The organism is Paraburkholderia acidicola, from assembly GCF_002362315.1.
Taxonomy (GTDB): Bacteria; Pseudomonadota; Gammaproteobacteria; order Burkholderiales; family Burkholderiaceae; genus Paraburkholderia; species Paraburkholderia acidicola.
The window spans coordinates 460,596-921,968 of the sequence record NZ_MTZV01000006.1; the positions used below are offsets into that span (position 1 = coordinate 460,596).

General features: G+C 62.3%; 372 protein-coding genes and 1 pseudogene (2 of these 373 running past the window's edge). 176 read left to right on the top strand and 197 right to left on the bottom strand.

Annotation, left to right across the window (positions count from 1 at the left end):
• Nucleotides 1–7, bottom strand: the 5' end (the start) of a protein-coding gene (locus BWP39_RS21040) for a S10 family serine carboxypeptidase-like protein (RefSeq protein ID WP_096723725.1). Its footprint begins 1,802 nt before the window's first position; only the first 7 of its 1,809 coding nucleotides appear in the window; the start codon lies at nucleotides 5–7; the stop codon falls past the left edge of the window.
• 490 nt (nucleotides 8–497) lie between these two features.
• Here BWP39_RS21040 and soxC point away from each other — a divergent pair, with 490 nt between their 5' ends.
• Both soxC and BWP39_RS21050 read left to right on the top strand, forming a co-directional pair.
• On the top strand, nucleotides 498–1,778 hold the full coding sequence (gene soxC / locus BWP39_RS21045) for a sulfite dehydrogenase (RefSeq protein ID WP_096723727.1): 1,281 nt from the start codon (nucleotides 498–500) through the stop codon (nucleotides 1,776–1,778).
• Nucleotides 1,771–2,313, top strand: coding sequence for a c-type cytochrome (locus BWP39_RS21050; protein ID WP_096723729.1), 543 nt, complete (start codon nucleotides 1,771–1,773; stop codon nucleotides 2,311–2,313). Before soxC ends, BWP39_RS21050 begins: the two co-directional genes overlap by 8 nt.
• A 3-nt stretch (nucleotides 2,314–2,316) precedes the next feature.
• On the opposite strand, the gene BWP39_RS21055 is transcribed toward BWP39_RS21050, so the two are convergent.
• From BWP39_RS21055 to BWP39_RS21065, 3 genes are read right to left on the bottom strand one after another with little or no spacing between them, the layout of a single operon-like run.
• Nucleotides 2,317–3,195 carry an ABC transporter permease gene (locus BWP39_RS21055; RefSeq protein ID WP_096723731.1) on the bottom strand — a complete coding sequence of 293 codons (879 nt, stop codon included), beginning with the start codon at nucleotides 3,193–3,195 and terminating at the stop codon, nucleotides 2,317–2,319.
• Nucleotides 3,192–4,019: an ABC transporter ATP-binding protein gene (locus BWP39_RS21060; RefSeq protein ID WP_096726064.1), complete on the bottom strand. Its 828-nt coding sequence runs from the start codon at nucleotides 4,017–4,019 to the stop codon at nucleotides 3,192–3,194. The genes BWP39_RS21055 and BWP39_RS21060 overlap by 4 nt, the downstream gene beginning before the upstream one ends.
• A gap of 46 nt (nucleotides 4,020–4,065) precedes the next feature.
• Nucleotides 4,066–5,121: an ABC transporter substrate-binding protein gene (locus BWP39_RS21065; protein ID WP_096726065.1), complete on the bottom strand. Its 1,056-nt coding sequence runs from the start codon at nucleotides 5,119–5,121 to the stop codon at nucleotides 4,066–4,068.
• Nucleotides 5,122–5,477: 356 nt separating this feature from the next.
• Here BWP39_RS21065 and BWP39_RS21070 point away from each other — a divergent pair, with 356 nt between their 5' ends.
• From BWP39_RS21070 to BWP39_RS21110, 9 genes are all read left to right on the top strand, one after another.
• Nucleotides 5,478–6,200, top strand: a complete 723-nt coding sequence (locus BWP39_RS21070; protein WP_096723734.1) for a response regulator — start codon at nucleotides 5,478–5,480, stop codon at nucleotides 6,198–6,200.
• 16 nt (nucleotides 6,201–6,216) lie between these two features.
• A complete protein-coding gene (locus tag BWP39_RS21075) occupies nucleotides 6,217–8,862 on the top strand; it encodes a PAS-domain containing protein (protein WP_096726066.1) in 2,646 nt (881 codons plus the stop codon).
• 161 nt (nucleotides 8,863–9,023) lie between these two features.
• Entirely contained in the window at nucleotides 9,024–10,304 is a 1,281-nt protein-coding gene (locus tag BWP39_RS21080) for an ABC transporter substrate-binding protein (protein WP_207557008.1), read from the top strand.
• Nucleotides 10,305–10,426: 122 nt separating this feature from the next.
• Nucleotides 10,427–11,383 carry a carbohydrate ABC transporter permease gene (locus BWP39_RS21085; protein WP_096723736.1) on the top strand — a complete coding sequence of 319 codons (957 nt, stop codon included), beginning with the start codon at nucleotides 10,427–10,429 and terminating at the stop codon, nucleotides 11,381–11,383.
• Nucleotide 11,384: 1 nt separating this feature from the next.
• Nucleotides 11,385–12,215, top strand: a complete 831-nt coding sequence (locus tag BWP39_RS21090; RefSeq protein ID WP_096723738.1) for a carbohydrate ABC transporter permease — start codon at nucleotides 11,385–11,387, stop codon at nucleotides 12,213–12,215.
• 50 nt (nucleotides 12,216–12,265) lie between these two features.
• The gene (locus tag BWP39_RS21095) at nucleotides 12,266–13,402 is read left to right on the top strand and encodes an ABC transporter ATP-binding protein (RefSeq protein WP_096723740.1); all 1,137 of its coding nucleotides are present in this window, start codon (nucleotides 12,266–12,268) and stop codon (nucleotides 13,400–13,402) included.
• A 117-nt stretch (nucleotides 13,403–13,519) separates the two neighbouring features.
• The gene (locus BWP39_RS21100) at nucleotides 13,520–14,329 is read left to right on the top strand and encodes a ThuA domain-containing protein (protein WP_096723742.1); all 810 of its coding nucleotides are present in this window, start codon (nucleotides 13,520–13,522) and stop codon (nucleotides 14,327–14,329) included.
• Nucleotides 14,326–15,477 (top strand): Gfo/Idh/MocA family protein, encoded by a 1,152-nt coding sequence (locus BWP39_RS21105; RefSeq protein WP_096723744.1) that lies wholly within the window; start codon nucleotides 14,326–14,328, stop codon nucleotides 15,475–15,477. The genes BWP39_RS21100 and BWP39_RS21105 overlap by 4 nt, the downstream gene beginning before the upstream one ends.
• 241 nt (nucleotides 15,478–15,718) lie before the next feature.
• A complete protein-coding gene (locus BWP39_RS21110; RefSeq protein ID WP_235851464.1) occupies nucleotides 15,719–17,119 on the top strand; it encodes a maltoporin in 1,401 nt (466 codons plus the stop codon).
• Nucleotides 17,120–17,176: 57 nt separating this feature from the next.
• Here the strand turns inward: BWP39_RS21110 and BWP39_RS21115 are convergent, their stop codons facing one another.
• Entirely contained in the window at nucleotides 17,177–18,064 is an 888-nt protein-coding gene (locus BWP39_RS21115; RefSeq protein ID WP_096723749.1) for an AraC family transcriptional regulator, read from the bottom strand.
• A 134-nt stretch (nucleotides 18,065–18,198) separates the two neighbouring features.
• Between BWP39_RS21115 and BWP39_RS21120 the strand changes: the two genes are divergently transcribed.
• Nucleotides 18,199–18,594 (top strand): VOC family protein, encoded by a 396-nt coding sequence (locus tag BWP39_RS21120; RefSeq protein ID WP_096723751.1) that lies wholly within the window; start codon nucleotides 18,199–18,201, stop codon nucleotides 18,592–18,594.
• A gap of 1 nt (nucleotide 18,595) precedes the next feature.
• Entirely contained in the window at nucleotides 18,596–18,922 is a 327-nt protein-coding gene (locus BWP39_RS21125; protein ID WP_096723753.1) for a nuclear transport factor 2 family protein, read from the top strand.
• Between the two features lie 103 nt (nucleotides 18,923–19,025).
• Here BWP39_RS21125 and BWP39_RS21130 read toward each other — a convergent pair whose 3' ends face one another.
• Together BWP39_RS21130 and BWP39_RS21135 are read right to left on the bottom strand one after the other, a co-directional pair.
• The gene (locus BWP39_RS21130) at nucleotides 19,026–19,427 is read right to left on the bottom strand and encodes a hypothetical protein (RefSeq protein WP_207557009.1); all 402 of its coding nucleotides are present in this window, start codon (nucleotides 19,425–19,427) and stop codon (nucleotides 19,026–19,028) included.
• Nucleotides 19,428–19,487: 60 nt separating this feature from the next.
• The gene (locus tag BWP39_RS21135) at nucleotides 19,488–21,320 is read right to left on the bottom strand and encodes a S10 family serine carboxypeptidase-like protein (RefSeq protein ID WP_096723755.1); all 1,833 of its coding nucleotides are present in this window, start codon (nucleotides 21,318–21,320) and stop codon (nucleotides 19,488–19,490) included.
• 842 nt (nucleotides 21,321–22,162) lie between these two features.
• On the opposite strand from BWP39_RS21135, the gene BWP39_RS21140 reads away from it, so the two are divergent.
• The 4 genes from BWP39_RS21140 (at nucleotide 22,163) to BWP39_RS21155 (ending at nucleotide 25,074) form a co-directional block, all read left to right on the top strand.
• The gene (locus BWP39_RS21140) at nucleotides 22,163–22,765 is read left to right on the top strand and encodes a TetR/AcrR family transcriptional regulator (RefSeq protein WP_096723757.1); all 603 of its coding nucleotides are present in this window, start codon (nucleotides 22,163–22,165) and stop codon (nucleotides 22,763–22,765) included.
• Between the two features lie 151 nt (nucleotides 22,766–22,916).
• The gene (locus BWP39_RS21145) at nucleotides 22,917–24,011 is read left to right on the top strand and encodes an alpha/beta hydrolase (RefSeq protein WP_096723760.1); all 1,095 of its coding nucleotides are present in this window, start codon (nucleotides 22,917–22,919) and stop codon (nucleotides 24,009–24,011) included.
• Nucleotides 24,008–24,271 carry a zinc-binding dehydrogenase gene (locus BWP39_RS21150; protein ID WP_096723762.1) on the top strand — a complete coding sequence of 88 codons (264 nt, stop codon included), beginning with the start codon at nucleotides 24,008–24,010 and terminating at the stop codon, nucleotides 24,269–24,271. Before BWP39_RS21145 ends, BWP39_RS21150 begins: the two co-directional genes overlap by 4 nt.
• Nucleotides 24,272–24,360: 89 nt before the next feature.
• Nucleotides 24,361–25,074: a hypothetical protein gene (locus tag BWP39_RS21155; RefSeq protein WP_133116904.1), complete on the top strand. Its 714-nt coding sequence runs from the start codon at nucleotides 24,361–24,363 to the stop codon at nucleotides 25,072–25,074.
• Nucleotides 25,075–25,554: 480 nt separating this feature from the next.
• Here BWP39_RS21155 and BWP39_RS21160 read toward each other — a convergent pair whose 3' ends face one another.
• From BWP39_RS21160 to BWP39_RS21190, 7 genes are all read right to left on the bottom strand, one after another.
• Complete coding sequence (locus BWP39_RS21160) at nucleotides 25,555–25,857, bottom strand: hypothetical protein (protein ID WP_096723766.1); 303 nt, start codon at nucleotides 25,855–25,857, stop codon at nucleotides 25,555–25,557.
• Nucleotides 25,854–26,339, bottom strand: a complete 486-nt coding sequence (locus tag BWP39_RS21165; RefSeq protein WP_207557010.1) for a DUF2778 domain-containing protein — start codon at nucleotides 26,337–26,339, stop codon at nucleotides 25,854–25,856. Before BWP39_RS21165 ends, BWP39_RS21160 begins: the two co-directional genes overlap by 4 nt.
• 119 nt (nucleotides 26,340–26,458) lie before the next feature.
• Entirely contained in the window at nucleotides 26,459–26,923 is a 465-nt protein-coding gene (locus BWP39_RS21170) for a hypothetical protein (RefSeq protein WP_133116905.1), read from the bottom strand.
• 239 nt (nucleotides 26,924–27,162) lie between these two features.
• Nucleotides 27,163–27,615 carry an energy transducer TonB gene (locus BWP39_RS21175; protein ID WP_096723770.1) on the bottom strand — a complete coding sequence of 151 codons (453 nt, stop codon included), beginning with the start codon at nucleotides 27,613–27,615 and terminating at the stop codon, nucleotides 27,163–27,165.
• Between the two features lie 75 nt (nucleotides 27,616–27,690).
• Nucleotides 27,691–28,362 carry a type II secretion system protein GspD gene (locus BWP39_RS21180; protein ID WP_207557011.1) on the bottom strand — a complete coding sequence of 224 codons (672 nt, stop codon included), beginning with the start codon at nucleotides 28,360–28,362 and terminating at the stop codon, nucleotides 27,691–27,693.
• A 207-nt stretch (nucleotides 28,363–28,569) separates the two neighbouring features.
• Nucleotides 28,570–29,055, bottom strand: a complete 486-nt coding sequence (locus BWP39_RS21185; protein WP_096723774.1) for a hypothetical protein — start codon at nucleotides 29,053–29,055, stop codon at nucleotides 28,570–28,572.
• A gap of 60 nt (nucleotides 29,056–29,115) precedes the next feature.
• Nucleotides 29,116–29,610: a hypothetical protein gene (locus tag BWP39_RS21190; RefSeq protein ID WP_133116906.1), complete on the bottom strand. Its 495-nt coding sequence runs from the start codon at nucleotides 29,608–29,610 to the stop codon at nucleotides 29,116–29,118.
• A 195-nt stretch (nucleotides 29,611–29,805) separates the two neighbouring features.
• Here BWP39_RS21190 and BWP39_RS21195 point away from each other — a divergent pair, with 195 nt between their 5' ends.
• On the top strand, nucleotides 29,806–30,237 hold the full coding sequence (locus BWP39_RS21195) for a hypothetical protein (protein WP_096723778.1): 432 nt from the start codon (nucleotides 29,806–29,808) through the stop codon (nucleotides 30,235–30,237).
• 22 nt (nucleotides 30,238–30,259) lie between these two features.
• On the opposite strand, the gene BWP39_RS21200 is transcribed toward BWP39_RS21195, so the two are convergent.
• The 3 genes from BWP39_RS21200 to BWP39_RS21210 form a co-directional block, all read right to left on the bottom strand.
• Nucleotides 30,260–31,546 carry an ATP-binding protein gene (locus BWP39_RS21200; RefSeq protein ID WP_096723780.1) on the bottom strand — a complete coding sequence of 429 codons (1,287 nt, stop codon included), beginning with the start codon at nucleotides 31,544–31,546 and terminating at the stop codon, nucleotides 30,260–30,262.
• A complete protein-coding gene (locus BWP39_RS21205) occupies nucleotides 31,546–32,316 on the bottom strand; it encodes a response regulator (RefSeq protein WP_096723783.1) in 771 nt (256 codons plus the stop codon). Before BWP39_RS21205 ends, BWP39_RS21200 begins: the two co-directional genes overlap by 1 nt.
• A gap of 87 nt (nucleotides 32,317–32,403) precedes the next feature.
• Nucleotides 32,404–32,655, bottom strand: coding sequence for an EF-hand domain-containing protein (locus BWP39_RS21210; protein ID WP_096723785.1), 252 nt, complete (start codon nucleotides 32,653–32,655; stop codon nucleotides 32,404–32,406).
• Nucleotides 32,656–32,919: 264 nt separating this feature from the next.
• Between BWP39_RS21210 and BWP39_RS21215 the strand changes: the two genes are divergently transcribed.
• The 17 genes from BWP39_RS21215 to BWP39_RS21295 all read left to right on the top strand — a co-directional run bounded on the left by BWP39_RS21215 (nucleotide 32,920) and on the right by BWP39_RS21295 (nucleotide 50,069).
• Nucleotides 32,920–33,225 (top strand): hypothetical protein, encoded by a 306-nt coding sequence (locus tag BWP39_RS21215; protein ID WP_096726070.1) that lies wholly within the window; start codon nucleotides 32,920–32,922, stop codon nucleotides 33,223–33,225.
• A 53-nt stretch (nucleotides 33,226–33,278) separates the two neighbouring features.
• Entirely contained in the window at nucleotides 33,279–34,274 is a 996-nt protein-coding gene (locus tag BWP39_RS21220; RefSeq protein ID WP_207557013.1) for a hypothetical protein, read from the top strand.
• Between the two features lie 6 nt (nucleotides 34,275–34,280).
• Nucleotides 34,281–34,739: a hypothetical protein gene (locus BWP39_RS21225; RefSeq protein WP_096723787.1), complete on the top strand. Its 459-nt coding sequence runs from the start codon at nucleotides 34,281–34,283 to the stop codon at nucleotides 34,737–34,739.
• Nucleotides 34,740–35,039: 300 nt separating this feature from the next.
• Nucleotides 35,040–35,603, top strand: coding sequence for a D-alanyl-D-alanine dipeptidase (gene ddpX, locus BWP39_RS21230; protein ID WP_096723789.1), 564 nt, complete (start codon nucleotides 35,040–35,042; stop codon nucleotides 35,601–35,603).
• 47 nt (nucleotides 35,604–35,650) lie between these two features.
• Complete coding sequence (locus tag BWP39_RS21235; RefSeq protein ID WP_096723791.1) at nucleotides 35,651–37,258, top strand: ABC transporter substrate-binding protein; 1,608 nt, start codon at nucleotides 35,651–35,653, stop codon at nucleotides 37,256–37,258.
• Between the two features lie 55 nt (nucleotides 37,259–37,313).
• Entirely contained in the window at nucleotides 37,314–38,384 is a 1,071-nt protein-coding gene (locus BWP39_RS21240) for an ABC transporter permease (protein ID WP_096723793.1), read from the top strand.
• Nucleotides 38,385–38,448: 64 nt separating this feature from the next.
• Nucleotides 38,449–39,363 (top strand): nickel transporter permease, encoded by a 915-nt coding sequence (gene nikC / locus BWP39_RS21245; protein ID WP_096726072.1) that lies wholly within the window; start codon nucleotides 38,449–38,451, stop codon nucleotides 39,361–39,363.
• A 2-nt stretch (nucleotides 39,364–39,365) separates the two neighbouring features.
• Nucleotides 39,366–40,256, top strand: a complete 891-nt coding sequence (locus BWP39_RS21250; RefSeq protein WP_096723795.1) for an ABC transporter ATP-binding protein — start codon at nucleotides 39,366–39,368, stop codon at nucleotides 40,254–40,256.
• Complete coding sequence (locus BWP39_RS21255; protein WP_096723797.1) at nucleotides 40,253–41,035, top strand: ABC transporter ATP-binding protein; 783 nt, start codon at nucleotides 40,253–40,255, stop codon at nucleotides 41,033–41,035. The genes BWP39_RS21250 and BWP39_RS21255 overlap by 4 nt, the downstream gene beginning before the upstream one ends.
• Nucleotides 41,036–41,154: 119 nt before the next feature.
• Nucleotides 41,155–41,943 (top strand): COG4705 family protein, encoded by a 789-nt coding sequence (locus tag BWP39_RS21260; protein WP_096723799.1) that lies wholly within the window; start codon nucleotides 41,155–41,157, stop codon nucleotides 41,941–41,943.
• A gap of 136 nt (nucleotides 41,944–42,079) precedes the next feature.
• Entirely contained in the window at nucleotides 42,080–43,141 is a 1,062-nt protein-coding gene (locus BWP39_RS21265) for a catalase family peroxidase (RefSeq protein WP_096723801.1), read from the top strand.
• The gene (locus BWP39_RS21270; RefSeq protein ID WP_096723803.1) at nucleotides 43,138–43,671 is read left to right on the top strand and encodes a cytochrome b; all 534 of its coding nucleotides are present in this window, start codon (nucleotides 43,138–43,140) and stop codon (nucleotides 43,669–43,671) included. The genes BWP39_RS21265 and BWP39_RS21270 overlap by 4 nt, the downstream gene beginning before the upstream one ends.
• A gap of 462 nt (nucleotides 43,672–44,133) precedes the next feature.
• Complete coding sequence (gene oxlT / locus BWP39_RS21275; protein WP_096723805.1) at nucleotides 44,134–45,486, top strand: oxalate/formate MFS antiporter; 1,353 nt, start codon at nucleotides 44,134–44,136, stop codon at nucleotides 45,484–45,486.
• Nucleotides 45,487–45,609: 123 nt separating this feature from the next.
• Nucleotides 45,610–47,358, top strand: a complete 1,749-nt coding sequence (gene oxc / locus BWP39_RS21280; RefSeq protein WP_207557014.1) for an oxalyl-CoA decarboxylase — start codon at nucleotides 45,610–45,612, stop codon at nucleotides 47,356–47,358.
• Nucleotides 47,359–47,402: 44 nt separating this feature from the next.
• On the top strand, nucleotides 47,403–48,656 hold the full coding sequence (gene frc / locus BWP39_RS21285; protein ID WP_096723807.1) for a formyl-CoA transferase: 1,254 nt from the start codon (nucleotides 47,403–47,405) through the stop codon (nucleotides 48,654–48,656).
• 100 nt (nucleotides 48,657–48,756) lie between these two features.
• Nucleotides 48,757–49,188: a PAS domain-containing protein gene (locus tag BWP39_RS21290; protein WP_096723809.1), complete on the top strand. Its 432-nt coding sequence runs from the start codon at nucleotides 48,757–48,759 to the stop codon at nucleotides 49,186–49,188.
• A 59-nt stretch (nucleotides 49,189–49,247) separates the two neighbouring features.
• A complete protein-coding gene (locus BWP39_RS21295) occupies nucleotides 49,248–50,069 on the top strand; it encodes a phytochelatin synthase family protein (RefSeq protein WP_096723811.1) in 822 nt (273 codons plus the stop codon).
• A 51-nt stretch (nucleotides 50,070–50,120) separates the two neighbouring features.
• On the opposite strand, the gene BWP39_RS21300 is transcribed toward BWP39_RS21295, so the two are convergent.
• Complete coding sequence (locus tag BWP39_RS21300) at nucleotides 50,121–50,558, bottom strand: PaaI family thioesterase (protein WP_096723813.1); 438 nt, start codon at nucleotides 50,556–50,558, stop codon at nucleotides 50,121–50,123.
• Nucleotides 50,559–50,741: 183 nt separating this feature from the next.
• On the opposite strand from BWP39_RS21300, the gene BWP39_RS21305 reads away from it, so the two are divergent.
• Together BWP39_RS21305 and BWP39_RS21310 are read left to right on the top strand one after the other, a co-directional pair.
• Entirely contained in the window at nucleotides 50,742–51,230 is a 489-nt protein-coding gene (locus BWP39_RS21305) for a winged helix-turn-helix transcriptional regulator (protein ID WP_096723815.1), read from the top strand.
• Between the two features lie 11 nt (nucleotides 51,231–51,241).
• Complete coding sequence (locus tag BWP39_RS21310; protein WP_096723817.1) at nucleotides 51,242–51,712, top strand: hotdog fold domain-containing protein; 471 nt, start codon at nucleotides 51,242–51,244, stop codon at nucleotides 51,710–51,712.
• Between the two features lie 2 nt (nucleotides 51,713–51,714).
• Here BWP39_RS21310 and BWP39_RS21315 read toward each other — a convergent pair whose 3' ends face one another.
• Together BWP39_RS21315 and BWP39_RS21320 are read right to left on the bottom strand one after the other, a co-directional pair.
• Entirely contained in the window at nucleotides 51,715–52,533 is an 819-nt protein-coding gene (locus tag BWP39_RS21315) for a crotonase/enoyl-CoA hydratase family protein (protein ID WP_207557015.1), read from the bottom strand.
• Between the two features lie 183 nt (nucleotides 52,534–52,716).
• Nucleotides 52,717–54,846 (bottom strand): TonB-dependent receptor, encoded by a 2,130-nt coding sequence (locus tag BWP39_RS21320; RefSeq protein WP_096723819.1) that lies wholly within the window; start codon nucleotides 54,844–54,846, stop codon nucleotides 52,717–52,719.
• 408 nt (nucleotides 54,847–55,254) lie between these two features.
• On the opposite strand from BWP39_RS21320, the gene BWP39_RS21325 reads away from it, so the two are divergent.
• The 7 genes from BWP39_RS21325 (at nucleotide 55,255) to BWP39_RS21355 (ending at nucleotide 64,959) form a co-directional block, all read left to right on the top strand.
• Complete coding sequence (locus BWP39_RS21325; protein WP_096723821.1) at nucleotides 55,255–56,295, top strand: LacI family DNA-binding transcriptional regulator; 1,041 nt, start codon at nucleotides 55,255–55,257, stop codon at nucleotides 56,293–56,295.
• A 170-nt stretch (nucleotides 56,296–56,465) separates the two neighbouring features.
• Complete coding sequence (locus BWP39_RS21330; RefSeq protein WP_207557016.1) at nucleotides 56,466–58,523, top strand: carbohydrate-binding protein; 2,058 nt, start codon at nucleotides 56,466–56,468, stop codon at nucleotides 58,521–58,523.
• A 32-nt stretch (nucleotides 58,524–58,555) separates the two neighbouring features.
• The gene (locus BWP39_RS21335; protein ID WP_096723823.1) at nucleotides 58,556–59,728 is read left to right on the top strand and encodes an ABC transporter ATP-binding protein; all 1,173 of its coding nucleotides are present in this window, start codon (nucleotides 58,556–58,558) and stop codon (nucleotides 59,726–59,728) included.
• A gap of 78 nt (nucleotides 59,729–59,806) precedes the next feature.
• Entirely contained in the window at nucleotides 59,807–60,988 is a 1,182-nt protein-coding gene (locus BWP39_RS21340) for an ABC transporter substrate-binding protein (RefSeq protein WP_407944812.1), read from the top strand.
• The gene (locus BWP39_RS21345) at nucleotides 60,985–61,959 is read left to right on the top strand and encodes a carbohydrate ABC transporter permease (RefSeq protein ID WP_096723827.1); all 975 of its coding nucleotides are present in this window, start codon (nucleotides 60,985–60,987) and stop codon (nucleotides 61,957–61,959) included. Before BWP39_RS21340 ends, BWP39_RS21345 begins: the two co-directional genes overlap by 4 nt.
• Nucleotides 61,959–62,810, top strand: a complete 852-nt coding sequence (locus BWP39_RS21350; protein ID WP_096723829.1) for a carbohydrate ABC transporter permease — start codon at nucleotides 61,959–61,961, stop codon at nucleotides 62,808–62,810. The genes BWP39_RS21345 and BWP39_RS21350 overlap by 1 nt, the downstream gene beginning before the upstream one ends.
• Nucleotides 62,811–62,814: 4 nt before the next feature.
• Nucleotides 62,815–64,959 (top strand): alpha-galactosidase, encoded by a 2,145-nt coding sequence (locus tag BWP39_RS21355; RefSeq protein WP_096723831.1) that lies wholly within the window; start codon nucleotides 62,815–62,817, stop codon nucleotides 64,957–64,959.
• On the opposite strand, the gene BWP39_RS21360 is transcribed toward BWP39_RS21355, so the two are convergent.
• The gene (locus tag BWP39_RS21360) at nucleotides 64,934–66,325 is read right to left on the bottom strand and encodes an MFS transporter (RefSeq protein WP_096723833.1); all 1,392 of its coding nucleotides are present in this window, start codon (nucleotides 66,323–66,325) and stop codon (nucleotides 64,934–64,936) included. The two genes, BWP39_RS21355 and BWP39_RS21360, sit on opposite strands and share 26 nt — an antisense overlap.
• 277 nt (nucleotides 66,326–66,602) lie before the next feature.
• Between BWP39_RS21360 and BWP39_RS21365 the strand changes: the two genes are divergently transcribed.
• Nucleotides 66,603–66,911 (top strand): DUF4148 domain-containing protein, encoded by a 309-nt coding sequence (locus tag BWP39_RS21365; RefSeq protein ID WP_096723835.1) that lies wholly within the window; start codon nucleotides 66,603–66,605, stop codon nucleotides 66,909–66,911.
• An 89-nt stretch (nucleotides 66,912–67,000) separates the two neighbouring features.
• Nucleotides 67,001–67,339, top strand: coding sequence for a DUF4148 domain-containing protein (locus BWP39_RS21370; RefSeq protein WP_096723837.1), 339 nt, complete (start codon nucleotides 67,001–67,003; stop codon nucleotides 67,337–67,339).
• A 61-nt stretch (nucleotides 67,340–67,400) separates the two neighbouring features.
• On the opposite strand, the gene BWP39_RS21375 is transcribed toward BWP39_RS21370, so the two are convergent.
• Both BWP39_RS21375 and irlR read right to left on the bottom strand, forming a co-directional pair.
• Nucleotides 67,401–68,849: a heavy metal sensor histidine kinase gene (locus tag BWP39_RS21375; RefSeq protein WP_096723839.1), complete on the bottom strand. Its 1,449-nt coding sequence runs from the start codon at nucleotides 68,847–68,849 to the stop codon at nucleotides 67,401–67,403.
• 5 nt (nucleotides 68,850–68,854) lie between these two features.
• A complete protein-coding gene (gene irlR, locus BWP39_RS21380; RefSeq protein ID WP_096726075.1) occupies nucleotides 68,855–69,526 on the bottom strand; it encodes a heavy metal response regulator transcription factor IrlR in 672 nt (223 codons plus the stop codon).
• A 275-nt stretch (nucleotides 69,527–69,801) separates the two neighbouring features.
• Here irlR and BWP39_RS21385 point away from each other — a divergent pair, with 275 nt between their 5' ends.
• Nucleotides 69,802–70,470 carry a carbonic anhydrase gene (locus BWP39_RS21385; protein WP_096723841.1) on the top strand — a complete coding sequence of 223 codons (669 nt, stop codon included), beginning with the start codon at nucleotides 69,802–69,804 and terminating at the stop codon, nucleotides 70,468–70,470.
• A 75-nt stretch (nucleotides 70,471–70,545) separates the two neighbouring features.
• Complete coding sequence (locus BWP39_RS21390) at nucleotides 70,546–72,105, top strand: SulP family inorganic anion transporter (RefSeq protein WP_096723849.1); 1,560 nt, start codon at nucleotides 70,546–70,548, stop codon at nucleotides 72,103–72,105.
• A gap of 539 nt (nucleotides 72,106–72,644) precedes the next feature.
• On the opposite strand, the gene BWP39_RS21395 is transcribed toward BWP39_RS21390, so the two are convergent.
• Nucleotides 72,645–73,760 (bottom strand): porin, encoded by a 1,116-nt coding sequence (locus tag BWP39_RS21395; protein WP_096723851.1) that lies wholly within the window; start codon nucleotides 73,758–73,760, stop codon nucleotides 72,645–72,647.
• A 1,342-nt stretch (nucleotides 73,761–75,102) separates the two neighbouring features.
• Here BWP39_RS21395 and BWP39_RS21400 point away from each other — a divergent pair.
• The 4 genes from BWP39_RS21400 to BWP39_RS21415 all read left to right on the top strand — a co-directional run bounded on the left by BWP39_RS21400 (nucleotide 75,103) and on the right by BWP39_RS21415 (nucleotide 79,747).
• The gene (locus tag BWP39_RS21400) at nucleotides 75,103–76,833 is read left to right on the top strand and encodes a S10 family serine carboxypeptidase-like protein (protein WP_096723853.1); all 1,731 of its coding nucleotides are present in this window, start codon (nucleotides 75,103–75,105) and stop codon (nucleotides 76,831–76,833) included.
• A 65-nt stretch (nucleotides 76,834–76,898) separates the two neighbouring features.
• Entirely contained in the window at nucleotides 76,899–77,285 is a 387-nt protein-coding gene (locus BWP39_RS21405; protein ID WP_096723855.1) for a hypothetical protein, read from the top strand.
• Nucleotides 77,286–77,792: 507 nt separating this feature from the next.
• Nucleotides 77,793–78,545, top strand: coding sequence for a polysaccharide deacetylase family protein (locus tag BWP39_RS21410; protein ID WP_207557017.1), 753 nt, complete (start codon nucleotides 77,793–77,795; stop codon nucleotides 78,543–78,545).
• On the top strand, nucleotides 78,542–79,747 hold the full coding sequence (locus BWP39_RS21415) for a glycosyltransferase (protein WP_096723859.1): 1,206 nt from the start codon (nucleotides 78,542–78,544) through the stop codon (nucleotides 79,745–79,747). Before BWP39_RS21410 ends, BWP39_RS21415 begins: the two co-directional genes overlap by 4 nt.
• A gap of 83 nt (nucleotides 79,748–79,830) precedes the next feature.
• Here the strand turns inward: BWP39_RS21415 and BWP39_RS21420 are convergent, their stop codons facing one another.
• Entirely contained in the window at nucleotides 79,831–82,716 is a 2,886-nt protein-coding gene (locus BWP39_RS21420; protein WP_096723861.1) for a glycoside hydrolase family 2 protein, read from the bottom strand.
• Between the two features lie 575 nt (nucleotides 82,717–83,291).
• Here BWP39_RS21420 and BWP39_RS21425 point away from each other — a divergent pair.
• Complete coding sequence (locus BWP39_RS21425) at nucleotides 83,292–85,106, top strand: beta-N-acetylhexosaminidase (protein ID WP_096723862.1); 1,815 nt, start codon at nucleotides 83,292–83,294, stop codon at nucleotides 85,104–85,106.
• A 78-nt stretch (nucleotides 85,107–85,184) separates the two neighbouring features.
• On the opposite strand, the gene BWP39_RS21430 is transcribed toward BWP39_RS21425, so the two are convergent.
• Nucleotides 85,185–86,108: a DMT family transporter gene (locus tag BWP39_RS21430; RefSeq protein WP_096723864.1), complete on the bottom strand. Its 924-nt coding sequence runs from the start codon at nucleotides 86,106–86,108 to the stop codon at nucleotides 85,185–85,187.
• Between the two features lie 456 nt (nucleotides 86,109–86,564).
• On the opposite strand from BWP39_RS21430, the gene BWP39_RS21435 reads away from it, so the two are divergent.
• From BWP39_RS21435 to BWP39_RS21450, 4 genes are read left to right on the top strand one after another with little or no spacing between them, the layout of a single operon-like run.
• On the top strand, nucleotides 86,565–87,809 hold the full coding sequence (locus BWP39_RS21435) for an efflux RND transporter periplasmic adaptor subunit (protein ID WP_096723866.1): 1,245 nt from the start codon (nucleotides 86,565–86,567) through the stop codon (nucleotides 87,807–87,809).
• Between the two features lie 18 nt (nucleotides 87,810–87,827).
• The gene (locus tag BWP39_RS21440) at nucleotides 87,828–90,941 is read left to right on the top strand and encodes an efflux RND transporter permease subunit (RefSeq protein ID WP_096723868.1); all 3,114 of its coding nucleotides are present in this window, start codon (nucleotides 87,828–87,830) and stop codon (nucleotides 90,939–90,941) included.
• On the top strand, nucleotides 90,938–94,267 hold the full coding sequence (locus BWP39_RS21445; protein ID WP_096723870.1) for an efflux RND transporter permease subunit: 3,330 nt from the start codon (nucleotides 90,938–90,940) through the stop codon (nucleotides 94,265–94,267). The genes BWP39_RS21440 and BWP39_RS21445 overlap by 4 nt, the downstream gene beginning before the upstream one ends.
• Nucleotides 94,268–94,269: 2 nt before the next feature.
• Nucleotides 94,270–95,727, top strand: a complete 1,458-nt coding sequence (locus tag BWP39_RS21450) for an efflux transporter outer membrane subunit (protein WP_096726076.1) — start codon at nucleotides 94,270–94,272, stop codon at nucleotides 95,725–95,727.
• A gap of 132 nt (nucleotides 95,728–95,859) precedes the next feature.
• Here the strand turns inward: BWP39_RS21450 and BWP39_RS21455 are convergent, their stop codons facing one another.
• Nucleotides 95,860–97,680 carry a S53 family peptidase gene (locus tag BWP39_RS21455; RefSeq protein WP_096723872.1) on the bottom strand — a complete coding sequence of 607 codons (1,821 nt, stop codon included), beginning with the start codon at nucleotides 97,678–97,680 and terminating at the stop codon, nucleotides 95,860–95,862.
• Nucleotides 97,681–98,165: 485 nt separating this feature from the next.
• Here BWP39_RS21455 and BWP39_RS21460 point away from each other — a divergent pair, with 485 nt between their 5' ends.
• Complete coding sequence (locus BWP39_RS21460) at nucleotides 98,166–98,384, top strand: hypothetical protein (RefSeq protein WP_096723874.1); 219 nt, start codon at nucleotides 98,166–98,168, stop codon at nucleotides 98,382–98,384.
• A gap of 73 nt (nucleotides 98,385–98,457) precedes the next feature.
• Here BWP39_RS21460 and BWP39_RS21465 read toward each other — a convergent pair whose 3' ends face one another.
• The 5 genes from BWP39_RS21465 to BWP39_RS21485 form a co-directional block, all read right to left on the bottom strand.
• On the bottom strand, nucleotides 98,458–99,087 hold the full coding sequence (locus tag BWP39_RS21465; protein ID WP_170043885.1) for a c-type cytochrome: 630 nt from the start codon (nucleotides 99,085–99,087) through the stop codon (nucleotides 98,458–98,460).
• A gap of 68 nt (nucleotides 99,088–99,155) precedes the next feature.
• The gene (locus BWP39_RS21470) at nucleotides 99,156–101,099 is read right to left on the bottom strand and encodes a thiamine pyrophosphate-binding protein (RefSeq protein ID WP_096723878.1); all 1,944 of its coding nucleotides are present in this window, start codon (nucleotides 101,097–101,099) and stop codon (nucleotides 99,156–99,158) included.
• 23 nt (nucleotides 101,100–101,122) lie between these two features.
• On the bottom strand, nucleotides 101,123–102,505 hold the full coding sequence (locus BWP39_RS21475) for a dicarboxylate/amino acid:cation symporter (protein WP_096723880.1): 1,383 nt from the start codon (nucleotides 102,503–102,505) through the stop codon (nucleotides 101,123–101,125).
• Between the two features lie 124 nt (nucleotides 102,506–102,629).
• The gene (locus tag BWP39_RS21480; RefSeq protein ID WP_096723882.1) at nucleotides 102,630–103,382 is read right to left on the bottom strand and encodes a molybdate ABC transporter substrate-binding protein; all 753 of its coding nucleotides are present in this window, start codon (nucleotides 103,380–103,382) and stop codon (nucleotides 102,630–102,632) included.
• A gap of 32 nt (nucleotides 103,383–103,414) precedes the next feature.
• Nucleotides 103,415–104,296, bottom strand: a complete 882-nt coding sequence (locus tag BWP39_RS21485) for a fumarylacetoacetate hydrolase family protein (RefSeq protein WP_096723884.1) — start codon at nucleotides 104,294–104,296, stop codon at nucleotides 103,415–103,417.
• A 149-nt stretch (nucleotides 104,297–104,445) separates the two neighbouring features.
• Here BWP39_RS21485 and BWP39_RS21490 point away from each other — a divergent pair, with 149 nt between their 5' ends.
• Nucleotides 104,446–105,150 (top strand): FadR/GntR family transcriptional regulator, encoded by a 705-nt coding sequence (locus BWP39_RS21490; RefSeq protein ID WP_096723886.1) that lies wholly within the window; start codon nucleotides 104,446–104,448, stop codon nucleotides 105,148–105,150.
• 70 nt (nucleotides 105,151–105,220) lie between these two features.
• On the opposite strand, the gene BWP39_RS21495 is transcribed toward BWP39_RS21490, so the two are convergent.
• Nucleotides 105,221–106,129, bottom strand: coding sequence for a LysR family transcriptional regulator (locus tag BWP39_RS21495; protein WP_096723888.1), 909 nt, complete (start codon nucleotides 106,127–106,129; stop codon nucleotides 105,221–105,223).
• A 156-nt stretch (nucleotides 106,130–106,285) separates the two neighbouring features.
• Between BWP39_RS21495 and BWP39_RS21500 the strand changes: the two genes are divergently transcribed.
• Both BWP39_RS21500 and BWP39_RS21505 read left to right on the top strand, forming a co-directional pair.
• Complete coding sequence (locus tag BWP39_RS21500; protein ID WP_157915163.1) at nucleotides 106,286–107,707, top strand: alpha/beta fold hydrolase; 1,422 nt, start codon at nucleotides 106,286–106,288, stop codon at nucleotides 107,705–107,707.
• A 90-nt stretch (nucleotides 107,708–107,797) separates the two neighbouring features.
• Nucleotides 107,798–108,097 (top strand): VF_A0006 family four-cysteine protein, encoded by a 300-nt coding sequence (locus BWP39_RS21505; protein ID WP_096723892.1) that lies wholly within the window; start codon nucleotides 107,798–107,800, stop codon nucleotides 108,095–108,097.
• 42 nt (nucleotides 108,098–108,139) lie between these two features.
• On the opposite strand, the gene BWP39_RS21510 is transcribed toward BWP39_RS21505, so the two are convergent.
• The 3 genes from BWP39_RS21510 to BWP39_RS32145 form a co-directional block, all read right to left on the bottom strand.
• Nucleotides 108,140–125,158: a non-ribosomal peptide synthetase gene (locus BWP39_RS21510; RefSeq protein WP_170043886.1), complete on the bottom strand. Its 17,019-nt coding sequence runs from the start codon at nucleotides 125,156–125,158 to the stop codon at nucleotides 108,140–108,142.
• Nucleotides 125,159–125,260: 102 nt separating this feature from the next.
• A complete protein-coding gene (pabB, locus tag BWP39_RS21515) occupies nucleotides 125,261–126,835 on the bottom strand; it encodes an aminodeoxychorismate synthase component I (RefSeq protein ID WP_207557020.1) in 1,575 nt (524 codons plus the stop codon).
• A 43-nt stretch (nucleotides 126,836–126,878) separates the two neighbouring features.
• Nucleotides 126,879–127,475, bottom strand: a complete 597-nt coding sequence (locus BWP39_RS32145) for an anthranilate synthase component II (protein ID WP_207557021.1) — start codon at nucleotides 127,473–127,475, stop codon at nucleotides 126,879–126,881.
• A 592-nt stretch (nucleotides 127,476–128,067) separates the two neighbouring features.
• On the opposite strand from BWP39_RS32145, the gene BWP39_RS21520 reads away from it, so the two are divergent.
• Nucleotides 128,068–129,318: an MFS transporter gene (locus tag BWP39_RS21520; RefSeq protein ID WP_096723896.1), complete on the top strand. Its 1,251-nt coding sequence runs from the start codon at nucleotides 128,068–128,070 to the stop codon at nucleotides 129,316–129,318.
• A 67-nt stretch (nucleotides 129,319–129,385) separates the two neighbouring features.
• On the opposite strand, the gene BWP39_RS21525 is transcribed toward BWP39_RS21520, so the two are convergent.
• The 10 genes from BWP39_RS21525 to BWP39_RS21570 all read right to left on the bottom strand — a co-directional run bounded on the left by BWP39_RS21525 (nucleotide 129,386) and on the right by BWP39_RS21570 (nucleotide 141,082).
• Nucleotides 129,386–130,672, bottom strand: coding sequence for a tetratricopeptide repeat protein (locus BWP39_RS21525; protein ID WP_096723898.1), 1,287 nt, complete (start codon nucleotides 130,670–130,672; stop codon nucleotides 129,386–129,388).
• 48 nt (nucleotides 130,673–130,720) lie between these two features.
• Nucleotides 130,721–132,679: an SPFH domain-containing protein gene (locus BWP39_RS21530; protein ID WP_096723900.1), complete on the bottom strand. Its 1,959-nt coding sequence runs from the start codon at nucleotides 132,677–132,679 to the stop codon at nucleotides 130,721–130,723.
• 205 nt (nucleotides 132,680–132,884) lie between these two features.
• Complete coding sequence (locus tag BWP39_RS21535) at nucleotides 132,885–133,883, bottom strand: Csu type fimbrial protein (RefSeq protein WP_328590124.1); 999 nt, start codon at nucleotides 133,881–133,883, stop codon at nucleotides 132,885–132,887.
• Entirely contained in the window at nucleotides 133,880–136,285 is a 2,406-nt protein-coding gene (locus BWP39_RS21540) for a fimbria/pilus outer membrane usher protein (RefSeq protein ID WP_328590125.1), read from the bottom strand. The genes BWP39_RS21535 and BWP39_RS21540 overlap by 4 nt, the downstream gene beginning before the upstream one ends.
• A 36-nt stretch (nucleotides 136,286–136,321) precedes the next feature.
• Nucleotides 136,322–137,146, bottom strand: a complete 825-nt coding sequence (locus BWP39_RS21545; protein ID WP_096723904.1) for a fimbrial biogenesis chaperone — start codon at nucleotides 137,144–137,146, stop codon at nucleotides 136,322–136,324.
• A gap of 36 nt (nucleotides 137,147–137,182) precedes the next feature.
• Complete coding sequence (locus BWP39_RS21550) at nucleotides 137,183–137,674, bottom strand: Csu type fimbrial protein (protein ID WP_096723906.1); 492 nt, start codon at nucleotides 137,672–137,674, stop codon at nucleotides 137,183–137,185.
• A gap of 76 nt (nucleotides 137,675–137,750) precedes the next feature.
• The gene (locus BWP39_RS21555; protein ID WP_096723908.1) at nucleotides 137,751–138,308 is read right to left on the bottom strand and encodes a spore coat protein U domain-containing protein; all 558 of its coding nucleotides are present in this window, start codon (nucleotides 138,306–138,308) and stop codon (nucleotides 137,751–137,753) included.
• A gap of 52 nt (nucleotides 138,309–138,360) precedes the next feature.
• Entirely contained in the window at nucleotides 138,361–138,906 is a 546-nt protein-coding gene (locus BWP39_RS21560) for a Csu type fimbrial protein (protein ID WP_096726078.1), read from the bottom strand.
• 284 nt (nucleotides 138,907–139,190) lie between these two features.
• On the bottom strand, nucleotides 139,191–140,093 hold the full coding sequence (locus tag BWP39_RS21565; RefSeq protein ID WP_096723910.1) for an amidohydrolase family protein: 903 nt from the start codon (nucleotides 140,091–140,093) through the stop codon (nucleotides 139,191–139,193).
• 101 nt (nucleotides 140,094–140,194) lie between these two features.
• Complete coding sequence (locus BWP39_RS21570; RefSeq protein WP_096723912.1) at nucleotides 140,195–141,082, bottom strand: isocitrate lyase/PEP mutase family protein; 888 nt, start codon at nucleotides 141,080–141,082, stop codon at nucleotides 140,195–140,197.
• 273 nt (nucleotides 141,083–141,355) lie between these two features.
• Between BWP39_RS21570 and BWP39_RS21575 the strand changes: the two genes are divergently transcribed.
• Nucleotides 141,356–142,327, top strand: a complete 972-nt coding sequence (locus BWP39_RS21575; RefSeq protein WP_096723914.1) for a LysR family transcriptional regulator — start codon at nucleotides 141,356–141,358, stop codon at nucleotides 142,325–142,327.
• A 28-nt stretch (nucleotides 142,328–142,355) separates the two neighbouring features.
• Nucleotides 142,356–142,730, top strand: a complete 375-nt coding sequence (locus BWP39_RS21580; protein WP_096723916.1) for a nuclear transport factor 2 family protein — start codon at nucleotides 142,356–142,358, stop codon at nucleotides 142,728–142,730.
• Nucleotides 142,731–142,733: 3 nt separating this feature from the next.
• Here the strand turns inward: BWP39_RS21580 and BWP39_RS21585 are convergent, their stop codons facing one another.
• The 4 genes from BWP39_RS21585 to BWP39_RS21600 are packed head-to-tail and all read right to left on the bottom strand — an operon-like array spanning nucleotide 142,734 to nucleotide 148,278.
• Nucleotides 142,734–144,227 carry a M81 family metallopeptidase gene (locus BWP39_RS21585; RefSeq protein ID WP_096723918.1) on the bottom strand — a complete coding sequence of 498 codons (1,494 nt, stop codon included), beginning with the start codon at nucleotides 144,225–144,227 and terminating at the stop codon, nucleotides 142,734–142,736.
• Nucleotides 144,228–144,266: 39 nt separating this feature from the next.
• Nucleotides 144,267–145,430 (bottom strand): iron-containing alcohol dehydrogenase, encoded by a 1,164-nt coding sequence (locus BWP39_RS21590; protein ID WP_096723919.1) that lies wholly within the window; start codon nucleotides 145,428–145,430, stop codon nucleotides 144,267–144,269.
• A 33-nt stretch (nucleotides 145,431–145,463) separates the two neighbouring features.
• Nucleotides 145,464–146,855 carry an aldehyde dehydrogenase family protein gene (locus BWP39_RS21595; RefSeq protein WP_096723920.1) on the bottom strand — a complete coding sequence of 464 codons (1,392 nt, stop codon included), beginning with the start codon at nucleotides 146,853–146,855 and terminating at the stop codon, nucleotides 145,464–145,466.
• A gap of 13 nt (nucleotides 146,856–146,868) precedes the next feature.
• Nucleotides 146,869–148,278: a glutamine synthetase family protein gene (locus BWP39_RS21600; protein WP_096723921.1), complete on the bottom strand. Its 1,410-nt coding sequence runs from the start codon at nucleotides 148,276–148,278 to the stop codon at nucleotides 146,869–146,871.
• 287 nt (nucleotides 148,279–148,565) lie between these two features.
• Between BWP39_RS21600 and BWP39_RS21605 the strand changes: the two genes are divergently transcribed.
• The 7 genes from BWP39_RS21605 (at nucleotide 148,566) to BWP39_RS21635 (ending at nucleotide 157,781) form a co-directional block, all read left to right on the top strand.
• Nucleotides 148,566–149,096 carry a hypothetical protein gene (locus BWP39_RS21605; protein WP_133116908.1) on the top strand — a complete coding sequence of 177 codons (531 nt, stop codon included), beginning with the start codon at nucleotides 148,566–148,568 and terminating at the stop codon, nucleotides 149,094–149,096.
• A gap of 968 nt (nucleotides 149,097–150,064) precedes the next feature.
• Nucleotides 150,065–150,979 carry an alpha/beta fold hydrolase gene (locus BWP39_RS21610; RefSeq protein ID WP_096726079.1) on the top strand — a complete coding sequence of 305 codons (915 nt, stop codon included), beginning with the start codon at nucleotides 150,065–150,067 and terminating at the stop codon, nucleotides 150,977–150,979.
• 130 nt (nucleotides 150,980–151,109) lie between these two features.
• On the top strand, nucleotides 151,110–152,387 hold the full coding sequence (locus tag BWP39_RS21615; RefSeq protein ID WP_096723923.1) for a glycosyltransferase: 1,278 nt from the start codon (nucleotides 151,110–151,112) through the stop codon (nucleotides 152,385–152,387).
• On the top strand, nucleotides 152,384–154,000 hold the full coding sequence (locus BWP39_RS21620) for a DHA2 family efflux MFS transporter permease subunit (protein WP_096723924.1): 1,617 nt from the start codon (nucleotides 152,384–152,386) through the stop codon (nucleotides 153,998–154,000). The genes BWP39_RS21615 and BWP39_RS21620 overlap by 4 nt, the downstream gene beginning before the upstream one ends.
• Nucleotides 154,001–154,004: 4 nt before the next feature.
• Nucleotides 154,005–155,057 (top strand): glycosyltransferase family 2 protein, encoded by a 1,053-nt coding sequence (locus BWP39_RS21625; protein WP_207557023.1) that lies wholly within the window; start codon nucleotides 154,005–154,007, stop codon nucleotides 155,055–155,057.
• Nucleotides 155,054–156,562 (top strand): efflux transporter outer membrane subunit, encoded by a 1,509-nt coding sequence (locus tag BWP39_RS21630; protein WP_096723925.1) that lies wholly within the window; start codon nucleotides 155,054–155,056, stop codon nucleotides 156,560–156,562. Before BWP39_RS21625 ends, BWP39_RS21630 begins: the two co-directional genes overlap by 4 nt.
• Nucleotides 156,555–157,781, top strand: coding sequence for an HlyD family secretion protein (locus BWP39_RS21635; RefSeq protein WP_096723926.1), 1,227 nt, complete (start codon nucleotides 156,555–156,557; stop codon nucleotides 157,779–157,781). Before BWP39_RS21630 ends, BWP39_RS21635 begins: the two co-directional genes overlap by 8 nt.
• A 182-nt stretch (nucleotides 157,782–157,963) precedes the next feature.
• On the opposite strand, the gene BWP39_RS21640 is transcribed toward BWP39_RS21635, so the two are convergent.
• The gene (locus BWP39_RS21640) at nucleotides 157,964–159,151 is read right to left on the bottom strand and encodes a lysozyme inhibitor LprI family protein (RefSeq protein WP_096723927.1); all 1,188 of its coding nucleotides are present in this window, start codon (nucleotides 159,149–159,151) and stop codon (nucleotides 157,964–157,966) included.
• A gap of 362 nt (nucleotides 159,152–159,513) precedes the next feature.
• Here BWP39_RS21640 and BWP39_RS21645 point away from each other — a divergent pair, with 362 nt between their 5' ends.
• The 4 genes from BWP39_RS21645 (at nucleotide 159,514) to BWP39_RS21660 (ending at nucleotide 163,853) form a co-directional block, all read left to right on the top strand.
• A complete protein-coding gene (locus BWP39_RS21645) occupies nucleotides 159,514–160,200 on the top strand; it encodes a response regulator transcription factor (protein ID WP_096723928.1) in 687 nt (228 codons plus the stop codon).
• Between the two features lie 148 nt (nucleotides 160,201–160,348).
• Nucleotides 160,349–161,770 carry an MFS transporter gene (locus BWP39_RS21650; RefSeq protein ID WP_096723929.1) on the top strand — a complete coding sequence of 474 codons (1,422 nt, stop codon included), beginning with the start codon at nucleotides 160,349–160,351 and terminating at the stop codon, nucleotides 161,768–161,770.
• A gap of 56 nt (nucleotides 161,771–161,826) precedes the next feature.
• Entirely contained in the window at nucleotides 161,827–163,026 is a 1,200-nt protein-coding gene (locus BWP39_RS21655; protein WP_096723930.1) for a CaiB/BaiF CoA transferase family protein, read from the top strand.
• 2 nt (nucleotides 163,027–163,028) lie between these two features.
• Nucleotides 163,029–163,853, top strand: a complete 825-nt coding sequence (locus BWP39_RS21660) for a citryl-CoA lyase (RefSeq protein WP_096723931.1) — start codon at nucleotides 163,029–163,031, stop codon at nucleotides 163,851–163,853.
• On the opposite strand, the gene BWP39_RS21665 is transcribed toward BWP39_RS21660, so the two are convergent.
• The 10 genes from BWP39_RS21665 to ansP form a co-directional block, all read right to left on the bottom strand.
• Nucleotides 163,841–164,605 carry an IclR family transcriptional regulator gene (locus BWP39_RS21665; protein ID WP_096723932.1) on the bottom strand — a complete coding sequence of 255 codons (765 nt, stop codon included), beginning with the start codon at nucleotides 164,603–164,605 and terminating at the stop codon, nucleotides 163,841–163,843. The genes BWP39_RS21660 and BWP39_RS21665 overlap by 13 nt on opposite strands.
• A 218-nt stretch (nucleotides 164,606–164,823) precedes the next feature.
• Complete coding sequence (locus BWP39_RS21670; protein WP_235851465.1) at nucleotides 164,824–165,240, bottom strand: 2-oxoglutarate dehydrogenase; 417 nt, start codon at nucleotides 165,238–165,240, stop codon at nucleotides 164,824–164,826.
• A gap of 44 nt (nucleotides 165,241–165,284) precedes the next feature.
• Nucleotides 165,285–167,132: a S10 family serine carboxypeptidase-like protein gene (locus tag BWP39_RS21675; protein ID WP_096723933.1), complete on the bottom strand. Its 1,848-nt coding sequence runs from the start codon at nucleotides 167,130–167,132 to the stop codon at nucleotides 165,285–165,287.
• Between the two features lie 762 nt (nucleotides 167,133–167,894).
• Nucleotides 167,895–168,299 (bottom strand): hypothetical protein, encoded by a 405-nt coding sequence (locus BWP39_RS21680; RefSeq protein WP_207557025.1) that lies wholly within the window; start codon nucleotides 168,297–168,299, stop codon nucleotides 167,895–167,897.
• Between the two features lie 61 nt (nucleotides 168,300–168,360).
• Nucleotides 168,361–170,202, bottom strand: coding sequence for a S10 family serine carboxypeptidase-like protein (locus BWP39_RS21685; protein ID WP_096723934.1), 1,842 nt, complete (start codon nucleotides 170,200–170,202; stop codon nucleotides 168,361–168,363).
• Between the two features lie 687 nt (nucleotides 170,203–170,889).
• Nucleotides 170,890–171,132, bottom strand: a complete 243-nt coding sequence (locus BWP39_RS21690; RefSeq protein WP_096723935.1) for a hypothetical protein — start codon at nucleotides 171,130–171,132, stop codon at nucleotides 170,890–170,892.
• A 129-nt stretch (nucleotides 171,133–171,261) separates the two neighbouring features.
• Nucleotides 171,262–172,092: a transglutaminase family protein gene (locus BWP39_RS21695; protein WP_096723936.1), complete on the bottom strand. Its 831-nt coding sequence runs from the start codon at nucleotides 172,090–172,092 to the stop codon at nucleotides 171,262–171,264.
• 8 nt (nucleotides 172,093–172,100) lie between these two features.
• The gene (locus BWP39_RS21700; protein WP_096723938.1) at nucleotides 172,101–173,042 is read right to left on the bottom strand and encodes an alpha-E domain-containing protein; all 942 of its coding nucleotides are present in this window, start codon (nucleotides 173,040–173,042) and stop codon (nucleotides 172,101–172,103) included.
• A 112-nt stretch (nucleotides 173,043–173,154) separates the two neighbouring features.
• Nucleotides 173,155–174,573, bottom strand: coding sequence for a circularly permuted type 2 ATP-grasp protein (locus BWP39_RS21705; protein WP_096723940.1), 1,419 nt, complete (start codon nucleotides 174,571–174,573; stop codon nucleotides 173,155–173,157).
• A gap of 57 nt (nucleotides 174,574–174,630) precedes the next feature.
• Complete coding sequence (gene ansP / locus BWP39_RS21710; RefSeq protein ID WP_096723942.1) at nucleotides 174,631–176,133, bottom strand: L-asparagine permease; 1,503 nt, start codon at nucleotides 176,131–176,133, stop codon at nucleotides 174,631–174,633.
• Between the two features lie 374 nt (nucleotides 176,134–176,507).
• On the opposite strand from ansP, the gene BWP39_RS21715 reads away from it, so the two are divergent.
• Nucleotides 176,508–177,461 carry a LysR substrate-binding domain-containing protein gene (locus tag BWP39_RS21715; protein ID WP_096723944.1) on the top strand — a complete coding sequence of 318 codons (954 nt, stop codon included), beginning with the start codon at nucleotides 176,508–176,510 and terminating at the stop codon, nucleotides 177,459–177,461.
• A gap of 146 nt (nucleotides 177,462–177,607) precedes the next feature.
• Here the strand turns inward: BWP39_RS21715 and BWP39_RS21720 are convergent, their stop codons facing one another.
• From BWP39_RS21720 to BWP39_RS21780, 13 genes are all read right to left on the bottom strand, one after another.
• Nucleotides 177,608–178,213, bottom strand: coding sequence for a hypothetical protein (locus tag BWP39_RS21720; protein ID WP_096723947.1), 606 nt, complete (start codon nucleotides 178,211–178,213; stop codon nucleotides 177,608–177,610).
• Between the two features lie 666 nt (nucleotides 178,214–178,879).
• Nucleotides 178,880–179,365, bottom strand: coding sequence for a hypothetical protein (locus tag BWP39_RS21725; RefSeq protein WP_207557028.1), 486 nt, complete (start codon nucleotides 179,363–179,365; stop codon nucleotides 178,880–178,882).
• Nucleotides 179,366–179,436: 71 nt separating this feature from the next.
• Nucleotides 179,437–180,765: a Do family serine endopeptidase gene (locus BWP39_RS21730; RefSeq protein ID WP_407944813.1), complete on the bottom strand. Its 1,329-nt coding sequence runs from the start codon at nucleotides 180,763–180,765 to the stop codon at nucleotides 179,437–179,439.
• A 162-nt stretch (nucleotides 180,766–180,927) separates the two neighbouring features.
• A complete protein-coding gene (locus tag BWP39_RS21735) occupies nucleotides 180,928–181,320 on the bottom strand; it encodes a hypothetical protein (RefSeq protein ID WP_096723953.1) in 393 nt (130 codons plus the stop codon).
• A gap of 74 nt (nucleotides 181,321–181,394) precedes the next feature.
• Nucleotides 181,395–182,198: a hypothetical protein gene (locus BWP39_RS21740; RefSeq protein WP_096723955.1), complete on the bottom strand. Its 804-nt coding sequence runs from the start codon at nucleotides 182,196–182,198 to the stop codon at nucleotides 181,395–181,397.
• A 17-nt stretch (nucleotides 182,199–182,215) separates the two neighbouring features.
• Complete coding sequence (locus BWP39_RS21745) at nucleotides 182,216–183,091, bottom strand: peptidylprolyl isomerase (RefSeq protein WP_407944814.1); 876 nt, start codon at nucleotides 183,089–183,091, stop codon at nucleotides 182,216–182,218.
• A 106-nt stretch (nucleotides 183,092–183,197) separates the two neighbouring features.
• Complete coding sequence (locus BWP39_RS21750; protein ID WP_096726084.1) at nucleotides 183,198–183,782, bottom strand: YbjN domain-containing protein; 585 nt, start codon at nucleotides 183,780–183,782, stop codon at nucleotides 183,198–183,200.
• Nucleotides 183,783–183,817: 35 nt separating this feature from the next.
• Nucleotides 183,818–184,522, bottom strand: coding sequence for a hypothetical protein (locus tag BWP39_RS21755; RefSeq protein WP_096726085.1), 705 nt, complete (start codon nucleotides 184,520–184,522; stop codon nucleotides 183,818–183,820).
• A gap of 11 nt (nucleotides 184,523–184,533) precedes the next feature.
• Complete coding sequence (locus BWP39_RS21760; protein ID WP_096723957.1) at nucleotides 184,534–186,348, bottom strand: putative porin; 1,815 nt, start codon at nucleotides 186,346–186,348, stop codon at nucleotides 184,534–184,536.
• 105 nt (nucleotides 186,349–186,453) lie between these two features.
• A complete protein-coding gene (locus tag BWP39_RS21765; protein ID WP_207557031.1) occupies nucleotides 186,454–187,146 on the bottom strand; it encodes a TonB family protein in 693 nt (230 codons plus the stop codon).
• A gap of 16 nt (nucleotides 187,147–187,162) precedes the next feature.
• Nucleotides 187,163–187,585, bottom strand: a complete 423-nt coding sequence (locus BWP39_RS21770) for an ExbD/TolR family protein (protein ID WP_096723962.1) — start codon at nucleotides 187,583–187,585, stop codon at nucleotides 187,163–187,165.
• Between the two features lie 20 nt (nucleotides 187,586–187,605).
• Complete coding sequence (locus BWP39_RS21775; protein WP_096723964.1) at nucleotides 187,606–189,420, bottom strand: DUF2341 domain-containing protein; 1,815 nt, start codon at nucleotides 189,418–189,420, stop codon at nucleotides 187,606–187,608.
• Between the two features lie 89 nt (nucleotides 189,421–189,509).
• Nucleotides 189,510–191,171, bottom strand: a complete 1,662-nt coding sequence (locus BWP39_RS21780) for a ShlB/FhaC/HecB family hemolysin secretion/activation protein (RefSeq protein WP_096723966.1) — start codon at nucleotides 191,169–191,171, stop codon at nucleotides 189,510–189,512.
• Nucleotides 191,172–191,867: 696 nt separating this feature from the next.
• Between BWP39_RS21780 and BWP39_RS21790 the strand changes: the two genes are divergently transcribed.
• Both BWP39_RS21790 and gspK read left to right on the top strand, forming a co-directional pair.
• On the top strand, nucleotides 191,868–192,440 hold the full coding sequence (locus tag BWP39_RS21790) for a hypothetical protein (protein WP_096723970.1): 573 nt from the start codon (nucleotides 191,868–191,870) through the stop codon (nucleotides 192,438–192,440).
• Between the two features lie 33 nt (nucleotides 192,441–192,473).
• Nucleotides 192,474–193,490, top strand: coding sequence for a type II secretion system minor pseudopilin GspK (gene gspK / locus BWP39_RS21795; RefSeq protein WP_096723972.1), 1,017 nt, complete (start codon nucleotides 192,474–192,476; stop codon nucleotides 193,488–193,490).
• A 9-nt stretch (nucleotides 193,491–193,499) separates the two neighbouring features.
• On the opposite strand, the gene BWP39_RS21800 is transcribed toward gspK, so the two are convergent.
• On the bottom strand, nucleotides 193,500–195,113 hold the full coding sequence (locus BWP39_RS21800) for a type II toxin-antitoxin system Phd/YefM family antitoxin (protein WP_133116909.1): 1,614 nt from the start codon (nucleotides 195,111–195,113) through the stop codon (nucleotides 193,500–193,502).
• A 253-nt stretch (nucleotides 195,114–195,366) separates the two neighbouring features.
• On the opposite strand from BWP39_RS21800, the gene BWP39_RS21805 reads away from it, so the two are divergent.
• Nucleotides 195,367–196,191: a hypothetical protein gene (locus tag BWP39_RS21805; protein WP_096723976.1), complete on the top strand. Its 825-nt coding sequence runs from the start codon at nucleotides 195,367–195,369 to the stop codon at nucleotides 196,189–196,191.
• A 148-nt stretch (nucleotides 196,192–196,339) separates the two neighbouring features.
• On the opposite strand, the gene BWP39_RS21810 is transcribed toward BWP39_RS21805, so the two are convergent.
• The 6 genes from BWP39_RS21810 to gspF all read right to left on the bottom strand — a co-directional run bounded on the left by BWP39_RS21810 (nucleotide 196,340) and on the right by gspF (nucleotide 201,212).
• Nucleotides 196,340–196,705 (bottom strand): FecR/PupR family sigma factor regulator, encoded by a 366-nt coding sequence (locus tag BWP39_RS21810; RefSeq protein WP_096723978.1) that lies wholly within the window; start codon nucleotides 196,703–196,705, stop codon nucleotides 196,340–196,342.
• Nucleotides 196,706–197,013: 308 nt separating this feature from the next.
• Nucleotides 197,014–198,021, bottom strand: coding sequence for a FecR family protein (locus tag BWP39_RS21815; protein ID WP_096723980.1), 1,008 nt, complete (start codon nucleotides 198,019–198,021; stop codon nucleotides 197,014–197,016).
• 7 nt (nucleotides 198,022–198,028) lie between these two features.
• Nucleotides 198,029–198,577 (bottom strand): RNA polymerase sigma factor, encoded by a 549-nt coding sequence (locus BWP39_RS21820; RefSeq protein WP_096723982.1) that lies wholly within the window; start codon nucleotides 198,575–198,577, stop codon nucleotides 198,029–198,031.
• Between the two features lie 6 nt (nucleotides 198,578–198,583).
• Complete coding sequence (locus BWP39_RS21825) at nucleotides 198,584–199,318, bottom strand: secretin and TonB N-terminal domain-containing protein (RefSeq protein ID WP_096723984.1); 735 nt, start codon at nucleotides 199,316–199,318, stop codon at nucleotides 198,584–198,586.
• A gap of 179 nt (nucleotides 199,319–199,497) precedes the next feature.
• Nucleotides 199,498–199,995, bottom strand: a complete 498-nt coding sequence (gspH, locus tag BWP39_RS21830; RefSeq protein ID WP_096723986.1) for a type II secretion system minor pseudopilin GspH — start codon at nucleotides 199,993–199,995, stop codon at nucleotides 199,498–199,500.
• Nucleotides 199,995–201,212, bottom strand: a complete 1,218-nt coding sequence (gene gspF / locus BWP39_RS21835) for a type II secretion system inner membrane protein GspF (RefSeq protein WP_096723988.1) — start codon at nucleotides 201,210–201,212, stop codon at nucleotides 199,995–199,997. The genes gspH and gspF overlap by 1 nt, the downstream gene beginning before the upstream one ends.
• 608 nt (nucleotides 201,213–201,820) lie before the next feature.
• Between gspF and BWP39_RS21840 the strand changes: the two genes are divergently transcribed.
• Nucleotides 201,821–203,155 carry a substrate-binding domain-containing protein gene (locus BWP39_RS21840; protein WP_096723990.1) on the top strand — a complete coding sequence of 445 codons (1,335 nt, stop codon included), beginning with the start codon at nucleotides 201,821–201,823 and terminating at the stop codon, nucleotides 203,153–203,155.
• Nucleotides 203,156–203,757: 602 nt separating this feature from the next.
• Entirely contained in the window at nucleotides 203,758–205,092 is a 1,335-nt protein-coding gene (locus BWP39_RS21845; RefSeq protein WP_096723992.1) for a substrate-binding domain-containing protein, read from the top strand.
• Nucleotides 205,093–205,207: 115 nt separating this feature from the next.
• Here BWP39_RS21845 and BWP39_RS21850 read toward each other — a convergent pair whose 3' ends face one another.
• The 9 genes from BWP39_RS21850 to BWP39_RS21890 all read right to left on the bottom strand — a co-directional run bounded on the left by BWP39_RS21850 (nucleotide 205,208) and on the right by BWP39_RS21890 (nucleotide 228,863).
• The gene (locus BWP39_RS21850) at nucleotides 205,208–217,939 is read right to left on the bottom strand and encodes a filamentous haemagglutinin family protein (protein ID WP_235851493.1); all 12,732 of its coding nucleotides are present in this window, start codon (nucleotides 217,937–217,939) and stop codon (nucleotides 205,208–205,210) included.
• Between the two features lie 347 nt (nucleotides 217,940–218,286).
• Entirely contained in the window at nucleotides 218,287–220,482 is a 2,196-nt protein-coding gene (locus BWP39_RS21855) for a tetratricopeptide repeat protein (RefSeq protein WP_235851494.1), read from the bottom strand.
• A 95-nt stretch (nucleotides 220,483–220,577) separates the two neighbouring features.
• Nucleotides 220,578–222,830 carry a tetratricopeptide repeat protein gene (locus tag BWP39_RS21860; protein WP_096723998.1) on the bottom strand — a complete coding sequence of 751 codons (2,253 nt, stop codon included), beginning with the start codon at nucleotides 222,828–222,830 and terminating at the stop codon, nucleotides 220,578–220,580.
• 54 nt (nucleotides 222,831–222,884) lie between these two features.
• Nucleotides 222,885–225,107 carry a tetratricopeptide repeat protein gene (locus tag BWP39_RS21865; RefSeq protein WP_096724000.1) on the bottom strand — a complete coding sequence of 741 codons (2,223 nt, stop codon included), beginning with the start codon at nucleotides 225,105–225,107 and terminating at the stop codon, nucleotides 222,885–222,887.
• Nucleotides 225,108–225,313: 206 nt separating this feature from the next.
• Nucleotides 225,314–225,976: a PulJ/GspJ family protein gene (locus BWP39_RS21870; protein WP_096724002.1), complete on the bottom strand. Its 663-nt coding sequence runs from the start codon at nucleotides 225,974–225,976 to the stop codon at nucleotides 225,314–225,316.
• Entirely contained in the window at nucleotides 225,960–226,394 is a 435-nt protein-coding gene (gspI, locus tag BWP39_RS21875) for a type II secretion system minor pseudopilin GspI (RefSeq protein ID WP_096724004.1), read from the bottom strand. Before gspI ends, BWP39_RS21870 begins: the two co-directional genes overlap by 17 nt.
• A 12-nt stretch (nucleotides 226,395–226,406) precedes the next feature.
• Entirely contained in the window at nucleotides 226,407–226,643 is a 237-nt protein-coding gene (locus tag BWP39_RS21880; RefSeq protein WP_096724006.1) for a type II toxin-antitoxin system prevent-host-death family antitoxin, read from the bottom strand.
• Between the two features lie 87 nt (nucleotides 226,644–226,730).
• Nucleotides 226,731–227,339: a TetR/AcrR family transcriptional regulator gene (locus tag BWP39_RS21885; RefSeq protein WP_096724008.1), complete on the bottom strand. Its 609-nt coding sequence runs from the start codon at nucleotides 227,337–227,339 to the stop codon at nucleotides 226,731–226,733.
• A 405-nt stretch (nucleotides 227,340–227,744) separates the two neighbouring features.
• Nucleotides 227,745–228,863, bottom strand: a complete 1,119-nt coding sequence (locus BWP39_RS21890; protein ID WP_207557034.1) for an iron-containing redox enzyme family protein — start codon at nucleotides 228,861–228,863, stop codon at nucleotides 227,745–227,747.
• Between the two features lie 510 nt (nucleotides 228,864–229,373).
• Here BWP39_RS21890 and BWP39_RS21895 point away from each other — a divergent pair.
• The 8 genes from BWP39_RS21895 (at nucleotide 229,374) to BWP39_RS21930 (ending at nucleotide 238,333) form a co-directional block, all read left to right on the top strand.
• Nucleotides 229,374–230,600 (top strand): amino acid deaminase/aldolase, encoded by a 1,227-nt coding sequence (locus BWP39_RS21895; RefSeq protein ID WP_096724010.1) that lies wholly within the window; start codon nucleotides 229,374–229,376, stop codon nucleotides 230,598–230,600.
• Nucleotides 230,601–230,637: 37 nt separating this feature from the next.
• Nucleotides 230,638–231,969, top strand: coding sequence for a D-arabinono-1,4-lactone oxidase (locus BWP39_RS21900; protein WP_096724012.1), 1,332 nt, complete (start codon nucleotides 230,638–230,640; stop codon nucleotides 231,967–231,969).
• A 77-nt stretch (nucleotides 231,970–232,046) separates the two neighbouring features.
• On the top strand, nucleotides 232,047–233,237 hold the full coding sequence (locus BWP39_RS21905) for an MFS transporter (RefSeq protein ID WP_096724014.1): 1,191 nt from the start codon (nucleotides 232,047–232,049) through the stop codon (nucleotides 233,235–233,237).
• A 516-nt stretch (nucleotides 233,238–233,753) separates the two neighbouring features.
• Nucleotides 233,754–234,938: a porin gene (locus BWP39_RS21910; RefSeq protein ID WP_096724016.1), complete on the top strand. Its 1,185-nt coding sequence runs from the start codon at nucleotides 233,754–233,756 to the stop codon at nucleotides 234,936–234,938.
• Nucleotides 234,939–235,053: 115 nt separating this feature from the next.
• A complete protein-coding gene (locus BWP39_RS21915; protein WP_096724018.1) occupies nucleotides 235,054–236,064 on the top strand; it encodes an AraC family transcriptional regulator in 1,011 nt (336 codons plus the stop codon).
• Between the two features lie 153 nt (nucleotides 236,065–236,217).
• A complete protein-coding gene (locus BWP39_RS21920; RefSeq protein ID WP_096724020.1) occupies nucleotides 236,218–236,880 on the top strand; it encodes a TetR/AcrR family transcriptional regulator in 663 nt (220 codons plus the stop codon).
• Between the two features lie 302 nt (nucleotides 236,881–237,182).
• Nucleotides 237,183–237,599: a VOC family protein gene (locus BWP39_RS21925; protein ID WP_096724022.1), complete on the top strand. Its 417-nt coding sequence runs from the start codon at nucleotides 237,183–237,185 to the stop codon at nucleotides 237,597–237,599.
• On the top strand, nucleotides 237,596–238,333 hold the full coding sequence (locus BWP39_RS21930) for an SDR family oxidoreductase (RefSeq protein ID WP_096724024.1): 738 nt from the start codon (nucleotides 237,596–237,598) through the stop codon (nucleotides 238,331–238,333). The genes BWP39_RS21925 and BWP39_RS21930 overlap by 4 nt, the downstream gene beginning before the upstream one ends.
• Nucleotides 238,334–238,453: 120 nt before the next feature.
• Here BWP39_RS21930 and BWP39_RS21935 read toward each other — a convergent pair whose 3' ends face one another.
• The 4 genes from BWP39_RS21935 to BWP39_RS21950 all read right to left on the bottom strand — a co-directional run bounded on the left by BWP39_RS21935 (nucleotide 238,454) and on the right by BWP39_RS21950 (nucleotide 242,123).
• Nucleotides 238,454–239,236, bottom strand: coding sequence for a ProQ/FinO family protein (locus BWP39_RS21935; protein ID WP_207557035.1), 783 nt, complete (start codon nucleotides 239,234–239,236; stop codon nucleotides 238,454–238,456).
• A gap of 77 nt (nucleotides 239,237–239,313) precedes the next feature.
• Entirely contained in the window at nucleotides 239,314–240,648 is a 1,335-nt protein-coding gene (locus BWP39_RS21940) for a type II toxin-antitoxin system HipA family toxin (protein WP_096724028.1), read from the bottom strand.
• A 2-nt stretch (nucleotides 240,649–240,650) separates the two neighbouring features.
• Nucleotides 240,651–240,905 (bottom strand): helix-turn-helix domain-containing protein, encoded by a 255-nt coding sequence (locus BWP39_RS21945; RefSeq protein ID WP_096724030.1) that lies wholly within the window; start codon nucleotides 240,903–240,905, stop codon nucleotides 240,651–240,653.
• A 201-nt stretch (nucleotides 240,906–241,106) separates the two neighbouring features.
• Nucleotides 241,107–242,123: a 1-aminocyclopropane-1-carboxylate deaminase gene (locus BWP39_RS21950; RefSeq protein WP_096724032.1), complete on the bottom strand. Its 1,017-nt coding sequence runs from the start codon at nucleotides 242,121–242,123 to the stop codon at nucleotides 241,107–241,109.
• Between the two features lie 173 nt (nucleotides 242,124–242,296).
• On the opposite strand from BWP39_RS21950, the gene BWP39_RS21955 reads away from it, so the two are divergent.
• Entirely contained in the window at nucleotides 242,297–242,806 is a 510-nt protein-coding gene (locus BWP39_RS21955) for an Lrp/AsnC family transcriptional regulator (protein ID WP_096724034.1), read from the top strand.
• Nucleotides 242,807–242,914: 108 nt separating this feature from the next.
• Here the strand turns inward: BWP39_RS21955 and BWP39_RS21960 are convergent, their stop codons facing one another.
• Entirely contained in the window at nucleotides 242,915–245,089 is a 2,175-nt protein-coding gene (locus BWP39_RS21960; RefSeq protein ID WP_096724036.1) for a M1 family metallopeptidase, read from the bottom strand.
• A gap of 665 nt (nucleotides 245,090–245,754) precedes the next feature.
• Here BWP39_RS21960 and BWP39_RS21965 point away from each other — a divergent pair.
• Complete coding sequence (locus BWP39_RS21965; RefSeq protein WP_157915164.1) at nucleotides 245,755–246,252, top strand: VOC family protein; 498 nt, start codon at nucleotides 245,755–245,757, stop codon at nucleotides 246,250–246,252.
• A gap of 24 nt (nucleotides 246,253–246,276) precedes the next feature.
• Here the strand turns inward: BWP39_RS21965 and BWP39_RS21970 are convergent, their stop codons facing one another.
• A complete protein-coding gene (locus tag BWP39_RS21970) occupies nucleotides 246,277–247,164 on the bottom strand; it encodes a transcriptional regulator GcvA (RefSeq protein ID WP_096724040.1) in 888 nt (295 codons plus the stop codon).
• Here BWP39_RS21970 and BWP39_RS21975 point away from each other — a divergent pair.
• A complete protein-coding gene (locus BWP39_RS21975; RefSeq protein WP_235851467.1) occupies nucleotides 247,163–247,888 on the top strand; it encodes a LysE family translocator in 726 nt (241 codons plus the stop codon). The two genes, BWP39_RS21970 and BWP39_RS21975, sit on opposite strands and share 2 nt — an antisense overlap.
• A gap of 13 nt (nucleotides 247,889–247,901) precedes the next feature.
• Here BWP39_RS21975 and BWP39_RS21980 read toward each other — a convergent pair whose 3' ends face one another.
• From BWP39_RS21980 to BWP39_RS22015, 8 genes are all read right to left on the bottom strand, one after another.
• Entirely contained in the window at nucleotides 247,902–248,525 is a 624-nt protein-coding gene (locus BWP39_RS21980; protein WP_170043878.1) for a shikimate kinase, read from the bottom strand.
• Nucleotides 248,494–249,825: a type II toxin-antitoxin system HipA family toxin gene (locus BWP39_RS21985; RefSeq protein WP_096724046.1), complete on the bottom strand. Its 1,332-nt coding sequence runs from the start codon at nucleotides 249,823–249,825 to the stop codon at nucleotides 248,494–248,496. The genes BWP39_RS21980 and BWP39_RS21985 overlap by 32 nt, the downstream gene beginning before the upstream one ends.
• Complete coding sequence (locus tag BWP39_RS21990) at nucleotides 249,818–250,141, bottom strand: helix-turn-helix domain-containing protein (RefSeq protein ID WP_207557036.1); 324 nt, start codon at nucleotides 250,139–250,141, stop codon at nucleotides 249,818–249,820. The genes BWP39_RS21985 and BWP39_RS21990 overlap by 8 nt, the downstream gene beginning before the upstream one ends.
• A 95-nt stretch (nucleotides 250,142–250,236) precedes the next feature.
• A complete protein-coding gene (locus tag BWP39_RS21995; RefSeq protein WP_096724051.1) occupies nucleotides 250,237–250,641 on the bottom strand; it encodes a RidA family protein in 405 nt (134 codons plus the stop codon).
• A gap of 136 nt (nucleotides 250,642–250,777) precedes the next feature.
• Nucleotides 250,778–252,568, bottom strand: coding sequence for a rhodanese-like domain-containing protein (locus tag BWP39_RS22000; protein WP_096724053.1), 1,791 nt, complete (start codon nucleotides 252,566–252,568; stop codon nucleotides 250,778–250,780).
• A gap of 43 nt (nucleotides 252,569–252,611) precedes the next feature.
• Nucleotides 252,612–253,796, bottom strand: coding sequence for a cystathionine beta-lyase (gene metC, locus BWP39_RS22005; protein ID WP_096724055.1), 1,185 nt, complete (start codon nucleotides 253,794–253,796; stop codon nucleotides 252,612–252,614).
• The gene (locus BWP39_RS22010; protein WP_096724058.1) at nucleotides 253,796–254,434 is read right to left on the bottom strand and encodes a cysteine dioxygenase family protein; all 639 of its coding nucleotides are present in this window, start codon (nucleotides 254,432–254,434) and stop codon (nucleotides 253,796–253,798) included. Before BWP39_RS22010 ends, metC begins: the two co-directional genes overlap by 1 nt.
• Nucleotides 254,435–254,474: 40 nt before the next feature.
• Nucleotides 254,475–255,386, bottom strand: coding sequence for an amino acid ABC transporter ATP-binding protein (locus BWP39_RS22015; protein WP_096724060.1), 912 nt, complete (start codon nucleotides 255,384–255,386; stop codon nucleotides 254,475–254,477).
• Between the two features lie 312 nt (nucleotides 255,387–255,698).
• Here BWP39_RS22015 and BWP39_RS22020 point away from each other — a divergent pair, with 312 nt between their 5' ends.
• Genes BWP39_RS22020 through BWP39_RS22030 form a run of 3 tightly spaced genes read left to right on the top strand, consistent with a single transcriptional unit; the run spans nucleotide 255,699 to nucleotide 258,095 of the window.
• A complete protein-coding gene (locus BWP39_RS22020) occupies nucleotides 255,699–256,556 on the top strand; it encodes a transporter substrate-binding domain-containing protein (protein ID WP_096724062.1) in 858 nt (285 codons plus the stop codon).
• Nucleotides 256,553–257,314, top strand: coding sequence for an amino acid ABC transporter permease (locus BWP39_RS22025; protein WP_170043887.1), 762 nt, complete (start codon nucleotides 256,553–256,555; stop codon nucleotides 257,312–257,314). Before BWP39_RS22020 ends, BWP39_RS22025 begins: the two co-directional genes overlap by 4 nt.
• A complete protein-coding gene (locus BWP39_RS22030; protein ID WP_096724064.1) occupies nucleotides 257,304–258,095 on the top strand; it encodes an amino acid ABC transporter permease in 792 nt (263 codons plus the stop codon). The genes BWP39_RS22025 and BWP39_RS22030 overlap by 11 nt, the downstream gene beginning before the upstream one ends.
• 1 nt (nucleotide 258,096) lies before the next feature.
• Here the strand turns inward: BWP39_RS22030 and BWP39_RS22035 are convergent, their stop codons facing one another.
• The 6 genes from BWP39_RS22035 to BWP39_RS22060 all read right to left on the bottom strand — a co-directional run bounded on the left by BWP39_RS22035 (nucleotide 258,097) and on the right by BWP39_RS22060 (nucleotide 264,843).
• Nucleotides 258,097–258,429: a 4Fe-4S dicluster domain-containing protein gene (locus BWP39_RS22035; RefSeq protein WP_096724066.1), complete on the bottom strand. Its 333-nt coding sequence runs from the start codon at nucleotides 258,427–258,429 to the stop codon at nucleotides 258,097–258,099.
• Nucleotides 258,426–260,063 carry an FAD-dependent oxidoreductase gene (locus BWP39_RS22040; RefSeq protein ID WP_096724068.1) on the bottom strand — a complete coding sequence of 546 codons (1,638 nt, stop codon included), beginning with the start codon at nucleotides 260,061–260,063 and terminating at the stop codon, nucleotides 258,426–258,428. The genes BWP39_RS22035 and BWP39_RS22040 overlap by 4 nt, the downstream gene beginning before the upstream one ends.
• Nucleotides 260,064–260,117: 54 nt before the next feature.
• A complete protein-coding gene (locus BWP39_RS22045; protein WP_096726088.1) occupies nucleotides 260,118–261,410 on the bottom strand; it encodes an acyl-CoA dehydrogenase family protein in 1,293 nt (430 codons plus the stop codon).
• Nucleotides 261,411–261,560: 150 nt separating this feature from the next.
• Nucleotides 261,561–262,397, bottom strand: coding sequence for a VOC family protein (locus BWP39_RS22050; RefSeq protein ID WP_096724070.1), 837 nt, complete (start codon nucleotides 262,395–262,397; stop codon nucleotides 261,561–261,563).
• Between the two features lie 14 nt (nucleotides 262,398–262,411).
• Nucleotides 262,412–263,386 carry a TauD/TfdA dioxygenase family protein gene (locus BWP39_RS22055; protein WP_096726089.1) on the bottom strand — a complete coding sequence of 325 codons (975 nt, stop codon included), beginning with the start codon at nucleotides 263,384–263,386 and terminating at the stop codon, nucleotides 262,412–262,414.
• A gap of 128 nt (nucleotides 263,387–263,514) precedes the next feature.
• The gene (locus BWP39_RS22060; RefSeq protein ID WP_096724072.1) at nucleotides 263,515–264,843 is read right to left on the bottom strand and encodes an LLM class flavin-dependent oxidoreductase; all 1,329 of its coding nucleotides are present in this window, start codon (nucleotides 264,841–264,843) and stop codon (nucleotides 263,515–263,517) included.
• 293 nt (nucleotides 264,844–265,136) lie between these two features.
• Between BWP39_RS22060 and BWP39_RS22065 the strand changes: the two genes are divergently transcribed.
• Nucleotides 265,137–265,430 carry a co-chaperone GroES gene (locus BWP39_RS22065; protein WP_096724075.1) on the top strand — a complete coding sequence of 98 codons (294 nt, stop codon included), beginning with the start codon at nucleotides 265,137–265,139 and terminating at the stop codon, nucleotides 265,428–265,430.
• A 32-nt stretch (nucleotides 265,431–265,462) separates the two neighbouring features.
• On the top strand, nucleotides 265,463–267,103 hold the full coding sequence (groL, locus tag BWP39_RS22070) for a chaperonin GroEL (RefSeq protein ID WP_096724077.1): 1,641 nt from the start codon (nucleotides 265,463–265,465) through the stop codon (nucleotides 267,101–267,103).
• Between the two features lie 57 nt (nucleotides 267,104–267,160).
• Here groL and BWP39_RS22075 read toward each other — a convergent pair whose 3' ends face one another.
• A complete protein-coding gene (locus BWP39_RS22075; RefSeq protein WP_096724080.1) occupies nucleotides 267,161–267,856 on the bottom strand; it encodes an alpha/beta fold hydrolase in 696 nt (231 codons plus the stop codon).
• Nucleotides 267,857–267,875: 19 nt separating this feature from the next.
• On the opposite strand from BWP39_RS22075, the gene BWP39_RS22080 reads away from it, so the two are divergent.
• Entirely contained in the window at nucleotides 267,876–268,280 is a 405-nt protein-coding gene (locus BWP39_RS22080) for a MerR family transcriptional regulator (protein ID WP_096724082.1), read from the top strand.
• Nucleotides 268,281–268,307: 27 nt separating this feature from the next.
• Here the strand turns inward: BWP39_RS22080 and BWP39_RS22085 are convergent, their stop codons facing one another.
• On the bottom strand, nucleotides 268,308–269,189 hold the full coding sequence (locus BWP39_RS22085; RefSeq protein WP_096724084.1) for an SDR family oxidoreductase: 882 nt from the start codon (nucleotides 269,187–269,189) through the stop codon (nucleotides 268,308–268,310).
• 126 nt (nucleotides 269,190–269,315) lie between these two features.
• Here BWP39_RS22085 and BWP39_RS22090 point away from each other — a divergent pair, with 126 nt between their 5' ends.
• The gene (locus tag BWP39_RS22090) at nucleotides 269,316–270,257 is read left to right on the top strand and encodes an AraC family transcriptional regulator (protein ID WP_096724086.1); all 942 of its coding nucleotides are present in this window, start codon (nucleotides 269,316–269,318) and stop codon (nucleotides 270,255–270,257) included.
• Nucleotides 270,258–270,312: 55 nt separating this feature from the next.
• Here the strand turns inward: BWP39_RS22090 and BWP39_RS22095 are convergent, their stop codons facing one another.
• Entirely contained in the window at nucleotides 270,313–271,254 is a 942-nt protein-coding gene (locus tag BWP39_RS22095; RefSeq protein ID WP_235851468.1) for an aliphatic sulfonate ABC transporter substrate-binding protein, read from the bottom strand.
• Nucleotides 271,205–271,456, bottom strand: coding sequence for a hypothetical protein (locus tag BWP39_RS32005; protein WP_170043879.1), 252 nt, complete (start codon nucleotides 271,454–271,456; stop codon nucleotides 271,205–271,207). Before BWP39_RS32005 ends, BWP39_RS22095 begins: the two co-directional genes overlap by 50 nt.
• On the opposite strand from BWP39_RS32005, the gene BWP39_RS22100 reads away from it, so the two are divergent.
• Nucleotides 271,455–272,522, top strand: coding sequence for an LLM class flavin-dependent oxidoreductase (locus BWP39_RS22100; RefSeq protein ID WP_096724090.1), 1,068 nt, complete (start codon nucleotides 271,455–271,457; stop codon nucleotides 272,520–272,522). The two genes, BWP39_RS32005 and BWP39_RS22100, sit on opposite strands and share 2 nt — an antisense overlap.
• Nucleotides 272,523–272,541: 19 nt before the next feature.
• On the opposite strand, the gene BWP39_RS22105 is transcribed toward BWP39_RS22100, so the two are convergent.
• From BWP39_RS22105 to argH, 8 genes are all read right to left on the bottom strand, one after another.
• Nucleotides 272,542–273,396, bottom strand: coding sequence for an ABC transporter substrate-binding protein (locus BWP39_RS22105; RefSeq protein ID WP_096724092.1), 855 nt, complete (start codon nucleotides 273,394–273,396; stop codon nucleotides 272,542–272,544).
• Nucleotides 273,397–273,445: 49 nt separating this feature from the next.
• Nucleotides 273,446–274,849 (bottom strand): MmgE/PrpD family protein, encoded by a 1,404-nt coding sequence (locus tag BWP39_RS22110; RefSeq protein WP_096724094.1) that lies wholly within the window; start codon nucleotides 274,847–274,849, stop codon nucleotides 273,446–273,448.
• Nucleotides 274,846–275,775, bottom strand: coding sequence for a polysaccharide deacetylase family protein (locus tag BWP39_RS22115; protein ID WP_096724096.1), 930 nt, complete (start codon nucleotides 275,773–275,775; stop codon nucleotides 274,846–274,848). Before BWP39_RS22115 ends, BWP39_RS22110 begins: the two co-directional genes overlap by 4 nt.
• Complete coding sequence (locus BWP39_RS22120; RefSeq protein WP_096724098.1) at nucleotides 275,772–276,710, bottom strand: polysaccharide deacetylase family protein; 939 nt, start codon at nucleotides 276,708–276,710, stop codon at nucleotides 275,772–275,774. Before BWP39_RS22120 ends, BWP39_RS22115 begins: the two co-directional genes overlap by 4 nt.
• Nucleotides 276,697–277,548, bottom strand: a complete 852-nt coding sequence (locus BWP39_RS22125; protein ID WP_207557037.1) for an ABC transporter substrate-binding protein — start codon at nucleotides 277,546–277,548, stop codon at nucleotides 276,697–276,699. The genes BWP39_RS22120 and BWP39_RS22125 overlap by 14 nt, the downstream gene beginning before the upstream one ends.
• A gap of 75 nt (nucleotides 277,549–277,623) precedes the next feature.
• Nucleotides 277,624–278,388: an amino acid ABC transporter ATP-binding protein gene (locus BWP39_RS22130; protein ID WP_096726091.1), complete on the bottom strand. Its 765-nt coding sequence runs from the start codon at nucleotides 278,386–278,388 to the stop codon at nucleotides 277,624–277,626.
• A gap of 52 nt (nucleotides 278,389–278,440) precedes the next feature.
• A complete protein-coding gene (locus tag BWP39_RS22135) occupies nucleotides 278,441–279,355 on the bottom strand; it encodes an amino acid ABC transporter permease (RefSeq protein ID WP_096724100.1) in 915 nt (304 codons plus the stop codon).
• The gene (argH, locus tag BWP39_RS22140) at nucleotides 279,349–280,776 is read right to left on the bottom strand and encodes an argininosuccinate lyase (protein ID WP_096724102.1); all 1,428 of its coding nucleotides are present in this window, start codon (nucleotides 280,774–280,776) and stop codon (nucleotides 279,349–279,351) included. Before argH ends, BWP39_RS22135 begins: the two co-directional genes overlap by 7 nt.
• A gap of 140 nt (nucleotides 280,777–280,916) precedes the next feature.
• Between argH and BWP39_RS22145 the strand changes: the two genes are divergently transcribed.
• The gene (locus tag BWP39_RS22145; protein ID WP_096724104.1) at nucleotides 280,917–281,816 is read left to right on the top strand and encodes a LysR substrate-binding domain-containing protein; all 900 of its coding nucleotides are present in this window, start codon (nucleotides 280,917–280,919) and stop codon (nucleotides 281,814–281,816) included.
• 23 nt (nucleotides 281,817–281,839) lie between these two features.
• On the opposite strand, the gene BWP39_RS22150 is transcribed toward BWP39_RS22145, so the two are convergent.
• Nucleotides 281,840–283,135 carry a sugar efflux transporter gene (locus BWP39_RS22150; protein ID WP_096724106.1) on the bottom strand — a complete coding sequence of 432 codons (1,296 nt, stop codon included), beginning with the start codon at nucleotides 283,133–283,135 and terminating at the stop codon, nucleotides 281,840–281,842.
• 66 nt (nucleotides 283,136–283,201) lie between these two features.
• Nucleotides 283,202–284,167, bottom strand: coding sequence for a LysR family transcriptional regulator (locus BWP39_RS22155; RefSeq protein ID WP_170043888.1), 966 nt, complete (start codon nucleotides 284,165–284,167; stop codon nucleotides 283,202–283,204).
• A gap of 134 nt (nucleotides 284,168–284,301) precedes the next feature.
• Here BWP39_RS22155 and BWP39_RS22160 point away from each other — a divergent pair, with 134 nt between their 5' ends.
• Complete coding sequence (locus tag BWP39_RS22160; RefSeq protein ID WP_096726092.1) at nucleotides 284,302–285,345, top strand: aromatic ring-hydroxylating dioxygenase subunit alpha; 1,044 nt, start codon at nucleotides 284,302–284,304, stop codon at nucleotides 285,343–285,345.
• On the opposite strand, the gene BWP39_RS22165 is transcribed toward BWP39_RS22160, so the two are convergent.
• Nucleotides 285,342–286,016 (bottom strand): sensor histidine kinase, encoded by a 675-nt coding sequence (locus tag BWP39_RS22165; protein WP_096724110.1) that lies wholly within the window; start codon nucleotides 286,014–286,016, stop codon nucleotides 285,342–285,344. The two genes, BWP39_RS22160 and BWP39_RS22165, sit on opposite strands and share 4 nt — an antisense overlap.
• A gap of 500 nt (nucleotides 286,017–286,516) precedes the next feature.
• Between BWP39_RS22165 and BWP39_RS22175 the strand changes: the two genes are divergently transcribed.
• Genes BWP39_RS22175 through BWP39_RS22190 form a run of 4 tightly spaced genes read left to right on the top strand, consistent with a single transcriptional unit; the run spans nucleotide 286,517 to nucleotide 290,303 of the window.
• A complete protein-coding gene (locus BWP39_RS22175; RefSeq protein WP_096724114.1) occupies nucleotides 286,517–287,584 on the top strand; it encodes an ABC transporter substrate-binding protein in 1,068 nt (355 codons plus the stop codon).
• A gap of 35 nt (nucleotides 287,585–287,619) precedes the next feature.
• Nucleotides 287,620–288,474, top strand: coding sequence for an ABC transporter permease (locus BWP39_RS22180; protein ID WP_096724115.1), 855 nt, complete (start codon nucleotides 287,620–287,622; stop codon nucleotides 288,472–288,474).
• A 35-nt stretch (nucleotides 288,475–288,509) separates the two neighbouring features.
• Nucleotides 288,510–289,400: an ABC transporter permease gene (locus tag BWP39_RS22185; RefSeq protein WP_096724117.1), complete on the top strand. Its 891-nt coding sequence runs from the start codon at nucleotides 288,510–288,512 to the stop codon at nucleotides 289,398–289,400.
• A 42-nt stretch (nucleotides 289,401–289,442) separates the two neighbouring features.
• Nucleotides 289,443–290,303 (top strand): ABC transporter ATP-binding protein, encoded by an 861-nt coding sequence (locus tag BWP39_RS22190; RefSeq protein WP_096724119.1) that lies wholly within the window; start codon nucleotides 289,443–289,445, stop codon nucleotides 290,301–290,303.
• A gap of 194 nt (nucleotides 290,304–290,497) precedes the next feature.
• Here BWP39_RS22190 and BWP39_RS22195 read toward each other — a convergent pair whose 3' ends face one another.
• On the bottom strand, nucleotides 290,498–291,523 hold the full coding sequence (locus BWP39_RS22195; RefSeq protein ID WP_096726093.1) for a sulfonate ABC transporter substrate-binding protein: 1,026 nt from the start codon (nucleotides 291,521–291,523) through the stop codon (nucleotides 290,498–290,500).
• Nucleotides 291,524–291,739: 216 nt separating this feature from the next.
• Here BWP39_RS22195 and BWP39_RS22200 point away from each other — a divergent pair, with 216 nt between their 5' ends.
• From BWP39_RS22200 to cysS, 4 genes are all read left to right on the top strand, one after another.
• Complete coding sequence (locus tag BWP39_RS22200) at nucleotides 291,740–292,231, top strand: ASCH domain-containing protein (protein WP_096724121.1); 492 nt, start codon at nucleotides 291,740–291,742, stop codon at nucleotides 292,229–292,231.
• 144 nt (nucleotides 292,232–292,375) lie between these two features.
• Nucleotides 292,376–292,546: a hypothetical protein gene (locus tag BWP39_RS32010; RefSeq protein ID WP_170043889.1), complete on the top strand. Its 171-nt coding sequence runs from the start codon at nucleotides 292,376–292,378 to the stop codon at nucleotides 292,544–292,546.
• Between the two features lie 52 nt (nucleotides 292,547–292,598).
• Complete coding sequence (locus BWP39_RS22205) at nucleotides 292,599–294,710, top strand: phosphocholine-specific phospholipase C (RefSeq protein ID WP_096726094.1); 2,112 nt, start codon at nucleotides 292,599–292,601, stop codon at nucleotides 294,708–294,710.
• Nucleotides 294,711–294,963: 253 nt separating this feature from the next.
• Nucleotides 294,964–296,346, top strand: coding sequence for a cysteine--tRNA ligase (cysS, locus tag BWP39_RS22210; protein ID WP_096724123.1), 1,383 nt, complete (start codon nucleotides 294,964–294,966; stop codon nucleotides 296,344–296,346).
• A gap of 19 nt (nucleotides 296,347–296,365) precedes the next feature.
• Here cysS and BWP39_RS22215 read toward each other — a convergent pair whose 3' ends face one another.
• The 4 genes from BWP39_RS22215 to BWP39_RS22230 form a co-directional block, all read right to left on the bottom strand.
• The gene (locus tag BWP39_RS22215; protein ID WP_096724125.1) at nucleotides 296,366–297,301 is read right to left on the bottom strand and encodes a DNA glycosylase AlkZ-like family protein; all 936 of its coding nucleotides are present in this window, start codon (nucleotides 297,299–297,301) and stop codon (nucleotides 296,366–296,368) included.
• Nucleotides 297,302–297,526: 225 nt separating this feature from the next.
• Nucleotides 297,527–298,672, bottom strand: a complete 1,146-nt coding sequence (locus BWP39_RS22220) for a branched-chain amino acid ABC transporter substrate-binding protein (RefSeq protein WP_096724127.1) — start codon at nucleotides 298,670–298,672, stop codon at nucleotides 297,527–297,529.
• 54 nt (nucleotides 298,673–298,726) lie between these two features.
• On the bottom strand, nucleotides 298,727–299,881 hold the full coding sequence (locus tag BWP39_RS22225) for an ornithine cyclodeaminase (protein ID WP_096724129.1): 1,155 nt from the start codon (nucleotides 299,879–299,881) through the stop codon (nucleotides 298,727–298,729).
• Nucleotides 299,882–299,947: 66 nt separating this feature from the next.
• Nucleotides 299,948–300,982 (bottom strand): histone deacetylase family protein, encoded by a 1,035-nt coding sequence (locus tag BWP39_RS22230; RefSeq protein ID WP_096724131.1) that lies wholly within the window; start codon nucleotides 300,980–300,982, stop codon nucleotides 299,948–299,950.
• 120 nt (nucleotides 300,983–301,102) lie between these two features.
• Here BWP39_RS22230 and BWP39_RS22235 point away from each other — a divergent pair, with 120 nt between their 5' ends.
• The 4 genes from BWP39_RS22235 to BWP39_RS22250 all read left to right on the top strand — a co-directional run bounded on the left by BWP39_RS22235 (nucleotide 301,103) and on the right by BWP39_RS22250 (nucleotide 305,214).
• The gene (locus tag BWP39_RS22235; RefSeq protein WP_096724133.1) at nucleotides 301,103–301,615 is read left to right on the top strand and encodes an Lrp/AsnC family transcriptional regulator; all 513 of its coding nucleotides are present in this window, start codon (nucleotides 301,103–301,105) and stop codon (nucleotides 301,613–301,615) included.
• A 106-nt stretch (nucleotides 301,616–301,721) separates the two neighbouring features.
• Nucleotides 301,722–302,792, top strand: coding sequence for a PDDEXK nuclease domain-containing protein (locus BWP39_RS22240; protein WP_096724135.1), 1,071 nt, complete (start codon nucleotides 301,722–301,724; stop codon nucleotides 302,790–302,792).
• Between the two features lie 182 nt (nucleotides 302,793–302,974).
• Nucleotides 302,975–303,640, top strand: coding sequence for a glutathione S-transferase family protein (locus BWP39_RS22245; protein ID WP_096724137.1), 666 nt, complete (start codon nucleotides 302,975–302,977; stop codon nucleotides 303,638–303,640).
• Nucleotides 303,641–303,840: 200 nt separating this feature from the next.
• Nucleotides 303,841–305,214, top strand: coding sequence for a carotenoid oxygenase family protein (locus tag BWP39_RS22250; protein WP_096724139.1), 1,374 nt, complete (start codon nucleotides 303,841–303,843; stop codon nucleotides 305,212–305,214).
• 13 nt (nucleotides 305,215–305,227) lie between these two features.
• Here BWP39_RS22250 and BWP39_RS22255 read toward each other — a convergent pair whose 3' ends face one another.
• Together BWP39_RS22255 and BWP39_RS22260 are read right to left on the bottom strand one after the other, a co-directional pair.
• Nucleotides 305,228–305,611 (bottom strand): hypothetical protein, encoded by a 384-nt coding sequence (locus BWP39_RS22255; protein WP_207557038.1) that lies wholly within the window; start codon nucleotides 305,609–305,611, stop codon nucleotides 305,228–305,230.
• Between the two features lie 10 nt (nucleotides 305,612–305,621).
• Nucleotides 305,622–305,942, bottom strand: a complete 321-nt coding sequence (locus BWP39_RS22260) for a hypothetical protein (protein WP_096724143.1) — start codon at nucleotides 305,940–305,942, stop codon at nucleotides 305,622–305,624.
• A gap of 131 nt (nucleotides 305,943–306,073) precedes the next feature.
• On the opposite strand from BWP39_RS22260, the gene imuA reads away from it, so the two are divergent.
• The 4 genes from imuA (at nucleotide 306,074) to BWP39_RS22280 (ending at nucleotide 312,419) form a co-directional block, all read left to right on the top strand.
• Nucleotides 306,074–306,805 (top strand): translesion DNA synthesis-associated protein ImuA, encoded by a 732-nt coding sequence (gene imuA, locus BWP39_RS22265; protein ID WP_096724145.1) that lies wholly within the window; start codon nucleotides 306,074–306,076, stop codon nucleotides 306,803–306,805.
• Nucleotides 306,735–308,255 carry a Y-family DNA polymerase gene (locus tag BWP39_RS22270; protein ID WP_096724147.1) on the top strand — a complete coding sequence of 507 codons (1,521 nt, stop codon included), beginning with the start codon at nucleotides 306,735–306,737 and terminating at the stop codon, nucleotides 308,253–308,255. Before imuA ends, BWP39_RS22270 begins: the two co-directional genes overlap by 71 nt.
• 6 nt (nucleotides 308,256–308,261) lie before the next feature.
• Nucleotides 308,262–311,411, top strand: coding sequence for an error-prone DNA polymerase (locus BWP39_RS22275; RefSeq protein ID WP_096724149.1), 3,150 nt, complete (start codon nucleotides 308,262–308,264; stop codon nucleotides 311,409–311,411).
• Between the two features lie 123 nt (nucleotides 311,412–311,534).
• Complete coding sequence (locus tag BWP39_RS22280) at nucleotides 311,535–312,419, top strand: hypothetical protein (protein ID WP_133116911.1); 885 nt, start codon at nucleotides 311,535–311,537, stop codon at nucleotides 312,417–312,419.
• 74 nt (nucleotides 312,420–312,493) lie between these two features.
• Here BWP39_RS22280 and BWP39_RS22285 read toward each other — a convergent pair whose 3' ends face one another.
• Complete coding sequence (locus tag BWP39_RS22285; RefSeq protein ID WP_207557039.1) at nucleotides 312,494–312,754, bottom strand: transposase; 261 nt, start codon at nucleotides 312,752–312,754, stop codon at nucleotides 312,494–312,496.
• 934 nt (nucleotides 312,755–313,688) lie between these two features.
• On the opposite strand from BWP39_RS22285, the gene BWP39_RS22290 reads away from it, so the two are divergent.
• Both BWP39_RS22290 and BWP39_RS22295 read left to right on the top strand, forming a co-directional pair.
• Nucleotides 313,689–314,549, top strand: a complete 861-nt coding sequence (locus BWP39_RS22290) for an EAL domain-containing protein (RefSeq protein ID WP_157915166.1) — start codon at nucleotides 313,689–313,691, stop codon at nucleotides 314,547–314,549.
• Between the two features lie 213 nt (nucleotides 314,550–314,762).
• Complete coding sequence (locus tag BWP39_RS22295) at nucleotides 314,763–315,062, top strand: transposase (RefSeq protein ID WP_207557040.1); 300 nt, start codon at nucleotides 314,763–314,765, stop codon at nucleotides 315,060–315,062.
• 135 nt (nucleotides 315,063–315,197) lie between these two features.
• Here BWP39_RS22295 and BWP39_RS22300 read toward each other — a convergent pair.
• The 7 genes and pseudogenes from BWP39_RS22300 to BWP39_RS22330 all read right to left on the bottom strand — a co-directional run.
• Nucleotides 315,198–316,076, bottom strand: a pseudogene (locus BWP39_RS22300) (LysR family transcriptional regulator); the annotation flags it as partial.
• Nucleotides 316,077–316,355: 279 nt separating this feature from the next.
• On the bottom strand, nucleotides 316,356–317,822 hold the full coding sequence (locus BWP39_RS22305; protein ID WP_096726095.1) for a heavy metal sensor histidine kinase: 1,467 nt from the start codon (nucleotides 317,820–317,822) through the stop codon (nucleotides 316,356–316,358).
• 5 nt (nucleotides 317,823–317,827) lie between these two features.
• On the bottom strand, nucleotides 317,828–318,505 hold the full coding sequence (locus tag BWP39_RS22310; RefSeq protein WP_096724159.1) for a heavy metal response regulator transcription factor: 678 nt from the start codon (nucleotides 318,503–318,505) through the stop codon (nucleotides 317,828–317,830).
• Complete coding sequence (locus tag BWP39_RS22315) at nucleotides 318,505–319,989, bottom strand: efflux transporter outer membrane subunit (RefSeq protein ID WP_235851496.1); 1,485 nt, start codon at nucleotides 319,987–319,989, stop codon at nucleotides 318,505–318,507. The genes BWP39_RS22310 and BWP39_RS22315 overlap by 1 nt, the downstream gene beginning before the upstream one ends.
• 83 nt (nucleotides 319,990–320,072) lie before the next feature.
• Nucleotides 320,073–321,383, bottom strand: coding sequence for an efflux RND transporter periplasmic adaptor subunit (locus tag BWP39_RS22320; RefSeq protein WP_096724163.1), 1,311 nt, complete (start codon nucleotides 321,381–321,383; stop codon nucleotides 320,073–320,075).
• A 16-nt stretch (nucleotides 321,384–321,399) separates the two neighbouring features.
• Complete coding sequence (locus tag BWP39_RS22325; protein WP_096724165.1) at nucleotides 321,400–324,633, bottom strand: efflux RND transporter permease subunit; 3,234 nt, start codon at nucleotides 324,631–324,633, stop codon at nucleotides 321,400–321,402.
• Between the two features lie 221 nt (nucleotides 324,634–324,854).
• Nucleotides 324,855–325,142, bottom strand: a complete 288-nt coding sequence (locus BWP39_RS22330) for a hypothetical protein (RefSeq protein ID WP_096724167.1) — start codon at nucleotides 325,140–325,142, stop codon at nucleotides 324,855–324,857.
• Between the two features lie 427 nt (nucleotides 325,143–325,569).
• Between BWP39_RS22330 and BWP39_RS22335 the strand changes: the two genes are divergently transcribed.
• From BWP39_RS22335 to BWP39_RS22355, 5 genes are all read left to right on the top strand, one after another.
• Nucleotides 325,570–325,818: a hypothetical protein gene (locus BWP39_RS22335; protein WP_096724169.1), complete on the top strand. Its 249-nt coding sequence runs from the start codon at nucleotides 325,570–325,572 to the stop codon at nucleotides 325,816–325,818.
• 383 nt (nucleotides 325,819–326,201) lie between these two features.
• Complete coding sequence (locus BWP39_RS22340) at nucleotides 326,202–326,540, top strand: hypothetical protein (RefSeq protein ID WP_096726097.1); 339 nt, start codon at nucleotides 326,202–326,204, stop codon at nucleotides 326,538–326,540.
• A 38-nt stretch (nucleotides 326,541–326,578) separates the two neighbouring features.
• Nucleotides 326,579–327,106, top strand: a complete 528-nt coding sequence (locus BWP39_RS22345; RefSeq protein WP_096726096.1) for a YMGG-like glycine zipper-containing protein — start codon at nucleotides 326,579–326,581, stop codon at nucleotides 327,104–327,106.
• A 567-nt stretch (nucleotides 327,107–327,673) separates the two neighbouring features.
• A complete protein-coding gene (locus tag BWP39_RS22350) occupies nucleotides 327,674–328,129 on the top strand; it encodes a DUF2844 domain-containing protein (protein WP_235851497.1) in 456 nt (151 codons plus the stop codon).
• Between the two features lie 10 nt (nucleotides 328,130–328,139).
• Complete coding sequence (locus BWP39_RS22355; protein ID WP_096724173.1) at nucleotides 328,140–329,417, top strand: DUF3443 domain-containing protein; 1,278 nt, start codon at nucleotides 328,140–328,142, stop codon at nucleotides 329,415–329,417.
• A 61-nt stretch (nucleotides 329,418–329,478) separates the two neighbouring features.
• Here the strand turns inward: BWP39_RS22355 and BWP39_RS22360 are convergent, their stop codons facing one another.
• The gene (locus BWP39_RS22360) at nucleotides 329,479–330,369 is read right to left on the bottom strand and encodes a 2OG-Fe(II) oxygenase (protein ID WP_096724175.1); all 891 of its coding nucleotides are present in this window, start codon (nucleotides 330,367–330,369) and stop codon (nucleotides 329,479–329,481) included.
• Nucleotides 330,370–330,635: 266 nt separating this feature from the next.
• Nucleotides 330,636–331,886, bottom strand: coding sequence for an MFS transporter (locus BWP39_RS22365; RefSeq protein WP_096724177.1), 1,251 nt, complete (start codon nucleotides 331,884–331,886; stop codon nucleotides 330,636–330,638).
• Between the two features lie 322 nt (nucleotides 331,887–332,208).
• Here BWP39_RS22365 and BWP39_RS22370 point away from each other — a divergent pair, with 322 nt between their 5' ends.
• From BWP39_RS22370 to dapA, 7 genes are all read left to right on the top strand, one after another.
• Nucleotides 332,209–332,997: an alpha/beta hydrolase gene (locus BWP39_RS22370; RefSeq protein ID WP_096724179.1), complete on the top strand. Its 789-nt coding sequence runs from the start codon at nucleotides 332,209–332,211 to the stop codon at nucleotides 332,995–332,997.
• Between the two features lie 125 nt (nucleotides 332,998–333,122).
• A complete protein-coding gene (locus BWP39_RS22380) occupies nucleotides 333,123–333,524 on the top strand; it encodes a RidA family protein (RefSeq protein ID WP_096724183.1) in 402 nt (133 codons plus the stop codon).
• Between the two features lie 428 nt (nucleotides 333,525–333,952).
• Nucleotides 333,953–335,380: an FAD-binding oxidoreductase gene (locus BWP39_RS22385; RefSeq protein ID WP_096724185.1), complete on the top strand. Its 1,428-nt coding sequence runs from the start codon at nucleotides 333,953–333,955 to the stop codon at nucleotides 335,378–335,380.
• Between the two features lie 38 nt (nucleotides 335,381–335,418).
• Nucleotides 335,419–336,516 carry an ABC transporter substrate-binding protein gene (locus tag BWP39_RS22390; protein ID WP_096724187.1) on the top strand — a complete coding sequence of 366 codons (1,098 nt, stop codon included), beginning with the start codon at nucleotides 335,419–335,421 and terminating at the stop codon, nucleotides 336,514–336,516.
• Nucleotides 336,517–336,548: 32 nt separating this feature from the next.
• A complete protein-coding gene (locus tag BWP39_RS22395) occupies nucleotides 336,549–337,646 on the top strand; it encodes an ABC transporter ATP-binding protein (protein WP_096724189.1) in 1,098 nt (365 codons plus the stop codon).
• 99 nt (nucleotides 337,647–337,745) lie between these two features.
• Nucleotides 337,746–339,467 carry an ABC transporter permease subunit gene (locus BWP39_RS22400; protein ID WP_096726098.1) on the top strand — a complete coding sequence of 574 codons (1,722 nt, stop codon included), beginning with the start codon at nucleotides 337,746–337,748 and terminating at the stop codon, nucleotides 339,465–339,467.
• A gap of 35 nt (nucleotides 339,468–339,502) precedes the next feature.
• Nucleotides 339,503–340,408, top strand: a complete 906-nt coding sequence (gene dapA / locus BWP39_RS22405; protein ID WP_096724191.1) for a 4-hydroxy-tetrahydrodipicolinate synthase — start codon at nucleotides 339,503–339,505, stop codon at nucleotides 340,406–340,408.
• Nucleotides 340,409–340,412: 4 nt separating this feature from the next.
• Here the strand turns inward: dapA and BWP39_RS22410 are convergent, their stop codons facing one another.
• Entirely contained in the window at nucleotides 340,413–341,240 is an 828-nt protein-coding gene (locus BWP39_RS22410) for an IclR family transcriptional regulator (protein ID WP_096724193.1), read from the bottom strand.
• 95 nt (nucleotides 341,241–341,335) lie between these two features.
• Here BWP39_RS22410 and BWP39_RS22415 point away from each other — a divergent pair, with 95 nt between their 5' ends.
• Complete coding sequence (locus BWP39_RS22415; RefSeq protein WP_096724195.1) at nucleotides 341,336–342,472, top strand: alpha-hydroxy acid oxidase; 1,137 nt, start codon at nucleotides 341,336–341,338, stop codon at nucleotides 342,470–342,472.
• Between the two features lie 10 nt (nucleotides 342,473–342,482).
• Here BWP39_RS22415 and BWP39_RS22420 read toward each other — a convergent pair whose 3' ends face one another.
• From BWP39_RS22420 to BWP39_RS22445, 6 genes are all read right to left on the bottom strand, one after another.
• Nucleotides 342,483–342,827 (bottom strand): cupin domain-containing protein, encoded by a 345-nt coding sequence (locus tag BWP39_RS22420; RefSeq protein ID WP_096724197.1) that lies wholly within the window; start codon nucleotides 342,825–342,827, stop codon nucleotides 342,483–342,485.
• Between the two features lie 169 nt (nucleotides 342,828–342,996).
• Nucleotides 342,997–344,145 carry a substrate-binding domain-containing protein gene (locus BWP39_RS22425; protein WP_096724199.1) on the bottom strand — a complete coding sequence of 383 codons (1,149 nt, stop codon included), beginning with the start codon at nucleotides 344,143–344,145 and terminating at the stop codon, nucleotides 342,997–342,999.
• A gap of 74 nt (nucleotides 344,146–344,219) precedes the next feature.
• Nucleotides 344,220–345,224: an ABC transporter permease gene (locus tag BWP39_RS22430; RefSeq protein WP_096724201.1), complete on the bottom strand. Its 1,005-nt coding sequence runs from the start codon at nucleotides 345,222–345,224 to the stop codon at nucleotides 344,220–344,222.
• On the bottom strand, nucleotides 345,221–346,822 hold the full coding sequence (locus BWP39_RS22435) for a sugar ABC transporter ATP-binding protein (protein ID WP_096724203.1): 1,602 nt from the start codon (nucleotides 346,820–346,822) through the stop codon (nucleotides 345,221–345,223). Before BWP39_RS22435 ends, BWP39_RS22430 begins: the two co-directional genes overlap by 4 nt.
• A gap of 274 nt (nucleotides 346,823–347,096) precedes the next feature.
• Nucleotides 347,097–347,825 (bottom strand): sterol desaturase family protein, encoded by a 729-nt coding sequence (locus tag BWP39_RS22440; RefSeq protein WP_096724205.1) that lies wholly within the window; start codon nucleotides 347,823–347,825, stop codon nucleotides 347,097–347,099.
• Complete coding sequence (locus BWP39_RS22445) at nucleotides 347,819–348,508, bottom strand: YebB family permuted papain-like enzyme (RefSeq protein WP_096726099.1); 690 nt, start codon at nucleotides 348,506–348,508, stop codon at nucleotides 347,819–347,821. Before BWP39_RS22445 ends, BWP39_RS22440 begins: the two co-directional genes overlap by 7 nt.
• Nucleotides 348,509–348,660: 152 nt before the next feature.
• Here BWP39_RS22445 and BWP39_RS22450 point away from each other — a divergent pair, with 152 nt between their 5' ends.
• The 3 genes from BWP39_RS22450 (at nucleotide 348,661) to BWP39_RS22460 (ending at nucleotide 351,290) form a co-directional block, all read left to right on the top strand.
• Complete coding sequence (locus BWP39_RS22450; RefSeq protein WP_096724206.1) at nucleotides 348,661–349,419, top strand: helix-turn-helix domain-containing protein; 759 nt, start codon at nucleotides 348,661–348,663, stop codon at nucleotides 349,417–349,419.
• A 28-nt stretch (nucleotides 349,420–349,447) separates the two neighbouring features.
• Nucleotides 349,448–350,323 (top strand): arginase family protein, encoded by an 876-nt coding sequence (locus tag BWP39_RS22455; protein WP_096724208.1) that lies wholly within the window; start codon nucleotides 349,448–349,450, stop codon nucleotides 350,321–350,323.
• A gap of 127 nt (nucleotides 350,324–350,450) precedes the next feature.
• Nucleotides 350,451–351,290, top strand: coding sequence for a cation diffusion facilitator family transporter (locus tag BWP39_RS22460; protein WP_096724210.1), 840 nt, complete (start codon nucleotides 350,451–350,453; stop codon nucleotides 351,288–351,290).
• Nucleotides 351,291–351,403: 113 nt separating this feature from the next.
• Here BWP39_RS22460 and BWP39_RS22465 read toward each other — a convergent pair whose 3' ends face one another.
• Complete coding sequence (locus BWP39_RS22465) at nucleotides 351,404–352,135, bottom strand: SDR family oxidoreductase (RefSeq protein WP_096724212.1); 732 nt, start codon at nucleotides 352,133–352,135, stop codon at nucleotides 351,404–351,406.
• Between the two features lie 51 nt (nucleotides 352,136–352,186).
• Entirely contained in the window at nucleotides 352,187–352,768 is a 582-nt protein-coding gene (locus BWP39_RS22470; protein ID WP_207557042.1) for a VOC family protein, read from the bottom strand.
• An 8-nt stretch (nucleotides 352,769–352,776) separates the two neighbouring features.
• On the opposite strand from BWP39_RS22470, the gene BWP39_RS22475 reads away from it, so the two are divergent.
• Nucleotides 352,777–353,673 carry a transcriptional regulator GcvA gene (locus tag BWP39_RS22475; RefSeq protein WP_096724216.1) on the top strand — a complete coding sequence of 299 codons (897 nt, stop codon included), beginning with the start codon at nucleotides 352,777–352,779 and terminating at the stop codon, nucleotides 353,671–353,673.
• Nucleotides 353,674–353,691: 18 nt separating this feature from the next.
• Here BWP39_RS22475 and BWP39_RS22480 read toward each other — a convergent pair whose 3' ends face one another.
• Nucleotides 353,692–354,561: an MOSC domain-containing protein gene (locus BWP39_RS22480; RefSeq protein ID WP_096726100.1), complete on the bottom strand. Its 870-nt coding sequence runs from the start codon at nucleotides 354,559–354,561 to the stop codon at nucleotides 353,692–353,694.
• A 325-nt stretch (nucleotides 354,562–354,886) separates the two neighbouring features.
• Between BWP39_RS22480 and BWP39_RS22485 the strand changes: the two genes are divergently transcribed.
• From BWP39_RS22485 to BWP39_RS22495, 3 genes are read left to right on the top strand one after another with little or no spacing between them, the layout of a single operon-like run.
• On the top strand, nucleotides 354,887–355,525 hold the full coding sequence (locus BWP39_RS22485; RefSeq protein WP_096724218.1) for a nitroreductase family protein: 639 nt from the start codon (nucleotides 354,887–354,889) through the stop codon (nucleotides 355,523–355,525).
• 23 nt (nucleotides 355,526–355,548) lie between these two features.
• Entirely contained in the window at nucleotides 355,549–356,028 is a 480-nt protein-coding gene (locus BWP39_RS22490; RefSeq protein WP_091006895.1) for a hypothetical protein, read from the top strand.
• Between the two features lie 13 nt (nucleotides 356,029–356,041).
• The gene (locus tag BWP39_RS22495) at nucleotides 356,042–356,896 is read left to right on the top strand and encodes a 4'-phosphopantetheinyl transferase family protein (protein WP_096724220.1); all 855 of its coding nucleotides are present in this window, start codon (nucleotides 356,042–356,044) and stop codon (nucleotides 356,894–356,896) included.
• A gap of 9 nt (nucleotides 356,897–356,905) precedes the next feature.
• Here the strand turns inward: BWP39_RS22495 and BWP39_RS22500 are convergent, their stop codons facing one another.
• The 6 genes from BWP39_RS22500 to BWP39_RS32385 all read right to left on the bottom strand — a co-directional run bounded on the left by BWP39_RS22500 (nucleotide 356,906) and on the right by BWP39_RS32385 (nucleotide 361,824).
• Nucleotides 356,906–357,589 carry an NAD-dependent epimerase/dehydratase family protein gene (locus BWP39_RS22500; RefSeq protein ID WP_096726101.1) on the bottom strand — a complete coding sequence of 228 codons (684 nt, stop codon included), beginning with the start codon at nucleotides 357,587–357,589 and terminating at the stop codon, nucleotides 356,906–356,908.
• On the bottom strand, nucleotides 357,586–358,539 hold the full coding sequence (locus tag BWP39_RS22505) for an SDR family oxidoreductase (RefSeq protein WP_096726102.1): 954 nt from the start codon (nucleotides 358,537–358,539) through the stop codon (nucleotides 357,586–357,588). The genes BWP39_RS22500 and BWP39_RS22505 overlap by 4 nt, the downstream gene beginning before the upstream one ends.
• Before the next feature lie 10 nt (nucleotides 358,540–358,549).
• On the bottom strand, nucleotides 358,550–359,413 hold the full coding sequence (locus BWP39_RS22510; protein ID WP_096724222.1) for an oxidoreductase: 864 nt from the start codon (nucleotides 359,411–359,413) through the stop codon (nucleotides 358,550–358,552).
• 90 nt (nucleotides 359,414–359,503) lie between these two features.
• Nucleotides 359,504–360,076, bottom strand: coding sequence for a TetR/AcrR family transcriptional regulator (locus tag BWP39_RS22515; RefSeq protein WP_096724224.1), 573 nt, complete (start codon nucleotides 360,074–360,076; stop codon nucleotides 359,504–359,506).
• A 65-nt stretch (nucleotides 360,077–360,141) separates the two neighbouring features.
• Nucleotides 360,142–360,885 (bottom strand): methyltransferase family protein, encoded by a 744-nt coding sequence (locus BWP39_RS22520; protein WP_207557044.1) that lies wholly within the window; start codon nucleotides 360,883–360,885, stop codon nucleotides 360,142–360,144.
• Between the two features lie 147 nt (nucleotides 360,886–361,032).
• Nucleotides 361,033–361,824, bottom strand: a complete 792-nt coding sequence (locus BWP39_RS32385; RefSeq protein WP_096724226.1) for a carboxymuconolactone decarboxylase family protein — start codon at nucleotides 361,822–361,824, stop codon at nucleotides 361,033–361,035.
• 137 nt (nucleotides 361,825–361,961) lie between these two features.
• On the opposite strand from BWP39_RS32385, the gene BWP39_RS22530 reads away from it, so the two are divergent.
• The 3 genes from BWP39_RS22530 to BWP39_RS22540 all read left to right on the top strand — a co-directional run bounded on the left by BWP39_RS22530 (nucleotide 361,962) and on the right by BWP39_RS22540 (nucleotide 367,124).
• On the top strand, nucleotides 361,962–362,870 hold the full coding sequence (locus BWP39_RS22530) for a LysR family transcriptional regulator (RefSeq protein ID WP_096724228.1): 909 nt from the start codon (nucleotides 361,962–361,964) through the stop codon (nucleotides 362,868–362,870).
• A gap of 77 nt (nucleotides 362,871–362,947) precedes the next feature.
• The gene (locus BWP39_RS22535) at nucleotides 362,948–364,576 is read left to right on the top strand and encodes an MFS transporter (RefSeq protein ID WP_207557045.1); all 1,629 of its coding nucleotides are present in this window, start codon (nucleotides 362,948–362,950) and stop codon (nucleotides 364,574–364,576) included.
• Between the two features lie 115 nt (nucleotides 364,577–364,691).
• Nucleotides 364,692–367,124, top strand: coding sequence for a mechanosensitive ion channel family protein (locus tag BWP39_RS22540; protein ID WP_096724232.1), 2,433 nt, complete (start codon nucleotides 364,692–364,694; stop codon nucleotides 367,122–367,124).
• 117 nt (nucleotides 367,125–367,241) lie between these two features.
• Here BWP39_RS22540 and BWP39_RS22545 read toward each other — a convergent pair whose 3' ends face one another.
• Complete coding sequence (locus BWP39_RS22545; protein ID WP_096724233.1) at nucleotides 367,242–368,753, bottom strand: RNA polymerase factor sigma-54; 1,512 nt, start codon at nucleotides 368,751–368,753, stop codon at nucleotides 367,242–367,244.
• A gap of 454 nt (nucleotides 368,754–369,207) precedes the next feature.
• Here BWP39_RS22545 and BWP39_RS22555 point away from each other — a divergent pair, with 454 nt between their 5' ends.
• Complete coding sequence (locus tag BWP39_RS22555; protein WP_096724237.1) at nucleotides 369,208–369,546, top strand: BON domain-containing protein; 339 nt, start codon at nucleotides 369,208–369,210, stop codon at nucleotides 369,544–369,546.
• A 159-nt stretch (nucleotides 369,547–369,705) separates the two neighbouring features.
• Here the strand turns inward: BWP39_RS22555 and BWP39_RS22560 are convergent, their stop codons facing one another.
• The 3 genes from BWP39_RS22560 to BWP39_RS22570 form a co-directional block, all read right to left on the bottom strand.
• The gene (locus tag BWP39_RS22560) at nucleotides 369,706–370,158 is read right to left on the bottom strand and encodes a PA2169 family four-helix-bundle protein (RefSeq protein WP_096724239.1); all 453 of its coding nucleotides are present in this window, start codon (nucleotides 370,156–370,158) and stop codon (nucleotides 369,706–369,708) included.
• 386 nt (nucleotides 370,159–370,544) lie between these two features.
• A complete protein-coding gene (locus BWP39_RS22565; RefSeq protein WP_096724241.1) occupies nucleotides 370,545–371,150 on the bottom strand; it encodes a hypothetical protein in 606 nt (201 codons plus the stop codon).
• A gap of 308 nt (nucleotides 371,151–371,458) precedes the next feature.
• Complete coding sequence (locus BWP39_RS22570; protein WP_096724243.1) at nucleotides 371,459–371,701, bottom strand: hypothetical protein; 243 nt, start codon at nucleotides 371,699–371,701, stop codon at nucleotides 371,459–371,461.
• 215 nt (nucleotides 371,702–371,916) lie between these two features.
• On the opposite strand from BWP39_RS22570, the gene BWP39_RS22575 reads away from it, so the two are divergent.
• Nucleotides 371,917–372,591, top strand: coding sequence for an HAD family hydrolase (locus BWP39_RS22575; protein ID WP_096724245.1), 675 nt, complete (start codon nucleotides 371,917–371,919; stop codon nucleotides 372,589–372,591).
• A gap of 141 nt (nucleotides 372,592–372,732) precedes the next feature.
• On the opposite strand, the gene BWP39_RS22580 is transcribed toward BWP39_RS22575, so the two are convergent.
• On the bottom strand, nucleotides 372,733–373,686 hold the full coding sequence (locus BWP39_RS22580; protein ID WP_096724247.1) for a cupin domain-containing protein: 954 nt from the start codon (nucleotides 373,684–373,686) through the stop codon (nucleotides 372,733–372,735).
• A gap of 116 nt (nucleotides 373,687–373,802) precedes the next feature.
• Between BWP39_RS22580 and BWP39_RS22585 the strand changes: the two genes are divergently transcribed.
• Nucleotides 373,803–374,144: a carboxymuconolactone decarboxylase family protein gene (locus BWP39_RS22585; RefSeq protein ID WP_096724249.1), complete on the top strand. Its 342-nt coding sequence runs from the start codon at nucleotides 373,803–373,805 to the stop codon at nucleotides 374,142–374,144.
• Between the two features lie 105 nt (nucleotides 374,145–374,249).
• Here the strand turns inward: BWP39_RS22585 and BWP39_RS22590 are convergent, their stop codons facing one another.
• Both BWP39_RS22590 and BWP39_RS22595 read right to left on the bottom strand, forming a co-directional pair.
• Nucleotides 374,250–376,625 carry a di-heme oxidoreductase family protein gene (locus BWP39_RS22590; RefSeq protein WP_207557046.1) on the bottom strand — a complete coding sequence of 792 codons (2,376 nt, stop codon included), beginning with the start codon at nucleotides 376,623–376,625 and terminating at the stop codon, nucleotides 374,250–374,252.
• 651 nt (nucleotides 376,626–377,276) lie between these two features.
• Complete coding sequence (locus BWP39_RS22595; RefSeq protein ID WP_096724251.1) at nucleotides 377,277–378,326, bottom strand: aldo/keto reductase; 1,050 nt, start codon at nucleotides 378,324–378,326, stop codon at nucleotides 377,277–377,279.
• A 174-nt stretch (nucleotides 378,327–378,500) separates the two neighbouring features.
• On the opposite strand from BWP39_RS22595, the gene BWP39_RS22600 reads away from it, so the two are divergent.
• Entirely contained in the window at nucleotides 378,501–381,797 is a 3,297-nt protein-coding gene (locus BWP39_RS22600) for an autotransporter outer membrane beta-barrel domain-containing protein (RefSeq protein WP_096724253.1), read from the top strand.
• Between the two features lie 71 nt (nucleotides 381,798–381,868).
• On the opposite strand, the gene BWP39_RS22605 is transcribed toward BWP39_RS22600, so the two are convergent.
• From BWP39_RS22605 to BWP39_RS22615, 3 genes are all read right to left on the bottom strand, one after another.
• A complete protein-coding gene (locus BWP39_RS22605) occupies nucleotides 381,869–382,666 on the bottom strand; it encodes a BPSS1780 family membrane protein (protein ID WP_133116912.1) in 798 nt (265 codons plus the stop codon).
• Between the two features lie 61 nt (nucleotides 382,667–382,727).
• A complete protein-coding gene (locus tag BWP39_RS22610; protein ID WP_096724257.1) occupies nucleotides 382,728–383,933 on the bottom strand; it encodes a DUF1700 domain-containing protein in 1,206 nt (401 codons plus the stop codon).
• Nucleotides 383,930–384,271 (bottom strand): PadR family transcriptional regulator, encoded by a 342-nt coding sequence (locus tag BWP39_RS22615; protein ID WP_096724259.1) that lies wholly within the window; start codon nucleotides 384,269–384,271, stop codon nucleotides 383,930–383,932. Before BWP39_RS22615 ends, BWP39_RS22610 begins: the two co-directional genes overlap by 4 nt.
• A 327-nt stretch (nucleotides 384,272–384,598) precedes the next feature.
• On the opposite strand from BWP39_RS22615, the gene BWP39_RS22620 reads away from it, so the two are divergent.
• Together BWP39_RS22620 and BWP39_RS22625 are read left to right on the top strand one after the other, a co-directional pair.
• Nucleotides 384,599–385,060 (top strand): mobile mystery protein A, encoded by a 462-nt coding sequence (locus BWP39_RS22620; RefSeq protein WP_096724261.1) that lies wholly within the window; start codon nucleotides 384,599–384,601, stop codon nucleotides 385,058–385,060.
• Complete coding sequence (locus BWP39_RS22625) at nucleotides 385,051–385,647, top strand: mobile mystery protein B (protein WP_096724263.1); 597 nt, start codon at nucleotides 385,051–385,053, stop codon at nucleotides 385,645–385,647. Before BWP39_RS22620 ends, BWP39_RS22625 begins: the two co-directional genes overlap by 10 nt.
• A gap of 149 nt (nucleotides 385,648–385,796) precedes the next feature.
• Here the strand turns inward: BWP39_RS22625 and BWP39_RS22630 are convergent, their stop codons facing one another.
• Both BWP39_RS22630 and BWP39_RS22635 read right to left on the bottom strand, forming a co-directional pair.
• Nucleotides 385,797–387,101: an MFS transporter gene (locus BWP39_RS22630; protein ID WP_207557047.1), complete on the bottom strand. Its 1,305-nt coding sequence runs from the start codon at nucleotides 387,099–387,101 to the stop codon at nucleotides 385,797–385,799.
• 30 nt (nucleotides 387,102–387,131) lie between these two features.
• Nucleotides 387,132–387,902 (bottom strand): putative hydro-lyase, encoded by a 771-nt coding sequence (locus BWP39_RS22635; RefSeq protein WP_096724265.1) that lies wholly within the window; start codon nucleotides 387,900–387,902, stop codon nucleotides 387,132–387,134.
• A 336-nt stretch (nucleotides 387,903–388,238) separates the two neighbouring features.
• On the opposite strand from BWP39_RS22635, the gene BWP39_RS22640 reads away from it, so the two are divergent.
• Nucleotides 388,239–389,171, top strand: a complete 933-nt coding sequence (locus tag BWP39_RS22640) for a LysR family transcriptional regulator (protein ID WP_096724267.1) — start codon at nucleotides 388,239–388,241, stop codon at nucleotides 389,169–389,171.
• A gap of 151 nt (nucleotides 389,172–389,322) precedes the next feature.
• Complete coding sequence (locus BWP39_RS22645) at nucleotides 389,323–390,153, top strand: helix-turn-helix transcriptional regulator (RefSeq protein WP_170043891.1); 831 nt, start codon at nucleotides 389,323–389,325, stop codon at nucleotides 390,151–390,153.
• A 24-nt stretch (nucleotides 390,154–390,177) separates the two neighbouring features.
• On the opposite strand, the gene BWP39_RS22650 is transcribed toward BWP39_RS22645, so the two are convergent.
• The 13 genes from BWP39_RS22650 to sctV (BWP39_RS22710) all read right to left on the bottom strand — a co-directional run bounded on the left by BWP39_RS22650 (nucleotide 390,178) and on the right by sctV (BWP39_RS22710) (nucleotide 402,944).
• A complete protein-coding gene (locus BWP39_RS22650) occupies nucleotides 390,178–391,215 on the bottom strand; it encodes an EscU/YscU/HrcU family type III secretion system export apparatus switch protein (protein ID WP_096724271.1) in 1,038 nt (345 codons plus the stop codon).
• 51 nt (nucleotides 391,216–391,266) lie between these two features.
• Nucleotides 391,267–392,058 (bottom strand): type III secretion system export apparatus subunit SctT, encoded by a 792-nt coding sequence (gene sctT, locus BWP39_RS22655; protein WP_096724273.1) that lies wholly within the window; start codon nucleotides 392,056–392,058, stop codon nucleotides 391,267–391,269.
• Nucleotides 392,042–392,605: a hypothetical protein gene (locus BWP39_RS22660; RefSeq protein WP_096724275.1), complete on the bottom strand. Its 564-nt coding sequence runs from the start codon at nucleotides 392,603–392,605 to the stop codon at nucleotides 392,042–392,044. Before BWP39_RS22660 ends, sctT (BWP39_RS22655) begins: the two co-directional genes overlap by 17 nt.
• A complete protein-coding gene (locus tag BWP39_RS22665) occupies nucleotides 392,577–394,004 on the bottom strand; it encodes a FliI/YscN family ATPase (RefSeq protein ID WP_096724277.1) in 1,428 nt (475 codons plus the stop codon). The genes BWP39_RS22660 and BWP39_RS22665 overlap by 29 nt, the downstream gene beginning before the upstream one ends.
• Nucleotides 394,001–394,615 (bottom strand): type III secretion system stator protein SctL, encoded by a 615-nt coding sequence (gene sctL, locus BWP39_RS22670; protein WP_096724279.1) that lies wholly within the window; start codon nucleotides 394,613–394,615, stop codon nucleotides 394,001–394,003. The genes BWP39_RS22665 and sctL (BWP39_RS22670) overlap by 4 nt, the downstream gene beginning before the upstream one ends.
• Entirely contained in the window at nucleotides 394,597–395,232 is a 636-nt protein-coding gene (locus BWP39_RS22675; RefSeq protein WP_157915167.1) for a SctK family type III secretion system sorting platform protein, read from the bottom strand. The genes sctL (BWP39_RS22670) and BWP39_RS22675 overlap by 19 nt, the downstream gene beginning before the upstream one ends.
• Nucleotides 395,233–395,248: 16 nt before the next feature.
• Nucleotides 395,249–396,094 carry a type III secretion system inner membrane ring lipoprotein SctJ gene (gene sctJ / locus BWP39_RS22680; RefSeq protein ID WP_096724283.1) on the bottom strand — a complete coding sequence of 282 codons (846 nt, stop codon included), beginning with the start codon at nucleotides 396,092–396,094 and terminating at the stop codon, nucleotides 395,249–395,251.
• A gap of 81 nt (nucleotides 396,095–396,175) precedes the next feature.
• Entirely contained in the window at nucleotides 396,176–396,622 is a 447-nt protein-coding gene (locus tag BWP39_RS22685; protein ID WP_096724285.1) for a hypothetical protein, read from the bottom strand.
• A gap of 109 nt (nucleotides 396,623–396,731) precedes the next feature.
• Nucleotides 396,732–396,935, bottom strand: a complete 204-nt coding sequence (locus tag BWP39_RS22690; protein WP_096724287.1) for a hypothetical protein — start codon at nucleotides 396,933–396,935, stop codon at nucleotides 396,732–396,734.
• A gap of 103 nt (nucleotides 396,936–397,038) precedes the next feature.
• Nucleotides 397,039–398,433: an FHA domain-containing protein gene (locus BWP39_RS22695; protein ID WP_133116914.1), complete on the bottom strand. Its 1,395-nt coding sequence runs from the start codon at nucleotides 398,431–398,433 to the stop codon at nucleotides 397,039–397,041.
• Nucleotides 398,420–400,390, bottom strand: coding sequence for a type III secretion system outer membrane ring subunit SctC (sctC, locus tag BWP39_RS22700; protein ID WP_235851499.1), 1,971 nt, complete (start codon nucleotides 400,388–400,390; stop codon nucleotides 398,420–398,422). Before sctC ends, BWP39_RS22695 begins: the two co-directional genes overlap by 14 nt.
• A 79-nt stretch (nucleotides 400,391–400,469) precedes the next feature.
• Nucleotides 400,470–400,748: a flagellar biosynthetic protein FliQ gene (locus BWP39_RS22705; protein WP_235851500.1), complete on the bottom strand. Its 279-nt coding sequence runs from the start codon at nucleotides 400,746–400,748 to the stop codon at nucleotides 400,470–400,472.
• A 60-nt stretch (nucleotides 400,749–400,808) separates the two neighbouring features.
• Nucleotides 400,809–402,944: a type III secretion system export apparatus subunit SctV gene (sctV, locus tag BWP39_RS22710; protein ID WP_096724295.1), complete on the bottom strand. Its 2,136-nt coding sequence runs from the start codon at nucleotides 402,942–402,944 to the stop codon at nucleotides 400,809–400,811.
• Between the two features lie 242 nt (nucleotides 402,945–403,186).
• Between sctV (BWP39_RS22710) and BWP39_RS22715 the strand changes: the two genes are divergently transcribed.
• From BWP39_RS22715 to BWP39_RS22730, 4 genes are all read left to right on the top strand, one after another.
• Nucleotides 403,187–404,053, top strand: coding sequence for a helix-turn-helix transcriptional regulator (locus tag BWP39_RS22715; RefSeq protein ID WP_096724297.1), 867 nt, complete (start codon nucleotides 403,187–403,189; stop codon nucleotides 404,051–404,053).
• Complete coding sequence (gene sctQ, locus BWP39_RS22720; RefSeq protein WP_096724299.1) at nucleotides 404,050–405,216, top strand: type III secretion system cytoplasmic ring protein SctQ; 1,167 nt, start codon at nucleotides 404,050–404,052, stop codon at nucleotides 405,214–405,216. The genes BWP39_RS22715 and sctQ (BWP39_RS22720) overlap by 4 nt, the downstream gene beginning before the upstream one ends.
• Nucleotides 405,209–405,868: a type III secretion system export apparatus subunit SctR gene (sctR, locus tag BWP39_RS22725; protein ID WP_096724301.1), complete on the top strand. Its 660-nt coding sequence runs from the start codon at nucleotides 405,209–405,211 to the stop codon at nucleotides 405,866–405,868. Before sctQ (BWP39_RS22720) ends, sctR (BWP39_RS22725) begins: the two co-directional genes overlap by 8 nt.
• 93 nt (nucleotides 405,869–405,961) lie before the next feature.
• Nucleotides 405,962–406,726, top strand: a complete 765-nt coding sequence (locus BWP39_RS22730; protein WP_207557049.1) for a lytic transglycosylase domain-containing protein — start codon at nucleotides 405,962–405,964, stop codon at nucleotides 406,724–406,726.
• Nucleotides 406,727–406,825: 99 nt separating this feature from the next.
• Here BWP39_RS22730 and BWP39_RS22735 read toward each other — a convergent pair whose 3' ends face one another.
• The 4 genes from BWP39_RS22735 to BWP39_RS22750 all read right to left on the bottom strand — a co-directional run bounded on the left by BWP39_RS22735 (nucleotide 406,826) and on the right by BWP39_RS22750 (nucleotide 424,473).
• A complete protein-coding gene (locus tag BWP39_RS22735; RefSeq protein ID WP_096724305.1) occupies nucleotides 406,826–420,931 on the bottom strand; it encodes an LWXIA domain-containing protein in 14,106 nt (4,701 codons plus the stop codon).
• Between the two features lie 164 nt (nucleotides 420,932–421,095).
• Nucleotides 421,096–421,893, bottom strand: coding sequence for a putative hydro-lyase (locus BWP39_RS22740; protein WP_096724307.1), 798 nt, complete (start codon nucleotides 421,891–421,893; stop codon nucleotides 421,096–421,098).
• Between the two features lie 110 nt (nucleotides 421,894–422,003).
• Nucleotides 422,004–422,882 carry a helix-turn-helix transcriptional regulator gene (locus BWP39_RS22745; protein ID WP_170043892.1) on the bottom strand — a complete coding sequence of 293 codons (879 nt, stop codon included), beginning with the start codon at nucleotides 422,880–422,882 and terminating at the stop codon, nucleotides 422,004–422,006.
• A gap of 736 nt (nucleotides 422,883–423,618) precedes the next feature.
• Complete coding sequence (locus tag BWP39_RS22750) at nucleotides 423,619–424,473, bottom strand: helix-turn-helix transcriptional regulator (RefSeq protein ID WP_096724311.1); 855 nt, start codon at nucleotides 424,471–424,473, stop codon at nucleotides 423,619–423,621.
• Nucleotides 424,474–424,771: 298 nt separating this feature from the next.
• Between BWP39_RS22750 and BWP39_RS22760 the strand changes: the two genes are divergently transcribed.
• A complete protein-coding gene (locus tag BWP39_RS22760; protein WP_096724315.1) occupies nucleotides 424,772–425,680 on the top strand; it encodes a helix-turn-helix transcriptional regulator in 909 nt (302 codons plus the stop codon).
• Nucleotides 425,681–425,758: 78 nt separating this feature from the next.
• Here BWP39_RS22760 and BWP39_RS22765 read toward each other — a convergent pair whose 3' ends face one another.
• A complete protein-coding gene (locus BWP39_RS22765) occupies nucleotides 425,759–427,798 on the bottom strand; it encodes a M3 family metallopeptidase (RefSeq protein ID WP_096724318.1) in 2,040 nt (679 codons plus the stop codon).
• 179 nt (nucleotides 427,799–427,977) lie between these two features.
• Here BWP39_RS22765 and BWP39_RS22770 point away from each other — a divergent pair, with 179 nt between their 5' ends.
• The 12 genes from BWP39_RS22770 to BWP39_RS22825 all read left to right on the top strand — a co-directional run bounded on the left by BWP39_RS22770 (nucleotide 427,978) and on the right by BWP39_RS22825 (nucleotide 446,310).
• Nucleotides 427,978–428,112 (top strand): entericidin A/B family lipoprotein, encoded by a 135-nt coding sequence (locus tag BWP39_RS22770; RefSeq protein WP_096724320.1) that lies wholly within the window; start codon nucleotides 427,978–427,980, stop codon nucleotides 428,110–428,112.
• 49 nt (nucleotides 428,113–428,161) lie between these two features.
• Entirely contained in the window at nucleotides 428,162–432,580 is a 4,419-nt protein-coding gene (locus BWP39_RS22775) for a DEAD/DEAH box helicase (RefSeq protein WP_096724322.1), read from the top strand.
• A gap of 543 nt (nucleotides 432,581–433,123) precedes the next feature.
• On the top strand, nucleotides 433,124–434,113 hold the full coding sequence (locus BWP39_RS22780; RefSeq protein WP_096724324.1) for a response regulator transcription factor: 990 nt from the start codon (nucleotides 433,124–433,126) through the stop codon (nucleotides 434,111–434,113).
• Between the two features lie 398 nt (nucleotides 434,114–434,511).
• Nucleotides 434,512–435,087, top strand: coding sequence for a hypothetical protein (locus BWP39_RS22785; RefSeq protein ID WP_133116915.1), 576 nt, complete (start codon nucleotides 434,512–434,514; stop codon nucleotides 435,085–435,087).
• A gap of 206 nt (nucleotides 435,088–435,293) precedes the next feature.
• The gene (locus BWP39_RS22790) at nucleotides 435,294–436,718 is read left to right on the top strand and encodes a helix-turn-helix transcriptional regulator (RefSeq protein ID WP_096724328.1); all 1,425 of its coding nucleotides are present in this window, start codon (nucleotides 435,294–435,296) and stop codon (nucleotides 436,716–436,718) included.
• Nucleotides 436,719–436,757: 39 nt separating this feature from the next.
• Nucleotides 436,758–437,252, top strand: a complete 495-nt coding sequence (locus BWP39_RS22795) for a lytic transglycosylase domain-containing protein (RefSeq protein ID WP_096724330.1) — start codon at nucleotides 436,758–436,760, stop codon at nucleotides 437,250–437,252.
• A 198-nt stretch (nucleotides 437,253–437,450) separates the two neighbouring features.
• Nucleotides 437,451–437,966, top strand: coding sequence for an HrpB1 family type III secretion system apparatus protein (locus tag BWP39_RS22800; RefSeq protein WP_096724332.1), 516 nt, complete (start codon nucleotides 437,451–437,453; stop codon nucleotides 437,964–437,966).
• Nucleotides 437,967–438,137: 171 nt separating this feature from the next.
• Nucleotides 438,138–438,794 (top strand): hypothetical protein, encoded by a 657-nt coding sequence (locus BWP39_RS22805; protein WP_096724334.1) that lies wholly within the window; start codon nucleotides 438,138–438,140, stop codon nucleotides 438,792–438,794.
• Between the two features lie 418 nt (nucleotides 438,795–439,212).
• The gene (locus BWP39_RS22810) at nucleotides 439,213–440,067 is read left to right on the top strand and encodes a methionyl-tRNA formyltransferase (protein ID WP_096724336.1); all 855 of its coding nucleotides are present in this window, start codon (nucleotides 439,213–439,215) and stop codon (nucleotides 440,065–440,067) included.
• 141 nt (nucleotides 440,068–440,208) lie between these two features.
• Entirely contained in the window at nucleotides 440,209–441,219 is a 1,011-nt protein-coding gene (locus BWP39_RS22815; protein WP_207557050.1) for a phage tail tip lysozyme, read from the top strand.
• Nucleotides 441,220–441,258: 39 nt separating this feature from the next.
• Nucleotides 441,259–441,840 (top strand): hypothetical protein, encoded by a 582-nt coding sequence (locus tag BWP39_RS32155; protein WP_207557051.1) that lies wholly within the window; start codon nucleotides 441,259–441,261, stop codon nucleotides 441,838–441,840.
• A 135-nt stretch (nucleotides 441,841–441,975) separates the two neighbouring features.
• Nucleotides 441,976–446,310, top strand: a complete 4,335-nt coding sequence (locus BWP39_RS22825; protein ID WP_096724338.1) for a coiled-coil domain-containing protein — start codon at nucleotides 441,976–441,978, stop codon at nucleotides 446,308–446,310.
• Between the two features lie 47 nt (nucleotides 446,311–446,357).
• Here BWP39_RS22825 and BWP39_RS22830 read toward each other — a convergent pair whose 3' ends face one another.
• From BWP39_RS22830 to BWP39_RS22870, 9 genes are all read right to left on the bottom strand, one after another.
• Entirely contained in the window at nucleotides 446,358–446,798 is a 441-nt protein-coding gene (locus BWP39_RS22830) for an HrpB1 family type III secretion system apparatus protein (RefSeq protein WP_207557052.1), read from the bottom strand.
• A gap of 58 nt (nucleotides 446,799–446,856) precedes the next feature.
• Nucleotides 446,857–447,663: a type III secretion system export apparatus subunit SctT gene (gene sctT, locus BWP39_RS22835; RefSeq protein WP_096724342.1), complete on the bottom strand. Its 807-nt coding sequence runs from the start codon at nucleotides 447,661–447,663 to the stop codon at nucleotides 446,857–446,859.
• A gap of 36 nt (nucleotides 447,664–447,699) precedes the next feature.
• On the bottom strand, nucleotides 447,700–448,185 hold the full coding sequence (locus BWP39_RS22840) for a type III secretion system protein (RefSeq protein WP_096724344.1): 486 nt from the start codon (nucleotides 448,183–448,185) through the stop codon (nucleotides 447,700–447,702).
• A gap of 16 nt (nucleotides 448,186–448,201) precedes the next feature.
• Nucleotides 448,202–449,572, bottom strand: coding sequence for a type III secretion system ATPase SctN (gene sctN, locus BWP39_RS22845; RefSeq protein WP_096724346.1), 1,371 nt, complete (start codon nucleotides 449,570–449,572; stop codon nucleotides 448,202–448,204).
• A gap of 36 nt (nucleotides 449,573–449,608) precedes the next feature.
• A complete protein-coding gene (gene sctL, locus BWP39_RS22850; protein ID WP_096724348.1) occupies nucleotides 449,609–450,592 on the bottom strand; it encodes a type III secretion system stator protein SctL in 984 nt (327 codons plus the stop codon).
• Nucleotides 450,586–451,401 (bottom strand): type III secretion protein HrpB4, encoded by an 816-nt coding sequence (locus BWP39_RS22855; protein WP_096724351.1) that lies wholly within the window; start codon nucleotides 451,399–451,401, stop codon nucleotides 450,586–450,588. Before BWP39_RS22855 ends, sctL (BWP39_RS22850) begins: the two co-directional genes overlap by 7 nt.
• 44 nt (nucleotides 451,402–451,445) lie before the next feature.
• Nucleotides 451,446–452,249, bottom strand: a complete 804-nt coding sequence (gene sctJ / locus BWP39_RS22860) for a type III secretion system inner membrane ring lipoprotein SctJ (protein ID WP_096724353.1) — start codon at nucleotides 452,247–452,249, stop codon at nucleotides 451,446–451,448.
• 1 nt (nucleotide 452,250) lies between these two features.
• On the bottom strand, nucleotides 452,251–452,640 hold the full coding sequence (locus BWP39_RS31555) for a serine kinase (protein ID WP_133116994.1): 390 nt from the start codon (nucleotides 452,638–452,640) through the stop codon (nucleotides 452,251–452,253).
• Nucleotides 452,641–452,708: 68 nt separating this feature from the next.
• Nucleotides 452,709–453,281 carry an HrpB1 family type III secretion system apparatus protein gene (locus tag BWP39_RS22870; RefSeq protein WP_096724355.1) on the bottom strand — a complete coding sequence of 191 codons (573 nt, stop codon included), beginning with the start codon at nucleotides 453,279–453,281 and terminating at the stop codon, nucleotides 452,709–452,711.
• A gap of 363 nt (nucleotides 453,282–453,644) precedes the next feature.
• On the opposite strand from BWP39_RS22870, the gene sctU reads away from it, so the two are divergent.
• The 8 genes from sctU to hrpD5 form a co-directional block, all read left to right on the top strand.
• Nucleotides 453,645–454,703, top strand: coding sequence for a type III secretion system export apparatus subunit SctU (gene sctU / locus BWP39_RS22875; RefSeq protein ID WP_096724357.1), 1,059 nt, complete (start codon nucleotides 453,645–453,647; stop codon nucleotides 454,701–454,703).
• Between the two features lie 5 nt (nucleotides 454,704–454,708).
• Nucleotides 454,709–456,736 (top strand): type III secretion system export apparatus subunit SctV, encoded by a 2,028-nt coding sequence (gene sctV, locus BWP39_RS22880; protein ID WP_096724359.1) that lies wholly within the window; start codon nucleotides 454,709–454,711, stop codon nucleotides 456,734–456,736.
• Nucleotides 456,737–456,845: 109 nt separating this feature from the next.
• Nucleotides 456,846–457,688 carry a type III secretion system protein SctP gene (gene sctP / locus BWP39_RS22885; protein ID WP_157915168.1) on the top strand — a complete coding sequence of 281 codons (843 nt, stop codon included), beginning with the start codon at nucleotides 456,846–456,848 and terminating at the stop codon, nucleotides 457,686–457,688.
• A gap of 27 nt (nucleotides 457,689–457,715) precedes the next feature.
• Nucleotides 457,716–458,852 (top strand): type III secretion system cytoplasmic ring protein SctQ, encoded by a 1,137-nt coding sequence (gene sctQ / locus BWP39_RS22890; RefSeq protein WP_207557054.1) that lies wholly within the window; start codon nucleotides 457,716–457,718, stop codon nucleotides 458,850–458,852.
• A gap of 3 nt (nucleotides 458,853–458,855) precedes the next feature.
• Nucleotides 458,856–459,509: a type III secretion system export apparatus subunit SctR gene (sctR, locus tag BWP39_RS22895; RefSeq protein WP_096724363.1), complete on the top strand. Its 654-nt coding sequence runs from the start codon at nucleotides 458,856–458,858 to the stop codon at nucleotides 459,507–459,509.
• A gap of 30 nt (nucleotides 459,510–459,539) precedes the next feature.
• A complete protein-coding gene (gene sctS / locus BWP39_RS22900) occupies nucleotides 459,540–459,803 on the top strand; it encodes a type III secretion system export apparatus subunit SctS (RefSeq protein ID WP_091007013.1) in 264 nt (87 codons plus the stop codon).
• Entirely contained in the window at nucleotides 459,800–460,960 is a 1,161-nt protein-coding gene (locus BWP39_RS22905) for a hypothetical protein (protein WP_096724365.1), read from the top strand. The genes sctS and BWP39_RS22905 overlap by 4 nt, the downstream gene beginning before the upstream one ends.
• A gap of 45 nt (nucleotides 460,961–461,005) precedes the next feature.
• Nucleotides 461,006–461,373, top strand: the start of a protein-coding gene (gene hrpD5, locus BWP39_RS22910; RefSeq protein WP_096724367.1) for an HrpD5 family protein. It continues 646 nt past the right edge of the window; the window shows 368 of its 1,014 coding nt (coding positions 1–368); it begins with the start codon at nucleotides 461,006–461,008; its stop codon lies beyond the right edge, outside the window.

Consider the following 461,373-nt stretch of genomic DNA (forward strand, 5'->3'; position numbering starts at 1 on the left):
GTTTCATCTTGATGTATTCGGAATGTAGAGTTGATAATGTAAAACGCATTAAATGCAGATTTGAGTGCATCGGGAAAATAGGCCAGGCAGTGAGATTCTGTCAAATCACTCGAATAACAGGAAATATGCAGGTGAAATGATCTAGCACGGAGACTGGAGTCCAGTGTCGACTGATAAAGGCTCAATTACAGCGGTCAGAGGGATTCTCGGGGAGCCACATTTCCGATTTATTATCGAGCCATAGATTCATGTAGATTAATTTTCTTTCAATGTGCTTTCGTCAAATTTATGGGCTCGTAAAATTCGAAAGAACTGAAGATTGGATACTCATTAATTATTCAGCGGACATAATCCGGCACACGATGTAATTCCGGTTGTCGACCCATAGAAGGGAAGCGCAGTCAGGCTTCGGATGCGATCGATATAACGATTGATCGCTTTGGCGCCGATGCGTCCGTTGCTACGATGGCCCGTTGATTCGTGAGGCAACGACGCCAATGACCAAGGTCCGCAACCCATCTCCCGCTATACCCACTTCACGCAGCCGCCGCCGTTTGCTGGGCGGGCTTGCCGCAGGCGGACTGATCGCCGCGCGCCGCGCCGGTGCCGCAAACTCGACGCTCCAGCCACTCGACGTCGCCCCGTGGAGCCGCACGCCCGGCGCACCGATACACGAGCACCCGTACGGATTACCGTCATCGCACGAGTCCGACGTCGTGCGTCGCAGCGCGCGCACGTGGCCACTACCGGGGTCCGCTTCATCGATGACGCCGCTAGCGGACCTGTACGGCACGATCACGCCGAATGGCCTCGTCTACGAGCGGCATCACGGCGGCGTGCCCGATATCGATCCCGATCAGCACCGCCTCGTGCTTCACGGCCTGGTGCGCGAACCGAAGCTGTTCACGATGGATGATCTGGTCCGGCTTCCGTCCGAATCGCGCATTCACTTCATCGAATGCTCGGGCAATACCGGCAGCGAATGGAATGGACCGAGCGGCCAGCCGGTGCAACTCACACACGGTTTGCTGTCGTGCTGCGAATGGACAGGGGTACGTCTGTCGACCTTGCTGGAAGAGGTGGGCGGCCTGTCGACGTCGAACGGTGGCCGCGGCGGCTGGATGCTCGCCGAGGGCGCGGATGCCGCGGCGATGACGCGCAGCCTGCCGCTGGAACGTATTCTCGATCGGGCGCTGGTCGTCTATGCGCAGAACGGCGAGCGCCTGCGTCCGGAAAACGGTTATCCGTTGCGCCTGATCGTGCCGGGTTTCGAAGGCAACACGAACGTCAAATGGTTGCGTCGTCTGAAGTTCGTCGATGCACCGCTGCAGACTCGCGAGGAAACCTCGAAGTACACGAGCCTGATGGCGAACGGCACCGCGCGTCAGTTTGCGTTCGAGATGGATGCGAAGTCGGTGATCACGAAACCGTCTCCGGGGCATCGCCTGACCACACAGGGCTATTACCCGATTACCGGTCTCGCATGGTCGGGGCGCGGGGCGATTCGCAAGGTGGAGGTATCGACGGATGCGGGTGCGACGTGGCAACTGGCGCGCCTCGATGGGACGCCGCGCGATCGCGCGTTGACACGCTTTTCGGCGGACTGGCTCTGGCAGGGTGCGCCTGCCGTGATCCTGTCGCGTGCTACCGATTCGACCGGTTATGTGCAGCCCACGCGAGAAGCGCTGGTCGCCGCGCGCGGGCTGAATTCGCAGTATCACTACAACGCGATCCAGCAGTGGCGTATCGACGCGAGTGGCGAGGTGCGCAATGCGTAGTTTCCTGCGGCGCGGACTTGTCGTAGCGGGTCTTCTCGTCGTCGGTGGATCGTTTGTGCCGGGCGCATATGCAGCACACGACATCGGCACACCGTTATCGGAGCAGGACATCGCGCCATGGAACATCGACGTCGCGCCCGATGGTCGCGGCTTGCCCGCTGGTAGTGGCGACGTCGCGGCAGGCGCGCACGTGTTCGCGGCTCAGTGCGCTGCGTGCCACGGTGCGCAAGGACAAGGTTTGATCGGAGACGCGCTGGTGGGCGGGCAGGGCACGCTCGCGAGTGCGAAACCGAAGCGTACGGTCGGTAGTTACTGGCCGTATGCCACGACACTGTTCGACTATATCCGCCGCGCGATGCCGTACAACGCACCCGAGTCGCTGTCCGCCGACGAGGTGTACGCCGTTTGCGCTTTCCTGCTCAATCAGAACGGTATCGTTCCCGCCGATACACGCCTCGATGCGCAGTCGCTACCGGCAGTGAAGATGCCAAACCGCGGCGGATTCGTCGTCGATCCGCGACCGGGGCGCTTGTGATGATTAGTGCTGCAGGCCCCAACGACGCACGGTCACCCGCTCGAGCGTATCGAACACCAGATGCTCGATCAGCAGACCGATGACGATAACCGCCGCGAGCCCCGCGAAAACCCGATCCGTATACAGCTCATTGCGGTTCTCAAAGATGTACCAGCCGAGACCGCCGCTGCCGGAACTCGCGCCGAACACGAGTTCGGCGGCGATCAGCGTGCGCCAGGCAAAAGCCCAGCCGACGCGCAAGCCGGAGAGTATCGACGGCAGCGCGGCCGGCACGAGAATCGACAGGACGTGACGCAAGCCCGTTAGCCCGTAGTTACGACCCGTCATGCGCAACGTCGCCGGCACTGCCTGGAAGCCTGCATACGTATTGAGCGCAAGCGGCCACAGCACGGCGTGAACCAGCACGAACAGCAGGCTGCCGGTCCCGAGACCAAACCACAACAGCGCGAGCGGTAGCAGGGCGATCGACGGTAACGGGTTGAACATCGCGGTCAGCATGGTGAGCAGATCGCGACCGATGCGGGTCGACGCCGCCAGCGAAGTCAGCACGAACGCGAACGCCACGCCGAGGAGATAGCCGCGCAGCAGTACCGACATCGAGTTAGCGGTTTTTTGCAGCAACTCGCCGGACAGGATGCCCTGCACGAATGCACTGAGTGTCGCTGTGAAGGTCGGCAGCAACAGATCGTTATCGACGGCACGCGCCGCGAATTCCCATATGACCACCAGCACGAGCGCAATCAACGTTTTGCGCAGCCAGGCTTGCGCAAAAATCCGCTTGCCCAGCGGCAACGGTGCTTCGATCGCGATATCGCCGAGCGGCTCGAGCGGGCGTTCGTATTCTTCGCGAACGGGCGGCAGCAGACTGGCAGGCAAGTTCATTGAGCAGACTCCGTCGGTTCGAACAGCAGGCGATGAATGCGTTCGGCGCTGCGCTGAAAATCGCTGCGCCCAGTACTGTCCTGCGTGTATTGATGGCTGTTGAGTTCGGCGCGCACCCGGCCCGGATGCGGCGACAGCAGCAGAATCCGGTTGCCGACGATCAACGCTTCTTCGATCGAGTGTGTGACGAACAGCAGCGTGAAGTTCACTTCTTCCCACAGACGCAGCAGTTCTTCCTGCATCTTGCGACGCGTTAGCGCATCGAGCGCCGCGAACGGTTCATCCATCAATAGAACGCGCGGCTGCATCGCGAGTGCACGTGCAATCGCCACACGCTGTTTCATCCCGCCCGACAAGGTGTGCGGATACGCTTTCGCAAACGATGCAAGCCCGACCTTGTCGAGGTAGTGCAGGGCACGCTCAGTGGCTTCGGCGCGTGAGAGTTTTTTAGCCACGCGCAAGGGAAACACGACGTTTTGCAGCACCGTCTTCCATGGCGGCAACTGGTCGAACTCCTGGAACACCACGATCCGGTCGGGGCCTGGCCCGTGCACCGGTTGTCCATCCAGCGAGATGGAGCCGGAGGTCGGTTCGATAAAACCGGCGACCGCTTTGAGCAGCGTCGATTTACCGCAACCCGACGGGCCGAGCAGCACGAAACGATCGCCCCCGTAGACGTCGAAACTGACCTGATGGGTTGCACGTACGATTCGTTCGCGGGTGCGGTATTCGAGGTTCACCCGGTCGACGACGAGGAGTTTGTCGCTGGTTTGCGGACTCGCTGCGATCGCAGCAGGAAATAAAAGCGTGGGATTGGCCACCATCAGATCGATCCAGGTGAATAGGTCATGCCGACATGCAAGCGCAGTGTCAGCTTCCTGCGGCCGTGGCAGGGTCATCGAAGAAGTAGTCCTTCCATGACTTCGGTTCGTTTTTGATCGCGCTGACCCGGTACATAAATTGCGCCAGTGCGAACGTATTCTGCGGTGCGACCTTGAACTGCACCTGCGGATTCCTGATCACCTTCAACAACAGGTTGCGATCGATCTTCGACTGGTTCACGCGGATATAGATGTCGGCAGCGGCCTCCGGATTGGCCGTGACAAAGCGCGCTGCATCGGCGAGTGCATCGACGAACGCGCGATACGTCTTCGGATTGGCGTCGCGGAATTTCTCGGTCGCGTACAGCACGGTCGCCGAACTAGGTCCACCGAGCACATCGTAGGAACTCAGCACGATGTGCGCCTTCGGATTGCCCGCGAGTTCCTGCTCCTGAAACGGCGGATTACCAAAATGCCCGGTGATCTCCGTGCCGCCAGCGATGATCGCGGCAGCCGCATCGGGATGCGGAATCGCCTGCGTAAACTTGTCGAGGCGGTTGTAGTCCTTGTCGCCCCACTGCTTCGCCGCAGCAAACTGCAATACCCGCGATTGCACCGACACGTTGACCGCCGGGACCGCGATCCGGTCTTTCTCCGTGAAGTCGGCAATCGTTTTCACGTTCGGGTTGTTCGACACGAGGTAGTAGGGCAGATTGCCGAGCGAAGCGACGCCCTTAACGTTCTGCCTGCCGTGGGTGCGATCCCAGATCGTCAGCAACGGGCCGACGCCTGCGCCCGCGATATCGATGGCGCCGGAAAGCAGCGCGTCGTTGACCGCTGCGCCACCCGACAGCCTGATCCAGTCCACCTTGATATCGAGTCCCTGCTTGCGTCCCTCGCTCTCGATGAATTTCTGGTCGCGCGCGACGTTCAGCAGCAGATAGACGACGCCGAACTGCTCGGCGATGCGGATCTGTCCTTCGGCACGCGCGGGTGCCGCGGCGATGAGGCTGGCCGTGGTTCCGATTGAAAGTGTGAGCAGGGTTGCGACAACGCGACGCGCGAAAGACGACGCAACCGCGGTCGGGAGAAAAGTGAACTGCATCGGTACTCCGGTCAGCATGTGAATGAATCGAGGCGAGCTTGCCGTCCGAACGGCATGTCACCTGTCTTCGTTCAGTCGGAGCGTAGACGCCAGACCGTAGGTCGTGGCGCGATGCGCCAAATCTACCGGCGCACAGGGGAGAGAGCAACGAAGCAAATCGGATACGTTTATCTGTTGCAGTGATAAACCGGATGCTGCCCTGGAGATAACGCGATCTCGCCAGCGGGCAACCCGCGGATAAAAACAAGCCGTCTACCGTGCATCGTCGTCCTTCGATCGATCTGGTATAATTAGCGCCCAAACGCGGTTGACGCCGGACAGGCGTCTCAAAATCAGACAGACGGGGACAGGATGTAATGGACAAGCACCGCATCGCAGTGCTGGATGACGACCCCGAGGTGCGTCACTGGCTGCAAGGTTTGCTGGAGGAAGCCGGGTTCGCGGTTTCCGCGGTCGAGAACTCGTCAAGTATGCAGGCGCGATTGCAGGCGGCGCCGCATTCGCTCGTCATCCTCGATCTGAAACTGCGTGGCGAGGACGGCCTGACAGTCGCCCGGGAGCTGCGCCGCAAATCGGATATGCCGATCATCATGATCAGCGGTCTCGGCGACGAGACCGACCGGGTATTGGGCCTCGAAACAGCCGCCGACGATTTCGTCACCAAGCCGTTCTCCGGGCGCGAACTGCTGGCCCGCGTACGCGCGCAGTTGCGGCGTACGACCGAGCTGTCGATACCGCGTCCATCCGGCGCGATGGCGAGTGGGCCGCGGTTCTCGTTCGGCGGCTGGTTGCTCGACCTGGCGGCCCGTACGCTGACCCACAATGGCGACGAATGCACGCTCACCCAGGGCGAATTCGCGTTGCTTGCGGCGATGGTGCAGCAGCCGTCGCGGATCTGGTCGCGCGACCAGTTGCTCGAACACACCCGGGGTGTCGATATCGATGTCTACGACCGGACCATCGACGTGCTGATCCTGCGCCTGCGCCGCAAGATCGAGCCGAATCCTGGCCAGCCGGTGTATATCCGGACGCAACGTGGCGTCGGGTATATGTTCTCCGCCACCGTGACCCGGTTGTAGTCCGATGTGGGCTGCGATGTGGGCCGCTCTCAAGACGCACGCGCTGCCCGTCAGCGTGCGTGCCAAGCTGGTTGCGACGTTTCTCGTCCTGTTCGGCATCACGCTTGCCGTGGTCGGTGTCGGCGTGCTCGGGATGCGCGCGAATCAGGACGCACTCGACGAATACGAGGCCAACGTCGTGCCGGAGATTGCACGGGCGCTCGAACTCTCCGACAAGGTCGCCCAGCTTGCCGCGGTTGCGCCAGGCATGACGCTCACCGATTCGGCCGATCTGCTGCATAACGATACCGAGTTGCTGAGCGGGCTGCTCGGCGACATCCGGCGGCTCTCGCCTGGCCAGTCGAAGCAGGCAGCCGACAATCTCGCCGTCACCGACGAACTCGATGCCATTGATCAGGATCTCGCGCGCCTGCTGGTCGTCTCCGCCCGCCAGCGGCGGCTGCGCGAAGAACTCGCTGACCTGCGCTCGACCACCGATCAGATCGGCGACGCGATCATGCGCAGGAAAAGCGTGTTCGCGCAAAGCGCACCGACCTTGCTCGAAGTCTGGGCCCGCACGACGAGCGCGCTGCAGGCCGCCAATGCAGCCGAACTCGGCGCGGCCGAGGGTGACAACGAGGCATTGTGGTTGCAGGTGCAAGCGCGCGGCGAGGATGCGCGCCAGCCAGAGCTCGCCGAGGCGCTCGCGCAGGTCGACAACGGCCCGCGCAACGCGTTCGCGGTGCGGCGCGAGTTCCTGTCGAGCGAGGCGCAGACCGGTTATCTCGTGACGCTGCTGCGCGGACACTCCGATCACCTGAGCGGCAAGGCGGCCCGCTACGTCGAGCATTTGCGGCAGATCGCGCGGGAGCGCAGCGACGAGGTGCGCAAGGTGGCGCTATCGAGCCTGTCCGGTCTCCTGCTGCTCGCGATCGCGGGCGTGGCGGTCGCGCTCGTCGGGGTGGCCTATGTGAACCGGATTCTGCAGAAACTGCAGGCGATGACGCGCGTGATGGGGCGGCTGGCGGCTGGCGATACGTCTGGCCAGATGCCTTCCACGCACCGGCCCGATGAAGTCGGAGAACTGGCGCGCGCGTTCGAGATCTTCCGCACGAACCTGCTCGACAAGCAGCGTCTCACGCAAGGCATGGAGGCGCAGCACCGGCTGCAGGAGTCGGTACTGAATTCGATGAACGACGGTGTGTCCGTACATGACGGTTACGGACGGCTGATCGCGTGGAACCCGACCTTTGCGATCCTGCTGGGATGTGCGCCCGGCGTGCTCCATGCGGGCATGCCGCTGAATATGCTGCGTCGCCGGGTGGACCGGCCCGCGCGCTGGCGACAGGTATCGCACAAGAGCGCCACCTATACCGTGGATGGCGCGCGGATTGCCGCATCGGCGGAGTTTCATATCCAGAACCAGCGGATTCTGGAGTTTCACAGCCAGCCGCTACCGGATGGCGGCTGGGTCGCCGTGTGCCGCGATGTGACGAGCCGGCGCGCGGTGGAAGCGGAGTTGCGGCAGGCCCAGAAGATGGACGTACTCGGCCAGTTGACCGGTGGCGTGGCCCACGATTTCAATAATTTCCTGGTGGCGATACTCGGCAATCTCGAACTGTTGCTGCCGCGTTTGCAGACTCAGCCCGAAGCACTCGTGATGACCGAGCGCGCGCGTCGCGCCGCAGAACGGGCATCGCGGCTGACGCGCCGGCTCCTCGCGTTCGCGAGGCGCCAGCCGTTGCAGGCGGAGCGCATCTCGGCCGAGACGATGCTGCTCGAAATGCTCGACCTCGTCGAATACTCGGCGGGGGTGCAGGTGAGCGTCACGCTCGATCTGCCGGGTGAACCGTTATGGGTCAACGTCGACCGCGGGCAACTGGAGAATGCGGTGCTCAATCTCGCGCTCAACAGCGCGGCTGCGATGCCGCATGGAGGCACGCTCACGCTGTCCGCGTATCGCGCGGCGCCCGCGAGCGGCATCGACGGTGTGGCGCACACGGTCGTGCTGGCGATAGACGATACCGGCTGCGGCATTGCGCCGTTGCTGCTCGACAAGGTGATCGAACCGTTCTTCACCACCCGGGCGGCGGGCGAGGGCAGTGGCCTCGGTCTCAGCAGCGTGTATGGCTTCGTGCGACAGAGCGGCGGCGATCTGCGGATCCACAGTACGCTCGGCCAGGGAACGCGCGTCGAACTGTGGCTACCCGCGAGCGATGCGCCTTCCCACGTCGCAGCGGTGCTGACCGAAGCGCCGCGAGCGCTATCGCAGGCGATGGATGCGCACGTGCTGGTGGTAGAGGACGACGCTGACGTGCGGGAGACCGCGCTGGCCCAGTTCGCCGCACTGGGCGCGCGCGCCAATGCCGTGGCGACCGGTGCGGACGCACTGCATTGGCTCGACACGCACGGCCCGGTGACGTTGGTGCTGTCCGATATTTCGCTCGGTGCGAGCGGCAGCGGGATCGAGTTTGCCGCCGAGCTGGCGCGGCGCTGGCCGCTCCAGCAGATTGCCTTGACGTCGGGGCTGCCGCCTGAAATGCATCAGACGCACCCGGACTGGAACCCCGATCTGCCGTTCATCGCGAAGCCGTTCAATCTTGACACGCTCGCGGCCTTGCTGCGCCAGGGGGCTCGCACTGGATCCCGCGTCGCCGTCACCACCCGTCGTGACCTCGCCTGACATTATGGCATCGCCCGATTGTTTCGATTGTTAACAGCGCGACCCTCTCTCGAAATTTTCGATTAACCCAGCTCGTGTCTGATACACCCACGCGACAGACAGCCTTGCACCCACGGTGCCGCAGCGGTCGCAGAAGAAACAAACAAAACATGGAGACACGGATGATGACGATCAGGACAGGTCTGCTGACAACGGCACTGACACTAGCGCTGGCGCTCAGCGTCGGCCCGGTGGCTGCGGCGACGTTGCGCATCGCTTGCGGCTCGGCGGGCGTAGACCAGGATATCTGCCAGGTATCGGCGAAGCACTGGGCGGAGAAGACCGGCAACCAGGTCGAGTTCATCAACATGCCGAACAGCTCCAGCGAAACCCTCGCGCTCTATCAGCAGCTTCTCGGCAGCGGCTCCGACAAGATCGATGTGATGCAGATCGATACGGTCTGGCCGGGCATCCTCGCGAATCATCTGATTGACCTCAAGCCGTACAGCAACGGCCAGGAGAACCAGTCGTTCCCGAGCGTGGTCGCGAACGATACCGTGAACGGCAAGCTGGTCGCGATGCCGTGGTTCATCGATACAGGACTGCTGTACTACCGCACCGACCTGCTCGAAAAACATCACCTGAAAGTACCCGCCACCTGGGAAGAACTGGACGCCACCGCGCGCAAGATCCAGAGCGCCGAGCGGGCTGCGGGCAACGAGAAAATGTGGGGCTATGTCTGGCAGGGTCGGGCGTATGAAGGGCTCACCTGCAATGCGCTCGAATGGGTGAGCAGCCACAACGGCGGCGACGTGATCGACGGCGAGGGCCGCGTGACAATCGACAATCCCGCCGCCGCGCGGGCACTCGATCTTGCTGCAAAGTGGGTCGGTACGATCAGCCCGCGCGCGGTACTGAACTACGGCGAGGAAGAGGCACGCGGCGTGTTCCAGTCGGGCAACGCGCTGTTCATGCGCAACTGGCCGTACGCGTGGTCGATCGCTAACAGGAGCAACAGCCCGATCAAGGGCAAGGTCGGTGTCGCGCCGTTGCCGAAGGGTGGTGCGGACGGCCGGTCGAGCGCAACGCTTGGCGGCTGGCAGCTCGCCGTGTCGCGCTATTCACCGAACCAGAAACTGGCCGCCGATCTGGTGATGTACCTGTCGAGCGCAGAAGTGCAGAAGATGCGCGCGGTTCAAGCCTCGTTCAATCCCACCATTCCCGCGCTCTATTCGGACAAGGACGTACTTCAGGCCAACCCGTTCATGGCGGAACTGCTGCCAACCTTCAACACGGCTGTGGCGCGTCCATCGACCGTGACGGGATCGAAGTACAACCAGGTCAGCAACCAGTTCTGGAACGCTGCGCACGACGTGCTGGCGGGCACCGACAATGCGTCGGGCGCACTTACGAAGCTCGCGGCTTCGCTCAAACGACTGGCTCCGAACGGCGCCTGGCGCTGACATGGCGCGGACGGCTCGCGGCAGTTGAGCGCCCCGAGCCTGAGCGCCCAGGCGGTTCCCACATTCCCAAGACAGGCAGGGCCTGGTGACGCCTCGCGCGCCAGGCCGACTGGAGGAAACCGATGAGTAGCGGAAGTCTTTCTATTCACACGCCCACGTATAAAAACGCTTCGGCCAGACCCGCCGGATCGGGTCTCGCACGTGCGCGGCGCCGCCAGGCGTGGCTCCTGATGTTGCCCGCGCTGCTGATGCTGGCAGCAATCGCAGGCTGGCCGCTCGCCCGTACGATCTGGTTCAGCTTGACCGACACACAGTTGTCCGATCTGTCGACGCACCGGTTCGTCGGGCTCGCCAACTACATCGGCGAGGGCGGCGTGCTGCGTGATCCGTCGTGGTGGCAGGCTGTCGCGAACACGCTGGTTTTCTCGATCGTCTCGGTTGTCCTTGAAACGTTCGCCGGCCTTGGCGTCGCGATGCTGCTCGACACGCCATCGCGCATCCGTACCTTGCTACGCGCGGCGGTGCTCGTGCCGTGGGCCATTCCTACCGTCGTGTCCGCGAAGATCTGGAGCTGGATGTTGAACGACCAGTTCGGCGTGATCAACGCGATCCTGATGAATCTCCATCTGATCAGCGAGCCACTCGCCTTCACCGCAGATCCCCAACTCGTGTTCCCGACGATCGTCTTCGTCGACGTGTGGAAAACCACACCGTTCATGGCGCTCCTGATGCTGGCCGCGCTGCAGACAGTGCCGCGCGACTGCTACGAGGCAGCACGTGTCGATGGAGTACCGCGCTGGCGTGTGTTCGTGCGCGTGACCTTGCCGCTCATCATGCCTGGCGTGCTGGTCGCAATGATCTTCCGTTCGCTCGACGCGCTGCGCATATTCGATCTGATCTACGTGATGACGTCGAACAGCCGGCTGACCAAAAGCATGTCGGTGTACGTACGCGAACAACTGATCGATTTCCAGCAGGTGGGCTTCGGCTCAGCGGCGGCCACGCTGCTCTTTCTGATCGTCGTGCTCTTCACGTCTGCCTACATGCTGATAGGCCGTAACCGCATGCGGGGGCTATGACATGAGAAAGCACCCTCTGGAAGTCAGCGCGTATTACCTGTTGTCCAGTCTCGTGCTGATCGTGTCGCTGTTCCCGTTTGTCTACATGGTCAGTAGTTCGCTCAGACACGGCAATGCGCTCTTCGACGCGTCACTGTGGCCCACGGCGCTTTCGCTTGATAACTATGCGGAACTGTTCCGCGATCAGCCGTTCGGCGCGTACCTGTTCAATTCGGCGCTGGTGGCGGGTGGTGTGGTGGCGTTGTCGCTGGGCGTGTCGGTACTGGCCGCGTATGCGCTTGGCCGTGTGTCTTTTCGTGGCCGCGGCGTGCTGATGATGTGCATCCTCGGCGTATCGATGTTCCCGCAGGTCGCCATCCTCTCCGGACTCTTCGAGCTGATCCGCGCACTCGGTCTCTACGATCATCTGCTGGCGCTGATCATCTCCGATCTGATTTTCACGTTGCCGTTCACGGTCTGGGTGCTCGTCACCTTCATGCGCGAACTGCCTCGCGAACTGGAGGAAGCGGCGCTCGTCGACGGTGTCGGTGTGCTGACGCTGATCTTCCGCATCTTCATGCCGCTGCTGCGCCCCGCGCTTGCGGCTACTTCGCTGCTCGCGTTCGTCGCGGCGTGGAACGAGTTCCTGTTCGCGCTGACGTTCACGATCTCGTCGGGGCAACGCACGGTACCCGTCGCCATCACGATGATCACCGGGTCGAGCAGCTACGAGCTGCCGTGGGGAACCATCATGGCCGCGTCCGTCATCGTCACCGTACCGCTCGTGATGCTCGTGCTGCTGTTCCAGCGGCACATTGTGTCCGGACTGACTGCGGGCGCGATCAAAGGGTAAACCGGTCGCACGGCGATCACATTGGAGCCCAGGCTCCTGAGGAAAGCACTATGAGCGAGATCAGGTTGACCGGTCTGCAAAAGAAGTTCGGCGCGACACCGGTACTGGCCGACGTCGATCTTTGTGTCGAAGCGGGCGAGTTCTGTGTGTTCATCGGTCCGTCGGGCTGCGGTAAATCGACGCTGCTGCGCCTCGTCGCGGGGCTGGAAGAGCCGTGCGCGGGCGACATCTGGATCGACGGGCGACGCGTGAATGAATTGCCACCGGCGAAGCGCGACATCGCCATGGTGTTTCAAAGCTATGCGCTCTATCCGCACATGACCGTGTACGAAAACATGGCATTCGGCCTACGGCATCTGCGTCTACCAAAAGATGAACTGGCGCGGCGTGTCCAGGCCGCTTCGCAAGCGCTGCACCTCGATGAACTGCTTGAGCGCAGGCCTGCCGCGCTGTCGGGTGGACAGCGGCAACGCGTCGCGATCGGACGCGCGATCGTGCGCAAGCCGAAAGTGTTTCTATTCGACGAGCCGCTGTCGAACCTCGATGCATCGCTGCGCGTGAAGACGCGCGTCGAGATCGCCAGGCTGCATCGCAACCTCGATAGCGCCAGCATGATCTATGTGACGCACGACCAGGTCGAGGCGATGACGCTTGCCGACAAGATCGTGTTGCTGCGTCCGCTCGAAGGGCGCAGCGACGTGGTGAGCATCGCTCAGGTCGGCTCGCCGCTCGATCTCTATCACCGGCCCGCGAACCAGTTCGTTGCGGGGTTCATCGGCTCGCCGTCGATGAATTTCATTCCGGCGACGTTCGTCGGCGCCGATGCGTCGGTGACGCGCGTGTCGGTCCGCGGCATAGGGCTCGACGCCCATGTGTCTGCGGACGGTCTCGTACCCGGCGCGGGCGTGACGCTGGGCGTGCGTCCCGAACATATCCAGGTGGGTGGTGGCCCGTTGAACGGCGAAGTCGCGCACGTCGAGCAGATGGGCGAACACGCGTACGTGTATCTCGACACAGGCTTGTCCGCACATCCACTGGTTGCGAAGTCCGCGCGAGGCGATATCCATATCGGTCAACGCCTGCCGTTTGCTATCGCGCCCGACGCACTGCATCTGTTTCATCCAGACGGACGGGCGGCAACGCGCGCGGCGCATGAACAGGACGCGAGCTCGCTGGCCCTCGCGTGATGGTGCGCCCGGCCGGTGCGGTAGGTGAGGCCGGCCGGGTGTTCAGCAGTTTCAGGCGGCTCGGGCCTGCAGCCGCCGTCGAAGAATTGGCAAATTGATTTCAAACAAGGACCAGGTATGTTCAATAAAAAGCTATCAGTCATCGTGTGGAACGAATTCGAGCACGAACGGGAAGAACCAGAGATACGCGCGATCTATCCGGACGGCATCCACGCGACGATCGCCGATGCGTTGCGCGAGATACCCGCCCTGGGACACGGCACGCAACCACTCGAGATCAGCACGGCCACGCTCGATCAACCGGAACACGGCTTGAGCGAAGCGCGTCTCGCGACCTGCGACGTGCTGGTGTGGTGGGGGCACAAGGCGCACTCGAAGGTTGACGATGAAATCGTCGACCGGGTGCAGCGTCGCGTTCTCGAAGGCATGGGGTTGATCGTGTTGCACTCGGGACACTTCTCGAAGATCTTCCGGCGCCTGATGGGCACCAATTGTTCGCTGAAGTGGCGCGAAGCCGCCGAGAAGGAACGTGTGTGGGTCGTCGAACGCTCGCACCCGATCGCCGCGGGTCTAGGCGAGTACTTCGAGTTGCCGAACGAGGAAATGTACGGCGAGCGCTTCGACATTCCGCAGCCCGATCAGACCATTTTCATCTCATGGTTTGAAGGCGGCGAGGTGTTCCGTTCCGGTTGCTGCTGGGAACGCGGACACGGCCGGATCTTCTACTTCCGCCCGGGCCATGAGGCCTATCCGACCTATCACAACCGCGACGTTCAGCAGGTGCTCGCCAATGCCGTGCAGTGGGCGGCGCCGCGTGTGAATTTTGTCGACCATTGCCCACAGTCCGCCCCGCTCGAAACGCTGAGCGACAACGGCAACGCATTCGCGAAGGTGGGGATCCGGCAATCTACGGGAGACATCGCGTGAACGACGATTACAAGGTGGAATTACCAGAAGCCGCCGTCACGCTGCGCGACCGGCGCCTGCGAGTCGGTGTGATCGGGCTGGGCGTCGGCCTCAAGCATATCGAGGGCTGGCGTGAGCATCCGGATGTCGACGTCGTGGCGATTGCCGATCCCGATGCAAAACGTCTCGCGAAGGTCGGTGACGAATTCTCGATCGACGCGCGTTATGCAGACGCGCAAGCGATGCTCAAGGCAGAGCGGCTCGACGTGGTGAGCATCTGCACGCCAAACAAGTATCACAAGGAGTTGACACTCGACGCGCTCCACGCCGGTTGTCACGTGCTGTGCGAAAAGCCGATGGCGATGAATGCGGAGGAGGGGCGCACCATGCTCGCCGCCGCACAGCGGGCCGGCAAGCGGTTGATGATCAATTTCTCGTACCGCTTCAGCGCACAATCGCGGGCGCTTAAAAGCCAGGTCGACGCGGGTGTCTTCGGCGACATCTATTTCGGCCGCACGGTGTGGCATCGCCGGCGCGGCATGCCTGGCTTCGGCGGCTGGTTCGGCACGAAGGCGCTCGCGGGCGGCGGCCCGCTGATCGATCTCGGTGTGCATCGGCTCGACCTCGCGTTGTGGCTGATGGGTTATCCGAAGCCGGTCTGGGTGATGGGCTGCGCTTACGATCCGATCGCGCGCGAGCTGGCCGAGCAATCGGGCAAGACCTTCGACGTCGAGGATCTGGCCGCGGCGCTGATCCGCTTCGACAATGGCGCGACGCTCGCGCTCGAGGCATCGTGGGCAACCAACATCCAGGAAGCCGAGCTGATGGAAACCCGCCTGCTGGGTACCAAAGCGGGGCTGCTGCAGAAAAACCTGAACGAAGGCTATACGTTCGACGCGCATATCTTCAAGGAACAAAACGGCGCGCAGTTCGACATGCGCCTGAACCCCTCCGGAACGATCGCGCACTCGGCAATGTACGACTACGCCGAGGCGATCCTGAGCGACACGCCGCATCCCGCGCCAGGCGAAGAAGGGCTCGTCGTGATGGAGATTCTCGATGCGATCTATGCGAGCGCCGCATCGGGTCAACCGGTTCGCGTTCAACCACGGGCAGCGGGACGCACGTCGTTCGAAGCACCCGCGCTCGAAATCGACGTAGCCGGGTAGCGATGCCGGCGGGCTCACGCACATCAAGTTCGTAGTCGACCCATCGTACCCAGCATTGAGGCAGGCATGCCGGCACAACGCCGGCATGCCGGTCTTCGTGCGCGCCAAAAACGGGTGCGTTTAATCAAAAGAAAAAGGCGCGCGCATAGCACGCACGCCAGAAAAAGGTTTGGAGACAACCATGATCAATTCAGCTCGAAAGAGGGCGCCCGGCGTCAGGCGGTTTGCCGTGGCGATATCGGTGACGACATGTTCGACGGTCCTGCATGCCGCGCCCGTTGCGACTGGCGCGACGACGCCTACCGATTCGACCACCGCGCCACGCGCTCTGGTGATGACCCTCGCGGATGCAGACAACGCAGAACCAGCCGGCATGAGTCAGTCGACAGGCGTGGTGCAAACCGACACCAGTCCGACCGGCACCGTGACACCGACACCGTCGTCGGCATGGAACCAGCTCACGCCGTGGACGGTATTCCATGGCTACTTTCGGGCAGGCGTCGGCGCGAGCGATGGCCACTCGCAAGCCTGCTACCAGTTGGCGGGCGCGTTGAGCAAATACCGGCTCGGTAACGAATGTCAGGTGTACGGCGAACTGGAAATCGACCAGACGTTGTACAAATTCTCGAATGGCATGCAGCTGTCGGCAGTGGGGATGGCGAGTCTCGTCAACTCGCTCGATCGTGTGCCGACCTTTCATACGAGCAACGGCAACCAGGGCAACATCCGCCTGCCGCAGTCGTATGTGCAGTTGACCGATATCCCTGGACTCGACGCCGCGCGCATCTGGTTCGGCCGGATCTACTATCGGCGCAACGACGTCTACGCGAATGATTTCTTCTACTGGAATCCGAGCGGCCTTGGCGCGGGCATCGAGAACCTGTCGATCGGCGGCGGCCTCAAGTTGAGTTACGGGCTGTTTCGCAAGGAAACGGTCAACGCGCCGTATTACGCGACCCGCCACGACCTGCAATTATCCGGTGTGCATCCGAACCCGAACGGCGAGTTGCAGTTCGGGCTGTCGTATATTCCGGCGCGCGCGCCTTTGAGTGGCTCGAACGGCTCGATGCAGGATGCGCACAGTGGCTGGTCGATTACCGTGCAGCATGTCCAGTCCAATCTGCTCGGCGGCAAGAACAAGCTCGCGTTCCAGTACGGCACCGGCCCCGGTACTGGTCTCAGCTACACCGGTACGCTCAGCAACGATCGCCGCTACAAGCGCCTGCGTGTGCTCGACGCATTCGACTGGCAGGCGACGCGTGACTTCGGCGGCCAGGTCGTCGGTATCTATCAGCGCGACATCGCACCGTCGGGCGGATCGCAAACCTGGGTGTCGGTGGGTGTGCACCCGGTTTATGCATTCACGCAACACATCAAGCTGCAGGGCGATCTCGGCCATGACCTCGTGACGCCATCAAGTGGCCCGACCCGCAAGCTGCTCAAGGCGAGCGTCGCGTTGACACTGGCGATGGATCGGTCGTTCTGGTCGCGGCCCGAGCTGCGCGTCTTCTACACCTACGCGCACTGGAACCAGGCGGCGCAGGCCGCAGCCGCGCCGGGTGATCCGCTGTCGACGACGGGGATCTTCGGTATGTCGCGTACCGGGTCGACCGTGGGCACGCAGATGGAGTGGTGGTGGTAAGTCGTAGAGGCTGAGCAATCTGCGCGGCTTTGTACGGTTCCGGCGCGGATGTCATCCTCATCCGCGCCGGAGCGCTTGCGTAGCCCTCGCAAGGTCTCTGGAAGGCGGCAGACCGAACAGGCGGGCATATTCCCGGCTGAACTGGTTCGGGCTTTCGTAGCCGACGCCGAATGCGATCGACGTTGCGCTTCCCTGGCCGGAGATCAATTGCGACCGTGCGTGCAACAACCGGATACGCTTCTGATACTGCAAGGGGCTCAACGCCGTCACCGCCTTGAAATGGCGATGGAATGCCGACACGCTCAACGCCGCCATCCCGGCCAGCGTTTCCACCCTGATCGGTTCGGTGAAGTTGCCGCGTATCCAGTTGATTGCGACGCCGACACGCGAAAGCGCCGTATCCGGCGAGGCAATGTCTCGCAGCATCCAGCCGAGTGGCCCCTGAAACACCCGGAACAAGATCTCCCGCTCGTAAACGGGGGAGAGCACCGCGATCTCGTCCGGCCGTTCCATCAACCGGAGCATTCGAATCCAGGCGTCGAGAAGCTCGTTATTGACTGGCGCCACCGAGAATCCCGAACCGGACAACGTACTGGAGACCTGTGGCGGCAGGTCGCGGATAAGCGCGGCGACGATAGCGGCGTCGAGCGTCAGGCTGACGGCAAGATACGGTTTGCCTGTCGCGGCCGGATGGACGGAGCCGACGGCCGGGAGATCCACTGACATGACAAAGTAGGTCGCCGGGTCATAGCGAAAGGTCCGGTCGCCGACCGTCATCGTCTTGGATCCCGTCAGGATCAGGTTGATCATGGGATCGTAGACAGCGGCGAGCTGGTGCTCCGGGATTTCGCCCTGGACCATGGCAACACGCGGGATGCCGGTTTCTGTGCGCCTGTTCCCGGCCCTGGAGGCCAGGGCTCTCAGTTCCTGCAGTTGCTTTTCCATGATCCGACCGTAACAGAGGCGTTCCGGGCGTACAAGGCGAAAGCAGAAACAGGCAAGTTTTGAGGAGGATCGGGTGAGTGTGCGGTGGTCGATAATCGTAGACTCTTCACACGCCAAATAGAGGAGAGCGCACCATGCTCGACCACGTTTTCCTATCCGTCAGCGATATCGACCGCTCGATTGCCTTCTACGAGGAGACGCTCGCTCCGCTTGGCATCGCCCATGCGCTCGACTACGACGGCAGGCAAGGTCCCCCCGGCCACCCCGATCTCAAGGGTTTCGGCAAGGACGGTCGCGTGTTCTTCTGGCTGCGCGAAGGTACGGTCGAAGGCCACGCTGCCCATGTCGGTTTTGTCGCGGATGGCAAGAGCGAGGTCGATGCGGCCTTCGCGGCTGCGATAGCGGCAGGTGCCACTGAAATCCATCCGCCCGGGCCGCAGCTTCACTACGACCCACGCTACTACGCGGCTCAGGTTCGCGATCCCGACGGCTACAGCCTTGAATTCGTCTACAAGGAATGGCAGCACTGATATGAAGAAGCTTGTCGAAACATTCATCCAGACCACCAACGCCTTCGATGTCGACGGCGCGTTGGCCCTCTTCGCATCCGATGCAGTCATCGACGACGTCTCGGTTGGCGACGCCTTTGTCGGCACCGAAGGTATTCGCCTTTATCTCGAGCAGTTTTTCGTTGGTTATAAAACTGCCAGCAAGCTTTTGTCTCTTGAGCAACCGGACAAATTCAATGCCGTCGCTCGCCTCGATTTCACGGGTAACTTTGGCCACGAGATCGGGACGCTGAAGATCGCAATCAACGCTGCGGGTCTTATCGAACGCATCGACGCGGATCTCGAATGAGCATCGCAGGGCACAACGATTGATGAGCGATGCGGGCTGATCGGGGCGAAACCGGCGTGCCTGTATCGACACGCCGGTTCCGCCCACTTCGAACGAAAACCGCTTACTGCTGTTGCAGTTGCTGCTTCTGAATATACGTCCGCACATCGGCCATCGACACGCGCCCGGTGTGCGCACTGTCGATTGCATCGAAGTGCTTCGAGACGTACCCCAGACCGCTGCTTTGCGCCTGCGCCTTCGTCACAGAAGCGCCGTTGCTGAGCACCGTGTTAGCACCGAGCCGGGCTTCAACACGTTGCTGCGCCTGCTGCTGCAGGGTCACACCAGTGGAGGGCAGCACAGCCGCCACGCGATTCTGCGGAAAGAACGGACCGTCGACACCTCGACTGCCATGCGGCAGCGTCACAGGCGCCACCGCCTGAGGCGGCAACGCATGCGCGCTACTCATAACAGCACCGAGCATGATCAACGGGGAAATACGTCGCATCAAATTGATAAGAGACATGATCACTCGCATTGAATGGGTGAACAGAGGGTTCCCTGTAAAGGAGTATCCCGCCATCGATCAGGGTGCCTTCGCATCGGTAGTCGCTGCGCTGGCAGTTGGCGTGCTGGCCGCGGCTTCGTCTGCCCAAGGTGCCGGCAACGTCTTGAGCGTGAGCGCGCCCGGAATCGCCGCGTTCTGATAGAAGAGCGCCAGGTCCGACTTCATCTGCGGACGGGCAACGTCATCCAGATAGATCATGTGACCGCCCTGGAAGAAGCTGACCTGCAGATTCGGATTCAAACCCGATACGGTCTGGAGCCGCGCGAGCTGTTTCTCGGTATTGAAGAACGGCGTAGCCAGATCGTGATAGCCGTTCTCCGAGAACACAGCGAGTTGCGGATTGAGCTGCAGCGCGCCGAGCAGATCGGGGATCGTGTCCGGCAAAGCTTGCCCATCGTGCGAAAAGTCCCAGCTACCGATGATGCTGTCGTTCAACGGCACGTAGGTCGCATTCGGCGCCGTATAACCGAGGTAGTTCGGCATCTGTGTCGCGAGGGCGTTCGTGAACGGCTGCGAAATCAGGATGTCCGACGGATCGCCATCGCTTTGCAGCCGCGAGTCCGAATTCGGCAGCGACACGCGTCCATCGTACCGGCCGATCGTCGTGCCCGATATCAGACTGCCCGAGAACGGATTCGCATTGAAGTAACCCTTCAGTGCCTGCAGCGTCAGACTAGACGGCTGCTCCCACGACGTGAGCGTCTTCGACGAAGGGAATACCGGCCTGCCCAGCGCATTGGGGTCGCCGATCTGGCTCAGCACCCACGACTGCGAATAGCTCTTGAAAGCGCTGTACTCGGTCGTGACGAACTGCGCCATCTGCGTCGCGTAGGCGCTCTGGCTAGCCGGTGCCGGCGATACCTGGTTGTAGTACGCCGCCACCTCCGCGTAACCGGGCATGTAGCCGGCGACGGTGTCGGTAGCGAGGGCGAGACCGGCGGTCGAATTCTCGACGGCAACGGCTTCCGTCGCATCTGCGAAGTAATTGAGGATCGCGGACTGCAGCGTGATCCCGGTCAGGTGTACGCCAGCTGTTTCGAGCGACAGCGCGAGCATGTCGGTCCGCGGCGTGCCGTAGGACTCGCCGTAAAGATAGATCGGCGAGCTGCTGCGACTATTGACCGCCAGATAGCGCTCGATGAAATCGCGCATCACGGTGACGTCCGGATCCGAACCCCAGAACGTCTGGTTCGTGTTCGGCGACACGGCCTCGGAGAGCCCGGTTCCCGGCGGATCGATGAAGACCAGGTCCGTCGTATCGATCAGGCTTTCCGCGTTGTTGACGAGCGGATAGTTGGGCCAGTTGGTACCGAACAGCGGGTCGGGCGTGGCGACGCGGGTCGGTGCAAACGAACCGAGACGCAGCCAGATCGACGACGATCCTGGACCGCCGTTGTAGACGAAGGTCACCGGCCGCGGCGCACCGTTCGTGCTGGGCGCGGTGTACGCGACATAGGACATCGACGCTTCGGGATTGCCACTTGAGTCAGATGCAGTCAGGTGGCCCGTGGTGGTCGTGTAATTGACCGTGGTACTGCCCGAAGTCCATGTGTAGTTCATCACCGCCGCCTTCTCGGCAACCTGCGATGCGTCGAGACTGTCGTTCGCATTCATCGAATAGGCGACCGGATCGACGTAGGTCTGATTGGCAGCGGTTGCTTGCTGAGCTGCTTTCGCGCTGGCGGCCTGCTTCAGGCTTGCGGCACTGCTCGAAGAACCGTCTCCGCTACCGCATGCGGCGAGCGCCATGACGCCGATCACCATCGCTGCAATGATCGTGATCTTGCCCGGCGCAACCAACCGGCCCTGGTGGCCACGGCGATTGCTGGCACATCTCCTGTCTGGTTTCATCTTTATCCCTGGTGGTGGGTTCAGATACCGTTTCACAAAGACCGTTGGCACCGACTGGACGCGTCGGAACCAGCAGTCGGGATTGAACTGCTTTCTGAATTTAAAACCACGAATCTAAAGTGCATAAACCTGTAGACCGACTGGTGAAATTATTCTGTCTTTTGTTGTGGTTTAAGGTGAAGGGATTTTTAATGGTGAAGCCATGGGGAAAATAGGCGGGGGTGCTGGGTCTTGTCAAGGATCATTCGGACGACAGCAATACGTATGTGAGATTTTGACACGTTGCGTGAGTATCGGAAGAAGTGTTGTTGCGTTGGCATATTGAAAGTGTTTCTTGAGCTGTGTTGCCTGAATGTTCTACTTTTGTACACCGTGTGTTCTGCCGAAACCAGGAAGAGCCTTGTTCTTCTGGCAATAAGGCTTTTTGAAAGCAATCTTTCATATTTCTGATTGAATCAATGATTTATATAAATCAATCGCTTCCATAAAAAATTTTACCGTATCCGGTGAGGCAGATAATTTGAGGAATTTTGAAAATTATCTGAATTGTCGTTTCTGGATTTTCGCAAAATACCGATCTTTTACTCAACGGACATAGTGCTCTACGACGCCGCTCCGGGTCGCTGTGTTTCTGACGACTTCCCGCATGGTCAATCATTCTGAAGATCGATTATGGTTATCGACTGGTCGTGATCAACAAGACGCGCTATTGGACAGGCAATGGTATCGAGCTGCAGCGTCCGCAAGCGCTGTGGCGACGATGTACTCCCGTCGACCGGTCTCTGGCGGGAATTAAGGCCTATAATCTGGACAACTGTCCGGAATAAAATATCTCATCCTCTATGCCCATTCGCCCGCCCAAACATCGTGCTGCCGCACAGGCTCGCCGAACCACACTTCTGGAAGCCGCCATCGATGTCATTGCCGAAAAAGGCATCGACGGGGCCACACACCGTGCCATCGCTGCGCGTGCCGAGATGCCCTTGTCGACCACCAGCTATTTCTTCGCGTCGATCGACGAACTCGTCGCCGAGGCGATGCAGACGATTGCCGCACGGCTGATCGGGCAGGTCGAAGATTTGATTTCAGGTTTCGTTAGTGTCGATGGGGACGTAGAAGGGTCGATTGAGCGATTGGTGGAGTTGCTGACAGCCTCCCGCCCAGCCGAGATTGCCGCCGAATTTGAAATCTATTTGCAGTGCCGCCAGCGGCCCGAACTGCAAGCCACTGCGCACCATATGATGGCCAGCTTCGAGCAGACCACCGAAGCGGCGTTACGCGCCATGGGAGTCAACCAGCCCGGGGAGGCCGCCCGGGTCATGATCGCGCTTCTTGACGGCTTCGCGTTGCATCGATTGGCGTGGCCGCGCGGCGACGCGGATCGGCGCGTACTGCTGGGTGGAATCCGCGCCCTGATGCGTGCCTACCTTCCCGACGACCGGTAGCCCACCCGGCACTCGGCGGCGGCGGTGTCCCGCATCGCGACAATATAGATATCTGGACAAATGTCCGATAATTATCTAACCTCCGCTCCAGAGGTCGAATCTGGATGTCTCAGGTCGACCGCGTTGAGTGAACTCGATCTGAGGGCCATCGATGGATACGGAGCACAAGTCATTGCTGGATCACGTCGCACGCCTTGTGCTGAGGGTGGTCGGCATACTGCCAACATGGTTGCAGCGATGGTTGGGCGGCAAACCGGTCCGTATCGATGGGCAGGTGCTACACCCTGAGGTTCAGCTTGCGTTGCGGTTGCTCAATCTGGTGCCGGGCTCATCGTTTGAGACCTTGCCGCTCGCCGAAGCGCGCGCAGTTCTCGTCAAGGAGGCGCAGCTGTTTGGCAATCCAGTCCCGATCGAAACCGTCAGGGATATCTCCATTCCAGGCGAAGGAGGCCCGATCCCGGCGCGTTTATATAGACCGGCCAATCTAACGGGACCATCGGCTTTACTCGTGTACTTTCACGGAGGCGGCTGGGTGCTGGGTGACCTTCGTGTCGCGGACAGTGCATGCCGGGTCCTCGCGATCGAGGCGAAATTATCGGTGCTATCTATCGACTATCGCCTTGCCCCCGAGCATCCGTTCCCCGCTGGTCTGAACGACGCACTCACTGCGTTTAAATATGCGGTCGACAACGCCGCGACACTTGGCGTCGATCCGGCCGCGATCGGTATCGGAGGGGAGAGCGCCGGTGGCAACCTTACCGCTGTCGTCTCGCAGATCACTACGGCAGGCAACGGCCCCAAGCCCGCGTTTCAGCTGATGTTTTTCCCCGTTACCGATCTATCCACGAAGCACGCTTCATATGCGTTGTTTGCCGACGGGTTCTTCCTGACGGCGACCCAGATGGACTGGTACCGCAATCACTACCTGACAAACGAAGCTGAGGCGCTCGACTCACGAGTATCGCCGTTGCTCGCGAAGGATCTCGCTGGACTACCGCCGGCCTATGTCGCCGTTGCGGGTTTCGATCCTTTGCGCGATGAAGGTCTGGCGTACGCTCGTCGCCTGAGCGAAGCGGGTGTCCCTGTCACATTGCGTCTCCATGACGGTCTGATTCACGGGATCATTAATGCGCTTGGCGTAGGCCATACAGGACGTGACGCATTGATCGAAGCTGCAGGCGTGTTGCGTGCGGGGCTGACGTCTCTCGCGGATGTTCGGGCGACGGGTCCGAAAGGATCCCGATGACACCCGGCGCGCTGGAAATCGCGGCCGGCCGTGCAGCCGAGCTGGCCGACATGAGAGACGAAGAAGTTTTCGACGCGGCCATCGACTTGATTGGTGGCGAAACGCTCAGTCGGTTCATATCCGCGGTCCGACCTGATGGAGCCGTTCTCGTGGTCGGTAATGCTTCCGGTCAGAAGACGCAGTTTGACACCGCCGATCTGGTTTTCCGGCTGACATGCACTCCATATAAACCTCTTGGTGGACTGAACTGTCCGGCTTAGTATATGAGTGATCTTTCAGATTCCGGAGGCGAATCTCTCTGACCGTGACAGCCAGTGATCAAAGAATATCATTTCAAAGGAGAATTGTCGTGGCACGCTCCATTGTCTTGATCTCTATATTCTTATCGTTGCTCGCTTCGCCGTCACTCGCCAGTCAATCGCCAGAGGCGGAGGCAATGCAGAAGAAGATGGCGGCAATGGCCATCGCTGGCAAGAAGCAGGTGGCTGCGGCTCAGGCATACGCTACAGCGTTGGAAGCTTACGAGACTCAACGAGCCAACACCCCCGAGGGCTCCGAGAATACGCTGTTTCAGAGTTATCATGATCTTGTCGTTAAATACACTTTGGCCATGACGAACTTCTGGCTTCGACAGGACGGCGATAAAAATCTTCCGTTACCAGTTCTTGGAGCTGCCACGGGCACCGTGACGCTGGACAAAGTCAAGAATGACTACAAAGTTGCTATTCAAGAATATATCGCTGGTCTCAATATCTACGATCAAAATCTTGCCTTCAATTTACCGACAGATCCCCCGCCAATTCCGCCGATGAATCGTGGCGATAGAGATTTCGCAAATTATGTGCAAACAGAGAAGGAAGCAGGCGCCTTGAGACAGGCAAGCATCAATAAATTGTTGTCGGCGAGGGCCAAGTTGATCGCTTCAATGCCTATATATGCCAACCCGGGCGGCGGCTCCGGACAATCTTCCAATGATGACAAGCCAGGGCTCGGAGGTTGCCCTCCGGGAGAGACTCCCTTCACTGGTGTAAACGTCACTACTATTACGTGCGCACCGTACTAGCGCCTCCTGATCGGAAAATCTGCTGTTGAAGCGGAGTAACGATTAGGTGCGGAGAAATTCGCGCTTACCCCGGTTCCTACTGCGAAAAATCTGCCCGCGAACCTTGATCAACCATTGTTTGGACGCCAATAGGCAACACCTCCAAACATACCGGCGTTGGAGATGATCGCATTCGTATGCGATATTTCGAATTCATATTTTACATAACATAAATTAGCGAACTTTTTGTTGTAGCAGCAATATGCGAAAGTCCGATTCTCACTATGTACATCGCGAAAAATACCAGTCGAGCGCGAAGCTCAAAGCGCACCGGCAATTCCGCGCAGGCACCGCTTGCCCGTCGCAAACGAAGCCTTCCACGAACCACGCGCCCGGCACCAGCTTCCGTTACCGGGTTTCGCCGGTTGAATCCGCCCATCCCCAATGAAAAAGCCCCGTTGCGGGGCTTTCAGCGTGCTCACCGACACCCATACGCCACACTCACTGCGCAGCTCGGATAGCGCGAATCCTGCCCCATACGGCAAAGACGATGAACCCTATGACCACAGCAAAAACCAGCCAGATCAGGAGGAAAAGCAGAAACGTAGTCATATCCTCGATATCCAACGCATCCGCGCTGTAACCTGGCGAAAACAGATGAATGCAGGAACGGATCGCGTGCACCAGCCATAGGGGTATCTCCGCCGACATGTGCGCCAGAAGCAACTGAGTCACCGGCATCGCTGCGGAATATCCCAGGACGATCGCAACGACAAGGCGAACGATGATAGAGAGCCACTTCATCGCACGGACACCGTTCCGTATGCCTTTAAATCGCTCCCAGGCACGGACATCGTTGGTCCGCCTGAGCGGATATAACGCTGAAGGCTTTCAAACTGGCTTCCGTTCTTGACAGTAATGCAACCGTCACTCAGGTGCATGGGTCCCTCAGGATGGAGGCGAAAATTCCCACGATGAACACCGTTAATGACGGTCGTGTCTCCGCCCACTGCGTTCCACAGCATGAACCATTTTTCGCGGTCCGTACTGCCAAAATGGGAGGCAACGAAGTTATGCAGCGATCCAAGTACCCCACCCGACTGACGATCAATGATGTAGTACGTGCCAGGCGGGATAGGCCCGATATCTACAACCGCCGCAGCTTTCGAATTGTCACGCCCCGCGTCATGGCCTGAGTACGCCTCAACCCCACCAAAGCCCGAACAAACGAGCGTCGAAGTCGTCTTGCCATTTAAAAGAAAAGTGCACTGAACGGGCATCGCCATTTCTCCAAGGTCACGTCGGCCGGAATCATTTTAGTCTACAGACATCTGTATTACCGCAGATCCTGTCAGATCAAAGCAAAACTTGACGCAGGACTCTATCGCCCACCCGTCAGCGCAATTCAATCAATCTTGAGCTGAATCGAGTTGTACCCGAGGATATTTCCGCTCTTATACCAGACGATAATCTGGCCGTTTCTATCGTTCGCCAGATTCGCTTGCGTATAGCCGGCGTTCGCTTTTTGCGTCACCAGGCCCGTACCGGAAACGCCTAGATTCCAGTCGGTCACCGCAGAGTAATGCATCGACGGATCTGCGGTTACATCGATTTTCTGCCCATTAGTCGAGACCAGTTCGACCTTCAACTGCACACTCCCCCCATGTGGAACATGAAGAATATTCTGGTTGATGAACTGCGTCGCGGCGGCCGCGGCGGAGGCGCCAGTTGCGTCCCACTCTGCCTCGCCCTTGTACACAGCCCCATTTACACTCACTTCAAGCAGCACGTTGGGTACGTCTTGTGCCGAGGCGCGGTAAGGCAGCATGGCCACCACACACCCGGTAAAAAGAAATGCAATGAGCCGCATTGACTTCATCCTTCACTCTTCGGTTGAAAAAACATCGGGCTGTCGACAGACCATAGTCCAATCGCTCGCGCCTGCACCCGCTACTCGGTCAGGCGGGCCGCGCTGAGCCGTGCGATAACCGCCACCACTCCGCAGACCCGCCGCAACCGTCCATCGGTCCGGCAACGTGCCGGACACTCCTGACGCTAGTCGCAGTATTTCAAGAAAAATCCGCTTCTCTACCGCAACTGCACGTCACGTCATCGCCCGTTAATGTCAAAGGAGATCGGCAGAACATACGAAGCGCGGGCGGGCTTACCTCCCACGGTCAGGGGATCGCACGATGTGTATTTCAACGACTCAATTGCAGCCTCATCGAGACGAGGATATCCACTACTCTGAACGATCGCACTTTTCTCAAACTTGCCGTCTGGATCAAGGAAAATTCTCACTCTGACGACTCCCCGCTCGCCCGCCTCCATGGATGCCTTTGGGTAGGCCGGTGCGGCCATGCGACAGCTGCGACGACCGGCTGCAATTCCATGTAAAGGTCTGACAGCCATCTGAGACTCCTGGTCCGGTGAAGCCGGTTTCGTGTCGGACACATCCACTTTGAACGACTGCGGCAATTGCGCTTTAGTCATCGACTGTGGCCCCGAGGAGCATGCGCTCACCACGAGAGCAGCCAGCGCCGTCACAATGCGATATCTCATAACTGATCTTCCGGCCGTTTTTTTACGAAACCAGCACACTACCCGAACAAACACCGTCTTTTGGCACAACTGGCATCAGATCTTCTGGACCTGCAGCACCAGCACGACCTCGGTGCGCCCTCTCAACGTCGCATGTCCTGCGAGGAACGCAGGTAGAAAGCGCTCACGGCTGTTCGATGCGGTATCCGAATCCTGTATCAGGCCACCGAGTACCACGACCTCACCGTCGCGCAGGTTCGCCACCGTCTGCAACGAACGCGTGTTTTTTGTCGGCGAGCCACTGACGCCCGTTGTCGTGCTGACAAAGCTCGAAATCTCCTCATCCACGCTCAACTGAATGACGTCCTGCATCACCAGTGGCGTGACGTTGAAAATCACGCCCGCATCCTGATACTCAATCGACTGCACAGGCGTGCCGCTCACTCCCTGATAGCTCACGCTCGATACGGTCGGCACCTGTTGCCCGACGTTAAGCCTGACCTGTTGACCGGAGACACAGCGCACGTTCGGCGATGAGACTTGCTTGAATCGCGAATCAGCGTTCAACGCAGAGATAGCGAAACTCAACCGGCCGGCACCAAACTGCAACGCGCTCGAGTCAGCCACTGTCGACCCTTCACCGACCTTTACGCCGACGCCGAGCAGCCTTGACGCGACGCTGAACCCTGAATTGGTGTTGTCGGTGTCGCTGACCTCATAGGCCCAACCACGCACCACCACCTCACCGGCCACTGTATAGAGAGGCACCAACACGAACAACCATGCCGCGCTGGAGGAGCACTACACCTGCATACGTTGTAATGCAGCGTTCGCCCGCATCATGACAGGCGAGCTTCGAAAGCAGATATGGATACTTTTGAACGCGGGTCAACATTGACTCGCGCCAGGCAGCGGTAGCCGAAATGACTAAGCTGCAAAGCGCCACCGCCGGTTTGCACAACCCGGTCTAGCAGTTCAGGGGGCGTTGACCTCAATCACCCGCTCCGTCGAAACCAGTCTGGCGCCCACCATACCGCCCCCACCAAGCCGCAGCTTCAAGGTGGATGGTGCATTGACGTCCAAACCAGAAAAATATTCCAAACCGCGAATATTCTGCTTTTCGTGGAAGTGAATAAACCACGTCGAGCAGTAGTCTGTTGTTACAACCCGGCATTGCACCTGGATATCGAGGCGTTGCGCAACAAAGGGATACTCTTCAGGCTCCACGAAACCAATATCGAAACGTTTTGTGATATTGACGGGAACAACAGCGCATCTTAAATATACGTGATCCACCCAGAATGTCTTGTCCAATGAACTCAGATTTTCCTTGGTATACGTAACAATTGTGAGGCCATTCTCGCCTCGTTCTTGAATGTCATACCGAGTGACATCAACGGCCTTACAGCCCATGACCGTAAGGATTAATGCACAACCAGTCAAACGCAGTAAGGCACGCATTTTCCCTCCAATCAAGATCCGAGAACAACCCAGTACATCCAGGCACGATGGAAGCTGACGTTACTTATACAGTCTCACATCTATGGATGTGGCAACCACCATCGTCAGCACTATCCAGATTGGGGCAAGCGCGGCGAAGAATTTCACTCTCCCGACAGTATTCACCCAGCTGTATCGTGGAACAAATGCTACCCCAATCTGATATTTAATGATTTTCTCGGCACCATTGTAGAAAAAAGCCCAAAATGTAAACCCGATGGCTGAGCAAAACTGGACACCGTACCAGGTCAATACGTATGGATTGTGATCCTGGGGCCGAAAATAATACGAAAAATTTGGTGTTCCGCCTAGTATCGTCGCAATCCCCATAATGATCCAGGGATGCGCATGAAAGACAGCGAACCAGCGACGAAGTGATTTTGCTTCATCGCTCGTGCGTAAACTCATCGCTCCTGATCGTGCCGCGGTTCGCTCCTGAGCGATATACCTCCATCCGTTTTCAATGATGGCTAGCAACCAGAAATAACGGCTAAGTATGTCAAATACCATCGTCAATGAATGCTCCTGATTGTGGCCCGTGGCTACCCTTCTCACCCAGATCACAAGCGAACAATCGATAAATTACCACCTTTTAAGAGGTTTTGTTCATACGTTCAGCCCGGTAAAATGTTGACAACGCGCTGCTTCAACGACATTATCGGTTTATCTCAAAGTACAAGTTGTCCGTTATTTTCGCGCAGGGCGGAGACTATGGCAAAGAAAGACAAGATCATGGCAGGCATTCTCACTGTCCATGGAGTATCGGGCGTCGTGTGGACTCTATCGGTCGCTTCGACTACCCCTCATTTGCCACTCTTTTTCCAAATACCGCTCTTTGTGCCGAGTAATCTGGCATTGGCGGCCGCAGGTATAACTGCTGGTTTTGGTTGTTTCAAGAAAAGGCGGTGGGCGGCCTCCTTGGGGCTGTGCTACTGGGCAATTCAGGTACTTCACTTCGAGATACCAACCCCTCATATTTATTTTTCTTTCGCTCTCGGTTTTGCCATCACGCTGTCCCAGCGTCTGTCCGATTCAGGTTGGATAGGCGTGAATGTATTTGCGCTCGCAATGTTGATCTGGCTCGCCATAAGAATCGGCACAGCCGGCAGTCCGTTCTATCGACCGGGCACAGCAACTGCATGATATTTTCCCAATGTCCGCAGACCTACCCACAGCGCAACCGCACGTCGACCGCCAGCCCACCACCATCGCGCAGACGCAGTTCGACACTGCCGCCATGCTGCCGCGCGATCCGCTCGGCGATCGCGAGCCCGAGGCCGGTGCCTTTTTCGTCCGTCGAACTGCCGCGCTTGAACGGCTGCTTCAGCAGCGGCAGCAACGAAGCCGGCACGCCCGGGCCACGATCTTCAACCGTCACGATGACCCATCCGTTCTCGCAACGCGTGACGACGGAAAGACCTGTGCGACCGTAGACTACTGCGTTCTGCATCAGGTTCATCAGCAGCCGCTGCATGCTCACCGGACGAAACGACAGCGGCGGCAGCCGTTCGAGCGCAAGTTCGAATGGCCGCCCAAGTCCCGCGTAGTCGGCGGCCAGTTGCTCGATGAGCGCGTTGAGATCGCCCTCGACCGGTGTCTCACCTTCGCCGCCGCGCGCGAAATCGGCGAACTGCTGGACGATCGCGTCGATCTCTTCGACGAAGCGTTCGGCACTGGCGATCGGCGCATCGAACGATTCGGGGGCAGCAAGCGCCATGCGCAGTTTGGTCAACGGCGTGCGAATGTCGTGCGAGATACCGGCCAGCATCTCCGCCCGCGTCGACTCCATTGCCGCGAGCGAGGCCACCATGCCGTTGAAAGCATCGGCGACTGTCGTGAGTTCGAACGGCCCTTTGACCGACACCGCCTCCGGCCACACGCCGCGGCCTACGCTGGCCGCGGCGCGCGAGAGCCGCGTCAACGGACCTTCGATGCGCCGATGGATCACATACGCGCCGAGCGCCGGCGCCGGTACGACCATCAGCAGCAGCGCGATCAGACTCCACTCCAGCGTATGAGCGATGCCGGAAACGGCGGGCAGCACAATCCAGCGATTCCCGTCGTCGAACGGCAGCCCTACCCAGATGCGGCGTTCGGGGCCGGGGTCCCAGCGCACCTCCACACCCGGTGGAAGCCGCTCCTGCAAACGCTCGAAAAAGAGTTGCATGGCGTAGCCCGACGGCGGACGCCAGGTCCGCACATTCGGCGGCAATGCGTCATCGCGCACGCCGTTCAGGTCGGCCAGCACCTTGTGCCGCTGCCCCGGCGGCAGCGCGACCAGCAGCCGTTCGATCAGCACGATCTGCGCAGCCTCCACCGCCGCGGCATCGTCGATGCGCGGTCGCTGAACGAACAGCACGTAGATTGCGATCGTGCAAAGCTCACTCGCGACGATCAACGCGAACAGCAGCAGCATGCTGCGTCCGAATAACGAGCGCGGCCAGACGCGCATCACGTTTCGATCTCCGCAATCAGCATGTAGCCGATGCCCCACACCGTACGGATATGGCGGGGCGCTGAAGCGTCGTCCTCGATGAGTTGTCTCAACCGCAGCACCTGCACGTCGACGCTGCGCGAATTCGCTTCGTAGCCGCGCCCGCGCGCGCGTTCAATCAGGTTGAGGCGGCTCACCGGGCGATTCGGCGTACTTGCGAGCGCACACAGCAGCCGCAGTTCAGCGAAACCCAACGGCACCCGCTCGCCGTCGCGAAACAGCTCCTCCCGGCGCAGATCGAGCCGGAACGTGCCGAACCGCAACGCGCCCGTGTCGGTTTCGGCGAGCAGTTCGCCGCGCAACGTCCGTTCGTGCAGAAGGAAGCGCTGCCGACGCAGCATCGCGCGAATCCGCGCCGCCAGTTCGCTCGGGACGAACGGCTTGGCGAGATAGTCGTCGGCGCCCATTTCGAGGCCGACGATCCGGTCGACCGGATCGCCGCGCGCGGTCAGCATCAGGATCGGAATCGTGTGGCCCTGCGCACGCAGCCGCTGGCAGATCGACAAGCCGTCTTCACCGGGCATCATCACGTCGAGCACAAGCAGATCGAACGAATGGCGTTCGAGACTGGATTCGAGTTGCGCGGCATCGCAGACCGCCCTGACTTCGAAACCCTGCGCCGTGAGAAAACGCTGCAGCATCCCGCGGATCTCGGCTTCGTCATCGAGCACGAGCAGTCGCCCGGGACGGGTATCGCGCGGCGAAACAGACGCGGAGGAAGTCGACATGATTGCGAGCCGGACAGTAACGGACAGAGTGAGTGAAACGGACAACGCGGACAGCGCCAACAGCGACCGCCCGTCCCCTGACTCAGCTTAGCGCATGTGCTGCGCGGCGAACTGCTCGACCTGCTCAAGCGTCACATAGCCGAGATGCGCACTGTCGATCTCGTCGAAATGCTGCGCGACGCGCGGCATGCCGGCCTGCGCTTCGGCACGGGTCAGCTTGCCGTCGTGATCGACGTCGGCTGCGGCGAAACGCGTTTCGAGCTTCTGCTGCATGGTGGACTGCGCGAAGGCAGGCGACGCGACGAGCAACGCTGTCACGATGATACAAAAACGCTTCATTGAATCTCTCCTGTAGGACGAACCGTCGATTAACCGACGCGGCGCCAGTCTAGGTGAGCGCCTCGCGCGATGCGTTTCGGGCCGGTAACAATCGATGTCAATTTATTTCACAACGGCCCCCGAGGTCCGCGCGGCGCGGCTCGTGCGGCGCTGAAACGAGTCGACATATCTTTCCAACAGATTCCCGCGGCGCATCCTTCTACAGTGCGGGTCATCGCCACACGGCATCCCGCCCGGTGCGGCGGACTCATGGAAGGACATCCGATGAAACGTCATCCGCTAATCAAGCTCGCCGCCGCGGCCGCACTCGTCTGTGCGACCGTGCCCGCATTCGCCGGCGTCACCGTGGGCATCGGTATCGCGGCGCCCTTCGCCGTGGTACCGGCCGCACCCGTCTACGTGGCGCCGCCGCCAGCGGTCTACGTCGCGGCACCCGTCGTTGCCGTACCGGTCATTGCGGCGCCCGTCGTCGTCAGCCGGCCTGTCTACGTCGCGCCGCCGCCCGCTACCGTCGTCTGGCGCGCGGGCTACTGGGCACCGGCGGTACGCGGTGCGGTCGTCATCCGTTGAAACGGCCGAAGCGGCTGACACCTTTCTCCCTTCCCTCTTCCTTCGTTCCTGCGATGAAATCTCCTTTTCCGTGGATCGCGGCATCCCGCTGCCTCGCGATCGCCGCCTGCGCAGCAGCATGCCTGTGCGGCAGCGGCCCAGCATTCGCCGGCTGGGCTGAACGCGGTGCGGTCTTCACGCCGCACGGCGTCTACCGTGGTGCTGGCGTCGGCGCGTGCGGTGGCGGCAGTTGTTCTCGCGCGGGTGGTGTCGTCGGGCCGTATGGCGGTCTCACCACGCATACCGGTTCGGTCACCCGCACCGGCCCCGGCCAGTTCACGAACTCGGGCACCACCACCGGCCCCTCCGGACGCTCGTTTCAAAACAGCGGCACCACGAACTGCGCAAGCGGCACGTGCTCGCATACCGGTACCGTGACCGGCCCGAGCGGCAACACGCTCTCGACAAGCGGCAACGTCACGCGCACGGCGCCCGGTCAGTACACGTCGTCCGGCTCTGTCACCGGGCCGAACGGCCATACGGTGACCCATAGCGCTTCCACGAACTGCAGCGGCGCGACGTGCAGTCGCACGGCGAGCCTGACGGGTCCGAACGGGACCGTCAGCACGTCGGGCAGCGCGACGCGCATCGCACCTGGCGTTGTCGCGACATCGGGCAGCGTGACCGGTGTGCATGGGACGAGCGTCACGGTGTCGGGTGGGGTTGTGGCCGGTGTGGCGGTAGGTGTTCCCGCGACGCCCGTCGCTGTCGGCACCGCCGCGGTCGTCGCACCGGGCCCGGTCGTCGTTGTGCCTTCACCGTCACCGTCGACGTCGGTTGCCGTTGCGGTCGGCCCCGTGCCCGCGCCGCCTCCGGTCGTTGTCGCAACGCTGCCGTCTGTCGCTGTTGCAGTCGCACCGCCCCCTGCTCCGCCGATCGCGTACGTCGCGCCGGCCGCCGCCGCAGTGGTCGTGCAGCCCCCTGTCGTGTGGGCCGTGCCGGTCGCGCCACGCGTGTGGGTGCCCGGCCACTGGATCGGCGGTGTCTGGGTCCATGCTCACTGGTCGTAACCGTCGATGCGCTTTTTCCCGAATCCACTCCGACTGTCCGCCAATCGATCTGCTAGCGCGAAGATCCGTGATACCGCACCGTCCAGCCCACACACCGACTTCACCTCACGTTCACGCCGCAAGCGCATCACGCTCGCGCTGTCGATCGCTGCCGCGACGCTCGCGGACGCGGGCTGCGTAGCGACCGTGCCCCCTCCTCCGTCGCCACCGATCGACGCAGTGCCGTTCGCGACTGCGGAACTGCCGCCGCAGTGCGTCGTCAGCTATGCCGCATTGCTCGACCTCGCCGAACTGGCGCGACGCTACGGACGCGCGTCGAGCGTGTTCCTCGATGCGCTGGGCGACCTGTCGGATCAACTGAACAACTGCCTCAGGCAAGCGGACGATGTGCGAACGCCGGGCCGCCTGCCGGAATCGCTGATGCTTCATGCGATCGCGGTACCTCTACCCGGTTTCGCGCGTTGACGCCAACCGCGAATGAAAAAGCCCCGCATCGCGGGGCCATCTCATCTACGACACATTCATAATCACTTGCACTCAATGCGCACAATCGAATTGCCTGACGAGTCAGCACTCGCCGGCGGATTCGGACACGGCGATACCCCGTCCGGCGAGAAGTTGACCGGCACCCGCAGACGGTAACGGTCCGCGCTCACCGTCGCTGGTACTACGCACTCCGATTTCTGGATTGCTTCAACCGCTGACGCATCGAGTCGAGCTTATACTGCATAGCCATCAAGCATCCCACGCCCCACTCTGCCCTCCATGACCGAACCGCGACTTATCGAAATCACGCCCGCCACACATGGCGTCGACATCGATCTCGTCTATGCCACCGCGCGCAACCTGACCGGCAAAGCCATCTACAAAGCGGCCCGCTGCCTGCTGCTCGAACCCGCTGAGGTCGCGTTGCGCAAGGCAGTAGAAATTGCCCGCGACGCCCGCCTGACACTACGGATTTTCGACGCCTACCGTCCGCGCGAGGCGCAACAGGTGCTCTGGGATTTCCTGCCCGATCCCACCTACATCGCCGAGCCTGGTCGTGGTTCGAACCACAGCCGCGGCACAGCGATCGATCTGACTTTGCTCGATGCAAGCGGCAGCGAACTCGACATGGGCACGGGTTTCGACGCGATGACGATCGAGTCCGAACACTTTCATCCGGGTCTGCCCGAACACGTGCAGCGCAATCGCCTGTTACTGCTCGGCATCATGCATGCCGCGGGCTTCATGCACATCAAGAGCGAATGGTGGCATTACGAGTTGCCCGGTTCCCGTACGCTGCCTCTGATCGACGACACCGAAAGCGGCCTATTGCATCTCATGTAATGGCGTGGTTCCCTGACAGACTCTCCCCCATCCCTTATGGAGCGAGTATGAAACTGGTATTGCGCAATGCACTGGCGGCTGCAGCGATCGCCTCCGCCTTGACCTTGTCATTCACCGCGGTCAGCCCCGCCGCTGCGGCGACACCGAAAGACATGTTCGTCATGGCGACGTTCCTCGATGAATTCACCACGCTCGATCCCGGTGAGATCTACGAACTGGTGCCCGAAGAATATGTGGCCAATACCTATGACCGGCTCGTGCGCGTCGATCTGAAAGACCCGTCGAAGTTCAACGGCGATGTCGCGCAATCATGGTCCGTCAGTTCCGATGGCCTGACTTTCACGTTCAAGATCCGCCCCGGTCTCAAGTTCCACTCGGGTAATCCGTTGACTGCCGATGACGTCGCGTGGTCGATCCAGCGCACGGTCCTGCTCGACAAGGGGGCGGCCGCCGTGCTGCAAGGCATCGGTCTGACCAAAGACAATGCGCTGACTAACGTCAGGAAGATCGACGACACCACCGTCAGTGTGACGACCGACCAGAAATACGCCCCGACCTTCGTCCTGAACGTGCTCGGCGCGTGGCCTGCCTCGGTGGTCGACAAGCAGTTGTTGCTCTCGCACCAGAAAGGCAATGACTTCGGCAACGACTGGCTGCGCACCAACGAGGCCGGTTCCGGCGCCTATAAGCTCGTCAAGTGGACGGCCAACGACAGCATCGTGCTGCAGCGCTTCGACGGTTATCGCTTGCCGCTCGCGATGAAGCGCATTGTGCTGCGTCACGTGCCGGAAGCATCGAGCCAGCGCTTGCTGCTCGAGAACGGCGACGTCGATGTGGCGCGCAATCTGAGCCCGGACGATCTGACCGCGCTGACAAAATCCGGCAAGGCGTATACCACCGCCGTGCCGCAGGCAACGCTCCTGTATCTCGGCCTCAACGTCAAAAATCCGAACCTCGCGAAGCCGGAAGTCCAGCAAGCCATGAAATGGCTGATCGACTATAACGGCATCCAGAGCAATGTCGCGAAGACCACCTACAAGGTGCACGAAACGTTTCTTCCGGAAGGTTTTCTCGGCGCGCTGAACACGAATCCGTACCAGCAGAACGTCGCCAAGGCCAAGGCATTGCTCGTCAAAGCCGGACTGCCGAATGGTTTTTCCGTCACGATGGACGTGCGTAACGGCTATCCATACGGTGAAATCGCCGAGGCCGTACAGGCCAATCTCGCCCAGGGCGGTATCAAGGTGCAACTCATCCCGGGCGACAACAAGCAGACGCTGGCGAAGTATCGTTCGCGCTCGCACGACATCTATATCGGCGAATGGTCGGCGGACTACATCGATCCGCACAGCAACGCGCAGGGCTTCACCTGGAATCCGGACAATTCCGAGAAGTCCGCCTACAAGATGCTCGCGTGGCGCAACTCGTGGGATATTCCCGATCTGACGAAGGAGACCAACGCGGCGCTTGCGGAATCATCAACGGCGAAGCGCGCCGAGATGTACCAGACGATGCAGAAGCAGATGCTCGCCAACTCGCCCTTCGTGATCATGTTCCAGCAGGTCTCGCAGGTGGCTGCGCGACCGGGCGTGACGGGGCTCGAGGTGGGTCCGATCAATGACCTCGTGTCGTATCGCGATCTGAAGAAGCAGTAACGTATGCGTCGAAGGCGCCGCTTTCCTGGCTTCGCCTTCGACCGGGGAACCCATCATGTCGACGCCCCTCACGACGTTCGAACGCATCCGTGTGCTCTCAGCCGAACGCGCCAGTGTGCGCTGGACCTTGCGCCTCGTGCGCTGGATCATCACGCTCGCGATCACCTTCACCGGCTTGCTGGCGGTGACCTTCGTGATTGGTCGCAAGATACCGATCGACCCGGTGCTGGCGATTCTCGGCGATCGCGCGTCGGCGACGGCGTACGCGGCGGCCCGTCTGCAGCTCGGGCTCGACAAGCCGCTCGCTGTGCAGTTCCTGATCTACGCGCGCGATGTGCTGCACGGCAACTTCGGCATGTCGCTGCTGACGGCGCACCCTGTCATCGAAGACATCCAGCGCGTGTTCCCCGCGACACTCGAACTCGCGACGCTGTCGACCCTCATCGGCATCCTGATCGGTGTGCCGTTAGGCGTGATCGCCGCCGTGCGTCACAACCGCTGGATCGATCACGTTGCACGCTTTGTCGGCCTCGTCGGCAGTTCGGTGCCGGTGTTCTGGCTAGGGCTGATGGGACTGCTGCTGTTCTATGCGAAGCTGCACTGGGTAGCGGGCCCGGGGCGCATCGATCCCGTCTTTGACGGCATGGTCGATACGCATACAGGCAGCCTGCTCGTCGATTCGCTGATCGCGGGCGAATGGGACGTGTTCTTCAATGCGTTCTCGCATATCGCGCTGCCTGCGGCCATCCTCGGCTACTACTCGGTTGCCTATCTGAGCCGGATGACGCGTTCGTTCATGCTCGATCAGATGAGCCAGGAGTACATCATCACGGCACGCGCGAAAGGCTTGCCCGAGCGCCGGGTGATCTGGCGTCACGCCTTCGGCAATATCGCCGTGCCGCTGCTGACCGTCATCGCCCTCACCTACAGCTATCTGCTCGAAGGCTCCGTGCTGACCGAAATCGTCTTCGCCTGGCCCGGTATCGGTTCGTACCTGACGGGCGCGCTGCTGAATGCAGATATGAACGCGGTGCTGGGCAGCACGCTCGTGATCGGTGTCACGTTCATCGCACTCAATCTGCTGACCGACGCGCTTTATCGCGTGTTCGATCCGCGCGCCCGCTGATGTTGCAGAAACTTCTCACGTGCGTCCTCCGTCCGATCACTCAATGCAAACGCAGGACTGGCCGATGAATGCCGCGCCCCGACGATGGAAAGACTGGCTGCTAAGCGACACGCCCGCGTCACGCAAACAGGCCGCGCTCGGGCTTGCGTATCGGCGCTGGCAACGCTTCGCGAGTAATCCGTTATCTGTGTTTGGTCTGGTCATTCTTGCCTTGCTGATCATCGTCTCGGCAATCGGACCGCTAGTCGCGCCGCACGATCCGCTGCAGCAAGTACTCTCCGACCGCCTTCTGCCGCCCGGTTCGCCGTCGCACTGGTTCGGCACCGACCAGCTGGGTCGCGACATCTTTTCGCGGTTGATCTACGGTTCGCGGCTCACGCTTTCGATTGCGATACTCGTCGTGGTGATCGTGGTGCCCGTTGGCCTGATGATCGGCACCACCGCCGGTTTCTTTGGTGGCTGGGTCGATAACGTGCTGATGCGGATCACCGACGTGGCGCTCGCGTTTCCGAAGATCGTGCTTGCGCTCGCGTTTGCCGCAGCACTGGGACCGGGTGTCATCAACGCGGTGATCGCGATTTCGATTACTGCGTGGCCCGCCTACGCACGTCTCGCAAGAGCGGAGACCCTGCGGCTCGTGCAGGCCGATTTCATTCACGTCGCGCGGTTGCAGGGCGCGTCGCGGCTGCGCATCCTGTTGCGCTATATCGTGCCGCTGTGTTCGTCGTCGGTGATCGTGCGCGCGACGCTGGATATGGCCGGCGTCATTCTCACCGTCGCGGGTCTCGGCTTTCTGGGCCTCGGCACGCAACCGCCGAGCCCCGAGTGGGGTTACATGGTCGCCTCGGGCCGCAACGTGCTGCTCGACGCGTGGTGGGTGGCCACCATTCCGGGCTGCGCGATTCTGCTGGTGAGCCTCGCCTTCAACCTGCTCGGCGACGGTCTGCGCGACGTCTTCGATCCGCGCCAGGGAGGTTGATCATGTCCGTCGATACGACCAAACCGTTGTGTGAAATCGATAACCTGCGAATAGGTTTTCGCGGTCACGACGGTGTATTGACGGAAGCCGTACGTGGCCTGTCGCTGACACTGAATCGCGGCGAGCGACTGGGTATCGTCGGTGAATCCGGTTCCGGCAAATCGCTGACTGGACGCGCGCTGCTCGGCCTGCTGCCGCCTGATGCGCAATTCGATGCGAAGGCGATGAAGTTCGATGGTCAGGATCTGCTGGCGATGTCGGCACGCAAGCGCCGGCAACTGTGCGGCCAGCAGATGGGCATGATCCTGCAGGATCCGAAGTATTCGCTGAACCCGGTGATGACCGTCGCGCAGCAGATGCGCGAAGCGTTCGATCTGCATGGTCCGAAGCTCGGACGTCGCGAGATGCGCGAGAAGATCGTCGCCGCGCTGGCAGCGGTGCACATCCGCGATCCGGAACGTGTCGTTGATGCTTACCCTCACGAGTTATCGGGCGGCATGGGACAACGCGTGATGATCGCCATGATGGTGTCGTCGGGCCCGCGACTGCTCATCGCCGACGAGCCGACCAGTGCGCTCGACGTGCTCGTTTCGATGCAGGTACTCAGTGTGCTCGACGAGATGATCGACAAGCACGACACGGGCCTCATTTTTATCAGCCATGACCTGCCGCTCGTGATGTCGTTCTGCGACCGCGTCGTCGTGATGTACGCGGGGCGCGAAGTGGAAACCTGCGCGGCACGCGATCTCGTCCACGCCCAGCATCCTTATACGCGCGGCCTGCTTGCAGCCAATCCGCCGCTCGTCAATCCGCCCGATGAACTGCCGGTGCTTGAGCGGGATGCCGCGTGGCTTACGCAAGCGCAACCGCATCCGGCAGGAGCGTCAACATGATCGACGTCAACGCCCTCACGGTCCGCTTCAGGACGAAAACCGGCTATGTAGACGCGGTGCGCGAAGCGAGCTTTCATGTCGACGAAGGCGAAGTGTTCGGACTGGTCGGCGAATCCGGATCCGGCAAGTCGACGATCCTGCGCGCATTGACCGGCCTTGCGCCGATCGCCGGCGGTCATATCAAGGTCGGTTCGCACGTGCCCGGAGAAAAGCGCGACCGCTCGTTTCGACGCGACGTACAGATGGTGTTTCAGGACCCTTATGGTTCGCTCCATCCGCGCTTCACCGTCGATCAAACCCTGCGCGAACCGCTCACCATCAACCGTATCGATCGGCAGGATGAACGCATCGTCGATGCGCTGCGCGAAGTCGGCCTCGCGCCGGCATATCGCTTTCGCTATCCGCATCAGTTGTCGGGGGGCCAGCGGCAACGCGTTGCAATCGCGCGGGCGCTGATTGTCGAACCGCGCGTACTGCTGCTCGATGAGCCGACGTCCGCACTCGATGTGTCCGTGCAGGCCGAGATTCTCAACCTGCTACGACGGCTGCATCGCGAGCGCCGGCTGACCATGGTGCTGGTCAGCCACAATTTCGCCGTGGTCGGTTTTCTTTGCCAGCGCGTCGCCGTCATGCGCAATGGCGAAATCGTCGAGCAGCGCGATATCGCGTCGATTCGCGCGCAGCAGGTCGAGCATGAATACACGCGCAGCCTGTTGCTCGCGACCTCCGGATATCGGCGCGAGCCGGTTCAGCTAATTAGCGCGGATGAGCGCGGTTAAGCATGCGTTAACCTTTCATCGACTAGATTCGTCGGTTATGCAATCAACCTTGTCGGCGCGGCGCGCAGAACCTTGCGCCGACAACGCCTGACGAATCTTCGATAGAAAGGGAGTACGAGATGAATGGAAGTAGTGTGAACTTCGCGAGACAAGCCGTCAGCAAGGTTCCCGAAGTGACGCTCGGCTTCTGGGTGATCAAGGTGGCCGCCACGACACTGGGCGAAACCGGCGGTGACTGGGTATCGATGTCGCTGAACCTTGGGTACCTGGTGGGATCGGCGATTTTCCTCGTGTTGTTCATTGGCCTCGTTTCCGCGCAGGTGAAGGCACGCGATTTCCATCGCTTCCTCTACTGGGCAACGATTGTCGCCACGACGACGCTCGGCACGACCCTGGCGGATTTCGCCGATCGGTCGCTGGGTGTCGGTTATCCCGGAGGCACTGCCATCGTCGTTGCCTTGCTGATCGTGAGCCTGGCGATGTGGTATCGGTCGGAGGGAACGGTCTCGGTCGAGAGCATCGTTACCACCAGAGCCGAATGGTTCTACTGGATCACCATCCTGTACTCGCAGACGCTCGGTACCGCACTTGGAGACTGGGTGGCGGGCGACGATCGCGGCGGTCTGGGGATTGGATACGAATACGGTGCGTTACTCTTTGGCGCCGGTCTGGTGGTGGTTGCCGTGCTTTATTTCTCGACACGCGTATCGCGCACGGCGCTGTTCTGGGCGGCGTTCATTTTGACGCGGCCACTCGGTGCGACGTTGGGCGACTTCCTCGATAAACCGGTGGCACAGGGTGGGCTGCACATCAGCAGATTGTTTGCCTCCGCAATCCTGCTTGCTTTCATCGTGGCTTGTATCGTGCTGATACCGCAGCGTTCCGCGAAGCCGCAGCAGGCGGTGTGATCGTGTGAGCACGCGAAGAACCGACGAAGCCCGTCGTGCGTGCCAGCGAGATTGCACCCTTCGCACAGTTTGATGGCGCAATTGTCGCGACCCTGCTAGATTTCGACTCAGCCGAATCGTTGCCCCGGAGAGATCGATGGCAGACAAACCGACTTCCAGCGGATCCCCACTCCGTTCGCTGGTCCTGATTGCCGTTATCGTGGTTGCGCTCGTCGCAGCCTTTGCCTATACGGGAGGCTGGCTTACTCCGAATCGCCTGACCCCTGCCAAGATCGTTGACGCGCTGGCGCCGCCCGGTGGCCCTGCCCCCGGCTACCGGCGCAATCACGCTAAAGGCATCTGCTTCACCGGTAGCTTCGAATCGAATGGCGCGGCGGCGAGTCTGTCCAAAGCGCCGATGCTCGCGTCGGGCTCATACCCGGTCACAGGACGCTTTAACCTCGCGACACCGGTGCCCACCGCGCCGGACGGTACGGTTCGGGTACGCGGCCTCAGTCTGCGTATCGTTGCTGGCGATGGAAGCGAGTGGCGCACGGCGATGATCGATGCGCCCTTCTTCGCGGTGTCCACACCACAGGCCTTCTATGGTCTGCTTAAGGCAGTGGGCGACAAGAGCAACCCAGACGCGATGAAGAACTTCATCGGCGCGCATCCGGAATTCGGCAATTTTGCGAAGTGGGCGGGCAGTGCGCCGTGGACGGGTTCTTTCGCAGAAGAGCAATACAACAGCCTCAATAGCTTCATCCTCACCAATGCCGCTGGCGAACAGCAAGCCGTGCGCTGGTCTTTCGTGCCGGCCGCACAACCGGAGGCCGTCTCGCCCGATCAGTTGAAGGCACGCGGCGCCGACTTCCTCGATGCGGATATCACGCAACGCGTGCACAGCGCACCGCAACGATGGACACTGGTCTTCACGCTCGCCAACCCCGGTGACCCGACCGCCGATCCCACCAAGGCCTGGCCCGACGATCGGCGCAAGGTTGAAGCGGGAACGCTCGTGGTCAACACCATCGTGCCCGAAGCTGACGGACCGTGTCGCGATCTCAACTTCGATCCGACCGTCCTGCCATCCGGCATGCATGTTTCAGACGATCCGTTTCCCGCCGCGCGCTCTGCCGCCTACGCCGTATCGTTCGACCGGCGCACGGCGGAGGAGAAGAGCTATCCGCGGCATTCAGCGGCAGGAGACACGCCATGAGTCCGACACTCAATCGCTTCACACCGCTGCAGCGCGCGCTTCACTGGATCATGGCGATCTGCATCCTGGCGATGCTGTTTATCGGCGTCGGGATGGTGTCGACCGTGCGCCCTACCTATCTTTCGCTGGTATCGATTCATAAGCCGCTCGGCATCGCGATACTGGTGCTCGCGCTGATTCGTGTTGTGGTCAGGTTGACGCGAGGCGCACCGCCGTTGCCAGCATCGATGCCGGAACCGATGAAACTTGCCGCGCACCTGTCGCACCTCGCGTTCTACATCCTGATGATTGCGCTGCCGCTGATCGGTTGGGGCATGCTGTCGGCGGCTGATTATCCGGTCGTGGTGTTCGGCATTCATCTCCCCGCCTTCCTGCCGCATAGCGACAGCTTGCACACGCTGCTGTGGAACGCGCACAGAGTGCTCGCGTTGTGCTTCTTTGCGCTCATCGTGCTGCATCTCGCGGCAGCACTTTTGCATGCGCTGGTCAGACGCGATGGTGTCTTCCAGACGATGGCGTCCTGGCGATAAGACGGCGGGGCCTACCTCCGCTAGTGAATGGCAGTGGGATGTCGCCGCCTCGCGTGAGCTTTTGCTTATCGCGGCGGCGCGCTGCAACATGCGGTAATCCATCCCCCAACTAACCCCGATTGCAAATCTCCGCACGGCTCCGATGGAGTCGCTGCGCGTCTTTCTCCTCCCCGTTCGTGCTGCAGCGCAATCGCCTGCGAATCGTCTGCATATCGCAGCGCACAGCCATCCTTGCCGTCCCACGCCGGATTTACCGTCGCTTCGGCGCCGCGCGCCATGTTGCGGCACATCAAGGCCCACCTGACATCCATTCACGACACCTTATGCAAATCATAAAAATGTTTAACTTTTGTAGTAACGCGAATCCCCCCACCATGCCTGAACGTCATTGCTGCAAGGTCCATCACCGCTTCTGTCGCCGGTGACACAAGAGCCGCGCAGTGACCCGCAGCAGGCGAAGTCATGAACGGAGACGAAGAATTGGCACAGCCAGACAACGCAGTAGCCGGCGCGTATACCGCGCGACGGCATAGTCGCTGGGTGCAGCTCACCATTGGTGTGATCTGCATGGGCCTCGTGGCCAATCTCCAATACGCATGGACCCTGTTTGTCGAGCCGATGAATGCGCAGCATCACTGGGGGCTCGCTGCGATCCAGACCGCGTTCTCTATCTTCATCGTGACCGAAACGTGGCTCGTGCCGATCGAAGGCTGGCTCGTCGATCGCTTCGGTCCGCGTCCGGTCGTGATCGGCGGGGCGATCTGCGCCGGGCTCGGCTGGGTGCTCGATGCGTACGCACCGAATCTGCCGGTCCTCTACCTCGCGGCGGTGATCTCAGGCGTGGGTGCCGGCTGCGTCTACGGCACCTGCGTCGGCAACGCGCTGAAGTGGTTTCCGGACCGGCGCGGTCTTGCAGCCGGTCTGACGGCGGCCGGCTTCGGCGCCGGTGCCGCGCTCACCGCGATCCCCATCGGCAACATGATCCAGCACGCGGGCTACCAGCACGCGTTCGTCTTCTTCGGCCTGTTCCAGGGCACCGCGATCCTGTTGCTCGCCACCCTGCTCGTCACGCCGAACCCGCCTGCCTTCGCGCGCGGCATCAAGCGCGTCGTCGCGACGAAGATCGACTACACGACCGGCGAAATGATTCGCTCGCCCGTGTTCTGGGTGATGTACGCAATGTTCGTCTGCGTGGCGACTGGCGGCATCATCGCCACCGCGCAGATCGGACCGATCGCGAAGGAATACGGCTTCGCTTCGATGCCGATGTCGTTCTTCGCCGTGACGCTGCCGCTACTGACGATGACGCTATCGGTCAACAACCTCTGCAATGGCTTCACCCGTCCGCTGTGCGGTGCGATCTCCGATCGCATCGGCCGCGAGAACACGATGTTTCTCACGTTCCTCGGTGAAGGACTCGCGCTGCTCGGCCTGATGCACTTCGGCCACCACCCGACACTGTTCGTCGTGTTCTCCGGGCTGATCTTCCTGTTCTACGGTGACATCTTCTCGAATTTCCCGGCCACCTGCGCCGATACGTTCGGCAGCAAGTACGCGGCGGGCAATGCCGGCACGCTGTACACCGCGAAGGGCACAGCCGCGATGCTGGTGCCGGTGGCTTCGCTACTGTCCGTGCACGGCGGCTGGAATGTCGTGTTTATCGCGGCGGCGTGTATCGCGATCGCTGGCAGCGTGTCCGCGAAATTCGTGCTCGCACCGATGCGCCGCCGCTGGATCGAGAACTCGGCGAAAGAAAGCGAACAGATCGCATTCACCGGCGCATTCCGGCCGGCGCCACTGGGTTCGAACGAGTGATGGCCGCTCGAACCTGCAAAACAACCGACCATCAGAACCGCTCGCACAGCCACGAGCAAACCATCGGTGTGAAGTGACTCCACGCGACACCCGAACAGCCAACAACGAAACGGAGAGGAAGTCATGTCCACTGCCGAAATCGCCCGCCCTGAAATCACGGCCGACGAACCCCACCACGCTCCCGCTACGACGGATGGTTTTCATCTCGTCATCGACGCCCTCAAGCTCAACGATATCGATACGATTTTCGGTCTCGTCGGGATTCCGATCACCGACCTCGCGCGTCTTGCCCAGGCCGAAGGCATGCGCTTCATCGGCTTTCGCCACGAGCAGAATGCGGGCAACGCCGCCGCGATCTCGGGCTACATGACGAAGAAACCGGGGATCTGCCTGACCGTCTCCGCACCGGGCTTCCTGAACGGTCTCACCGCCCTTGCGAACGCGACGACCAACTGCTTCCCGATGATTCTGATCAGCGGATCGAGCGAGCGCGAGATCGTCGACCTGCAGCAGGGCGACTACGAAGAGATGGATCAGTTGAACGCGGCGAAGCCGTACGCGAAAGCGGCCTACCGCGTGCTGCACGCGGAGGACATCGGTGTCGGCATCGCGCGCGCGATTCGCGCCGCGGTGTCGGGTCGTCCGGGCGGCGTGTACCTCGATCTGCCGGCGAAGCTGCTCGCACAGACCATCGATGCCGTGAAGGCACAGCAATCGCTGATCAAGGTCGTCGATGCCGCGCCGAGTCAGCTGCCCTCGCCCGATTCGGTTGCGCGCGCACTCGATGTGATCCGTCGTGCAAAGCGTCCATTGATCCTGCTCGGCAAGGGCGCGGCCTATGCGCAGGCCGACGCGCAGATTCGCGCACTGGTCGAAAAGAGCGGCATCCCGTATCTGCCGATGTCGATGGCGAAGGGGCTGCTGCCCGACACGCACGCGCAGTGCGCGTCCGCGGCGCGCTCGTTCGTGCTGCAGGAGGCCGACTGCGTCGTGCTGATCGGCGCGCGGCTGAACTGGCTGCTCGCGCACGGCAAGGGCAAGACGTGGGGCACGGCGCCGAAGCAGTTCGTGCAGATCGACATCTCGCCGACCGAGATCGACAGCAACGTCGCGATCGCGGCGCCGGTGATCGGCGACATCGGTTCGTGCGTGTCGGCGCTCGTCGCCGGTATCGGTGCGGGCTTCCCGAAGCCGTCTACCGAATGGACCGGCGCAGTCGATGACCGCAAGAACAAGAACCTCGAAAAGATGGCCGCGACGCTCGCGAAGAATCCCTCGCCGATGGGCTTTCATAGCGCACTGCGCGCGATCCGCGACGTACTGAAGACCCGCCCCGACATCAACGTCGTCAACGAAGGCGCGAACACACTCGACTACGCCCGCTCGATCATCGATATGGCCCAGCCGCGCAAACGCTTCGATTCCGGCACGTGGGGAATCATGGGCATCGGCATGGGCTTCGCGATCGGTGCCGCGGTGACGAGCGGCACGCAGGTCGTCGCGATCGAAGGCGACAGCGCGTTCGGCTTCAGCGGCATGGAAATCGAAACCATCTGCCGCTATGACCTGCCGGTCTGCACGATCGTGTTCAACAACAACGGCGTGTATCGCGGCACCGACGTGAACCCGACTGGCGGAAAAGACGTCGCGCCGACCGTGTTCGTGAAGAACGCGCGCTACGACAGGATGATCGAGGCCTTCGGCGGAATCGGTTTCCACGCAACCACACCCGAGGAACTCACGCACGCGCTCGAAGAGGCGATCCGCTCGGGCAAACCGACGCTGATCAACGCCGTCATCGACGAAGCGGCCGGTACTGAAAGCGGCCGCCTGACGAATCTGAATCCGCAAAGCGCGGCCATGAAAAAGTAAGCGTAAAGAAGTACGCGAAAGACTAGCCACCCAGGAGAAATACCGTGAGCAAGAAACCACTCGAAGGCATCCGGATCATCGACTTCACGCACGTCCAGGCCGGCCCTGCGTGCACGCAGCTGCTGGCGTGGTTCGGCGCCGACGTGATCAAGGTCGAGCGACCGGGTTCGGGCGACGTCACGCGCAACCAGCTGCGCGATATTCCCGACGCCGATGCGCTCTACTTCACGATGCTCAACAGCAACAAGCGTTCGTTGACGCTCGACACGAAGAAGCCCGAAGGCAAGGAGGTGCTCGAAAAGCTGATCAAGGAATCGGACGTGCTGGTCGAAAACTTCGGCCCTGGCGCACTCGACCGGATGGGCTTCTCGTGGGACGTGATCCGCGATCTGAATCCGAAGATGATCGTCGCATCCGTGAAAGGCTTCAGCGATGGCCACCACTACGACGACCTGAAGGTCTACGAGAACGTCGCGCAATGCGCAGGCGGCGCCGCGTCGACCACCGGCTTCTGGGACGGCCCGCCGACGGTCAGCGCCGCCGCGCTCGGCGACAGCAACACCGGTATGCATCTCGCCATCGGTATCCTGACTGCGATCATCGGGCGGCAACAGACGGGCAAGGGGCAACGCGTGGCCGTGTCGATGCAGGACAGCGTGCTGAACCTGTGCCGCGTGAAGTTGCGCGACCAGCAGCGGCTCGACCGCCTTGGCTTCCTCGAGGAATATCCGCAGTACCCGCACGGTACGTTCAGCGACGTCGTGCCGCGCGGCGGCAATGCGGGCGGCGGTGGTCAACCTGGCTGGGTGCTCAAGTGCAAGGGCTGGGAAACTGATCCGAACGCGTACATCTACTTCACGATCCAGGGCCACGCGTGGGCGCCGATCTGCCGCGCGATCGGCAAGCCGGAGTGGATCGACGATCCGCAATACAACACGCCGAAAGCACGTCAACCGCACATCACCGCTATCTTCGACACGATCGAAGTGTGGCTCGCGGACAAGACCAAGTTCGAAGCGGTCGATATTCTGCGCAAGTTCGACATTCCGTGCGCGCCAGTGCTGACGATGAAAGAACTCGCCAACGACGAGTCGCTGCGCGCGAGCGGGACGATCGTCGAGGTGCAACACAAGGTGCGCGGGACGTATCTGACGGTCGGCAGCCCGATCAAGTTCTCCGACCTGAAACCGGAGATCACCGGGTCGCCGCTGCTCGGCGAACACACCGACGAAGTCCTGACGCAGCTCGGCTACACTCGCGAGCAGATCGCGCACATGCACGAAGGACAGGCGGTGTGACGCGCGCCTGAACCTGTCGATGTAGCCTTTCTCCGCCGCCCGCTCGTCTAGCGGGCGGCGGTGCTTCGATCACCGGCATCCCCCACCCGGACACTCCACCATGGCCATACCCATCGATTTCGAACAACTCGTGAACGCGATCGGCGACGCCGTCGTGATCTCCGACGCGCACGGCGCGATCACGCTGTGGAATCCCGCGGCGGAACGCATGTTCGGTTTCACCGAGGACGAAGCACTCGGCCAGTCGCTGGATCTGATCATTCCCGAACGATTACGCGGTCGCCATTGGGACGGCTACAACAAGACCATGGCAACCGGCGAAACGCGCTACGGCCACGACCTGCTGAAAGTGCCCGCGGTCGACAAGAGCGGCCGCACGATGTCGATCGCGTTCACAGTGGCACTGTTGCGTTCACCGCACGGCGATGTAACGGGCATCGTCGCTGTGATTCGCGACGAAACGAGCCGTTTTAACGAAGACCGTGCGCTGCGCAAGCGTGTTGCGGAACTCGAAGCGAAGGTCGTCGTGTGAGACTCGTCGCGGCATGCCACAATCGATAAGGTCGAGTACAACCTTACGAGAGCTTCGGGATGCGCGAACGTTTTCTCATCCACTCACGTCGGCACAAGACACTTGCCTCATGGCTGACTATCGCACTTTCCGCCTGCCTTACCGCCTGCGCGCCGTTACAGGTCTCGCAGGTACCGACGGCGAACGTCGACACCGGTGCAGCGGCGACCACGTCAATTGCGATTCACGCCGACGGCTCGTTGCCGCTCCCATCCAACCTGGTCCCGCTGACGCAGCCAGCCGGTCAGCAACGCCTGCTCTCGACGACCGACAACCAGTCTTACTGGCCGTTGTCCGAGTACTTCGAGACGCAGAAAAACGAGGCGTACTGTTCTGTCGCAACGTCGGTAATGGTGCTGAATGCGCTGGGGATTGCCCGGCCAAAAACGTCGCTGTACCCCGGGTTCCCCTATTTCACGCAGGACGACTTCTTTCTCTCCATCGATCCCACGCTGGCTGATCCGGTCAGAGTCTCGCACGAAGGCATGACGCTGGACCAGCTCAGCGCCGTGCTCGCCCGCTTCCCCGTCTCCGTGCATCCATTCCACGCCAGCGATCTCACCCTGGAGCAGTTTCGCGACCTTATACGCGATACCACCCGGCGAAGCGACCAATTCGCTTTGCTGAACTTCCGCCGTACGCAGATTGGCGAAACCGGTGGCGGGCATTGGTCGCCGCTAGCCGCCTTTGACCCCGCGAGCGATAGCGCCCTTCTGCTCGACGTCGCGCGTTACAAGTACCCAGCGGTGTGGGTGCCGGTTCCCCAGTTGTATCGGGCTGCGCTTGCGGTTGACTCCGTCAGCGGTCTTGCGCGTGGTGTCGTGGTGGTGAGTCGACCGTGACGCTTGAAGCCGCGTCTCGATCGTTGCTCACGCAATCCGCTCACTACGTCACTACTCCGGACGCTTGATCAAACAGGTCGCCGACGCATGCGCCACGATCTTGCCGTCCGGCGTTTTCAGCGACCCTTCTGCCACACCCAGGCTCTTTGAAAGATGGATAACGCGACCTTCTGCCACCAGGTCCACATCACGCGGCACAGGACGTAGCATCTTGACGTGCAGATCGATGGTGCCGTAGCTCACTCCCGCTTCAAGCATCGTATGCACGGCGCAGCCCGTCACAGAATCGAGCACCGTCGCGGCGAAGCCACCATGCACACCACCCAGCGGGTTGATATGCCGGTTATCGGCGCGAGCGGTCATCTTGATGTAGCCGCTCTCGACTTCATCGAGTTCCATCGGGATCGTTTCCGAAATGGACGCGCGCGGCAGATCGCCAGCGGCTCCGGCGCGCAGCAATTCAAGGCCCGACATGGAAAAGGGATTCATCTGAAGGCTCCTGGTATTGACATGGGTGCAGTACGAATCGAGCGCGCGAATCGAGTGCGTTCTAAATTGGAACTGATTGTCTGCATCGATACTTCCGATGTCAATGCAAAAGCTCCCAATAGATTCGAGAGCCAGTTCTATAATGGAACGCACTATTTGTATCGATGATCAAGGAAACTGTCCATGAAATGGAGCGATGTAGGTTCGATGCCCTGTTCGGTGGCGCGCACACTTGCGGTGATCGGGGATCGCTGGACCCTGTTGATACTGCGCAATGCGTTCCTTGGCATGCGCCGCTTCGACGAGTTTCAGTCGCAACTGGGGCTCACGCGCCATGTGCTTGCCGAACGGCTGGCGCGTCTGGTCGATGAAGGTATCGTGGTGAAAAGCTCGTATCAGGAGCGACCGGTGCGCTTCGAATACCGTCTGACGGAAAAGGGCCTTGATCTGTATCCGGTGCTCCTCGCGCTCACCGCATGGGGGGATCGCTGGAAGGACGACGGGAACGGACCGCCCATGCTGCTAAAACACCGGACGTGTGACCACGTGTTTCGGCCGGTGACAGTCTGTTCCGAATGCGGCGAACCGCTTGATCCACGCGACGTCAAGCCGATGCCCGGGCCGGGATGGAGAGTTCAAGAAAGCGAAGCTACAGCGCACGACGCTGAATAAGGACAATCTGCATGGCAATCGATGTCTTGTCTCTCTGGACGCGTTTATCTTCCAGACCTGCTGGCAAGTGGCTTTTTTCGCGCCTGGTGTGCCTGAGAGCACCGTACTTCGCCAGTATCAGTCCGACCATTACGGAGCTTCGTCCCGGTTATTGCCGTGTGCAGATACGCAAACATCGATCCGTGCTTAATCACATCGGCTCCGTACACGCGATTGCCATGTGCAACATGGCCGAAGTTGCCGGCGGCATGTTGACCGAAGTGTCGGTGCCGCGGACGCACCGCTGGATTCCGAAAGGGATGACGGTTCAATACCTGAAAAAAGCGAGCACCGATCTTGTCGCAATCGCCGAGCCTGTCACCACCGCACAGTGGCCAGACGCCGGCGAGTTTGAAGTCAATGTCAGGGTCGAGGACCGCGCGGGGGAAGCCGTATTCAACGCGGTCATCACCATGTGGGTTTCGTTGAAGAAGGCAACCTGAAGCTACCGTCGAACACTACGCGGTCGAAACGCTTCGTCACTGCCCTTCTTGAGCCCGAGCCGCATCGCGAGCCGTTGATTCCAGCGTCCGATGATGCGCCGTTGCCACCGCCTCTCAGCCGCAAGCGCCGTGGATTCGCTGTCGCTCCATGCATCGTGAAGCAGAAATTTTCCGGCAGCCAGCGCGTCGGGAGATCGCTGCGCCCACACCGCGATCTGTGCCGCTGCAGCTGCAAGCGGATCGTCTTCGACCCTGCTCGCGAGTCCGAGCTGGACCGCTTCCGCGCCCGATACAACACGTCCGCTCAACACCAGTTCTTTCGCGACATCGATTGACATCAGCTCACGCAGGAGCGTCGGGCCGCCCATGTCGGGCACCAATCCCCACTTCACCTCCATCAATGACATCTTCGCGTCCGCTGCGACAATCCGCTGATCGGCACCGAGCGCGAGCTGCATCCCGGCCCCATAGCAATGCCCATGAACGACGGCGATCACTGGAAATGGAAGATCGCGCCAACCCATGCTCCAGCGCTGAAAGATATTCCTGCGCGGTGAATACAGGGAGAGCACCGAGCGCAACAGCGTGCGCTTCGAAGAGAACACGCTTTTGAAATCCAGACCCGCGCAGAACGATGGCCCTTCCCCGTGGATGATCGCACCACGCACGGCTTTCTCTCGACGAAGTCGCCGCTGCACAGCGGCAATCTCGTCCAGCATCGCGAAGTCCACCGCATTGTGCTGCGCCGGACGCGAGAGTGCTACCCATGCGACGCCATTCGCATCGATCGTCATTTGCACGCGCTGATCTTGCACTGTCACCTCTCTTGTTCATTGAGGGATTCAATGTATCAGCCCGCGTACCGTATGGGGTGGATTCCCAGTGTGTCCGGCCAGCGGAGGTTCATCAAAGTCCCTCGTACCCTGAGGCGACATGGGTCTCTGCGTTGCTCGCGCAACGCGCATTTTCAGCTGCAGGAGTGCGGAACGGCCGGTCCCAGGCGTTCAATAACGCATGGTGAGCGAAGCAAACGCAGCACGGCCCGCTTGAGGCGAATGAAGCGTCTGCACACCGTCATACCAGACGTACTCGTTGTAACGGTTCAGCAGATTGGTGAGTTGCACGTCGAATGTCACCGCTTTCGAAACCCGGTACGACGCACTCGCATTGAACCGCACCGAGGAACCGAACTTGCCCGTCGAGTTGGTCGGTTCGAGGTAGTACGCGCTTTGCGCGTTGGCCCATGTCGACAGGCGCAGGTCCGCCGTGGCCTGGTAATCGGCACCCGCGGACACCAGGTGGTTCGGCACATGGTCGACCTGCTTGCCCGCGCTCCCCAGATTGGTGGGACCAGGATCGACGACGCGGGCCATCTGGTACGTATACGCAAACCACAGGCTAAGGTCACGTGCGAGCAGCAGATTGGCCTGCACGTCGAACCCCTTGCGTTTCGTCTTGCCGAGGTTGTCGAAGTCACCGGTAGGATCATTTGCCTTGCGACGCACCTCGTTGGAAGCGAGTTGCTCCCAGTACGCTACGCGCCCATCCAGCCGCTCGAGTGGGCTGAACTTGAGACCCACCTCCCAGCCGTCGTTGATGGACGGTGCGAGATCCGTCACGCGCGGCGGAATCTTGTAGGCGCCTGCGCCGACACCGATCTGAAACGTCCGCCCGTAGTTTCCGTAGAAGCTGTAGCCAGACCACGGCGTGTAGACCGCGCTGAACTTCGGTTGCTGGATCACACCGTAGTCGTTCATGTCGTAGCGTTGGCCTGACAGATGGTTCGTCAGATGACCGCTGGCCATGTCGACGCGATAGGCCGGAATCAGCTTGAGCGTGTCGAACGGCTTGAAGGTGGCCTGAACATAGGCGCCGGTGGTGTCGTACGAAAACGTCTGGTCGCGGGTTTGCGACGTGCGCACCTGGTCTCGCGTCAGCCAGCGCTGGCTGCGATTGTTTTGCCACTCTCCGCTGACGCCGGCTTCCAATGCGAGATCCTTGATCCATGGCATCCCCGTCGTGCGGGGGCGGTAAGTGAGGGAACTAAGAAAGCCAAACTGCTGTTCGTCTGAGAAACGCTCCTGCTGGCTGACCGACGCGGAGAACCGGACCCAGCGACGATCCCTGAACGTATTGACATACGCTTTCGTCGACGAGGACAAGCGGTCAGTTAGATCGACGTCGAAATACGCGGCGTATTGACCGGTTTCGCGCGTGGCCTGATCGGTGTTGTTGAATGCGTAAGAGCCGGTCGGATTGCTATGCGCGTCGCGCTCTGTCAGATAGCCCGGCTCGTCGGCCGCGGTTCGGCCGTAGCGTGCAGAGAGGCCCAGTCGCACAGCCGCGCTCGGGCTGTAGAACCACTTGCCCGCGACGCCTACCTTGTCCATATCCGAATGATCCCGATAGCCTTGCGAGCGACGATAGCCGAACGCGTAGTTTTGCGAGAACGTGTCGCTCTCGTGGCCGGCAACCACTTCGGCGTTGTACGTGCCGTAGCTTCCGTAACCGATGCGGCCCCGGGCGTAGTCGCCGCCGGTGAGCGTCGTGATCGTCGCGTTACCGGCAATGTTGTGCAGACCATAGCGGGGGTCGTTCGTGCCGCGTACGGTTTCCAGCGATTCGATCTCAAGCGGAAACACCGCATCCATGAACGGCATGCTGCCATCGTTGCTATTGGATGGAACACCGTCGATCAGCAGTTTGACCGCATTGATCTCGCTCTCGCCGTTGAAACCGCGAAACGAAATCTTGCCCGAGGTCGTGCCTTGATTGAAGTCGGTCAGCAGAACGCCTGGCATCTGGCCAAAGAGTTCCCATGGGCTGCGCACGTTCTGGTTCTCGATGTGGCTCGCGTCGACGCGATCGACGGAGGTCAGGATGTTGCGCGTCGATAGCGGCCCTGTGCGCACTGCGCTCACCTCGATGGCGCCTAGTACGAACGTCGAGTCATCGGTGGTTTCAGGTGGGGTTCGATTCGATCGGGTGGTAACGGACTTCTCCCGCTCGCTAGAGGTGGCTTCGTCCGTATCGGACTCGGTGTCTTGCCGGTTTAGCGGCTCGGCCTGTGCCGTGAGCGCAATGGCGAAGCAGGCTGGGACCAGCCATTTCTCTTTGTGCTTTCGAATCTTCATTGTCGATACTTGAGGATGTGCCGCGCCAGATCGATGTCGTGGAGAACGAGCAAGGCGCAGCAGGGAAAAAACTCTTGGGCAGACCGCTGCGACTCGCAAGCCGTGCGGCACTCTTCGATGGACGTTGATGGTTTTTCTCAACCGCGAACTTTATCGAACTTGTAGTCGCGTTAATACGTCGTGCTGCGCGACAAATTGTCGCCAGAAATTGAGATGCCAGCCATCGACACCCCGGGAATTCCCTGGAACACGAAGCTTGATTTTTATCCGCTTGGGAACATACTCTACTAACTCGCGTTAGATAGGGCATTCTGGCGATGTTTGAAGCACCGGTGGCTGGCAGCAGCCATTTTTTCGAACCCGCTGCTAACGCGTGTTAGCCAACCCGAAAGATCAGACCAAAAACCGATGAAGCGTGTAACCAGCCACCAGGTCGCCACCCTTGCCAGCGTGTCCCGCACCACCGTCTCGTTCGTGCTCAACAACGTCCCAGGTATGGGGATCAGCGACGAAACACGGGAACGCGTTCTCGCAGCCGCGCGGCAGCTCGACTATGTGCCGAATGCGATGGCGATGTCGCTCGCAAGCGGTGCCACCCAGACCATCGGCCTGCTCATGCCGCACGACGATCAGATACACGCCAACGTCGACGCCTATATTCCGCGCTTTCTGACCGGCGTCACGCTGACGTGCCAGGCGAGCGGCTACAAGGTGCTATTCGAACCGCTCAATCACGCCGCGCCGGCTGGCGCGTGCCTGAGCCTCGTCGATAGTGGACGGATCGACGGGCTGATTGCGTTGAATCCACGCCAGGCCGATTTCAGCTATCTGAACGATGCGGCCGGCAACGGCTTCCCGCTGATCGTCTTCGGATCGAATCTCACCGGGCACCACAACGTTCACAGCATCGATGCGGACAATCGCGACGCCGCGCGCCGGGCCACCGAACATCTGCTTGCGCTCGGTCATCGCCGCATCGCGCACATCGCGTTCGCCCACCACGACTATCCGATCGTGCGCGAACGTCTGCTCGGTTTTCACGACGCGATGCAGGCGGCGAACCTCGACGTCGATCCTGCGTGGATTTCATACGGGAACTACAGCGCCGAAAGCGGCGCCGAGGCGATGCGCGCGATTCTCGAACGCAGCTCGGGCGTAACGGCGCTGTTCGCGGGCAACGACACGATCGCGTTCGGTGCGATGGCTGCGCTGCGCGATGCAGGGCTAAGCATTCCGGACGACATGGCGATCGTCGGTTACGACGACATTCCGCTCGCCGCATACGCCGCACCGCCGCTGACGACGATGCGCACGGAGCCCTTCACCGAAGGCAGCGAAGCAGCCGCGATGCTGCTACGAATCATGGCCGGCGAATCGTCGGCAAGGGCACATGTGAAAGCGATTGTGCCGTTGGTGGTCAGGCGCTCCTGCGGTGCAAGCCCGACCTGAAAGAAAGCGTGTACCGCAGAACGAAGCGGTGGCGGTTGGTGAGCATGCAGGTTCGCCGGTAACCGCGCCGCTATCGCAGTCGATCAGAACGACATCCCCCGGAGGAGACAAGACTCATGAACAGCATCTCACGTGCAGGTTCGTCGAAACGCCGTCTACGCGTTGGCGCCATGGCTACAATCGCCCTCTTCGCCTCGCTTGCCGCCACACCTGGCGCAAGAGCCGCGACAACGCCGGTACTGCAATTCAACGATCAAGGTTTCGAGCAGGCCGGATCGGGCTACACATGTTCGTCCTGGTGGGTTGTTACTTCGGGCGCCGGATGTGCGACCAACAATCCGCACTCGGGCGCGCATCTGGCCTTTCTCGATCAGGGCGACGGCTATTCGGTCTCGCAATCGATTCAATCCACTGTGACCGGCTCCTACGATTTCTCCGCATGGATCGGGGCCTTGCCCAACGGAACAGGCGGAACGTTCTCGATCAGAAGCGGAAACGCACCGGCGCAAACGATCACCCTGCCCGCCTCGCTCGCCACCGGCGTGTACATCAAGTACACGCTGCCGCGCATCGCCGTCACAGCTGGCGACACCGTCACGATCACGTTCGCTTCGTCGAGCGGACGCGGCTGGATCAATATCGACGATATCGAAGTCGTACCGTCCGCGCCCAACGACCCGCAGATCACGTCGTCGAATCCGACCGTCGTCGCAATGTTCGACTGGGCGAAGGTGAAAGCCAATTCGTGGGTACGGCAAACCGGCACCACCGGTGTCGTCAACATGGATGAGAACAACCGCAATGGCAGTGGCACCGGTGTCTACACACCGTCGTACTGGGCAGGCTATCCGTTCCGCTCGTATTACTACTCGCGCGATTTCGCCCATCAGTTCCTTGGCGCACACATGCTCGGACTGGATGTGCAGAACAAGACGATGCTCGAAGGCTTTGCTACGTCGGCCACCGCGAGCCGTGGCTATTTCCCGCTGTGGGCCATCAACTTCGACGGCTCGACCGGTACTACCGACTACAAGAGTGACACCAACTTCGTCCGCGAGCTGCCCGCTCCGTTCGACCTCGCGCAGCGCATGAACGACGGCTACCGCTGGACCGGCGACGCCGACTACGCGACCAGCCCGGCTTTGACCGGTTTCGTCGCCAACACCGTGAGCGCGTTCATCGCGGCGCACACCGGGCTCATTCCCGACGGCAAGGTCCATGGCCGGCAGATCAATCTCGCGCAGGCGAACGGCGGCAACATCTTCCTCGGTGTGGCGAGCTACAACGAAAGCGCCGGAGACGATCCCGTCGAAGCCGCCGATGCCGTATCGACCCAATATCAGGCCTATCTCTCGATGTCCGCGCTCTCCGCGGCGCGGCGCGACTTTGCAGCGGCCAGAACCTACGCTGAAAAAGCCGCCGATCTTTACACCTACTACAACACGACGTGGAGCGTGCCCCCGTCGAACCCGCTCGCGGTGATCCGCAGCTACAACATCGACTCGGTGGGATCGACCGCGTGGGGCTCCGAAATGAGCTGGTTCGCGCCGATGAAGGGCATCATGGCGCCTGGCAATCGCCGCGACCAGTACATGTCGTGGCTCAACACAACGGCCCTCACCTCCACACCGCCGAACCTCGAAGCCGTCACCTATCTGCCCGATGCGTTCTTCACCGTCAACGACGGTACGACCGCGTGGGCCTGGATGCAGTACGTCTATAACCGCATCAACGACTTGCACTCTGGCGGGTTTCTCAATGGCGACTATCCGGAGACTTCCTTCACGCTCGTGAGCCAGGTGATTGATGGATTGCTGGGCGTGCAGCCCGATGCGGCGCAGCGTGCAGTGACCACGGTCTCGCAGTTGCCGTCCGATATCGGCTGGCTGCAGGTGGCGAGCATTCCGGTCGGCAACGGTTCGATCACCTTGCGGCAGGACGGCAAGACCCGCAGCACGCTGACAAACACGAGCCAGACCCGCGCGGCGCCTTATCTGTGGCACGCCGGATTCCCGGGCGCCTATCTGTGCCTGACGGTTCGTGGACAGCACCGCATTGGCCGGATCGTGCAACCCGAAGGCCGCCAGGGTCCGACGTTCACCTACGCAGACCTGACCGTGCAGCCTGGCGAAACTGTTGTCGTCGATGCGCCGTCCAGTTGTCATCTGAAAACGAACGACGTGAATGCGTCGGCCACCCCGACCACCACGGCCTCCACGCCGCAATGAAGCCGAACCAGACCTGCAAGGCGGAGTGATTCATGGCAAGTATTGCGCTCAAGGGCGTTGGCAAATCGTATGGTCCCGTTGGGCGTCATGCGGCGGTCGTGCGTAACGTTGATCTGGACATCGCGCCCGGCGAATTCTGCGTGTTCGTCGGTGCATCGGGCTGTGGAAAGTCGACGCTGCTGCGCATGATCGCCGGACTCGAAACGATGACGACGGGTGATCTGTTCGTCGGCGGCCGGCGCATGAACGATGTGCCGGCCGCGAAGCGCGGCATCGCGATGGTGTTCCAGAGCTATGCGCTGTTTCCGCACATGACCGTGTATGAAAATCTCTCGTTCGGTCTGACGCTGATGAAACTGAAGAAGAGCGTCATCGACGAGAAGGTCAATGCGACAGCGCGGGCGCTGCAACTCGAACACCTGCTCGATCGTCTGCCCAAGGCGCTGTCGGGCGGGCAACGGCAGCGTGTTGCGATCGGTCGGGCACTCGTGCGCGAGCCAGGCGTGTTTCTGTTCGACGAACCGTTGTCCAATCTCGACGCTTCGCTGCGACTGCAGACACGTCATGAAATCGCCCGCATCCATCGCGGCATCGAAGGCGCGTCCAGCATCTACGTCACGCACGATCAGGTCGAAGCGATGACGCTTGCCGATCGCATCGTGCTGCTCAATGCCGGCGCCGCAGTCGAACAGGAAGGCAGCATCGCGCAATGCGGGCCGCCGCTCGAGCTGTATCACCGGCCGCGCAATCGCTTCGTCGCAGGCTTCATCGGGTCGCCGAAGATGAACTTCATCGCCGCGCGGCTGGTGTCCGCCAGCGAACAGCGCGCACAGGTCCGACTCGACACCGGTGAAACGTTGACCGCGTCGGTCGACGCGCGGCGCCTGCAACCAGGCGTTGCCCTGACGCTCGGCATCCGGCCGGAGCACGCCGGCGCAAGCACCGGCAATGGCACCGATGCGCAGCATCTGGTGCGCGAGGTCCGGTGGCAAGAGCGGCTCGGCGAAAGCACCTACGTCTATCTCGACAGCGGCGATCCGCTCACGCCCTGGGTCGTCAAGCTACCCGGCAACGCCAGCGCCCACGCGGGCCAGCGACTGCCGATATCCATCCCCGCGACATCGCTGCATGTTTTCGATGCGCGTGGCGACGCACTGACACGCTGTACCGAAGATCAGGCACTTCCAATGGCACTGACCATCTGACACGCAACTGGAGGAGACACAATGAAAATGGCAAAAACCGCGCTGACCGGCGCTGCATCGCTACTGCTCGCAGCAGTGATGTCGTGTGCCCAGGCCGGCACACTCGTAATCAATTCGAACGCAGCGGATACCTCGGTGAGAACCGCATTCGATGCGGTCGTAAAGGGTTTCTCAGCGGAGAACCCCGACGTGGACGTGAAGGTTAATACGTTCGACACCGAGGGTTACAAGACCTCGATTCGCAACTTTCTTTCTGCGGAACCACCCGACGTCGTGACGTGGTACGCAGGCCACCGGATGGCGCCGTTCGTCGACGCGGGTCTGTTCGAGGACGTGTCCGACATCTGGGCTAAAAACGGCCTGGACCAGAGTCTGAAAAGCGCAGCACCGGCGATGACCCTCAACGGCAAGAAGTGGGGCATCCCCTACACGTACTACGCGTGGGGCATCTACTACCGGAAGGATCTCTTCGCGAAGCTCGGTATCGAGCCGCCCACCACCTGGAAGGCGCTGCTCGATGCGTGCGCGAAACTCAAGGCCAACGGCATCACACCGTTCGCCATCGGCACGAAACAGACGTGGACCACGGCGAGCTGGTTCGACTATCTGGACATGCGCGTGAACGGCTTCGCGTTCCACATGGATCTGACGAGCGGCAAGATCCCGTACACGGACAAGCGCGTCGAAGCCGTGTTCGATCGCTGGGATGAGCTGACCAAGCCCGGCTATTTCCTTGCCAACCACGCTTCATACACGTGGCAGGAAGCCGTACCGGCGCTTGTGAAGGGCGAAGCAGCCATGTACCTGATGGGCACCTTCGCGGTCGCGCCGATGAAAGAGGCGGGACTCGGTGAAGACCGCCTCGGCTTCATGCCGTTCCCCGCGATTACACCGAACCTGCCACGCGCGGAGGAAGCGCCGATCGAGACCGTCCATATTCCGTCGAAGGCAAAGAACAAGGTCGACGCGCGACGCTTCCTGACGTATATGTCACGCGCCGATGTGCAGGCAAAGTTCGGTGCGATGACGGAAGAACTACCGGTTAGCCGCAACGCACCCGCCCCCACCGACCCGTATCTGAAAGCCGGTGCAGCGATGCTGGCCGACGCAGCCGGGCTGTCGCAGTTCTACGATCGCGATGCCCCCGCGGAAATGGCCAAGGCAGGTATGGACGGCTTCCAGCACTACATGCTGCAGCCCGATGCACGCGACGCGGTGCTGACGCGTCTCGAGCAGGTACGTCAGCGGGTCTACAAATGACCGGACGGCATTCGGGGGCTCGCGCGTACCCGAAGTACCCGAGCGGGCCTTCATCCGCGGAGTCCACACCCCGGCACAACATCGCGGCGTTCTGGGAGCGCCACCAGCGCTCGCTGGCGCCGTGGCTCTTCCTGGCACCGGCACTGATCGCATTCACGATGTATGTGATCGTGCCGGTCATCGAGTCGCTCGCGCTGAGCCTGTACAACTGGGACGGACTCGGCAAGGCGAGCTTTATCGGTATCGCGAACTATGTCGAGCTGTATCACGATCCCGATTTCTGGGGCGCGTTGAGAAACAATCTGATCTGGCTGATCGGCTTCATGCTCGCCATTCCGGCTGGCCTCTTCATGGCGCTGTTTCTCAACCAGCAGGTGTTTGGCATCCGCCTCGTCAAATCACTGTTCTTCTTTCCGTTCGTGATTTCGCAGGCGGTCATCGGGCTCGTGTTCAGCTGGTTCTACGATCCCACCAATGGCCTGCTCGCTCATCTCCTGCAACTGCTCGGCCTGCATGGCATCGCCGTGCTTTCCGAGGGCCGCTACGCGACCTACGGCATCGTCGTTGCGGGCCTTTATCCGCAGATCGCCTACTGCATGATTCTCTATCTGACAGGCCTCAACAACGTGCGCGCCGATCTGATCGAAGCAGCGCGGCTCGAGGGCGCAAAGGGCTGGACGATGCTCACGCGCATCGTGTTGCCGCAACTGCGCCCGGCGACCTTCGTGGCGGTGGTCGTGACTGTGGTCGGTGCACTGCGCAGCTTCGACATGATCTCGATCATGACGCAAGGCGGCCCGTATGGATCTTCCCGCGTGCTGGCGTACTACATGTACGAACAGGCACTGAGCGAGTACGGCTTCCGGATGGGCTACGGTTCAGCTATCGCGACCGTACTGTTCCTGATCATGCTGCTCTATATCGCCTTCGTGCTGGTGCGCATCTACCGGCAGGAAAAGGAGCACGGCTGATGTTCCCCACACCCATCGCGCAAGCCAGCAAACCGGTGCAAGGGCTCTACCGCATCGCCCTTCCGGTGTTGCTCGTCATCTGGCTGCTGCCGCTCATCGCCATCGCGCTGACTTCGCTGCGTGGTCCCGCCGATATCTTCGCGGGCAACTACTGGGGCATCCCCACGCAATGGCAAGTGGCGTCGAACTATCTCGCCATCTTTCAGGGCACACCGCTCGCGCGCTATCTGCTCAACAGTTTTCTGATCACCGTCCCTGCTGTGATCGGTGCGGTCGCGTTGAGCTGTCTGTCCGGTTTCGCGCTCGGCGTCTACCGGTTTCGCATGAACCTGCCGGTGTTCTTTCTGTTCGTTGCGGGCAATTTCGTACCGTTCCAGATTCTCATGGTGCCGGTTCGCACGCTGAGTCTGCACCTCGGTCTGTACGACTCGGTGCTGGGACTCGTGCTGTTTCATACCGCGTTTCAAAGCGGTTTCTGCACGTTCTTCATGCGCAATTTCATTCTGGAACTGCCGCGCGAACTCATCGACGCCGCGCGCATGGATGGCGCCACCGAGTTCCAGATTTTTCGCCGGGTGGTCTTGCCGCTCGTGCGACCGGCCATTGCGGCGGTATCGATCCTCATCTTCACGTTCGTCTGGAACGACTATTTCTGGGCCACGGTACTGATCCAGGGCGATCACGCGATGCCGGTCACGGCCGGCCTCAGGGCACTGAACGGGCAATGGGTCGCGCAGTGGCACCTGGTGGCGGCGGGCTCGCTCGTGGCCGCCCTGCCGCCCGTTGCCATTTTCTTTCTCAAGCAAAGGGATTTCATCACCGGCTTGACCATGGGCGCCACCAAGGGATAAACGCATGCACGCAACACGCCTCATTCATCTGACTGGCGATGCCATCAGCCTCGTTCTCGAACCCAACGGCGGTGTGCCCGTGTGGCGGCATTTCGGCGCGCCTGTCGACGCGCTTGCCGATGCATGGCCCGCTGCGGCTGCGCGACCGCTGCCGCCCACGATACTGGCCAACGATCCACCGCTTACGCTGTTGCCTATCCACGGGCTCGGATGGTTCAACCAGCCGGCGCTCGCGGGCAGCCGGCCCACAAGCGGCGGCGATCTCGACTGGGTACAGGATTTTCGCGAAGATGATTTGAGCTGGGACGAGCACGCGTTGCGGATCGCGTTGAGCGACGACGTCGCAGGTCTTGAGTTGACGCTGAGCTATACGCTGGACCCGGAGTCCGGCGTCGTCAGTACATGGGCCGAAATCGAGAATCGCGCCGACACGCCGTTTAGGCTCGACTGGCTCGCAGCGGCCTGCGTTCCGCTGGCACCTGGCATGGATCAGGTGCTGGGATTTACTGGCCGGTGGACACTCGAGTTCCAGGAAAACCGCGAACACCTGGGCGTTGCCACCTGGCGGCGAGACAACCGCCGTGGACGTACCTCGCACGATAGTTTTCCCGGCGTCATTGCGGGCGCGACGCTCGCCGATGACGACGGTCCGGTGCTCGGCGCTCATCTCGGCTGGAGCGGCAATCACACGATCCTGATCGAGCCGCTCGCCGACGGACGGCGGCAACTGCAGATCGGCGAATGGCTCGCACCCGGTGAAGTCGTGCTCGAAAAAGGTGAACGTTACCGGACACCGACTGCGTATCTGTCGTTCAGCATGCAGGGGCTCAACGGACTGAGCGCCGGGTTCCACCGGTTCGTGCGCCAACATGTCCTTGCATGGCCAGGCGGCACGATGACACCTCGCCCGGTGCATCTGAACACGTGGGAAGCCGTGTATTGCGAGCACGATCCGGAGGATCTGAAATCGCTCGCGAGCGCGGCCGCGCAACTCGGCGTCGAGCGCTTCGTCCTCGATGACGGCTGGTTCCATCGACGTGACAACGACCGCGCGGCACTCGGCGACTGGTGGCCCGACGCGCGCAAGTATCCGCAGGGGCTTGCGCCGCTCGTCGATCATGTACGAGCGCTTGGTATGCAGTTCGGCTTATGGGTCGAGCCGGAGATGGTCAATCCGGATAGCGATCTGTATCGCGGGCATCCTGAGTGGGCGATGCAGCTCGGGGGGCGTCCGTTGATCACCGGGCGCAATCAGCTCGTGCTGGATCTGGCCAACCCGGCCGTGGCGGACTACCTGTTCACGGCGCTCGGTGGATTGTTGCGCGAGTACCCGATTGCCTACTTCAAGTGGGATATGAATCGCGATCTCGCTTCGGCTGGACATCGCGGGCGAGCCGCATATCGCCGTCAAACTGAAGCGTATTACCAGTTGCTGAAGCGCCTGCGTGACGCTTTCCCTGCGCTCGAGATCGAAAGCTGCGCATCGGGCGGCGGTCGTGCCGACTTCGGTGCGCTGAGGCACACGCATCGCATCTGGACCAGCGATTCCAACGACGCACTCACCCGTATCGGCATTCAACGCGGATTCACGCGATTCTTCCCACCCGAGGTGATGGGGGCGCATATCGGCCCTGCGGTTTCGCATACAACCGGGCGTCGGCATAACATGGCCTTTCGCGCGGCGGTGTCGTTGTCGGGCCACCTCGGTCTGGAAATGGATGTGCGTCTGCTCGAAGCCGACGAACGGGCCGAACTGATTCGCTGGATTGCGCTCTTCAAGGCGTGGCGCGGCGTCGCGCATAGCGGCACGCTTCGGCAGGGAGATATCGATGCATCGCTGGCGTGGGTGCAGATCGTTGCTCGCGATCTCGGTGCGGCACTCGTCACGGTGTATCGGCGGTTCGAAAGCGCGAACCGCTATATCGCACCGCTTCTCGTGCGAGGACTCGATCCTGAGCGCAGCTATCGCGTGAAGATCCTGGACATGCCCGTGGCGCCGCATTTTGCAAAGCCTTCGGGGCTTCTCGCTTCGCTGGCCGATGAGGGTGTCGTGCTGTCCGGCGCGACATTGCGCGATCTCGGCTTGCCGGTGCCGCCGCTGCCGCCGGAATCGGCGGTTGTGTTCAGTTGTGCGGCGGTGGGCGATTGAGTGGTGGCGATACCGGTTGCGACGTCGCCCACCAGACAAACGCCGCCACTACCGACAGCACGACTACGATGCCGAGCACCACGTTCATCGCCGACTGAAACACGTGAACGGTCGAGATGAACGTGCCGACAATCGCGACGCCCAACGCAGAGCCGCTTTGCCGGGCCGAATTCAGCACGGCCGCCGCCACGCCCGCCCGGCTCTTCTCGACGGTGCCGAGCGCAGGGGACGTTGCGGCCGGCGAGATGAAGCCCGATGCCATGCCGATCGCGAGCATCGGCAACACGGCAAGCCAGTAAGGCGAACTGGCCGTCGAAAGTATCATCCCGAGTGCGCCCGCTGCATAGAAACCGAACGCGATGCACATCGACTGCCGCGCGCCCATAAGCTTGACGAACCGGCTCGACAGCAGGCCGCCGAGCGCCACCATACCGGTCATCGGCAGGAACGCGAGGCCGGTATCGAGGGCGGAATAGCCACGCACCTGCTGGTAGTAGAGGCTGAACGTGAACAGCATGCCGTAGAAGATGAACGCCGATGCCATCGACACCACGGTCGACCCCGCGAACAACGCATTGCGGAAGAACTGCAACGGCAGCATCGGATTGCGCGTATGGGTTTCGATGAAAAAGAACGCTGCCCACGCGACTAAACTCGTCGCAATACCCAAGCGTATCGGCATGGATTGCCATCCAAGCACAGGCCCCTCGATCAGCAGGCCGATCAACGTGCCTAATGCGACGACTACGGCCACCTGCCCGGCCAGATCGACATGCCGCGTTCTCGATGCGGCCGCTTGATCCACCGAGAGCGTCAGCCAGAGCCCCAGGATCCCGATCGGCACGTTCACAAAGAAGATGCCGCGCCAGCCGAACAGATGGATCAACAGCCCGCCCACCAGTGGCCCCGAAGCCATCGCGACACCACCGCAGCCCATCCAGACGCTTACCGCCGCGGCTCGTTCGGACGGTACAGGATAGGCATCGCTGATGAGCGCGAGCGAGCACGGCACGAGCATCGCGCTACCGATGCCCTGCAATGCGCGTGCAAACGCTAGCGTCGTGAGGTTCGGCGCGAGCCCGCACAGCGCCGATGCGAGCACGAATATCGCAAGCCCGGCAAGGTAGATGTTGCGTGCGCCGAGGCGGTCGCCTAGCGTGCCGCCTGTCATCAGCAGACTCGCAAACGTCAGTGTGTAGGCGTTGACGATCCATTGCAGACCCGCAATGTCGCTGCGCAACGTGTGGCGAATTGCCGCAAGGGCAACATTGACGATGGATGCATCGAGCAATACGACCATGTAGCTGATGCTGGTCGCGGCCAGAACGCGCTGTGCCGTACTGCGGCCGGAAACGAGTTCGGCCATGATCAGCGCTCGCTATCAGTATGTGTGGTCATGGGTCGATCAATCGCGCAGGAAGTGGCCTCCAGCTTATGTGCGTTGTTCTGCTGGATGCTTCGACGCGGATCGAAGGATAACGAAGCCTGTCGCTACCGATTCTTTGTGACACCCATTTGAAACCCCCACTCAAATGAGCATTTGTGACAGAAACATCATCCTGAGATCACGTTGAAGATTCGTCTGCAAGCCACACTGAAGTCACTCGGAGTCAATCACGGCACCGACCTTAAAGGAGGCTCAAATGAAAGTTCGAAACGTACTTGGGATTGGCCTGCTCGCCGCCTTCCTCTCGCCGCTGGCTTCCGCAGAAGTCGACCAGCACAAGTCCGCCCCGCATTCCCACGCGCACACCAGCGCCACCGACACGCACAAGAAGGTCAAGCCGAAGCATCACGGCAAGACCCGCGCTGAGGTCCGTCAGGAACTGATCGAGGCGCAACGAAACGGTATCGTGCCGACCAACGACGTGAACTATCCGCCGAACGAACGCACCATCGAACGCAACAAGGCGCGCTATGCAGCGTTCGAGCGCCACAACGCCAGCAAGTAACTGACTTAGCTCTTGTGAGCGCTCTACTACTTAATCGGGAAGATGCATCAGGAGATGCATGCCTGTCCCACAGATAACTGGAGTCGTACATGAAATCGATTACCACCCTCATCCTCGCTTCGGCCCTGCTCCTTTCTGCTGCTGCCGCGCAAGCCCAGGGGCTGACGCGTGCTGAAGTGCGACAGCAACTCATCGAAGCCCAGGCCAACGGGCTCGGCTACGTAACCGATGCGTCCTATCCGGCGGTGCATCCGATCTACGAGCAGAGGGTTAAGGCACAAGCAGCACAAGCGGCAAAGAGTGGCTATGGCGGCGTGTCTGCCGGATCGCAGCAAGCGGGCGAGAAGCCGCACGGTCTACCGATGCCGCATGGCAACCCGCACTGCGTCGGGCCGGTTAGCTTCTGCAATATCTACTTCGGTTCGTAAATGCGGCTTGATCGGCACGGCGACGAGAACGAAAGCCGGATGAGAAATGCACTTGTCACACTCATCCGGCGCTGTGGAACTCCGTTCGCTGTGCCGTTTCTCTTGCTGGCTGAATCGAAGGTCGCTTGAAACTCAGAACGAACGCAGTGCGCACGCCAGGCTCGCTCGTCACCGCGCACTCACCGTCGTGTTCGTCCATGATCGAACTGACAATCGCCAGTCCCAGCCCCGAACCCAACGCCGACTCATGGCGCGACGGATCGACCCGGTAAAAGCGATCGAAAATGCGCCCGAGGTGCTCAGGCCCGATACCCGGTCCGGTATCGACGACGGCGACTTCCGATACCGCGTCGCGCTCCGTACATTGCACGAGGATTTCGCTGCCCACCGGCGCATGCGCAAGCGCATTCGATATCAGATTGCTCAACGCACGCTGCACGAGTAGCTGATTACCATCTATTTGCGCCTTCCCCGTCACGCGGATAGCGACGCCCTTTTCGCTGGCGAGCGTCTCGTAGTAACCGGCAACCCGCTCAGCTTCCTCCTGCGCATCTATCCTCCTGAAGTTCACGCGATCCGCGCGGTTTTCCGATCGGGCGAGGAACAGCATGTCATCGATCATCCGTGACAGGCGCTGCGTTTCGTCAATGCCCGATTCGATCACAGCACGGTACTCGTCTGACTCCCGTGGCCTCGACAACGCCACCTGGGACTCGGCGAGCAGGTTCGTCAACGGCGTGCGCATGTCGTGGGCGAGATCGGAGGAAAAGCGCGACAGACGCGCGAAGGAATCATCGAGGCGCTGCAGCATCCGGTTGAACGCCTGGTTCAGTGCGAGCATCTCATCCGACATCGAAATGTCCGGCAACGGTTGTATTAACTTGCTGCACGACACCTGATCGGCCCGCGCGGCAAGCAACTTCAGCGGCCGCAGACCAAACTTCGCGAGCGCATACGCGATCAGCGCAGAAGCGATCGCACCAAGCAGCGTGACCAGCATAACGTTGATTGAATAGCTACGAAGCAACGCCTGCTGGCGACTACCGTCGTACTGAACCACCACACGAACTGCACTGCCGTCGGAACCCGCGCCCGCTAAAGGCACCGACTCGCTCACATAGCGAAAGACGCCATAGGTCCGGTCGACAGCTCTGGGGCGATCGCTACCAGAACCGACGAGAATGCCCTCGCGCAACCTGAAGCGAGCGGTGCGCACGAGTTCGTGCCCGTCCGCGGCGAAGATTGCCATTTCGATGTTGTCGTGCGCATGGAATGGATCGAACCACGCGGGACCATGACTCGCGACAGACTCCTCGTTGCTCTGCGTGATGAGGTGCGAGCGCGTAGCAGACAACGTCATATAGATCTGCTGCGCAGCGTCGGCGGTGATGTTCTGCTTGAGAGCGGCGTACAGACACAGCCCGTTGACAGCGAGCAGAATCGAACTCGCCAGCGCGAACAGGATAGCCAGTCGAACACTCAGCGTGCGCGGCAGAAACCAGTAAGTCATCCGTTTCACTCGCGACACTCCAGCACGTATCCCATGCCCCGCACCGTGTGGATCAGCTTGGTCGGATACAGATCATCGATCTTTGCGCGAACCCGTCTCACGGCAGAATCGACGACGTTGGTGTCGCTGCTGAAGTTGATGTCCCAGACCTGCGACGCAATGGTCGAGCGCGGCAGGACCTCGCCTTCGCGACGCATGAGCAGCCACAGCAGGGTGAATTCTTTCGCGGTAAGAAGAATCGTATCGCCCTGCCGTGTCGCCTTGCGTCGTGTGATATCGAGTTCGAGATCGGCCACCTGCAGAACCGATGGATCACGGCCCTTCCCTCTGCGCAGGATCGTGCGAATGCGTGCGAGCAGCTCGACGAAATCGAAGGGCTTGACGACGTAATCGTCGGCGCCCATCTCGAGACCCTTGACCTTGTCGCTGGTGTCGCCGCGGGCCGTCAGCAGCAGCACCGGCGTCATATGTGTGCGTCTCAACGCGGACAGTACCGACCATCCGTCGAGACCCGGAAGCATGACATCGAGTACGACGAGGTCATAAGCCTCGGTTGTCGCCTGGTGCAGGCCGGTCACGCCGTCGTGTACCCAGTCCGTAACAAAACCCGCTTCGTTTAGGCCCTTCTGCAGATACGCCCCTGTTTTAACCTCGTCCTCAACAATCAGAATTCGCATTTCTATTTTTTCCATTGCAGGTATTGCACAGCGCGTTAGCACATGACGAATTTCTCATCTGGCGGTCATGCAAGCGCACTGGGTCATCGCTAGATTAGGTCACTGAAGTCTCGATGAATGCGCTCTGATTAGCGGATACATCGTCTGGATTCAGCCCTGTTGTCCCGCCGGCAAGCGGAGCGATGAAGGCAAATTGTAATAAAAGTCCAATGCAACAGACACCCATCCGACCGTGTAGTTCCGCGCAAGCGGACAACACATCACTGGAGCACCCAATGAACCGCACGAAACGCATGCTGCTGGAAAACATCGCATGGGCCACCGAATCGGCGCACGGCGATCCGGCATTTTTCGAAGGTCTGGCACTCGGTCAGAGTCCCAAGGCACTCTGGATCGGCTGTTCGGATAGTCGCGTGCCCGCGGAGATCGTCACGAACTGCTCGCCCGGTGATCTGTTCGTTCACCGCAACATCGCGAACCTGTTTTCACCTGCCGACGACAACGCCATGAGCGTGCTTGAGTACGCAGTCAAAGTCCTGAAGGTGCCCGACATCATCGTTTGCGGGCACTACGGCTGTGGCGGCGTCAAGGCCGCGCTGCTGCCCGTTCCGTCCGATCTGCCGCATGTCGCACGACGTATCGCACCGCTGTGTTCGCTCGCTCATACGCATGGCGACGAGCTGGACGAATTCGCGGGTATCGATGAGCGGGTCAACCGTCTGGCGGAACTCAACGTGATGGCACAGGTGCGTGCGATCCGCGCAACTTCGATCGTGCATGACGCAGACCATGCACCGCGCGTGCACGGCTGGATTTTCGGGTTGCACGACGGTCGTATCAAAGTGCTGATGTCCGGGGATCCTCACCTGCCGCATGGTGCGACAAGTAGCCGCATGGTTTCGGTACGCGAGTATCTGCATGCCGTGGAGACAATGGCCAGCTGACAGCGCGATATCCCGATCGCATGCCGGGCACCGACCTTTTATCTCCTGCAAAGAAATCTCTGGAATTCAAACCCTATGACCCTACGCGAACAGTTTGCATCGTTTCCACGCGACATGTTTGCCGGCACCGTCGTCTTTCTCGTTGCGTTGCCGTTGTGCCTCGGCATCGCCAACGCGTCGGGCGTTGAGCCGTTCGCCGGTCTTCTGGCCGGCATTATCGGCGGGCTCGTCGTCGCCCTGCTTAGCGGTTCACATCTGAGCGTCAGCGGGCCTGCTGCCGGGCTCGTGGTGATCGTCGTCGACGGAATCGCGAGGCTCGGCAGTTTCTCTTCGTTCCTGATGGCGGTGCTGCTCGCGGGCGCCATTCAGTTCGGCTTCGGTATGCTGAAAACCGGGCGCTTCGCCGCGTATGTGCCTTCTTCGGTCATCAAGGGCATGCTGGCCGCAATTGGTCTGCTGCTGATCATCAAGCAGTTGCCGCTCGCGGCCGGTCTTGCCAATGGCAATGCGGGCGCACTGAATGCGGCGGCTGGCACCATCGACACACCGCTCGGCGCGCTGTCGCTGTCTGCCTGCGCGGTTGCGTTGCTGTCAATCGCGATCCTCGCAAGCTGGGACACCAAAGGCATGCGACGCTTCGCGCTGGTGCGCGCCGTGCCTGCGCCGCTCGCAGTGGTCGCGCTTGGCATTGGCGTGACGTTGTTGCTGGACCTCGCTGCACCGGGCTTTGCGCCGCCGGCCGAGTACCGGGTGTCGTTGCCGTCGCTGGCTTCGTTTGCGGCACTGGAGCAGGCGTTCAACTGGCCCGCGCTCACGCAATTGATGAACCCCGATGTGTGGCGCCTCGCAGTCACCATCGCAATCGTCGCGAGTCTGGAAACACTGCTTAGTCTCGAGGCGGTCGAACAGATCGATCCGAAGAAGCGCGCCGCGCAACCGGACCGCGAGTTGAAAGCGCAGGGTATCGGCAACATGGTGGCAGGTGTGCTCGGTGCGCTGCCCATCACTTCCGTGATCGTGCGCAGCTCGGCCAATGTTCACGCGGGTGCGCAGAGCCGCTGGTCGGCGGTCGTGCATGGCGTACTGTTGCTCGTCAGCGTGTTCGCATTGACTGCCGTGATCAACCTGATTCCGCTCGCCTGTCTCGCCGCCATCCTGATCTTCACCGGATTGAAGCTCGCCAAACCGTCGATGTTCGCGGATGTCGCGAAGCGAGGTAGCGCGCGTTTCGTACCGTTTATCGTGACGATCGTTGGTGTGCTGCTGACCGACCTGCTGATCGGTATCGTGCTTGGCATCGTGTGCAGCATCATCCTTGCCGTTCGCGCTCACATGCAACGCCCGATCACGATGGCACGGCACGACGATCACTTCCTGCTGTCGTTCCGCAAGGACGTGTCGTTTCTCGCGAAGGTGAGTCTGAAAGCGCATTTGAAGTCGGTTCCCGATCACGCTACGGTTGTCGTGGACGGTAGCCGCGCGGACTTTATCGATCCCGATGTGCGCGAGCTGATCGACGAGTTCGTGCGCGAGGCCCCGGCGCGCGGCATTCATGTCGAGTGCCGGCAGCTTGAACCGACCGTTCAGGAAGCCGCGCCGTATTCCGGGTTCCGGATGTTTCAGCGCAGCAGGTAAGTTGAGAAGCGCACTGTCACGCGTTGTGCATGACAGTGCGTCAGTGAAGTGAATTCGTCTACGCCGCTTGACGCTGTTCTGGTCAAGCGGCGCGTGCTTTCGATCTGTCGTTCTTCCCAGTTCGTCGTCATACACCGCTGCGTCCTTTGAAGCCGATTGCTCCCCGTGGCTGACGCTTGCGCCTGATGGCCGACTTTGGGACACCTTCCCCATCTGTCGTGCGGCACTACCGATTTACACCAGTGTTGGTGGCGCACGGTTCAAGAAGATTGCCCGCTATTCCCTCCTGCTCTACCTGTTCAATGTCCTTTGATCCCTGCCAGACTCAGGCAAACGGGCGTTGCTGTGATGCGCATTCCAGGCGTCTATGTTTTGCAAAGTGACATTAGATTTCTTCGTCTCGCATCGACGCATCCACGCATCCACATTCACTCGTACCCACTCATCACACTTCGCCCCGTTACCCGGGCTTCAGACAAAAAAGAGGGAGGCACCCTCACGGGCACCTCCCTCGTCTATCAACCTCGCGTAGCTACGTGTCAGAACCGGTGACGCAGGCCCACTGTCGCAGCGGTCTGATCGCGTGAACTCGACGATACAGCGAGCGGGTTGCCGCTATAGATCGACGCACCCGCGTTCGGACCATCACCCGTTGCGCGCTGGTAGACCACCTGCGTGTACACATCGGTACGCTTCGTGAGCGAGTAGTCAGCCTGCGCGCCGAACTGGTGGAAGCGATTCTTGCCGTCGTTGCTGAACGCCGAATCGCGCATGTCCGAGAACGTGTACGCCACGCCGAGGCCGAGCGCCGGCGTCAGATTGTACTTACCGTTGACCTCATAGTTGTTCACCCGGAATGAGCCGCCTGTGGGCAGGTTGTCGGCTCGCGCCTGCGTCCACGCGACACCAACTTCCGCCGGGCCATACGTATAGCCTGCGCCGACACCAAACTGACGCTGCCGGCCGAGTAAACCAAAGTCCGAAGCACCGCCGTTGCTGACACCCGCGACGTTAGTTGCACCTGCATTGTTCTGCTGTGCATACGCTGCGGCGACACGCAGCCCGCTGTTCTTATAAGCCGCCCCCACGCTGTATTCGCGATTGTTCGCGAAAGCACCTGCCTGATTCGAGAAGCCGTAGGTACCGCCGAACGTAAGACCCGAGTAATTCGCGCTCGTGAACTTCACCGAATTGTTCACCGACGAACCGCCGTTCGTGTTCAGGTTGTCCAGGTTGCCGACGTGCGCGAAGTAGGTGCCGCCCCAGCTGCCCGTAGCAGTGAGCGGTGCCAGGTAGTCCTGCACTGCGTCGTACTGACGGCCCAGTGTCACGGTACCGAATTCTCCCGAGAGACCAACGAACGCCTGGCGATTAAACAAGCCGCTGTTATTCGCAACGCGACCGTTGCCCAGATCGAAACCGCTTTCGAGCGTGAAGATCGCCTTCAGACCACCACCGAGGTCTTCAGCACCGCGCAGACCCCAGCGGCTCTGGTTGATACTGCCGCTCTTCTGTTCCCACTTGGCATTGCCGCCGACATTGCTCGTGTAGGTGAGGCCAGCATCGATCAGGCCATACAGCGTGACGCTGCTTTGTGCATGTGCAGTGCCTGCAAACGAGGCGGCAACTGCAGCAAATATCAGCGTTCTTTTCATGAGGGAGATTCCTTGTAAAAGCAGGCCTTGCGACCTGGGTGGGACAGTGGGGCCTCATGGCCACCAGTAGAGGGTTGTGTGCCTTGCGAGCCCAAACCTTTCAAAGTGAAAGTCTAGTTGATGGCCTTACGATTTGCATACGGAGTGCGAAGAAACAACGCTTGTTCGATGCGACAACTCGTCACGGAATACGCTGCGATCGTTATCAGTTGGCTCTCCCAAGCAGTTGCCTGTCGTATCTCACTAAAGACCTGCGTAGAAGATGACGGGAATGTCATCTAGCGATCATGTCAGCGCATCTTTCGCGTCGCAGAATCTGCTTTCTCACGTGAAGCGGTGGCCTGCACAGGTGCGTTTCAAGATAAGGAAACGGCATGCGACCGCGCCCCCCCAACGATGCACGTGCATACCGCCATGAGGTCGCTTCTCAGATCATTTCTTGCGCTATGCGTGGTGCGGATTCGTCGCACAGATCGGACCTTGAAAAACGATCCAGAAACGCCGCGCCGCGATTACCGTTTGCCGTTCGTCTGATGGGCGAAGGTTTGATGGATATCGGTCAACTGAGGGCCTGTTGCACTGACGCACGACGCGTGTCCCCATGCGCCAGTCACAAAAGAAAAAACGCCAGCCCGGAGAATCCGGACTGGCCAAGCGGAATGACCTTTCTGACTCGGAGTGCGTCAGAACTCGCGACGGCCATCCGTCCATCGTCGCTACCCTTGAGACCCCTTCGACGCCGGAGACAGGCGTCGTCGGTGAATATATTCTGCAGAGCGAACACTTTGCGAACATGACGGCATCGTGATTTTTCTGTCATTTCAGGGTGGCTCGCGCAAGCCACTTTTTCTTGTGTGATCGCCTAGGCACAACGATTGATCTACGGCTCAGCCGGAGTTCCGGCCTGGAATCTAAACGACGTGAAGTCGACAGCGGTGCTCGCGATTTATTTTTTCTCAAACCATCCGTTTTCGCATTGCGCACCGCATTAGAAACTGTAAGGTTAACTAGGCTTAAAAGCGTTAACCCACTGAGCCGAAAAGACTTTCAAATCCGGCACCGTTCGGCCCGCTCGATGTACCAGTGAAATGTGACAAAGCGTCGCAAACGCTGTGATATTGTCTCGCTCCATTCGGCACGACCCCCGAATTCTCTACGTTATTGCCCGCCTCGCGTAACAGACTGTCGCTGCACTCCGGTTGCGACAGGTAGAGCCTGTTTAATCAGCTTGACTAAAAAAATATAAGAAACCGCCGCGTGGAGACTCCCGCGTAGCGGTGCGTATTGACTTGCGCCAACGTGCTGGGCAGACACGGCACTCTCACGAGGAGGAAAAGAAGCGATGCAGGGCACCCACGATTCACACTACCCGTCACTCACGGGCTCGTCGAAGCCGCGCCAGACGCGGCGCCATCCACGCAGGCTCGTTACGCACATCGGCCTTGGCGTAGCCGCGCTGACTGCGGCGCTCGCGCTGACCGGCTGTAACGACGACATCACCACCCCGGCCGACCAGCCGCTGGTCGACAACACCGCCTACTCGACGAAGGCCGGCGATGGCCTTCCTGCCGCACAGGTCAACGAACATGCGGCCGTCATGCATCACCAGTGGTCGGCCAACGGCACGACCGTCAACTACACGACGACGACGGGCCACCTGACCGCATCCGATCCGGGCGGCAACGCGGAAGCGAGCATGTCCTACGTCGCGTACACCGCGCCGAGTACGGATGGTTCGCCGCGCCCCGTTACGTTCATCTATAACGGTGGCCCCGGCTCGTCATCGGTCTGGCTGCGCCTCGGCTCGTTTGCGCCGACCCGCGTTGCGACACCCGATCCGCTCTTGACCGGCTGGCCCAATTTCCCGATCGTCGACAACCAGGAAAGCCTGATCGCGACGACCGACCTGGTGTACATCGACCCGCCGGGCACCGGTTTCTCCGAGGCGATCCAGCCGAACACCAACAAGACGTTCTGGGGCAGCGATCCGGACGTCAGCGTGATGCGCGATTTCATCCGCCGCTATCTGACGGCCAACAACCGCTCGAGTTCGCCGATCTATCTGTACGGTGAATCGTACGGTACGCCGCGCACGGACATGCTCGCGCTGTCGCTGGAATCCGCTGGCGTTCACCTGACCGGGATCGTGCTGCAGTCGTCGATCCTGAACTACATGGCCTCGACTGGCGACACGTCTGCCGGCACGATCCCGTCTTACGCTGCAGTGGCTGCGTATTTCAACCAGGTCTCGCCGTCGCCGACCAATCTCGGCGCGTACACCCAGCAGATCCAGAGCTTCGTGACCGGGCAATACGCCCAGATCGTGCAGTACTCGACGGCGAATCCGCAGGTGGTGATCGATAGCGCGACGCTTGCTGCGTGGTCGGGACAGACGGGCTTGACGAACGCGGCGCTGAGCGGCTACTTCGCGTACTACTACGACACGGAAGCATCGCCGGGTCAGACGGTGCTCGTGCCCGGTTCGACGATCGGCCGGTACGATGGCCGCGTCGTCCTGCCGAACAGCGATCCGCGTCTCGCAAGCGACAACGATCCGTCGGACATCCTGATCAACACGCCATTCACGAACGCGCTCGCCGCGCAGATGCCGGGCTACCTCGGGTATCAGGCACCCAATGCGAAGTTCTCTCTGCTGAACGACGACATCATCGGTGTGTGGAATTTCAGCCACGGGGGCCAGCCCAACCCGGACACGATCCCGGACCTGCTCGCCGCGCTAACGCTTAATCCGCAACTGAAGGTGCTGTCGTTAAACGGTTATCACGATCTCGCGACGCCGTACTACGAAACGGAAAAGGAACTGGCACGGTTGCAGACCGTTCCGGGACTCAACCCGAACATCCAGCTGACGTTCTATCAGGGCGGCCACATGATCTATCTGGACAACGTCGCGCGGCCGAAGATGCAGGCTGACCTCGTGTCGTACTACCAGAACAAGCCGCTTGCAGCTTCGCTGTCACTGGCGCAACTGTCGGCGCCTTGGACCGATGAGCATCCTGCGAACACGGCCGCTGTGGTGAAAACCGCCGTGAAAGCCAGCGCCGCCCGTTGATGACGCCAGGGTTCGCGTGCAGCTGGTCGCACGCGTCCGCGACTCCTCTTTAGATGAGAAACACCATGTCGAAGCATAAATTTTTGTCCACCAGTCTTTCGTTCCTCGCGCTCGCGGCCGTTGCGGGCAGCGCGTTCGCCGTGCCGCTGCAAGCCGTGTCGTCGGCGACCCCGCCGAAGGGCGGCGGCGTCGACGGTCCGTTCTTCCCGCGCGTTGCGGTCGCCGCGCCCGCTTCCGAGACGACCGGCGCCGATCTCCAGCGTCAGGCGCAGATGCGCCTCTCCGCGAGTCTCGCTTCGAACGGAGCGCTCGCCAACGGCGCCACGCTCACAAAAGCACAGGCGCAGGCCAGCGGCCTTGACTACGTCGCGAAGAACTTCTCGCAGATCGACGCCACGGGAAGCGGCAAGGTCTCGTTGAAGGACGTTCAGCAGTATCTGAACCGGCAATAAAAGAGGGCTTCGGACCGGCCCACCCGGTCCCGGTTCCGCCGTCGATAACCCCAGGAATTTTGCGGGAATCGACACCGGTAAGATCACGTTCGACAACGTGACGTGTTGTGTGAAATCGTATGGCCGCCTGTTTGCAGGCGGCCATTTTTTTGTCTATCGCTGTCGCCTTGTGACAAAACAAACCCACCGCTACCGGCAATCACACTCCGCTTTCAACAAAACATTACAAATCGCGACAAACAACATCGGTGCGTGCGATTAGGCTCCGTATCTGGCCACATCTGGTGTTCTGGATAGGGCACACGGGGACCTGTTTCCAGTTGCGCAAAGCGTGGCCCGAAAATGGTCAGAACAGAAACAAATGACCGGTTCACGGTATTACGGTGTGCATAAACAATGAAGCGATCATTTGAATCTTTTTCCCGCCCCATACCCGTACTGACTTACCACCATGTCTCTCCAGCGGGCGGCCCGCTGTCTATTTCGACGGCGTGTCTCGACTCGCAGATGAAATGGCTGGCAAGTAACGGTTACGTCACGCTCACAGCCGACGAGTTCGCCCGCTATCTGCACGGCGAGCGCATGCCCGACAAGTCGATCCTGCTGACATTCGACGACGGGTATCTCGACAACTATCTGCACGCTCACCCGATTCTCAACCGGTACGGGCACAACGCGTTGATGTTTCTAGTGACCGAGCGCATCCACGATGGTCCAGCCCGCTCGCTCGCGGAGCGCCATACGCAGACCACGCCTACACACGAAAAATGCGAACAGCTCGTCAAAGCCGGCCGCGCCGATGACATAACCGTGCGCTGGAGCGAGATCGAGGCGATGCGCGCGGCCGGCACATTCGAGTTCCATAGCCATACGCACAGCCATCGTCGCTGGGATCTGTCGTGCAAGGACGCAAGTAGCAAGCGCGCCATGATCGGCGCCGACATCGCTACCGCGAAATCGATCCTGAGCAAGCGCCTGGGGACCGAGTCGAAGCATCTGTGCTGGCCCGAAGGCTACTACGACGCCGACTACATCGGCGCCGCCATCGACGCCGGATACGAGTACCTCTACACGACCCGCAACCTGCGCCTCAACGCGCCCGGTAGCGACCGCCATCAGATACAGCGCTTGGTGGACAACGGCAAGGGCGACGAGTGGCTGGCAAGCAAGCTCTGGCGCTATCGCCACCCGGTGTGGGGGCCGGCGTACTACGGCATCAAGCAGATCAAGAGTGCGGTACGTAGCGCGGTGGGCGCATGAAAATTCTCTACACAAACTTTCATAGCGGGGATGGCGGCGGTCATACGACCTACATCCTCAATCTGGTTCGCGTGCTGAGCCGTCGTCATCAGGTGGCCGTTGCGGCGCCGCGCTCAAGCCGGCTGTATCAGAGTGCGCGCAATATGCCCGGGGTCGACGCCTTCGATTTCTCATTTCGCAACACGCTCGGCTGCATGACCGGGACCGCGCTCGCCTTGCGTCGTCTGGTCGAAGCGAATGGCTACGATGTCGTGCACGTGAATGGCTCGGCCGATCACCGTATCGCCGGACTGGCGACGCTCGGCATGTCCAGAAACCGCCCGCGCATCGTCTTTACGAAACACAATGACCTGCCCGCCAGCGGCCTTGGCACATGGCTCAAGGGAACCCTGGGGACGGACTCCGTCATTTGTGTTTCCGAGTACACGCGCCGCTTTTTGACGCAAACGGTGTATAGCCGCAAGGTCATGCGCGTGGTCCATCACGGGGTCGACCTGTCCCGCTTCATTCCTGTCCGAGCCTCCGCCGTCGAGCGGAGCCGGCAATTCTGGTTTCCCGAGCTTCCCGACGATACGCTGGTCGTAGGCAGCACCGCGGGCATGGACGACAACAAAAGCTGGCTCGATATGGTCGCCGCGGTTGCGTTGCTGCCCGAGGCGCAACGCAAGCGCATCCGCATCGCGCTGGCCGGTCATCTGCCCAATGAACGGCAACGCGCACGAGTCGCCGAACTCGGCATGACCGATCAGGTGATTTACGCCGGCCTGCTACGTGATGTGCGCTCGCTCGTCACTGCGTTCGATATCGGTTTTGTCCTCTCGCAACGCGAAACACTGTCGTTCGCGTGCCGGGAGATGATGGCCATGGGCAAACCGATGATCGTCTCGGACGCCGGTGGTTTGCCGGAGAACATCAGCGCCGGTGTCGACGGATGGATCGTTCCGCCGCGCGGACATGCACATCTGGCACAACTGCTGGCGCACCTGCTGGACAACCGGCCGGAGGTTGCGCGCGCAGGCGCGGCCGCGCGGACTAAAAGCGAACAGCAGTTTTCGATGGAAACTTTTGCGGAGCGGACCGAAGCGGTCTATCAGGAGTGTCTGCGGCGCGCGGGAAGCACAGTAGCCAGCCAGAGCCGCGCACGGACGAGCACACTGCGGCGTGCTATCCGTGCGGCGTTTACTTCGCTTCCGCCCATCTGAGTGGCTGTGTCCAGGACGGCGGTGAGTTCGTCACCGCCATTCCTGGATCGGGATGTACGCACTTTCCGGCGACATCGACGGTCCTAGCACTTACCGAACGTGCTAACCGGGCTCGTTACCGCGAGCGCTCGCTCGTTGAAGATCACCGGCACGCCGCCCAATCCCAGCTTCGAATTCACACGATCGAGCTTCCAGCCATCGACGCGCAGCCCCGCGCCCGACACCGGTTTGCCTTTCGCGTGCGGCACATCGATGACGATCTGCGTCGATGCACCGGGCAACAGGTTCAGATAGTTGTCGCTGAAGAAGGCCGGCAGGATGCGCTGGCCGCTCGACGAATCGAACAGTTGCAGATGCGTCATCAGCGCTATTGCAGTGCCGATGTTCTGCACGTTCGCCGTGATACGCGTAGTGACATCGTCGAGTTCTGCCGCCGATGCGCTGATCGCGATAGCCGCCGCCTTCATCGTGTCGAGCGACGTGTAGTCCGTGTCCTGCCCGTTCTTCTCACACCAGTAGAGATTGTCCGCCACAGTCGCACCGCTCGCGTCACGCAACGTGAGCGTGACGATGCAGACATCGGATGTCGCGGCCGCGATCTGCGTGCCGGGATTCGCGACAACCTGATACGACGTCGGCGCAACGCTCGCGATGTTCTTCGTAACCCGACCGGCAAGCGTGCTGTCCAGGTTGTAGACGCGCATCTCGACGCTACCGGATACCGTCTTCGCCGTATGGTTGGCAATCGTCACGTCAAAGGTACTTGCATCGAGAATCGCGTTGATGCGGCGGCAGCCGTGCTGGACCGCGAAAAACGACGCATGCTGCTCGAGATCGTGGCTGTACATCTGCCAGACGAAGCTCGGTTGCGCAGGGTTTGTCATCCACATGATCACGCCGGTCGCGGGCGACGTGATCGTGCCCGTCGCCGGTCCGATCATCACGGCGGCATTCGCTTCGTAGAGCGACCGGATGCACTCGTAGTTCATCATCTGCGCCTTGCGGACGAAGTCGGCGAGATTGGCGATCGCGCCGTAACGCGCGCCGGTCATCGCGATGTAGCCCGCACCGCCCTGCTGTCCCGCCAGATACGCCCCGTTACCGTTCATATCGCGATCCGCCCAGAAATCATCGGGACATTCCCACGATGACGACGGCAGCATCGCCTCGACGAACTCCAGCGTCGGAATCGAATGCGAACCGACTTCATTGTGGAAGGCGGTACTCGACGTACCGTAGCCGCGGCTGAACGCGGCTGACGGCGCCTCCCAGTTGTACGGACCACCCGACGAATAGCCGTTCACCGCCCCGGCCCCCGTGTCGCCCGCGGAACTCGTCAGACACAGGCGCTTCGGATCGAGCGTCTTGACGAGCGAGTCCAGCCCGCTGACGAGCGCAGCAGGCGGCGAGCCCTCGTTGCCGCCGCACCAGAGCAGCACCGACGGATGATTGCGGTAATGGACGATGACATCGCGAATGTTGTCGAGATCGCGCGTGACGTTGACGGGCGCGGGCCCCTCTGTCGAATAGAAAAAGTCCTGCCAGACGAGAATGCCGTACGTATCGCAGGCATCGAAAAAGTCGCGGCTCGTACTCTGTCCGTTCCAGTTGCGGATCAGGTTCAGGTTCGCGTCACGATGCAGTCTGACCTGATTGAAGAGGCGCTCGCGCGGAATCCGCTTGAGCGCCTCGTCGAGCCCCCAGTTGCCGCCCATGATCAGAATGGGCAGCTTGTTGACGGTGATGCTCAATTGCGGGCCGAAGCCGATGTTGCGCGAGTATTCGATACGCCGCAGACCGATGTTGACGGTCCGCGTATCGGACACCTGTCCCTGCAGTGCAATCGATACCTCAACTGCATACAGATTCGGCTCACCGTAACCATTCGGCCACCACAGCTTCGGATTCGCCAGGGACAGTTGCGGCACGTCGGCCGATGTCAGCGTGATGGTCGTCGGCTGGTCAGCGGCGGGGATCGTGATCGCGTGACTAAACGTGATGTCCGCGCCGATTTTTCCGGTCACCGTGGCGGCGAGGCTCGTGCCCGAGCGATTGTCGAGTGAGAGATCGAGTTGCAGCGCGGCGCTGCCCAGGTCATCCGATAGCGTGCTGTCGACGCGCAGATCCGCGATGCGCACCGCGCCCGTCGTGAACCACGACACCGGTTGCCAGATACCGAGGTCGCGATCGGGTATCGTCGGCAGCCAGTCCCATCCGGCGGTGCAGAAGAACGTCGGGCCGTTCTTTAGCGTGACGCCGGTCGGGCCGCCATTGCGGCCACCGCGCGTGACGCCGCTCGCATAACTCGGCTTGAGCGGCCCTTCCGAGAAGTCGAGTTTGATCGCGCTGACCGCGAGATACGCAATCCCGCCTGTCGCCGCGACGAGCTTCGTCACGTCGAAGTAGCCGTGCTTGAAAGCGCCTTCGAGCGTGCCCACCAGCGCGCCATTGAGCCATACGCTGGCCATGTAGTTGACGCCGTCGAAGCGCAGCCACAGGCGCTGGCCGGGCCGCAATGGCGGCGTCGCGAAGGTTGTCCGGTACCAGTAGTTCGTGTCCTTCAACGTGTCGGGAATCGTGTCGGTGACGATCTTGCCGTAGAACGGATCGGGATATTTGCCGTTCGCGATCATGCTCGTGAGCGCGGTGCCTGGCACCGTCGCGGCCGACATCCCGGGAGCACCGGCGGCGCTCGCCAGTTGCGCACCGGTGAGCGCCGGGCGTTCCGATGCGGCGATGAACGTCCAGTGCCCGGTGATTTCGCTCGATGCCGCAAGGTTCGCGGGCGGCGATGCCGGCACGACGCCCGGTGTCAGCGGTGTCGCGGGTACTGCGGGGGTCGCGCCGGCTCCCGCTTCGTCCAGTGCCTTACCCGCGCTCTGGATACCGTCGCCACATGCGGCCAGCCAGCCGCTTCCGGCCAACGTCGTGCTGTACACCAGGAATCTACGGCGCTGCTTCGATTGCATGCTGTCTTCTCCATTTATATTTTGTTTATTTATTGTGCTAAACAGATTCAATAGAACAATGTTTAGTCGACTGCGTAAACATTGATTTCGACACTCATATATCGTCAATACGTTACCGAGTTTAGATGGCTCGATTTATACAAGTCAAGGATGTTTGAATTAATAGATATTTTTGAATCGACGCGGATATTTGACAAAGTTTTAGTGATTTTAATAAACACCGGATTTCTGCTGCTCAAATCCTGGCATGCAGAAGGCATGCGGCCATACCAAAGCTTCCATAAGAATCTCACAAGCATAAGTTGAGAATTATTGAGAATTCGACAGAATGTGCCAATGTTTAAAAAGGGTTAACCATTACAGGAATTCCATCATTAGTGATGTAATTTCTTTTCACGCCAAAAGCGTTTTTCTTTTCATGCCCTGATATCCCGCAGGTCAAAGATCGCGCGAACCCTTCCACACCCCTCACCCGCATTAGAGATTGCCCGTTTCCGTTTTGATTGCATGCATGCGCTTCGCAAGCTGTGCCGATACGTCAACACCATCTCAACCCCATCTTCTGGAGTGCGAACATGAGGCATCCTGGCGTTCTTTGCGCCGTCGCTGTATTGCTGACCACCTGCGCCCCGTTCGGATCGAGCAGCGCGGCTGCGGCGTCACCGCAAGAAACAACATCGTTAAAAAGCATCGCAGCGGCGCTCGATGACAGCGCCGCGATCAGGGCGGCAAAAGCAGGCGCTGGCTCGGACGCCAACGCCCCGTCGTTGCTTCCGGTCCCGGTGTTTGAACACGCTCTGCCGACTGGCAGCTTCACCCTCTCCGCGGACACCCGCATCATCACCAGCGGAAGCGCCGATCTGAGCGCCGCCGTTTCCTATCTGCGCGGCATCGTCGGACAATCGACCGGATTCACGTTGCCGACGGCCGATATCTTTCACGCCGCGCGCCACGAGAACTTCATCGTGCTCGACGTGGACTCGAGCCGGCTGGGCGCGCTCGGACAGGAAGGCTATACGCTGATCTCCGGAAAACTCGGCGTGGTGATCCGGGGCGCGACGGCACACGGCGTGTACATGGGCATCCAGACGCTCCTCCAGTTGCTGCCGAACGCCGTCTATAGCACGAGCCAGCAAGCCGGCGTGTGGTCAGCGCCGGGCGTGGTGATCGCCGACTGGCCGCGGTTCGCCTATCGCGGCGCGATGCTCGACGTCTCGCGACGCTTCTTCACCGTCGATCAGGTCAAGCACTACATCGACGAAATCACACTGCTGAAGATCAACACGCTGCACCTGCACCTGGCGGACGATCAGGGCTGGCGTATCGCGATCTCGGCACTCCCGTCCCTGACGGCGATCGGCGCGAGCACGCAAAGCGGCAGCACGCTCAGCAGCTTCCCGACGGTGCCCGCGCGGCCCTGGTATTACACCGCCGACGACTACCGCGGCATCGTGCGCTACGCCGCCGATCGCTCGATTACCGTCGTGCCGGAAATCGATGGCCCGAGCCACGTCAGTGCGGCCCAGGCTTCGCTTGCCAACCTGAACTGCAGTAACACGGCGCTTCAGCCGTACTCCGGTTTCGATGGTCCTGGGCTGAGCCTGTTGTGCCTGACGGATCCGGCTCATCTGGCCAACATGCGCAGCTATCTGAGCACGGTATTGAGCAGTCTGGCCGGTATGACGGCGGGACCGTACGTGCATGTCGGTGGCGACGAAACCCCGACGGGCATCACGCCAGCCGAGTACGGCGACTATGTGAGCGCCGCAACCGGCACGGTCACCGCGGCCGGGAAGACGCCGATCGGTTGGCATCAGATCGGCTCCGCGAAGATTCCCGCCGGGACGCTGCTCGAATACTGGGGCGACGATACGGACCGCGCGTCGATCGGTACCGCGACACAGTCGGCGGATGTTCAGGACGCGGTATCGGGAATCGCGCAAGGCGCAAAGTTTATTTTCTCGCCCGCCGACCACGCGTACCTCGACATGAAGTACAGCCAGCTCACACCATGGGGCTTACTGTGGGAAGGGTACGTCAGCATCCAGAAATCCTATTCATGGGATCCGACTACTGAACTGTCGTCGACAGATGGTTCGATCAACCTGTTGCCCGCCCAGCAGATAGCCGGCCTCGAGGCGCCGCTCTGGAGCGACCGGACCTACGTCGGCTCGACCGCCCTGCCCGATAACAACACGGTGTGGGCGACGCAGAAGACCTATGCCGACTACATGGCGTTCCCGCGCATGGCGTCGATGGCGGAGATCGGCTGGTCGCGACTGTCGTCGCACGACTGGACGGGCTTCCAGCAACGACTCGTCACTCAAGGTCAACGCTGGGATGCCTTCGGTGTGGGCTATTACAAGTCGCCGGAAATTCCGTGGAAGTAAAGCCGATGAGTTGACATAGTGCCGCACGGGGGTGCCCTCAAGAAATCGAGGGGCACCCCCGCTTTTTGCAACGCTGCGTCACGTGCGCGCTGAACCGATATTGGCTGACTGTTCAATGCTTCGTGAAGCGCGTTGTCGTCCGATCTGCAGCATGGCGATGCTGGCGAGGATCAATGCGACGGCAGCGATCTCCAGCATGTCGACTCGTTCGCCAGCCAACCATCCGATCAGCACAGCGACCGTGGGCGTGATGTAGGTCGCGCCTGAGGCCGCCACTGCACCGAGTTCCTGCAATAGATAGTAGTAGAGGAGAAACGCCATACCGGTGCCAAGGAAACCGAGTCCCACGACAACGCCCGCGGCCGCTCGCCAGTCCTGCATCAGCCGGCCCATTCCCGAGTAATCCGTGAGCGCAGCAAGTATCGCGAGAGCCAGTCCCATCTGCCATGTCACCATCGCGAGAGGCGGCAGATTGAGCGGCGAGAGAAAGCGGCGGACATACACGTACGATAATCCGAGGATGATCGCGGCGCCGAGCATCCACGCCACGCCCGTCAGATCGTTGGCATTGTTCTCGCCTTCCCATGGCCTCGCGATCAGCACAATCCCCGCGAATCCCGCGATCACCCCAAACCCCATTAATGCGTTGAGTTTCTCCGTCCTCAGAAATAGAACCGAGGCAATCGCCGTAAAGATCGCAATCGATCCCCCCAGAACCCCCGCGACACCCGACGGTAGCAACGCCGTGCCCTTTACGATGGCGACATAGTAGAAAGCCGTCGCCACAGCAGCCATGACGAAAAAGTGCGGGATATGTTTCACCTGACCGCGATTGATCACGCCTTTGTACGAGGCGACAACGGCAAGCGGTAAAAAACCAAAGAGCACGCGCAAGAATGCGATCTGCATTGGGCTGATAAGCACCGCGGCCCATTTCATGTAGATGAAATTCGACCCCCAGCACAGGCCCAGAAACACAAATGAAGCTTTGGTCAGTCGCATGATGGGCGTCTCACGGTGACATTCTCAGAAAATGCTGCAAGCAATTACCCCGACTCGAGGACCGGCCTGTGCAAAGAATATCGTAATCTTCCCGCAACCTTCGACGAGTACCATGCGCCGATAAGCAAACTCATCGCGGCGCGGTCTTCCGCAACCCTGATCCACGATTTCAATACACGACTCATGTTCCCATCTGCGCGTGTCACCCCAAACCAGCCCACCGCTTTCTTGCGAAATCCTGGTTTCTTTACAGAACATTGCGGCAGGCTGCTGTCGTAACGGCCTGCAACGTCTGGAAGACAACGGGTATCAACACGCGACGTGCGATTCGCTAGACTCTCTCGTCAAGCGCCTGATGAGTTAGCGATCTTGCATGACAATTAAACGCCCGGCATCGGGTCCTTTCGAAGCGGCTGCTCTTATTTGTCTGCGGCAATCACTCTTTACTGAGGTTCTATGAGCGAGGTCGGGTCCAACCAACCAAGGCAGCGCCGGCACTACGGGCGCATCGTGCTCGTGCTGGTATTGCTGATCGTGATCGCGCTGGTGCTCGTCCACGTATTGCGCGGGAAGAAACCCAAGGTTGCCACACCGGCGCAGGTCGTCACCGTGGCCCCGGCGACGCTGGGCGACATGCCCGAAGTACTGAGCGAACTGGGCACCGTGACGCCGGTTGCGACCGTCACCGTGCTGCCCCAGTTAAGCGGCTACCTCACACAGGTCGCCTATCACGAAGGCGAGGATGTGGCGAAAGGCCAGTTCCTCGTACAGATCGATCCGCGCCAGTACGAAATCAACAAGCAGCAGGCCGAAGCGCAACTGGCGAAGGATCTCGCGAGCCTCGCCCAGGCCCGCTCCGATCTCGCGCGCTATACGCAGTTGAACCAGCAGAAATCGATCGCAGAACAAACCTATGTGGACCAGCAGTTCACGGTTCAGCAGGACGAAGCCGCGGTCAAAGCGGATCGGGCCAACATCGCGCAGTACGAGCTCGACCTGATCTATTGCCACATCACTGCGCCGGTGGCCGGCCGCGTGGGCCTGCGTCTCGTCGATCCGGGCAACTACGTGACCGCGTCGAGCACCACCGGCGTCGTGGTCATCACCACGATGAAGCCGACCACCGTCGAATTCACCGTGCCGCAGAACTCGCTCGCCTCGGTGCTGGCGCGCTTCAATTCCGGCGCGAAACTGCCGGTCACCGCGTACACGAGCGACACCAGCAAGGAAATCGCGACCGGCACGCTGTATGCCATCAGCAACCAGATGGCGACGAGCACCGGCACCGTAACCTTACGGGCGACTTACGCAAACGATAACGAAGCGCTCTTCCCCAACGAGTTCGTCAACGTCAAGTTGCAGGTCGATACGCTGCAGAACGCGGTGCTGGTACCGACGCCCGCCGTGCAGAGCGGTGCACCCGGCAACTATGTATTCCTCGTCAATGCCGACAACACGGTCTCCGTGCACAAGGTGACACTCGGCCCGAGCGACGGCAAGAACACCGTCATCCTGACCGGCCTCTCCGCCGGCAACCGCGTGGTGACCGACGGCATGGACCGCCTGAGCGACGGCGCGAAGATCAGGGTAGCCGGTGCGAAGCCGGCAGGACCGGCGAGCGACGCCGCCGGCGCATCCGCAGCCCGCGCGCAACACGCCGCGCATCGCCAGGCAGGCGCCGATGCATCGCAAGCTTCGTAACCACGGACCCGCGCGCCGATGAATATTTCCCGCGTGTTCGTGCTGAGGCCGGTGGCGACCTTGCTGCTGGTGATCGCCCTCGTGATGGTGGGTCTGGTCGCCGTGCGCTTTCTGCCGGTGTCCGCACTGCCCGACGTCGACTACCCGACGATCCAGGTCCAGACCTTCTATCCCGGCGCCAGTCCCGATGTGATGGCGACCACGGTCACCGCGCCGCTCGAGGTACAGCTCGGCGAAATTCCCGGCTTGCAGCAGATGACCTCGTTCAGCTCGGACGGGTCGTCGGTGATCACGCTGCAGTTCGATCTCGCGCTGAACCTCGATATCGCGGAACAGGACGTCCAGCAGGCGATCAACGCGGCGAACAGCTATCTGCCGAGCGGCCTGCCCGCGCCGCCGACCTACGCCAAGGTGAATCCGGCCGACCAGCCGATCCTGACGCTCGCCGTCACGTCCACGTCGATGTCGCTGACGCAGTTGCAGGATGCCGCCAACAACCGCCTCGCGATGAAAATCTCCCAGGTGAGCGGCGTCGGTGTGGTTACGACTTCAGGCGGTAACGTGCCCGCTATCCGGGTCGAGGCGGACCCGCAAAAACTGGCCGCCTATGGCCTGAGTCTCGACGATCTGCGCACGCTGCTCGGCAACGTCAACGTGAGCCAGCCTAAGGGCAACTTCGACGGCCCGGAGCTGGACTACACGATCAACGCCAACGACCAGATCGACGATCCCCAACAGTATCTGGACACGGTCATCGCGTATCAGAACGGCGCGCCGGTGTACATGCGCGATGTCGCGCGCGTCAGCACGGCCGCGCAGGACACCGCACAAGGCGCGTGGTTCAACCACTCACCCGCCATCATTCTCAACGTGCAGCGTCAGCCGGGCGCGAACGTGATCGCCACCGTCGACCAGATCACGAAGCAGTTGTCCACGCTCGAAGCGTCGTTGCCCGCAGGCGTAAAAGTCACGGTCGTCGCCGACAGTACCAAAGCGATCCGCTCCTCGGTCTCCGACGCCGCGTTCGAACTGGCACTCGCGATCGGGCTCGTGGTGATGGTGATCTTCGTGTTCCTGCGCAATGTGCCGGCAACGTTGATTCCGAGTATTTCCGTGCCGGTCTCGCTGATCGCCACGCTGGCGATGATGTACGAACTGCACTACTCGATCGACAATCTGTCGCTGATGGCGCTGATCATCGCCACCGGCTTCGTGGTCGACGATTCGATCGTGATGATCGAGAACATCGTGCGCTATCTCGAGGAAGGCAAGACGCCGCTCGAAGCCGCGCTCGAAGGCGCCGGGCAGATCGGCTTCACGATCCTCTCGCTGACCGTTTCGCTGATCGCCGTGCTGATCCCGCTGCTGTTCATGGGCGGCGTGATCGGGCGGCTGTTTAGCGAGTTCGCAGTCACGCTCGCGGTGACGATCGTCATCTCGGCGGTGATTTCGCTGACGCTCGTGCCGATGCTCTGCGCGCGCATTCTGCGGGCCCAGGCACAACGGCATCCGAGCCGCTTCGAGCGCGTGAGCGAAAACCTCTTCAACAAGACGCTGAACGCCTACGAGCGCGGTTTGCGCTGGGTGCTGGATCACCAGAAGCTGACGCTGACGGTGGCTGTGCTCACGCTCGCGCTGACCGGGATTCTGTACGTCGTGATTCCGAAGGGGCTGTTCCCGGTCCAGGACGTCGGGGTGATCGAGGGCCTCAGTGTGGCCGACAACACGGTGTCCTACCAGGCAATGGCAACCAGGCAGTCGGCGCTGGCCGAGGCGATCCTGAAGGACCCGGATGTGACCTCGGTGACGTCGTACGTGGGCATCGACGGCACGAATACCACGCTAAACAACGGTCGCTTCCTGATCAACCTGAAGCAAAAGGACGACCGCTCGCTGAGCGCGGTCGAGATCGCGCGGCGGCTGCAGCAGGAAGTGGCCGATGTCCCTGGCATCAAGCTGTTCCTGCAGCCCGAGCAGGACCTGACGCTCGACACCACGGTGTCGCCGAACCAGTACAAGTTCGTGTTGCGCGGACCGAGCCAGCAGGCGTTCCAGAAATACGTCCCCGAACTGATCGCGCGGATGCAGAAGATATCCTCGATCACCGACGTGACGAGCGACATGAACAACGACGGCCTGAGCATCAACGTGGAGGTCAACCGGCAACTGGCCGCGCGCTACGGCATCACGCCCGCCACCATCGATAACGCGCTCTACGACGCGCTCGGTCAGCGCATCGTGTCGACGATCTTCCAGCAATCGGACCAGTACCGCGTGATCCTGGTCGCCAAGCCCGAGTCGATCCCGACCGTGCAGTCGCTCGGCAATCTGTATCTGCCGAGCCAGACCAGCAGCAGCGGCCAGGTACCGCTCAACGGCATCGCGACGATCAAGGTCGTCAAGTCGCCGCTCGTGATCAGTCACCTGGCCCAGTTCCCTGCCGTGACGGTGTCGTTCAACCTCGCGCCGGGCGCATCGCTGAGTACGGCCGTGGACGAAATCAAGCGCGCCCAGCAGGCCGTGAACCTGCCGCCGTCGATCACCTCCGCGTTCCAGGGCGCCGCGCAGGCGTTCCAGGACTCGCTGTCGAGCGAGGTCTATCTGCTGGTCGCCGCACTCGTGGCCGTGTATATCGTGCTCGGCGTGCTGTACGAAAGCTTCGTCCATCCGGTGACGATTCTGTCGACGCTGCCATCGGCGGGCATCGGCGCGTTGCTCGCGCTGATGATCGCGGGTAGCGACCTCGACGTGATCGGCATCATCGGTATCGTGCTGCTGATCGGTATCGTCAAGAAGAACGCGATCATGATCGTGGACTTCGCGCTCGACGCCGAGCGCAACCACGGCAAGTCGCCGCGCGACGCGATTTTCGAAGCCTCGCTGCTGCGCTTCCGGCCGATCCTGATGACCACGCTCGCCGCCATGCTCGGCGCCCTGCCGCTGCTGCTCGGCACGGGTACGGGGTCCGAGCTGCGCCGGCCGCTGGGTCTGGCGATTATCGGTGGGCTGACGCTGAGCCAGTTGCTGACGCTGTTCACGACACCGGTCATCTATCTGTTCTTCGACCGGCTCGCCGAGCGCGTGCGCCGCAGGCGCAAGTCCCAGCCCGGTATCGCTGAGGGTGCGCAGTGAACATCACGGCGCTCTTTATCGGCAGACCGGTCGCCACGACCTTGCTGGCGATCGCGATCGCGCTGTCCGGCTTGCTGGCGTATTTCCGGCTGCCGGTCGCGCCGCTGCCGAACATCGCGTTTCCGGTCATCGTCGTGCAGGCGAGCATGGCCGGCGCGAGCCCCGACATCATGGCCTCCACCGTTGCGGAGCCGCTCGAACGCCGGCTCGGGACGATCGCCGACGTCGCCGAGCTGACGTCGACGAGTTCGGTCGGCTCGTCGCTGATCGTGGTGATGTTCGGCTTGAACCGCGACATCAACGGCGCCGCGCGCGACGTCGAAGCCGCGATCCAGGCCGCCCGCGCCGACCTGCCGAGTACGCTGCGCAGCAACCCGATCTACCGCGAATACAATCCGGCCGATTCGCCGATCATGGTGCTCGCGCTCACCTCGAAGACGCTGACGCTCGCGCAGCTCTACGATTCCACCGATTCGGTCATCCAGCAGCAGTTGTCGCAGGTCACCGGCGTGGGCCAGATTACGCTGGGCGGCGGCGCACTGCCGTCGGTACGCGTCGAACTGGATCCGGGCAAGCTCAGCAGCTATGGCGTCGGCCTCGAGGATGTGCGGGCGGCCATCAGTGCCGCCAACGCCAACAGCGCGAAAGGCCACCTCGATCTGGACGGCCAGCGTTATCAGGTCACGTCCAACGATCAGGCCACCAAGGCGAAGGATTACCTCGACCTGGTCATCGCCTATCGGAACGGCGCGCCGCTGATGTTGCGCGACGTCGCCCAGGTGATCGATTCAAACGAAAACATCCGCAACGCGGGGCTCTACAACGGCAAGTCCGCCGTGCTGGCGATCATCTATCCGACGCCGGGCAGCAACGTGGTCAACACGGTCAAGCAGATCAACGCGGTGCTGCCGTCTATCGAAGCCACGCTGCCGAAGGACGTGCACGTCGAAGTCGCAATCGATGCGTCGCAATCGGTCAATGCCTCGGTACAGGATACGTTGCGCACGCTGTTCATCGCTGTGCTGCTGGTGATCGGCGTGGTGTTCGTGTTCCTGCGCTCGCCGCGCGCGGTGCTCGTGCCGGCGGTCGCGTTGCCGCTGTCCATCATCGGGACGTTCGGGCCGATGTACCTGCTCGGCTACAGCATCGACAACCTCTCGCTGATGGCGTTGACCATCAGCACCGGCTTCGTGGTCGACGACGCCGTAGTGGTACTGGAGAACGCGACACGCTACCTCGAGGCGGGTCTCAGTCCACGCGAGGCCGCCTTGCGCGGCAGTCAGGAAGTGAGCTTCACCGTGGTCTCGATGAGCCTGTCGCTGATCGCGGTGTTTCTGCCGATCCTGTTGATGCCCGGCATCCTGGGCCTGCTGTTCCACGAATTCTCGGTGACGCTGTCGATTGCGATCCTGATTTCGCTGGTGGTCTCGCTCACCGTCACGCCGACCATGTGTGCGTTTGTGCTGACCCGCAAAAACGCGGGGCATTCCAGTGCGGGCTGGGGGCGCTGGGTGGAAAACCAGTTCGAGCGCTTCAAGGAAGCCTATTCGCGCTCGCTCGACGCCGTGCTCGATCATGCGCTGATCTGCATCCTGACGCTGATCGGTCTGCTCGTGCTCAACGTCGTCCTGCTCCGCTTCGTGCCGGGCACGTTCTTTCCGGAGCAGGACAACGGCATCCTGATCGGCCAGATCATCGCGGACCAGAGCATTTCGTTCACGGCGATGGAAAAGAAACTCGCGCAGTTGCAGGCGATCGTGCAGACCGATCCGGCCGTCGCATCGGTTGCTGGCTTTACCGGCGGCCGCGCGCTCAACACGGCCATGGTCTTTATCGAGTTGAAGCCGCTCGCCCAGCGCCACGCGTCGGCGACCGAGATCGTCAACCGTCTGCGTCCGCGGTTAAGCCAGGTGTCCGGTGCGCAACTGTTCCTGCAGGCCGCGCAGGACCTGCGCATTGGCGGCCGGCAGTCGGCGGCCGAGTATCAGTACACGTTGACCAGCGACGACGCCGCGGCATTGTTCAAATGGACACCGCTACTCGTCGCCGAACTCAACAAACACCGCGCGCAGATTCAGGATGTGAACTCGGACCTGCAGCAACACGGCTTGCAGACGCTGATTAACATCAATCGCGCGACCGCGATGCGCTACAGCTTTCAACCCAACCAGATCGACAACGTGCTGTACGACGCATTTGGCCAGCGCACGGTGTCGACGATCTATAACGCGGTCAACCAGTACTTCGTCGTGATGGAAGTCGCGCCGAAATACTGGCAATACCCGCAGACGCTCAACCAGATCTTCATGAGCACCGCCGCGGGCAACGCTAACGGCACGCAGCAGACGCAGATGCCGGGCGGCACGGTCAGCGCGGTCAGCACTACGCAGAGCACGGCCGCTGGAACCAACTCGCTCAACTCGAACGCCGAAGCGAACCAGACCACCAATAGCATCGCCAACAGCAAGGGCGGCAGTTCGAGCGGCAGCGCGGACAGTACCTCTGCCGAAACGATGGTGCCGCTGCCGGCGTTCGCGACCTACAGCAACAGTCAAACGGCGACCCAGGTGAGCCACCAGAGCGGCCTCGTCGCCGCGACCGTGTCGTTCAACCTGCCGCTCGGCGGCTCGCTCAGCTCAGCTTCCGCGATACTCGACCAGGCCTCACGCGACATCGGTATGCCCGCCTCGATTCACGGCTCGTTTGCCGGCGCGGCGCAGGCCTATTCGCAATCGGCGGGGACCATTCCGCTGCTGATCCTCGCCGCGCTCTTCGTGGTCTATCTCGTGCTCGGCATTCTCTACGAGAGCGCGATCCATCCGATCACGATCCTCTCGACCCTGCCGTCTGCCCTGATCGGTGCGACGCTCGCGATGCTCGTGTTCGGCAGTTCGTTCTCCGCGATCGCCTTTATCGGCATCATGCTGCTGATCGGTATCGTCAAGAAAAACGGCATCATGATGGTCGACGTGGCGATCCACCTGCAACGCACCGAAGGACAGAACGCGCGCGAGGCCATGCATAACGCGGCCGTCGTGCGGCTGCGCCCGATCATGATGACGACCTTTGCCGCCGTGCTCGGTGCCGTGCCGCTCGCGATCGGCATCGGCCAGGGCGCGTCGCTGCGCCAGCCGCTCGGCATTACGGTGATGGGCGGTCTGATCGTCAGCCAGGCCTTTACGCTGTACACGACGCCGGTGATCTATCTGTACCTCGATCGCCTGCGTGCGAGGCTGGCCCGGTGGTCTGCGCGCATGCCGTGGAGCAGACAGCAGGAAAACCCGCCTACACCCGATACCCCGGCTACACCGGAAACCAAGGCATGAAGATGAAGACTCCCCGTCTGCCGCTGGTCGCCGCGCTCGCGTTGATGCTCGGCGGTTGCATGGTCGGCCCGGATTATCGCCGGCCCCCCGTGCCCGTCGCCGCGACCTACAAGGAATTGCCCGGCTGGACCCAGGCCGAGCCCGCTGCCACCGAGCCGAAAGGCGACTGGTGGACCGGCTTCAACGATCCACTGATCGATCAGCTCGAACCGCTCGTGTCGGTGTCGAACCAGACCGTGCGCCAGGATTACGCGAACTATCAGCAGGCGCTTGCTGAAGTGCGCGTGGCGCGTGCCTCGCTGTTCCCGACAATTGGCGTCACGGGTTCGGGGACGCGTGCGCGCAGCGCTAGCGGCTCCGTCGGCGCGAATCTGCCGCCAGTCAATTCCGGCACGCTCGAAGGCACGGCGAGCTGGACGCCCGATCTGTGGGGCCAGGTGCGCCGTACGATCGAGCAGAACGCGGCAACCGCCCAGGTCGACGAAGCGACGCTCGCCAACGCGACGCTCTCCGAACAGATATCGCTCGCGAGCGACATCATCCAGTTGCGCGTCAGCGATGCGAACATCGATCTGCTGCAGAAGACCGTCGAGGCTTATCAGCACTATCTGCGTGTCGTCGCCGATCAGGATCGCGCCGGCACCGTGCCGCCGTCGAACCTCATCACAGCGCGCGAGCAGCTTGAAAGTGCGCAGGCGAGCCTGATTTCACTCGGTGTCGCGCGGGCGCAGTATGCGCACGCGATTGCGATACTGGTCGGCAAGAACCCGGAAGACCTGGACATTCCGCATAGCACGGCGTTGCCGACGTTGCCGTCTATTCCTGTGGGCGTGCCGTCGACGCTGCTCGAACGCAGACCCGATATCGCCGCGGCCGAACGCACGATGGCAGCCCAGAACGCCGCAATCGGCGTGGCTGTGGCGGCCTACTATCCGACCATTTCGCTGTCCGCGCTGGACGGGTTCTCGCAGGCGCCGCTGTCCGGTTTGCTGCATGCGGCCAACCGTGTGTGGTCGCTCGGCGGAAACGCCACCGAGACGCTGTTCGATGCCGGCGAGCGCCACGCGGAAGTCGACGCTGCGAAGGCCGCGTACGACGCGGCTGTGGCCAGCTATCGCGGCACCGTGTTGACAGCATTCGCCAACGTCGAAAACGACCTGTCCGGTCTGCGCATTCTCGCGCAGCAAGCCGATGCACTGGATAGCGCCGTGCGCGATGCAACCGAGGGCGCGAAGATCGCGTTCAACGAATACCAGGCGGGTACGGTCGACTACACCACGGTGGCGACTGCGCTCGCCACGCAGTTAAGCGATCAGCAGACTGCGTTGAACGTGCAGGAACAGCGTCTGCTCGATGCGGCTTCGTTATTCGGCGATCTGGGTGGTGGCTGGTCGGCCAGCAAGCTGTGCGATCCGCGGCATGCGCAGTGCGCGAAAACTTCCGAGCAAGCGGCCAAGTAGTAATTGCAGCGGGCGGTTCGTCGTGGGGAGCTCGACTCGTCCGCTCTGAACATCTGATTCGGGCGGGCCTGCGCCGTACACACCGGCGCAGCCCGCCCGTCTACATCGCGTGTCAGATCCGCATGCGAATCGTCACTGCGCGAAGTCCGGCGTTTTCTGGATGAACGCATTCAGTTTCGAAATATCGATGCTGCCGAAACCGGTCGTTGCATCCCACCCTGCTTTCGCGTTGTAGCCATAGCCGCCGCTACCGTTATTTCCCGACGTCACGTCGTGAACCACCGACGCATTCGACGGGAAATAGTTGTAGATGCTGCTGGCAGGGAAGCCAAGGTTGTTGCCGTTCGCCGATTCGAGCCGCGCCCAGATGCCCGTGAAAATCGGCGCGGCAAGGCTCGTGCCGCCTTCGTTGTTCAGATACCCCGAACCCCACAACGTATCCGACGTCTTGCCGGATACCACGAGGATCGCCCCGGTCCGCAGATCGGCGTCAAAACCGACATCCGGCAGCGCACGTTTGGTCGATCCCGTCAGGCTCGACGACTGCCACGACGGCGCACTCTCGTACGCACTGACGCCGCCGCCTGTCGACCACACGGTGCCCGGGTCCCAGCTCGGATCGTTCCACACGATCTCACTGTTGTAGGTCCCGGTGTTCGATGCCTGCGTGAAGAGCGTCGTACCGCCCACGGCAATCACGTACGGCGAGGTGGCGGGTTCGCTGACCGTGTAGGTCGAGCGGGACGGGCTTCCGCCTGCGCACTCATACGCGCCGTGATCCCCGGCCGACACCGAGAAGGTCTGGCCTTGCGCCACGGCCTGCTTGAAGATCGTATCGTCGGTTGCCTGCGAACCCCCGCTATGCGCGGACGATTCGCATACGCCGAGTGACACGTTGATCACCTTCGCCACGTTGTCCGTTACGACCCGGTTGTAGGCCGCCGTGATGGCCGACAGTGTCATCGACGGCGCATCGTAGAACACGACTTTCTGCACGCTGCCGCCCGCTGCGCCGACGATCGCCTGGCTATCCATATTCCACTCGACCGTACCGCTCGTGTCGGTATACGAGCTGCCGGACGAACCGGTTTTCACCACCGAGCTGCTGATCGTCCCGAGACCGTTGTTCGCGGCAAAGGTGTTGAGGTCGGACACGGTTTGCGTCAGATTGCCTTCGGAAATAATCCCGACGGTGGTTTGCGACGCGGTCGGCGTGGTGCCGGCGTCGTAGATCGACGAGAACTCGGTCGAGTTGTGCGGCACGGCGGCAGCCCCTGCCGGAATCGTCAGGTTGCTGGTATCGCCTTCCGGCTGGCTCGCACCCGTGTGCATCAGTTCGACGTTCTGCAGCCCCAGCACCGAACCGACGATGCTGCCCAGCGCGTTCGGCACCTGCGCGGCATCCGTGTTGGCGTAGACGTGGCGGCCGTTCTTGGTGAAGCCTTTAAGCCCCGTGCGGAACGCCGTTTTGACCGTGGCTGCCGTACCCGATGCCGAGACCAGCAGACGGTTCGGCGCCACCACGATGTCGATGAAACCGGCCTTGCGCAGATGCGCGACGACGGCAGCGACCTGCTGCTCGGTCGGCGCGTACTGCGCGGCGAATTGTTCCGTCGTGACGAAGCGATGGTATTGCGGCGAACCCGGCGTGTGCAGATCGCGCAGGAACGTGTCGAGCTGCGTTTCGTTGCGCAGATTCAAGCCGAGCAACACGTCGATCGTCTCACCTGGCGCCAGCTCGACTGCGCTAGCCGCCGCCGAAGCGACGTCTGTCGAGGCTGCCGTGGCGGCCTGTTGCTGCACCAGCGGCAGGAAGCCTTTGGTCTTCGTTTCGGTCCATCCGCTATCGGCGGCGTGCGCGGTGGCGACGCCGAATGCCGCGCCCATCGCGATGGCGATGGCCATCGTTAATCGGGCGTTGCGTTGTTTCGTTTTGACTGAAATCTGATTCATTTGACATTACCCCTCGGTTAGCAATTCAAAGTAACAGACAACAACTTGCCCCCATGCGTCGGCATGACGCACGGCGGTTCCCACGAAACCCGATGAGACACCGGGCCGTCTCAAACCAGCCCGACCCGGTCAGGAAAGAAGGCGTTACGGAAACACAAACGAAAAGATGCTGTTTGAGTTTTGATTCGTTCTGCTTGTGATTTGTCTGATTTCTGATGAACTGAAGTATCGGAGATAAAAATCGGGCGTCAAACTTTTTTTGATGGAATTTGTAATTTATTGAAGTTTAATAGGCAGGAAATTGAAAATGCTTTGTAATAAATAGAATATGCAAAATGCACCCTGCGATCATCATCTGTCGCGCGCCGCGCGGATGACGACATATCGCAGCACGTTAGCTTCCATTTTGCTGACAAACAAAGCTCTGCCGCGATGCGCTGCGTTGTGAGATGATGCTTTTTCATTCAACACAGGGAGGGAGTGCCATGGGAATCCTGGACACGGTTGGCGAAATCGCCGGTGCTGTTGCTGCAGTCGAGGCAGCAGAGAAAGTCGACCCGGATGCGGGTCTGCTGACAAAGGGCATTGCAGCGGTTGCGGGTTTCGAAGGTGCGGGCAAGCTGGAATCGCTCCTCGGCAAGAAAGAGGAAGCACCGGCCACGGACGCGACCAACGCAACTGACGATACTGCGCCGCAAGCCTGATCGTTTTGCTAGAGACGTGATGTACACAGGCCAGCCGCCTTAAAAGCGGCTGGCCTGTTCTTTTTGATCTGTTCTATTTCAACGTTGCGACATATCTTGAGACGTCTTGCACATCCGTTGCGCTAATGACGGTGGGAAACAGCGTGGGCATCGCCCCCGAAGGCGAGCGAACCTGCGCCTCGATTGCCGTTAGGCCCATCCGTACGCCGACGCCGCGCAGACTGGGTGCAAAGGCTCCGCCGCCCTCCACTCCGTGGCACGAAGCGCAGTGGGCTGCGAAGACGGTTTGCCCATGCGTCAAATCCGCGGCTGAAGTACTTGCCGCTCCGGTCGTCGTCGCAGTAATCGTGCCCTCGGTCGCTTTTAGATCACTCGCATCCGCCGCAAGCAACGCGATGCCGGCGGGCGAACGCGGCTCAGGCAGCGAGGCCAGATACGCGTGAATGCGTGAGAGATCGTCGTCCGAAAGTATCTTTTCGCTGTAAGGCGGCATCAGCCTTTTTGGCGCACGCACATAGGCGCGCATCGCGTCGAGCGAGGGCGTATTCGGGGCGAGTGACGGCCCGGTCATCAGGCTGCCCTGCGCCGCGTAGCCGTGACACTCGAAACACCCTTTGCTGACGAAAAGCGCCCTTCCAGCGTTATCGTCGACCCCGGCCGCCTGCGCGATCGAAACGGCAGACACCACCAGCGCGATCGCCATCATTGCATCCGCGAGCACGCTTCGCCCGTTCACCTGGTCTCTTCGAGATTGAGTCATGCGGAGTGTCCTCACCGGGGCTGCGTCAACACATCGACCATTGCAGGCTTGCCCGCACGGACCTGTTTCATCGCGCGTGCAAGCGCCGGTCCTAGCTGGGCCGGGTCGGATATCGGCCCCTCGGCCCACATGCCCATGCTGCGAGCGAGCGCTGCATAGTCGATAGGAGGATCGTTGATCACCGTGCCGACGCGGCCGTTTTCCGGATTCCGGTCTCGCCAGCTCGCCATTCGCTGGACGTGCATCGATTCCTGATGCCAGGCGCGGTTGTTATGCATGACCGTGAGGAGCGGCACGCTGTGATGGGCAGCGGTCCACAGCGCACCGGGCGCGACCATCAGGTCGCCATCCGTCTGAATATTCACGGCAATGCGGCCGGCGTCCCGGTGCGCGAGCGCCGCGCCCACTGATGCAGGCATGTTGTAGCCCACGCCATAGCCACCTTCACCTCCGATGTAGTGATACGGCCTCGTCATATCCCACAGACGGTGCGGCCAGCGGCTAATAAAGAGCGTATGCGAGACCAGCCCCCAGTTATCGTGGCGCACCGCGTTCCAGACTTCCTGCGATAGCCGTGCGGTGCTGATCGGGCTCGCGTCCCAGCCGAGCGCTGCGTCGCGCAGCGACACTTCGCGCATCGCGGCAAAGGCTGCGTGCATAGCCGGCGTGCGGCCGGCTATCGTCGCCCGTTGGGTCGTCGTCAAGGCAGCGCGCACGGCGTCGAGCAACGGCTGCATGGACGTTTCGGCGTCCGCTCCCACCGCGATCGTCGCAGCCGAGTAGCGCTCCGCGTCCTGCATGTTCGACTTGCCGTACAGATAGCCCGACGAAATGTGAATGACCTGGGCATCTTCACGGGCGATGCGGACAGACGGCCGACCGACGACATCGCGAACGGTTCCCGTCACGCCCCACAGATCGCCCACGTCGAGCGCGAGTATCACGTCGGCTTGCGGGATGAGCTGCGACTGCAACCATGTCTGGTTCAGATAGTGATTCGTCGGAAAATTCATTCGTGCGAGCAGATCAATCACGGGGGCATTGAGCGTCTCGGCGAGCTGGACGAGTGCGTTCATGCCCGCTTCGGTGCGTACCGCGCGGTCCACCACGATGACGGGATGTGCCGCCCCGGCGAGACGACGTGCGATGTCGGCGAGCACTGCGTCGCTAGCCGCGGGCGGCGATACCGGGCTTAGAGCCGGCACGGTGATGTCGCGTGGATTGGCGATCGGCGTTTCCTGCAGGTCGGCATCGGCGACGAGCAACACCGGCTCCATCGGCGGTGTGGTTGCCATCGTCACGGCACGCATGAATGACTCTGCGTAGCCTTGAAGCGACACGGGAGCGTCGTCGAATTTCGTGTAATCGCGCACGAGTGCCCCGAGATCCTGCGCAGTGTGATTCCACTCAATACCGGGCCGCCGTTTCGGGCCGTCCGCGATATTGCCAGCGAGGACGATCATGGGCGCGCGATCACACCACGCGTTGTAGATGCCCATCGACGCGTGCTGCAAACCGACCGTGCTATGGACGAGGCACGCCATCGGCTTGCCCGCAACCTTGGCGTAACCGTGGGCGATAGCCGCCGAGATTTCCTCGTGCGTGCAGACAATCAGTTCCGGCTTGCGATTGCTCGCGTAATTGACGATCGATTCCTGAATCCCGCGAAACGTCGACCCCGGCATCGCCGCCACGTACTCGACGTTTGCGATGCGCAGCAGGTCGACCATAAAATCCGAACCGGGATTGCCGACGTGCTGTGCATCGGTGGCAGGTGCTTCGGTGAGCGACGGCGCGAGTGTTTCACGTGCGGCGAGTGCGCTCGATGGGCGCTCGACTGAACCCGGGGCCACCGCTGGCGATGTCTGGGCTGCAACGCTCACACCGGGCTTCACTAGCGCCGCTGCCGCGCTGGTGGCGAGCGCCTCTTTCAGGAATTTACGACGGTCTGTCATCGGGTGTGTGCTCCGTTATTGAATCAGTAGCGTCCAGCGGAGCGCCGCGCTTCGTTGCCTGGCTCCCGGCTTATCCCGGCAAGCATCGCGACTTCACTGTCATGCGCCGCGATGACTGCGCCACCGGTTCGCGCAAGTGCCGCCTTCATTGCATCGCGATCAAGCTCCTTCTCCCAGGCGGCAATCACAATCGTGGCCACGCAGTTCCCCATCGTATTGGTCAGCGCCCGGCACTCGGACATGAAGCGCTCGACGCCCAGTATCAGCACGATCGACGACACCGGCACGATGGGTATCACTGAGAGGCTCGCGGCCAGCGTAATGATCGCCGCCCCGCTCACGCCCGTCGCGCCTTTGGACGTCAGCATCGTCACCGCCAGCACGGTGATCTCCTGAACCATCGTCAGATGGGTGTTGGTGGCCTGGGCGAGAAACAGCACCACGAGTGTCATGTAGATGCTGTTGCCATCCAGATTGAACGAGTAACCGGTCGGCACGACGAGTCCGACAACGCCGCGCGAGCAGCCTAGCCGCTCGAGCTTCTCCATCAGTTGTGGCAGCGCTGCTTCCGAGGACGACGTACCGAGCACGATGAGCAGTTCGTCCTTGATGTACACGACGAAACGCCACAGGCTGAAACCGCATGCTCTTGCGATCAGGCCCAGTCCACACGAAATGAACAGGAACGCGACCAGGTAGAACGTGGCGACCAGTTTCATCATCGGCAGCAGGGAGGCGATTCCGTATCTGCCGATCGTGAACGCAATCGCGCCGAACGCACCGATTGGTGCAAGGCCGCTGATGATCCGCAACATCCGGAACAGCGGTTTCGACAGCAGTTCGATGAGGTCGATCAACGGTCGGGCAGATTCGCCCATCATCGCGAGTGCCGATCCAAACAGGATGGCGATCAGCAGCACCGGCAAGATATCGCCTTGCGTGAATGCGCCAACGAAGGTATCCGGAATCACGTGCATGAAGAAGCCGGCGACCCCATCGCCATGCGCGGCTTGTGCAGCATAGGAAGAGACGGCACTTGCGTCGAGCGTGGCCGGGTTGACGTTAAAGCCGGCACCGGGTTTCAACACATGCGCGGCCAGCAAACCGATTGCTAACCCAAGCGTCGAAACCACTTCGAAATACAGCAACGCCTTGCCGCCGACGCGGCCGACCTTGCGAATGTCGCTCATGCCCGCAATGCCCGTTACAACCGTGCAAAAAATCACGGGCGCGATCATCATGCGCACGAGCTTGATGAAGGCGTCGCCGAGCGGTTTCATCGCTATGGCGACGTCGGGCAGAAAATGCCCCACTGCCACGCCAATCACGATTGCGACGATTACCTGAAAGTAAAGCACTTTGTACAACGGCTTGTGCCCGGGCTTGTGTCTCGGCTTGTGCGTCATGTCTCCTCCGTTCCTTGCAGGCAAAACTCGCCTTCCTGTGTTGCCGGCCGGTCATACCTCGACGGGCCGGCAGTGCGGAATCGGGTCATTCGATTGATGTAGTTTCAGGTACGGGCGTGACGGCTTACGGCACTTCAAAACCGCTGTGGGTCCGGGCCGCTGCGGATAACTCGCCAGTCAATGCGGCCACCAGCTTCATCGCACTGGGGATATCCGCCGCGTTCGCGTTCACCGCTGCCGAATAGGTCGTCACCAGTTTGTGCTCAGGCGGCAGCGGGCCGACCAACATGATGTCCGGCGTGTACCTGATTTCCGTTGTCTGGGTAATGCCAATTGCACCGGCGCTTGCCTCTTCCGACAAAACCCGCATTGCGGTCTCGCCATTTGGAAACGCCTTGATCCGCTGTTCGACACTGAGCGCTATGCCAAGCGCTTTCAGCACACTCATGACATGAATGCCGGCAGTCGATTTATATGGATCGGGTATATAGATCGCGGTAGCGTCGAGCAGTGTGTCGCGCAGAGCGGCACTGCTCGACACATCAGGCGGAGGATGCTCCGCCGGGACAGCGACGGCCGTGCGGACGTTGCCGATCACCTTGACCGATTGCGCAAGAACCCGGCCCGCTTCGGCCAGCAGCTGAAGTTGACGCGCGGTGAGAATCAATACATCGCAAGGTTCGCCGTCTATGAATTTCTGATGAATCGCGCCGACGGCACTGAAAAAGCCTTGCACCGTCAGCCCATTCGCACGTTCAAAGTCAGGCAGAATTCCGGCGGCCAGCCCCTTTGCGGCGCCGGCACTGAGAAGCGTCAACGACATCTCTAATCCCTTCAAAAAAACTGGCGATGTTTCAAGCGGCGGCTTGCGTGCCATGCATCGGGGTGCTGGATCAGGTAGGCAGGCGCCTATTCGCCGACCCGGTTGACCAATACGCCAACGTTCTCGATCTCGATGCGGATCACGTCGCCGGGCTGGAGAAATCTCGGCGGTGTGAAACCGATTCCGACGCCAGCCGGAGTGCCAGTTGCAATGATGTCGCCGGGCTGAAGTTCGATCCCCGCAGACAATGTTTCGATCAAGGTCGGGATGTCGAAAATCAACTGACTCGTGTTCGAGTTCTGACGCAGTTCGTCATTGACCCAGCATTTGATATCGATGTTCTGCCCATCCACCTCATCCGCTGTGACGAGGTACGGACCCATCGGGCAAAAGCCGTCGAGAGACTTGCCGATGAACCACTGACGATGCAGTTTCTGGAGATCGCGCGCAGTGAAATCGTTGATCACCGTGTATCCGAATACATGGTCCATTGCGTCGGCCTTCCTGATTCCCCGGCCACCTTTCCCAATCACGACACCGAGTTCCGCCTCATAGTCGAGCTGGTTTGTCACGTTGGCGTGACGCGGGATAACAGCACCCGGTCCAATCACTGTCGAAGCCGGCTTGGTGAACACAACCGGCGCTTCCGGTGCGTGCTCGCCATTCTTTGCGCTGTGATCGAAACCTGAGTTCTGAAATTCGGCCGCGTGCTCGTGGTAGTTCTTGCCTACGCAGAAAATATTGCGCCGGGGCTGGTCGATCGGCGCGAGCAGAACAGCGCTATCCACGCGCGTTCCGCCTGTCTCCACGTCGAGTTTGTCCTTGATCGTATCGAATTGTTGTACCAATTCGACCATGTCTCCGGTAAAGTCTGGGACCAGGCGGTTCACGGGCCAATAGTGGGAACCGTCAGTGGAAACGACCGACACCGTTCTGTAGCCGTCCTTGAGGATGTTTGCGAGACGCATTGGGCGTGATTCCAAAATGGTTAAATTGGACTTGCGGCAGGGAAATACTATAACCACTTTGGTTCTTTTGCAATTTATTTTTTACTTATTAAAGTACCAATTGGTACTACAATGTCGTTATCGCAGCGACGGCGCAGGAGATACACCCAATGAGTGAAAAAGATCTGGGCATGAGGGCGGCAGGAGCCAAGGCGCTGGCGGCTTATCTGCTGCAAGAGATGTCGAGCGGCAGACTGTCTGAAGGCATGAAGCTGCCGCCCGAGCGAAAACTCAGTGAGACGTTCGGCGCTTCGCGCGGCACGGTGCGGCGTGTGCTGCAGGATTTCAAGGCCAGAGGGCTGATCGCGCAAGCCGTGGGGAGCGGCACCTTTGTCCAGGCGGGTGTGCAGGCAATGGTGGAGGCGGCCGCCATCGATGATCCCGCTCCGGCGGTCGAAACAAGTCCCGCCGAGTTGATGGAGGCGCGGCTTCTGATCGAACCGCTGATGCCTCTGCTTATTGCCAGCCACGCTACGGCTTCCGACTTTTCCAGAATGGATGAATGCCTTGTTCGTGCCGAAAGTGCCGAAACCATCGAGGAATTCGAGCACTGGGATGCGGAGCTGCATAAGTCATTTGCCGCGGCAACGCACAACTCATTCTTTTTGCAGATTCTGGATCTCATCAACGATGTCCGCGAACGCGGGGAATGGGGACGCCTGAAGCAGCAATCGATGACCCCCGAGCGAAGGAAGGACTATGAGGCGCAACACCGCGCACTTGTCGCCTCGCTTCGCGACCGCGACGCGGCTGCGGCGTCGGCCGCCATGCAGGTCCATCTTCGGCAGATCCAGCAGAATCTGTTCGGTGTGTGAGAGGCCTCTAGCTTCAGACATGCTGGCGGCACGCACGAACGCAGCGGCGAAATGAACTGCGGCCAACCCGCTAGCCCGCCTGCGCCACGTCCCGCATCAACTGTCTGAACCACATCAGCGCGGGATCACGCTCCTGAAACTTGTTGTACTGAACGACTTCGACAAGCTTCGGAATCGGATACGGGCAAGGCAGCACGCGTAGCGACGGCGAGTCGCGCTGCAGCCGCAATGCAAGACGGGTCTGCAAGGTGGCAATCCGGCGCGTGCCGATCAGAAAGTACGGCACAACGTTGAACGTCTCCACGGTCACTTCCGCCTGGCGCTCATATCCCAACGCTGCCGCAGCACGGCTGTCCGATGTGACGATGGCGCCCCCTGCCCACTCCATGATCACGTGCCCGGACTCGAGGTACTGGGCCAACGTCAGCGTCTCGCCAATCCGGTCGTTGTCCGCGCACACAACACATGACCAGGAATCCTCGAATAATGGCTCGATGGGCTGGGTGGGCCCGGCGCGGAAGTCCGGTGTAATGAGCAGGTCGATCTCGGCGCTCTCCAGATGCGCGACACCGAGCGTGGCTGCGGTACGCACACGGAATTTCATGAGCGGTGCCTCGATGGAGGCGCGCCGGAGTACCTCGCCCAGAAACACGCTAGTCACGTAGTCGGACGTTTCCACCACGATCTTTCGGTCCGATGTGGTGGGGTCGAACACGGGGTTGTCGTTGGTGATGCCCTGAATCTGCAGCAACACCTCGCGCACCGGATGTCTCAGGCTCTCGGCCCTTGGCGTCAACACCATCGCCTTGCCGACCTGTACCAGTAACTCGTCCTTGAAGAACTCGCGCAGGCGGGCCATCGCACAACTGGTGGCGGACTGGCTCAGGAATAGCCGCCTGGCCGCTTTCGTCACGCTGCATTCATCGAGTAACGCGTCGAGCACCACCAGTTGATTCAAATCGAGCTTGTTGAAGCGCATCGCGTCTGCCTCATGAATGGCATCAATACATGCAGCGTGGAGGATCAATTATACAAATCCCATGCTTCAAGGCATTGTTTGCGCATCAACAGAAGGAAACTATCCGTGTCGATCTCCAGACTCATCCGATTTGCCGCAGGGTTCCTTGCGGCAGCAATGCTCAGCCTCTCAGCCAGCGACGTGCAGGCAGCCGACGTCTCATACAAATACTCGACTGTCGATGGCATCAAGATCTTCTACCGGGAGGCCGGCGACAAATCGAAGCCGACTCTATTGCTGCTGCACGGCTTTCCGTCGTCGTCGCACGAATTCAGGGATCTGATTCCGCTGATCGAGCAGAACTTCCACATCGTGGCGCCCGACTATCCGGGCATGGGCTATAGCGACGCACCGCCGGCAGACCGGTTCGCGCCGACGTTCGACAACGTCACGGCGGTAATCGAAAAATTTGTCGCGAGTCTCGGCGATCCGCATCTGATCGTGTACATGACCGACTTTGGCGGTCCAGTCGGGATGCGCCTGGCGGTGCATCATCCGGACTGGATCTCCGGACTGATTTTCCAGAACGCGATCGTCTCCGAAGCAGGCGTCGATCCCGCCCGACGTCAGCGCGACGACGCGATCTCGGGCGAGATCACACCGGCAAAGCGGGCATTGGCCGAAAGCCACGTATCGCTTGCGACTGCGTTGTTGCTCTATCAGCATGGCGCACGCAATCCCGCGGCGCTGAACCCCGATGCGTGGACCAACGACGCAGTCGCGCTTGCGAACCCCGATAGCCGCCGCATCATGACCGACCTGCAGCTCGACATTCCACAGAACGTCGCGGCGTTTCCAGCATGGCAGGCTTATTTGCGTACGTACCAGCCGCGCACACTCGTGGTGTGGGGCAAGAACGATCCGATTTTCCTGCCCGCAGGCGCCGCAGCTGTCAAACAACTGGTCCCTGACGCGTCGGTCCGCTACTACGATACGGGTCACTTCGCGCTGGAAGAGGACCATGTCGATATCGCCGCACAGATCAACGCGTTCTTTGCATCAACGCATGTTCGAGGTCAGATCGAATCGGTGCAAGGCCGTACGCTCACGGTGTTGACGCGCGAAGGCACACAGGTGCAGCTGACGCTACCTGAGTGGGCACGGTTCGCCGCGGTCAAGCCGTTTGATCCGGCGCTCATCAAACCCGGCAGCTATGTCGGTGCGGCCGGGATAACGAAGGCGAAGGCGAAGGCGAACGGCGTCGAAGCGCTCGAAGTGATGGTGTACCGGGAGGAACGGCGCGGCACCGGAGAAGGACATTACGACTGGGATCTGGCGCCGGGAAGCACGATGACGGGTGCCACGGTCACATCGGTTACAGAGAAACCCGACGGCCGCGATCTCAGCCTCGGTTACGGCGACAAGACGCTCACTGTCTCCGTGCCGAAACAGACGCCGGTCGTCACCTTCGCGCCAGCGACTTTTGACGATCTCAAACCGGGCGCCGCTATTTTTGCCGTTGCCGTCCCCAGCAGTCACGGACAAACGAGTGCAACCAGCGTGCTGGTCGAAAAAAACGGCGTCAAACCGCCGCTGTAAATTGCGAGCGGATTGAATATGAAACTCGACTAACGCTCGTTACGCTTTAAGGTGATACGATGATTTACCGTTATTCGTTAATCAAACCTTATGCGAAATACGTCCTGCTGGCTCCTCGCTGCCGCCCTTGCTTTACCGCTCCCCGCCATGGCATTCGGCACCAACCCCCAATACGATCAATGCATGCTGCTATCCCTGCGGGACAGTCAGGGCAGCGCGGCGGCAAGCACGATCAAAAGCTCATGCCAGGCGCTTTATCAAAACGGCAACATGCTGCTCCCTCGCGAAGTGGGCTTTCACCAGTGCATCTTGCAGAACGTGCCAGGCGTGAGAGACAATTTTTCGGTGCAACAGATCCGCAAGACTTGCCGGAATCTGAACCCGATGTAACTGTCAGTCGCGCGAAGCTCACTACGATTTCGCGCGGTTTCGTCAGATGCCGTCAGCAACGGACACCTCCATATTCGACGTATTCAACGTCTCGCTGATGACCTTGCCCAACACGTCCGCGTGAATCTTGACGATGGTTTCATGATTCCCCGGAACCGGGATGACCACGATGTTCGACGGCGCGAGCACCGCCTGCCAGCCAAGATCGGGCGGTAGTTCTGCGTACCCCTCGAGCGGCGTGATGGCTGCGTCCTGCGCCGAAAACACGTGCAGCTTCTGCGCAAGCGGCGTCGGCCGCCACGCGCTCATTGCATTCCCGTGCGCGACCAGCCGTTCGAGAAAGAGCCGGTTCTCTTCGGCCGATTCGTAAGCGAGGTGCCACAGCGGATTGCCTTCGCGCTTTCTGCGCTCGATTTGCTGCACGATGCGATCGATCAATGCGTCCAGGTCTTGCGCGCCCTCGATATCGAGCGTCTGCGGATCGAAGTCCTCGAAGTTATTGGCGACAAACGAGTACAGCGTGATCAGGCTTGCGTAGTGCGCATCCACGTCCGGCATATGACAAGGCAACGTCGTGTCGAACACACCGAGGAATTCGATCTCGTCGTGCTGCGCAATCAACTGGGTGGCCATTTCATACGCGATCAATCCGCCGAAGGACCAGCCCGCAATCCGGTACGGTCCAACCGGTTGAATCGATTTGATGATCCTGACGAAGCGTGCCGCTATAGTCTCCAGCGTCCGTGGTTGCGGCATGTCCAGCGGCAACGGCGGCAAACCGTAGACAGGAATGGACGAATCGATATGTGCCGCCAGATGTTCGAAGTACCACGAGTAGCCCTGCAGCGTATGCGTGAGAAACAGCGGTCGTTGTGTGCCCGATGTGTTGAACGCTGCGAATTCCGCGGTAGGTTCGCTTTTGCGCACGTCTCGTGACGACGCAGGATGCAGCGCGGACTCAACGAGCCGCGCGAGTTTATGCACGCTGCGCGTATCGAAGATGCTGCGCACCGTCAGCTTCACGCCAAGCTTCTCGCTAACCCGCACGGCAACCTGCGACGCCATCAGCGAATGCCCGCCCAGTGCAAAGAAATTATCGTGGCGCCCCACTCGATCCATACCGAGCGCGTGACTCCAGATCTGCGCAATCGTCGTTTCGAGCGCGCCTTGCGGGGCCTCCCAGGTCGCCGTATCGACAGTGTCGGCACCGAGTTCGAGCGCCGCCAGCGCAAGCCGGTCGAGCTTGCCATTGGGCAACGCCGGCAACGCATCGAGTGCGACGAAGCGGCTTGGCACCATGTGACCGGGCAGTCGCTCGGACAGCCACGCGTGGATCGCATTGCGATCCGGTCGCGCATTCGGAGCCGGTACGTAGAAAGCGATCAGTTGAACGGTTTCCGTGCCCGCGTTGCGACCCACGGCCGCCGCCCTGGCAATGTCGGGATGCGCCGTCAGCGCGAGTTCGACGGCGGGCAGCTCGACGCGCTGGCCGCGCACCTTGATCTGGAAATCTTCGCGACCGAGATGCAGCAGTTGCCCATCGGGCAGCCATTGCCCGATGTCGCCGGTGCGCAGCAGGCGTGCGCCCGATGGATGCTGCACGAAGCGCTCCGCCGTGAGGTCCGGCCGGTTCCAGTAGCCTGGTCCGACGCTCGCACCCTCGATGAACAGAGAGCCGACTGTACCGACCGGCACCGGCTGTAACGCATCGTCGAGCACGTGCACGCGGCAATTGGTGATCGGACGTCCTGCGGCGACAACCGCATGGCGACCATCCAGTCCTGCACCTTCGCAATAGCTGATGTCGTTCAACTCGCTACAACCATAGTTGTTATGCAGCCTTGCGTGCGGCAGCAGTTCGGCAAAACGCTCACTGACGCGGCGATGCAGCGGTTCGCCGGCCGTTGTGACGTGACGCAGCGATCCGAGATCGGCGGCGTGGTCGAGCAGGACGGCGAGATGCGAAGGCACGAGGTTCAGGCGCGTGATCTGATGCTCGCGCAACGCCGCGGCGAAAAGCGGCGCGTCCTTCACGACGTGGTCGGCAAAGATCACCTGCGGCACGCCTGCCAGCAGACCCGATAGCATCTCCTTGATCGAAGGCACGAATGACATCGACGTTTTCTGCCCGACCACTTCGTCAGCGGCAAACGGTGTGCGCTCCCACAGCGCGTGCAGGCAGTTCAAAACCTGCCGGTGTTCGACCAGCACGCCTTTCGGCTGGCCCGTCGAGCCGGAGGTATAGGCGATATAGGCCAGATCTTCGGGGCGCGATTGCACTGCATCGAACGGCACCGACGCATCCGCGTCGAGATCGAGATCGCGGTCGAGCCGCAACACCATCGGCCCCGTCTCCGTCTCCGCCAGCGATGCCGCAAGCCCCAACGCACTGACAACCACACCCGGCTGGGCGTCGTCGAGCGTGCGGCGCACATAGGCCACCGGATAGGCGGGATCGACCGGCACGTACGGACAGCCGAGCTTGAATGCCGCCAGTATCGCGCTCAGAAAATCGATCGAACGCGGGTGATACAGCGCGATCCGCATACCGGGTTCGATACCGCGGCGACGCAACGCATGCGCGATTCGATCGCTGCGCCGGTCGAGCTCCGCATACGTTGCCGTTTCGTTTTCGAAACGGCAGGCGAGCGCATCAGGTTGCCGCATCCGCTGCCGTGCAAAAAGTTCGGCCAGCGTGGTCGCTTCGAAAGCACGATCGGTGTCGTTGACCCGTGCGATCAAGGCCCGCTCGACGGCTGTCGGTTCGAGGAACGCCGTCAACCGCGCTTCGGGTTCGTCGACGAGACGCGTCAATATCTCCTGCATGACGTCGAGCATCAGATCGATCTGCTGCACACCGAAGCGCGCGCTGTCGAAGTTCGCCACGATCTCCAGTCCGCGCGCATCTCCGAAAATTTCCAGATCGAGATCCGACTGGGCCGGACGCGTGATGCTTTCGGGCCAGAGGTCGACGGTCAGTCCCTCGCCCCAGCCGGCCATGTCGATGGGAGGAATCGTTTGATGGCGAAGCATCACCGGCACCGGCGAACGTCCGTCGGCCTGGCGCAGCGCCGGCTGCGCGGCGATCATCTGTTCGAACGGCAACGCCTGATGATCGAGCGCGTCGAGCAGAACCTGGCGCGCCTGATCGAGCAGGTCCGCGGCACCCGGATTACCCGCGAGGTTCATGCGCAACGGCAGGATGTTGACGAAGAAGCCGATCAGCGGTTCGAGCAGCGGATCGTCCCGGCCGGCCGTCGTCGTGCCGATACACAGATCGTCGCGACCGCTCTGCCGGTGACACAGCACATTCAGTGCGACGAGGAAAATCGTGAACAGGCTTGTGCCGCGTTGCTGGCTGAGGTGTCCGAGCGCCGCCGCGAGAGTGTCCGGTAGCTTCCTGCGCGCGATGCAGAGCGGTCCGTGCCCGGCGCCTGACGGTGTGCCGGGCACGGCAAGATCGACCGGCTCGCGATAGCCATCCAGCGCGTTCGTCCAGTAAGCGACATGCTCTTGCAGGTCCTGCTGCCGTTGCCAGTGCGCGTGATCGGCATACTGGATCGTGAGCGGCGCAAGCGCGGTAATGACGTCGTGCCCGTGCAGATGCGCGACATACAGCGCGCGCAGATCGCGCACGAAGATGCCAAGCGACCAGCCGTCCGAGACGATGTGATGCATGACGATCGAGACGACATGCTGTTGCGGTGTCAACCGCAACAGCCGCACGTGCAGCAGCGGGCCGTGCTGCAGATCGAACTCGGCCGTTGCGTGTGCATCGAGCGCGGTCGTCAGATCGTCCAGCGTGACGTTATGCAGCTGGATATCGATGGCATGGGGCGCATCGATAAACTGCGACGGCACATCGGCATCGGCGGCAAAGTCGAAACGTGTGCGCAGCGGCTCGTGCCGCGCCACCAGCGAATCGAATGCCTGCTGTAGCGCCGGCAGTGACAACGTTCCGTCCAGCACCAGCGTGCCGTTCATGTTGTAAGCGCGACCGCCGTCGCGCTGCTGGATCAGCCACAGGCGCTCCTGGGCATACGACAGCGGCAACGTTGCGCTGCGCTCCTGTCGTTCGATCGGCAGTCGTACCGGACTGCTGCGAGTAGTCGGTTCGCGACTGTCCAGCAGGACAGCAAGCTCAGCGAGACTCTGTGTGTCGAACAAGGCCCGCAGCGTCGCGCCTTCGCCAAACCGCTGCCGCAAGCGGCCGATAACCCGCACCGCAAGCAGCGAATGGCCACCGAGTTCGAAGAAGTTATCGTGCCGCCCGACGCGTTCGATATTGAGCAAGAGCGACCAGACCTGCGCCAGCGCCTGCTCTGTGTCACCCTGCGGCGCTTCGTAGGCGCGCCGGCCAAATGAGGTGAGGTCCGGTGCCGGCAACGCTTTGCGATCCAGCTTGCCGTTCAACGTGAGCGGCATGCGCTCCAACGCGACATACGCCGCGGGCACCATGTAGTCCGGGAGGCTTTCCCGCAACGACGCGCGCACCGCCTCGATATCGACGGATTTGCCCGTGTAATACGCTACCAACCGCTGATCCCCCGGTGTGTCTTCTCTCACGACCACCACCGCTTCACGCACACCGGCTACACGCGACAACCTGGCTTCGATCTCGCCAGGTTCGATCCGGAAGCCTCGCACCTTGACCTGGAAATCGTTGCGCCCGAGGTACTCGATCGTGCCATCCGCGCGCCATTTTCCGAGGTCCCCCGTTTTGTACAGACGTCCACCCGTCACAAACGGGTCCGCAATGAAGCGCTCGCGCGTGAGTTCCGGCCGGTTGAGATAACCCCGTGCGACCTGAGTCCCGCCTATGTACAGTTCGCCCGACACACCCAGTGGCACAGGTTGCAGCCTGTCATCGAGAATGTAGACGCGCGTATTGGCCACGGGCCGGCCAATCGGGATCGTATCGCTGGCGGCGCTGGGTACGCAGTGCCACGCCGTGGCATCGATCGTGGTCTCGGTCGGTCCGTACAGATTCACCAGTCCTTGCGTGGTCATTGTGCGGATGTATTGCGCAAGCGGACCATCCAGAGGCTCGCCGCCGCTAAAGATATATCGACAGTCAACGCGCAGATCTTCGCGCTGCATCAGCATCCGCAACAGGCTGGGCACAAACTGCGCGACGGTGACCCGATGGTGCCGCATCGTAGCGACGATCCTGTCGATATCCTTCGACGCATCGGCGGGCAGCAGAACGAGGCGCGCACCGATTGCCAGCGGCGTCCAGATCTCCCACGCCGATGCATCGAACGAGATCGAGGTGCGCTGCAGTATCGAATCTTCGCGCGTGAAGCCGAACGTGGACGATTGCCAGTAGATATGGTTGAGCAACGAGCGATGCTCGACCATGACGCCTTTAGGCTGGCCCGTGGAACCCGACGTATAGATCACATACGCCAGATTGTCAGGTCCTTCGCCTGGTGCCGGAGCGGGATCGTGTGACGGCAGGCTGGCGATATCGTCGGCCGTGATATCGATCGCCGGTATCGTCGTTTTGCCGATCGCAGCGCGCGTATTGGTCTCAACGAGTACCGCTGCCGGCATGCTGTCAGCCAGTACAAAGGTCAGCCGTTCGACTGGATACTGCGGATCGAGCGGGACATAGCCGGCCCCCGCTTTCAGAATGCCCAGCAATCCGGCAACCATCGCCGTGCTGCGCTCCATGCAGATCGCCACGCGATCGTCGGGGCGGATGCCCAGCTTCAGCAGGTAATGCGCAACCCGGTTCGCCTGGGCATTCAACTCGCCGTAAGTCAGAGATTGCTCGCCGATCACCACGGCCTGCGCATCGGGCGACGACTGCGCCTGTCTCTCGATCACGCGATGCAGCGTCTGGTCGCGCGGATAGTCCACGTCCGTCGCGTTCCATTCGCTCAATAGCTGTTGCTGTTCTTGCTGCGGCAATACCGTCAGATCCCGAACCGCGGATGGCGACCCGGACGTCAACGCTACGCTCAAACTCTCCAGCGCAGTGTGCATGTACCCGCACACGCGCTCGGCGTCGATGCCCGGCACCGCTTGCACGGTCAGTGCGAAATCCTCGCCCAGATCGTCCACTGCCATCGTCAGGGGATAGTTGGTGCGTTCCGTGCCGCTCACGAACTTCATATCCAGACCGGGGCGCGCGACGTCCGCACCCTGCCCGGCAACGGCGCTGTACCGGTAGTTCAGCAGGGAAGTGAACAGCGGCGTACGCGTGGGTACCGCGCTGCAGCGTTGCGCCAGCGCCAGAGGCGCATGTTCGTGGCGCAGCAGTTGCAGCAGCAGGTTATGCGCCTGTTTCAGGCTGTCTTCCGCGCATTCGTCGTCCACATCGATGCGCACGGGCAACGTATTGATGAATAGCCCGAGCGCCCGGTCCGACTCCGATCCGCCTTGCATGCGGCCGAACAGCACGGTGCCGAACACCACGCTGTGCCGCCCGGTCGTCTTCGCCAGCACCAGCGCCCACGCCAGATGCATCAGGCTTGCAGGCGTCACACCCCGCGCACGCGATCCTTTGCGGATGGTGTTGGCCAGCTCGGACGGCAAGGTTCGATGTGCCTCGCCGACGTCGGCGCCGTCGCCGGTGACGTCCATCACGCCGAATGGCGCGGTCGATTCGTCGATATCGCCGAGCATCCGCTGGAAAAACGCTTCGTGCTCACGCTCGCTGGTTCCCAACCGGGTGCGCGCGATGAAGTGACGGAACGGTACCGGTGCCGGAAGTTGATGTCCCGAACCTTGTTCGATGGCAGCGGCTTCGGCCAGCATGAGATCGAGCGTGGTGTGATCCACCGCCAGATGATGAAAGACGATGTGCAGTAACCAGCGCTGGCCAGTTTCGTCCTGTGTGACGCTGCAATTCAGCAGCGGCGGACAACTCACATCCATGCGGTATTGTCCGGTTCGCTCCGAATCAACGTGTGCGTCCCCAGACGACACTTCCGTCTCGCTTCGTCCATCGACGGGTTCGATAAACGCCACCGGAAGCGTCGCGCGCCGATGCACGATCTGCACCGGTTGTTCCAAGCCGCGCCACACGAAGCCAGTCCGCAAGATGTCGTGACGGTCGATCACCTGCTGCAGCGCCGTCAGAAACCGCTCCAGACGCACACGGGTCTTGAATTCGAGCACGCCATTCAGGACATACGGATCGCGCTCCTGTTCGATCAGATGGTGATACAGCATCCCTTCCTGCAGCGGCGCAAGCGGATAGATATCCTGCACATTGGCGCCGCCGCCCGGCACCGTTGCAACGATCGCATCGATCTCGTGCTGATCGAGTGTCACGAGATTCAGCATCGACGACGTGATGCGCTCGGCGTCGACTGGAATCAGATTGGGCGGCACCTGAACTTCGTGCTGCTCGTGGTTCACCTGCGCAGCGAGTTCGGCCAGCGTAGGCGCGGTGAACAAAGCCCGGATGTCCGTATTCAGTCCCACCTGGCGCATCCGTTCGATCAGGCTGATCATCAGCAGCGAATGGCCGCCCAGCTCGAAGAAATTGTCGTGACGGCTGACGCGTTCCACCTTCAGAAGCTGCATCCAGATCGCCGCGAGCGTGCTTTCGATCTCGCTTTGCGGCGCCTCGTACTCGCCGCGCGTGTAGGCGTCGCCACCCGGTGCGGGCAAGGCCTTGCGGTCCAGCTTGCCGTTCGGCGTCAGCGGTAACGCCTGCACCGGCATATACGCGGCCGGGATCATGAATGCCGGCAGGCTCCCGAGCAGATGTGAGCGCAAGGTATCGGCGGGTTGCGCTTCACCGGTGTAGTACGCGACGAGCCGCCGATCCCCCGGGGTGTCTTCACGCGCGATCACCACCGCTTCGCCGACACCGTCCCGCTCCAGAAGCCGCGCCTCGATCTCGCCCAGCTCGATCCGGAAACCGCGGATCTTGACCTGGTCGTCATTGCGGCCCAGATACTCGATGTTGCCGTCCGCGAGCCAGCGGCCGACGTCACCAGTGCGGTAGATCCGCGCGTCCGGTGCGCTCGAGAACGGGTCCTTCACAAACCGCTGAGCCGTCAGCTCAGGCCGGTTCAGATACCCTCGCGCAAGCCCCGCTCCGCCGACATAAAGCTCTCCCGCCACGCCGATCGGAACCGGTTGCCGCTCCGCGTCGAGCACGTAAATCCGCAGGTCCGGAATGCACCTGCCAACCGACGACGCATCGCGCCGCTCGCGATCCCCGGCGTCGTGCGCATCGAGTGCGCGATACGTCACGTGAACGGTGGTCTCGGTAATACCATACATGTTGACGAGCTGCGTCCGCGCGTTGTCCGCACGCCCAAACCACGGCTTGAGCATGGCGGGCTCCAGCGCCTCGCCACCGAAGATTACCTGCCGCAGCCGGTGCTGCCGATCGCTCTCGCCCTGCGCCGCCATCAGTTGACGGAACGCACTCGGTGTCTGATTCAGCACCGTTACGCCGGCGTCGCACAACAGGGCGTAGCAGGCCTGCGGCGAGCGGCTGGTCAGATACGGCACGACACACAACTGTCCGCCGTGCAGCAGCGCGCCCCAGATCTCCCAGACCGAGAAATCGAATGCGAACGAGTGAAACAGCGCCCATACATCGTCGGGACCGAAGTGAAACCATGCGGCCGTGGCGGGAAACAACCGCGCCACATTCCGGTGCTCGACCATCACGCCCTTGGGTTGCCCAGTCGAACCCGATGTGTAGATCACATAGGCGAGGTGATGCGCGTCCAGTCCTGTGACTACCGGGTTGGATGCGTCTGGCGCGTCTGGCGCGGTTGACACACACCAGCGCGCATCGTCCAGATCGATCTGCGGTACACCGGCGGTCTCCAGCACACCGCCTGTTCGCGCGTGCACCAGCACCGCCACCGGCGCACTGTCGGCCAGCATGTAAGCGAGCCGCTCGGCCGGATACCCCGGGTCCAGCGGTACATACCCCGCACCCGCTTTCAGGATGCCGAGCAGTCCTACTACCATCTCCAGGCTGCGTTCCACGCAGATCGCGACGCGATCGTCCGGCCGCACCCCCAGGTCGATCAGGTGGTGTGCGACCCGGTTCGCCCGCGTATTCAGTTCGCCGTACGTCAACGACTGCGCCTCATACGTTACCGCGATCGCTTGCGGATTCTGCGCGGCCTGTGCCTCGAACAACGCATGCACCGTACGATCCTGCGGCCAGCTAGTCTGTGCCGCGTTGAACGTGTCGAGTACCTGCTGACGTTCTTCCTGTGGCAGTACTCTCAGTGCGCGGATTTCGGTTTGCGGTGCGTTTTCCAGCGCGTCGACCAGACTTTCCAGTGCCGTGCGCATGTGACCACCTACGCGCTGCGCGTCGATCCCCGACGCCGCCTGCACAGTCAAGCCGAAGCCCACGCCGAAATCATCCACCGACAGCACCAGCGGATAGTTGGTCCGCTCGTGCGCCTCCAGCATCTCGATGCCCTGCCACGTCTGCTTCCCCGCAACCAGCGACTCGTGTCCGTCGCCGTGGCGATAGTTGAGCAGTGCGCTGAAGAGCGGTGCTGGTGCGGCCACACCGCTGCAACGCTGCGCCAGCGCCAGCGATGCATGTTCATGTTCGAGCAACGCAGCCAGCCGGGCACCGGTTTCCTTCACGGCGGCTCGAACGCTCAGTGCTCCCGCGCTCACCCGCAGCGGCAGCGTGTTGATGAAAAGCCCCAACGCCCGGTCCGTGCCCGATGTGCCCTGGAAGCGGCCCAGCAGCACGGTACCGAACACCACGTCTTCGCGCCCCGACACCACCGAAAGCACGCGCCCCCATGCAAGATGGCACAGGCTCGCCGCGCTCACGCCCAGTTGTCGTGCCTGCGCACGCAGCCGCCAGGCCAGTTCCGTCGAAAGCGCTTCGCTGCGCTCGGTGATATCGTCGCCATCGTCGCGTACCTCGCTACAGCCGAACGGCAAGGTCGGTTCGTCGATGGCCTGCAACATCTCGTGGAAGAACGCTGTCTGCGCCTCGCGCTTCGTACCGCGCGTGGCCTGCGCAATGTAGGTGCGATACGGCATCGGCTCAGGCAAAGGTGCCGCGTCGTCCTGTAGATAGGCCTCCACTTCCTGCTGGACGACACCGAGCGCCGCGTGATCGAGCGCCATGTGATGGAACCGCAGCATCGCGACCCAACGGTCGTGCTTCGCGTCCTGCGCATAGGAGAGGCGCATCAGCGGCGCCTGCCGCACATCCAGCCGGGTTTCGCGCGTATCGAAACGCTTCTGCAACTGCTGCGCGATGTCGCCGTCGTCAGGGTTCAGCGCGAGTTCGTCGAGACCCAGCGATGCTTCGCGCCACACCACCTGCACCGGCTCGTCGAGCCCTTCCCACACGATCGCCGTTCTCAGGATGTCGTGCCGCGCGATCACGCGTTGCAGCGCGCGTGCGAAGCCATCCAGATGCGCACGGCTGGCGAACCCGAACAGTCCGTGCAACACATACGGATCGCCCCGCACTGTCGAACGATGGTGATACAGAATCCCTTCCTGCAGCGCTGCGAGCGGATAGATATCCTGCACGTTGGCCGCACCACCTGGCACCGTGGCGACGATCGTATCGATCTCGTGCTGTTTCAGTGTGACCAGGTTCAGCAACGCCGGCGTGATGTGCCGGGTTCCCTGCGGAATCAGGTTAGGCGGAATCTCGACTTCAACCGCTGCCGCACCGGCACCGGTGTCCCCATCGGCATGCGCATCCGCATACGCGGCAAGTTCGCTCAGCGTCGGCGCAGAAAACAGCACGCGGATATCGGCGCGCAGTCCTGCCGCGCGCATACGTTCGATCAGGCTCACCATTAGCAGCGAGTGGCCGCCCAGTTCGAAGAAATTGTCGTGACGGCCGATGCGCTCCACTTTCAGGACCTGCGACCAGATCGCCGCAATCGTCTGCTCGGTGCCGGCTCGCGGCGCTTCGTATTCGCGTCGGACATACGCGTCGCTGTCCGGCGCGGGCAGCGCCTTGCGATTCAGTTTTCCGTTCGGTGTGAGAGGCAGATGCTCCAGATACACGTAGGCTGCCGGCACCATGTATTCCGGCAAGGTCTCCGTGAGATGGGCACGCAGTTGTTCCGCGTTGACGGGTTCGCACGTCTCGCTCGGCGTTGGCGTTGCGGCTAACGTGTAATACGCGACCAGTCGCCGGTCCCCTGTACCGTCTTCGCGCGCCATCACCACTGCTTCACCGACGCCCGCGTGCTGCGCCAGTCTCGCCTCGATCTCGCCGAGTTCGATGCGGAATCCGCGGATCTTGACCTGGTCGTCGTTGCGCCCCAGGTACTCGATGTTGCCGTCCGGCAGATACCGCGCGAGATCGCCGGTCTTGTACATCCGTGCGCCAGGCACATCGCTGAACGGATCGTCGACGAATCTCTCCGCGGTCAGTTCGGGCCGGTTCAGGTAGCCGCGCGCGACCTGGACACCTGCGATATGCAGCTCTCCGGGCACGCCGATCGGTACCGGTTGGCCCGTGGCGTCCAGCAGATAGATCTGCGTGTTCGCAATCGGTTTGCCAATCGATGACACGGGCGCCTGGTCGTCGCACTCCCAGGCGGTCACGTCGACCGCAGCTTCGGTTGGACCGTACAGATTGAGCAACGGTGTCGTATGGAGTTGCGTCTTGAACCGGCGAATCAGCGCAACAGGCAGTGCCTCGCCGCTACAGAACACGCGCCTCAAACTATCGCACTGCCCGGCGTCGCCCTGAGCCAGGAACACTTCCAGCATCGACGGGACGAAGTGCAACGTAGTGATGCGTTGCGCCTGAATCAACGACTTCAGATAGGCCGGGTCTTTGTGTCCCTGTGGGCTCGCCATCACGAGCCGCGCGCCTGCAAGCAGCGGCCAGAAAAACTCCCACACCGATACGTCGAAACTGAATGGGGTTTTCTGCAACACGACATCGTCGGTAGCGAGACCGTAGGTCTGCTGCATCCACTGCAGACGATTGAGCACGGCACCGTGTTCGTTCATCACGCCTTTGGGGCGGCCGGTGGAGCCCGACGTGTAGATCACGTAAGCCAGATGCTGTCGGTTCAATCCGGTTTGCGCGGCCGGTAGATTGTGTGTCGGCTGCTGCTCCCACGGACGGTCCGGGCCGTCGAGTTCCAGCACGGGCACACTCGCCTGTGCGTCCAGCAGCGTGCCCAGGCGCTCGTGCACGGCGCGCTGCGTGAGCACCGCAGCCGGTGCCGCGTCTTCCAGCATGAAACTCAAGCGGTCTTCGGGGTAGTCCGCATCCAGCGGTACGTATGCCCCTCCGGCCTTGAGTACCGCCAGCAGCGCGACCATCATTTCGACGCTGCGCTCGACACAGATCGCCACGCGTGTGTCGGGTCCGATCCCCAGGGTTCGAAGATGACGCGCGAGGCGATTCGCGCGTTCGTTCAACTCCTGATAACTGAGGTGCTGCTGTTCGACGACCAGCGCGACCGCATCGGGTTGACTGGCGACCTGCGCTTCGAACAGTTCGTGGATGCAGGCATCCTGCGAATACGACACGTCGGTGTCGTTCCATGCCAGCAGCACCTGATTGCGCTCCGCTTCGGACAGGAAATCGCCTGCACTGCAATCGGCCTGTTCATCGGCGGCAATCGCGTCGAGAACCGCGGCGTAGTAGCCAAGAATCCGGGTTCCCTGCGCAGCGGACAGACGTGCCGTATCGAGCTTGATCTCCAGTAAGAGTTCGCTCGATGTATCGGCGAAATTCACCGAAAGCGCGAAATTGGTGGCCTCGAAACCGCTGCCACCGTGCGCTGCAAAACCCGCATCCTTTTCGAGCGCCTCGTACACGTGGAAGTTGATGTAGTTAAACGCAACTTCGTAGAGAGGCGCCCGATCGTTATCGAGTTGCAGCTGGAAATACGGGTAATGCCGGTACTGGATCACTGCCAGTTCGCTCTTGAACGTCTGCTGGATCAAACCGGCCCAGCTGACCGGTTCCAGCACCTGACGCAAGGGCAGCGTGTTGAGAAACAGACCCAGCACCTTCTCGCCGTCGGCCTGCTCCTGGCGGACATTGGAGACAAGGCCGGTGGTGACGTCGGTTTTTCCCGACAGCATGGAGAGCACCCGCAAATGCGCGCTCAGCAGCACGCTGCGCATCGGCACGCCCAGCGTGTGCGCCACGTCTCTCAGCCTGGTACGGACTTTTTCCTCTATGGCAACACGCAGGTTCGGTCGCGTGACCGCGTGACTGGTTTGAGCGTCGTTGGGCGGTAGCGCACTGAACGAATGGCCTTCCAGGTAATCGCGCCAGAAGTCCCGATGTTCCTGCGAGGCCAGCGCGCTTCGCTCGGATTCGACGGCAACTCTGGGGCTGCGGGCGAGCGGTGCCAGGGTCACGCTCGTCTGCTCGCTCGCGAGCAATTTGAGGTACGTCTGGAACAGCTCGGTATTGAGTGAGGCGACACTCCAGCCATCGAGGATCGCATGATGAAAACTCAACGTGTACTGGATATCGCCGGTGCCGCGCAGATGGATGAACACGCGTAGCAGCGGCGCGACGTCCAGCGTAAACGCGGTTTTCCGTTCTGCCTCCACACACTCCGCGAGTAGACGTTCTTGCTCTGCGTCGCCATGCATCGACAGATCGATGACGGTCAACGGTACGTGGCCATCGGCGTGTACCAGCTGCAACGGTTCGTCGAAACGCTGAAAATCGAACGATGTGCGCAGCACCGGATGCTTACGAGCCAACGCATCGAGTACGATGCGCAGCTTCGCTTCGTTCCATTCCGGAACGCTAAAGCGATAGCTGAACACGTCGTGGTACAGCGCGGCATCCTCGGCGGCCTGCTGGTTGTGATAGACCATCCCTGTTTGCAGGGACGTCAGCGGATAGGCTTCTTCGATACCCTCGGGCAACCTGGCCGCATCGGCAGGACTGAGCTGCAGGAGCGACGTTTGCGGCGCTACGGCGATTTCGTCGCGCGACAGCGCCTGCGCCAGGTCCGCGATAGTCGGGTGAGCAAACAGATCGACCAGTGCGAATTCGAGGCCCTGTTCTTTCGCCTTCGACAACACCGACACCGCGCGAATCGAATCGCCGCCCGACGCGAAAAAATTGTCGTGCACGCCCACTCTGTCGAGCCGCAGTATCTGCGCCCAGATCGCGGCCAGTCGCTCCTCGATGGTGTTGCGCGGCGCGACGTAGTGCTGTTGATTCAACGATTGCGCCGGACGAGGCAACGCCCTCTGGTCGACCTTGCCGTTGGCGGTGAGCGGGAGGCGCTCCATCGGTACAAATTGAGCCGGTAGCATGAAGTCCGGCAAGGTCCGCGCAAGCGCGGCACGCAGTTCGGTGCCGTCCGGTTCCGCCTGATCCCTGTCGAAGACAAGGTAGGCAACGAGGCGCTTCTCGCCCGGCTCGTCCTCGCGGGCCAGTACGAGCGCCTGACGCACGCTGGGCAAAGTCGACAGCGCCGCTTCGATCTCGCCGAGTTCGATTCGAAAACCGCGAATCTTGACCTGCGAGTCGATCCGTCCGAGATATTCAAGCTTGCCGTCAGGCAGGAATCTGGCGAGATCGCCGGTTCGGTAGAGGCGCGCGTCGTGCTGCGTGCTGAACGGATTCTCGATGAAGCGTTTCGCCGTCAGTTCGGGTTGATTCAGATAGCCGCGTGCGAGACCCGCACCGCCGATGCACAACTCGCCCGGCACGCCGACGGGCATCGGGTTCAGATGTTCATCGACGACATAGGCCGAGAGATCGGGAATGGGCTGCCCGATGCACAACGGCGTTCCCACCGGGCCGTTCAACGGCCAGTACGTCACATGCACCGTCGTCTCGGTGATGCCGTACATATTGACGAGCTGTGTGTCCTGATTGCGCGGGTCCTCGTACCACGGCCTGAGCATGCCGACTTCGAGTGCTTCGCCTCCAAAGATGACGTGCCGGAACCGATGCGCATCACCGCTTTCGGCCTGTGCCGCGATCAGTTGACGGAACGCGCCCGGCGTCTGGTTCAGCACCGTCACGCCCGTCTCACACAACAACGCGTAGCACTCGTGCGGCGAACGGCTCATGAGTTTGGGCACCACGACCAGTCGACCGCCGTGCAGCAGCGCCCCCCAGATCTCCCACACCGAGAAGTCGAATGCAAACGAATGGAACAAGGCCCACACATCTTTTTCACCGAATCCAAACCATGCATCGGTCGCAGCGAACAACCGCGTCACGTTGCGGTGTTCGATCATCACGCCCTTCGGTTGCCCCGTCGAACCCGACGTGTAGATCACGTAGGCGAGGTGTCGTGCGCTCAGACCGGCTACCACCGGGTTATGCGTCGGCTGATCCGTCGACGTGCCCGCGCCCAGTTCGATCACCGGCATCGACAGCTCGCCGAGCACGCTCCGGGTATCCGCCTGCACCAGCACCGCGAGCGGCGCGCTGTCCCGCAGCGTGTAGGCGAGCCGCTCGACCGGATACGCGGGATCCAGCGGGACGTACCCTGCTCCTGCTTTAAGGATACCCAGCAGTCCCACGATCATGTCGAGGCCGCGTTCCACGCAGATGGCCACCCGGTCGTCGGGTTTCACACCGTGTGCAATCAACCGATGCGCGAGCCGGTTGGCTCGCGCGTTCAGTCCGGCGTACGTCAGGCGCTGCCCTTCGTACTCCACCGCGATCGCATCGGGCGCTTCCTCCACACGCGCTTCGAACAGACGATGAATCGGCTCGTCGCGTTCGTACGTCGCACCGTTCGCGTTCCATTGCATCAGCTGGGCGGCTTCGGCCGGTGTCGGTAACGCGAGCCGCGCCACCGGGATGGCGACGTCGTCGAGCACCTGTTTCAGCAAGTGCTCGAACCGCTGGCTCATGGCGGCGACTTCGTCGTGCTCGAAGTACGCGCGGTTGTACATGAAATGCACCCACACCTTCTCATCAAACCGGTTCTCGCGGATATGCAACGCTAGCGGCAACTGTTCGTGGCCGTTCGAGCACATATTGATCTGCGCGACGCCGTCGCCGAATCCCAGGTCGTAGTCGTCGCGCTCGTACGACACCGTCACGTCGAACACCTGCGCCCGCTGCGATTGCCACAATCCGAGCGCCCGGTTCAGCTCGCTCACGGGAAACCGCTGGTGCCGGTAGTCCTGCTTGAGCACCTGTCCGAGCGAGCGGAGCAGTTCGTCGAAACGCAGCGTGCTGTCGAACTGCAGGCGCACGGCGCTGACGCCCGCGAACATCCCTGCCGTCGATTTCATCCGCGCATTCGAGCGGTTCAGGATCGGCAGACCGATAGCGATGTCTTTGCGCTGCGCCGTCCGCGAAAAGTACACATACAGCAGCCCGAGCATGACGTGGAACGGCGTCGAGCCACATCCCTGCGCGAGCGCGACGATGCGCTCATAGAACATGCGCGACAGGCACAATGCGTGATGCCCGCTCGGCGCAATCGAAGTACCGAAGCGCTCGCGATAGCGCGGCGCGAACAGCGGATCGGGCACCGAGCGATATTTGTCGAGCCAGTACGCACGCTGCCGCTCGAACTGCGGCGAGTCGCGGAATGCACGGTCCTGATCGATGAACTCGATATAGGACGGCGCGTCCAGCGCCGGTTCCTCATTTGCTTCGAGCGCGCTATAGAGCTTTCCGAGCGAGTCGACGAGCATCCCGATCGCCCAGCCGTCGACAATCAGGTGATGGAAATTCAGCGTGAAGTAAAAGCGCGTGTCGTTCAGCTTCAGCAGTTCGAAGCGAAACAGCGGCTCGCCGTCGAGCGGAAATGGCGTGGCCAGTTGCTGCAGCGCCCACGCGAGCGCTGCGGCTGCCGGATCGTCGGTAGCGGAGAAATCGCGCAGCGGCACCTGTACGTTCAGCGCCTTCGCGATGGCCTGATGCGGCATACCGTCTTCGTCATTGCCAGGCACCAGCACGATGCGCAGCGCGTCGTGCTTCTGCACGAGCAGATTCACCGCATGCTCGAAGCGGACCGGATCGACCGCACCGGCAATCTGCGTGTATCCACCGATCTTGTAGATCGGCGCGTTTTCTCCATGCACGGCCTGGTCGAGCCAGATCTCTCGTTGCGCGGCGGTGAGCGGATGAATCTCGCCCAACAGGACAGTCTGGTTCAAAACAGTATCTCCTTGACGCAACCTGGCCCGGGACGTGGGCAGTCGACCGGGCCGGATGGCGGAATTCATCTCGTGGACAGCGCGCGAAACGCAGACGCGTTGCTATTCCGTCGGCACGCTCACGTGCGACCGGGATGTCAGCGCGGCAGGATCGACCCGGTGCGGACGCACATCTGGCGCTTCCGGTGCGGGCGGTGCATGCAGTTTTCCAGCCGCCAGCCGCTCGACCGCTTCGACCACGCCGCGCGCCTTCACGATCGTCTCGTCGAACTCCTCGACCGGGTCCGATAGCGCGGTAATCGCACCGCCCACGCCGAGTTGCGCGCGCCCTTTATCGATCAGCACCGAGCGAATAACGATGTTGAAGTCGCAGGCGCCCGACAGACCGAACCAGCCGAGCGCGCCCGAGTAGATGCCGCGCGGCCCTTCTTCGAGCCGATCGATGATGTCCATCGTGCGTTTCTTCGGCGCGCCCGTCATCGAGCCGCCCGGGAACGCCGCACGGATACAGTCGACCGTCGATACGCCCGGCTTCAACGTGCCGCGTATCGTCGATACCAGTTGATGCACATGCGAATACGTTTCGACGTCGAACAGCTTCGGCACGTGCACCGAACCGATCGTGCAGACCTGTCCGAGATCGTTGCGTAACAGGTCGACGATCATCAGGTTTTCCGCGCGGTCTTTTTCACTGGAACGCAGGTCTTCGATCAATGCCGCATCCTCGTCGGGTGTGCGGCCGCGCGGCCGCGTCCCCTTGATCGGCTTCGCCTCCGCGCAACCGTGACGATCGACGCTCAGGAACCGCTCCGGCGACGAACCGACCAGCGCGAAATCGCCGATGCTGAAATACGCCGCGTGCGGTGCCGGTGAAAGCTCGCGCATGGCACAGTAGAGATCGAACGGCGAGCGCTCGAACGGGAACGAGATCATGTTGGTCAGACAGATTTCATAGCTCTCGCCGTTGACGATTTCCGTCAACGCTTCGCGGATCTTCCCGATATAGGTTTGCCGGTCGTGCCGCAGATGCGCGTTGCGCGCGATCCATGCCTCGACTTCCTGCAACGACAGCTTCTTTCGTGCCGGTGCAGCCTCGCGGATATCGATCGATCGCAACGTGTCCGCCTGCGCACGCAAGCCACGCTCGACCGTATCGAACCACGCCGCGGCCTGTTCGCGCTGCGCGTCGTCCTGTGTCAGGTACAGCAGATAAGTTTTGCGTTCGACGTGATCGAGCGCGATGAGCCGGGTGGCGAATATGAACGCGGCGTCATGCGCGCTCGATTGATACACCCTCTCGCCGGTCGTTTCGCACTTCAACTCATAGCCGAACACACCCGCATAGCCGAGATCGAAACCGAACGGCAAACCAGCCGGCGACTCGATCCTGCGTGCTTCGAGGTTTGTCTTCAGCAGATCGAACAGGCTCGACACGCGCAACGTTTCGCTTCTACCGTCGCGCTCGACGGTGGCCTGCTGCATGCGCAGGTCGTAGGTGATGCTTTCGCCCGATGGCCCATACGCGTCGCCCATGAACGAGAAGCGCGAGAAACCCTCGATGACCACGCTGCTTTCCAGCAGGAACCGGCTGCTCGAACGGGAGAACACCTGCCGGAATGTCGCCAGGGCATCGGGACAATCCTCCAGTACCTTGCACTGGACCTGAAAAACGCTCATCGCCTGATCCTTTCGAAATTCCTGTCGTCGAAGGGGACTGTCGTCACGCTGCACGCTGGCTTTTATGCACCATCGCGAGGTCGCGAAAATTCCGGAACAGATCCTTGCCGGCTTCCGTGCAGATCGACTCCGGATGAAACTGCACGCCATGCAACGGCCGCGTTCTGTGCCTGATGCCGTGGACGACACCGGCGTCGTCCCACGCGGTCAACTCGAACGGCGCCTTGACCTCTTTCACCACCAGCGAGTGGTAACGAACCACCGAAAGCGCTGCCGGCAATCCCTGAAACACACCGCGCCCGTCGTGCTGGATCACGCTGACCCTGCCGTGCATCGGCTCGGGCGCAAGCACGACTTCCATGTCATGCAGATGCGCCATGCATTGCTGGCCGAGGCACACACCGAGCAGCGGAACACGCGTTTCGTGAATCGCTCTCGCGCTGATCCCGACATCGGTCGCGCACGCGGGCGTACCCGGCCCTGGCGAGACGATGATGCAGTCGTAGCGGTCGAGATCGATTGCGTCGAAATCCGCGGTATTGAGCACCACGGTCGGCTCTTCTCCACACACCTCGCCCATGTTCTGCAGGATGTTGTAGGTGAACGAGTCGAAGTTATCGATGATGAGCGTCTTGCACATGGCTGAACGATTCGAGAAAACCTGCTTGTAGAAGTAACAACGTCGCGAAGAGGTGGCTTTCGTCACACCTCTGTCACACTTACATCTATCTTTATGTGACAACGACAAAACAAGCGCGTATGTCAGCGCCGCAATCCGCCATTCCTTTTTTCATATCATTAATAAATGATTAATAAAATTCGACCTTTCGATTGAATTACTTTCTATTCAGCATATTCTTCAGGCAGCACGTTTTCCCCTTATACAAGGACTCAATTGACAACCACGTGCTGGATGAAAACCGTGATTCCGCATAATTCGTATTGCATGCCCTATTCTGTTAATCGAATATGAAATTCCACTAGAATAGGCGGTCGCTGCGCAGGTGGGCAATTGCACACCGCACGATCAAAAATGTCAACTCGCTAAAAATAAAGATTGTTTCAAGGTGCGACTGGTTACAGTTGTTATGAAAATGAAAGTAAATGCCGCCAATCTGGTAGCGCTAATCGAATTGCATAAAAGAACCCAGCACCATGCGTAAAACCCGTCTGTTTGCCAACGTCGACAAAAGCGCCGATGCTGTGCATCCCCGCTCTCCGAATCTGCTTGCATGACGACCTGCGACGAAACCACAGGCCCCGCCAGGCGCCGCGCCGCATTCGGTTTTATCTTCGCCACTGCGCTGATGAACGCAGTGTCGTTCGGCATCGTCCTTCCGGTCCTGCCGAACCTGATCAAGGCGTTTGCCGGCGGCGACACAGCGAGCGCAACCGAATGGAGCACGCTGATCAGCGTGGTGTGGGGCGTCATGCAACTGATCTGCGGCCCGGCGCTCGGCGTGCTCTCGGACCGCATCGGTCGCCGGCCCGTACTGCTGATTTCGTTGTTCGGCCTTGCTGTGGACTTTTTCATCATGGCGCTCGCACCCACGATGGTCTGGCTGATCGTCGGCCGGGTACTGAACGGAATGACCGCGGCCAGTTTCTCAACCGCGAATGCGTACGTCGCAGACGTCACGCCGCCTGAGCAGCGGGCCCGTGCGTTCGGCTGGATCGGTTCGGCCTTGAGCCTCGGGTTTCTCGGTGGCCCGGTGCTGGGTGGTTTGCTCGCCGGCATCGATCTGCGGCTGCCTTTCTATGTCGCGGGCGGCTTGACCGCGCTCAACTGGGTCTATGGTTTTGCCGTGCTGCCAGAATCGCTCGCGCCGGCACAACGCGCGACGCATTTCGATCTGCGCAAGGCCAATCCATTCGGTGCGCTGCTGTTTCTCAAGGAGCGCGCGAATCTGCTCGCCCTGTCGCTGCTCTCGCTTGTTTTTTCGCTGGCGTGGATGGTCGGACCGGCGATCTTCGTCCTCTATGGCGGCTATCGCTACGGCTGGACGCCGGTCACGATCGGTCTGGTCATGATGGTGAGCGGCGCGCTCGCTTCGGTGGTGCAGATGGCGCTGGTCGGGCCCGTCGTTGCGCGAGTCGGCGAACGCGGTGCCATGCTGATCGGTGCGACCGCCGGCGCTATCGGCTACGCGTGCTTCGGGCTCGCCACGACGGGAACGGGCTATCTGATCGCCATCCCCGTCTATGCACTCATGAATCTGTTCATGCCAGCGCTACAGGGACTCGCAACGCGTCGCCTCTCGCCCGCCGAACAGGGACAGCTTCAAGGTGTCGTTCAGGGGATGCAGGGACTCGCATCGGTTTTTGGGCCGCTTCTGTTCGGGCTCAGCTTTGCGTGGTCGATCCGTCCTGGTGCGGCCTGGCATGTGCCGGGACTCGCGTTCTTTATCGCGTCGACGTTGATGGTGGTGGCGCTGTTGTCGGCGTTGCGCAACGCGAAGGCCGATGCGGAGGTTGTCGCCTGAAGGACGTGAATTCTCTTGCTTGCTGGTTTGCTTGCCGGAACGATGGTCAATTGTCGCCTGGTGTCGCTCAATCCCGCTTCATCACATCCGCAAGCGCCGCTCTCACCTCGTCGATCAACGCAGGCCGGCCGCCGGGCCCTTGCCGGAACAGATACATGTCCTTGGGATACCAGGCCGACTGATTGCCGCTCCTGTGCCAGCGCCAGTCCGTACCCACACCGGGCAGCATCAACCAGCACGCGACGCCCAACGCACCCGCCACATGCGCGACCGCCGTATCGACACAGATCACGAGATTGAGCTGCGCGACGATTGCAGCGGTGTCGCCGAAATCGCGTATTTCCTTTCCCAGGCGGACAATCGGCTGCTGCGTATTCGTGCCGTCAGTCTCTGTTTCTACCTCCGCCTGGCCAACCTGCAAGCTCACAAAGCGAATTCCGCCGACCGACCACAGCGGCAGCAGTTCGGAGAAGTGACGCAGCGATCGTTCGGCGTCGTTGTCGTGGTCGGGATTGCCCTTCCACACGAGTCCGACGCGCACGCCGTCGGCTGGCAAACGTGCGCGCCACGCTTCGAGCCGGCTCGCGAATACGCCGACATAGGGAATCTTCGCGGGAATCGTTTCGGGCGTCGTGCCGAGCCGGCAACCGAGACTCATGATCGAATCCCAGTAGTCATGCATGCGCAACGCGCCGGGGTCCGTTACGAACTCATCGACACCCTCGATGGTTTGCAGTAGCGGCGCAATGTCCGGCTTGCACAACATGGTCAGTGTCTTGACGCCGCGCGCCTTCAAAAGCGGCGCGTAACGCGCGAACTGGATCGTGTCGCCGTAGCCCTGTTCCGGCAGCAGCAGCAGGCTCTTGCCGGTCAGATCCTCGCCGTTCCATTGCGGAAACGGCAACGTGCCATGCTCGGCGAAAACCTGGGCACGCGCCTCGTAATACACCCAGCCTTCGGCGTAGCGTCCGGCCGATAGCAGCAGTAACCCGAGATCGAAGCGCGCCTCAACGAAATCGGGGCGAAGTGCAAGCGCCCGGCGATACTCGATCTCGGCCGTGTCGTATTCGCGAAGATCTTCGAGCACACCGGCCAGATTGCTGCGGATTTCCGCCGAGGCAGGCATCTGCACCAGCGCGCGTTCGTAGTGCTGCTTCGCTTCGCTGCGGCGGCCCGATTGCCGCAAGAGGTTGGCCAGATTGTTGTGGGCAATGCCGTTGTGCTCGTCTTGTTCGAGCACACGACGACAGAGCGCTTCTGCCTGCTTCATGTCACCCTGCCGGTAGGCGGCGAGCGCCGCCTGCAGCAGTGAGTGACTGGCATTTCCCGCAGCGGCGAGTGTCCTGGGTTTCATTCGATAGGTAGAAATCGATCGCCACGCCTGTGACCAGGCGTGGCTGTATTACGCGTTGTCCGACCCGTTGTGAGTCAATGATTTCGTCAATTCTCCCGCTTTCAACGAACTCATCAAGGACATCAGCGTAGTCAGTGCGTTGCCGTCGTTGCCGCCGCCAAGCTGAATTTGCGGTACGAGCGGCACCTTCGACGTTTCGAGCGCTTCAGCGAGCCGCAACATCACGGTCTGCATCAACTGCTTGTCGGCGCCTTCGCCTTCGAGTGCTTCGGACTTCGCCTTGATCGCTGCCGCCTCGGCCTCGCCCACCGCCTTCACTGCGGAAGCACGCCCAGAGCCTTCCATCTCCTGACGGAATTTCTCGGCCTGCGCGAGCGCCTCGATTTCCTGACGACGCTTTTCAGCCGCTTTAACGCTAGCTGCGCCCTGGTTCTCCTTGATCGAAATATCGACCAGCGATCCCGTCAATTCCTTCTGCTTCGCAGCACGCTGTTCGGCTTCGTTAAGCTCGCGTTGCTTGTCGGCGGCGATCTGCTTCTGCGCAAACGTCTCGACCTGTTCGCGCGCAATCTGCCGGTCGCGCAACTGCGCCATGATGTTCTCGATCTGCGTGTCGCCCACCTGCGGCTTCGGCGTGCCGATCAGCACTTCTTCGAACTCCAGCGAATAGGCCTGGAAACGCTCGCGCATATCGTGCGATGCGTTGCCTTGCAACTCGCTGCGCGACTGAATCAGCTCGATGAAGGTCCGCGTTTGCGACACGTTCTTGAAGTACGACGACACCATCGGGTCGAGCGTCTGCTCGACGAGTTGCTCGACATTGCCGAAACGTTGCACCACCATCGGCGCCTTGCGGTAGTCGATATGAACCACGACCGACAGCGGCAACTGCGGCTCGAACGCATCCTTCGTGATCAGCGTGATCTCGCGCAGATTCGAATCGAAGCTCGAACCGCTTTCGCCTGCTTTCCACATCAAGACGAAGTTCGTGGTCGGGACCAGTTCGATCTTGCCGGCGTAGGTGTTGAACGCATACTTGCCCGGCATCAGCGGATCGCGCCACACACCGCGGCAACCGCTCTCGACGAGTTCGCCGTGGCTGTATTCGGTGCCCGACAGGTCTTCGCCGCGGCGCCCCGTGTACGAGACGACCACACCCACAAAGCCGACCGGGATCACCGTCTTCTTGATGAACTCGACAGTCGCAAAGAGACGGTTGATGTAGTACGTGCCTTCGACCAGGCTGCGCTCCTGACGCCCACGCCGACCACCGGCCGCGAGAAACTTCTCGGGCTCCTGAAACGCGTTGTGCACGTCGCCGACATCGGGTGCGAGCAGTTCGTCTTTCTGCAGTCCTGGACCGTCCTGCACGGTAACGATGGCAAGCTGATCGGAGTCATGCGCGCCGGCCATTTCCTTGATGACCACCGGCTTGAATGCAGCGCGTTCATCGAGCAGATCGCGCATCTTGCCGTAATAGCCCTTCTCCTGCGCATCGAGCGACAGCGAATACGTCGCTTCTTCGGTCATCACAACGAACAGCGCGGGATTCAGAATGTGCGTACCTTCGCGCAGCACTTTACGTTGCGGACCTTTCTGGCCGCCGTGTTCGAGGAACCCGCGGACATCGCGGAAGTCATCGACGGTTCCATTGCTCGCAAGCGTCTGGCTCGCGGGCAAATCGACGCCGTCGCGTGCGAAGACATAACCGATCTTGCCCTGCGTCACCGACACCATCGGGCGGATATGCACACGATACTGAAACGGTGCAAAGAAATGGAACCCGCCGCGTCGCAGATCGGGTTGAAAACCGGCTTCCCCATGCAGCGCCAGCAGACCGATCTTTACCGAACCACTTGAACTCCATAGTTTTTCGACGACAGCGATGCTGTCATTGGGCACGTAGCGGACAATACCCGCCGCCCGAAAAATCATCCCCAGGACTACCAGCACCAGAACGACGACAAGTGCGCTCCAGAGCCATACTGCATGCGGAAACTCGATCATTTTTTTCGCCTTTAAGTTCTAGTTATCGCATGCGCATTTTACTCCTTTGATTTTCGCAGCGTAGGTCGACGATCGAATCTGGAAGGGTGCTTCTACAACGCGTTATAGCCTTGCGAAAATCAGGGCATGGTGTAGTCGTTGCAAGCGGATCGCGGTTAGTGTCGGAAACGTGACGCCCGCTAGTGACGTTCGTTCGTAATGTCCGTTAGTAACGCACATCAATTACAACCGAGTCTGTATAAGTCCCAACCGGAGGAATCTCTTGATCCGCGTAGATGGCCGCACGAAATGGAAACTGCTGTGCTGATAAGCCATCTGCAGAACTCACGCTGCGGACACGATTCGTGTCTTCCCCCCAGACCGTGGCACCACGACCGTTGAAGATGTCATATTGCAGGCGACCACCGCCACTACTCGCCATCTGCCGACGGCCATTTGCGGCGGGGAAACTGCCACTACTCACCCCCACGGTATAGGTAAGACCCTTTGTGCACGTCACACCGATGCCACCTGTCACCGGAGAGAAACTGGCAGGATCTGGCGCGGCTCCAAAGCTTATGTCTCGCGCGGCGATTGTGCAGTCGTTGGTTACGACCAATGTCAGCAAGAAGGCAGAGGCTCCGGACCCCCTATCGAAACGTGAGCACGAAACGCCGGGTAAAGAACTTCTTGTGCAATAACGCCAGTTCCAGTTAATAGTAATTGTGTCGGTGTAGGTCCCAGCCGCGACATTCGCTCCCGGCGTGGTCCGAAAATATAATGGGGGTGACAGCGACGCCCCGCCAAAAAGACTGAGCGTGCTACGAAGGGGATCGGTCGCCCAGTTTACAGCTCTCCCAGAATTGACTGGAGTTCTTGCGTTCGCGTCGGCAAAGATCCGATAGGGTATGGTGTCACCCGTAGAACTCCTGACGCTCTCAGCATTCTGTGATGACAAGGTCATATTGATTTCATTTGTGGATAAAAGAGGCGCCGCAACACCCGTACCATCACAGGTTAAACCGCTGTTAATCGTTGAGCCGGACTGCTGCGCAGTTCTCACGGTAAAGGACGTCGGCGTTCCGAATGAAGCATCAGTGGGGGTTACGACAGAACACTGAGCCTGCGCATCAAACGAGTGAAAGCAGAGAAACAGACTCGTAGTTCCTGCCGTGATGCAGCACTTCAAGCGTCGACTAAACGTATTCATCTCTCTCTCCCTCATTCGCTGCAAACCAGCGGACCCACACGACTCATCTCGGCAGCATCCCTATCCACCTGGAACGCAGCGCGACATTCGCGACCATCCGTCGTCGTGACGCGCAGATGATTCAACGTCGACAGGTTCGCGAAATAAGTCTCACCATTCCACCCGACCAGCGAGGTCTGGTTACTCTCTTCATGCACGACACGCGCGCCCACCTTCAATGGCTTGCCCGTACTGTCAACCAGCATGATTCGCGCAGAAATAATCTTCTCTATCGGAAACGTGACAAGCGCGCCGCTACGGTTACGCACCGCGACACGTCGTTCGACGACCGGCACCTGCATATTGCCCGGCAAGCCGAGAGGATCGATCTCATACTTGGCCGCATAGAAAGATGGCGCCCACGGCACCAGCAGATGCCCCGTGCGATCCGTCGTGCCTACGAGCTGGTTCTCGTAGCGCACGGGGATATCTCTCTGGCCCTGCGTACTGACGAGCACGAACGCGTCGTCCACGCGGTTCGCGGGCAACACCCTGCCGTCCATCATGACGAGCGAACCTTGTACCTCAGCCCAGCGCGTATACGACTGGCCTGCACGTACGCCGTACGCACCGCCTTGCGCCTGGAAGTAGCGATTGCGCCACGTCGCGTCCGCCTGCTGGTAGTGGGAACTGCCCCCCGCGTAGGCAAGATTCCAGCCGAACCCGCCATCGCTCGGGACGTTGCGGCTGTATTGCACACGCTCGCTCCATCGACGGTTCTCATCGCGTGCAAGGCCGGCCGTGACCGCACCTTGATTGCCGAGTGGCAAGATCAGTTGTGCCTGCGCGGCGATACCCTGATTGCCGATCGTCCTGTTGACCGATGCGTACAACGTCGCCCGGCCCAGGATCGGCCGCGAGTGCGACAGGTTCACGATCCGCGTGCGCGCGCCATGGGCGCCACGCACATCGAAGTAGCCTGAACCGAGCGTGCCGCCGACTGCACCGAGATTCAGTGCGCCGGTCGCCTGCGTGCTCTGGCGCACGAGCCCGTACGTTGTGTTCGACGGCAGATCGTAGACCGACAGATCGCCGTAGCCCGCGGTGCGCAGGACCCGTTGCAGCGCGACGCTGAAGTACTGCGACGCGTAGCTGTAGCCGAGCGCGTACTGCTGGCCCGACGAACCATCGAGACTGCTTTGCGTCGCGGCGACGTTGAATACGCCAAACAACCCGACACCGAGATCGAAGCCGAGCCCGCCAAGCGCAAACCGCTCGCCGCCTTCTGCATGTCCATCGACGGTCAGATAGTCGGTCAGACCGTAGCGTGCCGTCCCCGACGCAGCGAATTTGCCGTACGAGAACGACTGCATGCCGTAACCGCGGCGCACTGCACCGACGGATAGCGAGTAGTCCGACAGCCCCTTCTGCAACAGCGTATTGGCCACGTAAAACTGCACCGTGGTGGCGACCTGGCGGCCGAGCGCATCGGTCGTGACGACACTCGCTTCGCCCGCGCCGTTGATAAACGGTACGTTGTTCAGCGTGAATGGCCCCGGATTGACCTGGCCCGAGGTCGCCTTGCTCCCGTTGATAAACAGGTCCACCGCAGTCGGCACCGCCGCCTGTCCGGAGAACTGCGGCAGCGGATAGGTGACGATGTCGGGGCGCACCGTGAAGTCGCGTTCCACCGACACACCACCCAACCGCACCGCGCTGCTCCACGACAGCGCTCCGGTAATCAGGTCGCCCGCCGTATAGGAGAGCATGCGGTCCTGATCCGAGTAGCGCCAGAAGGTGTCGTAGCGCAGATAGCGATTGCTCGTCGAGCCATCATGAGCGCCAGAATCGCGCCGGTAGACACCGGTGTTGACGAGCGTTCCCCACCGGTCGAACAGCCGCTGCTCGGTCCATGCGGAGGTGGAGCTCGGGCCGAGTGTCGGCGACGCGGCATAGACGTCATAGTTGAACAACATGCCGAGACTGACCGCAGCGGGCGTACGATCGTACAGCCGTCCCTGACCGACCGACTGTTGCGGCAACCAGTCGGGCGGTACGGTCAGCTTCAAACGCTGCCCGATGCTGTCGTACTCCACCTCTACGCCGTCGAGGTTGCTCAGGTCGACCAGTTCGTCCGGGGCTGAACCCGTGCGAACCGACACCGCTGCGAGATCGCGCGAGTACGCCTGGTAAACACCGTCCCGATAGCGCACCGGTACCACATGCCCGGTCGACAATTCGTTGACGACGAGCTCCAGGTAGAGCGTGCCGCTCTTTATCGGGTTGTTCGCAGACGGCGGTGCTTCTTCCAGGCGACTGACAGGCATCGTCGATTCGGCCGCGTGTGCGCTACCCGCGGCGGCAAACACCATCTTCATCGACCATATCGCCGCACACCGGGGTAGCTTCCATCGGGCTTGCTGGTCGTTGTATCGCATCTGGAACCCTCCCGTCGCCATATAGTTTGATGAGGCTTACTGGTTTGTATTGACGGGAGCCGGTTCTATCTCGACGTCGGCCTTGCCGTTGACCGTCAGAATCAATTTCGGCTTCGTCTCTAGCCTGACGGTGTCGGGTAGCGGCCAACGCATCTGCGCACCGGCAAGCACATAGCCCAGCAGTCCGTTGGCGAATTCGACACGTGAACCGTTTGTATCGAAGGCCACCTGCGTGATTCGCGCGTGCACGGGGCCGTGGTTCGACAGCACCAGCCAGCGCTTGCTGCCTTCACTCACGACATGCCAGTGCAGTAGCGGCCGCCCCGCCGTGGCGGCATCGCGGCGCTTCCTGGAATCTTCCTTGAGCCACAAACCGTCGCCGTAGACGAACAGCGGTATCGAGTAGTGCATCTGGAACTTCACGCCCAGCGACGCCACGGTGGATGGCGTCGCCGCGTCTTCATCCGGTTGTGGAATTTCATCGATGAGCACGCGATAGGCTTCTTCGGTACCGGGCGCGACGTCCGCAAGACGGGTCAAACGAATCAACTGACGCTTGCCCGGCGGCACCGTTGCCATCGGCGGGCTGCCGGCAACACGATCCTGGTCCTCGTCATAGATCTCCTTGCCGTCCGCTTCGCGCCAGCCGAGCACCCGCACCTGCAGCGTGACCGGCTTGTTGTCGCGGTTTTCGAGCCATAGCGCGGCCGCACGTTGATCGCTTTCGATAACGGGATCGATCGGCCAGATCATCACGGACGTCGCCGCACACACGTGCAGGCTGGTGAACGATACGATTGCCGTTGCGAGTGCCAGCCATGCGCTGCGCCTCGCACGCGTGCGGCACAACGAAACGCTCATTGTTATGGGTGAATTCATGCTGGATTCCTGAGCGTTTTAGTAACTCAAAGTGATTTGCACGGTGTCCGTGTAGGTACCTGCAGGCACGGCGCCACCAGGCAGCGTCAGCGCACCGAATACCTGCCCTCGCGGTACCGGCTGCCCGATCCCGATCGCCTGCGTGCGAGCGGCGTCGGAAAAAAGCTGGTACGCGATTCGCGCGCCGCCGTTCGCCAGATTGCGTTGTGTGTTGCGCGCATCGGGATTGGCTCCGCCGTCGATCCGCATCGTCACTGGCAGGCCCCTCGTGCATGCGATCTGGACCTCACTACCATTGAACAGGGCCGTTACCCGTTCTCTTGAGACCGCGGGATGGGTGCCGAAATTGAACCTGCCGAAGTCAATGTTATTGGTCGGGCCTCCTCCCACCACGCTACAACCCGGGACGATCTCGGCGCTTACCGTCAAGTTATGGGTTGTCTGTGCGTGACCCGAGGCAGGCAGCACGGCAATGCCCAGCAGAAATGCCCCACAGCGAATGATTTTCATGAAGATCACGAGCAGAGGTTGGTCCTGCGGCTCACAAGCCAGCCGCAGGACCGAACCGGTTAAAAGCGGCTTGTGCTTACCAGCCGAGCGTGACGCCCAGCACGTCGGTATAGGTGCCCGCAGCAAGCGCTGAGGAACTCGTTTTGCTCGCCACACCAAACACCGGTATCGGGAATGCGCTGCCCGGAGTCGGAACCCTGACAGCCTGCTCCGCGCCCACCTGGTACTGCCGTGAATTCAGGTTGTCCGCGTACACCTCATAGGGGACAAAGTTCGTGCCGTTTGTGAGTGCGCGCGACCCGTTGCCGATACCCGCTCCCGCGCCGCCGTTCTGCCCCGCATCGACCGTTACGTTCACGGTCGTAATATCCGGCGAGCAGGTCACCTGAGTGGAATTCGGCCCTCTACCTGTCGTGGCATTCAGCGAGCCGGTGAAACCACTTGGCTGCGTGCCGAAATCGAGCGTGCCCCAGTTGGTCTCGCCGACCGAACCGCGGCCCGAGTCGATCGCACATCCGCTCGTCAGCACGAGCGTCGAGTTGATTACGCCCCTGAGGGGATTGGTCTGCGCGTGCACACCTGCGCAGAGCGACGCGCAGGCGAAAGCCGCCCACACTTTCCTGTGAGTTTTCATGGTTACTTCCTTCTTGAGTAATAAAAGAAACGACCTGCCGTACTTACCTGCTTCACCAGTCGAGAGTGATGCCGAGTAAATCCTGATAATCCCCCGCCGGTATCGCCTCGTTGCGGCTGTTGACGACGCCGTACAACGGCAAGGTCACGCCGCGACCACGCCCGTCGATGACGAAGGTCTGCGGCAAAAGCGGTACGTACGGTTCGCTGCGCGCCGCATCGCGGTAGACGTTGTAGGGAATCTGGCCGACCAGGTGACCGAGTTCGTCGCGCTTGATGAGATAACGGGTTGACTGGTTGCCATTGCGGCCGCTATCAACTGACACCCTGAAGCCACTGACTTCCGGACTACAGATGATGTGCATGGCACCGTTAGATGTCGCCCTGCTGTCGGCGGTGAGGTAGTCCGACCAGAGCGGCCCTTGTGTGCCGAAGTCCAGCCGGCCGACATTCGCGCTGCCGACCAGGCCTGCGATTGCGCAGCCACGGTTGACCTGCAGACTCACCTGCATCGCGCCGGTCACCTGGCCTGATGGCATGGCCGTGAAAGGCCACGCGATCGCCACTCCCCCAATCATCTGCATGAATCGCTTACGCATGCTATTTCCCGTTGTGTTCGATGAACCCGCAACCTTCATCGGTTCGGGCACATGTCCGTGTGATTTTCTGGAAACCTGATAGATGTATAGGTAGGCGAATTGCAGGCGATGTGAAGAAATGTCACTTACGATGTTTTATTTTTATCGTGACAGCGCGAGGTGCCGCTCATGCTCTGGAAGCCAGGCGGACCTCAGGATGAGCTCAATGAAATGAAGGCAAGCGGTAGCGCGCTCGCCAGGCCGCTCGTGAGTATCACGAGGGCAAGACTGAAACCGGGAATCAGCTAGAAGCGAAACAACGCAGCGGGCGTCTCGACCAGCACTTGCCGCCGCTCCTCGGCATCGGGTAGCAACTGCTCCATGTAGGCGTAAGCAAGATCGTAATTGATCGACGACTCATAGCCGGTATGCGGCCAGTCGCTACCCCACAGCAACCGGCGCGCGCCGAAGGTTTCGCGCAGCGCCTGCATCAACTGCAAGCCGGTTGCCTGCCAGCGCCCGGCTGTATCGTTGCGATAGGCGCCCGAAATCTTGACCCACACGCGCCCACTACCCGCCGTGGTGAGCAGATAGCGAAAGCCGGGATCCGCGGCGCCGAGCTTTGGATCGGGACGCCCGAAATGATCGATCGATACGTCGATACCTTCAGCTATTAATGGCGGTAACAAAGCCGGTAGCCGCCGCGCTTCCGCATGCAGTTCGATCTGCCAGCCCTGCTCGCGCAACCGCGGAAACAACGCCCGCCATGTCTGCGTCGAGAAATCGGGATCGGGATGATCGATCAGGTTCAGACGAATCCCGCACGTGCCCGCTTGCGACCATTCGGCGATCCGGTCGATATCGGTTGCCGGATCGAGCACGATAATGCCGCGCAGGCGCTGCGGATACTGCCTGAGCGCGGCCAGCAGATAGGTGTTGTCGGTACCGAGAAAGCTCGGTTGAATGAGCACACCGTTCGACACCCGGTGTGCATCGAGCATTGCAACGTAGCGCTCGAGCGGCGCATCGTAGCTGATCGAATAGCGGTGTCCCGCAACCATCGGCAGATTCTTCAGGAACACGTGAGCATGGGTATCGACGCCCGTGATGCGGCGCACCTCACCACCCTCCGTCGATGCACACCCTGCCAGGATCTGCGACGCAGCCAGACCGGCCAGCGCACCGTTGAACGACCGCCTTGAAACCATCGTTGTCTCCGTTTTTTATGAGGCGGCGCAGTTCAGCACGTCGTCGGCACGCATGATGCGTGAGGCGCTCAGTCAGGCCGCGGTGCCCTCGCTGTGCCCTGCTACTCGCCCTTGTCCGCATAAAGCGCGTCAAGCCGGTCGAACCCAGGTTTGTCGACGAGCCGCTGACGCTCACCAAACGGCACGACCAGCGCGGGGTCCTCGTTCAGTTGCCCGTTATCGCGCAGTGCAGTCAGTGCGGTCTGCATACCCCTTACCGCGCCTTGCAAGGCGGCGTTCGCATACAGCACCACGCCATAACCCAACTGCTGCAACGCATCGCGCGAGAGCGTCGGCGTCTTTCCGCCGATCACGATATTGACCAGCTGCGGCGTAGCGAACAACCGCGGCAAACGTTCGACATCGGCCAGTGTTTCGGTCGCTTCGATAAAGAGAATATCGGCGCCCGCTTCGACAAAACGATGCGCGCGTTCGATTGCTGCATCGATACCGTGCACCGCGGCTGCGTCGGTACGCGCGATGATCTGCAGATTCTCATCGGTGCGCGCGTCGACCGCTGCGCGAATCTTGCCGACCATCTCTCCCGTCGAGATCACTTCTTTCCCCGAGAAATGTCCGCACTTCTTCGGCATCACCTGGTCTTCGAACTGGATCGCATCGGCACCCGATCGTTCAAGCGTACGCACCGTATGTCGCACGTTCAGCGCATTGCCAAAGCCCGTATCGGCATCGACGATGATCGGCAGCGACACCGCATCGCGCACCCACGCGGTGTGCTCGGCGATCTCGCGCAAGCCCACGAAGCCCAGGTCGGGCAGACCGAGCGACATGTTGGTCACGCCGGCGCCGGTCAGATAGATGGCCTCGAAACCGAGATCGGCGATGATCCGCGCACTCAGCGCGTTGAACGCACCTGCGACGAGCAGTGCTTCGCGGGCAGCGACCTTGCGGCGAAACGCCGCGCGACGTACAGCGGTGGTATCGGACATATCAGTGACTCATCGGTTGACACGGGAAAGGGGAAGCCGCTCCGGCAGGAAGCGCGGATGCGGTCGATTCGGGCCGGACCTGATTCGAGCGGTGCACTGCCTGCCGATATTATGAACGAACAGGATAAACATCTACTATGGTTGAGATACTTATTCATACGGAGACGTTATGGACGTTCGGTCGACGTGTTTCGTCTAAACTGATCGCGCGCAAAAACGTATTCTGTCGCCACCGACACCGAACCACGGCTACCACCGCAACCCGACCAACCTATGCAAAGCGGCATCCATTTCGATCTGAAAGCACTCGAGGTCTTCGTGGTGGTCGTCGAATCCGGCGGCATGACGGCAGCCGGGCAGCGGCTCGGTATCACGCAGTCTTCGGTTTCGCAGACGCTGTCGAACCTCGAACAGGCGCTCAACCTGCAATTGCTCGACCGCTCGCAACGCCCGCCGATGCTCACACCAGGCGGGCGCCAGTTTTACAACCGCGCACGCACACTGCTCGGCGAAGCGCGCGATCTGAGCCAGGAGTTCTGCAAACCGCGCGGCGAACCGATCAAGCACATCCGCATCGCGCTCGTCGATTCACTCGCGACCAGCATCGGCGCCGGGTTGCTTGCGGCGATCCGGCTGCGTACGACGAACTGGTCGATGGTGACGGGACAGTCGCACCAGCACGCCGACGCGTTGCTGTCGCGACGCGTCGACATCATCGTGTCCGACGATCCGGTCGAAAAAAGCCCGCTGCTCTACCGCCAGCGCATTCTGCGCGAGCCGTTCGTGCTGGTGCTGCCGAGCAACTTCAAGGGATCGGTTCATTCGCTGCGCAATCTGCTCGTGGGCGGCGATTTCATTCGTTACAGCAACACGACCGTGATCGGCCGCAGTATCGAAACGCAACTGGAGAAATGGGGCATTCAGCCGCCGTTGCGCCTGCAACTCGATAACACGTTCGCGATCATGTCGCTGATCATGGCGAATGCCGGATGGACCATTACGACACCGCTATGCCTGCTGCAATCGGGGTTGACCGAAGACAAGAAATTCTCGGAGGCGTTTCGCCTGTTCCCGATTCCGGGCGAGGAATTCTTCCGCGAACTGACGATGGTGGCGCGCGTCGACGACTTGGGGCTTTTGCCGCAACAGCTGGCTGAAGACAGCATGCAGTTGCTGAAAACCAGCTTCCTGCCGATCATCGAAGCGAATGTGCCGTGGCTGTTGCCGTCGATCGTGCTGGGTTGAACAATCAATACTCAAACCGGAGAACAACATGGAAATCCCCAACATCCATCAAGCCCTGCAGATCTACTTCGACGTCATGTACGAATGCGATCTTGAGAAGTTCGATCAGATTTTTCATCCGACCAGTTCGCTGTTCGGAATGGAAGACGGCAATTTCAGCCTGCGGCCGTTTGCTCAATATCGCGCGGAGATTGCCGTGCGCAAACCGCCCAAAAGCGTGGCGCAGCCTCGTATCGATAGCGTCTTGCAGATCAGCGTGTTGTCACCCGAGATGGCGTTCGCGCAGGTGCGTGTGCGGATCTTCGAGAAGATCTTTATCGATAACCTCAACCTGCTGAAGTTCGATGGCAAGTGGATGATCGTGGCGAAGATCTTTCACCATGCCGAGACGGTTGCAATGTAGAACTCACAGCAACACGACACCCGGCCGCAACTTCTCATAGCGCAACTGCCGCAGGTCGGCGATGTTGATCCCTGAGGCGGCTACCATCAGAATCTCGTCGGCGAGCGCGGCGAAGTCCGCGCGAAAATGCACCGAGCTTTTCAACACGAGAATGCGGTAATCGGCGGGATTCGCGCCGACATGGCGGAACATCGCCTGATCGGCGGCCTGCTGTTTGCGGCTCGACACCACGATATCGATGCCTTCCGGCCCACCGCAACGCACGCGCACCATCGGTCCAAGGTCCATCTGGCAGCCCAGATAGAACGGTCCTGTGCCGATAAAGCGACCGTTGCCGAGCCCTAGCACCTCGAAGGGTCCTTGCAGCGGCGGCGCATCGGTTTCCGCGCTTGAGCTACTGTTCGAACCGCCTAGCGACACATCGATAACCGCACCGATACCCGCCCTCGTTGCCACTTCGGCGAACACCGGATCGCACAGCACGCCCGCACACACCCGCTGCGCGTTTTGCCGCAACAGTTCGTGCAGCAGATCGGTAGTATTGCCTGCACCTCCGCCGCCCGGATTGTCGTGTGTGTCGGCAAGGATCACGCGGCCCGTGCCAGGTTGCCGCGTATGCGCGAGCGCATGTTCAACCGCTGCGGCAGGTGCATGCAGACGTCCGCCAAACGCCGCCTGGCTCGCGAGCACCGCTTCGGTCAGACGCTCAACTGCAATATCGAGCGCAGCCGGATCGCTGCCATACGCAATCACGCTCGGACCGCTGTAGTAGATATCGGCGAGCGGGAAGCCGGGTACAAAATCGATCGTCGATACGTGCGCGGATTCAAGCGATTCGCTCAGCGCGACGAGGCCACGCATCGGCTCGCTCAACGTGCTTTGCCATGGCATCGGAATCAGAAACGGCAATTGACGATAACGCTTGCAAAGCACCTCCCCCTGCAGCAACCGGTTGAGCAGCACACATGCGCGCCGCCCGGTCTGCGCCATGTCGACATGCGGATAGGTGCGGTAGGCAACGAAGCCGCTTGCGTGCTCGATCATCGTTGGCGTGATGTTTGCGTGAAAGTCGAGCGCAGCGACAATCGGCAGCGTGTCGCCCACGCGTTGCCGCAAACGCCGCAGCAACTCGCCCTCGCCGTCCTGCAGATGCTCGCTCACCATCGCGCCGTGCAGATCGAGAAAGAGCGCATCCAGCGGCCCGGCATCGCGGATCATCCGGTCGAGCATGAAGGCGATCGCTTCGAACGCGTCGTCGGTGACGACGCCGCACGGGTTCGCCGAGGCCCACAGCAGTGGGACCAGCTCATGAGCCCTGCGCGCTGCCTCGATGAAACCATCGATCGCCAGATTCACGCCCGCCACCGCATCGAACATCTCGTCGCCGACCAGCAATCCTGGCCAGGCGTCGGCTTCGACAAACGTACTAAAGCGTGCGCGACTCGACGCGAAGGTATTCGTCTCGTGCAAGAAGCCCGCGATCCCGATCCTTGCCACACGATCTCCCGATAAACACCCTATCCAAGACCACCCAAGTCACAGCGATCCGTTCACTGCCGCGACGAAAATCTGGCTGTACTCGTCGGCGGTGAACTGGATCGGATTCGTACCAGACGAACCGTCAGCTACCGCCATTGCGCCGACCTTCGCCGCCTGGCTCGCATCGATGCCGATCTCCTGCAGCGTGTGCGGAATCTCGAGCGTGTCGCGCATCGACAGCACCCAGTCGAGGAACGTGCCGAACGATGGCGAAGCGAGTTCGAGGTAGCGCGCGAGCAATTCGATGCGCTCGGCGATCACGGACTCGTTGGCCTTCAGCACGTAAGGCATGAGGATCGCGTTCAGCAGACCGTGGTGCGCGTCATACAACGCGCCGAGCGGATGCGCGAGCGCATGCATGCCACCGAGCCCACGTTGAAACGCCGTAGCCCCCATGCTCGAGGCGACCAGCATCTGCAGACGCGCCTCGATATCGTGGCCGTCCCGGACCGCGCGCGGCAGGAACTGCTTGATCAGCCGGATGCCTTCGACGGCGATGCCTGCCGCCATCGGGTGATAGAACGGCGAGCAATACGCTTCGAGGTTGTGCGACAGCGCATCCATACCGGTCGCTGCGGTCAGCTTCGCGGGCAGACCGACGGTCAGCTCAGGATCGAGAATCACGACCGCCGGCAGCATGCGCGCGTGGAAGATGATGCGCTTAACGTGCGCGCTGTCGTCGGTGATCACCGAGGCGCGGCCCACTTCCGAACCGGTCCCGGCCGTCGTCGGAACCGCGACCACCGGGGCCATGCCAGCCACGTTCACGCGCAGATAGTTATCGCCGACGTCTTCGAAGTCCCATAGCGGACGATCCTGCCCAACCATCAATGCGACAGCCTTGGCCGCATCCAGTGCCGAACCGCCACCGAATGCAATCACGCCATCATGGCCACCGGCCTTGTAGGCCGCCACACCGTCGTCGACGTTCTTGCCGGTCGGATTGCCCTTGATCTGGTGAAACAGTCCGCTTTCAAGACCATCGGCGCGGCACTGTTGCAGCACGTCATTGATGAGCGGTAGCGACGCGAGCCCCGGATCGGTGATCAGCAGCGGCTTGCGCATGCCGAGGCTCTTGCACCATTGCGACAGTTCGCGGACACGGCCCGCGCCGACCTTGACCGCGGTCGGGTAATTCCAGTTTGCTGACGGAAGTGACATGGTGATTCCTTCAATGGCGCTCAGAGTGGCGCTTTAGATACGTGTTTTCAGATGAAACGACTTGGGCCGCGTCAGATGTTCGTAGCCGATCGCCGACAGCGTCGCGCCGCGCCCGGTTTGCTTCACACCGGTCCACGCGAGCGCAGGGTCGAGGTAGTCGCAGCGGTTCATGAAGAAGGTGCCGGTTTCCACGCGACGGCCGATTGATAGTGCAGCGTCTTCATCGGTGGTGAACACAGCGGCGGTTAAGCCGTAAGGGCTGTCGTTCATCAGTTCGATCGCGTGCTCGTCGCCCGATACCGGCATGATGCCGACCACCGGCCCGAAGCATTCGTCGTTCATCAGCTTCATGCCGTGGTTCACATCGACGAACACGCCCGGCGCCACATACGGTGTACCGGCTCGCGACAAACCGAACTGCGCTTCATCGATCAGATTGCGCGCGCCTTTCGCCAGCGCTTCACCGACGATCGTTCGAACCTCGTCGGCTGCGGCCGTGCGCACCACCGGGCCGAGCGTGGTGTCCGCATCGAGCGGATTGCCGAGCACGTACTGCTTCGTCAGCGCCACCGCGCGCTCGACGAAATCGTCGTACAACGCCTGCGCAACGTAGATGCGCTGAATGCCGCAGCACGACTGCCCCGAGTTGAAGAACGCGCCGTCCACCAGCGTCTCCACCGCGTGATCAAGCTGTGCATCGGCACGCACGTAAGCCGGATCGTTGCCGCCCAGCTCCAGTCCGACGCCGATAAAGCGCCCCGCCGATGCTTCCTCGACCGACCGGCCGCCACGCACCGAACCGGTAAAGGCGACGAAGCCGATCTCGTCCGCGCGAATCAGTCTTTGCACGCGCTCATGGTCGAGATGCAGAAACTGGAACACACCTTCGGGCACACCCGCCGCGACGAAGGCCTGATAGATCAGTTCGGCGCACAGCGGTGTCTGGTCCGAGTGCTTGAGAATCACCGTATTGCCTGCCAGCAGCGCCGGTACGATGCTGTTCACGGCCGTCAGCAGCGGGTAGTTCCATGGCGCGATCGTCAGCACGACGCCGACCGGATCGCGTGCGATAAAGCGCGTAAACCCGTCTTGCGGCGCGACCTGCACCGGTTTCAACGACTCTTCGGCAATCGCGATCATGTGCCGCGCACGCGCCGCGAAACCGTCGACTTCGCCGGGCGTATACCGCAACGGCCGTCCCATCTGTCGCGTGATCGCCTCGGCAATCACGGCCTTGTTCGCGACGAAATGCTCGACCGCGCTACCGATCACCGCCATCCGTTCCTTCAACGGCACATCGCGCCACGCCTTCTGTGCTGATTGCGCACGTTGCAGTGTCTGCGCGATCTGCGACTCGCTCGCATACGGACGACGCACGTATTCGCTGCCGTCGATCGGGCTAAGAGTAATGAGTTCCTGTTTCATGAGTAGAGTCGCTTCAGATGATTTCGAAGTAGCGGGCCAGTTCCCAATCGGTCACGTGCCGGCGGAATTGACGATCTTCCCATTCGCGGGTGGCCGCGAAATGTTCGACGAACGCTTCACCGAACAAGGTCTGCGCCGCCTGCGACTGGCGCAGCCGCTGCGCCGATTCCCACAGCGTGCACGGCAGCTTCAGATGATCGGGAAATGTCTGTGTATACGCGTTGCCTGTGACGATCGTGTCGGGCTCGAGCGCCTGTTCGATGCCGTACAGACCTGCGCCTAGCGCGGCGGCCAGTGCGATGTATGGATTGGCATCGGCGGAACCGATGCGCACTTCGATACGCTGCGACTTCTCCGAGCCCGGAATCAACCGCAAGGCCGTGGTCCGGTTCTCGACGCCCCAGGTGGCATCGAGCGGCGCCCAGTAGCCAGGTACCAGCCGCGAATAGCTGTTCACCGTTTGCGCGTACATCGCCATGAATTCGGGCAGATAACGCTGCACACCCGCCATGAACGAGCCCTGCCGGACGCTCATGTTGTAGGGACGGCTGTCGTCGTGGAACACGGACTCGCCGGTGCGTGCGTCGCGCAACGACAGATGGATATGGCCGCTTTGCCCGGGATATTCGTGCGACCACTTCGCCATGAAGGTCGCCATCAGCTTGTTCTTCTGCGCGAGTGCCTTCGTGAAGGTCTTGAACAGCATTGCTTTGTCAGCGGCATCGGCGGCGTTATCGACGGCGATCGCCGCTTCGAGAACGCCCGGGCCGGTTTCGGTGTGCAGCCCTTCGATCGCCATGTCCATCTGCTCGCACATGTCGAGCAACTGGCGGTAGAAATCGCCTTCGACCGTGCTGCGCAAAACCGAGTAGCCGAAATTGCCCGGCGTCCAGGTCTTCAGGTTGCGGTAGTTTTTCTCGCGTATCGAGTGCGGTGTTTCCTCGAACATGAAGAACTCGTATTCGAGTGCGGCGAACGCGTCGAAGCCCATGTCCGCGGCACGCTTTAACACGCGATGCAGCAGCCGGCGCGGACACACCGGTTCGGCGTCGCCGGTGAATTCGGCCAGGAAGAACAGCATGTCTTCACCATCGCCGGGCTCGAGCGGCAAACGCCGGCAGCTCTCCGGGACGATGCGCACCATCGCGTCCGGATAGGCCGTGTGCCAGCCGGTGTAGCGCGTGTTGTCGTACATCTGATCGTCCAGATCCCAGCCCAGCACGACGTTGCAGAAGCCGAAGCCGGCCTTCAGCGCACCGAGAAACTTGTCCTTACGCAGATACTTGCCGCGCAAAACGCCGTCGATATCCGACATGCCGACCTTGATATGCGTCAGACGGCTTGCTTCCACCAGGCGTATGGCGTCCTCCGCCGTCTTGATCGCCCGCTCGGGCCTCGCGTGCTCATTCGCGTGCTGATTCATGAACAGTCTCCGGATAGTTGATTTCTTGTCGAATGTGGGTGCTGCATGGCCGGCGAGGGCTCATCGTAGAAACGGGCCTTATCCGCTTCAACAACAATCAGTATCGGTTATGGAGAGGATCGCATTGCGTAATACTCGTAGTCCGACCCCGCCTTGAGCCCCATCCGAACCTTGTATCCCCCTGGCCGAACGACGGCACGCGGCTCCCATTCACGGAAAATGACGGGTCGTACCGCAGCGGCTGCAACTGGCACGACATTACGCTCGACACCTGACAGGAGGGAGACATGGCAAACAGCCAGACTGGACAAAAACGCATCCCGTTCGCCTTTATGGCGGTTGGCATCATGTTCTCGGTCATCGGTGTGGTGCTGCTCGGCGCGGCCATCTGGACCTTCCGGCATCAATACAAGCCGTCGACACCTCTCATGATCCTCGTAGGGTTCAGTTGGGCGCTGTTCGCGATGGTGATCTCGATGGTGCTGGCGCTGCCCGGCGCGAACGCCAGCGGCCGAACGCGGCGGCGCACCGGCACCGTATCCACCTCGGATCCCTCGCCGCTACCCGGTCAGATGCGCCCCGGCGTGACGGGGCCTGGTGTCGAGATCGAAAGCGAAGCGACGATCACGGCAGGCAGCCCCCTGCCCGCACTCTGGCTCGGCGTCGCATCGATCGGGCTGGCCGCGACCTCGGTGCTGTTTTATGTGGACGGTCGGGCAACGGGCCTCGGCACCCTGATCGGCCTGATCCTCGCGTTCTTCATCATGAGCTGGGCGACGAAAGCGTGGCCACGCGCCCGCTCTGAGACACCGGAATGAGCGTGGCAGGTATTTCATCGCGTTGTTTGCGATTACGGTTTCCTTACCGATAGAGCAGTTTACCTGGCGGGCGACGGCTCCCATCCTTGATCTCATCGCCCCGGCCCGTGCCCGAACACTGTGCGGCAGGCACCGTTGAGGCGCACACGGAACACTCGCACAACGTGCAATATAAATTTGCGAATCCGCTATATCCACGTTAATACATCGTGAAAAATTCATGCAAATTCAATTGAATTGAAAATCATAATTCTCCGAAATTTTCTTATTCGAACTGAAAATGATTCATTCGGTAAATTCAAACGCCCGCCGTCTCCTCGAACCCCTCGCCTGCGCCGCCAGGCCTGGCCGAGACGAACAGATAGCCGACCAACACCTGGCCCGCGTGCAGCACGTCCGTTCAGTGGTAAGCGTTGAGAACAGCAGTCGCCTGAATGCGCCCGACGCCGCCTCGACAAACATCGCATCGCGCGCACACTGGTTGCACGAATCTGCATATTAGCTATAGCTGGTGCGGCTCTCCGCAGATTGCCCGCTTCATCCTGTTACGGCCCACGCACGGCAATCGGCCTGTCACGATCACGTTACAGGCACATGTACACCGCTCAGACCAGGTGAAAGCTGTGGCGAAAATGCTCGCTCAGCCCGCATCGGATGCACCTTCCTGTCGCGGCCAGACGCCCTGCATTAGTGCTGGACATGGGTCATCGAGTCACTTTGATTAAATTTATGCATCTTGTTTAATTTCTCGACGAATACCCATGTCCGGATGGATTTTATTTACTTTTATCTTGCGTTTACCCATTTCGCGAGACTATATTCACATCAACAGCATTGCACTGCACAATGCAAGCGATTAGTTCAGCTTTTAAATGCGGTGCGCATTGCTCTCCCTGATGTCGCCGCTTGAGGTCGCGCGTTCTGGCGTGACGGTGAATCGTTTTGTCTTCCCGAATGTGGAGATGGACATGCCTGTCGAAAAAGTAGCCGTTCGCCTCGCGAATTCTTTCCATGTGCATGTCGAGCGGCATATCTTCCATGCCGATCGCGACAGCGTGATTCTGATCAACGGCGCACTGGCGACGACTGCGTCGTTCGGGCAGACGATCAAGTACATGAGCGCGCAGCACAACGTTCTGTGCTTCGATCTACCGTATGCCGGCCAGTCGCGGCAACACAACAAGCGCTCGTTTCTGCTCAGCAAGGATGATGAGGTCGACATCCTGCTCGAGTTGATTCACCGCTACAAACCAGGTTATCTCTGTTCGGTCTCGTGGGGCGGCCTGGCGGCGCTGCTTGCGCTCTCACGCGGCGCGAGCAGCATTCGCCGGGCTGCGATCTGTTCGTTTTCACCGTATCTGAACGACGCGATGGTCCGCTACATCACCACGGCGCGCGACCTGCTGTCGCGTGGTGAAAACAAGGCGGCGGCGCACCTGCTCAACGACACGGTCGGGCGCAACCTGCCACGCATCGTCAAGCTGCTGAACTACCGTTACCTGACCAGCCTGCCGAAGGAAGAACAGGACCAGGTCGCGTTCCACGTCGACCAGATTCTCGCGTTGCAACCGGACGTGTACCTGCCGCAGCTGTCGAACATCCGCTGCCAGGTGAAGTTCATCAACGGCATGCTCGACGAACATACGACGGCACGCGATATCCGGCAGATCTCGTCCTATGTGAAAGACGCGCAATTTGCCGCGATCCCGGACGCCGGACACTTTCTGGACCTCGAGGGACGGCCCCAGGCCGCAGCGGTGCGCGACGAGATTCTCGGCTTTTACGGCGCACCGGTTCAGACCGCAGTCCCGCTCGTCGCCGCCCACACATCGCAAGAGCAAACGTTTGCGCCTCTTGAACTGAACACCTCGTTCGGAGCGTAAGCATGTCTTTCGCGCACGTTGCAGTCCGCGCGATCTTGTGGCCGGTCCCGGTTGCGCATTGGACTCACGCGCTGTCGGGAGCCCGGCAGACCGTCCGGGCACTCCAGCCGAACCTGTACTGAGCGCACTCATGGCACAGATCGTCATTACGGCCATCGGCTCCGCCGGCGACGTTCATCCGTTCCTCGCGATCGGCCGCACGCTCATGCAGCGCGGACACCGGGTCGTGTTCTGCACGCATCCGCCGTTCGCTCCGCTTGTCGAAGCCGAGGGTTTTGCCTTCGTGCCGATTGGTACCGCGCAGGAATATGAAGAGGCGCTCGCGAATCCGGCGTTGTGGAATCCGCGGACTTCGTTTCGCGTGCTCTGGAAAGTCATCGCGCCATCCATCCGTCCGCATGTCGACGCGCTCTCGTCGCTGCTCACCGACGACACCGTGATGCTCGGCTCGCTCTGGGCGTTCGCTGCGCGCATCGTGCAGGAGGTGCACGGCACGCCCTATGTGTCGGTGCAGGTATCGCCTTCGACACTGCTCTCCGGACACTCGCCGCCTACTCACAAGCGCTTCACCGTACCGATGTGGCTGCCACTGCAGGTTCGGATCGCATCGATGCGGCTGATCGAAAAAGCTGTGCTCGACCCCGCGCTCGGACCCGCGCTGAACGGTGTGCGCACCGAGATCGGTCTCGCGCCCGCGCGGCGGATTCTCGGCAAGTGGCTGCATTCGCCCGACGGCGTGCTGTGCCTGTTTCCCGACTGGTTTGCGAAGCCGCAGCCGGACTGGCCCGCCAACCGTTTTCTGTGCGGCTTTCCATTGCCGGTCGAGCCCAGCGCCACGCCGCTTGATGACGATCTCGCCGACTTCCTGTCATCCGGTGCACCGCCGGTCGTGTTCACTGCCGGCTCGACCTTGATCGACGAAGCCGCGTACTTCGGCGCCGTCGAAGAAACGCTGCGACTGACCGGCGCGCGCGCCATCGTGCTGACACGCAGCCAGCCCGCTTCGCTCCTCGCTAATCCTGGTGTGCGCGTGCGGCCGTTCGTGCCAATGCATACGCTGCTGCCGCGCTGTGCGGCGATCGTTCATCACGGCGGCATCGGTACCGCTGCGCTCGCTTTTGCGAGCGGCATCCCGCAGGTCGTCACGCCGTTTGCCCACGACCAGTTCGATAACGCGGCGCGCATCGAGAAGACCGGTTGCGGCGGGCGGATCGACGGACCTGTGAACGGGCGGGCCATTGCCACAGCGCTACGGCACGTAACGCGCGATACCGGCGTCGCCGCCCAGTGCGTCATAGCCCGGCAGCGCATCGTCGCCGAGCCGAATGCGTGTGTCGCCGCCTCGCAGTACATCGAACGTTTCGTGCCGTCTGTGCCCGCTGTGGCCGAGCTGGAATCGTCTGCATGACGGGCGCGTTGCAGGACTCCGTACCAGGTCAGGGTCCAGGCGCGGGACCAGGCGCGGGACCAGGTTCACGCGCACCCGCCGGCGACGGCGGCGCACCGCCGTTGCTGCGCGGCGCGCGACTCGCGCTGTTGACGTTCGCGCTGTCGCTGGCGACCTTCATCGAAATGCTTGATTCGACGGTGACCAACGTCGCGGTGCCGTCGATAGCGGGCAGTTTAGGTGTCGCGAATTCGCAGGCGACCTGGGTGATCAGTTCGTATTCGGTATCGGCCGCGATCGCAGTGCCGCTCACAGGCTGGCTGTCGGCGCGGGTCGGCGAATCGCGGCTCTTTATCATCTCGGTGCTGCTGTTCACGCTGACGTCGATCCTGTGCGCGGTTGCGCCGAACCTCGAACTGCTGGTGTTTTTCCGCTCGCTGCAGGGCCTCAGTTCGGGCCCGATGGTGCCGTTGTCGCAAACCATTCTGCTGCGCGCCTTCCCGCCGCAAAAGCGGGTTTTCGCGCTTGCCCTGTGGGCGATGACGGTATTGCTCGCACCGATTCTCGGGCCGGTGTTCGGCGGCTGGATCATCGATCGTTTCTCATGGCCATGGATCTTCTTCATCAACCTGCCTATCGGTATCTTCGCGTTCGCCGTGTGCGTATCGCTGCTGCGGCGCGAGCGCGCGCCGGCACGCCGGCCGCGCATCGACGTGCCGGGCATCGTGCTGCTGGTGGTCGGCGTCGGATCGTTGCAGGCCGTGCTCGATCTGGGTCGCGAATACAGCTGGTTCGATTCGTCGCTGATCGTGACGCTCGCGGTCGTCGCGGCGTTGTCACTGTCGGCGCTGCTGATCTGGGAATCCGCCGAAACGCAGCCGGTCATCGACCTGTCCTTGTTTCGCGACCGGACCTTCACGTTCGGCGTCGTGATCACCTCGCTCGGCATGATGGCGTTCTCGGTGATCGGCGTGATCTTTCCGCTCTGGCTGCAGACAGTGATGGGCTACACCGCGATGCAGGCGGGCATGGCGTCGGCGCCACTCGGCATTCTCGCCTTCGTGTTCTCGTTGCTGATCGGCATCTACCTCAAGAAACTCGATGCACGGATGGTCACGACGTTTGGCTTTCTCGTCTTCGCCGCCGTGCTCTGGTGGAACGCGCACTTCACGCTGACGATGACGTTCTGGCAAATCGTCACGCCGCGGTTGATCCAGGGCATCGGGCTGCCGTGCTTCTTCATTCCATTGACGGCAGCCATCGTCTCGCGCGTGCCCGATCACAAGCTCGCTGCGGCATCGGGTCTGTCGAATTTCCTGCGCACAGTGTCGGCGGCGTTCGGGACAGCATTGAGCATCACCTGGTGGGACAGTCGCGCCGCGTTTCACTACGGCACGCTGCGCCAGTCGGTGACCTCGGCTTCCGACGGGACCAACCTCTTCGTGCAATCCGTCCACGACGCGGGGCTCGCGACCGGGCCGCTGCCGGTGATCCGCGAAGTCGTCCAGCAACAGTCGTACATGATGGCGACCAACGATCTCTTCTATATGGCCAGCATCGTCTGTGTCGGGCTCGCCGCGACGATGTGGCTGACCCGGCCCGCACGCGTGTCGGGCGTCAATGCGGGGCACTGACCACATGAAGCTCACTCCGATCCCGTACCAGGACACACTGAGCGGCCGCCCGATGCAACGGCGCGCGAGCCATGCGGACACTCATGCGGCAACGCAACCGCCCTCCGGCCACGACGTCGATGCGAGCACGCTCGGCGCGCTCGTCGTGCTCTATCGTCCGACGGACCAGCAACTGCTGCGTGTCGCCGGTCTGCGTGCGCATTGTGCGTCGTTGCTTGCAGTAGACAATTCGCCGGACGCGCGCCCCGAAATCCCCGTGATGCTGAACAGCGTCGGCATCGACTATCTGCACAATGCGAACCACGGCGGCATCGCGGGCGCCTACAACCGGGGGCTGGCACGGCTCTTCGCCCAGGGGGCGACGGCGGTGGCACTCTTCGATCAGGACTCGCGCGCCAGCGACGATTTTTTCCCGATCATGCAGGCATCGTGCGCGCGGCTCGGCACGCAGGCCTTTGCCATCGGGCCGCAAATCTACGACGAGAACGCCCAGCGCTTTCTGCCACAGATGTACAGCAACGGCTTTACGGTCCGCACGCTCGACGTGCAGGGCAACGGCCCGCTGCAGCGCTGTTCGTTTCTGCTGTCATCGGGGGCGGTGATCTCGCGACTCGCGTACGAACAGCTCGGCGCGTTCACCGAGGCACTCTTCATCGATCACGTCGACACCGAGTATTCGTTGCGCGCATTGAAACGCGGTGTGCCGTTCTATCTCGACCCGAATCTCGTGCTACGCCACCGGATCGGCGAAAAACGCACGCACCGGTTCGCGTTCTGGCGCATCACATCGATGAACCATCCCGCGTTTCGCCGCTACTACATGGCGCGCAACGCGATGTATCTGTGTCGCCAGTATCTGCGCTCGTTTCCGGTCGCCATGGTGCCGAATCTGATTACGTTGTGGCAGGTCGTGCAGGTTGCGTTATTCGAGCAGGACAAGCTGACGAAACTGCTGGGCATCGGGTGTGGCATCGTCGACGGGATGCGCGGCAGACTCGGTCCAGTCGACCAGGCGCGACCGCGTCTTGCCGCCCGCTTCGGACGCTCCCAACGATGAAACCGCGCTCTCCAAACCTGCCCGGCGCACGCACCGCGCTCGCGTCGATCCTGCTCGTAGCGATGCTCGCCGCGTGTGTCGATGACGGCACTGCGCGCCATACGGTGACGATGCGCACACCGGCCGCTGATGCCCTGACGAAAACGCTCGGCACAGTAACACCGGCTGCCCAGGCATGGCCGTCGGCGGACTGGATCGCCGCATTCGGTGACCCGCAACTGATTGCGCTCGTCAACGAAACCGTGGCGAACAGCCCCGACATCGATGTCGCCAACTCGCGGGTCGCCAGCGCCCAGGCCCAGCTCGAAACCTTCGGCTCGACCTCGGGGCTCTCGGCCACGGCGACGGCATCGGCGCTGAAAGCGCGCCTGCCGAAGGTCGATGGCGCTACCAACGTCGATTTCGCCGGCAACAGCATCCCGATCAACCTGTTCACCGACCCGTGGGTCTCACCGGCCAGCGTGACGGGTGTGGCGCACTATGATCTCGACCTGTGGGGCCGCAATCGCGCGGTGAACCGCTCGCTCGTCTCGGCACGCGATGCCGCGCGCGTCGACGCACAGCAGGCCCGTCTGTCGCTGGTCACCTCGGTCGTCACGCTGTACGGCCAGCTCGATACCGACTATGCGCTGCGCGATCTGGTCGCGCAGAAACAGCAGGACGAACAGCGTCGCGACACGATCATGCAAACGCGCATGAACCGCGGTCTCGACACGGGCTACGATGCGCAGGACGCGCATATTCGTTTGGTCAAGCTCGCCTTGCAGCTACAGCAGGCCGACGACACCATCACGCAAACCCGTCTGCAGATCGGCGTGCTAACTGGCAATGGTCCGGAGCGCGGCCTGACGTTGACGCGTCCGAAGCTCGCGTCATCGGGCGAAACCGTATTGCCGCTGCCGGCGAACCTGCCGCTGCAACTGCTCGGCAGGCGGCCCGATATCGTGGCCGCGCGCCTGCGCGTCGATGCATCGGAAGGCCGGATCGACGCGGCCCGTGCGCAGTTCTATCCGAACATCGACCTGCTTGCCACGGCCGGCCTGTCGACGCTGAATATCGGTTCGCTGTTTTCCAGTTCGTCGGCGCTGTTCGCGATCGGGCCAGCCGTGTCGCTGCCGATCTTCGAACGGCCGCGGCTGCGGGCGCAACTGCATACGGAACAGGCGAATGCCGACACGATGATCGCGCTCTACAATCAGACGCTGAATACGGCGCTCGGTGAAGTCGCACGCTCGATCGCGACGGTGCGCGGCGCCGACGCACAGATCGCCGAGCAGGAGCAGGTGGTCGCCGCGCGCAACCGCATCGTGTGGATTTCCGACGAACGGCACAAGCGCGGTCTTCTGCCCGAAGAGACGCTACTCTCGGCGCGAATCTCGCTCGCCGACGACCAGATTCAGCTCGTTTCCTTGCGCACGCAACGGCGTGACGCGAAAATCGCCTTGATCCGCGCACTGGGCGGCGGCTTCGACTACGACATCAAAGAGAATCACGGGCATGCATAGAGACAATCTGGTCGAAGCGGACGTTGTTCCAGTGGTCCGCGACCCGCGCAAGGTCCGCCGACGCAACGTGATGTTCGCGGTGCTGGCGGCCTTCGTGCTGCTCGCGGCGCTTGCTGCGGGGATCGACTGGCTGCTCTGGGCGCGCTATTCGGAGAGCACCGATAACGCGTACGTGACGGGCAATATCGTGCGAATTGCGGCTCGCGCGCCAGGCGTCGTGCGCGACGTCGCGGTGATCGACACCGAATGCGTGAAGGCCGGACAGACGCTCGTGCAGCTCGATCCAACCGACTCGCAGATCGCACTCGAACGCGCGAAGGCCAATCTCGTGCAGGCGGTCCGGCAAAACCGTCAAAGCGGGTTCACGAATGCGATGAACGAAGATGCGGTTCGTGCGCGCACCGTCGATCTCGATCTTGCGAAGCAGGCGCTGAAGGCGCGTTCGAATGCGCCCGCGGATATCGTATCGGGTGAGGAATTTGCGAAGGCTCAAGCCAATGTGTCGCTGGCGCAGGCCAACCTTGCGGCTGCGCAAAACCAGTTGGCTGCGGGGCGTGCGCTGGTGGGTGGAGCTGGTGGCGGCGGTGCTGCTGGTGGTGGAGATAGCCAGGGCGGTGCCCGGTCAGGCGCGGAGGCCAGCCCGGCCGTCGCCGACGCTGCGCAGCAGTTCCGGCTTGCCTACGTGAACCTCGCACACACGACGATCGCGGCACCGGTTGCCGGCTGTGTCACGCAGCGCTCGGTGCAGATCGGTCAACCCGTTGCCTCGGGCGCGCAGCTTATGGCGGTCGTACCGCCCGCGCAATTGTGGATCGAGGCGAATTTCAAGGAGGCGCAGATTCGCCACGTACGCATCGGTCAACCCGTGGAGATGACTTCCGATCTGTACGGATCGGACGTGGTCTTTCATGGACGGGTCGATGGGCTTGCGCCGGGCACGGGTAGCGTGTTCTCGATGCTGCCGCCGCAGAACGCGGCGGGCAACTGGATCAAGGTGGTTCAGCGGCTGCCGGTGACGATCTCGCTCGACCCGGCTGAAACGGCCGTGCATCCGTTACCGCTTGGCGTGTCGATGAACGTGTCGATCGATACCCACGACCGCAACGGCAACATCGCGACAGCGGCCACGCGACAACGCGTGGGTAGCTCGCCGGTGGCCACCGACGCGGCGATGCAGCAGGCGGATGCAGCGGTCGAAGCGGTGCTGAGCGGGCAGTAAAGGTCACGGTTGGATGGCGCCTTCGAGGAATCGCGGCAAAAAAAATTGCAGCATCCCTTAGGGACAGCGGTGCGACGAGAACGCATCGTCGCCATTCGCCCAAGCCCCAAGGAAATAATCGCCAGCATCCCGTCAGGACGGCGGTGCGACGAACGACGCACCGCCGTCACTCACCCGATCCATCAATCAGGAAATTCCAGCCTCTCGTGGACCCAGGTCGACACGACAATGCGTGCGACCTCGTCCGCCTGACTGTCCGGCAACCCGCGCCTGTCGTGTAGCCAGGTTGCAGTGACTTGACGTGCAGGCCCGAGCGCCGCGATCGCACGCTCTCTGTCAGCACGCGGCCAGACCTTGTCATCGGACCATTTGCGAATGTCCTGTGCAGGATCGCCGCCTGCCGCCTTGCGCTGCGCCGGCGCCAGGAATTCCAGCGGCGTCAGCGTCGCGCGCAATTCGAGCACCGCCCAGTCCGTGTAGCTGGCAAACCGGATCGTCCCCGCCGTAGCGTCAGCCGCCGACAACATCGGTTTAAATGCCGCACCGAGTTGCTTCCATGCAGGCTGGTCGAACAGCCCCGCTGTCGGCTCACACAGCGGCGCACTGCCATCACGTGTCGAGCCATAGAGCGAACCCATCGCCGTGTATGCGTCCTCGCCCTGCCGCTCGAACACGAAGCAATGGACGTATGGCCGCCCATCGGCATACGCACGCTCGATCTGCATCCGCAGCAGGGTCAGCACGAATCTGCCGCGGCTTACCTTCGGATCTTTCTGCAGATCGTGAATGATCGAATGCATATAGTCGTCGTCGGTCAGCGCGGCAATGGCCATGCGTTCACGCGTCTTTGCCTGTGCGGCCGTTACGCCACTCGTCGGTTCGAACTGATGCAGATAGACCAGCCACGCCGACGCCAGACCGCCCTTGTAGGCGGCGAGTTGCGCAGCAGCCTGCGCTGGACTGGACGGAATGCCCGCGACGATGCGATCGAACGCAATGTCGGCCTGGTGTTGCTGGGTAGTTAGAGCCGCGGCGCGTCCGGTCATGCTGTTGCGCAGACACGCCGCAATCGGCGTACTGCCGCCCGCACACGCATTGCGCTGCGCGAGCCACTTGCGCTGGTCGGTTTGCAACGCGGGTTGCGCCGCGTCGGGCAACGCGACCTGCGTGTCTTTATAAGTTTCAGCAAGCTGGCTGTCGAGATCGCCCAACGAAGCATCCGCGCAGATCGCCTGCTCGACGTGAGTAGCGGCCAGCTTGCAATCGAATGAGGTTGCATGTGCCGACGTCGACCACACCGCCGAGGCAACGCAAACCGCGAGCGCAAGCGCCGCGCAGCTAACGGGACTTCCGGTCATCTTCTGCATCATGTCGCAATCCTCTTGTGGCTTTTCGCTTTCAATGCGATTGCCTTCCTGATCAAGATGGCATCCCGAAAAATTATCGCATGCCGACCTGGCACGCTAGTCCCGCTAGCCTACTATCTCCGAATAAACCTGAACGGCAACGTCTAGATTGCCGGTGAATTTTCGATAGCAAAACACCAATTCAAGATAACTAAACGTATACGATTCACAGTTCACAAAACGTGACAAGTTCCATAAAAAGATAGCGGGAACTCATGTTACTTATTGCCGCGGGGGGCGACGATACATCCACATGTTCCGTTCGGAACTCACTGTGTCGATCGCCGGAGTTTCAGGCACACCACAAGAAATATTCAGCCAATATCATGCACATCTTGCTAGTTGAAGATGACCCGGCTCATGCCGAAGCGGCGATGCGCTCGCTGCGGTCGCTCGATCTTCCGATCAACCACGTCAACGACGGCCAGAAAGCAGTGATCTTTCTGAAAACGCATCTGGCGGATCTCATCATCATCGACTGGCAATTGCCCGGCATAGACGGTCTCGAGTTGCTGCAGTGGGTACGCGTGAACCTGGGTAATCAACCCACTGTGCTGTTTCTGACCAGCCGTGTCCTCGAGGTCGACATCGTGCGTGCGCTGCGTGCCGGGGCCGACGACTACATCGCCAAACCGTTTCGCCTCGATGAACTCGCAGCGAGAGTCGAGGCGCTCTTGCGTCGCCATCAACGAGGGATGAAATCCGCGGATGTCCTGCGCATCGGCAAGTACGTGCTGGACTCGAATCACCGTTGCATCTCGCTACACGGCAAACGGATCGAGCTGACCGGCAGGGAATTCGACGTTGCCGCGTTCCTGCTTCGCAACACCGGCCGCGTCGTGTCTCGCGATCTGCTCGCGAAACTCGCGTGGGGACGCGAGATCGACAGCACGTCGAGAACCATCGATACCCATATCTACCGGATTCGTCAGAAGCTGTTCGCCGATCCGGATAATGGTCTTCGTCTACGCACCATCTATACGCACGGCTACCGGCTCGACGAAGGCGAATGATCTAACGGGGCGGTGTGCCCCTACGTCATCTCAGGCGAAACCCCAATTCCCGCAGTCACCGTTCCTCTCTAATCTCGCACAACCCATAAATAGAATGTCGTTCTATTAGACAGAACGACATCCGATAAGCGAGACCTGGAGGATTTCCATGGCAAGCCTGCCGTTCGATGCGCCCGATCCGTCGTCGCCCACGTCCCCGCCCAGGCCCGGGATCAACGCACGTATCGACCGCCTGCCCGCGACCCGGACCGTCTGGATGCTTGTGTTCCTGCTGTCGATCGGCGGCTGGTTCGAATTCTACGATCTGTTCTTCACCGCCTATGTCGGCCCTGGGCTCGTCAAGAGCGGCGTCTATGCGACGACGACCGCCTCGTTCTTCGGCTTCTCGGGGCTCGGCGCATTCGTTGCAGCTTCGTTCGCGGGGCTTTTTATCGGCACCTTCGTCGTGGCCGGTACGGCGGACCGCTTCGGACGCAAGAGCATCTTCACGGTGTCGCTGCTGTGGTACTCGATCGCCACGTTAATCATGGCGTTCCAGAGCACGGCACCGATGATCAACCTGTGGCGCCTGATCGCCGGCATCGGCGTCGGCGTCGAACTGGTCACCATCGATACCTACGTCAGCGAGTTGATGCCCAAGCATCTGCGCGGCCGCGCGTTTGCGTTCGTGCATCTGGTGCAGTACAGCGCGGTGCCGTCGGTGGCGTTTCTCGCGTGGTGGCTGGTGCCGCAGGCGCCCTTCGGCCTCGATGGCTGGCGCTGGGTCGTGATCATCGGTGCGCTGGGTGCGATCGTCGTCTGGGCGATTCGCCGGCGTCTGCCGGAAAGCCCGCGCTGGCTTGCGCAGCAGGGGCGTACGGCGGAGGCGTCGGCGGTGCTCGATGCGATCGAAGCCAGGGTCGCCGCGCAATATGGCCAGCCCCTGCCACCGCCCGTCGCAGCCGTCGAACCGGCTACCACTAAAGCGTCGTTTCGCGAAATCTGGCAACCGCCCTATCGCCGCCGCGCGATCACGATGCTCGTTTTCAACCTGTTCCAGGCGATCGGCTTCTACGGTTTCGCGTCGTGGGTGCCCACGCTGCTGGTCGCGAAGGGCGTGACGATCACGCACAGCCTGCTGTACTCGTTCGTGATCGCGATCTCGAACCCGTTCGGTCCGCTGCTCGGTATGGCGATCGCCGATCGCATCGAACGCAAGACGTTAATCGTGCTGTCGGCGCTCGGCATTGCTGTGTTCGGCAGTCTGTTTGCCACGCAGACCTCGCCCGCCATGCTGATGCTGCTCGGCGTATTGATCACGTTGTCCGGCACGCTGCTGTCGGTCGGCTACCACGCGTACCAGACCGAGTTGTTCCCGACGCGCATCCGGGCCCGCGCGGTCGGCTTCGTCTACTCGATGTCGCGGCTCTCCGCGATGTTCTCCGGCTTCATGATTGCGTTCGCGCTGCGCCACTTCGAAACAACCGGGGTGTTTGCGTTGATCAGCGCGTCGATGGTGATGGTGATGGTATCGATCGGTCTGTTCGGGCCGCGTACCAATCAGTTGAGCCTCGACGAAATCTCGCATTGACCTGCGAAACCCGAGGAATCTGCGAACAATCCGCAATCAACACAACAAGGTGTGACATGACGCTTCCGTTGACCGGCATCCGCGTACTCGATCTATCGAATGTACTGGCCGGCCCGTTCTGTGCGTATCAACTGGCGTTGCTCGGCGCCGAAGTCATCAAGATCGAGCATCCGGATGGCGGCGATCTCGCGCGGCGGCTCGGTGCTGACAAGGATGCGTCGGCGCGCAACATGGGCACATCGTTTGTCGCGGTGAATGCGGGCAAGCAGTCGGTGACGCTGAATCTGAAAGATCCGCGCGGCAAGGCGATCCTGCTCGACCTCGTGAAAACCGCCGACGTGCTCGTCGAAAATTTCCGGCCGGGCGTGATGGCCCGACTTGGGCTCGATCATGCGGCGCTCAGCGAAGTGAACCCTAAGCTGGTTTATTGCGCGATCTCCGGTTTCGGACAGGACGGCGAGTTGTCGGCGCGGCCGGCCTACGACCAGATCATTCAAGGTATCGCGGGCGTGATGAGCGTGACCGGCGACGCCGACAGCGCCCCGCTGCGAGTCGGCTATCCGGTGTCCGATACGGTCGGTGGTCTGACGGCGGCGCTTGCCATCTGCGGCGCGCTTGTCGAAGCACGCGCGAGCGGTCGCGGCCGGATGCTCGATGTATCGATGCTTGAGTCGACGCTTGCGACGATGGGCTGGGTCGTGTCGAACTACCTGAACGCCGGTGTCGTTCCCACTCCGATGGGCAACGAAAATTTCACCGCGGCGCCATCGGGTACGTTCAAGACCGGCGACGGTCTGCTCAACATCGCAGCCAACGAAACAAAGCAGTTCGTCAATTTGTGTGCGTTGCTTGGCCGCGCTGATCTGCCCGGTGACGCACGCTTCTCGGAACGCCATGCCCGCAAGGTCAATCGCGCGGCACTTAAAGCAGAACTCGAAGCCGCGCTCGCCAATGACAGCGCCACAAACTGGGAAACGAAACTGATCGCGGCCGGTGTGCCCGCGGGGCGTGTGCTGTCGGTGCCGGAAATTCTCGCGCATCCTCATCTGGCGTCGCGGCATTTCGTGCGCGAACTGATCGACGAACCGGGCGGCACGACCCAGCGTGTAACGCGCGCGGGGTTCCGTCTTTCCGATGCGGATGCCGCGCCGGCCACTGCGGCACCGGCCCTCTCCGCGCATACCAAAACCCATCTAAGTGCGCTCGGCTACGACGCATCGCAGATCGACGCACTGCACGCCGAAGGAGTGATCTGACCATGACCCAACCGCTCGATACGGCCACGCTCGCCGCCGACTACTGGAGCACGTCGATCATCGACATCCATCCAGGCTCGATCAATGTGCGCGGCTTCCCGATTCAGGAGCTGATCGGCGCCGTCAGTTTTCCGCAGATGATCTGGCTGATGCTACGCGGCGAACCGCCCGAAGCGCCGAAGGCACAGCTGTTCGAAGCGGCGCTGGTCGCATCGGTCGATCACGGACCGCAGGCGCCGTCGATCGCGATCTCACGGATGGCCACGAGTTGCGGCTTGCCGTTGAACGGCGCGATGGCCTCCGCGATCAACGCGCTCGATGACGTGCATGGCGGCGCCGGCCAGCAGTCGGTTGAACTCTATGAGACGGTGCGCACTCGCATCGCGCAAGGTGTCGCGCTCGACACCGCAGTCGAACAGGCCGTCGACGCCTTCATCGACACGCACGGCAAATATCTACCGGGCTTTGGACATCGCTTTCATCCCGTCGATCCGCGCGCCGTGAAACTGCTCGCCCTGGTCGATGCGGCGGTGGTGAATGGAACGGTATCCGGGGAATATGCAGCGATCGCGCGTGGCATCGAAGCGTTGCTGCAGCGGCGCAAGAACAAGGCGGTGCCGATGAATATCGACGGTGCTACCGCGGTGATCTATGCAGAACTCGGCTTTGCGCCGGAACTCGCGCGTGGTGTGTTCTGCCTGTCACGGGCGGTCGGCATTCTCGCGCACGCATGGGAACAACGCGCGCGCAACGAACGCAACAAGGGGCCGATGCCGCGCCAGATGGCGTATCGCTATACCGGTCAGCCCGAACGTCACCTGGACTGACGATCGAGCATGCGGCGCCACGCGGTGCGCAGCCCGCGCGAATCGCCACCGAGCGCATCGGTTGCACGCGAGGCGCAGTCGAACAGCGCACCAAGATGGCCATCGATAAACGCGCTGTCGATCCGCGAGGCGGGCCCCGCTAGCGTGAGCACGCCGCGCAATGCATCGCGTACGCCGAACACGGGCGCAGACATGCCGGCCGTTTCGCGATCGCGTTCGCCCACCGACACGCAGTAAAAGTCTTCGCGAATCTGTTCATACGGCTCGCCCACCGCGCCGCCGAACGCCAGCAGCGCACGCCCACCCGAACCAGTTTCTAGCGGCAACACATCGCCCTCGCGCACATGAAAGCGCACCGCATGCGTCGAATCGACACGATGCAGACACACCCGCACCGCCTCGTCGCGCACGTAGAACGACACGCTCTCCCCGCTCGCCTGGGCAAGCTCCTGCATGAGCGGTACGAGAATATCGCCGAGCTTCAGACTGCGCTGGTAGAGCGCGCCGAGCATGAAGGTGGCGGGCCCGAGCTGATAGCGGCCGTCTTCGAGACGCAGCAGCAACCGATGCTGGATCAGCGAACCGGCAAGACGCAGCAGCGTGCTTTTGTAGAGGCCCGTGCGTGCGGCCAGTTCGGCGAGCGTGAGCGGTGCGTCGTCGGGACCGAATGCGAACAGGATCGAGCAGGCCCGGTCGAGCACCGCGACGCCTTCGCTTTCCTTTGGGCCGGGCTTGTCCTGAGGCATGGGCATGAACAGTCGGATCGTCGAGTCGAAGCGCAAATTTTACGCGATGCGGCAGATGACCGATACCGCCGATACCGCTGCCCTGCGACCGACATGACAAAACCGGAGTGTCATGCCGACACTCCGGTTTCGCTTACCCCGTATGCAACCGGTCACCGCCGCGTTCGTGGATAGTCAGCCGCAGTCCGCCTGGCTGTACCGCACGATACAGGCTGCAAGCGGCTCTATTGCTGCTGCTGCAACTGCTGCTTCTGAATATACGTCCGCACATCGGCCATCGATACGCGCCCGGTATGGGCACTGTCGATTGCGTCGAAGTGCTTCGAGACATACCCCAGACCGCTGCTTTGCGCCTGCGCCTTCGTCACCGAAGCGCCGTTGCTGAGCACGGTATTGGCACCGAGCCGGGCGTCGACGCGTTGCTGCGCCTGCTGCTGCAGGGTCGCACCGGTAGACGGCACAACGGCTGCCACACGGTTCTGCGGAAAGAACGGGCCGTCGACACCCCGGCTGCCATGCGGCAGCGTCACAGGCGCCACCGCCTGCGGCGGCAGTGCGTGAGCGCTACTCATGACGGCACCGAGGACGATCAACGGGGAAATACGTCGCATCAAGTTGATTAGAGACATGATCACTCGCATTGAATAGATGAACAGAGGCTTCCCTGTAACAAGGCGTCCATCGCTCAGGGGGCCGTTGCCGTTGCCGTTGCCGTTGTCGTTGCCGTCGCGGTCGGCGTGCTGCCGGTCGGCGTACCGGGCGCCGCCTCGTCACGCCATGCCAGCGGCAGCGTCGTCAGCGTCAGTGCACCGGGGATCGCCCGCGCGCCATAGAAAAGTGCGAGATCCGCTTTCATCTGCGGGCGCGCCACGTCGTCCAGGTAAATCATGTGACCGCCCTGGAAGAAGCTGACCTGCAGGTTCGGATTGAAGCCCGGCACGGTCTGCAACCGCGCCAGCTGTTTCTCGGTGTTGAAGAACGGCGTCACCAGGTCGTGGTAGCCGTTTTCCGAGAACACTTCAAGTCGCGGGTTGAGTTGCAGCGCACCGAGCAGATCGGGGATCGTGTCCGGCATCGGTTGCCCGTCGTGCGAGAAATCCCACACATTGATGATGTCGTCGTTCAGCGGGACGTAGGCCGAGTTCGGCGCCGTATAGCCGAGGTAGTTCGGCAACTGCGTCGCGAGGGCGTTGACGAACGGCTGCGTCAGCAGGATGTCCGACGGGTCGCCATCGCTCTGCAGCCGCGGGTCCGAGTTCGGCAACGACACGCGTCCGTCATACCCGCCGATCGTCGTACCCGGGATCAGGGCGGTTTCGAGCGGACTCGAGTTGAAGAAGCCTTGCAGCGCCTGCAGTGTCAGGCCAGACGGAATGACCCACGACTGGAGCGTGCGTGTCGACGGGTACACCGGCGTACCGAAGAAGCCCGGTGCGCCATCCTGGCTGAGCGCCCACGTTTGCGCGAATTGCCCAAAGTGGTTGTACTGCCCCGTGCCGAATTGCTCGACCTGCGCCGCGAGCGCCGCCTGACTGACCGGTGCCGGCGACGCCAGGTTGTAGTACGCCGCCACTTCCGCGAAACCGGGCAGGTAACCCTCGACGGTATCGGTCGCGAGTTGCAGGCCGGCCTGGGACTGCGTGATCGCAACGGCCTCGGTCGCATCCGCGAAGTAATTCAGGATCGCGGACTGCAACGTGATCCCGGTCAGGTGTACCCCAGCCGATTCGAGCGCCAGCGCCAGCATGTCGGTACGCGGCGTGCCGTACGACTCCCCGTACAGATACAGCGGCGATTTGCTGCGATTGTTAACCGCGATATAACGCTCGACGAAATCGCGGATCACATTGACGTCGGGATCGGAACCCCAGAACGTCTGGTTCGTGTTCGGCAGCACGGCTTCGGAGAGCCCGGTTCCCGGCGGATCGATGAAGACCAGGTCGGTCGTATCGATCAGGCTTTCGGTGTTGTTGACGAGCGGATAGTTCGGCCAGTTGGTACCGAACAACGGATCAGGCGTCGCGACACGCGTCGGCGCAAACGAGCCGAGGCGCAGCCAGATCGACGACGAACCCGGGCCGCCGTTGTAGACGAAGGTCACCGGCCGCGGCGCACCGTTCGTACTCGGCGCGGTGTACGCGACGTAGGACATCGACGCTTCGGGGTTGCCCTTCGCATCCGCCGCGGTCAGGTGGCCCGTGGTCGTCGTGTAGTTGATCGTGGTGCTGCCCGAGGTCCACGTGTAGTTCATCACGGCCGCTTTTTCGGCGACCTGCGATGCGGCGAGGCCGTCGGTGGCATTCATCGAGTAGGCCACCGGGTCGACGTAAGGCTGATTAGCCGTCGTCGGGCTGGCCTGCGCGTTGGCGGTCTGCTTCAGGCTCGCAGCGCCGCTCGCGGACGAACCGCCATCGCTGCCGCCGCATCCGGCGAGAACCATGACGCCGATCGCAATTGCACCAATTGCACCTGGTGCGGCGAACCGACCTTGCTGGCGATGCTCGCTGCCAGTACCGCTTCTGTCTGGTTTCATCTCAATCCTTGGTGGTGGGTTTCGAAACCGTTTCACAAAGGCCGCTGCAGCCGGGGCGTGAAGCATCGGGGCGCGGATAACCCGCGCGACACTCGCGGGCCCGCAGCGGTCGGAATTAAATTTCTTTTGCAGATCCAGATTTAAAGATATTTCTTCTACGCATTTAACAATGCCAACCGGGCAGCTAAAGTGGTGCGCACTTTGCCATCCTCATTTGGGGTGAGCCGATATGAACATATCGACAGCATCGCAAAAATAAGTGGTCCGCCAAGGCTCTGTCAAGGATTATGAGGACGTAAAAATAATCGCCACGGCAGTGCCAGGCGCCTCATGAATTTTGAAAAAAATCCTATTACTCAGACGTATCGCGAAGCTAGCACAAAAAAACTCACCAAAATTTCCCTACAGAAGGAGTGAAAACCCTCATCTGTAGCGTTGGCGGGGTTTGATACGGCACCAATGTTGGCTTTCTGAAAGTTTCTTTCCGGCTCTGTTATTTCTCCGCAAATCAAATAAGTTAATACGGTGCCGCGGGGATTCGATAATCTCATTCATCCATGACAATCGGATCGATCTCCGATAAAACGGAGAAGCCCGTCGGGAAATATTCAGGTGGATACGCAGAACACAGCATTAAAACGAACGGGCTCGAAGAAAATCAAACCAACAGCGCTTTCACAACTCTCAACAAAACAAAACCGGAGTGCCACACGGACACTCCGGTTTCGTTCAATGGTCTGCCCATGACTGGGCGCTGACCGTTTACTCCTGCTGTTGTTGCTGTTGCTTCTGGATATACGTCCGCACATCGCTCATCGACACGCGTCCGGTATGGGCACTGTCGATTTCGTCAAAATGCTTCGAGACATACCCCAGACCGCTGCTTTGCGCCTGCGCCTTCGTTACCGACGCGCCGTTGCTCAGCACGGTGTTGGCACCGAGCCGGGCTTCGACGCGTTGCTGCGCCTGTTGCTGCAGGGTCGCACCGGTAGACGGCAGGACGGCCGCCACACGGTTTTGAGGAAAGAACGGACCGTCGACACCCCGGCTGCCATGCGGCAGCGTCACAGGCGCCACCGCTTGAGGCGGCAGTGCATGGGCGCTGCTCATCACTGCACCGAGCACGATCAACGGGGAAATGCGCCGCAATAAATTAGCTAGAGACATGATCACTCGCATTGAATGGGTGAACAGAGGGTTTCCTGTAGGAAGGCGATCCCGTCATCGATCAGGGCGCCGCAGCCTGGGTGGTCGGAATGCTACCGGTCGGCGAACTGGCGGGGTTCTCGTCCTGCCACGGCGGCGGCAGTTCCCGCAACGTCAGCGCGGTCGGAATCCGCCGGTTCGCATAGAACGTCTTGAGATCGCGCTTCATCTGCGGACGAGCCACGTCATCCAGATAAATCATATGGCCACCCTGGAAGAAGCCAACCTGCACCTTCGCGTTCAGACCCGGCACGGTCTGCAGTCGCGCCAGTTCCTTCTCGGTACTGAAGAACGGTGTCGCCAGATCGTGGTAGCCGTTTTCCGAGAACACCGCGAGCCGCGGGTTGAGCTGCAACGCGCCGAGCAGATCGGGAATCGTGTCGGGCATCGGTTGACCATCGTGCGTAAAGTCCCACACCCCGATGATGTTGTCGTTCAACGGCAAGTAGGTCGCGTTCGGCGCCGTATAGCCGAGATAGTCCGGCAACTGCGTTGCGAGTGCGTTCGTGAACGGCTGCGAGATCAGGATGTCCGACGGGTCCCCATCGCTCTGCAACCGCGGATCCGCATTCGGCAACGACACGCGTCCGTCGTACCGGCCTATCGTCGTCCCCGGCAGCAGGCTGGCCGAATACGGATTCGCGTTGAAGTAGCCTTGCAGCGCCTGCAGCGTCAGGCTCGTTGGCCACGTCCACGACTTAAGCGTTGCATTGCTGGGGAAGACCGGTGTACCCAGTGCGTCCGGTATACCGAGCTGGCTCAGTACCCACGATTGCGAGTACTGCTGGAGCTGGTTGTACGCGAGCGTGGTGAACACTTCCATCTGCAGCGCGTACAAGCCCTGGTTGATCGGAGCCGGCGATGCCTGGTTGTAGTACGCCGCGACCTCCGCATACCCCGGCAGATAGCCCGCCACGGTATCCGTATCGAGCAGCAGACCCTCCGTCGACTGCGTGATCGCGACGGCCTCTGTCGCATCCGCGAAGTAATTCAGGATCGCGGACTGCAGCGTGATCCCGGTCAGGTGCACCCCAGCCGATTCGAGCGCTAGCGCCAGCATGTCGGTACGCGGCGTGCCATACGATTCTCCGTACAGATACAGCGGCGACTTGCTGCGATTGTTGACCGCGACATAGCGCTCGATGAAGTCGCGCATGATGTTGACGTCCGGGTCGCTGCCCCAGTACACCTGGTTCGTGTTCGGCAGGACTGCTTCGGAGAGCCCGGTTCCCGGCGGATCGATGAAGACCAGGTCGGTCGTGTCGATCAGGCTTTCCTTGTTATCGACGAGCGGATAGTTCGGCCAGTTGCTGCCGAACAGCGGGTCAGGCGTCGCAACACGCGTCGGCGCAAACGAACCGAGACGCAGCCAGATCGACGACGAGCCCGGGCCGCCGTTGTAGACGAAGGTCACCGGCCGCGGCGCGCCGTTCGTACCCGGCGCGGTGTACGCGACATAGGACATCGACGCCTCGGGGTTGCCCTTCGCGTCCATCGCGGTCAAATGGCCCGTGGTCGTCGTGTAGTTGACGGTCGTGCCGCCGGACTTCCACTGGTAGTGCATGATCGCGGCTTTTTCGCTGACCTGCGATGCGGTCAGCCCGTCGGTGGCATTCATCGAATAGGCCACCGGATCGACATACGGTTGATTCGCCGCCGCGCTTTTCGCGTCCTGCGCCGGGCTGGCCTGTGCGTTGGCCTGTGCGTCGGCGGTCTGCTTGAGGTTCGCTGCGCTGGAGGATGAGCCGCTGTCTCCTCCGCCGCATCCTGCGAGAACCATGAGCCCTATCGTCAGGGCACCTAACCCGGCTAACCGGCCGTGGCGGCCGTAGCTGTTGCCGGTACAGCTCCTGTCTGGCTTCATCTCTATCCTTGGTGGGTGGGTTTCGATACCGCTTCACAAAGGCCGCTTTCGCCGGCGAGACGCGCAGGAACTCCGACAACTCGCGCTGCACTCGGGGCACACAGCGGTTGGGATTCAACTTCTTTTAAGAGCCTGAATTAAAACTGGTTATGACATGCGTCGAGTATCACTCACTGCTGACGGGAATTATCCTTATCGCTCCGTTTTGATATCCGGAGCAGTGAGATCGCAAATCGGCGACACAGCAAAAATAGGTGCTGCGCCGAGACCTTGTCAAGGATTAAGCGGGCATTAAAAGAGCGACTAATATATGCGGATTGGGCAGTGTCTGGTTTTCGAAAGAAAACCGGCCTGCCGTGTTATTTACGAGGTTTGTATGAACAAACTTCCGGAATCTTTCGTTTCGAGAAACGTAACGCCGTGGCCCTTGAGGAGGCGGGTCGTGCGGGAGCACCTTTCAATTTACCGGAAATTTTCTTTCATTTTCATTATTTTCCGGTGAAGCCGTTATTCTCAATAAAACTCAAATCCTGATGTCTCGTGGTTGTTTGTTTCCGCTATATAGCGACTCCGTCCATTGAACCGGTCCGGGCATCCATAAAATACCGAATCTTTATTTTCGACACATCGGGTGGCATTATTTACACGAACCATCGCATCGAATAAAGCGGCGTATCCGGTTAGCCGCTATGCCGACGGATGATCCCTGAGCCATGCGTTAATCGCATCCTGCGCGAGCGCCGCAGTATCGGCACGGCCTTGTGCGACTGCGCCTCTCATGTCCGGCGCGCCGTTGACGTCATGAAAAATCGACCACTTCCATTCGATACCGCTCACCGTCGTCGTCCGGCTCGGGCCCGGTTGCAGCATGCAGAAATACGACTGGTATCGGGCATGGAGCGTGTCGAACTGGCCGATGGTGTATTGCATGGAATCTCCATAGTCGAGGGTCGCCGCGCCCGGCGGGCGTCTGTCGAGAAGGATTGTAGCCGGGCCGGCGCGCGAGGACGAGTGGCGGATTGAACCCTGGCGGGCTGCTCCCGCGGGTCACCACGATCGCTAGCCCTGACTCTGACTCTGGCTTTGCCCCTGCGCCGGCAGGACCGTGATCTCGACGGTCAGCGCCTCGTTACTCTGTCCCGTACGGATGCCCGACACCGGCATCGCGTCGCCGTAGTCAAAGCCCGTGGCGATCCGCACGTAGTGGTCATCGGGGCAGCGGTTGTTGGCGGCGTCGAAGCCGACCCAGCCGAGCCCATCGATATAAGCCTCCGCCCACGCATGGCTCGCCGCCTGCTCGTCGACGCCCTCCATCAGCAGATAACCGGACACGTAGCGCGCGGGCATGCGCAGCTGCCGTGCGACGGCGATAAAGACATGCGCATGGTCCTGGCAGACACCCTGTCCGGCAAGCAATGCCGTCTCAGCGTCGGTTTTGACTTCGGTTGTGCCAGGCCGATAAGCGATCCGCTCATGAACGGTACCCATCAGATCGTGCAGAACCTGCAACTGCGCCGTTTCCGAGCGTAAAGGTTCGGCCAGCGCCTTGATCGATGCGCCGGCGCGGGTAAGCGGTGTCTCCCGTTCGAAGATCCACGGTGGAGCGATCCCGTCCAGCATGCCGAGCACACCGGCGCGGTCTTCGGTGATGACGGTGCCCGCGGCAACGATGACGATCTCGCTCATATTGCGCTTGTGACGCACGAAATCGACGCGGTTGCCGAGGCCGTCGGTGTAGGTCACCGTCGGCTCGATATTGTCGACGGTGACGCGCCAGTCGACGACCGTCTGCCCGGCGCCCGTCTGCGGACGCAGGCGCAGCCGCTGCAGGGCGTACGGCACCGGCTGGTCATACTCGTAACGCGAAGTGTGGCGAATGGCGATGCGCATGGCCGGACTCAATCGAAGTTGTAGGTTTCGGCGATTTCAAAACCGAGGCGGTTGTTCTGCGCGATGAAGCCGGTCAGGAATTCGTGCAGACCGCCCGCGAAGATCCGCTTGACCGTGTTGTCCCGCAGCGTCGCCAGTGTCGTGTGGGCCGTCTGCTGACAGGGATGGGTCACGCCGTAGTCGCGCGCCAGATACCCCAGGTTCTCGACGATGTTCACGTAGCAGAAGTTCAGCGAGCGCGGCATGCGCCCGTTGAGGATCAGGTAGTCCGCGATGTTGACCGGCTTGTACTGCACGTCGTAGACCCAGCGGTAGGAACGGTGTGCATCGACGGAACGCAGGATCGACTCCCACTGGTAGTTGTCGAGCGTCGTGCCGACATAGGAGATGGCCGGCAGCAACAGGTGATATTTGACGTCGAGAATCCGCGCCGTGTTGTCCGCGCGTTCGATGAAGGTGCCGATGCGCGAGAAATCGAAAATCTCATTGCGCAGCATCGTGCCGTGGAACGTGCCGCGAATCAGCGCGGCTTCGCGCTTGATCTGCACCAGCACGACCGGCAGCTCGCTGGCCCGGATTGGCTGTGCCAGCACGCGCCGGATCACCATCCACGCTTCGTTGATGCTCTCCCACGCTTCGCGCGTCAGCGCGGTGCGCACCATGCGGGCATTCGAGCGGGCGGCCTCGATGCTCGACAGCACGCTCGACGGATTGTCGAGATCGCGCAGCAGATAGTCGGATACGGTGTCGGCCGTGTAGGCGTCGTGTTTCGTCCGGAACCCCTCTTCCGTGCCGGACGTCACCACCACGGACAACCATGTCGCCGGTGCGTCGGAGGTTCTGGTCAGCGCCATGCGCAACCCGGCATCGACGACGCGCGCGATGTTCTCCGCGCGTTCGATATAGCGGTGCATCCAGTAGAGCCCGCTTGCAGTGCGACCAAGAAGCATGTCCTGTCAAACTCCCGTTGCTGTTTTGCACGGTCCCGGCCTGTAGATGGCCGGGTCTCTGCGAATCTTTGTCTTTGGCAACCGTTGCGTACGGCGTTGCGTTGAGCGCAGTTCAGTCGGCTGCCAGCACCCACGTATCCTTCGTACCGCCGCCCTGGCTCGAATTGACCACCAGCGAGCCTTCCTTCAACGCCACCCGCGTCAACCCGCCCGGCGTGATGCGAATGCGGTCCGACATCAGCACGAACGGCCGCAAGTCCACGTGGCGCGGCGCAAGACCTTGCGCGGTCAGGATGGGCGTGGTGGACAGGGCAAGCGTAGGTTGCGCGATATAGCTGTGCGGGCGCGCCTTCAGCTTCAACGCAAAGTCCTCGCATTCCTGCTTCGAGGCAGCCGGCCCGACCAGCATGCCGTAGCCGCCGGACCCATGCACTTCCTTCACGACGAGTTCATCGAGATGGGCGAGCACGTATTTCAGACTGTCCGGCTCCGCGCAGCGCCAGGTCGGCACGTTCTCGAGGATCGACTGGCGGCCCGTGTAGAACTCGACGATTTCCGGCATGTACGAATAGATCGCCTTGTCGTCGGCGATACCGGTGCCGGGCGCATTCGCGATCGTGATGTTGCCCGCGCGGTAGACGTCCATGATGCCGGCTACGCCAAGCACCGAGTCGTGCCGGAAAGTCATCGGGTCGAGGTACGCATCGTCGAGCCGGCGATACAGCACGTCGATCGCACGGAAACCTTCGGTGGTGCGCATCGCCACCCGCCCGTCGACCACCTGCAGGTCGCTGCCCTCGACCAGATGCACGCCCATCTGGTCAGCCAGAAACGCATGCTCGTAGTAGGCAGAATTGTGGATGCCAGGTGTCAGCACTGCGATGGTCGGATTCGACGTGTTGCCGCCCGGCGGGCACACCGCCGCCAGCGACTCGCGCAGCAGCTGCGGATACACCTCGACCGGCCGCACCTTGACCTTCTGAAACAGCTCGGGAAAGAGCTGCATCATCGTCTCGCGGTTTTCGAGCATGTAGGACACACCGGACGGCGTGCGCGCGTTGTCTTCCAGCACATAGAACTGGTTTTCCGCCGTGCGCACGATATCGACGCCGATGATGTGCGTATAGACATTACCCGGCGGCCGAAAACCGATCATCTCCGGCAGAAACGCTTCGTTCTGCGTGATCAGCTCACGCGGGATGCGCCCTGCCCGCACGATCTCCTGACGATGATAGATATCATCGAGAAACGCATTGAGCGCCATCACGCGTTGCTCGATGCCTTGCGACAGACGGTCCCACTCGCGTGCGGAAATGATGCGCGGAATGATGTCGAACGGGATCAACCGCTCGGCGGCTTCCTCTTCGCCGTACACCGCGAACGTAATGCCGGTCTTGCGGAACACGCCTTCTGCATCGGTTGCTTTTTGCGCAAGATTCGCGGGGTCCTGCGTATCGAGCCATTGCTTGAGCAGCTCATAGGGCGCACGCACTGCATCGCCGGACGTCAGCATCTCGTCGAATGGCTTCACTTCGGTTCTCCGTAGTGGGGTACAGCAAACGGGTACAGCACACAGGTTCAGCGGGTATTACGGGTGCGGCGGCGGGTCCTCGAGCACGCTCTGCGTCAGCACCACCGACGGAATGGTCGGCCTCAGCATCGTGCCTGCGCGGCGACGTACGCCGTACCAGCCGGCCACCAGCAGCACCGCGACGACCGGAATCGACGCCACGGTCCACGTGCCGTTCGGGTAATCAAAAGCCATCAGCACCAGCACGCCGAGCAGAAACGCGAGCGTCAACCACGATGTTACTGGCGCGCCGGGCATCCTGAAACTAACCGGTTCGGCTTCACCGCGCGCCACCGCGCCCCGGAACTTCATCTGGCAGACCACGATAAAGCCCCAGGTGCTCAGAATACCGAGCGATGCGATATTAAGCACGATTTCGAACACGCTCGACGGAACCAGATAGTTCAGCACCACGCCGATGACGTAAATCGCCACGGTCACCAGAATGCCAGCATACGGCACCGATTGGGAACTCATGCGGGAAAGGAAGTTCGGCGCGGAACCGCCCATCGACAGTGCGCGCAGTACGCGGCCGGTCGAATATAGCCCTGAGTTCAGGCTCGACAGCGCCGCCGACAACACCACGATATTCATCACCGATCCCACGCCCGGCACGCCAAGCGCAGCGAAGAACGTGACGAACGGGCTCTGCCCCGCCTTGTACGCGCTCCATGGCAGCAGGCAGACCAGCAGTACCACGGCTCCCACATAGAACAGCGCAATACGCCAGATCACACTGTTGATCGCTCGCGGCAGCACCTTGCGCGCGTCCTTGCATTCGCCGGCCGCCGTGCCGACCAGTTCGACCCCGGCGAACGCAAAGACCACACCCTGCACCAGCACCAGCGCGGGCAACAGGCCGTGCGGGAACAGGCCGCCGTTCTGGCTGATCAGGTGTATGCCGGTCGTGTTGCCGCCTACATGGATGCCGGTGCCAAGAATAACCGTGCCGATCACCAGAAACAGCGAGATCGCCGCGACCTTGATCAGCGCAAACCAGAACTCCATTTCGGCGAACCATTTCACGCCGATCAGGTTCATCGCCGCGACGATGCACAGCGCGATCAACGCGAACACCCACTGCGGCACGCCACCGAATGCCCCCCAGTAGTGCATGTACAGCGCGACCGCGGTGATGTCGACGATGCCGGTCATCGCCCAGTTCAGGAAGTACATCCAGCCCGCGACATACGAGGCCTTTTCGCCGAGGAACTCGCGTGCGTACGACACGAAGCTGCCGCTGCTGGGCCGGTGCATCACGAGTTCGCCGAGCGCGCGCAGGATCAGGAACGAGAACAGACCGCACACGAGATAGACGATGGCGAGCGACGGACCGGCCACCTGCAGACGTGCGCCCGCACCAAGAAAGAGCCCGGTGCCGATTGCACCGCCGATGGCGATCATCTGGACCTGACGATTACCCAACGTCTTGTGATAACCGGCCTCATGCGATTCGAGCCAGGCTTTCGTATCCATTGGGGCGGCTGGCGCCGGGGGAGCTTGCGTATCGAGGGCAGTCATATCGATTCCATCCTTTCACAGGGGCGCGTGACTTCGCTTGACTTCAAAAACCGAGGGGAGATACCGTAAGACGCGTACGCAATCGCGTACGGACAAGCTCAGGATCGACCACAGAGGCCGTATGACGATGGTTGATGAACCGCCAGGCTTCTTGCCGGGCCACTGCTTCGTATGACAAGGGTATGCAGCCAAAAGGTATGTAGCCCAATTTATCGAGGCAATGCTCATGCATATTTCGACTAACCCTTCGCGAAAAACGCATCGGATGGCTCGAATTATTCGTATTGCGTAGCGGCAGGCTGTGTTGCCGGCATCGTGCGTCGCGGGCCGGACGCGCGTGCCGGAAGTCGATTGATCCAATACAAGTGAGCACTATGGAAGCAAAGTGGTTGGAAGACTTTCTGAGTCTCTCGGAGATGAAGAGTTTTTCGCGCGCGGCTCGTAGCCGGCATCTGACCCAGTCCGCTTTCAGCAGGCGAATCGTGGCGCTCGAAACATGGATGGGGACGAAGCTCGTCGACCGTAGCGTTAACCCTGTCACGTTGACGCCGGCCGGACGTATGTTCCGCAGCCTGGCCGCGGACATCCTGCGCAGCATGCATGCGGCGCGCAGTCTCGTGGGCGGCTATGAACAGTTCGCTGAAAACGATCACGTGGTGCACTTTGCAGTCGCCCACACGTTGGTGTTCACGCTGTTTCCCGACTGGCTGAAGCGCCTGACCAACGAGTTCGGCGACATCATGGCGCGGGTGCAGGCCGTCAATGTGCCGGAGGGCGTGCAGCACCTCGTAGCGGGCGACTGCGATCTGCTGATCGGCTACCACCACCCGCAACTGCCGATCGCGCTCGATCCCAATCACTTTCCGTTTATGACGCTCGGAGTCGAGCGGATTTTGCCGGTGTCGGCGGCGGACAGCGATGGCCGGCCGCTATTCGAGCTGCCGGGCAAAAGCGGTCGGCCGCTGCCGTTGCTGGCTTACTCGTCGGGGGCGTTTCTCGGCAACGTCGTCGAGATGCTGCTGATGAATGCCGCCGAACCGTACGCGCTATATCGCTGCTTCGAAACGCATATGTCGGAGGCGTTGAAAGGCATGGTGGTGGCAGGACATGGGATTGGCTGGCTGCCCGAAAGCTGTATCGCCAAAGAGGTGAGTGAAGGCACGCTGGTTCATGCCGGCCCGGATGCCTGGGCAACCGAGCTGGAGATTCGCCTGTATCGGCCCGTCAAGCAGCGCGGCGCGGCGGCTGAGCAACTGTGGGCGTATATCAGCAATCAGTCGATTGAGCCGGCGGTTGAAGCGATCCCGGAAGTTCTGGTCGAGCGATGAGCAGTGGGGGAAACGGCGGGGGGCGTTGAAGATGCACTTGAAGACAAGCGCCGCTACGTAGCGGCGTGCAATGACCGCACCGTGACGACACATCGGTGCCGTCACGGTCGATTGCCTGCGCGGCAATCATGCGATAACCGTCGTGCTTACGACTTCGACGGACGTCCCGTCTTGACCGTTTCGACTGCGGCGATCGTCTCGAGCAGACGCTTCGTCGGCACGGATTCGAGCAACGCGAGACCCGCTCGCAGCAGTTCGCTCTTCTTCACCGCCACGCCTTCCTCGACGCACTTCTGCTTCAGTGCGGCGATTTTTTCGTAATCGGACTTCGGCATCGTGAAGCTGTCGCGGACGACTTTTTCCTTCTTCGCGCGCTTCGTCTTTGCCTCGACGCTGACGGGTGCGACTGCCTCGGGTGCGACGACCTTCGGCTTCGCTACCTTGACCGCCTTCGGCGTTTTCACGGCCTTGGTTTCCTTGACCGCTTTCACGGGTTTGGCGACCGGCTTGGTGGTTTTCGCTTTTTTGGCGACCGTGGCGGTTTTCGCAACCTTCACGACCTTCGCAGTTTTTGCAACCTTCGCCGTTTTCGCAACCTTGGCGGTTTTTGCCGGGGTTGCTGCGCGCGGCGTCTTCACGACTTCGACGGCCTGCGCGGTAGCCCGTTTGGCGCTCGCTGCCGTGCGCCCCCGGGTGGGTGCCGGTCGACGAACAGCTTTTTTCGCAGCACCAGCGGTGCGGGGTTCACTCATCACTACCTCCTGATCGATAAACAATATAAACAGTATATATCGTTTAAGAACAATGACGGAACCGCACAGGCCGGCGCAATACCGCAGTACGTAGGCTGGTGGCTCGATCCGGCGGATTTTAGCCCGGATTCAGGGCCATGGCGTTATCAGGGTGTCTACCGATGCGGCTGGCTGGTCATCGGCGGCAATTTGAGCCTGTGTCGAGCTCGTCCTGAGGTGGACCGGCGCACGGGTGGACGTGCCGACCAGATGCCGGCAGAGCCTTGCTGGCTGGGCCTCAGCCGGGAGATGCTCCGTCACAGGTGTAAGTCACCGAGTACTGATAAAGCGGCGCTGAATGCTGGTCGACGCCCTGCGTGACCGGAATCGTCATTCTGGAGTTGACGGTGCGCAACCGGGCATCGCCGGCGCAGGCACGCCGCGCCATCTCAATGCAGGGCTCATCGCCTCGTGATGTGTCGAGCGTGCATCCCACAGTCACCTGCTGGGGCGGCGGTGTCGCGGAACGCTCGCTATGACTAACCGGCGCACACGCTGCCAGGGTCAACAGAATGCTGCTGCACACTCCCGCGAGCCACACTGGTTTCCACATCTCGCACTTCATTGCCATCCCCTCGTCGTCAATCGTTGCTGCTACATCGTTCTGCAAAGAGCCTTACCCGTCGCTCATGGCGCGGTCGCCGGTGTGCCTGAGGCTGGGTCGGCGGTTGCGGTCATTTGTAGTCGTACGCGTAGCGGTTGGCGCATGTCGGCGGGTGGCGGTTCGGCGATCGGGTGAGCAGTCAGCATCTGTCGCAGCGTTGCGTCTGCTTTCGCGTCGCCCAGCGTGTCGAATTCAACCCGTGTCACCGCGCCGTTCGCCCCGATCCACGCGCGGACCACGATGGCCGGCGGCGGCGTGTCACCTTTCGCGTTGAGTATCCTGTCTTCGAGAAACTGGTGCAGCTGGTTCGCGGCATCGTTATCGGTTTCCAGCGACGCCTGAAACTGGCGTCCTACCTGATGCGCATAGTCGATCCATGGTTGCGGCACGTCGAGCGTTTGCGAGCCGGCGGTCACACTTCCGGTCATCGTCAGCAGCGCGACAAGCATGCCGAACCAGGTGTTGCGGTTAGGCTGATTACCCCGGTTACTTCGCCCTCTTGCGTTCATGCGCCTGCCTTTGCTGTTCCGATGCCACGCGAGATTGCGCGGTGTTATCGAGCGCGCTCAACTACAGCCGCTCACCCCAGATCGATCGGCACATAAAGCCGCTCCGTACCGCGTTGAACCAGCAGCGCGACCTGGTCATGCGCATCCTTGAGTTCGCTGATGAGCCCTTCGATCGTCACCACCGGCGTCTCGTTGACCGACAGCACCACATCGCCTGTCCGCAGGCCCATGTTCGCGGCCCGGCCGCTGACCTGCTCGACCAGCAGACCGTGGTCGACGCCGAGCTTTTGCTGTTCCGCAGGTGCGAGCGGCCGCAGAGACAGGCCCAGCCGCGCCGGTGTCTGCACGTTCGTCGGTGTGTCGGCCGCGCTGTCGAGCGCACCGACCGTCACCTTGATGTGGTTCGACTGCCCCGAGCGCCACACCAGCAAGTCCGCCTGCCGGCCCGGTTTGATCTTCGCCACGGTGCTGAGCAGATCGACGGAATCGGCGATGTCGCTGCCGTTGACCGCCAGCACCACATCACCGGCCTGCAAGCCCGCCTGCGCACCGGCGCCGCCTGTCGCCACAGAGCTGATCAACGCGCCATCCGGCTTCGCAAGCCCGAACGAGCGCGCGAGCGCCTGACTCACCTCCTGAACCGCCACGCCGAGTTGCCCACGGCTCACCTTGCCGGTGCGCAGCAGTTGATCCTTGACGTCCAGCGCCACGTCGATTGGAATCGCAAAGGCCAGCCCCTGATATCCCCCGGTCTTCGAGTAGATCATCGAGTTGATGGCGATCACGTGACCGCTCAGATCGAACAGCGGACCGCCCGAGTTCCCCGGATTGATCGGCACATCGGTCTGGATAAACGGAATGTAGGCGGCCCCCGGCAACGATCGCGCTTTTGCACTGACGATGCCCTGTGTCACCGTGTTCGCAAATCCATACGGCGAGCCGATCGCCATCACCCAGTCGCCTACCTCGGTGCGGGCCGGATTACCCGCCACCACCACCGGCAGGTTCTGCGCATCGATGCGGATCACCGCGACGTCCGACAACGCATCGCTGCCGATCACCTTGCCCTTGAATTCACGCTTGTCGGTCAGTTTCACATCGACTGTGCTGGCGTCTCCCACCACGTGACGGTTCGTCAGGATGACGCCGTCCGCACTCACGATAAAGCCCGAACCGAGGTTCACTTCCTCGCGATTGCCGATCACCCGACGGGCAAAGAACGGCGCAAGCGGACTGCCCGGTGCGATGCCAGGCGGCAACTGGATACCCATCTGCGTCACTTCGCGCGTGACGCTGATGTTCACCACCGCCGGGCCATAGCGTTTGACGAGCATCGCGAAGTTCGGCATGGCGGGTGTAGGCATGGCCGGTGCATCCTGGGCAGCCGCTGGCGCGACCATGCCGACACTAATCAGCGTCAACGCACACCATGCCGCGACCCTGCGCAGCGCGCGCCTGGGTTTCGCCTGTACGACTTCTCGTGCCCGTTGTGCCACTCGCATCTGTCCTGTCCGTTCGATCCTGGCCACCACGCGTTCCCTCGTCATCCCGCAGCCCGCTCATCAGGGCGGCACAGCAACCGACGGCGGCGGCCGTTGCGGCGTCACCGATTTGCCCCAGTTCGAGCCAAACCGGTTCCGCTCGGCGGACAGGTTGAACGTTCCGACGCGGTTCGAAGGACCGTTTGCAAGCGCCTCGGCGGCGGTCTGGGAGGCGGCCACACCTGTCGCAGCTGGCGTGCCCTTCGGCGCAAGCTGTGCGCTCAGACAGCCGTAGGACAGCGCCCGTTGCCCATCGACCTCCGCATCGATGCACACCGGTTTCGTGCCGGACGACGCGCTCGGCATGGCAACGCCGGGCGCCGTTGCGTTGCTGCCCTGCGCATACGAGGCACCCACGAGGCCAATCTGTATGACGCTCGCCAGCACCAACGTTACGGCTTGCCTGAATAGCATTTCGCCCCTCGCTTCACAGACGATTTCACAGCCCGCTTCACACAACCCAACGTGCCCAACCCACCCCACGATTCTCAGTTCCTGTGTGAGCGCGCGACAAAGCGCCCAAACGCCGCCCGGTCAGCCGCATGCAATTCAGGCGCAGGCCCAGCCACCCGATCCGTCCACGGCATCTGCAACATATCGACCCGCAACCCACCGATCACGTCAGCGCCGGTCGGAAATGGCGTACTCTCCGGCTCCCGGTATTCCACGCGAAAGAGCCCAGGCGCGCTTGCGCGCGTGGTCCACAGATCGCCCACATCGCGCACGCTCGCATCGAACCAGAACCGCACCCAGCTAACCGATTCCGGCGCACCCTTCCCGCCGGAATCGGCGACCCGCATAAAGCCCGAAAGCACGAGCAGCACACTCGCCAGATCTTCGTCACGCAGGTTCGGGTACGACCACAGATTCAGCACATCCGCGCAGGCCAGCACCGTTGCAAACCGCTTCATCGTGAACGATGGCCAGAGCTGCTGCACCGCTGCATAGTGAAACTCCCAGCGCCGGACGAAACGCATCCGGTGCGCGAATCCCACTGCGACGTCATAGGCTTTTCTGACGACCAGTTCATCCGGTTGATACGTCCGGGTTGTCAGCACGCAGCGCGCATCATGAAGCGCACTCCTGTGACGCACGAACTCGGGTATCCCGAGCACTGGCACGACCTCACCCAGACAAAGCGGACAGCGCGACAGCGACGGCCGCCCCACGCCGTCTGCTGCGAGCCACGGCCGCGCATCGATCATCGGCTCGCGTTCGGGTTTGACAACAGCGGGCTCGACGACGGGACGCTCGACCTGTCGTCCATTGACTGCACGCGCGGTATGTTCCATGACCGCTCTCCTTGCACTTACTGTGCGGCAGCCAGCGCCTTCTTGAGCGCATCCTCGTTGATTGGTGCAGCCGCGCTGAGCTTCGCCAGATAGGCTTGCGCGTTTTGCTGCGTGCGCTGCTCGCGCAGCGTCGCGCGAATCTGTTCCTTCACATCCGTCAGAGGCCGCAGGCCGGCAGCGCGCGTATCGATGAGCTTCACCACATGGAACCCGGTCGGTGTGCGCAGCGGCGCCGAGATCTGGCCGGGCTTGAGCGCATCGGCGGCCTGGCGAATCGCGGGCAGCAACACCGTTTCGGGCACGTAACCCATGTCACCGCCGTTCGCCGCACTGCCCTGGTCCTGCGAGTTCGCTTTCGCGAGCGCGGCAAAGTCGCCGCTACGTGCCTGGCTAGCCAGATCCTCGGCCTGCTTGCGGGCTTTTTCGAACGTCGCTGCATCGGCACTGGCCGGCACCGCGATATAGATCTGTGCGAGATGCAGCGCACGCGGTGTCGCGAACGCGTTGTGATTCTGGTCGTATGCGGCCTGGATCTCATCATCCGACGGATAGCCCGCGGGCGGTGCGCTGACCGATCCGAGGTAGCTGCGTATGACGATGTCGCGCTGCGCCTGATCGATGGCGGCCTGTACTTGCGGCTGCTTGTCCCAGCCTTTTGACTTCGCTTCGGCAAGCGCGGTCTTCTGCGCCAGCGTCAAGCGCACGATCTGGTCCAGCGCAGCCGGGTCGGCTGCGAGCCGCGTGCGACTGTCTGCATTCAACGACTTGATCAGCGTATCGATATCCGTCTGCGTAACCGACGCCTGAGCCGTACTCGCGATCACGTCGCCTTGAGCATGTCCCGCAACCGGCTGAATCAGAATCAGTACCAAACCACTCACTACACTTGCCAGCTTCTTCACCCTTGCCCCCATCGTTTGCATTCACAGGCGGTACTCGCAGGCGCCGTTTATCTGCACACGCAGATCGGCTCCTGCGAGCCCGTCCTGTCAGCCTGCGTTATTGCGTCGTCGTTCCCGCGTTGTGCACCTGAAATCCACTTTCGCTACCCGTGTCGACCGCCGCAGCATCGGCAGCTGCCATCGCCGGACGGTTACGCAGATGCAGCAGGAATTCCTGCAGCAAGCGGTCCCACAGCTCGATCATCGAACGCAGGTGTGCCGTGGCAACGCCGCCCGCGACCACCACGTCCAGTTCCAGCACGAGGAACTGCGCGTGCGCCGCGAGACGCGCAAAACGCTTCGTACGATTCCAGCTCGGCACCAGATCCGCCGGCAGATCGCCCTGCACCTGCAGCGCGCAACTGAGCGTGTAGTCCAGATAGGCCGGCGCATCGCCGGTGGTCTGAACCGTACCCGGTGTGGCCACATTGCCAAAGCGCACAACGAAACCGACGCCCTGGCTCGCGCTCATCAGTTGCACTACGCCATTCTGTTCAGCGGCTGTGACGCGATAACCCGACGCCTTGAAAATTTCTGCGAGTTGTTCGGCGGTGATTGCGTCGAACACAGAGTCGACTGCAGCAAGACCCGCGTTGCTCGTGCCGGCTTCGATGCCGTTGGAATGGATTGCTTCGTTGCTCATCATGGTCTCCGCTTCGGTGGTGTACTCGATGAAGGTCATTTCTGCGCCGCTGACGTACCCGCCGCACCAGCAGCCGAAGCTGCGGTTGCGGCCGTCGCGGCGGTGGCCGGCCGCGCCGCCGGATCGAACCTGCCGTCATACAGCTGGTCGCCGTAGCGCTGCGCGATGTCATCGTACTTCACACGTGCACTTTGTGCGAACGGTTCCCGCGATGAGAGCAAAGTGCCGAATCCCACGTGTTCGTATGCATTCAGAATATCGTGCCCGACCTGATACAACTGGCTATTCTTGGCCTGACACGTTTGCAGTTGTGTGTCACGCGTCTTCAGGTCGGTTTGCGCCTGAGTGCGCTCGGCATCGCGCGTGCGCGACACCGCGAGTAACTCCTCGTAAGAGGACTTGTATTTCGCGAGCTGCTGCGTGTCCTGCGCGTGGCTCGCCTTTTCGGCGGACAGCGCGCTCTGGGCCGCCGCTTCGCCGCTCGACTTGCCCTGCGTCGCCGCTAGCTGCAACTGCGCCTGCTTCAGATCGGCGAGCGCCTTGTCGCGCTGCTGCTCCGCGCTCGTCTTGTCGGCCTGCAACTGCGCCTGCGTGTCTTCGATCTGCCGCAACTGCTCGGTGGTCGTGCGCAGTGCGGCGCGCAGTTTTTCCTCGATGCTCTGCGCCGAAGCCGGTCCTGCCGCGCCGAGCAAGCCGCACAGCAGGCCGGTCGTAACGACGATGAGATGACGTGTCTTCATCGATGGCCTCATCAGAAGCGTGCGTTCAGTTCAAGCTGCAGCACGTCGATCGATACCGGCGGTCCGTACACTTCCTTCGCGCTCAGATAGCGCGCCGAGAGCCACGTATCGCGTGCAACCGCATACGATGCGCCGAGAATATAACCGCGCGCATTGGTGCCGCCCAGGTGGAAGTCGGGATCGTTGAACGCGTCGAGCGTCGCATCGGGTTGCAGATACTTGTATGCAATCGTGAAGTTCCACTGGCCTTTGCTCGACGGATCCGGCTCGCCGATCGTGACCTTCGCGAGGAAACCGTTCGGCCCGCTGCGATAGTCGCCCTGGTTCACATTCGGCGAGGTCGAATCGTAGTTGTTGACCGGCAGCGACGCTGCGCTGAACGCCTTGTTCGTGTTGTACGCAAGGTTGCGCACGAACTCGCCATCGAGCCGCACCTTCACGCGGTCAGCCAGCACCGTGTCCCACTGCGCCTTGATATCGAGCAAGCGGTAGTTGTAGGCGAGACCAAACAGCTGCGACTCCGGTGTCAGGCCCGGTGCGAGATTCGGGTTCTGCACGATATTGCGCAGTGCGATCAGCGTATTGCCGCCGAACATGTCGGCCGGCACCCAGGCCTCGTTGTCGGTGCCGCAGCTCGTCGCGCCGAGATAGATCGCGCACGGCGACGACAGCGTGCCGCGCATGTTCTGGAAGTCGTAGTAGGCGACGGCACCCTTCAGCCGGTTCTGCTCGTTGATCTTCCACTCCGCACCGAACTGGCCGCCGAACATCCAGCGCGTATCGGTACCGACCTTGTCGGTGCTGTTGTTCGGGAAGCCGTTGGACGAGTACTGGATCGGGAAAATACCCAACGTGCCGAACAGCCTGACGTCGTGATTCGCGGGCAGATCGTGGCTGAAGGTGAACGCGAGGCCGTCCATCTCGAGATCGTTCGAGAACAGCAGATCGGACGTGAAGAACGGATTGTCGAAACGACCGGCCACGACGTTGAGCCAGCTCGTCGGCTTGTACGCAAAGAAGGCCTTGTTCAGCCAGATGTTCTGCTTGCCGAAGTTGTTGCCCGCGTAGGCCGTGGTCGTCACCGGTGCGTTGTCGTTGCCGGTAGCGAGCTGGATGCCTGCGCTCAACTGGTCGGTCAGCGTCGCCGTCAAGCCGAAGCGCGCACGATAACGCTCGAGGTTGTTGCGGTTCTGTGTCGTGTTCTGCGTCGGAAACTGCGTGTTGTTCGTGTTTCCGTTGATATCGAATCCGCCGGCCTGATTGATCGCGGAGAAGTTCGTGATGTTGTTCGCATTACCACTGCCGTAGAAGTGGTATTCGTCACGCACACGCAGGTCGCCGTCGAGCTTGATGCGCGATACCCAGTCCGGGAATGTGTTCGGTTGTGCCCAGTTCTCCGCCTTCGCCTGCGCGACGACTTCCTGTTTGACCTGATCGCGGATCTGGTCGCGCACGATCTGCGGCACATAGGGCACGGCCACGTCACCGGGTTGGGTCGGTCCATTCACTACCGCCACGCCGCCACGCGCAGACGATGCGTTCGCCGACTTCGCCTGCGCCGCTTCGCTCTTTGCCTCGCTGATCAGATCGTTGGCATTGGCCTGTGTCAGCACCCCGCGCTTGACGAGCAGATTGATCAGGTTGATCACCACGCTCTCGGTGGGCGCGGCCTTGGCGTTCCCCGCCTGCGTCTCCAGCGACTGTGCATGCGCAACGGCGGCGCATCCCATGCCGAGTGTGAAGACCGCTACGCTGATGCGCGAGCGGCGAAAGGGCTTACCTCCACCGCGTGTTCCTTCACCCCGAAAGCTCATCTTGCCAATCATTCTGATTCTCCGCATAACCGCTGTTTTTTTACCGGCACTGTCCCGTTGTGATTGGGACTGCCCCTGTGTTCGAAATCTGTGGATCTGCTTTGTATCGATGTCGTTTCAACCCGGCTTGCGCCCCAGCAACTTCACGAGCACCGGGTAGGTCGTCGCGGGTGGCGGTGGTTCGTCTACCTGGCCGAGCGCTTCAACTGCGGCCACCACGGCTGCGTCGATCTTGGCGTCGCCGGTCGATTGCGCGACCGTCACCCGCGTAATGCGGCCCGAAGGTTCCATCCATAGATTCAGGTTGCCCGCGAAGCGTGTCCCGCCCGCGTCCTGTACGCCCTTGTCCTGCTCGATCGCGCGCTGCAGCGTGTAGACCATGTATTGCGCGTAGCTCGCGTTGCCAAACCGTCCGCCGCCACCACCACCCGCCATCCCTGAGCCATCGCCCGCAGCAATGCCAAAGTTGTCCGTACCGGCCTGCGCAGACGTGTTCATCGTCATCTGCTTCGGCTGGTTGTCCGACGGCTTGGGCGCCTCGGACGGTTTCGGTGCAACCGTCGGCTTGTCCACCGGCGTCTTCACGTCGTCGATTTTTTCAGGCGGCTTCTGCTTCGGTGGCGGAGGGGGCGGCGGTGGCGGCAGCGGGATGACGGTCGTCACCTGCGGTGCTTCGGCGCGCTTTACCCCTGCCGTGTCGCTGGCGAAGTGCCAGACGAGCGCCCCCAGGCCGATCACGATCAGCGCGATCACTACCGGCTTGATGAAGCGGCCAGGGCCGTCGCCGGGACCGCCGTCGGGGTAGGTCATTTCCATCGCGTGTCCCCTAGCCGCCCGCACCCGAACCGGCCTGCGCCTTGCCGGTCACGAGTCCCACCTGCGACAGATCGAGTCGACGCAACAGGTCGAGTACGTCCATGACCTTCTGGTACGCCACGGTCGAGTCGCCTTTGAGCACGATCGGAAATTCCGGATTCGTCGCCTTCTCGGTGCGCAGGCGGTTCTCGAGTTCGTCCATCGTCACGGGGTACGCGTCGAGGAAAATCTGCCCCGAATCGGAGACCGTGATCGCCTTGGTCTTCGGCTTCGCGAGACTCGCTGCCGAACTCGCCTTGGGCAGGTCCACCTTGATGCCCTGCACCGACGCGGTCGTCATGATGATGAAGATGATCAGCAGCACATACGCGAGATCGAGCATCGGTGTGATGTTGATGTCGTCATACGGCTTGTCGTCGTCCTGAACCTGCATGGTGAAACTCTCCCGTGTGTTCAGTCGCCGGCCAGTGCGTGATCGGGGCTACGATGCGCTTCCGCGAGACGCGTGACGAATTCATCGACGAACACCTGCATGTTCGCGGTCACGTTCTTGTTGCGGATCAGCAGATAGTTGTAGCCAAAGAGCGCGGGAATCGCGACGAACAGACCGGTCACCGTGGCCAGCAACGCGGCCGCGATACCCGGCGCGATCGCGTTGACGTTCACGTCGCCCGCTGCGGCAATCGCAGCGAACGTGATCATCACGCCGACCACGGTGCCGAGCAGGCCAAGGAACGGGCCGCCCGAGATCGCGATGGTCAGCAGCACCATCGATTTCGACAGACGCTGGTTTTCGCGCACGAGCGTGGCATCCATCGACGCGCGAATCGCTTCGATCGATTCCGTCGTGATGACCGTACGGCCGTTGCCGTCTACCCGGCTGTGAATTTCATGAACGCCCGCCTTGTACAGCCGATACAGCGACGACTGATACAGGCGCTTGCCTTCATTGCTCTTCTCGTCGACATGCGCGAGCCCTACCAGATGCCGGCCCGCGACTTCACGGAAGCGCTGCACGAAGTAGTTATTCGCCTTGTCGACGGTGCCGACATACGACGCCTTGTTCCACATCACGACCCACGAGATCGCCGCCATCGCCAGCAAGATGCCGATGACCACCCACGCGTCGACCGTCACCGACTTGACGATCACGCCGAAGTAGCCAAAGCCGAAGCCAGACTGCTTCTCGTCGGCACCGTAGTTCACGAGCTTCGATTCCGAGCCCTGGGAAAACGAATCGAGTGAAATCAGCGCAGCGGAGCGCGCGACTTTCGACAGACGCAATTCATCGAGCGTGCCGTTGAAGCCGGCGAAGCCTGCGGTCGAGCCCGCTACGTCGCCGGCCACCGTGGCGGCACTGGTCAGCGCGGGCAACGTTGCGGCAACCTGTGCAACCTGCTTGCCGTTCGCATAGACGGTCAGGTTCTTGCCGTCGGCGGTCACTGCGAGGTAGGTCCACTGGCTTGCAGGCACCGGCTGCGCAGCGGGCGTCCGCACCGGCGCCGTGCTACCTGGGGCACCATCGATCTCCGCGAACGGCGCACCGTTATCGAGCCCGATCAGCAGCGCATTCGCGCCATCGCGGCGACCATAGATCAGTGTGTTCGGTGCCAGCGCAGCAGGCTTCACCCATGCACTGAACGTAAAGCTCCCACCTGCGCTCACAGCAAGCGAAGGACTGGCTGGCAGGTTCAGCGGCGTGGTGCCGTCAAACTTCGCCGCCTTGCCGATGATGCCGTCCTCGACGGTTTTCGCCGGTGCGTTCTGCGCGTTGTTGCCGTACGCGGTCACGTCTTTCGCCGGCGTACCCGCTGCGCCATTGAAGTGATACACGAGCGTGTAGTCCGGATCGAATGTTTCGGCAGCCTTGGCGCCGTCCGGCGCTTTCTTGTTGCCGTAGTACATCCAGATGTTCTCGGTGGCGCCCGCGGGCATCTGCGGCACGTCTACCCAGATCAATGCCACACCGAGCACCGCGTCGTACTGTTCGATGTGATAGTTCAGCGGCGTCTTATCGTCAGTGGCGACGAAGCGGATATCCGCGCCGTTCTCCTCGAGCCCGTCGAACTGGAAATTGCCGGAATGCAGACGGATCAGCAACGGCACGCGACCCGCCGATTCCGCGAGGTTCGCCCCCTTCGGGCTCGTGTCGATCGTGATGGCCTTACGGTACGACCAGTCGTTTTGCCACCACGCGTTGGCGACGCCCGGCACGCAGCCCAGCAGCACCGTGACGGCCGACAGAAAGAGAAATAACGCTCGCTTCACAATCCACTCCCCGGAATAAGCCGGCCCGTGCTCCGGGCGCTGGCACAACAGATTTGAAAATCGTTCAAGGTCATCAGAGTCATTGCGTATCAGAAGCCCAGCCGGACATAGAAATCGAAGCGCGGGCTGTATTGCTTCGTGTAGACACCGGCTTTCAGCGGCCAGCCTGCTTCGAAATCGGCGCTCGCGTATTTGAGTAGCTGCAACCGCGTACCCACGCCGACGCTCAGCAGGTTGAAGCTCGAGGTCTGTTCAGGTAGCGGGCTCAGAAGCCACAAATGCGCCGCATCGATAAAGGCGTGGAAGCGCCACTCGTTGATCTGGCTTCCCACAGCCCCGCCGAGATACTTCGTCAGTGACGGGCTGCGCAGTTCGAGCGAACCGATCACGCCGCTGTCTGCGGTGTCTTCGGCTTGCATGTAGCCGCGCACGCTGTTCATACCGCCCGCGGCGAACTGTTCGCTCGACACCAGCGGCGCACTGGCGAGCTGCGCGCTCACATGGGCGTTGGCCTGGATGTCGTGGTTGAAGAGCTGCGTGTGATTGATGTCGAACTTGCCGTACACAAAGTCCGGTGTCGCGTTGTAGCGCTTGTTGTCCCACGCGGCGCCATCGCTGCCGATACCGCGAATCGTCGTCGTGAGCGACGCCGAGAATGCGGTCTGCGAGTTTTTCAGGCTCAGTTGCGAGTTGTACGAAATCGTCACCGGCACGTAAGTTAGCGGTGCTGTCGAGGTCGACCCCGGCAACGAGTCGACTTCGTCGTAGTGCTTGCGGTCGATTTCAACGCTGACCGACTGCGCATAGGTGTCGGAGCCCGGCAACGTGTAGATCGCCGTGAATCCATAAGTCGTGCCCTTGCCGAGCACACTCACGTTGCCGAGCGACGCAACGTTGCTGTCCGAGTGGATGACGGTAGCGAGAAAGCTCCAGTGCGAGTCTTTCAGCGGCGCCAGATAGGAGAACGAGTACACGCGCGCATCGTTGGGATGCTGAGGCGCGATCAGATAGGTCCCCGACAGAACGTGGCCAAGCTGCCAGAGATTCGAATAGCTGAGCGTGGCGCTAGTCCGTAGCGATGAGGTGCCCGGACTGTTGTCGTTGTTCATGTCGAGCGTACCGTGCAACGGGCTGTGATCGTCGACCTTCAGGTCGACGTCGACGGTCTGCGGCAATGCGCCGGGCTTCAGCACCGGAATCACCTGGCGGTCGGCCGAGCGGTTCAGGTCTGTGAGTTGCTGCTGCGCCTGCGTAAAGTCGGGCACATTGCCTTCGGCGAGCGCCGGCACCGCGTCGCGGATGTTTTGCGGCGAGTTGTACCGCGCACCTTCCACACGCAGCCGCCCCACCTTCGCCTCGACGACCTGTAGCACGATCACTCCGTCCTTGACCTGTTGCTGAGGAAGCTCCACTACGACCGACTGATAGCCTTTGTCCTGATACGTCTTCTGCAATGCATCGCGTGCCGCGTTCACATCGTCGATCGTCTTGCCCGGTCCCTCGAACGGATACACGGCCTTTTCGATATCGACGCTTTGCAGCTTCGTGTTGCCGCGCACGATGAATTCATTCAGATCGAACGTTCTCGGCGCATTCGATGCTTGCTGTGCAACCGGCGCCGCACCGGCGGCCTGCTGCGCACGAACGCCAACCGTAAGACTCAACCCGCTAATCAGCACCACACCCGCAAGACACTGGTGCCTCGCAGGGCGCCTGTGTTCGTGTGGTTCCCCGTCTGCTCTTGGCGGCATGCGCCACTCCCCTTTTCTGATCCAGATCATTGCTGCCACGGGCACATCTAACGACGGCGCCCCGTTAACACAATTTCGTTACAGACCAGTGACATATAATTCGCCATCCTCAACAAGAAGGTGGCGATGAGGTTCATCAAGATCACTAGCGCCGCTATTCGTTGCAGTCAGTCGATGACACAACACCCCGCGCGTCAAAAACTGAATCCATCAACGTCCCACATCCTGTTTTCGCGGCTCGTCGAATCCGCTATCAAGGCTCTTATCGTTAAGGACGAATCGAATCCGCATAACCCGCATATTTTTAAACGCATTCGATACCTGGTTTTGCTGACAGAACGATTCCGCTAAATGCCGGGCATCGCACGAGTCGATCGGCGACCGCGAAAGCGCAAAGCGAGAATGATTCCGTGCCGATCTCCGGGAAGCAGGCAACTCTGGACGAGAAGATAGATGGGGAAAAAGACGATGTGCCATCGAGACAGGTTTCCATGGCAGCCGATAGCACCCAACGGCATCCATTACGAAACCTGACGACGTATCCTAGAAATGAAATGTGACGCTTGCATGACTCCGTAGCGAGACATGCCTCAGGAAAACGGCACACACCACGTTGCGATCCGACTGTGCGGCATACGCGTCGTCTAAACGTCTTAATAAGTAAGTACACGAACGAAGCGGACGGAGAGCAGGCCCATGTTGATCATTACGATGCTGTTGCGACGAATCGCTGGAAGGTTGAGCGCCGTGCCCACGGCCTCCGGCCGCTTGCCGCGCGACAGTTCCCCCACCAATCATGTACCGGCGCCGCTGTACTGGCGCACGCCATGGCTGCGCTGGCATCTGCTGTCGTGGGTCGCGCTGACGCTGCTCGCGCCACCGTTCTGGGCAATCGGCACCCTGCTGACGATCAACCCCCATAGCGATCAACCGTGGTTCTGGCCCGCCACCATGGCCGTCGTGCCGCTCGCCAACGGCCTCGCGATCCTGCTCACCAACCAGCGCCATCACCGCGCGCGCTTCACCAGCCGACGCGACGTCACCCTCTATTACTTTGCCGTCAGCATGCCGATGTGCTGTGCGCTGTTCACACTCGTACTCTGGGGAACCAACGCCATCACCGGCCTGGTCGGTCCGCTGGCGGTCGGGACACACGGCACCCCGTCGACAGTCATCGCGTTGTGGGCTGCCGGTCTCATTGCGGGTGTCGGCATATCGTCATCTGCGCATGCCAGCATCCTGCACGCATGGCTCGCCTTCGAAGCCTGAGATCAATCACTCCATTCCCGCGGGATCCGTTAAATGCACGAGGGCCTATCCCGCCGCACGGCAAGAAGGACGACGACAAGGACGGTAGCGGCGCGGCGCGAGCGCGGTATCGCCATCGTGGCCGTACTCCTGATCGTTGCGCTCGCCGCCGTGCTTGCCGCGAGCGTGATGTGGCGTCAGCAGGTCGCCACGCGCGACGTGGAAAACCAGCGCCTCGCCGTCGAAACGATGTGGGCCGAGCGCGCGGCCGTGGAATGGGCACGCGCCGTATTGCGCGCGCAAACGATTACCTCGAACGTGACGTACAACGGACAACCATGGTCGGCCCCGGCCACCGAGGTACAACTGGCCGACTTCATGCCGCCCGCCGCGACCGCGGTCAATGCGGAACTGTCGCGTGCGAAGATCTCCGGTGAGGTAGAAGACGCGCAGATGAAGTTCAATCTGATGAACCTGGTGTCGCGCATTGCGCCTGGTAAGCCCTGGCAGACCAATAGCGACGGTTTGCTTGCCTATCGCAGGTTGCTTGGAGAACTGTCCGTCGATCCGGCGCTCGCGAAGCAAACCGCCGATTACATCCTCAGCTCCCTGCGCGAGTCGAATAGCGCGGGCGACTGGCCGTTGCAACTCGTTTCAACGGTCGATCTCGCCCGTGTGCCGGGCTACGATGCACACACGATAGAAACGCTCACGCCATTCGTCACGATCCTGCCGGACTTCACTACGGTCAACGCGAATACCGCAGCGGCGCCGGTTCTGATGGCCGCGATTCCCACGTTATCGAGCAGCCAGGCACGTAGACTCGTCGAGCGCCGCAATACGGCCTACTTCGTCAGCACCGGCGATATTGCTGAAGCGCTCGTGCCAGGCGAAGGGGGCGCCGCGCTCCCCGATGGATCGATAGTCGGTGTGAACAGCGGGTACTTCATCGTTCACTGCCGCATTCATTCTGCGCGGATCAACGTTCGTATCGACACGTTGATCGCGCGCTACGGCATCGGCAATTACAGCTGGACCGCCGTCATCTGGGCCCACCGTCTCGTCGATTAGGCTGGCTTATCAGTTCAGCGAAGGCTCGCTGAACGAAGCCGACCCCGTCATCTGCGCAAACGCCGCGTAGTCGAGCGAAAGCCGGTCGAGACTCGATTCACGCACTTCGCCCAGCAGACGATTCCAGTTATCGATCGAAACAAGCAGCCCGATGGGCCGGTTGTATTTCGTGACCATCACCAGCGCTTCGCCTGCATGTCGCAACGCCTTGGACGGATTGCTGCTGAAATCGCGCGTCGCCATCGCGATGGTGGGCAGACGGAACGGACCCAGTGCGTCGAGTTCCATGTCGCCATGCAGAAGCCGCTCGACAGTCCCCGCGCGCAACCGTGCCTGCGATTTCGCCGACAGCTTGTTGTCCTGCCTTCTTCTGCGCTCGCTGCGCGGGTCGATGTGCACGGCGAGACGCCGCACGATCTGGCCAAGTTCCGCGGCAGGCAGTTGATCGTAGCGCCGCCAGTTTTCAGGCGGCAGCGCGATCATCATGCCGCCGTAGGCCGCTTCGATGCCGCTGGCGATATGTAACGGCAGCCCTTCGAGATCGTGGGCATCCAGCCCGAGCGTGCTTCGCACCGCATCCAGCATCACGCTGAGCACGTTGTACGCCACCGCGACGATGCTGCTCGCTAGCGCCATCGCACGCGGCGGTACGGCGGCAGCCAATGCGCAGTCGAACACCGCATCCATCGGTAGCGGTAGTGAATCACTCCAGCGCCGGCAGGACAGACGGACGATCTGCAGCGCGTCGAGCTGCGATGCCGGTACGTTGGTCAGAATGCGGATGGTTGCGTCCGCATCGTTAGCGGTAGCGGCGCCGCTACGACGCCATTCGATCCGCCTGAAAACCAGCGATGCGCCGCACCCGTCGTCGATGCCAACCGTCTGCTCGAACACCGGAGCATCATCGAGCAACCCCGTTTCACGCAGCGCATCCAGTTCGCGATACGCAGCAGCGCAGCCATGTTCCTGCACGATAAACGCGCTACCACGGCGCGGCCAGCCCGAAAGTATTGCGTTCGTATTGAAGCGACCGTCGACGATCCACAAGTCGCCAGGCTGCAGCGACTCCAGGTACGCCCCGAGAAACGCACGCTCATGGATATGACCGCGTTCATAGGGAACGAGATCGACGATCATCCCGAGGTCCGGATCGTAGACGGGCAACATGCGCGGCTGCGGCGTTGCATCGTGTGCGACATCGTTACCCGCGACGACATGCGTACAACCCTCGGGCCCAGGCGTGCATTGCATGCCGAGCGGCATGCGCCGACCGTCCAGTACCCTGAGCCGATAACCGGCCACGGTCGCCGGCGACTGATCCGCGCGCGGCCAGGCGGCGGGCACCAGCAAAGCGGCGCTTTCTTTAACGAGCCCCCGGCTCCATCCGCTCTGCAGACGGCTCATCCTGTCGTGCAGCGAGGTGACGAGCGCGCCGAACTCAGTGGAGGTACCGGCAGGCAAGTGATGCGCCCGCTGCCCCGGCGTCGCGATCGCGACCATCGCCTTCGCCGTCATCGAGAACAGCTGCTCGCGCGTCGCCTCGCAGTCCTGCTCCTCGCCTCTTTCAAACGAATCGTCCAGCCATTCTGCGTGCAGCCCGCATTGCATGACGAGTCTCGCCATGACTGCCATCGGGCTATGCTCGACAAACCGTTCCATAATTGTGCGTATCACGTGATTGCCTCGTCGCTGTTTGGCAAAGCGTTTCCACGGATCCCCCAGGTTACGCCGCTTTGCGGCAGAATCGCCGCGACTATCCCTGCCCCGCTTGTGTTTTGCCTGTACGTCACCCGTCCTCGCCTTTATGTCGTCACGCTGCTCATTTTGGTGCGTGCTATCCTCGCCCCAGCCAGTTCGAGCCCACTGAGGACCCTGCATGTTCGTAGATGCACGCGTGGCCCACGGCCGCGCCAGGTTCGACCTGAACCGGTCTCCCCGGATGTTTTCTGAAGAGCGTCGCGGCGAAGTCAGCGCGATCATCACGACGTGTCTCGACAACTTCACCGGCACGCGCAACCGGCGCAATCTGCTGCGGTTGCTCGAACGGCAGGTTGCGCCCAAGCTCGCGCGGCTCGGCATCGATCCCTATGTGGGCGTACTCGGTCAGATCGAAGGTTTGTTTGTGAACTTTTCGACGATGAGCGCCGAGCACGGACTGCGCGAATTCCAGTTGCAGGTCACCGTGCCGGAACTCGTGTTGCGCAGCTTCGCGTGCAGCGTGATCAAACCGCACGCCGTCGCGCGATGCATGCAGCGCAATGGCGTGATGTCGGTCGATGAGATCGGGACCGAAACCAGCGTGGCTTTCGTGCTGGCCCGCGTAATGCGCCCGCTCGCGCTGGCCGAGAAATGGCAACAGGTTGGCGTGCCGGGCATCAATGGATTGTTCGTCGGCGTCATGACCGATAACGACGACATCTGCATGAACACCTACCTCAAGCCGGCGAGCAACGACCGCGCCTCGCGCTGGAGCGGCTTTGCCGGACTCTTCGCCGCGATGCCCAGCTGGAGCGCAGAGCAGATCCGGCAAGGAAGCGATTTGCTGCAATGGACGGTCAACCATATCGTTGCCTTGCGAAAAACCGCATCTTTCGTCGAGCGTTTTCCGTTTCTGCTCGAGCCCTACCACAGTACCGATGATCCGCTTGACACGACCTGGAACGCTGCCCGCGCGAGTGCGCGGACGGAATCCGGCTCCTGATAGCACCGGCTTAAAAGTGCCGGACACTACGACGATCCGGCTCCCAGGCTACGTCACTTAAATTCGTCTCACATAAACTAGGTCGTACCGACTACGCTTAACCCGCATATTTTCTTTTGATGAGTTAGCGCATCGGCGCATCGCCCGTTCAATACGAGCGCACCCGGCCCTCGCGTAGCGAGCGCGAACAGACACGGGGTTCTTTGTCGGTAAGTGGATGTGAATGGGTGCGGGCAGATCTGTCGCTACGTGCGTTGCGCTCGTTGCGGGCGAGCAACCCGAGCATCCGCCAGACCCATGCAACTTCGTGTGCGGCCCGCGCATGCTCCGCGCTTTGCGTTCGCCATGTCCGAAACGCCTTGAAGTCGGCCTCGCCCGCGTTGCCTGAACGCAGCCAGAGCAGCCAGCGGATAGCGCTCTCGCGAATCTCCTCGCGTGTTTCCGCGCGGATGTCCTCGACGGTCGATTGCGCGTCGAAGCAGGCCGGCCCGGGCCGTGAAGCTTTCGTCGTCATTACGCCTCCGTCTGGAGCAACGGACGCCCTCGCATCCCGTATCGAATCCACGACGTCGCCACGTTTTGCATTGCCGTGACATATGCGAACGTGGCGTATGCCGGCCGCATATCGTAGCGGCTACATCGTCGGCTCTCGTATACAAGTCGTATGGAGCGGGCGTAACCCGCAGATATAACGGACGCAGCGGCTGCAAGTGCAGCGCTCGGCGGAGCCTTTGCCGTTGCGCGGATCGGATGAAACGCTGGTGGGTAAGGCGGCGAGTATGCGGCTGGTATAACGCCGCCGTCACCGCCATTGAAAACGAATTAGCTCAGCAAGACGATCTTGCCGGGCAACTTCGTCACATGCGCGCCGTAGAGCCGGCCGAGCATGTCGATCACATCGTCGAGCCGCGTGATCGGGAACTGCGCCTGCAGACGATTCTCGCCCAGCGCCGCGTTTCGAAGGATGACCTTCCCCGACCGATAGCGATTGATTTCGTCGACGACTTCGGAAACCGGCACGCCGTTGAAAACGAGCACACCGCGACGCCACGCGATCACGGCACCAGGATCGACACGCGACACGGGACGCACCGCGCGATCGTCGTAGACCACCTGCTCGTCAGCGGCGAGCATCACGCGTCCGCGCGGATGATCGAGTGCAACCGAACCCGAAATGCAGGTGACGCACACCTCGTCGCCCGTGCGTCGCACGTTGAAGCGCGCGACCTGCGCCTGCATCCGGCCCGGCCCCGCTACGACAGTGACCAGTCGCGCGGGCTCGGCCCGCGTCGGCGACGCCGCGACCGCATTGATTTCCGCTTCGCCAGCCAGCAGTTCTACGCCGCGCGTGGCCGTGCTCACGGGCAGCACATCGAGTCGCGTCTGCGTGTTCATCTCGACCGTCACGCGCTCCGACAGCGTCACGCGACGCTGCTCGCCCGTGCCGGTCCGGTAATCCGACGAGAGATCGGTCACCGCGGGCCACAGGTTCATCGGCGGACGAAGCGCGAGCCACGAAGCGCCGGCTGCCACAGCAAAACCGACGAATGCACGTCGGCCAGTGCGGATCGCGACGGTGCGGTCTGGCTCGCCTGTCCACGCGGTGCCGGCCGCCCGCTCTTCGCGTGCCACTTCCGCCGCCGCGGTGCCGAGTGCGCCCCATGTATCGCGCAGCAAACCCGCCGCCTGCGGATGCTCGACACACCATTGCTGGAAGGCCGCGGCATCCGCAGGGCTCACGTTCTTTTCCGAGCGCAAGCGCAACAGCCACGCGCTCCCTTCATCGAGCGCGTGGCTAGCTGCAGAATCGACCTCGGCTTTCCTCATCATCAGATGCTCAAAATTTGCGTGGTCCGCTTCTCGAATCCGGGAGCGACTCACCCGGGTCCTGCATACGCTGTAGACAATACTTCATCGCAGCACTGAGCTCGCTTTCCACGAGACGCAGCGAAATGCCGAAACGCTCGGCAATCTCGCGATTCAACTGCCCGTCCACGCGCGCCGCAAGCAGAATCGCCCGGCGGCGCGGCGTCAGGCCACGCAGCACTTCCTTCAGATCGTCCACCTTGCGTCGCGCGGCGACGATGCGCTCGGGGTCGGCCAGCTCGTCATGCTGTTCGAACTGCGGGTCGGCGTCGTCTTCGTGTGTATGACGACGTTCGCGGCGATGCTGATCGATGGCGACGTTGTTCGCCATGCCGAGAATATACGCGTCGGCGTTCGCCACCTGCGTGGAAACGTTCGCACTTTCCAGACGCAGCCACGTTTCGTGCAGCGCATCGGCGGCGCCGTCCTTCGACCCGGTCACGCGTTCGAGCCGCCTGACCAGGTACGTGTAGCGCGACGCCAGGATATGCCTGAGCTGGGAACGACTGGTATCGGACATGACCGGCTAGTTCCCCGCGCCGGTTTGTGGACAACGGATATGCACGCGGCTATCCACGGGCCGCAGCCAGATCGTGACGGGCTGCGGCAAGTCGCGCGGCGGCGCCGAATCGAGTTTCAGCGCGCGCATGGCACGCACGATTACAGCGTCGCGAGACGCAAGGCCACTCGATGCCACCATATTGACCGCCACCACCGCCCCCCTGTTGTCAATACGTAGCTGTGCAATGAGCCGATAGTTGCCCGGCACAGCCGCTGGCTGCGCGCACAACGCATCGGTTAGACGCGCCTGCAGCAGTCCCGCGTAATTCCGTTGTTCCTCGTTCGCACCGATCCCATCGTCCGGTTGCACAGCGCTCGTCGCCGCGCTGTCGGCGACGGGTGCTGCCGGTTCGGCTGGCTGCATCGCGATGATCGCCTCGTCCGGACCCATGAATTCCGCGTGCAGTCCCGTGCTCACCAGCATCTGCTCCAGCGCATCGCGCGGTGCGAAGTCGCCGGTCACCGCTGCACTCGTGCGCCCTTCCAGCAGCGGAGCGGGTGCGAGCACAACCAGTTCCGTCAGGTGCGCGAAAGCCTGCAATGCCTGAGCCAGAGGTTGGGCGGGCAGATCGAAATGCACCGCGGACGGATGACTGTCCGGCTTCCCTTCCTGTGCTTCGGCGCAGCGTGTGGTCAAGACGGTAAACAACAGGCATGCGATTAGCGCCAGGACGCCGTTCGGCGTCCATGAACGTCTCATGAGTCAATCGTCGGATAGTGAGGCTGCGAGGCTACGCCCTGCCGGATGGCACCGCCCCGGTGAAATGGCGCCAGTCAGAAGCGAACGTCCAACAATAGGAAAAGACTGTGACAGCCTAGTGACGTAGAGGCGAGGAGGTGCTTTAAAAAACGGTAGATGCTGCTGGCGCTTGCGCTGTGTTATGGCGTTCGTACGATGAAATTACCGATGCCTGTGCCGACTACGAGCACTTGTGTTGAACCCGACGACAGCGCGATCGTGACCGGTACCTCCATGCTCTCGGTGCCGAGCACCACGCGTGAGACCGCTGCGCCGTCCGTGTAGCGGATCGATACGGCCGTTACTTCGGCGCCCCAGCGATGCGGTTTAAAAAGGTCGTCGGTCATCGGTTGCCATTTGCCGTCTTCGGCGCGCTGGGCGAAACGATAACCGCCGCCCATCGGTTGCCAGGAAACCGGCGCGGAGCGGACCTGGGCTTCGTCGCCGGCCGATTCGAGCAGGCTGGCGAGGCGCTGTGCTTCCTCGGTGAGATCGGTGCGGCGGTTTCTCGACGGCATCAGCGTGACGACGGCGATGAGCATTCCGACGATCAGGAGCACCACCATCATTTCCAGTAGCGTGAAGCCGGATTGCTGGTTGCGGCGGGTCCTCTCGCTTGTGGGCGTTGGGTTTTGCATCACTGAACCATGCTGTTGAGTTCGATGATCGGCATCATCACTGCCAGCACGATGACTAGCACGACGCCGCCCATCGCCAGGATGAGGAGCGGCTCTAGCAGGCTCGTGAGGAACATCGTGCGGCGTTCGAGTTCGCGTGATTCGCCGTCGGAGGCGCGGTCGAGCATCGTCGTTACGTCGCCGGTTGCTTCGCCTGAGCGGATCAGGTGGACGAGTACCGGCGGAAACGTTTTCGTGTGGCCGAGTGCGCGGGAGAGCGATGTGCCTTCGCGGACTCGTACGATTGCGTCGTCGATGTTGCCGCTCATTGCGCGGTTGCTTAGCGTCTCGCCTGCGGCTTGCAACGCGCGCAGGATCGGCACGCCCGCTGCCGTCAGGATGCCGAGTGTGCTGGCGAAGCGCACGGTGTTGTAGCCGCGGACGATCTTGCCTGCGAGCGGTGCGGTGAGCAGCCATTGATCGAACGCTAGCCGTGGGCGTGGTTGTGACAGTATCTTGCGCACCACCCATGCTGTCACCGCGACGCCTGCGAGTGCGGCCCACCACCAGTGCCGTACAAAGCCTGACAGCGCAAGCATCATCACTGTGAGGAGCGGTAGTTGCTGTTTGGTACTCGAAAACACGTTCGCCACCTGCGGCACCACATAGCTGAGCAGGAACGTGACGATGCCGAACGCGATCATCGTGACGACCGCGGGATAGGTGAACGCGAGCAGGATCTTCTGCCTCAGTGCGTTGCTCTGTTCGATGTAGTCCGCGAGCCGCGACAGCACGAGACCCAGCTTGCCAGTGTGCTCGCCTGCTGCGACGAGCGCGCGGTAGATGTCGGGGAAATCGCGTGGATGCTGTGCGAGTGCGTTCGCAAACGAATGGCCGCCCACTACTTCGGCGCGAATCGATGCCATCAGCTCGCGGACGTAGTCGCGCTCCGCCTGGTCGCTGAGGACCGAAAGCGCTTCGTCTAGCGGTAGACCTGCGATCAGCAGACTCGCGAGCTGTCGCGTGACGATGGCCTGTTCACGCTGCGAGAGTTTCTTGCCGAGCGCCAGACGCTGGCTGCGCTCGCCGTGCAGACGCGATGCGGCTAGCTCGACGACGATCGGCGTCAATCCTTGCGCGCGCAACTGACCGCGGCCGGCTCGCGCACTGTCGGCCTCAAGTACGCCTCGCAGCATCTTGCCCGTGGGGTTGACTGCTTCGTAGCGAAACGCCGACATCTCTTTAGCCTCCCGTCACGTGGGTCACTTACGTTTTAGCGTTCTAGCGGTGGGCCAAGACTAAGCAGCGAAGTGGATCAGAATTGTGACGAATGTTGAGCAACATTTTTTGCGGGCGTTCAGTAAATCGAAAATTGGGCTTGCTTTATTCAATAAGATGCAACGCTCGTATATTTAAACATCTGCATATCGACATTCTCAATTTGCTAATCGATCCCATTTCTTGAGAACAGATCGGTTAATTCAAGAATGATTACGATTATCACAGTTCGATAGAAATGGTCCGTAACATTTGCCATCAAATTGACTCTGAAACGAAGTTCTGAAAACCTTGTACGTAGTCGATTTTAGCTACCTTCCTTGCTGGTGGCGGCTCTCACCTGTGCGCGATTTACCCCTCTTTCATTTTGAAATTTATCAACCTGCAACGATTACCGCCACTGAACACTGATTCAAATCGAAGCACCAAAATGTTCCGATTTATTGCTATTAAAAATTCATAATCCCTTTCCAAATCTCACCTAGAGTAATTCAGCGGTTAAGCCGGCATCCGGTCGCCGCGCTACAGGTAACAGAATTCCCATTTATCTTCGTTTAAGGACATTCACATGAAATCCAGCAAGCGCAAGATCTGTCAGGTTCTGGCTCTTACTATTTCGAGTATTGGTGCGACGGCCGCGATGGCTGCCGGGCCGCTCGTGCAAGGTGGTGGTTCGTCGCTGGTTGCGCCGACGATTGGTGCCGTTGGCAAGACCGGTACCGAAATCGGCCTGTTCGGCACCAGCGAAGCAACGTTTACGTATTACTCGGTCGGTTCGGGTGCCGGCCAGAACGCGTTCCTCAGCAACGCGCCGTCGTTCTTCGGTACGGGTGTCACGGGTACGGTCGATTTCGCGAACAGCGATGCCGCACTGACCACGGCGCAAGTCACGAACTACAACAACACTGGCCTCGGCTCCACACAGGGTCCGCTGATCGAGATTCCGTACATCGTCACGGCGATCACGATTCCGGTGATCAACGCACCGGCTGTCACGAGCACGACCACGCCGCAAACGACGCCGGGTCAGACTCACAGCATCTCGCTGAACGACAACGACCTCTGCGGCATCTTCTCGGGCAAGATCACGAACTGGGACGCCGTCATCAATCCCGAAACCAACTCGGTCTACACCACGACGAGCAAGCCGATTACGGTGGTCTACCGGGCTGATAGCAGCGGCACGAGCGAACTGCTGACGCGCCATCTGCACGCTGTCTGCACGACGGCAAACACGGCAACTGGCGTTACGTTCATCGATTCGCTGACGTTCGCCAATACGACCGCATTCCCGTCGGGCGTACCGGCAAACTTCGTGGGCGCAACCGGTAGCGGTGGCGTCCGCACGACTCTGCTTGCACTGCAAAGCTCGTCAGGTGCTCCGGCGGCAGCGGCCTACCTGAGCCCGGACTATGCGAACACGTTACTCGCACCGTCGAGCTCGTCCGCGTCGCCGGCACTCGCCGTGGCCAGCCTGCGTAACACGACCGATGGCAAGTACTACGCGCCGATCTACCAGAACGCCACGACCGCACTGGGTACGGTTAGCGCGCCGTCCAGCAGCACCACGGCCGCCGATCCGACCCAATGGGTACCCGTTTCGGGAGCTTTGGGCTCGCCTTACGCGAAACTCGCCAACCCGGCGGCCGGCTACCCTGTTTCTGGTACGAGCCAGATCATCGTCAGCCAGTGCTACCTGAGCTCGACAGTTTCGAAGGCCGTTGTCGACTTCCTGACCGACCACTACACGAACGCCAGCTTCGCATCCATCTTGCATGGCAACGGCTTCGATACCGTTCCGTCGAGCTTCAAGACGGCGATTATCGCGGACTTCCTGAGCAACACGAGCGGTTTCAACCTCAACATCGGCAACGCGACCGTCTGTGGTGGTGCAGGCCGCTAATCTGTCTCAATCGTAGACCGCATATCTGTAACACCGCGACCTGGAGAACCGGGTCGCGGTTTTTTTTGGGGAATGTTGAGCAACATTCATTACGGGTGTACTACACATCGAAAATTACGCACCTTTTATTAAATTTAGTTTGCGCTCGCATAAAAATATCTACATATCGATATCCAAACAGCACAGCCGATCCGATTCCGCTTATTGGGAGCGAGCCGCTTAATGGCAGAACCGATTGATACTGTCAGGTCATGACAAGGATGGTCCGTAACATTCGCCATCAAATTGACGCAGAAATGGTGTGAGGATCTTACGAGGTACTACAGCTTTTGTTGCCCACGTGGTTCGTCACAGTGCCTGAGGCGTCCTGACACGAGAGGAGCCTGGTACCGTCCTCCTTTCGCACCGATATCGCTTACATGCAGTGGTTGTCATTCCAACATGTGAGCTTAAATCAAAGAAAAAATGTTCCGTAGCATTCGCTATGAAAAATTCATAATTCCTTTCCAGATCTCACTTAGAGTAATCCGGCGGTCAACCCGGTATCTGGTCGCCGCTACAGGTAACAGATTTCCCTTTTATCTTCGTTTAAGGACATTCTAATGAAATCCAGCAAGCGCAAGATCTGCCAGGTTCTGGCTCTCGCCATCTCGAGTATCAGTGCATCGGCCGCCATGGCTGCCGGCCCCCTCGTGCAAGGCGGCGGTTCGTCGCTCGTCGCACCGACGCTCGGCAACATCAGCAACACGGCCACCGAAATCGGCCTGTTCGGTACAGGCGAAGCGACGTTCACGTACTTCTCGGTCGGTTCGGGTGCCGGCCAGAACGCGTTCCTGAGCAATGCACCGTCGTTCTTCGGTACGGGCGTCACGGGCACGGTCGACTTCGCGAACAGCGATGCCGCACTGACTACGGCACAAGTCACGAACTACAACAACACCGGTCTGGGCTCCACCCAGGGTCCGCTGATCCAGATTCCGTACATCGTCACGGCGATCACGATTCCGGTGATCAACGCACCGGCTGTCACGAGCACGATCACGCCGCAAACGACACCGAGCCAGACTCACAGCATCTCGCTGAACGATGACGACCTGTGCGGCATCTTCTCGGGCAAGATCACGAACTGGAACGCCGTAATCAACCCCGAAACTACCTCGGTCTACACCACGACGAGCAAGCCGATTACGGTGGTCTACCGGGCTGATAGCAGCGGCACGAGCGAACTGTTGACGCGCCATCTGCACGCTGTCTGCACGACAGCAAACACGGCAACCGGTGTCACGTTCGTCGATTCACTGACGTTCGCCAACACGACCGCATTCCCGTCGGGCGTACCGGCAAACTTCGTGGGCGCAACCGGTAGCGGCGGTGTCCGCACGGCTCTGCTTGCACTGCAAAGCTCGTCGGGTGCTCCGGCGGCAGCGGCCTACCTGAGCCCGGACTATGCGAACACGTTGCTCGCACCGTCGAGCTCGTCCGCGTCGCCGGCACTCGCCGTGGCCAGCCTGCGTAACAAGAACGATAACAAGTACTACGCGCCGATCTACCAGAACGCCACGACCGCGCTGGGCACGGTTAGCGCGCCGTCCGGCGGCGTCGCTGCCGCCGATCCGACCCAATGGGTACCGGTTTCGGGCGTTGCGGGCTCGCCTTACGCAAAACTCGCCGACCCGGCCTCTGGCTATCCTGTATCTGGTACGAGCCAGATCATCGTCAGCCAGTGCTACCTGAGCTCGGCAGTTTCGAAGGCGGTTGTCGATTTCCTGACCGACCACTATACGACCGCCAGCTTCGCGTCGATCGTGCGCGGCAACGGCTTCGACACCGTCCCGACGGGCTTCCAGACGGCGATCGTCGCAGACTTCCTGAGCAACTCGAGTGGCTTCGGTCTCGACATCGGCGATGCAGGCGTTTGTGGTGGCGCCGGCCGCTAATCTGTCTCAATCGTAGACCGCACATCTGTAGCGCCGCGACCTGGAGAATCGGGTCGCGGCTTTTTTTGCATCGACGTAACTGCTAGGGACACACCGAATACTGCTCTACTTGCGATTAGATCTTGCCCAGCCGCTCACGCTCGCCGCTACTCAAAACGGCTTGCCGATTCGGCGCTACTTGACCGAAACCCAGAATGGACACCGCACTGGACGAATCGTAGCCAACCTGCTCACGCTTGCGTTTCTTCGCGTTATCGTCGTTCGTGTCGCCGAAACCTTCCACCTGCACGGAGATTGTCCAGCGCCGTTGGCCCACTCCCGACGCGCTGTTCTTCACGATGTCCTGCGCCATCTGGCTCGCTGCCGACGCGGCCGAACTCGCTGCCGTCAGCGCCCCTGTGTTCACTGCCTGCACTACCGGAACACCTGTCGACGCACCCTGGACCTGAATGTTGTCGACGTTCGCCACATGCAACGCGGCTACATTGAGGTTGCCCGATACGCGAATACCTGCATCCCCTGCATCCACCGTGCCGCGCGGCGCAATCAGGTTCGCGTTGCCCGGCGGCGTGCCTGGCACCGACTGCAACGTCGCTATGCCGGCGCCTGTCACCTCCCCTCGCGCATCCACTGTGCAGTAGTGGTTTGCATCGCACACGTACTGCGGTGCCGGCGTATCGGCGGACGTCTTGGCACCCTTGCCCGCGTTGATGTCGCCGTTCGAGCTCCAGATCGTCAGGTTGCCGCCCTGCTCGGTAAAGATCCGGCTCTGTGCAAGCTGCACGCTCTGGTCGGTGAAGATGTTGATGTTGCCCTGCTCGAGCGTCAGGATGCCCATCGAACTGGGGCCGGCTATAACCTTGCCGGTGCTATCGACAACCTGCGGCGGCGCTGTGGTGCTACCCACGAGTGCCTCGCCCCCAGGGCCGAGGATAGAAATGTTGCCGCCCTGCTGCGTCTGGATCGTTGTGCTGCGCATGTCGAGGTTGCCGGTGCTGACCGGTTTGTTCGCGCCATTGCTACCCCCGCCCAGGTTGTTCGCCGTGTAGCCGAGCGAAGCAGGGAACAGCGTGTTGATTGCGTCGTACCCGCGAGCATATTGCTGGTAGTACTTGCTGGCCTGGTTGTTGTAGTCCTCGCCGACCTGTGTCAATACGCTGAACAACACCTGTTCCGCAAAGCGCTGCTGCACGTATTGTGGCAACGCCTTGAACTTCGACCATGCGTCGGCCGCCGTGAGCGGCTGGACGGTTGGCTGACCGTTGGTGAGGCCCGTGTCGACTGTCTGGCCAGCCTCATACTGCTGCATGAATGTGATCAGCGCCGGCGTCGTGCTCGACACCCCGGTAACCGAACTGGCCGGATCGATATAGGTCGAGACGAACGCCGCGACGTCGACACCAGGTCCCACGCCGAACAGCACATTGATGTCCGCACTCTCGTGCGGCAGGTTGGGATTATTCGCGTTACCGACTGCGTCTATACCCGATGGAGCACCGCTGGCCTGCGCGGCGGTTGTCAGCGGACCGATGTTCCTGCCAGCCTCGATATCGAAGGTACCGGGACCACCCAAGGTCAGCACGGGCACAACCGAGACCCCACTAGTCGCCTGATAGCTCGCGTCATAAATATCGCGACCCGCGACGATACGCGTAACGTCCGACTTGCGCAGATTCTGTCCCTGGAACACCAGATTGACGATGTCCTGTCCGGCTTGAATCAACGCCGGCTTGTCAACGGCAACTGGTACAAGATTGTTGTAGAAGCCTGCGCTACTGCCGGTGGTTTGCAGGATTCCGTCGATGATGCTGCCGTTCAGGCTGTAAATGCGTACCGGCGTCGCGTCGTCCGCATGCAGGGCGCTCGTGTCATGGACGGCCAAAGTTTTTTCAGTAGCACGGGGAACATTGGCATGAGGATTGGTTGGCGACGGCATCGCCGAAGGGTCCTCATCGAGCATTCCGAACACGGGCGCTGAACCGGCTGAAGCACTGGTCGCAAACCCGTTGAGACTCGAGAAATTGATCGATTGATCTGCGATCAGGTTCAGGTTGCCAGATGCCGAAGGGTAGAGCTCGCCACTGGACGCTACCGTGATGCCCCCTGTAAACGCCGTCACGTTAACCGTTGCCGGCAGGATAGATGACAGATCGAGGAGCCCCGCCGACGCAACGGTGGCACCACCACCAATCAGCTCGCTATTGATTGAGCCGAGCGAGCCAAGAATCACATCACCGGTTGTCGATAAAACATTCACCGCGGAAGTCTGCGAATATCCTTGCCCATCGGCATACTGGTTGTAGTGGAACAACAGCGCATTGCCTTGCACGTACGACAGGTCGACCACGCCAGCGATATTTGCGCCCTGACGGGCATTGACATTCAGGACCCCGTCCTGCGTCGCCAGCAACGCAGCCACCGTAATCGGCGGCTGCGAGGATTGAGTGGGCACGCTGATATCCGAGCCAATCTGGCCACCTGCCGTAATCGTTCCGGTTCCCCTCGCAACAAAGTAGTCGCCGCTCAGGATGTCTCCGCCAGCCCGCACGGTCAGATTGCCGCCGCCGACCGTGACCGGGTTGCCATTACTGTCCAGGTACCATGTGGTCGGCGATGAGGCGCCCAGATCGGAAATATTGCCACCCGCGCTGATCGACACGTTACCGCCGACGCTCATGATGCCCTGATCGAAGGCACCGAAATCTATCGACGAACGGGAAAGCGGCACAAAAGCACCACTATTGTTGGTTGGACTCGCAGTGACCTGCATCCACTGCCACCAGAACTGGCTTGTATTGCTTCCCGCCTGCCCCGTCAGCACACCATTGGTATCCGTTGTGTACTCAAGCCCCGTGATGTCTTTCTGCGCGTGAACCGTCACGTCGCCCGCCGAGTCCGGATTTACGCTCGGCGTTACGAGTATGTCTGCGTAACCCGATCCTCCACTCGCGACCGCGGTTGCCAGCCCCAGTGCTGGCGAACCTTTCGCAGGCGCCCCACCGGCATAAATGACACCGGGCACGTTCGGATCCGTCGCATCGCTGCCTATGCTGTTGCCGTACAGCGCGATGTCGACCGCGGACGCAACGTCGATGGACCCCGTACCGGTGCGAATCGTCACAGGCTGGACGAGCGTCCGCCCATTGGAATCGATATACGAGGTGTGTCCGCTCAGCGTAACGCTGCCGCCGGGACCCGTGGCAGGGCTCGTATCGTTGAAGGCCGCTACCGGCTCGAGCGTCAGGGGGTTGGCGCTCCCAAGGTCTGCACCTGACACGATCCGGTACGACGAACTCTGTCCGCCCAGCAGAGCCGCATAAGCGATTGGCAACGGGTTATTCGCCGTTGCAACGTTGGCAACCGTATTCCCCGGCAGTACGCCGATGTTGACTGCGCCCGTATCTGGAACCGAAGCGGGTGCGGTGGGCGCCCAGGAAACGTTGTATGCGCCTCTAGGGTTAGAGCGAAAGCTACTGGCAACACCGAGGTAGTTGTTGAGATACACCTGCACATAGTCAGAGAGGTAGCTGGTGTAATCGGACAAGTAAGCGGCGTAAGTATCTGCGTCGCTGTGGGCCGGTGGAGCCGGCGGAGCATCCATCGCTGTCGGCGTGCCAAAAGTTGTCACGGACGTGTTCGAATAGCCAGAGAGATAGGCCGAATATTTTGCGAGGTAGTCCGAGTACGACGAAGAACCAGAGGCAACGGGGGCGGTTGTGTTCGACGGCCCGACCTTCAGGAGATGTCCGATCTTGGACTGGCTTGCCAAAGCCAGCACGTCCTGTTGCCACGCAGTGGTGTAGGAAAGGTAAGCGGTGTAGTAGCTGGCACTCTGCCCCATCAACGGGGCACTTAGTATCGTGTTCGGGTCGAGCGATGCAAGCGTCTGAGTGCTGCCGTTTGTGAAGATCAGATTGATTTGCGTAGGATCGTTGAGCGAAGCGAATTGCACGAACTGCTGTTCGGCCGCTGCGTACGTTCCCGTGGATGTGCCCGTGCCCACTGCGCCCAGAATCGTCGCAACCTGGTTCTGGTAGAACCCGTCTGTGATACTCGCGTAGGCGACGAAGTTGTTCGCCGCACGGAACGTCAGCGTGGGCGCAATCGCGGACAGATAGCGGAAGTCCGGCGTGACCGTGCCGATATTGTTCGGCGCTCCCGCACCGAGGTTCCAGTTGGACAGCAGCGAGATATTGCCGCTGTTGATCGACGTGGACGGATTGTCTAGCTCGATCCCGGGTACAACGCTGAAGCTCGCCAGCTTTACGCCGGAGAACTGATTCGTGACACCACTCAAGCCTTGCTGCACGAATCCCATCAGCGTCCCGGGCGCATTCGTCGTCGTACCGTCCTGATATCCGTAGAACGTAATGTGATCGCTGTTCGGCGTGGTCGCGACGAAATAGTCGCCCGTCAGACCCGCAAAATTGAAGCTGGAAATCCCGTTCTTGAGCTGGCTCTCCGACGTCACGGTCACGGAAACGCCGGTCGTATTCGTCAACGTCCCGATGCCGTTAGCGGTCACACCCGGGGTGTAGGTAAACGTCGCCGGCGTACTGCCCGGCACAGTGAAGGTCCCCGCGAGCAGATGGCCGCTGGCGTCATACCAGCCCGCCGGATCAATCGACCCGTCGAAGTGCTGCGCACCGCCCGTTGCATCGGTCGTGCTCCAGACCGCGTACGCTTCCACCGTAGTCGAGCGGGAACCGTTGACGCCCGCCCCTGGTGCCAACACAACATTAACGGTTCCGTCCTGCAGCAGCGGTGCCCGGAAGTTCACGGTGCCGCCCAGCGCTGCGTCCGCGGTACCGCCCGACACGTTGATCACCGCATTGGCGCCCAGCAGGATCTTGCCCGAGTTCCCCTCGCCAATATTCTCGTAACCGTATGTCGGGTTGTACGGACTGGACACGCCCGGATCGAACACCGCGCTCGTGCCGATGTCGATCTTGCCACCCCGTTGGTTCGAACCCGTCGCCGTCGCCAGCAGCGTTCCTTCGACATCCACGCCGCTCCGGCCGTACAGGTCGATCTCACCGCCGGCCGTGCCCGACGCGTTGACCGTACCGAGAATATTGACGTTGCCGTTGGCCGTGTCCGACGCATTGCCCACGCCACCATCGGCGGTCAACGACACTGTCTGCGCCGTCAGCGTATTGCCCGCCGACAGCGTCAGATTGCCCGACTTCGTATGCACGGTGACCGACTGATTCACACCACTCGACGCGAGCGTCTGTGCGAGGCTATCCAGATTCGCCGCGCCGCCGGTATTGAGCGAGAACGAGCCACCCGCATTGCCGCTCGCCGCTCCGCCCTTGAGCGTGCCGTTCAGGTTCACCACCTGCTGCGGTGCCGACAGCGTCAGGCTACCCGCCGCTCCACCACCCGTTGCTCCCGAGAAATTCAGTGTCGAACCCGTCTGCACGTCAACCGAGCCCGCGTCCGCAGTCAACGTGATTGCCCCAGCCGGTGCGTATTGCGTTGTGTCGAAGAACTGTTTCGACACGCCTGCCGAACTCACCGTCGAACCACTCCCGATCGTCAGGTTCCCGGTCGTCGCTTCCATGCCGACGTTGCCGGCTGGCGCGGCAATTGTCGCGCCGTTATCCGCAATCGTGCCGCCGATAAAGCTCCACGCCCCGCCTGCCGGCGTGCGAGTCAGCGCCGTGCCCGCAACGTTGTTCAAGCTCAGCAGACCCGTTGTCTTCACCGTCGATGCCGAACTCGTATCGGCGAGATACAGCGGTGCGTTGAGCGTGACCGGCAATGCCCCGAAGTCAAACGTCCCGGTGTTCTGCCCGACGATGCCGCCCGTCGCATTCATCGTCACCGAGCCGAATCCGCTCAGGTTCTTGTTGCCCGCGCCGAAGTCGATTTCCTTCCCATTGACCGTCAACGTGCCTGCGCCAGGTGTCGCAGTTGCCGACGTCGCACCGGTCTCGTTCGTGAAGGCGATCTGCTGCGCGTTGAGCACCGCCGTGCCGCCGTTGCTTGCAAACGTGCCCGCACTGAGATCGACGCTGTTGCCGAACGTCGCGTTCACATTGCCGATAAAGTTAATCGCACCCGCGCTGCGCAGGATGACCTGTTGCGCGTTCGCCAGTTGCGCAACCCCGGCCGCATCGAGCACGAAACCTGGCAGATTCGCTGCCGCTGCGCCCGTGTCGCCGGTGAAGGTGATCGCCGAGCCGTCCACAGTAATTGCCTTCGCGGACAGCACCGCCGTCGGATCGACCGTCAGGTTGCCCGACGAATCGAGCGTCAATGCCTGGCCGCCCGTCAGCGTTGCGCCAGCACCCACTGCAAGCAACCCGGTACCGCTCGCGCCGGTGCGCGTCACCGTCGTCATCGCGCCGTTCGATACGCGCAACAGTGCGCCGTCGCCCGCTATCGCGATAGGCTCGTCCTTTGCCGCCGGGTAGCTGCCGCTTGCCGTGATCGCCGCGCCAGCATCGACTTGCAGGCCGTTGGCCGCGTTCGGGTCGGTGCTGTTCTGAACCGTTTTCGTCACCAGCAGGATCTCGGGTCCGGTCAGTGCGCTGCCCGTGTTGTTGGATACCACTACGCTGTCGGCAATCGGTGCGATCGTGATGCCGCTGGTCGTTGCCGTGCGCGTGCCACCGATCAACAGGCTGCCTGCGTTCAGCGAATCGAGATCGCTCGCAGCGATCTGCAGATACCCCGGCAGCGCCGCACTGCCGTTGCCGGTGATCTGGATGTCCTGCGACGCGATATCGACCTCGGCCGGTGCGCCACCTGCGCCTGCCGTCGTGTTCAGCGTTGCGCCGAGCGTCAGCGCCTTCGTCGCCGCGAGCACTAGCTGCCCACCATCGACGGGCAGCGGTGGCGTTACGTTACCGCCGCCAGCCGCGAGCGTCGGGAAGAAGCTGTTGGCGCTCGTCAACGTGTACGTCGAATACTGTTGCCAGACTTTCGACGACTGCACGTTGAACAGTGTCGGCGTCGCACTGCGGCTACCCGTGAGCGCATTCGCAAAGTAGCCCGCCGTCACTACCGTACCGTCGGCTAGCACCTGGCTCGCACCCGGCGCCGCAGTGCCCGTCGTGCCCGATACCGTCACGCGGTATGCGTTGGGTAACGTCGCGTACTTGCCAGGCAGCAGCGTGTAGTAGCCCGCTGCCAGCCCCGGCACACCCGACAGATACACCGACTGCCCGATCGCACTGCCGGTGCCGGCCTGGCCAATGCCGAGGCTCGTGGTCTGCGTAGCGACCGTGGCATTCGCGCTAGTGGACGGCTGCAGCGTCTGCGCGAACATCGGGTCGTATGCGGCCACCGGCGACTGCGCGCCAGGCAGGATCGCATAGACGTTCGTCGCACCCACGTTCACCGGCACAGCCACACCTGCCGCGTTGCTCGCGTAGCTCACGTTGTACTGCGACAGCACATCGCGCGTGCCCCCGGTGCCCGGTACCCACTCGGCCGCCCGCAGATCGCCACCGCCGGACAGGTCGATCGTCGCGCCCTTGTTGAGCGCAACGCTGCTTCCGTTCACGCCGATGTACTTCGACGGCGGCGCGGTCACATCGGGAAGCGTAGTACCCGCCACCGGGTTGAACTGCCACTCGACGCCGTCAACCGTCGTGCCATACGGAATGATCGTATTGCCGTTCGATACCGACGTGACGCTGCCGTCAGCAAACGTCACCGAACTGGTCGAGACGAGCGGTAACCCATTGAACTGTGTCTGCGTAGCGGTGCTGGTCGAATCTCCGACACCGAACACTAACGTACCCGACGGTGCTCGCACCGTGCCGCCCTGCGTGATGGTCGATGCATCGACGAGCAGCGTGCCGCCCGCCGACAGCGGTACGCCGGATGCGCCGTTCGAAGCGAACGTGATCGTGGTCGGGCTCGGGTTGCCCGTGGTCGGGTCCGTCGGTCCAACTGCGTCGAGGATAAACGTGCTGCCAGTCGACGGATACAGGTCCGCGGCCCGGAACGTCAGGTTACCCGGTGTGTAAAGTTCGCCGGGCTGCAGCCCGACGGCGCCGCTGCCGGGACTCGTCGAACTCAGGCGGATATCGCCGCTGCTGGTGAAATTCGCTTGCCCGAAGTTGTTTAGCTGGAACTGGTTCTCGAGATCGATGAACGACGCGTTCACGTTCAGCGCCGCATCCGCAGCCGCTGCAACCGTGCCAAGCTTTACCACGCTGGTCTGCGTGGGCGCGACGACTGCCACATAAGGCGCATCGATGCTTACCGTCGAACCGATCGTCGTGGACGGCAGCTGTCCGTTAGTCTGCGGCGTCACCTCGCTGGTGAGCAGCGTGCCGATCGTCGGAACCGAGTAACTGCCTTGACTGCCGGTCCCTTTCGTCAACTGGCCGAGCTGACTGCTATTGAGTGCCACGATCTGGTTTGTGTAGATCTGCACAGCTCTCGACGTGGCGATGTTGACGTCGCCGGCAAACGCGACCGGCACAGGCGTGAACGAGGTGCTGTCACCGAGCACCAGCGTCGCGATGCCGGAGCCGGTCAGGCGATCCGCGGCAAACTGGAGCACGCCGGTCGGCTCCATGTAATCGCTGGTCGCACCCGAGGGGAGCGGCACGCTGACCGGCGCCCCGGTCGCCGCAATGATGTCCTGCCCGGGCGCGAGTCCGGCGGGTACGAAATTCCCGCTCTGTTGCAGGACGAGCGAGGTTGCCGCCGGCACCGTGAGGGTTGGGCCGTTCACCTGTTGCAGCTGTATTGTTCCAGTCTGCGGAATCAGGGTAAGCGTGCCTCCCTGCGCACCACTTGCACCCGCCTGGGCGCTCAGGGTGCCATCGAAGAGCAGGCCGTAGGAAGCCGCCAGCGTAATGGAACCCGCGTCGCTCCATACCGGCTGTGACGCATACGTGCCGTTGGCCTGCAACTGGTCGAAGCTGGCCGACGCGCCCGATACGTTGATCTTCGAACCCGCTTGCGCAACCACATAGCCCGCATCGTCGGCAATCGTCACCGACCCGCCCGGCAGTACTTTCCCTGTGGTTGGCGCAAAGGTCGTCGACCCGCTCTTGACCGGTGCCGCCAGCGGATTGGTCAGAGCCACGCCGGACACATCCAGTACCGCATTCGAGCCTAGCCAGACTGACTTGCTGGTGCTCGTATAGTCGCCACTGATGGTGACCTGACCGGGAACGGTGTAGCGCGCGCCAATCGCCCCTTCCGCGCTCAACATGATCGAGCCACCTGGCGCAATGAGCGAGCCCAGTACCGTGACCTGTACCGGCGAACCGAGGCCGATGCTCGCGCCCGCGTCCCCTACAATCGATGCGCCCTGCCCGACGCTGACCGTCCCGACCGCGCCGTCATTCGGCGGTACCTGAACGTTCACCTCTGGTTGATTCTGGTCCTTGCGAGTGACAGCAATGTTCAGATACCCACCGCCCGTCATGGCCAGTCCAGTCGGCTGCCGGTGATAAGCGTCGAGCGTGCCGATGCTGGTCAGGCCAGCCGCTGTCAGGTCTGCACCGCTCGCTGCCTGTTGCAGCGCCACCGCATCCGGTATCAGGTTCTGCTGCGTGAGCGACACGGTCGTGCCGGGCGCAACGGTGGTGTCGTACAGTGCATTGAGTACGTAGTTGCCGAAGCCCTGCTGCGCGAAGAAGTCAGCCGGCAGCACCACGTCCCAGGCTGGTGCCGTGGCCGCGTCGCCGCCGATCTGGAATCCCGCCGCGCCCAGCGTAAGCGTGCCGCCCCCCGAGAAGCCGAAACTTCTGATCGTGCCGTTCATCGACAGGAACGGATCGGACGGGAGTTGTGCGAGGGAGTTGTCGGAGGTCACGAGCGACACGCTGCCACCCTTGCCGACGGGGATGTTGTTACTCATCAGCAACTGGCCGTTCGCCTGCATCTCTCCGCCACCCGACACATCGAGCACGCTACCGCCCTGCAGGTCGATGTGCCCTTGCGCGGCGAGGCTGATGCTACCGCCGTTGATGTACTCGCTATTACCCGGCGTCGTGCCCGGTGCGGCATCGACGTCGTTATTCACCCACTGGCCGGCCACGTTGATCTGCCCCGTCGGTGTGACCGTGATGTTGCCGCCGCTCGAAATCGTCACCTTGCCCGATGGAACGACCACGTCGCCGGCAACCGTCGCGTTACCGCCATAAGCAGCAGAAAGCGTCACCGACCCGCCCGGCTGCAAATTCAGCTTCGTGCCTTGCGCGACGACGAAACCCTTGCCATTCGTTTTGTCGCCGGTGACATTGAGCGTCGCAAAACCACCCGAGTTAAGCGTATCGACCGGCACCACCATCGTGGCCAGCACGTTGTCCGGATCGGTCGCCGGTAGCGCATTCAGTGCGGTCGTGTTGAACGGGGTATCGATGGAAAAACCCGCTATCAGATCGTCGAGTTGCGGCGCCGTGTCTTGCAGGACCACCAGATTCAATTCGCCCGATGGCGGACCGGCAGGGCTATTTTGTGTCAGGTTAATCAGCGTCCCGGCTGCCAGCTTCGGATCGGAACCCAGGTTGAAGGTCCCTCCTGTCGGCAGGCTGTTGCCCTGTACCTGCTTCGAACCACCAAACGCCTCGGCCGTAATGGTGCCGTCGAGTACCAGCGACTGTGTCGCGTACAGATCGAGCGTCCCCGCGTTGCCACCGACAATGTAATCCGGCTGATAGACGCCGCCCGTCGTCAGCGGGTTGTACCAGGTCTTCGTGACCTGCCAGCGCGGATGACTCTCCACGAACTCACCCGCAACCCCGACATACGTGTCGTACGGACTCGCCTGGCCGATCGGCACGATCGCGCCATTCGCATCGACGAGACGCGTCGTGTTGACCATCCCGCCGTCGTAGTGGACGTATCCGCCATTGAGGTTCATCGACGAACCGCTAGCGGTCATCACCTCGTTGCCAGACAGTATGATCGTGCCGCCGTTGACCAGCAGTTGATCGACACTACGTGGTATCAGGCTCACATACCCCGACAGGTTCAGGATCGGGCTGCCCACCCACTGCAAACCGTTGCTGTTCGTCCCCGTGAGCGTGCTGTCGACCACGACATTCTTCAGGCCGAATAGAAAGCCGCTGCGCAGCAGCGGCGAATCGGCAAGCTCGTTCTGGCCGATGAGCGGAATCGTGACCAGCGTCTGCGCGATCGGCAGTTCGGTGTTCGCAATGCCGGACACATCGATGATCGCCCCATCGTCCACGTAGATGCGCCCGGGCACCGCAGTTTGTCCCACAGGGGTCGCATAGCCGGCCAACGACTGTGTCAACGCGTTAACGGACACAGTCGAGCCCGGCGCCTCGATGAGCGACCCGCCCTGGAACCAGACCGAGGCCGCCGTCATCGTGATGCCACCGGGTGTGAAAACCGTGCCTGGTGTCGACGTTGCCGTCTGGCCGTTGTTGTCGGGCATCACGGTGGTCACGGAGCCGGGTCCGAAGGTCAGGAGACCAGCACGGTGCGCGTTGGTCGCAACACCCGGTCCGTTCCCTACGACGGTGGAGAAACCTGGGTAGGTCTTCTGCAGCGGATTATTCGAGTCGTACTCGTCGACAGTCGAGATATTGATCGTGCCCGGTGTATTGACGCTCGTCGTCACGCCGACCACGCCGTTCTGCGCCACCCGACTGCCCAGCAGGTTCACGTTGCCGCGTGCGGCCTGGACAATACCGGTGTTGGTCAGCGTCCCTGCGGGCGTGATGTCGACGTTCGAACCGTTCTGTACCTTGATAACCTGCCCGCTCAGTTCGGGCAGCAGCACCTGCGGATTGTTCGTCCCACCTTTATTCGGCGTGACACTCACGCCGACACCCGCCGCGAGCACAACCTGACCTGCTGTGGCAGTAATGCTGCCGCCGTTGGTCACGTTGGGTGCAGCGACCATCACAAAGCCGCCGTCGCTGGCGTTACCGTTCGTGTGAGTGGTAATCGACGCACCCGGCTGGATCGTGATATCGCCGGGAGCCTGATACGTACCCAGTGGGATGGTTTGGGCACCGAGACCCAGAATCTCATTCGGCACACCAGACGCCGACGGTATATTGCTCGAACTCCCCGCCTCCGGATTAGCCAACCCTCCCGATACCCCTGGCAGCACATTCAAAAACAGCTGGTTGCTGGCAACAATGCCCGCCGCGCTCTGTGGTCCCGGCTCATTCTTCGTATCGAGCAAACTGAGCGACGACGCCACCAGCGAATGCACATTGATCTGCGACCCCGCACCGAACAGAATCCCGTTGCGGTTGATCACATAAACCGCGCCCTGCGCAGTCATGTTACCGAGAATCTGGCTCGGCTTGCCGCTCGGATCGTTGATGCGGTTGAGCACGGCCCAGTTATTCGCACCGTTCGTCTGCGTGCCCGCCGACTGGTCGAAATTGAGCGTCGTCTGCCGGCCGACGTTCATCGTCTGCCACGTCAGTACCGCGTTCTGGGCGGTCTGCGTGACATTCACGTTGACATGCCCGTTACTCGCGACGGTCTGCGTAGGCCCATTCGCGTTGACCCAGACCAACGGATTTGTAGTGTCCGTGTTTTGGCTCACCGGATTGCCGTTCTTGTCCGCGACGAACGTAATCCCCGGCGCCACCTGCAACCCGCCGGGCGTCAACCCATTCGGCACATTCGACGCCGTCGCCGCAGCAGCGGCCGCAGCACTCTGTTGCGCGGCAATCTGCGAAGCAATCGCCTGCGCCGCGGTACCGAGATTACGAATCGACGGCTGGCTAGCCTGCAGCGCCTGCTGCGGCGTCACACCGAGGTTCGGCACACCCGCACCGACACCACCCGAGCCGCCCGAGATGCTACGCGCAGTAGCCTGCCCGAGATTCACGATCCCAGCCGCATGCGCATGCGTCGTAAACCCCACCGCAAGTATCCAGGCAACCGCGCGGCACAGCGGCCGCAGGTCCGATCTCAGGACAGACTGCGAACCATGGGGATCTTGTTGTCGTACTGCGCGCGCGCGTGCTGCCATTCTCCACCCCGAAGCCTTAGAAGTTGGCGGCCCCGCCGTTCGCGCCTGACATGGCGCTCACGCGGAGCCGCGAATACTGCTTACCCGCGATTTCCCGGATTCCCGATTAGCGACCATCGCTGCCATCTGCGGCGGCCTATCTGAATCAGAAGAAAATACGCACCGCCGATGGCAGTGCGATGGCGGGTGCTACGGACCATTCCCGACGCCCGAAAAGGTCCGTATCTTTTTTGACAAAATCCACGGGCTCACGCGGAATACCCGTGCGCCTGCGCCGTGTCGATCAACGCGTCTCGCACTCGCCCGACCACATCGGGCCAATCGCCCGGTCGTGTCTGCCGGAACAGTCGCGCGCTGGGGTACCACGGGCTGTCTTCACGCTCGAGCAACCAGCGCCAGTCCGGCGCACGCGGCAACAACACCCACACGGGCCGACCGGTCGCGCCTGCCAGATGCACCACCGACGTATCCACCGAAATGACCAGATCGAGCGCCTCGACGAGCGCCGCCGTGTCCGCGAAATCGGCGAGCGCGTCGCCGAAGCTCACCACGCCGCTCGCAGCGAGCGCTTCCCGATCACGCTCCCGCACCTGCGGCTGCAGACACACAAACGTCGCATCGAGCGCAAGCAGCGGCGCCAGCGCGGCAAACGGCAGCGAGCGGTTCTCGTCGTTGTTGTGCCGCGGATTACCCGACCATGCGAGCCCGACCTTCAACCGTTGCGGTTTCGCAATGGCCTCGACGCGCTGCGCCCATATTTCGCGCCGCTGAGCATCCGCAAGTAGATACGGCGTTTCCGCCGGCACCGTGTCGAGCGTTGTGCGAAAGGCAAGCGGCAGGCTCATCAACGGACATTGCAGATCGAAAGCAGGCGTCGCATCCGCTTCGCTGACGATCCGGCTCACACCACGCAACGAACCGAGCAGCGGCGCAAGCCCTGCCGGTACTTCGAGAATCACCGTCGCGCCTTGAGCCTGCACGAGGCTCGCGTAGCGGCAGAACTGCAGCGTGTCGCCGTAACCTTGCTCTGCGTGAAGCAGCATCGTCTTGCCCGCGACGGGCTCTGCGCCGAGCCACAACGGGCGGTCGGCGTGGCGACGGTTCATTAATACGTCGGTCGCGTTCCAGCGCGACTCGTGCTGCTTCCAGCCCTTCTCGAAATCGCCCATCACGAGCCGGCAGTACGCTTCCGAGCGACGCGCCGCGCCATGATGAGGATCTCGCTCGCAAGCACGCTCGTAGTCACGCAACGCAGCTTCGTGCTCGCCCAGTTGCTGCAACGCCACCGCTCGCGTATAGAGGCTTTGGGCGGTTTCTGCCGGTGCGTGTGCGGCTTCTGCGTGGCTCGTTAGCGCTTCGTCGTAGCGTCCAAGTTGTTGCAGCGTGACCGCGTGGTTGTACAGCAACTCGGGATTCACACCTGCAACTGAAAGCGCGTGCTCGTAATGTTCGAGCGCCTCTTCGAAGCGGCCGAGCGAGCGCAATGCGGCCGCGCAGTTGCGCGACGCATCGATGTGCTCGGGAGTGTGCGTCAACGCTTCGCTGTAGGCTTGCGCCGCTTCCGCGTGGCGATCCAGTCCAAGCAACGCATTGCCGCGCGCGACCCATGCGGCTGTGCTACTGCGATCAAGTGCGAGCAAGCGATCGGCGCGTTGTAGTAGTTCATCGCGCAGATGAAGTTGATCGAGTGCTACGCAGCTTGCGTAGAGCAGTTTTTTGTCGTGAGGCGCGAGTTTGAGACCTTCGTCGAGCACGGCGAGCGCTTCGGTGGCGCGGCCCATTTCGGTCAAGACGACGCCCGAGTCGTGCAGCAACGCGGGCGTCTTTCCACATACAACCGTTGCCAGCTGGTAGTGATGCAATGCCTCGTCACGCCGCTCAAGCGCACGCAGTGTGTGACCGCGTTCGATGTGGGTAGTGGGATCGTTCGAGTCGATCTTCAGTGCGCGGTCGAGGCTGATCAATGCATCGGCGGGTCGGCCCAGCGAACGCAGTGCAGCGCCGCGGCGGCTCCACGCTGCCGGTTGACCGGGCGCACGTTGTAACGCGGCGTCGTAGGCAGCGATTGCCTCGTCGAACCGTTCGAGCCCGAGCAGCGCGTCGCCGCGCGCGGCGTTGACAGCAGGATGCACGGCGTCGAGTTTCAGCGCTGTGTCGGTCACCGCAAGCGCGTCATGATGACGGCCCACACCGACAAGTGCCGCCGCGTGGTTGGCGAAATTCCACGGCTGACGCAGCCCGAGCTGCATCGAGCGCGCCATCAGCGGTTCCGCGCGCACTGCATCGCCCTGGCGCAGGCAGACGAGCCCGCACAGATGCAGCGCTTCGATGTTATCGGGTGCCATCGTGAGCACGCCTTCGTAGAGACGCCGTGCGCTCACGAGGTCGTTCTGTTCTAGCCGTGTGCGTGCGTTGCGCAGTGCATCGTCGACAGCCGCTCGCATCGCGCTGCCACCGCTACCGGCTGTGAAGGGAAACGCGGTCGATTGCGATTGCGATTGCGATTGCGCCTTAGTCTGTGTGCGTACCAGCGGATCGCTCATTGGGCTTCTCCGTTCACGAGCACTGGCAGTTGCGCCTTCAGCCGCTCCACGACCGGCGTCCACTTGCCAGCCTCGTTCTGTCGAAACAACCGAGCGTTCGGATACCACGGGCTATCGTCACGCTCAAGCAACCAGCGGAAATCGGGCGTATGCGGCAGCAACACCGCAAGCGGCCGACCGAGTGCACCAGCCAGATGGGCCACCGACGTATCGACACTCACCACGTAATCCATCAGCTCGATAAGCGCCGCTGTATCGGCGAAGTCGCCAATCTGCGCGCTCACGTCGCGAATCGAACTTGCCGCAAGCGCAGGCTGATCCTCGTCGCGCACCACTTTCTGCAAGCTCACCCATTCGAACGCGTCATCGAGCAACGGCAACAGCTCCGTCAACCCCATCGAGCGGTTACGGTCGTTCAGATGCAGCGCGTTGCCCGACCACACCAGCCCGATACGCGGCCGCTGTGAAGTCCCGAGCCGTTCGCGCCAGCGTTCGACCGTCGTGGCGTCGGCCCGCACGTACGGCACATTCGACGGAATCGTCGCGAAGTCGGTACGGAATTCGAGCGGCAGGCTCAGCAGCGGGCAATGCAGATCGAACGGCGGCAGCGGGCCACCGCGCACGACGAGCGCATCGACGCCATCGAGCGTCACAAGCAACCCCATCAGATCGCTCGGCACTTCGAGTATCACCTTCGCACCGAGCGCCTTCGCAAGCGGCGCATAGCGACAGAACTGCAGCGTGTCGCCAAGCCCCTGCTCCGCATACAACAGCAGCGTCTTGCCTTCCAGCGACATGCCATGCGTCCACCGCGGCTGCGCGAATTCGCGCCGGCTCGGGTCGAGTTGCTTGTCGCGCCAGCGCCATTCGTACTCGCTCCAGCCCGCCTCGAAGTCACCAAGCGACAGGCACAGGAACGAGCGCATGCAATGCGCCTCGGCATAGTCGGGATCGATCTCGATGGCCTGTGCGTACGCGTCGTTAGCTTCCTCGTGACGTCGCAGCGCGCGCAGCGAGTTGCCGCGATGAAAATGCGCAAGCTTGTCGCGGGGTGTGGTGGCGATCACCTTCGCGAAATCCTCAAGCGATTCGTCGTAGCGATGTATTTCCAGAAACAGCCGGCCGCGCGTGAACCATGCGGGAAGAAAGTCAGGATCGAGCGCGATGGCACGCTCGCAGGCCTGCTGCGAATCGTTGTAGCGGGTGATGTGCATCAACGCGTTGGCGTAATTGCACAACACGCCCGTGCTGTCCGGCTCCACCTCGAGCGAGCTTGCGTAGTTCATGGCCGCGTCGCCGTTGCGGCCGAGATTGCGCGACGCATTCCCGCGGTTGGCCAGCGCTTTCGCATGCTGCGGTTCGACCGCAAGCACCCGGTCACAACGTGCGATCGCTTCCTCGTGCCGCTCAAGCTGTTCGAGTGCGATCGAGCTGTTATAGATCGCATCGACGAAACCCGGGCTCGTCGCAATCGCCATGTTGAAGTCGGCAAGCGCGGGTTCTGGTTCGCCGAGATCGAGAAACGTCACGCCACGCAGAAACATCACTTCGACGCTACCGGGCACAGCGGTCAGCGCATGGCTGTAGCTGTCCGCGGCTTCGCGATAGCGTTCGAGTGCGCGTAATACGAGTCCGCGCTCTTTCGAGCCTTCGAACGTGCGCCCAGTCAGTGCAAGCAAACGGTTGCAACAAACCAGCGCTTCATCGAAGCGCGAAAGTGCACGCAATGTCTCGCTGCGCTTCAGAAGCGCTTCGACGGCACCAGGATTGATCTCGAGCACCCTGTCATACGAGACCAGCGCCTCATCATGGCGCCCGAATTGCGCGAGCAAACCACCACGCTGAAAAAGCGCACGTAGATGCGCCGGATTAATCGCGAGCGCTTCATCAAGACGCGTAAGCGCTTCATGTTCGCGACCAAGACTTGCCAGTACCGCCGCATGATTCGCAAGCGGAAGCGCAGCAGGATGACGCTCGATCGAGCGACGCATCAACGCTTCGGCGTCGGCAAATCGTCCTCGCTGAAAACGGATCGCCCCGAGCAGATGCAGCGCATCGGCATGCTCCGGATCTAGCGCAAGTAATTCGCCATACGCCTGCTCCGCTTTCCCAAGCGCGCCTTCCTGATGCGCGTTACGCGCCCTCAACAACAACCGATCGAGCTGTGCGGGATCGGGCTTCGGGACACCAGGCGGCCGCGTTGCAACCGGCTGTTTCGCGAGCGTCGCCTCTTCCCCGTTAAAAGTCATTCTGTAGCCCTCTGTTGTTCGACGACGATATTCAATCTGGCGGCCTCTAAAGACCTAACGACCCAGCAGGCCAAGATCCGCCCGTACCGCTTCGATGACGGTTGTCCAATCCCCCTGCACAGACTGGCGGAACAACCGTGCGCCGGGATACCACGGGCTGTCGTCCCGATCGCGCAGCCAGCGCCATTCGGGCGGATTCGGCAGCAGGACCCACACGGGGCGGCCGAGCGCACCGGCCAGATGCGCAACCGCTGTATCGACTGCGATCACCAGATCGAGCGACTGCATCAGCGCGGCGGTGTCCGCGAAGTCACCGAGTTCATCGTCGAAACGATGAATGCGCGCATCGCCAAGGAACGCTTCGTCCTGCTCCCGCACCACCTTCTGCAAACTGATCCATTCGATACCGAGTTCGAGCAACGGCGCGAGCAACGTCGGATCAATCGACCGGTTATGGTCGTTGCGATGTTCGGGATTACCGGACCACGCGAGCCCGACGCGCGGACGCCGCTTGTCGCCGAGCCGTTCGGCCCATTCCCGGATTCGCTGCGGATCTGCGTGCAGATAAGGGGTTTGCTGCGGAATGCTGGCCAGGTCCGTATGTAATGCAAACGGCAGACTGAGCAACGGGCATTGATAGTCGAACGCAGGCAACGGCTCGCCTCGTGCGAGCACCTGCGCCGGTCCTTGTAGCGACGCCATCAACGTACGCAGCGAAGGCGGCACTTCGAGCACCACCTGTGCGCCGAGCGCTGCAAGCTGCGGCGCATAGCGACAGAACTGCAACGTGTCGCCAAAGCCCTGCTCCGCGTGAATCAGGATTGTCTTGCCGTCGAGCGGTTCAGTACCTCGCCACAACGGTTGCACGAACGGGCGGTAATACCGTGCCAGCGATGGATCGCGCAGACGCCATTCGTATTCCGCCCATCCCCTCGCGAAGTCGCCCTGTAGCAGGTACAGGGAACCGCGTGCGAAATGAACATCCGCGTAGTCGGCATCGAGTTCGATCGCGCGATCGTAGGCGGCCAGCGCCGCATCCGTGCGACCCAGCTCGTAGTACACGTTGCCGCGGTTGAACCAGTTCGTCGCATGTTCCGGCCGGATTTCCATCGCCCGGTCGAGTGACGTCATCGCTTCGTCGTAGCGATGCAGGTCCTGCAGCACGCTGCTGCGGTTGGTCCATGCTTCTGCAAAGCGCGGATTGTGTGCAAGCGCGGCGTCGTAGCTGACTAGCGCTTCTTCATAGCGCCTCAGGTAACGCAGTGCGGTACCCTGATTGCAGAGGAATTCGGATGCATCGGGTTTGATTGCAAGTGCAAGCTCATAGCTCGACAGCGCCGCTTCATAGCGCTTCAACTGCAGCAACGCGTTACCCCGGCAAGCAAGCGCCGGTGCATGCTGCGGTTCCAGTGCGAGCACCCGGTCGCAGCGCCCGATCGCTTCTTCAGCGCGACCCAGCCGCTCAAGCGCCACCGCGCTGTTATAGATCGCCTCGACCATGTCGGGTTGAATCGCGATCGTTTCGTTGAACGCAGTGAGCGCTTCGCCAAGCCGTCCGAGGTCAACCAGCGTCTGACCGCGTACCGACAGCATCGCCGCAATGCCAGGTTTGATCTCAATGGCCCGTTCGAAACACTGCAGCGCTTCGAGCGGACGTTGCAAATCGCGCAGAACCAACCCGCGGTTGAACCACGATTCGAACGAGCGCGGATCGACCATCAGCGCGCGCTCGTAGGTGTCGACCGCTTCCTGGAGCCGGCCGAGCGCACGTAACGCGCTACCGCGATTGCAGAGCGCGTCGAGAACCAGCGGTGAAACGGCGAGCGCCCGGTCGAACACTTCGAGGGCTGGCCCGTAGCGGCGCAACCCGAGCAACGTATTGCCATGGCGCACCAGCGTCTGCACGTCGCGCGGATCGATGCGCAACGCGGCGTTGAACTGCGTCAGCGCCTCGTCGGTCCGGCCGCTGTCGGCAAGGATCGCGCCGAGATCCGAATGCGCGCGCGGATGGGGTTCGACTGAAATCGACCGGCGTAGGAACGACTCCGCTTCCGTCGCCGCGCCGCGCTGATACTGCAGCACACCGTAAAGATGCAACGCCTGCGCGTGCTCCGGCTCATCGGCGAGCACCGCCTCGTATTCACGCGCCGCGTCGTCGAAACGCCCGGCGCCATGCCAGTCCCTTGCACGCGAGAGCTTCGCCGCCGATCGCTGCCTGACCGCCGCAGCAGTAACGGTTGCGCCTGCGCTGGCGTCCTGCGGGTACTCGACCTCCATGTTCGCTCCCTCGTCGTATTGCGGCACCGGGCACCAAAGGATCGGCTGAACCGATGTCGTGCAACGGTCTGCTCCCGGGGTCAGAGTAGCGAACGAGCGATAACAGGCGTGTGACGGAAGTTACGGACCATTTACTCTAACTATGCAGTCCGCATGGAAATTGCACGGCACTTACGTCGCGACGTGTGCCAAACAGGCGGCGGTGATTACTGCCCGATCGGAATCGTGCGGACGAATTCGGAAGGTGGAGTGCCCATTGTGACGGCAAAGCGGACGCCGCGCGGCAGCGGCATTCCGAGCGAAGTGATACTGCTCACGCCGTGCTGCGAGAGAAACCCGGCATAGGTGGCTTCGACTTCGGACTGGCTCGAAGTCCAGCCGCCCGGGGAAATCCACACCGCCAGTTGCATCGAGCGCGCGGTATTGCTCACCACCACGCTCGCGAACTGGTCCATGTGATGCAAGGCATCTTCGAGTTCGGCAAGCGAGCCGAGCGGCTGCGAAGCGCTGCGTACCAGTTGACGCCCTTTCAGCTGATAACGCACGACCTGCACCTGGGTCGGCCCGCCGCCGACGCCAAGATGCCTGACCAGCACCAGTTCGTTGGGCCGCATACGTAGCGGCGGCCCGAATACCTCGTCGGCCGTGACCAGATTCAGCAGGTCGTACTGCAACTGCGAAAAACACCGACCAATCAATCGAGTCTGACCGAGCGCTGTCACGATGTCGTCACGACCGCGGATCGTCGCATCGAGCCCGCGCCACGACAGCAACGCGATTACGGCGAGCAGCGCGATCGCGACCAGCATCTCGATCAGCGTGAAGCCGCGCGTGCGCTCCGGCCGGCGGGCTTTAGTGGCGTGCTTCATCCTGCACCACCGTCACGACTTCGGCGAGCACCGTACTGCTGGACGCCGACGGGTAAACGCTCACCGCGACCTGGCGCACGAGCGGACTGCCTAGCGCCGTGACGATCTGCCGGCAAACGAAGCGGTACTGCCCCTGTGGGCAAGCAAACATGCTGCGCCCGACCGGCGGCCAGCTCGCCGAAATGCGCACATCGCTCAGCGCGTTGTCGGCGCTCCAGAGCGCGAGTAGCCGCGCGCGCGCACTTTCGGTATCCGCGGCAAGTGAGCCGATCGCGCGCAATACAGCGCCCAGCGCGACGGCAACGATCGCGAGCGCGATCAGTACTTCGATCAGGGTGAAGCCTCGTGTAGTGCGGGGTGGGGACCACCGTCTGTAATCTGTCGGCCGGGTCGAGGCACCCCGCTGTTGACGATCCATCTTGCGTGCCACTCAATGGGGCAGCGTGCGTTTCACGACCCGTCTGCCATCCTGCAGATCGATGCCATGCATCTGCAGTTGCCGGACATACGTGTTCCACACCTCGAACGATACGAGCACGGCAACCGGTTCGCCTTGCGTGCAAATCGCCACCACGGTCTGCGCGGCCTGATCCAGCACGCCTTCTGGATTACGTTCCAGTTCTTCGACCGTTACCGTCACGGTCGGCTCAGCTGACTGAATGTTCATCTGGTCTTCCGCACAGAAACCGGTGGATGTCGGGCGAGACTAACCGGCGCCTGTTGCAGCCACATGTCGGATGGTACGGAACATTTGTCAGGTGTCCGGCGTCCCCGCCCCGGCGATCAACTGCCGCGCAATATCCCACGCAAGCATCGCCGAGTCCGGCCGCCCCGAGATCTGCGCCGTCACGGTCGCGCCGTCGATCAGGATCAGAAACTGGTCGGCAAGCCGGGCCGCGACCTCAGGAGCGAACATCTCGCCGAGCAATGTGCCGAGCAACGCCGTGACCTGCCGCTTCTGCGAGGCGGACGCGCAATGGATCGCGTCGCTCCGATCGGGAAACTCAGAAGCGGCGTTGATGAACATGCACCCGCAGAAGGTCTGCTCGCTAAACCACGCTTCGTGCCACAGAAAAATCGCCTTCAGACGTTCGAGCGGCACGACATAGCGATCGACGAATTCGCGCAGCGATACCGCGGCGCTCTCTTCACGCTGTCGCAACACTTCGAGTACGAGTTCGGATTTCGACGGAAAGTGGTTGTAGAGCGTCATCTTCGCGACGCCCGACTCCGCGATGATCCGGTCGATGCCGACCGCGCGATAGCCGTTCTGCGAAAACAGCGCTGTGGCCGTATCGATGAGTACCTGCCGTTTGTGCCGCTTGTGCCGTTTATCGGCGCCGGTTTTCTGCGTAATGGGCATTGTGGTTCGAGACTAGGAAGACGCCATGTTGCAAGCCCGTGGACTGGTATCGATTTCATCGCGCGACGAGCACATCCCTCACCCGATGCTCGCACCGCTACCTGAACGATATCCGGCACGCGGGGTACCTGATTCAACCTCTTACTCGCCGTTGACCTCCGCAACGGCCGCCACGACCGGCGCACCGGCCGTTTGCACGGCCGGAACCCAAGGCGTCGGCGCATTCTATACAGAAGGATTTACGTCCGCGATGGGGTCCAGGCAGTATTTCATTGAATTATTTTTGACAGTGATTTACGAAATGCTTACGACTACAACTAATCGCTGCCGTAGTCGGAAAAACTGCCCGAAACAGCGCTCGATACGCGGTTCGGGCAGCCCTTTCAATGCAAGGACGGCGCGCTTTCAAACGATTTTCAAAAGCTTCGCGTGCAACTGGTCGTAGTAGTCGGCGCAGGTGTTCAACCGCCACTGCGCGCCCATATAGATGTCGTCCATCTTCGCCGGAAAACTGCGCGCGAGCGGCACGATCACATTCGCGAGCCAGCCCTCCGCATGCACCACATCGATACTCACGTGTTCGTCGTAGTAGTCCAGTTCGCCATTCGCGCCGAAACCGATGCGCCGGCAACCGCGCGTGAGCTTTTCATACTGCGACGGGTCGAGCAGCTCCGTGACGGCCATCACACCCAGCGAACGGAAACCGTGGCTGCGGTTTAAGCCTGTCATCATGAACACGTTGTAACCGGCGAGGCCCTGCCATTCGAGCAACGACGCGTGATCGTCGGCGGCATGCTCGATGCCTGCTGTGAGCAACAGGTTGCGAAACAGCGTGACGTGGCTGCGTCGCGCATCGCCCTTGCCCGCTTCGTCCCAGAAGTTCTGCGCCAGTTCGCCGCGCACCGATGGGTCCGAGCCGAGCAACGCCAGCACGATCAGATCGAAGAAACGGACATTGAGCGCACTGTCGCTGCGGAAAAATGCCGCGAGTTGCGCACGCGTCGCATCGTGCTCGAGAAAATCGAACAACGGATGATGCGACGCGCGATGCCCCGCCGACACCGCGCGAATCGCCTCGACAAGCCCCTCCGCCGAGCGCGCAGCAGCATCGAGCGGCGCGGTGCGTTGCAGCTCGCACGCAAACCAGCGTCGCTCGATCGCGTTGCGCAGCCGGATCAGATACGGGTTGAACTGATTCGCGCAGCGCTCGCTCGCCGCCGGCGCAACGTGCAGTTCATACAGCGCGAAGAGCACGCCGTGCACATCGGCGCGTGCCTCCTCGTCGCCACGCGTGAACGCGGCATCGAGCGCTTCGTCGAGTTGCTGCGACACGGCCTCGAACTCCCACGCGCAGGCATCGAAGCGCGCTTCGAGTTCGCGATCGTCGATCAACAAACCCAGCATCGTGGTGACCGCTCCGGCGGCGGGTCTATCCGCCCGCTGGCCGGCGGTGGAAAACGGATGTGACGGATCGCGGTGCGGCGACTCGGTCGCGTCCTCCGCCCAGGTTTGAACACTGCTCATCGGATACCCCGTTTTCTGAATGTAGTGTCTGCATCCGTCCACATCGGAACGATGCGAACGGCCCGGCGCAAGGTAGATCCGCCCTCGCGTGCGGCAAGCGTCGGTGCGCGCAGATTGTCTGGTTTGCGTATTTCGCCTGCATTTCGTCTGCATGTCGGAACGACCCTGCGCGGCTGGCCGCCCGCTCGATTTACGGCTTGAGCAACGGCGCAGCCGACATCTTCTCCGACCTGAAAACCCGCCAATAATATCTTGGCCGCCCACGCCTCAACACTTCGCTCGCGGGTGGTTTCCGGGTGGCATTTACGGCCAGGTGGCCGCCGTACCTAGGGTCAACCCTGCCGTTTCGCTGGCCGGATCGGACCCATCTAACGGCCGCGTTCACCCTTGGTCGCACGCGGGCCCGCCGCTATTCTCGTTTCCCAGTAGCAGACCGCTTACGCAATCAGCATTCGCGGACCGCGGATCTCCACGCGCAACCGACGCACCCCAAGACCACCGAGACAGCCCATGAACGGCACCCCTGATTCCCGTCCTGCCGATCTTCTGGAACACGACTACCCGTACTACCGCGACGCGCTCGCGGGGCACAGGTTGCCCGCCGCGTTCATCGACCTCGATCACTTCCGCATCAACCTCGAACGGCTACGGGTCCGCGCGGCCGGCATGCCGATCCGTCTCGTCACCAAGTCCGTTCGTTCGGTAGCGATGATTCGCCTGGCGCTCGCTACCGGCAATTTCATCCGCGGCCTGCTGTGCTACTCGCCGGCGGAAGCGGCCTGGCTCGCGAGCCAGGGACTCGACGATCTCGTCGTGGCGTACCCATCGGTGGAGCGCGAGGATCTGCGCGCCGTCGCCGCGCAGTTGCGCAACGGGCGGTCGATCACGCTGATGGTCGACAGCATGGCGCAGGTCGAACAGATCGATGCGCTGGCGCGCGCCGAAGGCGTCGTCTTCCCGCTATCGATCGATCTCGACATGTCGTCGGCGTTTCCGGGCATCTACTTCGGCGTCTACCGGTCTCCGGTTCACGACGTCGCCACCGCGGTTGCTCTCGCAAACGGCATTGCGGCCTGTTCCGGCGTGCGGCTCGAAGGGTTGATGGGCTACGAAGGGCAGATCGCCGGCTTGATGGACGTCGTGCCGGGACAGGGACTCAAGAACGCGGTCGTGCGCTCGCTCAAGCGCCGCTCGATCCACGAAACCAATACGCGTCGCCGCAACGTCGTGCAGGCGCTCGAAGCTGCGGGGCATTCGTTGCGCTTCGTCAACGGCGGTGGCACCGGTAGCGTCGAAAGCACCAAAAGCGATCCGTCGGTCACCGAGGTCGCCGCGGGCTCGGGACTCTATACCCCCGCGCTGTTCGACCACTACGCGTCGTTCCAGGCGTTGCCGTCGGCAGGTTTCGCGCTGCCCGTTACGCGCCTGCCTAAAGACGGCATCTTCACCTGCTCCGGCGGCGGCTATATCGCGTCCGGTCCGATCGGCAAGAACCGTCTGCCGCAACCGTGGTTGCCCGCCGGTTGCTCGCTGATCGACAACGAAGGCGCCGGCGAGGTCCAGACACCGTTGCGGCATCCCGCCTCGGTTGCGCTGAAGATCGGCGAGCCGATGCTGTTTCGCCACGCCAAAGCCGGCGAACTATGCGAACGCTTTAACGAACTTCTGCTGATCACCGGCGGGCGCGTCGTCGACCAGGTCACGACCTATCGCGGCGACAGCAAGTGTTTTTTCTGAGCGGGATTCTGGAAGCAATATAGGGAGGCGGGGGATTATGTGGCGTAACTGGTCGGGGTACGTAAGCAGCCCGAAGGCAACGGTCAAGACACCTGGATCGCGGGACGAACTGGTCGGCGTGCTGCGCAGCGCGGCTGGTTCGCAAGCGCCGGTGCGTGTGGTGGGAGCCGGACATTCGTTTTCGCCGCTGGCGCAGACCGATGGTGTGATCCTGTCGCTCGACCAGCTGCAGGGTTTGATTCACATCGACGAAACGCGCCGCGTCGCGCGTGTGCATGCCGGCACGCGGCTCTATACGCTCGGCGCAGCGCTGGCCGAGCACGGCTTCGCGATGGAAAACCTCGGCGACATCAATGTGCAGTCGATCGCAGGCGCCACGAGCACGGGAACTCATGGCACCGGCATTACGCTCGGCAATCTCGCGACGCAGATCGCAGCGCTTCGCTTCACGACGCCCGATGGCAACGAAGTGGTCGCCTCGCCTGACGAAAACGCGGACCTGTTCGAAGGTGGCCGGATCGGACTCGGTGTACTCGGCGTGCTTACCGAGATCGATCTGAATCTGGTGCCGTCGTTCAAACTCAAGTTGCAGCGCGCGAAGATGGACCTCGAGGAATGTCTCGCGCAAACCGATTCGTTGATTGCGAATAACCGTTCGTTCGAACTCTACTGGTTGCCGCACACCGACACAGTGCTGACCAAAGCATGGAACGTGACGGACGAGCCCGTCGATCAGATGCACTGGAAGCGCTACGTCAACGAGGAACTGCTCGAGAACACGGCGTTCGGTCTGCTGTGCGGACTGGGCAAAACGGTGCCCTCGCTATGCCCGTCGATCAGCCGGTTTTGCGCATCGCTAGTCTCACCGGGGCAGCAGGTCGACCCAAGCCATTCGTCGCTGTCGACTGTGCGGCGCGTGCGCTTTAATGAAATGGAATGGTCGGTACCCGCGCATCGCGGCGCCGACGCACTGCGCGAGATTAAAGCGTTCATCGCGCGCAAATCGTTCCCGCTGATGTTTCCGCTCGAATACCGCTGGGTGCGCGGCGACGATATCTGGTTGAGTCCCGACTATGGTCGCGACAGCGTTCGCATTTCCGTGCACCAGTACGTCGGTATGCCTTATGAAGCGTATTTTTCGGGTGTACAGGCGATCTGCATGAATCATGGCGGACGGCCGCATTGGGGCAAGGTGCACGCGCTGACTGCACAGGATTTTTCGAAGCTTTATCCGCGCTGGGATGACTTCCTCGCCTTGCGCGAACGCATGGATCCGCAGGGACGGTTTCTCACGCCGTATCTGCGCGACCTGTTCGGCTTGTCACGTGTGAGCACGCCGCAGCAGCTTACGGAAAGCTATCGAAATTGATCATCTGCACCGTGCCTGAAAAATAAGACCTGTCGTCGCCCACGCGACCCTTTGACTTCGACAATAAGGACGACTCGATGAACTCGCCAGTCTCCATTGCTCCCGCGGCACTCCGTGCCGAGTTGCCTAAAAGCTCAGTCGCACGTCTGTCGCTCGCCTACGCGGTCGCTACGAACGGGATGATCCTCACGCCGTTTCTTGTCGCGGCCGTCATGCTGCGGTTTCACCTCTCCGAAGGCATTGCAACCCAGGTGGCGGGCGTCGAGATTCTCGGTGTAGCACTGAGTTGCGCCCTGCTGCCGCGCTGGATTTCGCGTGCTGCGGGGTTCTTCACGATCGCCGGCGTGCTGGGCACGATTGCAGGACAGGTGCTCAGCATCGTCGCACCAACCGTGCTGCTGATCGGCATCGTGCGCGGTGTGACCGGCATCTTCGAAGGCGTGCTGTTTGTCGTCGTCGCGTCGGGCATCTCGCAGCGTGCCTCCGCGGACCGGCTGTGGGGGCAGATAAATGTCATCGCGGGGATTATCAACGGCGGCATTCTCGTCGTGATTTCGTACCTGCCTTCTGCGTGGCTCGGGCAAGGCGTGTTCATGTTGCTGGTCGGCGTGTGCATCGTGATGGCGCCCGCCATTCACGGTATCGGTGAATTTGCGCGGCATGTGACGCAGGCGCGTTCGCGCAACAAGCTGCCGCTCAAACTCGTGCTGACCATCTGGGCCGTCACGGTGCTGATCTACGGCGTGCAGGCCTCGCAATGGGCGGTCGCCGGAATCGTCGGCGCGCATGCGGGTCTGTCGACCTGGACCGTCGGCATCCTGCTCTCGCTGTCGTCGCTGCTCGGCTTCGCCGGTGCGGTGATCCCGTCGCAACGGTCAAGCCGCCAACATCGGCTCGCGATCATCTTTGTGGCGCAGATGGTGATGATCGGCTCGCTGGTCTGGTTCTTCGGTTCGACCGGCAACAAGTCCTACTTCCTGAGCCAGCTCGCATTGAACTGTGCGTTCTTCGCGATCATTCCGTTCCTGACCGGGCTGCTGTCCGAAGTCGACCCGGATGGTTCGCTGGTTGCGCGGACGGTCGTGGTGACGTTTGTCGGCGGCGGCGTCGGGACAGCGGTAGCTGGTGATCTGTTCACGCAGTACGGCGGCATGCACTTCGCGTATGTGTTGTGCATCGGCGTGGCGGCCGCGGTGCCGTTCGTCTGGCTCGCGCTACGCGGCGCAACCGCGCACAACATGCAGACCGGCGGACATCAGCTGTCCTGATCGCGCGGCCCGTGGTTCGCAGTTCGCTTTGCGCGATCTCCAGGCCGCTGCGCTTTCGCTAATCATCGAAGGCGCTTAAATGCAAGCGATGTGCGTGAAAACCACACTCACGCCGTTCGCGGTCATGGTGCAATCTAATGCAACACATTGAAGCCGCACTACGTGTGACGGTTTCAGGTTCGCGGACACACGATGGCCGGAATGAACCATGCGAATGGCCACTTTAGCCCCGGCGCATTGAAATTTGACTCCTTAGATTCTGGTTGAGGAGAATGGTGTTGTTGAGTGCCTGGCCAGCCGGACAAGATCGATGTGGCCAGATTCGACACTGCGCGTTGCCGCCATTAATGCGCTTCGCATAACGATCACCCGCAGCAGGTTGCAGAAGCAATCGCTAGAAAAAAGCTCTACGAAACACGCGGAAAACGGAGTGCCCTGGTCGCGTCGACGTGCCCTTGCAGGCGGCACGACCAGCCGGTCCGCCATGTAGTCGATAACCAGGGAGACGATCGTCAAATGAAAAAGCAGACCTTGTTGTGTATGGCTCTTCCGCTCTGCTGCAGTGCAGCCTGGGCGCAAAGCAGCGTCACGCTCTACGGCGTCGTCGACGCCGGGCTACGCTACCAGACCCACGGTGTGAGTTATGGCCCGGACGGCGCACCCGTCTCGACCGGCAAACAGTTTTCGACAACCACCGGCGGCGGTCTCACGGAAAGCTACTGGGGCTTGAAAGGCCAGGAAGATCTGGGCGGTGGGATGCAGGCGTCATTCGATCTGGAAAGCCACTTCGATCCAAGCAGCGGCGGCATCGCGCCGGCAGGTTCGCAGAACTTCTTCCAGATTTCGTACGTGGCGCTGCTGTCGCCCACACTCGGTCAGATTTCGCTTGGTCGGCAATACAACGTGGCGTTTGAAGGCACGACGATCGCCTTCGGTTCGAACCTGTGGTTAGGTCCTCAGGATCCCTACTCCAATCTGTTCAAACCTGAACAGACGATGCTCGCCGCTGGCCGCACGAGCAACATGATCCAGTACGGTGCGCAGCTCGGCAGTGTGATCTTCCTCGCGGAATACGCGCCCGGCGGCCAGGCCGGCGGCGGCGGCCTCGGCAGTCAGCTCGGCGCCTCGGTTGCGTACGCACCGGACAAAGGCCCGTTCAAGGCTTCCGCATCTTTCATGCGCACCCGCGACGACGTCACAAACGCGAAGTTCGATATCTATGGCGGCGGCGGCTCGTACAGCCTCGGTAATTTCACCGTCAATGCGGGCTACATCGAGAACGCGCGCGACAACGCCTTCACGAATTTCGGCAATGGCCCGTTCAACTCGATCGACCTCGCCGCACTCGGGATCATTTCGCCGGCGCAGGTCGTCGACCCCAACATCCCGGGCGGCTTCGACAAGCGCAAGATGATTCTCGCGGGCCTCACCTACCGCTTCTCGTCGGCAGTGACCGTTGCGGTGAACGGCTGGTGGACCAAACAGACCGGCTACACCGCCGACTACAACGGCTGGGCGCATCAGTACCAGGTCGTGGGAGGCTACAACCTGTCGAAGCGCACCATGCTGTACGCCGAAGCCGATTACTCGATGTATCGAGGCGGCATGGTCGGTGCGCAGTTCGTTGGGGTCAACGGTCAGTCGCCGACGGTCAGCACCACGCAGCTCGGTGTGATGGCTGGCTTGCGTCACTACTTCTGATCCCGCCTGCGGGCGCCGCAACATGAATTCTGGCTCTCCGCAGGTTGGGAAGTGTCGCCGGACGCAGAAGACCGCAGGTGTCGCGCAGCGGGAAAAAAGAAGGTATAAAGCGACGATGGACGCGACCGGCCAATATACGATTGCCAACCTGCAGGTCTACATGTTGCGGTTCATCGCCGGTATGAGCGAGGATCTCGGCATCGACCCGACGCGCCTGTGTATGGGGCTCGGGTTCGAAGTGGCGGACCTCTCGAACCCGGAGTGCCGGCTGTCGTTCCGGCAGGCGAGCGCGATGATCCGTCGCGCGATCGAGCTGTCTCCAGAACAGGGCCTCGGGCTGCGTATCGGCAGCGCCGAAACCATTGCATCGATAGGACTGGTTGGCTATGCGATGCTGACCTCCCCGACCTTCGGCGATGCGATCTCGCTCGGCATGAAGATGCAGAACTATACGGGCGCACTGCTCGATTTCGATGCCGAAGTGGATAAAAACGGCCTCACGCTCCACGCAATCTGCCGCTTCCACGAACCCGACATCGAAATGTTTCTGGTCGAAGAGGCGTTCGGTAGTTTCCCTAAGGTCGCTCAGGCGTTGGTCGGCGAAGACTTCCGGTTCAACTCGGTCGAGTTGAGCTATCCGCGGCCCGCGTACGCGGACCAGTACGAGCAGTACTTCAAATGCCCGGTGCGGTTCGGGCAAAAGCGCAATGCAGTGACCTGCGATATGTCGTGGCTCGCACGACCGCTCGCGACCTACGATCCGCTCAGCAACCGGCAGGCACTCGAAGTCCTGCAGATGACGGTGTCGCAGGAGGACACCGGCGCTGAATTTATCGAATCGATCGAACGCATCGTGCGGCGCGATCTTCGCAATCCGCCGACGCTCGGCCAGGTCGCTTCGCAACTCTGCATGAGCGATCGCACATTGCGGCGCCGGCTGGCCGACAGCGGCGTGTCGTATCAGGCCGTGCTCGACAACATCCGTCATGCGCGTGCGCTGGCGCTGTTGAGCACACCACGCCTGTCGATCGAGGAAATCGCCTACGAGGTCGGCTTTAGCGATTCCCACAACTTCCGGCGTGCCTTCAAGCGATGGACCGGCCACGGTCCGCGCGAAGCGCGTTAGGCGGCTTGACGGCGGTTTTTGCGTTGCAGACGGACCGGCCGAATCACCGCATTGCGCATTGCATCTTCATCCCGGTTATGGCTAACCGACAAAACCCATCGTCCCAAAGCTTGTAGAATCAGAGCTATTGCTCGCTTTTGCACGGACGAAATCTTGACGGCGAAAAGACGCCCCTCCCTGAAACCGCGAAAGGTCCCGCAGCAATCGCGTGCTGAAAACACGGTCACCGCAATACTGGAAGCTGCGGCCAGTATTCTGGAAATTCGTGGAATGGAGGGGCTCAATACCAATCTGGTGGCCCAGCGCGCGGGAGTAAGCGTCGGTACGCTTTATCAATACTTCCCGAACAAGGATGCGCTGATCGTTGCGCTCAGTCTGCAGGCGCAAGCGGCGTTCTTCGCCGAGGCCGAAGATGCGCTCGATCAGCCAACGGGGCAAGCCGCGCTGGAATACCTGATATCCGTATCGGTTCGCCAGCAACTGCGCCGCCCGGCGCTCGCACGCGCACTCGATTTCGAGGAAGGACGTCCTGCCATCGCGAAAGAACTGGCAAGCTCCCAAGCTGCCTTTCACGGATTGATGCAGGAGATCCTGTCCCGTAGCGATATCCCGCCGCAGGACAACATCGAGATCGCAACGGACGATGTGCTCGCCATACTGCGCGCCCTCACCGATGCCGCGGGAGAACGCGGCGAAGTACGCCGTAGTCCACTAGAACACCGTGTGAGCCGCGCGCTGTCCGGCTACCTCGGGATTATCGACACGCCACCTGTTGAATCTTCGCGAGCGCGATCGAGGCGTTCGCGCGCTAGCTGACGGCGGCTGTCCAGCCCCACAACGTTTGATTCCAGTCTGTGCGGTACGGAACCTCCATTCCGTGCCGTTTCCTCGCGACCTCAAAATGCGAGTAAGTATTCGTCTTCACACTCGACTCAGCCCGCAAACCCGCGCCAATGCTGGATCTCAAGCCGGTTGAAAAAGCGAAACTAAAGCGAGTTTTAAAATCGAGCAATTACTCGCAAAATTCGCGTCATGGTGCAGCGTCTGAAAAGCACCGCCGGATAGAACAGAACCGGCGAGCGCGCCTGCACAGTAACCGACATCCTGTGAGGTCCACCATGAATCTTCGTCAGCAAGCCAGGCTTAATCACCTGAGTTTTCCCACCGCCAACGCAGCCGAAACCGCCGCGTTCTTCGAACAGTACCTCGGCTGCGAGATCGTCGCGGCCGGTCAGCACTGCCTGCTCAAGCGCAATGGTTTCGACATCGTGCTCGAACAGGTCGATGGCAAGGAAGTACCCGTCTGGCCGCACAACTTCCACTTCGGCCTTGAAGTCGACACGCTGGAAAACGTTCAAACGCTGTATCAGGAATTCCTCGAAGGCGGTGTACAGATGGAAACGGCTGTCTTCAACAACTCACGCGGCTCGCGATTTTTCTGTCGCGCACCGGGTGGCGTGCTGATCGAGATCAACACGCGTGAAGACATGCAGCAGGACAAATGGCAAAAGCTCTTTCAGGAAGACACGCAATGAACCAGGCTATTCGCACCGCCATCGTGACGGGGGCATCCAGAGGCATCGGCGCTGCGATCGCGAGGCGGCTCGCTGCAGATGGCTTCGCGACCATCGTCAACTATGCGACGAGTTCGACGGAGGCTGACGAGGTTGTCGCGTCGATCCGCTCGGCCGGTGGAGTCGCGATCGCAGTCCACGCCGACGTATCCGATGCCGCAGCGATGCGCGCCCTCTTCGACGTGGCCGAAAACGAGTTCGGACCCGTGGACGTGCTCGTCAACAACGCCGGCATCAGCAAGGTTTCGCCGCTAGCTGAAGTCAGCGACGAGGATTACCAGCGCCAGATTGCGGTCAATCTCACGGGGAGTTTCAACGGCATGCGCGAAGGCGCAAAGCGCGTGCGCAACGGTGGCCGCATCATCAATATGTCGACGAGCATCATCGGTGCGTATTTGCCCAATGTGGCCATCTACGCGGCGACCAAGGCCGCGGTGGAAGCGATGACGCACGTGCTCGCCAAAGAACTCGGCACTCGTGACGTCACGGTGAATGCAGTCGCACCCGGGCCGGTTGCCACGGAGCTGTTTCTAACCGGTCGATCCGAGGACGTGATCCGGCGCGCAATCGCTGATATTCCCCTCGGCCGCCTGGGCCAGCCCGACGATATCGCGCAGATCGTCTCGTTCCTTGCGAGCGCAGGGAGCGGCTGGGTCAATGGACAGGTCGTGAAGGCGAATGGTGGGCGGAACTAGATGGGAAGGCCGGCCGCGATGGACGAAGCGGCCGGCTCAAGGTGCGTTCCCTATAAACGAGAATGATGGCCGCCGGCCGATGCAGAAAGAATAGGCACCGCAGCGAGCCACCCACCGTTGTCAGGTACCCGTCTGCGATTCGCTGGTTTCGGCAGTCTCGGGTTTGCTGCTAGCCACTTCGGTTTCTTGAGCCGCTTCCTGATTCACGTCTTGAGCGGCTTCTTTACTTTCCGTGGCGTCTTTAGGATCCTTGCGTGCCGGTCGGGCAGCGCGCCCGTTCTTCAACGCCAGCGCACGCACGGCGTCGGAGCGCGTCACCTGCCCGGCTTCCTTGCCTTCGAGATCCACCCGCATCGTGCCTTCGACCATGCACGCCCAGTAGCGGCTGCCGCGGCACCACGTCCTGAGCGCGTCGCGCAAGCCTGTTTCGTCCACTGAGAGTTCCTGCGCATGCGCCAGCAGATCCTCGAAAATGCCGACCTTCAGCGGTACCTTCGGTGCGGGATTCTTCGGGAACGCGAGCGGGAAACGCTTTTGCAACCGGGCGAACGTCAACACCACCGGATCGACCGGTTTGGACTTCGCGGCCGGCGCCGGGCGCGGCGCGCGCTGCGGTTTCGCCGACGACCGGGCTGAGGGTTCGGAGGACGGTTTCGCCGACGGCCGCGCTGACATCTCAGCCGACGACTCAGTGGACCGCTCAGTTGCCCTCTCGGTTGTCCTTTTACCCGACGGCTTGGACGACGGCTTCGCCGACCGTTGTGCCGCCTTTTGCGCTGACTTTTCTGCCGACTTTTCTGCCGCCTGTTTCGTCAGTTGCGCCTTCAGCGCAGCCAGTTGTTCAAAGCCCATAACGCCCTGCCAATCTATAAAAGCCTCAATTGTACTCGCGACGCGCACCACGCCGTGCGATACGCACCATGCGGCCGGGACCGGTACGCGCCGGCATCGATACGCTGCATGCCGCATGCATGGTTCGCTCACGCTTCGGGCATCGCGGCGAGCCGGTTGGCCGACTCCTGCAGACCGCCGAGAATACGGTCCGCCACTCTCTGCGGAAAGCTTTCAGGAAGCGCTGACGCGACGCTTTCGATCACCGCCGGCGTCGCTTCGATCAGACGCTCGATGACCGGCTCCGCGCTCGGGCCGTAATAGCAGAGCGGCGCCATCGCGTTGAAATGGCGCCGCATCACGTTGCGCATCAGGTAATGCCGGTTCTTGCCGGCGACCGCCATCGCGAGCTTCGCCTTATGCCAGGACCACTGGTTCGCGCCGTTGCCTTCGACGGGCCAGATCGACATCACATCGTAGAGCGGCGTCATCCGGAAGCGGCCGCCGGGCAGCAGATGAAGGCTGAAATTCTTCGCGTGGCCGTCCGGTGCTGCCAGCATCCAGAAGAGAATCTGCGCGACGAGCAAGGTCTCGATGTCGGTGCGGGCCTCAGTCGACTGCCGCAAGATGGCGGCGATATCACGCATACCAGGCCCGCCGTCCGCTTCGTACTTCAGATGCGGCGCAATGCCGAGCACCTGACAGAAATCCTCCTGCGGCAGCCGCAGCAGACGTTGCCTGCGCGGATGCATGATGCGATCGAAACGCGTCACCGACAGTACCTTGTGCACCCCGAACTGCAGGATCTCGCTGTCCGGCACGGGCAGCCCGTAAGCGCGCAGGATCGCCAGACACAGCCACTCGTTTTCAACCGACGTACTCAGATCGGCCCGCTTGTTGCCGACCAGACCGAGCGGCAGCTTGAGAATATGCGTGGTGGGCGTCGCGCCATGCGGGCGCATCCACCGGCCCTTGTGAAACAGCAGCGCGGTCTTTTCCTGCGCGCCCGCAATCGAGATGCGAAAGTCATCATCGTCGCCCGCACCGATAGCCGGGCCAGTCGTTTCGTCGAGCAGACGGGCGACGTCCGCGTCCGACAACGGCGTGCCTTCGATGCGCTCGACATTCTCGGGCGCCTGGTCTTCGTCCAGCAACTGCACCGCGCCGACACAGTCGCGACCGATTGCCTGCAGCAGATCGAACGCTTCAACGGTTTCGGTTTTGAAACGCGCGGCGAGCCTGCGGCGAATGGCCTGGCTGTCGGGCAACAGATTGTCGAAGTAGTTGCGCACCCGGTCGCCCTTCAGCGGTGTGTCGCCAAGACCGAATGGCAACGACAGCGAAAGCGGCCGCCCCTCGGCGGAAACTTTCCACGCCGCTTCGTAGTGCAACTCCATGTCGCCGCGCGTCGGGATACGCCACGTGCCGACATGCTGGCCGTTGGCCCAGATCGATAGCGCGCGTGAGCGGGATTTGCGGCCCATGATCACCACTCCGCCTGGGTACTGCCGGCGCTTCCCTCGTCCTTCGACTGCACGCACAACTCGAGGTCGTAGAGCGCCGTCAGCGCGAGCATCTGGCTCAGCGTAATCGTGGCCGTACTGGTGGTTTCGAGCAGCGAAAGCCGCGGTTGCCCCATGCCGAGCCGCGATGCCGCTTCGGCCTGGGTGAGCCCCAGCGCCTTTCTTGCCGACGAAAGGATTTCACCCAGTTGTGCGGGCGTGCTGACGATGAGTTTCATGGCCGATATTCCGGTAACGAATATCGGCACTATATTCTCATTAGGAATAAAATCCAAATATTCTTTTTAGGAATAATTTGCGAATATTCGTCTGAGACATATTTTACCGAAATGTTGCAGCGTGTTATCGGTAGCCGGAATCGCGACGCTTCGGCGATCGAACCCTGCCGAAGCGCTCACCCTGCAACCGGTTACCTCAGCTTAACCGTCGCGGAAAATAAAGCTATACGCACTCAATGCCGGCACACCGCCAAGATGCGCATACAACACCTTCGATCCCTCCGGAAATTCGCCGCGACGCACCTTGTCGATCATCCCGTGCATCGACTTTCCTTCATAGACAGGGTCGGTCAACACGCCTTCGAAGCGCGCGCAAAGCCGGATCGCCTCGAGCGTCCCTTCGCTCGGCAAGCCATACTCAGGGCCACCGTAACGCACATCGAGCACCACATCCTGGGCGACGATGTCGCGACCCAGATCGACCTGCTCCGCGGTCTTGCGCGCGATACGCAGAATCTGCTCGCGTGTCTGCTCGGGTTTCGCGGAGGCGTCGATACCGATCACGCGATCCGCGCGTCCATCCGCGGCAAAGCCGACCACCATGCCGGCTTGCGTGCTGCCCGTCACCGAGCACACGACGATGTAGTCGAAGCGGAACCCCAGTTCCGCCTCCTGCTGCCGCACCTCTTCGGCAAAACCAACGAAACCAAGGCCGCCCAGCGGATGATCCGAGCAACCGGCCGGAATCGCATACGGCTTGCCGCCTGCATCGCGCACGCTCTGCAGCGCTTCTTCCCAGCTCTTGCGAAACCCGATGTCGAAACCGTCCGGCACAAGCCGCACGTCGGCACCCATGATGCGCGACATCTGGATGTTGCCGACCCGGTCATACACCGCGTCCGAATAGTTGACCCAGTTCTCCTGCACGAGCACGCACTTCATCCCGAGATGCGCGGCGACTGCGGCGACCTGGCGGGTCTGGTTCGACTGAATTCCGCCGATCGACACCAGTGTGTCGCATCCCTGCGCCAGCGCTTCCGGAATCAGGTATTCGAGCTTGCGCGTCTTGTTGCCACCGAACGCGAGGCCGCTGTTGCAATCCTCGCGCTTCGCATAGAGCTGTACTTTCCCGCCCAGGTGTTCGGATAGCCGGGGCAGCGGCTGGATCGGTGTCGGGCCGAAAGTCAGCGGATAGCGGGAGAAGCGTTGCAGGTTCATTGAAAGCCTCAGGTTCGTCGATGGGCGCGGCATCCGTGCGTCATCCGGGTATTGCCGCGATCGATACATGGTAGAAAATTGCTGGCAAAATGAGCTTGCGAATTTAATGCATCGAACCGATTTTTTCGGTCTTGATTAGTTGTTATTGTTTTTATAATTTTTCCAAAGACACCATGAGCGCAACAAAATTTCGTCGCCTGCCTGAACGCGCCGCTCAAGCCCAGCCGGCGCTCGACCGCATCGACCGCGCGATTCTCAAGCAGTTGCAGCAGGATGCATCGATCTCGAACGTGAGCCTCGCCGCGCGCGTCAAGCTGAGCGCCCCTGCATGCCTGCGGCGCGTCGAACGGCTGAAGGAAGCGGGACTGATACGCCGGGTCGTCGCGCTGCTCGATCCGGAGGGACTCGGTGCGGGGATGCTGGTGGTGATCGGCTTCGTGCTCGATCGCTCGACGCCGGAATCATTTGCCGCATTCGAGAAAGCGGCGCGCAAGGTCGTGGGGTGCATGGAATGCCACGTCGTGACCGGCGAATTCGATTACTTCATGCTGGTCCGCACGCGCGATAGCGACAGCTTCAACCGGTTGCATGCCGAACAACTGCTGTATCTGCCTGGCGTGCGGCAGATCCGCAGCTTCATGGTGCTCAAGGAAATTCTCTCGACGACAGAAATTCCGCTATAAAACCGGCACCAAAAGAAGCGGGGCCGACACCCGTGCATCGCACCGGTCCCGGCCCCGCGTTCAACTCATGGCCTGCATCACGTCATGCGGGCCATGCAGACGTCTCGTTTACTCCGTCTTCTGACGCAGCTTGAGCTGCCCCTGGTAGCGGATCATCGGACGTTGTTGCGGCTGCACCGACTCCACCTCTACGTGCTGCACCGGCTTGAACTGCTGACGCATCACGGCAAGCGCGGCCGGGTTGATCGAACCGATGCTCGTTGCCCGCGACGGCGCGGCGAGACCCGACTTCACGAGCAGTGCGGCTTCCATCTGCAGGTTGGTCAGCAGCACCGGGTCCTGCAATGCGCTGCCTTGAGTCATCAACTGGCTCCACGCGTTGTCGCCGTAGTTCGTCACGTAGTAGTCGAGCCCGCTCGGATCGGCCAGCACCGCGGAACAACCATCGAGCCGCACCTGCATCTGCGTATCCTTCAGCGCGACCGTCTTGCGGTTCGTGAGGCCATTACCGTAGGCGAGCGTCAACGGAACGGTCCACTGCGTACCCGGATACTGGTTCTGGTTCGGATACGGCGACTGCTTCAGCGTCACGACCGTCTGGTTCTTCGTCAGGTCGCATTGCGTGTCGAGCGACACGAGCGGTACGCCGGTTTGCCGCACGAAGCTGTCGCCGATCGGGCCCATCTGCTGACCGCTTGCACCCGACAGTTCGTCCCACAGACGCTTCGGCGTGCCGTTGCCGAGCTGATAATCCGCCAGGTACTGCTGCAAGCCTTTACGCAACACATCTTCGCCGAGGTAGTTCTCGAGCATCTTCAGTACGTGACCGCCCTTGCTATACGTGAACGTACTCGCATTCAGCACGAAGTCGTTCGACGCCCACGCATTGAAGTTCGGCTGCACCGGGAACGCCGACGAACTCAGGTCCGCGGAGATCACGTCGTACTTGTCCTGCACTTCGCTGACCCAGTTGAAGCGGTCCGGGAAGAAGCGGATCTTGGTCTTGGTCTCGAAGAACGTCGCAAACGATTCGTTGAGCCACACGTCGTCCCACCAGTCGAGCGTCACGAGATCGCCGAACCACTGATGCGATGCTTCGTGCGTCAACACAACCAGGCCGTAGCGGGACATCGGCTTGCCGGGTGGCGGCAGGATGTCGTCAGCGAACTCGAGAATCGCCCCCCAGTTCTCCATCCCGCCGAAGTTCAGATCCTTCTGTGCCTTGAACGCATCGTTTGCGGCGATCGTGTCGAACTTCTTGAGCGGCAACGGAATACCGGTGTAGCGATAGTAGTAGTCGAGCGCCTGCTTGGTTTCCGTCATCGCGGGCTTCGCCCAGTCCTTCATGCCGGGCGGCGTGAAGAAGCGCAGATGCAGACCCTTGCCGTCAGGCAACGGGCTCGTGAAATCGTCCTCGAGCACATCGAACTGACCGCCGCCGAAGAACAGCAGATACGACGGCATCGGCGGCGTCTTCTCGAACGATACGAGCTTGTAGCCGCTGTCGACGTTCACCGCCGGCAGTTCCGCTGCGTTCGACACCACGCGCCAGTTCTGCGGCACTTCCGCGCTGACCTCGTAGGTCGGGCGGAACGCGGGTTCGTCCCAGCCCGGGAACCATTGCCGCGCGAGGTCGGTTTCGCCTTGCGTGAGGATCGCGCCGCTCGTGGTGCCATCGGTGGATTTCAGATCGACGCGGAACACGCCTTCAGCCGCCGAGCAACCCGGATAGTGATCGTCGCCGCAGCTACCGCCGGTCTTCGCCACCGGATCGTCGTAGCTCTTGAAGTTGATGATCCCGGACCATTCCATATGCAGCGAATACGTGCCCGCCGCAATCTGCCCGGTGACCGGTCGCAACTGGTAGTGGTCACCATCGTCCTGCGGCGTTGCGATCAGATCCACATTGCCCGGTTGCAGCGTGATCTTGCCGTTGACGAACTTGACCCGGTGCCCCGCGATCACGATCGCATTGACCGGCTTGAGCACCTTGATCTCGACATCCGCGCGGCCGTCGAACGAAGACAGCGCCGGATTCGGGCGGAACCACAGCTTGTAGTTGAGCGGCGTCACCGTGTCCGGCAACTCGACCGGCGACACCGTCCTGGTGATCGACGGATTGGCCACGGCCGGAGCGGCCGGCGGCACGACCGCGGCTTCGGGCGCACCGGCTTGCGCCTTGCTTGAGAGCGACGGCGAGGTGTCCGAACCACCGCAGCCGTTCAACACCAGTATCCCGGCTAATGCCAGGCACTGTATCTGCAACCGGAAATTTATACGCATCTTGATCCTCGATCGACAAATGACTGGAAAATGTGCGGTTATTAACTGGTATTTATTTATTCACTTTTGGCACAGCAAATGGTCTCCCACACGAGTAACCTGGAGTTCTCGACAAACAGACGTGCGTTACCCTCAGCGCGATTAGCTGATTTCTCGCATGTGTATTTCCTGGCTAGAAAATCGTATGAAGGAAGCCGTTTTGTCGTGGCTTTACCCTCGCGGCGATCGCGATCCGTTCGAACGGCCCGGGCCCGCTCCAGGAGTGGAGTCCAGTCGGGTTGAATGATCGGCGATGGGGGGAAGATTAATTTGGCAAACGATACCTTGTCAACTTCCTTTCAAGAAATTTCCACTGCGGAAGGAAATTGAAAAGAATTGTTGAGGATTAGTTTCTTGACTTGTCCTGCCACAACAATTAATAGCCGGATCGTCGATTAACTTCATTAACCAGTTATTTCCCTACGGGATATCGCTTGGCGGTGCGCGGGTGATCGTGATATAAATCGAAGCGTTACCGTTCCGCGGTAACCGTAAGCGTTCAACGTCAATCAACGCGCAACAGCGAATGACCGGTCATCGTGTCCCGGCCTTCGCGCCTTGCGCTTTGGCCCGACGTTGGATGGCATCGATGCCGCAGCCAGAGCGCTCCCTACGTGGAGATGTTTATGACGCTTCGGCCTGAAACCCCCAGCGGCCTCAATCACCTTGTCCTGAACGTTCGCGACCTCGATCGCGCTCACGACTTCTGGACCAATTATCTCGGCTTTTGCTGCACCGGCGCCTGGCAAAAAACCGCACCCGATGGCAAACCTTCTGGTCGCATGCGGTTTTACAGCGGCGTGTCGGAAGGGAAACTGCGCCATCACGACGTCGGCCTGATTGAAGCGCCCTCACTGCCCGACGTTCCGCTTCGTCCTCAGGTTCTGCATCACGTCGCGATCACCTACCCCTCGCGCGAGTCGTGGAAGCGGCAGATTGAATTCCTCGTGAGCCAGGGCGTTGTGCCGTTTCGCCAGGTTGTCCGCGGCGCGGCGCATAGCGCGCATTTGCATGATTGGGACGGCAACGAAATCGAACTGGTCTATGAGCACCCGCGCGCCGAATGGGAACACGATATCAACGCGGCGTTGAATCACGCGGTGGCTGAGCCGGTTGGGCAGTGAGCTAGCGGATGGATGCCGGCTCGTTTAGCCGCTTTGCCACTTTGCCTCCGACAACAGCCACGCCCGGAAAGCCGCGACGTTAGGACGATCTAGCGCTGCGGCTGGATAGACGAGCCAGTAGCTGTAGTCGTTGGGGATTGCGATGTCGAATGGCTGTACGAGCCGGCCTCTGCGCAGATCGTCGGCCGCCAGCATGAGGCGGCCTAGCGCGACGCCCTGGCCGTCCGCTGCCGCCTGCAACGAGAGACTCGCATCGTTGAACGACGGGCCTGTATTCACGTCCAGGCCCTCTAGCGCTGCTGCTTCACACCAGCGGCGCCACCCTTGTTTCGGTGTGTCGTGCAGCAAGCGCGCATGGCGCAAATCGGCGGGAACGCGAATGGGGGGCGGCCCGTCGGCGAGCGCGGGTGAGCAAACGGGGCTCAGTGTTTCGTGAGCGATCAAATCGGCCTTCAGGCCCGTCCATTTCCCGAGTCCCGAGCGAATGCCAAGATCGAAGCGCTCGGTGGCAAACGCCCAGATATCCGCCGAACTATCGACGCGCACATCGATATCCGGATGCAACGCACGAAACCCTTCGAGACGCGGAACCAGCCATCGTGAAGCGAACGACGGCAGAACCGTGATGTGCAACGGTCGCGTGTCCGGCTCCATTACGCGCAGCGTGGCCGCTGCGATGCGATCGAGCGCGCCGGCCAGTTCCGGAAGATAGGCCTCACCTTTTGCGGTGAGCGTCAACGCATGCCCTCGACGTTCAAACAGACGGATACCCAGCCAATCCTCGAGCTGACGGATCTGATGACTGATGGCCGCCTGCGTTACACACAGCTCGGCGGCGGCACGGGTGAAGCTCAGGTGCTTGGCCGCCGCCTCGAAGGCGCGCAGCGCACCTAGCGGAGGCAGGCGTCGCATGGATCGTTCGATTAGTTTGTTTTATCGAGTGCATGAAGATAACCCGTTTGTGGCGGACGGGGAAGGCGCCTCTAATCACACACTTTCTGAGTTTTTACTGATACGAGGCCAATCGATGATTGCATGGAGCATCTGGATTCTGTTTCTTGGCTATACCGTACCGATGGTTGTGAGTCCCGGGCCTGGGAACACCGTTCTTGCGACTACGGGCGGTCGATATGGCGTGGCCGGTTCAGTGCCGTTCTGGGTGGGCTTCGAGATCGCAAATATTGTGCTGTGTGTGATCTATGGAATGGGGTTGGGTAAAGCGTTGCATGGGCACCCTGAGATACAGATAGCGTTGAAGTGGGCGGGGACTGCTTATCTGCTGTATCTCGCGTGGGGATTTTTTCGCGCGACGGTCAAATCTGCTGACGGTAACGATACGGACAGTTCGCGTCTGCAGACCAGGGACGGTTTTCTATCCGTGATGCTCAACCCCAAGATTCATTCGATGATTCTCGTCATGTTTTCGCAGTTTCTCGACCCCGCGAAACCGCTGCCGATGCAGGTCGGTCAATTTACAGTGGCGTTCTTTTTCGTATGTATCGTCTGCCACTTTCCGTGGATATACGGAGGGCAACTGATTCTTCGCCGGTTTAAATCGGCGCGTGCGCTGCAAATTCAGGGTTGGGTGTTTGGTGTTTGCATGATTCTGGTGGCGGGTTATGTTGCGTTTGGGTGAAGCTCTAATCGCGTTAGATCGGTCGGCTATCGGTTGATGCCAGGGACTTCCGGATAAATTGCTCGACCGTTGTTGCTATCTGTTCGGGCGATCCGTCGCTCCTGAACCGCTCGCAATTCAGCCTCATGAATACGGGGAATCGATCGCGGATCTTGCGAAGCTCATCCGCCTCGTTGGCCTTCAGATACGGCCTTGATAGTTGTCGGGCGACGATCAGGTTCGAACAACTTTCGAGGTCGAATGTGGGTAGTAAAAGCGCGGTGAGCACGTCCGCTTCGATGTAGTCGCGAATCGACGGATAGCGCGGCGTGATATCCAGCGGATACGTCATGAAACCCGACGAAACGGCGCAGATCGTGGGCTCGGTTACTTCGCGTTTGAGTTGCTCGTAGAGCTGGACGTTGTGTCTTGCGTATTCAACGTATCCGTTACGCTCGATGAATTCGGCGATGTTTCCGAGCGACGACAAAAAGCACTGGTCCATGTCGACGAAACGCCAGTTCAATCGATCGGCAAGAATGGAGCCGATGGTCGTCTTGCCGGCGCCGCCTGGCCCGATGAGGTGTGCAAGAGGCAGATTGAATTCCTCGCGCGTCGGGGCGTTGTTATGTCTCTTCCGGAGACGGGCGTGCTGCACGCGCACGATGCGTGCGCTCGAACTGAGACGGGTCCAACGACAATTCTCCAGTAACGATCTGTTCGGCAAGCTGAAATGCCGGCCGCTGTGATTCGAGGTTGGCTTCATCCATTCCCACATCAAGATAGAGTTGCCGCCACGAGGCATGCACAGTTGCAGCCATCCCACGCAGCACGTCCCACGCCTCGGCGACTGCGTACGAGAACGATGCGACATCCTTCACAAGCGACTCAGGCGTAGCCACGCGCGTGCCCTCACGGTTCACGGCCATCGCCTGAACCTCCCGACGGCGTGGAATCGCAACAACGTCGTAGGCTGGTGAAAGCATCCACGTACCGGCCCGACAGAGCAGTCCGTGGTTACGTGGATGATCGTCGTAGTTGCCAACAAGCGCATTGAAGGTCATCCGGCGCCACAGTTCGCGCTGCTGCTCGACGTATCCCTGAGTGCGGTCGCCGCACCAGCGCCGTAGCTCGTAAGCCAGCTTGACGTAAGAGCGGTCCGGATCTTCAGGCGTTGAGTCACCCCGCAGCCGAAGCACGGTTGCTGCGCTCGCGAAAAGAGCCCGTTCCACCCCAGCGTCCGTAACCTTGCGATCAAAGCGCCTTACCAGAACGACTTCATGCGGACCAACCCGCTCGTAGCGGACCTCGGCGACGTCGATGCCGCATCGAGCGGCCAGTGTCATCGCGACGTACTCGCGCGCTGGAAGATACGGCGCCCCTTCGCGCTCCTGAAGTTTGGCGATCCACCACTGCGTGGCGCCGTCGACCTCGCGAGAAACCGTTAGTTTGGGTTTCTCTCCACCAAGACTTGTGCTGTCGTCCACGCCCGACAGCTGCCGCACTACACGCCGCGGCGAATAGCCCTCTTCGGTCTCAGCAAGAATGCTTTTCAGGTCACCTTCGGTCGGCGGCACGAAGGCCACCTTCCGCTCGATCTGTTCGGTGTGACAAACCTCGATCGCGCCAACGCCGTCACCAGGCGCGAGATCCATCCGCTCGACCTCGTCGAGCGTTTCCTTCGCGTGTCTCGCGAGCAACATGTCGAGGCCGAAGCCTTCAGGAGCTGCGTCGCGCAGCACGCCGAAGACGCCGTTCATACTGGACGTCGTGTTCGGCTTCTGCGAGCGCGTAAATGGAAGATTGATCGGGTCGAGCGGAAGCGCGCCGTCATGCTTCCTGTAATCCTCGCCGTACAAGAAACGACCAAGGCCCGGTGACCATTCGAATGTGCCGCACCGGACAGGTGCGACGCTCCCCGGCAGCCAGACCCACACAGGTCGCACTTGATCAGCCACGGGAACCTCGCTTCGATCGCGTCAACCGACTCAATGCTTCCTGCTGGATTACCGGGTCCAGGTCAGTGCGGGCAGCTTCCCGGAGAGGACCCAGACTATCGAGCGTCCACAACGCCATCACGACCTGGCCAAAGGCCACAGATGGCGATCCCTTTTCGAGGTTGACGATCATGTTGATACCCACACCCATCTTTGCGGCGAGATCGCTCTGCGTCCAGCCGCGAGCACGGCGCGCGAGCTGGATTTTCTTGCCGATGGCGACTACCACCTCCTCGGCCTCGAAAGGTAGCAGGTCCAGATGCTGGGCAATTTTCACTATAAACTCAAAATAAATGCTGATAATTTTTAGTTTATAGGTAATTTTGTGAAAATCAAGTTATCGATAGGCCTCGACCACGATCACCAGCCAGCTCAGCTATCCGCAGTCTCCGGCAGCTTCGCAATCACCTTGATCTCAAACCCAAAGCCATACAGCCACGTCACGCCGACCGCGGTCAAAGTCGGATGTGGCGCCTTGCCCCAATACTCCGGCACGACTTTCCAGATCCGCTCGAACGTCGATTCGGGATCCACGATAAAAACCGTTGCATCGATCACGTCGTCGAACGTGCAACCTGCGGCTGCGAGGATCGCGTTCAGATTGTCGAACGCGCGTCGGACTTGCTTCTCCAGGTCTGGCTCGGGCGAACCGTCCTCACGGCTGCCGACCTGCCCGGAAACAAACAACAAGCCATTGGACCGAACCGCTGGCGAATAGCGATTGCGTTCATAGAGCGCCTGGCGCCCGGCCGGAAACACCACGTCACGCTGTGCCATAGATTCTCTCCATCAATGGGTCGAGACGACCCGGTGTTAACGATGAAGGGAGTTTAGGGAGGCGTAGCGGGCAGATAAACGAGTCAACGCCATCATCAGTTGTCGGGGAATCCAAACAATTCCCGAACTATCTGGATCATGGAATTCGCAGACGTTCGCGCAGAACCGGCCGCGTAGCGGAATCGCCGACGCGCGAATCGCGTGTCCCCGCTCCACCGCCCGGCCACGATGGACGCACCACGTTCGATGTGTTCGGTGCATTCGTTTTTTCACTCGCCCGCGGATCGATCCGGAACGCCGCGAGTTCATCCGGCGCGCACTGCGCAATCAGACCGGTTTCCCACGCGAGATACGCACGCGCCGCATCGAGATTGCCGTCGTGACGATCGTGCACGAAGAACAGATAGTCGATGCGCGCATCGTCGGTCGGACTGTCCGGCGACGCTTCGAGTGGCAACCCCGCGTCGCGCCATGTGTCGATGCCATCCGCCGCAACGGCCAGCGCCGTGTACCCCGCTTCTCTCAGGTCCAGCGCGGCGAGTTCCGCCACTGCGGGTGTGTCGGCGAACAGAACAAACGTATCGCGTGCATTCGCGCCGATGGCGGCAAGCGTCTGCGGCAGATGCGGCCGAATGGTCCAGTGGGCGCCCGCTGCGTGCTCGCGACGATATGCAGCGCTGCTGCGCAGATCGAGCAGATAGAGCGGCCGTTTGTTGTCGTCTGCGACGAACCGGCGCAACGCATCGCGATCTAGCGTCTCGATTTTTGGCACGGGCACAGAGTGCGCGTTGTCGGCGCCGAAGTTCAGCGCAGCGGCATCGCGCGAATCGATCAGTGCAACCTCGATACCGAGTTGCCACAGCCAAGTCGCGATCACCTGGGCGCGTACGCCGTCGTGGTCGATCAGCAGCACGCGCGCGCCGCGAACGCCGATAGTCTGATCGGTGGCCTGCAGAAGCTGGCCGCCTGGCGCGTGGACCATGCCGCGCAGACCGTCGTGCGCAAACTCCTTCGCGGTACGTACATCGATTGCGTAGGTCGTGCGTGTCGTATCGTCGAGCCATGCCTGCGCCGTGCGTACATCAAGCGCGGCAATCGCAAAGCGCCGCGCTAGCGCAGCGGCGCGCTCTCGTGCAACCGCCGACGCATGCGCCAGGTTTGTCACCGCATCGTGCCGCACGCTGCCGTGCTCCAGCGCATGGCCCGCTAGCGCCCAACCTTGCGTGCCGTTTTCGAGCGCAATGACCGGGTTCGTCACACCGAAACTGCGCAACACTTCTGCGCCGATGATGCTGCGCGTCCGCCCCGCGCAATGAATCACGATTGGCGTCGTGGCGTCGTTCACGAATGTATCGATACGCAACGGCAGCTCGCCGTTCGGGCAACTGAGCGCACCCGGGATCGTCATCTTCGTATGCTCTTCGACCGTGCGGCCATCGAGCAACGCAAACGCGCGCCCTTCGCGCTGCCAGCGCGCAAGCTCATCGGCCGACAGATGCGGTGTCGCGTACGCATGCTCGACCAGTTCACCGAAGGTTTTCGACGGCACGTTGATGCCTTTGAACAGCGTATAGCCCGCCGCTTGCCAGCCGGCCGTGCCACCATCGATCACCGACACATTCGTATAGCCGAGCGCCACGAGTCGTCTGGCGGCACGTTCCGCCAGCGCGTCCGGCTCGCCGCTATCGATCAACACGACGCGCACCGTACGCCGCGGCGCGAGACGCGGGGCGTCGAGCTCGAGCCGGCTATACGGCAGCGGCACCGCGAAGAACGCATGCGCTTCGCCGAACTGCCCGGCTTCGCGCACGTCGAAGAACGCAACTTCGTCCGCGTCGTTCAGCCACGCGCGTGCCGTTCCCGCGGAAATGGCTCTGAAGCCGGTAGCGGTCGCTGCGGTCGTTGCGGTAAAGATATCGGTCGTCATGTCGTGCGCTGAAAAGAAAGATCAAAGAGAAGATGCCGTGCCGTTAGCGCAGGACACGCCGGAACGCCTGATCGAGGTCGGCGATCAGGTCGTCGGGCGATTCGAGACCGACATGCAGCCGCACGACCGGTTCTGCACCGCGCCAGTAGTGCTGTTCGCGCAAACGCGATGGCGGGGCGATCAGCGCGAGGCTTTCGTAGCCGCCCCACGACGCGCCGATGGCGAACAGCCGCAGTGCATCGACGAAGGCCACCGCCTGCGCGTGGTCGCCACGCAACGCGAACGACACAAGTCCATTCGAGCCGCTGAAATCGCGCTGCCATAACGCATGCCCGGGATCGCCGGGCCGTGCCGGATGAAACACCCGCTCGACTGTGGGTTCTGCGGCCAGATAACCGGCCACCGCAAGCGCATTGCGCGCGTGCTGCGCAAGACGCACCGGCAGCGTGCGGATGCCGCGTAGCGCGAGATACGCATCGTCGGCGCTTACGCTCAAGCCGAGCCCATCGTACGTATCGCGCAACCGCCGGGCGAGGTCCGCATCACGTGTCGCTACGGCGCCCTGCATCAGATCGGAATGACCGCCCGCGTATTTCGTTGTCGCCTGGATCGACACGTTGGCGCCCAGCGTTAACGGTCGATGCAGCAGCCCCGCGCTCCAGGTGTTGTCGGCGGCGAGCAGCACGCCGTGTTCATCTGCGAAACGCGCGAACGCCGGCAGATCGATGACCTCGTAGACATACGATCCCGGTGACTCCACATAGATGAGCCGCGTGTTGTCACGCAGTTGCGCGAGCGGCGGTCCCTGCGATGCGTCGAAGTAATCGAACGACACCTGCAGACGCGACAACAACGGTTCGACTTTCTCGCGCACCGGACCGTACACGCTGTCCTGCACCAGCACGTGATCGCCAGGCGACAGCAGCGCGAGAAACACGAGTGAGATTGCGGCGAGACCCGATGGGACGAGCAGTACGTCGTTTGCATCTTCCAGCTCAGCAAGCGCCGCTTCGAGCGCGCGATGCGTCGTCGTGCCATGACGGCCGTACGTGGCCAGAGGTTCGCCATCGCGTCGACGCTGGGCAGCTGTTTCGCGATCTGCGTGACGCTCAAAACGTACCGTGCTGGTTCTAACCACCGGCACGTTCACCGGTGCGAGACCGTCGTCGAACGGTGGCGAGCCCGCACGCAACAACCGTGTTTCGATGCGGTCCGGTTGCGCTGTCATCAGCCGACCGCCTGCGTCGAGCGCTGCATATGTGTTGCGTTGTAACGCACGACGCGGCCGGTGTCCGGCTCGAAGCCGAGACGACCTGTCAACGTTTCGAGCGGCCGGCCGTATAGATGGAAATGTAGCGTCGGTGTCGACCCGTCGACGTGGATGCTGTGAATATCGTCGGGCAGGAACGCGATCGGCACACCGGGGCGCACGACCAGTTCGCGATCGAATTCGAGCGTTGCGCGCTCGGCGTCGGTGCGGTCGTCGGTGCGACGGTAGAGACGATTCAGCTCCGCGCCATCGATTGCCGCGATCACAGCCCACGTATCGTGGTTGTGCGGGATCGTCGTCTTGCCCGGCAACAGCGAGTTCAGATAGAGCGCGAAGCCGTCCTCACCGGGATTCAGGCGATAGCGTGTCGAGGTGTTGCCACTGTCGCCCGCAGGCGGCGGAAAGTCGGCGGCTGGAAACAGATCGCTGTGCGTCGCGAGTTCGAGTAGCCGTTCGCTGATTGCATCGAGCGCGGCGCGCGTCACGCCGAGCCCATCGATAGTGCGGCGCGCGTCATCGAGCAGCTCAGTCACTGCATCACGGCGAGCTTCGGCGATATCGGTGGAGGTGGAGGTGGAGGGTTCGGTGGTGGACATGAGAATTGAAATGAGTAGTAGTCGAATAACGGCCGATACTTCAACCCACCGCGCGACGCCGCACGCTGTGCCGGTCTTCGCCGCGTGCGCGTTGCAGAAAGAGCCGCGTGCGCTCGTTGGCTGGATCGCTGAACACCTGGCGCGCGGGCCCGTGCTCGAGGATCACGCCGCCTTCCGTGAAAAACACTTCGTCGCTGACGTCTTCGGCAAAACGCATTTCGTGCGTGACCAGTACGCAGGTCTGCCCTTCGTCCGCCAGTTCGCCGATCACGTTCAGCACTTCACCCACGGTCTCCGGATCGAGCGCGGAGGTCACTTCGTCGAACAGGATCAGGTCGGGCCGCATGGCCAGTGCGCGCGCAATCGCGACACGCTGCTGCTGGCCACCGGACAATGCGCCGGGATACGCGCGCGCCTTGTCTGCGAGCCGCACCTTTGCAAGCAGCGCGTGTGCATCGTGCTCGGCCTCGGCGCGACTGCGACCGAGCACACTGGTCGGCGCAAGCGTCAGGTTGTCGAGCACGTTCAGATGCGGAAACAGGTTGTACTGCTGGAACACGAAGCCGATTCGCTTGCGTAGCGCGATCTTCTGCGCGTCGGTGGTTTGCGCGCGAACGTCGATACCGTCGACGTATATGTCACCGTACTGCGGTGTCAGCAGCCCGTTGATACAGCGCAGGATCGTCGATTTACCCGACCCCGATGGCCCGATGATCGACACCGCGTGACCACGCCGCACTGACAGATCGATACCGTTCAGCACCGGCGTGGCGCCGTACGAAAGATGCACATTGCGCAGCGAGAGCAGCGTGTTCGAAGGCGCCACGTCCGAAAGGGGCCCGGTTGTCGCCTGAAACTCACGCACGTCGTGGCGCGCCGCACCCAGTGCTTCGCGCGCAACGAGCCCCTCTACACCGAGCACGTTCGATACATCGAACGCTGCGCGGCTCATGCACTCACCCGCAACAGGAAGCACGGAAAGCGAAACGACCGTGTGTTGCGTGGAGAAAAAAGCGGTTTCATTAGACGTGTTATCCAGATCAGGTGAACGGCCCATTCTAGAAACCCATACGTCATAGCGTAACCAACGAATCGTCGGAACGTTATGCAGCGATCTGCTATCCGCGCGTCGGACCTTGCATTGCAGCAGCGGATCGCGACGCTCCTTCGTCGCGCTGCTTTGCTTAGCAGATTCGCTTGGTTTGCGGTGCTGCGCGCTTTGCCTAAAGTGCGAGACTGCGCATCAATCGATACACCATTTGCCATGACTCATCCGCTCTCCCGTTGCAGCAATCTTCTCAGTCCTTCGCTCCGTGCCGCGCTGGCCGCATCGATCGTGTTCTGCGTGTCGAGCGCCGCACACGCCGATGCGACACTCGACCGGATCGCCTCACGCCACGAAATCGCGGTGGGTGTACTCATCGGCGGTAGCCCGTTCGGTTCGCTCGATCCGCAGACGCAGCAACCGCGCGGTGTCAACGTCGATCTCGCCAACGATATCGGTCGCCGGCTCGGCGTGAAGGTCACGCGGGTTTCCGTGCAACCGTCGACGCGCGTGCAGTTCCTGCAGCAAGGCAAGGTCGACATCCTGATCGCGAACATGGAATACAACGCACAGCGCGGCGAACTGCTCGACTACGTGCCGACACCCTACTACCGCGTCGGCGGCACCGCGATCACGCTGAAGACGAGCGGCATCGAACGCTGGGAAGATCTGCGCGGCAAACCCGTGTGCATCTCGCAGGGCAGCAGCTATATCCGGCCGCTCGTCGAGCGCTACGGCGCCGTACCGCGCGCGTTCCAGGGTTCGTCGCAGTCGCTGCTCGCGCTGCGCGGCGGCAGTTGCGTGGCAGCCGTGCATGACGCTGCACCGCTGCTTTATCCGTTGCAGCAGCGCGACCCCGAATGGCGCGATTACCGGACGCTGCAACCCGAACTCGAACCCGCGCCTTCGGTGATCTGGGTACGTAAGGGCGAAAAGGACACGGCGGCCAAACTTGATGCGATCGTGAAGGACTGGCATCGCAGCGGCTGGCTGATCGAGGACGAGGCGAAGAACGGTCTCACGCCGCCCTCGCCTGCGCTTGCTGAATGGCACCGGCAGTTACCGATCGTCCAATGAGTTCGACGAACGCCATCGACACCGCCTTGCAGGCCACACTCGATGCGGCCGCGCGGGTCGGCCTCGACTACCGCTTCCTGCTCGACGCGTACGATCGCACACCGTTCCTGACCGGCATGCTGACGAGCCTCGAGATCGTCGCGTCGACGCTCGCAGGCAGTGTTGTCGCCGGATTCGCGCTACTGCTCCTGCTGCGAGCACGTAATCGCGCAGTAGCCGGCACTACGCGCGCATTCGTCGAACTCGTGCGTAATACGCCGACCATCGTGCAGCTTTACTGCGCGTTCCTCGTGCTGAACATGTTGCTGTCGCAATGGCTGCATCAGCAGCATCTCGACAATCCGTTCAAGCCATTCTTCTGGGTCGTTCTGGTGCTGTCGTTGCACAAAGGCGCGTTCCATGCGGAAGCGCTGCGCGCCGGTTTCGATGCGGTACCTGCACAGACGCTCGAAGGCGCCGAATCGCTGGGACTCAGCCGTTGGGTGAGGTTGCGCCGCGTCGAGTTGCCGCTCGCCATCCGTACCGCGCTGCCCGCACTCGTCAACAACATGGTCGAACTCGTCAAGGCATCGTCGCTTGCATCGGCCATCGCAGTGGGCGACATCACGTATCAATCGATCATGATCTGGACGCAGCGCGATAACGTACTCGCGTTGATGATCGTGATCCTGCTGTTCTTCGGTGCGCTGACGTGGCTCGTGAGCCGCGCAGGACGCTGGCTCGAACGTCGTCTGTGGGTGCCCGGTTATGGCAACTAGAACGCCGTTCATCGGCACACCGGAGCGCTACGGCGCCGTCCCGATCGTGTTCGCCGTGCTGGCGGCACTGGGTATCGCATTGGAAATCGAACTGGCGCACGGCGGCTGGCGTAACGAAACGCTTGTGCATCTCGTGGAATGGGCGCCTGCGCTCGCGCGCGGCTTTGCGATGAACGTCGCGATCAGTCTCGGTGCGATCGCGATCGGTTCAGTGGTCGGTTTTGCGGTTGGTGCGCTTGCGCTGACGCGCGGGTTGGCGGGTCGACTTGCGCGCTTTTGGGTGCAGGCGTTTCGCAATGCACCGTGGCTCGTGCTGATCTACTTCACGACCTACGTGTTTCCGTTCGAGTTCACGTGGTTCGGCCATACGCTGCCGTTTCCCGACTGGCTCAAGGTGACGCTGGCGCTCGCGTTGCCGGCAAGCGCGAACGTCGCCGAAGTGTTCCGCGGCGCGGTCGCATCGATTCCGACAACGCAGTGGGACGCGGCGGAATCGCTGGCGCTGTCGCGTGCGCAGATTTTGCGGCTCGTCGTTGTGCCGCAATGCGTGCGACGGATGCTGCCGCCGTGGATGAACGTCTACGCGATCATCACGATGGGTACTGCCCTTTCATCGCTGGTCGGTATTCATGATCTGCTCGATACCGCGCAGATCGCGAGCAGCACCGTTGCACGGTCGAGCTTCACTGTGCTTACCTACCTCGCAACACTCGCGATATTCTTTGCGTGGTGTTACCCGGTTTCGCGTGCGACGCGCTGGCTAGAGCAGCGGTTCGCGTAAATCAATGCGCGCGCACGAGCAGTTCGAACGTGGCATCGAGCGCCGCCGTCGATTCCCGGCCGCGCCCCCAACCGATCGAGCGACGATAGCCGCCCATCAACGCGCGAGTTGCTTCCGCGTCGAGCGCATCGGATGCAGCAAGCCCTTCGGTTTGCGGCGCGACGAACAACGCGTCTTCCGGGCAATACAGCTCGCACATGAAGCAGGTCTGGCAATCGTCCTGACGCGCGATGCGCGGCACACCGCCTTCCACCGCTTCGAACACGTTGGTCGGACAGGCGCGCACGCAGATATTGCAGCCCGTGCAGCGTGCTTCATCGACAATCTCGATCATGCGGCGACTCCTGCGTGCGATGCAGACGGTGTCAATGCGAGCCGTTCGACCCATACTTCGTCGAGCCCGCCGCTAAGCAACCGATGATGCTGATGCGGATCAAGTGCCGCATGTTCCTGGCGCCGGTGCATGCCGCGCGTTTCGGTACGCTGCTGCGCGCTGCGATACATCCAGCGCGCGGTCGCGAGCATCGCGGTGGCCTCGCGTGTGCGCACTGCATCGCTTGCGCTTTTTGCGGGCGCCGCGTGACGCACGCGTTGCCACAGCGTATCGAGCCGCTCCAGTGAATCGTCGAGCAGATCGCCGCGCCGCGCCCAGTTGCGCTCGTAGGGAAACACTTCGGCCTGCACGGCCTGGATCAGGTCGGCACTATCCACCGGCGTTACGTCGCCACCATCGTGCAGCCCTACGCCGCCCGCATGCCGCAGCGAACGGTGTCGCGCCGCCGGCCCCGCATCACGCGCGTAATCGGCGGCGCCCGCGCCGGACCACAATCCCGACGACATCGCCCACGCCGCGTTGTGGCTGCCACCGCCCGTAAAGCCGCCGCAGATCAGCTCGCGCGTCGCCGCATCGCCGGCCGCATACAGTCCTTGCACCGACGTCGCACACGTTTCGTCGACCAGATGCAGGCCGCCCGTGCCACGCACCGTGCCTTCGAGCCGCAGCGTCACCGGAAAGCGCTGCGTAAACGGATCGAGACCAAGCCGGTCGAACGGCACGAAGAAATTCGGTTGCGCGGTGCGCATCCACGCGCGGATCTGCATATCGGCTCGATCGAGACACGCGTACACCGGCTGGGTCTGTAGCGTCTTCGCGATCACACCGCGGCCGCGCGCGGAACCCGCCCCTTCGATCGGCGTGCCGTCCTCGTAGTAGAACGTCGCCCACGTATAGAACAACGACTTCGTCACCGACGAAAACGCCGGCCCGAGCCCATAGGCATTCGAAAACTCCATGCCCGATAGCTGCGCGCCTGCTTCGGCGGCCATGAGTTGACCATCGCCGGTCAGCACATTGCAACCGAGCGCCTTGCTGAGAAACGCGCAACCGCCGGTCGCGATCACCACCGCCTGCGCACGCGCAATCCATGCGTCGCCGGTCTGACGATTCACGCCCGCGGCACCGGACACCACACCGTGTTCGTCGACGAGCAGTTCGAGCGCAGGACTGTGATCGAGGATTCGTGCACCTGCTTCTTTCACGCGACGTCGCATCAGCCGCATATATTCCGGGCCCTGTAACGACGTCAGACGCGGCTCGCCGTCGGCATCGGTGGGAAACGGATAGCCCCATTCGGCGAGTTGCTGCGAATTACGCCACGTTTGCTCGAGCACGCGATCCATCCACGTCTGATCCGCCAGCTCGCCACCGAGCGCAAAACGACTCGCCTTCGCGCGCTCGCGTGCATCTCCGTCCGGCGGTACGTACCAGACCGCGGTACCGGCTGGTGCCGTGGCACCCGAGGTGCCGCAAAACCCCTTGTCCGCGAGCAGCACCGTCGCGCCGCGCGCCGCCGCACCGACCGCCGCCCACGTGCCCGCGGGGCCACCGCCGAGCACCAGCACGTCGACGTCGTGCGTTGTAGACGTGACGTTTCTAGCGGTGTTTGCGTACGCTATCTGTCCGCTCATGCGGCGCTCCTGGTGCAAGGTGGGAGGTTTGCGGCGTGCGTGCCGCACCGTCAATCAATCGAGTGCTGCCGCAACAGGCTCTTGCGTACCCGTCAGTTCCGCAGGCGTATGCGCGAGACTGAAGCGCTCGCCCGGCGGTGTGCCGTTCAGATGGAAATTGCCTACTGCGCTTTCACGCTGGATCGCCGGGTTGTGCGACGCGATCACGCGCGCATTGCGCCAGTGACGATCGAGCCGCCGTGCCTCGCTCGTCGCCGACGCGCCACCCACTTCGAACACCAGTGTCGCTGCTTCGAGTACCTGCTCGATCACGATCTGCTGCGCCTGGTACGCTTCGATGTCGAGTGCGATGTAGGTGTCGGTGGTCGCGCGGCCGGCCAGTCGTTCCTGCCACGCTTTTTCGAGCGCGCCCGACACCGAACCGACAAGACTTTCGGCGGAATACACGAGGCTTGCGAGCCGACCCACCACACGATGCACGAGCGGGTTGTCCCGCGGGCTAGAACGGCCCGGCACGCCAAAGGTCCGCGTGCGGCCGCGCACGAATTCGACACCGTCGCGCAGCACCGCGCGTGCGATACCCGCAAGCGTCGCAAGATGCACGGTCTGATAGAACGCGGTCAGCGATGTATTACGGCGCGGCTCCGAACCACGGTAGCGCACGAGAATCTGCTCGTCGCTCACATGAACGGCCTCGAAGCGCGTCGTACCGCTCGCCGTCAGCCGCTGGCCGAAGCCATCCCAGTCGTCGATGCGCGTCACGCCCGGCGCGTCGCCGCGCACCAGCACGCGCACATCGTCGTCGCCATCATGCGATGCCACATCGATCCAGTCCGCGTACAACGTACCCGTGCTGTAGTACTTCTCGCCATTCAGCGTCCAGCCGTCGCCGTTCACGTTGCGCGCGAGCGTAACCGAGTTGTGCGTCGCGCCGGTGCGTTCGGAAATCGCCGCACCGATCGTTTCGCCCGCAACGATCGGCTTGAACCAGCGCTCGCGCAGCGTTTCATCCTCGCCCTCAAGGCGCCCTTCGATAAAGCCGAAATGCACACGCAGAATTTGCGGCAGGTTCGAATCCGCTTCGGCGAGCCGGGTCAGTAAGCGGAAGAACTGCGGCAGCGTCGCGCCGAGGCCGCCGTAGCGGCGTGGCACGCGCAGCGCGGCGAAGCCCGCTTCCTTGAGCCAGCGCACGGGTTCGTAGGCCAGTTCGCGGCGTTGTTCGCGTTCGATGTTGCCTTCGGCGATGCGCGCAAAGACAGGCGCAAAGCGGGCGTCGAGTTCGGCGTCGTCGGGCGGGGTTTGCGGGTCCCTTTCTGTGCCCGGAAACGGGGCGGGGATCGTCGTCATCATGTGCTCCGGTAGGTCTGCAACGAGCCAGAATAGATTTCGCCCACCGTCGTACGCAACCAAGAAAAGCCGATAACGATATGTGTGAATGTGCGCGACGGCCGGCATGCGGAGTCAAACGCGCCAGGCACGCCGCACAATCACGTCCTTCTAGGCGCGACCTCCGCCCGCCTTGAACGTGCGGATGGTTTCGATATGCGCACCGTGGGTGCGGTTCGCATCGAGCACGCGTGCGTCGCCGTCATGGCCGACATCGAGTGCAATACCGAAGAGCCCTTCGCCGCGCGTATCGAGCTGGCGCCGCAGCGCGCTGTCCGACGACGCGCTCGCGGCCGCCTCGAACAGCACGAGCGCAGTCGCACCGACACGGAACGTCGTGGCCCGTGCGCCAAAGCCCGCTAGTGGCGCCGATAACACGGGGGTGTCGATACCCAGCAGCGCAGCGTAGCGCCGCGTGCTCACGTCAAGATCGCGCACGGCGACCGCGAGGCTCGCGATACCGCGCACGCCATTCGCATGGCGCCGCACCTCGCCTTCCGGCACGCGTAGCCGGCGCGGTGTGATATCGCCACACAGGAACGGCAGATCGGCGGTAGCGGGCCGGCCGGTCTGCCACGCGAGCCGCTCGCCGTCGGGCCGCATGCGGCCGCCGTCCTGCGGTCCGTCGTAGGACAGTCCACGCACGCGGGCCGCCTCGATCGTCGCGGCCACGCTGCCGGGCCCGGGCAGCAGCGCGAAATCGACAAAGCCATCGCCGTGCTGTTCGCCGATCGACCACCAGCGCCGCTGCGGCGCGGGCCGCAGGAAGGCGATCAGTTCGATGTAGCTGCCGTCCGCGAAACCGATCAACGCGTTGTGCGTCACGCCGTCGGCGTGCATACCGCCCTGCTGTACCGTGAAGCCGAGCGCGCTCAGATCGTCGACGGTTGCGTCGAGATCGCGAACGCGAATCACCAGATGGTCCACCGTTAGTGCAGATTGCGTCATCCCGCGGGCTCCGTTTAATTCAATGCAACAGCAGCGGCAGCGCCGACCGGCGTGCCCTGCAATGAGACCGAGCGCGTACCGTCCGGACCGACCGGCACGTCGCCGACCAGCGTCGTGCGGTACAGCTGGCGATCGAATTCGAGGTCGAAGATATCGGTCGGCGCGAGATGCGCTGTGGTGCGGTTGTCCCAGAACGCGACGCTACCCGCTTCCCATTTAAAGCGCACCGTAAATTCAGGGCGCGTCACGTGTTCCCACAGCAGTTCGAGCAACGCCTGGTTTTCGCGCGGTGTCAGCCCGACGATCTGCTTCAGAAAACCAGGGCTCACGTACAGTGCGCGTTCGCCGGTTTCCGGATGCACACGCACGAGCGGATGTTCGGTGACGAGCGTGTTCTGCTCGACCGCGGCATTGAATGCGTCCGTGCCTTGCGCGCCGCTGGGTGGCGCGAAGCGATGCACGCCGCGCAGGCCATCGACGAATCCTCGCAACGGCGCCGACAGCTTGCTGTAAGCAGCGACGAGATTGGTCCATTGCGTATCGCCGCCATACGGCGGAATCGTCACACCGCGCAGGATCGACGCATACGGCGGGTTGATCGCGGCGGTCACGTCGGTATGCCAGCCCGTCCACGGACGCTGCAGCGCCGGCCCTTCGAAGCGCGTCGCCTTGCGGAACTTCGAGATCGAGTAAATGGCCGGGTGGCCCTCGACGTGCCCGAACACCGGGTGCCCCACCGTCAATTCGCCGAACTGCGCGGAGAACGCAACGTGTTGCTCGTGGGTCAGAAACTGCTCGCGAAAAAACACGACGCGCCATGCGAGCAACGCCGCGCGTATCTCCGCGATCTGTTGCGGGGACAGCGGCTTTGTCAGATCGACGCCGTGAATTTCCGCACCGATATGCGCGGACAGCGGTGAGATCTGGATCGACTGCGGTTGCAATGTGGATTCAGATGCAGAAGACAGCGGAGAGGCCACGGCGTTCATCGGATGCTCCTGAAGAAAGGTGTGCGCGCTCCGCACGCACGGTGTTGCATCATGCGTGGCGGCGAATGCAACGGTCAACGTCCGGCTTCGAGTTTTTTCTGCTATCGATTCCGCTCCGGCGCATGACGTTACGCCGCAAAAAAACGGTTCGCCGGCCGCGGCAGCCCCAGATGCTCACGCAACGTCGAGCCTTCGTACTCACGACGGAAAATGCCACGCCGTTGCAGTTCGGGCACCACCTGATCGACGAAATCATCGAGACCGCCGGGCAGGAACGGAAACATCACGTTGAAGCCGTCCGAGCCCTCTTCCACGAGCCACTGCTCCATCTGATCCGCAATCGATACCGGCGTACCGACCATCTCCAGCCCCGAATAGCCACCGATGCGCTGCGCGAGCTGGCGCACCGTCAGCCCTTCTTCTCGCGCCCAATCGACGACACGCTGCCGTGCGCTGCGGCTCGCATTGCTCTCCGGAATCTCCGGCAGCGGGCCGTCCGGATCGAGATGCGACACGTCGTGACCGAGCGCAATCGATAGCGACGCGAGGCCGCTGTCGTAGTGCACGTAGCGGTCGAGCTGGGCCCGTTTCTCGCGCGCTTCGTCAAGCGACGATCCGACCACGACGAACGCGCCCGGCAGGATCTTCAGATGATCGCGCGCGCGGCCTAGCGGTTCGAGTCGTGCTTTGACGTCGGCGTAGAAGCGTTTGCCCTCGGCGAGATTGGGTTGCGCGGTGAAGACCGCATCGGCGGTTTCGGCGGCCAGTTGGCGCCCCGCCTCCGACGATCCCGCCTGCACGACGACCGGCCAGCCCTGCACCGGCCGCGCGATATTCAGCGGACCACGCACCGACAGATGCTCGCCCTTGTGATCGAGCACATGCAGTTTCTCCGGCTCGAAATACACACCGCGCTCGACGTCGCGGACGAAAGCATCGTCGGCCCAGCTGTCCCACAGCCCTGTCACGACGTCATAGAACTCGCGCGCCCGGTGGTAACGCTCACCATGCTCGACGTGTTCGTCGAGACCGAAGTTGCGGGCCGCCTCGGGGTTCGACGTGGTCACGAGATTCCAGCCGGCACGGCCACCGCTCAGATGATCGAGTGACGCGAAACGCCGTGCGACGTGGTACGGCTCGTCGAAGGTCGTCGACGATGTCGCGATCAGGCCGAGGCGCTCGGTGACCGCGGCGAGCGCGGACAACAACGTCATGGGTTCAAATGATGTAACGGTATGGCTGCGTTTTAACGTATCGATCGGCATGTTGAGCACCGCGAGGTGATCGGCCATGAAGAATGCGTCGAAGCGCGCGGCTTCGAGCCGCTGCGCGAAACGTTTGAGCAGAGCGAAGTTGAAGTTCGCATCGGGCGCGGCGCCCGGAAAGCGCCATGCGCCGGTATGAAGACTGACGGGGCGCATGAACGCGCCGAGATGCAATTGACGGGAGCGGGTCATGGTGTGGGGGACGATGTTAGAGGCGGTGTTAGATAAGTTCGATTCAGCCATTGAACAGAACGGTCACCATACGCCAACCACAAGAAACTGGCAGGACCCGCACGGCAGAAGGGTTTTTACGTGATGCAGTCAAGGCGCGCACGCGTCCGCTATGACAGAACCGCGCGCAAATGCCATACACCGATAACCTTGTGCGAATCCGTTATTGGAGTACGCGACGGCACGTTTCTATACTCGGGCTTCGGTCAGCACTCGCCAGTGAAGAGTGCCAATTCATCGATACAGGAAAGCAGATGAGCCTACGTCCGTTACACGATCGCGTGATCGTCAAGCGCCTCGATCAGGAAACCAGAACCGCATCGGGCATCGTGATTCCCGACAGCGCCGCGGAAAAACCCGACCAGGGCGAAGTCCTCGCAGTCGGCCCGGGCAAGCGCGACAACGACGGCAAACGCATCGAGCCCGACCTGAAAGTCGGTGAGCGCGTGCTGTTCGGCAAGTACGCGGGTCAGGCCGTCAAGGTCGACGGCAACGAACTGCTGGTACTGCACGAAGACGACATCGTCGCCGTCGTGAACGCGCGCTGATCGCGTCGCCTCATTCATAAAGGAATCGAAACATGGCAGCCAAGGAAATCGTTTTCAGCGACAACGCGCGCACCAAACTCGTCGAAGGGGTGAATCTGCTCGCGAATGCAGTAAAGGTGACGCTCGGGCCTAAAGGCCGCAACGTCGTGCTCGAACGCAGTTTCGGTGCACCGGTGGTGACGAAGGATGGTGTGTCGGTAGCGAAAGAGATCGAGCTTGCCGACCGCCTGCAGAACATCGGCGCGCAGCTCGTGAAAGAAGTCGCATCGAAGACGAGCGACACCGCTGGCGACGGCACGACGACGGCGACGGTGCTCGCCCAGGCGATCGTTCGCGAAGGTCAGAAGTATGTCGCTGCGGGACTGAATCCGCTCGATCTGAAGCGCGGCATCGACAAGGCCGTCGCCGCGGGCATCGAAGAGCTGAAGAAGATCAGCAAGCCAACCACCACCAGCAAGGAAATCGCCCAGGTTGCGACGATCTCGGCGAACGGCGAGGAATCGATTGGTCAGCGCATCGCTGAAGCGATCGACCGGGTTGGCAAGGAAGGCGTCATCACCGTCGAAGACGGCAAGTCGCTCGCCGACGAACTCGACGTGGTCGAAGGACTGCAGTTCGATCGCGGCTACCTGTCGCCGTATTTCATCAACAACCAGGATCGCCAGGTCGCGGTGCTCGAAACGCCGTACATCCTGCTGCACGACAAGAAAATCTCGAACATCCGCGATCTGCTGCCGGTGCTCGAACAGGTTGCGAAGGCAGGACGGCCGCTGTTGATCATCGCGGAAGACGTCGAAGGCGAAGCGCTCGCGACGCTCGTCGTGAACAATATTCGCGGCATCCTGAAGACAGTCGCTGTGAAAGCGCCGGGTTTCGGCGACCGTCGCAAGGCGTTACTCGAAGACATCGCGATTCTGACCGGCGGCCAGGTCATCGCCGAAGAAACCGGCCTCACACTCGAAAAGGCAACGCTGGCCGAACTGGGCCAGGCGAAGCGCATCGAGGTGGCCAAGGAAAACACGATCGTGATCGACGGTGCTGGCGACAAAGCCAACATCGAGGCACGTGTGAAGCAGATCCGCGTGCAGATCAACGAAGCCACTTCCGACTACGACCGCGAGAAACTGCAGGAGCGTGTTGCGAAACTGGCGGGCGGCGTTGCGGTGATCAAGGTAGGCGGTGCCACCGAAATCGAAGTGAAAGAAAAGAAGGACCGCGTCGACGATGCGCTGCACGCGACGCGCGCTGCCGTCGAGGAAGGCATCGTGCCGGGCGGCGGCGTCGCGTTGATTCGCGTCAAGCAGGCAATCGCCGGACTGACGGGCGCGAACCGGGACCAGGACGCGGGCATCAACATCGTGCGTCGTGCCCTCGAAGAACCGCTGCGGCAGATCGTCACGAATGCCGGCGAAGAAGCGAGCGTCGTCGTCGCGAAGGTCGCGGAAGGCAGCGGCAACTTCGGCTACAACGCGGCAACCGGTGAGTATGGCGATCTGGTGGAATCGGGTGTGCTCGATCCGACCAAGGTCACGCGTACGGCGTTGCAAAACGCGGCGTCGATTGCGAGCTTGCTGTTGACCACGGATGCCACCGTGTATGAGGCGCCGAAAGATAGCGCGCCTGCTGCGGCGCCGGGTGGTCCGGGTGCGGGGGGGCCGGGCTTCGACTACTAGGCTGAAGCAACAAACCGGGCTAGCGTCGTCGCTCTGGCGATGGCCCGGTTCCGATTTCTAGTGGCGAGGCGCGATGAACGCCGATAGCAAGGCGGCCACTTCGTGAGGCTTCTCGATTGGCGGCAGATGCCCGCAATCAGGAATCGCATGCAGTTTCGATTCCGGCACGAGACTCTGGATCTCGTAGGACAGACGAACCGGCGTGACCCGGTCCTCCTGACCCACCACCACGATGGTTGGAATGTCGATCGTCGACAGGACCGGCCGCAAATCGGAACGGGCAATGACCGCCCGATTTTGCCGTACGTAAGCTTGCGGGCCGACCCGGACACTCATTTCAACCAGTTCGCCGCGCACGTCTTCCGGAGTCGACGGATGCACAAGCGATCTGAGGCTACGCTGCGCCGTCCGCTGAAAGTCGCTGCTCACGCCGACGTATAAATTGGCGAGACGACGATATACCCCTCGCCCAAAACTGTCAGGCCGTGCGCTGGTGTCGATCAACGCCAGGTGTGTAACCCGTCGGGCGGCGATTCTCATGATCTCCAACGCCACCATTCCCCCCATCGATAAACCCGCGAGCGCAAAGCGATCCGGGGCCTGGGCTAGAACGCGACGCGCCATGCCCTCGAGCGTTACGTCGCTGAGCGTATCGCCAACGAGACAGTCGATCCTCCCGTCCAGCGCAGCAATTGTTCGGCGCCAGACGGCAGCATCGCTGCAGAGGCCCGGTATCATCAAAAGTGTTTCCATTGGATCGGTGCATCCTGGGTTGAAGAATCAGGATGCTGCAGCTTCCACCTACTTGAAGGTCAAGCTCATGCGCATCGGGCTACTTGCATCGCAAACGGGGATCAGCGCGACTCGAATTCGCTTTTACGAGGCTCGCGGGCTACTTCCACCGCCCGGGCGGTCGTTGAACGGATATCGAGAATATGACGCGCGGGCGATGGAGATTTTGCGGTTCATCGATCGGGCCCGCCGTCTTGGTTTTTCTCTAACCGAGGTGGAGTCGCATCTCTCGTCCCCGCACGACGAAGGTCGAAAGGCTCGACTGTTGGCGATCGTCGAATCAAAGCTTCGCGCCCTCGAAGCACAAGCGGCCCAGATCGAGAATCAAAGAACCGAGCTCAGGGCGCTGGCTACGGAATTGCGAACCATCCAGCCGGCAGCTTGAACGGACACCGTCCCAGGCATCGATTACCTAGCGTACCTGTTCAAGATCGGCGATCAGTCCTGGCCCTTTGGGCTGCCATGCCAGTCGTTCCTGCGTAAGCGCGCTGGAAGCGGACATGTCGGCTCCGACGAATGCACTGAGCCAGCCGAAGTGCGCGGGTGCATCCGCAGCGGTAACGCTCTTTACCGGTACATTCAGATTGCGACCAATGACTTCAGCAATCGTGCGCAGTGCTATGCCCTCTTCGGCAACCGCATGATATCGGCTACCCGTCGCGCGTTTCTCTAACGCCAGAAGGTATAGACGGGCCGCGTCCGAGAGGTGCACAGCAGCCCAGCGGCTAAGCCCGTCGTCGACATAGGCGGACACGCCCTTTTCTCGAGCCAGTTTAATCAGGTAGCTGATGAGCCCCAGCTTGACGGGATTGTGGACTTGCGGAAGACGCACGACCGATACCCTGACGCCTTGCTGTGCTAGTGCATCAACGGTCAATTCCGACACCTTGCGGGGGTTCCGTTGATCAGGATTGAAGTTGTCTTCAGTTGCGGGCTTACCGTACGCAGACGCACCCAGTGCTGCAACAGAGGTAATGATCAACGGGCGGTCCGATCCGTGCAGCGCGGCCCCCATTGCCTCGACGGCCTGCCGGTCTGCTTCACAGTTCGCCAGCATCGTCGAAAAATCGTGATTGAAGGCCGTGTGGATGACTCCGTCAGCCGAGCTTGCCCCGCGGCTCAGGCTGTCGAGGTCGTCAATATCACCACGGTGCGCTTCGGCTCCGACGGAGGTGAGCGACCGGACACCCGCCTCCGACCGCGTCAGTCCAAGCACCTGATGGCCTGCGTTGATAAGCTCGTGAACAATGGTTGCGCCAATAAAACCCGTGGCGCCCGTTACAAAAATACGCATGATGAATTCGCCTTTAGGTAGATTCAGGGCTGCAGTCGCAGTCCAGCGATACCTAATTTAGGCTGTGTTCGCGATACGAACAATGTCGTATAGTCCGCATCTTTGGATCAATCGTCCAGGAATTGTATGGATCCACTCTCAGACTTGTTGTCTTTGCTGAAACCCAGGAGCGTTGTATCGGGCGGCCTTGGGATCAACCGCAACTCGGCGATTCAGTGGCAGCGACATGACGGCATCAAATGCTATGCCGTGGTCTCCGGTCAATGCTGGTTATCGGTGAATGGCGTTAGCGATCCGGTGCTTCTCACCGCGGGCGACTGCTACTTATTGCCACCAGGGCCCCCTTTCTGCCTTGCCACCGACCTGTCGATAAAACCGGTCGACTTCAGTCTGCCACTGGTAGCAGGGGGATCGGGTACCGGCATCTCCAGCTACGACGAAGAGGGTTGTTATCTCGTCGGCGGTTACTTTCTGCTCACCGGTGACCACGCCAACATGCTGTTGGGCTCGTTGCCCCCTATCGTGCATATCCGCAAGGATTCGGACAAGGCGGCGATGCGCTGGTCGCTGGAGCGCATGACTCAGGAGATACGCGATCCGCAGCCGGGCGGATCTTTGATCGCGCAGCAACTCGCCTTCATGATGCTGGTTCAAGCATTGCGCCTGCACCTGAACGACAGGGCGAGCGCAGGCGTTGGCTGGCTCTTCGCATTGGCGGATAAACAGCTGAGCGCAGCCCTCGCCTGCATGCACGATGACCCAGGGCATCCGTGGACGTTACAGACGCTGGCCGTGCGCATCGGCATGTCGCGCTCGACCTTTGCACTGCGCTTCAAGGAGACAGTTGGATCATCCCCGATGGAGTACCTGACACGATGGCGAATGCTGTTGGCGTGCGATCGATTGAAAAATTCGGGTGACTCAATTCCCCGTATTGCCACATCGCTGGGCTACGAGTCCGAAAGCGCGTTCGGCAAGGCTTTCAAACGCGTCATAGGCTGTTCACCGAGACAGCACAGTCGGCAAAGCGTGACCGGCGACTCGCCGCCGGATCGGCGTGCCGCATAAATCAGAATGGTGAGTTGATCGCAAAGCCTGACTGCCGGACATGTCGCGACGGCAGTCACCGCGCAGGCGGCGTCCAGATGCGAATATCAGTCGCCTTCAATGTCGCCGGAATCAACCCTGCTGCACGATACGTATCGGCGATTCGCTGCTGCTCACCGAGCTGATCGCGTTGCACCGGCACGATTGCATAGCTGCGCCGGCTGTTCGCTAGCTCAACGGTCGGTGCGGGCAGATTGCCCCACAGCGGCGCGAGAATCTGCGCGGCTTCCTGCGGATGTGCCTTCACCCACTGGCCCGTCTCCTTCAGTTCGTCGAACACTGCACGCAGCACGTCAGGATGGCGCTCGGCGAATGAAGTCGTCGCCGTGTAGAAGCGGTTGTACTGCGCAAGTCCGTCGGAACCATCCGCGACCACATGCACATGCGCTTCACGCTGCTGGGCGGCCAGGAACGGATCCCAGATCACCCACGCGTCGACATTGCCGCCGCGAAATGCGGCGAGTGCATCGGGTGCTTCGAGGTAACGGACCTGGATGTCGTTGATCGTCAGGCCCGCTTTCGCGAGCGCGGCCAGCAGCAGAAAATTGCAGCCCGAACCCTTCGACACCGCGACGCGTTTGCCCTTCAGGTCGGACACCGTACGGATCGACGAATCGGGCGGCACGATGATTGCCTGCGCGGATGGCGCGGACGTTTCCTCCGCGTAATACGTCAGCGGCGCATTCGCCGCCTGGGTGAACAGCGCAAACGCGTCGGCGACGTCCGCGTGCAGATCGACGCTGCCCGCGTTCAGCGATTGCAGCAGTCCCGTCGAGAACTCGTGCCAGCTCACGTCGTAGCCTAGTGCGCCGAGTTTCTTCTCCAGTTCTCCGGTGCGCTTCAGCAGGATGAACAGCGTCGACGAACGCTGGTAGCTGATCGACACGGTTTCGCGCGCACTCGCTGCGCTAGGTAGGCATAGCGCGCTCGCCAGTACGCCGGTGACGAGCAGAGCCACTGTGGCAGTTCGCAAGCGAGGAAGTCGGGTGAAAAAAGCGCGCATCGATCAGCATCCGGTTAACGAAGGAACCGGTCACTATATAAAGAATGTGCGGCGCATCAAATGCCGATTTCATCGATCGATAGCCGCAGAAGTTGGAACGTTCGCGCGCCGCGACAGGCATCATGTCTGCCAGTTTTTGCGGAGTGTTTTCTTTCATGTCGACCTTCCCCGCCCGCTTCGGCATCTGGGCACTCGTACACGGCAGCCGCGCAGCGTTGCAAGACCCTGACGAACCGTATGACGCGTCATGGGCGCGCAACCGCGCGCTCGTGCTCGATGCGGAACGGCTCGGCTACGACTCGGTGCTCATCGCGCAGCACACGATCAATCCGCACGACTCCAACCTCGATCAGCTCGAAGCGTGGACCGCATCGGCGGCACTCGCGGCACTGACGTCGCGCATCGAGATCATCGCGGCGATCAAGCCGTACCTGTACCACCCGGTCGTGCTCGCGAAGATGGCGCAGCAGATCGAGCACATCAGCGGCGGGCGCTTCGCGCTGAATCTCGTCAATGCGTGGAATCGCCCGGAACTGGAGCGCGCGGGCATCGGTTTCGCCGAGCACGATGCGCGCTATGCGTATGGACGCGAATGGATTACGGTCGTCGAAAAGTTGCTGCGCGGCGAACGCACGTCGTTTACTGGCGAACACTTTCACATCGACGATTACCAGCTGCGCCCCGCCGATCCGTTTCGCGCACGGCCACGCATCTATGTGGGTGGTGAATCGGAGCCGGCGCGTGCGCTCGTCGCCGATGCGGGTGATGTGTGGTTTATCAACGGTCAGCCGCTCGACGAAGTTACTGCGCTGATTGCCGACGTAGCGCGCCGGCCGCGCCCTCACGCGGCATCGCCACTACGCTTCGGGCTCTCGGCGTTCGCGATCGCACGCGAAACCGACGCGCTTGCCGCCGACCATCTTGCGCATCTATTCGCGCTCGCCGCAAAAGATGCGCCGCTGCGCGCGCAGCAAAAACAGAATATCGACCCGAAGGCCGTGATGTTCCAGACGTTCGCGCAAACGCCGCGCGTCGGCTCGAACGGCGGCACCGCGGCGGGATTAGTCGGCAGCTACGATGCGGTCGCTGAACGGATCGTAGCGTTTCGCCGCGCGGGCATCGAACTCTTCATGCTGCAGTTCCAGCCGTTCGAAGCCGATATGAAGCGCTTCGCCGAAGAAGTTATTCCGCGCGTGCGTGCACTTGAAAACGCGACGACTTAACTCACGGCACTAGACGTGCTTACTGCGGCGTTACACCATTCACACCGATCTTCGCAACGGCGCTCGACTGCAGCCCCCACTTCACGACGATCGCGTGGTACGTGCCATTGGCGACCAGCCGGTTCAACGCGCCGAGCACCGCATCACGCAGCTTCGGATTCGACTTCGCGAACGCGATGCCTTCGGGCGACGTCGCGAACGGCTCGCCGATCGGCTTGTAGGTATTCGGTTCGAGCTTCATCGCGTACGGCAGCGTTTCGCTGCCCTGCACGCCCGCCGCGATGCGCGTCTGCTTGAGCTGCATGCGCGCCGACGATGTGTCTTCGGTACCGACCACGGTGATCGCCGGTTTGCCGGTCGCGACGCAGTGCTGTGCGCTCCATTCGGCGGTATCGGCGGGGAACGATGTGCTACGGCTCGTACCGACCGACTTGCCGCATAGATCGGTGGCATTGCGGATCTCGCCCGCGCGGGAAGCCAGGATGTAGAACTGCGCGCCCGAATTCATATAGTCGAGAAAATCGACGCTATCGCGGCGCTTCGGCAGATCACTCATGCCGCTCAGAATCATGTCGACGCGTCCGGTCGCGAGCGACGGCAGCAACTGCTCGAATGCCGATTCCTGCCATTCGAGCTTCACGCCCAGCTCTTTTGCAATCGCGTTGCCGAGATCGATGTCGAAGCCGGTCAGCTCGCCGCTGTCCGGGTCCTTGTATTCCATCGGCGGATAGATCGAATTGACCGCGACCTTGATCGTTTTCGATTTCGCGATCGCGTCGGGCAGTGCCTGCGCGTGTGCGGCACCGATGCCACACAGCGTCGACAGGCAGAACACCAGCAATCCAGAGGCAGCGCGTAGCGGAGTGAGATTCATCGATGACGTCCTTTTGTTTTGAAGAGTCTTTGAGGCGTGTTTGCGCGTGTCAATGCAACGGTGTGCGTGCGTCGGCGTGACCGGTGAGCCACGGCAACAGTGTGCGTACGTCTGTAATGCGATCGAGACCGAGTACGGAATCGGCCAGCGCGGCAAGCGGTGCTTCATCGAGCACGACACCGGCAAGTGAGCGGTACTTCGCGAGCAACGCATCATCCGATAGCGGATTGCGTGGGTCGCCCAGTGGCACCGGTACCTGCAGCGAACGCGACGGCGTATCGCGCAGCGCGAGCGTGACGAACGGTTCGTCCAGATCCGACATCGTCGGGTCCACTTCGAGCACGATGCGTGACATCGCAGCACTAATGCGCGGATCGCGCCGTTGCGCGTCGGCATACGCGTCGAGCCCCGCGTGACCGTACACCAGCGCGGCGGCAAGCGCATACGGCAAGCTCATCTGCGCGGATGCAAGCGGATGCAGATCGCGGCCGCCGCACATCCTTTCGACGAACGCGCTGAGCCGTACGTGCACACTTTCCAGCCGGTCGAGATCGCAGGCACGGCCGCCCAGTAGTTCGAGCGTCGCATCGACGGCCGCATGCGTGCTGCGGCACGACGCGTGCGGTTTGATCGAGCAACGCATCAGTTTCCACTGCGTACCGAGGTCGGCGAGCAGCGCAGCGGGCTCTTGCGTCTCGGGCGCGAATGCGTTGAAGAAGCCCCCCCATACGTCGGCAAAGACCTGGCTGGGTCCGCTCACGCCTTCGCGTGCGAGCAGCGCGGCCAGCAGACCGCCCTCGGCCGCGCGGCCTGTGTGCATCCGCTTGGTCTGCGAGGCGTCGTGAATAAAGCCCCACAAGCCGCCGGCGAAACTGCCCGCGTGACCAAGTGCTGCACCGGTCTGCGCCGCATCGAGGCCGAGCAGACGCGCGGACGCAGCGGCAGCGCCGAACACGCCGCAGGTCATCGTCGAATGCCAGCCGCGGCCGTTGTGCGGCGAGTAGCCGCCGCACGCTTCGAGCACGCGACGCCCGACGTCGTAGCCGAGTACGACCGCTGCGATAAACGCACGACCCGACACAGGTCGCTCGCTGCACGCGAGCGCGGCAAACGCGGCCGGCAGCACCACCGCCCCCGAATGATCGCAGCCACCCGAATCGTCGAGTTCGAGCGCATGCGCAGCCACGCCGTTGACGAACGCCGCATCGCGAGGACCGAACGCGAGCGTGGTACCCCATGCACCCACCGCACCGGAGCCGCCCGCTTGTACCGGCTGCATGATCGCGCGGGTGCTGCGTGCTTCGAGCGCAGCCGAACCCGCCAGCGCCGCACCAAGCGTATCGAGAATATGCCGCTTCGCCCGCTCGACAACCGGTTCGGGAATCGCATCATCAGGCAAGCCCGCGACGAACCCCGCCAGTTGCTCCGACAAGGACCGATCGCGCGCGCTCATGCGACCGCCTGCCGGTATTGCTCGAACACGTCGACCGGATGACCGGGCTCGTTACGCGCGACGGTCGCGCGCCACCACTCCGCGACTTCGGCGCCCGTCGCAAACCACACGTCGCCGCGCATTTTCATCTCGGCGAGCAGTTCGCGCAACACGTCGATGCGTCCGGCGGTACCGATGATCTCCGGATGTAACCGCAACACGAAGCACAGGCCAAAGCGATGGAACGCAGCGAAGTCCTGCTTCAGGTTGGACAGCACCTCGCGGTACGACGGGATGCGCGGCTGTCCAACCGGCACTGCCGGTGAAAGGTTGTACGCGAAGTACGGCTCGTCTTCGAGTTCGTAGTGCAGCGGTAGCTCGACGAGCGGCACGGGTGTACTCGACGTGTCGACCTGCGTCGGGAGTTCGGTGGGATGGAAATACGGCAGATCGTCACCGCGCCACGACGACGACCACGTCACGCCTTCGTCGCGGATGAAGTCCGCGAAACCCGGCGCCCAGTTGCCGTAGAACGAGCGAAACCCTTGGGCACGGTGCCCGGTGAGTGCCGCAAGCGCATCCTGTCCCGTGAGAAAAGCACGCCGTTGCTCAGCGAGCGTCAACGTATCGAAGTTTTCGCAACGATCGCCGGATGTGCCCAGTTCGTGACCGCACGCAGCGATCTCGCTGACGAGTCCGGCATGCGTCTTCACGACCTGACCGGGCACGAACCAGCTCGAACGCACGCTGGCTTCGTCGAGTGCGTCAAGCACGCGGTCGACGCCGCGCTTCGCGCCATAACGCCACACCGACAGCGATTTCTCGCGACCCGCGATGCGCGGCTCCTGCGTCAGGATGCCGAGGTCATCGTTGAAATCGACCGTGACGACGACCGCACAGCGTGCGCGCTGCGGCCAGATTGTTTTGCTTCCGTTCGGGTTATTCATGAGCGAAATTCCTGCGCCGGGGTAGCCACGGCGTTGACCACATACGTATCACGCCACCATTGCGCAACATCGCGACACGCGGCGAACCACACCCCGTCCTGCTCGCGCATATGATCGATCAGCCGCTCAAGCAACGGAATGCGTCCAGGCTTACCCGATACCTTCGGATGAAACAGCGTCGTCAGACACAGCCCGTCGCGATGCGAACCATCGAACTCGCGCCGCCAGTTATCGAACGTCGTGTCGTAACTCGCAATGCGATCGAGGCTCGCCGGAAAATCCGGGTTGCGGTGATACGCGAGCGACGCGTAATCGTCCAGTTCCCAGCGGCCCGGAATCTCGACCATCGGCTCAGCGATACCTTCTGCGTGCATCAGGTACGGCCGGTCGTCGCCGCGCATCGAACTCGAATAGCGCACACCGGCTTCGGCCAGCACGCGGATCGTGTCCGGTCCCCAGTCGCCGGAAGGCGTGCGAAAACCCACCGGGCGAATGCCCAGATGCCGTTCGAAAACCTCCGCCGAACGCTCCATCACCGCACGCTGGCCATCGCGATCGAGCGTCCAGAACGCTTCGTGCCGATAGCCGTGATACGCAATCTCATGGCCGCCTTCGACGATCGCCGCACATTGCTGCGGCCAGTGCTCGACGACCCAGGCGGGGACGAAGAAGGTCGCGGGCACCGCACGTTCACGCAGCATGTCGAGCAGGCGCCGCAACGCGCGCCACGGCCCATAGCTGCCGAGCGTAAAGTAAGCGGGGTTACGCCAGATCGAACCATCGAGCATCGCATCGCCGGTCGGACCGTCGAGATCGAAGGCGAGCGCGACACACGAGCGTCGTCCGTGCGGCCAGCGCGGCGCAGTCCGTGTGTCGTTAGCGGTTTCCGTGCGTGCGCCAGCGCGTGTGCGCAGCGGCCGGTCAGTTATCGGCATTGAGCACCGCCTTCTGCACCGCATGGTCCTGCAGCCCCCACTTCGCGAGCAGCTTCTGATAGGTGCCGTCCGCGATCAGCTGGTTCAGAGCCGACGTCAAGCCGGCGGTCATCGCCGTGTTGCTCTTCGCGATGCCGATGCCCGTGTACTGCGACAGGAACGGCTTGCCGATCGGCGCGTACGCGTTCTGTTCGATCGAGTTCTGGTACGGCAACGTTTCGCCGCCCTGCACGGCTGCGTCGAGTCGCGCCTGGCGCAACTGCATGCGCGCATCGGACGAACCATCGGTGCCGACCACATTGATCGGTTTTTTACCGGCCTTCACACAGTTTGCGTTGCTCCAGTTCGCGGTGTCGCTGGGGAACGACGTGCGTCGGCTCGAACCGACAGTCTTGCCGCACAGCGCAGTCATGTCGGGAAACTCACCGGCGCGTGTCTTGAGCGTATAAAACTGCGGGCCCGTCGTGATGTAGTCGAGAAAATCGACGGCGCTACGGCGTGCCGGCAGATCGGTCATGCCCGACAGGATCACGTCGACACGATGCGTCGTGAGCGCGCTCATCATCTGCTCGAAACCGGTCTCCTGCCATTGCAACGTCACACCGAGCTTCGCCGCGAGCGCTTCGCCGAGATCGACGTCGAAGCCCATCAGCTTGTCGGTCGCCGGGTCCTTGTATTCGAATGGCGGATAGTTGGGGACGATGGCTGCGATCAGCATGCTCTTGCCGATCGACGGTACGGTTCCGGCGTGCGCCGATGGCACGCACAGCGCCCCCGTAGCGGCTACGAGCGCAACAGCGAGCGTGACCCGCCCGCGCAAACGAAAGAATGCGTTCATGAACACTCGCTTGAAGTAAAGGTTGTCCGTGCGCGGCACGGCGTGAGATGGGTTATGTGGTTCGACAGTCGGTACTCAGGACAGCACGGCCGACACGAAGTCCTGGGTACGGCGGTGCTGCGGATGCGACAGCACCTGGTCCGGCGGGCCACTCTCGACCACCTGCCCCTGGTCCATAAACGCCACACGGCTTGCCACTTCTCGTGCAAAGCCGAGTTCGTGCGTGACGACGATCATCGTCATGCCGCTCTGCGCGAGATCACGCATCACGGCGAGCACTTCGCCGACCAGTTCCGGATCGAGTGCCGACGTCGGTTCGTCGAACAGCATCAACTGCGGATGCATCGCCAGTGCACGCGCGATCGCGACGCGCTGCTGCTGGCCACCCGATAGTTCGACCGGAAACGCATTGCATTTGTGGCCAAGCCCGACGCGCTCGAGTAGCGCGCGCGCCTCTTCGATGGCTTCCGCGCGACGCCGCTTAAGCACCTGCACCGGCCCTTCGATCACGTTTTCCAGCGCCGTCTTGTGCGGAAACAGATTGAAGCGCTGGAACACCATGCCGGTCGCGAGCCGTTGCCGCGCCATCTGCTTTTCCGACAACGGATAAAGCCGGTCGCCGACGCGCCGGTAGCCGACCAGTTCGCCGTTAACCCACAGCGCGCCGTCGTTGATCGCTTCAAGCTGGTTGATACAGCGCAGGAACGTGCTCTTGCCCGAGCCCGACGGCCCGATCACGCACAGCACTTCGCCTTTCGCCACGTCGAGCGTGATGCCTTGCAGCGCCTTGAAGTCGCCGTAGGACTTGCGTACGTCGACGGCGCGAACGATTGGATTCATGTTGTCTTGCTCCCCGCGGGGTCCGCATATTTCGCCGGCATGATTGAGCGATTCACTGGCGACCCGACTTGCGGCCTGCGCCACGCGCATACCGCCGCTCCACCTGCGTCTGCAACAGCGATAGCACCGTCACGACGGCCAGATACCAGATGGCCGCGACGATCAGCAGCTCCATCACGCGAGCATTCGCGTAGTAGATGTTTTGCGCGTTGTGCAGCATTTCCGCGTACTGGATCACGCTCGCGAGCGATGTCAGCTTGACCATACCGACCAGTTCGTTACCGATCGGCGGTACGATCACGCGCATCGCCTGCGGCAGGATCACGCGGCGCAATGCCTGCAGCCGCGGCATGCCGATCGACTTCGCGGCCTCATACTGGCCGGTGTCGACGGACAGCATGCCCGCCCGTACCACCTCCGATGTATACGCACCCTGATTGATACCGAGGCCGAGCAACGCGGCGAGAAACGGCGTCATCACATCGACGGTGCGGAACTCGAACAGTCCCGGAATGCCGAGTGTCGGAAACACCAGCGCGAGGTTGAACCACAGCAGCAGTTGCAGGATCACCGGCGTGCCGCGAAACAGCCACACGTAGCCGCGCGCGACCGTTTGCACGACCGGATTGCTGGACAGCCGCATGACCGCAGTCATCACGCCGAGCACGATGCCGAGCGCCATCGCGAGGATCGTCATCACGACGGTGTTCGCGAGGCCGGTCAGGATCGAACGCGCCGTGAGAAAACGCGCAACGTAGCTCCATTCGATCTGCCCGTGCGCGAATGCAACGACCACGTAGCCGATGATCGCGACGATGATCGCCGTCGACAGATAACGCCCCCAGTGCCGCCGACGCACGTGGACTAGCTGCGAGATGTCGGTGAACTCGTGCGTTACACCAGCTTCTTCCGCGGAGCCGCCCGCAGCGAGCAAACCCGGTTGTCCGTCTCTCGATGCGCTCAACATGTCGGTCCCCCGTACGAAGTGGCCCACGCAAGCTGCGCGGCCAGCGCGCCTTGCAAACGCTCGATCTGTTCGCGAACCCGCACGGGCGCCGTGCCGCCGTAACCGCTGCGCGCCGCAACCGCGGCATCGAGCGTGACATGCGCAAGCACGGCCGGTTCGAGCCGCGCATCGACCTGCGCAAGCGTCGCCACCGACACCTCCGACAACTCGATCCCCTGCTCTTCGCACACCCGCACCAGCGCACCGGTGATCTCATGCGCTTCGCTGAACGGCACGCCACGCAGTGCGAGCCAGTCCGCGACTTCAGTGGCGAGCGTGAAACCGAGCGGCGCCTGGCGACGCATTTCGTCGACGTTCACGCGCATCGTGCGGATCATGCCGGCCATCGCGGGCAGCACGAGTTCGAGCGTGTCGATGCAATCGAACGCAGCGATCTTGTCTTCGGCGAGATCGCGGTTGTACGCGAGCGGCAGCGACTTGAGCGTTGCCAGCAGGCCGCTCAGGTTGCCGATCAGCCGGCCCGCCTTGCCGCGCGTCAATTCCGCGATGTCGGAGTTTTTTTTCTGCGGCATGATCGAGCTGCCGGTCGCGTAGCCGTCGTCGAGCACGACCCAGCCGAACTGCCGCGAGGTCCACAGAATCACTTCTTCCGACAGCCGCGACAGGTTCACCGCCAGCATGCTCGTCACGAACACGAACTCCGCGACGTGATCGCGCGACGCCACGGCATCGATCGAGTTCTCGCACGGACCGTCGTAACCGAGTTCCACTGCCGACAGTTCCGGGCGCCGGCAGATCGCCGATCCCGCCAGCGCGGCGGCGCCGAGCGGCGAACGCGCGCTGCGACGATCCCAGTCGAGCAGACGGTCGATGTCGCGGTAGATCGACTGCGCATGGGCCAGCAGATGGTGCGCGAACACGACCGGCTGCGCCGGCTGCAGGTGCGTAAAGCCCGCGGACACGCTGCCGATGTGCGCATTCGCCTGCTCGATTAATGCATTCTGCAGATCGATCACCGCTTGGGTCAGCGTACGCGCCTTGTCCCGCAGAAAGAGCCTTAAGTCGTTCGCTGCCTGATCGTTGCGCGAGCGCCCGGCGCGCAGTTTGCCGCCGGTTGCGCCGAGCCGCTGCGTCAGTTCGCGCTCCAGAAACGTATGCACGTCCTCGTCCTGCAGCAACGGGCCGACCTCACCGGCTCGGAACTGCGCGTCGAGCCGGTCCATTTCGTCGAGTAGCTGCTGCAACTCGGCCGCGCTCAGGATTTCCGCCCGCCGCAGCTCCTGCGCATGCGCGCGCGAACCGGCGAGATCGTACGGTGCGAGACGAAAGAAGCTCGGGTCCGAGCGCGACAGCGCGGTCAGCGCGGGCGCCGGGCCGGTCTTGAAACGTCCGCCCCATAGCCGGTCGGTGTGCTGGGTCATGCGAAAACTCCGTGGATGGATTGAGCGGATGCCTGAGTGGAGATGAAGCGCCGCCGGGCAAGGTTGAGGCGATTTTATGAACGCCAATTTCCACGGGGCAAACGGTAAAATCTCATGGTTCCCATGCACAACTCGCATAAATGAAGATCGAACGCTATCCACCGTTCAACGTGCTGCAGACACTGCTGGTCGTCGCCCGTTGCGGAAATTTCACGGCTGCCGCGCAGCAGCTGTTTCTGAGCCAGAGCGCCGTGAGCCGCCATATCCAGCAGATCGAGGAGTATTTCGGCTGCGCGCTGTTCGTGCGGCATACCCGGATGGTGGTGCCGACCGTCGAATGCCAGCGGCTCGTGCCGATCGTCGAAGAACTGCTCGCCACCGCACGACGCTCGATGCACATCCCGAGCATGGGCGGCCAGACCGTGACGCTGCGCGTCACGCCGACGCTGGCCGCGCGCTGGCTGCTGCCGCGCCTGCCCGACTTCTATGCCGAAGCGCCGGGCACCCAGTTGAACATCGACACCGCGTGGTTCCTGCCGACCAACTTCGGCGAAGGCACGCTCGATGCGGCGATCCTGTTCGGCACCGGCCGCTGGGATGGGCTCGAAGCCACACCGCTGATGCGCGAACGTCTCACGCCCGTGTGCTCGCCGCAGATGGCCGAGGGCCTGTCAGGCATGCCGCCGCTCGTCGAGCCGGCAGATCTGAAGCAGCACACGCTGCTGCATTCGAGCTTTGGCCGGCGCGGCTGGATGTTATGGCTGCAAAAAGAAAGCGGCGAACTGGCCGCGCATACCTACCGCGAGCAGGTGTTCGACACACTCGACCTCGCGTTCAACGCGGCGGTACGTGGGCTGGGCGTGGCGCTCGGCGATCTGAACCTGCTGCAGGAGAGTCTTGCGAGCGGTGCGCTCGTCAGGCCGTTCCAGCGCGTGCTGGAAACGGGCGCGGGCTATTACCTCGTGCATCCGCCGCGCAATGAGTATCGCGAGAAGCTCAAGCCGCTTTTGGTGTGGCTGCAGGCGCAGACACACGATTGACGTGGGCCGGCGGATCGCACCGGTCAATAAGGCTCGCGGGCGCGCCGCCAGTCCTGCACCGCCTGCCACATGCGCCGCCACGGCGGATCGGCGAACAGGATGAATGCGCCCACGGCCAGCAAACCACAGACGAGAAACGTCCCGCGATAGCCAAGCCCCGCCACCAGCAACCCCGACAGCACGCCCGACAGAATCGAGCCCACCCGCGCCGAGTTGAAGAACAGCGCGGTCGCCTGGCCGGGCGAACGCGGCATCAGGTCCTGCACATAGGTCATTCCAAGGCACGAGGTAACCGCGACGACGAAGGCGTTCAACGCCTGCATCGGGATCAGGATCGGGATCGAGCCCGCCGAGGCGAGCGCAATGAAGTACACGACATGCACCGCCGCGCAGGCAGCGAGCCAGCGCAGCTTGTTCAGCGTGGCACCGCGTGCGCCGAGCGCAAGCATCATCGGGATTTCGAGGAATGCACCGAGACCGAGCATGATCGACACGTCGATGCGCGCGCCGCCCAGACCATGCACAACGTACAGCGGCAACACGATCATCGTCGCGTTGGCCGCGAGGCCGATCAGCGTCAGCGCGATCACCGTGCGCCAGATCACCCGCGACGACGCCACCGGATGGACGAAATCGGGTTTGACCGGCGGCTCCGGCTCGGTGACGGTAGTCACTTCGAGCAACGTCGCCGGATCGCCGGCCACGTGTGCCGGCGTGCTGTGCAGCGCGCCGCCGGACGCTTCGGGCATGCGCCAGACGATCACGGCGCAGCCGGCAAAGCACGCCGCGGCGAACAGGAAGAGCCCGTAAAAGTCGGCGGCGGCCAGCACCAGTGCGCCCACCGACGGCCCGAACACCCACGCCACCGACAGCACCGTGCGCAAGGTCGCCGTCGCGAACGTACGCTCGGCCTCGTCGCGCACCTGCAACGCCGCCCGGCCGAACGAAAAGACCATCGACATCGCCGAGCCGCCTGCACCGAGAAACGCGACACCGATCACGAGCAATGCGCGGTAGTCGCGCACGAAGCACAGTGAAACAAAGCCGAGCGCCGCCGCGATCAGCGCCCCGAGCAGCAGCGCGCGGTGGTGCCCGTGGCGGTCCGACCATTTACCGGCCCACGCGCTCGCCGCCACGCCGCTCGCCGCGATCAACGTCATGAAGAGGCCGAGCCGCAGCGGCGTCATGCCGGCGTGCTCGACGCTGAACAGCGACAGGTACGGCGCGGTGAAAGACATCGCGACGCCGAGCATCAGGGTCGCGCCTGCCAGTGGCACAAAGGACGGGATGCGCGTCAGGTCGGCGAATCGGGAGTTCATCGGGGGCGGGTGTGGGAACCGTGCGCACGCCGCGCAACGGAGCGCAGCGCGGCCAAACCGCAGATGTTAAGCCTTTCGTCGCACGGATGGGGGCGACTCAGGCAGATTCTCGTCCGGCAGATCCGGGTAATGCTCGAAAGTCCGCTTGATCAGTTGCCGCAGCCAGATGTTCGCCCGGTCATCGTGAAAGCGCGGATGCCAGTGCTGCCGCAGGCCGAACGGCGGCAACGCGACCGGCGGCGGCAGGATGCGCACGGTGCCGAGCTTCGCGAACACGTTGCCGAGTTCGAGCGGCACCGTGGCGATCAGGTCGGGATGCTGGTCGATCAGCAACGGTACGACGAGGAAGTGTGGTGTCGATAGATAGACGTTGCGGCGAATGCCGTATTCGTCGAAGGCGCTGTCGTAGGTGGCGCCGCCCGGACCTTCCAGCGTCACGACGATATGGCGCATCGTTTCGAACTGCTCGCGCGTGATCGTCGCGCCGACCGCCGTGTTGCGCACGCTCACCATCGTCACGAACGAATGCATGAAGAGTTGCTGCTGGAACAGTTCGTCGGGCGCCCCGCGGTACGAACCCAGCGCGAGATCGGCCTCGCCTGTTGCGAGCGTGCCGGCAATCTGTCCGAACGGTACCTGCAGGCTGCGCAGCGTGCAGTCAGGCGCCTCCCTGCGCAACTGGCGAATGAGCGGTGGCAGGAACACCAGTTCGCCCATGTCCGTCATGCATAACGTAAAACTGCGCCGCGCGGTGGCCGGATGAAACTGCGCCTGCGGCACGACGTCCTCGCGCAGCGTCGTCATCATGCCGACGATCGACGGGCCGAGCATCGCCGCCTTCGGTGTCGGCGTCATGCCGGCGGCCGTCTTCACGAACAACGGGTCTTCGAAGAATGCGCGCAGCCGGTTCAGCGCGTGGCTCATCGCTCCCTGCGACAGACCAACCTCCGTCGCGGCCCGCGTCACGCTGCGCTCGCGCAGCAGCGCATCGAACACCACCAGCAGGTTCAGGTCGAGATCACGAATATGCATGATGTGCATTCCAGTCATTACGGCCATTGTCTTGACGCATGATGGTGGCGAACCTATCGTGCGGTCAAGCGCCCCGCAGCCGGGCGCGGCGGCAACGTGGCAATGCCATCGACAACATGACTGGAGACAGCACGATGTTTATTCAAAACACGTGGTACGTGGCCGCGTGGTCACACGAAATCGGCGCGGACGATTTCTTCGCCCGGACGATTACCGGCATTCCGGTCCTGATGTATCGCAGCGCCGACGGCACGGTGGTCGCGCTCGAAGATCGCTGCTGTCATCGCGGCGCACCGCTATCGCTCGGCCGGCGCGAAGGTGACGATGTGCGCTGCCTGTATCACGGTCTGAAGTTCGACTGCAGCGGCACCTGCATCGAAGCGCCCGCCCAGGATCGTGTGCCGCCTCAAGCGCGGGTGCGCAGCTTCGCGGTGGTCGAGCGGCATCGATGGGTATGGATCTGGATGGGCGACGCGGCGCTCGCCGATCCAGATGCGATTCCCGACACGCACTGGCTCGACGACCCCGACTGGCGCAGTCTGCCCGGCTACATTCACTACGACGTGAATTACCTGCTGATCTGCGACAACCTGCTCGACTTCTCGCATCTGCCGTTCGTGCATCCGACCACGCTCGGCGGTCCGGAAAGCTACGCGAAGATCCGGCCGTCGGTCGAGCGGCTCGACAATGGCGTACGTGTCACGCGCTGGACCATGGACACCGATGTGCCACCGTTCGCCGCCGCCGTGAAGGCGTGGCCGGGCAAGGTCGATCGCTGGAACATCTACGATTTCACGATCCCCGGCATCCTGCGGATGGACTCGGGTATGGCACCGGTGGGCACGGGCGCACAGGACGGCCTGCGTGTAGATGCCGCCGAATTTCGCGGCTGCCAGGCGTTGACGCCGGAAACCGCAACCTCGACGCATTACTTCTTCGGGCATCCGCACAACTTCGCAATCGATCAGCCCGAAGTGACGCGTGCGATTCACCAGTCGATCGTCGAAGCATTCGATGAGGATCGCGCGATCATCACCGCGCAGCAACGCAATCTCGCCCTCGATCCCTCGTTCAACATGATGGCCTTCGCAATGGACTCGGCGCTCGTGCAGTTTCGCCGTATCGTCGAACGGTATCTCGACGCGGAGCGTCAGGGCCTGGCTCGAAGCGCTGTTTAACGCACCCCGATCCGCGCCACCACCCGCCCCAACGTCGGCGACGGCTCGATCGTCATCTCGCCGCCCGAGCGTGTGCACAGATGGTTGACGAGCCGCAGCCCGAAGCCGGCGTCGGTCGCGCGATTAAAGGTCGACGGAAAACCACAGCCCTCGTTCTCGACGACGATGCTCACGTGTTCCGGTGTGCGCTGCACGCTGACCGAGATATCGCCGGTGCCGTACTTGATCGCGTTCGTCACGAGCTCGGTGACGATCGATCCCAGCGACATCAACCCATCGTCGCTCACCGTGAATGGCTCGCTCGACAGCAACTCGATGCGGCGCGCGTCGAGCGGCGATAGCAGCGCATCGTGCAGATCGCGGGTGAGATTTTCCAGGTATGGCAAGGCATCGCGGGTACGTTGCTGATCGTGCCCATACAGATGCCCGTGAATGCGCGCGAGGCTTTCGATCCGGTCGACCGCGATCGACAGTGCGCGGCGCACTTCTTCACTGTCCGATTGCCGTGCCTGCAACTGCAGCGTGCACGAGATCAGGTTCAGGCTGTTGCGCACCCGGTGATGGACTTCGCGCATCTGCAGGACGTGCAGCGTGGCCTCGTCGTTCGGCGCAGCAGCTTCGGCGCCCGCATGAGCCGGGATGTTTTCGTCTGTGGATAGGCTTCTTTTCATGGCGTGTTGAGGGCAAACAGACCGGACGCACTAGCGGGCAACGTGACGGCCTGAGGTGGAGTACATCGGAAGGTGTCGCCACCTTGGGTTCGCAGCGGCTGACAACGCTTGCAGGGTTCAGACATGCCTAACGCCTGCGACGGCCTGCGACGCGCCGGAATGGATGCGAATGTAGCGCCGCGCGGCACCGCCAGCCAGATCGCTCAGGACTAGATCGTCTGGTACTTCTGTACCGGGTCGGCGAGCGCTGTGCCGCCGCCCGCACACCGATTCCGTCAGCGCAACGGAACGCGGCTTCACCTCTTCGCTGCGACGACAAACGAATACGTCACCGGCGATATGCATAGCTCAAATACTTCCTTGTCCTGCCCCGTACCGTCGACAAGAATGTTTGTTCCCGTTCGACGCAGACCGCGCGCGCAGTCAATCTCACGCCGCGTTCCGTTATGTGTGGTTCGCCCGCGCCCTTACCTCTTGCCCTGCACTTTCACTCGAACCTCATGCGCTATCCCCGCTTCCTGAAACTCCTGCTCGTGCTGGCGACACTGTCCGTCGCCGCGGTCAACGCTTATGCCGACAAGCCATCGACGATCCGCATCGGCGTCGCCGATCAAGGCACCGGCGATCCACCGACCTTCGGCGGTTCGCCCGCGGCAACCGTGCAACAGCAACAACTGCTGGAAAAGGAATTCACCGCCGACGGCATCAAGGTCGAATGGCTGTTCTTCAAGGGCGCCGGTCCGGCAGTCAACGAAGCAATCGCCAACCAGTCGCTCGACTTCGCGTTTCAAGGCGATCTGCCCGCGGTGCTCGCGCGCGCCAACGGCCTGAAGACCCGCATCCTGCTCGAATCGGGCGTACGCGTCGGTATCAAGATCGCCGTGCCGCCCGACTCCGATATCCACTCGGTCAAGGACCTCAAAGGCCGCCGTGTGTCGATCTTTCGCGGCACCAACCTGCAACTCGTCGCCGACAACGTGCTGGCCGCGAACCATCTCGACGAGCGCGATCTGCGTGTGCTCAATCTAGACACAGCCAGCTCGCTCGCGGCGCTGGCTTCGAAGGGCATCGATGCATCGGTCAACGACTATCACCTTTACAAGCTGCGCGACCAGGGGCTCGCGAAGATCATCTACGAGTCGCAGACCGATGGCCCGCAGTTCACGCGGCAATCGCATCTGCTCGTCACCGAAGACTTCGAACATGCGCATCCGGAGGTCGTCCAGCGCGTGGTGAATGCGTTTGTCAAAGGCGCGCAATGGTCATCGGATGAGGCAAATCGTGATGCGCTATTCACGCAGTGGGCTAAGAGCGGTGTAGGCGTTGCGTCGTGGAAGGCCGAGTTTGCGAACCGCACGCTGAAGGAGCGTAATTCGCCGCTGATCGATCCGTTTATCGTCGGGCGCTATAAGGCCGTGGCGCAGGCAGCGTTGCAGCTCAAGCTGATCCGTCAGCCGGTCGAGGTCGACGGCTGGTTCGAGCCGCGTTACCTCGACAACGCGCTGCGCACACTGAAACTCGAGCACTACTGGACGCCCTATGACGCGGCGGGCAAACCGCTCGCCTGAGCGATAACCCTCGCCCCACCCGACGGAGCGCGACGATGAGCGAAACCGCAATCCCCCTGCATGCTGCTCCCGGCGATACACGCGTCAGCGCCGGTTCGTCGGGTCGCCGCACGCGCCACGTGCTGCATACGCTCGCATGGCATCTCGCGCCGTGGCTGTTGCCGGCGGCGTTGTTTGCGCTGTGGAGCATCGGTTGCGAGCGCGGCTGGATTGCCCCGCAGATCCTGCCGCCGCCCGAACGCGTCTATGACACCTTCATCGAACTCGCACGCAGCGGCGACCTTGCGAGCAATACGCTGATCAGTCTGCAACGTGTGTTGCTCGGCTTCGGTGCGGGCACGCTGGTGGGCTTCGCGATCGGCGCCGCGCTCGGACTGTCGCGCACGCTCGAAGCGTACGTGCTGCCCTCGTTCAATGCGATCGTGCAGATTCCGGTGCTGGGCTGGTTGCCGTTTCTGCTGTTGCTGGTTGGCGTCGGCGAGCCGCTCAAGTACATCCTGATCGCACACGCCGCTCTGGTGCCGGTCACGCTCAGTACGCTGCAAGGTTTCCGGCAGACGCCGGCCGCGCTCGACGAGGTCGCGCGGGTCTTCAAATACAACCGCTGGCAACGCATCGTTTATCTCGTGCTGCCCGCGGCCGTGCCGACGCTCGCTACCGGCATCCGGCTCGCGTTCACCAAGGCGTGGCTTGCGCTTGTCGTGGTTGAGCTGGTCGCTTCGTCCGAGGGGCTCGGCTATCTGATCGTCTACGGCCGGCAGCTGTTTCAACTCGATCTCGTGATGGCATCGGTCGTCATGGTCGGTGCGATCGGCCTCGCGATGAACCGGTTGCTCGATGCGCTCGAAGCGCGTCTGCGGCGTGGGCAGCCTTCCGCTTTTCGCGAATAACTCATGCATCACCGCTTGCGTAGAAGGAGCACACGATGGCGTCGAACCGAATTCCCGCAGCGCTTCGTCTACGTCGTAGCAACCGGCGTGAAGGGCCGCCGTCGTGTGGCTGCGACGTGGTGGAGCAGAGCGCGTTGTCAGCCGCCGATAGCAAACCGACATCGCGTCGTGTCGACTGGCGGGGCCTTGTCTTGCCGCTCGTGGTTTTCTCGCTGTGGTGGGCTGTGAGCACCGCGCATCTGGTCAAAAGCGGCCTGCTGGTCAGTCCCGCCGACGTCGCGCATACCGCATGGGAACAGATCGTCAGCGGGGCACTGGTGCGTGCGCTGTCGGCATCGCTGGCGCGCGAGGCTAGCGGGTTTGCGATCGGGAGCATTGCCGGGTTGTTGCTCGGCAGTGCGCTCGGTTTGTCGCGCATCGCGACGCGACTGATCGCGCCAAGCTTCGACACGTTCAAGCAGATCTCGCTGTTCGCGTGGATTCCGCTGATTTCCGTCTGGTTCGGTCTCGGCGATGCCGCGAAGGTCGTGTTTCTATCGCTTGCGGCGTTGCTGCCCGTCGCCGCACATACGTGTGACGGCATCCATTCCGTACCGCGTACGTATATCGAAGTCGCGCGCGCGTTCCGCTATTCACGTCTGCAACTGATCCGCCATGTGATCCTGCCCGCCGCACTGCCGTCGATCTTCACCGGCATCTATCTCGCGTTGATCTACTCGTGGCTCGCCACGCTGGGCGCGGAGTATCTGCTGGTGGCGGGCCGCGGCATCGGTAATACGTTGATCGACGGCAGCGAGCAGTTCCGGATGGACCTGGTGCTGTTCGGGATCATCGTCGTCGGTTTGACGGGTTGGGCGTTGAATGCGCTTGCGCGTGCAATCGAGCGCGCGGTGTTTGCGCGCCGACCCGATGCTGTATCCGCCTGAGTTGCTTTGCCCGAAGATCGCCCTACTCGCACAGGACCGTTCATGACGACCGCACCACTTTCCTCCGACGGCATCGACATCGTTCACGTCAGCAAACACTACGCGCAACGCGGTGCACCGCTTGCCGTGCTCGACGACATCACCCTACGCGTGCGGCCTGGCGAATTCGTCAGCGTCGTCGGTGCGAGCGGGTGCGGCAAGTCGACGCTGCTGCGTCTTATCGCGGGGCTAGATGCAGACTATCGCGGCACGATCCGCGTGGCGGGCGAACCGGTGCGCGACACATCGTTAGAACGCGGGATCGTGTTTCAGGACCATCGGCTGTTTCCGTGGCTCACGGCGTCGCAGAACATTCACGCGGCATTGCGCAACGCGCCGCTGTCGGCGAAAGAAAAGCGCGATGCCGTCGCTGAGCACATCGCGCTCGTCGGGTTGAACGGTTTTGAGAACGCGTATCCGCATGAGCTGTCGGGCGGGATGGCACAGCGCGTCGCGATTGCCCGCGGACTCGTGAACCGGCCACGCGTGCTGCTGCTCGACGAACCGTTCGGCGCGCTCGATGCGCTCACACGAGGCCGCCTGCAGAACGAGCTGCAACGCATCTGGGAACACGAACGCATCACGATGATTCTCGTCACGCATGACGTCGATGAAGCGCTCTATCTGGGCGATCGCGTCGTCACGATGGCGCCGCGACCGGGTCGCATCGAACGCATCGTCGACGTTGCATTGCCACGTCCGCGCGAGCGCAGCGATCCGCGTTTCATTCGTTTGCGTGATGCGGTGCTGGCTGATTTCGCGGAACCTGGTCTCGCTTCAGCAGAACGTGACGAGCCGCCGCACGGTGGGCTACCGGCGCGGCCTGCGCAACAGCCGGTCACCGCATGGCGGCTTGCCCGGTAACGCTGTTCACAGCCGGCACATCGCCAACACTATCGAGATCCGCGGTCTCTATCTGCGGATTGCCGGCGCACGCGGACATCAGTAGATGATCCGCACGCCGCAAAGCATCGCCAACCCGTTGTAGCAGTGGTTTGAAGAAGAAGGCGCGGCAACCCAGCCGCTCCATTCGCATAATCAAACCTGCAAGACCAACCTCACGCCGTCTGCCACCGAGCGTCAACAACTTCGATCTTGCGGGGAATCAGCTTCAGGTTCGTGAACGCATCGGCGATCTGCTGCTGATACGCAAGCGTCGCGCTGTCTATCGGCTGCACGCCGTAGCCCGCGCGCTTAAGCGCGAGTTCGAGCGTTGCAGTATCGAGACCGGTAAGCGGCGACAGCTGCGCTGCAACCTCCGGAATATGATCGCGTGCCCACTCGTCGACCTTCGCGGTTTCATCGAGTAGTGCGTGGACCAGTTGCGGCTGCGCAGCGGCGAACTTGCGGCTCGCGACGTAATACTGCGTGTTGCGCACGAGACCTTCGCCATCGACGATCACACGCGCACCGGTCTGACGCTGGGCCGCCGCGTAGTACGGATCCCAGATCACCCACGCGTCGACGCCGCGCTGTACAAATGCCGCGCGAGCATCGGCGGGTGCGAGGTAAGCCGGCACGATCTCCTTGTAGTCGACCTGTGCGCTCTGCAGCGCCTTGACCAGCAGATAGTGAACATTCGAGCCGCGGTTGAGCGCGACCTTCTTGCCGCGCAGATCGGCGACCGTCTTGATCGGCGAATCGGCCGGCACGATGATCGCTTCGCCCTTCGGCGCCGGCGGTTCACTGCCCACGTAGACGAGATCGACGCCGCCGGCCTGAGCGAAGATCGGCGGCGTTTCGCCGACTGTGCCGACATCGACCGCACCGGCGTTCAAACCTTCGAGCAGTTGCGGTCCGCCCGGAAATTCCAGCCACTGCACCGTGACGCCCTCGGCGGCGAGGCGCTTTTCGAGCGTACCGCGCGCCTTGAGCACGATGAAGTTGCCGTACTTCTGATAGCCGATGCGCAGCGTCTTGCCGTTGCCTTGTGCGTGAACCGCCCCGCTTGCAGCGAATGCCGCGGCACCGCCCCACAGCGTCGTGCTGCGTGCGGCGACCAGCGTAGCCGCGCCCGCGGCCTTCAACAGCGTGCGACGTGCGCCGTCATGCGTGCCAGTGCCGATGTCTTTTTTCGATGTCATATGCGTGAGTCTCTTCGTGTCCGTCTGCGTGTTTGCCGATGCGTCGATGTGCCGATGCGCGATCCGCACCGCGGCTATGCATCATGCGTGGACCGATCCGCACGGGTCAATGCGCTGCTTCGAGTTTTTTATGCTATCGATTCCGCCGGCCGGAATTTGCACGCGTGACACCGTAGAATCGCAGGACTCCCCGACCACCACCCAAGGCGACCGCCAATGTCCGGTAAAACACCGCAGTCCGACGCATTCTGGGGCGCCTACGCGTCGCACGCCGGTATCGCGTCGGCTATCTATGAAGTGGTCAGTTTCGGCGACAGCCCGGAGATGGCGAACGAGCTGGCCGAACTCGTTGTCGCCGGACCTAAGCGGGCGACGGCATCGCTCGCACGCTACTACACGCAGGCCCCCGACACCCTGCCGAAGCCTGGCGACTACGTGGTGCTGGTCGACGGCGCCGGCGTGCCGTGCGCGATCTGGCGTACCACCGAGGTCACCGTGAAGCCGCTCATCGCCGTCGACGACCGCTTTGCATGGGACGAAGGCGAAGGCGACCGTAGCCGCGCCTTCTGGCTCGACGCGCACCGGGCATTCTTCAGTGCCCAGGCCGCCGAGGACGGATTCGACATGCACGACCAGATCGAGACGGTGTTCGAACGCTTCGAGATCGTCTGGCCGCTGGCAATTGCCGATGTGCGTCCATTGCCTTGATTCCGGTGACGGTTAGCTTTCAAGACACCTTCCTGTAATAAATTGAAACTATCTTCGCGGCTAGCTTGCGCCCCGGCGCGGCCACAGAGGATGCTTGAGCATTCCCCTATTTCCCTTATCTCCTGATCTTTCCCGGAGCAATTCATGCAGATGCCGGCATTTCGGCTTTTGGCACTGATCGGCCTGTTGGGCGCGACAACGCTCATCGGTGCGTGCGGTGCGGACATCGACCCGCCCAAGGCAGCATGCGGCAACACCACGCTCGCCAATACGAAGATGAGCTGTCCGCCGGGCTTTGTCCCACCCGCATCCTGACCACCGAATCCAGCCTGGAACCCCGCGCATGAACCGCCCCATGAACCCCCGCATGAACCCCAAAACCCGCCGCGATTTCTTGAAGCTGTCAGCCGGCGTGGCTGGCGCGACCGTCGCCTCCGCCCTGTTTCCCGAGTCGATCCGCAAGGCGCTCGCCATCGAGCCGAATTCGGTCACGGGCACGATTCAGGACGTCGAGCACATCGTCGTCTTCATGCAGGAGAACCGCTCGTTCGATCACTATCTCGGTCACCTGAGCGGCGTGCGCGGCTATAACGACCGCTTCCCCGTCACGCTGCCGAACGGCCAGCCCGTGTGGTTCCAGCCGCGCCAGGAAGACCAGACCAAAGTGATCGCGCCGTTTCGCTACGACACGACGAATCCGGGCGTCAACGCGCAGTGTATCGGCGGGTTGCCTCATACGTGGAGCACGACGCACGGCGCGATAGACGGTGGCCGCGGCGACAAATGGGCCGTGCAGAAGACCAACATGACGATGGGCTACCACGTACGTGCGGACATTCCGTTCCACTACGCGCTCGCCGATGCGTTCACGGTGTGCGACCACTATTTCTGTTCGATCCCGGGCAATACCCATCCGAACCGGATGTACCTGATGACCGGCATGGTCGATCCGAAGGCAACCGGCGGTGGTCCGCTGCTCGACAACACCGATTACATCGACAACCAGTTCGACAGCATCAAGCTGGCGCCCTTCAACTGGACCACCTACCCCGAGCGGCTCGAAACAGCCGGTATCTCGTGGCAGATCTACCAGCAAGGCACGGGCTTCGATAATTTCACGGGAAACTACGGCACGAACATGCTGGCCTGTTTCCAGAACTTCGTGAATGCGCCGGCTGGCTCGTCGCTGCAGAATCGCGGCATGAGCACACGCACGCTCACGCAACTGAAGGCCGATGTCGAAGCCAATGCGCTGCCGCAGGTCTCGTGGCTGCTGCCGCCCGCGGCGTATTCGGAACATCCGAAGTTCACGCCGCTCTATGGCGCCAACTACATCTCGACGATTCTCGATGCGCTGACGTCGAACCCCGATGTATGGAGCAAGACCGTCCTGTTCATCATGTACGACGAGAACGATGGGCTGTTCGATCATATGGTGCCGCCGCAGGCGCCGACGCTGCCGGGCTCGGGCCTGAGCACCGTCGACATTTCGCTCGAACGCCACGACGTCGTCACCGCAACACAAACTACCTATACCGCCGATAACCTGCCCTACGGCCTTGGCCCTCGCGTGCCGATGACGGTCGTGTCGCCGTGGTCGAAGGGTGGCTTCGTCTGCTCGCAGGTGTTCGATCACACGTCGGTGCTGCAATTCATCGAGAAGCGTTTCGGCGTGACGGAAACCAATATCTCGCCGTGGCGCCGCGCGATCTGCGGCGATCTGACCTCGGCACTCGATTTCTCGAAGTCGGACCCCGCCGTCCCGACGTTGCCGAGTACCCAGACGTATATCGCCCAGTCCGACCAGCAGTGCGCGCGTCCCACCGCGCAGACCGCGCCCGCCAGCACGGCACAGCAGGTGGTCACGGCGCAGGAACCCGGCACGCGGCCCGCACGCGCGCTGCCCTACGAATTGCATGTGAATGGTCAGTTGCAGGCGCAGGGATACACGCTCACGTTTGCCAACACCGGTAAGCAAGGGGCGCATTTCTGGGTGTATACCGGCGACCCGACTGCGATGCCGCGCCGCTACACCGTCGAAGCAGGCAAGCAGTTGAGCGATGTCTGGGCCCTCGATGCGAAGGGCAACTACCTCGTGAACGTCTACGGACCCAACGGTTATTTCCGGCGCTTCGCGGGTTCTGCCAGTGCGGATGCGGTGGCGAAACCCGATGTCGTGACCTGCTACGACATCGCGAACGGCAACGTTTATCTGTCGCTGGCGAACGCGGGAACCACAGCGCTCACTGTCACCGCCACCGATCTCGCGTACGGCCAGCCGCCGCGCACGCTGAGCGTGCCGCCCGGCAAGAGCATCGAGGCACACTGGGATCTGTCGTGCAGTAACCAGTGGTACGACCTGCAATTGACGGTCGCGGGAAACGCGGGCTGGTTGCGGCGTATCGCGGGGCACGTCGAGACGGGCAAGACCAGCATCACCGATCCGGCGGCGATTGCGCCGGTGACGACGGCGATTTAGGGCGGGCGCTTTGAGCCTGCACTTCCGGGTCTTCGTTGACCTGGCGAAAAGCACGCGTTAGCATGCCACTCATGCTTACCCGCCTCTTCTCCCGCCCCAGTCTCGCGCATGCAGTTGCATGCTGTTGCTGCCTGCCTGGGGGAGTTCGCGTCTAGCGCATCGCTTCGCTTCACATCCGCTTCCCCAAGGCCACCCGTTGAAAAACCGGTGGCCTTTGTGTTTTTAAAGCCGCCTTGCCATACGGAACACCCCGATGCCTCTTGCCCTATACGACACCTGGTCGCGCACCGTGCGCCCTTTTACGCCACTACAGCCCGACCATGTCGGCCTGTACTGCTGCGGGCCTACGGTCTACGACCACGCGCATATCGGCAACTTGCGGACGTATGTGTTCGAGGACGTGCTGCGTCGTGCCTTGACGTTGAACGGCTATCACGTGCGGCACGTGGTCAATATCACCGACGTCGGGCATCTCACTTCGGATGCCGACGAAGGCGAAGACAAGATGGAAAAAGGCAGTCGCCGCACCGGGCAATCGGCATGGGACATCGCGGAGCGCTATACCGCGGCTTTTATCGCCGACTGGCATGCGCTCAATCTGCTGGAGCCAACCTTGTGGTGCCGCGCAACCGACCATATCGCCGAGCAGATCACCTTCATCACCGCACTCGAAGCCAACGGCTACACATATCGCACCACCGACGGCGTCTACTTCGACACCAGCAAGCAGGACGACTACGGCTTTCTCGCGCGCCTCGACCGTGACGGCCTGCAGGCAGGCAAGCGCGTTGCGCTCGGCGAGAAGCGCAGCATCACCGATTTCGCGCTATGGAAATTCAGTCCCGCCGATTCCACCCGCCAGATGGAATGGGACAGCCCGTGGGGGCGCGGTTTTCCTGGCTGGCATATCGAATGCTCGGCGATGTCGGCGAAGTATCTTGGTCCGTGGTTCGATATTCATTGTGGCGGCGAGGATCATATCGCCGTGCATCACAGCAACGAGATTGCGCAGACGCAGGCGTGCCACGGTACGCGGCTCGCGAACTTCTGGATGCATGGTCACTTTCTGATGCTGGACGCCGCGAAGATGTCGAAGTCGAGCGGCGATTTTCTGCGTATCCAGACGCTGGTCGAGCGCGGTTTCGATCCGTTGGCCTATCGGTACCTTTGCCTGACAGCCCACTACCGGAGCACGCTGCGGTTCACGCAAGAGGCGCTCGAGGGCGCGCAGGTCGCGCTGGACCGACTGCGCAAAACTTATGCGAGCTGGCCCTTGGGTGGCGCCGTGGATGAAGACTTCGTGGCCCGCTTCGATGCCGAGGTCAATCAGGATCTGAATCTGCCGCGTGCGCTCGCCGTGCTATGGGAACTGGTCAAGAGCGATTTACCAGTCGAAACGCGTCGCGCGACCGTCGATCGTTTCGATACGGTGCTTGGATTGAATCTCGCCGGATGGCAGGCAGACAGCTTCGACATTCCCGCGGATGTCGCGGTACTCGTCGCGGAGCGTGAGAAGGCTCGCGCCGATCGGAACTGGGTAGAAGCCGACCGTTTGCGCGACGCATTGCAGGCGATGGGCTGGCAAGTCCAGGACAGTGCGGATGGGCAACGGTTGAGCCCGAACGATAAGGGATAAGGTGACACCGTGATTCACGTCAGATCCAGCAGACGGTAATGGGCCGTTTGAGTCCGGGCAATGGTAGCGACATAGCTTCGGCCTCGACGGTCTCTCGCTCCAAAGGCGAGAAGCGGCGCCAGACCTCAACCGTTATCTCGCCCCCCAATCGACGCCACACACCGGCAATCTCTCCCTCCACGAGCAATGCGCCCGGCCATACACGCGAAGTCCACAGTTCGGCCTGACGCCTCGCGTCGGGCACGAGGAGCGCTCGATCGGCTCCCCACAGGAGGTAATACGTATCCCCGCTCGGAAGCAGCCGCACGGGCGCGGCAGATTTCGAGCGAACGCGAAACGCGGGCTCGTCGTCGGCGAGTATCCAGGCGTCGCCGACCGGCGTATGTACCGGCGCCAGCGACTCGCGGAGCGCTTCGAACGTCGCGTGTGCTTCCGGTGGTCGAATCCCGGCCCATTTCGCGAATGATGCGGCCGTTGCAGGGCCGAAGACATGTAGATAGCGGCGCGCGAGTTCGAGTCGTGCGTGCCCCGGATCGAGGCCCGGCGCCGGCACGGTCCAGATAACCGGCTGGCGTGCGCCTTCCCAGCGCAGGACAACCGTGCCCGTTGGAGCAGCGTAGCGCAGGCTGTTTGGATGCACGCCCATCGCATGGCCTGCCTCGCCGAACCCCATCCTCCTGCCATCGAGGAAAGCGTGGAGCCGGGACGCGGTGTCGTGTGCCCGTGCGCGCCCCTGTGCGTCCTCCGGTAACCGGCCGAGCGAAAACACCGGCAGGTCTTCTGCAGCCACGACGTAAGCGCTGAATCGCGGACCCCAAAGCTGCACGAAGGACGCGTGCTCCCACGTCGCCGGACCGGCGCCGGCGACCCGTGCATGGATCGACAGTAGAGCCGCGCGTGGCATGGAGTCCTGCAATCCACACCACGCCGCCTGGCGAAGCGACGCTTCGCCCATAGGCAGGCGTTCATCGAGAAAACCGGCGCAACGCCTGAAACTCAGGATGTGCGATCGCGAAAGCTCAAGCCGGGAATGTGCCACACCACACCCTCATAGACCGTTGACGCGCGGACTTCCGGTTAGCAAAGCGAGTTCAGATCACCCCGATGCGGGCCGCGCGTGCGTCGCGCTTGCGGCGCTTTCGCATCGTACCGCTGTCAACGTCGCGCGTCGCCACCTCGATCACAGCTTGACGACATCGAGCAACTGCTTCTTGCCGTCCTTATACGTGTACAGCGAAATCGCACCATGCTGCAGATCGCCCTTCGCGTCGAAGCTCGTTTCACCGATCACTCCGCGATAGTGAGTCGCGGGCATCGCTGCGAGCGCTTTCGCCGGATCGGTGGATTGCGCGCGCTGCATCGCATCGACGATGATGAACACCGCGTCGTAGGCAAACGGCGCATACACCTGCAACGGCTGATGAAAGCGGTTCTGGTAGCGGGCCGCGAACGCCGCGCCGCCCGGCATCCGGTCGAGCGCCATGCCCGCTTCCGAGCACACGACGTTGTCCGCCGCCGTGCCGGCGAGATTCGGCAGATCGCCGGAACATACGCCATCCCCGGCCAGCACCCGGGCGCGCACACCGAGTTGCCGCGCCTGCTTCGCGAACGGGCCGCCCGTCGCGTCCATACCGCCGTACATGATCGCGTCCGGGTTTTCGCCCTTGATTCTGGTCACGATGGCGCGGAAGTCGATGGCTTTGTCGTTGGTTGCATCGTGCGAGACAACCCGGATGCCGAGCGCTTTCGCGGTCTTCTCGAATTCGTTGGCAAGGCCCTGGCCGTAGGCGGTCGCGTCGTCGACGATCGCTACCGTCTTCACGTGCAGCGACTGTGCCGCGTAAGTGGCGAGCGCGGGGCCTTGTTGCGCGTCGGTGGCGACTACGCGGTAGGTGGTCTTGAAGCCCTGCTGCGTGTACGCGGGATTGGTTGCTGCCTGGGAAATCTGCACGATCCCCGCGTCCCTGTAGATGCGCGATGCCGGGATCGACGTGCCCGAATTCAGATGACCGACCACGCCAACCACCTTGTCGTCGACGAGCTTCTGCGCAGCCTGCGTGGCGGTGCGCGGATCGCCCGCGTCATCCTGCGAGTCCAGTTGCAGCGTGACGCGCTGACCGCCGATCACGAGCCCTTTCGCATTGATCTCCTCGACCGCGAGCCGCGCGCCGTTCTCGCTGTCCTTGCCGAGATGCGCGATCGCGCCGGTCAACGGCGCGGAGTGGCCGATCTTTACGATCTGATCGGCGTGTGCCGCGATGGCCTGTGTGCAGGTTACGGCGGCGATTGCTAGCGCCAACAAGCGGTGGCTGGAACTGCCCTTCATGGTTGTCTCCTCCCTATCTTGAGCGCCGATGGGTGGCGCGTTTGTACTGACGCTTCAGAGCGCCAGCGTCGCGGCGCGTGCATGCGGTGGGTTGCCTGGTAGCGCACGCTTCGGTTCGTCCTTTAGTTCGCCAGCGGATTCGCGCGATGGTTGCGGCGCTTGTGCGTGGGCTCGTGCACCGGTTTGCACCGAGCCTGACGCGAGCACATGGAACAGATCTTTCGGATCGGCCGGTTCCGGAATCAGATCGAGCAATGCACCGATGCTGCGTTCCTGCGTGACATCGTTCAGATAACGCAGCGCCGAGAAATCCTCGAGCGCAAAACCAACCGAGTCGAACACCGTGATCTGCGCATCGAACTCACGTCCTTGCTCCACGTGCGACAGCACGCGATGAAATTCGATAACCGGGTGATCGCGCGGCAGTTGCTGGATGTCGCCTTCGATGCGCGTCTGCGGTTCGAATTCGACGGTCACGCGCGCGGCGCGCAGCACATCGGGATGCAGTTCGGTCTTGCCCGGGCAGTCGCCGCCGACCGCATTGATGTGCATGCCGGGCTCGATCATGTCGGGCGTCAGGATGGTTGCGTTGGTCTTGTCGGCGGTGACGGTCGTCACGATGTCGGCGCCGCGTACCGCCTCGGCGGCGGTTTGCGCACGCACCACGCGCAAGCCGCGGAACGGGGCGAGATTGCGAATCAGCTTGTCGGTGGCCGCGGGGTCGGTGTCGTAGGCTCGGATCTCATCGATACCGAGCATCGTGTGGAACGCGATCGCCTGGAATTCGCTTTGCGCGCCGTTGCCGATCAGCGCCATTGACCGTGCCTCGTTGCGTGCCAGATACCGCGCGACCAGCGCGGAGGTGGCCGCCGTGCGGATCGCAGTGGTGAGCGTCATCTCGCTGAACAGCAGCGGATAGCCGTTGTCGACATCCGCGAGCACACCGAACGCCATCACAGTAAGCATATCGACACGCGTGTTCTTCGGATGCCCGTTGACATACTTGAACGCGTACAGCTTCGCATCGGCGGTCGGCATCAGTTCGATGACGCCGTCAGGCGAATGGCTCGCAATGCGCGCCGTTTTTTCAAACGTGTCCCAGCGCCGGTAGTCCTGCTCGATGTAAGACGCCATCGATGCGATGACTTTGCCGACGCCCACTTCGTTCACGAGTTGGGCGACATGGTTGACATCGATATATCGAGTCATGATCACTTTCCTCTATTGATAAAACCTTTTTGCGCCCTGTAGTCGAGCGCCACGATGAACGCACCGTCACGCGGCGCGGCCTTCGAATCCCAGCAGCACGTTCACGGCATTCGTGCCGATCTCGTCGACCATATAGCCGCCCTCCATCACGAACAGCGTCGGCAGGCCGAGACGCGCGATCGCTTCGCCAAGGCGAATGAAGTCGCTGCTTGTCAGCGCGAAGTGACTGATCGGATCACCTTCGAACGTATCGACACCGAGCGACACGACCAGCACGTCCGGCGCATACGCCGTCAAACGCTTGCCGGCATCGCCGAGCGCATCGCTGTAGCGCGGCCAGTCGGTCCCTTCGGGCAGCGGATAGTTAGCGTTGAAACCGAGCCCGGCGCCGCGCCCTTCTTCATCGGCGAAACCCGAGAAATACGGAAACGACACGCGCGGGTCGCCGTGCAGCGAGACAAACAGCGCATCGGCGCGCTCGTAGAAAATGTCCTGCGTGCCGTTACCGTGATGGAAATCGACGTCGAGTACGGCGACCCGTCGCGCGCCGTGGGCGAGGCATCGTTGTGCCGCGATCGCTGCGTTGTTCAGGTAGCAGTAGCCGCCCATGTATTCGCGCGCCGCGTGATGTCCTGGTGGCCTGCACAACGCAAACGCCGCGCGTGCGCCGGCCAGTACGACATCGGCGCCGGTCAGCGCGACGTTTGCGCTACTGCACACGGCTTCCCATGTATGCGCGCCGATAGGCGAACCGGCGTCCATGGCGTAGTAACCGAGCTTGCCGTCGATAAACGAAGGCTCGATATCGTCGCGCAACGTGCGCACCGGCCATACGAGTGGCAGCGCATCGTGATTGCGGCCCGTTGCGGACCATTCGGCCCACGCCGTTTCGAGAAAATGCACGTAGCGGTCGCTGTGCGCGCCGACGTAGTGCGAGCGGTCGTAGTGCGTCTCGCCGATCACCTCGCCGAGTCCTGCTGCGCGCACGCGTGCGACCACGGTATCGGCGCGCTGCGGGTTTTCGAAGGATCGGGCAATCAGGCCATCTTTCAGCTCGATGCCGTAGTGCAAACGATGGGACTCGCTGAATACAGTAAGCATGACGGGTTGGGTCCATACAGGGTATAGCGAACAGTGTATCGGGCCTGTCGGGCACTTAATTTGCTTTTCGATCTACTGGAACCTACACTTCCCGCACAAACAGACTACTGAACTCGACTTATGAGAACAAATCGCCCTCAACCCGAACTCGATGCGACCGATCGCGCGATGTTGCGTCTATTGCAGGAGGATGGCGGGCTGTCGAACGCCGCCTTGAGCGAGCGTCTCGCGCTGAGCGTGACGCCGTGCTGGAGAAGACGGAAGCGTCTCGAAGACGAAGGCGTGATTCGCGACTATCAGGCGAATCTGGACCGGCGCCGGCTCGGGTTCGACGTGCTTGCGTTCGTGTTCGTGCGCTTCCTGTCGCATGGCGACAATGCGCCGGATCGCTTCGAGAAAGCGGTCGCGAAACTGCCGGAGGTGCTGTCGTGCCACAAGGTCACCGGCGACGCCGATTATCTGCTGCAGGTGCTGGCCAGTGACCTCGATAGCTATGGCGATTTCGTCGAGCGCGTGTTGCGCAAGCAGCCCGGCGTCGCGTCGATACAGTCGAGTCTCGCGCTGCGCGAGGTGAAGTCGACGAGTCATATTCCGGTGCCGGAGGATCTGGAGCAGGCGGTGAAGCGGCGCTGACGAGTGGGTGGTAACAGGTTCTTGACGGCAGATTGTGTCCGCACTGCGGAGACCATTCGGCCAGGTTTCTCCTTCTGCCATCCCTCGGTAAGGTGGTCCTTTCTCCATGGACCGTGCGACCAGGCACGCTGGCTTTGGCAAGATAACCGATCTTTTTCCTTCCTCCCTGCTCGACGATGTGCGGCACCTCATTAACACCGCGCGATCGCGGGCCGCTGCGGCGGTCAACGCGGAACTGTCGCTGCTCTACTGGCAGATCGGCCACCGGGTGCGCGTCAACATTCTGCGGAATGCGCGCGCCGGCTATGGCGACGCAACCGTGGCCGGGCTCGCTGAACGCCTGACAGCCGAGTACGGCCGCGGCTGGAGCGAACGCCAGTTGCGGCACTGCCTTCGCGTGGCCGAGGTGTTTCCGGATGAACAGATTGTCTCCGCACTGCGGAGACAATTGAGCTGGACCCATCTGAAAACGTTGATTTACATCGACGATCCGCTGAAACGGGACTTTTACATCGAGTTGTGTCGTGCCGAGCGCTGGTCGTCGCGCCAGCTACTGGAACGTGTCAACTCGTTGCTGTTCGAGCGCAGCGCGCTGTCGCGCAAGCCGGAAGACACGATCCGGCACGAGCTTTCGCTGTTGCGCAGTGAACAGCCCACCCCGCCCGACGTCGTGTTGAAAGATCCCTACGTACTCGATTTTCTCGGGCTGAGCGACCGCTTCCTCGAAGGCGATCTCGAAGACGCCATCCTGCGCGAAATGGAGCAGTTCCTGCTGGAACTCGGTGCGGGCTTTACGTTCGTCGCCCGCCAGAAACGCCTGCAGATCGATAACGACGATTTCCATATCGACCTGCTGTTCTATAACCGCAAGTTGAAACGGCTCGTTGCCGTCGAGTTGAAGCTCGCCGCCTTCAAGGCTGAATACAAGAGCCAGATGGAACTCTACCTGCGCTGGCTCGCCCGCCACGAGCAGGAGCCGGACGAACTTCCACCGATCGGCATCATCCTCTGCGCAGGAAAGAAGCAGGAGCAGATCGAACTTCTGGAGCTGGGTAAGAGCGGAATCCACGTCGCGGAATACTTGACCGTACTGCCGTCCCGCGAAATCTTGCAGGAAAAGCTGCATCAGTCGATCGCAACTGCGCGTGCTCGGCTCGGGAGCAAGGGAGAAACGTGAAGGTTCTTTCATCCGCAGCCGGCGAGGCGGCGCTAATAAGACGGTCTAATCTGACTAGAAACCGCTCTTCGATAAAAAGTAGCCGAGCAATGTCGATTTAGCCCGACCTCGGACGTCGACCAGGTATGCGCCGTGTTGTGTATCCGGCACCTAACGAAACATCAAACAAAGGAGACATCGGCATGCAAACTTCACTACTCCCCGTTATCACCGCCTTCGAACGATCGCCCGATCGCGGCAAGGGACTCGCGCGTGACATGCGGGTTCGCTGGGTGCTTGAAGAAGCGGGCCAGCCTTACGAGGTTCGTCTGGTTTCGTTCAGCGCAATGAAGGAACCCGCGCATCGAGCGATTCATCCCTTTGGACAGATTCCGACCTATGAAGAAGGCGCGCTTGCGCTGTTCGAGTCCGGGGCAATCGTGCTCCATATTGCAGAGTCCCATGCCGGCCTGCTACCCGACGATGCACATGCCCGGGCACGCGCCATCACATGGATGTTTGCCGCGCTCAACACGGTTGAACCGCCGATCCTCGATCTCCAGACCGTCAAGTTTCTGGAGCGCGACAAGCCGTGGTACGAGGAGCGCCTGCTGATGGTTGTGGATCGCATCCGTGGCCGGCTAGGTGAGCTTTCCGATCGTCTTGGCAACGCCGACTGGCTCGATGGCGCGTTCAGTGTGGGCGACCTGATGATGATCGCGGTGCTACTCCGGTTGAAACCATCGGGCCTGCTCGACGAATTTCCGAAGCTCTCCGCCTATGTCGCCCGCGGCGAAGCGCGCCCCGCGTACCAGCGCGCTTTCGCCGCTCAACTGGCGGTTTTCAACGCCCAGTTACCGGCCGGTTGATGTAGCGACGCAACGCGATCTGCCGGATTCGTGGTGGTCGTCCATATTTATACCCGGATTTAATTGACAATATTTTCACCCGGGTATAAATTAACCAATCGCTACCTGGCCCGAGGACAGGTGCGATCACGCAATCGCGCCCGCTTTTGGCACTGGTGACGATGTGTGCCCTACGACGCCCGGATAGAAGGACTACCAACATGACCACACTCGACTTGAATTCCGGCGCCGCAGCGGCCGTGCCCGATGAAGTCGATCTTGTCGATCTTCCCGTCACAGGAGCGATTCCGCAGGATCTCGACGGTGTACTGCTACGCAACGGACCCAACCCTCTGCGGGGCCGCTTCAAGGGAAACGACGTGCTGGACTGGTGGCCCGAAGATGCCATGCTGCATGGCATCTCGTTGCACGGCGGCCGCGCAATGAATTATAGAAATCGCTGGGCTCGTACAAAACGGTGGGCTGACGTGTACAACCCCGATGCCTCATCCACCCTGCTCGATACGAATCCGAACGTGAATGTGCTCTTCCACGCGGGCGAAATACTGGCATTGTCTGAGGGCGGCCCTCCACTTGCCATGACAGCCGAACTCGAAACACTCGGCGCAACCCGTTGTCATCCGGGGCTGGCAAACGGCATGACGGCTCATCCAAAAATCGACCCGGAAACGGGCGAGCTGATGAGCTTTCGCGCTGACTGGAAGAAGCCGTTTTTGCGCTATGCCGTGACGGACGCGAGCGGTATGCCGGGTGTCGACATCGAGATTGAAATGTTATCGCCCTCGATGATGCACGACATGGCAATCACCGCTACCCGCAGTATCTTTCTTGATCTTAATGTCGGGTACGACTTCTCGATGCTATCGAGAGGATATCGAATGCCATTGCGCTGGCGCGATGACCATCAGGCGAGGCTCGGGATCATGCCTCGCCATGGCGGTGAGCTACGCTGGTTTGACATAGCGCCGTGTTTTATCCAGCACGTGGTGAATGCGTACGACGCCGACGAAGCGACCGTGGTGCTGGATGTGATCCGATATCCCCGATATTTTCGTCTTGCTGATGGAGCGTCGACGTTCGAGACCGCTCCATTGGGCATTCCGTGGCGCTACGTCATCGACCTCGACGAAGGAGCCGTGGCGGAAAAACAAATCGCGGATATCCGTATCGAACTGCCTCGCATCAACGAAGGACGAACCGGCCGTCCCTATCGATTTTTCTATGCCGCGGAACAACCGACCAATACCGAATTTCGCGGTGTCGTTCGCTATGAATTCGAGTCCGGTTCACTACAGCGATATTGCGTTCCCGAAGGTGACCAGAACAGCGAACCGGTCTTCGTGGCGCGCCCCGGCGCCTCTGTCGAAGACGATGGATGGCTGCTCGTGTGTGTCTATCGCCAGGCAACGGATACCAGCGATCTGGTCATTCTCGACGGCAAAAATATAGAAAACGCTCCGATCGCAACGGTACATCTGCCCAGGCGAATTCCCGCTGGATTTCATGGGGCCTGGTTACCCAGGGATTGCCAGGTCACTGCGCCCCGTCGAACGAATTCCGCCGTCCTTCGGTAGTGACGAAGCACGGTCAGTTCACAGCATCGGCGTCGGCGCATGCGCGCCAGACCTGCGCCACGATCGGGTCTGCCGGATTCGTGGTGGTGGCGTCGAGGAACAGGTTCGATGGCTGCAGTTGTGCAGCGGACCATGTCTGTCCGACGGCGAAGCGCTTCGCAATACGGCGTGCCTTGCGGGCAAACGTCACCCGTTCGAGCCAGCCCGCATCGAGCGCGTGGCGCGCAAGCCAGATGCGCGCGGATTCGACCAGTTGCGTATCCGTTGACGGTGCGTCGTGAAGTACGACGGCCGCCAGCTCGCTCACGGCCAGATAGCACAGCAAGGCTGCTGTGGAATGGGCGTTGAGTTCATCGGCGGACGGTAGCTTGCCGGGTTCATTTGCATCCACAGTCACGAACACGCGCTCAGACCTGCAGGACACGGCCGTCCGGGCCGATCTTGCGAGGCAGCATGGGGATGGCGGGCACACCGTGCTTCTTCGACGACTGCGCCAACGCCTGCGCGGACGTCGACGCGGACTCGCCGGGCAGCGTGGGCTCGGTCACCCGTTTGGCCAGACGCGGCACCGACGCACTGGCATGCGACCGCGTACTGCGAGAAACACGCGGCACAGGCGGATGTGCACGCGCCTCCGGCGGATTCCAGATTTCGATGTAGGTCTCCGCATGAGCGACCGAAGCCGCGCCGAAGAGTAGCGTTGTCAGCGCGATAGTGCGGACATACATGATTCGCTCTCCATTACCTTGTGTCGTTCAATTCCTGCTGACCTGGATCAGTACCGGAAAGTAGCCGTTTGCCGTTCTGGTTTTCGGTGTAGGATACTGTACATATATACAGTGATTTTTGCAATCAGCCGATGCCCTCTTCTCCGTCCGCGCTCGCATCTCATCCGGAAGACCTGCATCCGTCGCTCTGGCGGGCGTCGCAGCTCGCGCGTCACCATGCGCGCACACTCGACACCGGCTACGCCGCGCTCTCCGCGGAACTGCCCGGCGGCGGCTGGCCGGTCGGCGCGCTCATCGACCTGCTGGTCCAGCAGGCGGGCGTCGGTGAAATGCGGCTGCTGGCGCCGGCGCTCGGCGCGACCGGTGGCACCCTCGACAAGCGGCCCATTGCCCTGGTCCGGCCGCCGCACGTTCCGAACGGCCCCGGGCTCGGCTATATCGGCGTGCCGCTCAACCGGCTGATGCTGGTCAAAACGACGAAAACCGTCGACGCGCTCTGGGCCGCCGAACAGATCCTGCGCGCCGGCAGTTGCGGCGCGCTGCTGCTCTGGGGGCAGCACGTGCAGACGTCGTCGCTGCGGCGGCTGCATCTCGCCGCGCAGTCGTCGGACACACTCTTCGTGATGATCCGGCCGCTGGCGGCCGCGAAAGATGCCTCGCCCGCGTTGCTGCGACTGGCCCTGCGCGCTTGCGGCGACGGCCTGAGCGTCGACATCGTCAAGCGACGAGGTCCGTTGCGCACCGAACCTCTGTCGCTTCCCCTTCAACCCACACCGGTACTGTTTTCCCGCCATGCGCGTACTGCTCGCCGTCCACTTGCCCCGGTTGCAGCTCGAGGTCTTCAGGCCGAAGTGGCTGCCTGAGCCAGCGCACGGCTGCGCGGTACTGGAGCAGGACCGGGTACTGGTCGCCAGCCGCACGGCCCGCGCGGCCGGTATCCGTCCCGGCATGAAGCGCGGCGGCGTACTCACGCTCGCGCCCGGCGTCGAGATGTTCGAGCGCGACGTGGCGCGTGAACTCGACGCGCAGCGCGCCGTCGCGGTCACACTGATGCAGTTCTCGCCGGAGGTCGCGCTGGTCGAAGAAGCCACGGTCATCGTCGATATCAGCGCCAGCCTGCGGCTCTTTGGCGGCGTGCTGAATCTGTGCCGCGCAGCGAAGGCGTTGCTGGCCACGCTCGGCTTCAGCGCGCGCGTGAGTCTCGCGCCAACCGGCCAGGGCGCGTGGCTGCTCGCGAAGCGCGGCAACCGGCGCCTGCTGAAGATGCGCTCGCTTGAACGGCACCTCGCCACCGTGCCGCTCTGGTCGGTGGTCGAAGTGCGACCGTTCGTCGACTGGTTTGCCGGCCTCGGCTGCGAAACGATTGCCGACGTGCGGCGACTGCCGCGTGCGGGCCTGCAGCGCCGCTGCGGCGAGCACCTGCTCGATTCGCTCGATCGCGCATTCGGCACCGCCCCCGAACTATTCGACTGGCTCGATTTGCCGCCCACTTTTTCCGCCCGCATCGAGTTGCCCGATCGCCTCGAACATACCGAAGGTGCGCTCTTTGCCGCGCATCGGCTGGTCGTGCAGTTGTGCGGCTGGCTGTGCGCGAAGCAGCTCGCGGTGACCGGCGTGCAGTTGCTGCTGGAACACGAGCGCGGCCGGCTCGCCATCGCCCCCACTGTGATCGAGATCGCGCTCGGCGAACCGGCATGGCGTGAAGACCATCTGCTCCGCCTAATCCGCGAACGGCTCGCACGCCTCACGCTCGATGCACCGGTCATCGCGCTGCAGCTCGATGCGGTCCAGGTCCAGGCCGCCGAACCGCCTTCCGGCACGCTCTTTCAGGAACCGGGTGGTTCGGCGGAAGATCACGCGCGGCTCATCGAACTGCTGGTGGCGCGCCTCGGCAACGAGAACGTACTGCGCTCCGTGCCGGGTGCCGATCATCGGCCGGAAGTCGCCAACCGCTGGGTGCCGCTTGGCCAGTCGGGCCAGTCGGGCCAGTCGGGCCAGTCGGGCCAGTCGGGCCAGCCTGGTCAGGCGGGTCGGACTGCCCCGCTACCCGCCGGACTACCGCGCCCCACATGGCTGCTCGAAACACCGGTGCAACTGCTGATGCGCAACAATCGGCCGTTCTACGGTTCACCGCTGAAAATGGCCTCGACCGGCGAACGCATCGAAGCCGGCTGGTTCGACGGACAACTCATCAAGCGCGACTACTTCGTCGCCCAGGCCGACGACCAGTCGTGCTACTGGATCTATCGCGAACTCATCAGCAGCCGCGACGAAAACGATCCGCACTGGTTCCTGCACGGACTCTTCGGATGACGTGCGATGAGCCCAACTGCCCGTACCCTGCCGGCCTATGCCGAGCTGTTCTGCCTGTCGAATTTCTCGTTCCTCCATGGTGCATCGCATGCCGAGGAACTCGTTACTCGTGCCGTGCAACTCGGTTATGCGGGACTCGCCATCACCGACGAATGCTCGCTGGCCGGTGCCGTGCGCGCGCACGTCGCCGCGAAGACCGCGGAGTTCCCGCTCGTCATCGGTTCGTATTTCCGGCTCGTCCATGCCGACGGTTCGCCAGCATTCGGACTGATCCTGCTGGCGCAGAACCGCGAGGGCTACGGCAACCTGTCTGAGCTGATCACGCTCGCGCGCACCCGTGCGCCGAAGGGCCAATACCGGCTGACACCGCAAGACCTGTCGCGCCCTGATCCGCAGTACGGCCACCTGCGCGGCATGCCCGATTGCCTCGCCATCCTCGTGCCGGAATTTCCCGCCCAGGAAGACCGGCTGGATGTGCAAATCGAATGGCTCGACGAGACGTTTCCTGGTCGCGCGTGGTGCGGGCTGATCCTGCATCAGCGCGCCATGGACGACATCCATCGCGGCGCGCTCGAATATGTTTCGCAACGGCATGGCGTGCCGGTCGTCGCACTCGGTCATGTCGTGATGCACGTGCGTTCGCGCAAACCGTTGCAGGACACCTTGACGGCGATTCGCGTGGGACGCCCGGTGCACGAATGCGGCTACGATCTCGCACCGAATGCCGAACAGCATCTGCGCGCGCGTCTGCGCCTCGCGCTGCTGTACCCCGAGGCCGCACTCGAACAGACGCTGGCGATCATGGCGCGCTGCACGTTCTCGCTCACCGAGGTGCGCTACGAATATCCGGATGAACTGATCCCCGACGGCTTCACACCGGCCTCGTGGCTGCGCCAGGAAACCTATGTCGGCGCACATGCACGTTTCCCGTCGGGCATCCCCTACGACGTGCAGGAGAAACTCGAATACGAACTCGATCTGATCACCAGTCTTGAGTACGAGCCGTTCTTCATCACGGTCTACGACATCGTCCTGTATGCGCGCAGCCAGAACATCCTGTGCCAGGGGCGCGGCTCCGCGGCGAACTCGCTGGTCTGCTTCTGTCTTGGCATCACCGAGGTCGACCCGAACCGCAGCAGCATGCTGTTCGAGCGCTTCATCAGCAGGGAGCGCGGCGAGCCGCCCGACATCGACGTCGACTTCGAACACCAGCGGCGCGAAGAAGTCATCCAGTACATCTACAACAAGTACGGCCGCGATCGCGCGGCCATCGCGGCGGCCGTGTCGACCTATCGCCCGCGCGGCGCGCTGCGCGAAACTGGCAAGGCGCTTGGCGTCGATCCGCAGATCGTCGATGCGGTCGCGAAGACGCATCACTGGTTCGATAGCGGCACCGAGTTGCTGAAGCGCTTCGAAGAGTCCGGGCTCGATCCGGACGCGCCGATCATTCAGTCGTGGGCCTCGCTTGCCGCGCAGCTGGTGGGGTTTCCGCGCCATCTGTCGCAGCATTCGGGCGGCTTCGTGATCAGCCGCGGCAAGCTCACACGGCTCGTACCGGTCGAGAATGCCGCGATGCCCGAGCGCAGTGTGATCCAGTGGGACAAGGACGATCTCGAAGCGCTGGGCTTGCTGAAAGTCGACGTGCTGGCGCTCGGCATGCTGTCGGTGATCCGGCGCGCACTCGATTTCGTCTCGGAGCAGCGCGGCGAACGCATCCAGATGCGCGACATCCCTGACGGCGACAAACCGACTTTCGAAATGATCTGCCGCGCCGATACGATGGGCGTGTTCCAGATCGAATCGCGCGCGCAGATGTCGATGCTGCCGCGATTGAAGCCCGAAACGTACTACGACCTCGTGATCGAAGTGGCGATCGTGCGGCCTGGGCCGATCCAGGGCGGCGCGGTGCATCCGTATCTGCGGCGGCGCCAGAAGCTGGAACCCGAGTCCTACCCGAAAGACGACCTGAAGGCCGCGTTGGAACGCACGCTCGGCGTACCGATCTTCCAGGAGCAGGTGATGCAGGTCGCGATCATCGCAGCCGGCTTCACACCTGGCGAAGCCGACGAACTACGTCGCGCGATGGCCGCCTGGAAACGCAAGGGCAACCTGCAGAAGTATTACGACCGCATCGTCACTGGCATGCTCGCGCGCGGCTACGAACGTACGTTCGCCGATGCGATCTTCGAGCAGATCAAGGGCTTCGGCGAATACGGTTTTCCCGAGAGTCATGCGGCAAGTTTCGCGCTGCTCGTCTACACGAGTAGCTGGCTCAAATGCCACGAGCCCGAAGCGTTCCTCGCCGCGCTGCTGAACAGCATGCCGATGGGGTTCTACTCGCCGTCGCAACTCGTGCAGGATGCGCAGCGACATGGCGTCAAGGTGTTGCCGGCCGATGTGACGATCAGCGGCTGGGATGCCTCGCTTGAAGCGCACGGTTCGGGCTTGAGGCCGGCGGTGCGGCTCGGACTGTCGCTGGTGCGCGGGATGCGCGACGGCGCAGCCGAGCGTATCGAGAATGCGCGTGCGGTACGGCCGTTCACGAGCGTGATCGATCTCGCCCGGCGCGCGCAGCTCGATCGCCACGACCTGCACGTGCTGGCCGATGCGAACGCGCTCGCCTCGCTGGCCGGCAACCGGCGCGAAGCACTGTGGCAATCGGCCGTTGCTGTGCCGGATCGCGACATGCTGGCCGCGGCGCGTACCGAGGACGAGACGCCGCAACTGGGTACGCCGACGGAGGCAGAAACGGTTGTCGGCGATTACCGCTCGGTAGGGCTCACGCTCGAGCGCCATCCGCTTGAACTGCTGCGGCCAACCCTGCACGCGCAACGACTGATGCCGGCCGAGACGCTGCGCACCTATCGCAACGGCCAGGTGGCGCGCGCCTGCGGCATCGTGACGGGGCGACAGCGACCGGGCACGGCCAAGGGCGTGATCTTCATGACGATCGAAGACGAAACCGGCAACGTCAACGTGATCATCTGGCCCAAGCTGCTCGAAAGGCAGCGCAAGGAAACCTTGAATGCGTCGCTGCTGGCTGTCTATGGCACATGGCAATGCGAGGGCGAAGTGCGGCACCTGATCGCAAAACGGCTCGTCGATCTGTCGCATCTGCTTGGCGGACTGGCCACGGTCAGCCGCAATTTTCACTAACAGACTGCGTCTGCCGCTGGGTACCGAGGCGCCTCCTTCCTATGTCTTCGCCGTGCAACTCGCGGCCGCTAACCCGAGATATGGCATCAAGGACGGCCCGAATCCTGGCAAGGTCGTGTTTAGATGTCCGCCCGGCTATGTCGTAAACTCGACGGCAACGTTGTCGCCAACGTCTGGGGAAAATTCCTGCATGGCCGCGCCCGGTCCAACCAGCCCTTCTGTCAAAAAATGATCCAGCACGACGATACGCAGCGACCCACCAGCATCCTGGTTGCATCGCCGGTCTACAACGACCAGTGTTACGGCTCCTATACCCACTCGTTGCTGCAGTTGCAGGCTGCGCTGTATCAACGCGGTATAGGCTTCGAGTATGCATGGACGAAGAGTTCGAGCGTCATCACCATCGCCCGCAATCTGCTGAGCAACTGGTTCCTCAAACGAACCCAATGCACTCATCTGCTGTTTATCGATGCCGATATGGTCTTCCGCAGCGACGACGTGCTTGCGCTGCTCGACGCCGATCTGGATGTGATCGCTGCGATGTGTCCGCGTAAGGAAATCAACTGGCTGAACGTTGCGTCAGCGGCGCGTACCTGGCCGGACATGGCGCCGGGTGAACTGGCCAAAGTGGCAGGTTCGTACGGGACGTATCAGCTTAAACAACCCGGACAGGGATTCAGTGTCGAGAAGCCCGTCGAGGTCGAGGGAATCGGCACAGGAATCATGCTGATCAAGCGCCATGTCTTCCTGGCGATGGCCGATGCCCACCCCGACGAAGTCATGACGTCGCCGGATCGAGCCGGTGGTAACGAAACCATCCATACGTTCTTCGATATCGGCAAAAACGAGCGTGGCGAAATGCTGTCGGAAGATCTGTTCTTTTGTAAGCGGTGGCGGGACATGGGCGGGGCTGTGTACGGTGCGCCGTGGTTTGAAGTTGGTCACATCGGCAGTTATGAGTTTCGCGGCAGCCTGTCGGATATCGCGGCTGTGCAGGGGACTGCCTAGAGCGGTTCAGACCGAAGTGCCTGATACGCTCCAGCAACGCCCCAGCACGCTCCAGCGCGTATCAGGCACGGGCATCAGCTATCGAACGGCTTGATCTCGAGAATCGAGGCGACGCGATGCAGGATGCCCGCGCGCCGCCACACAATGTACTTCGCGTAGCAGGTCTGCTGCGGTGGGAAATGTGCCGGCAACCGGTGCCATTTCTCACCGCTCTGGTGTACCCAGAGAATCGCATCGAGGATCTGACGGGCGTCGCGACGCGGACGACCGCGCGCTGACGCGGGTTCAGGAGTGTCGAAAAGAGGTTTGACGCGTATCCAGTTCGCGTCCGACATAGGGATTTCAATCACGGTGCTTATGGGAGCTTATCGGGATTCAACGCTGCGGCATCGCGAGTGATGCCCGCGATGCAAACAGTCAATGTACCGGCGCTAGCCGGCGATCAATCGAGCAGTAGTACCGCTCATCGCGCCGCCGATCAACGCAGCGAACACGATGAAGTTGCTCATGAGGTAGTACAGGTCAATGCTTTTCGCGAACGGGCGTCGCGTCGGGAATGCCAGGGCAATGAGCAGTCATTGAAGGTCACGATGAATTACACGGGGGTCATTGCAACGGAAATTGCGTGCGTAGTTTACCGAGAAACAGATCGGGCACGCGGTAACACACAGACGCAGCAGCGCCATATGGATCAAGCGATCTTCAGTACCTGCGCTTTACAAGGTGGGGGAGAGAAGAGCCGCTGGCTCACCCCGGGCCAGAACGGTCGATTCAAACAGATAGCCATATGCGAATCCTGTCTTATTGATGTCAGGTCATGCGCTGCGCCGTCGACCAAGCAGCATCCATGCCAATCGCTCGCCAATCTTCTGTCAGAAACGTGCACGCATTCCCAGGGTACGCATGATCTATGCGTTTTAGGTTGATATTGTTGCGCCGATTCGCGTCGCAGGATCTCGCAAAGCTCGTCAGAAAAAACGCGCCCGTTACGTAACGCCCTGCCGTAACAGGTCGGAACAAAGCCGGAACAGGACTGGAACAACCCGCGCGCAACCGATGCAAACGCACGTCATCCACACCGGGCCGCAACGCGCAAAACCGTAGCCACACGCCTGCACGCCACGAGCGCAACCCGCTCACCCTCACCCGCACCTATGGCATGAAACATGCTGATTCCCGTAGGGGTAATGCGACCTCGCGCGATCTGAACGAGTGACCATGAAAAAAAGCGCGCATGCAAATCGACACGGCAAAAGACGGGGACCTCGGGTGCAAATCGAACACATACAACAGGTAGTCGAAGTCGACACGCCGGTGCGCAACCGTCTCGGTCAGCGCATTCAGCAGGGCTTGAGCGCGGGCGAATTTCATCTCGTGTTTCAGGGCATCTATCGCTCGCGCACACGCGAACTCGAGCGGATCGAAGCGCTGATCCGCTGGAACCATCCCGACTATGGTCTGCTGTTGCCGGACACCTTTGTCCCCGCGCTTCACGACGACCTCGAGGTCGCCGTCGACGTCACTCACTTCGTGATCGATCGCGCCTGCGCGCAACTCGCTGCCTGTCTGCGCGCGGGACAAATGGCGCATCCGCTCGCGCTCAACGTGCCGCCCTCGGTTGCCGCACAGGAAAACTTCGCCGCCGAAGTCGAAGCGATCGCGCGCATGCACGGCGTCGCGCCCGAGCTGCTCGAAATCGAACTGGTGGAAACGGAAGACACCGCGAAGATCCTCGCGACGAGAACGCTGACCCGGCCATTACGCGAGGCCGGCATCCACATCTCGATGGACGACTTCGGCACCGGTTACTCGTCGCTTGCGCTCCTCAGCGCAATGGACGTCGACACGGTGAAGCTCGCGCGCGAACTGCTGGCTTTCGTGCCGACGCGTCAGCGGGCGAGCGCGGTGATCGCCGGCATCCTGGCGTTGCTCGAAGAACTCGAGATCCGCGTCGTCGTGGAAGGCGTGGAAACCGCCGATCAGGCGCACTGGCTGGAACAGTGGCCCAACGTGCTGGTCCAGGGCTATTACTTCTCGCTGCCCACCGGCGATCTGTCGGCCGTCCTCGACGGACTCGACACGACACGGCGGAGCACGAGCACGGCCGCGAGGACCCTTGGGCTGCGCTGAATCCCTGCTGACACGCGCAGGAACAACGACAGATCTGTAAAACAGCTTGTAGGAAGATGGAAAATTGTCTGACCTTTTTACTTTATTCAGACAAATTGCCAACAAACAGCAAAATTCTTCTAACCAGTCGGGAAAAGCCACCTACATTGAATATTCAACCATGCATGGTTTTGGCATAATTCAATGTACCTACTAGTTAACGAAGTTTGCTGTATGACAACTGTCCCCCTGACAGACGACGCGTGGCTGCGTGTCTGTCATCTATTCGAGGAACCGGCGGCAGGGCCAACGAACGTCGGCCGGCCGCGCAGACAGTCGCGCGATGTGCTCAACGGCGTGCTGTGGGTTCTGTTGAATCACGAGAAGTGGCATCACCTGCCGTCCACCTTTCCGCCGTCGCAGACCTGCTACGCCCGCTGGCTGCAATGGAAACGGACCGGCCTGATCGATACGGTCATCGCCGAGCTGGAAAAAGGCGACGACGCCCCGCCGGACAGCGGCGGCGCGCCATAAAGCGGCCTTGCGTCCGCTGCATCTCCGGTCTGTGCAACGGGAACGATAGGTCGAACCCGCCTATACGAGCGCGTCTTCGTGTGCGTCGTCCAGCGCGTCGTCGACCACGCGCGGGACATCTGCCTGCATAGCACCGAAACGCGCGATGACGTGATCGACGAACGTCCGCACCTTCGCCGGCAGATGGCGGCGGCTCGGATACGCGACGCTGTACTCGATATGCGGCAGGGTGTAGTCGTCGAGCAGCCGCACCAGACGACCACTGGCAAGATCCTCGTCGACCAGATAGGCCGGCAGGATCGCGATGCCCATGCCCAGCAGCGCGCAGCGGCGCAGCATTTCCGTGTTGTTGGCGACGACCGCACCGGACGGACTCACGCGCACGTTGCCGTCGCTATTCATGAAGGTCTGTGCAGCCGCCCAGGAATCGGACGACTGGCCGAGCCATGCATGGTCGTTCAGTTGCTCGGGCTGCCGCGGCACGCCGTGCTTCGCGAGATAGGCCGGCGCCGCGCATGCGATCAGATAGGTCGTCGTGAAACGACGCGCCACGATGCTGCCGGCCCGCACCTGCGACGACACCAGCACGCCGACGTCGAAGCCCTCTTCGACCAGATCGACGGGCCGGTCGACCAGCGTCACATCGGGTGTCACTTTCGGGTAGCGCTCGGTGTAGGTCTGCAGCACCGAGCCGAGGTTGTGCATGCCGAATTCGACAGGAGCTACGATGCGCAGCGTACCGATCGGCTGATGATTGCGCGACAGCACCATCTGTTCGACGTCTTCAAGTTCGCCGAGCACCTGGCGGGCGCGCTCCAGATAAAGCTGCCCGGCTTCGGTCAACGACAGGCTGCGCGTCGTGCGGTTCAGCAGGCGCGCGCCGAGCCGCCCTTCGAGACCGGCCACGTGGCGGGTCACGACGGCGCCGGACACATCGAGGGCCTGCGCCGCGCGCACAAAGCTGCCGAGATCCGCAACGCGAACGAAAATCCGCATCGATTCCAGATGATCCATGAAACGACTCCAGTGGCTCGTGCATCGGACCGGCGGGGGCCAGTCCCAGTGAACCGTCGCAGCGAAGACAAGCGCGACGGGTACCTCGGTATGGGCACAGTCTAGGCGGGAGGTGCTGTCGGAACACTGGCTGGAAAATGACCGTTTGGTCATCTGGCGGTCAGGCGGGAGGGTGGGATGGCCGCGCGTGTGGGCCACTCGTTGCGGGGAGGCGCGCCCGGGTGAACCGGGCCGGCCCCGGGCGGAACAAAGACGAAACGGGGCGAAGCCCCGTCCGGCCTACGCGCGATTACGCCGGCGCGAAGCGGGAAACAGCAGCGCCGCTTCCGGCACCCGCAGGGGCCGCCGCGCGTCACTGACCGGCCGCTCATCAGGCGCGGTATGGGCACTTGCAGCGGCCACCGAAAAACCAAACGTATTGACGCCATCCTCGCAGCTCACGAAGACGCTGCCACCATGCATCTCGGCCACCGCCTTGACAATGGCCAGGCCGAGCCCATGGTTCTCGCCGCTATTCGAGCGCGACTCGTCGAGCCGGTAGAAGCGCTCGAAGATGTTCATCCGCAGTTCCGGCGCGATCGGTGTGCCCGCATTCGATACCGCCACGAACACCAGGTCGCCGCGCTGCTCAGCGGTGACCGATACGGTGCCGCCCGGCTCCGAATGCTGGATCGCATTGGTCAGCAGGTTGGTGAGCGCCCGGCCCACCAGCGATGGATCCACCGACGCACGCGCATTGCCGCTCAGTTCGACCCGCAACTTCGCCTCGTCGAAGGCGATGTCCATGAAGTCGAGCATGCGGGTGATCTCGTCGGCCATCCATACGTCGGTGAGGTTGATCGCGCGTTCGCCGCGATCGCGGCGCGACAGGAACAGCATGTCGTTGACGATCACGCGCAGCCGTTCGAGTTCTTCGAGGTTCGATTGCAACGTCTGCTGCAACTGGCCAATCGAGCGGTCGCGGGTCAGCGCGACTTCGGTCTGGCCGATCAGGATGCTCACCGGTGTGCGCAGTTCGTGCGCGACGTCCGCGTTGAACGACTCGAGTCGACCATACGCGCCATCGAGCCGCTCGAGCGCACCGTTGAACGATGTCGCGAGATCGTGCAGTTCGCCGGGCAATTCATCGGTGCGCAACCGCTGCCCGCGGTTGCCCGCGCTCACCTGCCCCGCTTCGTCCGAGAGCCGCGCGAGCGGGCGCAAGCCGAAGCGCGTCACGACACTGCTCAGCAGCAGCACGGTCGCACACGCCAGCGCGATCAGCGCGGCCAGGGTGACCGCGAGGTGGTGCAGCGTGCGTTCGCTCGCGGTACAGTCGCCGGCCACCACGACGTCGACGGCCGGACGCACGCCCGCAGCCGGTACTGTGAACTCCGTCGTCACCATGTCGGCGTTCAGACCGGCGACACGGATCACGCGATAGCGGCCGTCGCTGGAGAGCTGCTTTTCAGCGGTAAACGGCGTGCCGAAACGAAACCGCGCATCGGGACTCTGGATGAAGAACAGCGGCCGCCCCGCCGGCGACAGATCGCTCAGATGCTCGGTGACGAAATGCCATTTTTCCGGGGTGCTCACGCGCGCAATCACCGAGCGGGCGATCTCGGCGCGTGCGTCGAGCGTCGCGCGGACATCGCCGCTCAACTGACGCTCCATCACCACGAAGAGCCCCACGCCGACGAGCGTGAACACCAGCAGCGAGACCATCGCGAACATGATCGAGAGCCGGCGCGAGATCGACAGGTTCATCATGATCAGACTCCCTCGCGCTCTTCGAGCACGTAGCCCATCCCGCGAATGGTATGCAGCAGGCGGTTCGTAAACGGTCCGTCGAGCTTCGCGCGCAGCCGCTTGATCGCCGTCTCGACGATGTTCGTGTCACTTTCGAAGTTGACGTCCCACACCAGTTCGGTGATCTGCGTTTTCGACAGGATTTCGCCGTGCCGGCGCGCCAGTACGCTGAGCAACTGGAATTCCTTCGCGGTCAGTTCAAGCCGTGTGCCGTCGCGGCTTGCGCGCCGGCTGATCAGATCGACCCGCAGGTCGCCCACGCAGATCAGCGTCGATTCCTGGGTGCGTGCGCGGCGCGTCAGCGCATGCAGCCGCTCGACGAGTTCGAGAAACGAGAATGGCTTGATCAGGTAATCGTCGGCACCGCTGCGCAGCCCCTGCACGCGATCGTCGACGCGGTCGCGCGCGGTCAGCATGATGACCGGCGTCTGCTTCTGCGCGCGGATTCGCTTCAATACGCTGAAGCCGTCGAGCTTCGGTAGCATCACGTCGAGAATCACCACATCGAAGTCGTATTCCATCGCCATGAATGCGCCGTCCTCGCCGTCGGTGGCGACGTCGACCACCCAGCCTTGTTCGGAGAGGCCGTTGCGCAGGTATTCGACGACCTTCGGTTCGTCTTCGATCAGCAGTACTTTCATCACATCCTCGGATTGTCCGGGCTAGCTGCTGCGGGTGTTACAGGTGCTGCGGGCGTTGCTTGCGCAGTTTGCCCCACACCGCCACTCTGCCGCGCCGCATCAGGCCGCCAGCCGCCGCCGAGCGCCTTTGCCAGCTGCACGACAAGGGCAGCCTGATCCCCTGCAATCTGCACCTCGGTACGCTGTGCGGTCAATAGCTGCTGTTCGGCGTCGAGCACGTTGATGAAGGCGGTCAGGCCGCCTGCATAGCGGTCGTTGGCGAGGCTCAGCAGGTGCTGCGCATCGACGACGCCCTCGTGCGCACGGGCATGCGCGTCGTCGAGCACCGCCAGACCGGTCACCGCGCGCTGCACCTGCTGTAACGCGTCGAGCACTGTTTGCCGGTAGTTTGCCTCAGCCGCGACATAGCCGGCGCGCGCGAACGCCACGCCGGCCGCGCGCTTGCCCCCATCGAACAGCACCTCGCCCGCCGATGCCCCAATCGACCACGCCAGCGCCGGCGCGCCGAACAGGCTCGCGAAACGGGTACTTTCCCAGCCGAGCTGCGGCGACAGCGTCAGATCGGGGAAGTATGCCGCACGTGCGACGCCGATGCTCGCGTTGGCCGCCGCCATCGCGCGTTCGGCGGAAGCGATGTCGGGGCGGCGTTGCAGCAGGTCGCTCGGCATGCCGGTGGGCAGCACCGGGATCGGCGGCAGTTCGACGGCTGGGGCAATCGTAAATTGCGGCGCCGGCACGCCGATCAGCGCGGCGATCGCCGTGTCGAACTGCGCGCGCTGGTTCACCAGCAGTTGCCGCTGCGTCCGGGTCGCGTCGAGTTCCGATTGCTGCTGCAACACGTCGAGCCCCGACACCGCCCCGCTGTCGTGCTGCGCAGTGACGAACGCAAGCGCCTTCTGCTGCAGTACCGTCGAACGATCGAGCACGTCGATTTCCGCATCGAGCTCGCGCAGCGCGAAATACGCGGTGGCGAGATCGGTGGTGACGACGAGGCGCGCGTTGGCGAGATCGTCGCTGGCCTGTTCCGCCGATGCCGTCGACGCCTCAACTTCGCGGCGAATCCGGCCGAACAGATCGATGTCGTAGCTCGCGCCGATGCCCGTCGATACATCGTTCTGTACGGTCGATGAGTTCGGCGTTCCGTAGCTCGTCTGTGGCCGGTCGGCGGAAATTTTCTGGCGCGCGAGACCGCCGTTCAGATCGACCTGCGGCGCCTGCGTCGAGGCAACCGAGGCAAGCGTCGCCTGAGCCTGCTCGTAATGCGCACTCGCGGCGCGCAGCGTCTGGTTACTGTCGAGCGCCTGCTGTTCGAGATCGTCGAGCCGCGCGATGCCGAACGTGCGCCACCAGTCGGGCTGAAGCGGCGCGTGACCGGGCTCGGCCACGCGCCAGCCTGGGTCGGGCGTCGTGCGCCACGCCTGCGGCGCATCGACGTTCGGGCGCACGTAGTCGGGTCCGACTGTGCAGGCCGCGAGCCACAGCATGGCCAGCGCGCCAGCGGGCCAGCGCGCGCGGTACGTCCAGCGCGTCCAGCGAGTCCGGTGGCTCTGCCCGATGCGCAATACCCTCATGCCGCCGCTCCTGCTGCGGGCTTGCCACCCTGCCCGCTGTTGCCATCGCTTTTGCCATCGCTTTTGCCATGATTACCCGCCGCCCCCGCACCCGCGGCCGGCGCGATCGTCACCGGATCCCCATCCGCAATCGAATCAGCCGGGTTAAGGACAACGCGATCGGTGGGTCCGACACCGTTCGCGATTTCCAGCGTCAATCCGAAGTCGCGCGCAATCACCACCGAGCGCAGCTTCACCCGGTTATCCGCGCCGACCACCGCAACCTGCGGCCCTTGCGCGCGAAACAGCAGCGTGTTGCCCGGCAGGATCAGCTTGCCCTGTACCGCGCCGGGAAAGCTCACCTGCACATACGCGCCCGGTATCAGCACGCCGTCGGGATTCGGCAGCCGCACCTCGACCTGCAGCGAACGCGTGCCGACATCGATTGCGCCGGAGACATCCGAAATCACGCCGTCGAACACCTTGTCCGGCAATTCGGTCTGACGGATCGCAACGTGCTGCCCGGCCGCAACGGTATTCGAATACGACTGCGGAACCTGCACGAACACGCGCAGCGGATCGGACTGCGCAACCGCGAACAGCGCGCGAGCCGACGTGCCGCTGCCCGCATCGATCAGGTCGCCTGTGTCGATGTTGCGCTGGGTGATCACGCCGCTAAACGGCGCAACGATGCGCTTGAACGATTCGAGCTGGTTCAGGCGTCGCAGGTTCGCTTCGGCAGCCGACATGTTGGCGACGTCCTGGTTGTACGCACCCTGGCGATCGTCGAGTTCCTGTTGCGACACCGCGTCGCGTTGCCGCAATTGCAACGCGCGAGCCAGCGATACCTTGGCGAGCGCCAGCGTCGACTCAGCCTGTTGCCGTTGCGCGCTGGCCTGCGATTGCTCCTGATCCACCTCGGGCGTATCGAGTTCTGCGAGCAACTGGCCCTGCTGCACATGCGTGCCGATATCGACATACCAGCGCCGCACATAACCGGTTGCGCGCGCATACACCGGCGACTCCGAATAGCCGCGCAGTGTGCCCGGCAGCGTCACGTTGGCCTCGGCGGCGGTGGCCGCATCGGCGGGTGTCGGCGTCACGATGTTCACGTACTGCCGAGCGTTCTGTTCGACGGACGACGATAGCGCATGGTCGTTGCTGACGTTCGCGAGGATCGTGCGGATCGATCCGGCCGCGAGTATCAGCGCAACGCCGTAGGCCGCATAGCGCGCGCGTCGACGCACCGTCGCGCGTGACGGCAGGTCCATGCCGCGGTCCGGATCGTCCGCGTGAATCGCAAGGGATTCGTGATGTTTGTCGTTCATGTCGGTCGGTGTCGCTTCAGGAAAGAGAATCGGTGCCTGCTGCACGCGCGGCCTGGCGTCGCGCGAGGCGGCTATGCACCCCCGCGAACACGAGCGGCACGAACAGCAGCGTAGAGACCGTCGCGAACAGCAGCCCGCCAATCACCGCACGGCCGAGCGGCGCGTTCTGCTCGGCGCCCTCGCCGAGACCGAGCGCCATCGGCACCATACCGATGATCATCGCGGCCGCGGTCATCAGCACCGGACGAATCCGCGTCGCTCCAGCTTCGAGCGCCGCGACGAGCGGCATCGCGCCGTCGTGCAGCCGCTGCCGTGCGAACGACACCACGAGAATGCTGTTGGCTGTCGCGACGCCAACGGTCATGATCGCGCCGGTCAGCGCGGGCACACTCAGGTGTGTACTAGTCAGGAACAGCATCCACGCGATGCCGGCAATCGCCGCGGGCAACGCGCTGATGATGATCAGCGGATCGACCCACGACTGGAAGTTGATCACCATCAGCAGGTAGACGAGCACGATTGCCATCGCGACACCCACGCCGAGCCCGACATACGACGAACGCATCGTCTCGACCTGGCCGCGCACGACGATATCAGTGCCGCGCGGCAGCGACGCGCGCGCTTTCGTCACGAGCGTATCGATATGCGATGCAACCGACCCGAGGTCGCTACCATCGACGCTCACATACAGATCCACCGCAGGCCGGATGTTGTAGTGCGTGACGACGACCGGCTGCACGCCGGGCTGCACCGATGCGAGATTGCCGAGTAGTTGCAGGTTGTTGCCGGGAGCGCCGGCGGGCACGTTGGGAATGGGGGCAACCCCGGGGCCAGCCCCCGCCGTGGGCTGCGCCACCGGAATACGCAGCACGTCATCGAGCGATTCGATCTGATACTGCGGCGTCTGCACAGTCAGCGGATACTCGACGCCGTTCTGCCGGTTCAGCCAGAACGCGGGCGCCGTCTGCGAACTGCCTGACAACGACACCAGCAAATTCTGCGCGACGTTACTCGCGACGAGGCTCACCTGCTGCAACCGTGTGCGGTCCATCTGCATGGTCAGCGTGGGACTGTCGTTGCGCTGCTCGACGTGGACATCGACGGTGCCGGGCACCTGGCGCACGTCTTTCATCAGGCGGCTTGCCACCGTCATGTCGGAGGTGAGATTGCTGCCCGTCACCTGCACGTCGATGGCGGCGGGTTGCCCGAAGTTCAGGATCTGCGTCACGATATCGGCGGGTTGAAAGAAGAACTCGACGCCCGGGAAGCGCTGCGGCAACAGTGCGCGCAACTGGCGCATATACGTTTCGGTCGGCTTGTGGTCGGGTTTCAGCGCCACCTGGATTTCGCCATCGAGCGTACCGATCGTGCCCGCGTTGCTATACGACAGGTTGATCCCGCTATACGGCAGGCCGAGATTGTCGAGGATCGTTTCGAGTTCGCTGGCGGGCACGACTTCGCGCACGACGTGTTCGACCTGGTCGGCGAGCCGCGCCGTTTCCTCGATCCGGTAGCCGCTCGGCGCGCGCATGTGCAGACGGATGTCGCCGGCATCGACAGTCGGGAAGAAATCGCGGCCAAGCACGAGCACGAGTCCCGTCGATACAACGCAGAAACCGACGAAAGCAAGCGCATAGAAACGCCGCCGCGACAGCAGCATGCTGAGCAACACGATGTAGTTCGCGCGGACCCGCTCGAAGGCGCCGTCGAATGACCGGTGAATCCGCATGAACGGCCCCGGCTTCGCTGTCGCCGCGTGCGCAGGTGCGGCGCGATGGTTCATCATCAGCAGCGCGAGGGTCGGCACCAGTGTGCGCGACAGGATGTACGACGCGATCATCGCGAACACGACCGCTTCCGCGAGCGGCACGAACAGATAGCGCGCAACGCCCGTCAGAAAGAACATCGGTACGAAGACGATACAGATACACAGCGTCGAAACGAGCGCGGGGGTTGCGATCTCGCCGGCGCCGTTGAGAATCGCCAGTTCGAGGCCGGAGCCGAGATGCAGATGCCGCTCGATGTTCTCGATCGTCACCGTTGCATCGTCGACGAGAATCCCGACCGCGAGCGCGAGCCCGCCGAGCGTCATGATGTTCAGCGTCTCGCCGAGCGCGTGCAGCATCAGCAGCGACGAGAGGATCGACAGCGGAATCGATACAGCGATGATCACCGTGCTGCGCCAGTTGCCGAGAAACAGCAGGATCATCGCGGCCGTGAGCGCCGCGGCAATTCCCGCTTCGCGAATCACACCGCTGATCGCCGCGCGCACGAACACCGACTGGTCGAAGAGCGGCGCGATCTTCAGGTCCGGCGGTAACGTGTCGCGTGCATGCGGCAGCAGCGCTTTCAGCGTATCGACGATCTGCAGCGTCGACGCGTCGCCGCTCTTCAGGATCGACAGCAGCACGCCGCGGTGACCGTCCTGGCGCACGACGTTGGTCTGCGGCGTGTAGCCGTCGCGCACATGCGCGACTTCGCGCAGATACACCGTCGATCCACCGGACGTGCGCACCGGAATATCGTTGAGTGCAGCGATGGTGTCCGGCGAACCGTTCATGCCGATCGTGTATTCGGTCTGTCCGAGCTTCGCCGTGCCGGTTGGCAGGATCAGGTTCTGTGCGTTGACCGCGTTGACGATATCGGCCGGCGCAAGACCGCGGGCGATCAGCGCACGCGAATCGAGATCGACGGAAATCACGCGCGTCTTGCCGCCGTAGGGAAACGGCACCTGGGCACCCGGAATCGTGATCAGCTGTGGGCGCAGAAAATTCAGCGCGATGTCAGCGACGGCCTGCTCACTCATCGTCGGGCTCGACAGACCCAGCTGAATGACCGGAATGCTCGACGCTGAGTAAGTAATGACGAGCGGCGGTGTCGCACCAGGCGGCATCTGCCGCAACTGCGCCTGCTCCGATGCGACAGTCTGTGCGATCGCGGTCTGCAGGCTCGCGCCCGGTTGCAGGAACAGCTTGATGATCGCGATCCCCGACAGCGACTCCGATTCGATGTGCTGGATGTTATTGACGGTCGTCGTGATACCGCGCTCGTTGACCGACGTGATGCGATCCGCGACGTCGCGCGCGGACAGACCGGTGTAATTCCAGATGACGCTGATCACCGGGATATCGATCGACGGAAAGATGTCGGTCGGCATCGTCAGCAACACGAAGGGCGTGGCAAGCAGGATACCGATCGCGAGAACGATGAAGGTATAGGGCCGCTTGAGCGCCAGATTGACGATCCACATGGGGGCAACCCGGAGTCATGGAAAAAAGGTGGCCGCCGCGGCACAGATCCGGACAGGCGGATAACGAAATACCCGGGATGCTAGGGGACGGGCCGGGCGCCATAATGACGTGAACATGGCGCGGCTGTCAGTATCGCGACGGGAAGCGGGACGGCGCAGGGCGCAATGAGCAACAAGCGCGCGGACGAAGGGCGACGCACGCGGTGCGTCGCCCGTTTGCGTCAGTCGCCCTTGTAGACCGTGTTGTTCAGTTGCTGGATCTGACCGTCGCGCTCGGCGTTGATCAGTTGCTGACGCACGGCCTGACGCGACAGTCCCATCGAACCGCCCGACGCACCCGAGCCGGCATACGATCCGCCTACATCGGCCGCACCGGCGTTCGTCGAACCGGGCTGCGCGGTGGCGGACTGGTCGGGTGCGGTGTTAGCGGTGGGAGCATCCTGGGCGCTGGCTACGCCAGCAAAGGCGACGAGCGAGACGAATGAGGCGGCGGCGATAAGCTTGTTCATGGTGCGGCTCCTTGATGTGGGGGACAACGGGAGAATCGTGCAGCGGCTGCGCGCGAAGGCTGGGCAAAATCCGCTGAACGTGAACGCAGTCTATGTGGCACGCCGTGGCCCTTTGCTGGCTACAGGATGGCGTGGCTGCCATTGTTTGCTCCCGCTGCCTCCCTCAAGGCCGGTTTCTTTCATTGCTTTCATTTACCGGCGCGCCGCCGCGATATGCGGCCTGAAATGCCGCTTAATCGACAAATTGACGCGCGCTCACCCCGGGTACACTCCCTCGTTACACGACGTGGGTCGCGCGTCCGCCAGCGACCAGTCAGCCTCGCAATGCGAATGCGGAGTTGCAATTTGCGAAATCTGACCTACAGTTTTGTCTTACAAAAGGTCGATATTCAGTCGATCAAATTACAAAATTACGGGGGCAACAACCATGATTACGTTCATCGATCACGAAATCGCGCACATAGCCAGAGTGATGCGTCCGTCACTGCTCGGCGACCTGGGTGGACCGATTCTTCCAGCCACTTACTGGCGCAAACGCCTGCATCAACTGCTCAACGGCAACCACCTGACCAAGGGCCAGTTGTGCTCGGTCGATAGCCTGTTGCTCGAACTCGACGACTACGACCGCATCTCGGTTCCGCCCGTCGATCTTCCCCCGCGCGTCCATCACGTCTGACCCGCCGCTGGCACGATAGCGCGCAGCGGCGCACGTCGCTGCGCGAACGGGCATGCCTGCGCGTCTGTCTGCGCGTTTGCCTCGCATCTACCCGGAAACTGCCGCGTTTGATTGCGCTTCTGCAACGCCCAATGCGCACAGGATGTTACCGGCACGTTACGTTTCATTCCCGACCGCAAGCACCGCGCGTGCCGCTGATGCGTGTCCGGGCCAGACCCCGCGCCCTCGCACCGTCATTACGCCAACACCCAAAACGTTAACGGCGTAACGCCGCGAAAAATTCATCCTGCCCCTCGTAATTGAGTTGCCACGCCGGCTGGCATAGCGTTCAGCCATGGCGGAGAGCGCCCGTTCCGCTCCCGTTGTTCGTCGTGGAGATCCGTGTGAAAAAACTCAATGTTGTACTCGGGCTGTCGGCCGCTCTCGTCATCTGCGCGAGCGGAACGGCACAGGCCGCACGTGTTGGCGTGTATATCGGCGGCGGTGGTTATTACTACCCCTGGGCGCCGTACTACTACCCGCCGCCGGTGGTCGTGCCGGTACCGGTGCCGGCTCCTGAACCGCAGGAGTATGTCCAGCAGGGACAGGTCGATGCCGGACCCGCGCAGTCGGCCAATACCTGGTACTACTGCGACGCGTCGAAAACCTACTACCCGTACGCGAAGGAATGCCGCACCGGATGGCGTCCGGTGCCGGCCCAGCCTTCGGGTCCGGGAAACTGAACATGCCGCTGAAGACGATCTATCGCAAAGAGAAGCACATGAAACATTCCAGGTTCGCTCTCGTGACAGCGCTTGCCTCGCTCGGAATACTGAGCGCCTGCGCGATCGTGCCGACCGGTCCCAGCGTGATGGCGCTGCCCGGCACCGGCAAATCGTTTGACCAGTTCCGCGCGGACGACGGCTCTTGCCGCCAATGGGCCTTCGAACAGACCGGCGGCGTATCGACCAACCAGGCCGCCACCGCAAGTGCGCTGGGTAGCGCGGCCATCGGTACCGCGCTTGGTGCGGCAGCCGGTGCTGCGTTCGGCGGCGGCCGGGGGGCCGCGATCGGTGCGGGCGCCGGGTTGCTAACCGGCAGCGCGGTCGGTGCGGGTGCGGCGCAAGGCTCGGCTTATGACGTGCAGCGTCGCTACGACTATGCCTACATGCAATGCATGTACGCCGCCGGAGACCGGATTCCGGTGTCGGCGGGCAGTATGGGCGCGGCTCAGTCGTCGGCTGGTTACGGTTACGCGCCACCTCCGCCGCCGGGCTCGCCACCGCCGCCTCCACCTGGCGCGTACTGATCGTATCGCTGGACGTTTCGTTTCGACGCGGCTGCCGTTCCCAACGGTAGCCGCGTTTTATTTGCGCGACGGCAAAGCTGTCACGAACAGCAACGCTGCTTTCGTCGCAACGCGTAACTCGCGACGCGCGATGACAGGCCGCGAGGTTCACCACTCAAACCGCCCCCGCCCACTGCTCATGTGTAGCGATTTTTTAAACCATGACGCTGCATCACGCGTTTCGCAAAAAATATTTTCCCCAGCGATACCGCCCGTCGAACAGCCGTTTGCTTAAACGCCTTTTTCGGGCTCGACACCCCGGCCCGCACCGCCGGCCGGTCCAGTGATTTTTTTTCTCAAACGCGTCAAGCGGTGCGTTTGACGCAATCGTCCTCGCAAACGATTGCGTCACGACCCTCGTGCTCCCTAAAGTTTTCCGCTGCCGTTCCGTAGACGCATTCACGCCACCTCTGCAACGCGATTGAAACAGCGAACGAGCGGCCGGGGTGAGCGTGCTCCGTTTATCGTCCGTGCCGGCCTTCCGGCAGGCGCGGACGTTCTCACCTCGAGGGAACGCACTTGAAACCGATGCTTCATACACGCATTGCCGGCGCGATGCTAGGGGCGACCTTTGCGCTCTCCTTGCCGGCCTACGCAACGCTCGGCGGAAACATCAGCAGCGTCGGCAACGACCAGATCCGCATGCATGCGTTGACGTACACATCCGCAGCCGCGGCCTCCGCTGCCTACACCGTGCACACGATCACGCTGCCTTCGGGCACCGTCGTCCGCGAATACGTCGCGGCCGATGGCATCGTCTTCGGTGTCGCGTGGGACGGCCCGACGTTGCCCGATCTGAAGGCAACGCTCGGCGCGGCCTTCGATCGCTATGTCGCCGCGAACGCCACACGCCGGGCCACACCGCTCGCGGTGTCGGCCGACGACCTGGTCGTGTACTCGGCGGGGCATCTGCGCGCGTTCTCGGGCTACGCCTATCTGCCGCAGGCCGTACCGGCCGGCGTCGATGTCAGCGTCATTCAATAACGGAGCGGTCATGAGTTATCAACGGTCGTTCCTCTTGCGTGTCTTCGCGATCCTGATCTCGCTGTTCCTCGCCGCATGCGGCGGTGGCGGCGGAGGAGGCAGCACGCCTACCAGCACGAGCAACAGCTCCAGTTCCTCGACCTCGACACCCACACCGACGACGAACACAGCGCCCGCTCCGCAGATACCGGTCGCCAACGCCGCGGCCGTGACCATCGATGCAGGCGTGAGCGGTGTGCCGAACATGCCGTTCGTCAGCGTAACGGTGTGCACGCCGGGCACGACGCAATGCCAGACCATCGATCACGTGCTGGTCGATACCGGTTCGTGGGGACTGCGCGTCTTCGCCTCGCAGTTGCCTGCATCGGTCGCGCTGCCGCAGGAAACCACGGCCACGGGCGGCGCGCTCGCCGAATGCATGCAGTTCTTCGATGGCTACACGTGGGGTTCGGTGCGGCTGGCGGATGTGCAGATCAGCGGCGAGAAAGCGGCGTCGCTGCCGATCCAGGTGATCGATCCCAACTACAGCGCGATCCCGCAGGATTGCAAGAACGTCGGCGCGGCACGCAATACGCCGTCGACGCTCGCTGCGAATGGCATCCTCGGTATCGGTGTGTTCAAGCACGATTGCGGCTTCAACTGCGTGCAGCAGGCCATCCCGGCCACCTACTACACCTGCGCCGGTACGACCTGCGCATCGACGGCACTCGCCGAGGCATTGCAGGTCGCGAACCCGGTGCCGTACTTCGCCACCGACAACAACGGCTCGCTGCTAGTCCTGCCCGCGATCGGAGCGGGTGGCGCGAAAACGGTGAGCGGCCAGCTGGTGTTCGGCATTGGTACGCAGAGCAATAACGCGTTGGGCAGTGCACAGGTGATCGCCGTGAGTCCGTCGAACGGGACCTTCACGACTGTGCAGAACGGCACCACGTATTCGAAAAGTATCATCGACAGCGGCTCGACCGGTCTGTTCTTCCAGACCAGTGCGCTGCCCGTGTGTGCGAGTCCGAACAACGCGTACTACTGCCCGACCTCGACGCAACAGTTGAGCGCGCTGATCCAGGGTGTGAACGGCGTGAACAGTTCGGTCACGTTCAATGTAGGCAATGCGGTTGCGCTGTCGCAGACATATAGCGGCGACTCGGCGATGCCGCTGTTTGCAGGTCCGGCGTTCGTGACGTCGGCGGTATTCGACTGGGGGCTGCCGTTCTTCTACGGTCGCACCGTCTACGCTGCGGTCGAACAGCAGGTGACACCGGTAGGACTCGGGCCTTACCTCGCGTACTAGGCGCGATTGAGCGCATCGTACACATTGCGGCCGCGACCTTCGACAGGTCGCGGCCGCAGTGCTATTCGTACGCGCGCTGACGCATCCACTTGGTCATGATCCACTTCTCGCCGGACTGCACCGGGGCGCCGCCGTGCAGCGTCAGCGGATCGAGTTCGCCGAGGCTGTTCATGTAGGAGAAGTAGACCGCGCCACCCTGCTTCGCGACCACCGATAGCCCCGCTTCCGGGAAGATCGTCTCGCCGCCGCCGGCCACATCGTTTAGATAGATGATCAGTGTGGCCACGCGCTGCCCGCCATGCGCCATGTGTTTCGCACTGCCTGCCTGATCGGGCGGGAAATAGTCGAAGTGCGGACGGTATTCGCCGCCGCCGTTGTAGTGCAGGATCTGGAAGCCTTCGCCACGGTTCATCGGCCAGTTCATCAGTTCGGCAATGCGCTCGTCGAGCGTGGTGATGAACGGGTCCTCGCAGCGCTGGAACCAGATGCCTTCGCTGGTGCGGTTCTGGATCACGTCCTCACTGCCGTCCTGTTCGTTGACGGTCGTCGAGCGCTTCAGGCGATGGCGCGAGCGCTCCATCAACTCGTGGCACTCATCCGCGCTCAACACGTCGCCGAACACGATCACCTGGGGCCGCTCGCAACGCATCAATACCTTCACGTCGCGACCGCCGGCTCGCACGACGTTACCGGCCGGCACCGGACACGTTTCGTAGTGGTAGCCGTTGGAGGCGGTAATGCTGGAGGTGGTGGCGACTGCGGATGCCACAGCAGGCGGTGTGGTTTGCCCCAGCGCTACGGGCTTGCCGAGGACGATCTGCTTCACCGCCTCGCGCGCCGTGCCGTGATCGAAACCGGAGGCGATCATCGCGTCGATCATCGATTCCGCGCTACAGCCTCGTTCCACATTGGTGGTCAGCCAGTCGCGCCAGGCCTTGTCTAGTATTGGCATGTTTGTCTCGTTCTGATGGTCTTGAAATCGGGTCGTACACAGGCCGGCTCGCTCCGGCCACCCGACTAGGGACATGCACATCCCGTGCCATCGGCAACCGGCGGCATCCTGCCATGTCCGCCCACCCTCATCCATCTGCGGCAGCGCCTTGCCATAAGGCTTTACTGCAAGACCCCGGCGCGGTTCCTGCATGCTACGCGCATCGCCGGTTTCGTAACACGTTACGTATCGCGCTGCGGACGTTACGCGAAACAACAGCCGGAGCATCACCGTTCGAGCGAACGGGTGCGCCTCAGTTCGGGAAAGAGCCTCATCCACAGTAGCGCAACCCCAATCGTCGCACAGCCGCCCACCAGCACTGCGGCCCGCGCGCCCCACCAGCCCGCGGTGAGCCCCGATTCGAATTCGCCGAGCTGGTTCGACGTGCCGATGAAGAGCGAATTGACAGCGCTGACGCGACCCAGCATCTCTTCGGGTGTGCGCAACTGCACGAGCGACAGCCGCACGACGACACTGATCACGTCCGCGGCCCCCATCGCGGCGAGCGCCGCCAGCGACAGCAGAAAGTGATGCGACAGACCGAACAGGACCGTCACGATGCCGAACGCGATCACGCCGCCGAACATCGCGACACCGGGCCGGCGCCGCAACGGAAAGTGCGCGAGCCAGATGGTGCCCGCGAGCGCGCCGAGTGCCGGAGCCGAGCGTAGTACGCCAAGGCCCCACGGTCCGGTATGCAGGATGTCGCGCGCGAAGATCGGCAGCAATGCGGTCGCGCCGCCGAACAGCACCGCGAACAGATCGAGCGAGAGTGCACCGAGCACCACCGGTTCACGGCGAATAAACGCAATGCCCGAGAAGATCGATTTGAGTGTGGCCGGTGGACGCGCGGGCTGCTTTGTGCGCAGCGTGATGGTACTGACCATCGCCGATGCCGCGGCAAACGCGATTGCGGAAGCGATGTACACCGCGATCGGCCCAACACCGTAGAGCAGTCCACCCAGCGCCGGCCCGACGATCTGCGCGGCCTGGTTCGCCGAGGTGGCCCACGCGGTCGCACGCGGCAATTCTTCGCGCAGCACGATGCTCGGCAACAGCGATGAAATGGACGGCGACTCGAACGCGCGCGCGGTGCCGATCGACGCGGCCAGTAAATAGATGAACGGCGCCGTCAGCCAGCCGCCGAGCGTACCGATCAGAAACACACAGGCCGCCAGCGCTTCGAGCAGCTGACAAATCGCGGCGACCCGTCGACGGTCGTAACGATCGGCAACGTGTCCGACGACGAGAGTCAGCGCGAACATCGGGACGAACTGCGCAAGGCCGACAAGACCGAGCGCGTATGCGCTGTGCGTCAACGCATAAATGTGCCAGCCGATTGCAACGGCCAGCATCTGGAACGACACCGACGACAACACGCGTGCACACCAGAAGCGCTGGAAACCGGGGTGGCGGATCGGACTGGTACTTGTGGTGGTACCTGTGCTGGCGTCGGGAGGTTCGGGTTCGGGGGGCATCGATCGATTGGGTGGGCGCTATCGGGGTGACGCGTCGGCTAACGACGCGTAATCGCGTGACAGCGCAGGTTCGGAAGAAAGTCGCTCAGTCTAGTGTCGTCGGCGGGATCTGTCATGCGAAAGCAGAGCGTAAGGCGCGGTGCTGAGCCGATAACCGCAGCGAAAGAATCATTTTCACGACGATGGAATAAAAGCGGAAAGCGTCGTGTTTGCCCGGGTATGGAAGCCAGATACAACGCGCACCAGTTCTTTCATATGCAGACAACGTTCATTAGTTAGTCCTGCGCTATTTCTTCAATAGATAACGGAGTTCAAAGTGAAAATGCTTCCTCTCGCCGCTGCGGTATTGTCCGTGTCCGCTTCCCTGCTCGCTTCGACGGGCGCCATGGCGCAGGACGCCAAACCGGCAACTACGCCAGCAAAAAACATCGTGCTGGTCCACGGTGCGTGGGTTGACGGATCGGGCTGGAAGCCGGTCTACGACATCCTGAAGAAGGATGGCTATAACGTGTCCATCGTGCAGGAACCGTTGAGCTCTCTGGAAGACGACGTGGCTGCGACGAAGCGTGTGCTCGCGCTGCAGAACGGCCCGACCATTCTTGTCGCGCACAGCTATGGCGGCTCGGTCATCACGGAAGCCGGTGTGGCGCCGAACGTCGTCGGACTGGTGTACGTCGCCGCTCACGCGCCCGCTGTAGGCGAAGACGAGAGCACGCTCGGCAAGGGCATGCCGAGCTACACATCGAAACAGCCGGGCGCGATCGTCAAGACCGACGACGGCTACACCTATCTCAACCCCGCCGACTTCCCGAAAGACTTCGCCGCCGATCTGCCGCACAACGAGGCCGAGTTCGAAGCGCACTCGCAGATTCTCACGGCCGCGAAAGTCTTCTCGACACCGATGACGGTTGCCGCATGGCAGACCAAACCGAGCTGGGGAATCGTCGCCGCGGACGACCTGATCATCAACCCGGATCTCGAACGCTGGTACTACGCACGCGCGCATAGCCACACGACGGTACTCAAGGGCGCCAGTCACTCGGTCTACGAAACGCGTCCGAAGGAAGTGGCTGCAGTGATTGAAGACGCTGCGAAGCACGCGCAGGGTTGATCGTTGCACGGAGACGAGCCGCGGACCCGGGCTTCTTCGTCGGGTAACAGTTTCACGCTATGCTCTTCGCGGACAGAGATGAGCGAAGCAACGCTCAACGCCACCGCTTCCATGGAGACAGCAGCATGACTACCGCCACCCGGTTCTGGATGGTTCAAGGTGCACCGACCCCGGTCGGTCCTTTTTCTCACGCCACCGAATCGGATGGTTGGGTTTTCGTGACCGGCCAGATGCCGACCTCGCCGGACGACGACAACGCGCCGCTACCCGACGGCGTCGCGGCCCAGATGACACGCGTGATGGACAACCTGAAGCTCGTGCTCGGCGGGATTGGCCTCGGTCTCGAACACGTCGTCTCCGTGCGCATTTTCCTGACCGAGTTCAAGCGCGACTACGCAACGATGAATGCGACCTACGCGGCCTGCTTCCCGCCGGGGCAGTTGCCGGCGCGTACGTGTATCGGTGTAACGGGACTCGCGCGCGATGCGCTGGTCGAGATCGATTTCATTGCGCGAAGGCCCGCGTGAGCCGGTTCGAACGGATAGCGATGATCCGGACACTGCGCGGATCGTCGAGACAATCGCGCCGGTAAAACCCGCGGCCCCGGATCGACGTTCCCCTCCTGCGTCGCGTGACGCGTAAAACTTCCCTTCATCTGCCGTCCGGCTTCGGTTCGCCGGACGCGCCTCCGTTCCTGCCCGGCAGACCCAACGGTCCCGCTTTCGGTCCATCCTGCTCGCGCGGAACGGGGGTAGACAGACCTGTCATCTACCCGGCAGATCGCGCAGCTACCCCCATGAAGCAGCCTGGGATGGATACAGGAAAAACCCAAAAATCAATCGCATGCCACTCACAGACATTTCAATGCGATTTTTTTACTCCTATGCTTCCTCGGACCATGAGCGAGCAATGCCGGTTATCGTCGCAACCGGGGGCGCCATAAAAGGAACGGCAAATGACCGATGTTGTACCGCTGATCGAGGCCCTGACCGCCGTATTCGGCACCAGGGCGGTACTGACCGCCGAGTCCGATCTCGAAGGCTTTGTCGAGGACTGGCGCGGCCGCTACAAGGGGCGCGCAGCATGCGTAGTACTTCCATCCTGTACCGAGCATGTCGCCGCCATCGTGCGTCTGTGCGCAGCGCACGGCGTCCCGGTACTGCCGCAAGGCGGCAATACCAGCCTGTGCGGCGGCGCGGTGCCGGCCGACATCGGTATCCCGCCCGTCATCGTTAGCCTGTCGCGGATGCGGCAGATTCGCCGGATCGATGCGGCCAACGGCTCGATGGAAGTCGAAGCCGGCTGCGTGCTGCAAACCGTGCAGGAAGCCGCCGCCGAACAACAGCGCCTGTATCCGGTCAGTCTCGGCGCCGAGGGCTCGTGCCAGATCGGCGGGACGCTGTCGACGAACGCCGGCGGCACCAGCGTGCTGCGCTATGGCAATACCCGCGACAACGTCCTCGGCCTCGAAGTCGTGCTGGCCGACGGCACGATCTGGAACGGGCTGCGTGCGTTGCGCAAAGACAATACCGGGCTCGATCTGAAGCATCTGTTCATCGGCACGGAAGGCACGCTCGGCATCATCACTGCCGCCACGTTGAAGCTGCATCCGTTGCCCACGCATCACGCGCTCGCCTGGTTCGCACCGGTCGATCCCGCTGCGGCACTACAGGTACTCGGTCTCTTCCAGGCTGCATGCGGCGCACGGCTCAACGCATTCGAAATGATCAACCGCCGCCAGCTCGAACTCGTGATCGAACATGTGCCCGAGCGCCGCAATCCGCTCGGCGAGTGGCATCCGTGGCATGTGCTCGTCGAACTCGCCGATACCGGTGGCGGCGACGAAATGGCGGACCTGCTGCAGCGTACGCTCGAAGCCGCGACGCAAGCCGGTCTCATCGTCGATGCGGTGGTTGCCAGCAACGAGGCCCAGCGCGACGCTCTCTGGACGATTCGCCACAGCGTGTCGGAGGCGAACAAGAAAGGCGGCGTGGGCCTGACCACCGACTGTGCGGTGCCAGTCTCGGCGGTACCGGCCTTCATCGAACAGGCGACCCGCGCGGTGCATGCGCTCATCGACGGGCTCGACGTGCTGGTCGTCGCGCACCTGGGCGACGGCAACGCGCATTTCATCCCGTTCTTCAGCTTCGATGCATGGCACGCACTCGCGAACCCGACTGCGACCGCCAGTGCGCTGCGCCGCGCGGTCAACGATATCGCGCATGAACTGCACGGCACGTTCAGCGCGGAGCACGGCATCGGGCAAACCGGACTCGGCGAAATGGCCCATTACAAATCCGCCGCCGAACTCCGGCTGATGCACGCGGTCAAGCAGGCACTCGACCCGCACGACCTCCTCAACCCCGGTCGTCTGCTGCCCTGACCTGGCAGCGAGATTTTCGTTTCTCTCCTGGAGTCTTCATGAACAAGCCGTCCGCACGCGATCAGATAGCACAACCGGGCCGACGCTCGGCCATCAAGACGGCTCTAGCCGGCGCTGCCGTGGCGGCATTCCCGTTCATCTCGACGCCGTCTCGGGCGGCAAACAAGCGCATCGTCGTGCGCGACGACGGCGGCATCTACACGAAGGCCTACGGCGCGGTGTTCTACCGGCCGTTCACGGAGAAGACGGGCATCGAAGTGGTCGGCGTGCAGGCCAATGCCGAACCGACCGCGCAGATCAGGAGCATGGTCGAGACCGGCAGCTACACGTGGGACATGGCGAAGATCAGCCAGCCGGCAATCCTGCTGCTCACCGGCGGCGGCAAGGAGTATCTGGAGAAGCACGGGCTCGAAGCGGACCCGCTGATCGCGAAAATTCCAGCGCAGTATATGTCGCCGTACGGCGTCGGGACCAACATCTATACGACGGTACTCGCGTATCGCACCGACGCGTTCAAGGGACGCAAGGCGCCCGTTTCGTGGGCCGACATGTGGAACGTGAAGGACTTCCCGGGCCGCCGCGGGTTGCGCAAGTACCCGTTCGACACGCTCGAAGAAGCACTGATGGCCGACGGTGTACCGACATCGCAGGTCTATCCGTGCAATCTCGATCGCGGCTTCGCGAGTCTCGACAAGATCTCGAAGCACGTCGACGTCTGGTGGACCACCGGCGCCCAGGTCGAGCAGATGCTCGACTCCGGCGAAGTCGCGATGGTCAGCACGTGGGTCTCGCGTGCGCAGTCGGCGATCGCGAACGGCGCACCGGTTGGCATCGTGTGGGATCAGAACGTCTGGGGCTGCGACAACTGGTCGATCCTCAAAGGCACGCCGAACGCCGATGCATGCCGCGAGTTCATCAAGTTCGCCTCCGATCCGAAACGCCAGGCCGCACTCACCGAGCATTTCCCGGCCGGTGTCACGCAACCGGAAGCGTTTGACTTCATCAAACCCGAGATCGCGAAGAATTGCCCGACGTATCCGGCGAACATCAAGAGCGGCCTGCATATCGATGCGAAATACTGGCAAGCCAATCAGAGCGTCGCGCTCGAGCGCTTTAACCGCTGGATTCTGAGCTGAGCGCGCTGTCACCTTCACGGAACCCGATGCCCATGTCCGCCTCGAACCTGCAAATCTCGGGACTCAGCAAGCGCTACGGCGATTTCGTCGCGCTCGCCCCGCTCGATCTCAACGTCGCTCAAGGCGAGTTCCTGACCTTGCTCGGACCGAGCGGTTCGGGCAAGACGACGCTGCTTAGCCTGATCGCCGGACTTGCACAGCCTGACGCAGGACAGGTTCTGATCAACGGTATCGACGTGACCTATGGTGCGCCGTATGAGCGCGACATCGGCATGGTGTTCCAGAACTACGCGCTGTTTCCGCACATGACGGTCGCGGAAAACATCGCGTTTCCACTGCAGATGCGCAAGGTCGACGCCAAAACCGCGCGCGCCCAGGTCATGCAGGCGCTGGAGATGGTGCATCTACCGCACGTCGCGGCGCGTTATCCGCGCGAGCTGTCGGGTGGCCAGCAGCAACGCATCGCGCTTGCGCGCTGCATGGTTTACCGGCCGTCGATCATCCTGATGGACGAACCGCTCGGCGCGCTCGACAAGAAGCTGCGCGACCAGATGCAGCTTGAAATCAAACGGATTCATCGCGAGCTTGGCACGACGATCGTCTACGTCACGCACGATCAGGAAGAAGCGATGACGATGTCCGATCGCATCTGCCTGATGAACGGCGGCGCGATCGCCCAGCTCGGCGCCCCTGCCGACCTCTACTTCCGGCCGAAGAGCGTATTTGTCGCGGACTTTCTCGGCGAATCGAACCTGCTCGACGCAGTCGTGACCGAACGTGCCGGCAACCAGGTACGCGTGAGCATGCAGGGCATCGCGAAAGGCAGCGCGATGGCCTACGACTCGCTGATCGGCAACGGCAAGCAGGTCAAGCTGATGCTGCGCCCGCAGAACCTGCGGGTACACGACAGCGCGTTCGCGGATACGGCGGGCGGCTGCACACTGTCGGCGAAGCTCACCGACATCATGGTGACCGGCAGCATGACGCGGCTCTATCTGCAACCGCCGGCACCCGACGCCGCGCCGCTCGTCGCCGCGTTTCCCACCCAGCGGCTCGGCGCTCCGTATGAGATCGGCCAGACGCTCGGGCTGTCGTGGCTGACCGCCGACGCGGTCGCGATCGCGGGCTAAGCGATGAATCCCTCCGCCCTGACCGCACAGCCAGTACGTCCTACGCCCGCTGCGGCTGCGCGGCGCGCTCGCTGGCGCGCGTGGCTGCGGCCCGGCGCGATGGCCACGCCGATCGTCGCGCTGCTGCTCGTGATGCTGGTCTATCCGGTTGGTCAGTTGCTGCTGCTGAGTGTTCACAACGACGCCGGCTTCACGCTGATCGAATACCGGCGGCTGTTTGCTTCACCGGTCTATGTGGACGTGCTGCTGATCACGCTGAAGGTATCGCTATGGACGACCTTCTTCTCGGTGCTCACGGGCTATCCGATCGCCTACCTGATCTCGTCGCTCACGCGCGAGCGCAAGAACCGCTTGCTGTTCTGGGTACTGCTGTCGTTCTGGACCAGCTTTCTCGTGCGTACGTTCGCGTGGGTCGTGCTGCTCGGGCGCAACGGCGTGATCAATCAGGCGCTGCTTAGCCTCGGCCTGATCGACGAGCCTTTGAGCCTGCTGTATCACTTCTCGAGTGTGATCGTCGGCATGGTGCACGCGCTGATGCCGCTCGCCGTGCTCACGATGCTCTCGGTGATGGAGAACATCGACCGGCGTCTGACCGGTGCCGCCGCGACGCTCGGTGCGCGGCCTGGCATGGTGTTCTGGAAGGTGTATTTTCCGCTGTCGCTACCTGGCGTCGCCGCAGGCGCATTGATGGTGTTCGTCACGGCGATCGGTTTCTTCATCACGCCGACGCTGCTGGGCGGCCGCCATCAAACGATGATCACGCAACTGATCATCGACCAGGTCATGCAGGCGTTGAACTGGGGCTTTGCAGGCGCGATCTCAGTGCTGCTGCTCACGGTGGTACTGATCGTGTTTCTGGTCTACGACCGCCTCGTGGGACTGTCGACCATGGCGGGCGGCAGCAGCGCTGCCCCGCGTGCGACATCCGGCGGCAGATGGAGCCGAGCACTCGGCAACGCAGTGCTGAGCGCCCTCGGTCACGCCACCGATGCGCTGCTCGGCGTGCTGCCGAAACGCCGCTCCCGGCGCGGACGCGCAGGCGGCGGCGAAAGCCTGACGCTGCGCATGGTCGTGATCCTGCTGCTCGTGTTTCTCAGCGCACCAGCGTTCCTGATGATCCCGCTATCGTTCGATTCGGGCTCGGGCCTGTCGTGGCCGCCGCACGGTTTCTCGCTGCAGTGGTATCGCGAGATCGTCGATTCGCCGCTGTGGATGCAGGCGATCACACGGTCGATGCTGGTTGGCATCGGCAGCGGCATCCTGTCGATGCTGATCGGCACACCTGCTGCATTCCTGCTGGTACGCGGCGGCATGCGCGGCAAGACCGCGATGCTCGCGTTCGTACTCGCGCCGATCGTCGTGCCGCGCATGATCATCGCGGTCGGTGTGTTTTATTTCTTCGCGAAAATCGGTCTGGTCGGCTCGTCGTTTGGACTCGTGCTCGCGCACACCACGGTAGCCGTGCCGTATGTGGTGATCACGATGGCCGCGGTATTGCGCCACTACGACACACGCCTAGATCTCGCCGCCTACAGCATGGGCGCCCGCCCGTGGGCCACGCTGCGCCGCGTCACCTTTCCGATACTCGGCGCGGGCCTGATGTCGTCGTTTCTCTTTGCATTCGCGACCTCGTTCGACGAACTGACGATCGCGCTGTTCACGTCCGGCGGCTTGAGCACGACCTTGCCCAAGCAGTTCTGGGACGAAATCACGATGCAGATTTCACCGGTCATCGCCGCGGTCTCGACCTGCCTGTTCGTCTTCGTCGCCGCGCTGATCTGGCTTGCTGACCGGTTGCGCCGCCGCAGCCTGACTCCCTGATCTTCCCTGCTTCTCCCTGTTCCCCGAGACCTGCCATGCTTTCAGCCCAACAACTACAAGGCGTCCTGCCGGCGATTCCCACCCCGGTCCATGCCGACGACACCATCGATGCCGACGCCGCACGCGCGCTGATCCGCTATCTGTTGAAGCAAGGGGTGGACGGCATCGTGCCGCTCGGCGGTACGGGTGAATATGGCGCACTCGCGCGCACCGAACGCGTCCGTATGGCCGAGCTGACCGCAGGCGAATGCGCGGGCAAGGTGCCGGTCATCGCGGGCGTGCTGGACCCGGGGTATCACGATGCGCTGCAGGCCGGCCGCGAATTTGCGGCGGCCGGTGCGGACGCGCTGCTGGTGCTGACGCCGTACTACACGAATCCGACGCAGCAAGGCATTCGCGATTACTACATGCGCTATGCAGACGAAGCGCCGGCGCCGATCCTGATCTACGAGATCCCGTACCGCACGCGCATCGCGATCACGCCCGAGGTTCTGCACGAACTGTCGCAGCACGAACGGATCATCGGTATGAAGGCGTGCAACACGGACATGTGGCACTTCCTGCGGACGGTGGCGGGCGTCGACGCGTCGTTCTCGGTGCTGAGCGGCGAAGACACGCTGTTTCCGCTGCATGTCGCGGCGGGCGCGCGTGGTGGCATCGTCGTGACGGCGAGCTTGCTGCCCACGGCGTGGCGCACGATGTACCGGCTCGCGGTAGGCGGTAACACGCAGGATGCTCTTGCACTGCATCGCACGCTGATCCCGCTGATGAACATGGCGTTCGCGGAGACCAACCCCGGTCCGATCAAGTCGGTGATGGATCTGATCGGCGTGCACGCGCCCGCGATGCTGGCGCCGCTGGTTCGGGCCGCGCCGGCGCTGTCGGCGAGCCTGCGGACCGAACTCGAGCGACAGCTCAATGCCTTCGAGCGCCGCTTCTGAGCGTTCAGCGCGGATACCCCGCGAGCCGCGCCTTCGAGATCGACGTCGCGGCAACCTGCACGTGCTGCGCGAGTTCGGCTTCCACGCGTTCGCGCGACCAGCGCGAGGTCGGCACCGAGATATTGATCGCTGCAACGCCGATGCCGCCATGATCCGTAACCGGTGCAGCCACCGAAATATCGCCGAGCACGGTTTCGTTTTCGATCACCGCGTAGCCGCGACGCGCGACCTTGCGCACGCGTTCGAGCAGCTTGTCCGGATCGGTTTCGGTGTAGTGCGTGAGCGGGTCCAGCGGGGTCTGCGCGAGTACTTCGCGCACGCTTTCGTCGGACAGTCGCGACAGGATCGCGGTGCCTGCCGCCGTGAAGAGCGCCGGCAGGCGCGCGCCGACCACGATGTCGATATTCACCAGATGCTGACCGGGGAAACGCGCGACAAATACGATGTCCGGGCCGTCGAGTTCCAGCAGGTTGGTGGTTTCACCAAGCCGCCGGCTGATGTCGAGCAGATACGGCGAGGCCTTGTCGATGAGTTCGTTCGCGCGCACGTAGTTGTACGAGAACTGCAGCACCTTGGTGGTGAGCCCGTAGTTGCGCGTTTCCGGAATCCGCTCGAGGTAGCCGAGCGCTTCGAGCGTATGCACGAGCCGCTGCGTCGCACTGCGGTCGAGGCCGGAGGTGCGCGCGATGTCGATCAGCGTCAGGTGACGGTTCGGACCGTCGAAGGCGTGCAGCACCTGGAATGCTTTTTCCGTCGAACCGACGAAAAGCGATGAGCGCGGCGCGTCGGGATCGCGCGGCTTGCGGGACTTGGCGATGGCGTGTTCGGGCATGAGGGCGGCCGGTTGATGTATCGAACTACACTTGTAGCGATTGTAATGCAATCGAATCGATAAATTAAAAACGATTCGTTTTACGTGGAGTGCCCATGCTTTCCTGTGTTGCCGACTACCGCCTCGCCGCCCGCCGGCGCCTGCCGCGCCTCGCTTTCGACTACCTCGACGGCGGCGCCGAAGATGGCGACGCGTTGCAGCGCAATCGCGATGCGTACCGGCAGTGGTGTTTCAGTCCGCGCGTGCTGACCGACATTTCGCATTGCTCCACTGCGACGCAGTTTTTTGGGCGCGCGGCGGCCGCACCGATGGTCGTCGGTCCTACCGGGCTCAACGGGCTGTTCTGGCCGCGTGCCGACGAGCTGCTGGCCCAGGCTGCAAGCCGGGCAGGCCTGCCGTTCGTGCTGTCGACGGCTTCGACGTCGCTGCTCGAAGACGTGCGCGCCCACGCGCCGGACGGCGATCTATGGATGCAACTCTATGTGCAGCAGGACCGGCGCATCGCCGAGGACGTGATGCGTCGCGCGGGCGCGGCCGGTTATTCGACGCTGGTTCTGACCGTCGATACACCGGTGCACGGCAAACGCGACTATGAGATTCGCAACGGCTTCCGGTTGCCGCTGCGGTTATCGCCGAAACTGCTCGCCGACTGCGTGACGCGACCGCACTGGTGCTGGCAGATGCTGCGCCACGGCACGCCGCAATTGCAGAACATCGCGAGAAGCCTCGGCGAGCGCGCGGATCTGTCGCGCCATGCTGCGATGCTGAGCCGGCAGATGGATCTGACGCTCGGCTGGCACGATCTGGATTGGGTGAGGCAGCACTGGAGCGGCAAGGTGATCGTCAAGGGCATCCAGACCGTGCGCAGCGCGCTACTGGCCGCGGCCCACGATGCTGACGCGATCGTTGTGTCGAATCATGGCGGCCGGCAACTGGGCGGCGCACCGGCCTCGCTCGATGTATTGCCGGAAATCGTCGCTGCCGTCGGTGACAGGCTCGACGTTTTTGTCGACGGCGGTGTGCGGCGCGGCAGCGATGTCGTCAAGGCGCTGGCGCTTGGCGCACGCGGTGTATTGCTTGGCAGAGCGCCGCTCTATGGCGTTGCGTCCCGCGGAGAGGCCGGTGCTAACGAAGTGCTCGCCCTGCTAGCCGCCGAAATGCTGACTACCCTGCAACTGCTGGGATGCCCGGAGGTTGTCGGGCTCGATCGGTCGTTTCTGCGGCGTGCGTAGTCACGTCTTATCACGCACCGGCACCGCCCTCCGGGCCGAAGAAAATGACCCAGGTTCGGAAATCGTCGCTGAAGCGTTCGAAGCGGTGTTCGACGTGTGCCGGGACGAACAGCAGATCGCCGGCCTTGAATTCGCACACCTGATCCGCCCGGCGAAACGTCCCCGATCCCGCCGCGACGATGTACAACTCGTCGCGTGTGTGGGGCGACTGCGTGTCGATTCCGCGAGGCGCGAACAATTCGACGGATACGTCGGCGCGCTCGAAGAGTACGGCGAACGGCAGCGGTAACGTGGCTAGCAATCGGAACGCGTCTGCTTCATCGATGTGAAGCACGTCGTGTGGAATGGTTGTCATGCTGGAGTCCCCTGTTACTGCTCGTGGCTTTGTCCGTGGGTCATTTTGCGTGACTTCCAGACGCATCGGACAGACACGATTTCAGTGGAACGGACAAGGCCAGTTCGGGCTGCATCGGGGACCGAAAGTCGGGGCGCCGCTCGCCCCGACTCACAGCAGCTCCTGCAGATCAACCGCAGGACGCCCCCGCCTTCTTGCACGCATCCGCCAGCTGCGGCGGCGGATCTTTCTTGAACACCGTCTTGTAAGACTCGAGCACATTCGACTGCACGACCGGCAGCGACTGAACCCCGATCCAGGCCGGCGGCGTCTGTCCGATCAGCGACTTCATCATCGCGAGTGCTTCGGCGACGCCCTGATCATATGGACGTTGTGAACCGGTTGCCTTCAGCGGTCCGCCTTTGGCAATTTCGATCGCGGATTCGAGGCCCAGGTCGACGGTCGTGACCGGGATATTCAAACCCTGTGCGCGCATCGAGGTCAGCGTATCGAGTGCCGGTTGATCCCACACCGCGAACACGCCCTTCACATCGGGATTCGCCGTGAGGAAGTCGCCGGCAATCTGTCCGACCTTCGACGGGTCCGTGAAGTCGACCTGCTTGATCTTGATGTCGGGCCGGTTCTTCTTCATCCAGTCGTTGACGGCCTTGGTGCGCTCCTTCGTGCTGAAGTAGTCGACACCGAAGTTGACGAGCCCGACCGTGCCGCCCTGCGGAATGCACGACGCGAGCACTTTCGCAGCGATCTGGCCGTTGCCTTCGCTGTCGGCGGACACCATCGCCGAGTATTGCTCCGGATGACGCAGTCCGCCCGGCACGTTATCCATGAACACCAGCTTGATGCCGGCCGCGGACACCTTCTTGTAGGTCGCGGCCGTCGCCATGCCGTCGACCGGAATCGAAATAATCCCGTCCGGATGCCGCTGGATGGTGTTCTCGATATCGGCGATCTGCTTGTCGACCTGATACTCGGCCGACGCGGTGCCGATCACTTCGACGCCGTATTTCTTCAGCGTATCGGTGATGCCCTGCACCTGCAGCTGCGACCAGTCGAGGTTCATCGTCTGCATCGAAATGCCGACCTTGAATTTGCCCGCTTTCACCTTGGCGGCTTCGGCGGCGCTCAGCTGTACGCTATCTACCGAGGCGGCTTTTTCGCCGTTCGGTCCTTGCCCGACGATCGTCTTCGGCCCGATCGTCGCCGGCGACAATCCCTTCATGCAGGTCTGCGCACTGGCGCTGGAAGAAGCGAAGACCGCCATGCTTGCCGCGGCGATCACGCTGGCCCACACCATCCTCGAGACACGACGTTGTTTCATGATTCCCCTCCGTTGGTCTTCATGTATTGAGTCTCCTGACTTTCTCGACTACCGCGAACTGTCCATACCCCACGTCACTTCTTCGTAAACGCCACCGCCGCAACGATGATCGCCCCCTTGATGACAAGCTGCAGCGAAGAGCTGACGCCGAGCAGCACGAGGCCATTGTTGAGCGTTCCGATGATCAGGCTACCGAGCAACGTCCCCAGCACGAACCCGCGCCCGCCGAACAGACTGCAGCCGCCGAGCGTCACCGACGCGATCACGTCGAGTTCGAGCCCCTGCACCACGTCGGGCCGCGCCGCATGCGAGCGCGCCGACAGCACGAGCGCCGCAACTCCCGCGAGCATGCCGGTCAGCACGAACGCGAGCGTGGTGACGCGCCGGATGTTGATGCCCGAGTACAGCGCCGCGGTCGGGTTGCCGCCCGCCGCGTAAACCTGGCGGCCGAACACGCTGTAGTGCAGCAGCAAGATGCCGCCGATCACCGCGAGACCGGTCCAGATGATCGGCACCGGTACGCCGGCGATATCGCCTTCGCCGAAGATCGAGATGAATGAATCGTTGGTGATGATGACAGGCCGCGTTGTCGTGAGCAGCAGCGCGAGCCCGCGTGCCGCGCTGAGTGTGCCGAGCGTGACGAGAAACGAAGGAATGTTGAGCCGCGTCGTGATCACGCCGTTGATCAACCCCACCACGGCACCCGTGCCGATGCCCGCCAGCGCGCCGACGAACCAGCTGTCGCCGACGTACGCCATCGCCAGTGCCGCGGACATGCCCGACAACGCGAGCGTCGAACCCACCGACAGATCGATTTGCCGCGCGATGATCACGAACGTCATGCCGATCGCGATGATCGACACGAGTGCCGTCTGTCGGCCGATGTTCAGAAAGTTGTCGATGGACAGGAACCACGGCGACGCGAGGCTGAACACGACGAGCAGGATCGCGAATGCGAAATAAAGCGCATACGGCCGGTCGCCCTGCAGCAGCAGTCGGGCGAGCCGTCGTGCGCGGCTCTGTTGCGGCGATTGGGCGACCTGCTGGTCAGTTGCCAGCGACGGGACGGAATCGTTCATGTTGCAAGCTCGTTCGTGGATCGCGAAACCTGGATCAGGTGATGAAGCTCTTCGGCGTTGGCAAGCGTGGCGCGCTCGACGGTATCGACAATGCAGCCGTCGACCACGATGGAAATGCGATCGCACAGGCGCAGCAGTTCGTCGAGATCCGACGACACGACGAGCACGCCGGTTCCGGCCAGCGCCGCATCGTACACAACGCCGTAGATTTCTTCGCGCGCGCCGACATCGACGCCGACGGTCGGTTCATCGAGCAACAGCACATTCGGTCGCGGATGATTCCACTTGGCGAAGACAACCTTCTGCTGATTGCCGCCCGACAGAAACTTGACGTCGGTGGACGCACCCGGTGCTTTAACGGCCAGCTTTTTCATTGCGCCTTGCGCTTGCTGAAGCGCCGCGCCGCTACGCAGCCAGCCCCAGCGCGAGAAATGAGGCAGTCGCGGCAAGGTCAGATTGCGTTCGATCGAATGATCGAGCACGAGCCCCTGGAGATGGCGGTCTTCCGGTACTAGCGCGATGCCGAGTTTGATCGCGTCCGCAGCCGTATGGCGGGTGATCGGGCGACCGTCGATCACGATCTCGCCGCTATCGGCGGAACGCAGGCCGAACACCGTTTGCAGAATCTCAGTGCGGCCACTGCCGATCAATCCCGCAAGCCCATGAATCTCGCCTTTGTGCAGCGTGAGGCTCACATCGTGCAGCCGGTCGTTGCTGACACCGGACAGCGTGAGAACCGGTGTTCCCGCGGCTGTGGTCTGGTCATTCGCAGCAACACCGCGACGCTGCTCGCGCATCTGCACCGCGGCATGCCCCGGACCGACGATTGCTGCGACGAGCTGCTTCATGTCGGTATCGGCGGTGGCGAACATGCCTGCGTTCCTGCCGTCGCGGAATACGGTCACGCGCTGCGAAATACGAAACACCTCGTTCAACCGATGCGTGACATAGATCACGCCCACGCCACGATCGGTCACGGCGCGAATCGCGTCGAACAGGATCTGCTCTTCGCCGCCGGTCAGCGCCGACGTTGGTTCATCGAGGATTAGCACGCGCACGTCGCCCATCAACGCCTTGCAGATCTCGGTCATCTGCCGGTAGGCGAACGGCAATGAACCGACCGGCACACGCGGATCGAGCGGAATGCCGTGCTCGTGCAGAAAATCGCTGACTTGCGCCATCAATGCGCGCTTCTTCACGAAACCGAGCCGGGTGCGCGGCTCGCGCCCCAGCATCAGGTTGGCCGCCACAGAAAGCGACTCGACGAGACTCAGATCCTGGTAGACGACGGCGATACCGGCATCGCGTGAGCGGGCGGGCGAATCGAATGCGACTTTCTGGCCGGCGATCTCGATAGAGCCTTCGTCATAGGCATGTACGCCACTCAGGATCTTGATCAGCGTGGATTTGCCGGCGCCGTTTTCGCCGAGCAGCGCATGGACTTCGCCGGGCAAGACTTCGAGGTCGACGCCGCGCAGCGCCTGCACGCCGCCAAACCGCTTGGTGACGCCCGCCACACGGACCAACGGCGCCTGAGACGGCACCTGAACTGTTCGCTCGGGCGATGAACTGGCCGCGGCCGGAACCGGCGCACTCATCTCGTCTGTCTCCTTCGTCGGCGCGACGAAATTTTTATGTAGCGCGATCGGGTGTCGCGAAATCGATTGTTATCTTGTCATCATCGAAATGATGCGTCAATAACATTTATGGCCGGTTTGGCGTGCCATCAGCATATCAAACCCCGACAATCGATCCATAAATGTAACGATCGTAACAACATGACGACGCGCATCGTTCTGGGACGGAAGCCCAAAAGAAACGCCCTCGGAGCACGTCACGAGGGCGTTTCAGAAACACCGTGACCACATCGGTTCAGCGCTTCTCCACACGATGTACATCGCGATAGCGCAACATGGCGCCCAGTTGCTGTTCCTTTTCAGTATCGAATCCGCAGACGCCATCCCACGCAGGCGGATTCTCATAGGTGCCGAACATCATGTCCCACCAGGTGATGTCGCCGTAGTTGTTCTTGTGATGCGCGTACTCGTGATGGATGCGATGCATCTCCGGGCGCTGAAAGACGTATCCGACCCAACGCGGCGTCCGGCAATTCGTGTGATAGAAGAATTCCCCGACGGCCGTGCACAGCGTATAAATGGCACCCGCCTCGGGCGACATCCCGAGCAACGTGTAAACCAGCACACTGCCGATCACCGAATTGACGACCATCTCGCCGGGATGCTTGTAGAACGAGGTGATCACTTCGAGCCGCTGCGCGCTGTGATGAATCTGGTGGAACACGCGCCAGAGCAAGTCGTATTCGTGGCGCCAGCGATGCCACCAGTAAAACACGAAGGTCGCAATGAAATACGCCAGCAGGCCGGCAGCCACCGGCGGCAGATGCGCCGACAAATGGAACAGCGATCGCGCCGAAAACCATTGCTGCCACGTGAGCCCCGCTGCGACCACCACGCCCAGCTGAACGCCGTTGAGCAGCAGCACGCGCACACCCCACGTGCGCACAGGGGGGAGCGTCCAGCCCGGATTCATCCGCTCCAGTGCGAAGCAGAAACCGAACAGAAGAAAGACGATGATCAGCATGGGCGTGCCTCCTGTTCTATCGAAGTTTCACCGCCGATATCGCACACCACACGAAGATGTGGACTATCCAGCACGCTTGCCGGTGTAACGGTAACGCGCCGCCATGGAATGCGGCCAAAGTACCAAAACCGCCAGAAACCAAGCCTCGGATCGGGATTGCGTTCGAGCAAGGTCGAGAAGGTCTCAGTCTCGCCGAGCCGGATGCCCGTCGCTTCTTTGATGACTTCGCGCACGAAGCGCGAACAGAACTGGCGCCGCGAATGCAGGTTGAAGCCGGTGTCGTAGAACGTGCCCAAGCGACGCGTCGCCGCCGCGATCAACGTGTTGCGGCGCCGATCGTCGAGCGGTATCGAGAGTCTCGCGACTGCGTAGCGCCCGTTTTCGGAGCGCTGTAGAAAACGCGTCATGCGCGTGGTGCGTGCGAACGGGAAGGTGCTTTCCGCGATCAACGGATCGTCGCCACGCGTGTCGACGACGATGCCAACATGATTCGTCCACGAAAGCGTGGCATAAGCCACTTCGAGGAACGGACGTGCCGTGACGCGGATAAAAACGAGGTCCCCGACTTGCAGGTCACGTACCTGCGACACATCGAACACCTTCGCCGCGCGCAAGGCAGGACGGGACCCCGCACGCGCGTGGTTCTCTCCACTTACATCGGTTATCCGGGTGCCGGTGGTCATACTGGTCTCCATGAGCTAACAACGGAGCCCAGCATGCCGCGTGGTCGCACAGTGTGCACTCTCGATGTTTTTATTTGACTAGAATCGTACTCACGGTATCGGATATCGATACGTTCATCGCCCCCACGCACCCACTTCATCAGAACCCGGCCATGACCGAGATTACCCAGATCATCGCGACCATCAAGCGACGCCTCAAGGCCGAAGGCATGACCTATCGTGACGTCGCCCAGGCGCTGCAGTTGTCGGAGCCCAGCGTGAAACGCCTGCTCGCCGGAGGACGCCTGACCATCGATCGTCTCGCGCAGTTCTGCGACCTGTTCGGCCTGACCATGGCGGAGCTGCTGCAGGAAGCGGAACTGGCGGTGCCGCGCCTGCACGTGCTCACACGCGACCAGGAAACGCAGCTCGTGTCGAACGAAAAGCTCTTGCTGGTGGCCGTCTGCGCGCTGAATTACTGGTCGCTCGAAGACATGGTGTCGGGGTATCAACTGTCCAAAGCTGAGTGCATCAAGCATCTGCTCGTACTGGACCGCATGGGCTTCGCGAACCTCAAGCCCGGCAACCGCATCCGGTTGCTGGTCGCACGAGACTTCGACTGGCTGCCGGATGGGCCGATCCGCCAGTACTTCCTGCAGCAGGGGTTGCCCGATTTCATGGAAAGCCGGTTCGACATGCCGGAAGAATCGATGGATTTCGTGCATGGCATGCTGACGACATCCGCCTATGCGCAGTTGCAGGCCGAATTGCGCAAGCTGCGCCGCAAATTCACGTCGTTACACGATGAATCGGCGGCAGCGGCCTTGAGCGAGCGGCACGGCACCGCGCTTTTGCTGGCGATGCGCGTGTGGGAACCGGATGGGTTCAGAAAGCTCAAGCGGCCGCCGGATGCGGGAGAAATGCGATACTGACCTGCCCATCGCCAGTGGCATCCCACTCATGCGCACCCACCACCCCGCTCTCACCGCCCTCACCGTCTTCACCGGCCGTACCGCCGATCGCAACGAGCGCGGCATGGCCGGCTCGCTCGTTGTCGGTCTTGCGCTCGCTCGGCGGCTTGGGCTCGAACCGGTCCGCATCGGCGAACCGGAAGCACCCTTCACCGGTGGATGGCGTGAGCAACTGGCCGCGGCTACACCGTGGCTGCAGTGTTTATCCGCGCACTACGACGCATTGCTGAGAGACGGCAACACACCGCTGCTGACCACGATGGGTCGCTGTGCCAGCGCGCTCGCGACGCTGCCGCTCGTCGCGCGCCACCGGCCGGATGCGGCAATCGTCTGGTTCGACGCGCACGGTGACTGCAATACGCCGTCGACCTCTTCATCCGGCTATCTGGGCGGCCTGGTGCTCACGGGCGCGGCCGGCCGCTGGGAAGCTGACTGGAAAGACAATACCGGCCTCGGCGGCGACCTCGATCTGGCGAACGTGATCCTCGTCGGCGCCCGCGATCTCGATCCCGCCGAGCGCGCCCTGATCGATGCCGGCACGATCGCGCTGGTGCCAGCCGGCGACGACCTGCCCGAACGTCTGCGCCGCGCAATCGCCGGTCGCGAGGTGTATGTGCATCTCGACTGCGACGTGCTCAATCCTGGCATCGTGCCGACTGAGTACGCGGTCGACGGCGGGCTGTCGCTGGACGACCTGTCCGCTGCGGCGCAAGTGCTCGCGGATTGCGGCCTGATCGGGCTCGAGATCGCGGAATTCGAAGTCGGCTGGAGCGGGGTTTGGGCCGACCGGAAGCGGCTTGAGGGGAGCCCGGATACCTGCTCGCCGGACGCCTTGCTCGATGCGCTGGCGCCGCTGTTCGCGTAGGTGGATCGGGTCTGAAGCGGCGACCTGACGCCGGAAACCCGAAGCCCCCCAACCCACCGCCCCACTGTCACGTAGCCGCAACGTAGCGTCGGTATGTTCTGGCATCCCCACACACAACCGGGATGCCATGACAACCCCGTTGCAGGAACGAACGTCGTCGACGAGCGCGACGTCGAAGGTGCTCGTCGCAAGCATCGTGCTGAATCTGCTGTTGATGGCGCTACAGGTGACGGTGGGCCTGTCCGCCCATTCGTCCGGGATGCTGGCGGATGCGTTGCACTCGTTCGTCGACATGCTCGCTGACGCGCTCGTCCTGCTCGCCTGCGCCCTCGATGCCCGCGCCGCGGCCGCCGATCCGACCCGCCGGTATCCGAAGTACGAACCGCTCGCGCTGCTCGCGCTCGGCGCGCTGCTTGGCGCAACGGGGCTCCAGATGGTGTGGCAATCGTGGGAGTCGGCGGTACGGTCCGGTGTGAATCCGGACAGCCACTTCGATATCGTGACACTCGGTGTCGCTGTACTCGCGCTCGCCAGCAAGGAAACGCTGTTCCGCTGGATGGCGCGCGAAGCCAAACGCAGCCGTTCGACGCTGCTGCTCGCCAATGCATGGCATGTGCGCGCCGATGCGCTGTCGTCGCTGGTCGTGACGGTGGCGATCGGCGGGAGTCTTGCCGGGCTTACACGGCTCGACGACCTGGCCGCCGCGCTGATCGGCCTGATGATCGTCAAGACCGGCTATAGCTTCGGTTCGCGCGGACTGCGGGATCTGAAGCAACGCCGGCACACTACTGCGCAGCGGCCGGCCGCCACGGCGCCTGCCCGGATGCACGTCGTGCGCACTGACGCGCTGACGATGCCGCTCGATGCACGCGTGCTGCCGCTGCAGCCTTCGCACGATCGCACTCCCACTCGTCTCATTCCCGTCGATCAGGACGCGCCGGTGCTGGAAAGCCGCAGCGCCGCGTAAGCGATACGCGGCGGCGCTCGTGGTAGGGACAGGTGCGGCTCCCTCCTGCTGCCAAACCGCACACCCGCCGTAACGCCCGAAATACCCGAACATCTCGCCCGCAGGCACCAAGCCTAGATAAGCCGATGCCCGCCATCGATATGCATCGTCTCGCCCGTCGTCAGCTCGCTCTCCATCAGATAGACGTAGGCAGCAGCCACCTGCGCCGGCGTCGCGATCCTGCCCGCCGGCAAGCGGGCGGCCATCTCCGCGAAGTAGCCGCTTTTGGCCTCGCCGACCATCTCATCCCACATCGGCGTATCGACCCAACCCGGTGACACGACATTGACGCGCGTCGGCGCCAGTTCCAGCGCGAGTGCGTGCGCGAAATAACCGAACGAGCCGGCAATGGCCGCCACGACCGCGCCGCCGGGAACGGGTGGCCGATCCTTGTTGATGCCCGACGTGAAGGTCATCGATCCGCCCTTTCTGAGCGTCGGCACAGCATGTTTGGCGAGCGTGACGGCACTGATCAGTTTGCTGTCGAAAAAGCGTCGCACGACATCGATGTCGATCCGCTCGATCGGATCGCCGGGCGGCGGCGTTCCGGCTGTCGACACGAGGTGATCGAACGCGCCGACTTCGTCGAAGGCGCGGGCGACTTCCGGCTCTTTTGTGATATCGACGGCCAGGCTTTTCACGCGATGACCGGAGCCAAGCGCCCGCTCCGCTGCCCGCAGCTTGTCCAACGATCGTCCGACGATCACCACGTCCGCGCCATGCGCAAGCGCAGCGGCCGCGACGCCCAGACCAATCCCCGAACTACCGCCTACGACGACAATCTTTTGTCCCTTGAGCGATGCCATGTCAGTCTCCGTTTTCGCTGATGAGCGCGGGCGCGTTACGTACGTGCGCACTTACGCATTGCCCGCATACGCGGCTTCGATGTCGGCGACGATGATCTTTGACATTTTGTACATCGCGTACCGCACCCGGTCGGCTTTCTCGCGGTCTGGATCAGCAAGCAGCCGCAGCATGATTTCCGGCACGACCTGCCAGTGGACGCCGTAGCGGTCCGTCAACCAGCCGCACTGTTTCTCGACGCCACCGCCTGCCGTGAGCGCATGCCAGTAGTAATCAGTTTCGCTCTGGTCTTTCGTCTCGATGTAGAGCGAAACCCTTTCGTTAAAACGCGGCGCCGATCCTGCGTTGAGCGCGGTCAAGCGCAATCCTTCGAGTTCGAAATCATAAACAGCCATCTGCGCCGTCTTGTTGTTAGCGGAGACCCGGTCGCTGAACTCCGTTGAATCCAGCGCCTTGCTGTTCCTGAACACCGACAGATAGAAATCGCGTGCCTCTTGCGCATCGGTCTCGAACCAGAGAAATGGGTGGATGGTGGCCATGCCGTTCTCCTGAGGGGTAGTCATGTAGGGCATTCTGGTCAGCGGCGGGTTGACAGACAAACCATTATTTGGCATCAATCTGTGACTAACACTCACTAATCACCATGCCCCGCAAACTACCGCCACTCAATTCATTGCCGAGCTTTGAAGCGGCTGCCCGGCATCTGAGCTTCTCCCGGGCGGCCGAGGAGCTCAACGTCACGCACGGCGCGATCAGCCGGGCGATCAAGCACCTCGAAGACCAGCTCGACGTTCGGCTGTTCGAGCGCGCGACCCGTTCCGTGCGCCTCACCGCCGTCGGCGAACCCTACGCGCGGGCGGTTCGCGAAGCGCTGGACCGGCTGTCGAGCGCGACCGCAACGGCCACGACGCGGCACTCCAACTCGACGTTGAACGTCAGCACATCCGATGGTTTTGCGGGCAAATGGCTGGTGCCGAGGCTCTATCGTTTTCATCGCGAGCACAGTGAGATCGACGTGCGGATTTCGACGACGGGTCAACTGAGCAGCTTTCTCGGCGACGGGATCGACATTGCGATCCGCTATGGCGGCGGGAATTACCCGGGGCTGACGGCGGAATTTCTCACCGAAGAGGAAGTGTTTCCGGTGTGCAGTCCCCGGCTCGTCGAAGGCAAGCGCGCGTTGCGCAAGCCCGCGGACCTGAAACATCACACGCTGATCCACGACGCCTTTCCCATCGACTGGGCGACCTGGCTCGCTAGTGCGGGTGTCGAAGGTGTCGATCCGCAGAGCGGGATTACGTTCGATTCCGCCACGTTCGCCGTTGAGGCCGCGGTGCAAGGCGAAGGCGTCGTCCTCGGCCGGACCATGCTGGTGGCCGCCGACCTCGCCACCGGGCGACTGGTCCGGCCGTTCGAACACGCACTGAAATCGACGTCGAGCTTTTACGTCGTCTACCCGCCGGGCGCGATCCGTCAGCGCAAGGTCAAGGCGTTTCGCGACTGGCTGCTAGCGGAGCTGGCACCGCCCAGCGAGTCGTAGCAGAAGGGAGAAGAATCTTCAGAAATCGTCGGGAAAAGCCAGCTCCCAGCTGACATCGGTGCCGACATTCACACGCCGCCCCGCCCCGCCGACGACAATCGCATTCTGTCCAAACGTCAGGCCACCGTCCACGCGCGGATTGGCGCGCCAGCCCATCATCGTATCGAGCGGTTCGGTCGGCCACTGCGGATCGGGGCGCCCCGCGAGCTGATCCACCGTCGTGATCGGACAACGCGCGCACGGCTTGACGAAGCGCAGCACGATGCCGTCGTCTGCGCCGATCGACAGCGTTTCGACGAAGTCCTCTTCGAATGCGTCGACGCCGCTCAGTACGATGTTCGGCCGGAAGCGGTTCATCGGCACTGACGGAGCGCCTTTCGCGCGCAGGCGCTGGTTCAGTTCGTCAAGCGACGCTTCAGTCGTGACGAGCAGCGGGAAGCCGTCGGCGAACTTCGTTGGCGCGTCGGTGCCTGTGGTCCACATCTTGTTGGCCAGCCGCGTCACCTCACGATCGAATCGCGCGAGCCGCACCGGCACACCGAGTACCTCCGAAAACCAGCGCGCCGGCCCATCGCCCTCATCGAGCGCGTGCAGGCTGTCGCGCCAGATCGTCACTGGCACGCGCGCCGCCTCGCGCGGCGCTTCCAGAGGCAGGCGCAGCACGCCGGCTGCGCCCGGTGCCGACAGTTCCAGCGAATCGGGTGTGAATACCGGCCGGATCAGCGCCATCGCCGGGTACTCGCGTTGCGATATGAAGCGCCCATTGCGATCGATGAGCATCCAGTGCCGGTCCCATTCGAGCCCGTGCGGCTCGAGCAGCGCATGGTCGAGCGCGATCGCGCCGCACGATTTCACGGGATAAATAAACAACGCACTGACGGATGGCATGGGGTGGGAACCGGCAACGGGGAAATAAGGCGCGCGGGAAAGACGCACCGGATGCAGCGGAGAGCGGCGCGCACCTTGCAGCAGACGCAACAGCGCGATTTTCGCCCGCCATTTCGTCTGCTGCAAGGTGCGCTCGCCGTGGTCAGCGGACGGCGCCCGAACCACGCGGAACGGCGCTTCGCCTCGTTTTTCCCGCGTCGCAAGGCAGTTGGGTTGCCCTGACATCCGGCTCAACTTTGCCTCACATACAAATGAGAATCATTTGCAATTGTCCAAAATTTGCTCCATGATTCGGCATGTCTCAAAACTCTCGATCCTTCCGTCCATGAATTCACCTCTGCCTGTCGAATCCGCCGAACGTACCGCCCACGATGCCGCGCCGGACCGCGCGCAGGTCGTGCTGCAATCGCTGCTGTCGCGCCAGTCGTACTGGCCGCTGACGAGCCCCGGACCGAACGACACCGAACTCGCCTCGATCTTCGACGTCGCGTTGCGCGCGCCCGATCACGGCAACCTGCGCCCGTGGCGCTTTGTCCTCGTGCGCGGCGCGGCACGCGAAGCGCTCGGCGAGGTGCTGGTCGACATCGCGAGCGCGCGTACCCCCGACGAGCCGCGTTCCGCCCATCAGCATCGCAGCAGGAAAGCGCAGGCGGCGCCGGTCATCATCGCGATCGCCGCGGCGGTCGACAGCGGTTCGACCGTCCCTGAAGTGGAACAACTGTTGTCGGTCGGCGCAGCCACGATGAACATGCTGAACGCGATCCATGTGCTCGGCTACGGCGGTTTCTGGGCCACGGGCGCCGATTCGTACGACGTGCGCATGCATGCCGCGCTCGGCTTCGAACCGTCGGAACAGTTGCTCGGCTTCCTGTTCGTCGGTACGCCGGCGTCGGCGCAACGCGATGCCGTTCGTCCTGAGCGCACGGCCCACGTGCGCGAATGGACCGGTCCGTCATCGCGTTAAACATCCAGAAGACTGGAGGTTGCATGCACTTTCATAGCCCACCCGCGAGGCAGCATTCGTTACTCGATGACTCCCTCGCCGAGCATCCCGACATCGCCGAACAAACCGTGGTCAGCGCGGTGCGCACCTGGCTGCGTCCGCAGTGCGACGCGGTACGGATGCGCAACAGCTGGCGCGAAGTCCTGTCGGAAGCCGGCATGACCGCCGACGGCCTGACCTACTTCGACATGCTGATGCGTGGGCTGATGCGCACCACGTGCCGCCGGCTCGATACGCGTTGCCGGTGCGCCAGCGATCTCGCGAAAGACGAAGCCTCGTTGCTGCAGACCATCGCGCTGCTGCAGAAAACTCATAGCCACGCTGCCATGCAACTGCTGAACGACTGGCTGCCGCAGCCGGCCGTGAGCGGCATGCTGAAGATCGCACGCTGGTTCGCGATCTCGCTGCTCGACGCGGGCATCGTGATCCGCGTGCGCGTGCGTCGTGTCACGTACATGCATTGAAAGGCAGCTGGATTTGCCACGAATCACTTTCGTCTCTGCCCGCACGCCGCACGGCAACCACGTCACGCAAGCCGCACAGGGCACGGGCGGCCGCCGCGAAACACCGCGTCACGCGATCTATCGCGTTCCCGATCTGGCGTTCTTGCCGCAACGACTCGCCTGGCGTCGCCCGGACGGCGACCCGCTGCCGCCTGCCGGCGAATTGCTGCTCTGGCGCGTGCGGCCTGAGTGGCAGGTCGTATCGAAAGAAGCGGCGTATATGCGGCTGTCGAAAGCCGAACTTGCGCGCGTGAAGAATCATCCGAATCCGGCGCTCGGCAAGCGCTTCGCGGTGGGCCGCGCGGTACTGCGCGGTGTGCTCGCGGAGATGCTCGACTGCGCGCCAACCGATGTCGCGCTCACCGATCACCCGCACGGCCAGCCAGTGCTCGCCGACGTTCATCGTGCGGGCATCGAGATGCAGGTCGCCTATGCGGGGGTGTGGATCATGATCGGCATCAGCGCGAACCCGTTCGGACTCGGCACCCGCCTGCCGTTGCCCACCGATGAAATCGACACCAGCGACGGTACGTTCACAGCGGCGCTCAAGGAACGCACGGCGATCGATCACTCGATCACACTGCGCAGCCACGTGCGCCACGCAAGCCTCCTGGCCGCCACCGGCAAACCGCTACTCGACGCCGATGCAAACGTGCTGCGTCAGGAGAGCGCTGCGTTCTTCGTCGATACCGGCGATGCGGGCCGCTGGCATGTGCTCGATGTACCGATGCCCGGCGCGATCTGCGCGGCCGTGGCGGCTGCGCAACCGGTCACGCGCGTGCATGCGTTCGGTTGGGCGGGACCTGACGGCCGCGCCGACGAGCGTTGACGGTCCTGCTTATGCGCTTGCCGTACGGTCCTGAGCCAGCGCGTTCAGATCGGCAGGTTCGAGGACGGCGCCCGGCGCGCCATGCCGCGCGACCGCAAGCATCGCGCGTCCGAGGCTTTCCGTGGTTTGCACCTGCGCGGGAAAGAGTCGCCGGGCCGTCGACAGCAGCGGCGCAAGCAGCACATAGAACACGTGATACAGCCGGGTCTTCGAACGCACACCATGAAGCGGTTGAATCACACCAGGCCTGAACAGATACACCGCCTTGAACGGCAGCCGGCGCAACGCATTCTCGGTACGCCCTTTGACACGCGCCCACATCACTCGGCCCTGTTCGCTGCTGTCGGTGCCCGAGCCGGACACGTAGACGAACGTCATCGCCGGATTGAGCCGCGCAAGCACACTGGCCGCGGCGAGCGTCAGGTCGTAGGTGATGCGCGAATAGTCGCCTTCCTTCATCCCCACCGACGAAACCCCGAGACAAAAGAAGCACGCATCGTAGCCCGACAGTTCATCGTCGAGACCCGCGTATTGCGTGAGGTCGCTGCGCACCAGCTCATGAAGGCGCGGATCGAGTTGCCCCGTCGCCGCACGCCCGATGGTGAGCACCTTCGTCACATCGGCATCGCGTAGACATTCACGCAACACGCCCTGCCCGACCATTCCCGTCGCACCGAAAATCACTACCTTCACGTCGTTGCCTCCTCGGGCCATTGCACACCGGCCAACGGACCGGAAACGTCCCACAGACGCGCGGCGAGTACCTTATCGCGCGCCTTGTCACCAATGATTGCGTCGCCGACTCGCCCCTTCAGCTCGAAGCGCCCTTGCGGCCCATAGTATCCCGCGGGCTTTGCATCGAGAGAGGTCGCGGCAAACAGCGTCGGTAGCGCACCAGCCGCCGCCGACTGAGCCACGTACGGCCCGAGTGCAGCCGACAGACGTTCCATCAGCGGGCGTCGCCCGTTGCTTCCGAGCCCTGGGCCCGCGCTTTGCAGGCCGGTCAGCGCATAGCCCGGATGACACGCGTTGCAGGTGAGCCCCCAGCCGTGTGCATCGCTGCGGCGTTGCAGTTCGAGGGCGAATAGCAACATCGCGAGTTTCGATTGCGCATACGCACCCCACGGACGATAACGCCGTTCCCACTGCAGATCGTCGAAATGAATGTCCGCCTGGATTCGATGCGCCCCGCTGCTCACGTTGACGACGCGCACGTCGCGCCCCGCGCGCAGCAACGGCAACAAACGCGCGGTCAACGCATAGTGGCCGAGATAGTTGGTGCCGAACTGCAACTCGAAACCATCCTGAGTCGTATGGCGCGTGGGCGGTGTCATCACGCCCGCGTTGTTCACGAGCAGATCCAGCGTTTGATGCCGGCTCGCGAAACCGTCGACGAACGCGCGAACCGATGCGAGGCTCGCGAGGTCGAGGTGGGCATAGCGAATATTCGCGCCCGGATGAATCGTCCGGATGCGATTGAGCGCAACGCCGCCTTTCGCATCGTCGCGGCCGGTCAGGACGACTTCCGCACCGGCCCCCGCCAGCGCGAGGGCAGCTTCATAGCCGATGCCGCCGGTTGCGCCAGTCACGAGCACGAGCCGGCCATCCTGGCGCGGCATATCCTGTGTGGTCCAGGCCTTCACGATCGGCATCCTAACGGTCAGGGAAAGCGGGAATCGGACCCTGCGCGGTGACGTCGGTCGACAGGCTGACGTCCTTCCACGCACCGGCCGCGCGAATCCGCTCCGCATCGGTCTCGCCGAAGTAATGCAGCGCGTCGCTACCGAGCAGCAGATGCTGCGGCGGATTCTCGTGATCAGCGATACCCAGTACCACTTGCGCGACACGTCCCGGGTCGCCCGCCTGGCTGCCGCTATGCGTCTTCAGCAACTGCAGCAACGCGCCGACGCTCGGCTCGTAGTCGGGCAGGATCTGCGGAATCTGGCTGGACGCCACGCTTGCCCAGTCGGTTCGCATACCGCCCGGCTCCAGCGCCACGACCTTGATGCCGAGCGGCGTAACTTCGCGTGCAATCGATTCGGTGAAGCCACCCACGGCCCACTTCGCCGCCTGATAGGCGCTCAGTCCCTGAGTGCCGATACGCCCGCCCACCGACGAAATGTTGATGATATGACCAGCGCGCTGCGCACGCATGACCGGCAGCACAGCGCGCGTGAGATTCACGACGCCGTAAAAATTCGTATCGATCTGCGCGCGGAAATCTTCATCGCTGGTTTGCTCGAACGGAGCAATGTGGCCGTAGCCCGCGTTGTTGACGAGCACGTCGATCGATCCGAATGTATCGACGGCGAGTTGCACGGCCGCGCGTGCCGCAGCTGCGTCGGTCACGTCGAGTGCGGCTGTGCGCAGGCGTTCGCCGTAACGCGCCTGCAGATCGGCAAGCCGGCCAGGATCGCGCGCCGCTGCGACCACGCGATGTCCGGCTTCGAGCACGGCTTCGAGAATATGACGGCCGAGGCCGCGGGCACTACCGGTAATCAACCATACTTTGGACATTGCGCACTCCTGCTGGTGTGAATGAAGAAAAACAAATCGATACTATTAATTGAGTGAATACGCGCTCATTACGACGCTAAAAAAAATGCCTCACGCACCTGCTATCACGCTCCAGAACGCCTGGAATCCCGCGGCTTTGTAGCGCTTGGCCTGCTTCGGTTCGCGTTCGATAAACTCCATCGTTGCTTCCGCGATCGCATTCATCATCGCCGCGACGAACAGCGGTGACTGGTCCTTCAGCGGACCGTTCGACGAGATCTGATGAACCATCGCGTTGATCTCGCCGAACGCGGCCATGCCTGCGTCCCGGCTGTGTTCGGTGATGCGCTCGGAAATCGACAACTGGCTCATCGCCTTACGCTTGAACGGATAGGCGACGCCCCAGTCGATAAAGCGGTCCCACACGTGACGGCCCTGCTCCGCAACCGATCCGGCCGCTGGATAGCCACGCGTCATCTCGCCACGCAGATCGTGCTTGAGTTCCAGATACAGCTCGTTGAACAGCACGTCCTTACTGTCGAAGTAGGTAAACAACGTCCCTTCCGCGACGCCTGCCCCTTTGGCGATCTTCGCGGTCGTTGCTTCGACGCCGAGCGTCGCGACAACCCGGGTAGCCGCGGACAGGATGGCGTTGCGCTTGTCTTCGCTGCGGGGACGTGCCACGAATCGTTCCGTTAAATGAGTGAGTGCTCAATAATAGACGGAGTGCGTGTTTTCTGCAAGCGGGATCAGAACAGCCCCCAGACGACCCGATAGCGAACCCGCCGCTTATAGCTGCGATACGCGTCGTCTTTCGACAATAGCCGTTCCTCGCGCACGATGCGGATGCCCTGCAACGCCCAATGCAGCAGGATGATCAGCAGATTTTGTAACCCGAAGTTGGGCAGCAGAAAGCCGAGATCGCGGATGAAATATCCGGTGTACATCGGATGGCGTACGTAGCGATAGGCACCGCCCGTCACCAGCCCACGATGTGCTGGCAGCAGACCGAACGAGCGGCGCAGCGACAGCTTCGCGACGATCGTCACGAGAAAGCCGACAATTTGTACAGCCGCCGCGAATTTTTCGGAAACCAGATGCACGCCCGGTGCAAGATTGAACGCAAGAAAATAGTACGTGGCGCAAAACGAAACCACCACACTCACCGGGTGCCAGTCACGCTCAGTCGGCACGCGCGCAAACAGCACGAACACCAGCGTGATCGCCTCGCCAATCGCAAAGACAAGCAACGTGATGCGCGTCGGATCATGCAGGTAGCGATGCGTGACGGCGATGAAGAACGGCAGCAGCAGCACGGCTGTGCCGGCGCGCAGCAGGATCTCGGTGACGATCTGTCTTTCGGTCAGGCGCTTAGCGTGACTAACCGGAGCGTCTTGTGCGCTGTTGCCCTCTTCGCTGCCGGTGTCGATGGGACGAATGCCCGCCTTTGCGTGGGATCTCGTCTCGGGATTCGATGCAACAGGATCATTCATATTGATGCGTTTTGTCTGTTTGATCATGTGGTTGCCGCTTTGGCACAACCAGCGCCTGGCCAGGGCGCCGAATCATGTTACGCCTGCATGGTAGGTCGAAGCGCGGCGTCCGTATAGCGGCAAATCCGCCGCGTCGCCGCAACCCGGTCAATGCGTACCACTCGCCCGGTTCGCCACCACCTGTCGTGCCAGCAGAGCCGCATTGATCGCGCGCGGGAAGCCCGCGTACACCGCGATCTGTGTCACCACCTCGACCATCTGTTCCTTCGTTCCACCCACATTCAGGAAGCCGTGCATGTGCACCTCCAGTTGGGGCGCCGCCGATCCCATTGCCGAAAGTGCGGCCACGGTAATCAGTTCACGCGACACGAGATCGAGCGTTGGTCGTGCATACACGTCGCCGAACGCGAACTCGACGATGAAGCGCGCGAGGTCCGGTGCGATATCGCGCAACGATTCGATCACGCGTTCCCCTGCGCTACCGTCGATTGCGCGCAAACCCGCCACGCCATCGTCGTACCGATTGCCTCCCGGTGGCACGAGTGCGGGGTCCGCCGCCACGCCTCGCTCGTCGAACACGATACGCGCCGCCGCCACGCCGTTCAGCGCAGCCGGGAAACCCGCATAGACGGCGAGATGGATCATCAGTTCGACGATCTCGCGCGGCGTGCAGCCGACATTCAGCGCACCGGCAATATGAAAGCGCAGTTGCGGCTCCGCACCGCCCATGGCGGCCAGCGCGGCGACCGTCGCGAACTGTCGCTGGCGCAGGTCGAGTGCCGGTCGCGAATAGATTTCACCGTACGCGAAGCTGATCGTCATGCGCGCGAGGTCGGGGGCGATGTCCTTTAGCGCATCGATGATCATCGGTTGCGGGCTTCCTTCGATCATTTCGAGGTAGCGGCGGCCCAGCGTAAAACTAGCTTGCGTGTCGTGCATGGTGTTCTCTCTCAATCTCAATCGGCCGCACGGATTGGCGGCCCTCGACACGAAACTTAGCGATACCCACAGCGCCGCGCCATTTCCTTTCGCGTGATACTGTGCAGGTATCAGATCCCCGACCCATCGCCGCACACATGCAGACCCGCATCGAACTCTGGCAGCTCCGTTATTTCGTGGCCGTGGCCGACGAACTCAATTTCCGGCGCGCAGCGGAACGGCTGTCGATCACCCAGCCCCCGTTAACGCGGCAGATCCAGGCACTGGAAGAAACCGTCGGAGCGCAACTGTTCGATCGGGACCGCGGTCGCGTGCGGCTCACATCGGTGGGACAGTTGCTGCTCGAAGAAGCGCAGCGGCTGCTCGGCGATGCCGATGCGCTGGTCGAGCGCGTGACCGCACGGGCCGCCGCGCAGCGCCCCGAATTGCGGCTCGGCATCACGACTGTGCTCGACCCTGAGCTGTTCGCATGGCTCGAACCTGCGCTGCATGCACGCGAGCCCACTTTGCGCATCGTGCGCAAGCGGCAGTACTCGCAGCAGTCGGTGGCGGATCTGCGGCGGGGCGCGCTCGATGCCGCGTTGATCGGCCTGCCCAGCGAAACCGGCGAACTGACGGTCGAGCGCCTGTTCGTCGACCCGCTCGTGGCCGCCCTGCCCGCCGGCCACGCACTGCGCAACCGGCGGCGCATCTCTTTGCTCGAACTCGCGGACGACACCTTGTTCTGGCCGCTGCGCCGCGTCAATCCCGCCTACTTCGATCACTATCAGCAGCAATTTCGCGCGCTCGGTTTCGAGCCGCAACGTCTGCCCGAACCCGCCGATCATCATGTACTGCTCGGCCTGATTGCAGCCGGCGAAGGCGTCGCGCTGATTCCGGCCTCATTGAAATCGATCGCTCGTAATGGTGTGATCTACCGCGAGTTGCGCGAGCAGGCGGATCTGCACATCGAAGTCGCGCTCGCCAGCATGCCAGGCGCGGACGATACGGCGCTCACGCTGCTGCGCGACACACTGCGGCGGTACTACGGCAAACCCCGAGCGTAAGCGGCTTGCAGCGATCCGCCTGGCGATCCCCTGCGCGCATTGCTATGCTTAAGCCGATTTCCCTTCGAGGAGCGACCTTGGCCAATCACGACGTTCGCGACATTGGCGACGCGCTCGATCCGCCGAACGTGCAGCGCGCCGCTCACGTCGTGGGCGCGCAGACGAGCCCTTGCGACGCGCTGGTCATCCGCACCCAGCCGCCCGCCGAGGGCCGGCCATCCCGGCACAAACGCCTCGCGCTCGCCGCGACGATCCTTGGATCGAGCATGGCGTTCATCGACGGTTCGGTTGTCAATGTCGCGCTGTCGTCGATCCAGAACGAACTCGCGGCGAGCGTCGCGGCCATGCAGTGGGTCGTCAACGCCTATCTGCTGCTGCTCGGTTCGCTCGTGCTGGTAGGCGGCGCCGCCGGCGACAGGCTCGGGCGGCGCACGGTATTCGTCGCCGGAATTGCGCTGTTTACGCTGGCATCGATTGCATGCGGTTTCGCGCCGGGCGTCGGCACGCTGATCGCCGCGCGCGCCGTGCAGGGCATCGGCGCGGCACTGCTCGTACCCAGCAGCCTCGCGATCATCGGCGCCGTGTTCGACGAGCACGAGCGCGGCCGGGCGATCGGCACATGGGCGGGTGTCGCTGCGATCACGGGTGCGTTCGGGCCGGTCCTGGGCGGCTGGCTGGTCGATACGTGGTCGTGGCGCGCGATCTTCTTTCTCAACATTCCGCTTGCGTGCGTAACGATCGCGCTGGCGTTTGCATCGATACCCGACAGCCGCAGCCCCGATGCGCAAGGCAAACTCGACTGGCCAGGCGCACTGGCCGCTGCCGCGGGTCTCGGCGCACTCACTTACGGCCTGACTGCGGCTCCGGTGCATGGCTTCGCGGCGCCGGTCGTGCTGGGTCCGGTGGTAGTGGGTATCGCGCTGCTGGTGGTGTTTCTGATCATCGAACGCACAAGCGCACAACCGATGATGCCGCTCGACGTATTCCGCTCACGCGACTTCGTCGGTGCGAATCTCGTCACGCTGCTGCTGTATTTCGGCGTGGGCGGCGCGATGTTCTTTCTGCCATACGCACTGATCCGCGCACACGGCTACACGGCCACCGAAGCAGGCGCCGCGCTGTTGCCTGCGCCTCTCGTCATCGGTCTGCTGTCGCGCTTCACCGGTGGCCTGATGGCACGTTGCGGCGCACGCGCGCTGCTCACGGTGGGGCCGATCGTCGCGGGCATCGGGTTCGCTATGCTCGCGCTGCCGGGCGGCCGCTACTGGAACGTCTTCTTCCCGGCACTCGTCGTGCTCGGGCTCGGTATGACGATCACCGTCGCCCCACTGACCACTACCGTGATGGCCGCCGTGCCGCCCGAACGCACGGGCGTTGCGTCGGGGATCAACAATGCGGTGGCGCGTGTTGCGAGCCTGCTGGCAATCGCCGTGCTCGGCATCGTGTTCGTGTGGTCGCACGACGCGGTGTTGTCGGCGCGGCTCGACCGGCTGGATCTGACGCCGGCCGTGCGCCAGTCGCTGCGCACACTGGAACCCGGTGCGAGCGCGAATGCGCAGGTCGCCGCAGACGTCGCAGGACCGGTTGCCGCCGCCCAGGCCGAGGCGATCGACCGCGCGCTCGCCGCCGTGGCACTCGTGTGCGCCGCGTGCGCGCTGGCCGGCGCCGCGTGTGCCGCGGTGACCATCACGCGTACGCGCCGTTGAGTCTGCAGGAACTTGTACTGTCAGGCGCGGGTCGGTTGCTTATCATCCTGTGCATCGCGGCACGCATCGTGCGGTACCGTGTCAGCTTCCACTCATGTCGTCCTGTTCGTCAACCATGCGCAAACTCCTGACCGCTTCGCTTGTTGTTCTGTTCGCACTCATGGCACTGCCTGGGTTCGTTGCACCGACTCAGGCCGCCACCGCCCTCGCGGCATCGGCTCCGCTCGTCACGCTGACGCCGGACCAGGCGCGTCAGGCACTCGACGTGCTGAACAACCCGGCGCGTCGTGCCCAGATCGAAGATACGTTGCGCGCAATCGCCGCAGCGGGCGCGCTCAGCGCACCCGCCCCGGCAACGACATCAGCAACCGCGCCCGCGGCAAGCGGAACGGCGGCCGCGAGCCCGGCAAGCGGCGCATCGTCAGTGTCCGCGCTGCAGACCAACGGTCTCGCCTCGCAACTCGCCCGGCAGGGTGCGCACTGGGGCCTGCACGTGGTAACGGTGCTGCGCACTTCGCTGGCTGCGCTGCTCGATGTGTCGTCATTGCGTGCATGGTGGAGCGACGAACTGACGAACCCGCAGCATCGCGCGATACTCGGCCGTGTGCTCGGTACGTTGCTTGCAGCGTTGTTGCCGGCGCTGGTGCTCGAATGGCTCGCGCGCCGTTTGCTGCGTCGTGCAAGTAGCGCGCTCGCTGCGCGTCAGCGGGATGCGGCGGATCTGCCTGAATCGGCTTCGGCTTCGGCTTCGGCTTCGGCTTCGGCTTCCGCTGCGAACGCGACCCACGCCACAAGCACCATCGATCCCCCACGCACAGCACCCAGCAAACAGCATGCTGAACTCCACTGGTCCCTGTTGCGGCGCCTGCCGCATGCGCTGCTTCGGTTGATCATCAAGGCGCTACCGCTCGTCGTCTTCGTCGCCGCCGCGAGCGCCGCCATGTCGCTGCTCACCGACGACGGCACGCCTCAGGACGAGGCGATCGGCGCGCTGATCGACATCTATGTGATCTGCCGCGTGATCGTCATCGCGGCGGGCTTCTTCACGCAACCCGATGCGCCCGGTCTGCGCCTGCTGCGGCTCGGCGATACCTGGGCTGCGTGGCTGCAACGCTGGATCGTACGCAGCGTCACGCTGATCGGCGCCGGCTCGGCCATCGTCGAAACGGCTGCCGCGCTTGGCCTGAACGATACGGCACACGTTGCGCTGACCAAAGCGGTCGCCCTGATCGGCCACGTGCTGCTCTCGCTGATGATCCTGCAATGCCGCCAGCCCGTCGCCGAATGGATTCGCACACACACGTCGCGCAACCGCCCAGCATCGCTGGTCGGCAAAGGCTTCGCCGACGCATGGGCCGCGATCGCCATCTTCCTCGTGATGGCGCTCTGGTTCATCTGGGCGCTCGATGTGGAAAACGGTTATCACGCGCTGCTGCATGTAGGCGGCATCACGATCGCGATTCTGGTCGGCGCGCGGGTTGCATCGATCGTGCTGCTCGGCGCGCTTGCGCGGTTCTTTCATGTGGAAGGCGATGCAGAGGTATCGCTGGTTCATCAGCATGCATACCGGTACTACCCGCTACTGCGCAGAATAGTCTCCGTACTCATCGTTATCTTCACGATGTTCCTGTTGCTGCTCGCATGGGGCGTCGATCTGCGTCAGTTCTTCAGCAGTGGCTCGATCGGACACCGGCTTGCTTCCGCGCTCGTGACGATCGCCATCGCAGCAGCGATTGCGCTCTTCGTGTGGGAAGCCGTCAATGTGGCGGTGGAGCGCCGCCTCGACCAGTGGACCGCGCGCGGCGACTTCGCGCAGGCGGCACGTCTGCGCACACTGGTGCCGATGCTGCGCGCCGCGCTGTTCGTCGTGATCGCGCTGGTAGTCATACTGACGGGCTTGAGCGAACTCGGTGTGAATACCGCACCGCTGCTCGCGGGCGCGAGCATCTTCGGTGTCGCACTCGGCTTCGGCTCGCAAAAGCTCGTGCAGGACTTCATCACCGGTATCTTTTTGCTAATGGAAAACGCAATGCAGGTCGGCGACTCGGTCACGGTTGCGAGCGTGTCGGGTACCGTCGAATATCTGTCGATCCGCACCGTCCGGCTGCGTGCCAGTGACGGCTCGCTGTTTACCGTGCCGTTCAGTTCGGTCACGACCGTGAACAACACGAATCGCGGGCTTGGCAATGCAGCCGTCAGGGTCAGCATCGCGTACGGGCAGGACATCGATCTGGCCGTTGCGACGCTCAAGGAAATCGGCACGTCGCTGCGCAACGATGAGGCATTCAAGGCCGGCATTCTGTCCGACTTCAGCTACTGGGGCATCGATCAGGTGGACGGCGCGGCGATGGTCCTGGCGGGCCAGGTGCAATGCCGCGATACCGCACGCTGGGGGGTGCAGCGCGAATTCAACCGGAGAATCGCCGAGCAGTTTCTCGCGCGTGGTATCCAGATCGCGAATCCGCAGCGTAGTGTGTGGGTGCGCGAGGGCGGCGAGGAGCGTGATGCAACGGCATCGAAGGCGGATGTGCCTCGCGCAGGTTCGTAGAAAGTCGTTTCCAGCTCACCCGGCACGCACAATGCATCGGGCCGGCACACTGGCCGGCCCGGCTCCTGCACAACGTCGTCTCCCTACACGCCCTGCTCTCCCTGATCGCCTGTCGCGTCACACCTGGCGACGCATCTCCGCCGGCGGCACCTTCATCAGATGCCGGTACTTCGCCACGGTACGTCGCGCGACCAGCACGCCCTGATCGGCCAGCATCTTCGCGAGCGTCACGTCGGACAGCGGATCCTGAACGTTCTCGGCGGCGATCATTTCCTTCAGCAACGCACGCACCGCCGCCGCCGAACACGTCCCGCCGCTTTCGGTACCGAGTTCGCGCGGAAAGAAGTGTTTGAATTCGAAGATGCCGCGCGGCGTAGCCATGTACTTGTTGCCCGTTGCACGTGAAATCGTCGATTCGTGCAGGCCGAGTTCTTCGGCGACGTCGCGCAGCACGAGCGGCTTGAGCGCGATTTCACCGTACTGAAAGAACGCCTTCTGGTGCGCCACGATGCACTCGGCCACGCGCTGGATCGTATCGAAGCGCTGCTGCGCGTTGCGGATCAGCCAGCGCGCTTCCTGCAGTTGCTGCGCAAGCGGCGAGCGGCTCGCGCCCGCCGACTGCGCAAACAGCTCCGCATACATCCGGTGAATACGCGCGCGTGGCAACACAGCCGGATTGACAGTCACGGTCCACTTGTTGCGTAGCGGCCGCACGATCACGTCGGGCACCACGTAGTTGTCTTCGGTGCGGCCATAGTAGTTGCCGGGCTTCGGATCGAGCTTGCGCACGAGTGCGCAGGCGTCGCGCAGCGTGTCGGCGTCGCAGCCCGTCTGCTTCTGCAGTTCGGCATGCTCGCGCCGTGCGAGCCGTTCGAGATGATGCACGACGATCTCGCGTGCAACGGCGCGCGCAGGCGTGTCTTCGGGCAGTGCGTCGATCTGCAGCATCAGGCATTCGGACAGCGAACGCGCGGCGATCCCCGGACGGTCGAACGATTGCACGAGCCGCAACGCAACCAGCAGTTCGTCTTCGGCCAGCGCCGGCTCGAAATCGACCAGCGTCACGAGATCGGCAAATGACTGGCGCAAGTAACCGTCGTCGTCGAGCGCTTCGATGATGAGGCGCGCCGCTTCGCGGTCGCGTTCGTCGAGACGATACAGGCAGAGCGTGCCGTGCAACTGTTCGTGCAAGGTGGGTTGTACGCGTGCCCACGCTGCCGGGTCTGCATCGCCGTCTCCGCTGCTGTTACTGCTGTTGCGCGATGAGCCGCGGCTATAGGGATCGCCGGGGAAATCGTTCGCGTGATCGTCGTGAGCAGAGTCGTCGCGGCCGTCGTTTGCATCGCGCGCATCGCTCATCTCGGCCGGCGCCGTATCCGACGCGCCTGCGCGCTCGGCTTGCATCGATTCGTCGCCACTCGCTGCATCGGTCGATGCGGATGTCGAGGTTTCGAGCGCGACATCGTCGGTCTGCGAGGCGTCGTATTCGAGGAACGGGTTGGTATCGAGTGCGGTACGCAGCTCCTGCTGGAACTCGAGCGAAGACAGTTGCAACAGGCGCACCGATTGCTGCAGACGCGGTGTCAGCGTCAGCGATTGTCTTGCACGTAATTCGAGTGAATGCGACATGGTCAGGGAGTCCTGTGAAGTTGATGACAGGGCGGCATCGCGACGCCATGCGGAAAGTCACACCTGTCATACGTTCCGATCACTACAACGCAACTCCCGTGCCACTTTCTCCAACCTCCTGTTTTATCGAAGTTTTGTTCTTCTCGCGAGGCCGGTAGCGCAAGTTTCATGCGCCATTTTTACAAGTAGCCGGAAAAATGCGGACGCTCGCGAACCGCGCTCAATTCAATGCCCACGCGCCGCGCAAACAGCGTCGGCGACGCATCGCAGCATGGCTCGGACGTGTATCGATCGATCGCGGGCCATGCGGTAGATCAAGCGCAATTTTCCCGGGCATACCGCTTGCGCTCCCGATACGCGTGGACGGATGCCCTCGCTTCAACGAACCCGGTCACGTCGACCGCAGCAAGGCACTGACAACCGCCGCATTCATCAACAACCGGAAGGAGAAACCATGAAAACTATTCAGTTCCTCAAGGCTGCTGGCAGCATCGCATGCGTCGCGTTTGCACTCAACGCTACCGCGCAGACGAGCGCTTCCGCACCGCCCGCATCGTCGGAAACGGTCGGTCAGCATATCGACGACGGCACGATCACGACGAAGGTCAAGGCCGATCTGCTCGGCGCAAAGAATGTGAAGTCGACACACATTCACGTGAAGACGCGCAAGGGCATCGTGTGGCTGTCGGGTACGGTGCCGTCGGCTGAAGACAAGTCGGCTGCGCAGGACGTCGTGCAGAACGTCGACGGCGTGAAGGGTGTGAAGAACCATCTGAAGGTCGCAGCGGAATAAGTGCGCTGGCGTCTGGAGTGGCACCGAAGCGTGTCGTTCTGGATGCCAGGATGTAAGAAGGCCGCCTGTGAATTCAGGCGGCCTTTCTTTCTACACACCGGCATGTACCAGAGACCTGACGCTATACCGTCGCAAGTCCCCAGTGCGCTACGTACTCATCTACGACTTCATCGCCGCATACTGATCGCGTAGATCGCGAATGCGATCGTGGGTCTGCAACACGCCCTGGAACTGGCGCTCGACCACGGTACGCACATCCGCCGGCAACTCGCTTTCAAGCGCATCGCTGTACTGCTTCTTCGCGACGTCTTCGCCCTTCTCGCAGTCGGCAAGTATCGCGTGATCGCTGCGCCCGCCCACCGCCGATTTCACATCGACCCATCCACGGCGCAGCGCGCCGCCGATGCTCCCGCCGCTTTCCGGCTTTCCGCCCAGCTTGAGCACGACGTCCTGCAGTTCGCGCGCGCCGCTTGCACAGTCATCGGCACGATCGACAAAGAGCGTCTTGAGCTGCGCATCGTGCGCGTCCTCAGCGGCCTTGCGGAAACCACGTTCACCGTCTTTCGATGTTTCGACCAGATCGTTGAGCACTTCCACTATGTTCGTTGCCATTTGATTCTCCCGATTACGGTTGTCCTCATCCATATCCGCTGCAATCAGCGGGGCCCGTCAACCGGATCGCACGCTGTGTGCCCGGTCGCGTGTCACTCGCGTGTGCGGGCGGGATTGACCTGGGCGCGTAGAAATTGCAGACATCGTGTGAAGCGAAAGGGTCCGCGAATGCGCGCATACGCCGGTAAAGCAGCGCGTTTCGCCAATGGCATGGACCTTGGCGCGCCGGGAACGCACAGCAGTCCACCGCGGCAGTCAGAGGAAACGAGCTTGCAACACGAAAAACCGCAGACGAACCGCGCGTTGCGCGGTTGTGGGTTTAAGCGCACGGCGGTCGCAGTGACGGACCGCCGCCTTTTTGGCGCAACAGCCTTAGTGACGATCCACTACGCGGACCGGTGCTGCAGTCCTTCGCTGGATGCGTCGGTGGCCCCATCGACAGGAACAGGTGTGCGGGTCGGATCGAAATCGGCCCACCGCCCCTGCTGCCAGCGGCCATTCGCACGTTCGACTTCAACGCCGCCTGCTTCGCGCAACACACGCGCCGCAACAGGCTGGGTATCGGGCGACGCGTGCACGGCAAGCAGCACACCCGAGCCACGCGCTTCCCGACGAACGACCTCGCGATGCCCAGGCTTGCCGCCCCCACGCGTATGCGACATCGCGCCGATCAACGAACCGACATAAGCGCCGACACCCGCAGCAATCAGCGACACGAGCAGCGGAACCGCAAAAGCGGCAAAAATCCCGACGCCGACGACTGCGCCCACCACCGAGCCGATCGTGACGCCTTTGCCCGCGCCTTTCGGTGCCTCGGTGGAGGCGGGATCATTGTCCCTATCGCCACCGATCGGGAAACGTGCATGCTGCCCGCGGGGATTGACGAAAAACAGGGTGACGTCTTCTTCGACGAACCCGCTGTCGAACAGCCGTTGTGCGGCATCCTCGGCAACCGGAAACGTCGTGAAGCGTGCTGCGACGATCAGTGACATATCAACCTCCTCCATTCGATCTGACGTTCGAAAACGAGGTTTGCAACGCTGGGGCGCGTTCGGCTTCAGCGCGTCCCCATTCCACGAATGTTAGACACTGATTCGCCCGCCGACAGTAAAAAGTGCGGAAAACAGGCAAAAAAGCAACCTGACGGCGCTCGCGGGGAGCGCGCGTCGGTCCATTGCAAAACTTGCCGGCGAGCCACCGCCGCGCATCGATCCAATCATCGATCCAAAAACAACAACCACACGACAACCCCGGCGCCGCGAAAACCCCCAGCGCCGGGCTGCCGGACCTGCGCTTCGCGTTACTGGCTTGCGCCCGACGCGGCAGCCGGCGCACTTGCGCCCGCATCGGCCGGTGCGCTGGCCGCGCTCGTGTCGGAAGAAGCACCCGCCGACGGCGCGCTCATGGCACCGCTACTGCCGCCACCCGCACTACTGTCACCGCCGTTGTCCGAGCGTTTGCAACCCGCCGCGCCGAACGCCAGCAGCACGATCGAGGCAGCAACCAGAATGTTCTTCCTTACCTGTGTCGAGTTCAGATTCATTGTGAGCCCTCCTGGCTTCGTGACAACCCACCTGAGGGCAGCAAGCGCCGTGCCGCACCCCGGGCTTTCGCCCCGATCGCCTTCGCTGCGCTGCGGCACACAGATGCAACATGGAAAGCGCACGATACGATCTGTCATCGCACCATTTCTGCAGATCCTATTTGCAATCCGCACCCGCAAATCATGTAACGTTGCGTCTTTCCACGGAGAACATCATGCGTATCGAAACGTCCTTCCTGTTCGATCTCGACGGCACCCTTGTCGACAGCGTCTATCAGCACGTGCTCGCCTGGAAGGAAGCGCTCGACCAGGAAGGCATCGAACTGTCGGTGTGGCGCATTCATCGCAAGATCGGCATGAGCGGCGGTCTCTTCACCAACCAGTTGCTGCGTGAAACCGGTGGCGACATCAGCGGCGAGCGGGTCGAGCGGCTGCGCCGCGCGCACGCCGAGGCTTACACGCGAATGCGCGCGCAAGTGTGCCCGCTGCCTGGCGCGAAGGAATTGCTCGCAGCATTGACCGAGGCGGGAACGCGCTGGGCCATTGCCACGAGCGGCCGGATGGAAACCGCGCGCGTCAATCTCGAAGCGCTCGGCGTCGATCCGGACAAGGCAGTCGTCGTCACACGCGATGACGTCAAATACGCGAAGCCCGATCCCGATCTGTTCGTGGCCGCCGCCCATCGGCTCGGTGTGCCGATCGAACACTCGGTGGTGGTCGGCGACAGCATCTGGGACATGCTTGCGTCGCGCCGCTGCCGGGCGCTCGGTGTCGGCCTGCTGTCGGGCGGCTATGGGATGGAAGAACTCGAGCGCTCAGGCGCATTGCGCGTCTACGAAGATCCCGCCGACCTGCTGGATCATCTCGACGAGGTTGCGGCGCGGCCTTGATGCGCAACGCTACATAGCGTTGGTCGAATGTGCGCGAACCGATGGATCCTGGAAAAGCTCACCTACCTGGAAAAGCTCACCGCAGGACCGTTGTATCTCCTGGAAAGACTCACCGGTCGCGCTGCATTCGCAACCCGCTCTCTATTCACCCAGCTTCTGCTGACGCCGGTAGCGTCCCGGCGTAATGCCAGTGCTCTGCTGGAACGCCTTGCCGAATGCCGCTTCCGATTGATACCCGACCGCCATGCCGATATCCGCGGCACTACGCTGCGTGCGCAGCAACAGATCGCTGGCGATCGCCATGCGCAGATGCGTGAGGAAATCCATCACGGTGACGCCGGCCCGCTCGTTGAAATGCCGCGCGTACGTTGCGCGCGACATCGCGGCCACGTCGCCGAGCGAGGCGATCGTCCATGCGCGTTCGGGCTCGTTCATCATCGCCTCGACGGAAGCACGCAGGCGCGCATCGGATAGCAGCGCGAGCACGCCCGGCGTTGCCGCTGGATTCGCACTGTTGCTATCGCCGCTGTGCGCACGCAATGCAAGCGCAAGCAGCGCGTGACTGAGCGCCGTGACAATCGCGAGTGCGCCGGGCTCACGCCGTTCGGCTTCGCCACGCATCATCGCGATCAATGTGTGCAGCGTGTCTTGCGCGTGCGCCCCCGGCAACGACACGTGCAGCGGATCGGGCAACGAGCCAAGCAACAGCGCGGCCGGCCCGTGCGCGTAAACGAAACGGCCGCATAGCAGGTCGAGTTCGGCGGCGTCTTGCGATGCACCGTTATGCCTGAGCGGCAGCACACCGTCGTGCGACAGCGTGAATGGTGCCGCGTCGTGCAACGGCGCGGCTACGCGGTCGCGCAAACGATGCGCCCCACCGCGCGGAAACAGCAAAAAATCGCCGCGACGTAGATGTAGCGGTTCCTGGTTCTGCGCCGTTTCGACCACACATTCACCGTCGAGCACCAGATGAAACGGCGCAATGCCAGGCGCCTCGGGTTCGTGCTCGACCGAGAACGGGCCGGCGAACAGACAACGCAGATCGAGGCTGGCTTGCGGACGGGCCAGGTCGATCAGGCGGCTCAGCGTATCCATGAGACGATCCCGCTAAAAGTCGAGTCGAACGAGTATTCAGGAGATCGCGGCGACGCGCAATACTGGTGTCAACGCGTGGGCATCGGGCTCGCGCACTCTCGACAAGGAGCGTCATCATGCTGGACTGGATCGACTACCGCAAAGAACTGATGGGCCGTATCGGTGAAATCGCGAAGCTCTCGCCGGAGACGGTGAAGGCGTATCAGATGTTGTCGTCGGCGGGACAGAAAACCGGTCAGTTCGACGCCAAAACGCGTGAACTGATTGCGCTCGCGGTTGCCGTGACGCTGCGCTGCGACGGCTGTATCACGGTACATAGCGATGCAGCGCTGAAGCACGGCGCCACACGCGAAGAAATCGCCGAGGCGCTGGGCGTGGCGATTTCGGTGAATGCAGGTGCTGCGTTGGTGTATTCGGCTCGCACGATGGATGCAGTGGCGGCATACCAGGGCGCTTGATTACGTGCAGCGGCAGGCGGAGCAGCGCGTTGAGTCACGCGCTGCTTTTTCTGTGCTCACGTTGTTTTAGCGTCCTGAGTCGCGATGCCCAGGACAAGCCAGTTATCAGAGCGACTGCAGGAACGCCAGCAACGCCTGACGATCCGTTGTAGACAGCGCCAGAAAGCGTTCTCGCGAGCGCGCGGCCTCGCCGTCATGCCACATCACCGCCTCGGTTAGCGTGCGGGCACGTCCGTCGTGCAGATAGCCGACACTGCCCGCGCTGCCCATCACCCGCTCCGTGTAGCCGATGCCCCACAGCGGCGGCGTGCGCCACATGTTGCCGCTCGCGAGGCCCTCAGCATAGTTGTCGGCGAGACCCGGACCCATATCGTGCAGCAGCAGATCGGTGTAGGGCTTGATCGTCTGGTCGCGCAACTCCTGGAACTCGTCGCCGGAACCCGTCTTCATCTGCGCGACGTGACAACTGGCGCAGCGCAACGTCTGAAACACAGTGGCACCGGCAGCGATCTTGACCGGATCGACGTCGAGGTACGGCAACGGCGATACGCCCTTCGGAAAACCGCTCTTGATACTGCGCTGTGCCGGCACGGCGACGAGCGCGAGGTAACGCGAGATCGACAGCAGATCCGCGTCGATGAGGCCTTTGTCGGCCGGCGCGGACTTGCATGTAGCAGGTCCAGTCAGACAGTCGCGGCTCGGATAGACCGTCGTGGTGACCGACATGTCTTCGAGCAGCGCAGAAGCGGCTTGATGGCGCAGGCTGAACTTGCCTGCCTTCCAGCCGAAACGGCCGAGGCGAACGACGCCGGTATCCGGATCGAACACGAAGTTCGCCTGGCCTTTCACGCCGTCCGCGTCGGGTGTGGTTCGCACGCGCGCCAGGATGTCGGCTTCGGGGATGGCTTCGAGCAAACCCATGCCGATAATCGGTTGGGCTGCGCGCAGCGAAACGACTTGCGGTACCGGGCCATCGAAAGACAACCTGGGCTTGCGCAGTTCGACCGGTGTCCCGTCGGCCAGATACACGGTGTGCGTATCGAAGCCCGCAACACGCACGCTGTGACCGAGGTCCACAGGCTTGCCATTGGCGCCGTTGCCGTTCATCTGCACTGTCACGCCGTAGTACGGATCAGGCAACTGCTGCCCCTGTGCATCGATCGTCGCGGCACGGACAGCCATCTGGTCCAGCCGCTGGCTCAGCAGTGCCGGCGCCGGACTACGCCCGTTGTTCACGTGACAGGCAAAGCACGAGGACTGGTTGAAACTCGGCCCCTGCAGCCCCACGACCGCTGTATCACGATCGTTGCCCGGTTCGTTGTGTTCGCCGGTGGTCATGTTGCTATGGAGCAGACGGCGCCCTTCGACAAAGCGCTGCATGTCCTGCATACCGATGTCGTTTTGCTGCTGCTGGAAGATAAACGCGCTGCCGTCGCTGTAGTCGTACGACACCGAGCCGGTGCCGCCCTGCAATGTCTCGTCCGGCAGGGGCGCATTGTTCAGCCGTGGCTGCACGCCGTACCACGGGCGCAGGCCGGTTCCGACCACGTAGGTGAGTTCGGTGGTGTAGTAGTGATAGGCCCCGTCGTCGCCCGCGGCGAGCATCGCTTCCGGTGTCGAAAAGAAGGCTTGCGTGACCTCGACGGAATCGCCGATCTTCAGCGGGCGTCCGGGCACATTCCGGCTGGCGACAGGCACACCGGTCACACCGTTCGTCACCGCGTAATCGTAGAACTGCGTGGCGCCGGAAACGCTCTTGCTGGCTGCAAGCACGCCATTGGCGTCGTAGCTGAGCGCGTCGTGGCCAGGAAAGCCATCCACCGTTGCGCTGCAACCATCGTTGAGAACGGTATCGGGATGGAGAAGCGCCCCATTGGGCGGTTTTGGTACGACCGGGCAGTTAGCGGCATCGACGCCATACAGCGATTGATCTTTCAGCTTCCCCGGCGACATCCAGCCGAAACCCGTGACGTTGGCACTGTCGAAGCGATGGAAGAATGAACGGCCGCCCGCGCGCTGCGCCTCCTGGAAGTAGTTGTTGATAAGCAAGGTCGGACGGAGCACGCCGGCCACGTGGCTGTTGTCGATGATCTCGACGCCCCACGTGCGGTTCTTGAAATAGTTCTTCACGAAGTCCAGATAGTGGCCGGGTCCCTTGTCGACGGGATTGCCTTTGGCATCGACCGTATCGTTTGGCCCATAGCCGATTTCGTTCCACGTCTCGCCGCGCTCGCGCGCGTGGCGATTGCGGCCGACCAGACCGAAGCGGGTCACGAGCGTACCGTCCGGCAACGTGAACTGGGTCGATTCGATCGGCTCCTGCGATGCGGGCCACAACGGCACCAGACCTGCGCCGTCATGCGGAAATGGAAACGGCGAGGTTGTGAGCACGGGGAGCGGTGCAGCTGATCCTGTCGATGGCGACACGACCGGCGTCTGGACGAATGCAGCGGATACCTCTGGAGGTGTATCGGCATTCACCGAGGCCTCATGGGCAGACGCGGCCACAACTGGCCGCGCACCTTCGCTGTGAGAAACAGCACTGTCAGAACTGGATTCGCCGCCGCACGCAGTCAGCATCGCAGCACCCGCGAGCAGCGTTAAGGCACCAGCGGCCAGACGGAATGGCGGTAGCCGATCAGGAAAATTTCGCTTCAAGATGCGCTCCTTGGTCTCGTTGATATTGAGCAACCAAATATTGGGATTTTATTTAATGAGGCGAATCAATTTTTTAGTAAAAGGCGATCGTGGCGCATGATGATTAACGGCCACTTCCTGTGTACTTTCTAGGTAACAGGAAATGCTCGACCGATTCTCCAGGTTATGTCGGCTATCGCCATGCCCGCTGGATAAATCGATTGATTTTTATATGCTGGTCGATTTCGGAAAGACTTATACCGCTTTTTGATGATCTTTTACAATGTCTCTAAGGGGTACCGTATTTTAGAAGCGTCGCTATTGTGCGATTACGCATATTTATGCGCTCACGTTCCTCACAAACGAATGTGAAGTGCGTGTTAATGGCTGAACTGGGGCAACACTGAAAGCACCATCCTGCGTTGACAGGCTCACGTGGTTAACGCGTGGGCCTGTCCCGACACGACCATTGCAAAAGCCGGGTGTTCTGTCGCGTCACTCCGGATGCCGCACCTTTGCAAGCTGCTCGCGCCGCGCGTCGCCCTGGCGCGCGAGCATCCATCCGGGGTACTCGGCGGGTAGCGTGCTGACCGCGTCGAGTCTGGCGAGATCGTCGGCGCTCAGTTCGACCTGGGTGGCCGCGATGTTGTCGTCGAGCTGCTCGACCTTCTTCGCCCCGACGATCACCGTCGTCACCACCCGCTGATGCAGCAGCCAGGCCAGTGCGATCTGCGCAACCGACACCTGCTTCGCATCGGCGATGACACGCATCGCATCGATACAGTCGTAGGCGCGTTCGCGCTGGACCGGCGGAAAATCGAACGTCGTGCGGCGGCTACCCGCCTCGCCCTGCTGCTCGCGGCCGTACTTGCCGCTCAACAAACCGCCCGCCAGCGGACTCCACACCATCAAGCCGAGACTTTCGCTGCGCAGCATCGGCACCAGTTCGCGTTCGAGATCGCGGCCTGCGAGCGTGTAGTACGCCTGTAACGTTTCGAAGCGCGCAAGACCGTGCCGTTCTGCAATACCGAGCGCCTTCACGATCTGCCAGGCGGCCCAGTTTGACACACCAACGTAACGCACGTGACCTTGCTGAACGAGTGTGTCGAGCGCCCGTACCGTTTCTTCGATCGGTGTTGCGGGATCGAAGCCGTGAATCTGGTACAGATCGACGTGATCGAGTTGCAGGCGCTTCAAACTCGCCTTCACGCCATCGATGATGTGATAGCGCGACGCCCCGCGCGTATTCGGAGCATCCCCCGTCGGACCGAACACCTTGGTCGCGACTACGACGCGCTCACGCGGCACCTTCAGGTTCTTCAGTGCCTGCCCGGTAATCTGCTCGGATAGACCTTGCGCGTAGACGTCGGCGGTATCGATGAAATTAATGCCCGCATCGAGCGACCGGCCGACGAGCCGTTCAGCCTCGTCCTGCTGCAACTTGCCAATGTGCTGATAGATGCCCTCGCCACCGCCGAACGTCATGGTGCCGAGGCACAGTTCCGAAACGAATACCCCTGTACGGCCAAGCTGGTTGTATCGCATTGCCAGAACCCCTATCGTCGAAGAGTCGAAGAAAACCCGGGGTTCAGCATAGCGCAGCCATGAGAATCCTTCCGCGAACCGGGCAGCAGGCATTCCCCAACACCCGTGAGTAGTGGTATAACCCGCTCATTCTGGTGCACGTCGTCTTATTCCCCTCCCCCAAGGACAATAACGATGAAGAAGTCACTCGGAATTGGCGTGGGCGGATTCATGCTCTTGTCGAAAGCATGGATTCCCGCAGCAATGGCGGCATGCAGCAGCAACGCACCCGGCACAGGAACGACCGTCACCTGCAACGGCACGGTCACGCAGCCGGTGACCGCGGCGACCGGCAGTACGAACGTCACGATCAATGCCGACGCGACGACCTCGGGTAGTTTCGTGCGCAGCGCGACGGCCACCGTCTTCAGTGTCGACACCGGCAGTCAGGTCACGAATAGCGGCACGCTGTCGCTGACCGGAGGCGGCAGCTCGGGCACCGTGCGCGGCGCAGTGCTGCTCGGGGTCAATAACAACAATACGTTGACCAATGCCGCGGGTGCGACGATCAGAACAAGCGGTGCATTCAACGACGGCATGGCTGCCAACGGCAGTGGCAACACACTCGCCAATCACGGCACTATCACGACGGCCGGGCCGAATGCGTATGGGATGAGCGCCGCCTGGGGCCAGACGAATACCGGCCAGTCGAACAACACGCTGATCAACACCGGCTCTGTCTCGACCACCGGCAGTAACGCGCGTGCCGCGTCGATTCTCGGCGGCAGCGGCTCGATCACGAACAGCGGCACGCTGAGCACCACAGGTACGTCGAGCACCGCCGCCTACATGCAGGGCAACAACGACACGCTGATCAACAGCGGCACGATCAGCGCAGCCGGCGCGGGTGCCGATGCGGTGTTCTCGAACACCGTAGGGTCGAGTTTCACGGCGACGATCCAGAACGAGGCAGGCGGCCAGATCATCAGCCAGAACGCGTCTGCGGTCCGCACGCTGAACGGCAACAGCACCATCATCAATGCCGGGTTGCTGCAAAGCGGCGTGGGCACCGCGATCTCGATGGGTAACGGCAACAATTCGCTGATCCTGCAAACCGGTTCGGTGATCGACGGTGCGGCCGACGGCGGCAACGGCTCGAACACAGTGTTCCTGCAAGGCACCGGCACGGCATCGAATGCATTCACGAATTTCCAGACCCTGCAAATGCAGGGCACGCTGTGGAACTGGACCGGCAGCGGCACCTTCACGCTCGCGCACGTGCAGACCGGCACGCTCGACCTGACCGGTACGCTCGGCGCGTCGGCTGCGGCACTGGTCGACGCGGGCGCGACGCTGCAGGCCAATGCGCAGAATCTGCCGCAGAACGTCACCGACAACGGCCTCGTGCGCTTCGCTCAGGACACGGCCGGCACGTATGCAGGGATGATCTCTGGCACCGGTGCGCTCGACAAGACCGGCTCGGGTACGCTGACGCTCGCCCCGGCGGCGAGCGGCGGCAACACATACTCCGGCGGCACGACGATCGACGAGGGCACGCTTGCGACCGGCGCGGACAACGCGCTCGGTGCGGCAACCGGCGGCCTCACCTTCAATGGCGGCACGCTGCAACTGACACAGAGTTTCGATCTGTCGGCGAGCCGCCCGGTTGCGCTCGCCGCGGGCGGCGGCACGATCGATACGCAGTCATTTGCGTCGACGCTCGCACAGCCGGTCACCGGCACCGGCGCCTTGACTAAAGCCGGCACCGGCAACCTGCTGCTGACCGGCATCAGCACCTACACCGGCGCAACGACGGTGTCGGCCGGCACGCTCGCCGTCGGTGACGCGGCACACACGAATGCCGCACTCGCCGGTAACGGCGGCGCAACGGTTGCCGCGGGCGCGACGCTCGGCGGCTACGGCAGCGTAAGCGGCCCGGTGATGAACAACGGCACGATCGCCGTTGCGAATGCACTTGCCACGCTCGCAACCATTCCGTCGTTTAGCGGCGCGGCGAACGGCAGCTTCACGATCAACGGAGCCTTGACCAATGCATCGCTCGTACAGATCGGCGGCTCGGGGGTCGGCAATCAGTTGATCGTGAACGGCAACTACACCGGCCAGAACGGCACGATCGGCCTGAACACCGTCGTTGCGGGCGACGGCGCCGCGTCCGACAAACTGGTGATCAACGGCGGCACCGGCAGCGGCACGACCGGCCTGAAGGTGACGAATGTCGGCGGCGGCGGCGCGCAAACGGTCGCGGATGGCATCGAAGTCGTGCAGGCCACCAACGGCGCGACGACCACCCCTACCGCGTTCACGCTCGCCGAGCCGGTGAAGGCCGGCGCGTTCAGCTACTACCTCGCCAAAGGCGGTGTGACGACCGGTACCGGAAACGACTGGTATCTGCGCAATACCGTCGCGCCGCAACCTGAACCGCCCACAACCGGCGAACCCGAGCCCGAGACGCCGACGCCGGCCATCGGCACGCCGCCGCTGCCGGAGCCGCCGCCACCCGGTGCCGATCCGGTACCGCTCTACCGGGTTGAAGTGCCGGTGTATGCGGCAATTCCCGGTGTGGCGAGGCAGCTCGGTCTGCTGCAGATCGATACGTTCCATGATCGCCAGGGCGACCAGTCGCTGCTCGACGAAAGCGGCACCGTACCGGCCGCGTGGGCACGCGCATGGGGCGGCCACGATGTACTCAGCGAGAGCGGCACCGTGAACCCACAGTTCGACGGTTCGATCTACGGTGCCCAGGCCGGCCAGGACCTGTACGCCGACCGGAGCGCGAGCGGCCATCGCAATCACTACGGCCTCTTCGTCGGCTTCGCGCGGGCGACCGGCGACGTGGACGGCTTCGCGCTCGGCACACCGAATCTCGACGCCGGCCATCTGTCGATCAACACCTATAGCCTCGGCGGCTACTGGACGCATATCGGGCCTGGCGGCTGGTACACGGACACCGTGCTGATGGGTAGCACGCTAACCATCGATCCGCGCTCGCGCGACAACATCGGCGCCACGACGCACGGTACGTCGGTCAGCGGATCGATTGAAGCCGGTCTGCCGGTTCCGCTCAACGCAACGCTGACGATCGAGCCGCAGGCACAGATCACGTGGCAGCATCTGTCGATCAACGATCTGAACGACGGGGTGTCGAGTGTCACGTTCAGCGACGGCAACACCTTCGTCGGCCGGTTCGGCGTGCGTCTGAAGGGCCACTTCGATCATGCCGGGATCGACTGGCAGCCCTACGCGCGGATCAGCGTGCTGCGCTCGTTTGGTGCCAGCGATAGCGCTACGTTTGGCGGCGCAACCGCAATCGGCACGCAGGTCGGTCAGACCGCCGGACAGATCGGTGCGGGCGTCGTCGCGAAGATGGGTAAATCGGCGAGCGTGTATGCGACCGTGAACTGGCAGACGAATCTTGGGGGTTCGCATCAGCGCACGGTGCTCGGAGATGCGGGTGTGCGCTGGGCGTGGTAATCGGCGAGACCGGTGTGAGCGGTGTGAGCGGCGACTGCGGGATCGACCCGCAGCCCACGTCTGACTACCGGTTACCGTGCAGCGAAGATATCGCGGTAACTGCCGTACATCGTCAGCACGGCCAGCGCGGCGACCAGCGGCGTCACGAGCACACCGCGCACGAGCGGCGGCACGACCGGTGCGAGCAGGACTTCGGCGGCGATCGCGAGCACGTACACCGCAGCCACGCGCCAGTTGCGCAACACGGCATGCAGGCTCTCGATCATCGCGTTCAGCGGTGACAGGTTGCGCAACACGACGAGCGCCGGTGCAAACCAGACCACCGCAGCAGCGACGATAAGGGTCGGCACGGTCACGAGCGGCTCGAGGATGTTCGCCGCGCCGTAATTCACGCCATAGGCGATCGACAGATTGTGCACACCGTTCTCCGCCATCGAAGTCGCAACCGTCGTGTGGAATGCGGCCACCGAGATCAGATGTCCGATACCGACTACTACCATGCCGCACAGCCCGATCGTGAAGAGCGCGCTGCGATGCCCGTTGACCGCTTCGAGCGTTTCGCCGATCGACCAGGGCCGCGCGTTGTACGAACGCTCCTGCATCAGCACGAGCGCCCCGACAATCACCGGCACGACGAGCGCCGCGAGCAGGCGCAGCGGCGGCACGAGCTCAAGCAATGTCGCGAGGTCGGCGCAGCCGAGGATCGCCGCGATCCACAGCAACGGCCGTGCGCGGACAAGGCCGAATCCTTCTACGAGCCAGTCGACGATGCGCGACGGGTGGACGCCGCGGTTGCCTGAGAAAGAGAACCCCGTGGAGCGTTGGGGACGTACTGCGTTGACCGTGCTGCTGGTGGAATGCGTGTTCATGACCGTTTCCTTTTTCATCGCAAGGGGGATACAGACATCAGTGAGTGATGCGTGGCTCGCTTCAGGTAGATTGCCCTTCGTCGAGCCGCGCCGTAATGAGGTCGAGCTGACGGCGTACGTAGCGGACCAGACCCCGCCACGTGATGCGCGTCAACCACATGCACAGCCATAGTCCGACGACGCCGGCAACGAGCATCCCGAACCCATAAACCATCGCACCAATACCGGAGCCATGCGGGCCGACGATGACGACGTTGTCGCCGTCGCTCTTGATCGCGACGCGATCGTTGTCGATCACCACCGAATCCGAACCGCTCCGCAACGACAGGTGGGCTTTTTCTCCAGTCGCGCCCTCTACGAAGGACACATGGTCGTCGCCGTTCGAGATGCTCCACGCCATCGACTTCGAATCGGACCCGGTGCGCGCAATCGACACACGCGTATCGTCATCGTCGTTCTTCATGTTGAAGGCGATGACGTCTTTGCGGGCAATCGACCACGTGCCGTCCGGCTTCACGATGAACAGATCACGCACGCCGCCGACCGTATCGATCTTGAGCTTGCCGTCTTCGTCCTTCAATTCGAGCGGACCGACGGGCGTGACCACCGACAGTCGCGTGCCCGGGCGCGGTTGCACCACGAAGCGATCGCCGGCAACCGTGAAGCCCTTGAGGTTGCCAATCGCATAACGCAGGTCGCCCTTCGAATCGCTGTTGTCGTTATCGCTGTCGTCATCCTCATCGTCGCTGTCCTTGCTCTTCGCCTGCTGAGCGGCGTTCTTTTCTATGCTCACGCTGCCCGCCGGCTGGCTCACATGCGAGCTGCCGCTGCTGAAGCTGAACGGGAGCGAATCGAACGACGGCCAGCCAAACAGATGATGGCTACCGAGCGCAACGACCGTTACCAGCCCCGCCACCATCAACGCGGCCGATGCCATATAGCCGACCGTCAGGATGAACAGATAGATCATGAACGGAATGAGCAGCAGCAGTTGCAGCAGCCCGAGACCCGCAATCGACATGACCACGCGGATCAGGTTGCCGAACGAGCGGCGCGTTTCCCATTGACGGAACGTGGCCTGCGCCTTCAGTTCGCGTGCGAGCTTGACCGGGTCACCGAGCGCGGCAACGACTTCGGCTTCGCTGCGGCCCGCGGCAAGCGCGTCGCTGAAGTACTCGCGATAGTCGGCGATGATTTCATCGACGGCCTGCTTCGGAAAATTCCCCAGTTCATGCCGTAGCTTCTGGATGAATTCGTCCTGCGTCATTGCGTTTCCCCTGTTCCCGTTGACACGCCCGGCAATCCGAGCACACCGTTGACTTCATCGACAAAGCTGCGCCATTCCTCTTCCATCTCGGTCAGGCTCTTGCGCCCCACCGACGTCAGCGAGTAGTACTTGCGCGGCGGCCCCGAGCTGGATTCGACGAAGTACGTCGATACCCACGCCTCTGCCTGGAGCCGGCGCATCAGCGGGTAGATCGTGCCTTCGCTGATTTCCATGGTTTCGGAGAGCGTCGACACGAGCTCGTACGCGTAGCTGTCACCACGGGCGAGGACGGCAAGCACGCACATGTCGAGCGTTCCTTTCTTGAGCTGGGTTTTCATTCATTTCCATTACACTAATGTGCACCGCCCAGTACCTTGCTATGCACAATGACCGAATGCAGTAAGGCCCGCGGCGTCATGTCCGTACTGTAGCAGCAGCTACTGTTTTATACAAGGTACCTTTTTATGCACGCACGGATTGGTGTGCAAAGCGGCGGGTGCGGCGGTCAGCCTGGGAGCGGCTCCTGCGCTCGCCACAGCATCGCCCGCTGCGCTATAGCGCAGCAAAATTCGGAAATCTGCTGCATTACAAGCTATCAAATACTCGATAAATGCTTGCCTATAAGCTATCATGTTGACATCTTTAGTTAGCCCATAGGCAAGCAAATGAACGCCCAGATGAACCAGCTCCGGCTTGAACAGGTCCAGACATCGGTCGAAGCGTATGCCGATCTGGCGAAGCGCCGCGCGCCGCCTCGAGGCTGGTTGAAGCTCATTCGAGAGTCGCTGGGCCTGACCGAGCGACAGCAGGCCGCGCGCCTCGGTATCTCGGCCCCGACGTTGCACAAGTCAGAGCAAGCGGAAGCGGATGAGCGAATCTCGCTTGGGCAATTGCGCAAGCTGGCAGAGGGACTGGACTGCGAGCTGGTCTATGCTCTGGTGCCCCGAAAGCCATTCACGCAAGTGGTCGAGGAGCAGGCGCGCACCATTGCGCTGCAAGAAGTCGGCGGGGTAGCACACACCATGAGTCTGGAGGACCAGCGCCCCGACACAGCGCGCCTTCGGAAACAGGTTGAGCAGCGCACGGAAGAACTGCTTCGGGGTCGATGGTCGGCACTATGGCGATAGATTTCGACGAGCAGGAAGGACAAACCCCTCTCGACCCCGACGAACTCGCCGACCTCATACCCACGCACCTGAGCACGAAGGGTGAGCTTAATGACTGGGAGCAGGAGAACATCCTGGCGGCGGTGTCGTGGCTTCGCCGCGCCCGCCTGCCAGACGTGACCAGTGAGAACTTCTGCCGCGCCCTGCACAAAAGGATGTTCGACAAGACTTGGGCCTGGGCCGGTACGTTCCGGAAGTCCGACAAGAACATCGGATGTGACTGGACGCAGGTCAGTGTCAAGCTGCGAGATCTTTTCGACAATGTGCGCTACTGGATTGAGAATGAAACCTTCCCGCCGGATGAAATTGCGGCGCGATTCCACCGTGACCTGGTCTGGATTCACCCGTTTCCAAACGGCAATGGCCGACACTCACGGATGATGACTGACGCGCTTTTACGCAGCATGAAAGCGCCTCCTTTTCCGTGGGGTGGCGCAAGCACGCTCGTCAATGCCGACAACGCCCGCACGCTCTATCTGGCCGCGCTGCGTGCCGCGGACAAAGGTGACTACACGTTGCTGCTTGCCTTCGTTCGTAGCACCGCTTGAGTTCAACTCCAGATTCACCAGATACGACAGCGACGTTGTCAGCATCGCTCAACGCGCTTCGCCATCCCCTCGCCACCGGGCATCTGAATCACGAATACATCGTCGCGATTCATCTGCATCTCCAGTAACGAGGGTGACCTGACTGAGACTCAAGAAACCAGCTTCGCGCCACGCGTCTCAGGCAATGTCAACGCAGCCAGAATGACCACACCGTACGCCGCAGCGGCGAACGTTCCAATCGCGATACCCAGCGGCATTTTCTGCGCCACGTAACCGATCAGGAACGGAAAGGTCGCCCCAACCGCGCGGCCGAAGTTGTAGCAAAAGCCCTGCCCCGAGCCGCGGATGCGGGTGGGAAACAGCTCGGTCATGAACGCACCCATGCCGGAAAATATCCCCGATGCAAAGAAACCGAGTGGGAAACCCAGCAGCAGAAGCAACGTGTTGCTCATCGGTACGCGCGTATAGACGAGCGCGATGGTCATCGAAGCCAGCGAATACAGCATGAACGTGAGCTTCCTCCCAATCCGGTCGCTCAGAAATGCGCCATACAGGTAGCCCGCATACGATCCCACGATCACAACCGCAAGATAGCCGCCTGTGCCGACCACACTCAGGTGCTGCTCGGTCTTCAGGTAGGTCGGCAGCCACGTGGTAATGGCGTAGTACCCGCCCTGCGTACCAGTCGCAAGAATCGCTGTGCGCAGCGTGGTCGACCAGACACCGGGGCCGAAGATTTCGAGGAACGAGCTGCGTCCGCCGGTTTCAAGCTCGCGCTGCTTCTGTTGCTTGTGGACTTCGGGTTCGTCGACAAGACGCCGGATCAGGATCACGAACGGCGCGGGCACGATGCCGATGGCAAACAGCACACGCCACGCCATATCGGCAGGAACGAAGGAAAACACCAGCGTATAGAGCCCGGCCGCGACTGCCCAACCAATCGCCCATCCCGCCTGCACCATGCCGACTGCCTTGCCGCGATCGCGCGGCCGGATCACTTCGCCGATCAGCACCGCGCCCGCCGTCCACTCGCCGCCAAAACCGAAGCCCATCAGACCGCGTGCGATCAGCAACTGCGAGTAGTTCTGCGCAAATGCACAGAGCAGCGTAAAGAAGGCGAACCAGACGATGGTGATCTGCAGTGTCTTCACACGACCGATACGGTCCGACAGGATGCCGGCCACCCAACCGCCGAGCGCCGACGTCAGCAGCGTGACGGTACCGATCAACCCCGCCTCGCCCTTCGTCAGTCCCCACGTTGCGATCAGCGTCGGGATCACGAAGCTGAGAAACTGCGTGTCCATGGCGTCGAGCCCGTAGCCGAGCTTGCAGCTCCAGAACGCACGTCGTTCGTTTGTCGTCGTGTGCCGGTACCAGCCGAACATGCCGCTGCTCTCAGGTTCGCTCGATTGCGCTTCAGCTTGCGTGCCCGCAAAGTGTGCTTCGGTATTCATGGCTGATCTCCAGGTGGCTTGAGCGAGCGCTCAGAGCACAGCAAGCGATGAGTTGGGGATATCGGTCATCAACATATGACCGGGTCGGTGCGCAATCGCGAACGGCAGACGTGCACTTTCGATGGCGCTTTGCGGCGTCACACCGCATGCCCAGAACACCGGGATTTCATGCTCGTGGATCGACACACAGTCGCCGTAATGCGGCTGCATCAAGTCTTCGATACCGAGCGCGGCCGGACTGCCCAGATGCACGGGCGCACCGTGCACCGAAGGGAACCGGCTTGTGATCTGAATGGCGCGGATCGCGTCCGCACCGCTCATCGGGCGCATCGACACGACCAGTTGGCCACCGAACGGACCTGCCATCTGGTTGGCGATGTTCGTGCGGTACATGGGCACGTTGACGCCCTCGTCGATATGGCGCAACGGGATGCGTTCGCGCGCCATCATCTGCTCGAATGAAAACGAACAGCCGATCGCGAAGACCACCAGGTCGTCACGCCAGAGATCGACGATATCGTCGGGCTGTTCGCACAGCACGCCTTCGCGATACACGTTGTAGCCGGGCACATCGGTGCAGACGTCGAGGTCGCGGCCGAGCGCCGGCACGTTCCATTGTCCTGGCTCACCCACGCCGAGCAATGGGCAGGCCTTCGGGTTACGCACGCAAAAACGCAGGAAGTCCTCGGCGTAGAGACCCGGAATGATCGCGAGGTTGGCTTGCGCGAACTCGCCACATTGACCAGCGGTCGGACCGGTAAAACGCTTGCTGCGGACCTGCTGGCGGAAATGATGTGGCATGACGTCGGGCCCCTCGCACGTTCGATGGGTTGAAGAGTAGAGTCGCAATAAAGGCGACGCCAGCGAGTTATTTCGCTCGCCCGTGTTAGGTTTTTCTTAACAGAATCGTGCGGGTTTTTACCAATGCAACGGCGTCGTATGGTTGGCTCGGTAACTGTGAAAACAAGCTATACAGCCTTGTACAAAGGGGTTTTCTACGCAGCCGGTCACGCGCAAGAACATCCAGATTGCTCACCGACAAGCCTCAAAAAGATTCAATCAGGTAAACGCTCTTTTTTGGCGGCGTCAATAATTCCTCCTTGTGTCGATTCGCTCTCCACAAAGGTTGAAGCCCACATGAATACCCGCTTCCTCGAAACCTTCGTCAAGCTCGCCGAACTGGAAAGTTTCCGGGCAACAGCGCGCGTCCTGCACTCCACGCCCGCGACTATTTCGCTGCGCATCAAGTCGCTCGAAGACGAACTGAAGACCGAGCTGATCGACCGCAGCTCGCAGGCATTTCGCTTGACCACGTCGGGACAGAGCCTGCTCGGGCCGGCGCGAAACGTCGTGGAGGCGGCGCGTGCGTTGCGCGAGGCTGCTGGTCAGGAAGTCGTCGTCGGTGGCAAGCTGCGGCTCGGTGTGATCGAAACGGTGGTCCATAGCTGGCTCTCGGTTTACATCACGTATCTGAATGCGAACTACCCCAAGCTCGATGTCGATCTCACTGTCGATTCAAGCTCGGTATTGCAACGGCGTCTGCTGAGCGGCGAACTCGATCTGGTCATTCGTGTGGAAGGGATCGACAGCAGCAAGATTGCCTCGAGTGCGATCGCCAGTTACCCGGTCCGCTGGATCGCACGACGCGGACTGTTGCCGCGCCGCGCCGCGGGACTCGCGCTCAATGTCCTGCAACGCCCGATCGTCACGTTTGGCCGCGGCACTGCCCCACAGATCGCACTGGAGAGCATCGTGCACACGCTGGCGCGCCAGGAAAACATGCGCCCGGAACAGACGCGGATTACGTGCTCGCCGTCGGTCGCCGCGATCGTTCAACTGGTGCGCGATGGCTATGGCGTAGCGGGAATTCCGGGCCTCTTCGTGGCCAAAGAACTCCAGAGCGGGGAATTCGTCGAGTTGCCGCTCAAACCCGTCCCACCGCCGATCATCGTGTCGCTATGCAAGCCCGTCGATGCCAGCGTGATGGTCGACGCAGCAGCGAACGCTGCTCGGATTGCCTGTACGACGTACACCAAATCGATCAAGAAGGAGTTTCTGGAAGGGCTCTAGCAATCTGTCGGTATGCGAACAGCGGAATCGCCGTATCAGTGAAAAACACGTAATTTGACGGGACATCCACCACGAAAACTACGAGATTGCCTTCGATAAACCGCATGCGATGCTAGTAGCATGGCCGCTCACGAAGACGCAATCAGGTGCGATGAACGACACGGACGAAGAAGGCACGCGGTTCATCACGTTCAGCGACGCCGACCTGAACGGTCGCGCCGGCACGGCTCCCGAACCAGGTGACCGTCTGCTCGGCCAGCTCGCGCAGCATCTTGCCGCAGCCCCCGACAGCGCCACGCGTCAGCAGTTGGTACGCACCGCCTTGCGCGCAGCGGGCTTCGATTCGCTGTGCTATTGCCGCGTGCTGCGCATCGGTGAATTCATCAGTCGCTGCGCGTGGTTCGATACCTACTCGCCACCCGGCTGGCCAGCGCGCTATGCGCAGGAAGACTTCTTCCAGATCGATCCGCGGCCGGGCATTACAGCCTGCATCGAATGGCCTGCCGCATGGGACCTCGATACGTTATTCAGCGGCACCCTCGCCCCGCGCTGCGAGACGTTCGCGCGACGCTTCGTGACGGTCGCCCAGCAGCACGGCCTGAACAGCGGCGTGAGCTTCGGCGTCGCGACCGCTCATCCGCTCGAACACAGCATCGTGATGCTGTCGAGTGCGCAGCACGGCCGCGGATGGATCGTCGACACGACCCTCGGTGCGGCCTACGCGATCGGCACGGCGATTCACGCGTTCATCGAGGCACGTGCGCGGCATCTGCTGCCCGTACCGTCCGGTGAGCGCCTGAGCGAAGCGCAGCGCGCGATCCTGCGCTTCGTCACGCAAGGCATCAGCGACCGTGAGATGGCCGAGAAGCTCACGATGTCGCCGCACAACGTGCGCTATCACCTGCGCCAGCTCAAGAAGATCTACAACGCACAGAACCGTGTGCAGCTCGCGTACATTGCCGGTCGTTTGCTCGACGATTGAGCGCGCCAGTTGACCAGGCACCGCTCATCCGACTTCACCGCCACTCGCCCAGCGCAGCGCATCCGCAACCTCGCGAAAGAGGCCGCGGTCGATGTAAAGCCCTAGCGGAATCTGCTCGTACAGTTTTTCAGCAAGCCCGGTATTAGCCACGGCCGGCCGCAACAGTTCCTGCGCGATCGTGCGGATCCGCTCGGCGGCTTCGCCCTCGCCGCGCGCGATGACCCGCGGCAACGTCGGCTCGCCAGCATAGTGCAGCGCCACCGCCACACGCGCCGAATAGATCACCACCGACGCCCCACGCAATACATCCTGCATCGAAGCGAACTGCGCCTCGCGCGCGAGCTGCGAACGCCGCGACGAAACCATCGGATCACCCTCCATCTCGCGATGTTCACGCCGCAGCTCTTCGGTACTCATCCGGTGATTGCGCGCGAACTCCCAGCGCTGATGCACGAAATCGAGCCCCGCGATGATCGCGTAGATGACCGCCGCCCAGCCGAACAGCAAGGACAGCAGCCGCCCCATCAGCGCGAAAATCTGCGCGGGCGTAGTGAAGCCGGCCTCGACCGCCGCGCCGATCGAACCGCGAATCACTGCATACAGGATCAAGCCGATCGCCAGCGTCTTGCCGATGGCCTTCGCGAGATCGATCAGCGCGCGCATCGATACGATGCGCTTCAGTCCGGCCGCCGGATTCAGCCGCGATATCTGTGGCGTGAGCCGTGCCCATGCGACGATGCCGCCTACCTGCACGATGCCCGCAATCACCCCCGCGAGCAGTACCGCACCGCTCAACGACAACACGCTGAGCAGCAGCACATGGCGCACCGCGACCAGCAGCACCGCAAGCCTCGTGTCCGGGTCGCGCGCGGCGATCACCTGCTGGGCGACGTCCATCAGCCCATGCAACAGACCGATGCCAATCGGTGCTACACCAGCGATCAACGCGAGCAGCACGATGAACTGCACCGTCGTGATGACGTCGGCACTGCGCGCGACCTCGCCCTTGCGGCGCGCTTCGCGCAGCCGGCGTGCAGTCGCTGGATGATTCTTTTCGGCCATCGCCGGAACTCCCTTGAAACACGCCGCGATCCCGCACGTTGAAGCAAAAAACTACAGCGTGGCCCGCAGCAGCGCGAACAACGGCCCGTCTGGCCCGAGATACGCGTGCAGCGAGCCGTACACGAAGTAAAGAAACAACGCCATCATCAGCAGCGCGATCACACCTTTTACCGGTTGCGAAATCAGGAACACGTTCAGTTGCGTGACCGAACGCCCGATCAGGCTCAAACCCAGTTCGACGAGCACCAACACGATGATCACGGGCGCCGCGAGCTTCACGCTCGCCTGCATGATCGAATCGGTCGCACGCAGCGCGAACTCCTCCATCATCCGCTGCGAATCGGGCAGTAACGACGCGACCGGCCACAGGCGATACGACTGGAACAGCATGTCGAGCATCACGTGCAAACCCCCGCCGGTGACGAACAGCGTGCACGCGAGCAGATTCAGAAACACCGCTGTCGGTCCGCTCTGATCGCCCGCCACCGGATCGAAGAACGCGAAATTGCCCGAGCCGGTCTGAAAGTCGATCAGATGCCCCACGTTGCCGATCGCCCAGAGCATCGCGCTGAACGCGAAGCCGAGCAGCACGCCGATCAGCATCTCCTTCACGCACAACACGAGCCACATCCCGTACGGCACGGCGGCCATCGTCGAGTAGTCGATCAGCGGCGCGGTGAACGTGGCGAGCACGACGATCAAACCGTTGCGCGCGAGCGGCGTCATGATCTGCGCGTTGAACACGGGCATGATCAGCATCATCGGCAGCAGGCGCGGCATCACCAGCAGCACCGGATGCACCGCGGCCTGCAATGCCGCGATGTCGTCATGACCGATTGCCATCGCGCCTCTGCGAAACTGCACTGGCGGCGTGCCGCGTGGTCGATTCGTCTGCCGAGCCTGCAGTGTGACTCCGGCCACGCAGCGCAGCGGCATCCGCCTCGTCGTCCTCGCGTGCGTCGGCGCGTCGCTGCGCCGCGCGGCCCACTTCTCCGGCCACCCGGTCGATCTTGTCGAGGTTGGCCTGCGCGCGGCCCAGTTGCTGACGCAGTTCGTCGAGCGTCGCTTCCTCGCGGCGGTGTACTTCGCCGGCGCGCATCACGTCTAGTCGTGCAAGACCGGCTGCGCGCGTGCGCGACATGTCCTCGAAGAAGGTGTCCGCGAGCGAACGCGGCGTGACAGCGCTGCTGCCCGAATCGCGATCGATACGCTGCGCCAGCGCAAGACGCGCCGCGATTTCGCGCATCATCCGCGTCTGCGCATCGGCAACATCCTGCGCGGTGCGCGCGGCCACCCGCTCCTGGCGCACCTTTTCGATGGCCGCCTTGCGTTGCCGCGCGTCGCGCACCCGACGCAACGCGTCAAGCGTTCGCGTGATGGTTGAGTCCATGACGTCGTGCCAGTTCGATCAGCGCGTTCACGCTCGCGTCGAAGGGTTCGAGCGCGTGCGACGGCTGCGTAAAAAATGTATCGAGCTCGGGTTTTGCCGCGAGCGCGGCATCGGCAAGCGGATCCGCGCCGGCGCGGTATTCACCGATCTGCACCAGCAGTTCGATGTCCTGGTAGCGCGACAGCAGCGAGCGCACCTGTGCCGCCGCCGCGCGATGAGGCTCGGCCACGACCTGTGACATCACACGCGACAGGCTCGCCAGCACGTCGATCGCAGGATAGCGATTGGCGCTCGCGACCTTGCGCGACAGCACGATATGACCATCGACAATCGAGCGGACTTCTTCGGCGATCGGATCGGTCTCTTCGTCACCTTCGACGAGTACCGTGTAGAACGCTGTGATCGAGCCACGCTCACCCTGCCCCGCGCGTTCGAGCAGTTGCGGCAGTATCGAGAACGTCGAGGGTGGAAAGCTGCGGCGCGTCGGCGGTTCGCCGGACGCGAGGCCTACTTCGCGCTGCGCGCGGGCAAAGCGCGTCAGCGAATCGATCAGCAGCAGCACCGATAGTCCCTGATCGCGGAAGTATTCGGCGATCGCGGTCGCTACGTGCGCGGATTTGACGCGTTCCATCGCGGGTCGGTCGGACGTCGATGCGACGATGACCGTTTTCTCGCGCGCCTCGGGTGACAGGTTGTGCTCGATGAATTCGCGCACTTCGCGACCGCGCTCACCGACCAGACCGATCACGATCACATCGCAGGGCGTGCCGCGCGCAATCATGCCGAGCAACGTGCTTTTTCCCACGCCCGATGGCGCAAACACGCCGATCCGCTGACCGACACCGACCGTCAGCAGCGTGTCGATCACGCGCACACCAGTTGCGAGCGACGTATCGATCGTGCGACGGCGCAGCGGATTGACCGGCTCGTTGTGAGCCGGCACAAATACCGCGCCAGGCACCTCGCCGCGTTCGTCGAGCGGTGCACCGAGCCCGTTCAGCACGCGCGAGCGCAACGCGTTGCCGACCGCAAAGCGATGGCCACGTCCCGAGGGAATGACTTCCGTCGATGGCGATAACCCGCTCGTCGCACCAAGCGGTGTCAGCAGTGTGGTCTGTCGTGCGAATCCGACGACTTCGGCGAGCATGGAGGGCTCGCCCGGCGTACGCAGCTCGCAGATCTCGCCGAGCTTGGCATGCAGCCCGGTCGCGTTGACGAGCAGCCCCACGGCATGACTCACGCGACCACGCATCCGCACCGGGTTGAACACATCGACGCCATGTTCCAGCTCGTCGGCAAGCGCGCGTTGCGCGGCATCGCTGTCGAAGCTGTCCGCGAGCTGGCCGAACTCGCCCGCGAAGCGTTCGAGGCGACCGGCGAGGTCGTCGGCGCTGCTCATGATCCGCGCTGCCGGATCGCGGCGGCGAGCGCATCGAGCTGCGCGTCGAGCCCGGCATCGATGCTGCCCGACGCAGTTTCGATCACACACTGGTCGGCCTGCAGCGTGTCGTCGGGCACCACCCGCACCGCATGCGACGCCGCCCGTTCCGGCCACGCCCGCGCGAGCGCCGCATCAGCCGCTTCGCGTTGCTCCGGCGGCACGCGCAGTACCAGCATCGGTTCCTCGCGCACGAGCGCGTCGATGCGCCGTAGCGACTGTTCGAGCACGGTGCGCGGATCGACGGGTCCGATCATCTGCCGCACGGCCTTGACGACGATCTTCGCCATCGTCTCGCGCAACGCATCGAGCGTGCGCGCTGCATCGAGCGCCGCGCCGCAGGCTTTTTGCGCGTATTCCTGACGCCCCTCCTCGAGCCCGAGCGCGTGCCCTTCGCTGCGCTTCTGTTCGAATACCTTCTCGGCGTCCTCGAGAATCCGCGCGCGCTCGGCCTGCGCGGTCGAGACGAGCGAACCCGCATCGAGCAGCGCGGAATACTCGTGCTGTCTGAGCACCTTGCGCTCCGAGAGGATCTGCAGGTTTTCGCTCGTGATCAGAAAAGCCAGTCCCATTGCGCGAATCTCTCCGGTATCAGGCACAGAAAAATCAGCTCCGCCAGATGCTGCCGGTGCTGCGTGTTCAATCCGTATGTCGGCTGGCTCGACAGCGTGCGGGGAAACTTGAGGGCGAGACGCGACGCAACCTGTGCGTGCTCGGCCACGATGAAGTCGAACAGCAACCGGCAGCCGCGCCGCCGGATAACTTCGACTGCTTCGTGCGGCGCACGGCGATACGGTTCGAGCGTTTCGCGGATTGCATCGAATGGCGGTGCGCGGTTCAGCACGAACGGCATCGCGCTATGCCCGAACGCGTCGACCAGCGCCGGGTGCGTGCGCCAGTTCGCCGCATCGCGCAACCACGCACGATGCAGCATCAGCCCGCAGTACGCGCCAAGCGTCGCGAGCGCGGCGCGATCGAGCAGCGCGAGACGCGCGGTCCGGCTACCGAACGCGAACACCGATGGCGCACCCGGCCCAAGCCGCGCAAGCAGCGCCGTGGCCAGCACCGCGCGGCCGCGCGCGCCGAATACCGTGAGATCGCGATAACGCGCCGGCCATTCGTCGGGCAACCAGTCCACGCCGATATAGCAGTCGGGACGCAGATTGAATTCGACAGCAAGCCGATGCATCCGCGCTTCGTGCATGTCAGTTGCCTCGCGACGGTCCACCGCCCTGTGCTGCGAAATCCGCACTGCCGCTACCGCCGTTGCCACCGCCACTGCCGCGATCGCCACCAAACGCCCCCGCGATCCGTGAGCCGAACACACCGCGCCGTGCACCGAGCAACGCGACGACACACAACGTCAGCGCGAGCAGCACGGCCATCAACCACGCAAACGGACTGCGCATCAACAGCAGGCCAGGCAACATGCCGCCGCTGCCCTGGTTCGTGGGCTGCGCACTGGGCGACTCGGCCTGCAGGAACAGCGACACATTGTCGTACGAAAGCCCTTCGATGCTATGCGTCACGAGTTCCTTCACCATCGGCGCCATCACCTGCAGATCGACGCCGGGACGGTACTTGATATACACCGACGCCGACGACGGCTTGACCTTGTCCGACAGCGGATCGTTCTCCGGAATCACGACCTGCACATGCGCGACCACCACGCCGTCCACGTCGTCGAGCGTGCGCGCGAGTTCCTGCTGCACACCGTAGATGTAGCGCACGCGCTCCTCCGACGGCGTCGCGACGAGCCCCTGCTGCTGAAAAATCTGCCCGAGGCTTTCCAGCTGCTGATGCGGCAAGCCGTGCGCGCGCAGCACCTTGAGCGCGTCGCCCACTTCGCCGCTATCGACGTCGACCTGCCAGCTCGATCCGCCGTCGCGGGTTTCGACGTTTTCTTTCGACGCATTGATGCCCGCATCCGAGAGCACCGAAATCATCTGGTTCGCGTCGCGCTCTTCGAGCCCGGAATACAACTCCTGGCTACACCCGGCGACGCACGCCAGCAGCACGGCCGCGCCGGTCCATCTGGCCAATCTCGTCATTGCCACTCCCTGCCGGTTCCGGTCGCGGCGAGTGCGGCGAGCGCCGCGTCCCTCCCGGCGCTCACCGCCGCGACTTCTCGCCTAGCCCTTGTCCGGCGATAGCACCGAACGCGAGCAGTTATTGGCTGCCTGCGCCGCCGAAAGCGCGAACTCGCAACCGTTGGCTGTCATCGACAGATCCCAGTTGTATTCCATCATCCGCGCCATATCCATGCCCCAGTCGCCGGTCGGCTTCAACGCCTGATGCCGCATCGACGAAAGCTTCGTGAAGCGTTGGCCGAGATCGTCGAGATAGCCGAACATGTTCGTGAACGACTCGCTCGCGCCGCTCGCCGCACCCACTCCACCGTTCGCCGTACCGCTGAGATTGCCGGCGAGCTGCTGCGCGAATAGCTGCGCGTCGTCGCCGGAGGGCGCGGCAGCCGGTGGTGAACCGGCCCCGACCCACTGAGCGGTGGGCGCCTGCTGTGCCGGCGCATTCGCCAGCACCGCGTTGGCGCCAACCGCCGCCACGGGTGTTCCAGTCATGATTCGTCCTCCCCAAAACCGTTGCGGGATACCGCGATTGAGTGTGGTGCGGCGGCAGGCCGAGCGGAGCCACACGCGCCAGTGCGCGTGAGAACCGCCGCGAGAACACTCAGGAACCCAGACGTCCCGCGGAAGAGTTTGCGCCTGCCTCCGAACTGCTCATGTTGTTCAGCACGCTGATCGTCTGGGCGTGCGACTGACCGACCATACCGATCGACTGCATCTGCATCTGCTGCTGGAACAACTGCTCTTCGAAAGCCTGCATCTGCGCCGTGTTGTCTGGAAGACTTGTCACCGGATTGCTGCCTGCCATGATTCACTCCTTTGATCGGATTGCTGTCATCCAAAAACTGCCGCTCACCGCGGCTGCCTTGCCGCCCCGGCGCGCCACGTTGCCGCGCGCCCGGCCAACACCGTTATGAATGCGGCGCCGCGCCCGTGCCGGGCGGGTTGCCTGCCGCATTCTTCATGTTTGTTGCTGTTGTCTGGTTCGGTGCGTTCGGTGCGGTATCGACTGTCAACGCGCCAACGTTTTGCGCACCGCTCGCCGCGGGGCTGCTTGCCGCGGCTGCGCCACTGCTTGCGGCTGCACTGCCCGCCACCGCACCGCTTGCAGACTCGCCGCTTGCGGCCGCCGCTGACGCCGCTGCCTGAGCCTCGGGCGCAGCCGCTGCCGACGACGCGTTACCAAGCTTCACGATGTACTGCGCCCCATTGCGCTCGAACACCACGCGGTTCGTTTCGATCGACGCGATCATCAGACCGTTCGGCAGCGTCGCGCCTTCGAAAAAATGCCGGCCATCGCGCGTCACGATGTAGCGCGTGCCGCTGTCGTCGCCATACATGCCCGCGATATCCGCCGGCACCGCACCGCCCGTCGACGCGATGAATTCGCCCGCCGCGTTGTCGTCGTAGTTCACGTGATCGACGACCTCGATCGCCGGCTTCGCATCACGCGCGAAATTCTGCACGCGCTGCGCGACCGCACGGCTCGCGACACCGGTCAGCACGATGCGCCCGCGTCCCGCGTACTGCGCATTCACCGCGGTGTCCGACAACGTCTGGCGCGTCGCGCCGAGCAACTGATCCACCACATAGACGGTACCGACCTGCACGTTTGCAAAGCTCGCTGCGATCGTCCCGACGCGAGTCCGTTCATCGGCGTTGCGCAGATAACCCGAGATCACGATCTGCTCGCCTTCGCCTGGCGCGACGGTGAGTTCGGGATAGGCACTCAACGCGGCTTCGACTTCGCGCACGCGTTCGTAACGGCTCTCGTGCGACCACCAGAACTGCCCATGCGTTGCAACCGCGACGTAGCTGCCGGCGGCGAGCGCGAACGCGCTCCATAGCGCGAGCAGCATCAGCAGCAGACGACGCGCACCGAGCGCCGCGAGCCACGCGGGCGCGTGCATCGTCAGCCACGAGTGTTCACGCGCATTGCCACGCGCAGCCAGCGCGCCACCCGCGCCCGCCGCGAGCGGCAGCGCGCCTGCCACGTGCTCGACGCCGAACTTGATCGAGCCCACCGTCATCGTGTCGCCCGGTGCGAGCGCGCGGCGCATCTCCGCCAGCGGCGCGCCGTTCAGCGTCACCGGTGCGCCGCCCAGGTTCTGCACCGACGCCGCGATCGCACCGACCTGCAGGCACAGCTGCCGCGCCGCGATGTCGCGGTCCGGCAAAATCACCTCGCAGTCCGCACCGGTGCCGACCCAGTTCTCGCCGGGTGTCAGCCACAGCGTGCGGCCCGACATCGGGCCGCTCAGGAAGCACAGGCTCCAGCCTGAGCCGTCGTGACTACTGGCTGCCACCCTGACCTCCGGGAGCGCCGGTCGGCGCAATCTGCGTCGCCGGCGCGGGTTGGGTTTGGGATATCGGCGGCGCGATGGGCGTCGTCTGTACGCCGGGTTGCGGTGCGGGTGCGGTCGCTGCGCCGTTCGGCGACTGCGGCGGCGGCGGTGGCACGAGCGGCTGCGCCTGCTTGATCAGCGCGTTGTTATCGGGCGGCCGCACGACACCTTCCATCAACGGCGACGTGAAGTTCTCCGCCGAGCCATCCGACGCATACACGGCCGCCGGCGTCACCACGCGCGGTGTGATCAGGTAGAAGCGCTCCATGTGCGAACCGGTGTTGTTCGTGTACTTGAACAGGTTGCCGATCAGCGGAATGTCGGAGATGAACGGAATACCGCTCTTGTTGAGATTCAGCTGGTCGTCGTTGAAACCGGCGATCAACAGGCTGCGGCCTTCGTCGATCATCGTCTTCGTAACGATGTTGCGCTGCTGGATCACTGGTACGTTCGACACCGTCGAGTTCGTCACCTCGCCGTCCTGGATGTCGAGCGACATCATCACGCGCTGCACGCTGTCGTCGTCGATGATCATCGGCGTTACGCGCACGCTCTGGCCGGTGGTGATGCCGTACAGCGACGCGTCCTGGAAGCCCGCCACCTGCACATAGAACTCCGTCAGGTTCTCCAGCACCGCTTCGCTGTTGTCCATCGTCAGCACTTTCGGCTTCGAATACAGCTTCGCGTTGCCGGCCGTCGCGAGCGCGCTGATGCGCGTGAGCAGATAGTCGCGCAGCGATCCGCCAATCGATGCCGTCAGCGCAATCCCGTTCGGCACGGTGGTGCCCGTTTGCCCCGATTCGGTCGAACCCACCGCGAAGGTCAGCGGCGGATTCGCGCCGTTGCCGAACTGGAAGTCGCCGTGCGGTGTGTGCAGCCGCCAGTCGATGCCGAGTTGATCGAGCGAATTGAGGTTGATGTCCATGATCGTTACGCTGATCTCGACGAGGCGCGGACGCGCATCGAGCTGCTGGATCAGCGGCGCATAGCGCCCCATGTTCTCGGGCAGATCGCGGATCAGCACGGCGTTGATCGACGGATCGGGGACGATCTGCGGCAACTGGGTGCCGCCTCCCCCCGTCGATCCCGAGCCGTTGGCATAGGCACCGAGACCCGGCGTGCTGCCGGTGTAGCCGCCGACGCCAGGGCCACCGCTGATCGACAGGCTGCTGCCCACATCACCCGACAGCGGGATATCGATGCGCGGCACGTTGATCGAGTCGCCGGAGCTGAGCTTCACTTCGCGAGTTGGCCCGCCGAGTCGCAACGCGTTGCTGCCCGGGCCCATCGTCGGTGACTGCTGGCCGTACAGCTGCCGCAGGATCGTCGCGACACCGGGCAACGTCACGTCCTTGCCGGAGCGATTGATCGTGACGTCGGCGGCCCAGTTGTAGCGCAGCGGAAACGCGCGGATCACGGCGCTTTCCGTCGATCCACCACCGTTGGTCACCGAATCGGCCGCCTCGCGCACCATCTCGACATAACGCACCGGGCCCGATACATAGACCGTGTTGTCGCGGTCGCTGATGTTGAGCGCGAAGCGCTTGTCGGGCACCTGCATCGACTGCAGCAACTGCGTGAGACGCGACGCCGAACCCTGCGGAATGCGCAGCATTTGCGTCTGGGTATCCGAAGCTCGTTCGATGTAGAGGAACGAACCGTCGTAGAACCACGTGAGGCCGTAGGTCGTGCATACGCTATTGAGCGTCTGCACCGGCGTGCCGCCGAAACGCCCGCTGATACTGCCGGTCACTTTCGGATCGATGATGGCCGTGGTGCCCTGCGATGCCGCGAGTTCGCGCAGGAAGTCCGGCAACGCGCGACCGTTCGCGACGATTTCGTACGAGCGTCCGCGCCATTGCAATTCCGCGGCGCGTGGCCGCGTTGCATGACCGGACAGGCATAACGCGGCCAGCATCAGCAGCAACTGACGCGAGCGTAGTGCGAGGATCGACTGGATTATTGTTCTCAAGGTCGCATTCCGTGACATGGTTCGATCAAAAGAGACCGGGCGCGATCCCGAACACGCGTTCGAGCGCCTGCCGGCCAAATACCATCAACTGCCTTGCCCCCCAACCCGACAGCACAATCACCGTCACCATCACGACGATCATCCGCACCGACAGGCCGATGCTCGAGTCCTGCACCTGCGTCACCGCCTGCACGATCGCCACCGTCACCGCCGCGATGGTCGCGACCGCCACGACCGGCAGCGACAGCATCAACACCAGCAGCAACGCTTCGCGCGTAATGTCCAGAATCGCTGCGTCGGCCACGTATGTCTCTCCCATGTGAAGCGCCACGGCGCTCCGGTTTCCCCTGGCTCGGCCAGCGGCTCACGCCGGGTTCTTGACCCAGCCGATGGTCTGCAACCGCACGTCTTCCTCGATCTCCTGATACGACAGCACCGGCAGTTCCGGCAGCACGGGCTCGAGGATCGATTTCACATAGAAGCGCACCGCCATCGGCACCAGCACCGCCACGCGCGTACTGCGCTCCCTGCCGCGCAGCGACTCGATCACCGCGCGGGTCTGCTCGCAGACGTTGTCCTTCACATCGCGTGCGAGGCCGAGAAAAACGCCTTGCTGGGTGCGCTGGATCGACGACTGCACGCGGTCCTGCAAGCTCTGCTCGAAGAGAATCGCTTCGAGCGTGCGCAGGCCGCCGCAATAGCGATCGGTAATCATGCGTTTGAGGTCGACACGCACCTGCTCGACGAGCGTGATCGTGTCGTCGGGTTCTTTCGGTGCCCACGTAATCAGGCTTTCGAAAATCACCCGCAGATTACGGATTGGAATGTGTTCGAGCAGCAGCCGACGCAGCACTTCGGTAATGCGCTGCAGCGGCACGATGCGTGTCAGTTCCGCGATCAGCTCGGGATGGTCACGGCGCGCAAGATGCACGAGCGCCTGGGTTTCCTGAATGCCGATCAGCGCTGACGGATTGGCGCGCACGACCGCTTCGAGATGCTGTGCGAGCACCTGTTCGAGGCTCAGATTGCCGACCAGCGCGCGCCCGGTCGCGCCCGACGGCGCCAGCCAGACCGGTTGCGTGAACGGCCCGAACGGCTCGCCGGCTTCGCGTTCGAGCGTGTCGGGCAGCGCCGACACGCCATCCCACAGGAAGCGCCCAGGCCGCAGATAGCCGCGCGACGCCAGCACGTCCTGCAGCAGCACCCGATACGTATGCGCCGACGCCAGCGGATCGAAGCGCAGATTCATGCGCGGAAACACCGGCCCGAGATCGACGTCGACGCGCGCCTTCGCATCGCTCAGCGCCGCCTGCAACTGCACCAGATTCAGATGCGCGCGCAGGTCCTGCGCAAACACGATGGCGAGCAGCGCCGTCATGCCGAGCGGATGCACCTGCGAACCGGACGCGGCGATGCTCGCGTCGGCTTCCGTAGGGGTATCCGCGAGCGTGATCAGATTCAGCGTGGGGATGGTTTTCCGGCGCCGCATCAGCAGGATGCCGCCGCCTATCAGCAGCACCGAGAGCAGCAGGAACGACCACTTCGGAAAACCCGGCACGAACACGAACGCCAGCACGATCGTGCCCGCGATCAGCACCGCGCGCGGATGATTGGTGATCTGCGTGCCGATCTGTTCGCCGAGGTGGCGCTGCTGCGCGTCGCGTGACGCGACTCTCGTCGTCACCACACCGGCCGCGATCGACACCAGCAGCGACGGAATCTGCGAGGCCATGCCGTCGCCGACTGTCAGCACCGCGTAGCGATGCAGCGCCTCCGACACGCTCATACCGTGCATCAGCGTGCCGACCGCAATACCGGCGAGGATATTGATGAACGCGATGATGATCCCAGCGATGGCATCGCCCTTCACGAACTTCATCGCGCCATCCATTGCGCCGTGCAGCTGCGATTCCTGTTCGAGCCATTCGCGGCGGCGCTTCGCTTCATCGGAGGTGATGATGCCGGCCCGCAGATCCGCGTCGATGCTCATCTGCTTGCCTGGCATCGCATCCAGCGAGAACCGCGCGCCCACTTCCGCGACCCGCTCCGAGCCCTTCGCGATGACGATGAACTGCACGATCGCAATCACGAGGAACACCACACCGCCGACGACGAAATTGTTACCGACGATCAGTCGTCCAAAGGTATCAATGACATGACCCGCATTGGCCTGCAGCAGGATCAGCTTGCACGACGCGATGTTCAGCGCGAGGCGCAACAACGTCGTGAAGAGCAGCAACGCAGGGAACGACGAGAACGCAACGGCCGATGGCAGATAGGTCGACACCGTCAGCAGCAGGATCGACAGCGACAGGTTCAGCGAGATCAGCCCGTCGAGCAGCATCGTCGGCAGCGGCAGCACGAACAGCGCGACGATCGCCGCGATGAACAGCGCGAGCAGCAGGTCGTACTGCCGCGTCAGCGCGAACTGCGGCACACGGCTACGCCAGTGCTCGCCGAGGCCGTGCTGCCAGAACCGGTTGACGTTGTCGAAAGGCATGCGATACGTGACCTGCGAAGGTGCAGCGGGACAGCTAGAGGCGCACGCACCTCTAGCCACCCACTGGTTGAAGATCGTGCAACCAGTGTAGATAAACCGCTTCGTAGGGACGCGCACCAGATTCGTGGGATTTCGTCGTTGCACGCGCGATTCTTCGACTCTTCACTACGGAACGCGGTAGTGCCCCGCGCGTGCGCTCGCCGCTACAGTGCAGAGGACGCTCATCACACAAGGAGGACGGGTTGAAAGCGCGCGACGGCGTCGAGCAGACTTTCGTCATGCTGGACTATTGCCCGATCGGCCTCGGCGTCGCCCCGCCAGGACGCGGCGCGACACCGCGCTCGGCAATCGCCGACGAGCTCAGCGACGCACGCACGCCGGCGCAGCGCAGCCTGCTAATTCGCACGCTGCTGGGAGCGATCGGTTTCGACTGGCTGTGCTACTGGCGTCTGAACTGTGTGAGTGACACGATCACGCGTGCGTGGTACGTGCGCGACTACACGGCCCCCGGCTGGCCTGAACGCTATATCGATCAGCGCTATCTGGAGGTGGACCCGCGCATCGCGTTCGCATGCCGCCGCGAATGGCCGCTGATCTGGGATCTGGCGACGCTGTCGGTGACGCAACCGTCGCGCGATGACACCCCACACACAACGCGCTCCGACGAGACCGACACACGCCTTAAAAGCCTGTTGTCGGACGCGCACGAAGCGGGCCTGCGTAGCGGCATTACATTCAGCCTCGCAAGCCCGTCGAGCCCGCAACAAAGCGTGCTGTCGCTGAGCTGCGCAAACCTGTCGCGGCACTGGATCAGTGACCGCATCGTCGGCCAGGCGTACGCGCTCGGGCTTGCGCTGCACGAATACCTGATCGACTACGCGGGGCCGCTCATCGCCCGCGGCGAGCCATCGCCGCACAAGTCGATCTCCAAGATCCAGCGGCACATTCTCGATGCACTCGTGCGCGGGCTCAGCGACCGGCAGATTGCCGAATCGCTGCACATGTCGACACACAACGTCGATTACCATCTGCGCCTGCTGAAGAAGCGCTGCGGCGCGGCGAACCGTGTGCATCTCGCCTATCTGGCAGGTCAGGGTGAACTGCGATGAACGGCCCCTTTCCGGAACGTAGTGCGCTCGCGGCGGACGACACGCTACCGCTGCCGCATCTGTCGGCGCCGGCGGCGCAGGCAGCAAGCCGCGCCTACGCATGGCGCCGCACCTTCGAGTTCGACGCCGGCGGCGCGCGTCGCACGCTGCGTTGGGATTACACCGCGCAGCTCGCGCGAGGCACCCCGCGACGCTACCGCTTCCGCTTCGGTCCCGCGGCCGGCTGGCTGTTGCTGGAAGCGCGTGCCGAGCAGGCGCTGATCGGCGACGCCGCCGACGACACCGTTCCCGATGAAATCCGCTGCGCTCTGCTCGCCGATGCGCTCGCACCGCTCACCGCGACGCTCGAGCAGGCCACCCGGCAATCGATCAGCCTCAGCGTGCCGGAGCACACCCAGGGGCCGGTTGCACGCGATGAAAACGAATCACCCGAAGCCAGCGCGGCCGCGCACACAGACGGCGGCGTCTCGCCGTTGCGTTTCGTGTTCGGCGTGCCGGACGGCTCGTGGCACGCGCATGGCGCGCTGCTGTTCGACGATCCGCGCTATCTCGTGCTGGCCTGTCCGACTACGCCGCCAGCGCCGACGCTCGAACCACACGACTTCGACGACTTACCCGTACCGCTCGCGTTTCGCATCGGCTCGACGCTGCTGACGCAGCGCGAGCTGGCCGCCTTGCAACACGGCGACATCATCGCGATCGAGCAATGGAAATCGGCAGGCGCGGGGCTCGTGTGCCGCGCGGCGACGCCGGGCGCGCGCGGCTTGCAGTTAAACGCGCGCGTGCTCGGCGCAAAGATCACGATCGACGAGATCCAGACGAGAGAGGCCTCCAGCATGAATACGTCTTCCCCACCCGACCCGGCAGCCGATGGCGGCGGTAGCGCCTCCGGCACGGGCGCACCTGGCGTGCTCGATGCGCTCGAAGTGCATGCCTGCTTCGAACTCGAACGGCGCACGCTGACGCTTGCACAGTTGAAGGCGATGCAACCGGGCTTCGTGATCGAACTCGATCAGCCGCTGAACCAGAGCGTGATCCGGATTCTCGCGAACGGCATGCAGGTCGGCACCGGCCACCTGATCGCAGTCGGCAACAAGCTCGGTGTGCGCATCTCGACGCTCGGCGCCGCCGCCGAGCCGCAACCGGAACGCGACGATGGGTAATCTGCCCAATCCCGCCGCGATGGTGGCGGTGATCGCGGCACTCGGCATTGCGCCGTTTGCCGCGTTGATGGTGACGAGCTACACCAAGCTCGTCGTCGTGTTCGGGTTGCTGCGCAGCGCGCTGGGCATCCAGCAGGTGCCGCCCAATATCGTGCTCAACGGCATCGCGCTGATCCTGTCCGTGTACATCATGGCGCCGGTCGGCATGAGCATCATGGACAACCTGAAGACAACCAACTTTACGCTCGGCAACGACATGTCGATGCAGGACATTACGCAGTTGATGGACGCTGCGGCGCCGCCTCTAAAGAACTTCATGATGCAGCACACCCCCGAGCGCGAACGCAACTTCTTCGTGCGCTCGGCAACCACCATGTGGCCGCCGGAGCGCGCCAAAAACCTGCAACAGGACGATCTGATCGTGCTGGTGCCGAGTTTCACGCTGTCCGAACTGATGAAAGCGTTCGAGATCGGCTTCGTGCTGTACCTCGTGTTCCTCGTCGTCGATCTGGTGGTGGCGAACGTGCTGCTCGCGCTCGGCATGCAGATGATCTCGCCGACTGTGATCTCGGTGCCGTTCAAGCTGCTGCTGTTCGTGATGCTCGACGGCTGGTCGGTGCTGGTTCACGGGTTGGTGTTGTCGTACCGGTAGAGGCTGACGATGGCGAATGGGTTTTTTCGCTTTCTGTGTTCTCTTCGCTCATCGCTCACAGGTGTGCGTTGTGCGCCGGTTGTGGCGCTCGTGGTGGATGCGTTTTCGGTGGTTGCAGTGGCTGCGCTCGCGTCGCTGCGCCCCATCGTCGTGCGCGCCGACGAACCGCCGCCATCCGCCAGCTTCACCGCGCTCGCGCGGGTCTGCGCACCGCATGTCGACGTGACGACGCTTGCCGCGCTGGTGCGCGTCGAATCGGGTTTCAATCCGTATGCGATCGGCGTGGTCGGCAACCATCTGCAGTATCAACCGACGAGCTACGCACAAGCCCTTGCAACCGCGCAGACGCTCGTCGCGCGTGGCTACAATTTCAGCGTCGGACTCGGCCAGGTGAATGTGCACAACCTCACGCGCGTCGGCGAAAATCTTTCGACCATTTTCGATCCGTGCCGCAATCTGCGCGCGAGTAGCCAGATCCTGCAGCAATGCTTCGTGCGTGCAAGTGCGCATTCGGGCGACACTCAGGGGGCGTTGCGCGATGCGTTGTCGTGCTACTACAGTGGGAATTTTCTCACCGGCTATCGGCAGGGTTATGTGGCGAAGATTATCGCTGGGGCGTATGCGAACTGGCGCGTCGCTAATGGCTTCGAACGGCGCTCTGACAATCGCACTGACAAAGTGCGTGCTAGCGCTGCGCCGCAGGTGAAGAATGTCTCGGTAAGCACGTCATCTCACTGTGACGCGAACATCACGCAGAGCGTCACGGTGCGCTGTTCGCACGACTCGCATCGCTGGTGCACGCGTTGTATTTCGACGAGTACGGCCGCAGCACGTGATGGACTTGTCGTGACGCGCTGAACGTTGCGTGCGCGTGCCGCATCACGGAAGCACACGGTCCCATACTTTCAGCACAGCACAGCGCGCCGGGCAACCTTGACCCGACGCGCTGCGATGCGTTCAACGGCTCGGCGGATCCGGATTCAACACCACCGTCTGGCCCGCGAAAATCAGATCGGGGTTCGCGTCGAAGCCGGGGTTCAACTGCAGTAGCTGTTCGAGTGCTGTCTCCACCTCGGCGTTGTGCCCTTGCGCTTCTGCGGTTGCGACCTGCCCGGCTGACAGGATTTCGCGTAGATGATCGTCGCTGATCGTCCACAGCGAATCGTCGCGTTGCACGGTGTAGGTGAGCGGGCTTGCACCGTTTGGGTTGGTCGAGCCGACATGCGAGCCGGTACCTCCGTTTGGGGTCGATCCATTGCCGGTCTTCTGGCCGCCGGGCGAAGCCGTTGGCGACGGGTTGCTCGACGAAGCGCCCGGTGATGGAGAACTCGTCGGTGAAGCACCCGTTGGTGAAGCACCCGTCGGTGAAGCACCCGTCGGTGAAGCACCCGCTGGCGACGAACCCGTCGGTGAAGCGCCAGTCGTCGGTGAAACAGGACTCGTCGGCGAACCACCCGGCGTCCCCGTGCCACCCGAACCAGGCGGCGTCGGCCGATGCTTCGCGTCCTTCTTCGCCTGGGCGAGAATCAGCCCGGCCACACCAAGCCCGATGAGCCCGAACGATGCGCCAACCGTGAGCTTCGGAATGACGCGCGGCGCTTCGACCACACCGCTCTCTTCCGATCGCGGTCCGGCCAACTCGACACGCATCGCGACGCGTGAAATCCGAACCGTCGCATACGAGACACCGAACGCGGCCGCCGCCATCGCGCCTTCCGCGATTTTCAGCCCCAGGGTCGGCGCGGTCACACCGAGGAATACCGACTGCGCGGTCAGCATCGTGTTACCCGCCGCGATTGCCGGCCAGCCCACGAGGTTCATCGTCTTGCGCACGAACGTGAGTTCGGTGAAGTTCTTGCGCGCGAGCCCGCTGATACCGCCCACCAGTTGATACGCAGTGAACAGCGTATTGCCGACCAGCAGCAGCGGCATCGACCACGTGAGCCCGCCGTGGATCGAGTTGAGCACGCCCTCGCTGTACGCGAACGCCGTCGCAAGCGACAACACCGCGCCGGTACGCGTCGCGAAGTTGGTCGGCTCGAGCGTGCCGCTCGATACCCCCGTCTGCTGATCGACGCGCGGCGACATGCTCGATGCTTCGCCCATCACGAACGTCTGCCGCGCAGCCGCGTCTTCGCCGTTGTCGACGTTCACCGGCATCAGTTGCCCCATCGCCGCCGAAGCGCGGACCTCGCCGAGCACCTGCACCGCTCCCTCCGCGCGCGCAGGATCGAGACCTGCGCTCGCGATGTTGCGTGTGAGCCGCTTCTGCTGAAGCGTCATCAGCCCACGCGACCAGCGGCCGAGCAACGACTGCTCCTGAACCACCTCGGTAGTCTTGCGGTTGAGCTGCGTGCTCGCCACTTTCAGATCCGACGCCAGCGCGCGTACGAGCAACGCGCCCGCCGTGGCGGCGGGCGTAATCAGGTCGAAGCGCAACGCGGTGATACCGAGCGCCACGATGGCGGCCGCGCTCGCGCCAAGGCTGACGACGATCGCGATGTTGCGCCGCTCGCTGGTCTCGCGTACCGAGGCACCGTTCTCGGCCTGAACACGGTCGACCCGATCGATGTCCGCCATCTTGATCAGCTGATAGGCAAGCGTCCGGCCGCCGGCCAGCGCAATGTCGTGTCCAGCCTGCATTGCGCCTTCGGTCAGCGGCGCATGGCCATGGTCTGTGCGCCACGTCTGCAGGAGCTCGAGTTCCGTCTTGTTGAACGGTCGGCCGTTGAGCATCTGCGTCGCAGCCTCGCGGCTGGTCTGCAACAGGGCTGCGTTGTGCGTGTAGACGTCATTCAGATAGCTGCCAGGCGCACCCGGCCCGCTCGTCGCGGGATCGGGTATCGCGGCACCGGTGACCGTGGGGTCCGGCGTGCTTGCCGATGGAATCCCCTGCTTGCTATCGATCATCGCAGCCAGCTTGCTGTGATCGAACGCGTCGGCGATCTCGCCATCGGTCACCGAGCCGTCGAGTACGGCCGGCGCGAGCAGACGAATCGTCTCAGGTCCTTCGTTGGCGGGATCTGCCGGCGACACGCCCGCTGCGCGCGCCTGGGTGATGATGTCCTTGCCATTCCACACGTCGGTGGGTGGGTCTCCATCAGGATGCACACCCGGATGGGCCTGCTCGTAGGCCGCCTTCCACTTCCCGAGTTGTTCCTGACGATCTTTGGGCAGCGAATCGTAATAGGCTCGCACCGCCGGATCCTGACTCGCGATCGACTGGTAACGGAACCACGCCCAGCCTCCCACGCTGCGCTCGACCACGTCATGCGCAATGCCACCTGCGTACCGGTTCAGCGTAAGCGGGTCGTTGGCCGAGAGATCGCGCAGCAATCCTTGCTCGTAGCCCCACGGTGCGCTCGCCTGGATCAGCGACTGCGAATTCACCTGGTCGCCGCCATACATGGTCCGGTGCTGCTGCAGGATGCGCATCAACGCCTCCCGCATTTGCGGGTCGAGGTGCGTGCCCTGCTTGACCGGATACCACGAGTCGTCGCTCAGTACGTGGTTCAGCAGCGGATTGCGCAGAATCCATTCGATGTCGGCGAAGTGGTTCAGTGACGGTTCCGACCAGTTGCCGAGGCCAAACATATGCGCGTGCTGGATGCTCGCCGGTTGCTGCGACGGTGCGTGATTGACGATGTCCCGGATCACGTCGTCGGTCATGACGAAGTCGGGGTCATTGAAATGCTCGAGGTAGCCGGACAGGTCGTACGGACCCGCCTGCATGAACGAGAGCATCAGCTTGTGGAAGTTCTGGCCTGCCTCCCTGCCGCGAATCGGCAGACCATCGCGGCCATGCTGGATCCAGCCCTTGTCGGCATGCACGACCATGTGCAGCCCCGACACGCGTGCTGCCTCGATGATCTCCGCACGCGCCGCCGCGACCCGCGCCACGTCCGTGCCCATCTCTCCATAGCCGACCGGATGGATCTGCTGAGGCAGCGGACGGCCACGCAACGCGGTCATCATCTCCTTCATGTCGACGTTCACTTCGCCGATCATGACCCGGTCGATCTCCGGGTAGCCGAGCGCAAGCATCGCGAGATGCGCCTGTGGCGATACGCGGTGCCCGTGGAACCGTATGTCGTTGAGCGCCATGTTTTCGACGCCGACGATGCAGGGAATGAAACGCCGTTGCTCTTCGGGTGTGAGCTTGTCGCGGTAGTTGTCGAACAGGCGGAAATCGCCGTGCAGCGACGACGCGATTTCCGCCACGCCGTGCCCCGTGTAAGGCAGCCAGTTGCCGGCGTTCCCGCGGGTCGAGTACGGCAGCGACATCAGCGTGAAGACCGGTTGCATTCCGTCGCCGAGGTCTGCCATCTGCGGACCAAGACGCATGCGGCGGGAGAATGCCCGGGCACCTGCACTACGCGGCTTGGCGAACGTCGTGAAGTGGTTGTGCACGTCGTACCAGTAGATCCGCCCGGTCGCCGGATCGAACATCGGCACCTGTGCGCGACCGAGGTTCACCATCAGATGCTTGCTCGCGAAATAGCCCGGGCCGGTTTCACCGGCATCGGCGTAGCGCTTGCCGATGGCGATCGGCGCCCGCAATGCCGCGGCGTTCACGTTGCTGTCGGGATTGTCACGGTTGCCATGTGCACGATCTTTCCATGTGGCGCCGTCGGGCAGCGGCAACTCATGTACGTTCTTGTACCAGTGCGTGGCATCGAAGGTCTCGCCTGCCTTCAGCTGATCCGGCGTCGCTTTTGTGAGCACCACGGCGTGCGCCTTGCCCTTCGGTGCTTCGCCAAGCAGTTCGTCGCGACTGCGCGCATCGGCGACATCCTTCGGACGACCGGACTGCCATTCGATGTGATTCGTGCCTGCGTGAATGATGCCGTACGCCTGCACCGATTTGAGATCGACCGTGAGCGGATTGCCCACCTTCTTCTGGTCGACGTGCAACGCATACACCCAGGTATCCTCGGGCTCGCGCAGCATCCCGTATTCGTACATCGGCAGCGCGGCCCACAAGGTCTGGTGACCGAGCACCACGTGGTCAGCGCCGGCGGCCGCACGCGGGCTGCCCGCGTTGCGCCAGACGTCTTCCTGCGCCTGCCCGCCGGGGCGCGCTTCAGGTTGCAACGCGGGCATGTCCGGACTGACCGTCTGCCGTTCGCCATTGCGGTCGCCGTATAGAGCAGCGGCGTCATGCGGATGGACTCGCGCGGGGTTGTCCGGAGCGAAGCCGAATGACGCGAAACGCGCTCGCGTGTTGGCGCGCAACGCCGCGGTTTCGTCGAACGGCTCACCCGCCGCGTTGGCAGCCTGGCGGGCCGCTTCGGTGTCTTCTCGCGCGAACAGGATCGCCAGCGAACGCAACTGATCAGCGGGCACCGGCGACGTGATGCCGAAACGCGCGGCCAGCGCCTCGTCGAGCGAAGCGTTCGCATGTTGAGTCATCGCATCGGTTGCACGTGCGCGCACCGAGATCGCCCGCAGGCGCGGCTCGGCGAGCACCGGTGCGATCGTGTCGATGAAGTGTCCGGCATGCTTCTTCTGATAGCGAGCGAGCTCATCGAGGACGCGCTCGCGCATGTGATCGCCAGCGACACTCATAATCACATTGCCATGTTCCGTGTGTGCCGAGCGCGGTCCGAGCACCTCGACACCTTCGACAGCCGGCCACGTGGCGGGATCATCGACGAACTTCTCGACCAGATAACGCGTCACCTCAGGCACGAAGCGCGGCTTCACGCCGATGTAGATCTGATCGGTCACGCTTGCGGCTGTCGGGCGCACCGCGCGATCGCGCAGGAACTGGTAGGTCGCCGTATGGGCGCTCTTGTCGCCCACGGCTCGCGCGTCGAGCGGCGCATCGGTATCCATGCGTACGCTGTCGCTGCCCTTCGCACTGCGGCTCGCGGCGAGCGCCACAAGCTTGTCCAGATACGTCTTCGGGCTGCCGATGCGCGCGCCTTTGGCGCCTAGTGCGCCGGACAGCGGACCCGCGCTGTCGCGAATCGCGGCGTCGATTGCATCGAGCGAGTTCGCATCGGTCGCCAGTACCTGGTCGAGAGCGGCATCGAGCGATGCGTTGGCTTGTTGCGCGCGCTGTGCATCGGGAATGGCGCTGCCTGGTGAGGCGGGTGAGACGGTTGCCTGCGCACTGGCGGCTTTGGCAGCGGGTGCCCGCGCACTCGGTGCGTTGGCTGCTGGTGCCTGCGCACTGGCAGTTTTGGCTGCGGGTGCTTGCGTGTGCGCGGCGTTGGCGGCCGGTGCCTGCTCCTCGGCAGCTCCCGTCGCGTTGCCACGGTTATTCGCAGCGAACCAATGCCCGACCGAAGCCGCGCCGCGGCGCCAGCGATTTCCACGTGCCGCGGCAGCTTCGACCGTACCGCGCGTGCCGTTACGCACTTCGTCGAGCAGACGCGAGGTGAGCCGCGCAGCCTCTGCTTCTGCTTGCGCTTCGTTTGCGGTGGTGGTCTGCGCAGGGCTCGAATCGTGATCGCTCGCAGCGGTTGCCGCGGTCTTTTCCGTCGTGCCGTCAGCTTGCGGCGTCGCGGGTGAGGTATCGGGTGACGTATCGAGCGCGGCGCGATCGCCCACGCCGTCCGGTTCCGTGCGACTCGCGACGAAATTGCGCAGATCGATCAGGCTCGGCGGCGAATTCCGGTAGACGTCGAACATCGCCTCTTCGTATGCGGCGAGTGCATCGGAGTCGGCCTGGAAGTACGCGAGCGCCGCGGTGTGCTCACCGATCTTCTCAACAACAACCTCGTTGGCCGCGCCATCGAGCGGATAAAGAATCGCAGCGTAACCCTGTCGATAGCTCTCGTACACGTGCTGTTCGAACGACACGTCACCGCCATCGGGCGCGCTCGCGCCGCCTGCGAGCCTGACGTTGAATAGCTCGGTCAAGCCCTCGTGCGTATCGATACCGAACCAGCCGTTCGCGCGCACCTGCTCATCCGCATTGAGCCGTGCGTTCAGATCGCGCGACCACGCAACGAACTCCGGGCTCTGCGCAAAGTGCAGCATGTCGTGCATCAGTGGCGACGAAGCGCCGACGTTCTCCGGCGCGACGGCTGCAGGCAACACGACGCGCACCTCGCGTCCGCCGATCGTCATCGTGCCGTCGACCACGGTGAAACCGGTGACCGTCTCGTCGAAAGAACCGCGGCCTTCGCTTGCCGCTTGTTCCCGTGCAGCGGCGAATGCCTGCGCGTCGAGCAACGCCACCTGGTCTTCGTTCGGCACCCGCGACGGCAGGATCAGATCACGGAAGCGCGCGTTGATTACGCGGATCGCATTCATCACGTCGTAACGCGTGATGGTCTGGCCGGCCGCGACGCCGGTCGTAGACGTGTGCGACGGTGAAGCGGTACTTTCTTTGACAGCGTCGCTGGATGCGGTATCGGAGGATTGGGCCGTTTGCGGCGCGCGCTGCGAGTCGGGAACCTGATCCGCGTCGGCACGTGTCACCGCCGACGAATCTTGCGCAGATACAACCGTCTGTTTTGCTGGCGCCTGCCGTATGCCCTGCTCCTGCTGCTCCTGCTCTTCCTGTCTGGCCCCGCCGCCTGTTCCGCGTGACTCTTCTTCGCTGTTCACGCTCTGCACACGCACAGTGCCCACAGCATTCGAACGCACGTTCTCGTCGTTGCTCTGTTCGAGAAGCGCGCGGGCACGCTGCTGACGCTCGCGCTGCTCGCCCGCATTCTGTTCGCCGACCACATCGATCGGCGCGAGCGAATCCGCATCGATGCCGCCCGTACGTTGTCCGTTTGCCGCGAGCGTGTCCTGCGTGTTCGTGAACACTGTCACGCGCGCCTGCGCCGCTTGCTCCGGTGTGGCCGGACCGGCTGCATCGCCGCGCCCGCGCGCAGCATCCGCCGCGCCCGCGCCACCCTGCTCCGCGAAATCGAGCAGCAGCTCGCGCGCGGCGGCGATGCGCGACGTATGCACGGACTCGTTATCCACGCTTGAGGTGCTTGAGGCACCGGCGCGGGTTGCACGCCAGTCCGCCGGCACGCGCGCCTGCATCGACGTGACGATGTGATCGGCGATCGCCCCGAGCAACAGATTTTCGTGCTGAGCGACGGGTTCTTCGAAGTGATTGCCCATCTGGGCAAGATACGCGTCGTGAAACTGCACGACCTGGTCGAACTGCGCCTGGGTACTCGAATACTGGCTCGGGTCATACAGCAACGTCGCAGCAGACGCCGGAACACCCGTGTTGTGGTTACCGGAAACAGCGGCTGCGCGCGGGTCGAACCTCAGGTCGCTCAGATCCTTCACGACCACATCGAGCACATGACCGCTCGCGCTGACAACGACGTCGACGTTCTGCTCGTGCAGCATCGGATGCACGTGCAGATCCATGATCATGCGCAGCAGCGTGTCGCCGATTTTCGGTGCGAGTTCCTGAGTGAGCCATTGTTGCTGCGGGGTGAGGCGGCTGTCGCTGACGTCAGTGCCGAAGAAGCGCGTGCCGAGCGGTGTATTCGCGAACTTGTCCGAAGTGAAAACATGCAGCGGCGCGACGAAGTCGCCGGCCTGGTAACCGCGTTCCGCGACCGGCATCGTGCGCCATAGCTGCGTGACAGGCCGGTTCTGGTCGCCGAGATCCAGCGACAGGCCCGCCGGTTCGCCGGCGATATCGGGGAAATCACGCGCCGCGTCCGATGCCTGCACGGCCGCTGCCACCTTGTCCGGTGCGAGTGTCTTGTCGCCGTCCGAGTAGCCGAAGATAGACCCGTCGGGCATCGAGAATTTCATTAGCTGCCAGCCGTTCTGCGTTTCAATCTGCACCGTGCGCAGCGAACTCGTCATGATGGCGGGCTCAGTGTCCGTTGGCGGACCGAATGCGTCTGTCATGCGCTTCAGGTCCGCCTCTTCCGAGTAGTGCAGCCGCACACGCACATTGCCCTCTGCGGTGCGGAACGGGCTGTCGTCTGCGTTGCCGAACACGTCGAGGCGGGCACCCTGTGCAGCAATCTGCTCGTCGCTCAGGTCCCAGTACGGCACGTCGCCGCGCCGTATCAGACGCTGAAACCAGGCCTCATTCCGGTTGGTACTCGTGATGCCAAATTCGTTCGTATCACGCGAGCCGTTGAAGCGCTGCTCGTACAGCGCGCGCTGGATTGCATAGCCGTCCCGCCGGTTCACCTCCCCGTTCAGCACGCGCAGCATGTCGCGCGCATCGAGCCTGGCAGCATCGAGCAGCCCGCTCGCCGCGCGGCTCGTGCGATCGAGACCCTCCATGTGCTGCTGACTCAATGAATCTGCCGACCCGCCGAATACGGAGTTCTGCAGGAGGGCCGGATTCGGCAGCTTCCATTCGCCGGGCAGCTCGGACCACGCCGCCTGGGCCGCCGCGGTCCCGGTTTCATCGGGCCATGTGTTGGGGCGCACACCGTCGTTCTGCTGCGCCTGTTTCGTCGCGTTCTCCACATGCTGCCAGAATGCCTGCAGCGTATCGATGTGCGGAAACATCGCCTCGTAGGTAGCTGCGTCCACCGGCGTGTCCGTCAGCGCAACGCGCGCCGGCAGTCCGCCGTCGGGAGACCCACTCAGCTCGCGCAGTGCGGCAACGAGCGCAGCATTCTGCGCAACGGTCTCGCGTCCCTTCGCGGCTCCAAGTATCAGATCGCCCGAACCGGCGATCGAAATGCCGGACGGTAGCCCCTTGTTCAGCGTCGCCACCTGTTCTACCGTGAGCGGTTCGTCGAAGCCGCTCGAGGCAGCCTCGTCACCCGCGCGCGGCAACCAGTAATGATCGCGCAGCGCGGTGATGGTCTGGCTCACACCCGCAATCGACTTCCTCCCGGTCAGCAGCGCAATCCGCACCTCGTCGTCATGACTGAGGTCGCCCAGCCGCGACAACGTAACCGCCACGTCGCCCGAATCGAGCAGACGTACGCCTGCGGGCATCCTCTCGTTGACCGCCTGCACGCGCGCCGCCCCCACGTCCGGATCGCCCGCGCGGATCCGTTCGAGCCCAATGCCCGATGCCATCAGCCCCGCCGAGCTCAGCAGGTTCAACCAGTCCTGTGTGCTTGCCTGGCCGGGTGTCGTCAGCAACTGGTAACCTTGCACGCCCATCGACGCCAGGTTCGTACCCATCGCGCCGAGCCCCGTCAACCGGAATAGCGCGGACTCCTGCATCGCGTGCAGCGCACGGGTTGTATCTACGGTTTCCAGCAGCCTGCCGTTTTGCACCAGACGATTCGTCAACAAGCGCGCGAGTCGCGAATCATCGAAGCCGCGCACAGCCCGCGTGCCCAATAGTTGCGCGTCGACCTTCGCACGCGCGAATTCGAGTGGCGTTGCATCGCGCGATACCGTCACCACCCGCGAGGCGTCGACGAACGCGCCGGAACCCACCGCGGCACGGTCCATGATCGTGCCGGTACGCGCCAGCACACCGAGTCCGCTCGCCGCACCGCCAAACGCGTTCGCGGCGAGGCTCAACCAGTTGGTCCACTTGTGCGTGCCGCCGGGCGCGCTCAACTGTTTCAGCGCGCTCACAGTGCCCATCGCGGCAGTCACCGCGAAGTACGCATCGGCGGCTTCGGACAGCGCTACCAGCCACAGCGCCGAGCCTTCCGGCACGGCGATCATGGCGACGATACCGGCGACGATCATGCCGCCCATTTCGAGGTCGTTCTTCAGGTTGTCCCAGTCGTACCAGTGCTCGTAGGGCTTGTAGTCGACGAAGTACGCGCTGCCCATCTGCACGACACCATTGGCGTCGGTGACCCAGTGCGGCTGCACGAGCATGTAGCCCTTGTCGAAACCGGTATTGGATTGCCAGTTCGAATAGCCGGTGCGCACCGTCGTGTCGGCAGGACCGACGTCGATCAACTGACCGCTGCCTGAGATGCCTTCGAGCAGTGTGAAATCGGCGGTCGCCGCCTGGTTCTCGCCCGGCGTGCGCGTGTTCCACCATTCGCCTGAGAGCGACGCGATCGTCAACGGTGCATCGCCGGAGGGGGTCATCACGCCTTCGCCGTGCATCAGGCTATCTGCGACCTGGCCGAGCGTGGTGACGCGATGGTTCTGGTCGAACACCTTGTCGTCCGGGTTGTACAGCGCGAAGTTGCCGAGTGCGAGCGCCTGCTCGTCGGCAAGCGTGTTGGGCGAATAGTCGGTCTGGAGGTTGTTGGCTTCGCCAAGCTGATTGAGGAATGCGTTGTAGCTCGTGACGACTTGCATACCGTCCTGCCACTGCAGACCGGCAAGATGATTGCCTGGCGTGACGACCGGACTACGGTCGGACGCGCTAGCCGCAGCCGCAGCGGGCGCAGCCGTGCCCGCTGCGCGCACGCTGACCGGCGTGGCCGGTTTGCCGAGATTCGAGAAGCCCGTTTCGCGTGCGATTTCGACACCGAGGTCGCTGTTCGGGTCGTCGTCGAGCATGTCCTGCGCGAGCTGCATCTGCACGCCGTGCTTCTTCAGGTCGCCGAGCCCCAGATCCTCGCCCCACACGACCGCACCGCCCTGGTCGACGATGGTCTGTGTGTTGAGCCGCGAGCTGTAGCCGACCTTGCCGAAGTTCTCGTCGCCCGTGACCATCGATTCGAGCGCCTGGCGCAATGTCGTCATGTCGGCGTTCGGTGCGCCGCCCGCTGCGACGTAGATACGCGAGACCGGCGCCAGGTCGTTTGCACTCTTCGTCCACGCGACGAGTTGCGCCGGGTCGAACGATGCGCCCTTGCCGCCCGGCGTGAACATCTGATGGATCAACATGGCGGCAAGATCCGGGCTCGTACCTTCGACGATACCGGCCAGCGTCTTCAGTTTGTCTTCGTCGCTCTTCTGGCCGAATACCGACGCGTGAATCTCCGAGAACAACTTCTGCGTGGTGGGATCGTTCGCGACACCATCGAGCAACTGCTTGTACAGCATCGTGCCCGAGTAAGCCTGCAGCCGTGTGCCTTCAGCATGCAGGCGCGCAGTCACGCTCGGGTCGCCGTCGTTGTTGACGGTACACGCCATCGGCGCGGCGGCGGCGTCCGTCACGGATTTCAGCGCCGAGGCCTGCAGACTCTGGATCGCCGGGTCGCCCATCACCTGCACATAGAGCGGATCGTTTGCAGTGAGACCGTAGATATTGCTGGTGAGCGTCTGCGCGGCCGCGACGTCGCCCGCCGTAGGGTCCGTGTCGCTGCCGGGCGCACTCTGTTGCGCGTGTTGTACCTGGGCGATGACCTGCAGCGCGTCGAGGCCGTTCTGCCACTGCGTGAAATCGGCCTGCAGCGCGGTGTATTCCGGCGAATCCTTGCCCGCGTCGGCGGCGGCCTGGAGTTGCGACGAAAGCGCGGTCATTTCCAGCGTGTTCTGCGCCTGCCACATCGTGTCCACGTAGAGCGGATTCGATTGCCAGCTGCTGTCGTCGGGTGCGTGCCCCGCGGCTGCATTGAGCGCGGCGGACAGCGCCGCGTGATACTGCTGCAACGCCGTGGCCGCAGCCTGGTTCTGCGCGGGCGTACTGTCTTTCTGACCGGCTGACTTCTGCGCCGCTACCCACGCGCTATACGCGGTGTTCACCTTGTCGATCAGCCCCGGATCGTGGCGTGCGCCCGACAGCGCATGCATGTCCGGCGTGACCTGCTGCACCATGCCGATCACGCCGGGCCCGCCGTTCGCCGCGAGATCGATGGTCGCTGGATCGATCACGTTCAACTTCTTCAACTGCGGCACAGCGTTCGCGATCGGGTCCCCGCTGGTTGGATCCTGGTAGTACGCGGACAGATTCTGTGCACCCTGCGCGGTCAGCGCCGCCTGCGCGAGCGTCACTTCGGAACTCGATGAACCACCCAGAAACGCCCGCGTCAGCACGATCGCCTCGGGCATCGTCATGCCGTCGGCGATGAGCCCCTGCAGATACTGCGCTGCGTTCGGCTGACCGGTCTGGTCCGCCATCGCCATCTTCGGCTGCAGACCACCATCGGCAATCTGACCACTTTGCAGCGCACCGGTAGCCGAGTTCATCGTGTCGGCATCAAACACCTGATCCGCGGTGACTTCACCCGACGCCTGCGCGATCAGATCCGCCGGCGCCTTCGCGGTGCCGGCATTGATGGCGCGCGCATCGGCCTGGGCCTGCACGGCAATCGCTGCCTCGGCCCACGTCTTGTCGCTGATCGGTGGATTTTTCGGGTCTGCTGCCCACGCCTTCTGTGCCGCTGCCAGCGCCTTCTGCATCGCCGCCGCATCCGGCTGCGGCCCGGAAGACGGCAACTGCGTCGCGAGAGCGGCCTGCGCAGTCGCGAGCGTGCCGGCGGCGTCGGCGGCCGGCTTGAGCACCGCCGGCTGCGCCTTGAGCCCGACGTACTGCATGAGTGTCTTGCCGAGCGCGCTGTTCGGATCCTGGTTGATGAGCGCCTGATACAGCGCAGTCGGATCGTTCAGTTGCGGGTTGTTCAGATAGGCGAGCGGCTGGAACGGATTCTGGGTCGACAGCAGACCCGCGTTCTGCTCGCGCGTCATCTGCGTCTGCCGTTGCTGCAAGGTCGTCTTCAGCGCGCTCACGACGGGCTGTGCAGCCGCGCTCTGCGGGCCACCCGCGTCATCGACGATGCGCGCAAGCGGACCGTAGTACGAGTCCATCTGCTGCAGCGTTTCCATACCGGCGAAGATGTACTGCGGCCCCTCGTTGACCAGCGAGACGATCTTGCCCTGCAGCTTCGCGTACAACGCCTGCGCGAGTTCCGGCGACGCTTTCGCGAGCGGGTCGAGCAGATTCGCGATATCGGTGAGCTGGCCCGGCGTGCCGACGGCCTCGAGATTGTGCTGCGTCGCCGACGATGCCAGCACCGCTTTCGACAGTTCCGGAAACAGCGCCGTGTTGCGATAGCTGGAGAGCGCATTGCCTTCGGCGACGAGCGTGTTCTGCGGATTGTCGCCGTGCGCGCCGGTGACGTCGGCAAGCGCGGCCTGCTGCAGCGAGACCGTGCGCGCGTCGCCCATCGCCTGCTGGTACAGCGCGCTGGTCGGCGCGGCGCCGTGCAGCAGTTGCGTCAGTGTCTGCGCCGCCTTGAGATTCGCGGCTGCGTTCGGCGTGCCGGCGCCGCGTGCGGCGTCGACCGTATCGACGATCTGCGCAGCGCGCAGCGACGTGAGGACGTCGCTGGTGGTCGGCGCGCCGGTCAGACCGGTCGCCGTGTTCGCTGCCACCACGGCCTGCTCGGCCTGCCAGCGCAGGTCGCTCTTCGACGGATCGCTCAGCCACGTCTGCGCGCCGCCCACCGGCTGGTTCGCGGCGTGGTCGAGTTCCGTCGTGAGCGACTGATCGTAGGCCTGCTGGTCCTGGGCGAGCTGTGCAGCGCTCGCGTGCGCGGCCTTGTCTTTCTGCAGCGTGGCCCACGCCGAATCCGCGAGTTTCGCGTCGCCCGCGGGCACGCCTGGCTGCTTCGACGTGACGGTTAACGCGGCGAGCGCGGCCTTGTCGTTTGCGCCGGCGAACAGATGCAGCCCGGCCACCTGCTGCGCGGCATCGTTCAACTCATTGCCGCTCGCGCCATCGGGACCGCTCTCGAGCTGGTCGCCCTTGATGGTCAGCGCCGCTTCGTCGAGCACCGTTTCGTTCTGCGCCTGACCAACGAACTGCACGCGCGCGGCGTTGACGGCTTCCTGCCAGCTCAGGCCCGCATCGAGACCGGACTGGATCGAATTGCGCGCGTCGGTGAGCGAGACGGGCGGCGCGTTCGATGTACCGGCGGCTGCGGTCGCGAGCGGACTGTTCGACAGCGCGTTCGCTGCAGCATCGAGCGTCGGGTTATCGAACTGATGCGTGAGCGCGACCTGACTCTCGGCCTCCTTGACCGGATCGACCGCGGGATTCTGCACCTGGTGATGGCTCGCGTCGTACTGCTCCTGCACCAGGATCGCGGCGCGCGCGAGCGCTTCCTGGGTCAGTTGGGCGTTTTCCTGCTGGATCTTCTGGATGGCGGCTTTGAGCGCCGCGCTGTCGTCGGGCGCGTTGTTGCCTAGTTGCTTTTGCAGTGCCTGCTTTGCCGTCGACACATCGTTCGCCGTCGGAGGTGGCGGCGGAGGCGGCGGCGTGTAGTGCATCGGCACACTTTGTCCATCCGGTCCGATCAGCATACGTCTTCTCCTGGCGGGTTCTCGGCCATCAAGAGATCAGGCTATGGGAAGCCGAATCGAGCGTCCAGACGCCAGTTTCGTAGTTTCGCGCCGCAGACCTGAGCACGCGCCGAAACGCTACGGATTTCGGCAGGACGGATGGGCGATGCGCGTCGGTCGTGCGCTCACAGCGCCGCTAGCGACGCGTTCGGGATGTCGGTCATCAGCATGTGCCCCGGACGATGCGCGATCGCAAACGGCAGCTTCGCGCTTTCCAGTGCGCTTTGCGGTGTCACGCCGCACGCCCAGAACACCGGCACCTCGTGCTCGTGGATCGACACGGCGTCGCCGTAGTCGGGACGCGACAGATCGCGAATGCCGAGCGCCGCCGGACTGCCGATATGGATCGGCGCGCCATGTACCGCCGGGAAGCGACTCGTGATCTGCACCGCGCGCACCGCGTGCGCACCGCTCATCGGCCGCATCGACACGACGAGCTTGCCGCCGAAGCGTCCCGCGCGCTGGTTGTCGATCGACGTGCGGTACATCGGCACGTTGACGCCTTCGTCGACGTGCCGCAACGGAATGTGCTCCTGCGCGAGCATCTGCTCGAACGAGAACGAACAGCCGATCGCGAACGTGACGAGATCGTCGCGCCACAATTCGCGCAGATCGACCGGTTGCTCGCACAGTTCGCCGTGGCGATAGACGTTGTAGCCGGGCACATCCGTGCGCACGTCGAGGTCCTGGCCGAGCGCGGGAATGTTCCACTGCCCCGCTTCGGTCACGCCGAGCAGCGGGCACGCGCGCGGGTTGCTCACACAGAAGCGCAGGAAGTCGCCGGCGAATTCCGCGGGAACGATCGCGAGGTTGGCTTGCGCGTAGCCGCCGCAATGGCCGGCGGTTGGGCCGGTGAAGGTTCGGGTGCGCACGCGCTGGCGAAAATCGTGTGACTCCTGTGATTGTTGTGGCTCGTGAAGCATCGGAGCGTCTCCGGGAGTGTTATTGCAGGTGCAAGGTGTTGACGGTGTTGAGCGTGTTGAGGGTCGCCATCGGACTTGAAGCCCAGCAGGCTATTTCACGCGAACGCGCGTCACGAAGTCAGCAACTGTCCCGCGAGAAACGCGAGCTGCGTCCGGCTGCTGACATTGCACTTCTGCCTGAGACGGCGCAGGTGATAGTCGACGTTGTGCGACGTCGTCTGCATCCGCAATGCGATTTCCTTGTCGGACAGGCCGGCCGCGAGAAAGCCGAGAATCCGCATCTGCACGTCCGACAGATCCTTCGCGGCGTCGCCGCGATCGAGCGCGCGCACCGTCGCCGAGCAGCGCTGATGGACCGACAGGCCAAGCACGAGCGCCTGCGCGATCACGCCATCCGTGATCCAGTCCGCGTGCAGCGTGGGCGATGCGAAGCTGACGATCGCGCGTAGCGACGTCTGCGGCACCTGGATGCCGAACATCAACCCGCAGCACGCGCCGCAGTCGCGCAACGCGTCGAATGCCGGACGGAACGATGACGGCGAGCCCGCATGCCGCCACGCATCGGTGATCGAGTGCAGGTCCCACACGAACGGCGCATTGCTCGTGAGTGCGGCTTTGAGCCGGACGTCGCGGCGATGAAACCCGGCCTCGAACCAGCCAGGTTCGAGATGCGCAGAACGATAACCATTCGCAAAGAACAGCCGGTCGATTTCTCCGTGTGCGTCGCGCCGCACCGTGACATAGGCAAGCTCGCTGAAACCAACGAGGCTTAGCATGCCGCGCACGAGCCGCGCACGTTCGTCGGCGCCCCGTGCTGAGGCGAGGTCGCCGGCAAGATGCATCTGACCGTCAGCGCCGACGTCATGGCGATCACTGCGCGCGCGCTGATCGCTGTCGTCGAAATGACGGACGTCGAGTCGCGCAGGGTCGGGCTCGGGCAACCCCGGCTCGTCGCCATCACGGCTCGCGCACATGACTGCCGTTCGCATTGCAGAATTCATTGCGTACATCGCAGACGCTCCGTTGGTTGCCATTTGCAGTTAGGGCGTATTCAGGTTATGTCCGCAACAGGCAGCGCGCCAGCAAGTAATTGCGCGCACAGGTGTCAAGTTTTTCTTAACGACGCGGCGCACATAGAGCGCACTGAAGTGCGCACGACCGATTGCGACTGTCGTTGCCCTGGCGCTTCGCGGTCCTGGTGGTCTTTGCGGTCTTCGTGGTCGATGAAAACCCTGAGGACGGTTCAGCAGATCGACCGCGGTTTAGCACCGCCGCCCCTCTAAGCAAAGACGTCGCCGCGCGTAAGCGTTTTAAGGCTGGCTCGATCCTCAGGCAAAACCGTCCACCCAGGTGAGCACTGAAGTGCTGACCCGGGTATCAAGCAAAGCAATCGAGCTGAGTTAACGCTTTAACTGCAAACGAGAATGAGTACCACGGCACTTACTCCCATCTCACGCAAGATGTATGTCGATATGAGCGAGCGATTTAACGCTTGCTCCGATCTCGTGCAATATGTTTGCGCGCGCAACCGTTATGAGGCCGCGCGTCCACGCAGTCTGCGCAGCGCGCCATGAAACCGGTACTGCAGGTGATGCAAATTCGATCGAGTGTAGCGGTGCCTTACATCGCAACAAGGCAGATACCTCGTAGCGATTCATGTGCTTTGATAGGTAGAGGCACGATCCACTACGAAACACATGGCACGCTCCGGCACCGCGCAAAACTTCACGCGCGCACGCGTCGCGCAGCCAGATAAGCAAGCTGTGCGCGGTTGTGTACGTTAAACGTGCGTTCGAGTCGATGGATGTGATAACTGACCTTGTGCAGCGACAGATTCAACGCATCGGCGATCTCCTGGTCGGACAAACCTTGCACCAACCTTTCGAGCACGGCTTCCTGTTCGTGTTCGAGTGTGATCGCGCGGCGAGCGCGTACGCGTGCCTCGAGAAACGGCTGCACGAAGCGATGCACGCTCAGGCTGACTGCGAGCGCCGCGCCCGTCACGCGGTCGTCGATCCAGTCGGAGTCGTGCATCTCCGACGTAAGCCCGACGCCGATGCGCAGTTCGAGTTGCGGCGCCGACAGGCTAAAGATCACGCCGCTGTTCATTGCATGCGCGCGCAACGATGCGGCAAGCGCACGCGTGCGGCGGTCGCCGCTTCGCTGCGCCTCCTCCTCGATAGAGTCGAGCCGCCATGCCACTGGAAAGCCGCTTTGCAGCACATTGGCGAAGCGCGGGTCGGCTTCGTGCCACGCGCCTTCGAAGTACGGCTGGACCGACGACACCGGCACGAGATCCCGCAGCAGATGCGCGTGCAGCAGCCGCTGGCCAATCATTTCGTACGCGCCGTAGTTGAGCGTATTGAAGCCCGCGCGTCGCATCTGCGCGCGACAGTCGTCGAGATCGAATTCGAACAGGTCGGATTTGCCGACGTTGTCGCGCCATGCGGTAAGAACAGCAGTGTCCCCGCGTGCAGGCACGGGTTCATCCAGAACGTGGGACGCGGGGCGAACGCGCTGCGCGAGCACATCGGTGTGCGAAAACCAGTCGAGTACAGGTGTGCCTTCACACAGGGGCATCAGGGGTCCTTTGTTCTGCCAGGCGATTCTTTTTGAGCCCCGATATGCTCTGGTCCGTTAGTGTTCTTCTTCTTTTTCTTCGCGAGTCCGCTTGAGTTAGCTCGCGTTTTGATATTACGATATGTTACTTGAGTGGTCCGTGACATGTACACCGTCCGCCGCTCGAATGTTTCTTCGCAATTTCTCCAATTGCTTCTTTTTTGTCGTTGCGTATTCGCGCGTGAGGGCCTGGTTCAGCAGCCTGTTGCCATCGTCCGTCTGTGCGAAATCCTGCGATGTTGAGTCAAGGACCGTCTCCATGCCCGACCTCGCTTTGTGCGAAAGCCCGTCTGCCGATCAAATCTTCGACGACACGCCGAATACGTTCGCCGTGCACGGCGACGCAACGCATACGCGCCAGATTCCCGTCGTGCGTTTCAACGACGCGAAGCAGGTTTTCATCGAACAGAAAGATTCGCCGCGGCTCGGCGTCGCCGAGATGCTCGCGAGCGCGCAGAGCGAAGCGGAACGCGCACGTATCGTGGCGAGTCTGGTTCGCTTGACCGGCTTTTCGACGTTCGCGTACTTCGCGCTCGAGTACACGCACGAGTGTGTGCAACGACTCTTCGTCCACGATACGTTCGCGCCAGCCAATTATCGCGGCGAGTACGTCGAGCGCCGCTACTTCGACGTCGACCCGCGTACGTTCGGCGCGCGCATGTGCAACGTGCCGATGGTGTGGGACCTGCGCAAATTGCGGCAACAGCATGGCGACCGCGATACGGTGTCGGCCGCCGACCGCGAAGCGCTCGACGACTTCCTGCAAACCATGCGCAGCGATGGCATGTGCAGCGGCATCATGTATTCGATGGGGATTCCGGGCACGCGTCTGCATGCTTTCATGAGCTTTACTGCGCCACGCCTGAACCGCGACTGGATCACACCCACTACGGTCGAACAGGCGTTATCGATCGGACTGTCGGTGCACAAGTTCAGCTCGCCGAAACTGATCGCCAGCGCGCGCGAGCACTCGGTCAACGGGCTCACCGCGTTCGAGCAGAGACTGCTGACCGGCATTGCCGAAGGCGCGTCCGACAAGGAAATCGGCAAGCGGCTCGACACCAGTCCACACAACGTCGACTATCACCTGCGCAAACTGCGCAAGCGTTTCGGCGTATCGAACCGGATCGAGCTGACCTATCTGACGTCGAAGCTGGAACTGATCTGACGGTTGGTGGTTTGGGGCACGCGCGCGGCGTGCCCCTTCTTCCCTCGCCGGCACGCAAAGTGCGCCGGCATCCTGCCATCAACCCGCCGGCAAACCGCGTTTGCGTAACATCGGCGCGGCTTGCGGATCGCGACCGCGAAACGCGCGGAATGCGGCGCGCTGTTCACGACTGTCGCCAGCGCTGTAGATATAGCGTTGCAGTTTGTCGGCCAGCACCGGATCGAATGCGTCGCCGGCTTCTTCGAACGCATCGAATGCTTCTGCCTCCAGCACTTCCGCCCACATATAGACGTAGTAACCAGCCGCATAACTGTCGCCGCTAAAAATATGAGCGAAGTGCGGCAGGCGGTGACGCAGACCCACTTCGCGCGGCACTTGCAGACGCTCGCGCTCCTGCGCTTCGAAACTCGCGATGTCGATAGCGGCCGGGTCGTCGTGCGAATGCAGCGCCATGTCGATCAGCGCCGACGACGTATAGGCGACTGTCTCGAAGCCCAGATTGAAGGTTTGCGACGCGCGAATACGTTCGATCAACGCCGCGGGAATCGGCTCGCCGGTCGTGACGTGGCGCGCATGCTTTGCCAGCACGTCGGGCACGGTGGCCCAGTTCTCCATCAATTGCGACGGCAGTTCCACATAGTCTTGCGGCACCCAGGTACCGGACAGACGGGAGTAGCTCACGCTGGACAGCAATCCATGCAGGCCGTGACCGAATTCGTGGAACAGCGTACGCACATCATCGAAGCTGAGCAGCGTCGGCCCATCGCCGCCGCGCGCGAAGTTGTTGTTGTTCACCACGATCGGTGTCGCCGCACCGCCGTTGCGCGTCTGCTTGCGATACACGCTCATCCACGCGCCACCCTTCTTGTTGGGCCGCGCGAAGTTGTCGGCGAGGAACACGCCCACCTGCTCGTCGCCGCGCTGCACTTCCCACAGCCGGACATCCGGGTGATACAGCGGGATGCCGGTTTGCTCGACGAAACGCACACCGAACAGACGCCCGGCGCAATCGAACATCGCCCCGATCATCGCGTCCAGACTGAAGTACGGTTTGACCTCGGCATCGTCGAGCGTGTAGCGCGCCATGCGCACTTTCTCGGCGAGGAAGTACCAGTCCCACGGTTCGATATCGGTCGGTTCGCCCAGTGCCGCGGCTTGCGCGACCAGCGCCTGCCGCTCCTGCTCGGCACTCGCTTTGGCGGGCTCCCACACCTGACTGAACAGGTCGTGCACGGCCGCGGGCTTGCCGGCCATGCGGTCAGCAAGCGCGTAATCGGCGAAGCTGTCGTAGCCGAGCAGGCGTGCCTGCTCCTGGCGCAACATCAGGATCTCGCGGGCCAGCGGCCGGTTGTCGCGCCCTGGCGTTTCGCCACGGCTCGTCCATGCACGCCATGCGGTCTCGCGCAAATCACGGCGCGTCGAGCGTGTGAGAAACGGCACCACCAGCGAGCGCGACAACGTAATCACGTAGCCATCTACACCGCGCTCTTGCGCTGCATTCCGCGCCGCGGCGCGCAGAAAGTCGGGTAGCCCGGCCAGATCGGCTTCGGTTTTCAACGGCAACTGGTAGCTCGATTCGTCGGCCAGCACGTTCTGCGAGAACTGCGTGTAGAGATCGGCGAGCCGCTCCGCGATCGCCGCAAAACGCGCGCGCGGCGCGCCTTGCAACGTAGCGCCGGTGCGCACGAAATCGGTATGCAGACGTTGCAGCAGGCGCTGCTGTTCTTCGTTCAGTTCAAGCTGCGACGCCTGACCGTGAACCGCATCGAGTCGCGCGAAGAAAGCGGCATGCATCGAGACCTTGCTGTCATGCGCGGCCAGCAGCGGCGCCATTTCGCGTTCCACCGCCTGCAGCGCGGGCGGCGACTCGGACAAGCAGAGGTTTTCGAAAGCGAGGCGCACACGGGCAAGCCGCGCACCCGCAGCGTCGAACGCGGCCACGGTGTTCTCAAACGTGGGTGCTTCCGGATGTGCGGCCAGTGCATCGATTTCGGCCAGATGTTCGGCGAACAATGTGACAAAAGCCGGGGCAAAATGTTCAGGCTTGATCTGCGCGAACGGCGGCAACTGGTAAGGCGTTTGCCAGTCCTGTAACAGCGGGTTGCTGTGCTCGGTCATCTCGATCTGCCTTGTGGGCGTCAGGGTGGAGGGAACGCACATGATAAGGCACGGCGGTCGCGCGCCCTGGGAGCCATGTCGCAGAGCCAGTGGCGCTTTACCCCGCTTGACCGGATCGGCCATAGAATGTGAGCGGGTGCTTCTACCCACACCTATTCGCACCTAACCGGAGAAAACTCATGACACGTACGATGATCGCCGTGCTGCTCGTTCTGACCGCTGGCCTCGCGGCCTGCAACACGATTGCCGGTGCCGGTCAGGATCTCTCCAGCGGTGGCCAGGCTATTTCCAACGCGGCGGACAAGGCGAAGTAACCCATCAGGCCAGCGTGCCCCGCAGTACTCACTCAGGCAGAACCGGCTCATGACTTCCGCGCTGCCCCCAGCCAGCGTACTCGCCGATTTTCATCCGGCGGTCGCTGGCTGGTTTCTCAAGACGTTCGCGGCGCCGACCGATGCGCAGGTTGCGGCGTGGCCGTCGATCCGCAGCGGCCGCTCGACGCTGGTCGCCGCGCCAACCGGTTCCGGCAAGACACTGACCGCCTTTCTGTCGGCGCTCGACGAACTGGTCCGCGACGGCCTCGCGCACGGCGGCACGTTGCCCGACGAAACGCTGGTGGTCTATGTGTCGCCGCTCAAGGCACTATCGAACGACATTCGTTTGAATCTGCAGATACCGCTCGAAGGCATCGCCGCCGAACTCGCGCAACGCGGGCTACCGGCGCTAGACATCCGTACCGCCGTGCGCACCGGCGACACCACGCAACAGGAGCGCACCGCCCTGCGCAAACGCGCGCCGCACATCCTCGTGACGACGCCCGAATCGCTCTACGTGTTGCTTGGTTCCGCGTCGGGACGTCGGATGCTCGCGAGCACGCGCACGGTGATCGTCGATGAAATCCACGCGATTGCGGGCACCAAACGCGGTAGTCATCTTGCGCTCAGCCTCGAGCGGCTCGACGCGCTGTGCGGTCGGCGTCTGCCGCGTATCGGCCTGTCGGCCACACAGAAACCAATCGGACTGGTGGCGCGGTTTCTGGTCGGCGGTGCGAGTCTCGACAGCGACGCAGCACCCGATTGCGCGATCGTAGACGTCGGTCATGCACGCAAGCGCGATCTCGCGCTCGAACTTCCGCCGGTCCCGCTCGAAGCGGTGATGGCCAACGAGGTATGGGAGCGCGTCTACGACCGGCTCGCCGAACTCGTGGCGCAGCATCGCACGACGCTCGTCTTCGTCAACACGCGAAGGATGGCCGAACGTGCGGCGCGGTATCTGACCGAACGCCTCGGCAAGGATGCCGTAGCCGCTCACCACGGCAGCCTCGCGAAAGAACTGCGCTTCGACGCCGAACAGCGTTTGAAACGCGGCGACTTGCGGGTATTGATCGCGACGGCGTCGCTGGAACTCGGCATCGATATCGGCGATGTCGATCTGGTCTGTCAGCTCGGTTCGCCGCGCGCCATTGCTCCATTCCTGCAACGTGTCGGGCGCTCAGGGCACCAGGTCGGCGGGATGCCGAAGGGGCGACTGTTTCCGACCTCGCGCGACGATCTGCTCGAATGTGCGGCGCTGCTCGATTGCGTGCGGCGCGGTGAGCTCGACGCCTTGCAGATTCCGCGTGCGCCGCTCGATGTACTCGCGCAGCAGATCGTCGCCGAAGTATCGAATGACGAGTGGCGCGAGGATGCGCTGTTCGATCTCATTCGCAGCGCTGCGCCATATGCGGACCTCGCGCGCGACCAGTACGATGCCGTGCTGCGCATGCTCGCCGAAGGTTATACGAGCCGCCACGGGCCGCGTGCTGCCTACCTGCATCGCGATGCGGTGAACGGCACCCTGCGCGGACGGCGCGGTGGCAAGCTGGTCGCCGTGACATCGGGCGGCACGATACCCGAGAACGCCGACTACGCGGTCTTGCTCGAACCGCAGGGCGTGAACATCGGCACAGTCAACGAAGACTTCGCGGTGGAAAGTCTCGCCGGCGACGTGTTTCAGCTCGGCAATGCGTCGTACCGGATCCTGCGTGTCGAGACTGGCCGGGTGCGCGTCGTCGATGCTGAAGGGCAACCGCCGAATATTCCGTTCTGGCTCGGTGAAGCACCGGGGCGCAGCGACGAACTATCGCTCGGCGTCGCGCGGCTGCGGGCGCAGATCGATACGCTGCTGGGCGGCGGCAGCGGCGACAACGGCACGGTGCGCGAGGACGCAACGAATAACGTCAACCGCGCCATCGCCTGGCTGACCGACGAGCTGAACCTGTCCGAACCTGCCGCGCGGCAAATCGCCGAATACCTCGCGCGCGCCCGCGCCGCCCTCACCGTATTACCGACGCAGAACACGCTCGTGATGGAGCGCTTCTTCGACGAATCGGGCGGCACGCAGCTTGTCATTCACGCACCGTTCGGCAGCCGGCTCAATCGCGCGTGGGGTCTCGCCCTGCGCAAGCGCTTCTGCCGCACGTTCAACTTCGAACTACAGGCCGCCGCCACCGAAGACGCGATCATCCTGTCGCTGACCGGCAGCCACAGCTTCGCCCTCGACGAAGTGTGGCGCTACCTGCATTCGAATACCGCGCAACACATCCTGATTCAGGCGCTGCTCGATGCGCCGCTCTTCGGTGTGCGCTGGCGCTGGAATGCAACGACCGCGCTCGCGTTGCCGCGCTATACCGGTGGCCGCAAGACCGCACCGCAACTGCAACGTATGCGCAGCGAAGATCTGCTCGCGACGGTGTTTCCGGATCAGGTGGCGTGCCTTGAGAACATCGTCGGCGAGCGCGAGTTGCCGGTTCATCCGCTCGTCGATCAAACCGTCGACGACTGCCTGCACGAAGCAATGGATACCGACGGCTGGCTGCATCTGCTGCGCAGGATCGAGCGCGGTGAAGTCACGCTTGTCACACGCGAACTGCCTGCACCGTCGCCGCTCGCCGCCGAAATTCTCAGCGCGAAACCGTATGCGTTCCTTGACGATGCACCGATCGAGGAACGTCGCACGCAAGCCGTACTGAACCGCCGCTGGACCGACCCGGAATCCGCCGACGATCTCGGCGCACTCGACGCCGATGCGATTGCGAGCGTGTGCGAGGAAGCGTGGCCGCAAGCACGCGATGCCGACGAAATGCACGAAGCACTGACCGGTCTCGCCTGTATAACAGACGCAGAAGCCGAAGCGCAGCGCAACGACGGCTGGCCGCAATGGCTCGACGCACTGGCCAAAGCAGGCCGCGCGACGCGCATGCAGATCGCGCAGCACGACACGTTATGGGTCGCGGCTGAACGCCTCGCGTGTCTGCGCGCGATCTACCCGGTCGCGCCGATCGAGCCCGTCATCGAACCGCCGAAAGGCTACGCCGACCCGTGGACCGAAGACGATGCGATCGTCGACGTCGTGCGCGCGAGGCTCACCGGCTTCGGTCCGCTCTCCGTACCCGCGATCGCGCGGCCGTTGGCACTGCCTGCATCGGCGGTCGCGCTCGCACTGACGCGGCTCGAGTCCGAAGGCTACGTGATGCGCGGCCGCTTTACGCCCGGCACACGTGAAGAGGAATGGTGCGAACGACATCTGCTTGCGCGCATTCATCGCTACACAGTGCGCCGGTTGCGGCGCGAAATCGAACCGGTCGAGCGACACGACTTCATGCGCTTCCTGTTCGAATGGCAGCACGTGAGCCCGTCCACACGCGGCGAAGGCCGCGATGCGCTTGCCGCGATACTCGACCAGCTCGAAGGCTTTCAGGCAGCGGCCGGTGCATGGGAAGACGACATCCTGCCCGCGCGGTTGAAGGACTATTCGATCACGTCACTCGACGAACTGTGCCGCTCGGGCAAGATCGTCTGGACCCGGCTCACCGAGCGCTCGCGTGCGGCCGCCGGGCCAGTGCGCAGCACGCCGATCGTGCTGTTGCCGCGACGCGACGTGGCTGTATGGAGTGCGCTGCTCGATCTGTCCAAGCCCATCGATTTGTCGCCGCGTGCGCAGCACGTTCACGATGCGCTGGCACGACATGGCGCGATGTTCTTCGACGAACTGCTGGCCGATGTGCACGGGCTGCGGATCGAACTCGAAAACGCGCTCGGCGAACTCGTCGCGGCCGGCCTCGTGAACTCGGACAGCTTCGCGGGATTGCGCGCGCTGCTCAAGCCGGTGGCGAAACGCAATGCGTACTACGGTAGTCGACGTGGCCGGGTTGGCGCGCTGATTGGTGGAATGGACGACGCGGGACGCTGGGCGCTGCTGCGGCGGCCCGTGACCGACTCAACCGCAAACGCAAACGCGGACGCAGACTCTGCAGCAACGCCGAACACGCGCCGCCCGCGGATCGCACCCGAGGTGCTCGAACACATCGCGATGGCACTGCTACGCCGCTACGGTGTCGTGTTCTGGCGCCTGCTCGAACGCGAAGCGGACTGGCTACCGCCGTGGCGCGATCTGCTGCGTGTGTTCCAGCGGCTCGAAGCGCGCGGCCAGGTGCGCGGCGGCCGCTTCGTCAACGGCCCGTCGGGCGAACAGTTCGCGTTACCCGAAGCGATTCCGCTGCTGCGCGAAATGCGCCATCACGCGAACGACGGACACTACGTGTGCGTCGCCGCAACCGATCCATTGAACCTGCTGGGCACCATGCTGCCCGGCGACAAGGTGCCGGCCGTCGCCGGCAACCGCGTGCTGTTTCGCGACGGTGTGCCGGTCGCGACGCTGGTCGCCAGCGAATTCATCTGGCTGCACGATCCGGACAGCGCCGCGAAGAGCGAGATGCGCACGCAGCTGACGCGGCGCTATTGAGGCATTGCTATGCGCGCCGCATGCCTCGATCACAACGACGTCGAGGTCAGCACCGACCAACCGATGGTTGCGACCACAAGTACTTCCCCCAGGTACTTGCCACGAAGTTGTTGCGCTGAGGTTGCGCGCTGAGTAGCCGACGTTAAATATTCGCCTGTCCGACAACTAATGCACAACGAAACTTAAATTGTTCTTACAAGAGCGTAAGGAATAACGAAGGTGCGCGCCGGCAAAGGCTTTCAATCACGATCGGTCGAACTGACCGTAAGTTTCGCAGGGTTCGAGAAAACTACCGCATTCGCATAACGGGGAGAAATTACCCCTAAATCCGCGCCAACGATCCACTACGCACAAGTGCCGGCGTTAGCTATGCGATTGCGCATACTCCTGTTGTGTCCACAACCAGGTCCGCTGAAACAAATCGTTACATACCTGAAACATCTGGCGCTCTACTGTCGGATCACTCGCAACGAACTCGCATAGGTCCGCAGTTCGCTTCGCGTCAAGGTCCGCATCCGACAGGGACCACCCGGAGGAAAAATAATGAAGCTTGCAGTCATGACCCGGAACACGAGTCTGTTCAGGTTGATCTGCCGGTGTTTCGAGGCCGATGGTGCGGTATGCAGCCGGTTCGCGGACGACGTGGCGCTCGCGCGTGCCGTCTATCGGGAAGACTTCACTGCGATACTCGTCGATGCCGAAACCGGTGTGAGCCCGTTGCGTCCCGTCCTCGCACGACGGACGTGCTATGCGGACCGCCGCGCACCGCTGATCGTGGTCGGCGCAGTCCACGACCGCGCAAGCATCACGGATACGCTGGATGCAGGCGCCGACGATGTCGTGCTCGCACCGATCGATTCGCGCGAACTCGTGCTGCGTGTACATCTTGCGCTGCGACGTTTTCAAACGGCTCCGGGCACGCCTCACGATGACGACCTCGAATGCGGTGCCTACCGGCTCGACCGCGGCTCGTGCACGGTGCAGATCGAAGGCGATTCGATCCGCCTCACGTCGCGCGAATTCGCGATTGCGTGGCTGCTGTTTTCACGCCCCGGTGAATATGTGAGCCGCCGGCAGATTGCCGGTGCGGTGTGGAGCAGTTCGGAAGATATCGTCGGACGCACGCTCGAACAACACATCTACAAGCTGCGCAAGAAGCTCAATCTGAACGGTGCGCATGGTGTTCATTTGCGTACGATGTACGCGCACGGTTACCGGATTGAACGGGTCGATGTGCCGCTGGCCGAAGCGGTTGCACCGAGTCTGACATACCCGCAGGTGCCGATCGTGACCCCGCTCGATGCAGGCGCAGGCTTGCACGAATCCGCGGTAGCGATCGCGCATGTGCCGCTCGTCGATACAGTTGCCGCCGAACCGCGTCGCCTCGACGCACTTACTCCGCTCACGGCACACGCTGTGCACCGGCAACCATCCGAAGGCGTTGGCCAGGAAGCACTCGCACGACGCGTCGTCGCACAACACGCGGAGATTCATCCGCTGGTTAGCGCCACCGCGTGCGACGTGCGTCCTTAACGCAGCAATGAGTTCGTTCTACGGAGTAAGCTCACTTCGTACCGGTGTACTTTACTTCGGCCGGTCGTCGTAACCGGCCCATGTCAGTTCCCATAATAGAGTTCAGATAGAAGTATTTCTGACCTCCTGGGAGTCTCGACATGACGCGCGCTAACGCTCCATCAATGCGACCGGTTGTACCGGTTACCCAAACGCCCGATGGGGACCTCCGAACCGACACTGGCAGGCAAGGCAGGGGAATGCCTTCTCATAGCGCGCCACGTGGGGCGCTGGCCTTTCTTCCCGCCAATGACCGGATTCAAGGGATCAGACGCCCGGTCGCGACAGCGCCCACAAGATCTCCAATTCTGGAGATGACAACATCCCCGATCCTGGGGATGGCGAGGTCCGCTCAGCGCGTGAAAGTAGCAACGCGTCAAGACATCCTTGATACGGGAAAGTCTATCCACGATATGCCCGACGGCGACGCAAAAGCTGCTCGTCAGGGCCATTTCTACCAGGCCTTAAAGCAGAGCGTTTCCCAGATCGGATCGCAAGCGACGCATCGAACGCCAGACGAAGCATACGCAGACGCGGCGCGCGCATTCAGTCTTCCAGAGGAATCATTGCCCGCCGCGTACAAAGCACAGTTATTGCATTCATTTGTCGATCGGATCAGCGTGTTGAGCGCTCCTGCGCAGGTGCCCGTCTTCGAGTCACTTTGCCATGTCATCCGGGATCTGGAGCCTCGTGAATTGCAGATCGAGCCGTTGAGGGCACTTATCGAACAGATCACGCTGCCCGCAATCTACGGGCAAGCGCAGCAGGCCATCGATCGCGTTGCGGTCATAGCGCGGAACTTGCCGGAAGACTATCACTTCGATATGGCATTCAGGCTGACCAACGCGATCGGATCGACCGACAACCCTGACAAAGAAGCGCTCTGTGCACACGTAAGGGGGGCAATCCCCACCGATACCATGTTCGCGTATTGACCTTCCGCCTCTTTCGCCGGCAGCGCTTGTGAACAGGGCAGGCAACCGGCCGATCATTAGCCAGTCGGAAGGGTCCGTCCGGCCGAAGGTAACAGACCATCACAAATGCGCGTCAACGTCGCGCCTCGATGAAAAGATGCACTCACAGGTTCAGCACTTCGCTGCTACCAGCTCTCACGAGTGCCTTTTGAGTCAGGAGCGACACCATGTTCTCGACAGTCTACTTTGCAGCTTCCTCGGTCCTCGCCTGCGACGGCGTTCCTGCCGCGCTCGCGGCCCGCGTCCTCGATGGCCAGCTCAATGAAGCCGTCCACCTGGCCGCGAGCCTCGCCGACAGCGATCACGCGCACGACGAATACACAGCCCTGCAGATCCACGCCGACCTCGAACTCGCCCTCGGACGCCACGAGGAAGCCGAGGAGACCTATCGCAAGACGCAAAAGGCCGTGCGCCACTCGCGCGACGCCATGCGCGTCGTCTCGGTGCGCAACGCGGGCTGGCAAGCGTGCTTCCGCAACCAGTTTCACGTCGCGCTGACCTGCTTCCGCCGCGTCGCCGAAGAACGCTGCGCGACGGCCGCACAGCAGCTCGACAGCCTCATCGGTGCGACGCTCGTGCTGTTTCATCTGGGTTGTGTGCAGGCCGCCTGCGACCGGCTCGCTGAGCTTGCCCCGCTCGCCGCCGCACATCCGGACACGCGCTGGACCTACCTCGTCGAGATGCTGCGCCGCGACCTGCTTGCCCAGCACGAACTGCACGACGCCGAGCCGCTTGGCGACCACATCTACTGGCGCTCGGTGGTCACCGGTTCGCAAACCGCGCTCGGTGCGCCCGCCGTGCTCGCTGCTGGCCTCTCGATGCCGTTGCTCGACGAGCGCCTCGCTTATCTGGGGCATCTGAAGTCTTTTGCTGCCGGCCATACGCAAGAACGTTCGGCACTGAAGACGTATGCCAGCTGGAGCCGCAAGGCCGGTCTCGCCGACTACCATCGCAGCCTGTGCCTCGAGATGGCGCTCGGCGCGATCGCCGCCCATGCGACCGCAGTGGCTGAAGAACTGCTCGAACAATCCGGCGCCGCCGCGCTGCACGGCAGCCAGAACGCGCGCTGGTACCTCGACTATCTGTATTGCCGCGCCAAGATCATGCAGCAACAGATGCGCACCCAGGAGTTCGCGACCCTCTACGGCCGTTATGCGCTCGCCTCGATCCAGCACGTGCGCGCCGACAGCGTATCGTTGCCCGCCGCCGCACCGGAAGCCGCGCAGTCGCGCAGCACGCCGCGCGCCGATGACGTCAGTGCGCGTCTGCCCGCGAAGTATCGCCGCGCGTATCGCTACCTGATGGATCACCTCGATCAGAAGGACCTGTCGGTTCGTGAAGTCGCGTCGCAGATCGGTGTCACCGAGCGCGCGATGCAAGGCGCCTTCCGCAAGCATCTGGGTCTTTCGCCGAGCGAGTTGATCCGCCGTCAACGCATGGAGCGCATTCGCGACGAACTGCTCGACGACGATGCACCGGTCGCACGCGTACTCGATGTCGCGAAGAAGTGGGGCGTGCAGCATCGTTCGACGCTCATCAACGGCTATCGCAGCGTGTTTAACGAAGCCCCTTCGCAAACCATGGGCCGCTGATCGTTCGCTACCCGTCCTCTTTGCTTCGGGCACGACATCATGCAGATCTCACACCGCATCATTTATTCGCTGGCGGGGCTGGTCTCATTCGGCCTCTGTCCGTTCGCTGTGCAGGCACAGGCTCAAGCGCAGGTGCAAACACAGACCGACTGTTTTACCGCTGCGGCGCAATACCAGCACGTCAGTCCGTTGGTGCTGCGCGCGATCGCGTGGCAGGAATCGCACGCCAACGCGCGTGCGATCCACCACAACGCGAACGGTTCGACCGACTACGGAATGATGCAGATCAACTCGATCCATTTGCCGGCGCTATCGCGCTACGGCATCTCGGTGAACGACCTGATCGTGCCGTGCAAGAACGTCTTTATCGCCGCCTGGTATCTGCACCGTATGACCGCCAAGTACGGCAACACGTGGACCGCGATCGGTGCGTACCACTCGGAAACACCGGCCGAACGCGACCGTTACGCGCATTCGATCGAAATGCTCGTCACGCGTTTCCTGCGGGTCGAGCCGAACGACGATCCGTCGTAGATGCGAGCCCCGGCAACATGACGAAACCCCTTCGCTCCGCAGTCGTTTCGTTCGCATCGGGTGAATCGGACCGTCAGCAGATGCGACACACTAATCCTGTCGGCCTTACTGACAGCACGGGCCGAGGAAGACGCGGCTGAACGGATGGAGCGAGATGTCACGGTCTTTATATGCAACTCCCACACAGGTGACGAAATCGTGAATGACACAGGATGCAGGGACGACGTGGCGGGCGGCCTCACCAAGGTGCTGTGGACCGCGTCGCAACTCGATGATCTATCCGACTTCGAAGATCTGCTCGACGCGATCCGCGTGCTGCGACCGCGCTGGACTGGCGCCGGCACCGTGGTTGCATGGCGCCATCTGCGCCGTCAGTCCTGGATCGACGCGTTGCGCGTGCTCGAAGACGACGATCAGGACGCGAAGCGCACGGCACTGCATGCGGCGCTGATGGCGGTGTGCCTGTTCGGGATGCAGGACCCGCTGTGGCAGAGCTATGCGCGCACGGCGGCGGAGCAGCGCGAACATCGCGAAGCGGCGAGTATCGGTAGCAAGTTGCTGGAGCGGGCTGCGAAGATGAGTGGTGGCGGCATGCATGCGGCGGAATCTGCGGCTGCGGAGCCGGTGGCAGCTGAGCCTGCGACCGCGTCGGCACGGCCGGCGACGTCGGCGGAGTCGATGATGCTCATGCAGGCGAGCTGGATGCGGGCTTGAGGTCGCGATCGATCCGGCGGCATGCTTCGCAAAACAGACTGGGGATTCGCATCTGTGCCGAACCGCTCCGTGTATTGACGTAGAGTTTTTCATATAGAGGCAGTCCGGTACGTTCCGAAGACGTGCCTTACTTTTCCAGGGCGATTTTTCGCCGTCTTTGGGAGATTCACTATGGCTAACCCACTTGCTGTCACAAGTATTGTTCAGACCGGCGTCGACGTAGCCAAGACCGGGCTTGACGTAGCCAAGGATCTCCTTGGAAAAGCCAAGAGTCAAAAACCGTCTCCAGCCGATGCTGCCTCACCTCAGTCGCGTTCCCGCGAGGAAGGCACATTCGGAGGGTTGTCAAACATGATGGTCAAACCGGGCGGTTTGGGCCAAAACCTCAAGATGCGACTGGGGGCGTTGCCGAAGCTGGATACCAGTGCTGCAACACTGGCCCGAGGAGACAGTCCCGGCTCGTCGGCAGGTAGTAAGTCGGAGAGTGTATTCAGTCGCTTTGGCAGTGCGGCATCGAGCGCAATGACCGCGATGAGCCCAGTGGTTGCCGGGGCAGAGGGTCTCGCTGGCACGGTAGCGGGCGCAGCTGGCGCTGTATCCCAACATACCAACTCGACTTCGACGCTAGGTCAAGGAGGCAGATTGGCAGAATCGGTGATGAATAACAACGGCACTGCTGGCATAGCGCAACTGGGTGCGGACAGTGGCATGAGCACGGCCTGGAAAATGGCGAAGATCGAGAACGATCGGCAAACGAATGACATGCTGATAAACCAGTCGAAAGAAGAGACGAAGAGTATTGCCGATGCCGCACGGCCCGCTACATGATGCGCAGACCGCACCGATGAAGTGATAGATAGTGGTCGGTACGAAGCGGGGCCCGACATGCGATGCATCAACGCAACGGGCACCGCCACTCCCCTTTCCTCCATCGTTGCCTGGATTCTCCGTTGGCGTGAGCCCTATCGCATTGACGCGAGAAGTGAAGCCCAAGCTCACGCTGCCGCTCCTTGCCATCGCAAAGCAGTACCCGAACCGGCATGTCACACGCACGTCGTCCCGGTTCGCGGTTACCGACAGAACTTCCGATCACCCCTCCCCAAACACGCAGACAATCGTACGCTTGCAAGTACGTGTACATTGACCACGCGGAAAAGCTGGAATCCTCCGTAATCGTTACTCGACGATTCGACATATCCACGGATACATTCCTTGTCTCGGTGCTATTTTTCCATCAGGACCCACCATGCGTTTCGCTTACGCCGGCTTCGATCGCTATAACACCGTGTTCGACACCTTCGTACAATCGGGCTGGGAGCCGGTGGCAATGTTCACCATGCCCGTCGATAACCAGACCGATTTCAACAACGAGACCACCGCGCGCGCGGAGCTTCACCGCGTGCCCATCAAGCTCTCGCGCATCCGCGAAGACGATCTGTCGATGCTGCGCGCGCTGCGCTGCGACGCGCTCGTTGTAGCAGGCTACAAGTGGAAAATTCCCGACTGGACCCACGACCTCGCACACGCAATCAATTTTCATCCATCGCCGTTACCCGAAGGACGCGGTCCGTACCCGCTGCTACAGGCCCTGCTCGAGCAGCGTCCGCAATGGGGCGTGACCTGTCATCGCATCGCGGCGGAATTCGATACCGGCGACATCCTCGATGCAGAACACTTTCCGATGCCCGCCGACGAATCGCACGAAACGCTGCAACTGAAACTGCGCATGGCCATGCAGCGACTTGCGGCGCGTGTCGCGATCGACTTCCATCGTCTGTGGGACGAACGCCGGCCGCAGGCGCCCGGCAGCTACTGGCCGCGTCTCGACGACGAACGCCGCACGCTCGACTTCAATCAACCGGTCGCCGACGTGATGCGTGTCGTACGCGCGTGCGGACTGTTCGAATGCTTCGCGCCGCTGCGCGACACGAAGGTCTCGGTCAAGCGCGCCGAGGGCTGGACGGAAGCACACCGTTATCAGCCAGGCGAAGTCGTCCACGAGTATCGCCGCTCGATCGTGATCGCGGCACTCGACGGTTTCATCGCGTTGATCGAATGGAGCCCGCTGCCGCTGGCCATTCGCGCGCAGATGGGGCCTTGAGACGTTCCGCTTCGCATCGCTGGACATAATTTCCTGGTCGACGTCGAACACAAGGCGCGCGAATTCTATATTGATCGAACGAGCGGCACATCGGGTGCGTGACCGCACGCTTCTCAACGCCGGCCATACACGGAGAAAGTCATGTCAAGCGCAGCAGTGCAAGGCTACTCGACCAACCCGATGGACTATCTCCACAGCTATAGTTCCGGCTCGTCGGATATCACGGGTGGATCGGACGGGATCTATGGACTGAACGGCAACACCTCCGGCAACGGGTTGAACCAGCAGCAAATTCTGCAGATCATCGAAGAACTGCTGCAGATGCTTCAGCAGGTGCTGCAAAATTCGGACGGAGACGACTCGGGAGGCGGTGCGCCGCCGGTCGGCAGTGGGTCGTCATCGGGCGGCAACAGCAACCCTTTCCCTCAGGACTACAGTTCTGCTCCGCCAGTGGGTAGCGGAGGCAATGCACCTCCGTTGGCTAGCAGCCAACCGCCCGCAACGAACGGCGCGCCTCCGGTAACTACCAACGCGCCGCCGGTAAACAACGGTGGCGGCAACAACGGCGCCCCTCCTGCTGGCAACAGCACGCAAACAACGAACAACCCACCGCCGCCGGCCAGCAACGGCTCAAGCTCGAACTCCGGTCCAACGATGTTCGGCCTCAGCACGGCTCCGCAGACCACGGCCCTCTCGCAGTCGCAGGGCCAACAGGTCGCGAATCAGTACGTCAACAACCTGATGAGCGACTTCGGTCTGACGAAGCCACAGGCGCAAGGCATCGTCGCCAACCTGTGGCTCGAAAGCGGCGGGATGAATTCCGGCATCAACCAGGGTGGTCAGATCGGTGCGCCAACCGGCAACAACGCCGACGACAACGCCAACGGTTACGGCATCGCGCAATGGGGCGGCCCGCGCAAGCAAGGTCTGGAAGCGTATGCGAAGCAGAACGGTCTCGACCCATCGAGTGAAGCAGCGAACTATGGCTACCTGAAGCAGGAGCTGCAAACAACGCAATCGGGTGCGATCTCGGCGGTCAAGGGCACCAGCACTGCGCAAGACGCAACTGCGGCGTTCATGAACACGTTCGAAAAACCCAGCGATCCCCATTTCCAGTCGCGTCTGGACGATCTGGCGCTGATCCAGGCTTGATCCGACCACCCGTACCGGATGCTGATCCGGCGCAACCCGATGCCCGCCGAACACAACAATATGACCGCACCTGAGCGCCCGGATCACGAAGCACAATGCGACCTGCTCTGTCACCTCGTCGTCAGGCAGCTCGTCGAGCATGCCGCGAGCCACACGTGGTTACGCACGGTACACGTCGCCGAATCGATCCGGCTCTGGCACGGTGCGCATCGCACCCACACGACGCGCCTCGACCAGGTGCGGCTGGCACGCATGGCCGCGACCCTCGCAGCAGTGTTCGAAAAACAGCAGACCTACCGGAACGCGGTATTACTCGCGGAACTGTCGTTCGATATCTGGCGCCTGAATTTCCGCTCGCCTCTGCTGCATACGATCCGTGCAGCCTGCGCGAAGCGTCTCACTCACACCGCGGCGGCCACACGATCCACCGTGGAAGACGGTCTCGAAGCGCATGCACTCACGCTGACCGTGCTGGTTATCCGCAAGGCACAAGGCAAGAAGAATCCGCACGAGGTGTCGGTGCGTTCGCCCGAATGGCATGCCATCAATCAGGATTTTCTGCGTGATGTGCTGCTCGCGCAGCGCAGTCCGCTTGATACCGGTGCGGATGGTGCTGCGTAGAGCAACATCGTCCGGAAGGTAACAGAGCGTCACAAACACATACGGGTGTCACACGCGGATTAAAAGATGCACTTACAGGTTCAGCACTTCGCTGCTACCGGCTAGCACGAGCATCTCTTCACTACGATCTGCGCCATGTCATCGACTGTTCGTTTCTCTCGCCGCACTGCATCCGACGATGCGATCGAACTGCGTGACATGCGCCCACCGGTCGCGCAACCTGACGGTGTTGCCGCGAACAGCGAAAGTACCCCTACACCGCCGGTCGAAGCGAAACAGAACACGCTGATCGATGGTCTCAAGTCAGCCGGGGAATTCATGCGACCGGCGCCCGGCAAGCTCAAGGCACTACGCGCGAACTTTCGGGGACGCCCGATGACGGTGGGCAGCCGGATACTGGGAGCCGGCAAAAGCCGTTCAAACGACACGCCGAACTCCGTGTTACTGGCAACACCGTCTTTGGAGCCGGGCATCGGTCCCGTTCCCGATGCCGATGTGTTGACGCAAGCACACGATCTCGCCCAGCGAGTCGACGCGATACTCGATACGACCCTGCTGGAATTGCCTGAAACGAACAAGCGGCCACAGCGATCGCTCGGGATGCGCACCCTCGCTGCAATTCCAGGTCTTGGGCGCTCCATCAAGCCCAAAAACGCGCGTGAGCTGATGGCCAGCGATCCCGCGTACAAGACGACATCCGGGGACGCAAAGCAAAGCAAAGGCGATCAAAGTAACGACGCAGCGCAGACACGGGCCCGCCAGGTCCACATGCTCGAGCAACTCAACGCGCACCACGCCGCCTACGAGCAGTCGATCGAAAACCTGCGAGATGCGCAGAGCAGGCTGGAAAACGCCAGACAACAGGCATCCGGACCGGCAACCTCGAGCGCGACAGCGGACCTCGTGAAAACGGGCGAACAATCGCTCATGGAAGCACGCGACAAGCTCGCGCGTGCCGCGGCAGACCTTCGGGCAAGTTCATCCGTCGCCTCGTTGCTCGAGATCGGCGCACAGGTTCTCTCGATGGATCTCGTCAATCAGAAGGTCAAGTTCGTCGACACACAGATCACCCATTTACGCAGCGAGTTAGGTAACCACGATGAACATGTCACGAGGATCGTCGGCGAACTGACGAGACTCAAAACACAGATCGTCAGCAAGCGTGAATCGAGTCTGCAAGACCTTGCCAATGCGCAAAAACTGCATGACGAAACGGTTACGCTCGTGGAAGAACTGGAGCAACTGGAGAATCAACTCAGTGAAGTTCAGGCCGGGCTACGGCTCACGCCCGAATCGACAGCGCAGGCCGCGCGAGCCACGCAGGAACGAATCGTTCGAGGCACATTGAAAGACTCTACAGGTCGAGTCCTCAAAGCTCGACAGGAAGAAGCCCATGACGCGCAGCGGGCACTGACCGAGTTCGTCCCTTACCTGGACGAAGAAATCGGCCGCATGAGCCCATTGCAAAGCCGACTCGACGCGGCCAGCCGCAGACTCGATAGACCCGCGGAAGCTGTCGGCGACAAGCAGAGAACCACCCAGGCGCAACTGGATGAGAGTCGGCACCTCGAGAGCCAGCTAAATTTACTCGGCACGACCGCTATCGCATCGACCGCACCAGGATTCGATTCCATCGAGCTTGCTGGCGCTGACGGTCAAGCTTTCGTCGCCCGACTTCGGAAACTCGCCGACGACCTGCCGCCCGACGATACCGAGGCCGAGCGAGCGTTGCCTCGTGCCGCGGCGATGGAAATGATTTCCCGCGGGCTCGCCGTCACGACGAACGGCAATCTGCAGGATGCCGGCCAACTCCTCGATGATTTGACCGCGCATCCGCTCAATCACTGGATCGAACCTCCGGATACCGACAACCCCTCAATCGGGTACACCGCCCCGAGCGTCCAGATGGAACGCCTGCTGGAGCTCATGACACACATCCCTCGCGGCACCGAGGTACTCGATCTCGTAGCGACCGCGCCTTCGACCGATCGACTCGAGCGAGCGCAGATGGATGCCGTGCAAGCTTACTGGATGGCCCATCGAGCTCAAAAGGACGAGTCCGACGACGTCAAGGCGTGGTTGGGCAAAGCGATGCATGTCGCAGCGCACGTGGTACGCAATCGCAAAGAGGAACCGGTGTTCGATCTGGCTGGGCTTCCGCTCAGGGAGAAAGCAGCGTTCAACGCGGTCCGCAACGGCTTCCTGTCGAACGCAAAGGGATCGGATTACGATCTCAACAACCGGAATCTGCTGAATACAACCGACTCGTTCCAGTATCTCGAGGACACGCGTCCCGCTCACCTGCGCTGGTTGCCGAACACGGCGCATCCTGCGGACCAGGCTTCGCCATTCAATCGGAAAGCGCTGAGATTTGGCCAGAAGCAAATGGAAGCGCAGGGCATGCAGACGACCAAAACAGTGGCCGAAGCCAGTGTCATAAGCGCGTTCGAACAACTCGGCAAAGACGCCCGAGGCCGTTTTCGCGAACTGTCGGCACAACGCAACGGCGCTCCGGCACGTGCCGCTCAACCTTCCGGCGCTCATGCAGAACCTGGAGCAGAACGTGAAGCGGACCGCCTGCTCAGCGCCACAATCATCGCGTTGAGCGACTACGTAGGCAATGAGAAGCGCAGCCCGACAATAGTGAGTCGCCTCGCTACGCCGATCAGCCCGCCGAGTTTCAGGCACACGAAACGCATCTACGATGCCCACCTCGGCGCAGACGAAAAAACCCGGATACGCCGGGCCGTTCACGCGCTGCTGGTTCCGCCCAGGCCGACATCCGGCCCGCGCAAATTGACCAAACCGAATCCGTACCACGTCGCCACCTTGCCACCGGCGCTCGAACAGCTCTTCGAGAATGAGCGTGTGTCGGTCATCGATGTGCTGAAAACGCTGGAACAAACGCTAGGATCGAGTCCCGCTGCGACCCAGGCGGCGATGGCCTCGTCTATCGCGGCACTCCAGGAGGACTTTGCCGCAAGCCCCGACAGCAGCCCCAAAATAGACAAAGAAGTTCGCCTCGCGAAAATGCGTGTCGGTTCCAGAGATGACTTCAGGGAGTACATCTGGCCGATGATCAAAAAAATGAAGTTGCGCGACCAGATCACGTTCACGAGCGGTGGTGTTCTCGGTGGCGGTATTCCGCTGTTGCCAGCGGTGCCCAAGTTTCCGATGAGCGCGACGTTCGGTGTGCATGCGAAACGCACGGAGTCCTACATCCAGATCAAGAACCCGACGTTCGCGGCGGAAATCCAGGTCGGCACGATCGATTCGACCTTGCGCGATGCAAAAGTCACCCTGGGACACAGGATGGAGGTGGGCATCGCCACCCTGACCGCGCCGTCCGGCAGCGTCAAATTCGAAATGGCTCGCCCGACCACCCAATCCACGACCTTCCGGATCCTGCGCGGCAAAGACGAGCGTGGCGTGCGCAAGGAGCAGGAGGCGATCGACGACACCATCAAGCTGCTGGATGTCATGCTGGATTGGGACAAGCAGATGGCGGACGACGACGCTCCGTTCTCCGACCCGCTGGAGGCGATCTTCGCGCTGTGTCCCGATACGCTCATCGCGTCAGGAGAGCGAAAAGCGCAGACGAATCAGCTCTCGCTGGAAGCCGGTGCGATTGCGCGTGTGCGCACGCCGGGGGATTTCTTTTCGGCGGGCGTGACGGTAACGCCGCTTTCTTTAAAGGCCGAGCGAACCACCGAGAAAGGAACCGAACAAACCGGCTATCCGCATCAAACGGTCTATGACGCGAGTAGCCAGGCCCGGCAACGCGCCAATATGTCGGCGAGTATGGGCTTCATGGCCACGCCGTTCAAGGAACCCATCGGCACGATCGGCGCAGACGGCAAGGGAACCGGCCAGGCCCATATCAACCTCACCAGTAACCTCATCGAAGTGTCGCGGGAACTTGCATCGAACTTTGAGAAGAATGGCGCGACACGATTTCCGATCGGGGACCAGACAGGCGGCGCCGTGGATCGCAGCTACGGAACCCCCAAAGACCTGCTGGTCGAGATCGAGGAGAATCCCGAAGACTGGCTGCGCCGTTGTCTGGATGTCCTCCCGCGCGAGAAGACCGAGGACGTCGATACGCCTGAACGTCGCGACGTCGCCGCCGGCATTCTCGCGCAATTCAAAATAGATCTGGAGGCAGCGGGCTCGAATTCGAGCTTCCAGTTCAACATCAAATACGAAATGAACCCGCGGATGAGCGGCCTGATCGACGGACTACGCGGCGTCGAGGCGCTGGCGCTGCAACAAGGCGACGAGACGACCGCAGCCGAGGCTCGCGGTGCGATGAACCAGATCCTGTCGTACCGCGCGTGCTGGTCCGCGAAGAACATGGCGATACGCAGCAAGGGCAAGACCTCCGAAGACATGGGTATCGACTTCTTTTTACGGTGGCAGAAAACCGCTTCGGCCGAGAGCAGCCGTGCCCGCTCGGTGTTTCCTGTCTAAAGCCTGCCTGTTGCTTGCCGGTCATCCCGCCGCGCCGAACCCACCCTTCACTCCACATCGCCCCCAAACGGCTCGATCTCCGGCGCAGCCAGCAACGCAAGCGCCGTCTTCGTCGCGAGCGCATTGTCCGACTGATACGCCGCCGCATACGCATACGTGCGCCACGTCGGGTCCTTCAGCGCAAACAGACACACCGCCATCAACGCAGTACCGAGCGACGACAGCGCACCGCTGCGCTCGGTGCGGCGCAACTCAACCAGTGCGTCCGACCACGCCCGCGCACGCACATGCCACCACGCCAGCGCGACACGATCCTCGTCCATCTCCGGTTGCATCACACCGATTGCATCGAGCAGATCTTCCAGCACCCGCAGATCTCCTGGCAGATCGAGTTGCGCCCCTGCCCACAACACGCCAAGCATGCCTTCAACGATATCGCCTGTGTCGCGTGGACCACGGTTCAAGCCGCGGTTCTGCTTATTGGTCACCCTTTTCATCGTTACCCCGTGAGTTGCACAAAATCGCTCCCTGCGTCGTACGGTTTGCTCAATTGCCATGTGCGATCGCGCGCGATTCCGCCGCGATGTTGTTGAGCGACAGCTGGCCGCGCACCTCATCGATGAAGACGCTCGCCAGCAGCGCCAGCATCAGCACCGTCAGCGCGCCCTTGACCGGCTGCCCCAGCGAACTCAGGTTCAGCTTCGACGACACCTTGCCGGTAAAGCCGAAACCGATATCGATCAACAACAGCAACAGCATCAGCGGAGTTGCCAGCTTGGCAACCGTTTCCATCAGGGAATCGGTTTTGTGCATCACGAAGGCTTCGATGATTCGACCGCCCACCGGCGCGAGATTCTCGAGTGGCCACCATTGATACGATTCGTACACTGCGCCGAGCAGCGACATCATGCCGCCCAGCACCCAGAACGCCGCGATCGCGAACTGGCTGAGCAGCGTCGAGGTCAGCGAGGTCTGCTGTCCCGAACTCGGGTTGGACATCTGGATGTTGTTGAAGCCGGTCAGATCGTCGACATAGGTCCCGACGCTCTCCGCGGCCCAGAACACCGTCGACGCCGCAAAGCCGAGGCCCACGCCGATCAGCGCTTCCTTCAGGCCGACACCGACCAGAAACAACCCGCTCTGCTGCTCGAGCGCGCCGTGTTGACCATACGCGACGAAGCTACCCCACAGCAGAGATAATGCGGTGCGAAGACGACCCTGCACGACGCTGTCGCTGGTGGGCGGGAAGATGATCATCAGCACGATCAGACGCTCGCTGCACAGCGCCAGCGTCATCATGTAGCGGACAAACTGGTGACTGGTTTCGATCGCGTCGTAGCTGAGGCTGCTCATGGTGGTGTCTTGAGTAAGGTGAGGACGTGGGTCCTGTCAGAACGGTCGCGGTCCTGGTCGCCGGCTCTCGGAGGCTTCCTCGTCCTGGGCGTCCTCGATGGCGGTGTTGATGGCCTGGCACAACTTGTCGCGCCGTTCGCCGTAGATATCGATGCGCGCGCGGTTCTGCACGATCTTCGCGCGGCTCTGGTCGATTTCCGCCTGCTTGCTTTCGACCTGCGCGACGGCACGCGCCGTTTCGCTCTGCAGCTGCGCATGACGATCGCCCATCGCAACCTGGTGTTCACGCAAACGCAGATACGCATCAGGGCTAAACGACTGGCCCATCATCTCGTCGAGCTTGCGGTCCTGTTCGGCCACCACCTCGGCCTGTTGATCGGCTGCATTGCGACACTCGGCAACCGCACCTTCGAGCGCCTGACGCTCGCCGCGCAACGCGAGCAACGCGTCGTTCAGCTTGCGGTCGAGCGTCTTGCGGCGCGACAGCACGCGTTCGAGCGAGACAACCCGGCGATCCTTCATGATGCGTCGCGCCTCCTCACGCCTGGACGATCTGATGCAGGAAATCGACTGTGACGGCCGGATCGACGAGTTCGTCGGTCTCCTGGGCGAGGAACGCGCGAATCACCTCGATCTTGCGAATCGCTTCGTCGGCGAGCGGATCGCTGCCGCTCTGGTATTCGCCGACCTGCAGCAGCAGTTCGACTTCCTTGTGCCGCGCCATCAGGCGACGGATATGACCGGCCGCGGCGACGTGATCGCGCGGCACGACCTGGGTCATCACGCGCGACAGGCTGCCCAGCACGTCGATGGCTGGATAGCGGTTTTGCGCGGCGATTTCGCGCGACAGGATCATGTGGCCGTCGAGAATCCCGCGTACTTCCTCCGCGATCGGATCGCCACCCGATTCGTCTTCGGCCAGCACCGTGTAGAGCGCGGTAATCGAGCCGCGTACGCCAAGACCCGCGCGTTCGAGCAGACGCGGCAGCTCGGCGAAGATCGACGGCGGGAACCCGCGGCGTGTCGGCGGCTCGCCCATCGCCAGACCGATCTCGCGCTGGGCGCGGGCAAAACGTGTGAGCGAGTCCATCATCAGCAGTACGCGCAGGCCGCGATCGCGGAAGTATTCGGCCACCGCGGTCGCCGCGTAAGCGGCTTTCGCGCGCTCGATCGAGGAACGATCGGAAGTCGCACACACCACCACCGAGCGCGCCATCCCTTCCGGGCCGAGAATGTGTTCGACGAATTCGCGGACTTCGCGGCCGCGTTCGCCGATCAGTGCGATCACGTTGATGTCGCACTGCGCGCCGCGCGCGAACATACCCATCAACGTGCTCTTGCCTGCACCGGCTGGCGCGAAGATGCCCATCCGTTGACCTTCGGCAAGCGTCATCATGCCGTCCACTGCGCGCACGCCGGTTGGCATCGGCCGGTCGATCACCGGGCGGCTCATCGGCGATGGCGGGTCCGCGAACACCGGCTGGAATTCGTGGCAATCGAGTTCGCCTTTACCATCGATAGGCTGACCGAGACTGTCGATCACCCGCCCCAGCAACCCATCGCCGATGCGGATCGCAAGCGGCCGCTTCAGTCCGACCACACGCGTTTCGCGCGAGATGCTGCCAAGGCGGCCGAACGGCGACAGCAACGCGATATCGCGCGAGAAGCCGACTACTTCGGCGCTTTGCAGCAACTGTCCTTGCGGCGAACGCAACTCGCACAGTTCACCAAGCGTCGCATCGAGCCCACTGACTTTCAGCAACGTACCGATCACTTCCTGGACCTTGCCGGCCGCCGTGGGACGCACCCGCGCGCGCAGTTCGCGTTCGATTGCATTGGCCATGAAATCGAAGCGGTCATCGCTGGCGAGCCCCGTGTCCGGTTGATCGTCGGTGGCGAAAGTCTTCATGTGGAAGTGTCCCTGGGCAAGCGTGGCAGTACGGCGTTAAGCGACATCGCGTTCTGCGGTTTCGAATTCGGCGCCGATGTCGGCGGTGGGGGCGTGCGTATGCTCGACATCGGCGACGGCGTCGGCAAAGAGGTTTTGTTCTTCGGCGTCTTCGGGATTTCCGGCTTCGTTCGGGTCTGCTGCGCGCGGTTCGGTGTCGTTCGCCATCTGGGTGTACTCATCTTCACCGGCACCTTGCGCTGCGACGAAGTCCTGCTCATCGACGTCGCCTTCGTACTGCTGTGCCGGTTCGGTTTCGTCTTCGTCCGGTGGCAAGCCGTCGATCGCACGCGACAGCGCGTCGCGAATCGCCGCCAGTTGCTGCGGCAGGCTCGCATCGACCGCACCGAGATCGGTCTCGCAGATGCAGTAGCCGCGCTCCAGTTGCGCGTCGGCACTCACCTGCAGATTCACGACGCGCCCGACCTCGCGCCAATCGCGCGCCACCGCGCTGAACGCAGCCGTCGCTGCCGCGAGATCGTGCGGATGGACGCGCACCTTGACCGGGCTGCCGTCGGCCACGATGCATTCGACCGTCGACGCAGCCTGTCTGAACAGCGCAATCGGATCGGCGGTCGCGACGATCTGCTCGACCGCGAGCGCCACCAGTTGCGCGAGCCGGTCGCGCTGCCGCTGTCCGATCGAAGGCATCTCGGCCAGCATGCGCAGGCTGCGTTCGTGCCAGTCGGCGAGACCCTGCTCCCAGCCCGCTTCGTAGCCCTGTCTGGCCGAGGCCTCATAGGTCGCCTGCGCCTGCGCAAGCAGTTCGTCCGCTTGTGCCTGCGCTGCGTCGAGAATGGCCTGAGCCTGCGCGCGCGTTTCCTCGAATAGCGCGGCACAGCGCCGGTTCAGATCTTCATACGCGTCGTCGATCTCGACCAACGCGCCAAAATGTTCGGCGCGGACCACGTCGTCGGTGATACCGACACCGTGGCCCATGCCATCCCTCAGCGCATCCGGGTTGCGTAACCAGATCACCATGATCGTGTCGGGAAAAAGTCGGCCAGTTGAGAAACCAGCGTGAGGCTGGCTTTACTCACTTTCGCATGACCTGGCGTGTCCGGTAGACGCGCGGGCGCAGTCTCGTCCGGCAATGCGAACTGCAGCAGCATCATGGGATGGTCGGCGCTCCAGCGACAGTCGCGCTCGAACAGACGAAAGCCCTGCAGCGCAAGCGAATCTGCGGAGGGTTCGCCGCGCAGTGGTTGGCCCGCCGTCAGGCCGCCGCGTTGGGCGAGCAGCATGCGCGTCAGATGCGGACCGAGCCATTCGTCGAGCAGCACTCGGCGCGGCCGGTCGATCCACAGGCGTAGTTCGTAGACGTGCTCGACCAGCACGCGCATGCGGAATATTTTCAGGCAGTCCTCGAGCGGCAGGCGCATCAGCGCGACGCTCGCTTCGCCGAATGCGAGCAGCGGCGCTGGAGCAAAGCCGACGCTGTCGAGAAACGCTTCAGCCAGTTGCGCGCCGCGGCGGGCGTCGAGCCCGGGTAGGCACGCCGCATACGCAAACGAGGCGACGCGGGCTGGATGCATCCATTCGAACAGTGTGCGACGGCGCTCGTGGTATTCGGCCAGGTTCGCCGCGATCGCGCGCGAAAGCTTCACCGCTGGATCGACGGGGGTTTCCGGCGGTGCAGCGTCGGATGCGTTGGACGCGTCCGCTACGTCCGAGGCTTGCGGCGCATCGAGCGCATCCGGCGCATCCAGCGTGAACTGCTCCGCCGCATCGATTGCCGCGCTGAAGTCGTCGGCAAATACGCTGTCGTCGATAGTCTGAGCATCGCTCATCTCACTCCCGGTACCCGCTCAGAGGTCGAATCTCAGGCCGCCGCTCAGGCCGCTGTTTTGGATGCCTTCGGCGCACGCGCGCCACGTTTCGCCAGCACGCCCGACAGCTGGCCCTGCATCAGGCCGGCGAACCGGTCGCGCCAGCGCAGGAACGCGCCCGCGAGACCAATCAGCACGACACCGAACGCGAGCGCCACGTAACCGAGCGTGCCGCCCCCGCTCTGCACATACGCCGTCGGCACCGTAAGCGGATCGGCAGGGACCGAGATCACGCTGACCTGGTCGTAGGTCAACCCTTCGATGCTATGCACGACGAGATTCTTGATCGCGGGTGTCAGTGTTTCGACGTTCGCATCCGAGCGGTATTTGATGAACACCGAGGCCGACGACGGACGGGCCGATTCCGCGAGCGGATCGTTGTTCGGCAGCACGATCTGCACACGCGCTTCGACCACGCCATCGATCTTCGTCAACGTGTCGTCGAGTTCCTGCGACAGGCCGTAGATGAAACGCACGCGCTCTTCGGTCGGCGTGGAGACAAGGCCGTCTTTCTTGAAGAGGCCGCCCAGGTCGTCGAATTTCTTCGACGGGATGCCGCGCGCACGCAGAATTTCCATCGCGCGCACGAGCTGCTTTTCTTCGACGCTGACCGACCACGTCTTGCCACCGTCGGGTGTGCTCTTCTCGGCATCGACGCCGTACTGGACCAGCGCAGCGACGATTTCATTACAGTCGCGCTCGTTCAACTGGCCGTACAGCTCCTTGTGGCAGGCGCTCAGCACGAAGACGAGGGCCGCGCAGGACAACAGTTTGCATCCGCGGGTGACAGTGCGTGAGAGAGGGGTCATGTTATTGGTTCTTCATCAGAGTCTGAACGGCGTCTTTCGACGACGAAACAGCGGCCATCTTCACCTGCAGATCGGCATTGAGGCTGGCAATTTCGAGCTGGACCGTCATGTTCGCGGCGGCCATGCGTTCCATCGACAGCGAACTCATGTGCTGCGTCAGATACATCACGTCGTTCGGCGCCTGCTGGTAGTAGGTCGCCTGCTCCGCGACCGCCTTCGCCACGATGTTGTGGTCCGGATGCTCGGGCACACTCTGCACCGGCGGAGCCGGCACGCCCTCGTTCATCAACGCCTGAAACCGGTCCGCCTGTTGCGGCGAAACCGTAGCATCGACGCCGGTGCTCGACGATGTCGATGCGATCTGCTGCTGAAACTGCGCAATCATCGCCATGTCCACGTCGGTTCTCCTGCGGAGGTCGGTGCGCCCGGATGGCGCTCCTGCCAGATGCGGTGCTAGAACTAGATACGGATGTACTGCATCGACATCAGCATGTCGTCGGCTGTCAGCGTGCGGACCGCGCTCGGCTGTGACTCCTGCGCGGCCTTCTCCTGTTCGAGTTCGCGCGTCGATTCGGGCGCTACGAACTGCCCCGTGCGCCGCGCTGCGGCATAGGCATGCTGCAGATCGTCGTTCGCGATCAGCGTCTTCGCGAGGCGCGTCACGTCGTCGTTGCTGCACTCTTCGATCACCTTGCGCGCTTCGTCCTGCCAGCCGAACGTATGGGTCGCCTTCATGCATTGAAGCAACATGCCGCGGCTAGCCGGCATACATACCGAGCACTCGATCAGGCGGCGATACACCGACTCCGCTTCGGCCCACTCCTTGCGGAGCATGTACAGCCAGCCGTCGAAGAACTCGAACTCGACACACGTGGGCCGCAGCACATGCAGGGCCTCGACCAGTTGCTCGATGTCATCCACGTCGACTTTCGTCATCAGCCCATCGCACCCGGCAAACGCCGCACCGACCAGATCGGCGAGGCCGCCTAGCACCGCCGGCGCACATGTCGCGTGTTCCCTCTGATCACTCATTCCTTTTCCCCAAGAAAATCAAAGATTGCGGAAAGCCCCTCTTCTGCCCGACATATTTCTGCCGACCATGATCGAGACATTACGTGGCGACAGCTTCGCGCCAGGCGTCGGGCACGAAGTCGCACACCGATATGCGAAGCAATCCGCAAACAGACCTGCCGGGCGTCGTTACAGGATATTTCCGCGCGCTTTCCCGTCTGGTCCCTGGTATCTGCCCCGTTGCGGTGAATCGCTTCGTACGCGCCGCCCGCACTTCGCATCGGGCGGCCGTTGCGAAGAGCCGAACAGATAACGTATGTCTACGGCGGCGCCTCACCCGGTTGCCGCTCCCAGCCAGCCAGTCACCACGGTGCGTAGAGAACGATGGCCGACGATAAAACCGAAGAACCCACCGAGCAGAAGCTGCGCAAGGCGCGCGAAAAAGGCGAAGTCGCGAAGAGCACCGACGTCGTCGAAGTCGCAGCGCTCGGCAGCATGCTGCTCGTGCTGCAGGCGGGTCAGCACTACATGGTCGACTCATTCCGCGCGGTGATCAAAACCGCGCTCGATTTCATGAGCGGGCCCCGCTCGCTCGATGCGCTCTACGTCGCGTTCGCCGACATGGCGGGCCACACGCTCGGCATGGTGTGCGGCGTCGCCGCGATCGGCCTGTTCGCGGCCGTCCTCGCGTTGATGCCGCAAACCGGCCTGCAGTTTTCGTTCGAAGCGATGAGCCCGAAGTTCGACGCGGTCAATCCGGCCGCCGGGCTGCAGAAGATCTTTTCGGCGAACTCGATGCTCGATCTGGCGAAGATGACCGTCAAGGGCCTCCTGATCCTCGCCGTGATGAAGACGACCATCGTCTCGGTCATGCCAGTCGTCGCGAGCGCGCTGGACCAGCCGCTCGCGCAGTTGATTCACACGTTGTGGTCGGTCGTGATGAAGGTGTTCGCCACGGCGCTCGGCGTGTTCGTCGTCATCGCCGCGGTGGATTACAAACTGCAGACCATGATGTTCATCAAGAAACACAAGATGAGCAAGGACGAGGTCAAGCGCGAATTCAAGGACAGCGAGGGCAACCAGGAGGTCAAGGGCGAACGCAAGAAGCTCGCACGCGAACTCGTGAACGAAGGCCCGACAAGCGGCCTCAAGCGGGCTAACGTCGTGGTCGTCAATCCCGTTCACTACGCGGTCGCGCTGCGCTACGACCCAAGCGAATTTCCGCTGCCGGTGGTGATTGCCAAAGGGCTCGACGTGGACGCGCTGCTGCTGCGCCGTCGCGCCGCCGACATGGGCATCCCGATCGTCGCCAACCCGCCGGTCGCGCGCCAGTTGTACAAAATCCCGGAAAACCAGCCGATTCCTGAGGAGTTGTTCGAAGTCGTCGCAGCGATTCTTCGCTGGGTCAGTGGTATCGGCACCAAAGTCGCGCTCACGGAGTAGTCCACATGTTCAAGAACTTCAAGATTCCCGGGTTTGGCGAGGCCGGCATCGCGCTTCTGCTGGTCGCGATCATCTCGTTGATGATCCTGCCGCTGCCGACCATCGTGATCGACGTCCTGCTGTCGATCAACATCACGATCAGCGTGACGCTGCTGATGGTGACCATGTACGTGGGCAGCATCACCTCGCTGTCGTCGTTCCCGTCGATGCTGCTGTTCACGACGCTGTTCCGGCTCTCGCTGAACATCGCGTCGACCAAGTCGATCCTGCTACACGCGGATGCCGGCGACATCATCGAAAGCTTCGGCGAACTGGTGGTGGGCGGCAACCTCGTGGTCGGGCTCGTGGTGTTCATGATCATCGCGGTGGTGCAGTTCATCGTGATCGCGAAAGGCTCCGAGCGGGTCGCGGAAGTCGGCGCGCGCTTCACGCTCGACGCGATGCCGGGCAAGCAGATGAGTATCGACGCCGACCTGCGCGCCAACCTGCTGACCGCCGATGAAGCGCGCAAGAAACGCGCGATGCTCGCGATGGAAAGCCAGTTGCACGGCGGTATGGACGGTGCGATGAAGTTCGTCAAAGGCGATGCGATCGCCGGCCTGATGATCACGATGATCAACATCGTCGCCGGCATCGCGGTCGGCGTCGCGTACCACGGCATGACGGCGGGCGATGCAGCCAACCGCTTCTCGGTGCTGTCGATCGGCGACGCGATGGTGTCGCAGATTCCGTCACTGCTGATCTCGGTGGCGGCCGGCGTGATGATCACGCGGGTCGGTGACGACTCGCACGGCGAGGAGCGCTCGCTCGGCGAAGACATCACCCGCCAGTTCGGCGGCAGCTCGCGCGCGCTCTACTTCGCTGCCTTGATGCTGCTCGGCTTTGCCGCGGTGCCGGGCTTTCCGGCGCCGCTGTTCCTGCTGCTGTCGTTCCTGCTCGCTTTCGTCGGCTACCGTCTGCAAAAGAAATCGGGCCGCTCGAACGGCAGTACAGGCAAGCCGGTCGTTTCGCTGCAACGCGCCGGTGCGAAAGGCGAAGCCCCGTCGATCCTCTCACGAGCACCGCAGTTCACCTGCCCGATCGGCGTGCGCATGTCGAAGGATCTGAGCGCCCGCCTGTCCGGCGACGCGCTCGACAAGGCCTTCGACACCCAGCGTGCGAAGTTGCAGGCCGAAGTCGGTCTTCCCTTCCCCGGCATCATGATGTGGGCCGACGAAACCCTGCCTGACGATACCTATGAAGTGGTGATCTTCGACGTGCCGCATGCGCGCGCGAATCTCAGCGCCGCCGTGGTGGAACTGCCCGCGCCGGATGCAACGGTCGCGGCCATGGTCACGGAAGAGGATGGCGCAGTCGTGCCTGCCGAAACAGCCACAGCCGTCGACAACACGCCGCGCAAAGCCGAAATCGTCATCGCGCAACACACCATCGCGCTGTTGCGCGGCAGCGCGCATCTGTTCCTCGGCATCCAGGAAACGCAATGGATGCTCGATCAGCTCGAAACCGACTACCCAGGTCTCGTCGCCGAAGTGCAAAAGGCGCTGCCGCTGCAGAAGATGGCCGACGTCCTGCGCCGCTTGCTCGAAGAACAGGTACCGATCCGCAATATCCGCAGCATCACGGAAAGCCTGATTACGTGGGGTCCGAAAGAGAAAGACATGTTGATGCTCACCGAGTACATCCGTGTCGACCTCGGCAAGATGATCGCCTACCGCGCAACCGGTGGCCCGCGCGATCTGCCAGCGGTGCTCGTCGACGTACAGGTCGAGCAGCATATCCGCCAGTCGATCAAGCAGACGCCGACCGGCAACTTCCTCGCTCTGCCGCCCGATGAGATCGGCCATCTCGTCGACAACCTCGTCGAGCTGGTCGGCGAGTCGCCACGCGGGCCTCTGGCGCTGATTGCATCGATGGATATTCGCCGCTACGTGAAACGGATGATCGAAGCGCGTCTTGGCTGGTTGCCGGTGTATTCGTACCAGGAACTGGGCGCGCATATCGACCTGCAGCCGATCGGCCGGCTGATGAACTAGGCCCGGAGGATAGACCGTGCACACTTCAGGAACGCATCGCGCGCATGTTATTGCGGGGCCGGCGCCGGAACATGAGCCGTCACACACTGTCACGCCGCAGATGCGGCGTATGGCTTCGCTCTTCAACACGTATCGCGACGCCGCGCTGCAAAGCGGCGAGTTGACGGATGATGTTCAGCAGCGGGAGCACAAACCTGCGCAGACGCACGACGCCGAATCCGCGCCGGATAGCACATTCGGCGCGTACAGCGAATCCGATCCGCCGAACCCGCCCCTCACCCTCGCCGAGGGGGAACAGAAGCAGCACGGCGGAAGCCAGCAGGACACCGACGGCGGCGATGGTCACGGCAAAGGCGACAACGACAGCGGCAATCGTGCACAGCCCGTCGTACATGCCACAAAGCCTGCAAGCGCAGGATCAACCGCGGCGCTCGCGTCCGCGTTGTTCCGCGCGTCGAACGCGTCATGCGTGGCGGCCGCATCGACTGCCGTTGCCTCCGCAACGAACAGCCCCGCATCGCCAGCTCCGCACTTCACGCCGACGGCCGCCCTCCCCACGCCCGGCACAATTCCCGCTGCTCCGCTGCAAGCGGTCCACGCCCGTGTCGAAGCGACCACCGGCACGCACGCCGTCGGCGCGCTGACCAACGCACAACAGGCGAATCCACTGGTCGACTCGATCGTCTCGAGCGTCGCGGATTTCTGCGCCAGCCCGGCCGTGCATTCGTGCAATCCCTGGCATATCACGTTACCGCTCGACCCCGATGTGCTGCCCGACTGCCAGTTGAGCCTGATGCTTTCGCATTTCGACCTGACGCTTCGCTTCACCACCGCAGACCCGGCCTCCCAGCAATTAGTCTTGCAACATGCAGATGCGTTACGGGAGCGGCTTGAAGCGCTACCGGGTCTTCATGAAGAGAACCGCCGAAAGATCGACATCATCGTTGCCTAAACACCGCGCCAAAAACACAACAACACCATGGTCCATACCGATTCGCGACTAGCCGATACCGCTGCCTCTGATGCCGTCCCGCCGACGGGCAGCCGGACACCTGTCGCGCTCGACTTCGGGTTGTTGCCAGCGGTCATGCGCAGCACCGCGCGCCAGCAACGGCTCGCCGTCGACGAACGGTTCGGCGCGATGCTGTTCCATACGCTCGGCATCACGGACTGGAGCGCGGGCAACCGCAATCCAGTCGATCCCGCGCGTACGGCAACGTTGCGTCTGCGCTGGGGCGCACGTAACGCTACGGTGTTGATCGATCTGACGCAACCTGCCGGTCTCGCGAGCGTGCTGCGCGCCGATGCACCGGAGCAAGACGATGCGCAGGAAGACGCGAATCTGCGCGCGACCGTTTCCGCGATCCTACTCGAACCGCTGTTGAAGGGTTTCGCCCAACTCGGCATGCAAGGCGTCGAAGTGATTTCGCTCGAGCGGAACATCGAGCCGGTAGAGCGCCCTGTCGAATGTTGCGCGATCTCGTTCAGCATCGGCGATGTGCGCTACGACGCCGTACTCGATCACATCGACGACGGCTGGCTCGACGCTTTCGAGCGGCGGCTTGCCGATCACTGCATACCACTCGCGACGCACATCAGCGAAATCGAAGTGCGCGGCCGGCTGCTGCTCGGCGAGAAGTCCATCAGCCTCACGACGCTCGACTCGCTGCAACCCGGCGACATCATCCTGCGCGCGCTGCCCGATGCAGTGCGCGCGTTTTTCATGAAAGAAACTGCTTCGGTAAGGTTGCCGATTGTCTGGGGCCATCACGGCACCCGGCAGCTGCATGCGATGGCCGACGTAGCCGACAACGTACTTACCCTGACCGGAAACCCCACCATGAGCCACGACACGCGCTTTAACACGCCCTTGACCGATTCCAGCGATACGCTCGTCGAGATCGACCATCTCGACCTGCCGTTGAAGCTTGAAATCGATACCGTGTCGCTGCCGGTCGCCCAGCTCTCCGCGCTGCGGGCCGGCTACGTGCTCGAACTGCCGACCGCCCTGCACGACACCCGCATCCGCCTCGTGACCTACGGCCAGACGATCGGCTTCGGCGAACTCGTCACCGTCGGCGATCACCTCGGCGTACGCGTCGTCCAGCTGTCATAGATCATGGTTCAATTCAACGACCTCACCGGGTTACTGATTGCGGTAGTCGTAATCAGCCTGATCCCGTTCGTCGCGATGGTGGCCACGTCGTACGCCAAGATCGTCGTCGTGCTCGGGTTGCTGCGCAACGCGCTCGGCGTGCAGCAAGTGCCGCCGAACATGGTGCTCAACGGCATCGCGATTCTCGTCACTGCCTACATCATGGCGCCGATCGGCATGCAGGCGATGCAGAACATGCAGAACATGCCGCACCGCCAGGGTGATTCTTCGGCGCTGATGCTCGATGCGTTCGATGCGGGTAAGGAACCATTCCGCGCATTCCTCAAGGCCCATGCGCATGAACGCGAAAAGCGCTTCTTCGTGCGCTCCGCCTCGGCGATCTGGCCGAAGGACATGGCCGCGAAACTACACGATGACGATCTGATCGTGCTGGCGCCCGCCTTCACGCTGACCGAAATGACCGACGCGTTCAAGATCGGCTTCCTGCTCTACATCGCCTTCGTGGTCGTGGACATCGTGATCGCCAACGTGCTGATGGCGATGGGCCTGAACCAGGTGCAACCGACCAACGTCGCGATCCCGTTCAAGCTGCTGCTGTTCGTCGTGATGAATGGCTGGTCGACGCTGATTCACGGTCTCGTACTGACTTACCGCTAATACCGCTAACTACCGCTAAACGGACACGCGATGGAAACCGACACGCTGGTTCGCATCACCACCCAGGGCCTGCTGCTCTGCCTGTCGATCTCGCTGCCGGTCGTGATCGTCGCGGCCGTCTCCGGCCTCGCAATCTCGTTCATTCAGGCGATCACCTCGATGCAGGATCAGAGCATCTCGTATGCGGTGAAACTGGTTGCCGTGGTGGCGACCGTGCTGATCATGGGAACGTGGGGGGCCTCGGCGGTGCTGCGCTTCGCGAATGAAATTGTCGTGCTGGCGGTGCCGTCATGAGTAGCCGGCGCGTCGACAACTCGTCTCAGCAGCCGCAGATCGCCCATCACGAAGAGCAGCAGGAATTCGGGCTCCATACAAAGCAGCTGTTCAAGATACGGAAGCTTCGAAGTCAGAAGGCCCGAAATGGAGAGATTCAAGGCGAGAAGGCGGAAGTTGCACACTGGAGGGGCGTCAAGTATGCGGAAAGCCGTAACAAGCGGGCGCTGAGCGCGGCTGCGCAAAAGCGTATGGCTCCGCTCGGCACGCCACCGCAACGCGGAACCCAGGGAGGCAAGCAGGCCCGCCTGCGCGAACGCGACAAAGCGCTCGGTAAGGAAATCAAGGATCCGGACCGCGACAAAGAGGTCGACAAGGAGCATCTCGAGAAGGACCATCCGCGCGAACACGATCAGCAGCCCCTGAAGGAAAGAGAACGCGAGCGCGAGAAAGAAAAGGACAAGGAGCGGCAGCAGCAACAGCAGTCGGGCAAGGATCAGCAAAAGGACTCCGGGTCACAGCAACAACAACAGCAGCAACACCAGGGCCGGGAGCAACGGCAGAACGGCGATGGCCAGCCGCAGCAACAGCAGGGGCAGCAGCAGAAACGCGAAGGCAAGGACGAAAACAGTGCCGCAAAGTTCGCTGTCACGCGCAAGAAGGTCAGCACGGCCGTGAAGGTACTGGAGAACTTTCAGGTGCTCGGTGCGAAGCTGAAGGACGCGCCACCAGCCGAAAGAAACCGCGTGCTGCTGCAAACCTTCGCCAAGGTCGCGTTGCGCCTTTTTGCGCAGCTCGATCACGGTTTTGCGCTCGCGCCGCTAGCGGCGCTCAATGCCACGTCGCCAGCCGCGATGCGGCGCTCGCCGGGACGAATGCAGGCGCAGATCGCGGCCGCGACGTTCAACTTCAACTCGCGCGCAGTAAACGGCCCACCGGCGACCAAAACGTCCGCATCGGTCGGCCTGCTCAGCCACACCTACGATATGTCGCGCACGCGGCAGATCTTCGGTGTCGAGTACCCGATGGAAGAGCAAAACATGCTGTCGATCCGGCAGATCATGATCGATGCCAAGGCCACCATGCCCACGCTGGTGGCGTCACATGGCGTGCCAACCGGTTCGGATAATCCGCCCGAACTTCGCGTTGCGCCCGCGCCCCCTGCTGCCGGCTCATAAACTGAAGTCATCGAATCCAGGTAACGCCTAACGGGACTAACGAGCATGAAAGCGCTGAGAGTACTAACCGGCACACACGCCGGCGCGCAAATCCGCTTGACGGTCGGCACCTACCTTCTGAGCGCCGGTGCCGATGCGGACATCTGCATCAGCGACTGGCAAGTCGACGCGCTCTCGCTGACGCTCGGTGAAGATGGGGTGACACGGGTACGGCTCGACGGCGCGGAAGAAGTCCTGATCGCGGATTTCATCGCCGTGCCTTATGGCGACGTGGTGTTCTGCGTCGGCCCCGACGATGCGCACTGGCCGCGCGATCTGGATCTGCTCGCAGGATTGTGGAAAACCGCGGAGCCGGACCTGCCGGAAGAAGAAGCTGTCGCGGCAGGAACCGACGACGACGCAGAGACGCCCAT

What these genes read in the sequence shown, in the direction of transcription:
- BWP39_RS21885 (WP_096724008.1), bottom strand. Translation starts at nt 227,339, where the DNA reads ATGCCCATTACGCAGAAAACCGGCGCCGATAAACGGCACAAGCGGCAC.
- BWP39_RS22100 (WP_096724090.1), top strand. Translation starts at nt 271,455, where the DNA reads ATGTCGACCTTCCCCGCCCGCTTCGGCATCTGGGCACTCGTACACGGC.
- BWP39_RS22510 (WP_096724222.1), bottom strand. Translation starts at nt 359,413, where the DNA reads ATGTCCAAAGTATGGTTGATTACCGGTAGTGCCCGCGGCCTCGGCCGT.
- BWP39_RS21910 (WP_096724016.1), top strand. Translation starts at nt 233,754, where the DNA reads ATGAAAAAGCAGACCTTGTTGTGTATGGCTCTTCCGCTCTGCTGCAGT.
- BWP39_RS21415 (WP_096723859.1), top strand. Translation starts at nt 78,542, where the DNA reads ATGAAAATTCTCTACACAAACTTTCATAGCGGGGATGGCGGCGGTCAT.
- sctC (WP_235851499.1), bottom strand. Translation starts at nt 400,390, where the DNA reads ATGCTGGCCGCGTTATGCCTGTCCGGTCATGCAACGCGGCCACGCGCC.
- BWP39_RS22260 (WP_096724143.1), bottom strand. Translation starts at nt 305,942, where the DNA reads ATGTATGTCCGCACTATCGCGCTGACAACGCTACTCTTCGGCGCGGCT.
- BWP39_RS22810 (WP_096724336.1), top strand. Translation starts at nt 439,213, where the DNA reads ATGCGTTTCGCTTACGCCGGCTTCGATCGCTATAACACCGTGTTCGAC.
- BWP39_RS21620 (WP_096723924.1), top strand. Translation starts at nt 152,384, where the DNA reads ATGACGGGCGCGTTGCAGGACTCCGTACCAGGTCAGGGTCCAGGCGCG.
- BWP39_RS21250 (WP_096723795.1), top strand. Translation starts at nt 39,366, where the DNA reads ATGTCCGTCGATACGACCAAACCGTTGTGTGAAATCGATAACCTGCGA.
- BWP39_RS22135 (WP_096724100.1), bottom strand. Translation starts at nt 279,355, where the DNA reads ATGTTGAGCGCATCGAGAGACGGACAACCGGGTTTGCTCGCTGCGGGC.
- BWP39_RS21595 (WP_096723920.1), bottom strand. Translation starts at nt 146,855, where the DNA reads ATGAAACAGGAACTCATTACTCTTAGCCCGATCGACGGCAGCGAATAC.
- BWP39_RS21485 (WP_096723884.1), bottom strand. Translation starts at nt 104,296, where the DNA reads ATGCGTCTCGCAAACATCCTCAAGGACGGCTACAGAACGGTGTCGGTC.
- BWP39_RS21450 (WP_096726076.1), top strand. Translation starts at nt 94,270, where the DNA reads ATGAAGACTCCCCGTCTGCCGCTGGTCGCCGCGCTCGCGTTGATGCTC.
- sctV (WP_096724295.1), bottom strand. Translation starts at nt 402,944, where the DNA reads ATGCCTTTCGACAACGTCAACCGGTTCTGGCAGCACGGCCTCGGCGAG.
- BWP39_RS22430 (WP_096724201.1), bottom strand. Translation starts at nt 345,224, where the DNA reads ATGAACGATTCCGTCCCGTCGCTGGCAACTGACCAGCAGGTCGCCCAA.
- BWP39_RS21430 (WP_096723864.1), bottom strand. Translation starts at nt 86,108, where the DNA reads ATGCGACTGACCAAAGCTTCATTTGTGTTTCTGGGCCTGTGCTGGGGG.
- BWP39_RS22765 (WP_096724318.1), bottom strand. Translation starts at nt 427,798, where the DNA reads ATGACCGAGCACAGCAACCCGCTGTTACAGGACTGGCAAACGCCTTAC.
- BWP39_RS22555 (WP_096724237.1), top strand. Translation starts at nt 369,208, where the DNA reads ATGAAAACTATTCAGTTCCTCAAGGCTGCTGGCAGCATCGCATGCGTC.
- sctU (WP_096724357.1), top strand. Translation starts at nt 453,645, where the DNA reads ATGGCCGACGATAAAACCGAAGAACCCACCGAGCAGAAGCTGCGCAAG.
- BWP39_RS22420 (WP_096724197.1), bottom strand. Translation starts at nt 342,827, where the DNA reads ATGACAACCATTCCACACGACGTGCTTCACATCGATGAAGCAGACGCG.
- BWP39_RS21145 (WP_096723760.1), top strand. Translation starts at nt 22,917, where the DNA reads ATGGATACGGAGCACAAGTCATTGCTGGATCACGTCGCACGCCTTGTG.
- BWP39_RS21215 (WP_096726070.1), top strand. Translation starts at nt 32,920, where the DNA reads ATGAAACGTCATCCGCTAATCAAGCTCGCCGCCGCGGCCGCACTCGTC.
- groL (WP_096724077.1), top strand. Translation starts at nt 265,463, where the DNA reads ATGGCAGCCAAGGAAATCGTTTTCAGCGACAACGCGCGCACCAAACTC.
- BWP39_RS21615 (WP_096723923.1), top strand. Translation starts at nt 151,110, where the DNA reads ATGGCACAGATCGTCATTACGGCCATCGGCTCCGCCGGCGACGTTCAT.
- BWP39_RS21700 (WP_096723938.1), bottom strand. Translation starts at nt 173,042, where the DNA reads ATGCTTCTTGGTCGCACTGCAAGCGGGCTCTACTGGATGCACCGCTAT.
- BWP39_RS22750 (WP_096724311.1), bottom strand. Translation starts at nt 424,473, where the DNA reads ATGCCCCTGTGTGAAGGCACACCTGTACTCGACTGGTTTTCGCACACC.
- BWP39_RS21590 (WP_096723919.1), bottom strand. Translation starts at nt 145,430, where the DNA reads ATGTCACTTCCGTCAGCAAACTGGAATTACCCGACCGCGGTCAAGGTC.
- BWP39_RS22175 (WP_096724114.1), top strand. Translation starts at nt 286,517, where the DNA reads ATGCGCTATCCCCGCTTCCTGAAACTCCTGCTCGTGCTGGCGACACTG.
- BWP39_RS22685 (WP_096724285.1), bottom strand. Translation starts at nt 396,622, where the DNA reads ATGACTGGAACACCCGTGGCGGCGGTTGGCGCCAACGCGGTGCTGGCG.
- BWP39_RS21115 (WP_096723749.1), bottom strand. Translation starts at nt 18,064, where the DNA reads ATGGAAAAGCAACTGCAGGAACTGAGAGCCCTGGCCTCCAGGGCCGGG.
- BWP39_RS21465 (WP_170043885.1), bottom strand. Translation starts at nt 99,087, where the DNA reads ATGGCGATCGCGCTGGTGGTGTCTGCCGTTTCGATCGCGCAGGCGGCC.
- gspH (WP_096723986.1), bottom strand. Translation starts at nt 199,995, where the DNA reads ATGCAAAACCCAACGCCCACAAGCGAGAGGACCCGCCGCAACCAGCAA.
- BWP39_RS22660 (WP_096724275.1), bottom strand. Translation starts at nt 392,605, where the DNA reads ATGGACTCAACCATCACGCGAACGCTTGACGCGTTGCGTCGGGTGCGC.
- BWP39_RS21600 (WP_096723921.1), bottom strand. Translation starts at nt 148,278, where the DNA reads ATGAATCAGCACGCGAATGAGCACGCGAGGCCCGAGCGGGCGATCAAG.
- BWP39_RS21550 (WP_096723906.1), bottom strand. Translation starts at nt 137,674, where the DNA reads ATGAAAATCATTCGCTGTGGGGCATTTCTGCTGGGCATTGCCGTGCTG.
- BWP39_RS32155 (WP_207557051.1), top strand. Translation starts at nt 441,259, where the DNA reads ATGCCCGCCGAACACAACAATATGACCGCACCTGAGCGCCCGGATCAC.
- BWP39_RS22690 (WP_096724287.1), bottom strand. Translation starts at nt 396,935, where the DNA reads ATGGCAGGCAGCAATCCGGTGACAAGTCTTCCAGACAACACGGCGCAG.
- BWP39_RS21765 (WP_207557031.1), bottom strand. Translation starts at nt 187,146, where the DNA reads ATGACCTACCCCGACGGCGGTCCCGGCGACGGCCCTGGCCGCTTCATC.
- BWP39_RS22245 (WP_096724137.1), top strand. Translation starts at nt 302,975, where the DNA reads ATGCAAACTTCACTACTCCCCGTTATCACCGCCTTCGAACGATCGCCC.
- BWP39_RS22205 (WP_096726094.1), top strand. Translation starts at nt 292,599, where the DNA reads ATGAACCCCAAAACCCGCCGCGATTTCTTGAAGCTGTCAGCCGGCGTG.
- BWP39_RS21635 (WP_096723926.1), top strand. Translation starts at nt 156,555, where the DNA reads ATGCATAGAGACAATCTGGTCGAAGCGGACGTTGTTCCAGTGGTCCGC.
- BWP39_RS21150 (WP_096723762.1), top strand. Translation starts at nt 24,008, where the DNA reads ATGACACCCGGCGCGCTGGAAATCGCGGCCGGCCGTGCAGCCGAGCTG.
- BWP39_RS21675 (WP_096723933.1), bottom strand. Translation starts at nt 167,132, where the DNA reads ATGAAACCAGACAGAAGCGGTACTGGCAGCGAGCATCGCCAGCAAGGT.
- BWP39_RS22745 (WP_170043892.1), bottom strand. Translation starts at nt 422,882, where the DNA reads ATGCGAACGGCAGTCATGTGCGCGAGCCGTGATGGCGACGAGCCGGGG.
- BWP39_RS22285 (WP_207557039.1), bottom strand. Translation starts at nt 312,754, where the DNA reads ATGTCGGACGCGAACTGGATACGCGTCAAACCTCTTTTCGACACTCCT.
- BWP39_RS21760 (WP_096723957.1), bottom strand. Translation starts at nt 186,348, where the DNA reads ATGATTGGCAAGATGAGCTTTCGGGGTGAAGGAACACGCGGTGGAGGT.
- BWP39_RS21730 (WP_407944813.1), bottom strand. Translation starts at nt 180,765, where the DNA reads ATGGTCGCGCCAGCGGCTGCCCAGGATGCACCGGCCATGCCTACACCC.
- BWP39_RS21525 (WP_096723898.1), bottom strand. Translation starts at nt 130,672, where the DNA reads ATGAAACCCAGGACACTCGCCGCTGCGGGAAATGCCAGTCACTCACTG.
- BWP39_RS21490 (WP_096723886.1), top strand. Translation starts at nt 104,446, where the DNA reads ATGAGTGAAAAAGATCTGGGCATGAGGGCGGCAGGAGCCAAGGCGCTG.
- BWP39_RS22565 (WP_096724241.1), bottom strand. Translation starts at nt 371,150, where the DNA reads ATGTCACTGATCGTCGCAGCACGCTTCACGACGTTTCCGGTTGCCGAG.
- BWP39_RS21970 (WP_096724040.1), bottom strand. Translation starts at nt 247,164, where the DNA reads ATGCGACGCCTGCCTCCGCTAGGTGCGCTGCGCGCCTTCGAGGCGGCG.
- metC (WP_096724055.1), bottom strand. Translation starts at nt 253,796, where the DNA reads ATGACAGCGCAACCGGACCGCATCGAAACACGGTTGTTGCGTGCGGGC.
- BWP39_RS22600 (WP_096724253.1), top strand. Translation starts at nt 378,501, where the DNA reads ATGAAGAAGTCACTCGGAATTGGCGTGGGCGGATTCATGCTCTTGTCG.
- imuA (WP_096724145.1), top strand. Translation starts at nt 306,074, where the DNA reads ATGCCCTCTTCTCCGTCCGCGCTCGCATCTCATCCGGAAGACCTGCAT.
- BWP39_RS22380 (WP_096724183.1), top strand. Translation starts at nt 333,123, where the DNA reads ATGACTACCGCCACCCGGTTCTGGATGGTTCAAGGTGCACCGACCCCG.
- BWP39_RS22570 (WP_096724243.1), bottom strand. Translation starts at nt 371,701, where the DNA reads ATGAATCTGAACTCGACACAGGTAAGGAAGAACATTCTGGTTGCTGCC.
- BWP39_RS21240 (WP_096723793.1), top strand. Translation starts at nt 37,314, where the DNA reads ATGTCGACGCCCCTCACGACGTTCGAACGCATCCGTGTGCTCTCAGCC.
- BWP39_RS21390 (WP_096723849.1), top strand. Translation starts at nt 70,546, where the DNA reads ATGACCCTACGCGAACAGTTTGCATCGTTTCCACGCGACATGTTTGCC.
- BWP39_RS22320 (WP_096724163.1), bottom strand. Translation starts at nt 321,383, where the DNA reads ATGAACGACAAACATCACGAATCCCTTGCGATTCACGCGGACGATCCG.
- BWP39_RS22240 (WP_096724135.1), top strand. Translation starts at nt 301,722, where the DNA reads ATGGACCGTGCGACCAGGCACGCTGGCTTTGGCAAGATAACCGATCTT.
- BWP39_RS21535 (WP_328590124.1), bottom strand. Translation starts at nt 133,883, where the DNA reads ATGAGGGAGAGAGAGATGAATACGTTTAGTCGACGCTTGAAGTGCTGC.
- BWP39_RS21900 (WP_096724012.1), top strand. Translation starts at nt 230,638, where the DNA reads ATGTGGCGTAACTGGTCGGGGTACGTAAGCAGCCCGAAGGCAACGGTC.
- BWP39_RS21220 (WP_207557013.1), top strand. Translation starts at nt 33,279, where the DNA reads ATGAAATCTCCTTTTCCGTGGATCGCGGCATCCCGCTGCCTCGCGATC.
- BWP39_RS21605 (WP_133116908.1), top strand. Translation starts at nt 148,566, where the DNA reads ATGGCAAACAGCCAGACTGGACAAAAACGCATCCCGTTCGCCTTTATG.
- BWP39_RS22015 (WP_096724060.1), bottom strand. Translation starts at nt 255,386, where the DNA reads ATGAGCCGCGCAGCGTTCGATGTATCGAACGTGCTCGGTGTAGAGGGG.
- BWP39_RS21685 (WP_096723934.1), bottom strand. Translation starts at nt 170,202, where the DNA reads ATGAAGCCAGACAGGAGCTGTACCGGCAACAGCTACGGCCGCCACGGC.
- BWP39_RS21565 (WP_096723910.1), bottom strand. Translation starts at nt 140,093, where the DNA reads ATGGTTTCAAGGCGGTCGTTCAACGGTGCGCTGGCCGGTCTGGCTGCG.
- BWP39_RS22145 (WP_096724104.1), top strand. Translation starts at nt 280,917, where the DNA reads ATGAAGATCGAACGCTATCCACCGTTCAACGTGCTGCAGACACTGCTG.
- BWP39_RS22620 (WP_096724261.1), top strand. Translation starts at nt 384,599, where the DNA reads ATGAACGCCCAGATGAACCAGCTCCGGCTTGAACAGGTCCAGACATCG.
- BWP39_RS21355 (WP_096723831.1), top strand. Translation starts at nt 62,815, where the DNA reads ATGCACGCAACACGCCTCATTCATCTGACTGGCGATGCCATCAGCCTC.
- BWP39_RS21440 (WP_096723868.1), top strand. Translation starts at nt 87,828, where the DNA reads ATGAATATTTCCCGCGTGTTCGTGCTGAGGCCGGTGGCGACCTTGCTG.
- BWP39_RS22045 (WP_096726088.1), bottom strand. Translation starts at nt 261,410, where the DNA reads ATGACGACGATCCCCGCCCCGTTTCCGGGCACAGAAAGGGACCCGCAA.
- BWP39_RS21800 (WP_133116909.1), bottom strand. Translation starts at nt 195,113, where the DNA reads ATGGCGAGACTCGTCATGCAATGCGGGCTGCACGCAGAATGGCTGGAC.
- BWP39_RS22225 (WP_096724129.1), bottom strand. Translation starts at nt 299,881, where the DNA reads ATGACTCGATATATCGATGTCAACCATGTCGCCCAACTCGTGAACGAA.
- BWP39_RS22675 (WP_157915167.1), bottom strand. Translation starts at nt 395,232, where the DNA reads ATGCATCGGCTTGCTGTCGAATTCAATCTGCGTCCCGACTGCTATATC.
- sctT (WP_096724273.1), bottom strand. Translation starts at nt 392,058, where the DNA reads ATGGCAATCGGTCATGACGACATCGCGGCATTGCAGGCCGCGGTGCAT.
- BWP39_RS22270 (WP_096724147.1), top strand. Translation starts at nt 306,735, where the DNA reads ATGCGCGTACTGCTCGCCGTCCACTTGCCCCGGTTGCAGCTCGAGGTC.
- BWP39_RS21185 (WP_096723774.1), bottom strand. Translation starts at nt 29,055, where the DNA reads ATGCGTGCCTTACTGCGTTTGACTGGTTGTGCATTAATCCTTACGGTC.
- BWP39_RS22790 (WP_096724328.1), top strand. Translation starts at nt 435,294, where the DNA reads ATGTTCTCGACAGTCTACTTTGCAGCTTCCTCGGTCCTCGCCTGCGAC.
- BWP39_RS22160 (WP_096726092.1), top strand. Translation starts at nt 284,302, where the DNA reads ATGTTTATTCAAAACACGTGGTACGTGGCCGCGTGGTCACACGAAATC.
- BWP39_RS22575 (WP_096724245.1), top strand. Translation starts at nt 371,917, where the DNA reads ATGCGTATCGAAACGTCCTTCCTGTTCGATCTCGACGGCACCCTTGTC.
- BWP39_RS22335 (WP_096724169.1), top strand. Translation starts at nt 325,570, where the DNA reads ATGATTACGTTCATCGATCACGAAATCGCGCACATAGCCAGAGTGATG.
- BWP39_RS21310 (WP_096723817.1), top strand. Translation starts at nt 51,242, where the DNA reads ATGGCAATCGATGTCTTGTCTCTCTGGACGCGTTTATCTTCCAGACCT.
- BWP39_RS21945 (WP_096724030.1), bottom strand. Translation starts at nt 240,905, where the DNA reads ATGAAACTCATCGTCAGCACGCCCGCACAACTGGGTGAAATCCTTTCG.
- BWP39_RS22390 (WP_096724187.1), top strand. Translation starts at nt 335,419, where the DNA reads ATGAACAAGCCGTCCGCACGCGATCAGATAGCACAACCGGGCCGACGC.
- BWP39_RS22235 (WP_096724133.1), top strand. Translation starts at nt 301,103, where the DNA reads ATGAGAACAAATCGCCCTCAACCCGAACTCGATGCGACCGATCGCGCG.
- BWP39_RS22560 (WP_096724239.1), bottom strand. Translation starts at nt 370,158, where the DNA reads ATGGCAACGAACATAGTGGAAGTGCTCAACGATCTGGTCGAAACATCG.
- BWP39_RS21195 (WP_096723778.1), top strand. Translation starts at nt 29,806, where the DNA reads ATGGCAAAGAAAGACAAGATCATGGCAGGCATTCTCACTGTCCATGGA.
- BWP39_RS21320 (WP_096723819.1), bottom strand. Translation starts at nt 54,846, where the DNA reads ATGAAGATTCGAAAGCACAAAGAGAAATGGCTGGTCCCAGCCTGCTTC.
- BWP39_RS21175 (WP_096723770.1), bottom strand. Translation starts at nt 27,615, where the DNA reads ATGAGATATCGCATTGTGACGGCGCTGGCTGCTCTCGTGGTGAGCGCA.
- BWP39_RS21610 (WP_096726079.1), top strand. Translation starts at nt 150,065, where the DNA reads ATGCCTGTCGAAAAAGTAGCCGTTCGCCTCGCGAATTCTTTCCATGTG.
- BWP39_RS21950 (WP_096724032.1), bottom strand. Translation starts at nt 242,123, where the DNA reads ATGAACCTGCAACGCTTCTCCCGCTATCCGCTGACTTTCGGCCCGACA.
- BWP39_RS21770 (WP_096723962.1), bottom strand. Translation starts at nt 187,585, where the DNA reads ATGCAGGTTCAGGACGACGACAAGCCGTATGACGACATCAACATCACA.
- BWP39_RS22370 (WP_096724179.1), top strand. Translation starts at nt 332,209, where the DNA reads ATGCTTCCTCTCGCCGCTGCGGTATTGTCCGTGTCCGCTTCCCTGCTC.
- BWP39_RS21170 (WP_133116905.1), bottom strand. Translation starts at nt 26,923, where the DNA reads ATGCGGCTCATTGCATTTCTTTTTACCGGGTGTGTGGTGGCCATGCTG.
- BWP39_RS21140 (WP_096723757.1), top strand. Translation starts at nt 22,163, where the DNA reads ATGCCCATTCGCCCGCCCAAACATCGTGCTGCCGCACAGGCTCGCCGA.
- BWP39_RS22120 (WP_096724098.1), bottom strand. Translation starts at nt 276,710, where the DNA reads ATGCCGATAACTGACCGGCCGCTGCGCACACGCGCTGGCGCACGCACG.
- BWP39_RS22055 (WP_096726089.1), bottom strand. Translation starts at nt 263,386, where the DNA reads ATGAACGCCGTGGCCTCTCCGCTGTCTTCTGCATCTGAATCCACATTG.
- BWP39_RS22295 (WP_207557040.1), top strand. Translation starts at nt 314,763, where the DNA reads ATGACAACTGTCCCCCTGACAGACGACGCGTGGCTGCGTGTCTGTCAT.
- BWP39_RS21475 (WP_096723880.1), bottom strand. Translation starts at nt 102,505, where the DNA reads ATGACGCACAAGCCGAGACACAAGCCCGGGCACAAGCCGTTGTACAAA.
- sctV (WP_096724359.1), top strand. Translation starts at nt 454,709, where the DNA reads ATGTTCAAGAACTTCAAGATTCCCGGGTTTGGCGAGGCCGGCATCGCG.
- BWP39_RS21260 (WP_096723799.1), top strand. Translation starts at nt 41,155, where the DNA reads ATGAATGGAAGTAGTGTGAACTTCGCGAGACAAGCCGTCAGCAAGGTT.
- BWP39_RS21270 (WP_096723803.1), top strand. Translation starts at nt 43,138, where the DNA reads ATGAGTCCGACACTCAATCGCTTCACACCGCTGCAGCGCGCGCTTCAC.
- BWP39_RS22585 (WP_096724249.1), top strand. Translation starts at nt 373,803, where the DNA reads ATGCTGGACTGGATCGACTACCGCAAAGAACTGATGGGCCGTATCGGT.
- BWP39_RS22610 (WP_096724257.1), bottom strand. Translation starts at nt 383,933, where the DNA reads ATGACGCAGGACGAATTCATCCAGAAGCTACGGCATGAACTGGGGAAT.
- BWP39_RS22825 (WP_096724338.1), top strand. Translation starts at nt 441,976, where the DNA reads ATGTCATCGACTGTTCGTTTCTCTCGCCGCACTGCATCCGACGATGCG.
- BWP39_RS21820 (WP_096723982.1), bottom strand. Translation starts at nt 198,577, where the DNA reads ATGTCCGATACCAGTCGTTCCCAGCTCAGGCATATCCTGGCGTCGCGC.
- BWP39_RS21365 (WP_096723835.1), top strand. Translation starts at nt 66,603, where the DNA reads ATGAAAGTTCGAAACGTACTTGGGATTGGCCTGCTCGCCGCCTTCCTC.
- sctL (WP_096724279.1), bottom strand. Translation starts at nt 394,615, where the DNA reads ATGGGACTGGCTTTTCTGATCACGAGCGAAAACCTGCAGATCCTCTCG.
- BWP39_RS21860 (WP_096723998.1), bottom strand. Translation starts at nt 222,830, where the DNA reads ATGACTTTTAACGGGGAAGAGGCGACGCTCGCGAAACAGCCGGTTGCA.
- BWP39_RS22435 (WP_096724203.1), bottom strand. Translation starts at nt 346,822, where the DNA reads ATGAGTGCGCCGGTTCCGGCCGCGGCCAGTTCATCGCCCGAGCGAACA.
- BWP39_RS21740 (WP_096723955.1), bottom strand. Translation starts at nt 182,198, where the DNA reads ATGGAACATACCGCGCGTGCAGTCAATGGACGACAGGTCGAGCGTCCC.
- BWP39_RS21480 (WP_096723882.1), bottom strand. Translation starts at nt 103,382, where the DNA reads ATGGCACGCAAGCCGCCGCTTGAAACATCGCCAGTTTTTTTGAAGGGA.
- BWP39_RS21505 (WP_096723892.1), top strand. Translation starts at nt 107,798, where the DNA reads ATGCGAAATACGTCCTGCTGGCTCCTCGCTGCCGCCCTTGCTTTACCG.
- BWP39_RS22760 (WP_096724315.1), top strand. Translation starts at nt 424,772, where the DNA reads ATGCCCGACCTCGCTTTGTGCGAAAGCCCGTCTGCCGATCAAATCTTC.
- BWP39_RS22075 (WP_096724080.1), bottom strand. Translation starts at nt 267,856, where the DNA reads ATGGAAACACTTTTGATGATACCGGGCCTCTGCAGCGATGCTGCCGTC.
- BWP39_RS21405 (WP_096723855.1), top strand. Translation starts at nt 76,899, where the DNA reads ATGTCGAAGCATAAATTTTTGTCCACCAGTCTTTCGTTCCTCGCGCTC.
- BWP39_RS22350 (WP_235851497.1), top strand. Translation starts at nt 327,674, where the DNA reads ATGCTTCATACACGCATTGCCGGCGCGATGCTAGGGGCGACCTTTGCG.
- BWP39_RS22050 (WP_096724070.1), bottom strand. Translation starts at nt 262,397, where the DNA reads ATGACGCAATCTGCACTAACGGTGGACCATCTGGTGATTCGCGTTCGC.
- BWP39_RS22025 (WP_170043887.1), top strand. Translation starts at nt 256,553, where the DNA reads ATGAGTTCGACGAACGCCATCGACACCGCCTTGCAGGCCACACTCGAT.
- BWP39_RS21915 (WP_096724018.1), top strand. Translation starts at nt 235,054, where the DNA reads ATGGACGCGACCGGCCAATATACGATTGCCAACCTGCAGGTCTACATG.
- BWP39_RS21975 (WP_235851467.1), top strand. Translation starts at nt 247,163, where the DNA reads ATGGATCGTTCGATTAGTTTGTTTTATCGAGTGCATGAAGATAACCCG.
- BWP39_RS22115 (WP_096724096.1), bottom strand. Translation starts at nt 275,775, where the DNA reads ATGAATAACCCGAACGGAAGCAAAACAATCTGGCCGCAGCGCGCACGC.
- BWP39_RS22085 (WP_096724084.1), bottom strand. Translation starts at nt 269,189, where the DNA reads ATGCGTATTTTTGTAACGGGCGCCACGGGTTTTATTGGCGCAACCATT.
- BWP39_RS22365 (WP_096724177.1), bottom strand. Translation starts at nt 331,886, where the DNA reads ATGCCCCCCGAACCCGAACCTCCCGACGCCAGCACAGGTACCACCACA.
- BWP39_RS21930 (WP_096724024.1), top strand. Translation starts at nt 237,596, where the DNA reads ATGAACCAGGCTATTCGCACCGCCATCGTGACGGGGGCATCCAGAGGC.
- BWP39_RS21905 (WP_096724014.1), top strand. Translation starts at nt 232,047, where the DNA reads ATGAACTCGCCAGTCTCCATTGCTCCCGCGGCACTCCGTGCCGAGTTG.
- nikC (WP_096726072.1), top strand. Translation starts at nt 38,449, where the DNA reads ATGAATGCCGCGCCCCGACGATGGAAAGACTGGCTGCTAAGCGACACG.
- BWP39_RS22125 (WP_207557037.1), bottom strand. Translation starts at nt 277,548, where the DNA reads ATGAACGCATTCTTTCGTTTGCGCGGGCGGGTCACGCTCGCTGTTGCG.
- BWP39_RS32385 (WP_096724226.1), bottom strand. Translation starts at nt 361,824, where the DNA reads ATGCACGACACGCAAGCTAGTTTTACGCTGGGCCGCCGCTACCTCGAA.
- BWP39_RS21305 (WP_096723815.1), top strand. Translation starts at nt 50,742, where the DNA reads ATGAAATGGAGCGATGTAGGTTCGATGCCCTGTTCGGTGGCGCGCACA.
- BWP39_RS32005 (WP_170043879.1), bottom strand. Translation starts at nt 271,456, where the DNA reads ATGAAAGAAAACACTCCGCAAAAACTGGCAGACATGATGCCTGTCGCG.
- BWP39_RS21410 (WP_207557017.1), top strand. Translation starts at nt 77,793, where the DNA reads ATGAAATGGCTGGCAAGTAACGGTTACGTCACGCTCACAGCCGACGAG.
- BWP39_RS22275 (WP_096724149.1), top strand. Translation starts at nt 308,262, where the DNA reads ATGAGCCCAACTGCCCGTACCCTGCCGGCCTATGCCGAGCTGTTCTGC.
- oxlT (WP_096723805.1), top strand. Translation starts at nt 44,134, where the DNA reads ATGAACGGAGACGAAGAATTGGCACAGCCAGACAACGCAGTAGCCGGC.
- BWP39_RS22475 (WP_096724216.1), top strand. Translation starts at nt 352,777, where the DNA reads ATGCCCCGCAAACTACCGCCACTCAATTCATTGCCGAGCTTTGAAGCG.
- BWP39_RS21805 (WP_096723976.1), top strand. Translation starts at nt 195,367, where the DNA reads ATGTTCGTAGATGCACGCGTGGCCCACGGCCGCGCCAGGTTCGACCTG.
- BWP39_RS21995 (WP_096724051.1), bottom strand. Translation starts at nt 250,641, where the DNA reads ATGGCACAGCGTGACGTGGTGTTTCCGGCCGGGCGCCAGGCGCTCTAT.
- BWP39_RS21470 (WP_096723878.1), bottom strand. Translation starts at nt 101,099, where the DNA reads ATGACAGACCGTCGTAAATTCCTGAAAGAGGCGCTCGCCACCAGCGCG.
- BWP39_RS22215 (WP_096724125.1), bottom strand. Translation starts at nt 297,301, where the DNA reads ATGGGCGAAGCGTCGCTTCGCCAGGCGGCGTGGTGTGGATTGCAGGAC.
- BWP39_RS21330 (WP_207557016.1), top strand. Translation starts at nt 56,466, where the DNA reads ATGGCTACAATCGCCCTCTTCGCCTCGCTTGCCGCCACACCTGGCGCA.
- BWP39_RS22060 (WP_096724072.1), bottom strand. Translation starts at nt 264,843, where the DNA reads ATGACCCGCTCCCGTCAATTGCATCTCGGCGCGTTCATGCGCCCCGTC.
- sctJ (WP_096724353.1), bottom strand. Translation starts at nt 452,249, where the DNA reads ATGACCCCTCTCTCACGCACTGTCACCCGCGGATGCAAACTGTTGTCC.
- BWP39_RS22795 (WP_096724330.1), top strand. Translation starts at nt 436,758, where the DNA reads ATGCAGATCTCACACCGCATCATTTATTCGCTGGCGGGGCTGGTCTCA.
- BWP39_RS21940 (WP_096724028.1), bottom strand. Translation starts at nt 240,648, where the DNA reads ATGGGCCGCAAATCCCGCTCACGCGCGCTATCGATCTGGGCCAACGGC.
- BWP39_RS21435 (WP_096723866.1), top strand. Translation starts at nt 86,565, where the DNA reads ATGAGCGAGGTCGGGTCCAACCAACCAAGGCAGCGCCGGCACTACGGG.
- BWP39_RS21210 (WP_096723785.1), bottom strand. Translation starts at nt 32,655, where the DNA reads ATGAAGCGTTTTTGTATCATCGTGACAGCGTTGCTCGTCGCGTCGCCT.
- BWP39_RS21965 (WP_157915164.1), top strand. Translation starts at nt 245,755, where the DNA reads ATGACGCTTCGGCCTGAAACCCCCAGCGGCCTCAATCACCTTGTCCTG.
- BWP39_RS32145 (WP_207557021.1), bottom strand. Translation starts at nt 127,475, where the DNA reads ATGTGCAAGACGCTCATCATCGATAACTTCGACTCGTTCACCTACAAC.
- BWP39_RS21780 (WP_096723966.1), bottom strand. Translation starts at nt 191,171, where the DNA reads ATGCCGCCAAGAGCAGACGGGGAACCACACGAACACAGGCGCCCTGCG.
- BWP39_RS22020 (WP_096724062.1), top strand. Translation starts at nt 255,699, where the DNA reads ATGACTCATCCGCTCTCCCGTTGCAGCAATCTTCTCAGTCCTTCGCTC.
- BWP39_RS21165 (WP_207557010.1), bottom strand. Translation starts at nt 26,339, where the DNA reads ATGGCGATGCCCGTTCAGTGCACTTTTCTTTTAAATGGCAAGACGACT.
- BWP39_RS21500 (WP_157915163.1), top strand. Translation starts at nt 106,286, where the DNA reads ATGCTCAGCCTCTCAGCCAGCGACGTGCAGGCAGCCGACGTCTCATAC.
- pabB (WP_207557020.1), bottom strand. Translation starts at nt 126,835, where the DNA reads ATGAGCGTTTTTCAGGTCCAGTGCAAGGTACTGGAGGATTGTCCCGAT.
- BWP39_RS21715 (WP_096723944.1), top strand. Translation starts at nt 176,508, where the DNA reads ATGGAAGCAAAGTGGTTGGAAGACTTTCTGAGTCTCTCGGAGATGAAG.
- BWP39_RS22485 (WP_096724218.1), top strand. Translation starts at nt 354,887, where the DNA reads ATGAATTCACCTCTGCCTGTCGAATCCGCCGAACGTACCGCCCACGAT.
- BWP39_RS22530 (WP_096724228.1), top strand. Translation starts at nt 361,962, where the DNA reads ATGCAGACCCGCATCGAACTCTGGCAGCTCCGTTATTTCGTGGCCGTG.
- BWP39_RS22540 (WP_096724232.1), top strand. Translation starts at nt 364,692, where the DNA reads ATGCGCAAACTCCTGACCGCTTCGCTTGTTGTTCTGTTCGCACTCATG.
- BWP39_RS22345 (WP_096726096.1), top strand. Translation starts at nt 326,579, where the DNA reads ATGAAACATTCCAGGTTCGCTCTCGTGACAGCGCTTGCCTCGCTCGGA.
- BWP39_RS21880 (WP_096724006.1), bottom strand. Translation starts at nt 226,643, where the DNA reads ATGAACATTCAGTCAGCTGAGCCGACCGTGACGGTAACGGTCGAAGAA.
- BWP39_RS21085 (WP_096723736.1), top strand. Translation starts at nt 10,427, where the DNA reads ATGAGTAGCGGAAGTCTTTCTATTCACACGCCCACGTATAAAAACGCT.
- BWP39_RS21255 (WP_096723797.1), top strand. Translation starts at nt 40,253, where the DNA reads ATGATCGACGTCAACGCCCTCACGGTCCGCTTCAGGACGAAAACCGGC.
- BWP39_RS21125 (WP_096723753.1), top strand. Translation starts at nt 18,596, where the DNA reads ATGAAGAAGCTTGTCGAAACATTCATCCAGACCACCAACGCCTTCGAT.
- BWP39_RS22770 (WP_096724320.1), top strand. Translation starts at nt 427,978, where the DNA reads ATGACACGTACGATGATCGCCGTGCTGCTCGTTCTGACCGCTGGCCTC.
- BWP39_RS22640 (WP_096724267.1), top strand. Translation starts at nt 388,239, where the DNA reads ATGAATACCCGCTTCCTCGAAACCTTCGTCAAGCTCGCCGAACTGGAA.
- BWP39_RS21325 (WP_096723821.1), top strand. Translation starts at nt 55,255, where the DNA reads ATGAAGCGTGTAACCAGCCACCAGGTCGCCACCCTTGCCAGCGTGTCC.
- BWP39_RS21460 (WP_096723874.1), top strand. Translation starts at nt 98,166, where the DNA reads ATGGGAATCCTGGACACGGTTGGCGAAATCGCCGGTGCTGTTGCTGCA.
- BWP39_RS22130 (WP_096726091.1), bottom strand. Translation starts at nt 278,388, where the DNA reads ATGAATCCAATCGTTCGCGCCGTCGACGTACGCAAGTCCTACGGCGAC.
- BWP39_RS21235 (WP_096723791.1), top strand. Translation starts at nt 35,651, where the DNA reads ATGAAACTGGTATTGCGCAATGCACTGGCGGCTGCAGCGATCGCCTCC.
- BWP39_RS21455 (WP_096723872.1), bottom strand. Translation starts at nt 97,680, where the DNA reads ATGAATCAGATTTCAGTCAAAACGAAACAACGCAACGCCCGATTAACG.
- BWP39_RS22220 (WP_096724127.1), bottom strand. Translation starts at nt 298,672, where the DNA reads ATGAAGGGCAGTTCCAGCCACCGCTTGTTGGCGCTAGCAATCGCCGCC.
- BWP39_RS22490 (WP_091006895.1), top strand. Translation starts at nt 355,549, where the DNA reads ATGCACTTTCATAGCCCACCCGCGAGGCAGCATTCGTTACTCGATGAC.
- BWP39_RS22030 (WP_096724064.1), top strand. Translation starts at nt 257,304, where the DNA reads ATGGCAACTAGAACGCCGTTCATCGGCACACCGGAGCGCTACGGCGCC.
- BWP39_RS22000 (WP_096724053.1), bottom strand. Translation starts at nt 252,568, where the DNA reads ATGACGACCGATATCTTTACCGCAACGACCGCAGCGACCGCTACCGGC.
- BWP39_RS22615 (WP_096724259.1), bottom strand. Translation starts at nt 384,271, where the DNA reads ATGAAAACCCAGCTCAAGAAAGGAACGCTCGACATGTGCGTGCTTGCC.
- BWP39_RS21645 (WP_096723928.1), top strand. Translation starts at nt 159,514, where the DNA reads ATGCACATCTTGCTAGTTGAAGATGACCCGGCTCATGCCGAAGCGGCG.
- BWP39_RS22035 (WP_096724066.1), bottom strand. Translation starts at nt 258,429, where the DNA reads ATGATCGAGATTGTCGATGAAGCACGCTGCACGGGCTGCAATATCTGC.
- BWP39_RS22445 (WP_096726099.1), bottom strand. Translation starts at nt 348,508, where the DNA reads ATGACCACCGGCACCCGGATAACCGATGTAAGTGGAGAGAACCACGCG.
- BWP39_RS22780 (WP_096724324.1), top strand. Translation starts at nt 433,124, where the DNA reads ATGAAGCTTGCAGTCATGACCCGGAACACGAGTCTGTTCAGGTTGATC.
- BWP39_RS31555 (WP_133116994.1), bottom strand. Translation starts at nt 452,640, where the DNA reads ATGGCGATGATTGCGCAGTTTCAGCAGCAGATCGCATCGACATCGTCG.
- BWP39_RS21750 (WP_096726084.1), bottom strand. Translation starts at nt 183,782, where the DNA reads ATGAGCAACGAAGCAATCCATTCCAACGGCATCGAAGCCGGCACGAGC.
- BWP39_RS22305 (WP_096726095.1), bottom strand. Translation starts at nt 317,822, where the DNA reads ATGAACCTGTCGATCTCGCGCCGGCTCTCGATCATGTTCGCGATGGTC.
- BWP39_RS21300 (WP_096723813.1), bottom strand. Translation starts at nt 50,558, where the DNA reads ATGAATCCCTTTTCCATGTCGGGCCTTGAATTGCTGCGCGCCGGAGCC.
- BWP39_RS22400 (WP_096726098.1), top strand. Translation starts at nt 337,746, where the DNA reads ATGGCCACGCCGATCGTCGCGCTGCTGCTCGTGATGCTGGTCTATCCG.
- BWP39_RS21205 (WP_096723783.1), bottom strand. Translation starts at nt 32,316, where the DNA reads ATGTCGACTTCCTCCGCGTCTGTTTCGCCGCGCGATACCCGTCCCGGG.
- BWP39_RS21135 (WP_096723755.1), bottom strand. Translation starts at nt 21,320, where the DNA reads ATGAAACCAGACAGGAGATGTGCCAGCAATCGCCGTGGCCACCAGGGC.
- irlR (WP_096726075.1), bottom strand. Translation starts at nt 69,526, where the DNA reads ATGCGAATTCTGATTGTTGAGGACGAGGTTAAAACAGGGGCGTATCTG.
- BWP39_RS21420 (WP_096723861.1), bottom strand. Translation starts at nt 82,716, where the DNA reads ATGCAATCGAAGCAGCGCCGTAGATTCCTGGTGTACAGCACGACGTTG.
- BWP39_RS22840 (WP_096724344.1), bottom strand. Translation starts at nt 448,185, where the DNA reads ATGAAGGATCGCCGGGTTGTCTCGCTCGAACGCGTGCTGTCGCGCCGC.
- BWP39_RS22330 (WP_096724167.1), bottom strand. Translation starts at nt 325,142, where the DNA reads ATGAACAAGCTTATCGCCGCCGCCTCATTCGTCTCGCTCGTCGCCTTT.
- sctQ (WP_207557054.1), top strand. Translation starts at nt 457,716, where the DNA reads ATGGTCCATACCGATTCGCGACTAGCCGATACCGCTGCCTCTGATGCC.
- BWP39_RS21680 (WP_207557025.1), bottom strand. Translation starts at nt 168,299, where the DNA reads ATGTCTCTAGCTAATTTATTGCGGCGCATTTCCCCGTTGATCGTGCTC.
- BWP39_RS21060 (WP_096726064.1), bottom strand. Translation starts at nt 4,019, where the DNA reads ATGGTGGCCAATCCCACGCTTTTATTTCCTGCTGCGATCGCAGCGAGT.
- BWP39_RS21815 (WP_096723980.1), bottom strand. Translation starts at nt 198,021, where the DNA reads ATGATGAGGAAAGCCGAGGTCGATTCTGCAGCTAGCCACGCGCTCGAT.
- BWP39_RS21890 (WP_207557034.1), bottom strand. Translation starts at nt 228,863, where the DNA reads ATGAGCAGTGTTCAAACCTGGGCGGAGGACGCGACCGAGTCGCCGCAC.
- BWP39_RS21665 (WP_096723932.1), bottom strand. Translation starts at nt 164,605, where the DNA reads ATGCCCATGCCTCAGGACAAGCCCGGCCCAAAGGAAAGCGAAGGCGTC.
- BWP39_RS22740 (WP_096724307.1), bottom strand. Translation starts at nt 421,893, where the DNA reads ATGCTTCACGAGCCACAACAATCACAGGAGTCACACGATTTTCGCCAG.
- BWP39_RS22180 (WP_096724115.1), top strand. Translation starts at nt 287,620, where the DNA reads ATGAGCGAAACCGCAATCCCCCTGCATGCTGCTCCCGGCGATACACGC.
- BWP39_RS21340 (WP_407944812.1), top strand. Translation starts at nt 59,807, where the DNA reads ATGTCGTGTGCCCAGGCCGGCACACTCGTAATCAATTCGAACGCAGCG.
- BWP39_RS21225 (WP_096723787.1), top strand. Translation starts at nt 34,281, where the DNA reads ATGCGCTTTTTCCCGAATCCACTCCGACTGTCCGCCAATCGATCTGCT.
- BWP39_RS22465 (WP_096724212.1), bottom strand. Translation starts at nt 352,135, where the DNA reads ATGGCATCGCTCAAGGGACAAAAGATTGTCGTCGTAGGCGGTAGTTCG.
- BWP39_RS21755 (WP_096726085.1), bottom strand. Translation starts at nt 184,522, where the DNA reads ATGAAGACACGTCATCTCATCGTCGTTACGACCGGCCTGCTGTGCGGC.
- BWP39_RS22665 (WP_096724277.1), bottom strand. Translation starts at nt 394,004, where the DNA reads ATGAGCAGCGCCGACGACCTCGCCGGTCGCCTCGAACGCTTCGCGGGC.
- BWP39_RS21925 (WP_096724022.1), top strand. Translation starts at nt 237,183, where the DNA reads ATGAATCTTCGTCAGCAAGCCAGGCTTAATCACCTGAGTTTTCCCACC.
- BWP39_RS21050 (WP_096723729.1), top strand. Translation starts at nt 1,771, where the DNA reads ATGCGTAGTTTCCTGCGGCGCGGACTTGTCGTAGCGGGTCTTCTCGTC.
- BWP39_RS22905 (WP_096724365.1), top strand. Translation starts at nt 459,800, where the DNA reads ATGAGTAGCCGGCGCGTCGACAACTCGTCTCAGCAGCCGCAGATCGCC.
- BWP39_RS21825 (WP_096723984.1), bottom strand. Translation starts at nt 199,318, where the DNA reads ATGAGACGTTCATGGACGCCGAACGGCGTCCTGGCGCTAATCGCATGC.
- BWP39_RS21810 (WP_096723978.1), bottom strand. Translation starts at nt 196,705, where the DNA reads ATGACGACGAAAGCTTCACGGCCCGGGCCGGCCTGCTTCGACGCGCAA.
- BWP39_RS21625 (WP_207557023.1), top strand. Translation starts at nt 154,005, where the DNA reads ATGAAGCTCACTCCGATCCCGTACCAGGACACACTGAGCGGCCGCCCG.
- BWP39_RS22185 (WP_096724117.1), top strand. Translation starts at nt 288,510, where the DNA reads ATGGCGTCGAACCGAATTCCCGCAGCGCTTCGTCTACGTCGTAGCAAC.
- sctR (WP_096724363.1), top strand. Translation starts at nt 458,856, where the DNA reads ATGGTTCAATTCAACGACCTCACCGGGTTACTGATTGCGGTAGTCGTA.
- BWP39_RS22635 (WP_096724265.1), bottom strand. Translation starts at nt 387,902, where the DNA reads ATGCCACATCATTTCCGCCAGCAGGTCCGCAGCAAGCGTTTTACCGGT.
- BWP39_RS22010 (WP_096724058.1), bottom strand. Translation starts at nt 254,434, where the DNA reads ATGTCCACCACCGAACCCTCCACCTCCACCTCCACCGATATCGCCGAA.
- BWP39_RS22735 (WP_096724305.1), bottom strand. Translation starts at nt 420,931, where the DNA reads ATGCTGATCGGACCGGATGGACAAAGTGTGCCGATGCACTACACGCCG.
- BWP39_RS21130 (WP_207557009.1), bottom strand. Translation starts at nt 19,427, where the DNA reads ATGTCTCTTATCAATTTGATGCGACGTATTTCCCCGTTGATCATGCTC.
- BWP39_RS21720 (WP_096723947.1), bottom strand. Translation starts at nt 178,213, where the DNA reads ATGAGTGAACCCCGCACCGCTGGTGCTGCGAAAAAAGCTGTTCGTCGA.
- BWP39_RS22415 (WP_096724195.1), top strand. Translation starts at nt 341,336, where the DNA reads ATGCTTTCCTGTGTTGCCGACTACCGCCTCGCCGCCCGCCGGCGCCTG.
- BWP39_RS22150 (WP_096724106.1), bottom strand. Translation starts at nt 283,135, where the DNA reads ATGAACTCCCGATTCGCCGACCTGACGCGCATCCCGTCCTTTGTGCCA.
- BWP39_RS21100 (WP_096723742.1), top strand. Translation starts at nt 13,520, where the DNA reads ATGTTCAATAAAAAGCTATCAGTCATCGTGTGGAACGAATTCGAGCAC.
- BWP39_RS21265 (WP_096723801.1), top strand. Translation starts at nt 42,080, where the DNA reads ATGGCAGACAAACCGACTTCCAGCGGATCCCCACTCCGTTCGCTGGTC.
- BWP39_RS22595 (WP_096724251.1), bottom strand. Translation starts at nt 378,326, where the DNA reads ATGCGATACAACCAGCTTGGCCGTACAGGGGTATTCGTTTCGGAACTG.
- BWP39_RS22200 (WP_096724121.1), top strand. Translation starts at nt 291,740, where the DNA reads ATGTCCGGTAAAACACCGCAGTCCGACGCATTCTGGGGCGCCTACGCG.
- BWP39_RS22195 (WP_096726093.1), bottom strand. Translation starts at nt 291,523, where the DNA reads ATGACATCGAAAAAAGACATCGGCACTGGCACGCATGACGGCGCACGT.
- BWP39_RS22480 (WP_096726100.1), bottom strand. Translation starts at nt 354,561, where the DNA reads ATGCCATCCGTCAGTGCGTTGTTTATTTATCCCGTGAAATCGTGCGGC.
- BWP39_RS21545 (WP_096723904.1), bottom strand. Translation starts at nt 137,146, where the DNA reads ATGAGCGTTTCGTTGTGCCGCACGCGTGCGAGGCGCAGCGCATGGCTG.
- sctT (WP_096724342.1), bottom strand. Translation starts at nt 447,663, where the DNA reads ATGAGCAGCCTCAGCTACGACGCGATCGAAACCAGTCACCAGTTTGTC.
- BWP39_RS21375 (WP_096723839.1), bottom strand. Translation starts at nt 68,849, where the DNA reads ATGACTTACTGGTTTCTGCCGCGCACGCTGAGTGTTCGACTGGCTATC.
- BWP39_RS22645 (WP_170043891.1), top strand. Translation starts at nt 389,323, where the DNA reads ATGAACGACACGGACGAAGAAGGCACGCGGTTCATCACGTTCAGCGAC.
- oxc (WP_207557014.1), top strand. Translation starts at nt 45,610, where the DNA reads ATGTCCACTGCCGAAATCGCCCGCCCTGAAATCACGGCCGACGAACCC.
- BWP39_RS22460 (WP_096724210.1), top strand. Translation starts at nt 350,451, where the DNA reads ATGACAACCCCGTTGCAGGAACGAACGTCGTCGACGAGCGCGACGTCG.
- BWP39_RS22280 (WP_133116911.1), top strand. Translation starts at nt 311,535, where the DNA reads ATGTCCGCCCGGCTATGTCGTAAACTCGACGGCAACGTTGTCGCCAAC.
- BWP39_RS21055 (WP_096723731.1), bottom strand. Translation starts at nt 3,195, where the DNA reads ATGAACTTGCCTGCCAGTCTGCTGCCGCCCGTTCGCGAAGAATACGAA.
- BWP39_RS22155 (WP_170043888.1), bottom strand. Translation starts at nt 284,167, where the DNA reads ATGCATATTCGTGATCTCGACCTGAACCTGCTGGTGGTGTTCGATGCG.
- BWP39_RS22580 (WP_096724247.1), bottom strand. Translation starts at nt 373,686, where the DNA reads ATGGATACGCTGAGCCGCCTGATCGACCTGGCCCGTCCGCAAGCCAGC.
- BWP39_RS21560 (WP_096726078.1), bottom strand. Translation starts at nt 138,906, where the DNA reads ATGCGTAAGCGATTCATGCAGATGATTGGGGGAGTGGCGATCGCGTGG.
- BWP39_RS22315 (WP_235851496.1), bottom strand. Translation starts at nt 319,989, where the DNA reads ATGCTGTGGCTCGCGGCCTGCACAGTCGGACCCGACTACGTGCGCCCG.
- BWP39_RS21385 (WP_096723841.1), top strand. Translation starts at nt 69,802, where the DNA reads ATGAACCGCACGAAACGCATGCTGCTGGAAAACATCGCATGGGCCACC.
- BWP39_RS21345 (WP_096723827.1), top strand. Translation starts at nt 60,985, where the DNA reads ATGACCGGACGGCATTCGGGGGCTCGCGCGTACCCGAAGTACCCGAGC.
- BWP39_RS21695 (WP_096723936.1), bottom strand. Translation starts at nt 172,092, where the DNA reads ATGCGCATCGCCATTCGCCACACTTCGCGTTACGAGTATGACCAGCCG.
- BWP39_RS22310 (WP_096724159.1), bottom strand. Translation starts at nt 318,505, where the DNA reads ATGAAAGTACTGCTGATCGAAGACGAACCGAAGGTCGTCGAATACCTG.
- BWP39_RS21400 (WP_096723853.1), top strand. Translation starts at nt 75,103, where the DNA reads ATGCAGGGCACCCACGATTCACACTACCCGTCACTCACGGGCTCGTCG.
- sctL (WP_096724348.1), bottom strand. Translation starts at nt 450,592, where the DNA reads ATGGTGATCTGGTTACGCAACCCGGATGCGCTGAGGGATGGCATGGGC.
- BWP39_RS22165 (WP_096724110.1), bottom strand. Translation starts at nt 286,016, where the DNA reads ATGAAAAGAAGCCTATCCACAGACGAAAACATCCCGGCTCATGCGGGC.
- sctP (WP_157915168.1), top strand. Translation starts at nt 456,846, where the DNA reads ATGGCTTCGCTCTTCAACACGTATCGCGACGCCGCGCTGCAAAGCGGC.
- ansP (WP_096723942.1), bottom strand. Translation starts at nt 176,133, where the DNA reads ATGACTGCCCTCGATACGCAAGCTCCCCCGGCGCCAGCCGCCCCAATG.
- BWP39_RS22855 (WP_096724351.1), bottom strand. Translation starts at nt 451,401, where the DNA reads ATGAGCGATGCTCAGACTATCGACGACAGCGTATTTGCCGACGACTTC.
- BWP39_RS22605 (WP_133116912.1), bottom strand. Translation starts at nt 382,666, where the DNA reads ATGAACACGCATTCCACCAGCAGCACGGTCAACGCAGTACGTCCCCAA.
- BWP39_RS21640 (WP_096723927.1), bottom strand. Translation starts at nt 159,151, where the DNA reads ATGATGCAGAAGATGACCGGAAGTCCCGTTAGCTGCGCGGCGCTTGCG.
- sctR (WP_096724301.1), top strand. Translation starts at nt 405,209, where the DNA reads ATGGGTAATCTGCCCAATCCCGCCGCGATGGTGGCGGTGATCGCGGCA.
- BWP39_RS21090 (WP_096723738.1), top strand. Translation starts at nt 11,385, where the DNA reads ATGAGAAAGCACCCTCTGGAAGTCAGCGCGTATTACCTGTTGTCCAGT.
- BWP39_RS21840 (WP_096723990.1), top strand. Translation starts at nt 201,821, where the DNA reads ATGAAATCCAGCAAGCGCAAGATCTGTCAGGTTCTGGCTCTTACTATT.
- BWP39_RS22625 (WP_096724263.1), top strand. Translation starts at nt 385,051, where the DNA reads ATGGCGATAGATTTCGACGAGCAGGAAGGACAAACCCCTCTCGACCCC.
- BWP39_RS22360 (WP_096724175.1), bottom strand. Translation starts at nt 330,369, where the DNA reads ATGCCAATACTAGACAAGGCCTGGCGCGACTGGCTGACCACCAATGTG.
- BWP39_RS22040 (WP_096724068.1), bottom strand. Translation starts at nt 260,063, where the DNA reads ATGAGCGGACAGATAGCGTACGCAAACACCGCTAGAAACGTCACGTCT.
- sctQ (WP_096724299.1), top strand. Translation starts at nt 404,050, where the DNA reads ATGAACGGCCCCTTTCCGGAACGTAGTGCGCTCGCGGCGGACGACACG.
- BWP39_RS22325 (WP_096724165.1), bottom strand. Translation starts at nt 324,633, where the DNA reads ATGTGGATCGTCAATCTGGCGCTCAAGCGGCCCTATACCTTCATCGTT.
- BWP39_RS21660 (WP_096723931.1), top strand. Translation starts at nt 163,029, where the DNA reads ATGACCCAACCGCTCGATACGGCCACGCTCGCCGCCGACTACTGGAGC.
- BWP39_RS22385 (WP_096724185.1), top strand. Translation starts at nt 333,953, where the DNA reads ATGACCGATGTTGTACCGCTGATCGAGGCCCTGACCGCCGTATTCGGC.
- BWP39_RS21575 (WP_096723914.1), top strand. Translation starts at nt 141,356, where the DNA reads ATGCAAAGCGGCATCCATTTCGATCTGAAAGCACTCGAGGTCTTCGTG.
- BWP39_RS21295 (WP_096723811.1), top strand. Translation starts at nt 49,248, where the DNA reads ATGCGCGAACGTTTTCTCATCCACTCACGTCGGCACAAGACACTTGCC.
- sctJ (WP_096724283.1), bottom strand. Translation starts at nt 396,094, where the DNA reads ATGACGAGATTGGCCAGATGGACCGGCGCGGCCGTGCTGCTGGCGTGC.
- BWP39_RS21160 (WP_096723766.1), bottom strand. Translation starts at nt 25,857, where the DNA reads ATGAAGTGGCTCTCTATCATCGTTCGCCTTGTCGTTGCGATCGTCCTG.
- BWP39_RS21095 (WP_096723740.1), top strand. Translation starts at nt 12,266, where the DNA reads ATGAGCGAGATCAGGTTGACCGGTCTGCAAAAGAAGTTCGGCGCGACA.
- BWP39_RS22395 (WP_096724189.1), top strand. Translation starts at nt 336,549, where the DNA reads ATGTCCGCCTCGAACCTGCAAATCTCGGGACTCAGCAAGCGCTACGGC.
- BWP39_RS21360 (WP_096723833.1), bottom strand. Translation starts at nt 66,325, where the DNA reads ATGGCCGAACTCGTTTCCGGCCGCAGTACGGCACAGCGCGTTCTGGCC.
- BWP39_RS21425 (WP_096723862.1), top strand. Translation starts at nt 83,292, where the DNA reads ATGAGGCATCCTGGCGTTCTTTGCGCCGTCGCTGTATTGCTGACCACC.
- BWP39_RS22250 (WP_096724139.1), top strand. Translation starts at nt 303,841, where the DNA reads ATGACCACACTCGACTTGAATTCCGGCGCCGCAGCGGCCGTGCCCGAT.
- BWP39_RS21580 (WP_096723916.1), top strand. Translation starts at nt 142,356, where the DNA reads ATGGAAATCCCCAACATCCATCAAGCCCTGCAGATCTACTTCGACGTC.
- BWP39_RS22090 (WP_096724086.1), top strand. Translation starts at nt 269,316, where the DNA reads ATGGATCCACTCTCAGACTTGTTGTCTTTGCTGAAACCCAGGAGCGTT.
- BWP39_RS32010 (WP_170043889.1), top strand. Translation starts at nt 292,376, where the DNA reads ATGCAGATGCCGGCATTTCGGCTTTTGGCACTGATCGGCCTGTTGGGC.
- BWP39_RS21870 (WP_096724002.1), bottom strand. Translation starts at nt 225,976, where the DNA reads ATGAAGCACGCCACTAAAGCCCGCCGGCCGGAGCGCACGCGCGGCTTC.
- BWP39_RS21495 (WP_096723888.1), bottom strand. Translation starts at nt 106,129, where the DNA reads ATGCGCTTCAACAAGCTCGATTTGAATCAACTGGTGGTGCTCGACGCG.
- BWP39_RS22190 (WP_096724119.1), top strand. Translation starts at nt 289,443, where the DNA reads ATGACGACCGCACCACTTTCCTCCGACGGCATCGACATCGTTCACGTC.
- BWP39_RS21350 (WP_096723829.1), top strand. Translation starts at nt 61,959, where the DNA reads ATGTTCCCCACACCCATCGCGCAAGCCAGCAAACCGGTGCAAGGGCTC.
- BWP39_RS21070 (WP_096723734.1), top strand. Translation starts at nt 5,478, where the DNA reads ATGGACAAGCACCGCATCGCAGTGCTGGATGACGACCCCGAGGTGCGT.
- BWP39_RS21395 (WP_096723851.1), bottom strand. Translation starts at nt 73,760, where the DNA reads ATGAAAAGAACGCTGATATTTGCTGCAGTTGCCGCCTCGTTTGCAGGC.
- BWP39_RS21570 (WP_096723912.1), bottom strand. Translation starts at nt 141,082, where the DNA reads ATGTCCGATACCACCGCTGTACGTCGCGCGGCGTTTCGCCGCAAGGTC.
- BWP39_RS21845 (WP_096723992.1), top strand. Translation starts at nt 203,758, where the DNA reads ATGAAATCCAGCAAGCGCAAGATCTGCCAGGTTCTGGCTCTCGCCATC.
- BWP39_RS21855 (WP_235851494.1), bottom strand. Translation starts at nt 220,482, where the DNA reads ATGCGAGCGGCTGTCGACGATGCACTGCGCAACGCACGCACACGGCTA.
- BWP39_RS21540 (WP_328590125.1), bottom strand. Translation starts at nt 136,285, where the DNA reads ATGCGATACAACGACCAGCAAGCCCGATGGAAGCTACCCCGGTGTGCG.
- BWP39_RS21790 (WP_096723970.1), top strand. Translation starts at nt 191,868, where the DNA reads ATGTTGATCATTACGATGCTGTTGCGACGAATCGCTGGAAGGTTGAGC.
- BWP39_RS22440 (WP_096724205.1), bottom strand. Translation starts at nt 347,825, where the DNA reads ATGCTGATCATCGTCTTTCTTCTGTTCGGTTTCTGCTTCGCACTGGAG.
- BWP39_RS22355 (WP_096724173.1), top strand. Translation starts at nt 328,140, where the DNA reads ATGAGTTATCAACGGTCGTTCCTCTTGCGTGTCTTCGCGATCCTGATC.
- argH (WP_096724102.1), bottom strand. Translation starts at nt 280,776, where the DNA reads ATGACCCAGCACACCGACCGGCTATGGGGCGGACGTTTCAAGACCGGC.
- BWP39_RS21080 (WP_207557008.1), top strand. Translation starts at nt 9,024, where the DNA reads ATGATGACGATCAGGACAGGTCTGCTGACAACGGCACTGACACTAGCG.
- BWP39_RS21075 (WP_096726066.1), top strand. Translation starts at nt 6,217, where the DNA reads ATGTGGGCCGCTCTCAAGACGCACGCGCTGCCCGTCAGCGTGCGTGCC.
- BWP39_RS21895 (WP_096724010.1), top strand. Translation starts at nt 229,374, where the DNA reads ATGAACGGCACCCCTGATTCCCGTCCTGCCGATCTTCTGGAACACGAC.
- soxC (WP_096723727.1), top strand. Translation starts at nt 498, where the DNA reads ATGACCAAGGTCCGCAACCCATCTCCCGCTATACCCACTTCACGCAGC.
- gspF (WP_096723988.1), bottom strand. Translation starts at nt 201,212, where the DNA reads ATGTCGGCGTTTCGCTACGAAGCAGTCAACCCCACGGGCAAGATGCTG.
- dapA (WP_096724191.1), top strand. Translation starts at nt 339,503, where the DNA reads ATGCTTTCAGCCCAACAACTACAAGGCGTCCTGCCGGCGATTCCCACC.
- BWP39_RS22870 (WP_096724355.1), bottom strand. Translation starts at nt 453,281, where the DNA reads ATGAGTGATCAGAGGGAACACGCGACATGTGCGCCGGCGGTGCTAGGC.
- sctS (WP_091007013.1), top strand. Translation starts at nt 459,540, where the DNA reads ATGGAAACCGACACGCTGGTTCGCATCACCACCCAGGGCCTGCTGCTC.
- BWP39_RS22410 (WP_096724193.1), bottom strand. Translation starts at nt 341,240, where the DNA reads ATGCCCGAACACGCCATCGCCAAGTCCCGCAAGCCGCGCGATCCCGAC.
- BWP39_RS22455 (WP_096724208.1), top strand. Translation starts at nt 349,448, where the DNA reads ATGCGCACCCACCACCCCGCTCTCACCGCCCTCACCGTCTTCACCGGC.
- BWP39_RS22630 (WP_207557047.1), bottom strand. Translation starts at nt 387,101, where the DNA reads ATGAATACCGAAGCACACTTTGCGGGCACGCAAGCTGAAGCGCAATCG.
- BWP39_RS21530 (WP_096723900.1), bottom strand. Translation starts at nt 132,679, where the DNA reads ATGATCGAGTTTCCGCATGCAGTATGGCTCTGGAGCGCACTTGTCGTC.
- BWP39_RS21865 (WP_096724000.1), bottom strand. Translation starts at nt 225,107, where the DNA reads ATGGAGGTCGAGTACCCGCAGGACGCCAGCGCAGGCGCAACCGTTACT.
- BWP39_RS22815 (WP_207557050.1), top strand. Translation starts at nt 440,209, where the DNA reads ATGTCAAGCGCAGCAGTGCAAGGCTACTCGACCAACCCGATGGACTAT.
- BWP39_RS21690 (WP_096723935.1), bottom strand. Translation starts at nt 171,132, where the DNA reads ATGCAATACACCATCGGCCAGTTCGACACGCTCCATGCCCGATACCAG.
- BWP39_RS21955 (WP_096724034.1), top strand. Translation starts at nt 242,297, where the DNA reads ATGAGCGCAACAAAATTTCGTCGCCTGCCTGAACGCGCCGCTCAAGCC.
- BWP39_RS22650 (WP_096724271.1), bottom strand. Translation starts at nt 391,215, where the DNA reads ATGGCCGAAAAGAATCATCCAGCGACTGCACGCCGGCTGCGCGAAGCG.
- BWP39_RS21655 (WP_096723930.1), top strand. Translation starts at nt 161,827, where the DNA reads ATGACGCTTCCGTTGACCGGCATCCGCGTACTCGATCTATCGAATGTA.
- BWP39_RS21200 (WP_096723780.1), bottom strand. Translation starts at nt 31,546, where the DNA reads ATGCGCGTCTGGCCGCGCTCGTTATTCGGACGCAGCATGCTGCTGCTG.
- sctN (WP_096724346.1), bottom strand. Translation starts at nt 449,572, where the DNA reads ATGAAGACTTTCGCCACCGACGATCAACCGGACACGGGGCTCGCCAGC.
- BWP39_RS21335 (WP_096723823.1), top strand. Translation starts at nt 58,556, where the DNA reads ATGGCAAGTATTGCGCTCAAGGGCGTTGGCAAATCGTATGGTCCCGTT.
- BWP39_RS22520 (WP_207557044.1), bottom strand. Translation starts at nt 360,885, where the DNA reads ATGAATGATCCTGTTGCATCGAATCCCGAGACGAGATCCCACGCAAAG.
- BWP39_RS22775 (WP_096724322.1), top strand. Translation starts at nt 428,162, where the DNA reads ATGACTTCCGCGCTGCCCCCAGCCAGCGTACTCGCCGATTTTCATCCG.
- BWP39_RS21725 (WP_207557028.1), bottom strand. Translation starts at nt 179,365, where the DNA reads ATGAACGCAAGAGGGCGAAGTAACCGGGGTAATCAGCCTAACCGCAAC.
- BWP39_RS21290 (WP_096723809.1), top strand. Translation starts at nt 48,757, where the DNA reads ATGGCCATACCCATCGATTTCGAACAACTCGTGAACGCGATCGGCGAC.
- BWP39_RS22805 (WP_096724334.1), top strand. Translation starts at nt 438,138, where the DNA reads ATGGCTAACCCACTTGCTGTCACAAGTATTGTTCAGACCGGCGTCGAC.
- BWP39_RS21630 (WP_096723925.1), top strand. Translation starts at nt 155,054, where the DNA reads ATGAAACCGCGCTCTCCAAACCTGCCCGGCGCACGCACCGCGCTCGCG.
- BWP39_RS21960 (WP_096724036.1), bottom strand. Translation starts at nt 245,089, where the DNA reads ATGCGTATAAATTTCCGGTTGCAGATACAGTGCCTGGCATTAGCCGGG.
- BWP39_RS22545 (WP_096724233.1), bottom strand. Translation starts at nt 368,753, where the DNA reads ATGTCGCATTCACTCGAATTACGTGCAAGACAATCGCTGACGCTGACA.
- BWP39_RS22425 (WP_096724199.1), bottom strand. Translation starts at nt 344,145, where the DNA reads ATGAAACAACGTCGTGTCTCGAGGATGGTGTGGGCCAGCGTGATCGCC.
- BWP39_RS22450 (WP_096724206.1), top strand. Translation starts at nt 348,661, where the DNA reads ATGACCGAGATTACCCAGATCATCGCGACCATCAAGCGACGCCTCAAG.
- BWP39_RS22110 (WP_096724094.1), bottom strand. Translation starts at nt 274,849, where the DNA reads ATGAGCGCGCGCGATCGGTCCTTGTCGGAGCAACTGGCGGGGTTCGTC.
- gspK (WP_096723972.1), top strand. Translation starts at nt 192,474, where the DNA reads ATGCACGAGGGCCTATCCCGCCGCACGGCAAGAAGGACGACGACAAGG.
- gspI (WP_096724004.1), bottom strand. Translation starts at nt 226,394, where the DNA reads ATGGATCGTCAACAGCGGGGTGCCTCGACCCGGCCGACAGATTACAGA.
- BWP39_RS22105 (WP_096724092.1), bottom strand. Translation starts at nt 273,396, where the DNA reads ATGAATCTCACTCCGCTACGCGCTGCCTCTGGATTGCTGGTGTTCTGC.
- BWP39_RS21520 (WP_096723896.1), top strand. Translation starts at nt 128,068, where the DNA reads ATGACGACCTGCGACGAAACCACAGGCCCCGCCAGGCGCCGCGCCGCA.
- BWP39_RS21555 (WP_096723908.1), bottom strand. Translation starts at nt 138,308, where the DNA reads ATGAAAACTCACAGGAAAGTGTGGGCGGCTTTCGCCTGCGCGTCGCTC.
- BWP39_RS21650 (WP_096723929.1), top strand. Translation starts at nt 160,349, where the DNA reads ATGGCAAGCCTGCCGTTCGATGCGCCCGATCCGTCGTCGCCCACGTCC.
- BWP39_RS21120 (WP_096723751.1), top strand. Translation starts at nt 18,199, where the DNA reads ATGCTCGACCACGTTTTCCTATCCGTCAGCGATATCGACCGCTCGATT.
- BWP39_RS22065 (WP_096724075.1), top strand. Translation starts at nt 265,137, where the DNA reads ATGAGCCTACGTCCGTTACACGATCGCGTGATCGTCAAGCGCCTCGAT.
- BWP39_RS21065 (WP_096726065.1), bottom strand. Translation starts at nt 5,121, where the DNA reads ATGCAGTTCACTTTTCTCCCGACCGCGGTTGCGTCGTCTTTCGCGCGT.
- BWP39_RS21735 (WP_096723953.1), bottom strand. Translation starts at nt 181,320, where the DNA reads ATGCTATTCAGGCAAGCCGTAACGTTGGTGCTGGCGAGCGTCATACAG.
- BWP39_RS21370 (WP_096723837.1), top strand. Translation starts at nt 67,001, where the DNA reads ATGAAATCGATTACCACCCTCATCCTCGCTTCGGCCCTGCTCCTTTCT.
- cysS (WP_096724123.1), top strand. Translation starts at nt 294,964, where the DNA reads ATGCCTCTTGCCCTATACGACACCTGGTCGCGCACCGTGCGCCCTTTT.
- ddpX (WP_096723789.1), top strand. Translation starts at nt 35,040, where the DNA reads ATGACCGAACCGCGACTTATCGAAATCACGCCCGCCACACATGGCGTC.
- BWP39_RS21670 (WP_235851465.1), bottom strand. Translation starts at nt 165,240, where the DNA reads ATGCGAGTGATCATGTCTCTAATCAACTTGATGCGACGTATTTCCCCG.
- BWP39_RS22230 (WP_096724131.1), bottom strand. Translation starts at nt 300,982, where the DNA reads ATGCTTACTGTATTCAGCGAGTCCCATCGTTTGCACTACGGCATCGAG.